The following is a 461,373-nucleotide window of genomic DNA, read 5'->3' on the forward strand; positions in this document are numbered from 1 at the left end:
TTCCCACGGCTGAATATTGTAGGAGGACGGAGCCAGAGCAGCAAGCTCAAGAATCTCGGTAATCTCATTGTCAGACATTTTAAAGGATGGGTCAAAAAAATTCACTGACCTGCGGGTAAGGATGGTTTGAATGGCTTCCATGTTTCACCTCATCATGGACTATTATACCATTCCGATCCGATTATGACATGGAAAGTTCGTTAAAAATGTCTATTCCTTTTCGCCCGTGTAGCCTTTGCACACAACATATATCTCAAATGAGCTTTTTCTTGTGGCTTCCGGTCTGATCACTTTCACCATGTTGAAAAACCTGCGTATCTCTTTCAATAACCCTTGGGTGTCTTCACCGTCAAAAAGTTTGAAACAGAAGTTGCCGTTTTTTCTAAGCACTTTTTTGGCAAAAGTAAAAATAAGCCCCACAAGCTCGCAGCTGTTCACATGGTCAAGAAGTTTGGTGCCGGAAGTGTTCGGGGCAGCATCAGAAAGCACCGTGTCAAACTCAGGGCATATATCAAGCACTTTCATAAGAGTTTCATTTGATGTGAGATCGCCGAGGATAAAGTGGAAATTAGGATATCCCATTCCCTCAACCTGAATAAGATCCACACCTACAACAGGCTGCTTCTTTATTGTCTCAAGCACAACCTGACTCCAGCCGCCCGGAGCGCAGCCGGCGTCCAGAACACGGCTGTTGGGGTTGTACAGCCCGTACTTTTTGTTAAGCTCTGTCAGCTTGTAAGCCGCACGGGACTTGTAGCCTTCCTTCTTTGCCTTTCTGTAAAAGGCGTCTTTTCTGTTGTACATTTATTTTTCCTATTCCTTGCTTACCGGAACAACGTCATAGTTTTCGATATGGAAGTCCTCACTGGGGTTGACTTCTATATTGACGCTCATCATAAGCTCAATTTCATCAAGGCTTTCTTTCTCATCATTAAGAATAAGATCAACCACATCAGGATGCGCTTCCACGAGAATTTTCTTATTTTTAAAGTATGGGGCAATGCGGCGTATTTCACGGAGGATATCATAGCATATAGTGAGCTTTGACTTAACAATTCCACGTCCCTCACAATAGGGGCAGGGCTCGCTTAATGTGCGTGTAAGGCTCTCCTGAACACGCTTTCTTGTTACTTCAACAAGACCGAGGGGGGAAATGTTTACAACGGAGCATTTCGCTCTGTCACCTTTTAGTTCTGCTTCAAGAGAGGCGAGAACCTTTTCCTTGTTCTCATCCCTGCTCATATCTATGAAATCCACGATGATTATTCCGCCTATATTACGCAGGCGGAGCTGCCAGGCTATCTCCTTAGCCGCCTCAAGGTTGGTTTTCAGTATTGTTTCCTCAAAGTTGCGTTTGCCCACAAATCTGCCGGTGTTGACATCAATAACAGTGAGGGCTTCCGCCTGATCTATAACTATATATCCGCCGGATTTCAGCCATACCTTTTTATCAAGTATCCTGTTGATCTCAATCTCAATATTGTAATGGTCAAACACTGGAAGCTCATGCTCATAGAGAGAAACCTCCACATCGAGATCAGGCATGTATTCCCGCAGGAAAGTTTTCATTTTGAGATAGTCGGCCTTATTATCTATAATAATACGGCTTACTTTTTCATTCACAACATCACGGAGTATGCGGAAAATCAGGTCATGATCTTCATAAACAAGTGCCGGAGCGCCGGAGCGGGTCATGCGTTCCTGAATCTTCGCCCATAAACGGAGAAGGTACTCAAGGTCGCTCTTTATCTCCTCATAGCTCCTGTCTGCTGAGACTGTGCGGGCTATGAGCCCCATACCCTTAGGTTTTATCTCCTTAAGAACCTGACGAAGACGCTCACGCTCTTCATCCTGCTCTATCTTGCGGGATACGCCTACATGCTCATAACCGGGCATAAGCACTATATAGCGTCCGGGAACTGTGATGTGAGTAGTAAGACGGGCGCCTTTCTGCCCTATGGCTTCCTTGGCGACCTGAACTATTATCTCCTGCCCTTCACGCAGAAGATCCTGAATTGGGGGAAATTCCTGAACACGGCGATCCATCTCGAGATCATCGAACTCGATTGAACCGTCCACGCTTTTTTCAAAGAAAGCCACCTTATCCCCGTTTTCCACATAAATATCAGCAACGGGGAGAAACGCAGCCTTGTTCAAACCTATATCAACAAAAGCGGACTGAATGCCCGGAAGCACTTTAACAACTCTGCCTTTGTATATATTGCCCGCAACATTTTTGCTGTGGGCTCTTTCTATGAATATTTCCGCTGTGCTTCCGTTTTCCAGCACAGCCACACGGCATTCATTTACCGTAGAATTTATTATTATCTCTCTGGACATTTATCAGCTCACCTTAAAGCCTGATTCTGCCCTCCAGAGCCTTCAGCAGTGTTACCTCGTCCGTATGCTCAAGATTTGAGCCTATAGGGACTCCGCTTGCTATTTTCGTCACGCTTATTTCAGGAAAGCGCTTCAGTAAACGGGAAATATATATGGACGTAGTCTCCCCTTCAACATCAGGGTTCAACGCCATTATAACCTCCGTAACCTCTCCGTTTTCCAGCCTCTCAATGAGAGACGCTATGCGGAGTTCATCAGGACCTATACCATCAAGAGGAGATATTTTACCCCCCAGAACATGATAAAGCCCTCTGTAGCTTCCGGTGTTTTCTATGATGAAAATATCCTTCGGCTCCTCCACTACGCATATCTGCGAACGCACACGGTAGCGGTCCTCACAGACCGAGCAGACCGCTGTTTCGGATATGCCGCCGCAGACAGAGCAAAAGACGGTTTTTTCCTTCAGGTAGACAATGCTTTCCGCAAGACGCTTCACGTCCTCCTGCTTCATTTTAAGCACATGGAGGGCAAGACGTCCCGCTGTTTTCCGCCCGACTCCGGGCAGACGGGAAAGCTCATTAAGGCAGTTTTCAAATATTCTGTTCTTTATCATGCCACACTACGGGCAAAAAACGCCTTAGAACATACCGGGCAGGTTGATGCCCAGATTTCCCGTTACCTTGGAAATTTTTTCCTGCATTTTTTCCTGAGCCTTTGTCATACCTTCGTTGACAGCAGCTACAATGAGATCCTGAAGCATTTCGATATCTTCGGGGTCAACGACTTCTTTCTCGATTTTGATGCCCAAAACCTGATTTTTGCCGTTCACCTGAACGCTTACCATGCCGCCGCCGGCGGAAGCTTCAACAACTTCCAGCGCTGCTTCAGCCTGCGCTTCCTCGATCTTTTTCTGCATCTTCTGCGCCTGCTTCATCATCATCTGAATATTCATGCGTAATTCTCCTTGGATTCTTTAATATATATTAGATTCTATTACTTACATTTAAACACCGGCTCAGTGCTTCACTAGGATAAACACAGCTTAACAGCCGGAGACAGGACACATAGCACGCCCTGAACTGCATATTATAAGACTAAATCAGATTTTTTCAAAGACAATAATAAAAATGTTTCACGGGAAACAATTAATCAGCTTCAGAGAAAAAGGGAGCTGAAAACGCCCCCTATTTCTTCCCTTCAATAACAATAACAAACGGAGCCTTGATCCCTTCGGGGAGCAGGTTAAGAATATCCGTTGCCGTACCTCTGTAGTTCTTTTCATCGGGCATTGAAATATTTATGGAAAGAGAGACTTTTTTCCCCACACCTTTAAGCTCCTCCAAAGTGCGGATCAGTGCATAAGGGCGTTCAAAAATAACTGCTGTCTGTTTAGTGTTCTTCATGTGGTTAAAGAACTTAAACCTGTCTGCCTTATCCTTTGGCGGAAAGCCCGCAAAAAGAAAAGTTTCAGCATAAAATCCACTGACAGAGATTGCCGCTGTCACTGCTGAAACAGCATTCAACGTGCGGATCTCCATTCCCGCTTTTATGCACATATCCACAAAGTCATAACCGGGGTCTGCAATACAGGGTGTGCCGGCATCTGAAAAGAGGATTGCTGTTCCGCAGGATGAGACATCCTTCATCAGCTCCGTCTTTTCCTCATCTGTGGAGTGTTCGTTGAGAAGTCTGTACTCATGCTCACGGCAGCCAACGGCGGCAAGGAAGCGCAAAGTTATCTTACGCTCCTCGCCGATTATCAAATCTGCGTTTTTTATCTCCTCAAGTGTGTAAGAGGGAAGCTGAGAATAGTTGCCGCTTATGGGTGAGGCTAAAACCTTAAGAACCGCCATCAGCCTATTATCTCCGCACCGCCGAGATATGGGCGGAGAACCTCAGGAACACTTATGCGTCCGTCCGGAAGCTGATAGTTTTCAAGCACTGCAACAAAGGTTCTGCCGACAGCCAGCCCTGACCCGTTGAGGGTGTAAACAAAATCCAGCCGTTTATCACCGGGTTTTCTGTAACGTATATTTGCTCTGCGTGCTTGAAAATCCATAAAGCAGCTGCATGATGATATTTCACGGTAGCAGTCCTGCCCCGGAAGCCAGACCTCTATGTCGTAAGTTTTTGCTGATGTAAAGCCTATATCGCCGGTGGAGAGTGTCATAACTCTGTAATGTATACCTAAAAGCTGAAGGATATTCTCGGCATCACTAAGAAGCAGTTCAAGCTCCTTCCAGCCTTCTTCCGGTTTAACGAACTTCACAAGTTCCACTTTATTGAACTGGTGCTGGCGGATAAGCCCTCGTACGTCTTTACCGTGTGAGCCTGCCTCTCTGCGGAAGCAGGGTGAATAGGCACAATGCTTTATGGGCAGGTCAGCTTCGTCCAGTATCTCACCTGCATAAAGGTTTGTTACGGGAACTTCGGCGGTGGGAATAAGATACAAACCATCACGCTCACATTTGAAAGCGTCCTCTTCAAACTTCGGGAGCTGACCTGTTCCGGTCATTGATGCTGCGTTCACAAGAAAAGGGGTCATAACTTCCGTGTATCCCCTTGAGGACTGAGTGTCCAGCATGAAGTTGATAAGCGCTCTCTCAAGCTTTGCCCCCATGCCTTTATATGCGGAAAAACGGGCTCCAGCCACTTTTGTGCCACGCTCAAAGTCAACAAGTCCGAGACTTTCGGCTATATCCCAGTGTGCCTTCGGCTCAAAAGCTAATGACGGTTTTACACCCCAGTCACGGTAAAGAGTGTTATCTTCTTCACTTTTGCCCACAGGTATAGAGTCATCAACGAGGTTAGGAAGAGTAAGCAGCATGCCCCGCTGGCGCTCCTGAACATCCGCAAGTTCTTTGTCCAGAGCGGCAATACGCTCTGAAACCTGCTTCATTTCCTTCTGCGCCGTTTCCACATCACCGCCCTGTTTTTTTATGAGCGGGAATAACTTGGAAAACTCGTTCCTTTTCTGTTTAAGCTCTTCGCCTTCGAGTATGAGCTTCTTTCTTTCCTCATCCAGAGCAAGGAGAGTATCAAAGTCAAACTCTGCTCCTCTTCTGGCCGTTTTTTCCTTAACCAGATCCAGGTTAGTAATAATATATTTTATATCAAGCATTTAATTATTCTCCACATCTCCGAGAGTGTCGGTTATTCTTGCAAGCAGTTTGGAAAGTTTTGATGTTATGCCCGACGAATATTTGCTGTCGGGAAATTCTCTTATCAAAGCTCTGTAGTATTTGATTGCTTCGGCTTCATATCCTTCCCTGTCAGCGTAGTAATCGCCCAGCAGACTGAGGCTTTCCGGATAAACCACTGTGTCCGGGTAGTTTTCCACAATGTACTGAAGCCTTTTAACCGCAGGTCTTTCCTTATCAGTGCGGAGATAAAATTTAGCTATAAGAAGCTCACGCTCACCAAGAAGCCCCCGGAGTTCTCGTATTTTATCCGCAAGTTCATATTCCTTGGCGTAACCGGGATTCTCATTTCTAAGCTCGCTGAAAATACGGAGCGCCTCTTCGGCATTCTTTATGTCTCTGTCCGGTGCGCCTATCTGCCTGTAGTAGCAGAGTCCAAGCCTGAGTTTGGCTCTGGGAGCATCGGAGGAGAAAGGGTAAATCCGGAGGTAAGTTTCATAGCTAGGGATGGCAAGGTCATAGTCTTTTGCAAGAAAGTGGCTGTCCGCAAGGAAAATCTGTGCATTACCTGCAATTTCAGGATCCTGAGCGCTCCTTATAGCTGCTTCAAAATGCTCCGCAGCGTCTTTAAACTTTTTCCGCTCAAAATACTGCATACCTTTCTGCATGCTCACTTCGGCGGGAATCTCTTTGGGCGGCTGCTTGGCGCAGGAAACGGCAATTACCATAGCAGTCATGATTATAAGGAGTTTACGCATCAGCTTTACCTCTGCTGTTTTATAAAATTTATCTTTTGTTTAAAGCGGTCTTACGATTTCACAAACTATGTCGGGGTAACTTATTTTTTCTATACGGCAGATATAAGGACCGTAGCCGTTTATGGCTTCGGAGTCTGTGAAGAGAACTTTTCCGTCCACTTCAGGCGCCTGAAAAAGCGCTCTGCCTTCCATTAGAAAACCGAATTCCTCATTAGGTTTTTCTGCAAAACAGATGATGTCATTTTTCTTAACTTTTTTCAAGCGTTCACGGGTGTTTTTTATCTGTGCTTTGCGAAGCGCACCGATTCTGCCCCGAACCTTGCGTCCGTCCACCTTCATACCCATTGCCGTGGCTTTTGTTCCTTCTTCGGGATAAAAAGGGAAAAAGCCCGCATAATCCGGCTTATAGACCTTAACAAACTCAAGGAGTTCATCAAACTCCTCATCTGTCTCCCCTGGAAAACCCACAATCATCGTAGTGCGGATAAAAGCAGAAGGGTCTATCTCCCTGATCATCCTGAAAACACGCTTTATATCATCAGGTGTGGACTTTCTGTTCATATCCTTAAGGACACGCTTATTTATATGCTGAACCGGAATATCATAATAACTCAATATTTTATCAGACTTTTCCACAAGCTTCACAAGCTCTTCATTAACTCCGTCCGGATTCAGATACATTATCCTGACGTAAAAATCGCCTTCAATCTTATCTATTTCACGTAAAAGCCTGCAAAGCATGGGCTTTTTGTAAATATCCGTTCCGTATTTGGTGTTATCCTGCGAAACGAGAACAAATTCCTTGACTCCCTGCTCCTTGAGGGCGGTTATTTCGTTTACTATATCCTCAATGCGTCTGCCAGTGAGGTTTCCTCTGATTGAGGGAATGGTGCAGTAAGTGCAGCGGTTGTTGCACCCTTCGGATATTTTTATATATGCACTGAATGGCACACCCGTAAGAACACGGGCTCCGCCGTAAAGGAAATCACGCTCTTTTTTAACAGGCTCGATCCCTTCCAGATAAGCTATAACATCGCTCATCTTGCCGACGCCTGTGTGAAAATCTATCTCAGGCAGTTCTCCGGCCACATCGTTTTTAAAACGCTCTGTCATGCAGCCTGTTACAATAAGTTTTGCGTCAGGCTTTTTTACCTGCGCCGCCTCAAGAACCGCCTCCACAGCTTCATTCACCGCAGGCTCGATAAACCCGCAGGTGTTTATTATTATGGCGTCAGCCTCTGTCATATCCAGACTTATTTCATGGCCTCCCTCCTGAAGAGAGCCCATGAGGTATTCAAGATCCACTTTGTTTTTTGAACATCCTAAACTGATGTAAGAAATCTTCATATTGTCCTTTTGGTTTTGTATTTTTATATGATTTCAGCAGCCGTTTTCTTCAAACCATTTTTTAGCAAGAATACAGTCTTCATCTATGGCTTTGATCAGAGTTTCCACATTCGGGAACTTCTCTTCCGGACGGACATACTTAAGCAGCTCTATCTCAACATCCTTTCCGTAAATGTCATCATGAAAATCGAATATGTGGGTTTCCACCTTCATCTGATCAGGAAAGCTGAACGTGGGGCGTCTGCCTATGTTTGTTACAGATTTATGCCTCACGTCGTCTATAACCGCTATGCTGATATAGATTCCCGCCTTCGGGATCAGTTCATTGCGGAAGTCGATATTTGCAGTGGGATAACCAAGCTGTCTTCCAACTTTGTTTCCGTCCACCACAGTTCCTTCGATGAAGAATGGTCTGCCGAGAAACTCCCCGGCCTTTTCCACATCGCCTTCCTTAAGGAAGTTTCGTATATTCGTACTGGAGACAGTGATGCCGCCGCAGGTGACCTGAGAGACACGGACAGCTGTAAAGCCGTATTTCTTGCCAAGGGTGACAAGAAGATTGTAATCACCTTTTCTTCCTTTGCCGAAATGGTAGTCATACCCGACTATAACAACAGCGGCACGGAACTTTTTAACCACAAATTCTCTGACAAATACTTCCGGGTCTATATCTGCGAACTTTCTGCTGAATTCGAGAATAAACATTTTTTCCACACCGGCATCGGCGAAGGATTTTATCTTCGTATCCTCAGTCATTATAAGTTTGAGATCAGCGCCGAAAAACTTCATGGGATGCGGCTGAAAGGTCACCACAGCAGGTACAAGCCCTTTGGTGCGGGAAATATTGCAGAGCCTGTCTGTTATTGCCTTGTGTCCCAGATGGAAACCGTCAAAATTTCCCAGAACAACAGCATGAGGCTTTTCGGTGAAAAACTCGTCTATATTTCGGATTATCTGCATTGCGCCAAAATATGCCAAACAGTCAGGATACGCAAGAATTTTCAGAAATATGCCTCCTTTGGCATCTAAGCTCTAAACTTGACTGCACATTTGCCGAAAAAAAGTGTATACGTATGTTTGTATTTCTGGAGTAAAATTCAGTATTAACATTATTCGGCGGTATATATGTTCCTTTCAAAAAAACACACGGTTTATGTCAAGAATCTGGATATAAACTTTGAAGTCAAATCCGGCAAAAACCTTTTTAATGCGCTGGAGGAGAACGGAATAAAAATTTCAAACCTGTGCAGCGGAAACGGTCAGTGCGGAAAATGCAAGGTAAGGATAGAAAGCAAAAGTATCAACAAACCCACACGCCTTGAACGAAAATCGCTCTCTGATCTGAGCATAGGTATGGGAATACGCCTTGCCTGTGAATATGCAGTTAAGAGCGACATTGTTGTGGACACCGATGAACCATCCAGAAGAGCCAATGAAGATCCGTGCGTTCTTTCAGTGCAGACACTCGCCAGAATAGAAGAAACACCCGTAGTTGAAGATGTTTACGGTGCTGATGAGCCCATAGTTGAAGAATCAGAATCAGCGCAAGCCGAAGAGGATGAAAATGAGTTTAAGTCTGTTCTCACCGGCGGAATGTTCCGCCCGCAGGACGAACAGCCGGAATATATTGAAGAAGAAGCAAAACAGGAAGAGTCTGAACCTGAAATTCTTATTGAAGAAAAAGAGGATGAAGAGCCGGTTATAGTAAAATATACTGAACCGGAACTCGAACAGACTGAAGAGGAGGATCGGGGTGTTGATTACAGCACCGACGGCATACTCCTTATTCAGGCACCCAGAGGAGTTACATACTTCCACTACTCCGCAGGAATAGGAAGCATTTCCTCAAGGGACTTCATAGAAACAGACAGAACCCTTGCAGAGCTGCTCCGACAGGGTGAGCTTAAACAGTTTCTTGCTGCTAATCTCCAATACAGCGGCTATGAACGAGCAATACTTATCCTCAGTGAAAAGCACTTTGAGGGTGAGACTGTATTCGGGCTTATAAACTACTGCAGCTTCACCAATGACAATCTTTTCTGCGAAGTCATACAGCCTGCGGGTTCACCGAAAGATATTCTCAAATTTTTCCGTTTTCTTAATCAGACTTCGGGAAGAAAAATGATTATACCCCTTGATGCACTAGAGAAAATATACTTTTTCAACAGCGGCACAATTATGGGCATGGACGCATCTTTAAGAAGTGATTTTCTTTTTGAGCATATTAAAGTCAGCGGTAAAAACCCCGTTACAAAAATATCAGATGATTTGATGGGATATGAAAAGAAAAATGCTGATCTTCCGCCTGATTCAATATCTCTCTCCGTTCTGTTTAAAACCGCAGCACTGCTTTACAGCAAGGGGCTTCTTTCCAGACAGTTCAAGCTGGCAGATAAAATGTCCCTAGTGGGCGACGGGCTGGAAGGCGGGCATCATATACGCCTGATAGCCAAGTTTACAAGCCAGTCATTCAAGATAGATTCAGGACATGATATAGTCATTCCGCAGGCTGCTTTTGATGATCTCTTCATACTAAGAAACTTCATCCATGCAGCCATAAAATATGCTGAAAAACGCTGCGGAAAGCCGGATACTGTAATATTCTATTCACTGTTTCCCGTCAAAGAACTTGCAGACAGCATGATAACTCTGGAAATGGTTCCCAAACGTTACCATGAGGTGATAAGAACTTTTTCAGAAGATCCGACTCTCTTTGCCATTAATTTTTTCCACAATTCATCAGTTCTTTCATACATTGAAAGCACACTGAAAATGGGGGATGATATCTCTCTGGATGACGAAATATTTGCAGGTATATACGAAAAGGCGGAAGCGGAGTTTATGGAAGGATAAAACAAAGCCCCTGACCTGAAGAAGGAAAGGGGCTGATAATTTATAAGTTATTTATTCTGTCTCAGTCTTTCATTGCTATAACAGTATTCACAGCTTCCATCAGTTCGGCTGCACGTACAGGCTTATTGAGGTATATAACCACTCCGCCGTCAGTTGCTTTCTTATATGTTTTAAATGAACCGAAAGCCGTTATCATTATTGCTTTTGCGTTTTTGTCGATCTGTTTCAGTCTTTCAAGGAAAGCAAGTCCGTCCATTTCAGGCATACGGAGGTCGGTCACAACTATATCAAACTTCTCTTCTTTAAGAAGTTCAATCGCCTTAAGAGCGTCTTCTGCCATGCTTACTTTGTAATTTTCCATCTCAAGAACTTCGGCATAACCGAGTCTTGTGTGTTCTTCATCATCCACGACAAGAATCTTAATATCTTTCATGCTCTTATCTCTCGTCATCGTATTTTATGATTTCCCCGTACTGATAAAGGGGAAATACTGTTGAAATAGCACTCTTATAAAGAAGCTGCTGTCTTCCCTCAAAGGAGGTGAGTATCGTGTAGTTGTCAAACCCTATGAGAGAGCCTCTTATCTTCACACCATTGGTAAGAAAGCTTATAATAGGTGACTTGGATTTGCGGACTTCGTTCAGAAAAATATCCTGCATCGGAGGGCGTGTATGTCTCGGATGCTTGCCCTGATGGGTGTGGTAATAAATTTTGCTGATGAAGTCTATATCAACTACGGTTCTGGCGGAAGCAACTGTTGCGATGTCTCTCTTGGAAAGAAGAATTTTGATGTCAGCATCGTCTATAATGAAATGATACTGATCGAAATCCACAATTTTTCCCCTGAAGCGTTCCTTGTTCCTCATAATGAACATCAAGGGAACGTTCTTATTCCTCGCATTATGCATGAACACAAATTCAATCTGGGCATAAATAGACATTTTCCCTGCCTTGTAAACTCAAAGAGTAATAATATGTCCCGTATCCGGGCTTTAACGTAATATACCAACACAAATCAATAATGTCAAAAATGTGTTGAACATGCGTGATCTGTTTGGGAATAATCATATAGATATAAACATTAGAAGGATATTTCAACCATAATAATTCATTTTACTGTATAATGTTGAAAAAAGATCAGTAATTTACCACAGAACTTTTCAACACCGAAAACCTTAACAGACAAGGCTAAATATCACTTGTAAACAGTTTCAAGATACCCTATTATTACTTACTATTAAAATTACATTAATATATAAAGCAGGGGAGTCCATGAGGTTTAAAGTTGTCAGGGACGATATCTTCCCTTTCGTCCAATATGCAAACAGCTACACCAGCCCGAAGAACCTGAATACGGTGCTTCAAAACATCCTGATCGATGCTGAAAGCGATACTCTCAGCCTTCGTTCAACAAATATGCAGATAGGTTTTTCCGGCTCGCTCAAAGCAGCAGTGGAAGAAATAGGTTCTGCAACCGTCTCAGGCAAAAAACTGATGGATATCCTGAAAGAACTTCCTGAAGGCGCTGTTGTTGACTTCTATCATGACGGTTCAAAGCTGAACATAAAATCCGGAAAATCAAGCTTTCGTCTTTCGACCATAAGCCCTGAGATGTTTCCGACTATGTCAGAAATCAAGCCTGAATATTTTATCAAGGTGAAGAGCGAAACTCTTCAGACCCTTCTTAAAAGAACTGCATTCTGCATTTCCAATGACTCATCAAAAATTGAGTACACCGGAGCGCACTTCAGTGTTTACGGCAACAGACTGGAAATTTCTGCTGCTGACTTTCAGAGGATAGCCACTTCCAAAGCTGGATTTGAAGAGGAATTTTCAGACGAATTTACCATAAACATTCCTAAAAAAACCATCATGGAACTGATGAAAATCCTTGATATAACCGAGTTTGTGGATGTTGAAACCGATAAGAAGCAGGTTCTTTTCAAAGTCGGCGACATTGTTATTTACTCAAAGCTGATAGAAAAATATATCAAGAGTATTACCAAGCTCTTTGAAGCCGAATACCCCATCAAGGCTAAGATAAACACCAAGGCATTTGTTGAGGTTGTAAGAAGAGTATCTGCAATCACAAGTGAAATTACTCACGGTGTTGTTCTCTCTTTCAACAACGGAAATCTTTCGATAAACAGCCTTGAAACTGAGTATGGTCAGGGACATGAAACGATGGACGACATAATCTACAACGGCGAGGACATGGATATTATTTTCAATGCACGCCACATGCTTGAGATCGTGACAAACATCAATTCTGAATATTTCTCCCTTGAAATGCAGGGAAGAAGAAGTCCGGCGGTTATCCTCCCGGAGGATGAATCGTACAAATATCTGGTGGTTCCAATCTCCATCGATAAGTTCTGATGCTGATAGAGAGTATCCGTTTACAGAATTTCCGATGCCATGCCGACTCAAAATTTATTTTTGACAAGGCAACTTTCATAGAGGGCGAAAACGGCTCCGGCAAAACAAGTGTTGTCGAAGCCGTTTATCTTCTCCTCAACCTCAAAAGCTTCAAAGAGCCTTCACCGAAAAGTGTAACAAGCTTCGGAGCAGATTTTCTGCGCATTGAGGCATCTTACTCCTCTGCAGATGATTCAGGCGGACTGATTTATTTTTTTGAGGATGCAAGGACGCTGAAAAAAAACGGTGTCTGCGTTTTAGATATTCCTGAATATCTTGCATCCAGTCCTGTTTTTTGTTTCTCGCCTGATACAAGCACGATTTTAGCGAAGGACCAGAAGGTGAGGCGGAACTACATTGATCGCCTATGCTTCTACCGCGAGAGGGCACATATTTTCGATCTCAGGTACTATAATCGCCTCATCTCCCAGAAAACAGCAGAACTTCAGAAACAGAGACCGGATAAAAACTACATTGACACAGTAAATGAGAAAATTATCGAAATGTGCAGTAAAATTTCTTTAAGGAGAAAAGCTGCGACCGATATGATAAATTCCCGTCTTCAGCTTATGTACAATGATTTTGGGGGTTCCGATGAATTTTTTACTCTGGATTATGTGACTAACAGCGGCAATTTAGATGTCCTCAACAAAGAAGCTTCTGCGACAAGATGCCTTTACGGAATCCACAGAGACAGGTTTTACAGCAGGAACACAGGAAGAATTTATGATAAATTTTCATCCTACGGTCAGAAAAAAACATTTGAGCTTCTTGTTTTATCAGCAATTTTATTAGATGTTGAAGAAATGCTCAAAACTGATATAATAACCCTTTTAGATGATTTTGAAGCAGGTTTGGATGAAAAACGCTCAGCTGCCTTCTTTTCCATATTTTCCGGTGAAAGGCAGGTCATAATGACAGGTGTAAAAAACCGTATATTCACGGATATACGTACTATAGGGCTGTGAACCCAGTTCGCACGCCCACTAATACATTGCGGGCTTGATTGCCCGTTTTGCGGTTTTATCCGCAGTTTTGAAATAAATAGTCAGGTGAACAATGCAGAATAATTACAGTGAAGACAGTATTAAGGTTCTGGAAGGGCTGGAAGCAGTCAGACAGAGACCGGGTATGTACATCGGCTCCACCGGGGCAAGGGGTCTTCATCACCTTGTTTACGAAGTTGTTGATAACTCCATTGACGAAGCTATGGCAGGCTACTGCGACACTGTTACCGTCATACTGCACGTTGACGGCTCAGTGACTGTTGAGGATAACGGAAGGGGAATCCCTGTCGGCATACACCCTAAGGTAGGCAAACCTACGGTTGAGGTTGTTATGACAACACTCCACGCCGGCGGTAAGTTCGATTCAGGTTCGTACTATGCTTCAGGCGGTCTTCATGGTGTGGGCGTTTCTGTTGTAAACGCCTTGAGTGAATCATTTGAGGTAACAGTCAGGCGTGACGGCGGCGTATTTTATCAGAAATATGAAATCGGAAAACCTGCCTGTGAGTTCGGACGCATTGGAAACTCTGACAGAACCGGAACCACAGTAACTTTTAAGCCGGATCTGAAAATATTTGAAACAACAGAATACTCCTTTGATACCCTTTCCAGAAGGCTCAGGGAGCTTGCTTATCTTAACAGCGGACTGAAGATAAAAATCATAGACGAACGCTTCGATCAGGAGCAGGAATACCACGCTGAAGGCGGTATTGTAAGTTATCTTAAGTTCCTGAATAAGAATAAGATAATGATTCTCGAAGAACCCATGTACTTCAAAGGCGAGTACGAAGGGATAACCGCAGAAGTAGCTATAACCTATAACGACACCTACAACGAGAGCATATATTCCTTTGTAAACAACATCCATACGGAAGAGGGCGGAACCCATGAATCCGGCTTTAAATCCGGCTATACAAAGGTTTTCAACAGCTTTATATCCAAACAGAATATCTCCAAAGAGAAGGAATCTCTCACCGGAGATGACGTCCGTGAGGGTATGAGTGCGATTATCTCTGTGAGAATAAACGAGCCTGTCTTTGAAGGGCAGACAAAAACCAAGCTTGGTTCATCCGCCGCTAAAACCGCTGTTGAGTCGATACTCACCAGCAGCCTGGGTGACTACTTTGAGGAGAATCCGCTGGTAGTCAAAAAGGTATATGAAAAGGCTCTTCAGGCATTCCGTGCCAGAGAAGCTGCGAGAAAAGCAAAAGAGCTTACCCGCCGTAAAAACGCCCTTGAAATTTCTACTCTCCCCGGCAAACTTGCAGATTGTCAGGAAAAAGACCCGCAGCATTCAGAACTCTTCATCGTTGAAGGGGACTCTGCGGGCGGTTCTGCAAAACAGGGACGTGACAGGCGTCATCAGGCTATTCTGCCCCTTAAGGGTAAAATACTTAACGTTGAGAAGGCAAGATACGATAAGCTGCTTTCAAACAACGAAATACGAACCATAATAACAGCCCTTGGCACGGGAATCGGAAAGGATGATTTCAACGTTGAAAAGCTCCGCTATCACAAAATAATAATCATGACGGATGCCGATGTGGACGGTGCGCATATCTCAACACTGCTCCTGACTTTTTTCTTCCGCCATATGAAAGAAATAATAGAACGCGGATATCTCTACATAGCCAGTCCGCCACTTTATAAAGTGAAAAAAGGGAAAAACGAACGCTACATTCAGAATGAGGAAGTTATGGCTGATTTCCTCCTTGACCTCGGTCTTGAGGATGTGGAGATAGAGAATGTCGAAAAGCATAGATACAAGGAACTGCTGCTTAACCTCGGCAAGCTGAACAAGATGATTATTAAATACGTTAAAAAAGGCTACACAAGAGAGCTTGTGAAGTTTATGGCGATGTATCAGAACCTTGTTCCTCAGAACCTTGCAGATAAAGACTTTGTGGATGCCTTCTACAATGCTTTGAGAGAAAAGGGTCTTTTCAGCGCCTATGTTAACACCGAAATTCACTACAACGAAGAATTCAGCAGATATAATATAAAGCTGGAAACTGCTACACAGACTTATAAAATAAATACTGATCTCGTTGGTTCTCCGGAGTTTAAGGAGCTTAGAAGACTTGGGGTGTACCTTAAAGAGCTTGGCGATGCTCCCCATAAGATAAAAGTCGGTGAAGAGACAAACACCTTCACCTCTCTTACCAATCTTCTTCACTTCATTGAGGAAAGGGGTAAAAAAGGTCTTGGTATCCAGCGTTACAAAGGTCTCGGTGAAATGAACCCTGAGCAGCTCTGGGAAACCACAGTTGATCCCGAGAGAAGGACTCTTTACAAAGTTACCATAGAGGATGCGGAAGCAGCGGATGAGCTGTTCAGTCTCCTGATGGGTGATGTTGTTCTTCCAAGGCGTGAGTTTATTGAAACAAACGCTCTCAATGTAAGAAATCTGGACGTTTAGGTGAATGATGGAAAATAAAGGAATTATCAATCTTAATATTGAGGACTCTCTCAAGGACAGCTACCTCGATTACGCCATGAGCGTTATCGTGGGAAGAGCTTTGCCTGATGTGCGGGACGGTCTGAAGCCCGTTCACAGACGTTCCCTTTTCGCCATGCACGAGATGGGTGTTTATTATAACAAACCCTATAAAAAATCCGCACGTATCGTCGGTGATGTTATAGGTAAGTACCACCCCCACGGTGATTCCGCTGTTTATGACACAGTGGTCCGTATGGCGCAGGATTTCTCACTCCGCTATCCGCTTGTGGATGGTCAGGGTAACTTCGGCTCTGTTGACGGAGACCGTGCTGCTGCCATGAGGTACACCGAGGTAAGGCTTTCAAAAATCAGCGATGAGTTTGTGAGCGATCTCGATAAGGATACAGTTGACTTTACCGACAACTACGACGGTTCGATGCAGGAACCATCCGTTTTCCCCACGAGGATACCTAATCTCCTTGTTAACGGGACAAGCGGTATTGCTGTCGGCATGGCTACCAATATTCCTCCCCATAACCTCACAGAAACTATAGACGCCCTTATGCTCATGATAGATAACGAAGAATACACCGAAGACGATATTTTTTCTGTTATCAAAGGACCGGATTTCCCCACTGCGGGTATGATTCTCGGGCGTGAGGATATCTACAAGGCATATAAAACAGGCAGAGGCTCCATAACCATAAGAGCCAAAAGCCACATAGAAGAGACTAAAACCGGTAAGGAAATGATCGTTGTTGATGAGCTGCCTTATCAGGTGAATAAGGCTCTTCTCATAGAAAAAATAGCCGAACTGGTGCGTGATAAGGTTGTTACGGGAATTTCTGATCTCCGTGATGAGTCTGACCGTGACGGAATACGTGTGGTTATTGAGCTTAAACGTGAGCAGATGCCGGATGTTCTTCTCAATCAGCTCTATAAATACACCCAGATGCAGACAACTTTCGGCATGAATATGGTGGCGATTGTTGACGGCAGACCTCAGACCCTCACACTTCAGAAGATACTTGAAGCGTTTCTGGATCACAGGGTTGTGGTTGTAACCCGTAGAACACGCTACCTTCTTGATAAAGCTGAAAGACGTCTACATATTTTAGAAGGCTTGATAAAGGCTGTTGAAAACATTGATGAAGTCATCAGACTTATCAAAACATCTAAAGACACGCCGGAAGCAAAACTCAAACTGAAAGAGGCTTTCAGCTTCAGCGATGCCCAGAGTCAGGCTATACTTGAAATGAGACTCAGCAAGCTTACAGGTCTTGAGATCGAAAAGCTTCAGGCTGAATATGAAGAAACCTTAAAAGACATAGAATACTATACAAGCATCCTCGGCAGCAGAAGTATCATGATGGGTGTTATCCGTGATGAACTTAACGAAGTTAAGGAAAAATACGGTGATGAAAGAAGAACTGAAATAGTTGCAGCCGCAGGGGAATTCAACATGGAAGACCTCATCCCTGACAGCGAAACAGTTGTGACCATCACCCACAACGGATACATTAAACGTACTCTCCTTGACAACTTCGTGGCGCAGAAGCGCGGCGGAAAAGGCAAGAGCGGTGCTAAGAGTAAAGGTGACGACTTTGCAGAAAGAATGCTGGTTACCACCAACCATGCTAAGGTATTCTTCTTTACCAACACAGGTAAAATCCACTTCCTTAAAGTTTACGAAATACCGGAAAGTGCAAGGGACACCAAGGGCAGACACCTTAGCAACCTGCTTACCTTTGATAAAGAAGAGAACCTTGCCTCTGTAGTCACACTGAGCGAAGCAGACAACGAGAAATATCTTTTTATGTCAACTAAGCTCGGTGTTGTTAAGAAAACCCCCGTCATGGACTTCAAAAGCGGAAGAAGCGGCATGATTGCCCTTAAACTCCGTGATGGTGATGAAATTATGGCTGCTGACGTTACTACAGATAACGACAGTATTTTCCTTGCTACCAGAAACGGCAAGACCATACAGTTCAGCTCCCTTGATGTCCGTGCCATGGGCAGGGCAGCAACAGGTGTGAGAGGAATTAATCTGGAAGATGCTGACGAAGTAGTTTCTATGGAAGTTCTCACCGGACACCCTTATATTCTTAATGTGACCGAATACGGTTACGGAAAATGCTCTCTTGTGGCCGATTACAGGCTCCAGACAAGGGGCGGAAAGGGTGTTAAACTCTGCAAGGTAAGCCCGAAAACAGGTCTTGTCTGCGGTGCTAAACAGGTAAATGAAGAGGATGATGTTATGCTGATCACAAAGGGCGGCAAAATTATCAGACTCTCCGTTAAGGAAATACCCGTCATGGGCAGGGACACTCAGGGTGTTAAACTCATGTCCACCGATGAAGACAGAATTATATCCTTCGCAACAGTCAAAGAAGAAGATGCTGAGGAAGAAGAATAAAACAATAAAGCGGGAAAGCCCTGAAAAGCTTTCCCCTGACTTTTATTAAACAAAACCTTTAAACAAAGGAGATAATGCAATGCCGACGAAGATTGACGGAAAAGAGCTGGCACAGAAGATCAGAAACGGTCTTAAAGAGAAAGCAGCAGAATTCAAAGACAAAACCGGACGGGTGCCCGGTCTTGCCGTTATCCTTGTGGGTGAAGATCCCGCAAGTCAGGTTTATGTCCGCATGAAAAACAAGGCCTGTGAAGAAGCCGGCTTTAAATCCATAGTAGACAGAATGCCTGATACTACAACTACAGACGAGCTTCTCGCCCGTGTTGAGCAGTATAACAACGATGATACTATCAACGGTATCCTTGTTCAGCTTCCGCTGCCCAAACAGATTGATGAGAAAAAGGTTCTTTACGCTATCAAGCCTGAAAAGGATGTTGACGGCTTCCACCCTGTGAATGTGGGTCTTCTTAATATAGGTGAGGATGCACTCGCTCCATGCACTCCGGCAGGTGTTATGGTTATGTTTGAAGAATACGGCATAGAACTCAGCGGCAAAAATGTTGCTGTCCTCGGCAGGAGCAATATTGTCGGTAAGCCGATGGCTGCACTCCTCATAAAAGCAAACGCTACAGTTACCATATGTCACTCCCGCACAAAAAACATTAAAGATATATGCCGTAAGTCAGATATTATTGTTGCTGCAATCGGGAAGGCAAACTTTGTCACTGCTGATATGGTCAGTGATGGTGCTGTTATTATAGATGTTGGAATAAACAGGCTGAATGATAAGCTTGTGGGCGATGTGGATTATGAAGCTGTTTACACTAAGGCTTCATATATTACTCCTGTTCCCGGCGGTGTCGGTCCTATGACCATAGCCATGCTTCTCAGCAACACGCTTAAAGCATTTGAGAAAACACTTTAATAGGGTATATGCGGAATGGATACGATAGTTGCCCCTATAACTCCCGTTATCCGTTCCGCCGTAACCGTTCTGCGCATTTCCGGCTCCGGCTGCCTGAAGGCTCTGGAATATCTTAGAAAGCAAAACGGCAAAACCTTTCAGGCTCCTGAACCACGCATTGTTTATCATGCTCTGTTTAATGACGGCAGGGTGCAGGATGATGTTATCTTCTATTACTTTAAATCCCCTAATTCTTATACAGGTGAGGATATTCTTGAGATATCCTTCCACGGCAATCCGCTTATTATCAAAAGTGCCTTAGGTTCTTTTCTGTCTCTTGGAATGCGGTTTGCTGAACCCGGTGAATTTACCAGAAGAGCGTTTATCAACGGCAAGATGGATCTTTCTCAGGCTGAGGCGGTGGAGGAGATGATTTCCGCCAAATCTGAAGCCGGTTTATTTTATTCATACAACCAGCTTAAAGGCGGGCTTAAAAGCCAGATACAAAGTCTGAAAAATCTTTATGTAGATGTCCTCACAGTAGTTGAAGCGTATATAGATTTCCCTGAAGAGGATCTTTCTGACCGTGAGTTAGACTATATATTCACCAAATACGGTCTGATTGAAATTGAACTTGCATCACTGGTGAAAAGCTATTCAGTGCTTAAGTCTGTGAACGATTCTGTTTATGTTTCCATAGCCGGACGCCCGAACGTGGGCAAATCATCAATACTCAACTGCCTGCTTAAAGAAAACAGAGCGATTGTCTCTGACATACCCGGCACTACGAGGGATTTCATAGATGCGGATATGACACTGGCAGGGCACCCTGTAAAAATTGTTGATACCGCAGGTATCCGCCACACAGAAGACTTTGTGGAAAAAGCAGGAATTGAGAGGTCTCTTGAGCGGGTGGAAAGCTCTCACATCGTTATCGTTGTCCTTGATCTCTCCGCAGAACTTACAGATGAAGACAGGCTTGTTTTGGAAAAGACTAAAGACGCAAAACGTGTGATTGTGGGTAATAAGGCTGATTTGAAAAAGTATGACCATCCGACGGATATTTGTATTTCAATAAAAACAGGTGAGAATGTTCACGAGTTTATGAGTATTCTTGAGTCTTTTATATCAGAAGAGGACTCACAGATTCATGAACATGCTATAGCTGTAAATGAAAGACAGAAGAATGGCTTTCAGCGTATGCTTGCCTCCCTTGAGGAAATCAAAGAGATGGGGTGTGATGATCTGGACTCCTTATCTTTTGAGCTGCGTGACAGCCTGAACATTTTATCTGAAATTACAGGTGAATCTTATACCGAAGAAATATTATCAAATATTTTCAGAAGTTTTTGCATCGGTAAATAGTGTGTAATTGTGGAAAATTTGACATGTTTCACGTGAAACATGTCTTTATGAATTGAGAATGTGGAAATCTATTTTAAATGTCATTATTTTTTTCAGAATACCTAATTTGATTTCCTTACTTGATAAAATATGGAAAGGGATTTAACACTAAAAATTAAATATATTCAGGTGAATAATGCTTGTTTATGACAAGTCTTACGATGTGATTGTGGTTGGGGCAGGGCACGCAGGGTGCGAAGCAGCATTAGCTGCTGCCCGTATGGGTGCTTTAACTGCTCTGTTTACCATTAATGTTGACAATGTGGCTCATATGAGCTGCAACCCTGCAATCGGCGGTTTAGCTAAGGGTAATATCGTAAAAGATATAGACGCCCTTGGCGGCGAGATGGGGAAAAATATTGATGAAACCGGAATACAGTTTCGTGTTCTGAACATGAAGAAGGGCCCGGCAGTAAGAAGCAGCAGGGCGCAGGCTGATAAAGACCTCTACAAGCTTCGTATGCAGCGTGTGATAATGGAGCAAAGCGGTCTTGATCTTAAACAGGGAATGGTGGAAAGCCTCTCGATAGAAAACGGTGAAATTAATGGCATAATTGCTGATACAGGAATGCTTTATAAAGCAAAGAAAGTTGTTCTCTGCACCGGAACATTTCTTAAAGGGCTTATACATATCGGAGACTGTAACTACCCTGCAGGGCGCATGAATGAATTTGCGTCTGTTGGAATGTCTGATTCTCTTACAAAAGCAGGCTTCAAGCTTGAGCGACTTAAAACAGGAACTCCTGCAAGGCTTGATGTCAACACCATAGATTTTTCAAAGCTTGATGCGCAGCACGGTGACGAATTCGCAAAGCCGTTTTCATTTGAAACGGAAAGTATCAGTCTTCCACAGCTTCCGTGCTACGTAACATATACCAACGAGAAGACACATCAGATAATAAGGGATAACCTGCACAGATCACCTCTCTACGGCGGTATAATCAAGGGGATTGGTCCTCGTTATTGCCCGTCAATAGAGGACAAGGTCAAAAAATTCCCTGATAAAACAAGGCATCAGATTTTTCTTGAGCCTGAGGGGCTGACTTCAAGGGAATACTACGCTAATGGTTTTTCCTCATCGTTGCCTATTGACGTTCAGATAGCTATGTATAGAACAGTTGAAGGGCTTGAGAATGTCGAATTTGTAAGACCTGCCTACGCAATAGAGTACGACTTCATCCAGCCTACTGGGCTTTATCCGACTCTGGAAACGAAACTTGTTAAAGGGCTTTACTTTGCAGGGCAGCTCAATGGTACAAGCGGGTACGAGGAAGCCGCAGCACAGGGGCTTGTAGCCGGCATTAATGCTGCACTGGCTCTCGGCTGTAATGAACCCTTTATTGTGGGGCGTGAGCAGAGCTATATCGGTGTCATGATTGATGACCTTGTAAATAAAGGCGTTGATGAGCCGTACCGCATGTTTACATCAAGAGCGGAATACAGACTTCAGCTTCGTGAAGATAACGCAGAGTACAGACTGACAGATAAAGGTTATGAATTGGGCTTAATAAGCAAAGCACGGTATGAACGTTTCTGCCTTGAACGTCAGGCAAAAGATGATGATATAGCAAGATTAAAATCAGTAAGGATTACTCCTTCTGTAGAGGTTTTGGGAGTCCTTGCTCAATATGGCGGAGTGCTGCGCAACCCAGTGAGCGCTTTTGAACTGCTCAAAAGACCTGAATATGATTACTCCACAATAGAGAAGCTCTGCGGCAGTTCTGCTAATGAAAGAGTCCGTGAGCAGGTTGAAATCAACGCTAAGTATGAAGGCTATATTGAGAGACAGGAAAACGAGATAGAAAAATTCCGCAAAACAGAATCAGTAAAGATTCCTGACAGTATAGAATATGAAGGGATAATCGGTTTGCGGAGAGAGTATATCGATAAACTTAAAACAATCCGTCCTGCAACGCTTGGGCAGGCAGCAAGAATAAAGGGTATGACTCCTGCTGCTGTTGCTCTTCTGCATGTTCATATAAGTAAAATTAAAAACAGCGGCGGCACAGATGCTTGAAAACTATGTTGAAATAACCAGTGAGCAGTCGGCAAAGCTCGAAAAGTTCTATGAAATTCATATGAATGCTGAACTTAACCTCACTGCCATTAAAGACAAGGATGAGTTTTATCTTAAGCATTATCTGGACAGCGTTTATATTTTCTCACTAAAAAATGTTTTACGTGAAACAATGGCGGATATCGGCAGTGGCGGCGGGTTTCCGGGGATTGTTGCTGCAATCTTTTATCCGGATGTGCAGATAACCCTTGTGGAAAGCATTGCAAAAAAATGCAGATTTCTTGAACAGGCTGCCTCTGAACTGGGTCTTAATAATGTTAAGGTTCTTAACTGCCGTGCTGAAGCAGTGCAGGGGAAGTTTGACCTGATCACAGCAAGAGGCGTAGCAAAGGTTAAGGAAATTATTAAATGGACAAAGAACCTTGCCCGTAAAGACACTTTGTGGCTATTATACAAGGGTGAGCGGCTTGAAGAAGAGATGCAGCAGGCACAGGATCTGCTCAAAAAATATAAATTGGGGTTTGAAAATGTCAGGGTTGAGAAACCATTTACGAGGACTTATACTATTATCGGCGACAGCACTTCTTTTACTGACGGTGTCCTGCGCAGGCCGTCCTCAGGTAACGGCTCCTGTTGAGCCTTTTTCGGAAACTTTTTATGCTACAAAAGACCTTAATTTCAGAGATCTTGAAAAGCTTCAGACAATAAACAGCAACGCATCCCTTGAGCAGTCCGCTGCGGCAGGCTTAATCATGGGCAGGCACTATGTGCGCAAAGGGCAGTATGACAAAGGGATGAAGTTTCTTGAGCGCAATTACAGAGAGACCTATCTCAGCAGATATATGCGTTTTTCAGGAATGCTTTGGCTCTTCGATGGCTACATCAAAACAGGCAAAGAGGACAAAGCGCTGGAATACTATACAATGATCAGCAACCGAAAGGATGAAGAGCCTTTCCCTTCTGTAATCAAAACATATTGCAGCTCAGAGGGTATCAGATCAACAGGAGACCCTTTTGTTGATTGTGTGGACAGCAGACTTAAGCCTTCTGCCTCTGATAAAAAGATAAAGGATGCAGAGCCGAGCATTACACCTGAAATTACTGAACCTGAGCCTGCTCCGCAGGTTGAAATTATTAAAGAGAAATCCATGGCTGATAAGGTCTTTATTACAGGCAGCAGCCACATGGAGTTTATGCAGGCGGCGATAGCTGCAGTTGCATACAAAAGGGCATCATTCAAACTGGAAATGGGCGATGGATTCGGGTTTAACGCCGCAAAGATCGACCCTTTCCGCAGAACTGTCGATGTGGGTGGAACGACCTACAGATTTGATATCACCAAAGATGATATAGTTGCGGAAGCAACCGGATATGCAGTGCTTGAAAAGGCTGTAACGGTAATTGCAGTCTCTAACGAATACACTAACCACGCAGAAACAGCAGCGGCAGAATTAAAAGCTCAGAACATCCAGGTTCATATCATGAATTTTGAGAAGGGAAGCTTCCAGAATGAAATGAAAGCAATAACCTCAAAATATGACAAAGACACCAGATATACTGTGATGATTCTATCGCCTGAAATTAAGCTTATCAAAGTTGTCCCTCTGGTGAGGTACAGTGTGAAAAATCCTGAAAAGGTCAAACTGATCATCGGAACAGATTCTTTTGGCAAAAGATATCTTACAGACGACTATTTAGGTTATTTCCGCAGGGCAATGATATTCACTCCTGTCTATCTGGCAGGGAATGTCAATGCGTCAGAGTTCCGCAGGGTATATATGGAACAGTACGGAGAAGAACCTACACTTGCCGGATACATGGCAAATGATATTGTGGGCTTCCTCAAAGGCGAGCCTGTCAGCTTGTTTGCTACGGATATAAATTATATTGATAACGGAAAAGCAGTGAGAACTGTAAAGAGCTTTAGAATTATTTCAGCAGATAAAATTGAATTATTGGGGCGGTAAAATGACTTATATGGAAATAGTTAAAGACAGATACAGCTGCCGTAGTTATAATAGTGATGAGATCAGCAAAGAGGATATGGAATATATTCTTGAGTGTGCCCGACTTGCACCCAGCGCTTGCAACCTTCAGCCATGGAAAATATACATTGTAAGGGATGAAAAAGTTAAGGCGGGGCTATGCGAAGCATATCCAAGAGAGTGGTTTGCCGGAGCGCCTGTAATAGCTGTTTTCTGCGGGCTCAAAGATGAAAACTGGAAAAGGGCTGACGGTGCGGATTATCTTATGTGCGATGTAAGCGTGATCGCGGATCATTTTATAAATGCTGCAAGTGACAGTGGTCTCGGTACATGCTGGATAGCTGCATTTGATGAAGAAAAGGCGGCGTCCGCCCTTAAGCTGCCTGAAAATGAAAAAGTGTATGTAATGACACCTTTAGGATATGCAGCTGATAAAAGTCCGGCTCTTAAAAAGAGAAAAAACGCCGGAGACATCTGCTGTTTTATTTGAATGCTAATTTTAATAATTAAAGGTATTATTGATAAAGCAATGAAAATCACCTTGCATAAAGCACTCCGAATACTGCGGAGTCTTTGCGGGTGATGCCTGAGTTGCATGAATTTATGTTGACAAAAAATAAGATTATATAATAGATTTAGTTACCTATGCGTTAGTTGCCGCTTTTCGTAACGACGTTTGGTTTTAATTTATTATCGGAGATTAAAATGAAAAGAGATAAGTCGGAATATGCCGTACAGGCGGTCAACAACGCCATAGATATTCTTGAGCTGCTCGGCGACGGTGAACACGAACTAAGCATAAGTGATGTGGTAACCAAGCTCAATCTTACCAGAAGCAATGTTAATAAGCTTCTCGCCACGCTGGAGATGTTCGGTTACGTTGAGTATAACCGTTATACCGGTAATTTCAGACTTGGTGTAAAGACCTTCCAGATATCTCAGGCTTACATAAACAAGCTGAACATCATTGAAATCTCCATTCAGGTTCTCCAGCAGCTCAAACAGCAGACAGGAGAATCCGCTTATATCAGTGTGATGAGAGACGGCAATGTGGTATATCTCAACGTTATTGAGACAGACCATGCAGTTAGAGTTCTTCCCCGCATCGGCAATGTTGGTCCGGCATATGCCACAGCCACAGGAAAGGCGCAGCTTGCTTATTATGATATGAGGGACATCGAAAAACTTTACTCCGGTGATATGCAGACCTTCACAAAGAACACAATCGGCTCAATGGAAGCTCTCAGGGCTGACCTTAAACTGATCAAGGAGAGAGGCTATTCGCTGGATGATGAGGAATACGAGCTTGGTGTAAGGTGTGTCGGCGCTCCGGTGAGAGACTTCATGGGGAATGTCATCGCCGGAATAAGTGTAAGTGCGCCTGTTGAGAGAATGACTATGGAGCGGGTTGATGAAGAAGTTGCTCCTATAGTTCTGGAGGCAGCGAAAGCTCTTTCAGTAAAATTCGGTTACAGAGGCTGAGAAGAGCAGAATCCTTTTCAGAAGGACTTCGCCGAAAACTAACAGCCGCTGGTTATTCTGCGTCGGTTTTCCTCGCAGTATATGGTAATCCCTACTTGCGGTGTGGTTATGTTGTCTTCTATCAGCGTACTTTTTGTTGAAGATTCCGGAGTAGAAAAAAACAAAGTTCTCGAAGCACTTAAAAAACATTTCACAATAGAGATCCATGCCCTTGCCACAACAACAGATGAATTTCACGAACTTCTCACCGGGCGCCACTGGGATTTAGTGGTGTCCGAGGAATATCTCAGCAAAACAGATGTCTTTGAAATACTTGATATAATAAACGCATCCGGACGGAATGTTCCGGTATTTGTGTTCTCTGCATATTCTGATGTGCGGGGCGCTGTGGAGTGCATCCGCCGTGGTGCGAGCGACTTCCGCACCAAAGATGATATAGCAGGGCTTATCGAATCAGTGCGCAATACTCTGGCCAGAAAGAAAGGAGTTAAGGAGAGCGGCGATGATTATGAAAAAGAACTGCTCATTGATATAATAGAGGAAAGCAGGGATCTGATCTTTCTTATGGATGAAAAAAGCCTTAAGTTCAGATATGTAAACCGTGCTGTTATAGAAAAAACAGGGTACAGCTTCGGCGAGCTGCGGAGCATGACGCCGGTTGATCTTGTCCGCAATATCAGTGCTGAAATACTGCGTGAAAGGCTTGCAGGCGTTGCCGAAGGAGAGCAGGACAAAATAGTTTTGTTCACTGAGCTTGTCTCGAAAGACGGTGAAGTTCACCAGAGCGAAGCAACCGTGCAGCTTGTTTACAGAAAAAACGAAAGTATGTTTTATGCCCGCCTTGAGGATTTAAGCGAAAAGATACGAACCCATGAAAACGCTATGCGTATGATGCAGGTGGTTGAGTACAGCACGTCCGGTATATTTGTAACAGAGAGGGACGGAACAGTCACCTACGCCAACCCGAAGCTTGAGAAGCAGACGGGCTTCAGCGGAAAAGACATCATAGGCAGCAATATAAAAGTCATTAAGAATGTTATTGAAGACAGCGCTGAATATGACCGCATATGGTCAACGGTCCTCTCCGGAAGGAGGTGGGCAGGGCGCACAAAGAGCAACACAAAAGGGGGCGGGCATGTGGAGGTTATATCATTTGTTTCGCCCATAAGAAACTCAAAAGGCGAGATAACAAATCTTGCTTTCTTTGATGAAGACGCCACCATAGCTAATGAGATGAAAATGCAGCTCATACACGCTCAGAAGATGGAGACACTGGGCGAACTTGCCGGCGGCATAGCCCATGACTTTAACAATGTGCTTACCGCAGTGGGCGGGTTTGCCAGTGTGATAAGCCGCAAGCTAAAAGACAGAAAAGATCTAAGCTACCTTGCGGATAAGCTGGTGGAGCTTGCTGAATCGGGCAGGTCACTCACACAGGGTCTTCTGGGATACAGCAGAAAGAGAGAGCAGGAATTCAGAATCATAGAGATCGACCGCATTGTAAGAAAAGTTTCGGATATAATTTCGCTGGTTTTTCCGGAGGATGTAGTAATAGATCTGGAAACCGGATGCGACGGGGTGAGGATAAAAGCCGTTGAATCACAGATTGAGCAGATCCTTCTTAACCTTGCAAACAATGCAAAGGATGCCATGCCTGATGGCGGGCTGTTAACCGTATCAACCTCAAAAAGCCCCTCAGGAAAGAGCGTGATAATTCGTATAGGGGATACAGGCACAGGGATGCCGGCTGATGTTCTGGCTAATATTTTCAAGCCGTTTTTTACCACTAAAAGCGAAGGAAAGGGGACAGGGCTTGGGCTTGCCATAGTAAAGGACCTCATGGACTCTCATGGGGGAAAAATAGCCTGTGACAGCGTTTTGGGTCATGGCACAGTTTTTACACTGGAATTTCCTCTTGTAGATATAGATGAAATATCATGTGCTGCTGCAACATCAGACAGTCTGGTAAAACTGGACGGCTGCGTAGTCGTTGTGGATGATGACCCGGGCGTGAGAGAAGGCATTGAAACAATGCTTGGGGAATTCGGTTACAGGGCAGCCTCATTTGACGGTTTTCCTTCTCTTCATAACAAACTTGAACACTTGGGAGAAGTATCACTGGCTGTTATAGATATGGTACTTTCAGATTCCGGGAGTATGATGGCGGAGGAAGCCCTTCTTGAGAAATACAAAAATCTGCCGATAATCTATATGACGGGATATGATGATGAGTCACTCAAGGCAAAGGGTATAGACATTACAGGTAAGATTATTTTAAAAAAACCTGTCTTCGCACACGCTCTGCTGAAGATGATAGCAGAATCAGTAAATGAAAAAGCAGGCAGGAAGGGGTAAAATTACCCTGTGTATAACATTAATAAATATTATTATGGATGAATGAAGGTTGAAATGAACAAGTGGACGGAAGATTTCCCTGAAGCAATGAAGGAAATCACGATTCTTTGTGTTGAGGACGAGTCTGACGCCAGAGACAAGCTTTCTGGTTTTCTCAGTAAAAATTTCGGCTCAGTCTACAGTGCCTCAGACGGTATAGAAGGGCTTGAGATATTTAAGTCGGAAAGCCCGGATATAATAATCACCGACATACAGATGCCGCTGATGAACGGTCTTGAAATGGCGGAAGAGATCAGGAAAGAGAACGCAGATGTACCTATAATCATAACAACCGGTTATGATGATGAGAAGTATCTTGTTGGTTCCATAGATATAGGCGCAATGAAATACATTAAAAAACCTGTGGATATCAAAAAACTCAGAAGCCTTTTAAGCGAAGTTGCCCTGAACATCATACAGCAAAAGGAAAAAGCAAAAAAGGACAGGCTGCTCAGGCTTGTTATGGAAAACTCATCTGAATTTTACCTGATTACCGACCTCGAACAGATTCATTATATGAACAGATCCTTCCTCCGTTATATCGGCTATGACGATATGGCAGAACTTGGCAAGGAAGCGTCAGTGCTGGAGAGGGTTAATATCCTGAAAGACGGCAGCGGGTATTGCGGTGCTGATCTCAAAAGCTGGCTTCAGAAAGCTGTTGCGGGAAAACTTGATGAAGCTGTCTTCAAAATGCAGGGGGCAGGTAAGCTGAAAAGCGAAGCAAAAAACTTTCTGGTTCGTATCAACAATGTTGAGGAAGAAAACTCTATATTTGTATCAATGGTTGATATATCCACACTTGAAAACTCTGTCGTGATAGGTGAAACCCCTGCGATGGTAGACCCACTGACAGGTATAGTAAACAGACAGAAGTTTCTGGAAGAGCTTGACCGTGAGCTTTACAGAGTGCAGAGATACACCCGTCCTTTGAGTATTATCCTTTTTGATATTGACGGTTTCAGCGAAATCAACGAGCGCTACGGAAGGCAGGTTGGAGACAGCATAATAAAAGAGATAGCCCAGCTTGTGCATCAAAATGTCCGTGTGGTTGACACCTATGCCCGCTATGGCGGTGAGGAATTCATAATCCTTGCTCCTGAGACGGATATAAACGGCGGCTGTCAGCTTGCTGATAAAATAAGAGGCAAGATAGAGCGCCAGCAGTTTTCACATGTGGGCAGGGTTACATGCAGCTTTGGTGTAACGGAGTACGTTCTGCTCCAGTCAAAGGATCTTCTTATAAAAACGGCTGATGATGCGCTTTACATGGCAAAAAGCAGAGGGCGCAACAGAGTTGAGAAAGTCACCTTTTTTTAAGAAGAAGGTGCTTCCGGTGATTAGATGAAAACATACCGCCATGCAGTTATCTCTCCTGCTCTGCCGGAGGAGTATCTTGATGTCAGCACCCTGTCCATGCTTAATTCATCAAACTTTAAAGGTACTAAAATACCGGACGGAAGAGTTGTTTTCCGTTCGGCGGATGCCTGTCAGCTTGATGAACTGTGCGGGCATCTGGCGAAATTAATAGAACACAAGCTTCAGGAAAACAGGCAGGATTACCCGACATCACTGGCTGTCAATGTGGCAGTTATTGGTGAAGCCGGTGCTGTATGCGGCGGAGAGGCGTACTTTGTGGCTGCGTTTCATGTGGAGCATTTTTCAACAGAAGCATGGCTCGCAGAAAAGGGAAGAGCCCACGAAAATGCAGGCGGTGTGGAGTTCTTTTAACTGAAATTTCTGTTGTTTCACATGAAACATTTTATATAATAGTTTCTTACACATTATTATATCAAAGGTGATCCTCTGAATCCGAATCAGTTTTCCAAAGGTTTTAAATATGCGCTGCCAATAGCGGCGGGGTACTTCCCCGTTGCCGTCTCGTTTGGTCTTACCGCTGTTTCAGCAGGGCTGGACGGATGGCTTGCGGTTCTTATGTCCCTGATAGTTTTCGCCGGAGCGGCACAGTTTGTAGGTGCCGGTATGTTCGGGATGGGGGTCGGCGGCTGGGAGATAGTGCTTACCACATTTGTTCTCAATTTCCGCCATTTTCTCATGACTTCATCATTATCACGGAGACTGCCGGATAATACCACCAAGTCCCAGTCTGCCCTTGCAGCCTTCGGCGTAACAGACGAAACGTTCGCTGTAGCCAGCATGAGCAGGGATGAAAAACTTGCACCGTCATATCTTTACGGACTCAATTTTACTGCATACACGGCCTGGGCAGCAGGAACTGTCGCAGGAGTGATGGCTGGTTCAATACTTGGTGATACTTTGAAGCAGAGCCTGACCTTCGGTCTGTATGCTCTTTTCATAGGTCTCCTTGTGCCGGAGATGAAAAGAGCCAAACCTGCTGTTACGGCGGCACTATGCTCAATGGCAGTTAGCGGCGCACTGTACTTCCAGCCGTTCTTTAAAATGGGTTCAGGGTGGATGATTGTAAGCGCCACCGTGGTGGGGTCGTTCATAGCGGCAGTTCTTCATGGGGATGAAAATGAGCAAGCTTAATATTATTATTCTCATGGCGCTGGTGACATATATTCCGAGAATGCTGCCGATGGTTTTTCTTAAAAATATGCGGCTTGCTCCGTGGCTTAACAGATTTCTGAGGTTTATTCCTTATGCTTCATTGGGGGCGCTGATATTCCCCGGAGCGTTGTTTTCAGTGAATCCGCCTGCTGCGGCAGCCGGAGGAATAATTGTCTCCGCTGTTATGGGGCTCATGGGCAGAAGTCTGATTGCGGTGTTTGCCTCCGGTGTTGCGGCGGTTTATATCCTGCTTCTGATTATCTAAAAGTGAATAAAAAAAAGGCCCTTCTCATGAAGGACCTTTTAAGTGCAAATATATTAGAGCTATCTTAAACGTCTTCGCTGTCCGGTTCGTTCTGACCGCAGCATTTCTTATACTTTTTGCCGCTTCCGCAGGGGCAGTCATCATTTCTTCCCACTTTAGGTACTGCACGCCTGACAGGTTTAGTCTTCTCTTCTTTTGGAGCAGCAGAGAGAATATCTCTGCGTTCTTCTGAGATTTTAACTGTTTTCTGTCTTTCCTGCTCCTTTTTTTCAAGATCCACGTCTTCCTGCTTCTGACTCATTTTTACATTAAAGAGTATGCGGCAGGTATTGTAGTAAACCCTGTCCATGAGGGCTGCGAAGAGGTTGAATGCCTCACGTTTGTATTCGTTGAGCGGGTCTTTCTGTCCGTATCCTCTGAGCCGTACGCTGTCACGGAGATGATCCATGCTGAGGAGGTGTTCCTTCCACTTATCGTCCAGCATGCTTATCATAAGGTAGCTGAAAAGCCCTCTGTAGTGTTCGCCGAATTCCTGTTTCTTTGCTTCAAACTTTTCTTTTATTTTCTGTGCAGCGCTGTTGAGGAAATCCTCCGGCTTCTTTACATCAGTCGGTGTATCGTCAATGGCAAAAGTTTCTTTCAGTGCGTTGTTAAAGCCTTCGAGATCGGGTCTCTCCAGCGATGTAACGTATTCGTCATAAAGCCCGTTGAGCGTATTGTTTATGGTTTCTCTTGCAACTTCCTCAACCTGCTCCTTGTTAAGAATGCTGTTGCGGAGTCCGTAGACAATTGTTCTCTGCTGGTTCATTACGTTATCGTAATCCAGCAGGTATTTACGCACTTCAAAGTTCATCGCTTCAACTTTTTTCTGTGCGTTTTCAATTGCCTTGGAGATTATGTTATGTTCAATGGGTTCCCCGTCTTTCATTCCCAGCTTGTTCATTATGTAGGATATTTTTTCAGAGCCGAAGATTCGCATAAGGTCATCTTCAAGGCTGAGGAAAAATCTTGATGAACCTGCATCGCCCTGACGTCCGGCACGGCCTCTGAGCTGGTTGTCAATCCTTCTGGACTCATTACGCTCAGTGCCCAGAATATGCAGACCGCCGATTTCAAGAACACCTTCACCGAGTTTGATGTCGGTTCCTCGTCCCGCCATGTTTGTGGCTATTGTTACTGCACATTTCTGACCAGCAAGGGAGACAATCTGTGCCTCACGTTCGTGGTGTTTGGCGTTGAGGACTTCGTGCTTAATCTTTTTCTTCTCAAGCATTTTGCTTACAAGTTCAGATTTTTCGATTGATGATGTTCCCACAAGAACAGGACGTCCCTGTTTGTTCATTTCTTCTATTTCCATAACGATCGCTTCGTATTTCTCACGGGCAGTCTTGTAGATAACATCTGCTCTGTCATTACGGACCATTTTACGGTGAGTGGGTATGCTGACTACACCAAGGTTGTAAATCTGCATAAACTCGCCTGCTTCTGTTGCCGCAGTACCTGTCATCCCCGCAAGTTTTTCATACATGCGGAAGTAGTTCTGGAATGTGATGGAGGCGAGGGTCTGGTTTTCGTTTTCGATTACAACCTGTTCCTTTGCCTCTATAGCCTGATGCTGTCCGTCGGAATATCTTCTGCCGGGCATTAGCCTTCCTGTGAATTCATCAACTATAATTACCTTGCCGTTTTCCACAACGTAATCCTTGTCACGTTTAAAAACAGCATGGGCTTTCAGTGAGTTATTTACATAATGAAGTGTGTCCACGTTTGCCATATCAAAAAGGTTCTCCAGACCGAGAACTCTTTCTATGGTGTTTATGCCTGCGTCAAGGAGCTGAACATCACGGCGTTTTTCATCGACTTTGTAGTCTGTTTCCGGTTTAAGCTGGCGGATAACTTCGTCTATCTTGTAGTAAACAGTGGTGGAGAGATCGGTAGGACCGCTTATGATAAGAGGTGTCCTCGCCTCGTCAATAAGGATACTGTCAACCTCATCTACTATGGCGTAGTGAAGCTTTCTCTGTGCCATATCATTCACGGAGAGCTTCATGTTGTCACGCAGGTAGTCAAATCCGAACTCGTTGTTTGTTCCGTAGGTTATGTCCGCTGCGTATGCTTCTCTTCTTGTGCAGGGCATAATTTTAGTGGTCAGTTCCTCTTCATTATCCCACTCAATAAGCCATGATGCCTCGTGCTGGATAATGCCCACAGTCAGACCCAGCGTGAGGTAAACAGGGCTCATCCACTGGGCGTCTCTTCGGGCGAGGTAGTCGTTTACAGTAACAAGGTGCGCCCCTTTTCCTTCAAGGGCGTTAAGGTACAAGGGGAGGGTCGCCACAAGGGTTTTACCTTCACCTGTTTTCATCTCTGCAATTTTTCCTTTATGCAGGGCGTATCCGCCTATGAGCTGGGCATCAAAATGCCTCATATTCATTCTGCGTTTGCCAACTTCCCTTACTGCGGCAAATGCTTCGGGGAGGAGTTCATCAATGCTTTCTCCGTTTTCAAGCCGTCTGCGGAATTCAGCAGTACATGCTTTGAGTTCATCCATGGATTTTTTCTCAAAGACGCTTTCAAGGGAGTTTATTTTATCGACAACAGCGCCCACTTTTTTAAGGTATCTCTGGTTGAAGTCGCCGAACAGTTTTTTAGCCAGTTCTTTAATCATCCTTTAGACCTTCCTTTATTTTTCCGTTTTTACAATCAGCCAGTATATCACACCAAGCACCGCAATGGACAGCAGAACAAAGCCGTATATCATCGGGTTTGATGTTTCGTGTTTCAGCGTGATGATAAGCAAGTCACGGATGAATGCAATGAGCGCCACGCCGATGAAGATACTTATCTTAAACTTACCCCCTTTCAGCATCTGAACCTCAGTGTGGAGAAGCTCCACAAGAACCCAGATTATAAGGAGCGAGCCGAGGGCGGTTATAATTATTTTGTCAGCATTTTCTTCCAGAAGGTGCATTATCTCGATTCCGAACAGGACAGCCGCAGCGACAGTCATCAGAATCAGCATACCCACCATAAAGGTGTGCATGAGAAATGAGAACTTCTCAGAAACGGAGACTATAAAGTTCCTTACACTGAATATAGATGTATATTCTTTGATTTTGTTTTCGCAGAAAGCATAGTTTATGGCGTCAAAATTAATATCCATAAGCTTATGAACGCTTAACAGAATATTTTTTCTGTGTATGTCATCATCCAGACTCTGAAAAATCTTTTCGTGCATCCAGAGGCGTATGAAACTCATCATGGAGTTTATCCATTCATAATCTATTTCATACTTTATCTGAAGATTACCGAATTTTTCAAGGTAGGCGAGGTATGCGTTGTTAATCTTTGCTTCAAAAAATCTGTCATACCATGTGGCAAGGAACTCCCTATGCTTGGCAAGCACAACAGGGTATATATTGTCGGGCATTCGGAACTTTTTGGAAAAATTTTCAAAAACATCCCTTATGAAATCTTCCTTGTGATTTTCCATTATGTCTTTCAGAGAGGCAATATTGCGCAGGTCATCTTCTGTAACTTCGTAGCTTTTTTGGAGATTTTTAAAGTATTTCATTTGCGGCTCCGCAGGGGAAAAACGGACAGTGGCAGCTTTTCCGATAAAGGAAAATAGTTATTTATTTTTCGGTAATGTATGATAAAATCCGTTAAAAATAAAGGGAAAACAGACTGTCCGCACTACTTATGACACTCTTATAACATACCCCTGCCATTATTTAAAGAGAGGTTGGGGATGCCTAGGGAGGTTTACCGAAAATGAACCGCAGCCGCACCGCGGAAATTACAAGAAAAACTAACGAAACAGATATTTACCTCAAACTGAACATAGACGGTTCGGGAGAGGGGAAAATCACCACAGGTGTAGGGTTTCTTAACCATATGCTTGAGCTTTTCGCCCGTCACGGCGGTTTTGACATTGAGATCATAGCCAAGGGCGACACTATTGTGGATGATCACCACACAGTTGAGGACATCGGGATCTGCCTCGGAGACGCTTTTAAGAAGGCTCTGGGAGACAAAAGAGGGATCAGACGCTACGGCTTCTTTCTCCTGCCTATGGATGAAACCCTTATAGAATGCGCCATAGACTTCAGCGGAAGAACATACCTGAACTATGCGGCGGATATTCAGGCTGTGCGTGTGGGGAACTTTGAGACGGAGCTTGTGGAAGAGTTTTTCAAGGCATTTGCCGACAGATCAGCGGTGAACCTGCACATCATAAAAAGATTCGGGCGTAATACCCACCATATCATTGAAGGAATCTTTAAAGCGGTTGCGAGATCAATAAAAGATGCGGTTGTCATAGAGTCAGACAGGATAATGTCCACTAAGGGAACGCTGAGTGAGTAAGATAGCAGTTATAGATTACGAGGCAGGGAATCTCCGCAGTGTACAGAAGGCATTTGAAAGCCTCGGTTACGATGCTGTGGTTACATCCGATGCCTCTGTTATAAAATCAGCACACAAAGTCGTTCTCCCCGGTGTGGGAGCATTCGGAGACTGTGTCAGCGGACTTGAAAAGGCAGAGCTTAAAGAAACAGTGCTTGATGTTATAAGCTCCGGAAAACCGTTTTTCGGCATATGCGTGGGCATGCAGATGCTTTTTGAAAAGAGCTTTGAGTTCGGTGAGCATGAGGGACTCGGAGTATTCAGGGGCTCAGTAAAAAAGTTTCCCGATGAAATAGTTAAAAAAGGGATGAAAATTCCCCATATGGGCTGGAACAGCCTTAATATAACGCAGAAGGATCACCCTGTACTGAAAGGGATAAATGACGGTGACATGGTTTACTTTGTGCATTCGTATTATGTGCAGTCGGAAGACAGGGCAGTTGTTGCCGCAGAGTGCGAATACGGAGTGAACTTCACCGCCGCTGCTGCGAGAGATAATGTATTTGCCACGCAGTTTCACCCTGAAAAATCACAGACCACAGGTCTTAAGCTGCTGAAAAACTTCGGGGAGTGGAAATGCTGATAATTCCGGCTATAGATCTTCTTGGCGGCAAGGCTGTAAGGCTTCGTCAGGGCGATATGGACGATTATAAAATATATTTTAACGACCCTGCGGAGGCGGCTGTTCAGTTCCGTGAGCTGGGTATAAACAGGCTTCACATTGTGGATCTGGACGGAGCCAAAAAAGGGGAGATGACCAACTTTGACACCATAAAACGCATCATACGTGAAGCGGATATGGAGATAGAGGTCGGCGGCGGAATCCGCAATATGGACAGGATTAAAGCTTATTTTGACATCGGCGTGAAATACGCCATACTCGGAACTGTTGTGATAAAAGATCCGGAATTTGTGAAAAAAGCTGCCGAAACTTATCCGGACAGGATTATACTTGGAGTAGACGCCAAGGATGGGTATGTCGCCACAGAAGGCTGGTATGAAACCAGCGAAACTAAGGCTGAAGATGTGCTGAAAACCTATGCAGGCTACAGCATCGAAAGCGTTATATATACTGACATCAGCCGTGACGGAATGCTTCAGGGGCTGAATATTGAAGCCACAGCAGCCCTTGCGGACAAGAGCCCATGGGGCGTGATAGCCTCCGGCGGGCTGAAGGATATAAGTGATGTTAAGGCTCTTTGTGAGCTTAACCACCCGAACATAAAAGGCACAATAGCAGGGAAAGCCTTTTATGAAGGGACAATAGATTTAAAAGAAGCCGCCGCCATCATCACTGCGGGGTAATTACTCAGGCATGTCCTGATTGGTTTACGGAGTAAATTAAGGGTATGATCCACAACATTCTCTATTTTCTGGCAACAGGTTTCTATTCGGGCAAAAGCCCCTATGCCCCCGGTACGGCGGGCACACTTGCGGGTGTCGGTCTTGTTATCTTAACAGGCTGGTTCTCTCTTACGGCTCAGATCATCTTCTGTATTCTGCTTTTCGGAGTGGGTATTCTCGCATCCGAATATCATGAAAGAACAACAGGGGAGCAGGACGCTCCTGAGGTTGTTATAGATGAGATAGCCGCTTATTATTTTATCATGCTGTTTTTCCAAAACTCGCTGAATAACCTTTTCTGGGCGTTTCTGCTGTTTCGCGTATTTGATATTGTGAAACCTTACCCCATAAAAAGGCTTGAGGAGTTCGGCGGCGGAATTGGCGTTATGCTGGATGATCTCGGAGCGGCAGTGTACTCCATAGGCGCACTGCTTGTACTCAAGGGGCTCTTGTGGCTGGCAATGTAGTTACGGCAGCGGTATTTGCCATAGGGAGCGAACTCCTTGAGGGGAGCATAGTTGATACAAACTCCGCATGGATAGGCTCCCACCTTGTAAAGCATGGTATAAACGTTGAAGACACCCGCCTTATACCTGACAATATGGACAGGATGGCGGAGCTTTTTGTTGAAGCTGCTGAAAAATATGACCTTATCATAACAACCGGAGGTCTGGGACCGACATTTGATGATCTCACCGCTGAGGTGGTAAGCCGTGTTTCCGGCAGAGATTACACTCTGAACGAGGAACAGCTTGAGCATATCAGAAAACGGCTCCTCAAATTCGGCATACAGTTAAAGGAAAACCATTACCATCAGGCTAAACTGCCGGACGGATGCAAAACATTCTTTAACCGGATGGGCACAGCTTTCGGCTTTTCAGTTCCATGCGGCAATTCAAGAATAATATCAATGCCGGGCATCCCTTTTGAGATGAAACCAATGTTTGAGGAACAGGTGCTGCCTTGGCTGCATGAGCTTTTCCCGCTGAGAGAACGTTTCATCAGGGATCTGCGCATAGCCGGCAAGCCGGAATCCGAAGTGGATGACGTGATCCGTGAGTTTGGCATACCCGAAGGCATAGAGTGCATAATTAATGTCGGCAAAGGTGACATTCTCGTTAAAGTGCGGGGTTTTGATGAGGCTGCGGTACACAGATTCGCAGAAGCAGTCAGAAAACCATTCGAGAATAACTTCATAGGCTACGGCGATGAAACATTCCCTGTGCGCCTTGTACGTATGCTTAAGGAAAAAGGATACAGCATCGGCTTTGCTGAAAGCTGCACAGGGGGAATGATGGGTGCGGAGATCACATCCGTGTCAGGAAGCTCCGCTGTTTTCAGCGGGTCGGTTGTGTCGTATTCCAATGATGTGAAAACGAATGTCTTAGGCGTTCCCGCTGATGTCATAGAATCTCACGGCGCTGTGAGTGCCGAATGTGCTGCTGCGATGGCAGAAGGGGCAAAAAAGCTCCTCGGAACGGACTGCGCAGCCGCAGTAACAGGCATAGCCGGACCCGACGGAGGCACTGACGAAAAACCAGTGGGCACAGTGTTCATAGCGGTGAATGTAAACGGAAAAACCGAAGTCAAAGGCTACGGTTTTAACGGTGACAGACCTGCCGTCAGGGAGCGCACAGTGAAAACAGCCTTCGCATGGCTGATAGACTTATTGAAATAAATTTCAGATTATATAAGGAGTAAATAATGGATGCAGAGAAAAGGAAAGCCTTAGACCTTGCCATGGGCAAGATAGAGAAAGATTTCGGCAAGGGTGCGGTCATGCGCCTCGGCGACCGTGCGGTGGAGAAACTTCCGGTTATCTCCACAGGCGTTCTTTCCATAGATATAGCGCTCGGAGTCGGTGGTATCCCCAGAGGAAGAATCATCGAGATATACGGAAGCGAATCATCAGGTAAAACCACAATAGCCCTGCACACAATAGCAGAAGCGCAGAAAGCGGGCGGCATAGCAGCGTTTATAGATGCTGAACATGCCCTTGACCCTGTGTATGCCAAAGCGATTGGCGTTGACACTGACAACCTTATTGTCAGCCAGCCTGACAGCGGCGAGGCGGCACTTGAGATATGCGAGACTTTGGTTCGTTCCGGCGCAATCGATATAATCGTTGTGGATTCAGTTGCGGCACTTACTCCCAGAGCAGAGATAGAAGGCGAAATGGGCGATTCGCACATGGGTCTTCAGGCAAGGCTTATGAGTCAGGCTCTCAGAAAGCTTGCAGGTATAGTTAACAAGTCAAAGACATCACTTATATTCATCAACCAGACACGCTCCAAAATCGGCGTTGTTTACGGCAACCCTGAAACAACTACAGGCGGTAATGCTCTTAAATTCTACGCTTCAATCCGTATGGAGATTAAGAAAAGCACTGCATTGAAGGAAAAGGACGAGCAGGTCGGCAATCAGGGCAGTGCAAAAATCGTTAAAAACAAAGTTGCTCCCCCATTCAAGGTTGCGGAGTTTGATATACTCTACGGTGAAGGCGTTTCGAGAATCGGCGTGCTGATCGATCTCGGTGCCAAGCTTGATATAATCAACAAGGCAGGCGCATGGTTCAGCTACGGAGACACTAAGCTGGGACAGGGTAAGGAGAATGCAAGAGCGTTCCTGACTGCCAACGCTGAAATGGCTAAGGAGATAGACTCCAAGGTCAGAACACATTACGGAATCGCCGTTGCTCCTGAAAAAGAAGAAGGGTAAAATTCAGATAACACTTTCCGCACTAAGGGCAGTTTATCTGCCCGTGAGCGTGTACAAAAAAACTACAGGATGTAGGTTTTTTTGTTATCAAATGGAGGTCAACCGTGGATATTAATACTATTCTCCAGAGAACTGTTGCGATGGGAGCGTCAGACCTCCACCTTAAAGTCGGCAGACCGCCCACAGTGAGACTGCACGGAAAGCTTGAATCCATTCAGGGACTTCCGAAACTCACTGCGGAAGACACACTGAAAATAGCCACTGACGTAATGCCTCAAAGTGCCAAGAACCGCTTTAAAGAAGGAAAAGAGGCAGACTTTGCCTATGCCGTACCGAAGGTGGGGCGTTTCAGGGTGAATGCGTTTCTTCAGAGGGGCGTAATCAGCATGGTTTTCAGGGCAATACCCATAGAAATTCCCGACATTGAAAAACTCCATCTGCCTGAAGTTATTAAGACAATTTCTCTGGAGAACAGAGGTCTTGTGCTTGTTACGGGTATCACCGGCAGCGGTAAATCTACCACGCTGGCTGCGATGATCGATTATATCAATACCCATAAATACGTGAATGTAATCACTGTGGAAGACCCCATAGAGTTTATGCACGTTGATAAAAACAGCATCATAGCTCAAAGAGAGGTAGGAGCGGATACCAACTCATTCTCCGAAGCTCTGAAAAGGGCTCTCCGTCAGGATCCCGATGTTATCCTCGTGGGTGAAATGCGTGATCTGGAAACCATAGAAACTGCCATGCACGCAGCAGAAACAGGACACCTTGTTATGTCCACTCTGCACACCCTTGATGCGCCTGAGACCATAAACCGAATAATTTCTGTGTTCCCGCCCCATCAGCAGGAACAGATAAGAATACAGCTTGCGGGCATAATAAAAGCGGTAATCTCCCAGAGGCTTGTTCCCACATCGGACGGCACAGGTCGTGTCGCCGCCATTGAGGTAATGGTGTCAAATGCCACAATCAGGGAATGTATTGTGGATAAAATGAAAACCCGCCAGATAACCGACTTCATAGAGCAGGGGCGTTCTGTCTACGGCTCACAGAGCTTTGACCAGTCACTCATTGACCATGTACGTTCGGGGAATGTCACCTTTGAAGAGGCTATGAAGTGGGCGAAAAAGCCGGATGACTTCGCACTCAAAATGCGGGGTATATCATCATCCAGCGATAATGAGGAAAACGAGTGGAAGCTCGGAGGAATGCTCAATAAAGAAGAAGAGGAATAGATCTCCCCTTGATTACGCCTTCAGAATTCTTTCCATGCGTGACTATTCCGAGTACACCATGCGGGAGAAGCTTATTTCAAGATTCAGCCGTGAGGAGGCTGATGAAACCCTTAACCGCCTGAAAGAACTGGGCTATATCGATGATCTGCGTTATGCCGAAAATTTTGTTGTTTCCAAACTTCTGTCCGGTTTCGGGGTCTATGCTGTTATAAGGAAACTCCGTGAAAAAGGCGTGGATGTAAACAGAGGCTATGTTCTGTCCGTGGCGGAAAAGCGGGATATAGACATGGAAGACCTTATGGGAAATGTCCTGAAAAAGTATCTTGCAAAAACGGGTGATGAGGATAAAATATCTGTCCGTTCCAAGTGTATGAGATACATGCTGGGGCGTGGTTTTGACATATATGAAGCTGAAAAATATTTAGAGAGGTTGATGAATGAAAGTGATATTTCTTAAAGACGTCAAGGGTGTTGCGAAGAAAGGCGACATAAAAGAAGCAAAGGACGGCTACGCTAAGAACTTCCTCTTTAAACAGAATATTGCTGTGGAAGCTACAGAGGCTAACCTTAATAAGCTTGAACAGCAGAAAGCAAACGAAGCCGCAAAGGAACAGAAGAGAAAGGACGAAGCCAGAGCGCTTGCGGACAGGCTGAAAAAGGTCGGCATAAAAATGAGCAAAAAAGCCGGAGAAACAGGTAAGCTTTACGGCGCAATAACATCAGCAGATATAGCCGAAGCTCTCAAGGCGGAAGGTCTTGAGGTTGATAAGCGTGATATAGACCTCCATGACCCCATCAAGGATACAGGCATACACACTGTTAAGGTAAACATATACATGGACATTAAATCCGAGATAAAGGTTGAGGTTCATGGCGAATGAGATAAAGCGTGTTCCGCCGCACAGTCTTGATGCGGAGCAGGCGGTTCTTGCCTCTCTGCTGATAGATGACAAAGCGGCGGACAAAGTTCTGCACATGCTTACGGCGGGGGATTTCTATTCCCCGATCCATCAGTATCTATACTCTGTAATCTATAAACTCCATGAAAGCGGAAAGCCTGTTGACATCATATCTCTGGCAAATTACGCCAATGACAGAAACGAGCTTCCCCGAGCCGGCGGGGTGGAATACATCTCGTCCCTTGTGGAGATCATACCCAACTCCGCCAATGCGGAATATTACGGGAACATAGTTAAAGATAAGTCCACCCTGCGCCAGCTTATAGGCGTAGCCGTTGAGATGACGGAGGACTGCTACACCCGCACAGATGATGTGGCTGAGGTTGTGGAGGCGGCGGAGAAGAAGATATTCTCCCTTGCGGAGCAGAAGCTTAAGGCAGATGTTCTGCCCATAGGCGAGCATATGCACCGCACCTTTGAGGTGCTTGAAAAGCTTTATCACCGTAAGGAGGATACCACAGGTATTCCTTCAGGATTCATGGATCTGGATCAGATGACAAACGGTTTTCAGCGTTCGGATCTCATAATCATAGCCGGGCGTCCGGGTATGGGTAAGACAGCTTTCACCCTTAACGTTGCGCTCAACAGTTCCAAGTCAGTCAGAGAAGGAAAAGAGAAGTTCAATGTTGCATTCTTTTCATTGGAAATGTCAGCGCAGCAGCTTGTTCAGCGTCTTCTTTCAGGCGAGGCGGGGGTAAACTCAAACAAACTCCGTTCCGGTAAGTTCAGCTTTGAGGAATGGTCAAGGCTTACTGCGGCTGCGGGTGAGCTGAGCGAGCTTGGGCTTTATCTGGATGATACTCCGGCGATCACTGCAATGGAACTCCGTGCCAAGTGCCGCAGACTGAAAAGAGAAAACGGGCTTGACCTTGTTATAATCGACTACCTTCAGCTTATGGGTTCAAACAAAACAGAAAGCAGGGAACAGCAGATTGCTGATATTTCCAGATCGCTTAAAGCGCTTGCCAAGGAGATGGATATTCCGATTATTGCCCTTTCACAGCTTAACAGGGGAGTGGAAAGCAGGATAGACAAACGCCCGCTTATCTCCGACCTTCGTGAATCAGGAGCAATAGAGCAGGATGCGGATATCATTGTATTTCTTTACAGAGATGACTTTTACAACAAGGAAAAGAAAACAGGCATAACCGAAGTGATAATAGCAAAACACAGAAACGGTTCAACCGGAACTGTAAGCCTTGAATTTATCGGTGAGTACATGAAGTTCAGAGATATAGTTCAGGGATATGTATAAAAAATCATACATTTTTTCGGATCTGTTGTACATTGTGTACAGGATTTGATCTCAAACCCCTTGAAATCAGGGGATCTTTCAAATGGCATGGTTATTGCTTATAATAACCATGTTGTTGGAGGACACACAAAATGTTTCAAACTACACTCAATAATACAATTAAATTTGACGGCATAGGACTTCATTCCGGAGAAACAATTCAGGTGGTTGTAAACCCCTCATATACTGATACAGGCATAATGTTTCGCCGTGCGGACATATCAGGTTCTGCATATACAAAAGCAAGTCCCTATACTGTGACCTCCACTCAGCTTGCCACAAGCATCAACTGCGGCAAAGGAAGCATATCTACTATCGAACATCTCATGGGCGCACTTTACGGACTCGGTGTTGACAACGCTCTCGTGGATGTCTACGGAACAGAAGTGCCGATTCTCGACGGCAGTGCTTATCCCTTTGTTGAAATGATAAGAGAAGCCGGAATAAAAGAGCTTAATATAAAAAGAAAATATCTTAAGTTTAAGAAAAGAATCATCATAGAAAAAGGCGACAAGTGGATAGAGCTTATCCCCTCACGCTTTTTTAAAGTGACCTTCGGCATATCATTTGATGACAACTTCGTGCAGGAACAGAAGGCGTACTTCAATTTCTCAGACGGAGGCTTCATTGAAGATGTAGCCAGAGCAAGAACTTTCGGTTTCAAGAAAGATGTTGATGCCCTTCATGCTATGGGGCTCGCAAAAGGCGGAAGCCTTGAGAACGCAGTCGTTGTTGACGGCAGCGGAATCCTGAACCCTGAAGGGCTCAGATATAACGATGAGTTCGTTCGCCATAAAATCCTTGATCTTCTCGGAGACATATCTCTGATAGGCTACAGGTTTTACGGACATGTCAGGGCGTATAAGTCAGGGCACATGCTCAATAATATTTTTGCAAGAACACTGCTTGAATCTACTAACTGCTATTCCATTATAGAACAGCCGGATATGCCGGCATTCAGTTCGCTGCTTGAGCTGAAACCACAGGGGATTTAAGAGATTACCCGAAAGCAGCTTATAACCGGCTGCTTTCGGGGGAAATCTCTCTCTGATACCTTATATCCTGCCTGTTTCGCTTTGAAAGGCGGATTTCTCACCTTAAGACTTGCTTCCTTACGAATACATATAAAGACAGCAAACTTCAAAATTTTTACATTCACCGGCGCTTTCAGGACTACAGGAAATCTGATTTTTTCTACACCTTAAATCCCTTATGCTTATAGGTTAAAAAACTGCTTGACAGTAAAAGGCTCAAGTCATATTCTTTATTTAGCACTCTTTGACATTGAGTGCTAACAATCACAGGGCAAACATTGATAAGACAGGTAAAAATCAGAGATGCTGAACGAAAGGGAAGAATCGGTACTAAGGATAATCGTTGAAGAGTATATAAAGACCAGCGAACCTGTGGGCTCCCGCTATATCTCCAAGAGCGGACCCCTGCAGCTTAGTGCCGCATCCATACGCAACATAATGAGCGATCTTGAAGAGAAGGGTTATCTCACCCAGCCGCATACTTCCGCCGGGCGTGTCCCTTCCGACAACGGGTATCGCTATTATATAGACAAGCTGGTGGTTTTCGGCTCACCGGACAATGACATAATCTCCTCACTTCAGGAAGGCTGCCAAACCACCAGCGTCAACAGCTTTTTACAGCATTTCAGCCGTAAGATGGGCTCCCTCACTAATTCAGTGGGTTTTGTAGTGGCGCCCAAGCTGAATACTATGCACCTGAAGCATATAGAGTTCCTGCAGTTCAACCCATACACGATCCTTGCTGTTATTGTTACCAAATCCGGCATAGTGCATAACTTTATGCTGGAAATGGAGAAACCTGTTGATAAATCAGAACTCACAAGGGTGAGCAACTACCTTAACGACCATTTTTCAGACAAATCACTTGGCGAGATAAAATCTCATATCCTGAATGAGATGAAGGACAGGAAAGAACATCTCGACAGACTTTTTGAAAAAGCATACTCCCTCGGTGAGAGGGTTTTTGCCGTGGAAAATTTCGGGCATGAAATATATCTGGAAGGAACATCAAATGTTCTTGATATGCCGGAATTCAGAGATGTGCAGAAGATAAAAGAGATATACAGAATTTTTGAGGAAAAGCACTTTATTAATGAGATTGTTGAAAAGTGTATGACAGAAAGCGGAGTGCAGATCTTTGTGGGCTCTGAAATAGGGAAGGAGGAGATCAACGAGCTTGGTCTTGTATCCACAACCTACTCCAGAAGCGGCAATGTAGTGGGCAGTCTGGGGATAATCGGTCCTAAAAGAATGAGCTACCCCAAGGTTGTTTCCATTGTGGACTGTACATCTGAAATCATCACCAAAATGCTCAACAGACTTTCTGAATAAGTAAATAATGACAATGAGGATATAAATGAATTCGGACGAGAAAAAAACTTTGGATGAACAGGAAGCTGAATCCTGTACGGAGGAAACATCCGTTACGGAGAAAACTGAGCTTGAACTTCTGAAGGAAGAGAACGAAACCCTCAAAAAACAGGCTGAAGATGCAAAAAGTGATGCTCTCCGAGCCGTTGCAGATGCGGATAATTTCCGTAAGCGCATGGCAAAAGAGGCAGAGGAAAGAATCAAGTATGCCGGAACAAAGATACTGGAAAGCCTTCTCCCTGTTCTTGACAATCTGGAGATGGCACTCGCTCACACAGAGGAAAACAACCCTCTGAAACAGGGTATCGAGCTCACGCAGAAGCAGATGGTGGAAACACTTGCCAAAAACGGGCTTGAGAAAATTGAGCTGGAAATAGGCACAGAGTTTGACCCGGTTTTCCATGAGGCGCTGATGCTGGATAACACAGATGAATACGGCAACAACTGCGTAACTATGGTTCTTCAGAACGGCTACACCCTCAACGGAAGAGTGATACGCCCTGCCAAAGTCAAAGTAAATAAAAAGTAAAAGATATATCAGGAGGCATTTATGAGCAAAGTAATCGGTATAGACCTCGGTACGACAAACTCAGTCGTAGCCATTATGGAAGGCGGTCAGCCGAAAGTAATCGCCAACGCCGAAGGAATGAACACAACTCCCTCTGTTGTTGCGTTTACAGATTCAGACAGACTTGTGGGGCTGCTTGCTAAAAGACAGGCCATCACAAACCCCGAAAACACAGTTTTCAGCATTAAAAGACTTATCGGACGCAAGGTAGACGCTCCTCAGGTTGCAAAAGCAAAGGATGTTCTTCCTTACAAAATAGTTCCCTCAGACAATAATGACGCATGGGTTCAGGTGAAGGACAAAAAGTTTGCTCCGCCTGAAATCTCTGCGATGATACTTCAGAAACTTAAAAAAACAGCGGAAGACTATCTCGGCGAAACAGTTACGGATGCGGTAATCACAGTTCCCGCTTACTTTAACGATGCTCAGCGTCAGGCAACCAAGGATGCCGGCAAAATCGCAGGGCTTAACGTTCTCCGTATAATCAACGAACCCACGGCTGCTGCACTTGCCTACGGTCTTGATAAAAAACACGATGAAAAAATCGCTGTTTATGACCTTGGCGGCGGTACGTTTGATGTGTCTATCCTTGAACTCGGCGACGGTGTTTTCGAGGTTAAATCAACCAACGGCGATACATTCCTCGGCGGTGATGACTTCGATATGCGCATAGTTGAGTTCCTCATTGACCAGTTCAAAAAGGATAACGGCTTAGACCTTAAAAATGATAAAATGGCTCTCCAGAGGCTTAAAGAAGCCGCTGAAAAAGCTAAACACGAGCTTTCAAGCTCAACAGAAACAGAAATAAACCTTCCGTTCATCACAGCAGATCAGACAGGTCCCAAACACCTTGTGGTTAAGATGAACAGAAGCAAGCTTGAGTCTCTGGTTATGGATCTTGTGGACAACTCCCTTGAGCCCTGCCGCAAAGCCCTTGCAGATGCCGGTCTTAAGGCTTCTGAAATTGATGAGGTTATCCTCGTGGGCGGTATGACAAGGATGCCCCTTGTTCAGCAGAAGGTTAAGGCATTCTTCGGCAAAGAACCCCACAAAGGTATCAACCCCGATGAGGTTGTTGCAATAGGCGCAGCTATCCAGGGTGCGGTTCTTAAAGGCGATGTGAAGGATGTTCTTCTTCTTGATGTAACACCACTTTCACTCGGTATAGAAACCCTCGGCGGAGTGATGACAAAAATCATCCCCAGAAACACCACGATCCCCACAAGGAAAAGCCAGGTGTTCACAACCGCTGCTGATAACCAGACATCAGTTACCATCAGCGTATTTCAGGGTGAACGTGAAATGGCTGCGGATAACAAGTCCATCGGGCGTTTCGACCTCGTGGGCATTCCTTCAGCTCCCAGAGGGCTTCCGCAGATCGAAGTTACGTTTGACCTTGATGCAAACGGTATCCTCAATGTTGCAGCCAAGGATCAGGGAACAGGTAAAGAGCAGTCAATCAGAATCACTCCCAGCAGCGGTCTTTCAGATGATGAAATCGATCGTATGGTGAAAGATGCTGAACTCAATGCCGATGCTGATAAAAAGAAAAAAGATCTCGTAGAGATCCGCAATCAGGCAGACACACTTGTCTACAGCACTGAAAAATCCCTCGAAGAACACGGGGATAAGCTTGACGAAGAGACTAAAAAGAACATAGAATCCGCCAAGGAAGAACTCAAAGCGGTTCAGGGCGGAGAAGACATGGACGCTATCAAAGCGGCTGTGGAAAAGCTCACAGAAGCTTCTCACAAGCTTGCAGAGGTTATCTACAACTCTGCACAGCAGCAGAATGCTCAGAATGATGCCGGCGCTCAGCAGGCTGAAGAGCCTTCAGCTTCCGCCAAAGATGAAAACGTAGTGGACGCCGACTTTGAAGAAGTAAAAGAAGATAAAAAATAATATTATGTCAGGGGAGTCCGTGCGGACTCCCCTTAACTTCCTTCCTAAATAAAAGCCAATTTACGGGGATAAATAATTGAGCAGAGATTACTATGAGATTCTGGGCGTAAATAAAAACGCCACAGAAGCAGAAATCAAAAAAGCCTACCGCAAACTGGCGATGGAATACCATCCCGACCGCAATCCCGGCAATAAGGAAGCCGAAGACAAATTCAGAGAACTTTCAGAAGCATACGAAGTTTTGAGCGATCCGGAAAAGAGAGCGCAGTTTGATCAGTACGGACGTGTTTTCGATAATAACGGCTTTGGCGGCGGTTCCGGCGGATTCAGCGGAGCAGGTGCGGAGACAATATTTGAGGAGTTCTTTGGGGATGTGTTCGGTGATTTCTTCGGCTCTGCCGGAAGATCACGCAAAAAAAGCCGCCCTACCAGAGGCGGTGATATAAAAATCCGTCATGAAATAGAATTTGAGCAGGCCGTTTTCGGCTGTGATATAGAAGTAAGCGTACCCCGAATCGTGGAATGTACCCGCTGCGGCGGAACAGGAGCGGAAGACGGCGGTATCGAAACCTGCGCCACATGCAGGGGAACCGGAGTAATCCAGAACAGACAGGGGCTTTTCGCCATTACCACCACATGCTCATCATGCGGCGGAACAGGCAAGGTTATCAAAAATGTCTGCAAAGAGTGCAAAGGCGAGGGTGCAAAACGCATCCATAAAAAACTCAGTGTAAAAGTTCCCGCAGGTATAGAAGACGGTATGACAATCCGCATAGGCGGCGAAGGAAACCACGGACGCCACGGCGGGCCCGCAGGAGATCTTTACATTGCCGTATCAGTGAAGGAGCATAAATTCTTCCGCCGTGACGGCAGAGATATTTATCTGGAACTTCCTGTATCTGCTGTGGATGCAATGCTTGGAAAAACCCTTGAGATTCCCACCCTTGAGGGAAAAGAGGAAATAAAGATCAAGCCCGGCTCACAGCCCGGTGATGTCATAACCCTTAAAGGCAAAGGAATTGCGGATGTGCAGGGTTACGGCGTGGGCAACCAGCACATAGAGCTTAAAGTGATCATTCCCACCAAGCTCACTAAAAAACAGAAAGACCTGCTGGCAAAATTTGAGGCCGACTCCAACGACGACACCTACAAAACCGACAGGTCACTATTTGATAAAATAAAGGATTTCTTCGCATAGATATTGCAGTTTGGTTTTTTGGGAAGAGTTTGAGAAACTGTTTTTTTCCATTAAAAAAGGGTTTCTCATAATTTCTTTCTATTAGTCATGTACAGGTATTAAAAGGGAAACTTTTTGTAAAAAGCTTTCCCTAAATCCTTTCAAAAATTTTTAAACTGCTTCGCAAAGAATTAGCAGTGAGGTACTAAATATGTCCAAACTCAGTGCGGCAAGGCTCAAGGTAAAAAACGATCAGCTTGTGGATGAGTTCAATGCTTCGATCCATTTTGATAAGCGTCTGTACCGTCATGATATCCGGGGCAGTATTGCCCATGCTGAGATGCTTGCATCCTGCGGTATTCTGACAGCGGAAGAGGCGGAGACGATCAGTAAGGGTCTTCTCACCGTGCTTGGGGAGATTGAGGCGGGCAATTTCGTTTTCCGCACAGAGGATGAGGACATCCACATGGCGGTTGAGAAGCGCATGACGGAGATCGTAGGTGCTGTGGGCGGCAAGCTTCACACGGCACGCAGCAGGAACGATCAGGTCGCTGTGGATATACGTATGTATCTCCGTGAGGAGATTGAGGTTATTTCCGGTTATCTGGCGGAGCTTGTGAAGACTCTGACTGATAAAGCGGAGAAGCACATGGGCGTTCTTATGCCCGGCTATACTCATTTGCAGACTGCGCAGCCTATTCTTGTTTCTCACTGGCTCATGGCTTATGTGCAGATGTTCCGCCGTGATTACGGCAGAATGAAAGACAGCATGGAGAGAATGAATTTTTCTCCGCTGGGTTCAGGCGCTCTTGCCGGAACAACATTTCCTATAAACCGTGATATGACAGCGGAAAAGCTCGGCTTCGCAGCTCCGACTGAAAACAGCCTTGATTCTGTAAGCGACCGTGACTTTGCCCTTGAATTTCTTTCCGCATCAGCAATATGCCAGATGCACCTTTCCAGATTTTCGGAAGAGCTGATAATTTTCTCCACATCGGAGTTCGCATTCATAGACTTAAGCGATGACTTCTGCACAGGCAGCAGCATTATGCCCCAGAAGAAAAACCCTGACATGCCTGAGCTTATAAGGGGCAAAACTGGGCGTATATACGGTAATCTGATAAGCCTGCTCACCACCATGAAGGGGCTTCCTCTGGCATATAACAAAGATATGCAGGAGGACAAGGAGCCGCTCTTTGACTCTGTGGATACAATAAAGGCATCACTGCGTATCTTTATCCCGATGATAGAAAAGATGGGCATCAACGCCGAAAAGATGACAAAGGCGGCCAAGCTGGGCTTCTCCACAGCCACAGACCTTGCGGATTACCTTGTGCGTAAGGGCATGCCGTTCAGGGAGGCTCATCATGTTGTGGGCTCTGCGGTGGCATTTGCATTGGATAAAAGGATCGATATAAGCGAACTGACCATAGATGAGCTTAAATCCTTTTCCGAAAAGATAGATAATGATATATATTCATATATCACACCCGAAGCGTCTGTCGGCAGCAGAAAGGCGAAAGGCGGCACAGCGGGTGAATCCGTTAAAGCGCAGATAGATAGCGCAAGGAAGTTTCTGGATGAGGTTTTATAAATATCTCCTGACTTTTGCTGCCGTGGTGGCTCTGTTTACCGGCTGCGGCAAAAAGACCGACCCTGTCGTACTCACTGAAGCTGTTCCGGCTCCGGGTGAAAATCTGCGTATTTTCAACAATGATCAGGGCGTGGTTATCCGTAATGCGGATAAACGTTTTGCGGTGAAGGTGCAGAGGGCTGTTTTTGATCCTGAATGCGGCTGCCTTTCCGATTATGCTGACATAACAGAAATTCCACCTTCCACTGCATTTGTGGATGATAATGTCACTGCCGATGTGCGCTATGTTTACAGCATCACGGCGCTTCATCCTGTTTATAATAACAGATCCCAGCCTGTTAAAAAGGCTGTGATATATGCCCATCCGGTCAAGATAACCGATGTTCAGGTCAAAGAGCTTGCAGGCGACAGATATGCCTTTATCCTTAAAGCGGACAGACCCTATGAGCGTTTCGAGGTATTTATAGACGGCGGGCTTGAACTCCGCACATCAAGGGAAAACTTTGAGATAAATATGGACGGCAAGGAAAACCGCACCGTGACCCTGTATCCTTTTGACAGGTACGGCAATGCTGGTGAGGAAAAAATAGTTCGTCTCGCTGTGAGGCAGGCTGTTCCCAGAGCCCCGTTCGGTTTCAGGAGTGTTTACGGCAACGGAACTCTTACTCTTTCATGGGATGAGCCCGAAGGTGCATGGCTTTATAATGTTTATATGCTTAAAGACGGAGTCTATTCTTTTATCACAAAGGTTGACGTGCCTTTCTTCATGTATTCTGTAGGTCAGAACACCACCGACTGCGTAAGATTTGCAGTTTCTTCCGCCACTGACGGCAACGAATCCGAAAGAACAGAGTACGAGGCATGCTGGTAAGTTCGGCACTTATGCCTGAAGTATCCTCCGGCAGTGTTTTTCATGCTTGAAAAACGGACATGCGCTATATATAATTTGTGACTTTTTCCCCGCTGCATAAAGCGGGGCTTTGCAGAGAACAAAAGATTTTTCATACAGGTCGGTGTTTTTATGTTTACTATTCTTATTTCTGTCAGCGTTTCAGTTCTTCTTTCCATGGGTATGTATGCTCTCACCTATAATATCTGGTGGGCGCTTTCCGTGGCGGTTGTTGTCATTATTGCCACAAACTTCTTTATGGGAAGACATTTCCTGAACAAGCTCAAGGAGCTTTTCGGCAACGTGGAAAAGGATCTGAAGGCGGGCAGATACGAAAAGGCGATCGAACGCCTTAAAAGCGGATACAAGTTCTCAAACTGGCAGTTCTTTGTAAAAGAACAGATAAATGCCCAGATAGGTATAATCCTTTACTCCACAAAGAAATTTGAAGAGGCTCTTGGCTACCTTGAAAAGGGGTTTGACAAAAACTGGCTCTCCATGGTGATGCTTGCTGCTTCATACTACAGAGCTAAAGAGATGGATAAAGCGCTGAAAACTCTTGAAAAAGCAGTGAAAGGCTCTCCGAAGGAAGGCTTTGTCTACAGCTTTTACGCATGGATGCTCAGTGGAAACGGTGACGACACCAAGGCTATTGAGGTTCTCAACAAGGGTGTAAAAAAATGTCCGCTGGATGAAAAGCTTGAGGCTAATATGGAAGCACTGAAAAACGGCAAAAAAATCAAGATGGAGAGATACGGCAATGTATGGCTTCAGCTTCAGCTTGGCAAAATGCCCGAAGGTGCAAAACCTTATCAGCAGTTCCTTGCCAACCAGCGCATTAAGAGAAGGTAATAATTGAGAGATATTCAGAACGAAAAAGATGTCCGCAATATCAGCATTGACAAGGTGGGCATCAAAGGGATTGTTTATCCCGTTACCCTTGACGATAAAAAGAAGGGGCGCCAGCACACAAACGCCTCTATAAGCATGTATGTTCAGCTCCCGCAGGATTTTAAAGGCACCCATATGTCCCGTTTTGTGGAAATTCTCAATGACCACAGGGAGAATATGGGTATCTCCAGCGTATGGATAATACTGGAGGAGATGAAGAAGCGCCTAGGCTCCTCCGAATCGCACATTGAGCTTTTCTTTAAGTATTTCATAGAAAAAGAGGCTCCCGTCTCCGGATTGACCTCCATGATGGATTACACCTGCGAATATTATGCAACTCTCACAGATACAGAGAGGGATTTTGTCCTCTGCGTTAAAGTGCCGGTTATGACCCTTTGCCCCTGCTCCAAGGAGATAAGCGAATACGGCGCTCACAACCAGAGGAGCATAATTACCATCAAGGTGCGCTTTAAAAAGATGCTCTGGATAGAGGAGCTCGTGGACATAGCAGAATCTTCCGCATCTTCTCCTGTGTACCCTCTCCTTAAGCGTGAGGATGAGAAGTATGTCACCGAATATTCCTATCAGAATCCGGCTTTTGTGGAGGATGTTGTCCGCAACGCCGCAGAAAAACTCATGGCGGAAAGCAGGGTTATCTGGTTTGAAGTCTCAAGCGAGAACTATGAGAGCATCCATAACCATAGCGCTTACGCTGTTGTGGTTCGTGACAAGCGGGCTCTCTAGACAATTTATTCATTAACGGCTATAGTGAGTTCATGAAGCTGTTTTTAAGAATTCTCCTCGGCATTGCTGTTCTGATTACCGCTCTTCTCTTTGCTGACTCCATGAGAGAACAGCCATTTACCGGGCACTTTATCAGCGAATACCTGGTGCCGTTCAAAAACAGCCTGACTGTTTCCGGTGAAGCCGGAGAGGACAATATAACCTCTGCGGAGACACCGCCTCCCATTTCCGAAAATATCACTTCATCCCCTATACCCGAAACACCTGTGACTGAAGATAAACCCGAAACCGTTTCACCTCTGGCAGATGCTGTGAGGCGGGGTGATCTCGAAGCTGTTAACAGGTTTACGGCAAACGGCGGCGACATTAACGAGCCCGATGTTCTAGGCAATACTCCGCTGGTTTATGCAATTACCGGCGGCAGTATTGAAGCGGCAGAGCTTATGCTTATGCACGGGGCGGATCCTGATATAAAGGACTTTGAAGGGCGTACACCTACACATAAAGCGGCAAGGAGAAACAGAGAAGAGATAATCCGTCTGCTTCTGTCAAGAGGCGCAGATGTGAATGCTGCGGATAATCAGGGGATCACGCCGTTGATGCTTGCGGTTCAGTACGGTTTTCATGAAATTATTGTGGATCTCATAAAGAGCGGAGCGGATATTAACGCCGCCGATGCAAGCGGTTTTACCCCGCTGATGTATGCTGCCCAGTACGGCAATATTGACGGTGCGGCAGCCCTTATAGCCTCGCAGGCGGACACTATGAAGATGGATGATTACGGACGCAGCGCCCTTGAACTGGCGAAATCATACGGGCATGAGAACATAGCCAACCTGCTTGTCCGGAATATGCAGTAAACTTAAAGCCCCGCAAGCCCTTTCCATGTTTCAAACACAGCCATAAACCCAAGGACAACCTTCATTGCAGTTCCGATAAATCTGCCGGTGAATGTGGCTATGCCTCTCTTCAGGGCTGTTCTGTGGTCTGAGAATTTGAAGTATTCGTATATGTATGTTCCAAGAAAAGCTCCGAGGAATGTTCCGGGCACTGCCCCTATGCCGAGCATTATCCCTGCGCCGAATATTCCGCCTATGAGAGAACCTATGACGGATGCGAAGAAGCTGGCGTTTGATACTCCGTATTTTTTACCGACAAAATAAGACGCTGCAAGCTCAACAAGCTCACCGGCGGCAACGAGAATGAGGACGGAGTAAAAAACCTCCCAAGGCAGATGACCGGATGCAGCCCACAATAGAGGTATGAGAAGCGCTGCTATATTACCGGGCAGACCGAGAAGATTTATAAGAACAAATACCGTCTGCAATGTAACTGAAGCAAGTGCTATCATCTCCATTTCAGGGCTCACAGATCTATTTTCCTCACCACTGTCTCCCTCCGGAGATATATTGCCTCCACCCCGAAATTGTCACAGCAGAAGGCGGAGTATTTATCCAGCAGATCGTATGAGTTGTTTTCATGGCTCACATGGGCAAATATAACTTTTTTAAGCTTGTCACGGCTGAGAAACCCCACAGCATTTATGGCTTCCTTATTTGAAAGGTGTCCCTTGTGGGAGAGGATTCGCCGTTTAAGGTATTCGGGGTATGCACCCTCTGCCAGCAGCTTCTCCTCATAGTTCGATTCAAGGATAACCGATTCCGCCTCGCTCAAATGTTCGAGGATGTATGTTCCGGCAACGCCGAGATCCGTTGCCATGGCTATCTTTTTTTCGCCGAGGTCAAAGCGGAATGCAAAAGGCTCATGACCGTCATGGGTTATGGAAAAGGGTGTGACGGAGAAGCCATCAAGCTCGTATAAAAAATCAGGGTCAATTATCATGAAACGGCTGACATCAAAGCCTTTCCGCTCAAGTTCGCAGGCTGTCCCCTCACTGGTGTAAACTGTGGGGTTCAGCTTATTTAAAAAGGGTTTAAGCCCCTTGATGTGATCGTTATGTTCATGGGTAAGAAACAGGCTGATACGCTTGTTATTAAGCTCTGTTTCGCTTAAGGCATCGGCAACGTGTTTGTATGCGGCGCCTGCATCTATGAAAATGAGATTGTCCCCGTGTTCGATGCAGCAGCAGTTGCCCGATGAGCCCGAAGCAGCGACATTGAGAAAAGGCATCAGATAATTCCCTCATATTTTCTGGTGAACTGATAAGTTTCAAGAATGAGTATTACTATGAGGGAAGGAACTACAAACCAGATTTTGTCTCCCCCTGTGAGTATATATATCCAGAAGAAGACAATGAGCATTCTCATGAAGAAGCTTTCCGACGGCTTCTTTAATCCGCGCACTCCGAAGGTATTCATACCGAATGTTTCCCGTCCTGCGAAAAGGAGCATGTATGCTGCAAGTATCAGCAGAATAATGAAGCCCGTCTGTATATAGATATCTTCTGACGCAAGGAAATACAGCAGAAAAGGGTAGGCGGCGACAAACAGAAAGATTCCGGTTATTACAAGCAGAGGCTTTATGAGCGCAGTGGAGAAAAAACGGGATACCGGACGCCCGAATGATATTTCCTGCTCCACATAACCTCTTGAAAACAGGACAAAAACTGCCATGAAAACAGTGCTTGAGCCGTCAATATAGCCAAGGGAGAAGGAGAGAAGCAGCACCCAGAAGGGCAGGCGGGAGAAGATGAAGGAAAGTGCGAAAAGAGGGTTGCGCAAAGCGTAGACTGTGAGGCTCCGCATTATTTCTCCGACATTTTTTTAAGTCTGGCGAGGGCATTCAGCGCCTCCACAGGGGTCATATTATTTATATCCATACTTCTCAATTCGTCCAAAGCGGGGCTGTCCTCAAATATAAGCATAGGCTGGATTATTTTTTCCTGCCTCATTTTGCTTTGTGAAAGCTTCGGTGTTCCGTCCGTTCCGAATTCGTTTTTCTCAAGCTTTGAGAGAACTTCATACCCACGGTCTATCACATAGGGGGGCAATCCTGCAAGCTTTGCAACGTGTATTCCGTAACTTCTGTCCGCTGTGCCTCTTATGACACGGCGCATAAAGATAACCTCGTCATTCCACTCCCGCACTTCCGTAGTGAGGTTCACTGCACCCCGAATAGAGGATGGAATATCTGTAAGCTCGTGGTAGTGTGTGGCAAAAAGGGTCTTCGCCTTTACTTTTTCAAGTATGTATTCCGCAACTGACCATGCGATAGAGATACCGTCGAATGTGGATGTTCCGCGACCTATCTCATCGAGAATTATCAATGATTTATCTGTGGCATTGTGGAGAATGTTGGCGGTTTCGGTCATTTCCACCATGAAGGTTGACTCACCGCCGGCTAGGTTGTCGCTTGCGCCCACACGGGTGAATATTCTGTCCAGCAGGGGGATTTTTGCTTCCGCAGCAGGGACAAATGAGCCCACATGCGCCATGAGAGCCACAAGGGCAGTCATGCGGAGATATGTACTCTTGCCCGCCATGTTCGGTCCGGTTATTACCGCCATGCGGGAGTCGTCAGAGTTGAGAAAGAGGTCATTGGGAACGTAGTTATCAGTGATGTTCTTCTCCACCACGGGATGACGCCCTTCACGTATGTCCATCTCTTCAAACTGACCTATCTGCGGGCGTGTGTATCTGTTTTTCACCGCCGCTTCCGCCAGTGAGCAGAGGCAGTCTATCTCCGAAACTGTCTCGGCGGATGTGCGTATCATTTCGCTGTAGTTCGCCAGAGTGTCACGCACCTGAGTAAAGAGAGCATATTCCAGCTCTCCGAGGCGTTCTTCAGCGTAGACAAGCTTGGTCTCAAGCTCTTTAAGCTCCGGTATGGTGAAGCGTTCGGCATTAACCAGAGTCTGCTTGCGGTCATAGTAGTCCGGCACACGGTCAAGGTTGGACTTGGAAATTTCGATATAGTAACCGAAGACCTTGTTGTATTTAACTTTCAGCGTGCTGATTCCGGTTTTTTTCTTTTCTTCTGTTTCTATGCGGAGAAGGTGGGTACGGCTGTCTTTGCGGAGAGCCTTAAGCTCATCCACGTTTTTATCATACCCCTCACGGATTATGCCGCCTTCTTTTATGTTCAGAGGCGGGTCATCCACAAGAGCGGCGTCTATCACGCTGTATATGCCTTCAAGGGCGTTGAAGCCTTCCCCTGCTTCCGTAAGGTGCGGATTGCCGGAGGATGTGAGCATCTCTTTTATTTTAGGAAATGACACCACGGAGTTTTTAAGCCACACAAGGTCTCTGGGACTGCATCTTCCCGCAAGGAGACGGGCTGTGATGCGCTCCATATCATAAACGGTGGCGAGTGCCTCAAACATTTCACCACGCAGTTCGCTCTGAGTTGAGAGGTATTCCACAATTTCAAGACGGCGGAGTATGCCCTCTTTACTGCGAAGGGGGTATCTCAGCCAGTTTTTAAGGAGGCGGGCACCCATTGATGTTCGGCAGAAGTTCAGAACAGAGAACAGAGTGTTTCTCTCGCTTCCGTCCTGCGAGTTTTCAACAAGCTCAAGGGTTTTTACCGCTATGGAGTCAAGGTGAAGCCTGTTTTCAGGAGCCAGAGTCACCGGGTACTTCAGCTTAACGTCCAGCATGAGGTTTTTGGTGTATGTAAGAAGCAGGGCAATGGCTTTCAGATAGCCTTCGCCGTCTATGCCGAGGGATTTTTCACTGGCTGCTCCGTAATGTTCCAGAACTCTGCGCCTTGCGGATTCAGCGCTGAAGGATGTATCAATAACCGACACTGTGCGGCTTAAGCCCTCAACCTCTTTGTGGCTGATCACTTCTGCCGGTTTCCATCTGCCTGTTATGTCATTAAGATCCGAACCGCATTTCTCAAGGAATATTTCCCCGGTGGAAATATCCGCTATTGCGGCGAAGGTGCTGTCCTTATCCTGCCATATGACCGCCACAAAGTTATTGGAGGCGGAGTTAAGCCCCTCATCCTCAAGGATAGTTCCCGGTGTCACCACACGGACAACGCCTCTTTTCACTATCCCCTTGGCTGTGGCGGGGTCTTCAAGCTGTTCGCATATGGCGACATTCCTGCCCGCCTTGATAAGCTTCATAAGATAAGGCTGAAAGGAGTGGTAGGGGATTCCGCACATTGGGATTCCGTCTCCCCTGCTGGTGAGGGCTATGCCCATTATTCTGGATGCGACTTCTGCATCCTCATTAAACATTTCATAAAAATCGCCCATGCGGAAAAACAGTATTGTTTCAGGGTAGTTTTCCTTGATTTCGCCATACTGTTTCATCATGGGGGTAACTTTCTGGGGTGCGCTCAAATCTGTATCCTCTTTCTAAAAATAGCTGAGAGTTCCCAAAGAGCCGCAGTTGCTGCATATATCTGCGTACTGCGTATGCTCACAGGAACAGACGGAGCATTTGTGAAGGGGGCGGGCTTTGAAATATGTGTTCAAAAGCTCATTCCCGCTCATCTCCGCACATACGGCGGCAAGTACAGAAGGGAATCCTTTTGATGAGGTGAATATTGATATAAGGCTTTGCGCCTTGTCTGTTTCGCTTTTTCTCATATGGTAGCGCACTGCATAAACATAAAAGGGTGTGTTTGCGGAGCCAGAATTTATCTTTTTCATAATGAGCTTAAACAGCACATCAATTTCGGAATGTTCGTAGTAAAATTCTTCCAGAAGCTGCATATGCCCTGCGGACTTCGGCAGCTCGTATTTTATAATATCCTCAAGGACTGATAAACCTTTTGAGCGTTTTCCATCAAGGAACAGCAGGTTGGCGTGTTCCGCTCTTGCCTCAAAAAACAGCGGGTCGCATTTTTCCGCATAGGTAAGAAGCTTAACTGCATTGCCTCTGCTCTCTTTTGAATCCTTAGATGCTGCAAACCAGCACCTTGCGGCATTCTTAATATATTCGGGCTTAAGCTTTGCACATTTTTTATAAAGCTCCGCCGCTTCTTTTAAATGACCGGACTTCTCCATGGCAAAGGCACGGATGGGCAGAAGGGAGTTTTCCGCTCTCTCTGTTAAAAGAAGAACATTCTTATAGTCCTTCGCTTCGAGGCAGTCTTTGATAAGTTCTCTTACTGCGGTGTCCCGAACCTCCTTGGAGAGATCCTTTTTCTCAAGGATGCTTCGGTGAATACGTTCCGCTTTGGCAAGATCGCCTCTGTCTCTGAGCAGGCTTCCGGTGATAATGTAAGCATCCGATGCTTCAACATCCGAGGAAGCAAGAACTTTGAGGCTCTCAAAAGCCCCGTTCTTGTCGCCTTCTGCCATTTTTAAGAGTGCATTTGCACGTAAAGCCTGAAGATCCGGTTTCTTCATTATGCGTCCTTAGTTGTTTTCTCATTGAAGGGGAGACTGCGGAGTCTGGTTATTTCATCCTCGCTCAGCTTTACCTTCTTTTTAAGTTTTCTTATTTCACTGGTAAGCTTCATTCTGTCAAAGAAGTAAAGCAGTGAGGATAATACAAGCCCGATTACCATAGAAGCTATGATAACAAGGAAAAGCGGCATCTGTACCGCCGGAGAGTTGAAGAAGTAGGTCACTTCCACCTGCTGAACGTTCATTACCGCAAAAATTACCACTACCGCAACTATGAGCAGCTTGATTGTGTTGCTTATTATTTTCATTATTCCGCCTCTTTTCTGAAGCCCTCAAGCAGTGTTGCGTAAGTGGCTTCGATATGTTCGGATATTACCTTCATTTCCCCCACAACGGGCATGAAGTTTGTGTCCCCCACCCAGCGGGGAACTATGTGAAAATGCAGGTGGGCATCGATACCCGCTCCCGCCGCCTTGCCTATGTTAAAGCCTGTGTTGAACCCTGCGGGGTTCATTGCTTTTTTCAGCACCTTTATACTGAGCTGGGCAAGCTGCATTATCTCAAGCAGCTCATCGTCATCAAGTTCAAGGAAATTGCCTGTATGCTTGTAGGGAGCCACCATGAGATGACCGTTGTTGTATGGGAAAAGGTTCATAATTACAAACGCTTTTTTCCCTCTGTGGAGAATCAGGTTTGCTGCATCTTCATCCGCAGCGGGTTTATCACAGAAAATACAGCCTTCGGACTTTCCAAGACCGTTAATATATGCCATGCGCCAGGGCGCCCATAATCGTTCTTTTGTTTCGTCAGACACTTAAACTACCTCCACTGATTTGAAAACTTCGCCCAGAGACCGGTTAATCACTAAATCTGCCATTCCGTCATAGGGTGTGGGCATTTTGTTTATTATAACAACTTTTGCACCGGATGACTTCGCATATCCGGGCAGCATGGCAGCAGGCATCACCGAGAGGGATGAACCGGCCACTATGAAAAGGTCGCAGTTCATGGAATCTTTCACCGCATTGTCCATAACCGCCGGCGGCAGCATTTCACCGAAAAAAATAATATCCGGGCGCATTACTCCGCCGCAGGCAGGGCATTTAGGCGGGTTTTCGCCTTTGGACAGAATACGGAAAACTCTTGTGGTTGCCATCTGTTCATCACAGCGCATACAGCGGGAGGTCATCAGGGAGCCGTGAAGCTCATGGACGGTTTTTGAACCTGCTTTATGGTGAAGCCCGTCTATGTTCTGGGTGATAACGCTGAGGGTTTTTCCTTCTGCTTCTCTTTTCCCTATGAAGGCGTGAGCAGAATTTGGAAGTGCATTTCTGAAAACATCAAAAAGAGGCGCAAAAAAAGTATAAAACCTTTCAGGATTTGCGGTAAAAGAGTCAATGTTCAGGTAATCTTCGGACGCAAGGTTAGCCCACAGCCCTTTCTGCGGTGTGCGGTAATCAGGTATTCCGCTTTCAGTGCTTATACCCGCACCGGAAAAGAAGACCGTTCTCTCTGACCGGTCTAAAAGGTTTCTGAGATCAGCTATGCAGTCCATCTGTTTTTATATCAAATATCGGGATTGCTAGCAAATTATATGTTTAGATTCAGGCGTTCTTTTCTTTCTCCAGCTCGGATGCGCATCCGCATTCACTCACCACCGGGAAGCGCACACGGAAGGTTGTTCCTGCGCCTTCTGCTGATTCAAAAGAGATTGTTCCGCCGTAGTTTTCTATTAGCTGTTTAACTATGGTCAGCCCCAGCCCTGTTCCGTTGTGCTTGGTTGTGAAATATTCAGTGAAAAGATGCTGCTGCGCCTCGCGGGGGATTCCGCTGCCGTTGTCTATGAAGTCAAACTCCACAAAGTCTCCGTCAAGCTTTGCGGTAAGTGTCACTTTCCCGCCGGGTTTATTTTCCACAGCCTCAACAGCGTTGCGGAGAATGTTGATAAATATCTGTTCAATATGGACAGGTGTTGCCTTTATACAACCGAGGTTTTTATCTGTAATAGCTTCAAAGGGAACATCAGCCCATTTGAGGAGTGTACGCTCAACATAAAGTGCGATGCGCTCTATAAACTCGGCAACGTCAATGCATTCAAGCTTGTCGTTCCCCACACGGGAGAATTTCAGTGTCTGATCTATGATATCTCTTATCCGTTCGGCATCTTTGAGTATTTTATCGGTGTAGGCTTTGGTTTCAGGGTGTTTCATTGTCATGATGTCCGCATTGATCATAATGGAGTTCAGCGGGTTTTTTATTTCATGGCTTATGGATGCGGTGAGTGTTCCCATAGTCATGAGTCTGTCGTTATGGAGCATGTTTTTATGCATGGAGCTGATAGTGCTGAACGCCTTGCGGAGAGAGTAAACCATGTAGTTAAACAGAATGGACATACGCCCGAATTCATCATTTGAGGTAATCTGTGTTCTGATATCAAGGTTGTTGCCTGCAACAGCCTGCATACCGTTTTCAAGTATTCGCACAGGGCGGATTACCAGAATATATATAAGAAAGAAAAGGACTATGAACAAAAGAATATCTGCCGTGTAGAGGAAAAGGCGGACCTCAAACACTTCACGGCTGAGAAGCTCCTTAAGGCGTGAGAGGTCAATGTTTATATTCAGTGTGCCGATTACAGCACCTTCGGCGGGGTTGTGGCATGACTGGCATTTTTCCTCATTCATCAGAGGCTTGTTGAATGAGAGATATTTCTTTCCTGCGTATGTCAGCTCGGTGAAGCCTTCTTTATTATTGAAGTTGTGTTTAATGAGATCCAGATAGTCTTTGCTGTAATATTTGTTGAGATCCTGCAGTATGCACGAGACCTGCCCGTTGCTGTTCAGGATGTGTATCCCCAGGATGTTTGCATCTTTCTGAAGGTTTAGGATAAGTTCCTTGATTGCTCCTTTGTTTTCCATCATCATGTAGCTGTCAAGGGAGCTGTTGATAAGAAAAGGGATACTGGTTATGTAGTCACTGGCTATTGTTTTTGCCTTTTTTTCTATATTTGCGGCAAGCATGCTGCTCACTGTAAAGCTTACAAGGGAGAGCAGGGCAAAGAACAGCAAAGTGATTTTAAACTGCAATTTTATATAGGGTTTTTTCTGTGATTCCATGAAAAAAAGATTACACTTTTTCTTCGGTGTTTCCAATAGCAAAAACCTTGCAGTTAGGTCGTTAAAACTATAAAATAAAGCAAAAAAGGATTTTAAAATGGCTGAAATAGTTAGATTCGGAGTTTCCCTTGATAAAGATCTTCTCACTGAGTTCGATAGCAAAATAGCCGAAGAAGGATATGAAACCAGATCAAAAGCCGTTGGTGATCTGCTTAAAAAATATATTATCGAAAAAGATTTTGCTTCCGGCGGCAATGTGGCGGGAGCAATAACAATACTCTATGACCACCATAATAAAGATCTTCTGGCGTCCTTGCTGGATATTCAGCATGATTACCACGATGCTGTAATCTCTATTCAGCATATCCACCTTGATCACGATAACTGCCTTGAGATTCTGGCGGTGCGGGGCAACAGCAACTCGATCAAAAAGCTGTACACATCGCTCAAAACCATGAAGGGCATAAAACATACCAGCGTAAACATCACAGGAACAAAATAAATTCCCTTTCATATAGATATACAGCTCCATAGACGGGGAATTTTGGATTATGAAGTAAAGTGCTTGGGCTGAGAATTCCTATTGAGGACAGATTTCTGCTTATATGCTATACAGCTCCATGGATGGAGCTGCGCCGTGCGTAGCGAAGGATTGCTTTGCAATCCGCGAGCGTGTATCCGAAATTTCCATGGATGGGAAATTTTGGATTATGAAGTAAAGTGCGTGCGCCGTGCGTAGCGAAGGATTGCTTTGCAATCTGCGAGCGTGTATCCGAAATTTCCATGGATGGGAAATTTTGGATTATATAAATAAGAAAAGCCGCTGTTTAAACAAGCAGCGGCTTTTGCGTCAGGACTATCTTACTTTTATTTTAAAACTTCTTTGTTACCAGCTTAATTCCTTTTGCTGCAGATTCGCATGTCTCAGCAGTAATGGTTTCCTCTGCCTGCTGAAAGTGGAATTTCTGCACTGCAAATTCATCCCTGAAGGTAAAGTTCGCCTTTGCAGTGATTGTTCCGCTGTGATGTCTGGGGTTGACAAAAACGGTCTTCTCACCGGATTTCGGTTGCTCATATTTATACGCAGTCTCGTTAAACGAAGGCTCCGTTTTGATTACGAGGCAGCTGTCAAGAATGTTGAACTTAACTTCCGGATAACCGGATTTGCCTGCAAGCATAGTGTTGTAAATCTCCTCAGGGCAGGGCGGGATTTCTGCTTTGAAGATTTTCGCAAGCATGGAGGCAATCTCGGTATCTGATTTCTGCTCACCCGGAGTATCAACAACCTTGCGCACTCTGGCGAGGCGTCCGCCGATTTTCACGAATGAACCGTCAACCTCAAGGGCAGCCTTGGCAGGGAGGAATATGTTTGCCTTAGCTGACGTACCGTCATTGAAAAGGTCAACTGCCACAACTGTTTCAGCGGTGCGAAGAGCATTGTTCAGCCTCTCTGCGGTTTCGCCTGTGTATGTGTTGTTGAACCCCACAAGGAAGAGGTTTTTAATATTTTTCGCTTCCAGATCTTTTATAAGTTCATCAGCGGAATATCCGTTTGCAAAAAGCTCCTGTGCGTAAAGACCGTAAATGTTTGTTTTGTCATTTGCCACAAGAAAAGCGCTCATTTTATCCTTGCCGACAAAGTCAGCAAATGAGAGAACGGCTTCCGGCTGCGGGCATGATGAGGTATATTCATTGCCCACTATGAAAGCTATTTTTTTGGCGTCTTTAATATATTCTCTCACATCTGCGAAGGTTTCAGCGTTGTCTGTTTTGATTTTTTCAAAAATACCGCCGAAGTCGCCGCCGTCAGCAAGGAATGATTTGTTGGTGAACACATCATACTCATATCTTTTCAGCCCGACTGTAATAAGTTTGCAGTCGTTATGGATCACGGCGTTCATCATTCTCCATTTGAGACCCACAGCCTCATGACGGAGATCCGCACCTACAACGAAGATAAGATCGGCTTTTTTAAGGTCGTCTGCTCTGCGAATGTTGGCGAATGTGCCGAATTTTTCCTTATATTTTTTCATGAAAGCAGGTTTGGTGAAGTCCGCCTCGGTTACTATCTTTTTGGAGCCGACAGCACCCATAAGGGCTTTGTAAGCTGCTATTGCCTCATTAGTAAGGCGTGAGCCCATGAGCATGGCTGTGTTTTCCGGTTTGCATCCGGCCAGCCTGTCTTTAAGCACAGAGATTACCTCTTCCCATGTTTTAGGAGAGAAGTCTCCGCCTGATTTCACGAGGGGGGTCTTAATTCTTGAAGGGTTTTCTATGTAGTTAAAGCCGAAACGGCTCTGGCTTGAAATCTGGAAACCTTCAACAGACTTGCCTCTTTCGATTTTGCCGTCAAGCACGCCGTAAACCACATCGCCTTCACTGGCAGAGAAGGGGGAGGCGGTTGTTGTTTCATCAAGATCCCACACCCTTGCCTGATTGTGGAACTGGGTGTCAAGGAGGGCTCCCACCGGACAGCGGTCAATACATGTTCCGCAGAAGTCGCAGTTCAGAGTTTCCCCTTTAGCCGGAGTTACATGGTTATAAAAGCCTCTGTCCTCCATTTTGAGTGCGCTGCATCCGGTCATTTCATGGCAGGATTTTATGCACCTTTCGCAGAGAACGCAGAGGTTTGAGTTATAAACTATCTTGTTCCAGTATGCCTTGGGATCCTGCGGTTTTTCTGAAGAAACCTTCTCTGACATCATGCCGAATTCATAGGCTGTGTCCTGAAGCATACATTCGCCCGCCTTGTCGCACACGGGGCAGTCAAGGGGGTGTTTTATCAGGATGAAGTCAAGCATCTGCTTTCTGTGAGTCCAGATATATTCGTTATCTGTCTCGACCTTCATTCCGTCCATGGCGTAGGTTACACATGCCGCCTGAAGCCTTTTGGCTCCGTCCACCTGAACAAGGCAGAGTCTGCATGCGCCGATGGGTGTTATCTCTTTAAGGTAGCACAGCGTGGGAATATGCACTCCGTTCCTGTTTGCCACATCAAGTATTGATTCACCTTTTTCAAAGCTGTATGTATTTCCGTTTAAGATTATTTCTGCCATCGGTTACTCCCCTTTCCCTTTATTTTCAAGGGCTACCATAGCCATACGCACACATCTCAGACAGCGGGTCGCCTCATCGTATGCCTGTTTATCGGTATAGGGTTTTTCAACCTCTTCATAATTGCTTTTTCTTTCGTCACCGGTAAGCTTATGCTGATGCACACGCTTGATTGTGGGGCACTCCTGATCTTTTACGTCCTCTTTTTTGTCGAAGACTTTGTTCTTCTGGAGATCAAGCTGGAGAAGCTCTTCCGGTGTAAGGTATGGTTTGCCTTCTGTGAGGTAGCGGTCGATCATTATGCTTGACCAGCGTGCCGCGCCGATCGCCTTAACAACCGTCATGGGACCCCACTCGCAGTCGCCGGCGGAGAATATCTGCGGATCGCTTGTCACGTAGATGTCGTCAACAACCTTGAAGGTATTCCACTTAGTTACCTCAAGCCCGTCCTCTTCTTTGAGGAAGGTGAGATCTGTAAACTGACCGATTGCAGGGATGATTACATCGCAGTCTATTATAAATTCTGAGTCTTTTACAGGCTGCGGTCTGCGTCTGCCGGATTCATCGGGTTCGCCGAGTTCCATACGCACGCATTCAACGCCTGTGACCACATTGTCTTTCGCTATTATCTTTGTGGGGTTGCAGAGGAAATGGAAGTTAATTCCCTCTTCCATAGCATCGACTATTTCATAGTCTTCTGCGGGCATTTCATCCCTTGAACGGCGGTAGACAAGGTTAACATCCGCAGCACCTTCACGGAGAGCAACACGAACGCAGTCAATAGCGGTGTTACCGCCGCCCACAACCACAATCTTCTTGCCCTTTACTCCGGTGTCTTTGCCTGTTGCCTGTTCACGGAGGAAGAGAATACCGGATTCATGAATACCTGAGTATCCTTCCTTTTCGCCTTCTATGCCCATGTCCCTGCTTTTCCATGCGCCGATGGTGAGCAGGACAGCGTCATAATTGTTTTTAAGATATTTAAGGGAGAGGTCATCTCCGAGTTTGCGTCCGTATTCTATTTCAACTCCGAGTGACTTGATAATGTCAACTTCTCTGCGGAGGAGATGTCTGGGCTCTCTGTAATCAGGGATTCCAAGGGCAACCATTCCGCCCGGCTCCTGCATCCACTCGTATATTTTGCATTCGTAACCCATAAGGGCGAGGTAATAAGCAGCGGTGAGCCCTGCGGGTCCTGCGCCTACTATGCCGACCTTCTTTCCCTTTGCGGGAGCCTTAGGTGGAAGGATGGGTGCTTTTTCCTGATAATATTCATAGTCCCACGGGGCACGCTTAAGCACCATTATGCTTACGGGGTCTTTATCAACAAGCCCTCTGCGGCAGTTAAGCTCACACGGGTGCGGACAGACCCTTCCGCATACTCCGGGAAGAGGCATGGTTTCACGTATTATAGAAAGAGCGTCAAGGTATCTGTGATCCTTTATCTGCTCGATAAATTCAGGTATCTGTACATTAGCCGGACAGCCTGCGGTGCAGGGGGCGGTTATATGTTTATAATACGCTGTTTCGGCAGGGACAACAGTTGCCTTGACCTGATCAGCGAAATGTTCGATGAAGCGCATAACCGGTATTGAAGCAGTGGGAGCAACTGTGCATTTTGCGGAAAGATTAATGGATTCCGCCATTTCATATGCCTTGTCCAGTTCTGCCTTGTCGGTACATCCCGAACGGATTTTCATAAGCTGTTCAGCAAGAAGCCTTGTCCCGACTCTGCCGGGGAAACATCGTCCGCAGCAGCCCTGCGAGCTGATCTCGTTCATGTAGTTGGCAAGAATGGCAAGAATATCTGCTTTTTCATCAAAGACAAGGAATCCGTCCCAGTTGACAATGGCTTTAAGAGGCTTTCCGGCGTATTCGTCGGAGGTTTTGAACGGTGATTCGCTCCACTCCGACGCAGGCTTGCCTCTGTTATCGAATTTGGCGTTTTTCCAGAATCCGTAGCAAACTTGTGGCATCACACTCTCCACGGCGAATTTATATAATAGACAATCGTATACTGTATACAATTGCGTATAACACAATTATAATACTATGTCTAGGATTTTGTGATTACCTGAACAAGTGATAATTTCAGAATAGTATCAATGGTTCCGAACAGGCTTAAATCTGCATTCACGTTTTTATTTCGCAGAATATATAAGTGTTTTAGAAGTTGCTGCGTTATTGCCGTCTGCTCACTGCGGGAAGGCTCTCTGCGGGGTGTTTTGAGCATAATGGATGTATTTCTTCTCAAAAGAATGTATAGTGATGAATGAAGCGTCAGATCTTCGGAGGATATTATGGCGGGAATTATTTTTGTAGGGGTCGTGGTCTTCATCATTGCTCTTTTTATCTATTATTATAATAAGCTTGTCTCTCTTAAAAACCTCAGCGAATCATCATGGAGCGATATTGATGTGCAGCTTAAAAAGAGGTGGGATCTCATTCCGAATCTTGTGGAAACAGTAAAAGGGTACGCCACTCACGAAAAGGACACGCTGGAAAATGTGACCAAAGCCAGAAACATGGCGATGAGTGCAGGCAGTGTGGATGCACAGGCAAAAGCGGAAAATATGCTGACAGGAGCGCTGAAAAGTCTGTTTGCCCTTTCAGAAAGCTATCCGGAGCTTAAGGCTAATGTCAATTTTCTCGAACTTCAGAACAGCATAAACACCATAGAAAATGATATTCAGCTTGCCAGAAGATACTACAACGCCGTAGTGCGTGATCTGAACACCATGTGCGAGAGCTTTCCGTCGGTGATAGTGGCCGGCATGTTCCGTTTCGACAAAAAAGAATATTTTGAGATGGATCAGGCGCAGAGGGAAAACGTTCAGGTCAAATTTTAGGCGGAAAAGCTTATGCGCTTTGCTCTCTTACTGCTGTTTTTTACAGTCAGTGTTCTGCCCTCTTACGGTGCGGACTTTATTATAAAAAAGCATGACGTGCATATAAATGTGAAGAGATCTTCTGTTCTGGAGATCACCGAGACGTATCTTATTGACTTCCGCCAGCCCCGCAGGGGGATAATTCTTGAAATTCCCCGAATATATAAGGAGGGGAATGTCAAAGGCACGGCGGAGCGCCCGACCCTTTTCGGCGGCAGCTACCGTATTCTTATTGATGATATCCAAACAAAAAGTGCAGAGATGAAAGTGTCCGACAGTGGAGCCTTCAGGGAGATCCGCCTCGGCTCGCCGGAGCATTATATTACCGGTGAGAAAGAGTACGTTGTAAGCTACAAGGTATTCGGTGCTGTTAATTTCTTTTACTCCACAAGTGAAATCTACTGGAACATACACGGCTCCTTGTGGGACGTTCCTGCCGAAAGTGTGACTTTCAGCGTGCGTCTGCCGGAGAGGATCGACCTGCCCGATGAAAACATTTTTGCATACACCGGTTATTACGGAGAGACAGGAACAGATGTTGGCTATTCCTATGACGGGCACACTCTGACAGGTCATACGGTGCGAAGGCTGAACCCCCGTGAGGGATTGACCATAGGCATTCTGATGCCCGGAAGTTACCTTGACTACGGCACTCCGTGGCTGCGTATGCGTCTTTTTGCAGTGAATAACGGCTATATCATTGCTCTGCTGGTCTATATTCCGGCTCTTTTTCTGCTGTGGTATAAAAAAGGGCGGAACACTAAGTCGGTTATAGTTACTCTCTATGAACCTCCGGCAGGAGTAAACCCAGCCGTTGCAGGTGTTCTGGCTGATGATAAAATTGATAACAGGGATCTTGTATCCGTTTTTCTGAAATGGGCGGTTAATAAAATAATAAGGATAGAAGAGGCGGAGGATTACACCTCTTTCCTCGGAAAGAACGACTATATATTTGTGAAGATTGGTGAGCTTCCTCCTGATGCACCTGCATATGAGCAGACTCTTTTTAACGGGATGTTCCCGGCAAATCTGAAAAACCGGCGTTTATCCGACCTTAAAAATATCTATTATAAAACTATGCTCATCGCCAGAGAACAGCTTGATAAAGACATCAGCCGGATGGGGCTGTACGAAGGCAGCACAAGGAAAATCGGCGGTTTGATGAAAGGCGTAAGCATCATTTTTGTGGTGCTTGGTGTGTTTCTGACCGCTTTTACGGGTGATATCGGCTGGTTTGTCTCCTGCTCTGTTATGATGATCGCCACGTTTTTCTTCGGGCGGCTTATGCCCAGACGCAGTGCAAAAGGACAGGGGCTGTATAATAAACTGGCGGGGTTCAGGGAATTTGTTGAGCGTGCGGAGAAAGACAGGTTGGAAAGGATGCTTGAAAAAAATCCGGAATATTTTAATCTTACAGTGCCTTATGCTGTTGCGTTCGGAATGCTTAAAAGCTGGGCGGGCAAGTTTGAGGGGCTGATGAAGGAACCGCCGGACTGGTATGTCTCAGGCAGCGGCAGGGGGTTTACAATGTACGGTTTTGCAGAATCTCTTAACGCCGGAGTCTCGGCAATGGGCAGAACAATGTCTTCCCAGCCCGCACCGCAGGGCGGAGCAGGAGGCGGCTCAAGCGGCTTTGGCGGCGGCGGCGGATTTTCCGGCGGCGGTTTCGGCGGCGGCGGGGGACGGAGCTGGTGAAAACAGCACTTTTTACATCCAATCTCACAGGCGAATATCTCCTCGATGCTCTCGACTCACTGGGGGTGTATCCGCAGGTTTACACGTATCCGCACGGGTTTCAGAAAACTGCCCTTGCAAGGGATTTCACGAAATACAGAGGAATGTTTCCTATTACATTCATATCATCCAATAAATATGCTGATGCAGCGGATATCCGGCTGGATGAGGACACTGCAGCTCTGTGTGTTGACTGGACAAAGGATTTCTTCATGGAGTCCTCCGTCAGGGCTGTCTTTGCCCATCCTTCTCTTTTGCCTCTATACAGGGGCTACAGCGCAGTAACAGAGCAGTTTCTCCGAGGTGTGGCAATATCCGGCGCAAGTTTTTATGAGGCTTCTGAAAGAGTGGACGGCGGTGATATACTCTATTCTGAAGAGATAAAAATAGGCTTCGGAGAATATCCGGAAGACTTCCTCAAAAAGTATGCGGCAGTCTCGGCCCGCTTTGTAAAAGAGTTTATGGAAAAAGGCTTTGACGGCTTCAGCGCAGTTCCGCAGGATGAGCGTGAGGCTTTTTATCTGCCCCGCAAGCGCAGGAAAGAGGGTGTCATAGATTTCAACCGTGACGCCTACAGCATATACAACCATATAAGAGGCTTTTCCCGACCTTATTTCGGTGCTTATTTTATGAAAAACGGTCAGCAGGTAACTGTATGGCGGGCATCAACTGAAAAATGGCAGGGGGAATACGGCAGACCCGGCGGGCTTGTGGAGCTTACGCCTTACGGAGCGGAAATAGCCTGTGGTTCGGGAACTATAGTCATTGAGGAAGCCGAATACGAGGGGAGACTTTTCCGCAGAGGAGAGGTTCATGAACTCTATTATGCGGTTGACTAAGAGCATATAGGAGTTTATACATATTTCCATGCATGAAGTAGGTATAGCCCAGAGTTTAATGGACGTCGTTTTCGACACAGCGAAAAATAACGGCGCAAAAAAAGTAAATAAGATTTTCGTGAAAATAGGCAGGCTGCAGGCGGTGGAAAGCTCCTCTCTGATGTTTGCCTTTGATGCCCTCAAGGACGGCACAATTGCCGAAGAGGGTGAACTTATCATTGAAAATGTGCCCCTTACAGGCAAGTGTATGGACTGCGCACATGAAAATATCTTTGAGCAGATATTCATGCAGTGCCCTAAATGCGGTTCATCTGCCGTGCAGATACTTACCGGCGAGGAATTGCAGATAACTGAAATAGAAGTGGATTAGGAAAGCTTTCAGCAAACCCTTTCAAAAGTTTTTATTTGCTTCATATAAAATTTAAGGAGATAAAGATGACAAAGCTTGATGTTAATAAAAGGATTCTCTCTAAAAACGAAGAACTTGCGGAAGCCCTTAAGGAAGGCTTTGACAGGGACAGAACGCTGGTCCTTAACTTTGTTTCATCCCCCGGCAGCGGGAAGACAACTCTCCTTTCCCAGATACTCGTTAAACTTCAGAAAACATATACAGTTGGCGTTATAGAAGGCGACCTCCAGACAGATTTTGACGCAGAGCGTATCAGAGCCGCCGGAATCCCCGCTGTTCAGGTTAATACCAACGGTTCATGCCACCTTGAAGCACTTGATATAGAAAAGGCTATGGTTGCCTTCGGCAAGCTTGACCTTCTTATTATAGAAAACGTGGGCAACCTTGTTTGCCCCTCCTCATACGAACTGGGTGAAGATGCAAAGGTCTGCATGCTCAGTGTGACAGAGGGTGAGGACAAACCTGCGAAGTATCCTTCAATGTTCCATGTTTCATCAGCTTTTATCATTAACAAAACAGACCTTCTTCCCTATGTGGATTTTGATGTACAGAAATGCCGTGATTTTGCCCTTGGCGTTAACCCCACTCTGGACATATTCGAGACCTCCTGCAAAACAGGTCAGGGACTTGATGAGTTCATCGGCTGGATAGCTGCAAAAATCCGCAGAAAAAAGGGGGAATAAATAATCACTGTCGGCATGGATGAGGTGGGCAGGGGATGCCTTGCGGGTCCTGTTGTCGCCTGTGCGGTGATAATGCCCGAAGGATATGAAGATCCCCGCATCATCGACTCAAAGAAAATTACCGAAAAAAAGCGTGAAGTAATCGCCGAGAGTATCAGGCGAAACGCCGTTGACTATGCCTTCGGCGTTGTCTGCAATAGTGTTATCGATTCTGTTAACATTCTCCGTGCCACAAAACAGGCGATGCAGATGGCGCTTTCCCGTCTGAAAACCCCTTATGATGATATAATTGTGGATGCTGTTAAGCTGAATGTATCAGTTCCGATACAAAATCCTTTCAAGGCGGAGGACAGTTTCCTCTGTGTGGCAGCGGCTTCGATTCTTGCCAAAGTTCACCGTGACTCCATGATGAAAAAGCTTCATATGACATACCCCGAATACGGATGGTATTCAAATAAGGGCTATGGGGCTAAGGTTCATCTGGAGGCGCTTAAAAAATACGGTGTAACGGAACTGCACCGGATGAGCTTTCTGAAAAATGCGGATATTAAAAGGTAAATCCGGCGAAGATAAGGCGGCGGCTTTTCTTAAAAAGAACGGCTACGCTGTACTCAAACGCAATTACAGAGCTAAAACAGGCGAGATAGACATCATAGCGGAAAAGGACAGCACTCTTATCTTTGTGGAAGTCAAAACAAGAAGCTCCGATGCCTACGGCGAGGGCTATCAGTCAGTAACACACACCAAGCAGCACAAAATAATCCGCACCGCTGAAAGCTACCTCACAGAAAATAATCTGGAAAAACTCTGCCGTTTTGATGTAATTTCCATAGACAATGGTAAAATAACACACATAATAAACGCATTCGGCGTTTAGCTTGAAGTTCCATGACGGAACTTCGCCGTGCGAAGCGAAGCCGCATTCACTGCGGCGCGAGCGTGTACATAAATCCGACAGGACGTGCGGATTTATGTTGTAAATTAAGCTTTGATATTACAAAGCAGTTTCACTTTTTTTGGAAAGAACCAGAAAAGCACTTTTTTTCTGTTAAAAAAGGGTTTTTCAGGTGAAGATTAAGAAATTTTATAAATATTAGAAAAAGGTAACGGCGTATGGAAGATTTCATAAGCGATATTTTTGAAGAGATGCGGGAAGTTCAGGCAAGGTTTGCCGCAGAGAACATGCCCGTGATTATAGGTATATCCACAGAGATTGTGAGATGTTTTGAAAACGGCGGCAAGGTGCTGATATTCGGTAACGGCGGTTCCGCTGCTGATTCCCAGCACATAGCAGCGGAGTTTACAAACCGCTTTAAGATGGAGCGTCCGCCTCTGCCCGCCCTTGCTCTCACAACAGACACCTCTGCCCTGACAGCAATAGGCAATGACTACAGCTTTGAGCAAGTTTTTGACAAACAGCTCAAGGCACTGGGCAATGAGAATGACATAGCGTGGGGAATCTCCACCAGCGGCAATTCCCCCAATGTGCTTGCTGCTCTGCGTACTGCGGGCAGACAAGGGATGACAACCATCGGCTTTACAGGCAAAGACGGGGGGCTGATGAGAGGATTGTGCGATCATCTGCTGATTTCTCCTTCGGAATGCACTCCCAGAATACAGGAGATACACATAGCCGCTGCTCACATCATCTGCGAACTGGTGGATGAGATAATGTTCGGTAAATTCAGCTAGGGCTGTTAAGCAAACTTTATAATAATGGACTTCACTTCAATCACAGGCGGATTATGGGGCGCAGGAGCCGCATACCGCCTTCGTAAAAATTTCAGCGGGGGCAGGCTGCTTGTTATAGCTCCCGACAGAAACCGTTTCGACCTTCTCTTATCCGAGCTGTTTTTCTTCTTCGGAGCGGATAAGGTTGCGCCTTTTCCCGAATACACACAGGAACCCTTCGAGGAAGCAAGGGTTTTGTCTGATGTACTCTCCATGCGTATCAGTACCCTCCACAGGCTTATGAACGGCTTTGAGGGTATAGTTCTGGCTACTCCGAAATCACTGGTTAAGACCCTGCCTCCGGCGGATGTTTTTGAGGCTTCCGTCATAAGGCTTAAAAAAGGGGATACGTCAGACCGTGAGGAACTGAGATACGCCCTTGAGTATTCCGGCTATGTTAATGTTGAGCTTGTTTCCGGTCAGGGGGAATATACCTTCAGGGGAGACATTGCAGAGATTTTTACTCCGCAGATGGAAAACCCTGTGAGGATAGAGTTTTTCGATGATGAGATCGACCGTATGGATCTGTTTGAATCATTCAGCAGAAGGACAGAGAAAAAGCTTGATGAGATTGAAATTCTCCCGGCGGGAGAGGCTCTATTTGATGAGGATGATCTTGCTTCGGTGAATATTCCTGCTGTGAGTGAAAAAGCAAAAAACTTCGGCAAGTTTGCCGGATGCCACTGGTTCAGCCCATTTATATATAAGAGCATGGCGAGCCTTTTCGATTACCTCGGCGCAGTTACGCAGATAATAACCCTTGAGAGAGATCTGGCGGACACTTTTATAGAAATAGACAACACCGTGAAGGATAAGCAGGATCATTACGCCCTGCCGGCAGGTGCAGAGAAGAACTTTGTGAACGCCGAAGAGATGGAAAAGCTTTTCGGCGCCCGTGACGTTCATCTCTATGAGGAATCAGTGGATGTGGACAGCGAAGACGGCGGACTGGCAAGTTCGGCGGCGAGATTCACCCACGAGAAGAAAAACCTCTATCAGTCCGTCACCGATGCCGCTGCGAAAATCAAGGAACTTCTGGACGACCGCTACGGTGTGCTGGTCTGCATTGAAAGCCGCAAGCTCAAAAGCCTGTTCCTTGATTTCATGAGAGATCACGAAATAGGCGTAACTGAGATTTCTTCGTTCCTCAAGCTTCCGTCACACGGCATAGGGCTCTACGGCGAGAAGGTCAGCGGCGGTTTCATAGACTCCAGAGGGAAGATTGCCGTTGTTACGGATGAGGATATTTTCGGCACAGTCAAAAAGAAGATAAAGAAGGCGAAGAAGGAGGTCTACTCCACAAGCCTGAACGATCTTGAGCCGAACGATTATGTTGTCCATGTTGATTACGGAATAGGCATCTACAGAGGGCTGGTGCATAAAGAGATCGGCGGCGTGGCCGGTGATTTCCTCATGGTTGAGTATGACAATGGCGAGATCCTTTACGTACCGCTGGACAAAATAGGGCAGATTCAGAAATATATCGGCGCAGAAGGCAGAGCGCCACGCATACACAGCCTACAGACAAGCGCATGGAAAAAACTTAAGGTTCAGGCAAGTACCAGAGCAAAGAAACTTGCCATAGACCTGCTGAAGCTTTACGCAGACAGAAAGGTGAAAACCGGCTTTGCGTTCAGGGACGACGGAGTTCTCCTGGAACAGTTTGAACAGGGATTTGAGTATGACGAAACCGATGATCAGCTCTCTGCCATACATGATGTTTATCAGGGCATGGAAGATGACAAACCTATGGAGCGTCTGGTATGCGGCGATGTGGGATTCGGGAAAACAGAAGTCGCCATGAGGGCAGCATGCAAGGCAGTTGCCAGCGGAAAGCAGGTCGGCGTTCTTGTACCCACAACTGTTCTGGCACGCCAGCATTATGTCAACTTTAAGAAACGCTTTGCCGATATGCCTGTGAATGTGGACTATATCAGCCGGTACAAGACATCATCAGAAATAAAGAAAAGCCTGCGCAAGCTGGCTGCAGGCGAGATTGACATAATTATCGGAACCCACAGGCTTTTATCAAAAGATGTGGAGTTTCTTGATCTGGGACTCCTGATAATAGACGAGGAGCAGCGCTTCGGCGTTGCCCATAAAGAGAAGATAACCGCTCTCAAGAGCAATATAGATATTATATACCTCTCGGCTACTCCGATTCCCCGCACATTACAGCTTTCCATGTCCGGTATAAGGGATATAAGCGTCATAGAAACCCCGCCGGAGGAAAGACTCCCTGTAATCACCAGAGTCATAAAGACCGATGAAGAGATCAAGAATGCCCTGATGAAAGAGCTTGAAAGGGGCGGTCAGGTATATTTTCTTCATAATAAAGTGGAAGACATCGAATCCGTTGCGGAATCGGTGCGCAAGCTTGTTCCCCACGCAAGGCTTGGCATTGCCCACGGGCAGATGACGGCAGACGGCATGGAGAGTGTTCTCTACAGCTTTTATCAGGGCGAGCTTGATATACTTGTCTGCACCACCATTGTGGAAAACGGGATAGACATAGCAAATGCAAACACCATCATAATCAACAACGCTGCTCATTTCGGTCTGGCGCAGGTGTATCAGCTTAAAGGACGTGTGGGACGCTCCCGCAGGCGTGGCTACTGCTACATGCTTGTCCCCAGTATGACCAGCATAAATGAAATAGCCCGCAAACGGCTTAAGATAATTCAACAGCTTTCAGACCTCGGCAGCGGAGTAAAGATCGCTTTTTACGACCTTCAGCTAAGGGGAGCTGGCGATCTTCTCGGTGCTGACCAGTCAGGCTTTATGGTCAAAATAGGCTATGAGCTTTTCCTCCAGATGATAGAAGAGGCTGTGAAAGAGCTTAAGGGTGAGCTTAACAACTCCCGTGAGACAGAGGTGGCGTCGGCTCTGCCGTATTTCATCTCCGCCGAATATGTTGAGGATGTTTCCTTAAGGTTCGATTATTACAGGCGCTTTTCAAAGATACAGTCTGAGAAGGATATGCGTGCGCTGCTGGACGATCTGACGCAGGTGTACGGTGAGATGCGCCCGGAGACAGAGAACCTGGGCTGGATAATGCTTATGAAAAATATAGCAGGCAAGGCATATGCTGAAAAACTGGCTATCCATACAGGCAGAGTGCGCATAACCTTTGACAAGGACACTCCGGTTTCCCCTGCAAAGCTTTTTGAAGTTCTCAGTGAGGCAAAAGCTGTTTATAAGTTTGAAAATGAAAACAGTCTTGTGCTTTATTTTGAGAAAAAAGACAATTTCCTTGAGAAAACCTGCGAAATTCTTTCTGAACTGATAGAAGAGTGAAACTGTCAGAACCATTGCACACCCTTTTGTATTGCCCTGTGGGAGTTAATGTTGTAACTTATGCGGATGATGAAAAAAACAGCGATATTTTTACTTTTAGCGGCACTCCTTTTCGGATGCGGAGATAGAAAAAAGAGTACAGATTCCGCTCCGAAAGCTGAAAAACGCACTATTCTTAAAATAAACGGAACAGATGTGGACAATTCGGAGTTTATTGACTACTCCTATTTCACAATTCAGGAGATGGATCCCATCGCCCTTGAAAATCCCGAAGTTAAAGACCGTCTCGTGCGTAATTATGTAATCCACAGACTCCTGCTTGATGAAGCAAGAAAACGCGGGCTTGATGTTGGCGATAAAAGAAGTGAAAAAATTGCCGGATATATTGATAAAATGGAGGAAGGAAGAGCCTCCGAAAACGGCGAAGATGCGACGGACGAGATTATTAAAAACCGCCTGAAAAAACAGATGATAGAAAATGTGCTTGTTCAGAAACTTCTTACCGAAGTTGCCGACACTAATGTGAGAGTCAGTGACGAAGAGCTTAAGGCATATTACAATAAAAACAAAGAAGGCTTTGCGGGAAAAAGAACCGCAAATGTATTTATGATACTCACCGCTGAGAAAGAAAAGGCGGAAGCCGCTGCTGCTGAACTCAAAAAGGGAGTTCCATTCGCCGAAGTTGCCGAAAAATATTCTATTTCCGATGAAAAACGAAATGGAGGAAACCTCGGCTTTATCTCCGCTGACGACTATCCGGAAGTATTCTCCGAAGCATTTAAACTGAAAGCGGGAGAGACCAGCGGTATTATTCAATCGGAATACGGCTTCCATATTTTTCGTACCATGGCTTACAGAAGTGCTGAAAACAGAAAATTTGATCAGGTCAAATCTGATATATACGCAAAACTTTATTCACAAAAACAAGAAGAAAGCGTAAGGAACTTTATAGATGAAATTTACAGTAAAGCTGAAATCATTAATGTTGCTCCTGCTTCTTTTGAGCCTCTCACAGCAGGTTCAGGCGCAGGTAATTGACAGGGTTTATGCCCGTGTAGGGGACGACATAATAACCAAATTTGATGTTGAATCCCTGAACCCCGAAAGAACAAAGCAGATCTACTCTATTAAGGATCAGGAAGAACAGAGCCGCATCTTAAGCGAGTACACCAGAAAAACTCTGGAGTTTCTTGTTGACCAGTACGTTGTGCTTAATGCTGCACGCCGTGAAGGTGTCCGTGTGAGTGATGATGAGGTGGACAATGCGGTTAAGGATGTTCTGGAAAAGAACGGAATAAGCGAACAGCAGCTTTTTGATCTGCTCGCAAAGGAAAACAGAACAATAACGCATTACAAATGGCAGATTAAGATGGATATCCTCACCACAAGGGTGCGCAGCAGAGTGCTTGCCCCAAAAGTTGTGGTTACAGAGGATGAAATAAACAAATATATAAAAGAAAACGGTAATGAGCTTGAAATAAGCGATCAGTATGAGTTAAGGATGTTGAGCCTTAACAACCGTCTGGCTTTGGAAAAGGCTTTGGATTTTTACAAGAAAAACGGTTCTTTTGTGGAAACTGTTGCAAAATATGCTAAAGACGAAGATGGCGGATATCTTGGCTGGTTTGAGTATAGCTCCCTTGATTCGTCTCTGAAAGAGCTGCTGAAAGACAAAAATAAAGGCGACATCACCGGTGTTCAGTCACTGGACGGAGAGTACAGAGTTCTCTACGTTGAAGATTTTAAGGATAAATATCAGGGAACAGCAGAAGTCAGACAGCGTGCGGCTGAAAAAATAGCCGATGAAAAAACAAAAGTCATATATGACAAATGGCTGAAAGACAGCAGACAGCGCATCCTTGTGCAGTACATGTATTAGGCTTGTCCGGACAGTATTCTTATAAAGGCAGCAATGAGACTTGATAAGTTTTTAAAAACAACAAACCTGATGAAGCGCAGAACTGTGGCAAATGAAGCTGCGGATGAGGGCTTCATCAGGGTAAATGACCGTGCTGCAAAACCCGCATATACCCTGAAAGAAGGGGATGTGATAGAGATGGACATGTGGAACTTTTATAAGAAAATAAAGGTTCTTCAGGTGCCGGAAAAGAAAAGCATCCCGAAGAAGGATCTTCCGCTTTATATAGAAATCCTTGAATACCGCCCTAAAACTTCAGATGATTTTACCGACTTTGAGGATAACGAAGAGTTATAACAAAAAGCCCTGCGGAAGCAGGGCTGCGAATATGCTTTATCGCAAAATATAAACAGTTTTCGGTTTGCTGAATATCTCCGCTGCTTTTTTCAGAGAATTCTTATCTACAGCTTTTATGTCCTCAATATATTTGGTCAGGTATCCGCTGCCCAGCCCTGCGTTCTGGAAAAAGTTCGCATACCACGCCTGTTTACTGTTGGTTTCTGTTTCTATCAGAAGCCTGCCAAGCATATAGTTTTTAACTTTTGTAAGCTCTTCATCCGTGAGAGAGTCTATGAATGTTTTGTTCAGCTTTTCCATAGTTTTCACAGCTTCTGGAACATTGGCGTACTCCAGCCCTATGTGCCCCACGAATCTTGACTTGCATAGTCTGGAAGGGTAAAAAGCTCCGACAGAGTAAGCATAGCCCCTGTTTTTACGCATTTCCGTGAAGTAGCGGGAACTCATGCCGCCGCCCATAATATCCGCCATAACCTTGACTGAGGCGTAAATCGGGTCGGATGCCTGAGGAGCTTCGTAGCCCACATAAAGTTTTGCCTGCTGTGTTCTGGGGTCTCTGTCTTCTTTGTATATGTCTTCCTTCTGTGCGGGGTGAGAGCATTCCGCTTTAAATTCACTTCCTGCGGGGAGATCAGCGAATATCGCTTTCAGCTTCTCTGTCTGTTCAGGGGTTATTTTGCCGACAGCGGTAACTATGGTGCTTTTCCCCTGGAGGAGAACCGGGTAGAATTTCTTTATATCATCAAGAGTCAGCTTCTCAACGCTTTCCTTCTCCCCCTCTATTGTCAGCGCATAAGGGGTGTCTGCGTATGTGAGCTTCATGAAGTTGCGGAATGACAGGGAAGAAGGGTCATCCTGCATCGCTTTTATTTCTTCAAGCTGAATAGCCTTTTCTCTTTCAAATACATCGTTGTCAAAAACAGGGTTAAAGAGAAACGGACGGAAAAGCTCAATCGCCTTATCCAGATATTCTGCGGTGGATGAGAAGGCAATCTCAAATGAGTCGGTGCCTTGTCCTGCGCCTATGCTGCCGCCGTAAAATTCCATCTCACGCAGCATCTCGCTTCCCTTTACCCATACTGATGAGGTCAGGGCGCCGATGCCGTTATTTTCTGTACTTTCCCTGAATAGTCCGCCTTTGACAAAGATCGAGACAGAAACTGTTTCCGTATAGGGACGTTCGATTACTGTAAATTTAACTCCGTTTTCAAGGGTCATTGTATCTCCTGCGGAGGCTGTTATGCTAATCAGAAAGAGAACCGATGCTGCCAACAGTTTTTTCATATTATTTTTACTTTCCTGCCCTCAGTTTTCAGCCTGCCTTCGGCTATAAGGCGCACCGCTTCGGGATATGCCTTATGTTCCTGCTCAAGGATACGGGCTGAGAGGCTTTCCTCTGTATCGTCTTCAAGAACGGGGACACATTTCTGGAGGATTATGGCTCCGTTGTCCATTTTCTCATCCACAAAATGCACTGTGCATCCGGCGAAGCGTACCCCGTATTCCAGAGCCTGTTTTTGTGCATCCAGACCCGGAAAGGCGGGAAGAAGAGAAGGGTGTATATTTATTATTCTGTTTCTGAACTGTTCAACGAAATAGGGCGAGATAATGCGCATGAATCCGGCAAGGCACACAAGCTGGACGCCTGCTTCATTCAGATGCTTCACTATCTCACGGTCGTAGGCTTCACGGCCGTCAAAGTCCTTGTGGTTGAGGTAGACGGTTTTAAGCCCGCATTCTGCTGCATAAGCCAGCCCTGCGGCGTCTGCCTTGTTGCTTATCACCACGGCTATTTCTGTGTCAGGTATTTCGCCTTTATCTATTGCGGACTTTATAGCCTTGAAGTTGCTTCCCCTGCCGGAGAGAAGTATTCCTATCTTCATCAGAAGTCTATTCCTTTTATCTTAACCGATTTTGTTCCTTCGGTCATTTTGCCTATAATGAAGGCACTCTCACCCAGTTCGCAGGCACGGGCAGTGAGTTTTTCCGCCTCGTCAGCGGACACAACAGCGATGAAGCCTATGCCCATATTAAAGACTCTGTAAAGCTCACGGCTGTCTATACTGACCTTTGAGGTGATTATGTCGAATATCTCAGGTCTTTTGAAGCTGTCTTTATCCACAACAGCGTCAAGCCCTTCGGGGAGGACTCTGGGGATATTCTCATAGAAGCCGCCGCCTGTTATGTGCGCCATGGCTTTGATGCCGAACCCTTCTGCAAGGAGAGAAAGGACTGTTTTTACATATATTTTTGTGGGTGCAAGGAGCAGTTCATAAAGGGGTTTTCCGTTTATGGCATCCTTGACGTCCATTTTAAGCTCTTCAAAAAAGATTTTACGTGCAAGCGAGTATCCGTTGCTGTGCAGACCGCTTGAGCCGAAACCGACTATAACGTCTCCGGCGGCGACTTTGCTGCCGTCCACCATTTTGGCTTTGTCCAGTATTCCCACACAGAAACCGGCGAGGTCAAATTCGCCTTCTTTGTAAAATCCGGGCATCTCTGCCGTTTCACCGCCTATGAGTGCAGTGCCGGACTGCCTGCATCCGTCGGCTATGCCTTTTACAACCTCTGCCATGTCTTCAGGGGCAAGTTTGCCTGTGGCGAGATAATCGAGGAAGAAGAGAGGTTTTGCTCCGGTTACAACAAGGTCGTTTACGCTCATAGCAACCAGATCGACACCGACTGTATCAAGCTTGCCTGAATCAAAGGCTACCTTAAGCTTTGTGCCTACTCCGTCTGTTGCTGCCACAAGCACAGGGTCGGTCATGCCTGCTGCGTCCTTGAGGCTGAAAAATCCTGCGAATCCGCCGAGGCTTCCTATAACACCTTCGGTATATGTGGATTCCGCCATGGATTTTATGAGGGTTATGAATCTGTTACCCTCGTCTATATTAACTCCGCTGCTTCTGTAGTCGATCTGTGACACTTATTCTCCTCTCTTAAGGCGCTCTATTTCTTCTCTTATAACCATTTCTGCTATTTCCGGAAGCACTTCTCTCAGCACTTCCTCCATTTTTTCGGAAAGAACTTCCTGTATTGCACTTTTCAGCATCCCGCTGTCCAGTGAACGGTAAACTATCTCTTTTATCTCTTCCTGCGCCAGACCTTGAGACTGTACTGCTGCGGGCTGCGGTGCTTCCTCTTCAATGTCCTTCAGCGGGGCAAACTGTTCTTCGGGAAATTCCTCAAAGGCTGTAAGCTCTGCTTCATCATCCGGCATAATAGCTGCTTCGGGCTCTTCTTCCGGTGCAGGAGTTTCTGCTATCTCTTCTTCAGCCGCTTCAAAGAGATGTTCAGGGAGAATTTCTTCAGCTTCAGGTTCTGTTTCCGGTTCGGGCATTTCTGTTAATGCTTCCTCCGGTTCTTCTTCCCGTATGATTGCAGGTTCGGAAAGATCTTCATCTGTGAGTTGGGGAATCTCCGCCCCTGCATCATCAGCCGGAGTGAGGTCAGCAAAGTCTGTGTCGATGGGCATGCTCTCAAGCGCTTCTGCTGTGAGGTCTGGTTCCTGCGCCTCTTCAACAATCTCACCGTCCACCGGTGCGTCTGTCTGCAGAAATCCTTCGGGGATCAAATCCAGCGCTGTTTCTTCTATTTCGGTAATCTCTTCCGCTGCGGGCTCTTCCGGCTGAATTTCTTCCTCCGGCTCTTTCGGTTTGCCGTCGGCAACCTCTTCCACGCTTATCTGTGTTAACCCGGCAAAGATATCATTTTCGTCTGTTTCCTGTTTCTGCTCTTCTGCTGCTTTAGGCTCACTGAGAGCGCTTTCTTCATCCACTGTCATGAATCCGGCAAAGGGGTCGGTCTCTTCCGGTTCTTCTTCAATGATATATTCAGGAGCAGGTTCTTCCTTTTCTACGAGTTCGTCCAGAAGATCCGTAAAATCCTCCGGTGCAGTTTCGGGTATTTCCTGTTCCTCTTCTATAACTTCTGCTTCCGGAACATCAGTTTCCTCAAGCCCTTTAAGGAAAGAGTCGAGATCTTCATCCGGCTGTTCGTCAGTGTCTTCGATTACTATTTCGGGTTCGGGTTCGTCAGTTTCAGCGAAAAGGTTTCCAAGCTCCGCTTTTTCCTCTTCTGATACTGCTATAGAGGGTTCTGCATCGTCATCAAACGGGAATTCCTCTTCGTTTTCACCATACAGATCAAGTGGTTCCTGAACTTCTTCCGGTTCATCCGCTGAGAAGATATCATCTGCTGATGGTATTTCCTCCGCAGGTTCGTCAGTTACCACTTCTTCGGCAGTTATATCAGCATCTGCAAATTCCGCCGCAGAAAGCGCATCTTCTTCCGGAGATGCCTCAATCTCGGCTTCGTCCTCTGATTCCGGCTCTTCATCCTTAACGTCCGTTTCAGAGGGGATTCCCTGAAGATCAATGAATTGTGCTTCCTCTTCAGCCTGTGTTTCTTCCGGCTCAAGGATTTCCGTCTCTTCCTCCGCTATTACCTGTTCGGGCATAGCAGGCGCCGGAGCAGAGGCAGGAACCTCACGTACAGAGTTGAGTCCGTAATTAATTTTTGCTTCTATCGCCTGTGAGTCAAATGGTTTGAAAAGGTAATCATCTGCACCTGATTTAATGAGGTCGTTATCATCAAACTGGTCAAATGCACCGGTAAGAAGGATGATCCAGGCATCCTGGGCAAGGGAGCGTATCTTCCCTATGAAGTCAAGAAGGGTTATCCCCTCAAGCTTGTTATCCAGCAGAACAATGTCAGCGGGGGAGTTTTTCAGCTTCATCACGGCATCGTCAGCGGAAAAGGTTTTCTCCGTGATGAATTTATCTTTATCGATGCAGATGTCTATTACCCTGTGAATGGTAACGCTGTCGTCAATCAGTAAGATCTTTTTCATGGAACCCCTCACCGAGCCTGCTGTACTGCGGTCAATTTTGCCCTATTAAGCTAAACTAGCACCAAATAACGGCAAAATCAAATAATTAGTCCCTTATGGGACCTTATGCACTGTTTAAGAATCGTACAGAGGATAAAAAACCTTAGTTTTGTCCGCCGCATGGGTTTTCCGGAGGGAAACCGAGTTTTTTTACCATTCTTTCATAAACAACAGGCGGAACAAACTTGGAAACATCGCCGCCGAGGCTTGCTATCTCACGCACCATGCTGGAGCTTAGGAAGATATACTGCTGTGAAGGCATGAGAAATACGGTGTCCAGCTTCGGGTCGAGCTTGCGGTTCATAAGTGCTAGCTGAAGCTCATACTCATAATCAGACACCGCACGCAGACCTCTTATAACTATCTGACTGTCCATCCTCTGCATAAAGTTTACCAGAAGGCAGGAGAAAGGGACAACACGTATGTTTTTTATCTCCTGTGTGGCGATTTTTGCCATGTCGGTTCTTTCTTCAATGGAGAAGAGGGTGCTTTTCTTTTCGCTTTTTGCAACTGCCAGTATTACTTCGTCAAAAAGCATTGAGCTTCTTTTGAGGATGTCGAGGTGCCCCATTGTCATGGGGTCAAAGGTTCCGGGATAAACTGCTCTTTTCATATCTGCATCCGTTTTAAGTAATATATTGCTGTTTCACCGTACTTCTTTTCCTTCAGAATCTCAAAATTCTCAGGCTCCGCAGGGAAAAAAGTGCGGGTGCTTTCCTCATAGATAAGAACGCCGTCAGGCTGTAAGATCCCGTTTTCGTATATCAGGTTCATTATTTCCTGTGGGTCAAACAGTCCGTAGGGCGGGTCAATGAAAATTATATCAAAGGATGTATTGAGACGGGGGATCTCTTTTTTCACGTCCCCCTTTATTATCCGTGTATTTGCGAGCTTTGCGGTGAGGATATTTTTTTTGATTATATCAGTGGAGAGGTCAATGAAAACGGCGGAAGCCGCTCCTCTGCTTAAGGCTTCTATTCCGAATGCTCCTGTCCCGGCACAGAGATCAAGCACTGCGGCATTTTCTGTTTCATCAAAAAGGGACGAAAAAACAGCCTGTCTGACCTTATCTGTTGTGGGTCTGACGGATGAGTTCTTCGGCGTATGAAGCTGAATTCCTTTCAGGGTTCCTGCCGTTATTCTCAAAAATATGCTCCTTTGCTTTCAGGCAGATTTCAGGCAAGGATGTCTGAAAATCTTCACCGATGATGATTTTATCAGGGAAATGTTTTCTTGCAAGGGACTTATAACCGAAGAATTTGTGAATATCTGCCTGCGAGGCGTAGATCTCCCCATAATTATGCAGAAATATCAGTATAATAAGTGTTTTTACCATATCGCCGAACGCAGGGTGGTAAAATCCGCCTTTTATGGAATCTTCAAGGCTGTCTGTTGATTGAAGCCCGGTGCGGATTACATTTGTACCCGCTGATGTGAGTGCGGCATATGCGTATGCGGTGCGGAGAAGCATCTCCGCAGGAGAGGGGGGGGTATAACAGTCTGCTTTGTATAATTCCGCAAGCTCTGTATCTGCAAGAACAACAGTGGGGTAGATTCGGGCGTAAGCAGGTTTAAGTTCAGCCAGCGAATCGGCAGTATTGGCAACATCTGCGGCTGTTTCGCCGTACATTCCGGTCATCATCTGAACTCCGGTGATGAATCTTCTGCTCACTGACTTGATTGCCTTGAGGCAGGTTTCTGCATCATATGGGCGCTTATTAAGACTCAGCACTCCGTCAGAGAGAGACTGCACGCCGAGTTCAACAGTGCGCACTCCGAAGGCTTCAGCTTCGTCCAGCACATCATCCTCAACGCAGTCGGGGCTTGTGGAAAAGCGGAGTCTGTCAAAACCTTTTTCACGGGCGAGTTCATACAGTGCCAGTCTGTCCTTTTGGGGGATGCAGGTAAAGCTGCCTCCGTAAAATGCCAGTTCGTCCCATTTGTCTGAATAAGAAAGATAATCAGAGATTTGCCGTGAGGCATTTTCCAGAAGACTTCCGCCGCCCGTTCCGGTAATTCTGTTCTGATTGCAGTAGACACACCTGTTTCTGCACCCCGCAAAAGGGATGAAAACAGGGAGGATTCTTCTAGGAAACGTGTGCAAGGCGGTTCAGGGCCTTGGTGGCGGCGACTTTTTCCGCACTTTTTTTGCTTTTGCCTTCGCCTGTCTCATGGAGAATTCCTTCAATGGTAAGCTCGACAACAAAGGTTTTATTATGCTCCGGTCCCACCTCTTTAAGCACGGTGTATTCGGGCAGTACGCCGTAGATTTTCTGGGTGAGTTTCTGGAGTTCGCTTTTTGAGTCTATGAAACTGTTGGTGGAAATGTCTTCGTCTATGCGTTTGCCGAAGAGATGGATTATGGTTTCTCTCGCAGTGTCATATCCGCCGTCACGGTATATTGCTGCAACAAGCGACTCGAATATATCACATAGAAGAGAGTCCTTAAACATTCCCCCGCTTGCCTTTTCCCCTTTGCCGAGGAGAACGAAACGTCCAAGACCTATCTCGTGGGCTATGATGCTTAAAAAGCCTTCGCTGACAAAGTACCCTCTTAGCTTTGAGAGAGTTCCTTCATCATAATCTCTGTATTTTTCAAGGAGATATTCTGTGATAACAAGCTGTAAAACCGCATCACCGAGGAATTCCAGACGTTCATAGTTTGTTTTAGTTCTCTTCTCGTGGGAATAAGATCTGTGGGTGAGAGCTTCAAGAAGGAGACTCCTGTTCGTAAATTGATACGACAGGAGTCTCTCAAGATTTTCGTATTTAACCGGTTCGCCGTGACTACTCATACTTTTTCAGCAAGATAGTTGCGTTTGTTCCTCCGAAGCCGAAAGAGTTGCTTAATCCGTAGCGGATATCAAGCTTTTCAGCTTTATTTGGCACATAGTCAAGATCGCAGTCAGGATCCGGCGTTTCAAGGTTGATTGTGGGGGGTATGATGCCTGTTTTTATAGACATGGCAAGATAAGCCGCCTCAACACTGCCCGCAGCGCCGAGCAGGTGACCAGTCATCGATTTTGTGGAGCTGATTTTAAGCTTTCCTGCGTGGTCGCCAAAAACGCCTTTAATAGCTCTTGTTTCGATGGCGTCATTATATGGAGTGGATGTACCGTGGGCGTTGATGTAGTTGATTTCATCAGCGTTTATTCCGGCATCCTTAATAGCCATTCTCATTGTTCTCATAGCGCCGTCACCGGATTCGTCAGGTGCTGTCATGTGGTATGCATCACCTGTGAGACCGTAGCCTGCGACTTCGGCGTAGATTTTTGCGCCGCGCGCTTTTGCGTGTTCAAGCTCTTCAAGGATCAGAATACCTGAGCCTTCTCCCATAACAAATCCGTTTCTGTCTTTGTCGAAGGGTCTGCTGGCTTTTTCAGGTTCTTCGTTCCTTTTTGCCAGTGCTTTCATGTTGGAGAAGCCGCCCACTGCAAGCTCAGTGATGGAAGCTTCCGCTCCGCCCGCAACCATGCAGTCCGCATCGCCTCGTGCAATGATTTTGAAGGCATCGCCTATGGCGTGTGTGCCTGTGGCGCATGCAGTTACGATGCTGAGGTTGGGTCCTTTAAGTCCGTAGCGTATGGAAACGGCTCCGCTGCCCATGTTGATGATGGATGCAGGGATGAAGAAAGGGGAGATCTTTTTGATTCCGCCTGCAATGTATGCCGCTTTAGTGTCTTCGGTGGATTTGAAACCGCCTATTCCTGAACCTATGATAACGCCGAAACGCTCTTTATCCACAGCGTCAAGGTTCATGTCTGCATCTCTGAACGCTATTTCCGCCGCAGCAAGTGCGAAAACAATGAACTCGTCAAATCTTTTGATATCTTTTTTATCGACAAGTTCTTCGGGATTGAAGTTTTTAACTTCACCGGCAATTTTTACGGGAAATTCGGATGTGTCAAATTTGGTAATCTGTCCGATACCGCTTTTACCGGCTATGAGGTTTGTCCAGTTTTCATCGTTTCCGACTCCGACCGGTGTCACAAGACCGATTCCGGTGATAACAACCCTTCTACTCACAGGTTCCTCCTGTTTGTTTTGATCTTCTGATAAGACACTGCCCGCAGTTTTATACTCTGCGGGAAGTGCGTGTTTCTGCTTAAAATTACTTCGCTGATTCGATGTAGCTGATAGCGTCGCCGACAGTTTTGATCTTTTCTGCTTCCTCATCGGGAATTTCAAGATCGAACTCTTCTTCAAAAGCCATGATAAGCTCTACTGTGTCAAGAGAGTCAGCATCAAGGTCATCGATGAAAGAAGCTTCGGGTTTAACATCTGCTTCGTCAACGTTAAGCTGTTTAACTATAATTTCTTTTACTTTTCCTGCGATATCCATTCAAATCCTCCTGGAGTTTCTTTCATTTTTTCAGCGGTGCTTATACGTACATTCCGCCGTTAACATGAATGGTCTGTCCTGTTATGTAATCCGATCCGGAGCCCGCAAGGAATAATGCCGTATCTGCCACGTCCTTCCCTGTGCCGAAAACGGCGAGGGGGATCATGGAGATCATTTTCTGCTGAATCTCCTCGCTGAGTCCGTCCGTCATATCAGTTGTTATAAATCCGGGCGCAATTGCGTTTACTCTGATGCCCCTTGAGGCAAATTCCAGAGCCGCTGTTTTGGTAAGCCCGATAAGCCCCGCCTTGCTGGCAACATAATTTGCCTGCCCTGCGTTGCCCATGAACCCTACGATGCTAGATACATTTATTATCTTGCCGTAGCGTTTTTTCATCATGCCTTTTACTGCAAAACGGGTGCAGAGAAAAGCACTTTTAAGGTTTACGTCCATAACTGTCTGCCAGTCTTCGGTTTTCATTCTCATGAGAAGACCGTCTTTGGTTATGCCCGCATTATTTACAAGTATGTCAACTGTGGAGCCTGTCACTTCTTCCACTTTGTCAAACATAGCTTTAACTTCTTCTTCATCTGCAACATTCGCCTTAACGGCAAATGCTTTGCCCCCTGCATCTGTTATGGCTTTTACCACTTCGTCTGCTTTTGCGGGGCTTGAGGAGTAGTTAACAGCAACATAAGCGCCCTGAGCGGCAAATGCCAGCGCCATATCTTTTCCTATTCCTCTGGAGGCTCCGGTTATAAGGGCAATTTTATCTTTAAGCATGTTGTTTACTCCTTCAGCACACGGCCTTTTCATAGGGCTGTGTGGTTTCTATAACCCGTCCTCGTCACCGAGAACGCCGATGTTTTTGAGTTCAATCTCTTTATTGATCTTCTTTACAAGCCCGGTGAGAACTTTGCCCGCACCGACTTCTATTATAGCACTTACACCTGATGATGCCATGTTTTCAACGGACTTTGTCCAGAGAACAGGGCTTGAAACCTGCTGAACAAGTGAGTTGTACACCGTTTCGGCATCTGTTTCAATCTCAGCTTTTACGTTATTGAAAACAGGAGTGTGCAGGCTGTTTATTGTAATATTTTTAAGGTAAGCAGCCATCTTATCCGCAGCAGGCTTCATAAGGCTGCAATGGAAAGGGGCGCTCACCGGAAGCAGGATCGCCCTTTTTGCTCCGGCTTCCTTGATTTTTTCACAGAAAAGGTTAACCGCATCAACATTGCCTGCGACCACAGTCTGCCCCGGGCAATTGAAGTTAGCCGGTTCAACCACTGAACCTGAGCTGCTGCATGCCTTGCACACATCGGCTATTACGGAGTCATCTGCGCCCATAACGGCAGCCATAGCCCCTGTTCCCACCGGAACAGCCTCCTGCATGAATTTACCTCTGTTATGAACAGCAAGAACAGCATCTTCAAAGCTTATTCCGCCTGCCGCCACAAGAGCGGAGTATTCACCTAAGGAATGTCCTGCGAAGAAATCCGCATTTATTTTATGTTTCACCGCTTCCCATATGCCGATGCTCATAGTGAGCAGGGCGGGCTGGGTGTTGAATGTCAGTTTAAGCTCTTCTTCCGGCCCATTGAACATTATGGAAGTAAGGCTGTAGCCCAGAACTTCGTCAGCTTTGTCAAAAACTCTGCGAACTTCTGCGTATTTGTCGTAAAAATCTTTCCCCATTCCGGCAAACTGCGAGCCCTGACCGGGGAAAACCACTGCGGTTTTTGCCATGTCGTTACCGTCCGTATTTCGTTTTTAGAATGTGAAAACCATGCTGCCCCAGGTGAGACCCCCGCCAAAAGCGGCGCAGGCGATATTCATGCCTCTTGTCAGAGTACCGTTTCTCACTACTCCGTCAAAGGCGGTGGGGATGGTTGCGGCGGAAGTGTTGCCGTATTTATCAAGATTAATAACAACTTTTTCAGGGGGCAGTTTAAGCCTTTTTGCTGTGGCGTCAATGATGCGCAGGTTCGCCTGATGGGGTATAAGGAAGTCTATATCCTCATATGTGAGCCCGCTGGAAAGAACCGCTGCATCGGCTGCGTCTGACATAGCCCTGACTGCTATTTTGAATATTTCGTTTCCGCTCATGTGGAGCAGGTTGTCTTCGATGCTGCGCTCTTTTCTCTCCGCAAGGAAGGTTGAACCGAGAGATTCCAGAGTGAGTAGCCCGCCGAAGCTTCCGTCTGCATAGGCATGAACACTGCGTATTCCCGGTTCGCTGTCAGCACCGATTACCGCTGCACCGGCTCCGTCACCGAAGAGAATGCAGGTGCTTCTGTCTGACCAGTCAAGCCCGGCTGTGAGCCTTTCTGCGCCTATCACGAGGATTTTTTTTGCAGAGCCGGAACGGATAAGCCCGTTGGCAATGTTTACTGCATATATAAAACCTGAGCATGCTGCCGTGAGGTCAAAGGCAAAACAGCCTTTGATTCCAAGCATTCTCTGCACGTTGCAGGCGGTTGAGGGCATTGTGGTATCAGGAGTGAGGGATGCGACTATGATGCCGTCCAGCTCCTCCGGTTTTACACCTGCCATGTCAAGGGCATTAACGGCGGCGCCGTATGCCATTTCACCGCAGGTCATGTTTTTGGCTATTCTGCGTTCTTTGATACCGGTTCTGGTAACTATCCATTCGTCAGAAGTTTCGAGAAACTTTTCAAAATCATGGTTGGTCATTACATCCGGCGGAAAGCAGGAGCCGGTTCCCAGAAATCTTGAATATATATTCATCTATACCACCGCAGGCAGGCTGATTTTATTCAGCCTGCGGGTTTTTTTTCTTGAATTTACCGATGATATTATCCAAAAAAGACACATCTTTGTCAACTTCTAAAACCCCGATGGAGTCAGCGAGTTTTTCCTGAATAACTTTGTTGAGATTGTGTTCGGCAAGCTCTTTTGCCACTCTGATGCCGTTTTTGACGGCATTTTCGTTGGAGCTTCCGTGTCCTATAATACAGACGCCTTCAACACCGAGAAGCGGCGCTCCGCCGTATTCGGTATAGTCGGCTCTTTCTTTAACACGCATAAGGGCTTTTCTCGCCAGAAGCGCACCGGCTTTCGCCCAGAATGAGCTTGTAATCTCCTCTTTAAGCATTTTGGAGATGTACCATCCTGCGGATTCCGCTACTTTGAGAGCAACATTTCCGGAAAAGCCGTCACACACCACAACATCCGTTGTGCCTCTGAAAAGATCCTTGCCTTCCACATTTCCGTAGAAGTTGATGGAACTGCCCAAAGAGCGCAGAAGAGTGTGAACCGATTTTGTTGTTTCATTGCCCTTCACATCCTCTTCTCCGATACTGAGAAGCCCGATGGATGGCTTGGAAAGCCCCAGAACTATCTGGGCAAAGACACTGCCCATGATGGCGAACTGGAGATAGTTAAGCGGCTTGCAGTCAACATTAGCGCCGACATCAAGCATAACGGTATGCCCCTTTATATTGGGGAGGACAGCGCCGATCGCCGGTCTGTCTATACCGTTCAGCGTGCGGAGAACCATGATAGCCACAGCCATGACCGCACCTGTATTGCCTGCGCTGAAAAATGCGTCTGCATCACCGTTTTTAACATGCTTAAGACCTGCGTGGATGGATGAATTTCTTTTCCCTCTCACTATCATGGAGGGGGAGTCATCCATAGTCACCACATCTTCCGCATGGTCAATTTCAATTTTAGAGGAGGGGAACCTGCCGCATGAGTCAAGCTCTTTTTTAATAAGCTCTTCCCTGCCCACAAGGAGTATATTCGCTCCGTATTCGTTGCAGGCGGCAACGGCTCCTTTTACAATCTCCTCCGGGGCGTGGTCGCCGCCCATGGCATCAACCACAATCCTCATGTCAGATTTCAGCCGTCTTAATTACCTGCACTTTTTTGTAGTAACCGCAGGAAGGGCAAACTCTGTGAGGAAGCTTAAGCTCACCGCAGTTTTCGCATTTGCCGAAAGACTGAGCTGTAGCGTGGTGGTGGCTTCTTCTGTTACCTTTTTTGCGACGTGTTGTCTTTTTCTTCGGTACACCCATTACCGTACTCCTTAATATTTTGCGCTGTCACCGTCTCTTAAGATAAAGAGCGGGGATGCGTCAGTTGTTTTTAAGTTTATTCAGAGCGTCCCAGCGGGGATCGCCTTCTTTAACTATCTCTTCGTTTTCGTCTTTAATAAGCTCGCTGCCGCAGGGCTTGGAGCATGTAACCTTCATGGGGAGCAGAAGCAGTGCTTCGGCCTCTGTTATTTCATCCGTATCAAGTTCATCACCGTCTATGAGGTAGGCGGAGGCGTCTTCATCTTCAAGCGCCAGCTCTTCAGGGAGATCGGTTCCTGCTCCTTTGAGTATCCTGACGCTTACGTCACCCGCAAGTTCAAGGATAACTTCCTCAAGGCATCTGTCGCAGGGCATTACTGCCTTTGCGGATATTTTGCCGTCAAGGTAAAACTCGCTTTTGCCGTCCCCCACGGGGAATATGCGTCCGGCGAAGGAGACCGATTCAAACTTCCCGCCTTCAAAGGAGAAGCTGCGTCCGGTGTTAATTTCTACGCCTGTGCTTTCAATGTCTTCCAGTATAATCTTCAAGTGTCATCCTGCCGAAAGGCTTATGTAAAATGGCTTTAGCGCCCTTGTTCCGACCATCTTTAAACACCCGCCGACAGGGCAGACTTCAAGTGGTCAAAATGAGGGAAAATCTTATATAGATTAAAATGGAAAGTCAAGATCAATCCGTCTTTCCGCAGAAAAGGGTGCGTCCTGCCCCTTTTCTGCACACGCTCGCGCCGAACTTCGTTCGTCTTCGCTTCGCACGGCGCAGCTCCTTCCATGGAGCTGTGGGACATTGCAGTCTGCTTGCTGTTTTATCGCAGAAAAGGGTACGTCCTGCCCTTTTTCTGCATATAGTATTGTATTACTGATTCTTGATAAACGTTCCTCTGTCAAGCTCATCGAATGCAATCTGAAGCTCTTCGTTTGTATTCATCACAATGGGTCCGCCCCATGCGATCGGCTCGTTCAGCGGCTGACCGGAGACAAGAACGAATCTGGCGCCGTTTTCTGAGTATGCCTTGAATGTGTCGCCGTAGTTAAAGAGAACAGCCTCCTTTTCTCCCGATGCCTTGGCGGAGTCGCCGAAAACAGCCTCTCCCTGCATAACGAATGCGAAGAGGTTTTCGTCCTCCGGGGTTTCCAGTGTCCATGTGTGTCCGGCTTTGACTGTGACATCAAGAAAGGTAACGGGGAGATGCTCGCCCTTCATGCCGCCTCGGTGTCCTTTGTATTCACCCGCCACAATGGCTATTGCAGCATCTTCATCATCAACCTTTGTAACGAGATCGGGTGTTATGTCACGGTATGCGGGTTCGGTCATTTTCTTTTTAGCGGCGAGGTTTACCCAAAGCTGAAGCCCGAACATGCGCTCTGACGGCTGAGGCATTTCCTGATGGAGTATGCCGCTTCCTGCTGTCATCCACTGACACGCACCGGAAGTTATCACTCCTTCATTGCCGAGGCTGTCCATATGCTCAATCTCACCTTCAATAAGATAGGTGACTGTTTCTATACCCCTGTGGGGGTGCATGGGAAACCCTTTTATATAGTCCGCAGGGTCTGTGGAGTCAAAGGCGTCCAGAAGCAGAAAAGGATCGAACTTTTCAGCGTTTCTTCTGCTCAATACACGGTTAAGATGTACTCCGGCTCCGTCCACCGAAGCTCTGCCTTTTACAGTTTCCTTAATTGTGCGAAGTTTCATGGGCAGCCTCCTTATCAGCTATAATATAAATGAGAATGGAGATATTGCAAGGAGCTGGGCAAATACAGTGTTTTTCTGACTTTTTTATAAATTGACACTTACTCCGCTGAGGGGTAAAGTCCGTTTGTTCAAAGCAGAAATCGCATTATGACTGAAAAAAAGGTGAAAAGATGAAGATTACCGTAATCGGCGCAGGCTATGTCGGTCTGGTTACAGCCGCTTGTCTGGCAGACACCGGCAATGAAGTGATGTGTGTTGAAAAAGTTTCCTCAAAACTTGAAACTCTTAAGAAAGGCGAATCACCTATTTATGAGCCGGGTCTTACTGAGGTTCTGAAAAAGAACATCGCATCCGGTAATATACGCTTTACCGACAGTATAGAAGACGGTGCAAAGTTTGCCGAAGCGGTTTTTCTTTGTGTAGGCACTCCCCAGAGTGACAGCGGAAAGGCGGATCTCTCACAGGTGGAGGAAGCGGCAAGGCAGATTGCCGAAGTTGCGGAAGGTTATAAACTTATTATAGAAAAATCCACCGTTCCCGTTAATACCCACAGAAGGGTAAAAATGACCCTGAAAAGATACGCTAATCCGAATGTGGTTTTTGATGTGGCTTCAAACCCCGAATTTCTCCGTGAGGGTTCGGCTCTTTACGATTTCACCAATCCTGACAGGATAGTGGCAGGTGTTGAGAGCGAAAGGGCAAAGGCAATTTTTGAAGAGCTGTACAAACCTTTTACAGAAAAAGGTTTTCCCCTGCTCATAACCACTCCTGCGGCGGCGGAGCTTATAAAGCATGCCTCTAACTCGTTCCTTGCACTGAAAATATCATATATTAATATGGTAGCCGATTTGTGTGAAAAGGTCGGTGCGGACATAGAACTTGTGGCGGAAGGCATGGGGCATGACAAACGAATCGGCCGGGCTTTTCTTAATGCCGGACTTGGCTACGGCGGAAGCTGTTTTCCCAAGGATATAAAGGCGTTTATCAATATGGCGGATGAAAACGGTGTGGATTTTTCCCTCCTTCAGGAGGCAGATTATATCAACGCCGGCAGAAGAACAAAGTATCTTGCCAAAATTGAAGACCTCCTCTGGATAATAAAAGATAAGAAAATCTGCATATGGGGGCTTGCTTTTAAACCCAATACAGACGATATAAGGGAAGCACCCGCCATTGATATAGTCCGTGAACTGACGGAGCAGGGGGCAGAACTGCGCCTGTGCGACCCGAAGGCGGAAGAGAATTTCAGAAGGCTTTTCCCTGAAAACGGACAGATAAAATACTATGATGATATGTACAAAGCCGCCGAAGGAGCTGACGCTCTTCTGCTCATAACAGAGTGGAAGGAGTTTGTTGAGGCGGATATAGAAAAGCTTAAGAGCATCATGACCCTGCCCCTTGTTATAGACGGCAGGAACGCATTTAAGCCGGAAAAAATGAAAGAACTCGGAGTTGAATATTACAGCATCGGCAGGTAAACAGAAAACAGTTCTGATAACAGGGGCGGCGGGCTTTATCGGCAGCCACCTCTGCGACCGCTTTTTGGCAGAGGGGTGGAAGGTTATAGGCATGGACAACCTTATTACAGGCTCCATGAATAATATAGCCCACCATCTCGGCAATGACTGTTTCAGGTTCATAAGATACAACGTAACAAACTACATACACATTGAAGGGAAGGTCGATCTGGTGCTTCATTTCGCCTGTCCCGCAAGCCCTGTGGATTATCTCAATTTTCCCATACAGACCCTTAAGGTTGATTCAGTGGGAACAATGCACACCCTCGGTCTCGCCAAAGAGAAAGGGGCACGCTATGTTTTCGCCTCCACATCCGAAGTGTACGGCGATCCGGAAATCCATCCCCAGCCTGAAACCTACTGGGGAAATGTAAATTCCGTGGGAAAACGTTCGGTTTATGACGAAGCGAAAAGGTTTTCCGAAGCCATGACAATGGCATACCACAGAACTCACGGAGTGGATGTGCGGATTGTCCGCATATTCAACACATATGGTCCCAGAATGAGACTCAATGACGGGCGGATCATACCGAACTTCGCTTATCAGGCACTTAAGGGCGAGCCTGTTACTGTGTATGGTGACGGCAGCCAGACAAGGAGCTTCTGCTTTATCTCCGACCTTGTGGAGGGGATATACAGAACCGCAATGCAGGACGGGCTGGACGGCGAGATATTTAATCTCGGCAATACGGATGAATACGCTGTGGAGGACTTTGCCCGTCTGATAATCGGTTTTCTGGGATCAAAATCTGAGATAGTTTTTAAACCTCTGCCGGAGGATGACCCCAGAAGAAGATGCCCGGATATAACAAAGGCGGAAAATACTCTGGGCTGGCGTCCTGTGGTTAGCATATACGAAGGTTTGAGGCAGACCATAGAGTTTTTCAGGCACACAATAAATCTTAACGGAGGGGAACAGAAGAATGGCTAAACTTCCTCTTTCTGTATGCCTTATTTCTTTTAATGAAGAAGATAATATAGAGCGGACAATAAAAAGTGTTTCGGACCTTGCTTCTGAAATAATAGTGGTGGATTCATACTCCACAGATAAAACTGTGGAAATTGCGGAAAAACTCGGCGCAAAGGTTTACAGCGAAGAGTGGAAAGGCTTTGAAAGGCAGAAAAACTCCTCAATGGAGAAATGCACCCAGCCCTGGATACTCTCCCTAGACTGTGATGAGGTTCCGGATGAAAATCTCCGCCACGCAATAGTCGGAGCTGTTTTAAGCGGCTCATACAATGGTTATACCCTGAACAGGCGTACGTTTTATGCGGGAAAGTTTCTCCGCTTTTCGTGGCAGCCCGACCGCAAGCTTCGCCTTGTGAAATCATCCGCCAAACCGGAATGGAAGGGCGGTGATATACATGAGTATCTCTGTGTGGATGGAGAAACCGGACGGCTTGAGGGCGAACTGCAGCACTATTCATATAAAGATATAGCAGACCACATGCACAGGCTCGTTAAATATGCGCAGCTTTCCGCAGGCGTCTACCGCAAAAAAGGGCGGAAGATGTCCTACTTCAAGCTTCTTTTCAGCCCGTGGGGAGCATTCCTGAAAAAGTTTATACTCCGTCTCGGTTTTCTGGACGGTTTCAGGGGCTTTCTTGCGGCTTTCAGCAGCTTTTTATATGTATTTCTTAAATATGTTTTCCTCTGGGAACTGGAGATGAAAAACCGTGACTCCTAAAGTTATTTCTGTCGGCAATATTTCCCTCGGCGGCACAGGCAAAACCCCCTTCACAATCAGGCTGACAAACTATTTTCTGGCACAGAGCAAAAAGGTCTGTGTTCTTTCAAGGGGCTACAAAGGCAAAATAGGTCTTGGTACCAATGTTATATCAGACGGTGAAAATATACTTATAAAGCCCCCTCTTGCGGCTGACGAGCCCTATATGATAGCGGAAAACTGCAAGGGTGCGATAGTTATCACCGGCAGAGAAAGGGCGGATTCTGCGGCTTATGCCATGGAGCATTTCAAACCGGATCTGTTTATTCTCGATGACGGCTTTCAGCATAAGCGTATGCACAGGGACTTGGACATTCTGCTCCTTGATTACAGAAAGCCTATCTCAACCGGTCTGCCGTTTCCTTTCGGTTATCTCAGGGAATTCCCCAAAGGGATACGCAGGGCGGATATAATTGTTTTCACAAGGGCGGATAATAACGAAGTGCCGAGCAATGTTGTTCCTCTGGTTAAGGACAAGCCTGTATTCTTCAGCAATATAGAGTTTAAAGGGATCAGAACTGCGGACGGACAGCTCCTCTCATCGGAAGATATGATGGGGAAAAAGTGCCTCGGTTTCTCAGGGATAGCAGGTGGCGGAAGATTTTTTGCATTTCTCTATGAAAACGGCATAAACGTGGTTAAAAACAGGCAGTTCCCTGATCACATGCACTACTGCTGTAAAACTCTGGACAGGCTTGAGGACATAGTGGAACATTATAAGCTTGATATGATAGTTACAACCCAGAAAGACTTTGTGAAAATATCCGAAGACCGCCGCCACAAATATGCCTATGCGGAAATAGACATTGCTCTCAATGATGAGGAAGGTTTTTTCGGGGAAATAACAAAGAAATTATTCTGATCTATTTTTAGTCTTTGTCGATGTGAGGACGGCCTCACCGCTCGGTTACATCAGGGGACGGCCCCGCTTATTTTAAATGAGGTTTAAAATGGCGTGGACCATTCTTATCATTGCTGGTTTATTTGAAATAATCTGGGCTCTGGGGCTTAAATACAGCGAAGGTTTCTCAAAGCCTGTACCTTCCGTAATCACTGTTGCAGCGATGATCGTAAGCTTTTATCTGCTCTCATATTCAATGAAAACTCTCCCCATCGGAACAGCCTATGCAGTCTGGACAGGCATAGGAGCCGTGGGCATATTCGTATGCGGGGTGATTTTCTTCCATGAACCCCTGACACTTATCAGAGGAGTGTCTGTGCTGTTGATCGCAGCGGGGATAGCCGGACTGAAACTAGGGGGCTAGAAGTCCGTTTCCTGCTCATTTTCTGTTTTTCTTTTGCGGAGAACCTTGTTGTATGTGGAGATAATATCCCTGCGGGTGATGATCCCCACAAGGCGGTGTTCGTTCTCCGCAGCTACCACCGGCAGAAGCTCAATATTTTTAAAGCCTATCATCTCAATGGCGTCTGCGAGGTTGTTGTCCGGTTTGATTACCGGAATATCTGTTTCGCAGACCTCTTCCGCAACTACAATGCTTTCCAGACCTTCCTCAAAAACGAACTCCCTTATTTCCTCGAATAAAAGAATACCCACAAGGTCGCCGTTTTCCTTAACCACCGGGAAGTTATTGTGTTTTGTGGCTGCTATAAAGTGGACGATGTCGTTGAACTTCATGTCTTCTCTTATCACTATGGGGTCGGGACGCATTATGTCCTTAACATGTATATCCTGAAGCACCTGAAGAAAGAACTCGCCTTTGTGGATGGGTGAGTCACTGCGGAATTCAACCTGATTACGGTACATTGTGGTTTTGCGGAGCAGGAGAAACGTAAGCGTGCTTACCCACATTGAAGGCACAAGCAGGTGATAGTTTCCTGTCATTTCGCTGACCATGATTATTGTGGAGAGGGGTGCGCTTGCTATTCCTGCGAAGAAGCCGGCCATACCGACTACCACATATGCCCCCGGTTCGGGTGCAATGGAAGGGAGAAGCATGTTCAGGGCAAGCCCGATAAAACCGCCGACGGATGCACCTATCACCATGGACGGACCGAAAATCCCTGCACTTCCGCCGCTTCCTATGCTGAAAGATGTGGTAAGGATTTTAGCGAATATAAGAATAAACAGAAGCAGGATGCTTAAGTGAACATTCATGGCAAGCTCTATATTTGCATACCCGCCGCCTATGGCTTCCGGCAGCCAGAAACCGATTATACCTGTCAGCATACCGCCGATGGCAGGTTTAAAGTAAGGAGAGATCTTCATTGCCTTGAATGCTGCTGTTATGCGGTAGAATGTGTTTACATAAAGCCAGCCGAAGAGAGCGCAGGCAAAGCCGAGGATTGTGTATCCCGCCAGTTCCACAGGACTGTCAAACCTGAACGCAGGCGTTGCAAACAGAGGATCCCAGCCAAAGAAGGAGCAGAAGATTGAATAAGCTATGATCGATGTGATTGTAGACGGCAGAAGAACTTCAAACTCCATGTCCGAACTGCTGTAGAGGACTTCCGCCGCAAAGATAGCTCCTGCCAGAGGGGAACGGAATATCGCCCCGACTCCTGCGCCCATTCCTGCTGCGGTGAGAATTCTTTTTTCCCTGTCAGTAAGGTTAAGGATTCGTCCCAGAAATGAACCGAAGCCGGCGCCTATCTGCGCTATGGGACCTTCACGCCCGCCGGAGCCGCCTGTGCCTATGGTGATTGAGCTTGCTATTGTCTTGATAACAGGGACATTCCACTTAATGTAGCCGTTTTTATGGTGAATCGCCTTGATGGCGGCGTCAGTTCCGTGCCCTTCTGCTTCGGGGGCGAACCTGTAAACAAGAAAACCGCTTATAAGACCGCCCAGAGCGGGCAGAAAAAGGACTATCCATCTGTTGAAATGAGTGGCGGCATGCCCGAAGAAAGCAGGCTCCCCTGCTGTTTCCTCAACCCTCATTCCGCCGAGATAGTCAAGGAAGATGTATGAACAGCCCTGAAGCATCAGGAAAAAGATTATAGCGCCGACGCCTGCAACTATGCCTACAAGCGAGCCGAGTATGAACCATCTGCCTATTACGGGCAGATTAAATTCCTTTAGTCTGAATTTAAACACTACCTGTCCTTATCACACGGAGCGGAAGACGAAAAACCCCTTTTTGTCCGTATATGCTGAAATTCTGCCGTAGGTTTTTTCAACCTCAAGCTCTTTCTGTATATCGTCAGGAAGATCCTTAAACGCATTTTCTATCCGTTCAAGAGTCTCTGCCTCTCCGCCGAGTCTGCCTGCCCATTCGGGGAAGTCATGCTTTTTGAAAAGGCATGTATAGTCTATCAGCCTGAAATCGTTTCCTGCAAACTTCAGTATCTCGTCCAGCCTGTAGCTCCGCACATGGGTGCTGTCTCTGATATATTCGATTACGTTAAGGTAAGAATCCTCCACATCGACAATGTTGTCAATGAGTATCATCCACCCGAGGGGGCGGAGAACCCTTTTTGCTTCACGGAAAAAAAGATCAGGACTTTTGAAATGGTGCATGGCTATGCGGCATGTAACAATGTCAAATGTATTGTCGGCAAAGGGCATTGCCTCTGCAACAGCGCAGACGGGAGTATTGAGGGTGAATTTTTCTTTTGCGGTTTTCAGCATAGGTATGCTGGGGTCAAGGGTGCATCGCCTCTTAGCGGGAACAGCCGCTGCACAGTGCCCTGCACCTGTTGCCACATCAAGCAGGCATTCAAACTCCTTGTTCTTGAAGTTTTTTCTTATCAGGTCAAGGTCGTCGCCCTTGATATGATCGGAGCTTATGTAATAATTGAAAGCCGCTTCGCTGAATCCCATTTACAGTCCTCTGTCTGCGAAAAATTCTCTTATCAGCCTGTCCAGCTCTTCAAATTCGAGTAGGAAGGCGTCATGTCCGTAGTTTGATTGTATGTTGTACCAGAATGCTTTCTTGCCCTGATGTTTCATTATATCATAGATTTCCTCTGTAAGATACGAGGGGAAAAGGAAATCTGATGAAACAGATATGAGAAGCGTATCTGCTTTTATAAGTTCAACAGCGTCAGCCAGTGAGCCACGCCCATAGGAGAGGTCAAAAATATCCATTGCCTTCAAGACATAAAGGTATGTGTTGGCATCGAACACCTCTGTAAATTTGTATCCGTTGTAACGGAGATAATTTTCAACCTCGAAAAAGCCGTTAAAATCGTAAAAACCTTCAAAAGCCGAATATCTGCGCCCGAATTTATCGTGGAACGCAGGATCGGAAAGATATGTTATATGCCCCGCCATACGGGCAATGGCGAGCCCGTCCACGGGGAATTCGCCTTCGTAGTAGTCTCCCTTGTTCCATCTGGGGTCTTTGGTGATGGAGAAGCGGGCAATGCTGTTAAAGGCGATTGCCATCGGGGTGATGGCGTGGGTGGTGGCAATGGGTATAAGTGTTTTCATCATATCGGGATATGTCACACCCCATTCCAATACCTGCATACCACCCATAGAACCACCTGCTACTGCAAGGAGCTTTTCTATGCCCAGATGGTCAATGAGCCTTTTCTGGAGTTTGACCATGTCTTTCACTGATGCAACGGGGAAGCGGATGCCGTATCTCTTGCCCGTGGAAGGGTCAACAGATGACGGACCGGTTGTCCCGAAACAGCTTCCGAGAAAGTTGGAACATATTACAAAGTATTTATTTGTATCAAAGGTTTTGCCCGGACCTATCATGGAGTCCCACCATCCGGGCTTCTGCTCATCCGCTCTGTGGAAGCCTGCCGCATGGGCGCTTCCGGTCAGTGCGTGACAGACAAGAACAGCATTGGACTTATCTTCATTCAGTTTTCCGTATGTCTCGTAGCAGCAGGTGACAGATGATATCACCCTGCCGCTTTCAAAGGAGAAGTCATCCCTGAATGTGACATACTGCGGTTTTATGATTCCTGCGGAATTTTCCATAAATTCTATGCCTTTTTAGCCTTCTCAAACGCCTGTTCAATATCGGCTATGATATCATCAATGTGTTCTATACCCACAGAGAGGCGGATGAGCCCGTCTGTTATGCCTGCTTTAGCCTTCTGTTCTGCGTTAAGCTGTCTGTGAGTGGTGCTTGCAGGGTGGGTCACAAGTGTTCTGGTGTCACCGAGGTTGGTGAGGTGAGTCGCCAGTTCCACACCTTCTATGAAGGCTCTGCCCGCTTTCTGCCCGCCTTTAATGCCGAAACTCAGCATAGCTCCTGTTCCTTTAGGCATGTACTTTTTAGCTCTTTCGCAGTTGGGGTTGCCCTCAAGTTCGGGAAAGTTCACCCAGTCCACCATATCACTCTTCTGGAGATAGGCTGCAAGCTTGCGGGCATTTTCCACATGTCTCTCCATGCGTACATGAAGTGTCTCCAGCCCCTGAATAAGGAGGAAAGCATTCATGGGGCTCATACAGCCGCCTATGTCACGCATTGTCTGAACACGCATTTTAACAGCGAGGGCGGCGTTTCCGAAACGTTCAGCATATACAACTCCGTGATAGCTGGGATCAGGCTCTGTGAAAGAGGGGAAGCGTCCGCTCTTTGCCCAGTCAAATGTGCCGAGGTCAACAGCTATGCCTCCCATTGAGTTTCCGTGTCCTCCCAGAAACTTAGTTACGGAGTGTATAACCACATCTGCTCCGAATTCCTTCGGACGAAAGAGAAAAGGTGTGGGGTAAGTGTTGTCTATCACAAGAGGAAGACCGTTGGCGTGGGCTATTTCGGCTATTTTTTCAAAATCGGCGATGTCGTTTCCGGGATTAGCCACAGTTTCGAGATAGATCGCCTTTGTCTTGTCATTTATCAGTGCCTTAATCTCTTCCGGATTATTCTGGTCAAAGGGGCGGAAGAGTATGCCAAGCTTTTTAAATGTATGAAAAAACAGGTTGTTTGTTCCGCCGTAGAGCCTGTTGGTGGTGATAATTTCATCCCCTGCTTCGGCTATTGTGGAGAAAACCATGAATTCTGCAAACTGACCGGAGGCTGTTGCCACTGCTCCTGTTCCGCCTTCGAGCATAGCGATGCGGTTTTCCAGAACCTCAACAGTGGGGTTGTTCAGACGGGTGTAGATGTAGCCGGCCTCTTCCAGATCGAAGAGCTTAACGGCGTGGTCAGCGTCACGGAACTTGTAGGCTGTTGTCTGGTATATTGGTACAGCCCTTGCGCCTGTGACCGGATCAGGTGTGTGTCCTCCGTGTACTGCTATTGTTTCCAAACGGTGCTTGTTCATGGTTTCCTCCTGATACAAAAAAAGCCTCTTTTCCAGAGGGAAAGAGGCTTTAGAGTCTTTTCTAAGCGGTTCTTATCTCCCCCATTGTCATATAGGGCAGGACTTAGCACCTTTCCTCAAAGGGCGGTTGCTGTGGTTTCAACGGGCCTGTCCCTCCACCACTCTTGATAAGTATAAAGTCTGCAATATTACATCTGTTTTTATCTTTAAGTCAATGGAATGTTTTGCGCTGTTGACTGTCTGTTCCCTGATAGGGTAAAAATACTCATAGAGAAAGCGGAGGAATGATTTTGAACGGAATGATAAAAACAGTTGTGGTGATTGCCGCTGTTGTTCTTGCAGTTTATGCAGGAGCAGGGGCTTTCAGGCATTTTAGCAAATCAATGAAAACGGATAAAAGCATAGCAGACATTGTGCTTGCGCAGAACTGGCAGAAAAAAGAGATAGAAGGAACAGGGATCACAATACTTGCTCCTGATATGATGAAGGATGTTTCACATGCGGCGGATATTGCAGACAATGTCACAGCCCAAAGCGTTCATCAGTTTTCTCTGGATACTTTCGGGCTCACGGTGCTGTCTGTTGAAACTTCTGATGGGCTGAACGGAGAGGCTTTTACTAATGATTTAGTGAACAAGATAAAAAACTCCGGCGCCGCCGACAGTTTTCAGTATGAGATAAAACCATTGCAGAAGAGTGGTATTTCCGGCTGGCTCCTTCAGGGGGCAGCAAATGCCAGAGGGCAGAAGATAGTCGTTGAAGCATTGAGCTTTTCAAACGGCAGAACACTTAAGCACATAGCGATCAGTTATGACGGCAATGAGGAAAAGCTGGGGGAACTGGCTTCCAGGATACTTGATTCAGTGGAGATAGAGTAAAAAAGAACCGGATGCTGTAAAAAGCATCCGGCTGTATATGAGTATTACTTGAGGCAGGGAAACCTGCCTTTTTATTCTTCGGGTCTGACTGTAAACACCGGGCATGGAGCCTTACGGACAACCTTTTCAGCGGTTGAACCGAAGAGAACATGGTCAAGCCCTGTTCTGCCGTGGGTTCCGATAACTATCATGTCCGCCCCGGTTTCCTTGGCATACTTGTTGATTTCGATAAAGGGAGTGCCTTTTATCAGTTTTGTTGTGTAGTTTATACCCTGAAGCACCGTCTGGTTTTTGATGAATTCATCAAGCTGTTTTGACGAGCCTGTTTCAATGTCAGTGGAGAGAGACTGCATAGTCACCTGCGGCAGATAAAAGGAAACCACCTGTGTTTCATCAAACATAACATGGAGTATTTCAAGTTCTGCACCGAACTGCTTCGCAAGCTCTGCGGCATATTCGAGCGCAACCTTAGAGGGTTCCGAAAAATCTGTGGGGTAAAGGATTTTTTTGATCTTTATCATCGCTGTCCTCCTTATACATAATAAATTATTAATATAAATCTATTATATACCCCGGTGGACAGTTAGGAAAGACTAAATCATGCAGGAATTACTCTTTTGATAACATCCATCAGCTCACTGAAGGCAAACGGCTTGTATATAACGTCCAGAGCGCCGAGCTGGTAAGCTGAGAGCATGTTCTCCATATTTTCATTTCCGGTTATCACAAGAACAGGCACGCTGCTTCCGTTGTTTCTTAGTTTATGAAGGAACTGGAGTCCGTCCGTGGCGGGCATCATTAGGTCAGTCACCACAAGGTCAAACTCTGTTTCGTGAAGTTTATCCAGTGCAAAACGCCCGTTTTCAACAGTGTCTACATCATAATTCTGCTCAGAAAGCAGTGATGCGAGACCTTCTCTCTCGTATTTGTTGTCTTCAACAATCAAAATTTTCTTTTTCATAACCTGTCCCCGAAAAGTGACTGAAAATTGTTTTCCAGAAGCTCCGCCGTTTCCTCCAGTGTCATACCCGTCTCTGCGGCTATTGTTTCTGCCGTGTAGACTGTGTATGCCGGTTCGTTTGTTCTGCCTCTGTATGGAGAAGGCGCAAGGTACGGCGCATCTGTTTCGATGAGCAGCCTTTCCTTCGGTACAAATGCAAGGGATCGGCGCAGCTCATCCGACTTGGGAAAGGTTACAACTCCTGCGTAGGAGATGTAAAATCCGTTATCAATGGCAAAGCGCATCAGGTCGGTATCACCGCTGAAGCAGTGGATAATACCGTTTTTCTCCCTTGCGGGCAGTTCCGCCTTCATTATTTCAATCAGGCGGGCGGTGGAATCTCTGTTGTGTATAATTACGGGTGTTCCCGTTTCGTTTGCAAGTCCGAGAAATGAGGCAAAGCACTTTTCCTGAGTTTCTCTGGGGGAGTGGTCATAGAAAAAATCCAGACCGATTTCACCCAGTGCTAATACCTTGGGAGCCTTGAGAAGTTCCCGCAGGCTTTCCATACCGTTTTCAGGAAAGCCGGCTGTATCATGGGGATGCACACCGACAGATGCGTAAACATTATCGTATCTGCCGGCAAAGCCGACAGCATTTCTGCTGTCTTCAATGTCTATGCCTATGGTTACTATCCGCTTTATCTTGTGCTGTGCGGCTCTTTCCATAACTGCATCCGCCTCTTCAACCAGGGGCGACATGTGCAGATGAGCATGTGAATCGGTGAAAAAGCCTTCAAAGGCGGTCAGTTTATCCAGAAAAGCCGTGTGTTCCGGCGAGTTTTTTTTTGCAATCATTATATAATCTGTTCCTGTTGTTTTTGTTAAGATGCAGTCAGGACTCAGTGAAATCAAGCCCTGAAAGACAGATTATTTTATTTATAAGTTTGTGTCAATATTGTTGATAAGCAGTATCATGTTGATACAGCAAACTGCACATCCTGTCAGTTTGCTGACACGCTCGCGGGCAGGTAAACTGCCCTTCGCTTCGCACGGCGTTATTCCATCTGTTGCAGGCGGATAAACCGCCTGACGTGACATACTATTTTATGGGTGTTCCTGCCTCAATTCCATCGGGGAGTATCATAACGTGATGACGCTCTCCGTCAAAAGCGGCGAGAACCATACCCTCAGACGTGATTCCCATGAGCTTGGCAGGCTTAAGGTTTGCAACCACCGCAACTGTTTTTCCTTTGAGCTCTTCAGGGGCATAGCTCTTTGCGATGCCTGCCACAATTATTCTTTCGCTGTTTTCTCCCAGAGACACTTTAAGCCTGAGAAGCTTTTCGCTCTTCTCAACCTTTTCAGCATCAAGGATTTTTCCTGCTTTCAGTGCAACTTTCTGAAAATCGGCAAATTCTATGGCAACGGATATTGCTTCCGGCTTTGCCTCTTCTTTCTTGGGCTCAGGAGTGCGGGTTTTCTGTATGTTTTCAAGCATTTCCTTTTCGTCTATTCTGGGGAAAAGCTGTTCTGGCTTATCAAGCAGTGCGCCCGCTTTCATTCCGCCTGTTTTCTTAAGCTCTTCGATTGGCGCAGGAGTGATTTCCGGTTCAAGACCAAGCTGAACACGCATGCTTTTTGCCGTTTCGGGCATAAAGGGTGAGATCAAAGTGGCGATAAGCCGTGCGCCGTCAAGAATTTTATAGAGAACAGAACCGAGCCTGTCTTTATTCGCTTCGTCTTTTGCAAGAGCCCAGGGAGCAGTATCATCAATATATTTGTTAAATGCGCTCACCAGCTCCCAAAGGCTGATAAGTGCTTTGTTGAATGCCAGTGTGTCGAGGTGCTTTTCAACCTCTGCAAAAACAGAGTCAATTTTTGCATCCATAGCATCATCCAGCGGATCGCCTGTTTTGTATTCAGGCAGAACACCGCCGAAATATCGGGTAAGCATCCCCAGAGTACGGTTAAGCAGGTTGCCCAGATCGTTTGCGAGGTCTCCGTTAATGCGGTGAATAAGCGCCTTGAAGGAGAAGTCTCCGTCCAGCCCGAAGGGTACTTCACGGAGCAGGAAATATCTTATGGCATCCACTCCGAAGGTATCGGCGAGCCAGTAAGGGTCGATTGCGTTGCCGAGGGATTTGGACATCTTCTGCCCTTCCACTGTCCACCAGCCGTGGGCAAACACGCTCTTAGGCAGGGGAAGCCCTGCACTCATAAGCATTGTAGGCCAGTAAACCGTGTGGAAACGGAGAATATCTTTCCCTACCACATGGTATGTGGCGGGCCAGAATTTTTTATAGTTTTCCGCATCGTCCTTGTAGCCGAGGGCGGTAATGTAGTTTGTAAGTGCATCAATCCATACGTAGATAACGTGTTCCGAATCATCAGGCACAGGTATTCCCCATTTGAAGGATACACGGCTCACGGAGAGATCCTTAAGACCTTCTCTGATGAACGAGATTATTTCGTTGCGTCTTGATTCGGGCTTTATGAAATCAGGGTTATCCTGAATATGTTTAAGAAGAGCGTCTCCGTATTTGCTCATACGGAAGAAGTAGCTAGGTTCTTTCAGTTTTTCTGTTGCTCTCCCGCAGGATGGGCAGCAGTTTCCGTCCAGAAGCTGAGTCTCTGTCCAGTAGGTTTCGCAAGGAGTGCAGTACCAGCCTTCGTAATGACCTAAGTATATGTCACCGTTTTCCTGCATTTTTTTAAAGAGCTTCTGCACGGAGTCTTTATGTATCTGGTCTGTGGTGCGGATGAAGCTGTCGTTTGATATATTGAGTTTTTCCCAGAGTCCGGCAAATCTCTGAACCACTCCGTCAGCGAGTTCCTTGGGGGTGATCCCTTTTTTTTCTGCTGCCTGTTCAATCTTCTGACCATGCTCATCTGTTCCGGTAAGGAAGAAAACCTCATTTCCTGTAAGGCGTTTAAAGCGGGAAACAGCATCACACGCAACCGTCGTATATGCGTGACCTATGTGGGGCACGTCATTAACGTAGTAAATCGGTGTTGTGATATAAAACGGCTGTTTTGTCATATGTTTCCTCCTTCGTCTTCCGCCTTGCCCTGTGCGAACTCAATCTTTGCCGTGTTGCCGTTTTCATCTATGATTCCGGCGTATGATTCCTTTTCATAGAGCAGGCAGCACATAAGCCTTCCGCAAACCCCTGATATTTTGGTGGGGTTGAGTATAAGGTTCTGGTCCTTTGCCATTTTTATGGAAATATTGTCGAATTTTCTAAGGAATGTGGAGCAGCAGAATTCTTTTCCGCAGAGTCCGAAACCGCCGAGCATTTTGGTTGCATCCCTGACGCCGACCTGACGCATCTCGATACGGGTGCGGAACACACGGGCAAGATCACGTACAAGGGCACGGAAATCCACCCTGCCGTCTGATGTGAAGAAGAAGGTGAGCTTGCTTCTGTCCAGCGTGTATTCGGCCTTAAGGAGCTTCATATCAAGCTCATGTTTTACCACCAGCTCCTTGCATTCGGCAAATGCTGCGGGTTCTTCCTCAATGTTTTTGGCACGTCTGACATAGTCTTCGTCTGTTGCCTTGCGGATAACCTTTTTCATGTCATCCATGTTTTTGATAACCATGGGGCGTGGAGAAAGGATTACAGCTGCAATATCTTCGCCTTTTTCCGTCTCAACAACAACGTGTTCCCCGTGTTTCGCCTCTATCCCGCAGGATAAAAAGTCATATATTTTTCCGGCGGGCTTAAACGCCACTCCGGTAACTTCAATCTCTTTCAATTAGAACCTCTGTTATTTTCGTGAACAGGTCAAACCTGAAAATATCAAGATTAACATTATAGTTAAGCCTCTGCAAAATATCCAGTAAATAGTTTGAAAACTCAAGCAGAACAGGTTTTCCCGTCTCTCTGTATTTTTCGAGAATGAATCCGTAAAGCACGGAGCAGAAGATTCTTATATCGTCTTTTTCTTTCAGACTTTCCAGACGTTTATAAAGCTTTTCGCCGCTTAGTTCTTCAAACAGCATCCACTTTTCGGAGGCGTTGTTGTCCAGAAAATAAAGTGTCTGCGCCACGGAACCTGCGGCAAGTTTAACTGCCGCTTCATAATTTGAGACATCCGGACGGAGCTTTTGTATGATTGAAACTACCTCATCATCGCTTAATCTGGAAAATTCTATATGCACGCATCTTGAGCGTATGGTGGGGAGCAGACGGTCGTATTTATCGGTAATGAGAAAAAACACCGTGTTTTCGCCGGGTTCCTCAAGGGTTTTAAGAAAAGCATTTGAGGCTTCGGTGCGCATGTTGTGTGCGTTGTCTATTATGAAAACCTTATGGTTTGCAGAGTGAGGGCTCATGTAGGCTGTTTCGCCTATTTTGCGCACTTTTTCTATGGGTATGGAATCATCTTCAAACATGTGGAGATCAGGGTGGTTGAGGGCATCAACCTGAGCGGAGTGGCGTGAGGCTGATTCCTCAAAAAGAGCACAGCCGCAGAAAAGTGATCTGGCTATCTCACGGGCAAGGAGCTTTTTGCCGCAGCTCTCCTTGCCGGAGAAAATGTATGCGTGTACAAGTTTTTTTGAATCCAGGGCTTTTGAGAATATTTCCCTTTCCCTTTTATGACCGGTGTATCTCATCTTATATTATTCAGCACACGGGCAAACACTTCATCCGCTGTGCCCAGACCGTCAACTATGCGGACATAGCCGTTGCGCTCTGCGAAGGTGAGAAAGCCGTTGCGCACATTGCGGAAAAACTCATAGGAAAGCTGCTCGAACTTCCCTTCGGATTCCTCTTTGCCGTCTTCTATCAGCCTTGCCTTTGCCCTTGTTATGCAGGTGATGGGCTCGCTGTCTAGTATAAGAGCTATATCGGGCACTGTTTTCAGCGCAATATGTTCAAGGGACGAGTAAACACCTTCCGGTATTCCACGTCCGAAAACCTGATAAGCATAGGTTGAGGCGGTGAAGCGGTCGCTTATCACCACCATCCCTTCCTCAAGTGCGGGTATGACTTTCTTTGTGAGATGCTCAAGCCTGTCCACGAAGAAAAGCATCATCTCCGATTCCGGCTCAAGGTCATACTTGCTGGAAAGAAGCCTCGCCCTGAGCTCGGCTCCTATTTCCGTTCCGCCCGGTTCACGGGTGAGAAGCACCTTGCGCCCCTGTGAGCCGAAATATTCGGCAAGCTTAAGGCACTGTGTGCTCTTTCCGCAGCCGTCTATTCCGTCAAGGGCTATGTAGAGTCCGTTATTTCGCTGCGCAGTCAGCCGTATCCCCCTGAAGTTTTTTTATGGCGTGGGGAAGTGCTTTTATCACTACCTCAAGGTTCTCAAGAGCACCCTTAGGACTTCCCGGCACGTTTAATATTATACTGTCTTTTCTTGTTCCGCAAACGGCTCTTGATAAAAGTGCGTGGGGGGTCTTTTTAAAGCTTTCCATGCGCATTGCTTCCTCGAAGCCGGGGAGGCGTTTTTCTATCATTTCAAGGGTGGTGTCAGGTGCTATGTCTCTGGGTGAGAGCCCTGTGGAGCCGTTGGTTATCACAAGGTCAAAACCCTGAATATCTATAAGGTATTTTATGATGTTCTTAAGCTGGTCAACCTCATCAGGAATGAGTTCAAGCCTTGTGAATGAGGGGTTGAGTTCTTTTTTAACCATTTCTATGAGAGCGGGTCCGGTTTCATCCACACGTTCGCCCTTGCTGCCTTTATCGCTCAAGGTCACAACAGCAACAGTTATGCTTTCCTTGGGGAGTTTTTCCACAGTGTCGCCGAGTTTGACTTCGCCGTTGCCTTTAACAACGCCGAAAATTCCCTCACGGGGCATAACGCAGTCACCTGCGGCGTGGTAGATGGCGCATCTGTTGTGGCAGAGCTTGCCGAGCTGGGAGATCACAAACTCAACATCAGCTATCTTAAGTCTCTCGCCGACTTTCATGGACACGAGGTCAACACCGATAGTTGTGATGTTTTCCGCAAAGTCGCCGCCTTTTACATTCAGCCCCTTTGCCACCATCTTATCAATGCTTTCCTGAGCGAGGAAGCTAACCTGTCTGTGCCATTTGCCTGCGTGGGCATCGTTGCTGATTCCGAAATCATTTACAATCTCAACAGACTGAACCGGTGTCTTCTGTACACCCTTTTTCTCGCTGATATTTATTGAATGAATTTTGCCTGACATTTTATATTCCTCCGGATGTCAAAATAAATCTTCCTGAATGCTGAATTTATGTAGTCTGAGGGAAAACAAAAGTAAAAACTTTTATTTTTTTAAATTTAAATGCAAAATAAAGAATTAAGTTCCTAATGTCAATCAACCTTGAAGGAGTGATTAAATGAGAGTGTTTGAAAACAACCCCGCCTCCATCGGGAATACGCCTCTTGTGAGGCTTAATAAAATATGCGCCGGATCAGATAACATCTTCCTCGCAAAGATAGAAGGGCGCAACCCCGCTTACTCTGTTAAGTGCAGGATAGGTGCCGCACTGCTGTGGGATGCTCTGGCGGCGGGAGTGCTTAAAGAAGGCATGACTGTAATCGAGCCCACCAGCGGAAACACAGGCATAGGGCTTGCCTACGCAGGGGCTTCTATGGGTATAAAGGTTGCTCTTATCATGCCTGACAACATGAGTGTTGAACGCAGGATGCTTATGAACGCCTTCGGTGCGGAATGTATCCTCACTGACGGAAATCTTGGAATGAAGGGCGCAGTGGACAAGGCTGTTGAGCTTGCCAAAAATGAGCCGGACAAATATTACCTGCCCCAGCAGTTTGAAAACCCCTCTAACCCCGCCATACACAGAAAAACAACAGGCGTTGAAATCTGGGACGATACAGACGGCAAGGTGGACATGGTGGTCTCCGGCATCGGCACGGGCGGAACAATCACAGGGATTGCCCAGTATCTCAAGCTTGATAAGAAAAAAGATGTTCTCGCTGTCGGTGTTGAGCCTTCGGGCAGTCCGGTAATTACACAGTTTCTCGCAGGGAAGCCCATAGTCCCCGGACCCCACAAAATTCAGGGTATAGGTGCGGGATTCATCCCGAAAACCCTTGATGTGAAACTGCTCGACAAGGTTGTGACTGTCACTGATGAAGAGTCTTACGAGTGGACAAAGAAACTGGCAACGGAGGAAGGCATCCTCGCAGGAATATCATCCGGTGCTGCGGTATGCGCCGCTGATGCCGCCGCCAAGGAATTGGAGCTCAAAGGAAAAACAATCGTAATCATTCTCCCTGATTCAGGGGAGAGATATTTATCCGCTAATATTTTTTAAGAGGCTGTATGCGTGCTGTTTTTGTTCTTTTCCTCATTTTTTGCTCATTAACTGCCACAGCGGCAGAGAAAGATGTTTTCGGGCAGTTTTATTCGCAGGCATCTGCCGTTATAGGTGAGGAGCTGAGCGCATTTTTCGGAAGCAATCCCGTTGACTGCGGCTCAAAAGCTTCTGTGAAGGGTTTTCTTGCCCTCTCAAAAGTTATTTACGGGTATGAGGAAGGACGTATATACACAGGGGCATTAAAGGAAAATTTTTTGAAATGCCCTGAGGTGTTCATGGCGGAGCTGGCATCATCACAGGATGATGTTCAGGGGTGCGTGTTTTTCCGCCTGACAGATACCGAAGCGGATGAAGGTGAGTTTGATGAGAGCCTTGCTGCCTTCCTTAAGGAAGAGGCTTATGCGCCCCTTGCCGATGTTTACGATGCCTCGCCCCTTTGTGCTTTTGATGAAAAGGTCACAGGGAAGTTTGACTTCTCCTTCCTTTTTGATAACTTTGCCCGCCTTTCCCCCTCTGAAACAGAGACGGCATACAGTAAATACTACCCCGAAGTGTTCCTCTGCAAAAACAGGGCGCAGGTGAAAAGCTTTCTCCGTCTCTCACGCCTTCCGCTGGAGGAGGACGCTCTGGACAGATACTACTCCGCCCTTGCCCTGACTCTGATCCGCAGTCCTGAATGTTTTCTGACGGAGCTTGCCGCATCGCCCGATGCCGTGCGGAGCTGTGCTGTTTCCTATCTGAAATCCACACCCTTTAATAATCAGGCGGAAATAGGGCTTACGCTCGGTATGTTTGAATCAAACCCGAAATTCAGCGGAATACTTAACCTGTATTTCAACCTTGAAGCTGAATGCGAAGTTTTTGAAGGGAAATAGACCGGTTCAAACATCGCTAAACAAAATTCAGCAAAACCAAACTTTATCCTTTACATTTGTTCATCAGGATCATATCCTGTTGTTTGTCGGCACAGGGTGTGTCCGGCATAAATCACAGCATACCAACTTGTTAAAAGGAGCATATACATGGGCAGAAATCTGTTTCAGAAAGTATGGGAAAAACACCTCGTTCGTGAGCTTCCCAGCGGTCAGTCCCAGCTTTTCATCGGGCTGCACCTTATCCATGAAGTAACCAGTCCGCAGGCATTTGCGATGCTCAGAGAGCTTGGGCTTAAAGTCGCTTACCCTGACAGGACATACGCAACCTGCGACCACATTATCCCCACTGACGGGCGTGAGCGTCCCTTTGCCGATCCTATGGCAGAGGAGATGATGCAGGCTATAGAAAGAAATACCAAAGAATTCGGCATACAGTTTTTTAATCCTGAATCCGGCGCACAGGGTGTTGTGCATATAGTCGGACCGGAGCAGGGGCTCACTCAGCCGGGCATGACAGTTGCCTGTGGTGACTCACACACCGCTACTCACGGTGCTTTCGGAGCAATAGCCTTCGGTATAGGCACAAGTCAGGTGCGTGATGTCCTTGCTACTCAGACAATGACTATCTCTCCCTTCAAGGTGAGAAAAGTTGAGATAAAAGGAAAGCTTGGAGAAATGGTTACATCCAAAGACGTAATCCTCTATGTTATCCGCAAGCTCGGTGTAAACGGCGGTCTTGGCTATGCTTATGAATTCTGCGGCGAAGCAGTGGAAAACATGAGCATGGAAGCCAGAATGACCCTCTGTAACATGGCTATTGAAGGCGGAGCAAGGGTGGGCTACATCAATCCCGATGAGGTGACTTTCGAGTACCTTAAGGGCAGACCCTACGCCCCCAAAGGCGAAGAGTTTGAAAAACGCAAAGAATACTGGAAGAGCATAGCCTCTGATCCTGATGCCGAGTACGATGATGTTGTTGTTTTTGAAGCATCAGAGATTGAGCCTATGGTGACATGGGGAATCAACCCTGAACAGGGCATAGGCATTTCCGAATCTATTCCCGCACCTAAGAATGACACTATGAAGGAAGCACTTGAATATATGAAGTTCGGTGCCGGCGATAAGATGGAAGGCAAAAAGATAGATGTCTGCTTTATCGGAAGCTGCACAAACGGACGCATCGAAGATTTCCGCATGGCGGCTAAATACCTCAAGGGACGCAAAGTGGCTTCCCATGTGAGAGCGCTTGCCGTACCCGGTTCTTACGAAGTCAAGGCTCTGGCGGAGAAGGAAGGGCTGGATGCTATCTTCACTGAAGCAGGTTTTGAATGGCGTGAGCCCGGCTGCTCAATGTGCCTTGCCATGAACCCCGACAGGCTCAAGGGCGACCAGATAAGCGCATCCACGTCAAACAGAAACTTCAAAGGACGTCAGGGCTCCTCCACAGGCAGGACACTGCTTGTAAGTCCTGTTATGGCAGTTGCTGCGGCTGTTGAAGGCTGCATAACCGACTGCAGAAAAATCTTCGGGGGTGTTAAATGAAACTTGAAGCGATAAAACAGGTTAAAGGAACTGCTGTTCCCGTTGCCGGAGATGATATAGACACGGACAGGATTATACCCGCCAGATACCTTAAATGTGTGACATTTGACGGTCTCGGGCTTGCGCTTTTCTTTGATGAGCGTTTCGGCGAAGGCGGCAAACCCCTCGGACACCCTGTGGATGCTCCTGAGTACAAGGGTGCGAGATTTATAATAAGCGGTAATAACTTCGGCTGCGGTTCATCCCGTGAGCATGCTCCGCAGGCTATCATCCGTGCCGGATATGACGTAATTATCGCAGGAAGCTTTGCAGAGATTTTCTTCGGCAACTCCACAACACTCGGCATTGTCTGCGTTACGCTGCCCGATGCTGAAAGAGCGGAGCTTATGGCACTGGTGAAAAAAGACCCTAAGTCAGAATTTATGCTTGATGTTGAGGCAAGAACCCTCACGGCGGGCGGCAAAACTTACAGTGTCGGAATAAAGGACGGGGCGAGAAAGGCTTTCCTTGACTGCACATATGACTCGCTGGCGCAGCTTCTCTCCGGAAAAGATCAGGTTAAGGAACTTGAGGCGAAGCTTGCTTACAGGTTTTAGCCCTGCTCTGCATCAGCGGACTCCTGATAAGTCCGGTGTGCGGTTAATCCGATAAGAGGCAATAACTTAAAAAATTAAACAAACCCTTTCTTTGTTTTAAACGGAGAAAGGGTTTCTTTTTTGCTCCATGCTCTTCTCCTTTAGGCAAAAAAACAGGATTATTTGCTTGAAAAGCGGTATTTGAAGTTATATAAAGGTTGGATTGTCTGAAAAATGATAAATTGCGTATAAAAATAAATCGGCAGATAAAAGGGTGAAGAATGTCTTATTACCTTCTTGAGATAGGCAGCGAGGAAATTCCCGCAGGGTTCATCGGCAAGTCCTGTGACTTTCTTAAAAATGAATTTGAAAAACAGCTTAAGGAACATAACATATCCTACGGCTCTGTCACAACTGACGGAACACCGAGAAGAATGTATGTTTATGTTACCGAAATGGCTGAAAAGCAGGCGGATTCCGAGGAATTTATAATGGGTCCTCCCGCTTCCATAGCCTATGACACAGAAGGCGGACTCACCAAAGCCGGACAGGGGTTTGCATCCTCGAAAGGCATCAAGTCTGAAGACCTTAAGCGCACAAAGACAGAAAAAGGCGAATACATCTCAGGAGTCAAGCGCTCCATAGGTATAGAAACCTCTGAAGTGCTTAAAGACCTCGTACCCCGCATTATCAAGTCGATTCCTTTTCAGAAATCAATGCGCTGGGGAAGTAACGACTTCCGTTTTGCCCGCCCCATACACTGGTTTGTGTCTCTTTTCGGAGGAGAGCTTCTTCCATTTGAAATAGACGGCATCAGCGCAGACCGATACACCTACGGACACAGAATAATGTGCCCCTCACGCTTTGAGGTAAAAGATTTTGCCGGCTACATAAAAGCCCTTGCTGATGCCCGTGTCACTGTTAACACGGAAAGCCGCAGGGAGCAGATTGCGACGCAGATAAAAGCCCTTGAGGAGAAACACGGCTTTTGTGTGGATGTTGACCCTGACCTCCTCGATACGGTGAGCAACCTTGTGGAAGCTCCTGTGGCTGTTCTCGGCAGCTTTTCAGAGGACTTTCTCAAGCTCCCCCCCGAAGTGCTTATCACTTCCATGAAAAATCACCAGAAATACTTCTATGTAAACGATAAAAACGGCAAGCTTCTCAACTATTTCATAGGCATCTCAAACACAGAGCCCGCAAGCACAGAGCTTATCCGCAAAGGGTACGAAAGGGTTCTCCGTGCAAGGCTCACAGATGCTAAATTCTTCTATGAGAACGATATAAAAGTTCCTCTTTCACAGAGAACTGAAGAGCTGAAAAAAGTTGTATATCAGGAAAAGCTCGGAACATCATATGCCAAGATGGAACGCTTCAGGGCTGTTGCGGCTTATCTTGCTGATACCCTTGACAAGAGTGTTAAAGACACTACAGACAGAGCAGCGTATCTCTGCAAGGCGGATCTGCTCAGTGAAATGATTTATGAATTTCCCGAACTTCAGGGTATAATGGGAAGAGAATACGCCGCACTCCAGAAAGAGAACTCCGGTGTTGTTCAGGCAATTTTTGAACATTATCTTCCCCGCTTCGCAGGGGATCAGCTTCCCGAAACCGCCGAAGGCTCTTTTGTCTCCATGGCGGACAAGCTTGACACTGTTTGCGGATGCTTTTCCATCGGGCTTATACCCAGCGGAAGCAACGACCCCTATGCACTGCGCCGCAGCACAATAGGCATTTTACAGATTATCAGAACCAAAGGATACAGACTTAACCTTGACAGGCTCATTGAAAAAAGCCTGTCTGTCCTTGCGGATGCGGTTAAGTTCGATGCTGAAAAAACAGCCGTCTCTGTTAAGGAATTTATCCTCCAGAGGCTCAAGCAGCTTCTCGCCGCTGAAGGTGTGGATGGAGAATGCTTTGACGCGGTCAGCGGGCTTTCAGCGGATGTGATCACGATTGAAAAAGCTGCCCGTGCCCTCGCCAAGTACAGAAGCAGTGCGGAATTCGCAGTGATCTCACAGGGTTACAAACGTATTAACAATATCTTAAAGAAACAGGAATGGAACTCGGACGCCGTTAACCCCGCCCTTTTTGAGAAAGATGAAGAAAAAGCTCTTGCAGACCTGCTTGCAGAGAAAAAGCAGGCAACCTCGGAGCTTATTAATAAGGAAGATTTTGAGGCTGCTCTCAGCGGGCTCATGGCTTTCAGCAAACCTGTTGACGCATTTTTTGAAGCTGTCATGGTAATGGCGGATGATGAAAAAGTGAAAAACAACAGACTCAGCCTCCTCACCGGTCTTAGAAATATATTCGGACTGGCTGGAGACCTTTCAAAATTAGCTTAAACCACAATATACTGGGGGTTACTTAATGTCTAAAAAATGGGTGTATTTCTTCGGCAACGGAAAAGCCGAAGGCAAAGGAACCGACAAGGAGCTTCTCGGCGGAAAAGGAGCCGGACTTGCTGAGATGACAAATATCTCCATCCCTGTTCCTCCCGGCTTTACAATCACGACGGAAGCCTGCGTAGAATACTACTCGAATAATCAGCAGTATCCTGAAGGACTGTCAGACCAGATGCTTGAAGCAATGGGCAAACTTGAGGCTGCGGTGGGCAAAAAATTCGGAGACATCGGCTCTCCTCTGCTTGTTTCTGTGCGCTCAGGCGCAAGGGTGTCAATGCCCGGGATGATGGATACAGTTCTTAACCTTGGTCTTAATGACGAAACGGTTAAAGGGCTTGCCTCTTCATCCGGTAGTGAGCGTTTTGCCTATGACTCTTACAGAAGATTCATCCAGATGTTCGGCGATGTTGTTCTCGGCGTAAGCCACGGCAAGTTTGAGAGACTTCTCTCTGACATGAAAAAAGCTAAGAACGTTGACGAGGACACCAAGCTTGATGCGGAAGACCTGAAAAAGCTTGTTGAGCAGTATAAGGACGTTGTCTCAACTGAAACAGGAAGGAATTTCCCTCAGGAACCCAAAGAGCAGCTTAAGCTTGCGGTTAATGCCGTGTTTGAGTCATGGAACAACCAGAGAGCGAAAACCTACAGAAAAATCAACAAGATTCCTCATGAATGGGGAACAGGTGTGAATGTTCAGGCTATGGTATTCGGCAACATGGGTGATGACTGCGGAACAGGCGTTGCTTTCACAAGAAACCCATCAACCGGCGATAAGGAGTTCTTTGGCGAATTTCTTATAAATGCCCAGGGTGAGGATGTTGTTGCGGGAATCAGAACCCCTAACCCTATAATAGAGCTTAAAACCATTATGCCTGAAGCGTTTGACCAGCTTGAGAAAGTTTATCAGACCCTTGAAAAACATTATAAAGATGTTCAGGATATCGAATTTACAATAGAGAAAAACAAGCTGTACATGCTCCAGACACGTTCAGGAAAACGTACAGCCAAAGCCGCCGTTAAGATAGCCTATGACATGTTCAAGGAAGGTCTTATCGATAAGAAAACTGCGGTTCTCCGTGTGGCTCCCCAGCAGGTTGACCAGCTTCTCCACCCGATGATTGATCCCAAATCATCCTATGACTCTGTGGCGAAGGGGCTTCCCGCTTCACCCGGTGCTGCGGTGGGTAAGGCTGTTTTCACCGCTGAAGAGGCTGAAAGCTGGGCGCAGAGAGGTGAGGCTGTTATCCTTGTGAGAAAGGAAACTTCTCCCGAAGATATAGGCGGAATGCACGCTGCTCAGGGTATCCTTACCGCAACAGGCGGTATGACAAGCCACGCTGCTGTTGTGGCAAGAGGCATGGGCAAATGCTGCGTTGCAGGCTGCGGCGCAATCAACATTGACGATAAAGGCAGAAAATTCACTGTGGGCGGTCATCTTATTAAAGAAGGCGACTACATCACAATCAACGGAACTACAGGTGAAGTCATTCTCGGTCAGATCGAGCTTATCGAACCTTCGCTTTCCGGCGAGTTCGCAGAAATACTCAAATGGGCGGATGAATTCCGTACACTCGGCGTGAGAACCAACGCTGATACTCCCCACGATGCACAGGTTGCCCGTGATTTCGGAGCGGAAGGTATAGGCCTCTGCCGTACAGAACACATGTTTTTCGACGGTGACAGGATCGATGCAGTGCGTGAGATGATTCTCGCCTCCGATGTTGACGGACGCAAGAAGGCTCTTGAAAAAGTTAAGCCGTACCAGAAGGAAGACTTTGAAGGTCTCTTCAAAACCATGGAAGGGCTTCCTGTTACAATCAGGCTTCTTGACCCGCCACTTCATGAGTTTATCCCTCACACTGACGAGGATGTGGAAAAAGTCTCCAAGGCATCAGGCATAGCCTTTGATGCTCTTAAGAGAAAGGCGCAGGAACTTCATGAGTTCAACCCCATGCTCGGACACAGGGGCTGCCGTCTTGCAATTACGTTCCCTGAAATATACGAGATGCAGGCATACGCCATATTCGAGGCTGCATGCAAACTTAAAAAAGAGGGAGTGAACGTAATACCCGAAGTAATGATACCCCTTGTGGGACACTATAAAGAACTTGAAGAACTGAGAGAGCTTGTGGAAAACGTGGCTGCCGAAGTCATGGAGAAAACAGGCGTTAAGGTTGACTACCTCGTGGGAACAATGATAGAGCTTCCCAGAGCCGCTCTCACAGCGGACGAAGTTGCGGCGCATGCTCAGTTCTTCTCTTTCGGAACAAATGACCTTACCCAGACAACTCTCGGCATCAGCCGTGACGATGCTGGCAAATTCCTTCCTCAGTATGTGGAAAAGGGTATTTTCAAAGAAGATCCTTTCGTATCCATCGACCAGTCAGGCGTTGGAATGCTTGTGGAAATGGGTGTAACTAAGGGACGTTCCGTAAGGAAGGACCTTAAAACCGGAATATGCGGTGAACATGGCGGTGACCCCGATTCAATAGCTTTCTGCCAGAAAGCAGGGCTTAACTATGTAAGCTGCTCTCCCTACAGAGTTCCTGTGGCGAGACTTGCTGCCGCTCACGCTGCTCTTAAGGGCTGATAACAAATTTACAGGGGGCTTTATGCCCCCTTTTCAATTAAATTCTCTATTATGATTCAGGTCGTGCTTTATGACTCCGGATGCTAACTTTATCCGCCTTCTTGAGAACTCTCTCAGTATCAGTATTGTTTCCTGCACTGTATTTTTTGACGCTAAAACTTTTGTTATGAAAGGAAGCGCAGTTTCCGGAGACCATACCCTTGAGGTAAAAGGAGAAGGCTTTGCCTGTATTCTTTTTTATAAAGGAAACTGCAGGGCGGAGAAAGCCAAGGGCATTATAGCCGATGCCGTTAACCTTTACTGCCGGAGCATAAAAGAAGAATTCCCTGCCGAGTGTGCCAGAAGAGCGGATCTTCTGGGCAGTATAGTCAGCGGGGAAAGCATAGATAATGTACTGAACGAACTCGCAAGAATGATTGTTGCCACCCCTGTTTTTGACTGTGTCGGTATTTTTCTGCTTAATGAGATTTTGCTTGAGCTTCGGGGGCTTGTCTACGCAAGCAGGAGCGAGAGCAAGAAGGGAAAGAAAGCACGCTTTCGCAGCAGAAAGATAAGATTCAGTAAAAAAAGCCCCCTTTCGGATGTTATGTATTTCGGCAGATGCAAAATGATTGACCTTGACGAAATAGACGACTGGAAGAGCATGCGTGACTGCCTCAAGGGCGAATCATATGCCTGCCCTCTTATCGGAATGGACGGTAAGGCGGTCGGGGTTGTAGTTGCCACAGGCGGAAAATACTCCGGTAAAGCAGAAGCAACACTCCAGTTTTATTCTAATTTATGCTCCATAGCGATCAGCAACGCTAATATGCGGGGGGAGCTTATACGCCTCAAAACTTACGAGGAAGACTTTGAAAAGGTAGACTACGTATCTAAGGATCTTGTAAAAATGGGAATGCTTGCGGCTACCGTGGCGCATGAGCTTAAAAACCCTCTGGTTGCCATAGGCGGTTTCGCAAAAAGGCTCGCCGCCTTTGGTTCTGATCCCCGTATGGATAACTATATCACAATGATCCAGTCGGAAGTGTCGAGGCTTGAAGACCTCGTGACGGAGATTCTGGATTACTCCAAAAATGTTGACCTCAGAATAGAAAAGATTAATCTTGATAAAGTAGTTAATGAAACTTTGAAGCTTCTTTCAGAAAATATCAGTATTGGAATGATACATGTAAGCAAGTCCATAGACCCTGAAGTTACTGTCTATGCAGACAGAAACAGATTTATTCAGGTGTTGATAAATGTTATCATAAATGCTATTCAGGTAATGCCGAGCGGCGGCGACTTAAAAATAAGTGCTGAAGAAAGTTCGGAAACGATTATACTTTATATAAAAGATACGGGGGGCGGTGTCCCTGACGGTGAGATGGAGAAGATTTTTGAACCTTTCCACTCCAGTAAGCAGGAAGGCACCGGGCTTGGGCTATCACTCTCCAAAAAAATTATGACAGCTCACGGCGGAGAGATAACCGTCTCAAATGACAGTTCAGGTGCGGTTTTTTCCCTTATTCTGCCGAAAACCGGAGGATTAGATGACTAAAAAAATACTGCTTGTGGATGATGACAAGGGTATTATTCAATACTACAGCGAACTGCTTGAAAGTAACGGATATGAGGTCCAGGTTGCGATGGACGGTGAACAGGCGCTTATTGCTCTCAGTGCGGGGCTGCCTGATTTGGTTTTGTTGGATGTTAACATGCCCGGAAAAAGCGGGCTGGATATACTCAAAGAGGTAAAGGAAGCAAACGAGAAACTTCCAGTGTTCCTTCTGACTGCCTATGAGCAGTATAAAAGAAACTTTTCCTCACTCTACGCTGATGAATACCTGACTAAGGCAAAAAAGCCGGAAGTGATTCTTAAAAAAGTAAGTGATTACATATAAATGTAAAAAGCCGCCCGGCGCAGGGCGGCTTTTTTCGTGTAAGGGGTAACACGGAAGATTATGTCTTCATTGTATAGAAACAAGACAGAGATCCCCTTAAAAGATTCATTAATTTTTCTATTTAAACTCTCCGATAGGAAGAATATTTTTTCCATATATTTCGCTCAGTATCTGTGCCGCTCCGGTGTAAACAGCAGATAGTCCGCAGATTACTCCTACAAAGCCTGCTGCCGTTTTAAGCGCTGCACTCTCCAGCATATCTGCTGCTCCGAGCATAAAGAAAAGAAGGGTAAGGAGAAAAAACACAACGGTAAGCGCACGGCTTATCCGGAATGTTCCTATAAAAAGTATAAGCGTAAAAAATCCCCAGAAGAACAGGAAGGATGAAAGAGCGTTTGCATCCGGCGCTTCTCCAAGCCCGAATTTAGGGAATGTGAGGATTCCCACCAGTGTTATCCAGAAGAATCCGTAAGAAATGAATGCTACTGTACCAAAGGTATTTTTCTTTTTCCACTCCATCATTCCGGCAATGATCTGCGCTGCACCGCCGTAGAAAAGTCCCATGGCGATTATCATGCTGCCCAGCCCGAAAAGACCGATGTTGTGGAGATTCAGCAGAATTGTTGTGAGTCCGAATCCCATGAGTCCGAGGGGGGCGGGGTTTGCTGTGTTGTCTTTGATGGCTGTTTCTGCCTGAACCAGTGCTGATATGGCGCGCTCCCTGACAAAGGAGCGCAGTGCAATTAATGCCATATCCGCATATTTTGCGGAACCATGCTCAAGGATGATTCCGCCATCACCGGTAACGCTGAACCCTGCGACATTATTGCCATGCAGATCTGTGACCGTGCCTTTTCCAAGGCGAATATTCACAGTCCATCCGGCGAAATCAAGGGGTCCGGTTTCCAGTCTGGTGTAGTCCATAATATTACTCGAAGGCTCCCAGGGGAAGAACTTCACGTCCGTATATTTCGTTAAGGATCTGTGCTGCGCCTGTGTAAACAGCAAGAGCGCCACAGACTATGCCTTCATATCCGGCAATGGTTTTAATAGTGGGGTTTCCTGTCATATCGCCTACAGCGAGGAGAAAGAAAAGAACAGTGAGTGAGCCGAAAATGGCGATCATTGCGTAGTTCATTTTAAAAGTTCCGAGGAAGAGGATAAGGGTGAAGAATCCCCAGAAGAAAAGGAAAGCTGCCATAGCAGTTGCATCCGGAGCTTCAGCAAAGCCGAACTTGGGGAAAACTATGAGCCCTACAAGTGTTATCCAGAAAAAACCATATGATGTGAAGGCAACAGTGCCGAAAGTGTTTTTCTTTTTCCATTCCATGATTCCGGCAATTATCTGAGCTATACCGCCGTAGAAAATACCCATAGAAAGAATCATACTTCCCAATCCGAAGAGTCCGATGTTGTGAAGGTTGAGAAGGATTGTGGTGAGTCCGAATCCCATGAGTCCGAGAGGAGCGGGATTTGCAGTGGTGTCTTTGATTACTGTTTCGGCGAAGGTAGCAGCCTCGCTTACTTTTTTGCTCACCGCATCAGCGGGTGAGATCTGCTTGGTCAATTCCTGTTTTGCCATAGTGAACCTCCATTCTATAATTAAGACATTAAATCCGACCGATTTAATAAGTTATGAACAATGAATTATTATTTTTTCTGTGTATATAGTATATGAAAACACAGCGCAATAGCAAATTTCAGCGATATAAAGGGCTATGCGTACATATTGTATATTTATAACTATGTTCTTTATAAATAAAATTACCATAAGTTACTATTATTTTTGTTAAATATTTTAACATAATTTATTATTAATTTAAAATTAACAAAACTGGTGTAAATTATAATATAAATAATGTTCTAAAAAATTAATGTTGAAAACAGGCGTTCAGAGGCTTGATACGTTTTTGATATTTGTTGTCGTATTATGAAATAAGTTTATTAAAAATGAATAACAGATATGAACCGTTTCAGTATGCTTTTAGATTATAAATCAGTTATATAATAAGTTATAAATAGAGAGAAAGACGGTTAAAAGAGTGTGAAAAGACAGGATGGCTCAGAGTCTGGAATTTATTCGGTAGATTTCGGCGAGGAGCTGTGCAACGGTTTTATACATGTTTTCAGGGATTTCTTCATGGATATCCAGCGTTGCCAGAACTTCCACAAGGTCTTTGTCTTCTTTTATCTGGATATCATGCTCTTTTGCCTTTTCAATGATTTTTTCCGCTACGATACCTGCACCCTTGGCGAGAAGACGGGGCGCTTTGTCCTTGGCAGGGTCATAACCGATTGCGGCGGCTTTTTTACGGAAGAGCTTTCCTTCCTTCATCGAAAACGGCCTCCAGAGAGTCTTCGTATGCTTTGATTATTATATCGGACACTCCCGCAGTTTGCAGGTGTGAAAAACTCAGTGCGCCGCCTGAATGCATAGTGAAGACGCCGTTAAGTATCATGGCAATTTTGAAGAGCCTGTCAGTTTCTGCATCCATCACAGGAAGGAGTCTGGACGGACGGCAGGTGACTTCCTGCGGAACTTCATTAAGAAAGTGTACAAAGAAAAATGAGCCGAAGCCGGTCACGCAGGCTTTATGGGTGTATCTGGCTACAGACTTTTTCAGTCTCTCTCTGATGGTGTTTCCTTGGGCATTGAGCGTTTCGTAGTCAGCATTTTTAAGTGTTGAAAGGGTGTTGAAACCTGCGTTCATTGTTACGGGAGATGCGGAGAATGTGCCGCCGCCCACAACGATTTTTTTCTCGGTTATTGTCTGCATTATCTCTTTTTTTCCGCCGTATGCGCCGATTGCAAGTCCGCCGCCGATTATTTTTCCCATGGTAAACATATCAGGAGTAACGCCTATGAGCGGGGAAATGCTGCCGAAACGGAAGCGGAAGCCCGTTATGACTTCATCAAAAATCAGTACAGTTCCGGTACGGTCGCAGAAATCACGGAGAAGCTGAAGGTATTCTTTCTTAGCAGGTATTCCGCCGCCTGCTCCGATCACCGGCTCTATTATTACAGCGGCTGCATTGTCGCCTATTTTTTCAAGGACGTCTGCGGTTGCTTCCATATTGTTAAATGGGAGAGAGATAGTTCCTCCCTTTCCGGTAAGTCTGTTGAAAGGGGGCTTTATGTCATATGAAAGTTCGGAGTTGGCGCCGTGCCATCCTCCTTCGATCTTGACTACAAGTTCCCGTCCGGTGTGAGCCTTTGCCGTGCGTACGGCGTACATTGTGGCTTCAGTGCCGGAGGTGCAGAAACGCATGAGTTCCATTTCCGGAACTGCGCTTTTTATAAGGCATGCAAGTTTTATCTGCTGTTCGTTCAGTGTGCCAGTGTGGGTGCCGTTTTCCGCTGCTTCACGGAGTGCAGCGGCTGTTTCAGGGCTTGCGTGCCCCAGTATATTGCCGTAGTGACCGCACCATAGGTCAAGTAGAGTTACGCCGTCTATTGTCTGGAGATATGCTCCCTCCGCACTGTCTGTTACAAAGGGGAAGGGATCAAATCTTCTTATGTCGTGGCAGACTCCTCCGGGGAAAAGCCCGCAGGCTTTTGCGTATTCCGCTGCGGAGAGGGGAAAGGTCTCTTTGTATCTGTCAAAGAGACTCATCGCTTTCTTCCGCCATTCTGGCAAAATATTTTGCATTGAATGCCCCCTGCGCCTTTGCAACGTTGCAGAAGGACACGAACACCTCTTTTGATACTGCCGTAACTGTGGATATGCCGTCTTTTATTTCCTGAAGTTCCGGTTTTACATAGCTGTAGTCCAGAACTTTTTTTGCAGGCAGAACCCATTTCTTGTTTCTGCCGTACAGGCGGAAATAAGCCCTCTGGTTCGGTGCGCAGGGAATAAAGGGAGGAAGGTTGGGGTTGCGGGGCATGTCAGCCACGACCAGACCTATGGCATTGTTTCTCAGGTCGTCTATCTGTTTTTCTCTGTGCCATCCCCTTGGGAGTTCAGCGAAGAAAGGAAGTTCTGAAAAGCTGTCTCTGAGCCGGAGTATCCTTTCGAGATTTTCTTTGGACGGCTTGAATGTATGGTGAAAATCAGCAAGCCAGCATTTTACTCTGCCTGTATCAAGAAGAGGCTTTATGCCTTCTTTAAACTCACGTACCTTGACTCTGTCCAGTCTTTCCTTAAGGAAATCCTTAAACAGACGCACGGAGTAGTGAAGGCTGTCTCCGCCGTTTTCTGCTATTCTTTCTGTTGTCTCAACTGTGGGTATTGCATAAAAAGGGTATGTTATCTCAACAAAATTCAGCCCGAAGCTGTTTGCGTAATAGTCGAGGAACTGCTCGTTTTTAAGATGCTGGGGATAAAGTGTTCCGACCCAGTCGTCATGTTTGTATCCGCTTGTTCCTATATATATAGGTGTGCCGTCCAGTAGCAATTTTGACCTCGTAAAAATATTTTTATATACCCATAGTATATTCTTGGAATTTTGCGCCCCCCTTTTCAGCCCGGAGGCGCATTCATTGCAAGGTATTGCTTTTTAGCCTGCTAGGCAAGGGAAATGTTGCCGCCGAAGCAGTGCGTTCATATTAATATTCCGATTAATTTTCTGATCCCTTTAAAAAATGTTGACTTTTCTCCATCGTTTTGATAAAAGCTTGTTTCCTGTAACAGAGCGCTCATAGCTCAACAGGATAGAGCAACGGACTTCTAATCCGTAGGTTGGAGGTTCGAGTCCTCCTGAGCGCGTTGAGTAAGAACGGATAATATGGTGGGTGTAGCTCAGTTGGTAGAGTACAGGATTGTGATTCCTGTTGTCGCGGGTTCGATCCCCGTCACTCACCCTTATTCGCCCTTGCGAGTGTGGCGGAATGGTAGACGCGCTTGACTTAGGATCAAGTGCCTTTGGCGTGGGGGTTCAAGTCCCTCCACTCGCACTTGTGTCTGAATCAAGCCGAATATAGATTTTGTAAGCGGGTGTAGCTCAGTTGGTAGAGCGCAACCTTGCCAAGGTTGAGGTCGCCGGTTCGAGCCCGGTCACCCGCTTTTCCCACGCTTTTCAAATCTCAGCGCAGCAGTAGTCCGTATAGCTCACAGACAATTTTTTTTGGATTCTTACAAAGCCGGGGGAACCCCTTAGGCTTTGTTTTGTCATTTTATATAAAAGCTTAAAATTAAATATAAAAGATATCCCATCCGTTTATCTAAGGAGAAGTCAATGAAAGTTGAAGTAAAAGACGCTGAAAAGTCCCAGAAGGAGCTTTCTGTAGAGCTTGCTGTGGAAAAATTCGATCAGGTTTTTGAATCCGAATATAAAAAGGTTGCTCAGAAAGCCAAGGTTGCAGGCTTCAGACAGGGCAAGGCTCCCAAAGACAAAATCCTCAAAGAACACGGACACGCAATCAGAGTTCAGGCTCTTGAAAAACTCATAAACGAATCTGTTTTTGAAGCAATCCAGAAAGAAGATATCAAAGCCCTTGGCGCTCCCGAAATCAAAGATGTTAAGTTTGAAGACGGTGAGCCTATCTCATATAAAGCATTCGTAGATGTTTTCCCCACAATAGATGTTACAAAGCTTGAAGGCTTCGACTTCGTTAAGGAGAAAATCATCGTTAAAGAGGATGATGTTGAGCAGGTTATCGAAAACATCAGAAAAAATCAGGTAAGCTATGAGCCTGTTGAAGACAGAGCAGTTCAGGAAGGCGATATGACCGTTATCGACTTTGAAGGGCGTAAAGACGGCGAAGTTATCCCCTCTGCCACGGCGCAGAACTACTCCCTTGAAATAGGCTCCGGCGCATTCATCCCCGGATTTGAGGCTCAGGTTGTGGGCATGAAAACCGGCGAACAGAAAGACATCGAAGTTACTTTCCCCGAACAGTACCACGAACCCAGCCTTGCCGGTCAGCCTGTCACTTTCGGCATTACTATGAAAGAAATCAAGGCAAAGGTTCTTCCCGAACTTGATGATGAATTCGCTAAGGATGTTGATGAAAAATTCGAGAGCTTCGCTGATCTCAAAGAAACAATTAAAACTGAACTTGAGGAAAGCTCAGAGCGTCAGGCGGATGACAAACTCCTCAATGACATTATAGAAAAAATCATCGAGGAAAACTCCTTTGATGTTCCTGCTGCAATGGTAAGGGAACAGGCTTTCAGGCTTGCAGACCAGACTCTTCAGCAGTATATGTCCTACGGAATGGACCCTGCACGTTTCGGCATCACTAAAGAAAAAATAGCCGAACAGCACACGGCAACAGCCGAAAAACAGGTTAAAGGCGCTCTTATCATTAACCACATTACTGAGAAATTTGAACTCACTGTGACAGATGAAGACGTTGCAAAAACAATCGAAAAATATGCCGCAATGAGCAAAATGACTGCTGAGGAATACAAGGCGGAAGTTGAAAAACATAACGGCATGAATTCTCTTAGAAATTCCATAAACACTGATAAAGTTACAGCCTTCCTTGCCGGCAAAAATAATGTTACAATTAAAGAAGTAACAAAAGAAGAAGTTGAGGCAAGACTTAAAGCTGAACAGGAGAAAGCCGAAGAGCCTGCCTCCGGAGAATAATTATGAAGGAAACAAACGCTTACGTCCCCTTTGTCATTGAACAGACAGGCAGAGGGGAACGCTCTTACGACATATACTCAAGACTCCTGAAAGACAGAATTGTCTTTCTCGGTACGCCTATTGACGATAATGTGGCAAACCTTATCATCGCCCAGCTTCTCTTCCTTGAGGCTGAAGACCCTGAGAAGGACATATTCCTCTATATCAACAGCCCCGGCGGTGTAATTACCAGCGGACTTGCGATTATGGATACCATGAACTATATAAAACCTGCTGTATCCACCATATGTCTGGGACAGGCGGCAAGCATGGGTGCTGTACTCCTCGCATGCGGAGCAAAAGGCAAAAGATTTGCCGTTCCCAACGCAAGGATTATGATTCACCAGCCCCTCGGCGGTTTTCAGGGACAGGCAACGGATATTGAAATTCACGCCCGCGAAGTGGGACGCATGAAGAAGCTTCTTAACGAAATCCTCTCCGAGCGTTCCGGTAAAAGCATACAGGAACTTGAGAAGGACTCCGACCGTGACTTTTTCATGAGCAGTGATGAGGCTAAAGAATATGGTCTCATTGACGATGTTATTGTGAAAAGGGGCTGATTTTAGTCTTATATAAAATATAAGGTTGAAATTTGCCCGCAGGCAGGTATTTTGATCAAAATGCGGCACGGCTGTTATAAACCGTGCCTCTTTCCGTATGTAGCAATGCCTGCGGAAGACGCCTTTTACGGGAGCGTACTTTTATGAAAAAAAATAAAGAAACACTCAACTGCTCTTTCTGCGGCAAAAGTCAGGAAGAGGTCAAAAAACTCATCGCAGGTCCTGAAGTCTATATCTGCAATGAATGCATAGAACTCTGCAACGAAATCTTAAGCGAAGACAACTTTGAGGAACAGGGAACAAAAGACCTGAACCTGCTTACTCCCAGAGAACTCAGCAAAAAGCTGGATGACTATGTTATCGGTCAGCTTCAGGCTAAAAAGGTTCTCAGCGTTGCTGTTCACAACCACTACAAACGAATTCTCCACGGCAGCAAGACTGATGTTGAGCTTGAAAAGAGCAACATTCTTCTTCTTGGTCCCACAGGAACCGGCAAGACCCTTCTCGCCAGAACCCTTGCGAAGATACTTAATGTTCCCTTCGCCATAGCAGACGCCACCACTCTTACGGAAGCAGGCTACGTGGGTGAGGATGTGGAAAATGTTGTCCTTAAGCTTCTTCAGAATGCTGACTATGATGTTGAGCGTGCCCAGAAGGGTATTATCTTCATCGACGAGATAGACAAAATCTCCAAAAAGACAGACAGTCCTTCCATAACAAGAGATGTAAGCGGTGAAGGTGTTCAGCAGGCACTGCTTAAAATTATCGAAGGCACAACTGCAAATGTTCCCCCGCAGGGCGGACGCAAACACCCGAATCAGGAATATATTCAGGTGGATACATCAAACATTCTCTTCATATGCGGTGGTGCTTTTGAAGGCATCGAGGACATAGTTAAAAGAAGAATGGGCGAGAAAACCCTCGGTTTCAGCTCTAAAATAGACGAAACAAGGGAAATGAAACGCTATGAACTGCTCAAGAACGTACGCCCCGAAGACCTCGGCAAGTATGGTCTCATACCTGAGTTCATAGGCAGGCTTCCTGTTACTGCGGCGCTGGAAGACCTCAACGAAGACGCTCTTATCCGCATACTTGTGGAGCCTAAAAACTCCCTTATCCGTCAGTATAAAGAGATGTTCGAGTTTGACGGTGTCAAGCTTGAGTTCACCAACTCCGCCCTTAAAGCCGTTGCAAAACAGGCTCTTTCCAGAAAGACAGGGGCAAGGGGTCTGCGTTCAATCCTTGAGGAAGCTATGATGGACATCATGTATGAAGTTCCCTCCCTCAAAAATGTGAAAGAATGTGTGGTGAATGAAGATGTCATCGCAGGCAAAGCAAAACCGATAATCATCTATGAAAATCAGAAGGAGACGGCTTAAGCCGTCTCTTTTTTCTTTTTAATCCTCCATACAGGTGTAATACGTGAGCATAAGTGAGCAATACGCCCTTATCCCTCTGAGGGATATGGTCATCTATCCCGGTATGATTACCCCCGTCTTCCTCGGCAGGAAAAAATCGGTCGAGGCTGTTGATATAGCCGAATCCACTGACAGACGCATATTCTTTACACTCCAGAAAGACCTTTCTATAAATGAACCCGTATGGGAAGACCTCAACGAAATCGGCACAATAGCAAAGGTGCTTCAGGTTCTTAAGCTTCCTGACGGATCCATCAAAATTCTGGTCGAGGGGCTCACCAGAGGAAAGGTTGAGAAGTTCTTTGACGAACCGGAATGCCTCTATGCAGATGTCCGCCCCATTGTCGAGCATGAAGAGTACGAAAACACCGGAGCTATGACGGCAGGGCTTCAGAAAGCGTTTAACGAATATGCAGAGCTCTCAGGCAAGGTTGATCCGGGTATTCGTGAAAATATCAAAAACATGAACGATCTTGAAACCCTCACTTGGATGATAGCCGGAAGCGTGCATGTCAAAAATGAGGTTCATCAGGAAATTCTTGAGATAAATAACCTTACAGAGCGTGTGGAAAGGGTTATGGAAGCTCTTTTTACCGAAATTGAGCTGATACGCATTGATGAAAAAATAAAGAAAAAAGTCAAAACCCAGATGGCAAAAGCCCAGAGAGAATATTATTTGGGTGAACAGATAAAGGCTATTAACAAAGAACTGGGACGTGATGAAGACCCCAAAGCCGAGGCGGATGAGCTTGAGGCGAAGATAAAAGACTGTGACATGCCGGACGAGGTGCGGGAAAAGGCTATGAAGGAGCTTAAAAAGTTCCGCAGCATGCCCGCTATGAGTTCTGAAACAACTGTTTCCAGAAACTATCTCGACTGGCTGATCAGCATGCCTTGGGGCAAGGTTACAGATGACAACCTTGACATCACCAGAGCAGAAGACATCCTCAACCGTGATCATTTCGGTCTGGAAAAACCCAAGGAGCGCATCCTTGAATACCTTGCGGTGCGTTCGCTTTCCAAAAAGCTGAAAGGACCGATAATCTGTTTTGCAGGCCCTCCCGGAGTGGGTAAAACATCCCTCGCACGCTCAATAGCCGAATCAATGGGCAGAAAGTTTGTCCGCATGAGCCTTGGCGGAATGAGAGATGAAGCAGAGATAAGGGGGCATAGAAGAACCTATGTCGGCGCTCTGCCCGGAAAGATCATACAGTCAATTAAGAAATCCGGCAGTATGAATCCTGTTTTCCTGCTGGATGAGATAGACAAGCTCGGCTCTGACTACAGAGGCGATCCTTCAAGTGCTCTCCTTGAGACACTTGATCCCGAACAGAATTCCACCTTTATGGATCACTATATGGAAGTGGAGTTTGACCTCTCCAAAGTGCTGTTTATCACAACCGCCAACAGTGTTGAAAGCATTCCTGCTCCCCTTCTGGACAGGATGGAGATAATCAGCCTTGCAGGGTACACTGAGAAGGAAAAATTCAGCATAGCAAAAAACTTCCTTATACCTAAACAGCTTGAGGAACACAGCCTTGATGCCGGACAGGTGAAGATAGCCGATTCCGCAGTTACGGAGATTATCAGAAGCTACACCCGTGAAGCAGGGGTTCGTACCCTTGAGAGGGAGATAGCATCTTCCATCCGCAAGGCGGCGAGGATACTTGTTCAGAATAAGAAAAGAAAGACAGTTAAGATAGACGCAGCAGAGATTGAAAAAATGCTCGGCAAGAAGAGATTCCGCCATGAACAGCTGCGTGAAGACAGGGACAAGGGAATTGCCACCGGACTTGCGTGGACACCTTACGGGGGCGATATACTTCAGATAGAGGTATCTGTCTTCCCCGGCGGCGGGAAGCTTGAGCTCACAGGCAAGCTAGGCGAAGTGATGAGCGAGTCAGCCAGAACTGCCCTGTCTGTGGTGAAGAGCAGGGCGGATAAGTTCGGAATACCCGCTTATATGTTCAAAGACAATGACATACACCTTCATGTGCCGGAAGGCGCAGTGCCGAAGGACGGACCATCCGCAGGGATAACCATGACAACTGCACTTATGTCCGCTTTGTCGGGGCTTGATGTAAACTGCCGCATAGCCATGACCGGAGAGATAACCCTTCGAGGCAGGGTTCTTCCCGTTGGCGGAATAAAAGAGAAAGTTCTTGCAGCTCACAGAGCAGGGGTGAAGGAGATCATCCTTCCATCCGCTAATGAAAAGGACTTGACAGATATTCCGGCTGATGTTAAAAACGAAACTCGGTTCCATCTTGTCGATAATATTGATCAGGTGCTTGAAACCGTAATTATCAAATAAAAAGGATGTGATTACTTTGGCTACTAACGCAGCAGTTAGGGTTGAGGGCGATAACGTTGATTACGCACTCAAACTTCTGAAGAAGAAAGTAGAGCGTGAAGGTCTTATCAGAGAGATCAAAAAACACACCTACTACGAGAAACCTACGGAAGTCCGCAGGAAGAAACTTCTCAAAGCCAGAAGGAAGCAGCAGAAGCTTCAGAGAAAGCTTCAGGAAAAGTATAAGTACTATTAAAGTTTCCGTTGTAGAACGGTCTTTATACCTAAGGCGGCGCATTGAATGTGCCGCCTTTGCTTTTTAATCAATTCATATAGTCTTTTTTTCTTTATCAACGATCAATTTTCTCACAGACATGGTATGATCTAATTATTGCTATTTGGTTAGCAAATAACGGAGGCATTTATGAGGAAATTATCAATAACTCTATTTGTTCTTCTGACATTATTAGTTTTTGGCTGCACGGGCGACGACGGAAGTGACGGCGCTCAGGGTATAACAGGTATTCAGGGATCCGCAGGACCGCAAGGTGAACAGGGACCGGCAGGTCCGCAGGGTGAACAGGGAATACAGGGGGTCGCAGGAGTGCAGGGCCCACAGGGTCCGCAGGGTACTGCAGGTGCTGACGGCTCAGATGGTGCGACATATGTTCTGGCCGCTCCGGCTTATTCAAGCGGTGCGAGTGTGACTGTGAGTTCCAATGTTGTGTTTAATACTGTTTCGTACTCATCCGGAAATATAAGCTATAACCCTGTTACAGGTGTTGTGACTTTTAATGAGACAAACAGATATCTAGTTCACTGGAATGTATCCACTGACGGGCTTATCGGAGCAATAAACACTGCAACAGCAGATGTGGGCTTTACTCTCAGTTCATCCCAGGGGGACTCTCATCCTGTTGTAAGTCTCTTGAGTACAGGGCAAATAAGCGGGTTTGGAATAATCGATGTTTTCGCAGCCCCTGTGACTCTGTCACTCATCAATGATTCCAGCAATGATGTTCAGTTTGCGGATGTTTCTCCTAATGCTAATATGATGATAAACAGCGCAGACGGAACAATAGCTCTGAGTATTTCAAGAAACTGATATAACGGCTGATGCAGCTCATCACCGCATCAGTCATATTTATTACTAATGTCCTTTAGTGCGGAACTCCATATATTCTTCGTACATACATATCACAACGCTCTTGTGTGAATCGGCTGCACATGCCGCAGGATCATAGTCATAACCTGTGGTTGTCTCGCCGTAGAACATTCTGAATGTGTGGTCGCCTTTGAAATAGGTGTAAACATGTCCCCATTTGCCTGCGAAATCGGAACCGTTTATTGATGAAGGTGTTTTGAGAAGGTACACTGCTTTGTCTGTGGAAGCTTTGAACGGGTCATGTTCGCTAACGGCAGCTATTACAGTTTTTCCCGCATCCAGCGCCCCTGCGAATGTGCCGTAACCATCCAAAGTAACGGCGCCGTCACTGCTTATGTTCAGAGTGCCGGAAACTGTAACAGGATTATCCCCTGTTTCTGTTCCGGTAAAGGTGAAACTATTACCGGTTATTGTTATAGTGCCTTTAAGCTGCCAGTTATAGTCCGTACTCATTGAGAACAGAGACCATGCTCCTGTCAGATCAGCCAGATTATATGATGTGCCCAGCCTGACATCAAGCCCGCCAATATATCCGTTTTCATAACCGGAGAAGGGCAAGACGCTTTTTCCGCTGCTGTCCATGACTGAATAGTAGTGTTCAAGCTCTTGAGAAGTGAACACAATGGAGAAATCTTCATGGAATTCAAGACTGTAAATCGGTGTTTCTCCTGTTATTCTGTCTGGAACAGTGGTGGAGGCAGTTTGACCTTGCTCATTTATTACAGTGTATCCGCTCACAAGCGCAGGTCCGCCGCCGGTTGATTTGATGCCTGCTGTAAACCATTCGCCATCGAAGTCGCTTATGGAATAGATCGAGTTTCCGCTGCCTTCATCGCTGCTGTCTGAAGAGCTGCTTCCGCCGCAGCCGAAAAGTAATGATGTCAGCAGGATTATAAATAAAATTCTGAAGAGTTTCATAGCACACCTCTATTAGATATATAAATAATTCTAGCAGAGATGTTTATAGAACGTATGTGAATAATTGCATTAGCTGAATAAAAGTTTAGCTTTTAAATAAAAAGCTGGATAATAAAAGGCGTCAGGGTTGTGAGCAGAACACCCTGCACAAAGCCGATGAGAGCGGCACGCCGTCCGGCGAACTTCTCTATAACAGGCAGAGTCACGTCCATAGTGGTTGCGCCGCCCGGCGCTATTGCTGCGTACTGACCAAAGTATTTGGCTATAAACGGAACACTTACAAGCGTCAGACTCTCTCTTATTACGTTGGATAAAAAAGCGATTGCGCCCAGTTCGGCGCTTTTTACCTTGGCTAAAATAACAGCAGAGAAAGAATACCAGCCGAAGCCTGATGCCACCGCCATTGAATCCATAGCGGAAAGATCGATTACAAACGAGCATAGAAAACCGCCGGCTATTGTGCCCACTATTGTTCCTGCGGGAACAATAATCAGATACCTGTCCGGCTTGAGGGTAGCTTTCAGCCCGGCTCGGGAAGTACCCAGATCGAAGCCGATGAGGAACAGCATAAGGTAGAGCATAGCCTCAACAAGTATGCCGTTGTTATTCACAAGCACATCAGGAAGCAGACCGTTGAACGATAGAAAAGCCCCTGCGAACACGGAGGCAATAAGCATTATCAGCATTCTTTTTTTCCGAATAAACGAACAAATATCAACACAAAAACCACACTGAAAACTATTACAAATACAGATATCAGAAAGGATGTAAGTCCGAAATCCGCCAGTTTTTCAAGGATATGCGGGTCTTTACCAAGATTAACGCCCATAAAAAACAATAAACCCACCAAACTGAATGTGAAAAGATGCCTCCGAAGCTGCCCAAGGTAGCCCTCCGGCAGAAAAAGAGACGGAATCAGCCCGGCGATAACAGCCAGAATGTAATACAACATAGACTAATGCGCACCCTCTTCGGAAAGCTCTGTAAGCACACCGTTTACACTTTTCGGGTGAACAAAGGCGATCTGCATGCCGTGAGCGCCGGGTTTAGGCTCTTCATCGATAAGCTTGATCCCTTCTGATTTGAGCTTATCAAGGGCTGTCTTTACACAGGGAACCTTGTAGGCTATGTGATGGATGCCTTCGCCCTTTTTCTCGATATACTTTGCTATGGGGCTTTCATCCGATGTGGGCTCAAGGAGTTCGATATTTACTCCACCCACATTTATGAACGCAACCTTAACTTTCTGCGTGGGAACCTCTTCAAAGTGGTCGGCTCCCGCACCCATAACGCCGTAAAATTTCAGCGCATCATCCAGACTTTTAACCGCTATTCCGATGTGATCAATCTTTTCCAGCATAAAATCACCTGTGTGGTTTTATTTGCAGTGAGTTTTTTATGTACTTCTTAAGGGGAACTTTTACGTGAAAAGCTCCCCTTAAAACCTGTTATCTAGCCCAGAAGTTTTGCGATAATCTCGTTAACCATCTGGGGGTTTGCTTTCCCTTTGGAAAGCTTCATAACCTGACCGACAAAGAAGCCCTGAAGGCGTTTTTCGCCGTTTTTATAACGTTCAGCTTCTGCGGGGCTTGAGTCTATAACCTGCTGTACGATCTTTTCAAGCTCGCCGGAGTCGGAGTTCTGCACGAGCCCCTGCTCTTCAACGATCTTCGCAGGGTTTTTGCCCGAATCTATTACGGCTTTGTAAACGTCTTTTGCTATTTTGCCGCTGATTTTGCCGCTGTCTATGAGGCTTACAAGTTCAGCAAGCTGGAGAGGGCTGATGCCCGACTCAAATATTCCGCACTGTTTCTCATTCAGGGTGCTTAACACCTCGGAGAGAATCCAGTTTGCGATCATTTTAGGGTTGCTGAACCCTTTGAGTGCTTCCTCAAAGTAGTCGGCGTATGCTTTTTCAGAGGTGAGAGCTATGGCGTCATGCTCCGGTAGGGCGTATTCATTCATGAAGCGTGCCATCTTAGCGTCAGGAAGTTCCGGCAGAGTCGCACGCACGGCTTCGACATATTTCTCATCAAGCACGATGGGCACAAGGTCAGGGTCGGGGAAGTAACGGTAGTCGTTAGCCTCTTCCTTGCTTCTCATGGACACGGTGATGCCTTTGGCGGCGTCCCAGAGCCTTGTTTCCTGAACAACACGTCCGCCTTCGTTCAGCAGCTTTTCCTGACGGCGTATTTCATATTCAATAGCCTTCTGCACATTGCGGAAGGAGTTCATGTTTTTGATCTCTGCTTTTGTGCCAAGTTCTTTTTGACCCACAGGGCGGATAGATACGTTAGCATCGCAGCGGAGAGAGCCCTCTTCCATGTTGCAGTCTGCTATATCAAGGTATTTCAAAACTGATTTAAGCTTGGTGAGGTAGGCTCTCGCCTCTTCACCTGATCTCATGTCCGGCTCGGAAACTATCTCCATAAGAGGTGTTCCGGTACGGTTGAGGTCGATAAAGCTGTTACCCGCTGAACCGAGGTTTTCACCGTGTATCGATTTTCCGGCGTCCTCTTCTATGTGGATTCGGGTAAGACCTATTGTTTTCTTTGTTCCGTCTTCAAGCTCAACATTTATCTCACCGCCTATGCAGGTGGGCAGCTCGTACTGGGAGATCTGGTAGTTTTTGGGCAGATCCGGATAAAAGTAGTTCTTGCGTGCGAATATGCTTTTTTCCGCAATGCGGCAGCCAACGGCAAGACCAGCCTTAACTGTGTATTCCACAACCTTTTCGTTCAGCACCGGAAGTGTGCCGGGCATCCCGAGGCATATGGGGCATACCTGAGAGTTTGCTTCCGCTCCGAAGGCAGTGGAGCAGGAGCAGAATATCTTTGATTTTGTTGAGAGCTGAGCATGTACCTCAAGCCCTATGACAGCTTCGTATTTCATAATCTATCCTTTAAATCCTTCGGGTACATCTGTTGATACGCCGGAAGCCTGCTGGAAAGCGTGGGCTATGTTCATTATCTTCCCTTCCTCAAAGTATTTGCCGAGGATCTGCATCCCCACAGGGAGACCGCTGTTGTCAAATCCGCAGGGGACTGAGAGCCCGCAGCCGCCGTAAAGGTTCAGGGAGATGGTGTATATGTCGCTCAAATACATCTCAAGGGGGTTGGATGATTTTTCGCCGAATTTAAACGCAGTGGAGGGAGAGGTGGGGCAAATTATTGCGTCCACTTTCTCAAATGCCTTTTCAAAGTCCTGCTTGATGAGGGTGCGTACTTTCTGGGCTTTTATATAGTATGCGTCGTAGTATCCTGCACTGAGAACGTAAGTTCCGAGCATGATTCTGCGCTTTACTTCCGGTCCGAAGCCTTCGGAGCGGGTTGCAGTGTACATGTCGTACAGGTTTTCGCTTTCGGCTCTGTAGCCGTACTTCACACCGTCAAAGCGGGCAAGGTTGCTTGATGCTTCTGCGGTGGCTATTATATAGTAAACCGAAACAGCATAGTCCGTATGGGGCATGCTGATTTCCACAGGTTCGCAGCCTAGCTCTTTAAGCTTTGCTATTCCCGCTTCCACACGCTCCTTCACAACAGGGTCAAGCCCTTCAGCGAAGAATTCCGTGGGTATGCCTATTTTCAGTCCTTTTATGTCCCCTGTGAGTTCCGCCGTGTAGTCCTTCCTTACAACCGGTGCGGATGTGGAATCCTTGGGGTCATGCCCTGCTATTGCAGAAAGAACCATAGCTCCGTCCTCCGCAGTGCGGGAGAATGTGCCTATCTGGTCAAGGCTGGAGGCGAAGGCGATGAGTCCGAAACGGGAAACAGTTCCGTATGTTGGTTTAAGCCCCACAACACCGCAGAGTGATGCGGGCTGGCGTATTGAGCCGCCTGTGTCGCTCCCCAGTGCAACAGGTGTGAGCCCCGCTGCAACAGATGCCGCAGAACCGCCGCTTGAGCCGCCCGGAACACGGGTGAGATCCCAGGGGTTGCGGGTTTGTTTATAGTATGAGGTTTCGTTTGATGAACCCATGGCAAATTCATCCATGCTGAGTTTGCCGAGAACAATCATCCCCTCTTTTTTCACGAGGTCTGTCACCGTGGCGTTATAAGGCGCACGGAAGTCTTTCAGTATGCGGGATGAGCATGTGGTGGGCATATCATCAGTGACTATAAGATCCTTCAGCGCAATGGGAATACCCGCAAGGGCAGGGAGAGCTTCGCCACTTGCCCTTCTTGCGTCAATCTCTTCTGCCTGTTTCAGAGCATTTTCATTCACATGAAGAAACGCCTGCACATCGCCGTCATATTTCTTTATTCTGTCCAGATAAAATGAAACAAGCTCCTTGGAGGAAAGCTTCTTTTCCTGAAGAGCAGCACTCATCTCTTTTAATGTCATGTTTAAAATGTTCATTTTGTCACCATGTTGAAAGTAAGGCTTTTTTTCTGAAAAAACCTTTCTTTTCCGTTAAAGAAAGGTTTCCTCAGACTCCTTCCAAAGAAACCGGATTTTTTGTTTTTTTCAGCAGAACCAATCATTCTATTACCCTTGGTACCTTGAAGTGACCGTGTTCGGCTTCCGGAGCGTTCAAGAGGGCTCTTTCTGTGCCGAGAGAGGGCTTAGCCTCGTCTGCTCTTGTCACGCTGTAGAGATCAAGAACGTGGGAAGTGGGTTCAACACCCGTCACGTCAAGCTCTTCAAGCTTCTGTATGTAATTGAGAATCGAGCCGAGTTCTCCGGCAAGCTTCTCCACTTCGCCGTCTTCAACTTTCAGACGGGCAAGCTTGGCTATGTGCCTTACGTCTTTATCGGTTATGGACATCTGTATAACCCCTTGTTATGGTTAGTTTATTATTTTCTGCAATTTTGCGGTGCCGGTTTAAGGGCAGACTGCTCTTTATAATACCGCAAAAACAGCATTATACCCTTATCTGTGCTGTATTTTCAAGTTTTTCATTCATCAACGAAGGTCAGGAAGGCTGTGACGATTTTTTTAAGCCCTCCGGCGTTTTTGAAGAACACTTCCGCTTTCTCCGAAGCGCCTTCACCGCTGGTGCTTATTACTATACCGTCACCGAATTTCTCATGGCGAACCTTTTTTCCTGCCTTTGAGTTGGAGGATGCTTCCTTGCCCTGAGGCTGCATAGGTTTTCTTGCCTTCGGCTGAAAACGGTCAAACTGGCGTGTGGACGGTGTAAAGGATGCCTTAGCCTTGGCAAAGCCCATCTCCTCCAGAAAGTAGGAGCGTGCGCTCACTGTCCTGTTACCGTACATTATGCGGGATTCGGCGCAGGTTACGTAAAGATTGCGCTTTGCTCTGGTGATTCCCACGTAGCAGAGTCTGCGTTCCTCCTCAAGCTGTTCCGGCTCATCTATACTGCCGTAAAGGGGAAAAAGCCCGTTTTCAAGCCCTGTAAGAAACACAGTGTCAAACTCAAGCCCTTTTGCCGAGTGGATCGTCATCAAGCTGACTCTGTCCCCTGATGCCTCATCAGTTGATGTGCTTAAGGATGTGCTGGCGAGAAAGTCTGTCAGTGTGCCTTCGGGTGATGTTTCCTCAAAAGCCACTGCGGCGTTGTAAAGTTCGTGTATGTTTTCGATCCTCTTTTTGGCTTCCTCTTCACTTTCGTTTGCCAGAACATAATTCTTGTAGCCTGTGCGTTCTATGATGCCGTTCACCATATCGCTGACCTTAGTGAAGGAGGCGAGGTGATCCATTATTCCCACATACTGCCTGAAGCCCTCCTGCTGGTTTCTGCTGAATGAGGGGAACATCTGCTTCACTGCTTCGATTAGACTTACGGCGTTCTTTGAAGCGAAATCTCTTATTTTATCAATGGTTGTTGTACCTATTCCCCTTGAGGGGGTGGTGAGGCTTCTGGAAAAGGAGACGCTGTCAAAGCTGTTGTCAAAGAAACGCAGATAGCTTAAAAGATCCTTGATTTCACGCCTCTGATAGAAAGCCGTGCCGCCCACAACCTTGTAAGGTATGCCGACTTTGTTAAGGTTTACTTCAAAGTTACGTGACTGGGCGTTGGTGCGGTAAAGAACCGCCATGTCACCGTAGCTTACGCCTTCGTCAGCGTATTTGGTGATCATTTTTGTTACGAAGTCCGCTTCAGATGTTTCATTCAGGAGGGAATGATGCTCAAGGGCTCCCTCGACCTCAAGGTGAGCGGTAAGCTCCTTGCCCCTTCTCATGGCGTTGTTTTTTATCAGAGTGTTTGCTCTGGCTATTATATCCGCTGTGCTGCGGTAGTTTTCGGTGAGTTTGACAACTTCCACATCTTCAAAGTGCTTGTCAAATTCGAGGATATTGCGTATATCCGCTCCCCGCCAGCCGTAGATCGACTGATCATCATCACCAACAACACATATTCTGCCGCTCCTGCCCGCAAGGAGGCGGAGGAACATAAACTGGATAGCGTTTGTATCCTGATACTCATCTACAAGTATATGCTCAAACATGGATGAATAATACTGACGCACCTCTTCGGACACTTCAAACATGCGGATCGTCAGGCTGAGCATGTCGTCAAAGTCTATGAGAAACTGCTCATCAAGGCGTTTCTGATATTCTCTGAATACCTCGTCAATCCTGTGAAATGAGCCTGCATCTGGGATCTGTTTTTCCACATACTGCGGAGTGTTCTTAAACCAGCTTATCTTGTTCATGTACTGCTTGGGCGGGTATTTTTTATGGTCAATTTTCAGGGTTTTTATTACTTCACGGAACAGCGCCATGCGGTCATCCTGATCTATTACCCCGAAGCCGGGCTTAAGACCCACTGCTGATCCGTCCCTGCGGAGAATCCGTAAGGATATGCTGTGGAATGTTCCCATCCACACAGAGCTTGCGGCAGTACCCACAAGTCCTCTGAGTCGGTGTTTCATCTCCTCTGCCGCTTTATTTGTAAATGTAACAGCGAGGATACGTTCGGGCTCTATGCCTATTTCATTTATGAGATAAGCTATGCGGTAGGTGATAACCCTTGTCTTCCCTGTACCTGCTCCGGCGAGGACAAGAAGAGGGCTGTCAGTCCGCACCACAGCTTCATACTGACCTTGATTGAGTTCATTTTTGTAATTGATCATTATAATTCGGACACCTTTTAATTAATTAGGCTCAATTATAAGGAAAACTGAAGATTAAAAGAACCCTTTTTTTGATGATATGGTATAAACAGGTATCAATATGAGCAAAGGAGAAGTTTTATGAGACTTAAACATCAGACGGAGATTGCGCCAGCCTGAGGAGGGTGCAGAAGATAATCTCCTTACCCTCCGTATGCAGTGCATAATCCGGAGGATAAAATGAATTATATTAACTTAAAGAAATACGGTCTTAGCGATCACACGGCGGCTGAGGCTTCAGGCTTTGAAGGACTGTTTTTAGGCAGAGTAACGTGGCAGAGCCACAGCTTATACAGGGTTGTTACGGAAAACGGCGAGGTGCGGGCTTCCGTATCAGGGAAGTTCCGTCATACAGCCGAAGGCAATATTGACTTTCCAGCCGTGGGCGACTGGGTCATGACCGACCGTGAGGACAGTACAGCGGGTGACGCTGTTATAAGGCATGTTCTCTCCCGCAGGAGCCTTTTTGTCCGCAGAGCGGCAGGAACATCCGCAGATACGCAAGTTGTGGCGGCGAATGTTGATACTTTGTTTATCTGCATGTCACTCAATGCCGACTTCAACCTGAGAAGGCTTGAGCGTTATCTCACAACCGCATGGGAAAGCAGGGCGAAGCCCGTCATTGTTCTGACAAAGGCGGATCTCTGCACTGACCTTATAGAAAAGCTGGACGATGTCTCGTCCGTGAGTGAAGGGATTGACACTGTTATCTGCTCCGGTGTTGAGGAAAACGGATGGCAGGCTCTTAACCGGCTCATCGCAGATAGTGAGACTGTTGCCTTCATCGGCTCATCCGGAGTAGGGAAATCCACCCTGATAAACAGGCTGATGGGCAGAGACGTCATGGACGTTAACGAAATCAGGGAAAGTGACGGCAGAGGGAGACACACCACAACAGGCAGGCATCTTCTTCTGCTTCCGCAGGGCGGGGCGGTTATAGATACTCCGGGTATGCGTGAGCTGCATCTTTACACGGGCGACACGGCGAAAGCCTTTGGTGATATAGAAGCTCTGGCTGCGGACTGCCGTTTCCGGGACTGCACACATACAAAAGAGCCGGGATGCGCCGTGCTGAATGCTGTGGAGAACGGCAGCCTTTCCGAAAACCGCCTGAAAAATTATTTTAAGCTTCAGCGTGAAATAACCTACGGCAGTTTAAACTTCCGTCAGGCTGAACAAGAGAAGCTAAAGAGGATGTTCGGCGGAAAAGGCGAGATGAAGCAGATGAAACGGCATGTAAAAAACAAAGGCAAATAAACACAACGGCGCACTCTTGACGGGTGCGCCTTTTTTATGCGGTCGAAGACAGAACACCACGCTTTTAAGCGTGGATGAATGAGCCTTTCGACGGTATACTTTTCTATGGAAATCATTAAGACCTCTCACAGTGCTTATTACTTGAAATATCATGTAGTTTGGGTTTGTAAATACCGTCGAAAGATCCTGAAGCCTGGTGTCTGTTCTTATATTCGTAAAACGTTGCCCAGTTTATTGAGAAGTATGCCTGGCGTTGAAATAGAAGCCATTGGCTTTGACTTAGATCATTTGCATATGGTTATAATTATTCCTCCCAAATATAGTATTTCAGATGTTATGGGTAGATTAAAAAGCCAATTGGCTTCCCGTATGCGAAAATTTTTTGATTGGTTAGAAAAAGTATACTGGAATGAAAATATAGTGTGGTCGCCAGGCTACTTCGTTAGCAGTATTGGTTTGAATGAAGACGTAATTAAAAATTACGTCGAAATGCAAGGGCAACAGGATTCAGGACAGCTCAAGATTGAGCTGTAAAAAACATGCGATAGCATGGCGAAAGCATAGAACCCCGGGTTTACCCGGGGGTATCTATGCGGTCGAAGACAGAACACCACGCTTTTAAGCGTGGATGAATGAGCCTTTCGACGGTATACTTTTCTATGGAAATCATTAAGACCTCTCACAGTGCTTATTACTTGAAATATCATGTAGTTTGGGTTTGTAAATACCGTCGAAAGATCCTGAAGCCTGGTGTCTGTTCTTATATTCGTAAAACGTTGCCCAGTTTATTGAGAAGTATGCCTGGCGTTGAAATAGAAGCCATTGGCTTTGACTTAGATCATTTGCATATGGTTATAATTATTCCTCCCAAATATAGTATTTCAGATGTTATGGGTAGATTAAAAAGCCAATTGGCTTCCCGTATGCGAAAATTTTTTGATTGGTTAGAAAAAGTATACTGGAATGAAAATATAGTGTGGTCGCCAGGCTACTTCGTTAGCAGTATTGGTTTGAATGAAGACGTAATTAAAAATTACGTCGAAATGCAAGGGCAACAGGATTCAGGACAGCTCAAGATTGAGCTGTAAAAAACATGCGATAGCATGGCGAAAGCATAGAACCCCGGGTTTACCCGGGGGTATCTATGCGGAGGCTTCCGCCAATCCGGCACGTTTGTTGTAGGCTATTATGAGATCCCCTCTTCTGAGAAGACCCAGAAACTTCAATCCTTCAGGTGTGTTTTCCACAACAGGGAGAGCTTCCAGATCCTTCTTGCCGAGTTTTTCCATGGCTTCCGTCAGGGTGTTTTCAGGCTCAAGATAGATAACGTTTTCCCTTGTGCAGATGTCCCCTGCCACCACGATGTCCTCAAGCCCCTGCTCAAACAGCACTTCTTTGATATCAACAAGGGAGATCATACCGATGAGGCAGTTGTTGCCGTCCAGAACAGGGAAATGCATATGCGGGGCGGACTGTATCCCTGCGAGAATATCCCGGAAAGGTGTATTCTCTCTGAAAGATGTTACACCAGTGAACATAACGTCTTTTACATGGATAGATTCGAGGATTTTTTCCTCAACCCCTTTCTTAATACGCACTCCCTGTTTGGTGAGAACCCATGTGAATATAGATTCCTTCTCAAGCTTTTCTGCGGCGAGGTTGGCGACTATAGCCGTAAGCATAAGGGGCAGAATTACCGTATATGACTGTGTTATTTCAAATATTATAAGTATTGCTGTCATGGGCGCACGGAGTGTGGCGGAAAGCATTGCGCTCATTGCCACCAGTGCATATGCTCCGCTGCCTGCGGTACTTGCGGGAAATATTATGTGAGCCGCCCAGCCGAAGAAACCGCCGGTAACAGCGCCTATGAAAAGGGAGGGAACAAACAGACCGCCGCTTCCCCCTGAACCCAGAGTGAAGGATGTTGCGATTATTTTGAGTGCTACAATAATTATTAGAAAAGCGCCCAGCTGGTGCCCATGGAGTACGTTCATTATTGTGTCATACCCAACTCCCATTACCTCCGGTGAGGCAAGGGCGACACAGCCCATCATCAATCCGCCTATGGCGGGCTTTGTCCATGAAGGTATGGCAAGATGTTCAAACTTGCCCTCTATAAAGTAGAAAGTGCGGATGAATACAACGCCCACAACTGCGCACACAAGCCCCAGAACTCCGTAAAGGGGAAGTTCAAAGATGCTGACCAGTTCGTATATCGGAGCGTCGAATGTTACCTCATGTCCCAGATATGCTCTTGATATGGCTGTTGCTATTACCGATGAGATAATGATCGGGCTGAATGTCTTGAGCCCGAATTCACCGAGAAGCACTTCCGCCGCAAACATAGCTCCGCCTATGGGAGCGTTGAAAGTGGCTGCCAGACCGCCGGCCGCACCGCATGCCGCTACTGTGCGCATCCTGTTGGATGAAAAGCTTAACAGCTTTCCGACGCCTGAGCCTATGGCGGCGCCTATCTGCACGATGGGACCTTCACGTCCCGCCGAGCCTCCGGAGCCGAGGGTGATTGCGGATGAAACTGTTTTTATGAGAGCCACAAGGGGCGATATGTTGCGGTTGAGAGCCATGGCACGCATAACATCAGGAACGCCGTGCCCTTTGGCAAATTTGAATGATATGGAGATTAAGCCGACCATAAGTCCGCCGGCAGCAGGGATAAGAACAATTTTCCAGAGCGGTGCGTTTTTGAATGTCTCAAGTGCGAATTCGGAGGTGTCTCCGTAGAAAATTCCCTGAAAGAAGCTGATCATATGGCGGAAGATGATGTTTCCGCCGCCTGCGAGCAGACCTATAACCACGGCGGTCAGAAGCATGTAGAGATCTTCGTGTCCGTCTAGATATCGTCTCAGGCTGAATTTGGAAAGGCTAGCCTTTAGTTTTTCAGTATTCATACGTCCTTTTGTTTGAAGGTTGACGTTTTAGATCATTTCGGTTCAAAATGGAATAATAAAATTTAAAAAAAACTAATTCTGGCTTTCTTCCTGTTCTATATCTTCCTCAGGTATGTCCTTAATTACTTCTATATCAACAATTTTAGCGCCGAATTCTTTTTGAAGTTTTTTTACAAGATCGTTGTCTTCCGCTTCTTTTCTGGTTTTGCGGTCATAGTAGGTTTCGGCTTCTTTTTTTGTTTCAGTTATAGTTTTTTTTTTAGGCTCGTTTTCCAGAGCCATTTTAACCTTAGTCACACCGGGGAAGAACCTGCCAGCTATCTCTGATAGATATTTAAGATGCTCCGGTTGATTAAGCATTCTGAAGTAAAACTTTTTTTCTTCTGTCGTGCCCATGCGGAGTTCATCGCCTGCCACACCGGAGAGGAATACATTTTCCAGATATCCGGCAACCTTTCCGTTTTCTCTGGCAGCGTGGCGGACCATGCTTTTCCATGGGTCGTCACCTGCTGACGGCTCTTCCTGACGTTCTGCATGTGCGGGGGGTTCTTTGTGTTCCTGCTGTTTAGGCTTTTCCGCCGCAGTTTTATGCTTAACAGGTGCTGCGGGAGCCTGTGTCAGTGCTGCCGTGCTGCATGAAACAGGCAGAACAGAAGACAGGGAAGCGGCTTTGTATGCGGCAAATTCAAAAACATACTGCTCAAAGCTGAAAAACTTCAGGTCGTTCAGAAGTTTCTGGAAAACCTGAAAGAGTGCGAAAAGCCTGTGTTCTGTGACTTTTGAAGCAAGTGACCTGTAAAGCTCTTCCTCGTGGCTGGTGAGTTCCTTGGTGTTTTTTCCGCCTGTGGATATATAGAAAAGCAGGTTGCGTGTATGTTCAATGAGGGATTCGGCTGCGAAACGGAGGCTTATGCCTTTGGCACATATTTCCTCAACTATGGCAGGTATTTCTGCGGTGTTTTCCTCAAGGATGGTTTTGAGAAGATCTTCAATTAAGTTTGTATCTGAAAAACCCAGAAGGAATGCAGTGTTTGCCTCATCAACCTTGCCTCCTGTGAAGGCTATTATCTGATCGAGCATGGAGAGGGAGTCTCTCATGCAGCCATCGGAATTGCGTATAATAAGGCTTAATGCGTCATCCTCATATTCCAGCTTTTCTTTATTAAGCACATCGGTGAGAGATTCGTGCATTTTTTCAAAAGGGATCTTGCGGAAGTCATACTTCTGGCATCTGGATATGATTGTTGCCGGTATCCTCTGTGCGTCTGTTGTGGCGAGGATAAACGCCACATGGGAAGGAGGTTCCTCAAGGGTTTTGAGCAGAGCATTAAACGCCTGCTCCGTAAGCATGTGAACCTCGTCTATGATGTAGACTTTTTTACGGCACTTTACAGGGAAAAAACGCACAGCCTCACGGAGATCCCGTATTTCGTCAATGCCCCTGTTGGATGCACCGTCTATCTCGATTACGTCCATGGATGTGCCGTCGGTTATCTCACGGCAGTTTTCGCACTTGTTACAGGGATTGACACCCTGAGGGTCAAGGCAGTTGAGCGCCTTCGCAAAGATTCTCGCCGTGCTGGTTTTGCCCACCCCTCTGGGGCCTGTGAACAGATAGGCATGGACAAGCCTGTCCAGCTCAATGGCATTCTTCAATGTTGTGACAACAAATTCCTGTGCCACTATTTCATCAAAATTCTGGGGTCTGAGTTTTCGGGCTAAAGCAAGATAAGACATATATGATTTTTAAATTAGAGGGGAGCTATAGTCAATGCAAAGTTTTTTAGCATGGCGCAGTTCTGTTTTCAGCATAAAAAACTACTTCCTGTATTTTTTATCACAGTTCGATCGTTACCCTTGTTCCGTCACCGATGTTGGCGATGTCGATTTTGCCGCCCATGTTGCTTTCGATGATGGTTTTAGACATATAAAGCCCGATGCCCGTGCCTCTGCCCTGTTCCTTTGTGGTGAAGTAGGGGTCAAAAACGCTCTCTATAACATTCACAGGGATCCCGCCGCCGTTGTCTGTTATGACAATTCTTCCCTTGCCGTCTGCTGATCCTATGGTAATCCTGATAAGTCTGTCCGTCGGGCGGTTGTCTATCAGGGCGTCTTTTGAGTTACTTAATATATTCAGTATTACCTGTGAAAATTCATTTGGATACCCTTGTACCACGACATCCTGTATGCAATCAATCTGGACATCTATGCTTGAGTTTTTAAGACTGGCACTGATAATTTTCATAGCTTCGTCTATGGAACGCTTAAGGCTGAATTCGACAATATCTTTATTCGTTTTATAAAAATTACGGAAATCATCAATCGTGACAGACATGTGCTGAATAAGCTCCATGGATTTCTCTACTGTATCAGCGATATATGTGTCGTCTATCTCATTGTGGTGGTATGAGTCTTCAATATCCTGAATGGTAAGGGCAAGAGCATTGAGCGGCTGGCGCCACTGGTGGGCGATGTTTGAGATCATTTCTCCCATTGCCGCAAGACGGCTCTGGCGGATCATCATTTGATCCTTTTTGGTATTTTTGGTGTATTCCTCTTTGAGTTTGCGCTGAAGCTCATTTATCTCTGTTTTGAGATTCTCTGTGCGTTTCTCAACAGCTTCTGTAACATTTTTTCCTGAATCCGCCGCAATCCGCCGCAGGTCGGTTATGGTTGCCTCACACGCTTCAAGAAAGCATGAGGCATATTCCGCACCGCTTTTACCGCTGAGTGCTTCAATATGAACAGGTTCGAGAACTTTTTCAGTTTTCAGCATGCGTGCCCCGCATCTTTCATAGGGCGATCTGTATCTTCTCACTATGAAGACCACAAAAGGAACTGAAAGAAGAAAAATCACCAGAGAGACTGCCGTGTAACTTTTTAAATAGGGTGAAACTTCCGCTGAGATATTCTTAACGGGCATATAAACCGCTGCCGTGAGCATGTTGTTTTCAAAGCTGAACTTTTTATATGAAGCAATATATTCGTCGGCAGAAAGAGAGGATGACTTTGTTCCTGAAAGACGGGCAGATGCTGTGAGCATTGTTTTTTCGGAAGGGCTTATATTGTAACCGGTTATCATGCTGCCGTTTTCACCGATGAGAAGAGCAGTCTTCATCCCTGCCGGGACAGATGCTCCGGCAGCGTCCCTGAGCAGATCAAGAGATGCTTTGATGCAGACAACCCCTTCAGTGTCTCCGGTTACCGGGTTAAGAACCGGTGCGGAGATTTCGATAAAAGGCACACTGCCTGATGAGTCAGACATTATCTGCCCTGTGTAGGAGTGTTTTGTTTCAAGGGGGGATGATACTGATTCTTCCGCAGAAAAGTCAGCCCCGATGGGCGGAGTGGCTGTACGCCCTGCGGTAAACCATGAATAACCTTTTGCGTCTGTGGCGATTATCTGGCTTATTTCAGGTTTTGACCGCATGAAGGAAGAAAGGGCGGCCGTACGTTCCTTCTCATTGTGCCCTGCTATGCTTTCTATGATGAGCAGGGACTCTGAGCGGAGATTTTCAAGGGTGTGTGATATTCTTAATGCTGCCGCGTCCGCCGCATATGCGGTTTCGGTGGTGAATCGTTTTTCTGCATAGTTTGTGAGAACTGCATGGACACAGAAAATATTAACAGCGTACAGAAAAATTAGTGCGGAACAGATCCCCGCAATGGTTTTGGCAGAACAGTTCATTGCAACCTTTATAGATCGGAATTTCGGAAAATTGCAGCAAATCTAGTTTTCTTAATAAACTTTACATTTTGTCAGCATATACAACAGATAAATAATCAGAGAATTATATACATAAATTTTTGGATATTCCATACTAATTTGCTCATCAAACGGCATGAGTTTTTTTATATCTGTAAGCACAACATCTTTAAGGAAATTTCTTCGCAGGTACAAAATAATTTTTTCAAATTTCAAAACAGCGTATTCAGTCATTGCCATGAGGGTTCATTTTGTAGTATATGTTAAGAAACGGCAAGATGTTTAAAGGGTAAGACCTTTGATAGATGCAGATTTTGGAATATGACTGTTTCAGAAAGGATTAATCATTATTCGGAGTAGGATTTCCGCATTGGTTCTTTTGTTTCTGTCTGTTTTGTTTATGTCATATCGCTGTTTTATTATTGTTTTTATGACGGAGACGGGCGCATGAGATTTCAGAAAATTAAACCGAAAAGAGTAAGTGACGAAATATACAGACAGCTCAAGGAACTTGTTCTTGACGGTGAACTCAAACCGGGTGAAAAACTTCCTTCGGAGAGAGAGCTTGCCGTACAGATGGGCGTGAGCCGTCCGACCCTCAGAGAAGCTCTGCAAAAGCTTGAGGCACACGGCTTTCTCAAGCAGATTCAAGGTGACGGAACCTATGTTCAGTCTGCCGCTTCGCCTGTTTTATCTCAGGCATTCACAGAAATGATGAATAAAGGCGAAGCAATGGGTGATCTGATGGAGCTTCGGAGGATTCTGGAAACATGGGCGGCGAAAGCTGCCGCAATGCGTGCAACAGATGAAGAGATAGAGCAGCTTGAGGAGTTCCTTGATGAAATGGAAGATTCCGAACGGGATTACGAAAGTGATGCCAGCTTCCATGCCCTTATTTCTTATGCCTCCCATAACATCCTTATAGTGCATGTAATGAATACAATTTATGAGTGGATAACCAAGGTAACCTACGAAGTACGCAGGCACATACGCCTTGAAGGCGGAATCAGGGAAGTTGACAGCCTCCATAGAAAAATATTCGAGGCAATCAGAGACAGAGAACCTGATAAGGCGTATGATTATATGCTTGAGCATATGAACTATGTGGAAAAGCAGCTTGAAATTATGAAAACATCCGGATACCAACCGCAGAAACACTGAAATGTTTTCATAATGCGTCTGTTATGTTAATCTTACGTTTGAATATAAAACGGTGGTGAATATTGAAAGGCGCACTGAAATACCTGCTGCTATGTCTGCTTATTTTTTTCAGCTTTTTTTACGGAGCGGCGTCAACTCCGCTGTTTGATACAGCGGAAGGCTCTTTTGCACAGAGTTCGGCTTTTATGGCGCATGGCGGAGATATTCTTACTCCGCATCTTGACGGCAAACCCGACTTTGATAATCCGCCCCTAACTTTCTGGCTTCAGGCGGCAAGTGTAAAACTTTTCGGTATGAGCGAGTTTTCTTTCCGGCTTCCCTCACTTCTTTCTGCGTGCTTCTGGATGCTCCTTATATTCTTCTTTGTGAAGGACACAAGGGGTGAGGAGATGGCTTTTAATTCTGTTTTCATAGCCTGTTCCTCTGTGCTGGTGTCCGCTTTTGCCAAACTTGCCGTGGCGGATGTTCTGCTCAATATGTTTCTGGCGGCGTCAATGTTTGCCGTTTACAGGCACTTTGAGACGGGAAGAATAAAATACGTTTATATTGCTTTTGCCGCTGCCGGACTTGGTGCGGTGACAAAGGGCCCTGCTGCGGCTCTTGTTCCTTTTGTTGTAAGCGGTTTGTTTTTTCTTTCAGCCGGGCGGATCAGGCAGTGGCTGAAAGCAGCGTTCTGTCCTGTCGGGCTTGGCATTATGCTTATTATCGCACTGCCGTGGTATGCTGTTCAGTATGCGCAGTACGGCAATGAGTTTGCTGTCGGCTTCCTTGCGGCAAACAATCCGGAGAAATTAGGCATAACAACCGAAGGCGGCGGGTTTGCCTACTATATTCCTCTTCTTCTTGCAGGGCTTCTGCCTGGTACATCTCTTCTTTTCAGTGTGCTTAAGCGTCTGCGCCCTCTTTGGAATGACTTTTTTTCCAGATATATGATGATCTGGTTTTTCTTTGTTTTCCTCTTTTTTGCCCTGAGCGGTACAAAGCTTCCTCATCTTATTTTAAGCGGAATGACCCCGCTTTTTATTCTGTGCGCTTATGTTTTCAACAACCACAGAAAGAAGATCCTTTTCGGGCTGCCTGTATTTATGTTTTTCGGGCTTCTTCTGTGTCTGCCTTTTATAATTCCGTCTGTTGCTGCCAAGGTTAACAGCGTTGCGGCGGCGGAGATGCTCCTTGAAGCGGGAAGTAGGCTCAGTGCTGGGTATTACATAGTGCCTGCCGCATCAATGCTTGCGGTGGGAGTTGCGATGAGTCTGATACGAACGCTGAGTTACAGAACCTTTGCTGCTGTGATGGCGTTCTTTACAGTGATTTCACTCAATGTCCAGTATCTTCCTCTCATTGCGGATGTTAAGCAGGCTCCGGTTAAGGAAGCGGCACTTTATGCGGCCGAACACAATATTAAGGTTAATGTCTGGACTTCAAATGTTCCGTCTTTCAGTGTGTATTACGGCAGGAATGCCGACAGAAACCTTCCCTCTGACAGCGGTTTTGTTTTTATTGATGCGGACAAAGCAGGCAAAACAGACCGTGCCTATGTTACAATAAGAAAGTGGTCGGGCTATCGTTTGATACAGGTTGCGGAGGAAAAATGAAGCTTTCCGTGGTGGTGCCTCTTTACAACGAAGAGGAAAGTATAGAACCGTTCTTTGAAAAGGTCAGAAATGCCCTGAAAGACATTGACTATGAGATAATTATGGTTGATGACGGCTCAAGGGACGATACCGTGAAGATGGTGGAACAGCATGCGGATGAGCGTACAAAGCTTATCCGCTTTAAGCGTAACTTCGGGCAGACACCAGCTCTGGCTGCGGGGATTGACTACGCCGAAGGGGATTACATAGTCACCATAGACGGGGACTTGCAGAATGATCCGGACGACATACCCGCAATGATAGAAAAGCTTGAGAGAGAAGGGCTTGATGTTGTGGCGGGAAGAAGGGTCAAAAGGCAGGACGGATTCATTCTGCGTAAACTGCCAAGCTCCATAGCAAACAAGCTGATTGCCCGTCTGACCGGAGTTTACATACATGACTACGGCTGTACCCTGAAGCTTTTTAAGAAGGATATTGCCAAGAACCTTGACCTTTACGGGGAGATGCACAGGTTTATACCTGTTCTTGCTGTTTTGCAGGGTGCGAAAATTGATGAGATGGATGTGCGCCACCATCCGAGAAGATACGGGGAATCCAAATATACCATAGCCAGAACAACAAAAGTTATAAGCGACTTGATGCTTGTTCTCTTTTTGAAGAAATACTCGCAGCGCCCTATGCATCTTTTCGGCACATTAGGTTTTTTCGGGCTGTTTTTCGGCATGATAATAAATATTTACATGGTTATATTGAAAATATTCGGGCAGAACATATGGGGCAGACCTCTTCTGCTTCTGGGTGTTGTGCTTACTCTGGGCGGGATACAGCTTATTTCCTCGGGCTTTATCGCCGAACAGGTTTTGAGAACATATTTTGAGAGTCAGGATAAAAAACCGTACAGCGTAAAGGAGATCAAGGCATTTGGAGACTTCCGCCGGTCAGATGCTCCCTGATTTCGGCGCTTCTGCTGACAGAATATCTTTTCAGAGTGGTATCTGAGGCGGTCGAGGCTGTTTTTTCATAAAGAATGACAGCCTGTGCATAATCCCCTTCCATGTCTGCTGCTCTGGCACGGGAGAAGGATATAAACGGATTTTCCGGCTCAAGGAGATAAGCCTTTTTATAGCTAATAAGTGCTTTTTCCATATTGCCTGCTGCTTCGTAAGCGAGTCCGGCAGCGTTCAGCAGCCTGCCGTTTTCCTTTATATTAAGCGTTTCAAAGAAGAGCAGCGCATCTGTATGTCTGCCTTTTTTTACTGCTGTTTCAATGATATCACCAAGCCTTGCACCGTCTGTGCTGAGGATATTGCGGGAAACAGCATCCGCAGCTTTCTCTGCCTCACCGCATATAACAAGGGAGGCTGCATAGTTGGATAAAATATCCTTATCATTTTTCAGGGTAAACGCTCTTTCCAGATGTTCTGACGCCAGTGAGCAATTCCCTCTTTCCAGAGCTTTCACTCCTGCTGAGGCCTCCCTGTGAGCTTTTGAGGCATTATCTTCTCTGACTGGCAGTTCAGGCTTAACAGTTTTCTCTTCAGCGGGGGGCATTTTGGTCTGCTCCGGTGATTCTTTTGCTTCTGCCTCATTTTTCAGCCTGACGTAAAGGTCATCGGGGAGAATATCTGTGTTTACAGCAGATGAAAATGTTTTTTTCCGCACTTCTGAATCCGCAAATACAAGCTCCCGAACCGGCTGTTCAGCAGGGGCAGCAGCCGTCACCTTCTGCGGAGCGCCGTATCTGCCTGCTAAAAAGCCTAAATACAAAGCTGCGGGTATGAGGAACAATGTCTTTTTCAAATGCTCATCACCGATGTTTTAATGAAAATTACGAGTTCTTTCTTAATTTTGCGCTTGTTTACAGATTTAAACAGATTTCCCACCAAGGGAATATCGCCGATAAAAGGCACTCTCTGTTCTGTATCTTCTTCATAATTATCTATCATTCCGCCAAGGACAACAGTTTCACCGTTGCGGACGTTAAGCACTGTGCCTGCCTCTTTCAGATTAAGAATAGGGAAGCTTGCTACTATTTCCCCTTCTTCTCCGAGCTGAATTTTATCTTTTTCAGCCATTGTGGAGACAGGGATAATGTTAAGTGTAATTGTTCCGTCGTCATGTATGTAAGGGGTTACTCCGAGCATTATACCATCGAGTATGGTTATTCTGTTGTAGCTGACCACTCTTCTCAGATCCTCGCCGTCTTCAACATTTTTTTCCCAGTAGGGTATCAGGCTGCCGGATGAAATTATGGCACTCTGACCGTTTATTACTCTGATACGGGGGTTGCTGAGTGTTTCTATCTTTCCCTGCTGCGCAAGCAGGTTTAAGAGTCCGTTTGCTCCGCCCGCCGCATATGTGACAGAGGCTATGGGAACAAGCCCGATGTTTTCAAGCATGGATGCACTTGATGAAGCAAAGTTTTGTTTGTAGCGGAGTTGGTCGTTAAAGAAGAAGTTGTCCCAGTTTATTCCGTATGAGTTGGTGTCACTCAGGGTTACTTCCACCATTTTTGCTTCTATGAGAACCTGCTTGGAGGTTTCTTTAAGGACAGACTCCATATATCTGTCTATGAGTCTGATTTTGTTTCTGCCTGCCTGAACTGTCAGTATCCCTGTGAACATGTTGAGGCTGTAGCCCTCTCCGGAGGATGAGAATTCAGCGGTCTTTGTGTCTGTTCCGTCTGATCTGCCGTGGAAGATAATGCTTCTGATCCCTTCTGCTATCTGCTTATAAAGATCGTTTCTTTCACCGGGGTTTATGAATTCGAGATTGTATGAGCCTGCCATTGTCCCTGATGTTTCAGAGGCTCCGCCTATTATGTCTCCGCCGAGTCTGGAGGTGTAGCCTGTTACTGTGTGTATGTAGGGTATTTTATATGTTTTTGTCATAAGCGGTTTTACCCGCAGTATGTTCCCGTCCGTTTCAAAGTATATTCCTGCGGTTTCGGTGATAATGTTAAGGGCTTCCCTTGCGGGCAGGCTGTTCAGATTAAGGGTTACCGGTCTGTTTATGTCAATTTCGGGGCTGATTACAAGGTTCATGCCTGATTCGGAGGCTGCCATGTAAAGCACAGAGGAGAGCGGAGCATCAACGGCGCTTATGCTTACATAGCGTCCCTCTAAGGGATCGGGCTTTTTAAGCTCCGCCTGAAAAACCGGAGGAGGGGGAGGAGGCAAAAGGGACGGTTCCTGCTTTTTGGTAAGGTTATCGTTTTTAACCGGCAGGGGCTCCGTTTTATGAACGGGCTGTTTTGCCGTGCATGAGAAAAGGAAAGACACTGTCAGAAAAATTATCAGAAATTTACGGCAATCCATCTTTCACCCCATTTGCCTTTCAGAAGTATTCGTCTTGTTTCAATACGGGCTATCTTTTCATCTTCAGATATTTTATCGCCTCTGTGGTATATCTTACCGTTTATTACAGCGAATGTCCTGTCTTCTCCTTTGAGAATGGAGTTTATTTTGTATTGCGGGGGGCTGTCCGTGTCTTCCTTAAGGGAAACTGAGCCGCCCTGTGAGTTTTCCAGCTCTGCAAGCTTTTCATAAACTGCGGAATTATCAAATTGGGCTATCAGACCGCTGTCATCAATGGGGCGCATAGTGAAGCCATCTCTTTTTACTGTCGGTATTGAGCTTATAAGAGCCAGTGCCTGCTCACGCTTTTTTAATGCACTGTCAGAGGATGACGGGAGGGATGTTATGCGTTTTTCAGCAGGCATAACAATATATTCTCCTCCGAGAGATACACCGTAAACCGCTCCTGCTGCCAGAATAAAAGGAATGATTATCATGAGAACATGCTTCATTCGGCACCGCCGTAAAAGGGCTGCACAATCTCCGCAGTAACATTGATGTATTTTTCTCTGTCTGTGTTGATAAAGGCAGTGCTTTCCACTATGAACACAGGGGCGGCGGAGTTTTCCATATATTCCAGAAGAAGAGCAAGCTCCGAAGGGGTCTTGGGAGTAAAACGGAATGAGACTGTGCTTCGGAATGCGCCGTCTTTCTTCTGCATGGGTGAAATCACCTTAGCTTCGTATTTTTTGAGAAAGTTATCCAGAGCATCCAGAAACCATTTGCGGGCATCATCCTCGGAGAAAATGAAAATATCCGCATCTTCAGCGGCATTGTTCAGCTTGTTGAGTTTTTTATCCACAGTTTCTGCGCTGAAATACTTTGTTCTTGAGTGTATATCTGCCAATGCCTTGTCTGCCGTATTATTCAGCCTGAATGCTGTGAGCCCTATTCCCGCCGTGACGGAACATGCGGCAAGGAGAAGAAGAAACAGTTTATATCCGGAGAGTATCTTCATTCTGCTGCTCCCCGTCTGCTTATGTTCAGCTTAATATTTGCCACAAGGTTGTCATAGCCGAACCGGCTGTCGTTCTGCACTGTGTATTTCTTGGATTCCAGACGGGTTATCTCCGCTTTTATCTCCTCTTCAAACTCCGTGAGGGAGTTCAGGGTGCCGAACTCCTTGGATGCGGCAATTACTGTGGGTTCTGTCCTGCTGACTATTACTCTGTCAAAACCGATGTGCATTATAAGAGGTTCAACATCTGCCAGAAGCCTCACGGGGTTTTTATCCCTTTCATTCAGAAGATTAAGATATGAGAGGAGGTAGCCGGAGGATGGTGATGCGGAAAGGATTTCCGATGTCAGCTCCCTGTCGGCACGGAGGGCAGAGGCTGCCTTTGCCAGTTCTTCGGTTTTTGATTTATACGATGAGAAAAAATGCAGATTAACCGCTGTGAGTGCAACAAGAATGACCAGCAGTGCAGAATTGAGCGCAAACATGGTTTTTGAAAAAAATTTCTTTTTTCTGTATTTTTCCGGTGTGAAGTCAAACTTTCTGCCGTTCAGCACAGCGCCGAAAGGAATAATAATTTTATGAAACACATCAAAGGGGCACTCAGCAAGGATACCGTCGGGGGCGGCAAGAACAGTCTGGACAGCCTGTCTGGATCTGATCTGATCGGAAGTGTGCCCGTCTGTTGCGTAGAGACCTGAAAGAAGAATGAGATCGGGGCGCAGGTTTCTGCTTTTTGCGGTATGGGTGAGTGTGAGTTCCAGTTCACCTGCAAGCATTGCCCTGTCCGCTGCGGGAGCTGTTCTGGCGTAGAAAACCTCGTCGCTCTTTGAAATAGCTATTATCAGCTTGTTCTCGTCAGCATAGGCATGGAGAACAAGCCTGTCTGGATACAGTGCTGAAGTTATTCCGCATAGGGCAAGCGGAGACAAGGTGAAGATATCAGCCGCTTCCCGCTCTTCCGTGTCAAGCCCGCTCTCTTTCTCATATACTCTGTCCGGCATTATGTATGCCTGACACTCTTTTTCGCCGGAGCCTTCCGTCTGGCTGCACGCTCCGAAACGGACTGTGCTTTTCTCTCTGTTTCCGGCTGTCTTTGACCTTAGGAAAAGTCTGAGGGATGAACCTTTCAGCGATGTCGGTACGTGGACAGTTTCAGCAGAAAAATCAGGGCAGCCGCAGACCGCAACAAGTGAAGCGCTCCCTTTTAAAGACAATAGATCATCCGTTCCGCTGTCAAGCCTGCTTTCAAGTGAAAAAATTCCCTTTTTTCTCTCGAATACGGCACAGCGTGTGGGGGTGCCTGTCCGGTTTCCTTCAAATTCCGCGGATAAAAACTTCATGAACAAAAATACAACAACATGGAACGGAAGACAAACAGGAAAAAATGCATGTGGAACGATTTTATTGTTTAGCTGCACTAATGCTGATATGATGGTTTTGATAAAAAACGCAGGTATTCATATGAACAGAAAAGGTTTTACACTGGTGGAAATGGCTGTTGTTCTGGTTATTATCGGAATAATTCTAGGCATGGTTGTGAAGGGAAGAGAGCTTGTTCAGGGAGCAAAAACCAAGAGTTTTATAGTTGATGTTAAAAACCTTGAAAATATGCAGTACACATTTTATGACCGTTTCGGAAGGTTTGCCGGAGACTGCGATAATGACGGACTGGTGGATGAGAAGGAACTCGCCCTTGCTCAGACATCTCTGGACGGAACTCCCACCGGCTTATGCACAGCAGGAACGGCACAGGATGATCCTGATGCGGCCTTCAGCGAACTCAAGGCAGTGGATATGCTGTCCGATGAAAGTAATGCGGCACATTCCACAATGAAAGGCGGCTTCGGTTTTGCTTACTTTGCACAGGATGCAGAAGGAAAGAACGTGATTGTTCTGCGCAATGTACCATGCTATGCGGCTGTGAGCCTTGACACTGCCATAGACAAAACCCTTGACGGAACCAAGGGGAAGATAAAAGCGGGGACAGCAGGAAACTCTGTATGGACAGCAGACGGAATGTGCGATGCCAACCTCACGGACGGCACTGTAGGCACTGTGCTTTACTATTACGACAGATAAAAAGAAACCCCTTCTCCGCAGGGAAAAAGGGGTTGAGAAGATTTTATCTTACGGCGTTCATAACTCTTCTGAGCTTCTGAAGCACGCCTGAGAATTCATTCAAGGGTATCATGTTAGGTCCGTCCGATTTTGCTTCGGAGGGGTTTTCATGAACTTCAAAGAAGAAACCCCTCACGCCCACTGCCGCCGCCGCATACGCCATCTGGGGAGCAAGCCTGCCGTCACCGCCGCTTTTCCCGGCGAGTCCGCCCGGTCTCTGCACAGAGTGGGTGGCGTCCATTATCACGGGATACCCGAACTCCGCCATATCTATGAGGTTTCTGTAGTCAACCACAAGGTTGTTGTAGCCGAACATGCTTCCTCTTTCGGTAAGCATTATTCTGCTGTTGCCGGAATCTGCAACCTTCTGCACCGGATGCTCCATATCCACACCGGAAAGGAACTGGGCTTTTTTGATGTTTACTATTTTACCTGTCTTCGCCGCTGCGGTGAGCAGGTCTGTCTGCCTGCAAAGAAAAGCCGGTATCTGCACTATGTCAACCACTTTGCCTGCGGCTTCCGCTTGCGATGCTTCGTGGATGTCTGTTGTAACTGGAACATTGAACCTTGCCTTGGCTTCTGCGAGTATATCAAGCCCTTCCTCAATTCCCGGTCCTCTGAATGAGGAGATGGATGTGCGGTTTGCCTTGTCAAAGGATGCCTTGAAAATGAAGGTGTACCCCTCTTTTTCGGTGATCTCTTTCAGATTTCCGCAGAGGTTCATGATCATTTCCCTGCTTTCGATAACGCAGGGTCCGGCTATTATAAAGGGCTCTGTTTTCAGTTTTGCGTATAATTCTTTCATAGCTTATTTTTTTCCGTATGCTTTTTTATTTTTCGATTGTGCCTTCAAAGACCTCACCGCTTATCACTATGCGGTAGCGGAGCTTATCGGCGGGAACTTCTCTGATCGGTGAAATATGCAGGTCAAACTTTTCCGATGTCTGTTCCAGCAGGAGCTTAACGCCGCCGCTTGTGTCGTTCATCGGTATGCCGTTTTTAATAAATGCTATAACCGGATAAATGTCAAGCGGGTCGGTGTTGCGCTTTCTGGTCACTGTGCCTTCGCCGTATATTTCCATTGATGTAATGGTTTTGCCGGGCATGCGGAATACAGCTTCAAATACTGTGTCCGGTTCGCCGTCAGGGCGCACTGTGTTTTTGTTCCCTGCCATATCTTTGCCGGAGAGGTTTTTGATACGCACGGTAACAGGTGCTATTTTGTCTGCCTCGTCTGCGGGAACATAACGCACTGTTTTCAGCTTCGGCGCATAAGCCGCAGGCTTGACATTATGTCCGGCAAAGGTGTGGCTTCCGGCTGAAACTGTTCCCTGCAAAAGTGGGGCGATCAAAACACCGCTTCTGGCGGAGGAGAAGAGGTAGTCGGTTATGTCCGCTTCAATTTCGTATGTATCCGTTTTCATCACAGCGTCCCCTGCATAGGTCATTGTAGCTGGAACAGGAGTCGTTTTGCCGTTATCATCAGCCGTGATATATCTGAAAAGACGCATAGAGCCTGACTGCTGCTGGGAGACATGGGTAAGAACCAGATTAGCACTTTTTATGAATACTTCATTAAACTCAGGTCTGTCCTTTTTCAGTGAGAAGAGGATTCCCGTTACTGCTTCATCGTTGGCTGATACTGTTAAAGCACCTTTTTCCGTGCGGGTTTTGCCCGCCTGCTTTACAAAGCGGGAAAACTCGGAATTGTCTGCAGTCAGGTATATGTAGTCGGTTATTTCGGAATATGAATTAAGTTTCAGTTTCCATGTTCCGCCGCCGCCTGTCCCTGTCCATGCACCGCTGACAGAACCGGCCGAGAGTGTGCCTTCGTAATTTCTGGAACATTTGAAAGATGAACCGCTCGCACGGCAGTCCAGCGAAAGGGATAATCTGCCGTTTTCAAAAGTTCCCTTAAGGGGGTAGAGCCTCTGCCTGCCTTCTTCACCCATCAGCGCTTTACCGTGGACGGTATCGCCGTAAAACGCAAGCTTCCAGACTGTGTCTGTTTCCTGTTTTCCATCCGAAGTAAGAGTGCTTACGCTGAACACTCCGTCCTCAATGGAGGGGGGCAAGGCTTTTGTCTGTTTCAGTTCTTTGAGGTAAAAGTTTTTAGCTATGCTGACGTTCTTTTTGCCGCCCATCTTCATGGAGTATTTATAGCTTCCGTCCTCTGCGGTTTTTACTGATTTTCCCGCTTCAAGGATCATTACTTCCGCTCCGGCGAGGGGCTTCATGTCTTCTGAAAAAATCTTTCCTGTGACAGTAACTTCTTTGGGTTCTTCTTCTGTGAAACCGAGGATGTCTGTTGAACGCTCAAAGCCCTTTGCCGTGACAGAAAGGCTCACATTCCGCACAAGGAAAAACTCTATGTTTGAGAGGATAAATCTCTGTATGTTTGCATTCATATTCGCTGCTGCATCCATCAGGGCAAAGCCGTCATCCGCATGGATTTCCGCAACGAATATCTTGTTAATGAACACTATTGTGAAGTCGGCATCGTTTATGTAAGAGGACTTGGGAACATAGTAGAATACGCCCCTGTCGCCGAAGCCTATCTCCTGCACTTTTCCCTTGGGAGCTTTTTTCGCAAGCTCTTCGTATTTGTCAAAGGCGGATACGTAGTTGTTGAAAGCATGAACAGACGCCTTAACATCAAAGGTTTTCTTGCGGCGTATGTTCATTATCTGCTGAACATCCGGCGAGTAATAGGAATAGGCGGTGGAATAGGTGAAGCCGTTTGCCGTTTTGGCTTCGGTTATTCCTGTTCCAAGCCAGCGTTCCTCCCCTCCGGTAAGCTTTGCCGGTTTCGGAAAGAACGCCTTTACTGTTTCATCAAGCTTTAGCTTCGCCTCCGCCCCTGAAACCACAGAGAGCAGGAGAACGAAAAGTATTAAAAGTTTCTTCATAATCACCTAGTTAAGATTAAACATCACGGTTTTAAGTTCAGTCATTTCTTCAACTGCGAACTTTGGACCCTCTCTGCCTGTTCCACTGAGCTTCACGCCGCCGTAAGGCATCTGGTCTACCCTGAATGTGGGCATGTCATTCACCATGACACCGCCGACCTCCATATGTTCAATGGCGTAGAAGGCGTTTTTTATATCGTTTGTGAATATACCCGCCTGAAGACCGAACTGGGAGTTATTAACTCTTTCCACAGCTTCCTCAAGGGTTTTGTATTTCATAAGGCAGACAAGCGGGGCAAATGCCTCCTCGCTGACCACTGTCATTGTTTCATCAACATCTTCAAGCACTGTGGGCTCAAGCATTGTCCCTTTTCTTCCGCCGCCCGCAAGAACCTTAGCGCCCTTGCTCACTGCGTCTTTTATCCAGCCTTCAACCCTTGCCGCTTCTGATTCCTGAATCATGGGACCCACAAGAACCTTTTCATCGGACGGATCGCCGAAACCGCTTGCCTTGACGCTTTTCACAAACATGTCACGGAATTCATCATAGCGTTTTTCATGGATGTATATTCTCTGGATGCTTATGCAGACCTGACCGGAGTTGGCAAATCCGCCCACAACGCACTTGGGCACTGCGTAAGCTATGTCTGCGTCCTCATGGATTACCGCTGCGGAGTTTGAACCGAGTTCAAGAGTAACTTTCTTTATTCCGGCTTTGGCTTTTATATCAAGCCCCACAGACGGAGAGCCTGTGAATGTGAGCATGTTTATAAGAGGTGATTCCACCATTGCATTCCCCACAACTGAACCGGAGCCCACAACGAGGTTTATGCCGCATTCCGGAAGTCCCGCCTCAAGCAGTACCTCTGTGAGACGCACAGCGGTGAGCGGTGTGGATGATGCGGGCTTAAGCACGATGGGGCATCCTGCTGCTATGGCAGGTCCTACTTTATGCGCCACAAGGTTCAGCGGGAAGTTAAAGGGAGTGATCGCTCCCACAACACCGATGGGGTAACGTTTATAATAACCGAAGCGGTTAGCACCGGAGGCTGATGCGTCGTAAGGGATAAGCTCTCCGCCGAGACGCCTTGCCTCATCCGCAGCAAAATGGAAGTTTTCTGCGGTTCTCACCGCCTCCCCTCTGGAAAAGATGATGCCTTTGCCCGCTTCTGCGGTGATAATCTGTGCGAAATCTTCTGAATATTTTTCGATGAGTGAGCCGGTTTTGTCGAGGATATCGCCTTTCTGTTTTGCAGTGAGCGATGCCATGACTTTTCTGGAGTCAAAAGCCGCCTGAATAGCTTTTTCTGTAAGTTCTCTGTCTGCCGAGCATACTGTTCCTGCCGGCGTGCCGTCATAAGGTTTTTTTACTTCGAGATATTTCCCTGTGTCAGTCCATTTGCAGTCTATGAACAGTTTCTTGAAACCCATTGTTGCCCTCCTGATTTGAGAAATGCGGAAAACTAAGCGTTTAGGGCAGTGTTTCCGGATTAATCAGGTTACCAAAAAGGGCTTAAATTTGCAATGGGAGTCAGTGAGAGTGAGCAGTCTGCGCCAGAGCCTCGCTTATGGAGGCAACTGCTATCTTCTCGGAGGATGATTTCGCCTTTTTCTTCAGATCTGCCAGTATATTGGCTATTTCATCCGGTGTATGCTCACGTCTGCCTGCGGGCAGCTCTATTATCGCTGCGCTTATGCTGAGAAGAGGGAAAACAGAATCATTCCCCTGTCTGTCCTTGCCTGTGTAATAGCCTTGCTTCACCTCTGCTGGGGAGTAGAAAGATATGACTGAATCGGTGAATTTCTTTATTGTCTTCCTTATTTTTTCCACAGCGAGGGAGCATGCCATTCCGTTGCAGCTTATTCCACCGAAGAAATCGTCTCCGCCGATGTGTCCTATGAATTCGTTTTTTCCGCTGAAATCTTTTTTAAGAATATCAGAGAAAAGTACAATTGCCCTGTCTCCCTGACGGAAGCCGAAACGATCATTAAACGGCTTGAAGTTGTCAAAGTCGAAATATACAAGGAAATACTGGCTGTGTTCATCCCTGAATGCATCATTGAGATAACCGTTTATAAGACTGTTGCCGGAAAGTTTGGTTAATGGGTTCATATCCCTTGCGAAGGCGAGGTTTTTTTCATTCAGCGTGTTAAGGAGTGACTGAGCAGTGAGAAAACCGAAATATTTCAGTCCTCGGGTTATTATCACTCCGTCCGATTCCTTGTTAGCCACAAACAGTTCAAGGATTTTTTCTACAGGAACATTTATCTCCACAATGGGGCAGGAGGTGATAAATTTCCGTATATTCACCGTGAGGGATCTATTGTGGAGAAGCTCCTTTCCGAACGGGTGGTATAGGTATTCCTTCAGGTTGCGTTCGCTGATTATGCCGAGGGGCATATCCGTATCATCAACAATGGGAACCACAGGAACGTTCATGTGGTTGCGGATGTTTTCCAGCACCTTTTCGGCGGATTCACCCACATTCACAGGATTCAGCTTAACAATCTCATTTGAAATCAGGTAGGCATCCTCGCTGAAATCCCTTTTGTCTGTCTGGTCTATCTGCTGAACAGAGCCGTACACGGGTGAGATATCTTTGACATCCACGGAAGGACGCTGGATGAAGTAACCCTGAATCAGGTCAAAACCCAGCTCTTTGCAGGTGAGGAACTCTTTCTTGGTTTCAACACCTTCCGCTACAATAGTTATACCGAAGAAATGGGCAAGACCTGTCAGGTTGCTGCAATATTTTTTCTTTTTGATGTCTTCATCTATCCCCTGAATGAGGAATTTATCAATTTTGAGGAAGTTCGGCTCAGAGTAATAGAAAAGCTCAAAGTTGGCGAAGCCCGCTCCGAAATCGTCTATGGCTATGCGGCATCCGTACTGTTTAACATTCTCAAAGATGTTTTTGGAATTTTTGATGAAGCTGTGCTTGTGGCGTTCGGATATCTCAAAGCAGAAGGCGTCCGGCTCAAGATCGTTTGCGATTAAAAGAGCCTTGGTGCGCCCCTTCTCAAAATCGGGCATGTTTACTATGCGGATGTCGTAGTTATAGAAAAGCTTCATTTTACGGAAGCCCTCAATGGAACGGAATTTTTTCATAGCCATACGGCGCAGTTCCAGATCCACTTCAAACAGCAGGTTTTCTCTGAATGCAGTGTCGAAAAAGTCGGCTATGGAGTCGAAACCGCATTTTTCCCAGCCTCTAAGGAGCGCTTCCACTGCAAAAGTTACGCCGGAAAAGGGGTTTACGATGGGCTGAAAAGCATGTTCGACTTTTGATAAATTTTCTTTCCAGTGTTCAGGGAGCATTTGCACACCTTTTCATATAATATTCACGGCAAACATCCGCATAAATCATTATTATATTTCGATATGTAAAAAGGGTGACAAATGTTTGTTAATGATTTGTCAGATCAGAGAGGTGCTATTTTTCGATTCCTTCTCTGGCTTCGACTCCACAGGAATAATAATGCTTGATCTCTTTCATTTCGGTGATGAGATCGGCAAGCTCCATAACGGAAGCAGGAGCGTTTCTGCCTGTGAGTACAAGCTCCGATGTTTTGGGGCGGGCTTTTATCATTTCGGTTACTTCAGTCTCCTCCAGCAGCCCGAGAGACAGGGCAACGTTTATTTCATCAAGGATAACAATATCGTATTTACCGGAGAAAATAGCTTCCCGTGCTTTTTTGAGCCCTTCTTCAGCGAGGCGTATCTCTTCAGTGCAGGGGATGCCGCAGATAAAGCGGTCATTGCCGTAAGCTTCCATCACGATATTTTTTTCAAGGGAGTGAACGGAAATATTTTCTGAGTATTTGCCGCTTTTAAGAAACTGCCCGATATACACCTTCAGCCCTGCTCCCGCACCACGCAAAGCCAGACCGAGAGCGGCTGTGGTTTTGCCTTTTCCTTTGCCCGTATAGATCTGCACAAATCCCCGATTCAGCGTCATAATAAAAATCTCCGTGCGCTTTCATAATAAGATAATTAAATAAAGCGTATGTTCAAGGCTTAAGATGCTTTTTAACTCTGGCTGCATAATCTGCGCAGATGCCGTTTATGGGGCATTCACTGCACTTAGGTGAACGTGCCGTGCAGATGTCACGCCCGAAGAGTATTACCTGATGAGACCATTCCGCGCTGCGCTCAGGAGGAACAATTTTTATAAGATCCTGCTCAATCTTTTCGGGGTCGGTGTTTTTGGTGAGCCCCAGACGGAAAGATATCCTCTTAACGTGTGTGTCTACCACTACAGCGGGGCTGCCGAAGCAGTTGCCGAGGATTACATTCGCTGTTTTACGTCCCACACCGGGCAGCTTGATCAGTTTTTCCATCGTGTCCGGTACTTCGCCGTTGTGTTCGCTTATGAGTTTCTGCGCCATGCCTATGAGGCTCTTGGCTTTATTGCGGAAGAACCCTGTTGGCTTGATCACCCCGCACAGTTCTTCCATATCTGCATTTGCAAGTGCTTCCGGTGTCGGGTATTTTTTAAACAAAGTCTCTGTGACGATATTTACCCGTGCGTCTGTGCATTGAGCGCTAAGTATGGTTGCGGTTATGAGCTGAAAGGGGTTTTCGTGCCGCAGTGAACACTCTGCATCTGCGTATCTGCTGTCCAGAAACTCTATGAATTTTAATACTTTTGCTTTTTTATCCATTCCCCGAACCCGTAAGCGTTTTCATCAACCTTTTTTATTATAGCTTCATCTGTTGAAATATGAAGTGTATCTTTTAGTGTACAGTCGTATATTCTGCTTTTTTCACAGGATATTAGCCTGCCGTTGGTAAAAAGCCGGAGACATTCGGCAGTATTTTCGGTGTCCGTATTTTCATCAAAGATGCAGATGTTTGCGTATTTGCGGAAGAAAAAATTGTCTGTAACTTTTTTTATGTCTGTTCCGCTTTTCAGGGAGACAAATATCATTTTTCCGAATACGCCGAAGGACGGAAAGCCAAAGGAGATTAGTCCGGGGAGTTCTTTCTTGATTGAGTTTGTCATGAGCCTGAAAGCGGTGTCAGCCAGAATGGCATTCTCGGAAAAAGGCGCTCCTGCAGCAGTGTTCAGACAGAAGGCATCCTTTGCATGATAAGCTTTTCCAAGGGTAAACACCGGGTAAGGTTCGCATTTGGAGTATCCGCCCGTATAGTTGCCGCATGGACCTTCAGAAGCAGTTTCAGTAAGAGATATTCTGCCGTGGAGTAAAATTTCAGAGTATGCAGGAACAAACAGTCCGCCTATCTGCGCTGTTTTCAGCGGCTGTCCTGTGAGAGCAGCGGATATTTCAAATTCATCAGCCCTGACAGGCATTACGGAAGAAAAAATAACCGACGGCGGTGCGCCGAGGCATATTGCAGCTTCTATATCCGTGTCTCCACGCTCTTTTGCCTGCCGCATATGTTCCGCCGCTCCGCTTTCGGGGTAGCAGTGGATTACTGCACGCCTGCTGTCCAGTATCTGCATGCGGTACATTCCGCAGTTCTGCTCTTTTCCTTTTGTGATAACACATGGCAGGGTGAGGGCGAAGCCGCCGTCATGCTTCCATGTTCTTATGGCAGGCAGGGATGTGAGGTCTGAAAACTCTTTATAAAAAAAAGGGGGGTTATTAACTGTTTCAGGCTTTAAGCTGGCGGGAAGTTTTTCATCAAGCAGACAGTCCGGAGCATCATGCACCGACTTCAGGCCTATGGATTCCAGAGCCGCTTCTTTTGTGCAGAATGCGTTCATTACGAGTGTGAAGTCAGCATCTACAGGCTTATCAAAGGCGAGGGCGGTTATCCCTGCGGCACGTCTGGCTATTTCCGCCGCCTCCAGATCACAGGACACCGGCTCGGAAGACGCTTCAAGCCTTCCGGTGCATGCAAGAAGGCGCAGGAAGGCTTTCAGTGAATCCCGTTCCATAAAGTGTCCGCCTATTTGCGGCAGATTGTGGCGTCACAGATTCCGAAGGTGAAGGGGTTGAACTCCGCCTTGGTGAAACCGGCGTCGAGGATCATCTTGCGGTAAACGTCTCTTTTAGGGAATTTGTAAACAGAGTCGGGCAGGTATTCGTAAGCTTTTCTGTTGCCGGAGATTATCCCTCCGATGAAAGGAAGTATCCGGGTGAAATACAGCCTGTAGACCCAAGCGAAAAACGGGTTCTGGGGCTGGCTGAATTCGAGAATACAGGCGCATCCGCCGTCCTTGAGGACACGGTGCATCTCTTTTAACCCCTGCGCTTTGTCAGTTACATTGCGGAAGCCGAAGGCTATCATTATACGGTCGAAGGATTTATCCTGAAACGGCAGGCAGTGCGCATCACTTACACTGAATATGCCTTCGGGCATTTTCTGCTTGCCGATTTTCATCATATTGTGGCTGAAATCACCGCCTATTATGGTGACGTCTTTGCCTGTTTTCGTCAGCTCTATCATCATATCCGCTGTACCGCAGGCGAGATCAAGCACAGTCTGCCCGTCACGCACGTCCATGAGCTTTATGGCTTTTTTACGCCATGCAACATCGGTGCGGAAGCTTAATGCACGGTTGAGAAAGTCGTATTTAGGGGCTATGTCATCGAACATCTGCTGAATGTCTTTTGATTTTTTTTCCAAGATTAAGTCCTTGCTCAAAGTTTATCTGAAACGGACGAACATGCAGGTAAAGTCATCCTTCTGGGAGTCCTTGTCCGTCACAAGTTCGTTATATAGGTTATTAACAATATCTTTGCAATTATCTTTTATCAGTTTTTCCACTTCCGGCACAAGCTTTTCATGGGGAATGTACTCTATCACCCCGTCTGTGTAGATAAATAAGGATGATTCCTTTGGTATGCTGACAGAAATATGCTTGTATTCATCCTCCATTATGCCCAGAGGAAGAAAGCCGGACGAAAGCTCATCTTTCTCCTCACCATTAAAAAGCACGGCAGGCTCATGCCCGCAGGAGATGTATTCAAGGGTCTTCGTTTCCGGATCATACAGTGCGAAAAACGCTGTGATGAAGCGGTCTCCGAAGCTTTTGCCTATAAGAAACCTGTTCAGGGACTGCACAAGCTTTTCTAGTATGTTATCCTGCCCCTCAAATGCCGAGCAGAGTGAGACGTAAACACTCAGTACCACTGTGAATACCGCAGCGGAATATCCTTTTCCGCATACATCAGCCACACAGAGGAAGGTTTTTCCGTCAACATCGCTTATGTAAAAGAAATCGCCCCCTGCCGTTCTTGCAGGATAGCTTATCCCCTGAATCTCAATATCGCCGTAAACCCGCACATCACGCTGAACAAACTTGTTAAGAATGTCTCCGGTGGTGCGCATTTCCATCTCTTCCATCTTGAGGCGGGTTGTTGTTTCATGATTCAGGGCGTTTTCCACAGCAATGGAAACTATGGAGGAAACAATATCTGAAAATTCTTTATCGGGAACAATATCAAACTGGATATTGAACAGCAGGATGATTATGTCCTGCGCCGGCTCAAAAACCACAAACAGGTTTTTTACGTTGTATTCTCCGGCGTCTATGCCGTACTCGATGAATTCCGTCCTTCGGTTTTCCATCACATAGTCATACAGCGGCATATTGTCTATTTTAATAAACTGCCGGACAGATGCTTCCTCAAGTCCGATAGCATTGAAATTTTCCTTATGGATGGCACATGCCGCCTCTGCGGAGAACACCTCCATGAAAAAGTTAAGGGAAACAGCCAGAACCTCTTCCAGCTCTATTGCCTTGAAGATCATGCTGCCTTTTTTCACAAAATCTATCTTTTTCTGATAATTGACGTATGTGTCCATACTGTTGTCACGGGCTTTCAGTTCGTCCAGCCTGCTTCCCAGATATTGTGAATACGGCTCAAGCATTGTGAGTGCGTCTCTCCCTGCTTCTTCGTGGAAAGTGATGCACGCCATTACATTTCCTCTGCTGGCGAGAAAGAAGGAGGAGTCTATGACGATTGTTTCATCAAAAAAATCCACGGTTTTGCTGTTTTCAGATACAGAGCCGCCTTCAAAACCCAGGTCAAATATGTCAAAAGTGGCGGCAGTGCGGGAGTGTCTCCCTGAGACTGGCTCGCAGAGGTTGCCGTCGCACTTCCATATGGTAAACGCTCCGGATTCCTCCGACTCGAGGAAATTGTACAGTCTTGTGAAGAATTCCCCCGAACTCTGGGAGAAAAAAGTGTCAAAAAGCTGTTTATTGAGTATCAGCATTCATTTCATCCGATTTTGTGTCGAGTATTTCTGCAACGGCGTTGTTAACTTCGTTATAACTCTTACCGAAGTCCTGAGCTATTTCGCCTATTATCGCCTGCCTGTCGCTTCTTTGTTTTTCTATCTTATTTGCATAATAGACTATTTTTGAGTATGTATCTTCCGCTTTCTCATGATGGTTCATGACTGCCGTGGCTATTCCGTCCGCAACTGACCATTTTTTCAGAATTGTTCCGCCGACTGTGGAGTGGTCAATACCAAGCTGCGCAAGCTCATCTTCTGTGGTGTCCACCTCTTTTACGAGGAAATCCACAAGGATAGACTTGCCTATGTCGTGCATGAGTCCTGCGAGGTAGAGCGCATCTGCGTCCTCTCCCACCATCTCCGCCATAGATTCAGACAGCATGGCAACTGCCACAGAATGTTCCCATATTCGCTGTCCTGTGGATTTATAAAGGTTGAAATGTTTGTTGTAGTAGCCTTCGGTGGATACTGCGAGGGCAAGGTTCTTAACTGTGTTGATTCCGAGAAGAACTGTTGCACGGTCGATACTGCTTATCTCCTGCCTTAGCCCGTAAAACGGTGAATTAACCAGCTTTATGATCTTGGATGAGATCCCCTGATCCTTTTTTATCTTAACAATGAAGTCTTTAATTTGCGAATTGTCGCTTCTGGAAAGCCTTAAAAGTTCTTTTGCCAGTGCAGGGAGTGCGGGAATGCTTTCTGCCTTTGCCAGTACCTTTGCCTTAAGGGTGTCATACTCGCCGCTGGTTTTGCCTTTGTTTGAGGAGGCGAGTGCAACTGACAGTTTTTTTACAATATCGTCCTGCTTAAGAGGAGGAGTGAAAATACCCGATATGTAATACTGGCGTATTGATTCCACTACCCGTCTGTCTTTAGTGGTGATGAAGAAAAAAGCGGGGATGCTGAACTTCTTCGGCAGACGGAAGAGGGTTTCAAGGCTGTCTATCTCGATTATGACAAGATCCTCATCCCCTTCGGGAACAAACTGATACTCATCTTTCAGCATGAGGATAAACTGTCTTAAATTGTCCTTTGAGCCTCTGTAGGCGATTTTTTTCAAGGCTTGCGCCTCCTAGTTTTTAAGGTTGCTGTTTATTTTATCTATTAATTCCTTAGGGCTGAAAGGCTTGGTAAGGTAATACTCCGCTCCTGCGGCGTTGCCTTTTTCAATATCGTCCGCTTCAGCCATGGCAGTAAGCAGTATTATGGGGATGCCCGCAAGTTCAGGGTCAGCTTTAATAGCCTCACAGGCTTCCAGCCCGTCCATCTCCGGCATCATAATATCAAGAACAATGACATCAGGTTTATGCTCTTTCGCCAATGTCATAGCCTGTTTGCCGTTTCCCGCCTCCAGAACGGCAAATCCCGCTTTTTTCAGATGAAGAGCAACCACCTTCCGCAGCCGCAGCTCATCGTCTGCAATCAAGATTTTCATAGTCAAACCTCATGGATATGGAATTTGAGTCATATTTTAATAATATACCGACTTTTGCAAACATTTCGGAGAAAATTTGTATAATTTCCGGAAGACCGGTAAATCCGTTGCTGCATTTAATCGTTAGCAGGGGGAATGCCCCTGTTATTTCGAGTTTGCCCGATGAGGTTTTGACTGCTTCGTAAAGTATTATAAGAAATATGCTTTTCAGCAGGTATGCGTTATTTTTCACCTTGAATTTTTCATCTATATCAAGCTCAAGATCCGTCTCCGGAGTTTCGCTGAGAACACATGTTTTTTCAAGCAGATGTTCCGTGAGCTTGCCTATTTCTATTTCATCGTCACGTTTTTCTATTTCTCCGGCAACAATGTACCTGAAGGTAGCGCTCATTCCTCTGTCAAAAAGATCCAGCAGAAAGCCTGACTGCGCCACAAGTTCCATCATTTCTCCGGTGTCATCGTCGAAGCCGTCTTTAACCGCCTCCATCATTGCTACTATGGTTGAGGTGGATGTGCGTATATTATGTGAGAAATATTTATAAACCAAAAGCAGGTCAGTATTGCATTCTCTGTGGCTTTCACTCATTCCCGGACTCCTTACGTTAAAAAGAGAGATAATAAGATTATAAAGTATTCATCCGTATTTTCAATGAATTTACGGGGTTGCAGGTGAAGATGCTTTGCTTTAATATGCGTAAGTAAATGATGATACTAATCAGGAGGGCTTGATGGAAACTCTTTTTACTAAAATTATAAAAGGCGAAATTCCCAGTGCGAAGGTGTACGAGGATGATGACTTTCTGGCGATACTGGACATACGTCCTGTTAATTTCGGGCATACCCTGCTTATCCCCAAAAAATATTTTGTAAATGTTTTTGATGCGCCCCTTGATGTTGCTGCTAAGATTTATCCTGTTCTCACAAAGATAGCCAACGGGATGAAAAAATCTCTCAACTGTGACGGTGTGAATATTTATCAGAACAACGGGGCAGCCGCCGGGCAGGAAGTTTTCCATGCACACCTGCACATTGTTCCCAGATATGAAGGGGATGAGGTGCGCTTTGCAGCAAAGCATGTGAGCTATGAAACACCTGAAGCCATGCAGGAGTTCGCTGCCAAAATAGCCAAAGAGATTTAAGTAAAATTTTTTGCCATTTTTGTTAGTTAACGTACGTTTTCCTGTTGTAAGTAACGCACACGTTAGTTAATATTCTTTAAGTAAAATAAAGTGCATTTTTTTTTAGTTAGGTGCTTTTTTGGATAAAAATAAGAGAATCGGCAGGTACATTAAGAGTTCAGTTGTGGGCGGGGAATACTATACGGCGTATTTGCCTAAACCCCTTCCCCCTGAACCACCTATAAACATGCAGCAAATATATCCATTGCTTGACAAGGCTTCTGTTGCTGTGGGCAGGCTTGATGGTCTTAGTGTTGTTTTGCCGGACACGGAGCTTTTTCTGTATATGTATGTGAGGAAAGAAGCCCTGCTGTCTTCTCAGATTGAAGGCACACAGTCCTCCTTCTCAGATCTGCTTATTTATGAAAATAACGGAACTCCGGGAGTTCCTATTGATGATGTGGCGGAGGTGTCAAGCTACGTTGCATCTATGAACTATGGTTTGGAACGCTTAAACGATTTGCCGCTCTCTCTTCGTCTTATCAGAGAGATACATGAAATTCTTATGAGAAATTCAAGAGGGAGTACAAAACAACCGGGTGAGTTCCGTACAACCCAGAACTGGATAGGTGGGAGCAGACCGGGGAATGCAGTATTTGTTCCTCCTCCACCTGAATATTTAATGGAATGTCTGGATAATCTTGAAAAATTTATACATGATGGAAACATTGCCATGCCTACCTTGATAAAGGCAGCTTTAATACATGTTCAGTTTGAAACTATACACCCTTTTCTTGATGGAAACGGTCGTTTGGGAAGGCTGTTGATTACTTTTCTTTTATGTGCTGCCGGATTGTTGAAAAAACCTCTGCTTTATTTAAGTTTATTCTTTAAAAATCGTAGAGATGAGTATTACAGCCATTTACAGAATGTGCGTGAAAAAGGAGAATGGGAAGAGTGGATAAAGTTTTTTCTGGAAGGGGTTGTCCTGACTTCTGAACAGGCTACAGAAACAGCTCGAAGAATTATTGCCCTTTTTGACTCAGATCGAAAAAAAATTGAAACATCTGATAAATCAAGTACATCTGTTTTGGTTATCCACAAGTATATGCAGAGTCATCCGGTTGTCAGCACTACTAAGCTGAAAGATGCCTGTGATTTGACACTGCCTACCGTGTTAAGAAGTTTGGGTATCCTGGAATCTATGGGTATTGTGAAAGAGATTACAGGGAGAGAGCGTCACCGGATCTATATTTACAAAGATTATATAAGTATACTTAATGAAGGTACTGAACCTTTAAAAAACTAAATAAAAATAAGAGAGAGTCAAATGCCAAAACTGCCTGAATGTCCGCAATGCGGGTCAGAATACACATACGAAGACGGGGCTTTGCTGATTTGCCCCGAATGCGCCCATGAATGGAGTGCAGAAGCTGAGGCTGAAGCAGCGCCGCAGGAGTCAGCGGTGAAAGACGCTTACGGCAATGAGCTTCAGGAAGGTGACAGCGTAACTGTTATCAAAGACCTTAAAATCAAAGGTTCATCCTCTGTGGTTAAAGTCGGGACAAAAGTGAAGAATATCCGTCTTGTTGACGGCGATCATAACATCGACTGCAAAATAGACGGCATCGGAGCAATGAAGCTGAAATCCGAATTCGTTAAAAAAGGATAAACCTACATGTTTCCGGCAGGAATTAAAACTGCCGGAAGCCTTCTTTCAACGGAAATGAGCGGTCGTTTACATTTCTTAAAACTTACGTTTCTCAAATTTTGTTCGATCTTCCTTGACACCTATATTACCAAAGCCAATTATTAATAATATAAACATTGTTATTCGGACTTTGCAGTCCTTTTTCTGAAAAGCTTGAAGCGCGTTTCAACATAATTACGGAGGAACAGCATGAAGGCTCTTATTTACAACGGTCCTGGTAAAAAAGCACTGGAAGACCGCCCTGTGCCCGATATTCAGTCGGCAGGAGATGCGGTGGTCAGAATCACCAAAACAACTATTTGCGGAACAGATCTGCATATTCTCAAAGGCGATGTCCCTACATGCACCCCCGGACGTGTTTTGGGTCATGAAGGTGTGGGAATTGTGGAGAAAGTAGGCAGCGGTGTTGCATCGTTCAAAAAAGGCGACCGTGTGCTTATTTCCTGCATTTCAGCTTGCGGAAGATGCGAATTCTGCCGTAAAGGCATGTTCTCCCACTGCACCACAGGAGGGTGGATTCTCGGTAATACAATTGACGGCACTCAGGCGGAGTATGTGCGGACTCCCCATGCGGAAACCAGCCTGTATCATATTCCGGATGGTGTGGACGAAGAGGCTCTGGTGATGCTCAGCGATATCCTTCCCACAGGGTTTGAGTGCGGTGTTCTTAACGGGCGTGTGGCTCCGGGAAGCACCGTTGCCATAGTCGGTGCTGGTCCCATCGGACTTGCGGCTCTGCTTACTGCAAAGTTCTACTCGCCCTCGCAGATCATTGTTATAGACCTTGATGACAACCGTTTGGCAGTTGCCAAACATTTCGGAGCAACACACACCATAAACAGCGGTGACGGCAAGGCGATTGAAAAACTCATGGAAATAACTGGCGGCAAAGGGGTTGACACTGCCATAGAGGCGGTTGGTATTCCCGCTACATTTGTTTTGTGCCAGAAGATAGTAGGTGCGGGCGGAACAATCGCCAACATCGGTGTGCACGGCGTTAAGGCTGATCTTCACCTTGAGGATCTCTGGTCACACAATATCACAATCACCACCAGACTGGTGGACACCGTCAGCACGCCTATGCTGCTTAAAACCGTTCAGGCGGAGAAGATTGATCCCAAGCTTCTCATCACCCACAGGTTTAAGCTTTCGGATATTATGAAGGCTTACGAGGTCTTCAGCAAAGCTTCAGACACCAAAGCCCTGAAGGTGATTATCGAAGCGGATTAGGAAAATACTGCGGCGGGGAGACAAAGCCCCGCCTTTTGTTATTTATCCAGAGTTTTCATGCCTTCTGCGCCGTATCTGTCACCGGCTATTTGTTTCCAGTCTATGATTTTTTCAAGGCGTTCAACCTGTTCTTTACTAAGGCGGAAGTCTGCCGCATTTATGTTGTCTTCCAGATATTTCAGCCTTTTTGTGCCGGGAATGGGGATTATATCGTCCCCTTTTGCAAGGGTCCATGCTATGGCAAGCTGTGCGGGTGTGCAGCCTGTTTCCGCCGCCATCTTTTTATAATCTGCAAGCATCATTGAGTTTTTCTGCATGTTTTCACCCATAAAGCGGGGGTTGTATCTGCGGAAATCATCCGGCGCAAGGGATTCTGCCGATTCGATATTTCCTGAAAGAAATCCTCTGCCGAGGGGGCTGTAGGCAACTATGCCTATGCCCAGTTCTCTGCATGTTTCAAGGAGTCCGTTCTCTTCAATGTCCCTTGTCCAGAGTGAATATTCGATTTGCAGAGCAGTAATGGGGTGAACTGCGTGGGCTCTTCTGAGGTTCTGTGCGCTGACTTCGGATAAGCCTATGTGGCGCACCTTGCCTGCTTTAACCAGTTCCGCCATCGCACCGACTGTCTCCTCAATGGGTGTGTCAGGGTCTTTTCTGTGCATGTAGTAAAGATCTATAACCTCAATGCCGAGGCGGTTCAGGCTGTCTTCGCAGGCTTGCTTCACATACTCCGGTCTGCCGTTCACCCCTCTTTTTTCTGGGTCGTCAGAGCGTACAACGCCGAACTTGGTCGCCAGAACAATTTTGTCCCGTATTCCCTGTATGGCTTTGCCCACAAGCTTTTCATTATGTCCCCGTCCGTACATATCCGCCGTGTCGAGCATGGTTACGCCTTTTTCAACTGCGGTGCGGATAACCTTGATGGATTCCGCCTCGTCCCCCTGACCGTAAAACTCGCTCATGCCCATGCAGCCGAGACCTATTTCAGCGGCTTTCAGCCCTGTTTTACCTAATATGCGTTCATTCATGAAAAGCCTCCTTGATAAAGTAAACTATACGGTGTAGTTTATACCGTATAACTGATATGTCAAGATGATCTTTATCTTTTAAAATCTTCCCGCTATACTTTTCCCTGACAGGAGCAGAAAGGAATGATTCAGGAAAAGCTTATGAGTCCCCGTGCAGAGAAGAAGCGTTTGTCCGCCCTGGAAGCGGCTGCGGTTCTGTTTCTGGAAAAGGGTTACGGAAGTGTCAGCATGGACGAGATCGCCGCAGGTGCAGGTATCTCAAAGCGGACGCTGTATAATTATTTTCCGGCGAAGGATATTCTTTTCGGTGAGGTTGTGGGGCATATATGGAGCGGAATGAATATGCCGAAACTGCCGCCGGCAGAAGGAAACGACATCCGCAGGGTTCTGCATGACTTTTCATCCCACCTGCTTTCTGTTCTACGTTCCGAGAGGTTTGTAAGCCTTCTCCGCCTTGTTATGGGCGAATCGGGCAGGTTTCCCGAACTCACGGAGCTTTATTCAAAAAACGGTATCACACCAATTCTGACAGGTCTGGCGCTATATTTCAACGAATGTAACGAACTCGGCATGCTCAAGGCAGATCGTCCGGATATTGTTTCTCAGCAGTATTTGGGTATGGTTAAAGAAAGCCTTTTCTGGCCAGTGCTTCTGGGTGCTTTTCCGATGCCGTCAAAAGAGCATGATGAGGCTGTCATCGGGCGTGCGGCGGAAATAATCCTTGAAATATACTCTGTTTGATGATAACTCGCAGAAGTCTGTTATAGCACCCTTTTGTTTATTTTAATTTCCCAATCGTAGCTGTATCTGCCTTTTTAGGTCGGTACGGATTTTTTAATTTTTTTTAAATAACGGCAGAATCTTATGAGAGAAAAGTCACTTTATCTGAAGATTGCGGATAACCTCCGTGAGCTTATTCTGAATGGTGATTTGAGACCGGATACAAAGCTGTCTCAGCGTATAATCGCCAAACAGTATAACGTAAGTAAAAAAACAGCATACGATGCCTTGGCTGTTCTGGAAGCTGAAGGTCTTGTTGCGTCCTCTCCCCGTTCCGGCACAATTGTTTCCAATAATCCGTGGCTTTTGCTGAAAGACGGTGATACTCCCGACTGGAAAAACTATCTCGAAAAAGGGCAGCAAACCCCAAGTAAAGATAAAATATTCGGTTTAATGACAGACCTCTCCAGCAACAGAAAGATACACGTTTCCGGCCCCCGTGTGGGTGCTGATTTCGGTTATGCCTCTGTAATAAGCAAGGCTATGCCTCATGTTATGAAAAGGCTTGAAAAAACCAATGACCTTAATCAGATCAACATAAAAGGTCTTGATTCTCTTCGGGAAACGCTGAGTGTCAGACTTGAGAAATACGGCATTAATGTTACTGCTGAAGAGATTCTGATCACCACTGGTATGTCGGAATCACTTGCTATAATAACCCGTGCATTTTTATGCACAGGCATGACTTTTATCCATGATACCCCTTCTCTGCTGAATTCCATGCAGCTTATCCACTCATCGGGAGTAAACATAGTCCGTGTTCCTCTGGACAGTTACGGAATGATGATCGAACCACTGACTAAGGCGCTGAAAAACTCTTTTCTGCCTATTGTTTATATCAACCCCGCTAACCAGTACCCCACGGGAATTTCATATTCAAAGACACGCAGGGACAAGATAATGTCCATGTGTACCTATGCAAAAGTTCCCGTGCTGGAGAACGATATGCTTCGGGAATTCTGGCTAGACAAGCCGCATCCTATGCCTATGAAGGCTTTTGATAAAGGCGGGCTTGTGATCTATATCGGCTGTACCATAGGGGTTAATATAGGGTTTAAGCTTTCGTGGATAGTTGCGTCCCGTAATATAATCCGCAGGCTTGTGGATGTGAAAACACAGTATGATATAAACACGAATACATTTCTTCAGATAACCGCCGATGAGCTGTTTAAAAACGGTTATTATGACGAATTTATCGAAAATTCCCGTCCTTTGTTTATGGAAACCCTTGAGCGTGCCTATGCAGTCATAGAAAAATATCTGGGAGCGCTTATCCAGCCGTTACAGAAAAGATACAGCTACTACATCTGGGTAACTTTCGTTGAGAATATTGATACAATAAAGATTTATGAGGAATGCAGGGACATAATGTTTCTGCCCGGCTACTTTTTCGACAACACAGATCTGCACGGTCTTCACCTCGCACCTTTTGCTGATACTATTGAAAACTTTGAGGAAGCAGTGAAGGTAATCGCCTCATCTGCCGCGAAGTTTATGAAATCCTAATAATTCATTAGTCTGCAAACTGACTCCTTTTTTTCATTCTAACTGACCTTTAAAACGTTGTGATAAAAACCTAACGTTATTGTGGCAACTTTAAAGGAGGTTTGATTATGGACAAACTCACAAGGCGTACGTTTTTAAAAGGCAGTATCGCAGCGGCAACCGTTGGCATGCTGTCTGACAATGTACTGGCACAGATGTATTCTGCTTCCTCTCCTGAAGCAGACCGTCTCGGCAAAACTTTTCGCACTGTCTGTACAGTAAACTGTACATCACGGTGCAACCTGAACTGCCATGTTCAGGGCGGCAAAATTCTTAGTGTTACCCCGACTCCTCTCCCCGGCAGACCGGACTATTCAAATGCCTGTCTCAGGGGTATGTCTCTTCCTCTCAAAACAGTATCAGAAGACAGAGTAAAATACCCGATGCTCCGTGTAGGTGAAAGAGGCGAGGGCAGATTCAAACGTATTTCGTGGACAGAAGCGTTTGATCTTATTACAGAAAAAATTAAAGAAAGTCAGGCAAGATACGGCAAGAAATCTGTTGGTTTCTTTGTTATGACCGGTAATCTTGCAAAATTCGCATGGGACTCCCCTTTCCGTTTCGCAAGAACCATAGAAGGTACTTCGTTCAGTCCTGAAGCTATCATGAGTGACCACGGCGCAAGTATGGGAATGGATCTTGTTTACGGTCAGAAACGCGGCTCTCACGACTCCAGAGACTATATGAAATCGAAAACGCTCATAGTATGGGGGCGTAATGTTGCCGATACTCATACCAGTGAAATGCGTTTTTACCTCAATGCCAGAAAGAACGGGACAAAGATTATTGTTATTGACCCCCGTTTCAGCTCAACCGCAGCGGTTGCGGATCAGTGGATTCCTATTAAACCCGGTGCAGATACAGCTCTTGCCATTGGTATGATGAACTATATTATCGGTAAGAATCTGCATGACAAGGAATGGCTTCTCAAAAACAGCTGCTCACCCCTGCTTATCAAAGACAGCGACGGACAATACCTCCGCATTGGAGATGAGTTCTGCGTTATTGATGAGAAAGGCAAAGTTGTTCCTGCTGGTACTCAGGGGGTTACTGCCCGTCTTGAGGGAAAAGCGGAATATAATGGTGAAAAATGCACCACATCCTTTTCACTGCTTGAGGCAGACCTGAAGCAATACACCCTGAAATGGACAGCGGAAGCAACCGGCATAAGTGAAGATGTAATTAAGGATCTTATAAAAGATTATCTGAAAAAACCTTCCGCTATACGTATGGGGCAGGGGATGCAGCGTGTTTATAATGCACATTCACCTTTCCGTACAGTGGCAACCCTTGCTGCTGTGTGCGGTTATATAGGCGTAAGCGGCGGCGGAGCTTCTCACGCAGGCGGAACTTCCGGTGTAAACCCCATTCCCGGTGTAAATGTTCCTGTTTTCAACAGTGCGCCATGGAGTGACACAGGCGGAAGCAAAGCAAGCGAAATGCCCGGTATTAAGCTTTATGACATGGTCGAGAAAGCAGATCCCTATAAAATTGACTTCCTCTGGATAGCCTCCAGCAGCTTTCTGAACCAGAGCCCTGATTCAAACCGAGTGATTAATGAGGTGTTCCCGAAACTCTCATTCATCGTGCATTCAGACCCCTACTGGACATCCACTGCCCAGTATGCTGACCTTGTTCTTCCTGCAACAAACATGTTTGAAAACTGGGATATCTTCGATAAAACTCCATGGTTTATGCTTCAGCAGCCGATGCTCAGACCGGCAGGAGAGAGCAAATCAGATATACAGATATTCTCCGGAGTTGCAGAAAGACTTGGTAAAGGTGAGTTCTGGAACAGAACAGATGAAGAGTGGCTCAGGGTTTATCTTGAAGGGTCAAAACATCCTGCAATGGAAGGCTTTAGCTGGAATAAGTTTGTTGAGGAAGGAATCTTTGCCAGAAAAGACGGCAGGTTCGATATCGTAAATGCCTTCACAGATCAGAAGTACAAAACTAAAACGGGCAGATTTGAGTTCTACTCAGAACGTCTTAAACCTGTGGGACATCAGCTTCCTGTTTACACACCGCTTCTGGAAGACCCTAAGGGTCCCCTGGGCAAAAAATATCCGCTTATGTTTATTCAGTACCACGACCGTACCAATGTTCATACTCAGCACATTGGAATACCCGCAATACACGGGGTTTTTAAGGAACCGTGGGTTGAAATAAGCTCGAAAGACGCAAACAAAAGAGGCATTAAAGACGGCGATAATGTGAAGGTCTTTAACGATAGAGGCTACTGCGTTGTTAAAGCCCTTGTCAGCGAAGGAATTATGCCCGGAGTCATTGCGATACCGCAGGGGTGGACACCTGAATATTTTGTGGAGGGGCATCATCAGAACCTTACACATCTCACAATTAACCCTGTGGAAATGCTGGTAAGTGAATCGAACTTTGCCGCATACGACAACCTTGTTGAAGTAGTGAAGGCGTAGGGAGGAAATTATGAAACATTACGGTGTTGTAATAGATACAGACAGATGTATCGGATGCCAGACTTGTATAGTCGGCTGTCATGTTGACCATGAACTGCCCGACGGTATTTACTGGGGAAAACTGGAAACAGTGGACAGCCCCATTGTTTACAAGCCCACAGGGAAGTATCCGAATGTAAAAATGCGTTCCCGCACATTGATGTGTAATCACTGTGAAAAACCGGAATGCGTTAAGAACTGTCCCACTAACTCAATGAGAAAAAGAGCAGACGGCATAGTATTCGTGAATTTTGAAACCTGTATCGGCTGCGGAATATGCAGGGATACTTGCCCTTATGATGTTCCTGTTCTGGATGAGGAACTTGGACAGTCAAATAAATGCAACCTTTGCTTTGACAGGGTAGACAGGGGAGATGTTCCCTTCTGTGTTCAGTCTTGCCCCACTCAGGCAAGGATATTTGGCGACCTGAACGACAAAAACAGTGAAGCGGCAAAACTTGTTGCTTCCGGCAAAACCTACCGGCTCAAACCGGAGGCGGGTACAGGTCCGTCACTTTACTATTTGGGTAAATAACCATTTGTACAGGGTGTCTTCGGACACCCTTCCGGTAGTGAAGATGAGATTTTTTATTTTAGCACTCATATACCTATCCGGTCTTGCTGCGCCTGTGAATCAGTTTAAGGTTCCGCCTATGATGCAGAGGCTGATAAGCGAACTGGACATAAGTCTGGCGGCTTCCGGATGGCTGATGTCGGCTTTTGCGCTTTCAGGGTTTATATGTGCCCTGCCTTCAGGAGCGCTTTTGCAGAAAACCGGAGTAAAGACACTGGGAACGGTTGCTCTTGGCTGTTTACTTGCCGGATCACTCCTCGGCTGTACGGCAGGTTCGCTTCTGCTTCTCATTATAAGCCGTGTCGTTGAAGGAGCCGGAATGTGTCTGTTTTCTGTTGTGGCTCCGTCGGCTTTGTCCGCATGGTTTCCTCCTTCTGAAAGGGGGATACCTATGGGGGTATGGTCAACGTGGGTTCCTGCAGGAAATGTAGTAATCTTTGCTGCTGTACCATTCATTGCCGGAACCGGTTGGGAAAACGCATGGATATTTTCTTCTGTCTACACTGCTGTGATGCTCTGCCTGTTTATTCTTTTTTTCAAAATGCCTCCACATGAGAGCAGGCTGAATGAAAAGAAAAAAACGTTTTCAGCAGGCGGATTTAATCTGAAGGCTGCGGGGTTTCTGGGGTTTATATTCATGGCATTCAATATCCTGACCATTGCGGTGAAGTCATATATGCCGGCATTCCTTGAGAGCATCCATGGATTTTCTCTTTCCGGCGCATCGTGCATCATGACCATTATGATGATTTCATCAATGGTTACGGCACCTGTAGCGGGAGTGATCTCGGACAGAATACGCTCACGCAGAAAGCTTGTGCTGGGAGCATGGGTTTTGGCTGGTTTGGCAGTATTGATTATGTTCAATGCTCCGCCTGTGCTGCTTATTGTGTCCTTGGCTTTGCTTGGCATTGCAGGCGGCATGATGCCTGTTGGAATCTTTACAGCGGCGACAGAGCTTGGCAGAAAAGCCGAAGAATCCGGAGCTTACATGTCAGTTGTTGTTTTCGGACAATATGCGGGGATGTTTTTCGGACCGGTGTTCTTCAGCGCAGCAGCCGGGTTTGCCGGATGGGCAGCAGCGTCTTTTGCCCTTGCCGCACTGACAGCAGCGATATTCATCGTTTCACTTAGACTAAAAATATGAATACGCCTTGAAATACAAAAAAGGCGGAGTTGTACAAAACTTTTAAAATTTCGGAGGTTAGTATGTTACGCAAATTTTATTTGGTTTCTTTTATGGTAATGTGTATAGCTGCCGGCGCTGCCGCTGCAGATAATCTCAAAGATGCTTTTACTCAGGGAAGCGTAAAGGGAAATGTAAGAACCCTGCACTTCACCAGAGATTTTGATACCGCAAACACAAGAAGAGACTTTGCTGTAGGCGGTACTTTGTATTACAGAACCGCCGAGCTTTACGGTGTCTCTTTAGGCGTGGCTCTCAGCACGACTCATGATATAGACAGCGATGATGATGACAGCGTGTACAGCGTTCTCGGAGCGGATGAAAACGGTAATCACAAGAATGTGACCCGTGAGCAGGAGTATTTTATTCAGGGTAACTGGTTTAATACTGTTATAAAATACGGAGCGCAGGAGATAAATACTCCATATTTGAATACTGATGATGTACGTATGATGCCGCGCACTTATAAGGGTTTGTCTGTTGTAAACAACAGCTTTGAGTCTCTCACTCTTTCTGCTTATTACCTTACGGATTCAATGGGCTGGAACGATGAGGAATTTGTATCTATTTCTCAGGCTGTGGCAAACGAACCCGGCGGAGCAAGCTTTATCGAAGATAAGGATATGCTGATTCTGGGTGCTAACTACAAGCTTCCTTTTGAAGCAGTGAAAGGAAATATCGAAGGCTGGTACTACACTATCAATGACATATTCAATATTACTTATCTGAAAGCATCTTTGAACAAGGATTTTGGTGCTGTTAACCTTTACTTTGTTCCGTCTGTGCTTTTCCAGAAATCTCAGGGTGATGAACTCAACGGGGAGCTGGATACTCACCAGATAGGCTTCAGAGCGGGCATAAAATACGCCGGATTTGATGTTATGGGAACATACTCAAACAGCGGTGATGACGGTATGATAACCCCTTGGGGATTTGATAAAATTATCGCCCAGCAGGTTATGACATCAGCAACCAGAGGCGATGAAGATGCGTGGGGGCTTAAGGCAGGTTATGATTTTTCAAAGATAGGTCTGAAAGGTCTTAGCGCTTATGTTTGGTATGCGTCTTATGATGTTGATGAAACTGCCACAGTGAAAGATATCGAAGAAACTGACTTCAATATTCAGTATGCGTTCTCAGGTGCGCTGGAAGGACTTGGAGTCAGATATAGGTATGCGGATATGCATGTCAGCGGCGGTGAGAGCCTCTCTGATACCCGTATCTATCTTACTTATCAGTTTGCTTTTTCCGGCAGGTAGGTTTAGCCATCTAATTAAAAGGAAGTCCCCTCGGGGGCTTCCTTGTCAATGTTCTATGTTCTGAATCTGTTTACAGAGTCGTTCATTTCCTCTGCCAGCCTGCTTAAGTCGTGGAGACTTTCTGAAACTGAACCCGTGTCTGAACTGCTGTTTTCAACATCAGCGGAAATTTTATGTATGCTTTCAGTGACAGACTGCACAGCGCTGTTCTGCTCATTCACAGTGGATTCTATATTGGTGTTTGCTGTGTGGATATCTTCAACTGCCGAAACGATTTCCACAAAAAGTCCGTTGGCTTTTTCAATAACTTTTTCGCCTTCGCCCACAGTTCTTTCAGCGTGCTGCATCTGTTTTGCCGCACTGCCGGATTCTGTCTGGAGTAGGGAGATAATACTGCCGATCTCTGTGGTGGCGGACTGAGTGCGTTCGGCGAGCTTGCGGACCTCGTCTGCAACCACGGCAAAACCTCTTCCCGCTTCGCCGGCCCTTGCTGCTTCGATTGCGGCATTCAGTGCAAGCAGGTTTGTCTGGTCAGCTATATCGCTTATGACATTAAGAATATCTCCGATCTGAGAAGATGATTCACCGAGCCCGGTTATGATTTTGGCGAGGTCGTTGACATCGCCTCTGATCTGCTGGATGCTTGATACCACTTCCTTAAGGGCACTCATTCCGTCACGGGTTATGTCTGCTGCGGAGTCCGCCTTTGTGAGAGCTTCCTTTACATTTTCAAGCACAATGCCCGATGTAACAGACATTTCCTCCATTGCAGAAGCAATTTCGCCAATTCTGCCGGACTGCCTCACAAGTGATTCCGAGAGTCCGGCGGCTATGCCTGTTATCTCGCTTGAGCCGGAGTTGAGCTCTCCCGACTTATCTTTAACATCAGTGACAATGGTTTGCACCATGCCGACAAATGTATTTATATATCCGGTAAGTATCATTATTTCATTATCCGATCCGTTTGTGCTTCCGCCAATGTCAATTCTCTTTGTGAGGTCGGCGTCGCCGAATACAAGTTCCTGTATGCGGGCAGTGACAAGTTTAAGAGGCTTAAGCACTATACTGTTGATGAAAAACAGCATAATCAGCACAAATCCGGCGGTTATGGCGCAGCCGATAACTGTGAGTGTTATCCGCAGGCTGCGGGCATCTTTCAGAGCTTCGGCATCGTCCATCTCCACAAGAATTGCCCAGTTCAGCCCCGGAATATTCAGCGGAGAGAATGAGCTTAACACTTTTTTACCTGCGTAGTTTGTGCTTATGTGCGAACCTGATTCTCCTTTCAGCGCCATACGGGCAGAGTCACTTTCTGCGCTGACAAAGCCGATAACTGTGCCTAGTTTCTTAACCAGAGGATCATTGTTTGAGTCCATAAAGCGGTTATTGCTCCTCATTGTGAAGTCGGAACCCACTATATAGCTGTCGCCGGTTTCTCCGAGCCCTGCTTCTTTGTATTTGCCGCCGAAGCTCATGACGTTGTCTATTTTTGTGATGGGCATCTGGAAGATGAGAACTCCGAGGAGTACACCGTTCCGGTAAACAGGGGATGATATGAAGGAGGCGGGGTGATTATAGCTTGGTTCGTAGGGCTTGAAGTCATTGATGTACATCTCGCCTTCTTTCAGTTTAATTCCCTTCTGAAAGGCATCACCCAGCCCGGTGTCTGCATATGGACCATTGAAAAGGTTTGTGGCGTAGTCTTTCTTCTTGAAAACACTGTAAACCAGATCACCGTCGGGGTTTATGAGGAAAATGTCATAGAGCGAGAATTCCTTGAGCATGAGATTGAATTCAGGGTGAAATCTGTCATGAACATCTGTATAAGCGCAGTAGAAACCAAGGGGTCTGATCATGTTATTTTTTTCGCCGATCTCTTCGGGATTGTTAACTATATATAGGTACTGCGCCGCACGGGCGTTGGTGTTTTCGGGAATATAGTCCGTAACCGCTCTTCTGCGGGGGCTTCCGGGGACGTCATAATTTACCAGATCAAGGTACTGTTTTGCATAATGCTCTTCTGTATCCTCCTGAATAAATTCATACAGAATGCCTGTCTCCTCTTCAATTGTGTAAAAGGTACGGTTGAAGTCTTCAAAAGCTTCCTTCATCTGAGTCCCTGCCGCTGTTGAAGTTATTAGGGAAGCAAGCTGGGAGAAATAGTCCTCCACATGGTTTTTCTTGGCTTCCTTAACGGAGTCCATCTGGGCGAGTTTCATTTCTGCTGCTGACTGGAAACTTTTGCTTACTGTAACAAAAGTGATGATGAAGCTGAGAAGAACGAGGCAGAAAAAAACAGCCCCGATCAGTTTGAGCCTGATTGATGTATTTTTGAACATTGTCCCCTCTCAAGTCAAATTGACCCTGAATGTTACAAAAAAATAATAATTATCCATGAGATATTCCATGGATAATAGCATAATAGATAATAAATGGAAGAGTTAATCGACTGAAACTTAGGTCTGCGCTCCGAAAAGAGCGCAGACTGTTCTATTTCTTATTCTGTTTTAAATCCGGAGGTCATCTGCATGAGGTCATTTGCCTGCTTCTGAAGGTGTGCCACTGTTTCGCTTACTGTCTGCACGGCAAAAACGCTCTGCTCAACCCCTGTGGTTACGCTGTCCAGCCTGTGGCTTATGTTCACCAGTGCATTTGTTTGCGATGTTACTGATTCTGCCATGATGTCATTTACTGTTTTTATCTGATCCATTGAGTTCACTATGCCGTCGAAGCTTTCCTTTGCCTCTGCAATAATGCTTACGCCTTTTTCAACAGTTACAGCGGCATTCTGCATTGTTCCGGTTACTGTTTTTGTTTCGTTTTGCAGAGAGCCGATGATTCCGCCTATTTCATGCGTGGCGGTTTGTGTCTTTTCCGCCAGTTTGCGAACTTCGTCAGCTACCACGGCAAAGCCTCTGCCCGCTTCACCTGCCCTTGCTGCTTCTATTGCGGCGTTAAGGGCAAGTAAGTTTGTCTGATCTGCTATATCGTTTATTACGCCTATAATGTTTCCGATTTCCTGTGATGATTCTGAGAGATTACCCACAGTTCCGCCAAGCTCTGTCACCCTCTGTTTGATATCATTTATAATCCGCATGGATTCATCAAGCTTCTTAGCGCCGTCTCTGGTTCTGCTCACTGTGCTGTCTGTCTGCTCGGCAACTTTCTCCAGGTTCTGCTCAACCTGATCCGTGTTCTCCCTCACAGTGATAATCTCCCCGTTTATCTCTTTAAGCTCTGTTGTCTGCTGGGTGAATGTGCTTGAGAACTCCTCTGTTGTGGAGGCAAGCTCATTGTTTATGCTTGAAAGCTCTATGGTGCTTGATTTTACCTGATAAATGATATTCCGCAGGTTTTCTATGAAGGCATTCATGAATTTTGCCAGCATGCCCAGTTCATCTTCTCTTTTAAGGGTAATTTTCTTGGTTAGGTCCTTTTCGTCTGTCATCATTTCCTTCAGGAAAATTATATCTTTTGAGAGGATCCCTGTTATCACCACCACAACTAAACAGAGGAGAACAAGGGCTGTAACGTGAATCCATGCGAGGTTGCCCATAACCGCTCTCTGATGTGCAAGGAACTCATACTCCTTTGAGCCTGCGGCTATTACCCAGCCTGTTGAGTCAAAGGTGCGGTAGCTGTACATCATCCGTTCACCGTTTTTAGTGTAGACCATATCCCCGTTTTTTGTTTCCAGCATGGTTTTGATGTACTCGCTGCCGTCATCGTCCTTTTCATCTATCCCTTTCTGTCCTTCCGATGTTTTGTGGAGTATGTATGTTCCATCTGAATTAAGGATGAATGGTGAACCTGTTTCGCCTATTCTGACACTGGCAAAAGCTTTTCTGAGATCATTCAGGAGAACTTTCTCCGATATGCCCACATACAGGACACCAATGAACTGCCCGTTTGCCGTTATGGGTTCATACACAGTCCAGTACCATGCGTTTACAACAAAAGCACGCCCCTTGTATGTTTTTCCGGCGGAAACTGTGCGGTAAACTTCAGAGTCTTTTGGTATGTAAGTGTTTACAGCTCTTTCACCATCAGTCCTATGAACGTTTGTTGTTACCCTTAGCAGCCCCTTATCAAACGCCTGAAAAACAGTCGCTGTGAGACCCTCTATATCTGCTTCCTCAACAATGCCGTCAACCATATCAAAATTTGCGTAAACTTTTTTGCCGTCGTAGCGCATTACAGGCAGCTGGACACTTTCTCTGCTGCCGGTTGTCTGGTTAACTGCATCTACAGAAAGCGCTGAGTCCTCATCAAGGGTAAACGCTCCTCCGTTGTAGAGAACAGTTTTAAACTCACTGAAATTGGACTGAACTACCTTTAGAGACTGATCATAAAAAAGCGATATCGTTTCATTTAACAATACCGCAGTGGAAGAAAGCTGGCTTTTTGTTTCTGCAAGCATCTCTTTTTTCACTCCGCCTGATGTCATTGTGGCAAGTATGAAAAAAATGAGGAGAAGCGGACCGCCGAAAAAGAGTGAATATTTTACCCGAATACTTTTGATTTTCATTTTATCACCGAAACAGAAAAATTATAAAAAAGCTATCGTAGCCCAGAACAAATAAAGGGAAAAAACAGTCGGATACAATCTTGTGTGGGTATCCTATTAATAACCTTTTTATATAGTGTGTATAAGGCTATAAAATGTGCGTCAAATGTGACAAGTCAACGTTTTTATTTAAAAATAAGAAAAAAAAATAATCAGACATAATAGGTATTTAAACCAAAGCCCCGTGTTGGCGGGGCTTTGTTGATATCCGGTTAACTTGTCAGGCTTAAGGTTCTCCGCTTAAATCAGGCGACCATTTCAGCCATGATGATTTCGGATCAGCGTACAGGACATATGTTTCCTTATCTCTTGCCTGTGTCCCTGCATCATCCGGCGTGGCGAATGATATTCCTCCGGTTATGAGAGTTTTCATTGATTCTGTTTTAACTTTAACTCCGAAAAGATTTATTTTTGTTCCGATACCGCCGGAATTCCAGAAAACAGAATTATCCCTCACCAGTTTTCTGTATTTTTCATCAACGAAAACAGATATTTCCACATTTCGTCCGTCTTCTGAGAGCTTAACTTTCTCCACTCCTCCTGCTTCAATCTGCCTGTAGTAAACAGGAGACCCCGCTTCCAGTGAATGACGTGCGGAAGAAAGCAGAGTGATCCGCAGTCCTTTTCTGCCTTCATAAGGCGATGGTTCTTCCGCCAGTGCAGTGAAATGTGTTTCAGGTCTTCCTTTTCCGCTTTTCATAGCTATTATAGTGCCGAAAATCACTGAATCTATGTTCTCAACTCCATTTGCTGATATTTTAAGGTTTTCAGCCCAGAATATTGAATTTTCAGTGAGTTCTGATTCAAATTGGTCAAAAACAAGTGCCTCAACAATGGTTTTGCCGTCTTTAACAGCGGAGTTTACCGCATAGCCTGCTTTTGCCGTGCCGTTTGTAAGCGGTGCGCTATTTCTTATTTCCACAGGGTAGGGGAAAGTGATATGAATTTTTGTCATATCCGCTTCCTTTGCTGAGTCCGGGTCGGGGTACAGTATTCCTGTTCCTGCGGCTTTTTTGAAATTGTCAAAATAAATGGCATCTTCGATATAAGTTTTAACCGGTTTTGATTTTACGGTAACGCCGGAAACATCTGCACGGAACTCCATGCCCCCTTCAAGCCAGAAACGGGTTTTTTCTCCCACAAAACCTGTGAATTCCGGTTTTATGAGCAGAGTGAGTTCAGGTTTTCCGTCCTTATTCAGCTTAACCTTTGTTACCATACCTGCATTCATATTTTTGTAGTAAATATCAGAATTTTCATCCGGCGGCACAGAGCCTTCGGCAATTAGGGTTAAAACCATTCCTTTTTTAGCGAGGAGCAGGGATTTTTCAGCATCGTTTCTGCTTTCAAACAAGGTGTATGTTCCGTTATCACAGCTTATGCTTTGTTCTTCAGGGTTGAAAAAAGCTATACCGCCGCCGATTGCTGTTTTAAGTGCAGGGGTCTGGATCCGCAGTCCGGCTGCATCTGCCTCAAAATTTATGCCTCCGGATTTATGAAAAACTGAAAAAGGAGTTATCAGTTTTGCGTACCGGGGGTAAACAAGAACTTTAGCCAGAATCCCGCTGCCTGTGTCGTTCAGAGTAAAATCTTCTATTTCGCCTGCTTTTATGCCTCTGAAATAAAGCGGATCTCCTTTGGTCAGCTCTTCGGCCGTATCTGCCGCCAGTGTGACGGTTTTCATTCCTGTATTTTTGTAATAGGCTTTTTGTGCATCCGCTGAATTGTTATACAAGGTGAGGGACGTTGCTGAGGCTCCGAAATGTTCTGCATTTATTCCGCCTTTTATCAGTGCTGTCAGCGACTGTGTGTCTATGGTGAGCCCCTCAGCGTTGAGACGCAGATCAAGCCCTTCGTCTCTGCTGAAATAAAGTCCTTTGTCCAGCAAAGATGTATAGTCTGCATATATTACGCTGTCCATCTCCACACGGCTGCCGCCTGTAAGCCGCACAGCAGTGAGATGCCCTATCTGAATATTTCTGAAGAATATGCCGCTCATTGAATCCAGAGAGCCTTTGGCAGGAGCGGTGAGCGTTATTAAACGCCCGTCTTTTTCTCCTTTAACCGGAGGATTGGAAGACAAGGTAAATTCAGAAGCGGGAGTGTCTCCGTCAGGATATATCTCAAGATAAACTCCGGTTAATATAGTTGAAAACCCTTCAACTCCTTTTATGGAAAAAGAGGGCTGAACAAGTACAAACTTTGTGCGGTTTTTAGCCAGATCGGCGAACTCCTTATTAAGCTGAAGCTGTGCTGTGACTTCATTATCCTCACCGGACGGCTTTACGTCTGTGACCAGCCCTGCAGGAATCCCCATGTACATTACGGGCGTTCGCCAAGCCTTTATGCCGCCGGAGTTTTCCATACGGACGGTGATTATGTTTTCCGACAGTCTGCTTCGGCTTTCAGAACCGTAAAGCCTGAACAGATGCCCGCTTTCAACCGGCGCTCCCTGAACCTCTTTGGGGTTGTCGAAGGATATGCCGCCGCTGATAAGGCTGCCCAACGGTACTGACTCCATGCTGAAACCTGCGGAATCGAACCTGATGTCAATTCCGCCCACATCCCAGAAGGCCGTTGCGTCTGTGACATACTGCTTGTAGTCTTTATTTATTGATACGCCTATATCATATATACCGCTTTGGGGATCAAACTTAACAGCAGTGACCTGTCCCGCATTCATTCCTTTATAAAATACAGGAACGCCTTTTATGAGATACTGGTTGCTGTCTGTCTGAAGGCGAAGGGTGAGGGCATCTTCACTTATTTCAGTATCCGGCGGTTCGCTTAAACCTATGAAATAGTTTTTCTCTGCCAGCTCATCAAGCTTATGCTCATTAAACGTAGGGGGCTGGACTTCTATGTATGAACCTGAGATAAGGGTCTCCAAACCTGTAATTTTATTGAATCCGAGGCGAGGCTTCACTATCCAGAACATCATTCCTTCCTTTGCCAGTATTCCCGCCTCTTTAGACAGCATCACAACCGCCTCAACCTTATCGGGGCTTTCTGCTATGCGTACGTCTTTTACCTTACCTACGGTTATTCCTCTATATTTAACGGGTGTTTTCTCCGGCACAAGCTCCGAACCTGAATCAAACTGTATTATTATCTCCGTGCCGATGTTTACATAGCCGTTATACAAAAGCCAAATGGTTATGAACAAAGCCAGCAGAGGCGTCAGCCAGATGGGAGAGAACAGCCCCCGCTTTGTTTTGAGTCCCTTAGGAAGGTCTCCGTTCATTTTTCCCCCTTTTTGTCCCATATGAGACGGGTATCAAAAGATTTGGACGCAAGCATGGTCGCTATAACAGTGGCGGCAAAGAAGGTTGCACCCGCTCCGCCTTTAATTTGTATCAGAAAGCCCATATTAACCAGCCCTGCCATTATTGTTATCACATATATATCAAGCATAGACCATTTCCCTATCAACTCAATAAGATGAAAAAGACGGGTCTTTGCAGCATTCGGGAGTTTGTCTCTTACTCTCAGTGCAGTGAGCAGGTAAAGAATGCTGCCTATTTTGAAAAGCGGCACTACAAAGCTTGCCACAAATACCACTGCCGCTATGAAGTACATTTTGTTATTAAAAAGTTCACCAACTCCGCCGAGAATAGTATTGGCGGATGTATCAGCAAATGTTTCTATTGTCATAACTGGAAGCACATTGGCGGGGATATATAAAAGAAGTGCAGTCAGGGTGAGTGCCAGTGTTTTCTGCAGGCTGTTTTTGCGCCTTTGATGCACGGGACTGCCGCATACCGGACAGATAATTTCTCCTCCGTCCGTGTCTGGCATATCTATAAGCTGCCTGCATGAAAGGCAAAGTGCTGCATTCATTTCGATATCAGTCATAATTTCCTGCTTTTATGCGGAATAAAAGAGTGTCGTAATATACTTCGGTAATTGCTGTAAAGGTGCATACAAGCATAAGAAGATATATGCCGTAGTCAAAAGTAAGTTCAGACATATCAATGAGTTTGACTATGGAAACAAGTATGCCCACAAGGAAGACATCTGCCATGTGCCATTCCTGAAAAAAATTAGCAAGCCGCATTGCAGGAATGAACATGGGCAGCCTGCGCCGCAGAAGTGCTGATAGTGCCACATAAAAACAAGTGAGCAGAAAACCCATAGGAACAATGACCGAAGTAAGCAGAACAAGAAGACCAACAGCACCCAGCCCCTCTTCGTATAAAGCCTTTATGCTCCCCAGCACCGTTGCGGAGCTGCTCAGGCTGCTGACGGAAATATCAAGAACGGGATAAAGAAGCGCAGGAACAAAAAGCATAAAAGCAGAGATGCTGAAAGCCGTCACAAAGAGTGCTGAATTTTTGCCGTGCTTTTTTACTGTACTTCCGCAGCGGGTACATATGATTTTTTCTTCCGAATTGCCTTCAAAGACAACAGCTTCACCGCATGCGGCACATGCAGTGAATACCTTAGCCTTTACTGTTAAATCTTCCATAAACATATTATACGGCTTGGGAAAGGCAGTTGCAACACATGAGGGGGCTAAGAGATGTTAAAAAATGTATAGAGTTGTTTCTTTTGTATTATTTAATTCTTAATATCTAATAAAGTTTCATGATTTGAATAAAAATTATTGACAGCCAAAGTCCGCTAGTCTAGTATCCGGTGTCATCAGCCCTTAAACAGGGCGGTATTGCATTGAAAGCTCCTTACCGGTGGGAGGTTTGTATGCGCAGAACACATTTCATAATATTTGCCTGAGAATCTTAGAATTCCAAAAAAAATCAAAACGGGGAGAACATGAGGAAAGGTATTTTCAGCCTTAAGCATATCTTTATGCTTGGGCTCGCATTTTCAGTTACTTTGACGGCAGCAGGCGCACAGGCTGCAGATGAGGAAATTACCCTTGAAACAGTGGAAGTCGTTGGCACGGCAGCAGAGCAGGTTAAGCAGTCGCTTGGTTCTTCAATTATAACAGCGGAGGATATAGAAAAAAATCCTCCTGTTAATGATCTTTCGGAAATAATCCGCCGCCAGCCCGGCGTTAATCTTACAGGAAACTCCGCATCAGGCTCCCGAGGCAACAACCGCCAGATAGACCTCAGAGGCATGGGACCGGAAAACACGCTTATACTCATTGACGGACGCCCGGTTAAATCAAGGAACTCTGTGCGCTACGGCTGGACAGAGGAGAGAGACACCAGAGGAGACTCAAACTGGGTTCCTGCGGAGATGGTTGAGCGCATAGAAGTTCTCAGAGGACCCGCAGCAGCCCGCTACGGTTCAGGTGCCATGGGCGGTGTTGTTAACATCATTACTAAAAAGGCTGAAAAACAGCTCACAGGCTCCATGACTGTGATGGGCAATATTCAGGAAGATTCAGCAGAAGGTGATTCATACCGCACAAATCTTTCTGTTGCCGGTCCGGTTAATGATGCGGTTTCGTTTCGCATATACGGCGGCATGAACTACAGAGACGCTGACGCCAAAAGCATAAACGAAGGTGAAGCAGCATACGGCGGAGCAGAGAATGTAGCCGGACGGGAAGGCTACCGCAATATGGATATTAACGCTCTTCTCTCATGGGATGTAAATAAACAGCAGACTATAGAACTCACTGGCGGTTACAGCCGCCAAGGGAATATTTATTCCGGCGACTCGATGCAGAACTTCGGCAACACTTTTACTGAATCTCTTTATGGTGAGGAAACAAACGTTATACGCCGTAAAAATATTGCTGTAACCCATCTCGGCAACTGGAACTGGGGTCACTCCCGCTTCGATATGAGCTATGACCGCACCACAAACACCCGTATGAATGAAGGTCTTGCGGGCGGTCTTGAAGGGGAGATAACAGATAATCCTGCATATGACCCCGGAATGGTTGAATCAGAGCTTAACAGCTTCCTCACTTCTGTTCAGGCGGATATTCCTCTTAATATTTTCGGCTTCGCACAGACAGTTACCGTTGGTGCAGAATATCTTGCTGAAGACCTTGACGATAAAGGTTCTCTCAGAAACTCATCAGCCATGACATGGCTTAATATTGACCTTGAAGGCTTTACCCCCGGTAAAACCGACGAAGAGGTTTACAGTTACGCTTTCTATGTAGAGGACAACATCTACCTCGGACACGGCGTGACTGTTACTCCGGGAGTCCGCATTGACGAGCATGAAAAATTCGGCACAAACGTAAGTCCCAGTCTGAACGCATACTATGACATAAACGAAAACTGGACGATAAAAGGCGGTATCGCCAAAGCATATAAGGCACCGAACCTTTATCAGGGCAACCCCAACTACCTGCTTTACAGCAGAGGAACTGGATGCTACGGCGGCTCAAGCTCACTGGGCGGCGGGTGCTACCTTCAGGGTAACGATGATCTCGACCCCGAAACAAGCATAAACAAGGAGATCGGACTTGCGTATGATTCTGACAGTTTCAGGGCAAGTGCAACCTATTTTCATAACGATTATGAGAACAAGGTATTCGCAGGCAAAACAAGTGTTGCCACTGTTTCAGGCAACAGAGATGTTTACAAATGGGAAAATGCCGGAGACGCTGTAATCGAAGGTGTTGAAGGTAATGTGTTTGTTGCTCTCGGCAAGGATGTCGATTTCAACACAAATGTAACCTATATGATTGAGTCTGAACTGAAAAGAACAGGTCAGCCTCTCAGTATAGTGCCTGAATACACTGTGAATACTTTCATCGACTGGAGAGCCACAGACAAGCTTTCTCTCGGTGTTAATGCCACTCTTTACGGCAAGCAGGAAACTCCCACTCTGGAGATCAGAACTGAAAGGGAAATTGAGAAGGATACTCTTGACCCCTATGCTCTTGTGGGAATCAGCGCACAGTATCAGATCATCGAAAATGTAAAGTTCAGAGCGGGTATAAACAACCTTTTTGATAAGCAGATACACCGTAAAGGTAATTCTGCTTCCGCTTCAGCATCCGCAGACGGTGCTGAAAAGGCAAATGCCTATACCTATAATGAACCGGGAAGATCTTACTGGTTGTCTATGACTATGGATTTCTAAATTATATTGGCAGCCCGTACGTCCTGTCGGGCTGCCTAACCGCTCGCGGATTGCAGGGCAATCCTTTGCTCCGCACGGCGTGTTCCCATCCGTGGGAACATAAGAATAAGATTACGTTATTTTGAATGTTCCACGCCCGTACATCCTGTCGGGCTGCCTAACCGCTCGCGGATTGCAGAGCAATCCTTCGCTCCGCACGGCGTGTTCCCATCCGTGGGAACATAAGAATAGATTACGTTATTTTGAATGTTCCACGCCCGTACGTCCTGTCGGGCTGCTGCTTCTTCTTTCAGCTTATTCTGTTTTTATAATCTTCGTAGCCGAATTTTCTGACTACTTCAAATGTGCCTTTTTCCGAGCTGAATGTGATCAGTGACGGCAGCTCAACGCCGTTAAAGTTTGTGTTTTTCACAAACGAATACAGCGCCATATCTGTGAAAACAAGTCTGTCGCCTCTTTTCAGCGGCTCATTGAATTTATAATCCCCTATGACATCCCCTGAAAGGCAGGAGATTCCGCCGAGGCGGTAAGTATATTTCCCGGTTTCTGGCTCGCCGATGAGTTTGGGTTTGTACGGCATGGCAAGCACATCGGGCATATGGGTTTCCGCCGAACAGTCGCATACGGCTATGTCCATCCCGTTATGGATAGTGTCCAGCACGGAAGTGACAAAAACCCCTGCATTCAGCACAACCGCTTCGCCCGGCTCAAGGTAAACCTGAATATTATTATATTTCTTCCTGAAATCATTAATCAGACGGCAGAGGAGATCAAGGTCGTAATCTTCCCTTGTTATGTGATGTCCGCCGCCGAAGTTAATCCATTTCATCTGGGGGATGAGGTGCCCGAAACGTTTTTCAAAGGAGGCAAGAACCCTTTCCAGAACATCTGAATTCTGCTCACACATTGCATGGAAGTGCAGACCGTCTATTCCTGTGAGATCTACCCCTTCCAGATCCTGCGGACTTACCCCGAAGCGTGAACCGGGGAGGCACGGATTATAAAGCTCAACTTCGACCTCCGCATGTCCGGGATTTACACGGAGACCGATTTCTATATGCTTACCGCCTGCCTTTATTTTATCCCTATGGAGATGCCACTGGCTGATTGAGTTAAAGACTATATGGTCGGAAAACTTAATAGTCCGTTCCATCTGCGAGTCTGTGAAGGCCGGCGAATATGTATGTGTTTCCCTTTTAAACTCCTCATAGCCGAGCTGCGCTTCGATGGGTCCGCTGGCGCATACTCCGTGGAGATAGGACGAGATAAGCGGAAATACCTTAGGCAGAGCAAACGCCTTGAGAGCAAGCATAATCTTGGCTCCGGTGCGTTTCTGCACAGAGTCGAGGATTTCGCAGTTGCGCCTGATCACATCCTCGCTGATAAGGTAGCAGGGCGTCTCCGCCCTGTCTGTTATCTCTCTGGGAAAGTCTTTCAGTGCCTGATTATTTATCATTCGGGGAGCTGACCTTCAAAGTCCACAACCTGCCATGGCAGACCGCATTTGTTAAGCTCATCCATAAACATGTCGGGGTCAAGCTGCTCAACGTTGAACACCCCTTCACCTTTCCATACGCCCTTAAGCATCATCATGGCGCCGATCATAGCGGGAACACCTGTGGTATATGACACCGCCTGTGCCTGAACCTCTTTGTATGCTTCTGCGTGGTCGCATATGTTGTATATGTATTTCTTTATTTTTTTACCGTCTTTTTCACCGTCAAAAACGCAGCCGATAACGGCAAGCCCTTTGTAGTTTGTGCCGAGGCTGCCCGGATCGGGGAGAAGTGCTTTCAGAAACTGAAGGGGTATCACCTTGCATCCGTTGAAGTCAACTTCGTCAATGCGGGTCATGCCGACGTTTTCAAGCACTTTAAGGTGAGTGATGTAGTTCTGAGAGAATGTCATCCAGAAGCGTATACGCTCAAGCCCTTTAATGTTTTTCACAAGTGATTCCATCTCCTCGTGGAAGAGAAGATAACTCTCCTTGGGTCCGGCTTCGGGGTAGTCGAATGTGAAGTGAACGCAGCTGTCGTCAAGTATTGCGGGAGTTTCAACCCATTTTCCGTCTTTCCAGTGGCGCACAACCTGCGTTACTTCACGGATGTTGATTTCGGGGTTGAAGTTTGTGGCAAATGGATGCCCGTGGTCTCCTGCGTTGCAGTCCAGTATGTCTATGGTGCGTATGCTGTCGTAAAGGTGTTTCTGTGCGTAGGCGCAGAAGATGTTTGTTACGCCGGGGTCAAAGCCGCATCCCAGAACAGCCATAAGCCCTTTCTCTTTGAATTTATCCTGATATGCCCACTGCCATGAGTATTCAAACTTGGCTTCGTCCTTGGGCTCATAGTTTGCAGTGTCAAGGTAGTTTACGCCTGTTTCAAGGCATGCGTCCATTATTGCCAGATCCTGATAGGGCAGGGCAACATTAAGCACAAGTTCGGGTCTGCATTCGCTGATAACACGCACTATGTCGCTTACCACGTCTGCGTCCACCTGATAAGTTTTAACTTCAACGCCGTACATGCTCTTAACTTCCGCAGCTATGGCGTCACATTTTTCCTTTGTTCTGCTGGCAAGGAAAATTTCATTGAATACGTCCGGATGCTGGGCACACTTTTTAACAACAACATTCCCTACGCCGCCTGCTCCGATTATAAGCACTTTTGACATTTGCAAACTCCCTGTATTTTTTTATTCTTTCTTTCTGAATTTTTATCATGTCCGTGTTGACGTCAGGTGCGGACACTTATTCCCTTTCAAAGTATGTGTAGCCCCTTAAGCCTTCTTCAAAGCTTTCGAGAATCTGCTTACGTTCCTTGGGGGTGATGAAGCCTTTGTTTATGGAGTCTTCAGCAAGCTGTTTCAGGCTTTTCTTTATGCCTTTAACGTCATATTCCACGTATGAGAGAACATCCGCCACAGAGTCCCCTTCAAGCTCTTTTATAACCTGATAGCCGCCGTCATCATTTACATGGATAGTGGCAACGTTTGTGTCCCCGAAGAGGTTGTGGAGATCGCCCAGTGTCTCCTGATATGCACCAACAAGGAAAACACCAAGGTAATATTCCTCACCGTCCTTGAGTTCATGAAGCATAAGGGCGTTCTTGTCATGGGCATAGTCGGGGAAGTTATCTATTTTGCCGTCACAGTCGCAGGTGATGTCGGAGATAATCGCCGGGTGTGTCGGAGCCTCATTAAGCCTGTGGATGGGCATAACAGGGAAAACCTGATTTATTGCCCATACATCCGGAAGCGACTGAAAAAGGCTGAAGTTGCCGTAGTACACATCATAAAGAAGGCGGTCAATGTCCTGCACGTCTTTCGGAACATGTTTAAGCTCGGAACCGACCGTGGATATTTTTATAAGAATATGCCGGACAAGGTTCTCCGCAAGGGCACGGTCCCGCAGGTTAATCTGCCCGTGTTTAAAAAGCTGCCGTGCCTGATTCCGGTAGTAGAGGGCATCGTTACAGCACTCCTGTATAGCCTTGGGCGAGATCATGTCGTAAGTGCTTAAAAGGTTCTGTATCAGTTCGCTCTGGTAGTTTTTTATGTTCTCCGGCAAGGGACTGGGGTGGAAGGAAGAAACATCCAGCACGTTAAACAGCAAAACGGAGTAGTAGGCAACCGTTACCCTGCCTGACTCTGTTATTATAACAGGGTGGGGGATATCATGCTTGTCAAGTACGGCGATGATGGACTCCACTATGTCATAGCAGTATTCCTCCACAGAGTAGTTACGGCTTGAGTGATAGTTTGTATTTGAGCCGTCATAATCCACTGCAAGACCGCCGCCGAAGTCGATATAACCCATCTTTGCGCCTTCGTTTACCAGCTCCTGATAAATGCGGCATGCTTCAAAAGCGCCCGCACGTATATCACGGATGTTGGGGATCTGAGAGCCGATGTGATAATGCAGAAGCTGAAGGCAGTCCAGCATGTCGGACTGTTTAAGCCTGTCTATAACGTCAATAACCTGACTGATGTTCAGACCAAAGACGCTTGCATCGCCGCTTGATTCGCTCCACTGCCCTTCAGCATGGGTGGAAAGCTTAATGCGGACGCCGAGGTATGGGCGTACCTTAAGCTTTTTGGCTCTCTCAAGGATAAGCTCCAGCTCACCGGGAACTTCAATAACGAAAAAGCATTTAAAACCCATTTTCACGGCGTACAGACCGAGGTCTATGAACTCTTCATCCTTATAGCCGTTGCATATCAGACAGGCGTCCCTGTTCTGGAGCATGGAAATGGCGGCTATGAGTTCAGGCTTACTGCCCGCCTCAAGACCATGGTTGAAATCTTTTCCGAATTCGGCAATGGCTTCAACAACCTGCTCCTGCTGGTTTACTTTTATGGGGAAAACCCCTTTATATTCGTTTTTATAGCCCGTGGCTTTTATAACTTCTCTGAAAGTATTATGGAGAAGCTTAATCTGTGAGCCGAGTATATTCTCGATACGCAGTATGACAGGCATAGCCAGCCCTCTGTCCTCGACTTCCTTCGCTATTTCATGGAGGCTGATCTGCGGTCCGTTCTCTTTTCCGAACGGAGTTACCACCACATGACCTTTTTTGTTTATAGAGAAGTAGTCAGCTCCCCATTTGTTTATGCCGTACAATTCTTCGGCATTTGCAACTGTCCAGTTTTTTATCAGCTCAGGATTTCGCCACATTTAATCCGATGCCTCCTTAAAATGGTAAAAACAGGTTTATTTACGAAAAAAGAGCGAAGGTGTCAATAAAATTATGTGTTAAGCCTCCGAAAACTCTTATTTCGCATGGGCTTGAAAAGTTTCAGGAAAAAGTCATATTTTGCAAAAGTTGAGTATTTATGCTTACGGTCATGTGGTCCATTAATATTCTTTGAACATTTTTTGCCATTTTTCTGTAAAAATGCTTCATATTGGGTTTAATTTTTTGAATATTTTTTATTTTTTTGAGTTTGTTCCGGTGCGAAAGTCCGCAGACAGCAATGTTCAGGCTTAGTTACTGATAATATATGTAAAAGAGTGAATCAGAGCCATAAAAGAAAGTTAAGGAGTGAAGGCAGGGTCGGTTGCCCTGCCTTGTTGAAACTATTTTTGTCCGCCGAACATATTCAGTATATTTTTCATCTCTTCTTCCGAAGGCATTTCCTCGCCGTTTTCTGCAGCGGATTTGCGTATTGCATCCTGCGTATTTGCCTGAACGGGATCTTTCCCCTCCACAAGGCTGCGGACAGTTGTCCTTGCAAAATCACGGGACATGTCGTCACCTCTGGGGTCGTGAGATATTTTAATCCCCGCCGGAACTTCAAACACCGAAGAGGGCGGAGTTTTTTTGTCTATGGATACTGCTGCTTGCTGGCTTTTAACGCCCATCACATCTGACACGGTTTTGAGAGCAATACCTGTTCCGCTTATGGAATAAACCTGCACTCCCATCATTGTTACAAGATCGCATTTGTAGCCCAGTATTGTTTCAGCGTTTTTGACCAACTCTCCGTTAAGGTTTTTCATGTACGCAATACCCATTTTTTCAGCATTTTCCCTGACTTTTTTCTGTTCATTTTTAGAAAGCTTGCTGTATTCCTCATTCATATAAACAATGGGGTTTACGCTTTTTGTACCTTCTTTTTCTGTTAAATCGATGCTGTAAACCCATTCAGGTGTTGTTATATCCATTGTTTCTGTTTTTCTGGATATTCCGAACATTTTCATGGTTGTCTTGCGGTGTTTGGTTTCATACTCACCGCTGTCTTTGATGTAAAGTGTTTCCGTACCGCTTTCAGTTCCGTTGATTTCGTAACTTATAACTGCTGCTTTAAAAGGAGCTTTGGGCTTGAAAGGTGAGTCGGCGGCGAATGAACCGGCAGAAATCAAGAGTAAAAAAGATGTCGCAATAAGAATCAGTTTCTTCATTTTTTTCTCCGCATAATTTTTTGGGACGATGATAAAAACACAAATTATTGAACACTCGTTCCGATAATTATAATTTACCACTTAAGCAGATAAAATGATCATTCATGTCAAAATTATTTTATATGCCGGAGAAAAAATAAAGCCCGCAGAAGGAAAACTGGTCATAAACCCCCTGCGGGCTTTTTTATTAAAGAGAGCTTTTTGAGCCCGTCTTTTCCATACATACTAAGACGCATTTATAGTTAAAAAAGTTTACTTTTCTTTGTTTTTGTCAATAAGCCCTTCGTTATAAAACCGTTCAAGTCCTGCAAGAACTTTATCGAAATCTGGTTTATCCTCATCGTCAAATATCCATGTATCCATTAAGAATGCAAAAGCTCCGCCGGTTACCGCCCTGAACACCAGCGGATCAATATTTTTAAAATCACCTTCAAGCGTTCCCTGAGCCCAGATAGAGCTGAAATGTTCATCACCTATACGGCGGGATACTTCAACACTGTCTTTATAGGAGATAATTTCTTTATGGTATTTTGCATAATCCTTGCGGGTTTTGAATATTTCAAAGATGAATTTTGCAGTCTCTTTCAGCTTTTCCGGTGCGCTGATATTTCGTTCCCGTATTTCTCCCAGTCCTTCTATGATCGGATCTATAGTTTGCTGTTCAACAAAAGCCATGAGATCTTCTTTATTCTTAAAATAGTTATAGAGAGTCCCCTTGGAGACTCCCGCCTTTGAGGCAACTTCGTCCATGGTCAGCTTTTCGCTGCCTGATTCGTGTAATATCTCCATAACACTGTCGTAAACAGTGTCTTTAATCAGTTTGTTAACAATCTGCCGTCTGTCTATTCTGTGCATGGCAAACTCCACGTAATGACTTCATGGTCATTAAGATGACTATAAAGTCATTATAGTGCCGGCGGGAGTTAAGGCAATGGAAATGTATAGAAAGTTACAAAATTTTACATAATAAATGGATTATTATCTGTCAAAGTCGTAGTCGGCAGGGTTCAGACCCATCTTGCGTATCCTGTTGCTCCACTGCTGTCTGGCTAGGTTCTGGAGATCTTTTACCTTGTCATGCTCATCTACAATTTCAATGCCTATGAGAGTTTCAATGACATCTTCAAGGGTTACGATTCCTGCTGCTCCGCCGTATTCATCAATAACAAGGGAGATGTGCGCTCTGTCCTTTATAAGCCCTGTAAAGTGCCTGCTGATAGAAAGGGACTCCGGCACGGCGGTTATGGGGCGTCTGAAATCAGAAAGCGGGGTGGTTTTCATCCCTCTGACTGCGTAGAGGAGGATGTCGCTCCTTAAAACAAAGCCGGTGATATCATCCAAATCGGTTTTATATACAGGTATGCGTGAGAAGATTATTTCCGGATGCCTCACCAGAACTTCCTCCACTGTTGTGTCCTCCCTGAGGGCGAACATGACAGTACGCGGGGTCATTATATGTTTTACGGTAAGCTTTCTCAGCATAAAAAGATTTGTGAGAATAAGGGATTCCTGTTCGCTGAAGACTCCGCCCTTTATCCCCTGCTGTGTGAGAATCAGGAATTCATCATGGTTTATGACCTGGGACTCTTTGCTCTTGGGGAGTATTCTTGTCATCATGTTTGACATGAAAACCAGCGGTTTCATGCTGAACATGGTGAATCTGAGGACAGGAAGCATGGGGACGGCAATCTTTTTCCAGAATACCGCACCGAGTGTTTTGGGCAGTATTTCCGAAAGAATAAGGATCAGAAGAGTCAGTATAACGGAAATTACGCCGAGATAGGCATCGCCAAAAAGTTTGGTTGCCTGTGCGCCTGCGCCTGCGGCACCTATGGTGTGGGCTATGGTGTTAAGGCTTAATATAGCTGCCAGAGGTGCTTCGATATCTTTTTTGAGTTCGGTGTAGATTTTGCCCGCTTTTGGATTTTTCTGTTCAAGCTGAATCGCATAAACCGGGGTCATACTGAGCAGAACCGCTTCCATTACAGAGCAGATGAAGGATAGCCCTAAGGCTATGAAAACGTAAACTAAAAGGGTTAGCATACAGGTGCTTAAGCAACTCCTGATATTATTTTTCATAAATGATACAGAAACGCCCGGGGCATGTCCATAGAAATCGAAAAAAATACGTTTATATGAAAAAATGGCTCGAAGAATTATCAGAAAAATAAAAAAAGAAACAGACACGGGAAGGTTTTGTTGCTTTGGCTTGCAATTATTTCGCTTAAAGGTTATTAGTGGGATTATTTCATATATTAAATAATTTATGCCACAGGAGATAAATGCAGCAGAGACAACCTAAGGGGCTGCATCGCTATGTTGTTCCCAAAAAAGACTTTATTCTCAGGTTTGCCTATAATCAGTTACTGATTATTATCGGCAGCATTCTGGCAGCGTTCGGTTATGTTGTATTTCAGGTTCCTTTTCAGATAGCAGCAGGGGGCGTGAGCGGTCTTGCCATAATATTTAATGAGTACACAGGGCTTACTGTGGGCATGCTGTATTTTATTCTTAATATACCTCTTATAATTGTCGGATATTTCCAGCTGGGAGGATTTAAGTTTATCCTCTCCACCATTAATTCAGTTATAACTTTCTCCATGGCATCTGATATATTTGTACGCCTTCTCCCTCAGTACATGAAAGTTTACCCTGTATCGGAGGATCTGCTGCTCAACTGTATTTATGCAGGTGTTTCTGTGGGGCTTGGTGCGGGTATTATATACCGTGCCGGCGGCAGCATGGGCGGAACAAGCATTCCTGCACGCATCCTTCAGAAGCGTATGGGATTCCCCCTGAGCCAGTCATATCTTTATACGGACATGATTGTTATTGTTCTCGCCGGATTCGCTTTCAGCTGGGAAAAGGCAATGCTTGCGCTGCTTACCCTGCTTCTGGGCGGGATGGCTTCGGATTTTGTCCTTGAAGGCGTAAGTCAGGTTCGCATAGCGTGGATAATTACAGATCACCCGAAGGTTATGAGCCGTACTCTCATGGCAGAGCTTCAGCGAGGGGTCAGTATGTGGCAGATGACAGGCGCCTATTCAGATACGGAACGTACCATGCTTTACTGCACTGTAAGGCGTTCGCAGGTGTCAGATCTGAAATACCTTGTTTCAGCAATAGACCCCAAAGCATTTCTGGTGATAGGCACCGCACAGCAGGCATGGGGCGGCACTGGGTTTAGCCATCTTAAATCGCCCTCAGGCAGATAAAAGTCCTCCGCGGCTGGTGCGGGCAGCATCAGCATTTTTTTACTCTGATCACTATATATAATGATTTTAACTCTATGTGACCTTCCCGTATTGTTTTTTTGTGATAAACTTAATATGATTATTCTCAAAGGCGGGCTATGGAAAGCTTTAAATTGATTGCGGAGATATCCGATAAGCCGCTTTTTCTGCTTGATGGTGAAGGAAATGTTCTCGGATTTAATAAGCAGGCGTCCGATATGTATTCACTGTGTGCGGCAGATACAGGAAAAATGACGATTTGCTCTCTCTGCTCAAAAACATGCAGGATGAGTTCTTTCTCCAGTCTTTTTTCCGGCGGCTTTAAACAGAAGATAACTCACGGTACGGTGCATAATACTCCGGCGGGTGATTCCGTCAGGGTAATGCTGGAGCTTTATCCTTTTTCCGTACCTGAATACGGATCTGAAGAGAGGCTGGTTTGTGCCGTACGGCAGGCGGACAGTGCCGCTGACTGTACAAGTGGCAGCGTAAATATGCCTGATATGCTCAATAGCCTGTCTTCCATGGTTTATGTGATTGATCCGGCAGACAATTCTGTTTTATATGCCAACAGCCATGCTCTTAGCATGCTTGGGATAAAAAGCGGATGGAATGGCGAAAAATGCTGGAAAGTTATACACGGAAGTGATGAAAAATGCAGCTTCTGCAGCTGCGGAACAGAAAATTTTTCGGAAGTACGCACAGATGAAGTAATGAACCGCAGAAACGGCAGGTGGTATTTAAAAACCGGAAGGCTTATCCACTGGGAAAACGGGCAAACAGCAAGGCTTATTATTGCCCATGATATTGACGAGCGGAAAAAAGCCGAACTGCTTAAAGATGATGTCGAACGCATTATGCGCCACGATTTAAAAACTCCTCTGAACTCAATATATCTTCTCGGTCAGGCTCTGGAATCATCCGGTGAGTCTGAAGACACACGCTTTTTCGCTTCAAAAATAATTGAGTCATGCTTTCAGCTTAATGCAATGATCAATCTTTCACAGGTGCTTTACAGTCTGGAGAAGAATGACTACACCATACTAAAGCGTGAAGTTCTCCTTAACGAGCTTTTAGGAAGGGTCTGCACACATCTTGAAGGGCTTGCCGCATCCCACAGGGTTAATTTAAAAAAGGTTTTCCCCGCAGGCTTCTTCGGCGGGTTCATGATATATGCCGATGATCTCCTTATATATTCCTGCTTGTCTAATCTGGTGAGAAATGCCATTGAGGCTTCTCCCGAAGGGGAATCAGTCATAATTGAATGTGAGAAGCTGGATGACCGCGATGTTATCACCGTAAGCAACAGAGGGAATGTTCACCCTGAAATAGTCGGCAGGTTTTTTGATAAATATGTCACCAAGGGAAAAGCCGGAGGAACGGGCTTGGGCACATATTCCGCAAGGCTGCTTACAGAAGCCCACGGCGGAAGTATATCGCTTAATACCGGAGAAGGGGTTACTTATATTACAGTGAGCCTTCCGGCAGATTAGGCATTTTGTTCCGAATAAACCAGATTAACCCGAACAGCAGACCGGGAGTCTTAGGCTTGGACTCGTCCATCATGAACGACTCTGCATCATCAAAAGGCAGCCTTATCACCTCAAGCTTCTCTGTCCCGACTCCGCCGCCTTCGCTTATTTTCTCAGCATCACTCACTTCTGCATAATAGAGAGTCTGTCTGCTTCCGGCGAAGCTGACAGCAGTGAAAAAGGATGTGACCCGTTCAATCTTTTCAAGGGGTATGTCGTAGCCGGTTTCCTCTGATATCTCTTCACGGACAGTTTCTTCCGGAGTCAGGTCTTTGTCCGTTATGCCGGCGCAGAGTTCAAAGGTTATTCCTGTTTTTTCCCTGATAAATACGGGAGGACGGAACTGGCGCACCAGTATCAGCTCCCTGCGTGCTGTATCTGCGAGGATAACTGCCACACTGTCATGCACTTTGATAAAATCCCAGTTTTTGGCTATGCCTTTTTGTGTGTAGCGCATTCTGCGGAGGCTTATATAGTCTGACTCTGTGCAGTCGGTGATCTGAATATTTTCAGGAAAAAGATCTTCTTTCAAGAGGGCTCCGTGCAGACCGTCAGCAGGCGAATGCTGCTTCCAGACTTTTCATAAGTTCTTTCGTGTCTATGGGTTTATAGAGAATAGTAACCCCTGCATCGCTGATCTGCTTTGCCTCGTCTCTGTATGCTGTGGTGACAATTATAGGTGTTACGGTATTTTGTTCCCTGATTTTTCTGATAAGCTCAAAACCGCTCATCACAGGCATTGAAAGATCAGTAACCACAGCATCAACCTTGTTCGCCTCAAAGAGGGAAAGAGCGTCTCGTCCGTTGCTGGCGATAAGGGTATCCGGGTATTTCTTGCTGATAAACTTGCCCAGAATTTTCTGTATAATTATGTCATCTTCTGCGTAGAGAATAGTTTTATCATTCATCTGTAATATCCTGACTTAATGTTATCTCCACACTCGCTCCGCTTTCAGGATTGTTGTGGATTCGGATTTTGCCCCCCATGTGTTTCTCCACGAGGAGCTTGGTAACATACAAACCTATGCCTGTGCCTCTTCCCTGAGGCTTGGTGGTGTAGTAAGGATCAAAAACTTTTGAAAGTGTTTCACTGTTGATGCCCGTACCGTTATCTTTCACAATAAGTTTTATGATCCCATTATAGCAGGATAAATCTATATTAATCATCCCTTTTAGATCTTTTTCCGAAGAAGTTTTTTCTTCCACTGCGTATATGGAGTTGCTGATAATATTCATAAGTGCCTGTCTGAACTCGCCTACATATCCGAAAGCCGATATATAGGCTGATCTGCACACAGGCATGCTGTATTCATCCATGCAGTCGAATTTGTTGCCGTCACATTCACATGTATATGTAAGGTTGATATTTTTTGAAGCAATCTGGGCACTCATCATCTTGAGAAGACCTGCTGTTTCCTCTGCCACATTGAAGCGTTCCTGCTCTTTTGACGGGAGAAAGAAGGAACGGAAATTATCTATTGTGTCAGACATCTGGGAAACAAGAGTCATTGAAACAGATTCAAACTCATCAAGATCTTTATCCGTAAGCAGGTTTTCTCTTATCCGCTCCGCAGTGTCCTGAATATAAATTCCGAGGGCATTAAGGGGCTGGCGCCACTGGTGGGCTATTGCATTTATCATCTGTCCCATGTCGGAGAATTTTTTTTGCAGCTCAAGATGTTTTTCAGTTTTTTGTCTCTTTTCTATTTCCTCTTCAACTTTGGCTGCAAGGTGGCGGTTCATGTCTTCAAGATCTGCGTACGCATTTTCGAGCCTGACTTTCAGCCTGTTTTCTTCGGTAACGTCACGGCAGAATATAATGTTCATCTTATGGGAAGCGATGGAAGCTCCGTCCGCCTGAACCTGAATACGTTTTCCGTCTTTTGTTCTGAAAGTGAATATGCCTCGAAGCGAGCCGTCCGTCATGAGTGATTCCCTTATTTTTTCCTGCACTTCCGTTGATTCGTAATGGCACAGAGATATAAAGTTCATCAGCATCATTTCCGAATCCGTGTACCCAGTGAGCTTTTCGGCAGCCGGGTTGGTTTCCAGAAGGTTCAGCTTGGTGTCCGTCACAAAAACAGCAAGGGGAGCGTTTATGATGTATCCTCTACATTGGATTTCTTTTCGCTCAAGCTCTTTTATTGTTTTTGCGTACTTCTTTTCCAGTCCGCCTATCATTTCCCTGAAACCTTTGCGTATAATGAATATAATCAGCAGGACAATAAGGACTGTGGCGGCTGCGCTCTTATACAGATAGCCTCTCACCCACTTTTTTTCTTCTGTGACATCAAGAGCGAACACACAAATTCCAGCATTTTCCCCGCTGAATTGATTTATCTGTATATCACTTATTATAAAATAAGTTTTATCTTTAATCTTAAGCAGTTCAGGCAGTGTTCCGCCTTTTAGTTCTGAATAAATGCTTTGAAACAGTTCCGGATTTGTATTGAAGATTTCAAACCTGTTGAATGATACCTTATTTTCCAGTTTGAGCCTATAGTGGGTGGAACTCTGCATATTGATAAGAATGCTGGAGGCGTACGATGTGAGATTTGAGAGACGTTTTGCAACAAAGCTAATATCAATGCCAGTTTCAAAGGCGCCTATCATTTCTCCGTTTCTGTAAACAGGGGTCATTACACGGAAAGCAAGTCCGTATCTGCCTATCTCAAAGCCGGTCTGTTCTTTTTGTGTTTCCAGTGTTGCCCGGAGCATAGGACGTATTTCGAGAAGCTGGTCATTATATTGATCAGGCTTATGGGCACGGTAAAAAGATCTGCCGTCGGGAAGCTGAAACTGCATGACGACGTTAACATTACCGAAATCGCCTTTTAGCTGCCTGTAATAAGGGTCTAAAAGAATGGCTGTTTTCTCTCTGTCCTGATCATAGAAAGCGTCAATAATCTCTCTGTTTGACAGAATATTTGTGTTCGTGTTGCGGAGTATGTCGGAGAAACGCTCAGGAAGATTTTCTGCAAAAGCGTGAAGGCGCACCTTATCTCTCTCTGTCAAAAGATCAAAAGCGTGTTGATTTCTGAGCAGAGAAGAACCGATGAAATAAGCACAAAGTACAAGAATCAAAAAAGTAACAAAAGCGGATACTTTTTTTGAGACCGGCAGCATAATGACTCCGTTAAATCAAAGATAACGCTGAATTATTATAGCTGATATTTCGATATTTTTCATACTGATATACATTATTTTGTGTATTTATTTTTTATTATATCCCTGACTTGTTTCCACTTTTTTACTGAAAGCTTTTGATAGCGGGGATCATCGTCGGTAATTATCCGGTATTCCTCATCATTTATAAAGCGTCCGTTTGTCACTTTGAAATCTTTTCCGTTGTGGAAGCTGTCAATCTCCAGACCGTCTTTTCTTAGGTCAAAAATCCGCTCTTCCTCTGTCTCTCTCATCAGGCGCTTGTTATTTTTGTGGCAGCTCTCGCACATGACAACTTCACGCCTTACTGTATGCGGGAAAAGAGTTTTATAATTATTTGCGAGCATTTCGTTCTCTTTTCCTTTTGCTCCTTCGCCGACCACAAATGTAAAGAAAGCAACATACTGCGGACGCACGGGTGAATACTTGCCCCGTGAGTTTATTGCAATGGGAGGCGGTGTGTAGTCCTTGGTGTGGCTGCTTTTGGCATATTCATTATTCGGAGTTTTTACCCAGCGGAAATAGTCGTCGTATTCGGTATTGCGGAATCGTATCCAGAATGTGCCGTATTCCTGTGCAGCCCATGCCGAGTGGCATGTGTAGCATTCCATTTTTTCCATATGTTCCGGTATTGAATGCTCTATGGATGAGTTTTTGTTCACCTTGTGGCAGTCTGTGCATGTTTTGGAGAAAGGCTTGCCTTCTGCGAGACTTTTCATTGAGTGGCATGCAGAACATTCCATCCCTTTTTCATGGTGTATATCTGGAAGCATCTTTGCATAGTATTCATCGTTGTATTCTATGCCTCTGCCGTATCTTTCGTGATCGTCACGGACTCCAAGCCCTTTATACTCTATACCTGTGTAGTAGCCGCTGTGGCATGTGGTGCATGTGTCTGTTTTAGGGCGCACAATGTCATGGACGCTTTTTCCCTTGTGGCAGTCTGTGCAGGAGTTTACATGGCAGGATGAGCAGTTTTTGGCGTAAAATGCAGGATCCTTTGTGCCGTAAGACTCATGTGCGAACTTCTGCTCCGCCGTGCGTTTGTGCATGGGGCTGTTAAGCATGCCCTCATAGCCTTTGTGACAGGTGAGGCAGCCCTTGGCTCCGCTTCTGAACTCGGCTGCTTTTGCATAGTGGGTGTCATTTTTTATATGGCATGATTCGCAGGACGCACCCTTATGGGCGTCAGTGATTGTGACCTTGTGACAGTCGGTACAGGTTTTGCCTTGTGTGTCAATGACCTCGCCGTATGCTGCGCTAGTCAGCAAGAAGAGGCTTATGCACAGAATCGGAAAGTATTTTTTCATAGTCTATCTTTTTCCCGTAGATTTTTTTATCACCCTTGTCGTGGCAGATTATGCAGCGGTTGGCATCGAATATTCTGCTTATTTCATCAGGGGTGAACACTCTGGATTTATCCCGCACTATGTCAGACGTCACGGACATTCTGCCGTTTTTCAGCGTATAAAGCGAATCCAGCGGTTTGTCACACTGCTCGCACATGTATGAGCTGTCTATATTTTTCTTTGTGACAGATACAAGCCCCTGTCCGAAGCCCGCAAACATCAGATCAGAGTGGCACTTGCGGCAGGTTATGGCTTTTTTGCCTGTGTTGTGTCCGAAAAACGGGGCGAATTTGAATTTTTTGCCGCCTTTGTAATTGAAGATATGTTCTTTAAGAACAACATTTTCATTTTCATCAAGCACGGTAAGGAAGGTCTGACATCCGGGGGTAACAGGAGCTATTTTTCCTTTCTGGTTTATTCCCATAGGGAAGGGGAAAAACGAGCGGAAGTCTTCCTTTTCACTGAAGAGCCCCTTTGTCTCCTCCATCTTCACCCAGTCCATCATTGTTTGTGATTTGTCATAGGTTGTGTGGCATCCATAGCACTGAACAACGGTTTTGGAGTGGCATGTGTAGCACTCCATCCGTTCATGACCGTAAACCATGTGATCCGCTGTATCAGTAACTGTTTTTATTTCAAGGCGTTTTCCGTTTCTTTTAGTGTAAAGAACAAACTTGTCCCCTTCTTTTTTCACATTTGAATACATGCGCCCTTTTGAGGTAAGCACCATCTCATCGCCGAAGTTTGCCTTGACTGCGTAATGCCGAGACTCACGCAGGGGAGAAACACTCTCTTTGGTTATTTTAGCTGTTTTGGGAAGTTCTGTTTCTGTACCGTGGCAGTCCTCGCAGGTTACTTCAAGCTGCTGGAACATGTTCTCGTAGAGGTAGCCGTCACCCATCATATCCCTTGATGTGTGGCAGTCTATGCAGTCCATTCCGTATTCCTTGTGAATATCCGCCTGCATGTGGCGTATGCTTCTTATTCCGTCCATTAGCTCCGGTCCGGGGATGCCGCCGTTTGTGGGCACGAGTGAGTTGTTGCCGTCGTATTCGCCTCTGTAGGAGAGGGCTATTCGTCCGCTGCGGTTGTGGCATGTGAGACAGACATCATCCTCCGGCAGCGGATTAATTATATGTTTTTCAGGATAAGGTTTTTTTCCCTGAATGGTTTTATCGCCGCCAGCGTATGCGCCGTCAACACTGTGGCTGAAATGGCAGGCTGAACACCCTGAGGAATGGTGAGAACGATAACCGATGAGCTTGTCAAAGCCAACATGGCATGTTGAACAAAACTTACGGTAAAGCTCGCCGGACAGTTCTTTCAGCTCGGTTACAGAAGGAAACTCCACGGGATTGCCTTCCGCATCAACACCTTTTGACCCGGCGGTGCTGTAGTGCTGCCCTTTGTAATCATCCCATGCCTGCTGGGCGTTTTTGATCATGCCTGCGTTTGTGTACATGAGGGTGGTGTTCACTCTGTCATGCTGGTACTGGTGGCATTTTCCGCAGCCCTTGTCCCATACGGATGGGTCTGACGGGTTTCTCCCGCCCAGCATATCCTTGTGGGCAGCATCTTTATCTTTTGTATTCGGATTCCCTTCGTGGCACTCAGTACAGGCGAGTTTATGGTTTTCGGAAGTGTCTTCTATCCCCGCATGGCATTCAGGCACAGTACAGGACTGCGCATCTCTGGCTGATGCGGTGAAGGCATTTGCGGAAAACATAAGTATCATTAACGGCAGGGTTAAAAGTATCGCTCTAAACATAAATCATCTTATACATTTATTTAGTTTTTTAAAAGATAAACGGGTAAAAAGAAGGCGGAGCGTACAAAGACGCTCCGCCAAAAATATAACCTTAAAGAACAGCCGGTTAGCAGCCCTGAAGCTGGAAACCGCCTTTGGGGGAACCAAGTGCTTCAACTTTTACATCGTCGCCTTTTTTAACATCGATGTCTTTGTCGAGTTTGATAGTTATTGTTGTACCGTTTTTCTCGGTCACTTTACCTTTGGACTGTTTAACAGCAGCAAAAGCCGCTCCCGCCACAACAAGTGTAAGTGCAAGTGCAATTACAGTAATTTTCTTTTTCATCTCTTCTTCCTCCTTAATGTTAGAATCTTACCTGCAGGAACATCTCGAAAGTGTCGAAATCCTGCCTGTTGGTATCTGCTCCGACTTCATCTTCGAAATCGGTAATTGAATACTGACCTACGATTTTAATATCGTTTCCGGCGAGGTAGTAGTTTGCGCCGAAAGCGTAGAAATCAACTGTGTTATCTTTATAGCCGTTGAGAGTAGCGTATTCAAAGCTGTCATATCTGCCGAAGAACTGAAGTTTTCCGGGTCCGATTTCCATGGGGAGCATGTAGCCGGCTTTCACATAGTAGCCTTCTCTCTGACCTGCGTTACCGTTGAATATGCCGTTGGCAACATCATCAGTGAGTGCTGTGTCAGGGTTTGCACCTTCATCAAGATCATCAAGGTCTATGTTGAGGTAAGCTGCTGAAAGAGTGAAAGTACCTGCTGATGTGGGCATTTCAGTGAAGAAGTCAAGAGAGTAAGCGTTGTAGTCTACTTCATCTGATCTGTTAACTGCGTCTTTGTAGGCAACATCTGCTTCGTACTGGTAAGAAGCGCCCACGGTGAGGACCTTTTTCTCACCAAGGTAGGAGCCCTGATAGCCGTATCCTGTTTCTTTATCAAACATAGTGAAGTGAACGCGTCCTGTGTAGCGGAAGCCGGAGTTGGGAACGTATCTGCTGTCGCCTTCGCCGCCGGATTCACGTCCTTCCATTACGTCAAACCTGTACTGAAGATAGTCGCTGGCAAGGTTGCCGAAAACTGTCACACCGTAGTCTCTGCTTGTTTTGAAAGGAGCAGCAACGAACAGCGAGCGGTCGAAGTTCAGGGGAGTAAAGCAGCCCTCAAGGTTTTCCCTTGTGAGGTTGTGTTTAAACTTACCCAGAGTAACTTTGAAAGCATTGTTGTGTACGTATCTGATCTGAGCGTCAAGTACATAGAAGTTTTCGTCATCAGTGAGAGAATCTTTCACTGTAAGAGCGTTGACAGATTTGTCATCTATATATTCTGTCTGAACATAAAAGCTGAGTCTGTCGTTGTAAGTGCCGATGAAGCCGAATCTGTTTCTTCTGAAGTTGAAGTCAGAAGTATCATCTTCGTTACCATCGCCTGAACCTGTGTTTCTCATGGTAAGACCGAACTGACCTTCATAGAAGAATTTCAGGTATTTTCCTTCGCTTACCTCAATGGGTTTGAAGGCGAAAGCCGAGCTTGCCATGAGCATAACAACCAGAAAAAGTGTCAAAAATTTTATATTTCTCATGTTTTATCTCCCTCTTAAATTAATTAGCAGCCGCCGGATGCGCCGCCGTCCTGAAGTCCTTCATTACCGCTGTTAGTGCTTTTTGTATTGAAGTATTCAAGGTCTTCTTCGGCTATTTCATTACCTGTGCCTGTGTAGGGGTGTTCAATCACTATACGGGGGTCAGTATCATAGCTTCCGATAAGGTCGGAAACACCTACAGTATTGGCTGGTATGCTGTAAAGAGTTGTGTTGTACTCGCCGAGAACAGCCTGAAATGCAACTTCAGCAGGGTCAACAGAATCGGCTGCGCCTGCTCTGTATGAGTACCACTGGTTTCTTGAGCCGTCATAAAGAGCAACGTCTATTCCGAGAACTTCCGTGAAAGCCATATAAAGTGCTGATGCAGAAGAACCGCTCACGCAGTGAACAATCACTTTTTTACCTTTGAGAAGTGCTGTAACTTCTTCCCATGTGGAAACAGTTTTGGTGAGACCGTCTGCCGCCCATGAAGCGTTCATGTTAGCTATGATTGTTGCTTTGAGTGTGTCGGCATCATTAAAGAGACCACTAACGTTTGTCTGGCTTGCTCCGAGGAAGAAGGAGTTTTCAGTAGCAACAATTCTGCCTGTGTCTGCTGTAGACTGAGAGAAGATAACGACATTGCCGCCTTTCACAGCGTCAATAACCTGTTTCATTGATACTCTTGCAGACTGTTTCATTTTGGGAAGATCCCTGACGCTGAATGTGCTGTCGTTAGGGTCATAGCCAGGCCAAGTTGTATCAACCAGGGAAGCGTCTTCCGCAGCTAAGGCTGCTACGCCGCCGTCAAGAACTTTTATTTTAGATTTATCAAAACCCCAGTAAACGAGTTCCCAGTAAAATCTCCAGACAGCCCACTGTGAAGCGCCGTTTCCGGCAAGTACAAGTACAGTGTCATGAGTAAGACCAAGATCCTGAATTATAGCATCCACCCTTGCGCCTTTGATGCTGTTGCTGGAGCTTGAGTTATGCCCAAGGAGTGTAGGATCGATAGGACCTTCTGCTCTGGTTTCATTAATGTTAAAGTCTCCGATAACATCTTTAGAGATTGAACCATAGATTCTGTTTGCTGTGCTTGTGAAATCGGTCATTGTGTCAAAGACAACCACGGGGCTTCCTGATTCTGTTTTGAAGCCGTTGTCAATCCATGCGGCAACTACTGCTGCGTCTACAAGACCTTGTTCATTTGTGTTGTAGCCTTCCCACCATGAATAGGCAGGGGGGTTAGCTTCAAAAGACGTGTCGACCGAGCCGCCACTGCCGCAAGCCGCGGTCAAGCTCAAAAGAGCTGTGAGTGTTGCGAGTAAAATGAAAGAATAAAATTTCCTTACACTGCAGAACTTCATAATTTCCTCCGTTATTTTGCTGCTTTACAGGAATTTATGCCGGATAGAGCTGTTGGTTGACCTCCTATTGGTATTCTCTATAGCGGCAATTAAAAATTAAATACGTTCGTGAAGGCTCCGCTTAGTCCGTATGTTAAATAAAATGTGACAAAGCGTTCCTTTTTATTGATTGATTATCTGCATGTTGGATTGAAATGTCAATAAATTCTCACAAATAAAAATGTAGGTTAATATGGATAATGCAGATATTTAAATATTTGGGAATTAGTCTAAAGTATTTATAATATACACTTTATTGTTTACGCCCATGAATGTTCCGGGTAAAGATTAGGTAAAAAAAATAAATTTTTTATGTGTTATTAAACAACGAAGAGCGCTAAAGGTGATATAAAATTCATTAATATGCCTTATGTGGTTTGTGTGGATAGCTTTTTTATTTGACTTACAAGAAAGAAGTGAATGTTGATCCGATAGGTGAAATAGGCATAAATTCCTTATTTTACAATAATTTTTAATGAACAAAAGAACACATGAATAAAATGTAACTTATTGAAGTAAAATTATAATTCACCCTTTGTCTGTTAAATATGAATTAACCGGATACCGGCTTTTGTGCATAACTCGTCGTGTTTTGTGGTTGTTTACATAAGTAACTATAAAATAACAGATTAAATCATATAAAACGGATGGGGAATATATTATTATGATTGTCGATATATAGGACGGTTAAATGATTTTCAGCGGATATTATTTATCTGTATTTTTGGTACAAGGGCAATCTTTTTAACATAAGCTATGGCGGTGCAGCTTGCAAACATGCTATATATTATCAACCGAACGGAGGTTTTATGGATAATTACGTACTCGTAAGACCGGAACACCTGAACCACTATGGATATCTTTTTGGCGGTATGATGCTGAAATGGATTGACGAAATAGCCTGGCTTGCCGCCTCCATGGATTTTCCCGGTTATTCTCTTGTCACTGTATCGATGGACAGGGTTGTTTTTAAGCATAGGGTCGAAAACGGTTCGATTCTCAAATTTATAGTTTTGCCGGAAAAAATAGGGCGGACATCCGTCAGTTATAATGTGGCTGTGGAAGCTGATGCCCCGGGTTCAAAAGAAGTTGTGGAGGTTTTCTCCACTAATGTCAAATTTGTGGCTATTGATGCGGACGGAACGCCTGTTCCTCTGCCCGGTAATCAGGAACTGCGGAGCGGTAAGCTGCCGTAATAATTCAGGAACTGCCTATGAAAGAAACTACTAACGGGCTTAAGGAAAAGTTTACGCTGATTTTCGGACTCGGCTATTTCGAGATAGAGCTTGTGCGCTTTCTGCGTGAGAGAAAAAAGCTTAAAGTCGTTGATATACGCAGGGATTATCAGGATTCTGTCAGGGAAAGTCTTAAAGGCGTTGAGCTGATAAACGGCGATGCAAGCAGCATTGTCACATGGAAAAAGATCAGTACAAACGAGATTATGAACATCATAATCACCATAAAAGATCCTGATGTGGTTATGGAATGCTGCCGCATCGCCCGTGAGGTGTATAGCCTTGATGTGCAGATAATTGTTCTTTCATACGGCAATTACGATGATTCGATACTTGATAACTATAATGTGAATATTGTCCATCCTCTCAATGTCGGCATTGAGATTATTGCCTCCATGATAGAAAAGAATGTCGCATGGCCTGTAAATATCGGAAAAGGTGCAGGTGAAATCGTTGAGGTTCAGGTGCTTAGATACTCACACCTTGTGGGGGTGAGACTTAAGCACCTGCGTCCCAGCAACTGGAACGTGGCGCTTATTTACTCCAAGGGCAAAATACTTCTTCCGAACAAGGAAAGCAGGATCAACATAGGTGACCGTCTGATAATCGTAGGTGATCCGCAGGTTGTTAAGAGTATCGTGGATACACTCTCCAAGGGTGTGCCGAACTTTCCGCTGCGTTTCGGGCAGACTCTGTCCGTCTATATTTCAGCAGCATATCCTGAGATAGTCAATGAGGCAGTTTTGCTGCACACAAACACCCTTTCAAAAAAACTCACGCTTATTCCCCATTTAGGCAAAGGAATTAAGGGGCTTGCCGAGGAAATAAAAGGCAGAAAACTTGAATTTGAAACAGGAGATACAATCGCCAGTCTCAAAGACCTCCGCAGTTATGACCGAGGGGTTCTTGTTATTCCCAAAAAAAGAGTTTTCGGCATTGATTTATATTATAAAGGCTATTTCAGAGAGGCTTCGGCTCCTGTTCTTTTTGCAAAAGGTTATGAAGACTATGACAGGGTACTGATAAGCCTCAACTCGGAGACCCCTTCATTTGCTCTTGAAACAGGTATAGAGCTTGCGGGGCTTTTGAAAAGACCATACGAAATTATATATATATGTGCTTCCGAGGCTATGCGGGGGCAGAAAGAGACTGAATATCTCAATTTCAGAAAAAATATTGTGGCAGACTATGAAATATCCGAAGGAGTAAAGCTGGATTTTACCGTGAAAGAGGGGAATCCCGTCTTCGAGACTTTAAGCCGGATCAAGGAGTTTGAAGGCGAAAAGCTTTTGCTTGTACTGACGTTTGATCCGAAGGAAAAAATCGGCATATTTGCTCCGAACGTGCCTTATTTACTTGCCCGCAATGCAGATTGCAGTGTTCTTGCTGTTCCTGTGGGAGAGAAAAATGCATAGCAGCGAGGCTTTTATTCTCCTCGCTTTCTGTATGGGGGCTTATTTTGCCCCGTTTATATCAAAACGTATGATGATCCCCGTTGCAGTGGGAGAAATTCTGCTTGGCATCGCACTCGGCTGGTTCTTTGCTGATGTCCATTACAGCAAAGAGATCATAGGCTTCCTCGCTGAACTCGGATTTCTTGTCCTTATGTATCTTGCCGGAATGGAGATAGATTTTGAGAACATCCGCACTCTGCCGAAGCGGGATCTCGCCAGTTACGGGGCAGTGGCGCTGCTTATTGTGTTTTTTTCGTTGATTATTGCTTATATGCTTGGTGATGAACCTATTATGGCTGTGGCTTATATGACGGTTGCTATAGGTCTTCTTTTTCCTGTATTGCAGGATACTGGGCTTATCAGCACAAAGGAAGGGCAGGCGCTCCTTGTTATAGGGGGAATAGGTGAAGTATTCAGCCTTCTGGGGCTGACTTTTGCTGTTCTTTATTACCGTTATGGAATAACCGTTGAAGCCGGAATACATATACTGAAAATAGGTGCATTTATTTTCTTTGTATATGCCGTGACAAAACTTTTAAGGCTTATGATATGGTGGTTTCCGAAGATAGCCGCTATTTTTACTACCACAGGAAATCTCTCTGAAATGGGAATAAGAGCAAACTTTGTTAATATGTTTGTGTTTGTGGCTGCTGCTGTTTTTATGGATATAGAACCTATTGTCGGTGCTTTTATCGGCGGTATGCTTTTTTCAATGCTGTTTTTCACAAAGGAAAATATTGTGGACATCTTCAGCGGGGTGGGAAACGGTTTTCTCATTCCTGTCTTTTTCATACATGTGGGTCTTGGGTTTGACTTAAGTAATCTTAAAAACTTTGCAGTTGTCTCCCAGGGGTTTGCCATTGCTGCAGTTTTACTCAGCATAAGAGTGCTTTCCGTTATTCCCATGTTCTTCTCTGCGCTGCCCCGGAAAATAATAATGGTGACTCCGTTTGCTTTGTCATTCCCGCTCACTCTTATGGTCACTGTCGCTACCCTCGGAAAGCAGTACGAGATGATGAGTGACGAAACTTCCGCTTCGTTGATTATATGCGCTGTGCTGACGGCTATTATATATCCGGTTCTCAGCAAGGCTATAGTTAGGGCTCTTTACAGTAAGGAAAATTTTGCGGATTAAGCAGAAAGGGGCTCTTGCGAGCCCCTGTTTTCAGTCTCTTATTTCGTAATCCGGATTATCGGACATCTTTCTTGCTTTGATGTACAGGTCGTATTTTGCACTTGAACCGGTTTTTTCCATCCCGTCCACCTGTATTATAAGATAGTAGTTCTCTTCTGAATCAAGATCATGAACCTCTTCCGGTTCAGGACTTATTTTCTCTCCGTCTATCTGAAGTTTTTCTGATGAGTCTGTTTTCAGGATAAATTTTTCGGATGCAGAACCGCTTCTGCCGTCAAGAATATATGAAACAGCATAATTCATTGTTTTAGTTGTTGTTTGAGTTTCAATTTCCATTTCGCCCAGAAAGCTTGTTGTGTTTTTGCTGTCAACAGTGCCGTTATCATAGGTTTCAACATACTTCGTTATGTCGTATTTACCTCTGAGAGTCTTGGCTTGCCCCAGTCTTATGGCTGTTAGGGTGTTTCCGCCTGACGTACTGTTGTCGTCGTCTTCATCTGTTCCCCAGCATGCTGTTACAGCAAAAATAAGGAGAGTTAGCAGAATAAAGCGCTGAATTGTTTTCATACATTATCCTCCGTTAAATAAAAGCAAAATAGCATAAATGAATATCCATGTCATCATGGATAAATGCCTGCTTGTTTTTTAAAAGATCTCTTATTTCAGTGAGGAGCTGGTCTTTATTAGAAGGTGCAAACGATCGTTTAGAAAGATATTGGAGAAATAAAAAAGGCTTCCGGAGAATTTCTCTGGAAGCCTGTAGATTTCAAAATGGTGCCAGGGACGGAATCAAAAAAGTTACATATGGTATTTATAATAAACATATAAATCATAGCGTATTCGGATATGTGCCAGCAAAAATACCAATATTTTTTATAATACTATTCAACTTCTATTCGAAATAATTTATCATTCTGAGATAGCTCAACAACGTAATACTCTTCTTTTTGTAGCTCAGAGGGTAACTTATCCTTCAAAATAGATGCCACAAACTGGATGTTTTTATTGTTTATCAAATTATGTATATTTAATAACTGATTTCCATGCATGAGCTCTTTTCTATCATTTAGTAAAAATTTCAAGTGAGGGATATGGTCTTCTTCAGCAAACATTATGTATGCTATATCAAAGCACACTATCTCGCCCTGCTTCTTCCCTGTACTTTGATTACTTGTAAATGTTGGAGAAAACTTATATACAGGTTTTTTTGTCTTTTTATCTTCAACTATATCAAATTTAATAGTAAATTTTTCACCGTACAGTTCTTTGGAAACAAAAGAAAACTTATTATTAAATTTATTAATTTGTTCTTGCAAAACGCTTTTAAAACTTTCTGTAAAAATATTATTGTTGATATTATCAAGTTCTTTTTCAGCTTTGTCTATATTTTGCTCAACTTCAGAAATTCGCTCTATAATACCTTCATACTCACCTTTTCTTCTGTACTTTTCATTCAGTTCAGAAATAAGTTTTTCTAGATCCTGGAACGCAATACTTTTGGACAATTCTTGAGTAACTATTTTTTCTTGGTTTTTCAAGTCACCAAGACTTTTCGTTATTTTATCAATATCTGATTCAATCGTTGGCAAGTCTTTCGTTATAAAACTAACTTTTTCAGCTAACATACTGTTATGGAACTGAACTAATTCTTCAAAGCTTTTCTGTATATTGTTAATCTTATCGGTAGCTTGCTGGTATATCATTTTTAACTGCTGCGAATCAATTTTTGAGACTTCTTCGTTTAAATCAGCTTGTGTTTCTAGAATAATATCTTTTTTAATATTCAAAGATGCCAGCAAGCTACCCTTATGCCTTATCTCTCTTTTAAGACTATTCAAACGCTCTAAGTCATTGTTAAAATTTTCATTTATATTAAATGACCCTTTTTTGTTCTCCAATTCTTTAATCTCGTTTTCAATTTGATTTAAAACAGAAACATAACCAGTTTTTGTCTCTTTTGCTTCTAGTCTTGATTTGAATGCTAATTCTTGTTTAATAATGGTATTTAATCTTTGTTTTTCATCGCCTTCAGAAAAATCACATCCTAGCAAGAATAAATATAAAGTTTCATATTCTGGCATGGTAGAATATCTACTTAATGTCTCTAATGTGCTTGATAAGGCAGGTTCTTTATATCTTATATTATGTGATTTAATTTGTTTAAATGTTGGCTTGTCACTGTATTTATTAAATATTAATTTTTTTAATTCTTCGCCAAGCTTTTCTTCATCTGTGATGGTATCGCCATTAAGCGTTAATATTTTTTTCTTTCTAGGCAAGAAATTTCTTTTAATAACAATCTTTTCACTATCCTCATGAAAATCAATTGTTAACACTAGTGTCACCACTATCTCACTATTTATTAAGTAGTCTTTCACTAGATCATATACAATCTTACCATCTTCGCTAGTATATATGTTTTTACCATCAGAACCTAAACAATAGTCAATTAATTTCAGCACAGTTGTTTTTCCAACGCTGTTGCCAGTTTTAGTATCGTCTACGACTAGTGTATTATCTACAATCAAGTTCATGTTTTTATGAAAGATAATATTACGAATTTCTTTTTCAGAGCTTGATATAATTAATCTTTCAATATACATAAAATTATTTCCCCATCATCATTTATACTGATAAGCCCTATTAAGAATAACCAGTCAACACATAAAATTAAAAGAGATAAGCTGATATTGTGTGTACGTTTAATTTCGGCATAAAGGTCTAACAGTTTTAAATGTTTTTTTAACAAAAGTACCTCCAGTACTTTTGAACCGTTGTAATAAACACATAAATCTGGGTGTATGGTTTCAGGTAGTAACATGAGTATACCCTGTTGGATTTTCAAATATGTGACACCAAACAAAAGCATGAATAATTAATATTGAGACATACATATCAAGCTCTTCTAAAGATATATTGAGTACATCGAAACTTTTTATGTATTCTTTGACTTCTTCAAGTAAAGTCCAGAAAATAACCACTTTATCTTCTTCATTATCCATTAATTTCATATATTTCTTTTTCAATAAAAGCTTTATTGCTAAACTTTTATTGTTACCAGCTTTATCATATTCAATAAATATTTTTTCTATTATATTGTAATATATTTTATGAGTATTAATCATCTCTTTAACTCTTTGTAATAGATTGAAGTTGATTTTTTCTTCTATGTTATATTCATTTAAATTGATTTGTTCGCAGTTATCTAAATCTTCTTTAGACAAGATTTCAATAATTTTCACTAGATCAGATTCCATGTTGACCATATTCATTTCAATTGGTCGCAGTTCCTTGCTCAGAAAGTGATGTATGGCTTCCTGTTCATCGATTTTCATTGCCAGGATCGCTCGCAGTATGTCTCCATTATCAAGTATATCTTTCTTAGGATCAAAAGTTATGTTATGTGGATTGTTATACTCACCGCTTTTTAAATCCTTCCCATCATCAGTTATAATAAAAAATTTTAAAGAGTATCCTTGATATCCTTTCAGTTTTTCTTTAGACAATGTTGTATTGATTTTGGATTTAGTATCTTGAGATGTGACCTGGACAATCAGTTTATTTTTCTCATCTATTAAATCAATAGCTGCTGCATTTTGAAATATTTTGTTTGCATTGGTGAAATCCCAATTATACAGAAGCTTTAAAAAGCTTCCATAAAAGCTTTCTGCATGAATATTATAATCCAAAATATTGTTTTTGGCTCTCTGATGAATATTTACGGTCAACGTGGCAAGTAAATAAGTTATACGATTATAATAAACGCTTCGATTCATTACTACCTCTTCGTATAATATTCGGATATGTGGCTAATTATAAAAAAATAACTGCTCAAGACTCTTAAGAATATGGCTAATTTAAAGAAAAAGATACTATTTTATACTTGTTCCTGTAACAACCCTTTAATATAGATCATCACTTTTTCTTTTTGCCCCTTCGATAATAACGACCAATTTTTTAGTAATTCGTTTTGTTCTTCTGTCAGCGAGGAATGGGTAACTTCAGAAAAGAATTGAGCTAATGAAATATCAAAGGCGTTACAGATAGCTATTAAAGTAGCAATAGTCGGAGAATTCTCACGGTTGAAAAGGTTTGATAAAGTTGATTGTGGAATATTAGCCATTTTAGCAAGTTTATATGAACTCCATCCTCTTTCCTCTCTTAGTTGAGTAATTCTTTCTAATATATCCATTAAATTCCCTATCTTTTAAGCAATGTACTACACAAATGAGGAAGTCATTATTTCAAATAAGGGTTGTAATTACTTCACATACGAGTTATATAAGCCTTAATAATTCCCACTTCAAAAAGTCAAATTAGTGCATAGGAGTATAATATGAAATTTTTGAAGAGTTTATGTTATGCAGTGCTTTTAAGTATTTTTATTGGATGCGGAGGCAGTAACGGAGGAAGCGATAGTAATAATACCAGTTCACCTCTTTCATATTTTCACTGCTCCGGCTCATTTACAGGAGATGATACTGGTACATTTGAAGTGAGCTATGACAAGGGTCAATTTGAACAAATCACTCATTCTAATAATTTTGGAAGCTATACAAAAACAGGTACCATGACCTACCAAAATGGAATCTATATTTTTACTTCCACACTGCATGATATTACAGTGACATTTAAGGAAGAAGATTATTCTGTTACAGGCACATGGAACAATAAATACGATGGCAAAGATGGGGTTCTGACAGGTTCATGTGATGAAGTTGAGTTCAATTAGAAGGAGTTACGTTCATGAAAAAAAGTGCTTTTTCATATTTGATATTTATTTTGTTCTTAATCATTTCAGGGTGCTGTGGACGGCAACTCCAAGTATTCAATGATGGAAACTATTATTATCCAAACTGGTGCCAATATAATTCTTGCAAGCCTAATGGTTCATATGCGGATTGTTATAAAGACAATAAATTTGTTGAAACTATTTATCCTCTCACAGCCAATGAAGTGGCAGAGATCCGTTATCAAGAAATGTTAGGTCGTCAAGCGTGGAGTGATGCCATGAATAGCTTGGGCAATATCAAAGCACCGACAAGGACTAACTGCTATAATTTTGGCAACAGAACAACCTGTACAACATACTAACAAAGAGAGCATTCCATCTTATAAGCCTAAGCTTGAATCACAAACAATTATTTTAAAAGATGGTACAACGTTTTGATATGAGGTATTCAATGAAATTCTTTTTGAATGTATTTTTCATAATTATATTCAGCAGTGGTTTTTTATACGCAGAAATAGGCTTAAATGTTGCGACTATAGCCCATAGCGTTTCAACATCAATGAAAGCAAGAGAAATCAGAACTCAACAAGGGTGGAATGAAGTACCATTCAAACAAGCAGATGTAGTTCTAGTAGTATGCCGCAGTACACTTTCTTATCCATTGATGTCTTCTTATAAAAATGTCAATCAGCTTAGTCAAGATGCTGACATGCAATTAAATATTTCAGGTTCTTTGTACCATGTATATTTATACAAGTTAAATGATGACTTAAGTGTAAATGAAATTAAACATACGAGCTTTAAAGCCAACGATTAATATGATGATAAATCGTTATATATTTTCTTGAATTGAGCATGGCAACTCTTTATGGTATTTGTCATAATTAAGTCTGAACGTACTACGGAGGATTATTGACTTATAAAGTTAACTACCCCCCCGTATGTCAAGTTGCATAGTATCTTTAATTTACAGCATCAATTTAATCAATAAATCATCTACTAAACATTTTACTCATTAATTAACAACACATGCACTACAATGGATGATGTTTGTGGTAAAATGTATAAAATAAACTCACCAAATTATAGAGACAGCGTGATGAAAATTCAAAATGGTAAGCTATTTTTATTGAGAAAGCATTATGACTTACAGGCTATCCAGAGAGCTATGTATGATTTGTCTGAGAAGGTGATATTTCATCTGAGTGAATCAGATGAATATTATATTATAAGCAATACTCAACTTGAAAATGATTTTGAATTTGCTTCGCTGGAAATGCTTTATAAGTCAATTTTGGATCACCAATTACGAATTGAACTTGAAATCAAGTTTGGCTCATTAAGGAACCTATTAATAGCTAAAGCATTGGAATCTAATCTTAACATACGGTCTTATATTAAAGAGTTCTCAAGTGAAGAATAATTATATTATACTCCCATTTAACTTTGCTAGATATGGTGAAAAAATTCTTATTACAAATGATCTGGGAGAGTTCCAATTTATTGATAATTCTATTTTCCAAGCATTTATTAGCAATCGACTTGAAAAAACTTCCGAACCATATCAAAATCTTGAAACTAAATTTTTCCTCTCAAGTAACATTTCAGAAGATCTAATAAATCAGTATGCCAGAAGATATCGAACAAAAAAAAGGTTTTTATATGAAGCAACATCACTTCATATGATTGTTCTAACATATCGATGTAATCAAAGTTGTAAATATTGTCATGCATCATCAATTACTCAGGATGAAAATTCTACTTCTGATATGAATCTACATACCGCTAAACAAGTAGTTGATTTTATTTTTTCTTCTTCAACATCGTATATAAAAATTGAGTTTCAAGGAGGAGAACCTTCTTTAAATTTCGACACACTAAAATTCATTCTTGAATATGCAACTCTAAACAAGCCACATAACACTAAGCTTGATTTTGTTGTTTGTACAAACTTATACGATTTAAAAAAAGAGCATATAGAGCTTTACAAGCAATACAAAGTTGATATTTCAATATCATTAGATGGTTCTGAGCTTTTACATGATTCTTGTAGGATAAATAACGACGGAACAGGAACTTATACAAAAGTTGTTAATAACATTAATACACTACGTTCTGAGGGTCTAAATAATATATCTGCGTTATTAACTGTCCATAGTAAAAATATAAATAACCTCAGAGATATTATAGATGAATATATAAAGAACAACTTCAATTCAATTTTTATCAGATCAATAAACCCTTATGGCAATGTACTTAGTAACCAAGAACTTATGAATTATGATATGTCCAAATTTACAAATAAATATATTGATGCATTGAACTATATTATCGAGCTTAATAAAAACGACATCGAGTTTGTAGAAGAATATGCATCAATGCTGCTATCTAGAATATTATCACCGTTCTCATCAGGTTTTGTTGATTTGCAATCTCCAGCCGGAGCTGCAATAAGCGGAATAATATACGACACGAATGGTGATATTTTTGCTTCTGATGAATCACGAATGCTTTATCGTATGAATGGTGATAATGAGTTCATGTTGGGGCATGTGTATTCCAATACGAGAGAAGATATATTTAATTCTATTAAAGTTGAAAATATGCTTAAAAAAACAATTATCGAGTGCTTGCCCGGCTGTGCTTGGTGTTCCTATCAGGCATATTGCGGTTCAGATCCTATCAGAAATTATGCATCAATCAAAAAATATATAAGCTTTAAACCTGAAGATCCAATATGTAAAAAGAATAAAGCAATATTTGGATTTCTATTTGAATGTCTTTCAAAAGATGAAAACTTTATCAATGACTTGTTTGCCGCATGGATAACTAGACGTTCAATCAAAGAAGTCGCTTTAGAGGATACTCATGGCCGTTTATAAAGGAAAATCTATAAACATAGAAAGCGAACTGCTGGCAAGAGTTGACACATTCCATAAAGACTCAAAAGGTATATCTTATTTACTTAATACTCTAAAAGAAAATGAAGAAATATATATTCGATGCGGCTATATTCAGTCTGATATTTACCGAATAAGAGCTTGGAATAGCCAAAATAGCATTGAGCTGAAAATAGGAGACATCGTCACTATTCATCCTGACGGAAGGCTTGTAATCGCTTATGAATCGGAATCTTCTGAAAATGCATTCTTACTCACAGAGAATTGTAATCAAAACTGTATAATGTGCCCTCAAGCTCCTAAAAATAAGCCTACTATATACTATGATGAGGTAATGGATATAATCAAATTAATAGATAAATCTCCACAAGCCATCGGTATAACAGGAGGAGAACCAATTCTGTTCTTTGATAAATTTCTGGATGTAATCAAAACAATAAGAACACTTCATCCGGAAACACATATTCAAATTCTTACTAATGGAACTTTAATAAATAAGCCTGAACAAGTAGAAAAACTTCTTTGGCTATGTCAAGATTATGCAACATTTTGTATTCCGCTTTACTCAAGTATCTCCAGCGTACATGATGTTCTTGTAGGGAAGGAAGGAGCTTTTTGGAAAGCTGTTAATGCTATTAATCTTCTCTCTTTTGGGAGAGCACATATTGAGATTAGAACAGTTATAAACAAGTTAAATTATTTAAATCTCACTGATTGGGCACACTTCATATCAATGAATATCCCTTGTGTACAGCATGTTGCCATTATGGGAATTGAAATTATCGGAAAAGCAAAAGACAACATGGAGCAACTATTAGTTGAACCATGGAAATATTCAACTATTCTAGAAAAAACTGTAAGACTTTTTAAGCGTCACTCAATACCTGTTTCTATTTTTAACCATCCTTGCTGTACTCTGCCTGACAATTTACGATTATATGCTGTTAAGTCTATCTCTCCTTGGAAAGTAAGATTTTTACCTAGTTGCGATAAGTGCACTGATAGAAACACATGCGGAGGAGTCTTTTTCAGTAATATAAAATATTTCAACAACAATCTATGTAATACTTTAATTGATGGAGGGTTGTACAATGAATAAAATTAAACGACTCCAACAAACAGCAATTGCAGCAATTCTCACTTCTTTTATGCCAAATCATCTTGATGCTGCAACCGCCGAACCAATATTCCACGATAATACCGAGGATAAAATTATCCATGAAGATTTTTTTATTCAGTCCGCAACTCTTGATGATACTCTTTTACTCGCTGCACACAGAAGTCATAGCAGCCACAGGAGTCATAGCAGTCACAGTAGTCATAGCAGTCATTATTCATCTTCCGGTGGTGGGTATTATTCGCCTCCACCTTCAAGCAATATTTCTCCCTCAAGAAATAATAGCTCAAGTAATATTGTGTCACCACCATCTCTGGAGACACAAAAACCATTGAAACAATTCAGTTCCGAAGGCTCATTGGTTTACGAAATACAACAAGAACTAATTCGTTTAGGATACCCCATCGGTTCGACAGATGGAGTATTGGACAGCAAAACAGTCTCCGCTATCAAACTTTTTGAAATTGAAAATAATATTATACCGCCAACAGGAGTGCCAAGCAAAACACTACTAACACTCATGCGTTTAAAATAATTATCTCAACAAAATACTTAATTACAAAGGTGCTCATACAGATATGAGGTTGCATTGCTTCGGCTTTCGAAGCCTTCTACATTATTCGCTACTCTCATGGGCACTCATCGGATTCTTAGCCTTGAAAAGAACCTCTTCCCTAAAACCGACTGTCTGAGGATAGCCTCTTTTAGGGCAAAAACTGCTTGAAGTACTCATTTGTAACGGCATTACTTTCTTCAGTTAATCTATAGAAAGTCTTGTGGTGCATCCCCTTGGGCTTATGCCATACCATACTGAATAAATCATCAGGGGTATTAAGCTTACGCCTTATCTTTCTAAGCTTATTAAGAAGACGGCTTGCTTTGTCTATCTGTTGTGATTTATGTGCTAAATTACAGCATGAACGACAATAAAAATATTTATCACCAAGATACAAAGCCATTATTTTTTTACCGCATTTAGGACATACAAAATATACTCTCAAACCTCCATAATGACATTCTAAGCGATGGAGTTTAACTTCTTGCCTTATGGCTTCTAAATTACTATGGTTGCCTCTGTAAAAGTAAATAAGGGTTAATTTGCTTTCATCAATCAAAAAAGCAAATGCACCTTTTGTTATACCATTGCTTGTTATAGATACTGTGCCTGAAAACTCTTCACCATATTTAAAACCTTTCTTTCTTAAATCTCTTATATCAATCTTTAGTTGATCATCAATAACCTGTTTTTTTCTAAAATACATAAAATAAACTCCTTCTAAATAAAAACCCTTAAGTATGGTTTCTTACGAAATATATAACCAAATCATGGTGCTAAATAAATATATCAAAATAGCTTTTTAACCACCCTCCTCCTATAAGGAAAATAGTAGTGGATGGTTTAATCCATACCACTACATATCCTTGTTCCCTGTCTCTTTAGATTATTTCTCAGGAGGGTTTCGGGAAGGTTAGAGGGTTAACTACTGAGGCATATTAATAATATAGTAAACTGCATTTTTGTTTCTACTTCCACCCTCAGGAGAAGCAACTTGTTGAACATAACTATTTTCAATACCCCAATCCAGTGCATTACGATAAATCCACTTACTATAGTTAGTATTCTCAGGTCTTATATTTCTGAAGTTTTCATCAATGTTAGTTTTTGTTATAGGTTTACCTTTCATTTCTTTCTTCTGCCAATTAGAAATTTCCATGAGTCGTTGTTCAGAACTTTTTCTAATATCAAAAGAAGGATAACGTTCGATCAGTCCTCCATCTTTTGTGATTTCAATATACTGTTCGGGATGTTCAACTGAATAATTGTGTTTAATATGCATCACTCTAATAAGCCTACCTTCAGTCACAGCCATCTTAATATCAGCTTCACTGAATTTAGTTTCATCTTTTTTATCAACCCTCTCTAATAATATTGATGACCTTGCGTTATCGGTTATCGCTGATGCACCTCTGGCGGCATAAGCTTTACTATCACTACTTTTTGAAAGATGATGAAGCAGGATTACTGCACACTTTGCTTCTGCTGCTATCTTTTCAAAAGCGACTAATAATGCTCCCATCTGGGCATTATCATTCTCATTGAGGCTGTGGGAACGTACAAAGGTATCAACAAAAAGAGTTTTGATATTTTCTTTTTTTAACAGTTTAATAAGCTTATTAGTTATGTCTGTTATCTCAACATTATTCTGATTATACTTCGCTACATGCATTTGCCTGCCGTAACCATCAATAAACATTAATCTGTCGCTTAGTTCTTGACGCCTGCCCTGAACTTCTTTTGGTAAATATGCAATAAGCTTATAAATCCTTCTTCTCAAAATATCCTCAGAATCTTCCAGAGACATATAGGCTACTTTTTCACCATTAGTTTCGGCTCCGAGAATATCTATACCTAAAACTATATGAGTAGCTATTTTAAGAGCAAGAAGGGATTTCCCTGTTCCTCCGTGGGCATTGATTAATGTTACCGCTCCTATTGGAGCTAAAGGATCAATACTGAATTCTTGTGCCGGAGGTGCTGTTTCTAACCATTCAAGGGGCATATAAACCCCTTGAATATTATTGTTATTGGTTTCAGGAAGTATCTGGCTCATAATTCAGACCCTCCTCTGCTTTTCTTAATTTGTTCTTGAAGCCAGTCTAATACTTCAGCTTCTATCCAGCCTACAGCTCTTTCTCCTAGGCTAATGGATTTGGGGAAACTTCCACCTGACATCTTTGCATAGATGGAGGATAGAGGTGGTACCCATCTTTAGTACAGTTTTTAGACTGAAATAAGGTGGAAACTCTCAGTCATTTTATCATCTTTTTTCCAAATTTGAATCTCTAATCCGTTATAAGCTTCATATGGCGTTCTGTCGCCCAGAGAAGAATGCGGTCTTCCTGTATTGTAGAAATTTATCCAGTCCGCCAGTCCTCGTTTCAGCTCGTGTCCGTTATCAAACGCATGGAGATAGACAAAGCTATATTTCAATGTCCGCCAGATGCGCTCAATCATGACATTATCCATCCAACGCCCCTTGCCGTCCATAGAGACCTTAATACCTGCATCTTTAAGGGTTTGCGTAAAGTCATAGCTGGTAAACTGACTCCCCTGGTCAGTATTAAATATTTCAGGTGTTCCATACTTTTCAAGGGCTTCTTCAAGTGCAGCCACGCAGAAATCAGAATCAAGGCTGTTTGAAAGTCTCCAGCTGAGAACTTTTCTGCTGTACCAATCCATAATAGCCACCAGATAGAGGAATCCTCTTCTCATTGGTATGTAGGTGATATCAGAGCACCAAACCTGATTAGGTCGGTTTATATCAATATCTCTAAGCAGATACGGGTATGTCTTATGCTCCGGATGTGGAACACTGGTTTTGGGCTTCTGATAAACGGCAGCTATGCCCATCTTCTTCATAAGTCTACTTACACGCTTGCGGCTGACATTGTATCCATACCTTCTGATAAGCTTTGCCATCTGTCTGGAACCGAAGTCAGGCGTCGCCATAAACTGCTTATCTATTATGTGCATAAGTTCAAGATTCAAAGCCGATTCGCCGGACTCCTGATAATAATAGCAGGAGCGGCTGATGCCCAAAAGACTGCACTGACTGCTGATGGACAGGCTGCTTCTTGCGTTATCGATCATAAGCTTCCTCCGGGATATGCTTACCGTTTCCCGAAGGCTCGCTGCAAAAAATCCCGCTCCACTGTCAGCTGACCTATTTTTGCATGAAGATCCTTTATCTCAGCTTCTGTGCGCTCTTCCGACTTGCAGGGCTTGTTGGCAAAGATTGATGCCATGCCTTCTATAGCTTCTTTCTTCCACTTGGAAATCTGGTTCGGGTGAACATTATACTTGGCTGATAATTCTGATAAAGTCAGCTCCTCTCGAAGAGCTTCAAGGGCTACTTTCGATTTAAACTCCGCTGAGTAACGGGTACGTTTGGCATTTGACATCGCATGGTCCTCCAATATGCTTTTTACACCTTAGCATACTGTACAGATTTTGGGGACCACCTCTGATCTACTTAGTCCAGTAATCTCCTGGACTTGTTTTCTTCTAAGAATTGTTAATATATGATTTTGATTCATTATTATCTCCTTTTCATTCTTTTCTGTTCCTGTGGCCACAAGAATCTAATGAAAGTTTTATAAGGAGATAAGGAATAAGTCAGTGCAGCTGCACTAACTAAAAAACGACTTGCACTTTGAAAGAGTATTTGCACTTTTTTAGAATACTTTTTAAAATTAAATAAAGCCAACTTAGTTTATAACTATAAATCATTTATATCTTAATATCATTATCATGCTGATCTTTTGCCTTTTTCAACATTGCTTCTAAAAAAACTTTTACTTCTTTATTACCCTTGGAAAACTTATCTTTTAAGCTCCTATCAGAAACACCTTTGACGCCTTCGCTATAGTATTTTTCTACGATCAGATCTATAAGCTCTGTCTGATTTTTAGGATTCGACTCTTTAAGATCTCCGATAATAAACTCTAGCAATATACCTATTACCAAATGATTATATCTAGTAAGCTGACTTTTGCTACTTTCAAGTTCCTGCTTTAATGCTTCATTGATTTCATATAAATCCGCACTACATTCTTGAATATTCATGTTGGCAGAGATGTTTTTTTTACTTGTTGTTTCGAAGAACTCGGACTTAATATTCTTACTCACAAGCCATTTCTTCAATTCCTCAATAGAAAGTTTTCCAGTGTTCCACCAACAAGAAAAATCATATTCCTCCAAAGAAACAAACATGCCTATATTTTCATGGCAAGCTAGCTCTTTGCCGAAATAGATGCTTAAATTAAACTTTTGGATATCATTAATCATTGCTTCATAAATCGGAACCCCTTCTTTAGGCTTATCCTCATCCTTTACATAATCAAATTTATAGGTTCCTGGTAAAACACCAATAATAAGGTTCATGGCATCATCGACGGATAGGAAAGGAGCAAGTCTCCATGTTTTTATATTCTTATTCATAAATCACCATCACGATTTAGCTTTTTTCAATCCATCCAGATAATCTGCCCACCACTGCATCATCTTAGTTCGTTCTTCAAGATATTCAGCATGGTTATAAGCTGCTTTAACCTTATTTCTTTCTGAGTGTGCAAGCTGTCTTTCTATATACTCAGTATTCCATTTATTTTCATGTAATAGGGTAGATGCCATAGCCCTGAAGCCATGAGCTACCATTTCATCTTTACTATAGCCTATTTTTCTCAGAGCAGCATTAAGTGTGTTATCGCTCATAGGTCTGTCAAAAGTACGTTCTGAATGAAATACATACCTGCTTTTAGATGTTAAAGGGTAAATCTCTTTAAGTATAGCTATTGCCTGTTCAGACAATGGTACAAGATGAGGAGTCTTCATCTTCATCTTTTCTCCAGGTATCTTCCATAGCTTCTTTTCAAGGTCTATTTCAGACCATTCAGCTTGCCTTAGTTCACCAGGACGGACGAAGACCAAGGGAGCAAGTTTAAGTGCATAGCGTACTATATGAGAGCCTTTATATTCGTCTATCAGTTGTAGCAATGTGCCTACTTCTTTAGGGTTTGTTATGGTAGGGTAGTTGTTATTCACAACAGGAGTTAAGGCACCTTGAAGATCTGAGCATGGATTACGCTCAACTTTGCCTTCTATGATTGCGTAAGTGAATATCTGACTGCATATCTGCTTAGTCTTATGAGCTGTTTCGTGTTTTCCTCTGGCTTCTATGCGCCTAAGTACCAACAGCATTTCTTTAGGTGTGATGGTATTTATCGGTTTATTACCCAACCAGGGAAGAACATCTTTTTCAAGCTTTCTCCATACTGCTGCACAATGTCCAGGTGTCCATTTGGGAGTTTGTCTGATATGCCAGTCTTTAGCTACTTTCTCGAAGCTGTTTTCAGCACTGTCCAATAAACCAAGCTTGAAGCTCTTTTTAGCTTCAGAAGGATCAATACCATCAGCTAACAGCTTTCTGGCTTCATCAAGCCTTTCACGGGCTTTCTTCAATGATGTTTCAGGATATACGCCTAATGCTAAGGTTTTTTGCTTCCCTGCATAACGGTAGTTATATCTAAAATATTTACCAGTCTTATTTACTAGTAGATATAACCCTTTCCCGTCAGAAAGCTTAATTGCTTTATCTTCGAACTTAATAGATTTGATTTGAGTATCAGTCAGGCTCATATGTTGGTATCTCCTGCCATGAACATCACAAATACCAACAAGCATACCAACAGAAAGGTCTGGAACATGTTGGAATTTAATAGACGTTAATATACTCTAGAATACAGTATTTAAAGGGGTTTGTAAAGGTTTGAGGAAGTTATTGGAACATGCTAGAAATAGAAATGGTGCCCAGGGACGGAATCGAACCATCGACACGTGGATTTTCAGTCCACTGCTCTACCGACTGAGCTACCTGGGCAACGTGGAACGCTAAATTACTAAAGCAGGTGCCCTTTGTCAACAAAAAAATAACGAAAAAAATATTTATTCTGAAATAACTTTCCGACGCCTGCCAAATAACCCGCCAGCGGCAATATATATTTGATCTGGCTTGGTGTTTTGGGCTATAAAGTCTTATCAGATTCCACGGGGGTTTTGTATGCCGTTTAAGCCTGTGAATGCGCCTGAAAGCGTAGTTAAAAATGCGGATAAGTTATTTAAGCCTGCCTCATATGATATAAGAGCCTACGTAGGCGAAGCGGGTGATTTTTTTGGTGCGAAAGCCGTTTTTACTCCTGATGCGGCATACACCGCCGGTGTCCTCATGGGCGGTCTGACTTTTCAACTCCGAAGCGGTGGCAGTGTTGCTCTGAAAGAAGGTGAAGCCTGTGTTATAGGGTATGACAACGGACCGACATCAAAGAAATTGGCGGAATCTTTTGCTGCCGGGTTATCTGAAACAGGAGTAAACGTCTATCTGACAGGTATTTCAGGTTCCGGTCAGGTTTATCAGAACCAGAGTCAGCTCGGCGCACAGGCACATGTGCAAATAACCCGCTCCCATGTTGAGGTGACTACAAACGGTGCTAAATTCGGCATAGGCATACAGGGGATACATACTTATTTGCTGAAGCAGATGAACGAGGCATTGAAAAATAACTCAGAAGTGCGCTTCGGTGATAAGAAAGGGAACATCATCGATAAAACAGACGAAGCATACACCGTTTATTTCAATAAAATGGTGAAAACATATAAAACATATTTTGCAGATAAGGATACATCCGGAATAGCTGTGAATCTTTTCGGCGGCACAGGATGCAAATATGCTGGTCTTTTCCGTGAGATACTTGGAGCAGATACCCTTATTCTCGGTGAAGATCTGGATGTGAATTCCGGTGCTGCTCTGGCTGACCCAACCCGAAAAGAGATGATTGAGCGGGTGGACGGTTTTACAGAAGCTTTGAAAAAAGGATACCGTATACATTCGTTTGATCTGGATGCGGACAGAGGCTCGGTCACATCCGGTGCTGATGCTCTGAAAACAGGAGCAGAAGGGCATTATCTCGGTGATGCTCTGGCGTATATACTTGCTGACTATAAGTTGAGAAAATGCGTGCCTGAGCTACTGAAAAAGCTGTCCCTGAAAGGTGTTCCTGTGGAGAACAGCGCTGAAATTAAGGATATTGCGGAAACAGTTTATATAGACGCCCGCTACACCAGCGGCGTAAAAAGCTATGTGGAGGCTTTGGGCGGGAAAACAGTTTTCCATACGAAAGGGCACTCCCTCTGGAAGGAAACCATCACTGCAAACATGAGCAGAATGGCAGAGCTTGCAGGGTATGACAGCATAACAAGCTTTGTGGAATGCACTGGCTATCGGGATTATCAGATAGAGGCATCTCTGCATTTTTTCACAACGGATGTCGAGGACGGAATTCCCCGTGATGACGCTGTGGAGAATATATTTGTTCTGGAACAGGTATTTGCAGAATCAGGGATAAAAAGCCTGAACGAATATTTTGCCTCTGTTCCCTCACGGTTTATCACGAAAGAGATAAGGACAACCTCTGTAAGTAACGAGGCGAAAGAGCAGATAACAAACGAGATAGTGAAAGTGATACGTGATACTTTCGGCGGACGCAGCGGCTTTGAAACTGTCGAGTTTGAAGGGCAGATACGTGCTGACTGGGCGGATGGATTCATAATGTACGGTATGTCCAATACATCACCGAAGCTTACCTTCATGGCGGAAGGTGTAACGGAGGATCTGCGGAATAAGGCGCTCCGTTTTCTGCTTGCTCTGCATAATCATTTCAAAGCGGAATATGGCGATAACGAGCCCATGGATCTGACGGAGAATGACTTTTTTGTAAAAGAAGCAAGCTATAAACTGCCGGAGCCTGATAAAGTTGATATGGATGATCCCGAAGTTAAGTCTTTTCTTAATAGCTTCGGGATAGAAAGAATAATATTTTAAGGAACTGATATGCTGGCGAAAAGAATTATTCCCTGTCTGGATGTTAAAGACGGAAGAGTAGTAAAGGGTACAAACTTTGTTAATCTGCGTGATGCGGGTGATCCCGTGGAAGTGGCGAAGGTTTATGATGAGCAGGGTGCAGATGAACTCACTTTCCTTGATATAACAGCCAGTTCTGACAACAGGGGTATAATTCTTGATGTCGTGGCAAAAACAGCGGAATGCGTTTTTATGCCTGTGACGGTAGGCGGCGGAGTCCGTACTCTGGAAGATATTCGCAACCTGCTTAATTCCGGTGCTGACAAGGTTTCCATAAACTCTGCCGCAGTGGCAAGACCGGAATTTGTAAGCGAGGCAGCGCTCAGGTTCGGTTCTCAATGCACTGTTGTTGCCATTGATGCCAAGATGAAGGCGGACGGCAGCGGATGGGAGGTTTACACCCATGGCGGGCGCAAGGCAACTGGAATTGATGTTGTTGAGTGGGCAGTGCTTATGGAAAAATACGGCAGCGGAGAGATTCTGCTGACCAGTATGGATAAAGACGGTGTTAAGGACGGTTTTGACCTTAAGCTGACCCGTGCCGTTGCAGATGCGGTGAGCATTCCCGTGATCGCTTCCGGCGGAGCGGGCAACCCTCAGCATATGTATGAAGGAGTTACGGAAGGCGGCGCAGATGCCGTGCTTGCGGCGAGTATATTTCACTATAAGGAATATTCCATAGCAGAGGTAAAGCAGTACCTCGCAGACAGGAATGTTCCGGTAAGGATGGTATAAATGAACACTGAAATAATTGGAAAACTTGTAGAAACAGTCAGAGAAAGAAAACGCAACCCGCAGGACGATTCATACACATGTAAACTTCTGGAAGCGGGAGAAAATAAGCTTGTGAAGAAGCTTGGAGAGGAAAACGCAGAGTTTATCAGGGCTTTTTTGAAAGAGAGTGATGATGCTGTTGCGGGTGAGGCTGCGGACATAATTTATCACATGGTAGTTGCTCTGGAATACAGGGGCGTGGCGTTTGAGTCTGTGCTTGGTGTTCTGGAGAACCGTTTCGGCAAATCCGGCATAAGAAAATGATTTACACTCATATATTTGAAGAGGCAGCCGCTCGTCTCAAAAACGCAAAGATTCAGGATTATATCTTAGGTCTCGATTATATAGCAGTGCAGACGGACGCAGGTAGCGGAATGGCGTATACTTTTCGCAATGAAGTCTCTGCGGGCGGTCTGGCGAATATAATGGGGAGTGATCTGCGGGGTGAAAACGCTCTGGAGATTGCGGAAAAATATTATTTCTCCAGCAACAGCTTTGAAGCAGGGATAGGGCTTGCGGTGATAAACTCCGCCCTGAATAACAGAGCTTCTGTTTGCGAAGACTTCCTGCACCCAGATACATTCAGGGGGAAGAAAGTTGGTATGGTCGGCTGGTTCCGTCCCATGCTTGACATGATGAAGGAAGCAGAGGCAGATCTGAAGATTTTCGAGCTTAAGGATATTGAAGGCACTTACAAACCTGAAGCCGCACCGGAGATTATGCCTCACTGCGATGTGGTTTTGATAACAGGGGTAACCTTCATCAACAAAACCTTCCATACATACACTCCCCATATAGGCAAGAACGCACTTAAGATCATTCTCGGCCCCACAACCCCTATGTCTCAGCATCTTATAGACGGCGGATGGCATCTGGCTGGGTCTAAAATACTTGATTTTAGGGCAGCGGCGGACTGCATAGCCCACGGCATAGGTACAAGAAAAGTTAAGGGTGCAGTGGAAAAGGTATGGATTTGACAATTAATTTACGTCACGTTCAAAATAATATATTGACATACTCCAAACCGAGGAGCATTATAGTCTCCATGAAAAATGTAAAGGCTTATTTTAACTTCTTTTTTAGCAGCTATTATTTTTACTTCTTCTTTGGAGAAGCTGCTTAAGGTGTAGTTAAAATACAGGACTTGTATAAAATAACACGGCCGCGGGCAGCAGAAAGCCCCGCGGTCTTTTTTTTTCTGTCCGCATAAGGGGTCTTTTCTCTCTCCTGCCGCCGAAAATTTTCGGAGGAAAATTATGATAGTAGTAATGAGGATGGACGCAGAAGAACAGCATCTTAATGACGTGGTGGCAAGAGCGGAACAGCTTGGTTTCAGTCCTCACGTCATCTTCGGGAAGGAAAGAAACGTAATCGGGCTTGTGGGCGCTAATGTCAAAAAGGACAGTGTATGCGTTATTTCCGAGATGCCCGGTGTCGATAACATAGTTCCCATCAGCAAACCTTACAAGCTCGCCAGTAAAGAAGTTAAACCTGAAACATCAATAGTTGACGTATGCGGAGTAAAATTCGGCGGCGGAGAAATTCCCATAATCGCAGGTCCATGCTCTGTGGAATCAGAAGAGCAGATAGTCCGTTCCGCACAGATGGTCAAAGCGGCAGGTGCAAAAATACTCCGTGGCGGTGCTTTCAAGCCCAGAACAAGCCCATATGCCTTCCAGGGACATGGCGAAGAGGGGCTGAAATACCTTGCAGCGGCAAGGCAGGAAACAGGACTTCCTATTTGTACGGAGGTTGTAAATCCGAGAAATGTTGAACTTGTGTACAAATACACAGATATGTTTCAGGTAGGCGCACGCAACATACAGAACTTCGCTCTCCTCACCATGCTGGGGCAAACGGATAAACCTGTCCTGCTGAAAAGAGGAATGTCCACAACAATAGAAGAATTCCTTATGGCGGCAGAATATATATTAAGTGAAGGAAACCAGAGAGTTATCCTTTGTGAAAGAGGTATAAGAACATTTGAGACCGCAACAAGAAATACACTTGATATAAGCTGTGTTCCTGTTGTTAAGGATAAGTCCCATCTTCCGATAATCATAGACCCCAGCCATTCCGGCGGTCACAGGCAGTATGTTTCTGCTCTTTCCAAGGCTGCTATAGCTGTTGGCGCAGACGGTGTGATAATAGAAGTTCATCCCGAACCTGATAAAGCATGGAGCGATGCAGCACAGACCATCAGCCCCGAACACTTCATTCAGTTAATGGGCGAAATGCGTGCTGTAGCCCTTGCAGTCGGCAGATACATGTAAACTATTTACCGCAGATATTTCTTTGCCCCCATGGATGGGGGCACGCCGTGCGTAGCGAAGCCGTGTTTATCACGGCGCGAGCGTGTATAAAAAATTCCCATGGAAGGAGAATTTTTTATTGTAAAGACAGATTAGCTGTGGCACTTGCAGTCGGCAGATACATGTAAACTGAATAAGCCTGCCCTCCGGTGTTCAAAACCGGAGGACAGGCATGTTGTATTATTTTGTTTTAAATGACTGAACCTTGGATGCGAGATCCAGCGCTCTCCGGTTCAGCGTATTAGCGGCGTCTCCTATCTCTTGGAGGATATCAAATGTTTCATCAGCAACATGATTAATCTTGGAGGCATTTTCAGAGACAACACTTATGGAATTCTCCTGCTCAGACACTGAGGACTGAATTTCATTAACCATTTCACGGGACTCACCGGAATCTTTAATAATCTCTTTCAGTGCTTCTCCTGCTATTGAGGCAACTTTGCTGCCTTGTTCAACTTTACCCACGGAGCTGAGTATGTTTGATGCCGCATTCTGTGATTCATGCTGGAGCGCAATAATCATTGACGAAATTTCCTTGGTGGCGTTTTGTGTGCGTTCCGCCAGTTTTCTGACCTCATCGGCAACAACAGCAAATCCACGCCCGTGTTCGCCTGCTCTGGCTGCTTCTATGGATGCGTTGAGGGCAAGCAGGTTTGTCTGGTCTGCTATGTCGTTTATCACCTCTATTATGTCGCCGATTTTGTCTGTAGAACCTTTCAGCTCCTCAACCATGCGTGATGATTCGTTAATGGATTCGGTGAGTTCATACATCTTCGCAATCATATCCGTCACAGCCTTATCGCCTTTATTGGCGGTGCTGCTTGTTTGTTCAGCTTTGAGAAGTGTTTGCCTTGAGTTGGCAGCTATATTTGCAATACTCGCCTCGATTTCATCCACTGCGCTGTTAAGGTTTGCCGTATCTTCCTTTTGCACGCATACGCCGAGGGTTATCTTTTCAACATTTTCGTTCAGCCCGCTGCTTGAGCCCGCCATGTACTGCGCCTGTTCCTGCACATCAGTGACAATGGATTTGATATAGTTAAGAAAGCTGTTGAAGTTTGTAACTATAGCACCTATTTCATCTTTCTTTGTGTATTCGATCTGTTTTGTGAGATCTCCTTTTTAAGTTCTTCAAGGTTGTAGGTTCCTCTTTCAAAGAGGGTACCTGTATATTCTCTTACACCTTCCGCCATGGTTATAATTTTTCTTGCTTTGTCTATTTCAGCTTCAAACGCAAGTTTCTGAGACTGTTTGGAATTAATTACGAAAACAACGCCGAAACTTACGACGAGGAACGGGTTAATGAATATCGCCATTTTAGTGCTTAATTTCATGTATAACTCCTTCAGAGAGATTTGGGTGTTATCAGATGAAAAAAAGACCTGAAACGGATAATAGTCATTAGGTGATTAAATGTCTTAGTACAGTAAATTATAAGGGATGTAAAATAACACTGTCAAGGCGGCTTGGATAATGAATTATTGTTCTTCTGCCGGATTTTACTTGATCAATTTTACAAAAGCGATAAAGTTACATACCTTGAGAAACTATGCGCTGCCGGAAAAAGGGCGCTTTAAATTTTAGGAGTATGTCAGATATGTCAGTTAGAGTGAGATTCGCACCCAGCCCCACAGGGCACATTCACGTTGGAAACGCCAGAACGGCTCTTTTCAATTACCTTTATGCACGCAGCACAGGGGGCACTTTCATTCTTAGGATAGAGGACACGGATTTTGACCGCTCCACCCTCGCCAGCGAGGAGCTTATTTACGAAGATATGAAATGGCTTCTTATGGACTGGGATGAGGGTCCTGTGAAGGGCGGTGAACACGGTCCTTACAGGCAGTCAGAAAGATTTGATATATATAAAAAATATACAGATGAACTCCTCGATAAGGGGCATGCTTATAAATGCTGGTGCAGCAAGGAAGAGCTTGACGCCGAGAGGGAAAAAGCCCGCATAGAAAACCGTCAGCCTGTTTACAGCGGCAAATGCAGACATCTTTCAGCAGAGCAGAAGGCTGAACTTGAAGCATCCGGCGCACCTTATGCAATCCGTTTCAAGGTTGAGAAGGATGTTGTACACGTTTCTGATAAGATAAAAGGTGAAATAGATTTTGAAACAGGCGTTTTCGGTGATTTTATCATTGTACGTCCTGATGGTGTACCTGTTTACAACTATGTGGTTGTGATTGATGATGCCCTGATGAAAATCAGTCAGGTGATCAGAGGTGACGATCACCTGAGCAATACTCCGAAGCAGGCATTGATATTTGATGCTCTGGGATTTGAGCGCCCTGAATTTGTCCATATCCCCATGATTCTGGGTGAAGACAGGTCAAAACTTTCCAAACGTCACGGCAATACAAGTATCGAACAGTTCCGCTCACAGGGATACCTGAACGATGCGCTGTTCAACTTTCTGGCTTTTCTCAGCTGGTCGGATGAAAAGGAGAGGGAGATTCTCTCCAAAGATGAGCTTATCAAATCGTTCAGCCTTGACCGTGTTTCCACAAGTGCTGCGGTTTTTGACTTCGGTAAGCTTAAGTGGCTGAATGGTCAGTACATACGCATGAAAACACCTGAGGAGCTTGCGGATCTCTGCATGCCGTTCCTCATTGAAGCCGGTCTTCCTGCTGACAGGCTTGAGAGGGAAGTCTATGTGAAAATGATAGCCTCCATCGCAAGCAAGATGGAGCTTTTAGGCGATGCGCCGGAAGTCATGAAGGTTTACTTCCAGTACCAGACACCGGATGAAGAGGCTATGGAGTATCTTAAGCTTGAGACTACACCTGCCGTACTTAAGGCATTTCGTGAAAAGATCTCCGTTTTCAGCGGATATATAAGCGAAGAGGATTACAAGAGTATACCCAAATCTGTTCAGCAGGAAACAGGCACAAAGGGCAAACCGCTCTTCATGGCGATCAGGGTGGGAATATCAGGTTCTGTTAAAGGACCGGAAATCGATAAGATGGCAACACTGATGCCTGTGGATGAGCTGCTGAGAAGGCTGGACGCTGCGATAGAAATCACAGCCTAAATTACTTTTTGCCTGTGAGCCACCCATATACACAACTCCATGGATGGAGTTGCGCCGTGCGCAGCGAAGGCAGGTTCAGCCTGCCGCGAGCGTGTATCCAAAATTTTCAGGACGATAAATTTTGGATTATAAAGATAAGATGTTGCGCCGTGCGAAGCGAAGGCGGTTTCAAACCGCTGCGAGCGTGTGATGAGACGGACAGGATGTACCGTTTCAGAACTATAGATTAAGATAGGAATCGGAATGAAAAAAATCGGAATAATAGGACGCCCGAACGTAGGCAAGTCCACACTTTTTAACAGGCTGGCGGGGCAGAGAATCGCCATCGTGGACGACATGGCGGGCGTAACCCGTGACAGAATAGAATTTACCGCCGAATGGCTCGGAAGGCGCTTCCGTGTTGTGGATACTGCCGGATATGACATGAAGGAAGAGATTGTAAAAAAAGAGATGCAGCGTCAGTTCATGTATTCTCTTGAAGAGGCAGATTTCTTTATACTCATGGTTGACGGGCGTGAGGGTGTTCACCCCCTTGATGAAATAGTCTGCGGACTTCTCCGTGAAAGCGGGAAGGACTTTATGGTCGCTGTAAATAAGATCGACTCTGAATCGGCAGATATGCTTGCTCTCGACTTCTATTCGCTTGGTGTTGAAGAAGTTTTTCCCATAAGTGCAACACACGGACGTAATGTCGGTGATCTTATGGATGAGATAATATCACGCCTGCCGGAAGATGAAAAAGAGGAAGACTTCAGCTATGAAGGGCGCATAAAGCTCATCGTCACCGGACGCCCGAACGTGGGCAAGTCCAGCATGATTAACCGCTGGCTTGGCGAGGAAAGGCTGATAGTGACCGATATCCCCGGTACCACAAGGGATGCTGTTGATACTCTTTTTGAACACGGCAGCGAGAAGTATGTTCTTATTGACACGGCGGGAATCAGAAAGAAATCCGTAATGTTCAAGGACAGAATAGAGAAATACGGCTATTACCGCTGGGAAGACGCAGTCTCCCGTGCAGATATAGCAGTATGCCTTATTGACGGACTGGAAGGACTGAACGAGCGTGACGTAAAGGTCATAGCAGACGCATGGGAAGCGGGCAGACCGGTTATCATCGTTGTAAACAAATGGGACGCAGTGGAAAATAAGGATGAGGCAGCCAAGGCGCTGAGAGATGATATAGAATATAAACTCCAGTTCCTTAACAACCCGCCTGTTATATTTGCTTCTGCGATGTCAGGGAAAAATGTCTATAAAATATTTGAGGCTGCTAAGGGTCTCTATAAAGAATATACCAAAAGGGTTGGAACCGGAGAGGCAAACCGTGTCCTCCAGGCTGCCCTTGAGCGCCATCAGCCTCCGGTTGTGAAGGGAAGAAGACTGAAACTCTACTTCATGACACAGGCGGCGGCGTGCCCGCCGCAATTTGTTATCTTCGCAAACTATGCTGATTCGGTGCATTTTTCTTACCAACGATTTGTTGTGAATATAATAAGGGAGTACTTCGGGTTTGAAGGAATTCCCATAAAGCTGTTCATAAGACAAAGAGGCGAAAAGAAAGAAGCTTAAGCCTCTTTTGTATAAAGGTAAAAGAGTTTAATGCGCCGTTTCCCCAACCGTGGGCAGCGGCGTTTTTTTGTTTTTATGGTCAAAAAAACGCCGGAAAATAAGCTTTCTGTTATGTTTTTTAAAAGGGCAAACTGCTTATTGAAAGTATATAAATATTATTATATAAACGATGATTTACCCGTAAAACGGGTATTCAGCGGTCATATTATGTGAGGGTAAATTAATGAGGTATGATCTTGCCAAAAGCGGAAACGGTCTGACTTACGAGATACGCAATATTGTAAGTGTTGCTAACAAGCTCAGTGAGGCAGGCGTGGATATTTACTGGGAAAACATAGGCGATCCCATTGTCAAAGGAGAAGTTCTTCCGGACTGGATGAAAGAGGAACTTGCAAAAATTATCATGGACAACAACACCTATGCCTATTCTCCTACAAAGGGTGTTCTGGAAACCAGAGAGTACATAGCAGAGCAGGTTAACGCACGGGGCGGAGCGCAGATAACCGCTGAAGATATCATCTTCTTCAACGGTCTGGGAGATGCCATAGCGAGATCATACAGCGCAATAAGGGTTGATGCGAGAATCATCATGCCCGAACCCACATATTCCACTCACCTTCTGGCAGAGGTGCTTCACGCATCCTTTCCGCCAAACACATATCAGATGAACCCTTACAAACACTGGGCTCCTGATCTTGACGAGCTTGAAAGCAAGGTGAGAAGCTTCCGCTCAATTGTGGGCATACTTGTCATCAACCCTGACAACCCAACGGGCTATGTCCACACTGAAGAGGGACTGAGGCAGATAGTGCGCATCGCAAAGGAGTATGACCTGATGCTTGTTTTTGATGAAATATACGCAAACATGTCATACAACGGCTCAAAAACTGTTCTTCTGTCTGATATAATCGGCGATGTTCCCGGAATAAGCATGAAGGGAATAAGCAAGGAATACCCTTGGCCCGGCGCAAGATGCGGCTGGATTGAAGTTTATAATTATGATAAAGACCCTGCTTTCCAGAGATATGTGGACGCTATTCTTACACAGAAGATGTCTGAAGTATGTTCCACAACTTTTCCTCAGATGTCTATTCCCCGTATAATGTCACACCCTAACTACAAGCCTTACCTCGCTGAAAAGATAAAGCACTACGAAAAACTTTCAAATATTGCCTACAGCATTCTCCGTGATATTCCCTATGTTGTTGTGAACAGGACAAACGGTGCATTCTACATGTCTGTTGTTTTTAACGAGGCTGTTCTCAACCCCAAACAGAAACTGCACATTGAAAATGATGATGTGAGGCACTATGTGGAGAGCATCACAGGCTCAAGTATAGAAAACGACAAGCGTTTTGTGTATTATCTGCTCGGAGCCACAGGTATCTGTGTTGTTCCGCTTACTTCTTTCTTCACCAGCAAGCCCGGCTTCCGTATGACTCTCCTTGAGCGTGATGCGGACAGGTTTGAATTTATGGTGCGCAAACTTGCAGAAAAGATTGTGGAATATGTAGAATCCGCAAAGTAAAGTCTGCATCCGCTGCATAAAGCGGGTTTTTGTAACTTAAACAGCATATAGATACTGCGGAGTTTTCCGGAAGGGCTTCGCAGTATTTTTTGTCTATTAACCCTTTTCGGGGAGCGTAAAAAGCCCTATACTGTTTAGATGCTCTCATCTGTTATTATCCGGTACAGGGTTTAAGAAAATTTATTATTGGAATTGCGATATATGGAAGATGTAAAGATCTGGGAAGAGGTTCTCAAAGAAGCAAAGAAACACTGCTCTGACGATGTGGTGTCAACATGGATAAAGCCCCTTCAGATGGTTGAAGCGAGAGGGGACCTGATTACCCTTCAGGCTCCCAACAGGTTTTACAAAAACTGGGTTGAGGAGAAATACCTTGATACTCTGAGAACAATTTTTAGGGAAGGGCTTTCCATTGATGCTGATGTACGCATAATAACGGGTGACGCTCCGAAGGCTCAGGCGGCATCTCCGGCTGTGGCTGCTTCTGCTCCCGTGTCTGACTACAGGATTCCTGCAACATCAAACCTTAACAGAGACTATATTTTTGAAAACTTTGTCGTGGGAAGCTCAAACCAGTTTTCCCATGCGGCATGCCTCGCTGTTTCCGAAGGGCATTTCCAAATGTATAACCCTCTTTTTATATATGGCGGTGTTGGTTTGGGGAAGACTCACCTCATGCAGGCGGCCGGAAACAGAATTATGGAAAAGTTTCCTAAACTGAAAGTGCTTTACATAACATCAGAAACATTTACCAATGAGATGATTCAGTCTCTTAAAACAAAGAAAATGGACGAATTCAGGAGCAAATACCGCAATATAGATATGCTTCTTTTTGATGATGTGCAGTTCCTTGCCGGGAAACAGCGCAGCACGGAAGAGTTCTTTTACACATTCAACACGCTTTATGAATCACAGAAACAGATTATTCTTACCAGCGATAAGACCCCGAGCGAGATACCCGATCTTGAAGAACGAATGAGAAGCCGCTTCGCATGGGGACTCATAGCAGATATTCAGGCTCCGTCAACGGAGGAAAAAGCAGCTATCATAATGAAGCGTGCGGATATTATGGGGCTGAAACTGTCTGACGAGCTTGGTATCTTTCTTGCGGAAAACATCAAGACCGAAAATATCAGGGAGCTTATCGGTGCATTGGTGCGTTTAAGCGCTTATGCCTCTTTCCATAACGAACCGCTGAGTATCGCCCTTGCGAGAAAGTCCCTTGATAAATTTCTTGTGCGTAAGGATAAGATGGTGACGGAAGACAATATTATCGATGCGGTTACCGGATATTTTAATGTCAAAATGAGCGACCTCAAGTCAAAGAAGCGTACGAAAAGCATTTCGCTTCCCCGCCAGATCGCAATGTATATACTCCGTAATAAGCTGAACATTTCCTTGCAGGAAGTGGGTGAGCTGTTCGGAGGGAGAGACCACTCCACTGTTCTGCACTCTGTTCAGTCCATCGAGAAGAAAAGCAAAGAAGATAAAGAAATTCAGGAGATTATAGCAACTCTGGAAAAGAGTCTTTACTCATAATCGTTCAGAATAGTATATCGCCCTTGCCGGCGCAGATTAACCATATGCTTTTGCGGCGAGTTTAAACAGGCGGACAGCTTTTTTCAGATCCGCCTTTACCCCTTTTCCCTCGTGATACATACAGGCGAGGTTATAAAGAGCTTCCGGGTGGCGCTGACCTGCCGCCATTGTGAGCCATCTGACCGCTTCTTCATAGTCTTTCATCGTCCCTTTGCCCGCTGCATGCATTAGTCCCAGCTTGTTTTGCGCTTCTGCATTTCCCTGTACAGCCGCCTTGTGGTAATAGGCAAAGCTTTTATCGTAGTCTCTCAGAACATGTTTCGCCGACTGATAATAGAATCCGAGCTTATACTGCGCTCTGTCATGCCCTCTTTCCGCCGCTTCCTCAAGAAGTTTCACAGCCAACAGAGGGTCTTTATGCCCCGTATCTCCCTTTATCAGTATCATTGCCGCCCTGTACGCCCCTTCGTTAACACCCCTTTTGGCAGAGGCTATATACAGTTTAAGGGCACGCCTCAGATCGTGGGGGAGACCGAATCCGTTTTCATACATTGTCCCCAGAGCAAACACAGCTTCAGGTATATTCTCATCCGCAAGGGTTGAAAATATGCGGTATGCCTTGGAAAAATTCTTTTCCTCAAGAGCTTCCGCACCTTTCTCCATAGTGGGTCTTCCGCCGATTCGCAGAAGTTTTTTTATCAGTTTAATTTTAAGGCTCCTTGAACTGTGTTATGCTACAGACATCAGGTGTTATGCCACAATTAGCTTTATTTTTTAACAGTTTTATTATACTATGCAGTTTTTACAGGGGTAAGACCAATTTATTTAAGGGAGTTTCAGGGATGAGTAAAAAGGATTCAGATTCCGAAAAGGTTCAGGCCGTCGAAGTTAAGTGTCCCAAGTGCGAGTTTACCCAGATCAAATACATCCCTAAAGAGCAGATCGGCAAATGTCCCGAATGCGGCTCCAACATGATTATTTCAGAAATTCTCGAAGAAGGAAAATCCTATTAGGAGGAGTAATATGAAAAAATTACTGGTAATTCTTGCCGTAATGGTGATGAGCTTTGCCTGCTCATCTGAAAAAAAAGAGGCCGGTGCTTCAGGGGCTGCTGCGCCCGCTGCGGCGACATCTGTTCTTGATGAAATAGTGAAAAGAGGCGAACTTCACGTTGGTCTTGAAGCAGGCTATATGCCCTTTGAACTCAAAAACAAACAGGGCGATATAGTTGGTTTCGATGTGGATATGGCTGAAAGAATGGCTAAAGACCTCGGAGTTAAGCTTGTTCTTGTTAACACAGCATGGGACGGCATCATCCCTTCACTGCTCACAAAGAAATTTGACATCATCATGTCAGGCATGACAATCACTCCTGAAAGAAACATTCAGGTTAACTTTGCTAACCCCTACATCACAATCGGTCAGACTATTCTTATACACAAGAAACACGCTGACGTAATAAAAAGCTACAAAGATCTTAACGACCCTAAATACATAATCTCCACAAAACTCGGCGTTACCGCTGATTATGCCACTAAGAGATATATGCCCAATGCAACAATCAGACTGTTTGAAACAGAGCAGGAAGCTGTTATGGAAGTTATCAACGGCAAAGCAGATGCTTTTGTTTATGACCTTCCCTACAACGCATCTTTCTACTCTCAGAACAGTGAAAACCTTGTTTTTCTTGATGATCCCTTCACTTACGAACCCCTCGCATGGGCGATCAGAAAAGGCGACTATGATTTCATGAACTGGCTGAACAACTTCCTCGCTCAGGTTAAAGGCGACGGTTTCTATGAGGACACATATAACAAATGGTTCCTCTCCAGCGACTGGCTTAAAGACGTACAGGAATAATCAGGAATAATACGGAGTAGGCAGTAGTGACCCGTTCAGGAAAAAACCTTATCTGGAATATAGCGTTTTATATGCTGATTGCTGCGGCGTTGGTCGGTTTGTATGCCGCAACGCTGAAGATCGACTATAAATGGCGCTGGAACAGGATACCGCAGTTTATTATATATTCTGCGGAGGAAACGGTAAAAGCTCCTTTCGACGGCAGAGCAGCTGTTGAAAAAGGCAGAATAAGCATTATCCCCGATGGCGGAGGAGACCCCTTCGTTGTTGAAAAGCCGCAGACAAGCAGGCTGGGTGACGGAGATACCGTTCTGAAGGGGCACACTGTTGCCGTAAATAAATCGTGGAAGGCAGGTCCGCTTCTTATCGGGCTTGCCACCACACTTCAAATATCCTTCTTTTCTATTATCTTCGCTGTCATAATCGGTGTTTTTGCCGGTCTTGCCAGAATTTCGAGCAACCCGATGTTTAAAAAGCTCTCCATCCTTTATGTTGAGCTTATCAGAGGCACTCCGCTTCTGGTGCAGATATTTATCTTCTACTTTTTTATCGGAACCGTTCTGTCTCTGGATCGCTTTACTGCTGGTGTGGCTGCTCTCGCGGTTTTCACCGGTGCTTACGTGGCGGAGATTGTCCGTGCGGGGATACAGTCCGTCCATAAGGGACAGATGGAGGCAGCCCGAAGCCTCGGTATGAGCTACACCAAGGCGATGATTTATGTCGTGCTGCCGCAGGCTGTGAAAAGAACTCTTCCCCCAATGGCGGGGCAGTTTATCTCTCTCATAAAGGACTCTTCCCTTGTGTCCGTCATCTCCATCACGGATCTCACCAAAGCAGGCAGGGAAGTAAGTGCCACTACCTTCAGCCCGTTTGAAACATGGTTCACCGTTGCGCTTCTTTATCTTGTGCTGACATCAGGTCTTTCTGTTCTGGTACAGAAACTTGAAAAGAAAATGGCAAGCAGTGATTGATGGGAGGCACACAAATGATTAAAGCAAGAGAAGTTTTTAAAACATATCCCAACGGCGTTCAGGCGCTTAAAGGGGTCGATCTGGATGTAGCCCAGGGAGAGGTGGTGGTTATCATCGGTCCTTCCGGTTCAGGCAAATCCACAATGCTGAGAACTCTTAACCTCCTTGAGAATGTTACTCAGGGAGAGATTGAAATAGACGGAAATTCGCTCACTCACCCTAAAACCAATATCAACAAACTCCGTGAGGATGTTGGCATGGTGTTTCAGAGCTTTAACCTTTTTCCCCATAAAACAGTGCTGGGCAATATCACCCTTGCTCCTTTGAAAGTTAAAAAGATGAAGGAAGCGGAGGCTGTTAAAATCGCCGAGAGTCTGCTTGCGAAAGTTGGTCTGGCAGATAAGCGAGACAGCTACCCGTCACAGCTTTCCGGCGGACAGCAGCAAAGGGTGGCAATAGCCCGTGCCCTTGCCATGCACCCCAAGGTTATGCTTTTTGATGAACCCACAAGTGCCCTTGATCCGGAAATGATAGGTGAAGTGCTTGATGTTATCAAAACCCTTGCCAGAGAAGGGATGACAATGGTTGTTGTCACTCATGAAATGGGCTTTGCCCGTGAAGTGGCTGACCGTGTTGTCTTTATGGATGAAGGGCTTAAAATTGAGGAAAACACCCCTGAGGAAATTTACAACAACCCGCAGAATGAAAGGCTTAAAAAGTTTTTGAGCCAGATCCTTTAAGGTCAACTCAAGGGGTTTTTCTTTATACAAGAAAGACCCCTTAAATTTTTATTAAACTTTGTCAATTATTTCTGAAATTCATAAAATTCTACTTAATCACAAATAATATATTAGTTTTCTGAAGAAAAATGAGAAATATTTTTATTAAATAAAAGCTAAATCCATGGTTTTTTTTTAAAGAGTGTTATTATCATAAAAAAGACAGTTAAGTTGGTTTTCTACAAGGGCTTCAGCTCAATTAATAGATGAATTTTCCACTAGCTGTATATACAAAATTTGGGACGATGGTTTAGCAGTCGTTCATTATTTACTCAGAGGTATCTTTATGAAAAATATCAGCATCAAAACCACATTGTATTTGATGGTTTCCCTGTCTGTGTTTTTTATGCTCGTTATTGGAGCATATTCGATCTTTTCGATCAGAAAGGTGAACAGGTCTCTTGAAACTGTTTACAGTGACAGGGTAATTTCTCTGAAAAACCTGAAAAGATCCGCAGATGCGTATTCTCTGGATATTATCGGCTCTGCAAACAAGGTAGCTCAGGACAGCTTATCATGGGACGACGGGCTGAAAACTGTGGAAAAAGCAGAAGGTGTCATAAAAGAAGAATGGGGCGCATATCTGGCAAGCTACCTTGTACCCGAAGAAAAACGCTTGGCAGATCAGGCGATAGCCATAATTGTGGATACGGATAAATCAGTGACTAAGCTCCGGCGGATTCTGAGTGAGAAAAACTCGGCGAATCTTGATGAATACATAAAGAATGAGCTGTACACACATATTGATCCCGTGCTTGATATTTTTAACTCTCTTGTGGATATTCAGCTTTCAGTTGCCGAAGATGAATATAACTCTTCAAAGAAGAGATACGTTATTCTTCTTTCTGTTATAATTTCGATTTCAGCAGCAGCATTTATTATCTCTTCAATAGTTTCTTATACGGTTATCAGATACCTGACATCAAGCCTGCTTAAAGGAGTGGACGCCGCCAATAAGCTTGCGGAAGGAGATCTTTCTATTCTGGTGGATACGGACGGCAAAAACGAGGTATCACGCCTTGCACACTCGCTCCACCATACAGCGGGTAAACTTAATGAGGTGGTTAAGCAGTCTCTTGCAATATCTGAAAGCCTCGCAGGAGCAAGTCAGCAGCTTTCTGTGAGTTCCGATGAAATGAATCAGACAGCAAGTATGCAGACTGAGAAGATTATTCAGGTCGCCTCAGCACTTGAAGAGGTTTCGACAACTATAAACGGAGTTGCCAACAACGCCTCAAATATGAATAAGAAAGCTAATGAAACAGTAGCCGCAGCGAAAGAAGGTAATGTAATCATTAAGAAATCCATCGAAGATGTTGAAGGCATCGCAAGGACTGTTGACTCATCCATAAGCCTTTCACAGTCTCTGGAAAAAAACTCTTTCCGAATTGAGGAGATCCTAAGCGTTATTACGGATATAAGCGAGCAGACAAACCTTCTTGCCCTTAATGCAGCCATTGAAGCAGCAAGAGCAGGCGAGGCAGGAAGAGGATTTGCTGTTGTTGCTGATGAAGTGCGCAAACTTGCGGAAAAAAGTGCCCACGCCACTTCTGAGATATCCGGAATAGTTACGGCAATCAGAAGCGAAGTTAAGAATGTCGTTAACGCCATGGAAAAGATATCAGATAAAGTGAGTTCCGGCGTAAAACTGTCCGAAGAAACGGGTAAATCGTTTAATGTGATTCTTGTCAGTCTCAATAATCTGACGGAAGAGCTTATAATCATATCTTCATCTATAGAGGAGGTTTCTGTCACTGCAGAAGGTATATCCGGTGATGTTCAGGCTGTTTCCGCGGCATCGGAAGAGGCTTCCGCAGCGGCAAACGAGGTTAATACCGCTTCTGATAATCTGGCAGAACTTGCTGTATCGCTTCAGAACTCAATGAATTATTTCAAAGTTAAATAAATTCAGATAATGGCGGAATCCCCACGCTGAATAAAGCAGGGGTTTCCGCTAATTTTCCTTTTCGAGCCTCTTTCGTTCCTCTTCAATATTTTTGCTTATGAGTAGAACAGCCAGAGCATAGTTTGCACTGTTGTTGTAACGCATAATTGTTCTGAAGTTTCCGAATACTGCCCAATGCTCAAAGCCTCTGTCGGTTTCGAGTTTGATAACATTGACTTTTTCATCCGGTTCTGCCGGCAGGGCGAAGATTATTCCGTTTTCCTCAAGTTCTCTTACTGTGAATTTAGGTTCATAGCCCTGACCGAGAAATTTTTCAAAACCGCTGCCTTTAAGTTTTATTGCCGTGGGTTTATCCTTTTGCCAGCCGTATTCGGAAAGGTAGTTAGCCACACTTCCTATGGCATCTGTTCTACTGTTTACAAGGTCAACAAGTTTGTCTCCGCCGAAATCCACGCCGAATTTATTTATGTTGCTCGGCATAAACTGCGGTATTCCCACAGCCCCGGCGTATGAGCTTTTAAAGGAAAACGGGTCAATTCCGTTCTTTTCTGCATATGCTATCAGAGCTTCAAGCTCGGAAAGAAAGTAGTCCGAACGTCTGGGGTAGAAAAAACCAAGTGTGGCAAGCACGTCTACTGCTCTATGCTGCAGCTTGTAATCACCGTAATTTGTTTCAACGGCAAGGATGGCTGCTATTATCTCCGGTGTTACACCATATTCTGCATAGGCAAGTTCAAGGCTTGCTCTGTGGTTCAGATAAAATCTGCCTCCCTTATTGCTCCTAGAGTCAGTTACCATCCCTTTTTTGTAAACTCCCCAGCCGCTGCGCTCAAACTGTCTGTCCATGAGAGACAGCGCCTTGTCGGAATATTCTGCGTTCTGAATGAGAAGAATCGTCTGTATCGGGTCTATGCCGTATTTTTGATGAAGTTTATCGGCAAATGTAAGTGACTCTTCCGTAAGGGGCACGGCAAAAACAGCAGAACTTGTTAAGAACAAAATAAGCACTGTGTAAATAAGTTTTTTCATAAAAGCATTATCGTCCTTTTTAGGTACAGTTGTTATATAAAAATTGTAAAATCAGCATATGCGTTTTTAATTTGTTGACATTCATACGCTGATGAATATCATAGCCCGATGATAGTTGCACCTTCTATATTAAGCGCAGATTTTTCGAGACTGGCAGAAGAGATAAAAGCCATTGACGACGGCGGGGCGGATTGGATCCACCTTGATGTCATGGACGGCGTATTTGTGCCCAATATCACCTTCGGCGCACCTGTGGTGAAACATCTTCGCAAAACCACCCGGAAGCCTTTTGACGTGCATCTTATGATCATCGATCCTGACAGATATATCAAAGACTTCGCTGATGCAGGCTCAAACCTTATCACTGTGCATTATGAAGCATGCACACACCTTCACAGAACAGTGAGCGAGATCAAAGTTCACGGCTGTAAGGCGGGTGTGTCTCTTAATCCTCATACTCCGGTTTCTGTCCTTGAGGAAATTCTCCCGTGCCTTGATATGGTTCTAATTATGTCTGTGAACCCGGGATTCGGCGGTCAGAAGTTTATCGAAAGTTCAGTTAGTAAGGTGGCAAAACTTGCTGAAATGAAACAAGCTCTTAACCCTGATCTCATAATAGAAGTTGACGGCGGAGTTACAGACAAAAATGTAAATATTCTTGCTGACGCAGGTTGTGGTGCTGTCGTGGCGGGAAGCTATGTTTTTGGTGCATCTTCATACGCTGACGCAATAAAATCTCTCAAGTAGTCTAAGCTTTCCCCTAACATTTAACACTTTTTAACATTTTTCAAAATAAGACAATCCCTTATCGTGTTGCCGAGTGTTCTTTCAGCATGGTATAATTCTTACAAAGTTACTTATGTTTCTTTTTTAGCTGCTTATGGTGCTTTTTGTTGAAGCATGAGAAAAAGGCTGAATAAAACAGGCGGTAGGGCAAACGCTCGAAGACTGGGCTGTTTTCGGGCATTTTCAGTCTTAATACAGCCTGCTTCTGCGGCAGAATGACGTGGAAGGGTCAGGCTTTTTGTTATTAAGGTAGACACAGGAAGTGCCTACGCCGTGTGTAGCGAAGGTCTGCTGTGCAGCTTGCGAACAAGTAAGCAAAAACTACAGGACGTATGTTTTTTTAGTTATTAAGGTAGACACAGGAAGTGTCTACGCCGTGCGAAGCGAAGGTCTGTTTCACAGACCGCGAGCGTGTACTAAAAAAACACAGGACGTAGTTTTTTTAGTTATTAAGTAAGACAGGAGGTTCATATGGCATATTCGGTATTGGTTGTCGACGATGAGTCGGAAATAAGGCTGCTTTACCGCACAGAGCTTGAAGACAACGGTTACAAGGTTTTTGAAGCCTCAAACAGTGCCGAGTGCTTTAAGGTTCTTGAGAAAGAGAAAATCGATGTTATTCTTCTCGATATAAAACTTAAAGGTGAGAGCGGGATTGACATTCTTCAGGAAATCACCAAAAAGTATAAAGGTGTCAAAACTATACTTGCGACGGCGTACAGCGCTTATCAGGATGACTTTTCCACATGGCTGGCAGACGGATACTGGGTTAAGTCGCCTTCTGATCTGGACTCGCTTCTGAACGAAATTTCCGCCGTGATCAAGAAGAGTAAAGTCTGATTTCTGTGAGAATTAATGATAAATACGACTGTCAGGATAGATATAACGGCGCTGAAACTGCGCCCGCAGATAAAAACAAGATAAATAACGAGGGAATATAATGAAAGCAGTGGTTATGGCCGGCGGATTCGGAACAAGGATTCAGCCCCTGACATCCAGTGTTCCGAAACCGATGATTCCGGTTATGAACAAACCTATGATGGAGTACATTATTGACTCCCTGAAAAATGCAGGGATTGTTGATATCGTTATCCTGCTTTATTTCAAGCCGGAAGTAATAAAAAGCTACTTCGGTGACGGCAGCGGCAAAGGTGTAAACATCCGCTATGTTCAGCCGGATGATGATTACGGAACAGCGGGAGCAGTTAAAAAAGCGGAAGCATATCTGGATGAGCGCTTTATAGTCGTAAGCGGTGATCTCATTACGGATTTCAGCATACAGGAAATAATCGGCTATCATGATTTCAAACAGTCAAAAGCCACTATCACACTTACCTCCGTGCCTGATCCTCTTCAGTTTGGTGTGGTTATTACTGATAAAGACGGGCAGATAGTCCGTTTTCTGGAAAAGCCGGGCTGGGGTGAAGTTTTCAGCGATACAATAAATACGGGAATATATGTTTTTGAGCCTGAAGTGCTTAAATACATACCTGAAAACAGCAACTTCGACTTTTCAAAAGATCTGTTTCCTAAACTCATGGCAGGGGGAACAAAAATTTACGGTTACAATGCAAAAGGCTACTGGCGTGATGTGGGCAACCCCGATTCATACCGTGCGGCATTGCAGGATATACTGGCAGGAGAAGTGGAGCTTCCTCTGAACGGAACTGCTGAGGAGCAGGCGGGCGGAGTATGCTACATGGGAAAGGATGTGGAAGTCGGCGAGGGTACAGTCTTTGAGGGGCTCGTGCTTCTTGGTGACGGATGCTCTGTGGGTAAAAATGCCAAAATCAAAGACACTGTGATAGGCAGCGGCTGCTCCATCGGTGATGAAACCTCTGTAAGCTCCTCTATTCTTTGGAATAATGTTGAGATAGGCTACTCCTGCAATATAAAAAACGCTGTTCTCTGCAACGGTGTGAAGCTCGGTAAAAAGGTTCTGGGCGAAAGCGGATTCATTATCGCTCAGGATACGGAAGTGGGCAATTATGTCATTTTTGAAAAAGACGTTATGGTGTGGCCTAACAAGCAGATAGAAGAGAGCTCAATAGTGAGCAGCAACCTGATCTGGGGCGATAAATGGAAGAAGTCTATATTTGAAGGCGGCAAGGTTTCCGCACGTACAAATGTGGAGATGAGTCCGGAACTTGCAGCCAAGCTTGGTTCCGCATTCGGCAGCCAGCTTCCGGCGGGTTCAAGGGTGCTTTTAAGCAGGGATTACCACAGGGGCTCACGGATGCTTAAGCGCTGCTTTCTCGGCGGTCTGCTTTCAACAGGTGTAAACGCAACAGATGTGCGTATGTCTCCGCTGCCTGTTATGACTCATAAGCTTTCAACTTTTGGCGAGGTCGCCGGTGTATATTTCCGCCAGTCGCAGACCGATTCCACTCATACTGAAATATTATTCTTTGATGAGCATGGAACAACGATAGATTCAAATTTTGAGAAAAATATAGAGCGTGTTTTTTTCCGTGAGAACTTCCGCCGTGCTTCCCACGAGGAGATAGGTGAGATATACGAACAGCCTATGGTAAAAGAATTTTACCGTGAAAGCTTCATGCGGAATATCGACCTGGCTCTGGTTAAGGCTCGCAGATTTAAGCTTGTGGTAGATCTTATGAACGGAACTACGGATAATGTTTATCCCGAAATTCTGAATAAGACCGGCACTGACTCAGTAATCCTTAACGCTTATCAGGATGAGAAAAAGCTCTCCAAAACCATCCATCAGCTCGCTACCTCGATCAAAGAGGTGTCCGATATTGTGAAAGTTATGGAGGCTGATCTCGGCTTTGTCGTATATCCCCACGGCGAAAGGCTTAATATCATCACTAACGAGGGAAAAAGCCTGCGTTCTGACAGGGCGCTGATGTTTATCCTCAAGCTTATGGATCTCACTGCCAAAAAGAAAATTAAAGTCTATCTGCCGGCCTACGCCCCCACGGTTCTTGATGCTGAACTGAAGCATACTGAGATAGTGAGAGGCAAAGTGGCAGGTCTTAAAAGTGAATATCTGAGGAATTTTGACTTTGTAGGCAACCTGAACAACAACTACATGTTTACGGATAACGGAACAAACACGGACTCAATGTTCGCTTCTGTTAAAATTCTTGAGTTGCTTGCGAAGGTGAATATAAGCGTTTCTGATATCATGAAGCTTATTCCCACGTATTACTTTGTGCATAATGTTATTAACTGCCCTCTGGAGCTTAAGGGATTCCTTATGAGGAAAATGAGTGAAGAGGCAATGGATAAGGAAGCGTCTTTTCTGGACGGCATAAAGATAATGTTCGGTGAAAAAGGTTGGGTTCATATGGTCCCCGACCAGTATTCAGCTAATGTCCATGTTTATGTAGAGTCTATGAGCGAAGCCGAAGGAAAGAAGCTGCAGGATGAATACATAGACAAAATTCAGCTCTGGCTGGAGGAACAGTCCTAGTATGAAGAAACTGAATCTCGCTTTTTTATGGCATATGCACCAGCCTTTTTATAAGGACGGACAGAATGGAACATACCACATGCCGTGGGTTTTTCTTCATGCCATAAAGGACTACTATGAGATTCCCCGATACCTCAAAGACTACAAAGGGATAAGGCAGACCTTTAACCTTGTCCCTTCTCTTCTTGTTCAGCTTAAGGACTACGAAGATATAAACGTTGACGACATATTTTTTAAAACCATGCTGAAAAAACCCGCAGATCTCACACATGAGGAGAGATGCGGATTTGTGCCTCAGCTTTTTATGGCAAATTTTGCCAATATGATAGCTCCTTTCCGCAGATATGCGGAGCTTTACAGCAAAAACAGCCGCAGCGGAATGTTCGAGAACACAGAAAGGCTTTTCAGCGATGCCGAGATTCTGGATTTGCAGGTGCTTTATCTCCTTAGCTGGACAGGTAATTTCTTCAGAACGGAATATCCGTTGATTGCAAATCTTATATCAAAAGGAGCAGGCTTCTCTCAGAATGATAAAGTCAGCCTGATGGAAACCTTATGCGAGGCGGTTAAACGTATTGTCCCACTCTACAGCGAATTGCAGAATGAAGGGATTATCGAGGTATCTGTTACTCCGTTTTACCATCCTATACTGCCTCTTCTGATAGATCTGGACTCTGCAAAGGAAGCTTTGCCGGAGATACCTATGCCTTCGGCGTTCGGCGATTTCGGACGTGATCCGCAGTGGCATGTGGAGGAAGCGGTCAGGTATTATGAAAAGATATTTGAACGCAAACCTTCGGGCATGTGGCCTGCGGAGGGAAGTATAAGCGGACGGGCGGCAGAATTGTTTGCCGGAAACGGTATAAAATGGATAGCCAGCGATGAGGATGTTCTCGCAGGCTCCGCAGGGTTCAATTTCTCCGTATCGTCCGAAAGAAAAAAGCTTTACAGGCGGCACTACTACGGAACTCAAAGCGGGCGGATTGATATATTCTTCCGTGATAAACTGCTGAGTGACCTCATAGGCTTCACATACAGCGGTCAGGATGCTGACAAGGCTGCGAATGATTTTGTGGCGAAGCTGAAAGTAATTTATGAGTCAGTGGATGAGTCAACCCTTGTTCCGGTAATTCTGGACGGGGAAAACGCATGGGAATATTACCCCGAAAACGGAGAAAGATTTTTCCGTGCCCTTTATGAAAGGATACAGAAAGAAAAATGGATAAACACCGTGACCATGTCAGAGGCGATGAATCTTCAGGATGTGCCGGAAAGCAGACTTGGTAAAATACGTGCAGGTTCATGGATATACGGCAATTTTACAACATGGCTCGGTCACAGGGAAAAAAACGAGGCGTGGCGTCTGCTTAATGCCGCTCGTCAGGCTGTTGACAGGGAACAAAACGCAGCAATAAAAGAAAAAGCAATGAATGAGATACACATAGCCGAAGGGAGCGACTGGTTCTGGTGGTTCGGGGATGACCATTTCAGCCTTCAGGCAGATGTCTTTGATAAGCTCTTCAGAGGTTATCTCATTAATACATATAAAATCCTAGGGACAGAGATTCCGCAGGAGCTTTACATCCCCATAAAACGCTCATATAAATCAGGGCTTATCAGGAAGCCGAAGTATTACCTCACGGCAGTGCCGGACGGCGAAGTAACAAGTTTTTTTGAGTGGCTCAGTGCAGGGGAGTTTGATCTCAAGTTTGACGCCGGAGCCATGCACGCTTCATCAAACATTCTCCGCAGACTCTTTTTCGGGTATGACAAAGAAAACCTTTATCTCCGCATTGAGGGGAGCTTCAACGGAATACTGGATAATGGATATGAAATAGAGGCGGAGATTACGGGAAGCAGCCCTGCTAAATACCGGATTCCTCTGGATACAGGCACAGGCGGAAACGGCGGCGGCGCACTCTGGGGCATAAACCGCATAGCGGAAGTTGCCCTGCCGCATAAAAACATGCCTGACAACACAGGAAGGATATACATAGTTTTCCGTCTGATTAAAGACGGTGAAACGGTTGAGCGTGCCCCTCAGTACAATATGGTCGAGGTCGATCTCTGGGACAACTTCGGAGACGACTGGATAGTATAAAAACTCTGCGTTGCTGCAAGCTCCGCATATATAAACAGGGAAAATAATATGAAAATGCCTTTTCTTTTCGGAATACACTGCCACCAGCCGGTGGGTAACTTCAGTCATGTGGTGGATGAGGCAGTGGAACGCTGCTACGCACCTTTTATGGAGACAGCGCTGCTGTATCCGAAATTTCGTTTTGCCGCACATTACAGCGGATGGCTTCTGGACTATATCAGGCAGAACCACAAGGCTGTATTCAACAACATGAAGAGACTCACTGACAATAACCAGATTGAGTTTTTCACAGGCGGATATTACGAGCCTGTGCTGTCAGCCATACCTTCAGGTGACAGAAAAGGGCAGATAGAGAAACTCAGCCGGTATATAAACAACCACTTCGGGCAGATGCCGGAGGGACTGTGGCTTACAGAGCGTGTTTGGGATCCTGCCATTATCACCGATGTTGCAGAGGTTGGTGTGCGGAACATGATTGTGGATGACTACCACTTCATTTCTGCAGGATACTACAAAGAGATGCTGAACGGTTACTACATAACCGAACAGGACGGCAAAAGGGTAAACCTTTTTCCCATAGATAAAAATCTGCGGTACCTTATTCCTTTTAAGGAAGAGGGCGGGATTGTTGAATATCTGGAGGAAACAGCAGACAACGGCGGAAAATGCTCTGTTATTTTCGATGACGGAGAAAAGTTCGGCGTATGGCCGCATACATACGAATGGGTATATGAAGATGGCTGGCTTGAAAGGTTTCTGGATTCCGTTATATCATCTGAAAAATGCGAATTTGCATTTTTCGGCGAGGTCGCAGGCGGCGTGAAGCCTTCCGGGCTTGCGTATCTGCCCGTTACATCATATTACGAAATGGGCGAATGGTCGCTTTTTACCGGCAGAATAGCCGAAATGGAAAAGCTTCAGGAGCATCTTAAGGAAGAGAGGCTGGAAGATACGGCAGAAGTATTCGTCAAAGGCGGAATATGGAAAAACTTCTTCTCAAAATATCCGGAGAGCAACCGTATTCATAAAAGAGCTTTGAGATTAAGTGCATATGCTGCTGAAGCAGATGATGAGGCTCTTACCGAGGCACTCTACAAGGCGCAGTGCAATGATGCCCTCTGGCACGGGATATTCGGCGGGCTTTATCTGCCTAACCTTAGAAATAATTCATGGAGCTTTATAATAGAGGCTGAAAAGCAGTACGAGCGCATCGCAGGAAAACAGAATGCAGGCGTGGAAACAGCGGATCTCGATTATGACGGTTATGATGATGCCTACATCCGCATGGAAAACTTCAACGCCTCATTCACATCAAGGGACTGCGGGCAGATGACCACCCTTGAGCTGAAGCGGAATAATGTAAACCTTGTAAACACCATCGCCAGAAGGAAAGAGGCATACCATGCAGCTCTCCTGAAAGAAAAGACGGATGATGATAAGAGCGGTATCTCCACAATCCATGACCTGAATGTGGAGATAACAGATGAAATGCGCAGTCTCCTTGTTTATGACTGGTACAATAAAAATTCATTCATAGACCATGTAACAGAGGAATTTGACGCTGAACAGTTTGCATTATGTGCTTTCGGTGAAATGTCCGATTTCACCAATCAGCCTGCGGAGATGACAGCAGAGGAAAGAACCCTGACCTTTAAGCGTTCGGGCGGTATATACCATGACGGCAGAGCCCACAAGGCAGAGATTGTGAAGAAATACTCCTTTGAAGATAACGGTATAGACTTTGAGATAGATATCCGAACCGATTGTCCGGCAGAGCTTGTGTATGTCTGCGAGATGAATTTTCACCTCTGGGACATGACAGGCATTACGGTAAATGGTGAGGGGTGCGGAGTTTGCCATAAGGGCGGAAACTTTGAAATAACTGACGGCATCACGGGGAAAATCATCCTTAATACTAATGCCAAAGGCGCAGAATCTTACGTTTTTTCCACTGTTTCCCAGTCGGAAAAAGGGGTGGATCTGACTGCGCAGGGGTTGTCTTTGTTCATTCCGATGAAATTTAAGGGAAATGTAAGGTTTTCCGGCAGAATTACTGTGGAATGATCGGTTGATCGGCTGAAACTACAGGTATATTATTATATTTATACAATTAATGATTGGAAGGGAGCAGAATGTCAGAACTGAGGTTTGACCCTGTTAAACAAAAATGGAGTGTAATCGCCACTGAAAGAAGCCGCAGACCCCATGATTTCCTTGTGGAGCGGCATGATTTTCACAGTGAAAAAGCGCAGATAAACTGCCCCTTCTGCTACGGAAACGAAGTTCATACCCCGAATGAGATTTATGCCTTGCGCCCCTTTGGCAAAAAGAATGACGGCAACTGGCTTACCCGCGTGGTTCCCAACAAATATCCTGCCTTCGGCATAGAGGGTGAGCTTAAACGGAGCGGCAGCGGAATATATGACACAGTGACGGGTATCGGTGCCCATGAGGTTATAATTGATACTCCCGTTCATTCCATGCGTCTTAAAACTTATGACAGAATGACGGTCTACAACCTTTTTTACACCTTCAGGGAAAGGGTGCGGGATCTCTCTAACGATACCCGCTTCCGCTACATCATGCCTTTTAAAAACTACGGACTTGGATTCGGAACTAATATTATTCATCCCCATTCGCAGGTTATAGCCCTGCCTGTGGTACCGAATATGCTTAAAACCAAGCTCCGCAGCGCAAAAGAGCATTACAGGCGCAAGGAACGCTGCATCTTCTGCGATATACTTGAGCAGGAGCATAAGGATAACAGCCGCATAGTGTATGAAAATCAGGAGTTTATAGCTTTCTGCCCATATGCTTCAAGCTTTCCCTTTGAACTGTCCATATATCCTAAACAGCACAGCCATAGCTTTGCAGTAATAACAGAAAGCGGGCTTACCAGTCTGGCTGATATGATAACAGAGATTTTTCACCGGCTGGACAAGGTACTTGAAGATCCGCCGCTGAATATGGTTATACATACATCGCCCCCGCTGAACTACCGCCCCGGCAAGCCTGACTTCTGGCACAGTATAAAGTTTGACTACCACTGGCACATAGAAATAGCTCCAAGACTCACCGGATATGCCGGTTTTGAGTGGGGGACAGGTTTTCATATAAATCCCGTACGCCCTGAAGAGGCTGCGGAATATTTAAGACAGGCGGGCGGCTCATGAACATAGCGCACATTGCAGGTGAAGCCGCACCGTTTGTCCAGACCGGCGGCTTGGGCACATTCATAGAAAAACTTGCTTCAGCTCAGGCATCGGCAGGGCACAGAGTGAGGATATGCGTTCCTCTTTATCTGCTGACGGATAGAGAAGCCGGTGAAATAGCAGATACCGAAGTACGTATAAATGTCAGCGCCGGAGAGCGGGAATACGAGTTTGCGGTTCACAGGGCTCTTGTAAACAGAGTTGAGTATCTTTTTTTCGGCAATACTGAGCTTTTCGGACGTGGGGGTATATACGGTTCCGGAGATTTTGACTATGCAGATAATGACTTAAGATATGCTGCCTTTTCTCAGGCATGCCTTTTCTATTTTGCAGGAGGCTCCACCTCCCCTGATGTGATCCACTGCCATGACTGGCAGACGGGGCTTGTTCCTCTTTATACCTCACTGCTGTTCAGGGATATGAAGTGGAAGACAGTTTTTACTATACACGATGTTCAGTGTCAGGGACTTTTTCAGCGTATGGATCTGGAAGAGCTTAATCTCCCATGGGAGGTTTATGACATTGAAGGTATTGAGTTCTACGGGCAGATAAGTTTCCTCAAGGCGGGCATAGTTTACGCTGACTTAATAACCACCGTGAGTCCCGCCTATGCACGAGATATCCAGACCGAAGGATTTGCCGGAGGTATGGAAGGAATAATCGCAAAGTATTCATATAAGTTGAAAGGAATACTCAACGGCATAGATTATAATGTATGGAACCCCGCAGCTGATCCATATATAAAATGCAGAACCGGCGGCGGGAACAACTGGAAAAAAGAGTGCAAAAAGGGGCTGGCGGAAAGCTTCGGCATCCACCCTGACAGGCCTCTTTTTGTTATGATAGGCAGAATGAGCAACAGAAAGGGATTGGAGCTTGTGCTTGATGCTGCTGCGGATCTGGCGCAGAAAGAGGCTGATTTCTTCATCCTCGGTCACGGCGACAAATCATACGTGCGGATTATCAAAAAACTTGCTGACAGTTTCGGCAATTTTTTTATCCACACCAAGTATGATCATGCACTGGCGCACAGACTGTTCGCCGCAGCGGATTTTATACTGGCGCCTTCGGTTTATGAACCTTTCGGCTCTTCTCATCTCATAGGAACACGGTACGGAGCCGTGCCTCTGGTAAACCCTTCAGGCGGAACCGAGGATACGGTTAAGTGCTTCACGGATAACGGGTGCGCACTGGTTATGAATGAATATACAGTAGTGGAACTTTTGAACAAGGTTGATGAAGCTATCAGGCTGTACAGCACGGGCGATTTAACGCAGAAGGTTATGGAATCCTCATGTTGCGCTGATTTTTCATGGGAGAGAGCAGCGGCACAGTACCTCGAAATTTACCAGTCACCGGACGGAGGAGGAACATGAATCTCTCTGAAATGACTAAGAAAGAGCTTTACAGGCTTGCTGTGGAGCTTAATTTGGCAAACAGGTCCAAAATGACCAAGGAAGAGCTTGAACAAGCTCTTGATAAGGCTATGTCCGATAATAAGACACATTCCAGCACGGAGCAGCACAAGGTTCATCCTTCCCCTGTTCTGCCGGAAAAAATAAGCCCTCCGGAATATCCCATACCCGACAGGTATCAGATAGATACGGCGGTTCTGCTTCCCGTCAACCCACGTAAAGAATACGTGTACTGGGAAGTGGCGGACAACACTGTAAACCGATTTAAGGTTCAGCATGAGAGCCCTGAGATTTCGTTTGTGCTGAAGGTCTTCGGCGGAAATGAAACAGACTCAGGAGAGGAGCTTGCCAGTGTCCGTGTGGGCAGATACGGCAACTGGTTTTTCGATCTCTATGTGCCGGACAGGCTGATCTGGGCTGAAATAGGGCTCATGGATAATAAAGGCAACTATTTTGCCGTGGCTCATTCACGGAAAGTACGTATGCCGTCTGATAAAATAAGCGAAATGATTGATGAGGAAACATGGATGACAGTAGGGGAAAAAATTGAGGATATATACCGCCTTTCCGGTGTGAACGAGCTTGATTCCGCCGTTCCGGGAAGCGTCCGTATATTTCAGGAGGTAATGCGTTTTCTTGAAACAAACGCCTCTTCCTCCGGCATGACAGCTAAAAGAGAGGGTAGATAATGTCCGGCTGCTGGATGTTGGTTCTTCACTCGCACCTTCCCTTTGTGAAGCATCCTGAATTTGACTACTTTCTGGAAGAACACTGGCTTTACGAGGCGATAAGCGAAACTTATCTGCCTCTTCTGATGAACATGAAAAAGCTTGAGGAGGAAGGAGTTCCTTTCCGTGTTACAGTCTCCGTGACTCCTCCTCTTGCTGATATGCTTTCAGACGGCATGCTTATGCAGAGGTTTGAAAAATATCTGGACAGGCTAATTGAGCTTGCAAATAAAGAGAAAGAAAGAACATCCGGCGATCGTGCGCAGAACCGTGTTGCCTGGATGTATCTTGAACGTTTTGAGCGTCTTAAAGAGTTTTATCACGGTTTTCTGGGCAGGAATGTTCTCAACGGCTATAAATACTTCATGAATAAGGGCAGCCTCGAAATAATCACCTGCGGGTTTACCCACGGTTTTCTGCCGCTGATGAATGGTGATAATGCTGTAAGGGCGCAGATTGAGCTTGCCGTGAAAAGCCATGAGAAGAAATTCGGCACGCCGCCCAAAGGAATATGGCTGCCGGAATGCGCTTATTATGCAGGGCTTGAAAAGGTGCTTGCAGATTACGGAATACGTTATTTCTTCGTTGATACACATGGAGTTCTCTATTCCAAGCCCAGACCCCGCTACGGTGTGTATGCTCCCGTTTACACCTCAAACGGTGTCGCAGCCTTCGGGCGTGACTATTACTCCTCAAAGCAGGTGTGGAGCAGCAAGGAAGGCTATCCGGGGGATACATGCTACAGGGATTTTTACCGTGACATAGGCTATGATCTTGATTCAGAATATATAGCTCCGTACATAAGCCCCGACGGAACAAGAGTTTTCACGGGGATGAAGTATCATAAAATCACCGGAAACAGTGAATATAAAGAGATATACGATCCTGAAGCGGCAAAAAGCAAAACGGCAGAGCACGCCGCACATTTTGCTGCGGAGAGAGAAAAGCAGATTAAGGAGCTCAACGGGCTCATGGACAGGAAACCGCTTGTGGTTTCACCTTATGATGCAGAGCTTTTCGGGCACTGGTGGTTTGAGGGACCTGATTTCCTCGCAAATGTTTTCCGTGAGATAGATAAAAATCCGGAGATAACAGCAGTGACCCCTATGGAATATCTCGCTGAATTTCCGACCAATCAGATGGTTGAGGTGAACCCCTCTTCATGGGGCGATAAAGGCTATTATGACGTATGGCTGAACAACGGTAATGAGTGGATTTACCGTCACCTGCATTTTATGGCGGATGCGATGGTGAGCCTTGCCCGTCTGCACAGCGGCACAAAGGAAGACTTCCTCAACCGTGCCCTTAACCAGATGGCGAGAGAGCTTTTTCTGGCGCAGAGCAGCGACTGGGCTTTCCTCATGACAACAGAAACAGCCACAGAGTATTCGGTAAGAAGAACTAAGGAACATATACATAATTTTCTCCGGCTCAGAGAACTGGTGGACAACAGAGACTTTGACTACGATTTTCTGATGAAGCTGGAAACAAAAAACAGTATATTTCCCGAAATAGATTTCAGGGTATATTCCTGAAAAAACGGAGGAAACCATGATTTCCAAGAAGATGGAAAAAGCACTAAACGAACAGCTTAATTTTGAGATGTATTCCGCTTATGTGTATCTCGCCATGAGCGCACACTGCGAGAGCAAAGGGCTTAAAGGCTTTGCAAACTGGTTTTATGTTCAGTATCAGGAAGAAATGATGCACGCTATGAAGTTTTATAACTTCATACTTGATCAGAGTTCTGAAGTCGAGCTTGAAGCTGTTAAAAAACCGAAAAAAGATTACGACACGCTTCTCTCAATATTTGAAGAAACTCTTGAACACGAGAGGGAGGTTACTAAAAGAATATATAAGCTTGTGGATCTCGCTCTTGATGAAAGAGATCACGGAACAAACGCTTTCCTCCAGTGGTTTGTGACCGAGCAGGTTGAAGAGGAAGCTTCCGTCAACCAGATTATCGACAAACTCAAGCTTGTTCAGGGTAACGGAAACGGCATCTTCCTGCTTGATACTGAGCTTGCCGCAAGAGTTTTCACCCCGCCCGCAGATACCACAGCTCAATAAACTTCAAAGCCTCCCCTAGCGGGAGGCTTTTTTTAATCCATAGGTATGAGAGCATAGCCTTTGTTCTGGTAGGCTATGAGGCTCACGTATCCGTTTTTAACAATCTCTATGTCATGCAGAACGTCTGCCCTGTCTACCTTCATATTTGATAGTGAAAGCCCGCACTGCTGAAAGCGGATTCCCATATCCATAAGCTCATGCACCCTTTTGTGCATTATCTTTTTCAGCCCTGTGTCCATAGCGCTGATATATTTATCTGTCTCAGTCATAAAAGCGGAAGCGTCGCCCCGTACAACGACAATAAAAATGGGTTTAATACCTGCGCTTTTGAGGGTTTCATAGGTTTTTCTGATGGATACAAGGCGGAGATCCAGAAGGTTTGCCTTACCCTGATTCAGATCGATTACCGCTTTGACTGTGCTTAGTCCTGCCAGTGGTTCAGATGGAATTTCATCGGCAATTGCTGCCGCCGCAAACATAAGCAGCAGAAGAACCGAAGCCAGAAATTTTTTCATTTTCTCACCGCTGAAGTTTTTTGTAAAATTATACCGTATTTTAAGTATTCCTGACCGGTTTTGTACAGAAATTCATATATTTTTCATCAATATATCTGTACAGCAGATGCTCGTCACGTCCTTTCGGTATGCCGAGGCGGGTTGTCTGAATTATTTTTTCAGGGACATAACCCATATCTGCCATGAACAGGCTGTCGTCAAATGTTTTGGCGTCATATTGTGGAACTTTCAGCCCAAGCGATCTACAGAGAAGGGTTTGCCCGCTGCATAGCTTCTCTGTTTCCCTTTCACGCCCGTCACTCTTATATGGGTTGAGGTGCTTCATCATCCGGAGCATGGCTTCTTCATTTCCGTAAGGGTAGCCGGATTTTATAAGCACAGCGTTCCCTTCCCCGTGGCAGCTCATGTTCAGGGAGTCTACGCCTCTGGCGTAATACATGTATATTGTTCCGGCGGGCATAAACAGCGCCTTGCGTTTTTCTGTGTAGCCAAGGGAAGCGTGGCTTCCTTTTTCATGCAGGTAGTAGCTTTCTGTCTCTATTATCTGCGCCTTGAGCCACACACTGTCATAAAGGCGGAATATCACCTTGCCCAGAAGATCACGGGCAACCTCGCAAGGGGTGCGGTCAAAGAACGATGCTTCAAGCTTTTTCATGGGATAATAATAGCGGAATCAGCGAAAGAAAAAAAGCCCCGCCTTTTGAGAGGACAGGAGGCTTTTTGTGGTTAAGTTTACTTTATCATGCCTTTATTAGTTTTGAAATTTTCTGGTTTTTTATATATTGAAAGTAGCCACTTATTGTCTGCTTTTAAATAGCTTTCTGTTTTAGGTGTTTCCATATCAGCAATATTGGCAATCTGTGTCAGGCAACTACGAATGTGAGTTCGAAGCTGTTCTAAAATACTAAAGTATTGCTCTTGAATATGCGGAGATCTATAATTTTCTCTATGGATAACATCCTCTTTCATTTTTGTTCTTAAATATTCTTCATAAGTGATAAATTGACGAACTCCCTCTGCTATAAGCTCTATTAATAGATATAAACCACCATCATAGTAATCAGATAATTTAACCTGTGAATCAATTAAGACCTTGCGAATTTCCTGCAATGAAGTTAAAGAATTATCAATGCAATTATCACAGCATTCTGTTGAGCTTAAGACTCTTTTGTCTGAAAGGCGAATCAATAGTTCTCTGGCTACTATTTTTTCTCTTTCTGTTGGTTTTAATGAGAATGAAATAAAAGGAAACGAGATTGTTATACCATCGACATGTTTATTAAATTTAATTTGAGCTTCTTTCAGTATCTTAGAAATTTCGAATTTGAACATTGCAGCTATCCTTTGCATTGATTTTCCGTTTAAGTAATTTCAAGCATTAAAAAACTTGTTTAGAACTTAGTTCAAAGCCAGCACACTTAACAATAAGCACCGTTAGTTTTCATTCATTTCTTTGTATGATTAAAGATATTGGTTGTCAGCCATTTTACTGTACTTGCTTTATAAAATAAATTATACAGTCCGTTGAAAAACATATCAAACAAAAAGTCCGCAAACCGGAGATTTGTTAACTCCTGAAACACTTTTTCATTTCTTTGCTCGGTTAAGAATACTGACAATCAGCCGCTTCACTGTGTCTGCTTCATCAGCTTTACTTGTTGCTATAAACAATGTCAATGCAGCCAACGCCTCATTACTTATGATCTGCTCTCCGTTTTCAGAGAGCAACTCGTTATTAATACTCAGGAAGTAAACAAAGCATGCTGCTGCAATACGTTTATTGCCATCAACAAAGGAATGATTCTTTACAATAAAATAGAGCAGATTCGCCGCCTTCTCTTCCATTGATGGATAAACATCCACTCCGTCAAAAGTCTGGGCAATTTGACCGATAGAGCTGGCAAAACTATCATCCTTAGCTTTTGCAAATACATCGCTCTCAAAACCGGAATACATTTCCCCGATCACTTGTCGGTAGTCATCTTCCTGTGGATAAATAATTTCTTTTACCGTGTTCCCTTTGTAATCAAGCGTTTCATGGTCATAATCATCCAGAAGAGTCAGCCCTTTGGCAAATATGGATAAAAGTCTCTCATTATCATTGTCCATTTTGTCTTCTATTGCTCTGCCCAGAATACGAATACCGGTTTTCAGATATTCAACCTCCTGTTCCTTCTGAGCTAAGCGCCGTTCGTTGATTGCATACCCCTGCACCAGATAATCTCGCAATCTCCCAGTTGCCCATTGGCGAAATTGAACACCTTGTTGCGACTTTACCCGATAACCTAATGAAATAATGACATCCAGATTATAGTATTCAACATTCTTTGATTGTGTTTTCCCTGCTATTGCTCCGTGCTGAGTGGTATGTGCAAAATCTGCACTTACCACATTTTTATCTAACTCACCTTCGTTGAAAATATTTTTGATGTGGCGGGAGATAACGGTTCTGTCTCGTCCAAACAGTTCTGATAACTGTTCTTGGTTGAGCCATACGGTATTATCATCAAACTGCACTCTGATTTCAGATGAATCACCGGATTTATAAATCTCAACTTTATTTTTCATGTATTTTGTTTTCTCCCTGCACAAAACCTGACTGAAGCTCTGACACTGCCTTATTATACCCATAAAGCTACACAACTTGCTGAAAAGAATGAAACTAACTGACAAACATATCAAACAAAAAGCCCGCAAACCATATGGCTTACGGGCTTTATTTAAGCGTATTTAGATTTAGTGAAAAGGTAAGCAGATGCTTACATCATGCCGCCCATTCCACCCATTCCGCCCATGTCAGGCATTCCGCCGCCCATGGGTTCTTTTTTATCGGGGATCTCAGTGATGAGAGCCTCAGTAGTAAGCATAAGGCTTGCAACAGATGCAGCGTTCTGAAGTGCGCTTCTTGTAACCTTTGTGGGGTCGATAACGCCGTCAGCAAGCATATCTGTGTATTCTTCAGAGTATGCGTTGAAGCCGTAGTTGTTGCTGGGGTTGTTTTTAATTTCGTTTACTATGATTGAGGGCTCGAAGCCTGCGTTAGCAACGATTTGTCTTAAGGGGAACTCAAGAGCTTTTCTTACAAGTTCCACACCGATCTGCTCGTCACCGTCAAGGTTCATAGCTTCAACAGATTTGAGAGCTTTGATAAGGGCAACACCGCCTCCGGGGACGATTCCTTCTTCAACTGCTGCTTTTGTAGCGTTGAGAGCATCTTCAACTCTGGCTTTTTTCTCTTTCATTTCAGTTTCAGTCGCTGCGCCCACTTTGATAACGGCTACGCCGCCCACAAGTTTTGCAAGTCTTTCCTGAAGTTTTTCTCTGTCGTAGTCGCTTGTAGTGTCTTCAGCCTGTTTTTTGATCTGGTTGACACGAGCCTGAATTTCTTCAGTTTTGCCTGCGCCTTCAACTATAGTTGTGTTCTCTTTGTCGATAACGATTTTTTTAGCACGTCCGAGGTCATCAAGGGTAACAGTATCGATCTTGATGCCGAGGTCTTCGCTGATAACCTGACCGCCTGTAAGAACAGCGATATCTTTAAGCATTTCTTTTCTTCTGTCGCCGAAGCCGGGAGCCTTAACAGCGCAGCAGTTAAGAGTGCCGCGGAGTTTGTTTACAACGAGAGTTGCAAGGGCTTCGCCTTCAACATCTTCAGCGATGATAAGGAAAGGAGCATTCTGTTTTGCAAGCTGCTCAAGAACAGGAAGGATTTCCTTCATGTTGGAGATTTTTTTCTCATAAATGAGGATGTAGGGGTTGTCGAGAGCTGCTTCCATGTTTTCAGGGTTTGTCACGAAATAGGGAGAGAGGTAGCCTCTATCGAACTGCATACCTTCAACAACATCAAGAACTGTGTCAGTTGATTTGTTTTCTTCGATTGTGATAACGCCGTCTTTGCCGACTTTTTCCATAGCTTCTGCTATGATTCCGCCGATTTCTTTGTCGTTGTTAGCGGAAATTGTGCCGACCTGCTCAATTTCTTTTTTATCAGCGATAGGTTTGGAGATTTTCTTAAGTTCAGCAATAACAGCAGTAACCGCCTTATCAAGACCTCTTTTGAGCTCCATAGGGTTAGCGCCGGCCACAACGTTTTTCATGCCTTCTCTGTAGATAGCCTGAGCAAGAACTGTAGCTGTTGTTGTACCGTCACCTGCGATGTCAGAAGTTTTGGAAGCAACTTCCTTTACCATCTGTGCGCCGAGGTTTTCAAGAGGATCTTCAAGCTCGATTTCCTTTGCAACGGAAACACCGTCTTTAGTAACAAGGGGTGAGCCGAATTTTTTTTCTATTACAACGTTTCTTCCTTTGGGTCCGAGAGTGACTTTAACTGCGTCTGCGAGTTTGTCTACGCCTCTTCCGATGGCGCGTCTTGCCTCTTCACCGAAAACAATTTTCTTAGCCATAGTAATTTATCCCTCCGTGTGATTAGTTAAGGATGCCGAGGATGTCATCCTCACGCATGATAAGGTATTCTTCATCGCCGAGTTTAACTTCTGTTCCGGCATATTTGCTGAAAAGAACTTTGTCTCCTGCTTTAACAGTGAGTTCTACCTTGTTTCCGTTGTCAAGGTATTTGCCGGGGCCTGTAGCGACAACTTCGCCTTCCATGGGTTTTTCCTTTGCACTGTCGGGAATGATGATTCCTGAGGCAGTTTTCTCTTCGCTTTTGAAGCGTTTAACGAGAACTCTGTCCTGAAGCGGCTTAATCTGTGCCATCTTCTTCCTCCTTTATTTTATTATTAAATTGCCTGTTTTAAGTTATTAGCACTCTGGTGTGTTGAGTGCCAACAGTGTTATTTTTATAGATCAAGCACAAAAAAATCAAGAGAAAAATAAAGGAAAAAGTGAATAGAATTATGGGTATGGAGGTCAGGCAAAAATCACAGCTGTGTACATGTGACGCCTTGATGCGTTAATCCGGCCTGATGCACGGATTAACGCCGGCTTTTTCGGTTATTTATGCAGTTCTATGTAATTTTGCAGCCCCTGAAAAATACCGTAGGCGATTTTTTTTCTGTGAGCAGTGCTTTTGAGAAGGTTAGCCTCTTCTCTGTTGGAAACAAAGCCTGCTTCAACAAGTATCGAAGGCATTTTCGCACCCACAAGGACATAGAACGGAGCCTGTTTGACGCCCCTGTTGTTTCTGTGGTTTGCTGTGCCGTAAACCGAGCGTGTCAGTGATTCCTGCGCTTTTGCCGCGAGTAGAAGCGATTCCTCCAGCTTGGAGTTAAGCATTATATCTTTAAGGATGCCCTGAAGGTCGCTCATGGATTTTTCTGTTGCCATGTTTTCCGCAGCAGCTACCTCAAGGGCGGTCTGATCCTTGGTAACGTTAAGAACGAAGGTTTCAAGCCCGCTGCTGTTTTTGTTTCTGCTGGCGTTAACATGAACGGAGACGAAAATATCCGCCTTGAGCCTGTTTGCTATGGCTGTTCTTTCTTCAAGGGGAATGAAAACATCCGTCCTTCTTGTGAGATGTACTTCAATATTAGTATTCTGCTTGAAGAGCTTCTCAAGCTCCAGAGCTATGTCCAGAACTATGTCTTTTTCTTTCAGCCCGTAATAGGATGCGCCGGGGTCTTTTCCGCCGTGTCCGGCATCTATAACGATACGGCGGATCTTAAGCCCGAAAACTGATGCAAGCGTAGCCTTGGAGAGATCACGGTCGTTTGTGACATTTCTCTCCGCTGTTGCAAGTGTTTCCTTCGGTTTGCTGTCTATGTCCTGATTGCTGACGTCTATTACTATTCTGTCTGGGTTGCTCATTGCAAAAACAGTGAAGTCCTTGACATTATCACTGTCCAGAACTATGCGGGTAACCCCCGGACGGTTCGGAGCCCAGCGGACAGAGCGGAGCAGACCGTCTTTTATATCAATCTCTTTCGGGATGGATGTGTCTATGGAATCGGTTTTGAGGTCGATGAAAAGCCTCGGCGGCTTGTTGAACTCCGGGTTTGCCTTAAGCCAGTGTTTCATGAACTCTGTGGGTTTATTCAGGTCAATTACCACTCTTGTGTAGTCGCTTGCGGCAAAGTGACGGATACTTTTAACAATTTTATCGGTCTGGTCGCCGGATTTTACTCCGTAATATGTTTCACCGCTTTTTTCTTTTACGGCATCATCTGCATAAAGGCTGTCTGTGCTTGAGGGCGGCGTGTCGGGTGCATTGGCAGCGGACGCCGGATCAGGTTTGAGTTCAGGCACTGCCGGAGGGATGTTGGTGCTTGTCTGTGCAGCAGGTGCCGATGTAACAGAAGGCGGCGGAGTGATGGCACGCTCCTTTCTTTCTGCGGCTGCGATGTATTCGTTTATCTGTTCCAGTTTTTTCTTAGCTGTAGGAGTGTCTTCGGATTTAGGGAACTTTATCAGCATTTTATTAAGAGTGAAGCGTGCTGACGGATAATCCTTGCTGGCTATGTAGATGTCCGCAAGCTGTATGTAGGCGAGGGATGCGAGCCTTGTACTGTAGTTAACCGCCAGAAGGTTCAGGTGGCGTATTGTTTTGAGAAGGTCGTCTCTGCTGCCGAAGCGTTTGTAGCTTCTGTAATATGTTTGAGCTGTGTAGTGGAGAGAGTCATCTGCCAATGCTCCGGTGGGCTGTACTGAATATATCTGAAAGAACCTGTCTGCTACGTTTTCGTATGACTTTCTCGTGACTTTGGACGATTTTTCAATGTAGGCAAGATCATTCTTTGCTGAGTTGTATTTGTCTATCAGCTCTTCGGCGAATGCTGAGGCGAACACCGCAAGCAGAATTAAAATCAGTAGGACAATTTTTCTCATCACGCTACAGTTTCCTTTTCAGGTATCTTCCCGTGTATGAATCCGCACATTCGGCGCATTTCTCGGGAGTTCCTTTAAAAATTATTGTTCCTCCCCCGTCACCGCCTTCGGGTCCGAGGTCTATTATATGGTCGGCGCACTTGATAACATCAAGGTTATGCTCGATGATGATAACAGTATTTCCGCTTTCGGTCAAAGCTCTGAAAATCTTCACCAGCTTGTTTATGTCATCAAAATGAAGCCCTGTTGTGGGTTCATCAAAGATATACATGGTTTTTCCCGTAGGGCGCTTCATAAGCTCCTTAGCGAGTTTCACTCTCTGGGCTTCACCGCCGGAAAGGGTTGTGGCGGGCTGACCCAGTTTGATATAGCCGAGACCGACATTTACAAGCACTTCAAGCTTATTTCTTAATTTCGGCACATTTTCAAAAAACTCAAATCCCTGATTCACTGTCATATCAAGCACATCGGAGATATTTTTATCTTTATAACGTATATCCAGCGTATCACGGTTGTATCTTTTTCCGCCGCAGACATCGCACTTGACGTACATATCGGGGAGAAAGTGCATCTCTATCTTGATATATCCCTCGCCCTGACAGGTTTCGCAGCGTCCGTAGCGGACATTGAAGCTGAATCTTCCCGCTTTGTAGCCCCGCTTTTTGGCATCAGGAGTCTGTGCAAACAGTTCTCGTATATCAGTAAGAACGCCTGTGTAAGTTGAGGGGTTTGATCTGGGCGTACGTCCGATCGGGCTCTGGTCTATGTCAATTACCTTATCGATCAGTTCAGCACCGCTGAGTTCAGTGAAACTGCCGCCTCGCATCCCTGTTCCGTGGAGACGCTTCATCAGGGCAGGGTAGAGAGTGTCCATTATCAGTGTTGATTTGCCTGAACCGCTGACACCAGTTACGCAGACCATAAGTCCCAGAGGGATTTCAAGGTCGATCCCTTTGAGGTTATGCTCTTTTGCTCCTTTTAAGATAAGTGAGCGTTTTTTATCGAGCTTTTTACGTTTGGGTACTTCGATTTCCTTCACACCGCTGAGGTATGCTCCTGTAAGCGATTCTTCACAGTGGCGTATCTCTTCCGGTCTCCCGCTGAAAACTATGTTTCCGCCTTTTCGTCCGGCGCCGGGCCCCATATCGATCACATGGTCACAGGCGGCTATGGTGTCCTCATCATGTTCCACCACGAGGACAGAGTTTCCTATATCCCGCAGATTCTTCAGGGTTGCTATAAGCATGTCGTTATCACGCTGGTGCAGACCGATTGAAGGCTCATCCAGAACGTAGAGAACTCCTGTGAGTCCGGAGCCTATTTGGGTGGCAAGTCTTATCCTCTGCGCTTCGCCGCCGGAAAGGGTGGATGATTTTCTGGAAAGCGTGATATATTCAAGCCCCACATCCTTCAGAAAGCTGAGGCGGCGCTTGATTTCAGCATTGATTTTATCTGCGACCTCTTTTTTAAAGCCTTCAAAGTAAAGATTATTGAAAAAGTCCAGCGCTTCGGTGATGTTAAGTTCGGAAGTGTCATATATGTTTTTTCCGCCGACCGTAACAGCAAGGCTGGTTGGTTTAAGCCTTGCTCCTTTACATTCGGGGCAGTCCATTGAGGACATGAATTTTCTTGCGGTTTCTCTGTCCGGCATGTTGTCGGAGTAAAGCTTTTCACGGAGCCATCCGATTACGCCGTCAAACTTTTTCTCGTACTGAACCTTTTTTTCTCCTCTGAAAGTTTCCAGCTTGAGGGGAGTTTCTGCTCCGTTGAGCATTATGTCCTTCTCTTCCTCTGTGAGCTTTGAGAAGGGTTTGTTCATATCTATGCCGAACTGCTGCGATATGGCTACCAGTGTATTGTAATGATGGAAGTTATCAAACTGTTCCCACGGTTTCAGGGCTCCTTCCCTTATGCTTAATGAGGGATCGGGGACTACAGCGTCCATATCAAAAACAGATTTTTCACCCAGACCCTCACACTCCGGACATGCGCCGAAAGGGTTATTGAATGAAAAACTGCGGGGTTCTATCTCTTCGATGCTGATATTACACTCAGGACAGGCAAATTTTTCGGAAAACAGGCGTGTTTCGCCGTTTATATCTATCTCCGCCAGACCTTCGGAGAGTTTCAGTGCAGTCTCCACAGAATCCGCCAGTCTGCGGTTCAGCCCTTCTTTAAGCTTGAGCCTGTCTATGGAAACGCTGATTGAATGCTTTATTTTTTTATCAAGCTCTATCTCTTCCTCAAGGCGTCTCTGTTCTCCGTCAACCATTGCACGGACAAAGCCGTCCTTCAGGAGTTTTTCAAAAACTTTTTTATATTCCCCTTTTTTCCCTCTGACTATGGGCGAGTAAATCTCGATCCTTGATTCATCAGCGTGGGAGGTTATGAAGTCTACTATCTGCTGAACGGAGTAGCTCTCGACCTTTTTGCCGCAGGACGGGCAGTGGACATCGCCCACACGGGCATACAGCAGACGCATGTAGTCATAAATTTCCGTAATTGTTCCAACAGTTGAGCGGGGGTTTTTGCTGATTGATTTCTGTTCGATACTTATTGCGGGGGAGAGGTAGTCAATGGAGTCCACATCAGGCTTTTCCATCAGCTCAAGGAACTGGCGGGCATAAGCAGAGAGCGATTCCACATAACGTCTTTGCCCTTCGGCGTATAAGGTGTCGAAGGCAAGGGTGGACTTGCCGGAGCCGGAGACTCCGGTTATTACCACCAGTTTATTTTTCGGGATTTCGAGATCGATGTTTTTAAGGTTGTGCTGTCTTGCGCCTTTAATGATTATATTGTCATTCGTACTGTGTTTTGTCATCCAGAGATACCGAGATTATCCTTTCATATTTTTCATCATAGATGAAGACAACCTTCTGCATTTTTTCTCTCATGGTTATTTTTTCTCTGAAAATCTGAACATCCAGCCCTTCAAACATTATACCGTTTATTTTTATCCTCGGCTTTCTGTGATGGGCTGATTTTATGAGCTTCTGAATTTGTTCTTCAGTTTTCGTCATATTATCCATGACCTGCTTACGCAGGACGAGAAGCTGCTTCACCTTGGGGTTTTTTAAAATTTCCTTGTTGGAAGTATCTAGCTTACTTAAAAATTCGTCAATCTTTTCCAGATTCTGAATGTATTTATCCTTGTTGTCCTGAAGAATTTTCAGTTCATCTTCAAAGTAATACTTCGTTCCCACACACATAAGAAAGTTTGTGTTCCCCTTTGTGCCGGACTGATTGATGTTTATTTCGGAAAATGCAGTGACCTTGCCGCCTGCTATGATTCCGGGGGCGCCTGTCGCCTGAATATACCCGCCGGACTTGATATTGGTGTTATAGGAGTATTTCAGAATCTCCACATTGCCTCTGGCGGAAATGTTTCCTTTTTCTGCATAACCAACGGTGACGTCTCCGGCAGCAACTATATTATTGCTGACTTCGCCTTTTATGCCGGTTTTGATAACTATGCTTCCGCCTGCCACCAGTGTTCCGTCCTGAACTATGCCCTCAACCATTATGTCTTTTTCGGCTTTAACTGAAAAACCGCTGAGGACATCGCCTCTGATGTGTACAACGCCGTTGAAGACGATGTTTCCTGTGGAGTAGTCCACATTGCCGGGAACGCTGTATATGGGGCTTACACCGAGCTTGTTGTTATGGAAGGTTACGCAGCCGTCAACTGTGGCGTAATATTCCTTTTCATGCTCATCTGTTGTGATGCCTTCATCCAGAACGATTTTGACATCTTTACCCTTTTCCGCCGGTATTTCCTCGTTTCTGACAGTGAGTCCTTTGACTCCGTTTGTGAAGGGGCGTTTGGTAAGCAGGAGATCCCCTTTGCGGGTGAGGCGTATGTTGTCGATATTTTTATAGTCAACACGGCCGCTTTTAAGAAGGCGGGGCTGGCTGTTGACAGGATCGAAATTAAGCATAACCTGTGCATCCGAGCCGTTGATAGGCTTAATTCCTTCAGCAAACAGCATATTTTCTATTATTCCGCCTTCGGAATATATTTCGTAAGCCTGCTTTATTATTTCTGTTTTGATATTGACGCTTATGCCGTTCTCGGCAATGACGCTCATTATGCGGTCTAAAGTGTACGTTTCGCCTTCATTCACCACTGGATACAGTGAAATGTATGCACGCAGCCCGTCATCAGTAACGCTGATTTCCACAATGGAATCTGCGGACTCAAGGGACGTGATTTTGGCGACAATGACCCCGTCCTCCCGTGAAAGGATGTAATCGGCGGGGGTCAGATCATACTTCTGTGAGAGCAGATATTTAAATTCAGTCTCATTTTTTTGTGTGTGGTTTTTAAGTAGGTTCATATCGCAACGGCACCCTGACCTTGAAAACCGTGTACTCATCCGGTTTTGAATCAACACATATAAAGCCGGCGTGAGCCTCTGCAATCATTTTTACAATCGCCAGACCCAAGCCTGTTCCCTTTATTTTCCCCGAAGTAAAAAACGGGTCGAATATTTTGTTTATTGTATCCTGAGGAATGCCTCGTCCGTTATCATACACGTCAAATTCACAAAAGTCACCGGAAGCTTTGGCCGTTACACGGACAAGCCCTTCCTCGCACAGAGCGTCCACTGCATTGCCTATGAGATTGAAAAGCATGCGGAATATCTTCTCGCGGTCAAGGCACAGTTCAGGGTCGTCCTCATTGACAAACACGACTTTGATATCGGTGTCCTTAGTCAGAACATTAAACTGTTTGCCCAGATCCTTGAAAAGATCCGAAACATGGAAACGGACAAGGTTAATTGAGACTTTCTGCCTTGAGAAATCCAGCAGATCAAGGGTGAGCCCGTGTATCCGCTTAACTTCCGAATGAATGGACTCTATGTAGTCCGCCACCTCTCCGTCCAGCTCTGTTATATCTATAAGTTCAAGGTAGCTCTGTACAATGTTAAGAAGATTTTTTATATCGTGGGCTATGGAGCTGTTCAGCATGCCGATAACCCGCAGGTTTTCGCTCTTACGCATGTCACGCACAAGGTTGAAGCGCTCAATGCCCAGAGCGCACTGGGAGGCTATGTATCTGGCAATACGTACATCATCTTCCGTGAAATAGTCATGCTCTTTATCTGTGAGATTAAGTACGCCGATTACCTTGTTGTTTGTCTTAACAGGGACAGACATGAAGGACGATGCTCTGTACCCCATCTCCTCCCGTGATTCTTCGGAAAGGTTAACAATGGTTTCAACGCCCGTCTCGGCGACTTTCCCGGCTATGCCTTCTCCGAGAGCTATCTCTATATTGCCCGGATCGATTTCAAAGCCTGAATGTGCGGAGATACTCAGCCTGTTTCCGTTTATGAGCATGAGGGAAGACCTCTTCACTCCAAGATATTCCCTTGCGATAGAGATGATCGAGGGCAGAAGATCATGAACATCGAAAATACTGTTCATCTTTTCGGAAATTTCCACAAGAACTTCCAGCAGATCGTTTTTCAATTCAGCCTTCCCTTGTTTATCAATTAATATATTATCGGCAATATGTTTATTTTACTAAAGGAGCCGATTCCCTGCCATTATTTCACAGGTTCTTTATCTAAAATCTTTTGACTATGTTGTATTCCATGTCTCTCTGGGCAGCCTTGAAACCGGCACGCTCTATATTGTGGACAATCTCTTCAACACTCATGCGGAACGATGCCCCGCAGGAGGCTACCACGTTTTCCTCTATCATCAGGCTGCCGAAGTCGTTTCCGCCGAAGCGAAGTGCCGTCTGCCCTGTCTTGGGACCCTGCGTAACCCATGAAACCTGAAGATTCTTTATATTATCCAAATATATACGGGCTGCGGCAAATATCCTCAAATATTCCACCGGACTTACCTTCTTTCCGCCCAGCTCTGTGTTGTCCGGCTGAAAGGGCCATGGGATGAACGCTGTAAATCCGCCTGTTTTGTCCTGCAGAGAGCGTATTCTGTCGAAATGTTCTGCAATTTTTTCGTACTCGTCATCAGCCTTGAACATCATGGTGGCGCTGGTTTTCAGTCCAAGGTTATGTGCCTCTTCCATGACGCCGAGCCACTTGTCAGAGAGTATCTTATTAGGGCTTATGCGTACCCGTTCAGAATCCACCAGAAGTTCTGCTCCACCGCCGGGGATAGAGTCCATACCAGCTTTCACAAGCCTTTCTATAGTCTCTCTTACTGAAAGACCGCTTATTTTGGATATATGGTGTACCTCCGGAGGGCTGAAGGCATGCAGCCATACTCCGAGTGATTTCATGTAGGAGAGCATCTCCTCATAGAACTCAATGCCCAGGGTGGGGTGAAGTCCGCCCTGAAGGAGAATCTGTGTTCCGCCCAGAGCTTTCGTTTCTTCAATTTTCTGTTTTAACTGTTCTTTATCAAGAACATATGCGCCTTCCTCATTTACTTCCTTATAAAAGGCACAGAATGAGCATTTGCACGTACATATATTTGTGTAGTTAATGTTTCTGTCTATAACAAAAGTCACAACCCCTTCGGGATGCAACCTTTTTCTGATATTATCCGCCTCTCTGGCAAGCTCATAAAGATCCGCCGTTTCAAGCATCCGAACAGCGTCCTGTTTTGTTAAGCGCATTTTTGTCATTATTTATATCTGCCGTTTTTCATTTTTATAAAACTGTTTAATAATAAATATCGCATATCGGGAAAGCAATTAAAAGAGTTTTTTATTTTCCGGTCTTTTGGTCGCCGGATCTTCTTAATCTTTGAAAAGCTCATAAAAAAGTTTATATTTATTCAGTGGTGAAAAATGCGGATACTTATTATTGAGGATGAACCGGAACTCAGTGGGCGGCTAAAGAAGACACTTGAAGAACAGAAATACGCCGTGGACTGTGCCTTTGACGGTGAAGAGGCATTGGACAGGCTGGCGGATATGCCTTATGACCTTGTTATTCTTGACATAATGCTGCCCAAGCTTGACGGTTTCGGAGTTCTGCGTGAAGCACACACAATGGGTGTGGATTCCCCTGTGCTGATGCTTACTGCAAGGACAGATACGGATGATAAGATCAGAGGTCTGGATTCCGGTGCGGATGATTATCTCACCAAGCCCTTTTCAACAGATGAGCTTTTGGCTAGGGTTCGTGCTATTCTCCGCAGAAAAGGGGGGCAGAATGATTCCCTCCTCCGTGCGGGCGGTGTCTCTCTGGATACGGTGAGCAGAGAGGCTCGCATCAATGGTGCTAAAGTTGATCTCACTCAGAGAGAATTTCTTATCCTTGAGTTTCTCATGTACAACAAAAACCGTGCAGTAACCAGATTCAGCCTTGCCGAACATGTATGGGGAGATGATTTTGAGCCCTTTAGCATGTCCAACTTCATGGATGTTCATATAAAAAATTTACGCAAGAAAATAAGCGGTTCTGACGGTGAATCGGTAATTAAAACTATAAGAGGCGTGGGATATATTATTAAGGACGGTCAGGAATGAGCATAAGGCTTAAGCTTTCTTTTCTGATAGCCGCAGCCGGGCTTGTGACTGCGCTGATATTTTCCGCCTCTGTTCTTTTCGAGATGCTTGAACAGCCTATAAGAGTGATTGACGCTGAACTGAAAACAGTTGCTTATGAATCGGTTGTCACTCTGGATCAGGCAGGTGCGGCAAGTCTAAAAGACAGTAGACGCTACTGGATCAAAATATATAAAGCAGGGGCTTATGAGCCTTTGTATGTTTCCCATATTGCCCGCCACATCAATCTGCCTGAAGAGAACAAAAGAAAGGCTCTGGCATATGCCTATGTGCCGGATGAAGTTTCTTATGTAGAGCATGATTCAAAAGGGCTCACCGCCTTTAGAATACGCCGTATGGTTATTGAAAGGGAACACTCCACAGGCACTTATGAAGATGACGGCGATGACGGTGACGAAAGCTATGAAGACGATAAAACGTCATATGTTGTTTACGCCGCCATATCCGCAGAGAGAATCAAGGACGAAATTGTAGATCTTATTGTTGTAGTGATACTGGGGCTTCTGCTTTCTGTGATTGTTCTCACAGTGATCAGCTACAGAATAGCCGGTTATATTCTACAGCCTGTGCGGGTCATGAACATGCGCACTAGGAATATTACTGAAAAGAATCTCAGCCTTCGGATACCTTTAAAGGAAAACTGCGCCGATTCTGACGAGTTTAATACTCTGGCTATTACGCTTAATGGCGTTTTTGACCGTCTGGAGAATGCTTTCAACAGGCAGAAAAGGCTTATTGCAGATGCTTCCCATGAGCTTAAAACCCCTCTGAGCATAATGCGTCTTATCACTGATGACGTTACTATTGCAGGAAATATCACACCTGAGGATGCTTCCCGTCTTTCAAATCAGGTGCTGCGTATGGAGAAGCTCGTCAGGGATATACTGAACCTTTCCGGACTTGAGCTGGACAGGGCGGTGGTTTCGGAACGGGTTGACCTGAAAAGTGTCCTTGAACCTTTGACGGAGGATTATACTCTTCTTGCGTCCGGCAGAAATATACAGCTCACTATGGAATTTAAAGGCTCTTTGGTGATCATGGGTGATTACGACAAGTTGTTCAGGGCTTTTTCAAATATTCTTGATAACGCCGTGAAATACTCTGATGAGGGCGGGGAAATAAAAATTTCCGCAGAACGCAGAGACGGCAGGGTCGAAATCAGGGTTTTTAATACCGGTGAGGGTATCCCCGCTGCCTCTTTAGGTAAGGTTTTTGAACAGTTTTACAGGGTTGAGCAGTCAAGAGCTTCCCGCTATGGCGGTTCGGGGCTTGGGCTTGCCATAGTTAAGCGTATTATAGAACTGCACGGCGGCACTGTTTCCATAGAAAGCCGTGCGGGAGAATCTGTAACTTTTTCGGTGAATCTGCCCGCAGAATAAAAATTAATTCCCCTTCATAAAATCTTCATATTTACTCTGCTATAACCTGCGTATGAAAGAAACAGGTTTTTCCCGCAGATGGATGATTTTTTTCCTTGCTCTTGCAGTTTACACAGGTGCATTTGCCTACCGTGGAGTTTTGTCCGTTGATATTATGGAGTCAAGAAACTATATAACCGCACGGGAAATTGTGCAGGATGGAAGCTGGCTTAAGCCCACACTGAACGGTGAGCTTCGCATAGCAAAACCGCCTGTGCCCACATGGCTTACAGCTGTTGTTTTTAATATAGCCGGGACAGACGCCAACTTGTCTGCTAACAGGCTTCCATCGGCACTGGCAGGTCTTCTTCTGCTTGTTTCCGCTTACTTTATATCATTATTTATAACAAAGTCACGCAGCGCTGCCTATTACTCGGTAATAGTTTTAAGCACTAGCTATCTGTTTTTTTATATGACCCGTAGAAACACATGGGATATTTATTCACAATCTTTCATGACTGCATCAATTGCTTGTTATTGCTCATCTTTTCAACTCAAAAAACAGCTTGGGAAAGTGGGAATGTACACGGCTGCGGGCGTTTTTGTGGCATTGTCGTTTATGAGTAAGGGTCCTGTGGCGTTTTACACAGTTCTTTTTCCATTTTTAATTGCCGGGTTTTACTATTTCAGGCTCAAACCTGTGAACTATACCGGACTTTTTGTATTTTTGGCTGTTGCGGCCGCGCTATCCCTCCTGTGGCCTTTATATATATATTTTAATGAAACACATTCCGCTCTCAATACTGCCTCTGCGGAGATTTCCGCATGGGCCGACCGACATATCAAACCCTTTTGGTACTACATCAAATTCCCCTTGATGTCCGGTCTGTGGTCTGTGTTTTTGCTCCCTCTGCTTGTTCCGTGGTTCGCTTCCGCACGCCTCGGCAAGCGGAGGGCAGCTTTTTACCTTACATGGCTTTTTATCACTCTGGTTCTTCTTTCTGTCATACCGGAGAAGAAGGACAGATACCTTCTTCCAGTTATAATTCCCGCATCGCTTATGATAGGCGAATATGTGAGCCTCCTTGCGGGCAGGCTGCGCCGCACAACTGCTGACAGCGTGATTCTTGGGATATGGAGCGGAATTGCCTTTTCCGTGGGTTTATGCGCACTGGGCGTAGCCGCAGCTGCTCAGATCTGGTTTACCCCTTACAATGGTCTTCTTTTTATAATTGCCGCCACAGCCACAGTATACTGTGCTGTTCGGCTTGCAATAAGCATATGCAGCAGGGAAACGGAAAAATATATCTCTCTTTCTGCAGTGCTTTTCTGCCTTTCTGTGCTTTTGGCTGTACCTGCTGTTGAGGCATTTATGCCGGAACGTGAATTTAAGGCGCTGGAACAGGTGAGAAAGGATGAAATATACAAACACAGCGGCGGCTTTTACGGCAGTCTGGGCATTAAAGAGATTCGGGCTGTGGGCAGAAAAGTGCGCCCTGTAAACGAATTTGTTGAAAACGGCGGAGAAAGCGCTGTTCTGATAGTTAAAAGAAATCTGAAGGCAGATGAACTGGACGGTATGGGGCTTAAGGCAGAATACCTGAAAACTTATTCATCAGGAGCGGATGAAAAATGGAACTTTTACTTAATAAGCAGGAAAGAGCAATGAAACCGGAAATTTCCGTAGTGATACCATTCTACAATGAAGCGGAGAATATTGATCCTGTCTGCTCGGAGCTTCTTTCTGTTCTTATGTCAGGTTTTGTGAAAAGCTGGGAGGTTGTTCTCATAGACGACGGTTCAACGGACGGAACAGCCGCAGCCATAGACCGGTGGGCAAATAAAAGCTTTTTCAGGGCGGTTCACCTCAGTAAAAACAGTGGACAGTCCGCCGCACTTTTTGCTGGTTTTGCAGCAGCGCAGGGTGACTGCATTTTTACGCTTGACGGCGACGGTCAGAATGATCCCGCAGATATTCCAAGGCTTCTTAAAAAAATGAAGGAGCTTAATGTTGGCATGATCTGCGGTGTGCGTGTTAAAAGAAACGACAGCAAACTCCGCAGGTTTTCAAGCAGGCTGGCTAACAGAATCAGGGCAAAAATACTCGGTGACTGCATAAGCGATGTGGGCTGCTCCTCCAGAGGGTTTAAAAGAGAATGCCTCGATTCTTTCCGGTTTTTCCGCAATGCTCACAGGTTCTTCCCCGCGCTGGTGCAGATGGGCGGATACAAGGTCGCAGAAATGCCCGTGAACCACAGAGCAAGAAATAAAGGCGTCAGCAAGTACGGTCTGGGACTTAACAGCCGTATCTGGGTCGGCATAGCAGATCTCTTCGGAGTGTACTGGATGAAGAAGAGGTATATCTCCGTATCATCTTATGAATACATGGAAAACCATACTATTGCCAAAGCCTCCGGTGAGTAGGGAGGCTTAACAGCTTTAGCCTTGTGTAAACCGTGCGGACGTATTAAACTCAGCGTATGTTTGAGTTCCTCTTTCAGACGGATACGCTGCTGACTTTTATTATGGTTTTCTTCCGCATTTCAGGCATTATTTTCAGTGCCCCGATGTTCAGCAGCCAGCTTATTCCGAATAATGTAAAAATTGCCGTATCTCTTGTGCTTGCCGTTGTGGTTGCTCCCACTGTGCAGACAATAGGGCTTTCCGATATTCATCCTCTACTGCTTATTCTCCTGATAGCCAAGGAAATTCTTCTTGGTATAGCAACAGGAATGATGGCGCAGCTTCTTTTTGTGGGTGTGCAGATAGGCGGAGAACTTGCGGGTTTTCAGATGGGCTTCAGCATGGTGAACTCCTTCGATCCTTCCATGAATATGCAGCTTTCCATCATCGCCCAGCTTAAAAACGTGGCGATGATACTCTTTTTTATCGCCCTTGGCGGTCATCTTATGGTTATAGGCGCCATGAGCGAATCATTCCGTGCTGTTCCTCTGGGCATATTCACCTTCAAGGCGGAGGGCTTTTTGTACATTGCTAAAATGCTCAGTGCATCTTTCCTGACAGCTCTTAAAATAGTCGCTCCTATATTCGTGGTGATGCTTTGCACCCATGTGATAATGGGGATAATGGGCAGGCTTGTCCCCCAGCTTAACCTTATGATTGTGGGTTTTCCGTTACAGATTGCAGTGGGGCTTTCTATTTTAAGCATAAGCCTGCACTACTTCTTTATAGTTTTTGAAAAGCTTCTGCATGAGTATTTTATGCGGATTGCCACATTGTTTTATATCTTTGGCGGTAACTGATGGCTGACAACGATTCGGAAAAGACCGAACAGCCCACCGGGCGGCGGATTCAGAAAGCCAGAGAAGAGGGCAACGTAGCAAAAACAAGGGAACTCAGCGCTGCTGTGACCTTTGTGGCTACGGCTGTCTTTATGTATTTTTATATTTCCACAATGTCAGACGAACTTATGCGTTTTATGCGTGAGTCGTTTATGTCTTTGACCTATGTGCTTGATGAAAAAAGCACAATCAAACTGATGGTTTTTGTTATTATATTCATGACAAAGATTCTCGCTCCGGTGCTTGTTATGCTGTTTGTGGTGAATATCGCCTCCAATATTATGCAGTTCGGGTTCCTTTTCAGCCCCAAGGCTCTTGCTGTTAAGTTTGACAGGCTCGACCCCATTAAGGGTTTCGGCAGAATATTTTCCAAGCGCAGCCTTGTGGAGCTTTTTAAATCACTCTTTAAAATATTTGTGGTGGGGCTTGCAGCCTTTTACATAATAAAAGGGAAAATCCCAACAATCCTCCGTTTGGGGGACTCTGAACCAATTGACAGCATAATGTTTTTTCTGATGCTGATGTTTGAACTTTTCCTCAAAATAGGAGTTCTCGTGCTGATTCTGGCGATTATAGACTTTATGTACCAGAAATGGCAGAACACCGAAGACTTGAAAATGACAAAACAGGAAGTGAAGGAAGAGTTTAAGCAGATGGAGGGGGATCCCCTCATCAAACAGAAGATACGCAGCATGCAGAGGGACATGGCACGCAAGCGCATGATGTCTGACGTGCCGAAATCTGATGTTGTGGTAACAAACCCCACCCACTTTGCGGTTGCGCTGAGATACCGCCCCGGAGAGGACAAAGCGCCCATGGTTCTGGCAAAAGGGCAGAGGCTCCTTGCCTTGCGTATCAGAGAGATGGCGAAAAAGAACGGAGTGCTGATTCATGAGGATCCGCCCCTTGCCCGTACACTTTTCAAAACGGTTGACATAGGTGAGGAAATACCGGAGAATTTGTATAAAGCAGTAGCAGAAATACTTGCCCTTGTAGGGAAATTTAAGCACATGAGAAGGTAGTTAAGTGGCTCAATCAAACCTGATGACCAGAATGATAAAGCAGGGGGAAATAGGCTTCGGTCTGTTTTTTATCGGCATAATCATAGTAATGGTTCTGCCTATGCCTGCGGTACTGCTCGACCTTCTTCTGGTGTGCAGTATTGCCCTTTCTGTTCTGATACTTATGGTTGCAATCTACGCTGATGAGCCGCTGAAGTTTTCCACTTTTCCTTCGGTTCTGCTGATTATTACCCTTTTCAGGCTCTCTCTTAACGTTGCATCTACAAGGCGAATCCTTCTCAACGGTTCAAGCGGGGAAGGCGCAGCCGGACACGTTATTCAGGCTTTCGGTCAGTATGTAGTTGGCGGAAACTATGTGGTGGGCGTAATTATTTTCCTTATCCTCGTCCTTATCAACTTCATGGTTATCACCAAGGGTTCAGGACGTATAGCGGAAGTAGCTGCCAGATTCACACTGGACGCCATGCCCGGCAAGCAGATGAGTATTGATGCGGATCTTAACGCAGGGCTTATTGACGAAGCCGGAGCAAAAGCGAAAAGGGCAAAGATTCAGCAGGAAGCAGACTATTACGGAGCTATGGACGGTGCGAGCAAGTTTGTTCGAGGCGATGCCGTCGCTGGGCTTATTATCACCGGTATAAATATTTTAGGCGGTCTTGCCATAGGTGTTCTCCAAAACGGGATGGACGTGGCGGATGCGGCAGGAGTTTTCACCATACTCACAGTGGGTGACGGTCTGGTCAGCCAGATTCCCTCACTCATAGTTTCCACTGCGGCGGGTCTTATTGTTTCCCGTGCCGGCGGCGGAGACAAAGATCTTAGCGGACAGCTTGCAAGACAGCTTTTCCGCAGTACAAGGGTACTCTACATAACAGGCGGTATCCTCCTGTTTTTCGCACTGGTTCCGGGTATGCCTTTCTTCCCGTTTCTTCTCCTCTCTGCTATCTTTTTCAGCATTGCCTACTCTGTTAAGAAGGGTGCTGAAAAGCCTGATGAAGAGGAGGACGAACCCGAAGAGGAACGTAAGCCCGCAACGGAAGAGGAAGAGGTCAAGGAGCTCCTTGAGATGGATACTATGGAGCTGGGCATAGGGTTCAGCCTTATACCCCTTGTGGATTCGGCGCAGGGCGGAACGCTCCTTAACCGTATTAAGTCCATACGTAAGCAGATCGCCCTCGAACTTGGAATAATTGTTCCCCCCGTTAGGATAAGGGATAACCTTCAGCTTGACGGCAACGGATACAGCATACTCCTCAAAGGGGTCAAGGTAGCAGGCGGGACGATTTTTCCCGATAAATTTCTGGTTATGAACCCCGAAGGGAGTGTTGATAAAATAGACGGTATAGCCACAAAAGAACCAGCTTTCGGGCTGGCTGCAAAGTGGGTTGATGAAAGACAGAAGGAAAAGGCGGAGCTTAACGGCTTCACCATTGTTGACCCCGCAACGGTTATCGCCACACACCTGACAGAAGTTATAAAGTCCCACGCCGGAGAACTCATCGGCAGACAGGAAACAATGGAGCTGCTCAATGGTGTTAAGGAAAAATATCCCAAGCTTGTGGACGACCTTGTGCCGTCCATACTTGATCTGGGAACTGTAAACAGAGTTTTGCAGAACCTGCTTAGAGAAAAAATATCCATCCGTAACCTGCGGAGCATTCTGGAAGTTCTCGCATCCTACGGAGTACAGCTTAAGGATGTGGAAGCCCTTACGGAGCGTGTGCGTCTGTCTCTGAAAAGGCAGATAACGGAAAGCCTCCTTGCGCCGGACGGTGCGCTTTATGTTTTTACCCTGCCGTCCGAGGTTGAACAGCTTCTCGCTAAAAACTTACAGCAGGGAGACGAAGGAAAGGATATACTTATAGACCCCCTTGCGGCGCAGAAAATACTTTCCAAAATGATAGGCAAGGTTGATGAGGTGACACAGAAAGGGTTTAGCCCTGTGCTTGTGATCTCTCCGCCGCTCCGTTCTGCGATGCGCCGCTTTGCGGAGAAGTTTATTAAGAATATTAATGTCATATCCCACAATGAAATAAGTGAGAATGTCAGGATAGAAAGCCTCGGCATGCTGGAGATTAAGATATGAAGATAAAGAAGTACGAAGCATACGACATGGCGGAAGCGATGAGGATGATCAAGCAGGAGCTCGGCTCAGAGGCTGTCATTCTCTCCACCAGAAAAGTCGTGAAAAACAGCAGCTTCGGTCTTTTCTCCAAGCCTCTCATCGAAGTTACTGCCGCTGTGGATATGGATGAGCGCATTCTGATGGAAAAAACAGCCAAGGCAAAAGCGGCAAGACCAAAGCCGCAGAACTCAGTCTCCACATATAACGGGTTCGGCAAAATGGCGGAACCGAAAAAAGAAGATGATTTCAAGCCGGATACCTTTGCAGAGGACATAAGACGCCCGCAGAAGGAGACTGTGTACCGCTCGGAAACATCATGTCAGGCAAGACAGTCACAGGCTGACACATATCCGCAGGGCGGGGTGGACAAGCTTGCGGAGCTTATAAATACCCTCGGTCTGAACAGGTTCGAGAGCCTTATAACCGATGTTGCTGAAATCAAGAAGCAGATGCTTGAGATGAAAAGCGCACTCACCGAAAACATAGTCGTTGACCTGCCGGAACAGCTTAAGGAGTTTTATTCCCTGATGGTTAAAAACGGCGTGGACGATGTTATTGCCTATAAATTCCTTAAGCGTATAGAAAAACGTGCCACAGCGGGACTGACCAAAAGCCAGATCCGCAACCTTATTGTTCAGCTTTTAGGGGATCTTATTCCCATCGAAAAGGACTATTTTTCCTCTCTCAACAGGAAGATAGTTGCCTTTGTGGGACCCACGGGAGTGGGGAAGACAACCACTGTGGCAAAAATAGCCGCTAACCTCTCCCTGAAGCTTAAGAAAAGGGTCAGCCTTATTACCATAGATAATTTCAGGATAGGAGCGGTGGAACAGCTTAAAACCTATGCTGAAATTGTGGATATTCCCCTTCAGGTGGCATCAAGCCCCGAAGAGCTTCAGGCGATACTTGCCCGCACCGAAGGCTATGATTATGTATTTGTTGACTCCATGGGCAGAAGCCAGTTTGACACAGAGCAGATAGGTGATCTCCGCAGCTTTCTAAGCGCCGGAGACAGGATGACTGTTGCTCTTGTTATGTCTATGAGCAGCAACCACGTTGAAATGGCTGAAACATTTGAAAACTACAGCGCCCTCATGCCGGAATATGTTGTTTTTACCAAGCTTGATGAAACAAAATACTTTGGTCCCATGGTGAATCTGCCGATCCGTAAAAAGACCCCTGTCCTGCTTCTTTCCACCGGACAGAATGTCCCTGATGATATGGAAATTCCTGATGGCAGGAAGATTGCTAGTCAGATCCTCAAGGATATTCCGGGGTTCTGGAGTGAAAGATGACAGATCAGGCGCACAATTTAAGACGAAAAGCGTGGGATAAAAAACGGCGGGCGAAGTATATTTCCGTCTCCAGCGGCAAAGGCGGGGTGGGAAAAACCAATTTTGTGGTAAACCTTGCCTACTGGCTTGCCAAAATGGGGAAAAAAGTTCTTGTTTTTGATGCAGACTTGGGACTCGCCAATGTTGATATTCTGCTTAATCTCACAGTTACCGCTTCCATAAGAAAATATATGCTGGGTGAAGTGGAAATAGACAGCGTAATAAAAAAAGATGTTTACGGATTTGACGTTATACCCGCCTCAAGCGGGTTTTCGGATCTTACCAATCTGAATGAAGAAGACTTTGAGAAGATTGTGGAAATCTTTGTAAATCTTGACTCATCCTACGATTATATTCTGTTCGATACAGGTGCGGGAATCTCCGAAACGGTGACGAAGTTTGCCGCTATCGCTGATACAGTTATAGTTATAACGCAGCCCGAACCCACTGCGATAACCGATGCTTATGCATTTATGAAGGTGGTTCACTTTGACCACGGCATAAACCGCATTCGCTTTGTGCTTAACAGAGTAGATGACGTAAACGGTGTAAAAAACATCTACATGAGCATGAAAAACGTGGCTAAAAAGTTCCTTGATGTGGAGCTTGACCTGCTCGGACACCTTCGGGAAGACAAGCAGGTCATTAACTCTGTCAAGTTTCAGAAGCCGGTGTGCGAAATAAATCAGAACGGCTCATACTCAAGGGATATTTACAACATAGCCCGTAATATTCTCGGTCTGCCCGCAGAAAACTCACGGAGAGAAGGACTTTACAGCCTTCTTAAGGGGGTTTTCAAATGACATTTCTGCACAGAGAAATCGCTTTGATGCTTGCTACAATCGCCTTTGTCTCTTCCTTTGTTTACAAGTTCTTTCTGCTTGAGGTAAAATTGACTTATGTAACGAGGGACATTATAATGTTTTTCATTATTTATTATGTGACTGAAAAGCTTTTCTTCTATATAGACAAGATAATGATTAACTACAGGAAGATACTTTGATGCAATACGAGGCAGGCGGCGCAGTGAACAGATTTTCTCCCAAAGAGAGGGAGGAAATAATAGCAGAATTTATGCCCAGAATAAAATCATGGGTTATCCGTATGAGTGCGTCCCTCCCCGACAGTGTGGATCTTGATGATCTGTATTCCTCCGCCTGCGTAGGTCTTATCGAGAGTATGGACCGCTTTGACAAAGACAGAAATGTAAACTTTTATACATTTGCAGAAAGACGTATCAAAGGTTCTATCCTTGACACTCTCAGAAGTCTGGATTTCCTGCCCCGAAATGTGCGCACCAGACTGAAACAGCTTGAGGCGTTCATCGAGAAAACCTACCGTGAGCATGGAGCCCGCCCTTCTGTTGAGGAAATAGTCGCCGGGAGTGATTTTGAGGCGAAAGAGGTTTACCGTCTTCTTGAACTCCAGGATAATGACAAGCTTTTAAGCCTTGATGAATCTGTCGGCAGTGAAGGCGAGAACAATCTTATAGATTTCATTAAAAGTAAAGGACTGACCCCTGAAGATGAGGCGGTGAAGAACAAACTCATAGAAAGACTCGGCGAAGAGATAGACAGTCTCCCCGAAAAAGAGAAATATGCCATAACTCTTTATTATTACGAAGAACTTACCATGAAAGAGATTGCAGAGGTTCTGAACATTACGGAGTCAAGGGTTTCTCAAATCCACTCTGCGGCCGTGACGAAGCTTAAAAGGAGGCTGAAAGAGTTCTATGAATAAAATCAAAGTTGTTATTGTCGATGATTCCGCTTTTATGAGAAAGGCCATTGAATCCATGCTCGCCAAGGATACCGAGATTGAGATAATCGGTCAGGGGCGTAACGGGCTGGATGCTGTGGAAATGGCAAGAAACCTTAAACCTGACGTCATGACTCTCGACATCGAGATGCCCAGAATGGACGGACTGACCGCTCTTGAAAAAATAATGAGCGAAAATCCGTTGCCCGTCATTATGGTCAGCTCGCTTACCACCGAAGGAGCAGAAGCCACTATGAAAGCCCTTGATTTGGGCGCTGTGGACTTTATACCGAAAGAAAAATCATTCGCCAGCTTCGGCGTTATGAATATAGAAGATGATCTGCGGAACAAGATAAAACAGTTTGCCAGAAGAAAAAACCTGATGAGGAGGCTTCGTCCTTCGTCATTTGCAAGACCTGCGTCTACGGCTGCTGGAGTTCAGAGCCCTGCGGCTCCTTCTGCACAAACAAAAATAATCTCCAAACCGGGTCATAAAAGAATTGTGATAATCGGCACTTCCACCGGAGGTCCTCAGTCCTTGCAGAAGGTTATACCAAGGCTTCCTGCGGATATCGGCGTCCCTATTGTTGTGGTTCAGCATATGCCGCCCAATTTCACCCAGTCTCTCGCACAGAGGCTTAATTCTCTGAGCAAGCTGACAGTTATTGAATCGCAAGGAAACGAAAAGCTTGAGCCGAACACAGTGTATATTGCTAAAGGCGGTCAGCATTTGAGGATAAAGAAAATCGGCGCTAATTACGTCACGGAGCTTAATCCTGAAGCGGGCGGTCATCTTCATGTACCCAGTGTGGATGTTACGGCGGCGTCTGTTGCAGAAGTTGCGGGAAGAGATGCGCTTGGAGTGATAATGACAGGCATGGGAGCTGACGGCAAGAAAGGTCTCCAGCTCCTTAAGCTTAAGGGTGGAAACGTTATTGCACAGGATGAGGAATCAAGCATTGTTTACGGTATGCCCCGTGCTGTGGTTGAGGCCGGAATAGCTGATGAAATTGTTCCCCTTGACGATATATTTAACAGGATAATATTCCACTGTAAGTAAACAGGGAGCTTAAACCCCGTATTAATTCTTCTGAAAAGAATTTCTTTTCTGCGGAGCAATTGGGGTTTTGGGGAGAAAGTGTGAAAGAACACTTTTTGCCTAAAAAGGGGTCTTTCACGTAAATAGACCTTTAATAAATGATAAAAGGTAACAAATGGCAGATATTTTAAGTCAGGAAGAGATTGATGCGCTGTTGTCCACCGTATCCACGGAGGACGATTTATCGGATAATTCGATACAGCAGCTTGACTTTGTGCCTAAAAAGATTTCGGTTTACGATTTCCGCAGACCGGATAGGGTATCAAAAGAGCAGCTTCGTTCTATCCGAAATCTTCATGATAAGTTTGCGCGCAACTTTTCATCCTCGCTTTCAAACTTTCTGCGAACCATCACAGACATAACTCTGGTTAGTGTGGATCAGATGACATACGGAGAGTTCCTTATGTCTCTCCCTGACCCTACCAGCTTTAACATTATAAGTATGATACCTATGGAAGGAAATGCAGTGCTGGAGATAAACCCGTCACTTGTTTTTCCCATAGTTGACAAGCTTTTGGGCGGTCCGGGGCAACCGCTGTTTCAGACCCGTGAGCTTACGAGCCTTGAGCAGCATATAATCGAGGGTATATTAAGCCTGATACTCAAAGATCTTGAAGATGTCTGGCGGCAGATTGTGCAGAATATCCGCTTTAAAAAAGAGCTGAGTGAGAACAGCCCGCATATTATTCAGATTGTTGCACAGAACGAGGTTGTTATCCTTGTGGTTTTCGAGATCAAGTTCGGTGAGGCGACGGGGATGATGAACCTCTGTATCCCTGCCATTGTTCTTGAACCTGTTCTCGGCAAGATCAGCAGCCAGGACTGGCTGATAGGCGCCAAGAAAGGCAAGTTCGGGGATAATGAAAAGCATATTCTTGATATGCTTGAAGAGATTAAGATTCCTCTGCGTGCATCCCTTGGGCATACCACTCTTACCATCGAAGAGATAATGAATCTTCAGGAAGGCGATCTGGTTATGATGGATGTTAAGGCGGGCACTCCTGCGGGTATATTTATCAACAACAAAAAGAAATTTTTCGGTCATATAGGTACGTTAGGCGTGCGTAAGGCTGTGAGAATAAATGAAATGATCACGGAAGAAGTTAATGAGGAAAGATCTGGATAAAGGCAAATACGCCGCTTTTACAGGAGTTGTAACGGACATGTTTGCCTCAACCTTCGGCAGCATGTTTGATAAGGAAATAAGTATTTCTCTGTCTGACGCCTATTCCGGCGGGGCGGATGAGCTTATGTACGGTTATGAGTCCCAGACGGCGGTCTCCATTACAGAGGAGAAATCAGGTTTTGATGCCGGATTGTTCTTCTACACCAAAGATATAACCATGCTTGCCGCTCTCATGCTCATGATGGATTCCGAGGGTACTGAAGAGCTTGGGGAAGATGATCCTGATGCAATAAAAGAACTTTGCCAGCAGGTTTTGTCTTCTCTGACCGTACCGATTGATGAGAGGCTTGGCAAAAAAGTCAGCTTCAAAGTTGATGATGTGCTTAAAAATGAAAATTCGGCTCTTTTTCAGTCAGAAAGTTATTTTATAGCCGATATGAAATTTACAATCGGTGACCGTAAAACAGCTATGCGCTTTTTTATGGATGAGGATCTGCTGTCCATGTTTTCGGGTAAAAGTTCCGGCGGGGCAGGATCCGCTTCTGATGAAGAACCAGATTTTACAACTGCTTTTACTTTTCCAGATGATGCTGATGATGCAATGAATGACCCCATAAGCTCGATGGGAGGCGGTTCCGTCTCCGGTGGGCAGAACATGGACATGCTGATGGACATAGATGTTCCGGTCAGTGTGAAAATGGGCTCAACAAGGATGTTTTTAAAGGATATACTTACTATGGGATCAGGAAACATTGTAGAACTTGACGAATCTGCGGATGAACCTGTTGAACTTGTTGTAAACAATAAGGTTATAGCCCGCGGAGAGGTGGTTATCGTCGATGGCTACTTCGGTTTTCGCATCAAGGAAATCGTAAGCAGGGCAGAGAGATTGAAGAAATTAAAGGATTGACATTGGTGTTATAATATAAATAATATGATATTATGACATCTCAGGCGGAGGATTGAATGGCTCATCATCACGTTGTAATAACAGTGGACGACTCTTCCACTATGAGAAGAATAATTAAAAATACTCTTCTCAAGCTCGGCTTCACAAACATCCTTGAGGCTGGTAACGGTGTGGAAGCTCTTGATGTCATGGCAAAAAACAAGGTTGATGTTGTTATTACCGACTGGAACATGCCGGAAATGGACGGGCTTACTTTTGTTAAAACTCTCAGATCCAAGGATGAGTACAAAACTATGCCTATTCTTATGGTAACGACAGAGGCTGCCAAGGAAGACATTCTCACCGCACTCAGAAGCGGTGTAAACAACTATGTGGTAAAACCTTTTACCCCTGATACGCTTAAAGAGAAGATAGACAAACTTCTGGGTCTGTGATTATGAACAATTTCAAGGACGTTAATGAGCTTCTTGATATTGCAAGAAACATCAATAACGGAAACTATGATGTCGTAGGTATTGATGTCAATCCTGAGAGTGAACTCTTTCACATTGCAGAATATTTCAGTAAAGCAGTAAATAAGCTTAAGACTGTAAGCTCTGCGGTTGAAGATGCGTATGAAGATCTGCCCGGTTTTGAGAGCGTTCTTCACAGTGTCATCGGGGACTCGAAGGAAGCGTCCGAGAACGTTCTTGAGTGTGTGGATAAAATCAATTTCAATATTGACGACATAAAAGAGAACCTCGGCACTCTGCGGACTTATGTAGAGAACGGCGAGTTCAGCAAAATAAACGGTATTCTTGACCGCCTGCGTGACAAAGGCACGGCAGGTCAGGATGTCAGCTTTGATATTATTGCCTCCCTCGAATTTCAGGATATTACCAAACAGAAAATTGATAAACTGATAAAAATCATATACGACCTTCAGGAAAGACTTACGCACCTCGTGCTTATGCTTGGGGTTAAAGATAGAAAAATTGACGTTGAAACTTTAGAGAAACTCAAAACAAAAGACGGTATAATGGAAAACCAGAACCTTGTTGACGAGCTGCTCAAAGAGTTCGGAATATAACGCAAGCGTGCATAGCAAATTCTCAGGATGATGAATTTGCAGTTATAAGGACAGCAAAATTAAACTTTAAATTGTCTTGAAGTTATTCAGACATCCGCTATCTTAACTTTCAGACACAATTGCCGCAAAAGTGAACAGAAAGTGGAATAAATTACAGAGCCGTTCATTAAAATTAAACGGCGATACTTTTGTTAAGGAGGTCCCTATATGGACGGCATCGGCGACATGCAGGATCTTGTACAGGATTTTATTCTCGAAACAGATGAAATTATAGAAAGCCTTGACCACGACCTTGTGGAACTGGAAAACAGCAAGAATGATCTTGAACTGCTGAACAAGATTTTCCGTGCTGCACATACAATGAAAGGTGCCTCCTCTTTCCTTGGCTTTGATAAAATGGCGAATCTTACTCACCATGCCGAGGAAATTCTCAATAAACTCCGTAAAAACGAGATGCAGGTTAATGCAGTTATTATGGATATACTGCTTGAATTTGTGGATGTGACCAAACATATACTTGCTGATATCAAAGCCGGCAAGGACACTGTGAAAATAGATGAAACTGTTAAAAAGCTTAAGCTTGCAAATGAAGGCAACTTCGATCAGATAGACGGTGGTTCTGGTGAAAGCTCATCCACACCGGCTCCTTCCGGCAAACGTGCTGATAATGATGTGAATCAGGTGAAAAAAGCCGCAATGTCCATAGAACAGACTATACGTGTGGATGTCTCAAGGCTTGACTCACTGATGAACCTTGTGGGAGAGCTTGTTCTGAGCAGAAACAGAATAGGGCAGATTTCAGGCGAGCTTGAAAAGAAATTTGAAGGCGAATTCCTCATAGAACAGCTTATGGAAACCACTTCACAGATTGGGCTTATTACCACAGAGCTTCAGCTTGCTGTGATGAAAACAAGAATGGTTCCCATCGGCAAGGTTTTCAATAAATTTCCCCGTATGGTGCGCGACCTCTCCAGAGAGAAAAATAAGGAGATCGAGCTTGTTATAACCGGTGAAGAAACAGAGCTTGATAAATCTGTCGTGGAAGAAATAGGCGACCCGCTCATACACATGATCCGAAACGCAGTGGATCATGGTGTTGAAAGCCCTGAAGAAAGAAGAAAAGCAGGAAAACCTGTTAAAGGAACCGTACATCTTTCCGCATATCATGAAGGAAACCACATTGTGGTTGAGATCAGGGATGACGGTAAGGGTATGGACGCTGCAAAACTTAAAAAGAAAGCAGTCGAAAAAGGTGTCATAACTCCTGAAGAAGCTAAAAATCTTGATAATGAAGGTGCATTCAACCTTATTTTCAAACCCGGCTTCTCCACCGCAGAGAAAATTACAAGCATCTCCGGACGCGGCGTGGGTATGGACGTTGTTAAAACAAACATCGAAAAACTTAACGGTATCATAAATATAGAATCTGAACTCGGACACGGTACACGATTCCGCCTCAAACTTCCCCTTACGCTTGCTATTATTCAGGCTCTGCTTGTGGATGTTTCCGGCGAAATTTTTGCGATACCTCTTGTCTCTGTTGTGGAAACAGTGCGTATCAACCTCAGCGAAGTACATAATTTTGAAGGAAGAGAAGTTCTTAAACTCAGAGACTCAGTTCTCAGCCTTCTCCGCCTTGACGAAATATACGAACTTGAGGGTTCATACAAAGACGATATCTATGTTGTTGTCGTTGGGCTTGCAGAGAAAAAGCTCGGATTTATTGTCGATAAGCTCGTCGGACAGGAAGAGATTGTTATCAAATCCCTCGGCGAATACCTCGGCGGTAATGTCGGCATAGCCGGAGCGACAATCATGGGCGACGGACGTGTCAGGCTCATCATTGATGTTGCAGGCGTTATTGATATAGCCGGTAAAATGCCCAGACGCTCACGCAAAAAAAAGAAAGCGGGCGCAGTTAAGAAAAACGCCAACAGTGTAAATGTGCTTGTTGTGGATGACTCCGCAACGGACAGAAAAATAATGAACCGCCTTCTTTCCTCAACAGGATGGATAAATGTTGATGAAGTCTCAGCAGGAAGGGATGCGCTTAAATATCTTGAGAGTAATGACCCCGACATCATCGTTACTGATATTATGATGCCGGATCTTGACGGGTATGACCTTTCCAAAATGATAAGGGAAAGGGGCTATGAAAAACCTATAATTGCAGTTTCGGGCAGATCCGAAGTTACGGACAGAAAGAAGGTGAGTGCCGCCGGCATAAACGCTTTCCTGCTTAAACCTCTGAACCTGCAGACAATGCTTGATAAGATCGATGAGCTGCTTGCTCAGAAAACTGCTAATTAGTTTTACAGCGCTTCTCCTTTTTACGGGAGAGGCGCTTTCCGCTGTGTATGTCTACGAGGTTACAACCGTAAGCCGCCGCTTTCAGACCGCCTCCATGCTCGGTCCGAAAGCTTTTCTGTTTCATAACGGCGGAAGCGATATAATCAAAAATCTAAAAATTGTTCAGAAATATCCCGGAAAAGATTTCAATAAAGCTCTGGAGGAAAACAGACTTGGGAATGCAAACTACCGTCCGCTTCTTTATCAGACTCCTCCTGCCGATTCTAATTATATCCGTTTTATCTGGTGGCGTTGAAAAAACATCCGCAGACGGGCGAAAGCTTTTTCTTATCCACATCACCCGTGAGGGGAGTTCTGCTGTGACCACAATGCACGTCAGAGCAGAGGATATTGATGAGGCAAGAAGCCAGATCGTTCTCAACGGGTGGAAGCTTATAAGGATAGAGGAAAAAGAACTTACCGAACCGGATTACTCCGGTCATAAATTCCGCTATACAGGCAATTCTCCGGCTAAAGCGGCTGATATGCAGTCAGATGCGAAAAATGCTGCCTCACAGAATTCAGATCTTCCTGACGGTTCACCGGCTCTTCTTGCAGATGATAATTATACTTATATAGGCACACTCTATTTTGATATTGGTGAATTTCATGCTGAGGTACCGGCGCAGCTTGGTACAAAGATAGCCTCACTGCGGGACTCAGGAGAGTATCTTATTCTGGGGCATACGGATACTCTTCGTGTTATGGAGAATGACCGCTTTGACACCAACTTCGACCTTGCCCGAAAAAGAGCGGATTATCTGAAAACGATTCTGGAGCAAAACGGTATATCTTCAGTTAATATTGCAGCGCAGGGGATGGGGACTCTTATGCCTGCTGCGGAAAATACAAAGAACGGGCAGCCCATGAACAGGAGAGCGGATCTTTATGAACGAAAATGACGGCATAAGGTATGAGGATTTTTACAATATCAGCCTGAAGAATTTTTATGAGCTGATAACGGAAATCCTTCACGACTTTCACTTTGCTGTACACAGATCTGTTTTTGACGGACAGGGGAAACGCCGTATTGAGATATGGCGGTCATCAAAGGATGAAAATGATAATGCCCTTGTATGGCTCGAGATTGTTGAAGGGGAAAAAGAACTTGACCCATATATAAGCACAGACGTTCTTCGTACCATGAATGAAGAGAATGTTATTAAACTTTTCTTCTTTACCAACGGCTCTCTTGAAAAGAAAGAGAAAGAGGTTCTGGATGGCCGTGACCATTATATATTCACCCCCACCGATATAATGGAAACCATAAATGCCCTGGAAAAAAAGAAAAAGTACAAACACCAGAAAAAAAGAAAATCAAAGGGTGTTCCCAGCGGTTACACAGTCCTGAAAAATTATCTTAAAGCCAGACAGACCGAAAGAGGTTCTGTTACTGTGCCCACAAGTAAGGTGACAATGGTCACTGAAAAATACACCAAGCTTGCACGAGGTATTCTGGAGGAGATAGATCTCCTTGAGGATATCAACAATATAACCCCTGAGATCAGGGAGAAGTTCAAGAAAATTCAGCATGATATTCTCCCGGAAGTGCTTAAAGTCTCAGTCTTTAAGTTTACTGATAAATTTACCGATGTAAAAACAAGACTGTTCTCTCTGCTGCAGTATCTGCTTATTTATATAGGCGCAGTCGTTGAGTACGAATCGGAAGACGAGATGAAGCGCAGCCGTGAGCAGGTGGAGCTGGATCTAGAATATCTTGAAGGGATGGAAAGCAACGTTGATGAATATAAAGTTACTCTTATGGAAAGGGCGCAGAAGATAGCGTGGAAGCTGCTTTATATGTCACTTGCCATAATAGCTTTTTTCAGCGTTTTTTTCCTGATCATGATGAACGATTAGGTTTAATGACCTTAACTGTTTCTAATGATACTGAATTTTGTTATAACAATAATTACGCTGAGATTGGCGCTGGGCAGTGAAAAACCTGAAAATTCCTGATAAGAGTGGTATTATTTGTTAACTTTGAAGGAGCATTATATTATAATCAGGCTAACTGTCTGCGGTATTTTATGCGGAAAATAAAAAAAATAACGGCTGGAATAGATGGAGTTTAACCAGGAAATTCTCAACTACATGAACGAAATAGTCATGGTAGTAAATGACAGGTACGAGATACAGTTCTGCAGTACCCCTATGAAAAACCTCACAGGGAAGACATCTGACAGGCTGATGGGCAAGAAATGCCACCTTGTCATATTCAACAGACTGGAACCCTGCCCCAACTGCCAGCTTGAGATGCTGAAGAACGGGAAGATGGCTGTTGATATTGAGCATGACACCATCACCCACAGAGGTTTCCGCAAACTGTATTCTTCAAAATTCCAGAAGCTTTCCGACGGAATGTATGCGGAAATAATGGATGACATCACAAGCACAAAGAAGCTTATAGATAAGCTCACCCACCATACAAAAGAACTTAAGGCGTCCAATGTTATCCTGAATCTGCGAAGAAAAGAAACTGAGAAAGAGCATAAGTTCATAATGAATACCGTCAACTCACTCAATGAGGGGGTTATGGTGGTGAACCCTGATTTCTCGGTAAATATCGCCAACCAGAATCTGATTGAGATGTCAAAACAGAGCGGCTCTGACATCAGACCGGAAAAATGCTATGAAATGTATGGTTATAAGGAACAGTGTAAAGACTGCCCTATGCTTGATAAAAAAGTTACACGCTCTTTCAGGGAAGCATTCGGCAAAAAGCTTACGGTAAATTTTAACCGTTTTGATCAGTATATTGTTGAAAGTATAAGGGACACAACCAAAGAGCTTAAGCTCATCGACGAGATAAAAAGCCAGCAGGCTGTCCTTGAGGAAAAACAGAGGCAGATGTCTCTGCTTAACAAGGACCTTCTCCGGATGAACGAAAGGCTGAAGGAAGCGCAGAGGATAATCGATGAGGAATTAAGGCAGGTGGGAGAAATTCAGGCAAGCCTTCTTCCCGAAACTCTGCCTAAGATAACTGATTATGACTTCGGCGCTTTTTACACTCCTGCGGAGCATGCCGGCGGCGACTACTATGACTGCATAGAGATGAGCAACGGATACTGGGGTCTGGGTGTTGCCGATGTTTCCGGGCACGGAATCCCCGCATCTGTTATAATGGCTATAACAAGAGCAATAATGAGATCTTACACCTATGACATAGTGGCTTCTTCCGAAGCGCTTGCGATGGTGAACGAGATCCTTTGCGATAATATACACACAAATGACTTTGTTACTATGTTTTATGTGGTGCTTGACTCAAAGTCCGGCAGATGCAACTTCGCCAGCGCAGGGCATAACCCTATGCTGTTTTATGACAAATCTGAGATGCTCGTCCGCAAAGTGACAGCACAGGGGCTTTTCCTCGGTGCTTTTGACAGTGTGGACTATGATCAGGGCGAATTTGAGATGGATTCCGGCGACATTGTTTTCATGTACACAGACGGACTGAACGAAGCAATGAATGGGCAAAGGGATCAGTACGGCTATGACAGGCTGATTTCAAAAATAATGATGTTCAGCGAACTGCCCGTGAGCGAGATGATTAGAAACATTATGGATGATGTGAAGCTCTTCGCCGACGGAATACCGTTCGAGGACGATATAACCATACTGGCATTCAAAAAGATTTAGGAGGCAGCCATGTTCGACGTTCAGGGTAAAAACGGGAAGCAGGTAGTTTACATCAAGGGCGAAGTAAATGCCCAGACAGGCGGGGAGCTTAAGAAAAAAGTGCTTGATATGTTCGCATCTCACAATGCGGCAGTCCTTTCATTTAAAGGCGTTGTATATATGAACAGTTCCGGTCTCAGGGAGATCATAGATTTGCTTAAAAATGCGAATAAAATGAAAAAAGAACTCGGTCTCTGCGAAATGTCTTCAGACATCAGAGAAATGTTCGCATTCACCGGTCTTGATAAGGTTTTTAAAATTTATGAAACAGAGGCGCAGGCGCTGGGGTAAAAAATGAGCGTTGAACTCACCAGAAATAAAGACACCCTCCGTGTCGTCATTGGCGCAGAAAATCATGTTGAAGGACTCAATGAAGGTTTGGCTGCTGTAAGGAGCGAAAGCGGAGTTTACAAGGTTATTCTCGATCTTAAAAACTGTCTTTTCCTGCAGAGCAAATCTCTGGCGACAATCCTTGCGTTTAAAAAAGAGATTCAGAAAAATAAGGCAGAGCTTCTGCTTGTAAACGTGAGCGAGGAAGTGCATCAGCTTTTTGAAATGACAAATCTGCTGCCGCTGTTCACTATTTCTCAGGACTACACTTCTTTTACTGCTGATGAGCTTCTGGAAAAGTTTTTTGATCCCGAAGAGGCTGACAGGGTTTCCGATTTTATAGCAGAAAACTACACTGATGATATAAAAGCAAGACTTTATGACGCTCTTGCCATGGATGATCCGCTGCTGAAGGAATATGCAGTGCTTACCATAGGCAAAGCACATGACTATGATGCCACTGCTAAGATAAAAGAGTGTCTGGACAGCGATTCAGGTTCGGTTGTCAGGGCGGCAATTCTGGTTCTCGGCTGGTTCGGGGAAGTGTCCGTCAGGGATCGGCTTTATGAGTTCCTCAAAAGCTCAGTCAGTGATGTTGCTGAAGCCGCTGCGGGCTCAATCGCTCTTTTGGCTGATGATTCCGATGCAGATAAAATAGGTATTCTCCTCAAGTCAGATTCACCACGCCTTAGAATTGTTGCTGCGCAGGCTTTATCTCTTATAAACGATTCACAGAGCTATTCTATTCTCCTTGAACATCTCAAAAAGGAAAAGAATGAGGATGTGCGTGCGTTCACAGTGAAAAGTCTTGCAGGTTTCAACAAGCCCGGTGTGGCAGATATTCTTCTTGCCGGTTTTGATGATGAGTCGATCAAGGTGCGTGAAGCATCTGCGGGCGGTCTCGTCAGAATCAAAGCCAAGGACAAGGTTGAGGAAATCCTTAAGCGTATTACAGATAAAGACAGCTGGGTAGGTTATTTTGCAGTGAAGGCTCTGGGCGAAATGCACAGTGAAGTCAGTGCGGAAAGGCTCATTGAGGCGTATGCCGCAGTTGAGGAAAATGTACGTCTGGCTATAATTGAAGCTCTCGGCAAAATAAAGTATGACTCTTCTCCTTTTTTGCAGGGGCTTGTTAAGGACGACAATGAGGATGTGCGTAAAGAGGTTCTCGGTGCTTTGATGAAGATCAAGCCGGACGCTGCTGCTGCCACAGCAGAAAAACTTGTCGGCAGTGATGAAAGCTGGCTTGTGCGTTTTAAGGCAGTTGAAATTCTCGATACCATAAAACCGGAAGGCTACAAGGATGTTCTCCGCAGCAGGATTACCGCTGAGGACAACAAATATGTGCGTGAAAAGATTCAGAATATACTGGAAGTGTTATGATTCAGCTCGGAACGATAAAAATAAAAGATGACGAGTTTGTTGAGTTAAAGGATATCATCTATAACAGTTCCGCTATATCTTTTTCCGACAGCAAAAAGTATCTTCTGGAGAACAGGCTGACGAAAAGGCTTCAGGAACTGAACTTCAACAGCTTCAAGGATTATATTTACTATCTCAAGTACAATATAAAGAAGAAAGAGGAGATGGAGATTCTCCTTAATCTTGTGACAATTAACGAAACTTATTTCCTTCGTGAAAGAGCGCAGATGGATTACATGATTAAAACAGTAATCCCTGAACTTCAGGCGAAGGGCAAGAGAAGTATCAGGATATGGTCTTCCGCCAGCTCCTCCGGAGAGGAAGCCTACTCAATGGCTATACTGCTGAATGAGGCAGGGCTTCTGAACAGGATGAATATTGAGATATACGCTTCAGATATTAACACCGAAGTGCTGGAAACGGCGAAACAGGGTGTATACCGCAGCGTGTCTTTCAGAGGGGTACCGCAGCAGATTGTGGATAAGTATTTCACTAAAGACGGCTTTTCTTTTAAGCTTGATCCTGCAATAGCCTCTCAGGTAAGGTTTTTTCAGGGCAACCTGCTGAATCCGCTGGTGGCTTCCAAGTTTGGTAAGGCGGATATTATCTTCTGCCGTAACGTGCTGATATATTTTGATATGGAAGCTAAAAAGAAAGTTATAGAAACTTTCCACAAGGCTCTGAATGATCCGGGCTATCTTTTCCTTGGTCACTCTGAGACTTTGAATAAAATAAGCGAAAAATTCCAAATGAAGAATTTCGGTGGCGGCATAGTGTACCTGAAATAAGGTTGATATCCTAACACTCCCAGGATGGGAGTGCGCCGTGCGAAGCGAAGCCGCATTGATTGCGGCGCGAGCGTGTACGTCAAACCGACAGGACGTGCGGTTTGGCGTTATTAAGACCGACGAATTTCGGCGGCGGCATAGTCTACCTGAAATAAGGTTAATATCCTAACACTCCCAGGATGGGAGTGCGCCGTGCGCAGCGAAGCCGCATTGATTGCGGTGCGAGCGTGTACGTCAAACCGACAGGACGTGCGGTTTGGCGTTATTAAGACCGACGAATTTCGGCGGCGGCATAGTCTACCTGAAATAAGGTTGATATCCTAACACTCCCAGGATGGGAGTGCGCCGTGCGCAGCGAAGCCGCATTGATTGCGGTGCGAGCGTGTACGTCAAACCGACAGGACGTGCGGTTTGGCGTTATTAAGACCGACGAATTTCGGCGGCGGCATAGTCTACCTGAAATAAGGGTAATATCCTAACATTCCCAGGATGGGAGTGCGCCGTGCGAAGCGAAGTCGCATTGATTGCGGCGCGAGCGTGTGTGTCAAACCGACAGGATGTGCGGTTTGGCGCTGTAATTATCGCCTGCTTCTGTTGCGCTTTTATGCGTATCGGCTAATTTATATAATATGAATTTAAGCCGATAATAAAGGTACATGTATCATAGGGCGGTTAATCCGCCCCTTGAACATATTCAGAAAAGGCAAACTCCCTTTTCTGAACCCTTATTAGCAGGAGGTCTGTATGGCTCCCGGTCCCATAGATGTTCAAGTTATTATGAATAAAACCCCTGTGACTGAGAAGGTTCAGGAGGTTATGGAAAGAAACGCAGAACAGCGCCATGCTCATTTGGCTTCTGAAATGGCGAGGCAGAATGAGCAGAATACCCGTTCGGTTACAAACGTCACGAAGTCTGATAATCCCAATATTGATGACAGAAACCGCAAGAAACGTGAACAGAAAAAGAAGAAGAAAGCACCGCCGGAGAGTAAATCCGGTCATTATATAGATATCGAGGCATAAGCAGTGACAGTCCGAGCCAGACTAAGCATAATATATCCTGACGACATAAGAACCGTTTACGGTCTTATAACTTCAAAAGCACCTCTTGTGCTTCAGTTTGGTTCTTACTCACCTTCTATGACACAAGATTGTCTTGATATGACTTTACAGTGGCATGAGGCAGGCGCTTCAAAGTGTATGCAGGTGGAGTTTTTAAAGGCTGAAGGCAACCTGGTGTCCTTCAAAGCTGTAAAAGATCTGCGTGGAAAGGCGGACTGCGCCCACAGAGTCGAATACAAAGGCTCGTTCGATATAAAAAAAATCACTGCTGATGAATATTCATCATACGCACGCAGGGCAGAAAGGCTTAATTCCGCCAATAAAAACAGTATCGTAAACAAGATTCAGTCTATAATCCCCAATGAAAGTATAAGTAATCAGCATCTTTTCAAATTTCTAATAGAGATGGACGCCAAGCTGGATAAGCTTATATACCTTGCCGAATCTGAAAGCAGGGTAAATGACCTGACGACCACAAAGGCACTGTATATCAGCAGCGAAGGCTGTGGATTTTTCACAGGTGATGCCATCAAAATAGGCGATCTGTTTTTTATTGAAGCGAGAGCCTTTGATACGGGCGGCAAACTGCGCTTTGCAGCCGTGGGGAAAATAAGCGGCGGAAGAAAAACGAAACTCGGTATACTGGCTGATCTTGAGTTTACAGATATGGAAGAAGCTGTTAAGGAAAATATTATAAGATATGTTTTTGAGAAAGACCGTGAGCTTCTGAAAGAGGCAAGGGATAAATGAGCAATTCAACTGTTTTGATAATTACCCACATCGTGCTGCTTGTGCTTGTGCTTGTTATTGCGGCTCTCGCTGCCAAAGTACGCAGACTTGAAAAGAAACTTATAGAAGTTACTCCTTCTGATCTTTATCCGTTTATAGAGGAGCTGCGGGAACTGGTTATCGAGAGCGAACGGATAGCCACCAAGCTTGATAATTCTATAAAAGAGAGAGAAAGCGTGTTGGAAGACCTCACCGTGCTTGCCGGTTCAAAGCTGGAAGACTACGGGCGTGCAGCCGAAAAAACCGTGAAGGAGAAAACCCTCAAAGAAAAAATAAGGGAGCTTGCGGAAGATGGTATGCCTGATTCTGACATAGCGAGAAAGCTGGGCATTTCCACTACAGAGGTCAAGATAGTCCGCAGTATGGACGCATGAAAATATTCTCTTCCGGTCAGTTCGGGTTCACCGATCAGAGCGGCAAACTCCTTGAACTTATGGAAGGTGAAAAACTGGGCGGTTCTGTTGTGCGGAGAATGAACAACGGAATGTACCTCATAAACTTAAAGGGGCGTCAGGTAACGGCCCAGCTTGACACAGAGCTGGGTGACAGCACACGTTTTCGGGCGCAGGTAGTCCGCAACGGTTCACAGGTCGAGCTTAAAATAATCAGAAACTTTGAAGACGGCTTTAATTCTGCCGTGGTAAAGAACACATCCCCCGGTGTGCAGACGCAGGACGGGGCTGATGCGGTTATATTCCGCCTGCTTAAGGGGACTATTCCCGGTGCCAAGGAAGGGGACAGCCTGAATCTGAATATTGTCCGAACCATGGGTGACGGGCTTAAGCTGCTGGACGCTGCCGGTTATCTTTTTAAGGCTGATATAGGGCAGACAGTGCTGAACAGCCTCAAGGCTTTGGTTTTAAAAACAGAGCCGTTTCTGGAACTTATGGTGATGAAAAATCCGCTAGAGAGCCTAGACCCTCTTATGGTTAAAACAGAAGTTGGAAAGTTTGATTTCACAGCTCTTTTAAAAAGTACCGGAAAATTTTCCAATATAAATCTCCTGAACCTGTCTGCGGATGACATAAAAGCTGCTCTCAAGGAGAGCGGAGTGTTCTTTGAACACAAGCTTGCAGGAGGAGAAAAGGTTACGGGTGATGAAAAATTCCGTGCCTACACTGAAAGGGATGTACCTGCAAGGGAGGCAATAACCAGGCTTCAGCTTGTTAATGTCCTTATGGCAGACGGACTTGTGAGCTATTTAAAAACGCAGAATGAAGATGTGAGTGATGCTCTTGTCAGATATAAAAAAGATGACAAGGGGGGCGGAATAATGTATATCTCCCTTGAATTCAGCAAAATAGGCAGAACATTCATAACTATAAGGCAAATTAAAGATATGTTTGATATACTGGTGAAGAGCGAAGCGGATATATCTGAGATGCTAAAAGGCATAGAAGTCGAAAACGCCCTGATCCGCTGGAAAAAATATGAACCTGATGATGAATCGGTGTTCGAAGTTAAGAAAGATACAGCACAGCAGTTAGGAGGTTTTGACGCTACGGCATGAAAGAAAAATTAACTGAGATCCTTTCCTATATAAATCTGCCCCTTGAGAGTCTGATTAAAGCGGGTGTGATTTTAGGTTTTGTTTTCCTTGCTTATGCTATACCCCGTTTTTTTATACTAAGAGTCATTAATGCCGCTGTTAAGCGCAGTGCGGTTCAGTGGGATGATGTGCTTCTTAAGCATAAGGTGTTTAATATAATTTTCACACTTCCCCCTGTTTTTGTTATCCATTACGGGCTTCAGTTTTTTCCTTCTGTTCAAACACCTGTCATGCGCCTGCTGAATGTATATATCACACTGATGGTGGTTATATTCGCCAGACGTGTTCTGCGTTCTGTAGTTGAGGTCTATGAGCGTTATCCCATATCCGCCACAAGACCCATGAGAGGCTATGCCCAGCTTGTTGAGATATTTGTTTTCTTCATGGGCACCATACTGGTGATATGCTTCTTCCTTGGTAAATCCCCATGGGCTATCCTCAGCGGGATAGGAGCCATGACAGCCATCCTCATGCTGGTTTTCAAAGACACCATCATGAACTTTGTGGCTAGTCTGCTTATAATATTTAACGACCTTATACATGTCGGTGACTGGATCGAGGTTCCTGGAACTGATGCAGACGGCACCGTGATAGAAATGGCGCTGCATACTGTAAAGGTACAGAACTTTGATAATACGATCGTGACTATACCGACCCACAAGCTCATAGACGGTTCCTTTAAGAACTGGAGGGGCATGAGTGAATCCGGTGGAAGAAGGATAAGGCGTTCTATCCTGATAGATCAAAAAAGCATCCGTTTTTTAACAGATGAAGATATTAAAAAGCTCAGTTCCGTCGATGTCCTCAAGGAATACCTCAGCCGCAAACAGGATGAAATAGGCAAAGCAAATGAAAATATAAACTCTCAGAGCGTTGTAAACGGCAGACACCTTACGAATATCGGCACTTTCAGAGCATACATTCTTGAGTACCTCCGCATGAAAAAAGAAATAGACAAGAACATGACCTTTCTGGTAAGACAGTTAGCTCCTACGCCCCAAGGACTGCCCCTTGAGGTATATGTGTTTTCCAATGATACAAACTGGGTAAACTATGAGGGCATTCAGTCCGACATTTTCGATCATTTGCTTGCTGTTATTACAGAATTTGACTTGAGAGTGTTTCAGTCTCCCAGCGGATATGATGTTTCGGAGCTTGCCGATAAACTTAGGATTAAATGAATTAACGGCTGATTAAAACAAACAGTAATTATTTTTTCCGATTATAAAGAAAAAACTTGTTTTGTTTATAACGATATTTTATATTCTTTCAAACGTTAGCCTGTTATTATAAGAATAAACGTTGTGCCTGTGCGGTTTTGCACACTATATGTTTCATTAGCCCCTAATGGGTATTTAAGGAGTATTTTATGGTTTATAAGCCGGATGTAAAGCCTGTTCAGTCAGTTTATCATGCGCTTCAGCTTTTTGAAGTGTTCAGAACTGCTGAAAACAAAGACGAGTTTGGTGTTACCGAGCTTAGTAAGTCTCTGGGGCTGCACAAAAACAATGTGTTCAGGCTGCTCGCTACCCTCGCTTCAAGAGGTTACATAGAGCAGAACTACAATACAGAGAACTACCGTCTGGGGATCGGTATTTTTAATCTGGGACAGAAGTTTGTAAGCAAACTCGGTATTCTCAAGCTCTCCAGACCCTTTATGGAAAAAATAGTTGCCGAAGTTAACGAATCTGTTTACATAGGCATACTCCGTGAGGGTAATGTTATCTATCTGGATATGGTTGAAACCAACCTCCCCGTGAGAGTTGTTTCCCGTGTGGGTAAAGATGTCCCCGCCTACTGCACTGCCATCGGTAAAGTTCAGCTTGCTTATTCTTCCGAGGAAGAGATAAACAAGATTTACATGGGTGCAAGGCTGAAAAGATACACTGATACCACAATCACATCGCTTCCTATTCTCAAGAAAGAGCTTAGAGGCGTAGCGGATAACGATTTTGCCATTGATAATCAGGAATTTGAGGAGAGGGTGCGCTGCGTTGCCGTCCCTGTTAAAGATTATCTGGGGATACCTGTTGCAGCTCTGAGTGTTACCGGACCTGCATGCAGGATGACCGATGAACGCCTCATGAACCAGATTCTGCCTGTGGCAAGAAAATATGCCCGTGAGATAAGCAAGCGCTTAGGCTTTCACGAGTAAGATACAAGCAAAGCCCCGCATTAGCGGGGCTTTTTTTATCTGTCGCTATTATATTTCACATCAAACTCCTGATCACTCATAAGAAACAGGAAAATTGATTCCACTATCCCAATCAGCCCCGGAATGAATGTCCAGCAAAGAAGAAGATAGACTATTCCCCAGCCGGCTTTACCCAGATAAAACTTGTGTATTCCGAACCCGCCGAGAAAAAAAGCGAGTAATGCCGCTGCCAGTCTGTTTCGGTTCGGATACTGCCTTACGCCGCATTTAGGGCATATTTCAGCATTCCGCCTTATGGGTTCACCGCATTCCGTGCAGTATTTAATACCTTGTTCTTTTGGTGTCATTTCTTGCCTCCGTTTTTAGCGCAGTGCATAAAAAAAGCCGCCCCCCTTACGGGAAGCGGCTTGGGGTAATTTTTTAAAAGTTTAAGCAGTGCTTAGGCAATTGCTTTTGCTTCCTTTTTGTTCATTATAACGTAAACAAGGGCAGCCGCAACACATATTGAAGAATATGTACCGAAGCCTATTCCCACAAGAAGAGCCAGAGCAAATCCGTGGATTACCTCGCCGCCGAATATGAAAAGTGCAAGCACCGCAAGGAGCGTTGTGCCTGAAGTAAGAACTGTTCTGCTCAGTGTTTCGTTGAGGCTTATGTTCAGCACTGTTTTAAGCGACATGGAGCTGTCTGCTTCGGTTTTCATTTTTTCACGGACACGGTCAAAAACGATAACAGTATCGTTAATGGAGTAACCTACGATAGTGAGGAGAGCCGCAACTATGGTCAGGTTAATCTCTTTACCCATGAGGCTGAAAATACCGAGGGTAATGATCACATCATGGAAGAGTGACACAACAGCACCCACAGCGAAAACAAGCTTAAAGCGCAAAGCGATATAAATCAGCATGCCTATAAGGGCATAGATAACGGCGTATATAGCCTTTGTTTTGAGCTGCTCGCCAACCTGCGGACCAACCTGCTCAACACGAACTATATCAACCTTGCCGTCACTGAAAGTCTGCACCAGAGTGTTTTTTATGTCATTGGAGACTTCGTCAAGCTGTCTTTCTGATTTTTCGATGCGTATAAGTACATCATGAGCATCGCCGAAGTTCTGTATGACTGCTTCACCCATGCCGATTTCGTTCATGGCCTTTCTGACATCATCAAGGTTGGGTTCCTGCTCAAATTCCGCCTGAATAACTGTTCCGCCTGCGAAATCTATGCCGTAGTTGAAACCTTTGGTCATTATGACCGCAACACCTATCAAGGTAAGTATGATGCTGACAGTGAAGTAGTATTTTGTATAGGAAAGGAAATCTATCCTTGTTCCGGGTTTAATTATCTCAAACATCGTCATTCCCCCCTATATGCTCACGGATTTAGTTTCACTGCCGCCGAGCATTGTGGCGAAAATAGTTCTGGTGAAGAACAGTGCAGTGAACAGGGATGCGAGAATACCGATTGAGAGGGTAACAGCAAATCCTTTGACCGGTCCCGTTCCGAACTGGAAGAGAACAATCGCTGCGATTATCGTAGTAAGGTTTGCGTCTATGATTGTGGAGAATGCCTTCTCATAGCCGTATTCAATGGCATTGAGGGGCGTTCGTCCCATCCTGAGTTCTTCTCTGATTCGCTCAAATATGAGAACATTGGCATCCACAGACATACCTATCGTAAGGATAAGTCCCGCAATACCCGGCAGGGTAAGGGTTGCCTGAAACTGGCTCATTACTGCGAAAATCAGCAGGAAGTTGAACAGAAGGGCGGCATTTGCGATGAGCCCTGAAACCCTGTAGTAGATTCCCATGAAGATGATAATAGCCGCAACACCGATGATTGCCGCCTTAAGACCTGCATTGATGGAGTCCTGACCGAGAGAGGGTCCCACTGTTCTGTTCTCTTCAATTGATACAGGAGCGGGAAGGCTTCCTGCTCTGAGGACTATTGCGATCTCTTTGGCTTCATCAAGGGTGCCGATTCCGTCAATTATTGCACTTCCGCCTGCGATTTTTGATTTAATTACCGGCGCAGAGTAAACATTGTCGTCAAGCACTATCGCCATTCTTCTGTTTACGTTCTGTCCTGTGATCTCTTCAAAAAGCTTGCTTCCGGCTGAGTCCAGTGTGAACTGAACAGCGGGAAGGTTATTCTGCGTGAAGGAAACATTGGCGTCCACAAGGTAATCCCCTGTGAGAACGGCTTCTCTTTTGAGTACAAAGGGTACGCTGCTGAGAACCTTGCCTGTGTTTTTATCTGTAATTTTCTGATAAAGAAGAATCGAGTCAAAGGGTATATTGCCGTTTACAGCGTCTTCGGGGTTTACAGTTTCATTTACTATATGGAACTTAAGCTGTGCGGTTCTTCCTATGAGGCTGATCGCCCTTTCGGGGTCTGTGACACCGGGAAGCTGCACAACAACCTGATTCCTTCCCTGTCTCTGGATGATTGGTTCAGAAACGCCGAATTCATCGATTCTGTTTCTGACAACCTCAAGAGACTGATCAACTGCGTATTCCTTTATCTGCCTCACAGCCGCGGCATTAAAGCGGTAGCTGAGGATATTATTGCCGGAGGAAGCTACTTCCTCCAGTGTGTCATATCTTTCAGCGATGATCTTTTTGACTTTGTCAGCATCGTCTGTGTTATTAAGAGCGATGTTGATTCTGCCTTTATCATCCATCTGCACATAGCCGAAATTAACAGATTCTGCGGCAAGCTCTTTTCTGATTTTTACCGCAAAACCTTCAAGCCTGCCTTCAACGGCTTTGTCGGTATCCACGCCGAGGATGACGTGCATACCGCCCTGAAGGTCCAGTCCGAGTTTCATGCTCTTGCCGTAAGGCAGAACGGAAATGACAGCCCAGACCGCTACAATCAAAATGATGATCCATCTGGTCCTTGTTTTCATTAGGTTTATTTCTCCCCGGCAGCGACAGAAGCCACACCGCTTTTAGCGGCTTTGATCTTAACGCCGTCAGCAATTTCGACTATAAAAGTGTTCGGATCAGCGATTCTTTCTATTTTGCCGTATATACCGCCGGCAAGGATAACTTCGTCGCCTGCTTTAAGCGCATCAAGCATTTCAGCGTGTTTTTTCTGTCTTTTCTGCTGGGGTCTGATAAGCAGAAAGTAGAATATCGCAAAAATGAGAATAAGGGGTAGAAGCTGTATTAATGCTCCGCCCTGAGAGGGCTGTGCGTTTGCAGCCAACATAGTACCGTTAAACATTGTCTCCTCCGAAACTGATTTTATCCAGAATTTCCTTTTTGAAATCCTCAAAGAACCCATTATTTATAGCATTTCTTGACCTTTTTACAAGAGAAAGATAGAAATGCAGATTGTGGATAGAGTTGAGTTTTAAGGCAAGAAGCTCGCCTGATTTATAGAGATGGCGAAGGTATCCCCTTGAAAAATTGCGGCATGTGTAGCAGTCGCATTCTGCATCCACTGGTTCATCGGAAAGTCTGTGCCTTGCCGCTTTTATGTGGAGCTTGCCGTTATTTGTGAAAAGCAGGGCATTTCGTGCGTTTCTTGTGGGCATTACGCAGTCGAACATGTCCACGCCTCTTTCTATTCCGTTAAGCAGATCCTCCGGTGTTCCCACACCCATGAGATAGCGGGGTTTGTCCGCAGGCATATAGTCGGTTATGTAATCGGTGATTTCATACATAGTAGGGATATCCTCTCCCACACTTAATCCACCTATGGCGAATCCGTTAAACGGGAGAGCGCATATCTGTTCTGCACTGCGTTTGCGGAGGTCTGGGAATACTCCGCCCTGAATTATGCCGAATAATGCCTGATCTTCCCTTGTTTTTGCCTTAAGGCATCTTTCCGCCCAGCGTGTAGTGAGTTCAAGGGATTTTTCCACATATATCTTTTCGCTGGGATAAGGCACACACTCATCAAATGCCATCATGATGTCTGCGCCGATTTTCTGTTGGATCTCCATGGATTTTTCAGGAGATAAAAACAGCTTGCTGCCGTCAAGATGGGATCTGAATTCGACCCCTTCCTCACCTATTTTATTCAGTTTGGCAAGGCTGAAAACCTGAAACCCGCCGCTGTCTGTGAGTGTTGGTTTATTCCAAGAATTAAACTTCGCCAGACCGCCGAAATGCGCCACTGTGTCCTCTCCGGGACGCAGGTGAAGATGATAAGTGTTTCCCAGAATGATCTGGGCGCCGATCTCATCCAGCTCACGGGGGGCAATTCCTTTGACGGAACCAACAGTGCCCACGGGCATGAATATGGGGGTCTCTATCTCCCCATGCGGAGTGACAATCCTTCCCGTTCGGGCTTTTGATTTCTCACTCGTTTTTTCCAGTGTGAATTTAAACATTATTTTCCCTGTTTTTTGTTGTTGGTCTCAAATGAAGTCTATCGTATAAACATTGCATCGCCGTAGCTGAAAAATCTGTATTTTTCTCTTACAGCGTGTGCGTAGGCATCAAGCATAAATTCTCTTCCGGCAAAGGCGCAGACGAGAACAAACAGAGTTGATTTCGGCAGGTGAAAGTTGGTGATCAGTGCATCCGCCGCTCTGAACTCGTATCCTGGTCTTATGAAAATATCTGTTGAGCCGCTTCCTGAACGGGTTATCCCCTTTTCATCAGTTGCAGACTCCATTGTGCGCATTGCGGTGGTTCCCACACAGATCAGCTTACGTCCGTCTTTCTTTAGGCTGTTGATCTTATCCGCAGTCTCCCCGCTCACATTATACTGCTCGGAGTGCATATGGTGATCCTCAAGATGCTCGGACTTCATCGGGCGGAAAGTGCCGATGCCCACATCAAGTGAAACCTCAAGAACCTCGACCCCTTTTGATTTCAGCGCACCAAGTGTATCTTCTGTGAAGTGTAGTCCGGCTGTGGGTGCAGCTACGGATTTTGCTTCCTTGGCATAAACCGTCTGGTAGCGGATTTTATCCTCTGCGCTGTCATCTCGGCGGATGTACGGAGGCAGGGGAACGTGCCCCCATCTTTCCATGACTTCTTCCGGAGTATGGGTGAGAAAGCGTACCATGCGCAGACCGTCATCAAGGAATTTCTCTATCCTGATTACAGCTTCGCCCACTGTGACTTCCGTGCCTTCCTTAACTTTTCCGCCTGTGAGGGCAGTGAAGGAATCGGATGAAAGCTTATTCAGAAGGAAAACCTCAACCTGTCCGCCTGTGGACTTAAAGCCTTCCAGCCGGGCATTCATAACACGGGTGTTGTTGATTACAAGGAAATATTCATCATCGATAAGTTCAGTGATTCCGCCGAACATCAGATCTTTAACCAGTCCTTTCCTGTCTGCAAGAAGCAGACGTGAGCCGCCTCTTGTATCGGACGGGTACTGGGCTATAAGTTCCTCTGGCAGCGGAAAATCAAACAGTTCCGCAGGGGTTTTCATTAAACGTTCCGTTTTATGAATTCCTTTACCGCTTCCGTATCATTTGAAATATCTTCAACCTTACGGGGCAGACCTTCAAGCTTAAGGATTCCGGCGGGTTTTTCAGGCTCTATACCCGCAGACTTCACCACAACATCAGGGAATTTTGCAGGATGAGCCGTTGAAAGGCAGATTACTGGGGAGTCTGTATCAAGCTTCAGTCCAGCGGCAACTCCGCAGGCTGTGTGCGGGTCTATTATATAGCCGGTATTTTTATAGAATGAGGCTATGACTTCTTCGGTTTCGTCATTTGAGGCGGAATACGTACCGAATTCCTCCTGAACTTTGGCAATATCAGAAGGAGGGAAGGTGATCCCTTTTTCGGTTTTAAGTGTTTTCATTAGCTGCTCAACCTTTGACGCATCCTTATTATAAAAGAAATAAAGATAACGTTCAAAATTGCTGGCTATCTGTATGTCCATAGAAGGGCTGTAGGTGGCTACAACTTCTTTGGATGTGTAATCCCCTTCGTTTATGAAACGGCTGAGGATGTTGTTTTCATTTGTGGCAAGTATGAATCTCTCAACAGGCAGACCCATCTGCTTTGCGTAGTATCCGGCAAAGATATTGCCGAAGTTCCCTGTAGGAACGACAAAAACAGGTTTTTTGCCGTTTTCTGCTGCTCGGAATGAACACCAGAAGTAATACACTACCTGAGCCAGAACCCGTGCCCAGTTAATAGAGTTGACTGCTCCGAGGGAGTAGTCATGTTTGAATTTGAGATCCCCGAATATCTCTTTGACGATATTCTGACAGTCATCAAATGTGCCGTGAACAGCGAGATTAAAAACATTTTCATCTGTCACGGAGGTCATCTGCATTTCCTGAACAGGGCTTACCCTGCCTTTGGGGTGCAGGATAAATATGCGGATGTTTTTGCGCCCACGTACGCCGTAGATTGCTGCGCTTCCTGTGTCTCCGCTGGTGGCTCCGACTATATTGAGCCTTTCTCCCCTTTCTTCCAGTATATGCTCAAACAGATTTCCGAGGAACTGAAGGGCAATATCCTTAAAAGCAAAGGTAGGACCGTGGAATATTTCGGCAATGTACAAACCGCCCTTTTTGACAACGGGGATAACTTCTTCCGTGTCAAAGGCGGCGTAGCTTTTTTCAATTATTTTTTTCAGCTTCGCAGGCTCGATGTCCGTGGCGAAGCGGCTTATGATCTCGTAAGCAAGCGAGGGATAGTCCAGTGCGGAAAGTTTCGTGAGTTCCTCCGTTGTGAAGGAAGGAACACTTTCAGGCACAAGCAGACCGCCGTCATCGGCAAGTCCCATCATGACCGCATCTTTAAAAGAAACAGCGGGAACTTTCCCCCGTGTGCTTACGTATCTCATAATATTAACCTACAAGCTCAAGAGCGGAGAAAAAGTAAGCAATTTCTGTAGCTGCTGTTTCGGGAGCATCAGAGCCGTGAGTGGCGTTGTTGTCGATATTTTTGCCGAATTCTTTTCTCAGTGTGCCTTCAGCCGCTTCTGCGGGGTTAGTGGCGCCCATGAGGTTTCTCCATTCCTTGATGGCTCCGTCTTTTTCAAGAACCATAACAACACAGGGACCGCTGCTCATGAAATTAGTGAGATCATTGAAAAAGGGTCTTGCGCTGTGAACAGCGTAGAAGCCTTCCGCTTCTTTTTTTGACATGAATATTTTTTTAAGTGCAACTATTTTGAATCCTTCCTTTTCGATGCGGGCAAGGATGTTGCCGGTGTTGCCTGCTGCTGTTGCATCAGGTTTTACTATTGCGAAAGTTCTTTCCATTACAGACCTCCATATACTAAAGCAAGCTATATAAACAGAACTGAATAGAAAAATCAACCGTTTCAGGCGGATTTTGCGGGAAAATGGATGGGCGGTGCGGAAAAGACCGCCCGTTTATGGGTAAATCTTCTTTTATTCCAGTATCAGGGCAAGAAAAGACAGATTTTTGTCAGTCTTATTTGCTATTGAGTGAGCTTCACCCTTGGCAGTAATCATCATGTCACCCGGTGTCAGCACATCTTCATTTCCGTTATCATTCACTTCTGCGAAACCGTCCAGAAGAACATATATCTCCATATCTTTTTCATGGGTGTGATAACCGACTGATGCTTCGGGGGGAAGATCCATGAATGCAAAGGCGGTTATCTGCCCGCCGTATTGTTTGGCAGCCTCATAGGGTATCTGTACTGCTGTTCCCGTTCCCCCTCTGGGTTTTTCGATTTGTTTTGCTTCAATATCACTTACACGCACTATCATACAGCCTCCTTGGGTTTATACACGGACGTATAAATCATCTGAGCGTCAAGATAGTACAAATTACCTGTTTTGTAACCTTTTTCCTTCATAAACTGATACGCCAGTCTGCACTCTCTGCCTGATTTACAGTAGAGAATAGTCATGCGGTCATCAATTAATTCAGGAACCAGTTTACGGAACGCATCAGGGGGTATGTTCTCTGCTCCTTTAAGGTGGTGCATTTTATAATGCGCCGAGTCAGAGAGATCGATTAATCGGAGATTTTTTTTGGTTTTGAGCATATTCATCAAAACGTCAAAGTCGATAGCGCCGCTTTCGATCTCTTCACTTCGGGTCATTCTGGTGTAAACATAAGAGAAACATACAAGAACCAAGGCTCCGCCCAGCCCGATTAATAAACTATGCAGCATAAAAGTCTCCATGAACACATGCTCTTAAATAATTATGCACAAATGATATGAAAAAATAAAGCGGAAATGAACCATGGACTAAAAAAGGTTTTTAAAAAAACATTGTACAGAACCGGATGTTCTGATTAAAATCATGTATCATTTCTGTTAAGGAGATTATCCATTGAAATTAAGAGTCGGAAGCGGTCTTGACGCCCACAGATTTGCGGACAACAGAAAACTTATAGTGGGAGGTGTTGATATCCCCTACGAAAAGGGACTTGACGGACACAGTGACGCTGACGTTCTGCTGCATGCGGTTACTGACGCCATAGCCGGTGCTGCGCTGCACACTGATATAGGAGGGCTGTTTCCTGACAATGACATTAAATATAGGGGCATAGACTCCCGGATTCTCCTGCGTGAGGCGGTGCGGCTGGCGGCGGAAAAGGGGTGGCATGTGATAAATGCTGACTCTACTATAATAGCCCAGGTTCCGAAAATGGCTCCTTATATATATGACATGCGTAAAAACATCGCCGCTGATCTTGATATAGATATAGATGAAGTAAGCGTAAAGGCAACCACCACCGAAAAGATGGGGTTCACCGGAAGAGGCGAGGGGATCGCAGCTTCCGCAACCGTTCTTATAGAAAAAAAATAATTTCATTGAGGTTGATATGAAGAGGATTTTAGTTTTCTTACTGCTGCTGACATCAGCGGCGGCATTTGCCGGTACTGTTAAGGTGGGAGCGTTGTTTTCTGTCACTGGTCCGGCTGGATATCTCGGACTTCCCGAAAAACAGACGGTTGAAATGCTCGTGGAGCAGGTAAACGCTGCGGGCGGAATTAACGGTGACAAGGTTGAGCTTGTTTTCTATGACACTCAGGGAGATGAGAACAGGACACTGAGTTATTTTAAACGTCTTGCCACAAAAGATAAGGTTGCTGTGGTACTCGGACCCACAAGGACAGGCTCAACACTCGTGATAAAAGACCTTGCAGGAAAGTTCGGCATACCGCTCATATCATGTGCCACAAGCCAGCAGATTGTTACTCCTGTAAATAAGTTTGTTTTCAAGACCGCACAGTCGGATACTCTCGTGGTCGAAAAGCTCTATGCTCATCTGGTGAGTAAAGGCAAAAAGAAGATAGCTATAATAACTGAGCAGAGCGGATACGGCACAACCGGAAGAGATGCTCTCCTTGAGGTCGCTCCCAAGTTCGGTGTTAATATAGTAATAGAAGAAAAGTTCCGTGATACGGATAAGGATATGACAAGCCAGCTTGCCAAGATTAAAGCCGCAGGGGCTGATGCGGTGATCTGCTGGGGTGTCGGTCCGGCTCCGGCTATAATCGCCCGCAATGCAAAAGCTCTGGGTATGGATAATATATATATGACACAGGGTGCAGCATCAGCCAGGTTCATTGAACTTGCAGGTGACGCCGCTGACGGTATCAAGCTTACAGCAGGCAGAATCATAGTGGCTGACCAGCTTGTTGAAGGTGACAGATATAAAAAGGTGCTTATGGACTATAAGAAGAACTTCGAGTCAAAGTTTAATGCTCCTGTGAGTGCATTCGGCGGACATGCATACGATGCCTTCCATATATTTAAGATCGCATACGAAAATGCGAAGGGTGACCTCAAGAAGCTTCCCGCAGAGCTTGAAAAGGTGAAGGGATTCATCGGAATAGCAGGTGAGTTCAATATGTCTGCATCTGATCATACAGGTCTTACTAAGGATGCCTTTGTTATAGTTGAGATCAAAAACGGTAAATTCGTTTTGTCCGAGTAAGTAACTCCTTTATATATAAGGAATAATAATATTCTTTAAAAAAATCAAAATAAACGGTTGACTTATGCCCGCCGTTTTCGTATAACTACCTTCCGCTGCACGGGAGACCACGCAGCGGAAGGCTCTAAGAGCCTGATAAGAAAGGCGAAATAAAAGTTAAAAGTTTTCTTAAAAACCTGTTGACTTAAATCAAGACTTTCTTTATAACAACCTTCCCCAGCGGAGACGAACTTGAACGGTTTGGTCACGAAGGGGAAAGAGTACAAGAGTTTGTTTGACAGAAGAATAAGTCGTTTGGGTTGTTAAAAACTTTTTAAAAAAGATGTTGACTTCCTTGGCGAAATTCCTTATAACAACAATCCTTGCGCTGCGAGCCTGAACGCTGCGGGGCGCGGGAAGAAAGTTGTTTAACAGAAAGATGTTTCGTTTTGGAGATTGGTTAAAAACTTTTTAAAAAAAGTGGTTGACTTCCTCTTCGAGATTCTTTATAAAGTTCTTCCGCCGGTTGAGAGACTGGCAGCAGAAAACAGAGTAGTTGTTCGACATTAGAATAGGCCGGTCCGAGAAAAGGAATATAAAATGAGTTTGGATGGAGAGTTTGATCCTGGCTCAGAACGAACGCTGGCGGCGTGCTTAACACATGCAAGTCTAGGGGAATTCGCTTTCGGGCGATAGTACACTGGCGAACGGGTGAGTAACGCGTGAGAAACCTACCCCGGAGATTGGGACAACACAGAGAAATTTGTGCTAATACCGGATAAGCCCACGGGTTTAGTTATTTGTGGGAAAAGGCGGGGCAACCTGTCGCTTTGGGATGGTCTCGCGTGTCATTAGCTAGTTGGTAGGGTAACGGCCTACCAAGGCAACGATGACTAGGCGGCCTGAGAGGGTGGCCGCCCACACTGGAACTGAGACACGGTCCAGACTCCTACGGGAGGCAGCAGTGGGGAATTTTGCGCAATGACCGAAAGGTTGACGCAGCAACGCCGCGTGTATGATGAAGGCTTTCGGGTCGTAAAGTACTTTCAGTGGGGAAGAACTGCATAATCAGTAACTGGGTTATGATTGACGGTACCCACAGAAGCAGCCCCGGCTAACTCCGTGCCAGCAGCCGCGGTAATACGGAGGGGGCAAGCGTTGTTCGGAGTCACTGGGCGTAAAGAGCTCGTAGGCGGCAGTGTAAGTCGGGAGTTAAAGGCAACAGCTCAACTGTTGTAAGGCTTTTGAAACTACATTGCTAGAGTGCCAGAGAGGTATGCGGAATTCCCTGTGTAGCGGTGAAATGCGTAGATATAGGGAGGAACACCGGTTGCGAAGGCGGCATACTGGCTGGTAACTGACGCTGAGGAGCGAAAGCGTGGGTAGCAAACAGGATTAGATACCCTGGTAGTCCACGCTGTAAACGATGGATGCTAGGTGTTGGATGTAACCACATTCAGTGCCGAAGCTAACGCATTAAGCATCCCGCCTGGGGAGTACGGTCGCAAGACTGAAACTCAAAGGAATTGACGGGGGCCCGCACAAGCGGTGGAGCACGTGGTTTAATTCGATGCTAACCGCAGAACCTTACCCGGGTTTGACATCTTCAAAATACGATAGAGATATTGTAGTGCTTACTTTCAGTAAGAATTGAATGACAGGTGCTGCATGGCTGTCGTCAGCTCGTGCCGTGAGGTGTTGGGTTAAGTCCCGCAACGAGCGCAACCCCTGCTTTTAGTTGCCATCGGGTAATGCCGGGCACTCTAGAGGAACAGCCGTCGACAAGGCGGAGGAAGGTGGGGACGACGTCAAGTCATCATGGCCCTTATGTCCGGGGCTACACACGTGCTACAATGGCGTATACAGAGGGCAGCAAGACAGCGATGTCAAGCGAATCCCATAAAGTACGCCTCAGTTCAGATTGCAGTCTGCAACTCGACTGCATGAAGTCGGAATCGCTAGTAATCGCAGGTCAGCAAAACTGCGGTGAATACGTTCCCGGGCCTTGTACACACCGCCCGTCACACCACGGGAGTCGACCGTACCTGAAGCCGGTGGCCTAACCTTTTAGGAGGGAGCCGTCTATGGTATAGTTGGTAACTGGGGTGAAGTCGTAACAAGGTAGCCGTACCGGAAGGTGTGGCTGGATCACCTCCTTTTTAAGGAAAGAATCAAATAGAAATCCTGATACTGCTCCATTGAGTATTAGGTTTATATGATAACAATCTCGGACCGGCCTTAATTATTTATATAAGGCGTATATTAGGCCTAATTAGTTGAACGGTGTTCAGTTGAACAACTTTCAGCTAATTAGGGCCTATAGCTCAGACGGTTAGAGCGCACGCCTGATAAGCGTGAGGTCGGTGGTTCGAGTCCACCTAGGCCCATGTGATTTAAGGTTTAAAGCTAATGCTGACAGTAATTGGAGTTGGTATTAGTTGTAAGTCTTACCCGGGGGTGTAGCTCAGCTGGGAGAGCACCGCCCTTGCAAGGCGGGGGTCAGGAGTTCGAACCTCCTCACCTCCATTAGATTTCTTTTATGGATTCTGATGGCGATGGGTAGGTAGATGTTTAAAAGTTTTTTGGTAAGGTTATGAATTTGTTTCATAATCTCATCGAGTAACTTGGGTGTGTTCGGCACATCTGTATAAGTTGTTTTACAATTGAATAGGCTGTAAGAGATAAGGGAAGCTCGAGTAGACGATGCATAAATAATAAAGTTAAGCTACTAAGGGCAAATGGTGGATGCCTTGGCGATGACCGGCGAGGAAGGACGTGGCAAGCTGCGATAAGCTGCGCGAAGCCGCTAACAGGCATTGATGCGCAGATTTCCGAATGGGGAAACCCTAAACACCCTCTATGAGGGAGCGAACTCAGGGAAGTGAAACATCTCAGTACCTGAAGGAAAAGAAAGTAATAACGATTCCGTAAGTAGCGGTGAGCGAAACCGGAAGAGCCTAAACCTAGCTTTCGGGCTAGGGGTTGTGGGGCCTGCAACATGTACGCATGAATCTAGTAGAACAGTCTGGAAAGGCTGACCAAAGAGGGTGATAGTCCCGTATGCGAAAGTGAATTGCGGCTAGCGGTGTCCCCGAGTACCACGGAGAATGAGAAGCTTTGTGGGAATCTGGGAGGACCATCTCCTAAGGCTAAATACGTGTCATCGACCGATAGTGAACCAGTACCGTGAGGGAAAGGTGAAAAGAACCCTTGTTAAGGGAGTGAAATAGAACCTGAAACCATTTGCCTACAAGCCGTCAAAGCATCTTATGATGTAATGTCGTGCCTTTTGCATAATGAGCCTGCGAGTTATCGTATGCAGCAAGGTTAAGCAGTTATGCGCAGCCGTAGGGAAACCGAGTCTTAATAGGGCGCAAGTTGCATGCGGTAGACCCGAAGCCAGACGATCTATCCATGGGCAGGATGAAGTAACTGTAATAGGTTATGGAGGTCCGAACCGGTAAACGTTGAAAAGTTTTCGGATGACCTGTGGATAGGGGTGAAAGGCCAATCAAGTTTGGTGATAGCTGGTTCTCCTCGAAATGCATTTAGGTGCAGCCTTATGCGTTCCCTGTTGGGGGTAGAGCACTGTTTTGGCTAGGGGGCATACCGCTTACCGAACCTTGACAAACTCCGAATACTGACAGGTTAGAGCATGGGAGTGAGACTGCGGGTGAGAAGGTCCGTAGTCGAGAGGGTAAGAGCCCAGACCGCCGGCTAAGGTCCCGGAGTGTATGCTAAGTGGTAAAGGATGTGAGAATACTGAAACAGCCAGGAGGTTGGCTTAGAAGCAGCCATCCTTTAAAGAAAGCGTAACAGCTCACTGGTCTAGTGTTTTTGCGCCGAAGATATAGCGGGGCTAAGCATACCACCGAAGCCGCGGACTAGTATTTATACTAGTGGTAGAGGAGCATTCTGCACAGCTTTGAAGGTAATGCGGCAAGCATTGCTGGAGCGTGTTGAAGAGATAATGCAGGCATTAGTAGCGATAAAAAGGGTGAGAAACCCTTTCGCCGAAAACCTAAGGTTTCCACCGGCAGGGTAATCCGCGGTGGGTTAGTCGGCCCCTAAGGCGAGGGTGAAAACCGTAGTCGATGGGAAACAGGTCAACATTCCTGTACCTGTATATGTGCGTTTGACGATGTGGTGACGGAGAAGGTTAGGCAGTCCGGGTGTTGGACGTCCCGGTTTAAGGTTGTAGGGAGTTCCGGTAGGCAAATCCGCTGGAATAATTCTGAGAACTGATGACGAGTCTTTGTAATGAAGATGAAGCTGTTGATACCATGCTTCCGAGAAAAACCTCTAAGGAGTACATAGCAGACCGTACCGCAAACCGACACAGGTAGGTAGGGAGAGAATCCCAAGGCGTTCGAGATAACTCCAGTTAAGGAACTCGGCAAAATGCCACCGTAACTTAGGGATAAGGTGGGCTCCTAGTAATTGAATGGACTTGCTCCAGTAGGTGAAAGGAGTTGCAGATGAGAGGCCCAGGCGACTGTTTATCAAAAACACAGCACTCTGCTAACTGGCAACAGGATGTATAGGGTGTGACGCCTGCCCGGTGCTGGAAGGTTAATAGGAGATGTCAGCGCAAGCGAAGCATTGAATTGAAGCCCCAGTAAACGGCGGCCGTAACTATAACGGTCCTAAGGTAGCGAAATTCCTTGTCGGGTAAGTTCCGACCTGCACGAATGGCGTAACGATCTGGGCGCTGTCTCAACTGGAATCTCGGCGAAGTTGCATTAGCGGTGAAAATGCCGTTTACCCGCAGCAGGACGGAAAGACCCCGTGCACCTTTACTACAGCTTGGCAATGATATTTGGTATTAAATGTGTAGGATAGGTGGGAGACGTAGAGACGTGGACGCTAGTTTGCGTGGAGTCGCCCTTGAAATACCACCCTTTTGGTGCTGAATATCTAACCTGGACGGTGTGTAGCCGTAGGGACATTGTCTGGCGGGTAGTTTGACTGGGGCGGTCGCCTCCGAAAGAGTAACAGAGGCGCGCGAAGGTATCCTCAGGTTGGTCGGAAACCAACTGTCGAGTGTAAAAGTATAAGGATGCTTGACTGCGAGACCTACAAGTCGAGCAGGTGCGAAAGCAGGCTTTAGTGATCCGGTGGTTCCGCATGGAAGGGCCATCGCTCAACGGATAAAAGGTACGCCGGGGATAACAGGCTGATCTCCCCCAAGAGTTCACATCGACGGGGAGGTTTGGCACCTCGATGTCGGCTCATCACATCCTGGGGCTGAAGTAGGTCCCAAGGGTACGGCTGTTCGCCGTTTAAAGTGGTACGCGAGCTGGGTTCAGAACGTCGTGAGACAGTTCGGTCCTTATCCGCTGCGGGCGCAGGAGATTTGATGGGATCTGACCCTAGTACGAGAGGACCGGGTTGGACAGACCTCTGGTGCGTGGATTGTTCCGCCAGGAGCACGGTCCAGTAGCCAAGTCTGGAATAGATAACCGCTGAAAGCATCTAAGCGGGAAACTAACCTAAAGATAAGATCTCCCCTGAGCGCACTTGGAGACTACAAGATTGATAGGCTGGGTGTGTAAGCACTGTGAGGTGTTGAGCTAACCAGTACTAATAGCGCGATGGGCTTAGCGTAGCGTGTCGAAAGAGTTTCCCTTATATCTTACAGCCTATACAAAAAATGAAAGGACACTGGATGTGTCCCACGGAGCGGACCGTAGCAGAGAATTCTGTGAGGTTTCAGCGAAGTGAGAGCAGCAAGGAGCTATGCTCCACAGGCTGCGAGTGAGTAAAAAGTTCAGGACGAATCTTTTTACGAACTATAAATAGAATAAGAATTCCCTGGTGGTCTTAGCGGAGGGGTTACACCTGTCCCCATTCCGAACACAGAAGTTAAGTCCTCCAGCGCCGATGATACTTTGCTAAGAGAGAGCATGGGAGAGTAGGTCACTGCCAGGGATTAAATATACGGAAAGCCCGATATCGAAAGATGTCGGGCTTTCTTGTTTGTATTATTCTTGTGACATGCTCTCCCACGCACAAGGAGTGTGCGCTTCAGGAGCGAAGCCGCATTGTATGCGGCATGAGCGTGTGCGCAAACGGAACAGAATGTTACCGTTTGCAGGGTAAGACAGACGTAGGTCACCGCCAGGGATTAAATATACGGAAAAGCCCGATATCGAAAGATGTCGGGCTTTCTTGTTTGTATCGTTCTTGTGACATGCTCTCCCACGTACAAGGAGTGTGCGCTTCAGGAGCGAAGCCGCATTGTATGCGGTGTAAGCGTGTGCGCAAACGGAACATGATGTTACCGTTTGTAGGGTAAGACAGACGTAGGTCACCGCCAGGGATTAAATATACGGATAGCCCGATATCGAAAGATGTCGGGCTTTCTTGTTTGTATTATTCTTGTGACATGCTCTCCCCCGCACAAGGAGTGTGCGCTTCAGGAGCGAAGCCGCATTGTATGCGGCATGAGCGTGTGCGCAAACGGAACAGGATGTTACCGTTTGCAGGGTAAGACAGACGTAGGTCACTGCCAGGGATTAAATATACGGATAGCCCGATATCGAAAGATGTCGGGCTTTCTTGTTTGTATCGTTCTTGTGACATGCTCTCCCCCGCACAAGGAGTGTGCGCTTCAGGAGCGAAGCCGCATTGTATGCGGCATGAGCGTGTGCGCAAACGGAACAGGATGTTACCGTTTGCAGGGTAAGACAGACGTAGGTCACTGCTAGGGATTAAATATACGGATAGCCCGATATCGAAAGATGTCGGGCTTTCTTGTTTGTATTATTCTTCTGACATGCTCTCCCCCGCACACAAGGAGTGTGCGCTTCAGGAGCGAAGCCGCATTGTATGCGGCGTAAGCGTGTGCGCAAACGGAACAGGATGTTACCGTTTGCAGGGTAAGACAAACGATAAACATGTGCTATACTTTTTTATGGGAACAATTCAACCGTATTATAAAGGCATATATGCTTTCATCTTCAGTAAGGAAAAACAGAATCCGTTTGTGCAAGGAACTTCCGAAGCAAGAGAATGGGAGTTCGGCTATTCAAGTGCGGAAGATGCATATAATAGTGGTGTTGAGACGTATAAAAGCAGAAAAAGTTCTTTAGATTGCCCTGATTATTATGATGATCTGCGTATACATATATGGAACGGAGCATATTATGCATCAAGACCATTATGGTTTAGGATTGTTTCTTTTCCTTTCTATCTTACCTGGTTGCTTCTGGTGACATCATACCGTATTCTGTGGTTTGCATATCACCTTGGTGAAGCTTTAATGCTGATGTTTTTTGCGTTAGTTATACTGGCGCTGCTTATGGCATGCATTGTAGTGATTATTTATAGTTTATTCACAGGAGGAATAGTTACTTAAAAGAACAAATCACTTCAAAACAGCATAGTTATCTTCATGCCGCCGTTACTTCTTTCAATGGACAGATTTCCGCCGTGCTTTTCCATTATAACACTTGCGATAACCATTCCCCAGTAATCGAAGCTTTGTGTAAGCATATTATGATTCCACGGCTGGCACATTGTCTCTAAAACAGGCTGAGGAACATCAAGATCATCTATGTATATGCTGATGGCAAAACGTCCGTTAAGCACTTCTGACGTAATTTTAAACTTCATAGGCGGTTCATCGCCAAAATAACGTATAGTATCTTTAATAATGTAGCAGAAGCCGAGCTTAAGGAAATTCTTGTTAGCTTCCATCCGGCATGAGCGCATGAAACGGAATGTATAGTCTATCTCGTACTGGTCAGTAAAATTATACAGAAAGGCCGAAAAGGTTTTATCAAACTTTTTCACAGCCACAGCACGTATAAGTCCGTGGAAAAAATCTGCAATATTAAGGTTATCTGTATATTTCAGGTTAATCACATTAGTGTAGTCATTATAACCTGTTATGATTTCTTCAATGAGCTTGAATTTATCATCGACTATCTGCCAGCGATGCTTCATCATGTCTGTCTGTTCTGCGGATTCTTTTATCTTCTTGAGAAAACCGCCTGCGACAGTAAGTGCGTTAAGGATATTGTGCGAAAGATGTCTGGAAAGTCCGGAAACAATAGCCTTCTCTTCAAGGTACTTCATCTGTTTTTCAAGCTGCAGCTTACGGCTTATGTCCTGAAAAATCAGCTCATAATGAATGTCTTTTCCTTTGATCAGAGTCATGTAGCCTTGAATATCTATATATTCATTATCTCGTTTTCTCAGCCGTGCGTTTATATCGCCGATTGTGTCGCCTACAAGATTTTTCAGCCCCTCCATAAACTCTGAACGTTTTTCTGACTCAAGCAGGAGAATAAAATTCATACGTTCTGTTTGTTCTTTGGAGTAGCCGGTCGTAGATGAGAACTTGTTGTTAGCGAAAATGATTTCGCCGCTTTCATTAATTTCAACAATGCTTTCACCGGCGGAGTTGATAATATTTTCAAGTTTGTTTTTGAGAAACTGGATTTGGTTATTTTTGCTTTCAATAAGGTTATAAAGCTCAACCAACCCCTTATTAGCTTCGGAAAGCAGGGCGTTTTGCTCTTCCAGCGCTTTAAGCTTATTGATGCGCGGGGAGATAGAGTAGCCTTTTATCAGGAGCCTTATGGAATTGATAATCGAATCTGTCTCTTCGGACGCAGGAATAGTGAGAACATCATAGTATTTCTCATTGCTGATCAGTATGTTGACTTTGTCTTTAATAGTGTCTTCATATCTGTCCACAATGAGGATGTCTGCGAGATCAGGGACCGGAGTAAAAGAAAATTGTCTGTTCAGACCGGAGTCAAGCTCAGGATAATTCCTGAGGCTTTTAAATATTCGGGCTTCCAAGCTCGAGTATGAGTTCCTGTCTGATGGATTCGAGAGTTTGCTCATCAGTTATTTTTTCTCCGTTCAGATCCGTCAGGTAGAAAGAGTCCACAACTTTATCCACATCAGTGGAGATCTTTGCCTTTATAAGATTAAGTCCAAGTTTTTTGAATATCCCCAATATATTATACAGCAGCCCCAGACGGTCTTCCGTAAATATGTCAAGTATGGTGTACTGCCCTGAAATTTCGTTATCAAAAACAAACTTGTCCTTTTTATACGTAATGGATGCAGGTTTTTTTCCAAAAACTGCCTGCTTGCTTTCAAGGGCACGGTCAATGTCAAAATTACCGAGAACAGCTTCTCTGACTCTCTTAACCATATTATCACATTTTTCCTCTAAGCTGTCTCTCTGATCCCACGGGTTCTGGACAATAAGCTTATCGATTGTGATGTTATTTGCAAGAGTGTTAATCTGTGCCCACATAATATTAAGTCCCAGTGAAGAAAGCGCTCCTGCCATGCGGCGGAGAACACCGGCGTAATCCTGTGTGCAAACGCTTATTTCTATTCCGCCGAGATCTTCCCTAAGTTCGGTTTCAATAATTACATCATGACTGTTTTTGACATTAACAGCAAGGTGCAGCAGACGTAAAATGTGCCCAACGGAGTTTGTGTAAAGCAGTTCATCATCGATGCTTCCTGCAAGTTCATGCAGTTCTTCGCTGTCCGCTGTACGCTCAAGAAGCTTCTCTCGTTTACGTGAGATAACCTTTTCCTGCTCCTGTTCAAAGTCTTCAGTATCGAGGTTAACAAGAGCTTTCTGATACAGCTCACTCAGGAGGGTGTGTCTCCATTCGTTGAAAACCTTGCCGCCCACTGCGTTCATGTCAGCATAAGTGAGAAGGAAGAGAAGCATAAGTTCTTCCTTGCTGCTGATGTAGTTAAGGAAGTGTCTGATAACCTCAATGTCGTGTATATCTCTTCTCTGGGCAATCTTACTCATAAGAAGGTGATGAAGCACAAGGTTTGACACTGTATCCGTATCATCCATGCTCATGCCGAGACGCCGGCAGATTATTTTGCTCATGCGTGCGCCGACTTCAGAGTGGTTTTTACCCTGCCCCTTGCCTATATCATGCAGAACGATGGACAGAGCCAGCAGATCCTTTCGTTCCAGAGCGTTAAGCACTTCCAGATAAATTGAAAGGTGCGGAGGATTATCCAGCAGCAGCCTGTCTATGTACCCTAGGGCGAGAAATGTATGCTCATCAACTGTGTAATGGTGGTAGTAGTCAAACTGCGGCTTGCAGTCGATCTCTTCAAATTCGGGTATCATTGCCTGCAGCACACCTGCTTTAGCCATTCTTGAGCATATTTCTGATGAGTCGGAAAAACGTGAAAGTATTTTAAGAAAAAGTTCTCCGTGCTGGCGGATATATTTTCCGTCTATCATATAAAGGCTTGAGCGGATAGCATCGTATGTGCTGTCGGATATTTTAAGCCCCTGAACAGATGCAAACATGAATACTGTGAGCAGCCGTTTTGGTTTTTCGATAAATACGCTTTTGCTCTTAAGCGTGAGCTGATTACCGTATTTTATGAATCCTTCGCCAAGATCAGACATCTTCACGGATTTACGGTGAAGCATTTTCAGCGTGAGTTCCGCCATAGTGCGGTTTATGACTCTTTCTGTTATTTCTGCAATGGTTTTGGCGGTTTTGTAATAATCCCTCATGAACTTTTCAACACTCATGATGGTTGATGTTGAGTGGTAGCCGAGCTGTTCAGCAAGATCTTTCTGCGCATCAAGGCTCATAATGTCGTATTTTCTGTTATGGAAGTAGTGAAGCTCATTGCGGATATGAAACAGAAACTCTGATGCTTTGTTGAGGGAAGCAAGTTCTTCCGGCATGAGCATATTATTTCTTATGAGAGCATCGAGCGAGTTGGTTTTGTAGAGAATTTTGCATATCCAGCAGATTGTGTTTATATCCCTAACTCCGCCGTTGCCTTCTTTGATATTTGGTTCGAGGCGGTAAATGGAATCTCTGTATTTGCTGGAGCGTTTTCTAACTGACTGAATTTTATTGAGGAGAAATGCGTTTACCCCTTTTTCCGCCAGACGGTCGTTCATGATAGTGCAGAAAAGGTCATATACTCCCGTGTCTCCGATGAGAAAACGGTTATCGATGAATGATGTGCGGACAACATCATCCTCAAGTGCAGCGTCAGCTACTTCACTGATTTCTTTTATCTGAATTCCGGGGTTAGTGCCTATATCCCATATATCAGTTGTGAAAAGGCTGAGAAATTCTTTTTGTTTATCAGTGAGGTCGCCCTCATGGAGTATCAACAGATCAATATCCGAGTGGGGAGCCATCTGTTTGCGGGCATATCCGCCAAGGGCAAGAATGGAAAGACCGCCAGCATACCATGAATGCTTCTGAACAAGGGTCATCACAAGCTCATCCACAAGAGCGGTCATATTCTCAAGAACCTGCTGTGCTGTGCGTCCTTTTGTTCTGCTGTCTTCTTTTATGCGGTTCCATTGTTCTTTGTAGCTTTTTTTTATACTGTTAGCGTCAATCATGTCATCCTATTGGTAAACAAAATTTTCAAAATATATGTCTTTTGCGGCGTCTGCCCCGAATTTAGAGGTTACGGTTCGCTCAATGTTTTGCTTGAGTATATCCTTGCCCTGCTGAGAGTCAAGAAGGGAAGGGTTTGTCATGCTGATAGCTTCTGTAACTGCCGCAGCAGTGTTGTCAATATTTTTGCCCATTTCATCAGCGGCTTTTTTGCTGCCGGTGTTTATTGTAACATCAAGACGCACATAAACACTTTTACCGCCTTCTGATGTTGTTCCCACAACATCTTTAAGCTGAACCTGATACTCGCTGCCGACCTTGACAACTTTGGATGAATAGGAGCGGAGAGGGCTTCTCTGGTTGTCCAGCACGTTTTCAAACATTGGGACAAAGCTCTGCCTGAACTGAAAGATATACAGCATGAGCAGAACAGCAAGAATTATAAGCAAAGCCCGAAGGAAATATTTTTTCATATGCTGTATTTTAACAGATTAAGGGAAATGAGAAAATAGAAAAGCCTTCCTTTTTAAGAGTAAAGGCTATATGTTTGATAAGTCCAAGTACAAAAGGCGCCCGCTCTATGCAGAACGAACGCCTTTTCAGGTTTATCTTATGAAACCTACAGGGTCTTTTAACTATTATAAAAAACAGACGGATCTCTACCATCTATGAATATTTACATTTATACCTTCGGATGCAAAGTAAATCAAGTGGAAAGTGAACACCTGATCGGCAGGGCGGCTGAAAACGGCTTAAATATTGTCAAAGAAGCCGGAAAGGCGGATGCCGTGATCATCAACTCATGCGCAGTTACTGAACGTGCGGTCAATAAGATGCTCTCTCTTTTACGTAAAATAAAAAAGGACCGTCCCGGTGTTTTTGCACTCGTGACAGGGTGTGCGGCGGATCTTCTCTCAGAAAAGCTCAAAGAAAGCGGTACGGATATTGTTGTCACGAATGCAGGAAAAAAGGACGCTGTTGAGTATCTCCTTGAGAAAAAAGATTTTTATCGTTCCATAGATACCCGGACAGTGCTTGATATAGGCTACACACCAATGAAAAGCCGTACAAGAGCATTCGTCAAGATTCAGGACGGCTGCGACTCCTTCTGTTCGTATTGTATTATTCCCATGCTCCGGGGCAAACCTGTGAGCAAGCCTGAGAATGATGTGGTCAGCGAGGTTGCAAGACTTGTTGCGGAAGGGCATAAAGAAATTGTGCCTGTGGGGATACATATAGGAAAATACGGGCAGGATTGCGGTTCCAGTCTTGCATCTCTTCTGGAAAAACTTATTGCTGTTGAGGGTGATTTCCGCATACGTCTCACATCTGTGGAACTTAATGAGCTTGACGAAAAGCTGGAGGAGCTTTTTCACAGTGATAAAATATGCAGACATCTCCACATCCCTCTCCAAAGCGGTTCGACAGAAATCCTGAAAAAAATGAACAGGCACTACACCGCAGAGGAGTACATCGAAAAAGTTTCCGCTTTTAAACAAAAGATAAACGGTCTGACCGTGGGGGCAGATGTTATAACAGGCTTCCCCGGCGAGTCTGAAGATCATTTTGATAATTGTATAAATACCATATGTTCATCAGGAGTTGATTTTCTCCATGTATTTCAATATTCTGACAGAGAGGGAACGGCGGCAAGCACCATGCCGGATAAGGTCAAAGGCGCTGTCAAAAAGGCAAGGGCAGAGAAACTCCGCATCCTTGGCGAAGAGCTTAAGTCAAAAGCTGCGGATGAATGCATAGGCAAAACATTCAGAGTTCTGGCGCAAAAGGGCGGCGGTATAACCGATAACTATTTTGATGTTGAAATGCCGGGAAAATGTGTGCCAAACCGTTTCTATACTATCAAAATAACAGGGCGCAGTGACAACTGTGTTTTGTATGGAGAAGAAGATGGGTAAAAAAATACTGGTAATAGGCGGCGTTGCCGCAGGGGCTACAGCGGCTGCGAAAGCCAGAAGAACAAACGAAGATGCTGAAATAACAGTTCTTGAAAAAGGCAAATATATCTCATACGCAAACTGCGGGCTTCCTTATTACACCGGCGGCGTTATAAAGCCCCGAAAAAAAATTCTCCTCCACACTCCGGACACATACGGCACACGCTTCAATGCAGATGTGCTTGTGCGGACCGAGGCAACAGCAATCGACCGCAAAAAACGCACCGTAACCGTTAAGGACAAAAACGGCGAGCGTGAACTTCCCTATGATAAACTTATAATAGCTGTGGGCGGCAAAACAATCATTCCGCCGGTAAAAGGCATAGAAAAAACACCTTACTTTACAATGCGCACAGTGGATGATGCAGACTCCGTACGTAAATTTATTGAGAAAAACAAACCTAAGACGGCTGTTATTATCGGCGGCGGATTTATCGGCGTTGAAACTGCTGAGGCGATGATGCACTGCGGTATAAAAACCGTTATTGTTGAAGCTAAAGCAGAAATAATGCCCAATATGCCCCGGATTGCCGCTATGAATCTGCGTGAGCATATGGAAAGAAAAGGCATAGATTTCAGGCTTGGCGTCTTTGCTCAGGAAGTTTCGGAATCAAAAGGTAAAATCAGCATCAGTCTTTCCGGCGGTGAAACCCTTAAGGCGGATATGCTTTTTCTCTGTGCCGGGGTTGCTCCTGATACGGCACTTGCGAAAGACTGCGGGCTGGAAATAGGCGCTGCAGGCGGCATAGCGGTTGATGATACAATGCGCACAAGTGATAAGGATATATTTGCCGCAGGCGATGTGGTGGAAAAGCTTAACCGTGTCACAGGTAAAAAAGTTCTGCTCCCTCTGGCTGGTCCTGCCAACAGGGAAGGGCGTACAGCCGGGTACAACGCCGTTACTGACGGAGATATGAAATTTCCCGGAGTTGTAGGAACGTCTATAGTCGGTTTTGACGGTTATTCCGCAGGGCAGACAGGCATTACATACGAGCAGGCTTTGCAGGCGGGGATAGATGCTGACTATGTTTATACGGAAGATGCAGACATAGCGGAATATTACCCAGGAGCAACTTACATATTCATGATGACAGTATTTGAGAAGAAAACAGGACGGCTGCTGGGCTGCGCTGCTTCCGGAGAAAAAGGCGTGGATAAAAGGCTGGACGTGGCGTCTGCTGCTCTTTATGCGGGTTTAAGCGTGTTTGATCTTGAAAATCTTGAGTTTGCCTATGCGCCCCAGTTTGCAAAAGCAAAAGATAATCTGAATATTGCCGGTTTTGTTGCGTCAAATAAGTTGAGAGGGACAGGTTTTGCCGTTTCTCCCGAAGAGTTCAGAGAAATCCGTAAAAAAGATAAAATACAGATACTTGATGTCCGCACGGTGAAGGAACATGATGATGCATGTGTTGAAGGTTCGGTGAACATTCCCGTAAATATGCTGCGGGAGAAACTGAACACTCTGGATAAAAATACCCCTGTTTATGTTTACTGTGCTGTGGGTTTCAGGGGGTATCTGGCAGTTAAGATGCTTCGCAATTCCGGATTTGAAGCATACAACGTTTCCGGCGGGATGGAGACAATAGCAAGACTTGAAAAAATTATGTAAAACTGTTTCCTGCGGTTGCATTATTGTTTCTGCGGTGAGATATTATAAAGTACGGAGATGAGTACAAAGGGGGACTGCCATGTCTTGTGAGCCGGGACAGGTGCTGAATGCCGATGGCGGAGGGAGGAGAAATTCTTCCATTATTTCTGCTGCTGATTTTGTGAAGCTTCAGCCTGAGACAATTCAAGTGATTGACATCCGCACAAAAAATGATTTTTCTAAAGACGGTCTGAAGGGTGCAGTAAATATTTTTCTTCATGACATAGTAAATGAAGCGGATAAGATAGACAAAAGCCGTCCTGTTTATGTATATTGCGCTAACGGTTCAAAGGGCTCAATTGCCGTTATGGTGCTGCGTGACCTCGGCTTTGAGGTCTATAATATAGACGGCGGGCTGAATGCCTTTAAGGAAGCAGGAATCATTTAATTATAGATGCAGGAAGGAGATTGCAGGATGGATACTATTCTCAGAACGGATATGCCGAAACTTAAGTTTATCGGCAGCGGAAAGGTAAGGGATATTTATGATCTCGGTGAGCAGATGCTTATCGTCACCACAGACAGAATATCCGCTTTCGATGTCGTTCTCCCCAACGGAATACCCGGGAAAGGTAAGGTTCTTACAAAATTGAGTAAATTCTGGTTTGAAAACACTAAGGATATAGTGGAGAACCACCTTATCACAACAGAAGTCGATGAAATGCCCGAAGCCTGCCATGAATACAGGGATCAGCTTGAAGGACGTTCGATGCTTGTTAAAAAAGCCAAGCCTTTCCCTTTTGAGTGTGTTGTCAGGGGCTATATCACAGGTTCAGGCTGGAAGGATTATAAAGCCACAGGCGAAATATGCGGAATAAAACTTCCTGCAGGGCTTGTGGAATCACAGAAGTTTGAAACACCTATCTTCACTCCCGCTACAAAGGCTGAAGTGGGCGAGCATGATGAAAATGTTTCCTTTGAAAGAATGTCTGCTGATCTCGGCAAAAAAGACGCAGAAGAGCTTAAACGCCTCACTATAGCTGTGTACGAAAGAGCAAGAGACCTTGCTGATGCTAAAGGGATCATAATAGCCGATACCAAACTTGAGTTTGGCATGTATGACGGCAAAATAATCCTTATTGACGAGGTTCTTACCCCCGATTCATCAAGGTTCTGGAAAAAAGCAGGCTATCAGGCGGGTAAACCGCAGGAAAGCATGGATAAGCAGTATGTCCGCAACTATCTGGAAACCCTTGACTGGGACAAAACAGCTCCCGGACCCAAGCTCCCTGATGATGTGGCTAAAAACACTTCTGCTATTTATCACGGCATAATGGATATATTGATGAAGTAGAGTAAACCTCTGCCCGCAGAACATAGATGCGGATTCTTTTTAAAATTTATAAGTTCCCCGCTTCGGCGGGGATTTTTTTTAAATGAGGTAAGCAGCATGAAATTCGGCATTATTCTTCAGTCAAATGAACCAGAAACAGCGTGGAACGGAGTACGCTTCGGGGTGGCATCTCTTAAACAAGGGCACGAAGTAAAAATTTTCCTTATGAGCAAAGGTGTTGAAAGTATTAAGATTGACAGCGGCAAGTATAATGTGAAGATTATGCTGGAAGAATTCACCGGCAGCGGCGGGGTTCTTCTCGCCTGCGGAACATGCATCAAATCCAGAGAAATGGCTGATGACAGTTCTTGCCCGATTTCCACCATGAACGACTGCATTGATATGGTTGAATGGTCAGATAGAGTTATTACTTTCTAAATATTCATAAACAAAAGCCCCCGCTTCCGGCAGGAAACAGGGGCTGTTTTTCAGGGGCCAGTCTGATATTAGTCTTCGTTGGTCTCAAGAGCGTCAAGCTTGTCTTTCAGCATGCTGCCGAGGCTGAAGCTTGAGTTTCCGTCATCCATCTTTTTGAGGAATTCTTTAACTTCTTTTCTTTCAGAATCCTGCTGGTGTCTTCTCACAGAGAGGATCACACTTCTTTCTCTCTGGTCGTTTTTGATAACAACCGCTTTGATAGTGTCGCCGACTTTGAACTTGCTTTCGGGCTCAATCTTGTCCACATCAAGCTCAGACACGGGTATGAATCCGCTGAGTTCTCTGGGGAGAGCAACTGTCACACCGTCTTTAGTTACGGCTGTTATTACAACTTCTGCCATTTTACCAAGGGGGAGAAGTTTACCTATCTCTCTCCATGGGTTAGGCTCAAGCTGTTTGAGACCGAGGCTGATTCTTTCTCTTTCGGGATCGATTTTAAGGACTTTAGCCTCAATTTCGTCACCTTCTTTGAAGTTGGAAAGATCTTCAGGCTCTTCTGTCCATGAGATGTCTTTCTTGCGTATAAGACCGTCAAGAAACTCACCGAAGTCAACAAAGAGACCGAACTCGGTAACGCTTTTGATTACCCCTTTAACATTTGAGCCTTCGGGGTGTTTATCTTTAAGGGTATCCCATGGGTTTTCGTTAAGAAGCTTCAGGGATACGATAACTTTTCTGTTTGCGTTATCAACGCCAACAACAACGCCTTCGACAACATCTTTCGGTTCAAGCTTAACCTTGGCATTTTTAAGCCATGAAAGCTCTTCCTGAGGAACGAAGCCGTCAACACCGGGTTCAAGCTCAAGGACAAAGCCTTTGCTTTTTCTGGTGATCACAGTTCCTTTCACTATCTGGTTGTCGGGATATTTATCATCCACGCTGCTCCAGGGGTCGTTGTGCATCTGTTTCAGACCGACTTCAAGCTTTTCGTTCTCTTTATCAACAGAGAGAACAAGAACTTCAAGCTCTTCGCCTTCTTTCAGATACTGTGAGGGGTGTTTAACCACGCCCCAGCCGATATTATTTTTATGGAGAAAGCCGTCAACCGCACCGAAATTCATGAATGCTCCGTAGTTTTTAACGGTTTTTACGCATCCTTTCAGAACGTCTCCTTCTTTTACTCCGTCGAAGAATTCTTTCTTGTTTTTGTCCAGTGATTCGGACATGTTGATTCTTCTGGAAGCAAGAAATGAGCGCTGTTTTTTGTTCACTTTCAGAACTTTGCACTCAATTTCCTGACCGATGTAGGATTTTGGTTCCTGCATTTTGTTTTTGAAATCGATATGGTTTTCAGGGATAAAGCAGTCGATATCGTTAAACTTGCCGAGGAAGCCCTTATCTACGTTACCGGTAACTTTAACTTTTACAGGTTCGCCGGATTCAAGAGCAGCTTCAACAGCCAGCCAGTCTGTTTCTTTTTCGATGGCTTTTCTGGAAAGTTTAATGTATCCGCCGCCGCCGGTCATGCCCTGATACATAACTTCGATTTCATCGCCCACTTTTACGTCAACTTCTCCTTTACCGCCAAATTCGGTTTTAGAGATAATCCCTTCGGTTTTGTAGCCGATGTTGACAAGGATTTCGCTTTCATTGATTTGTGCAATGACACCCTTAACAATGGAGCCCTTTTCAGGGAGCTGGAACGATTCTTCAAGAAGCGTTTCAAAGTCCTCCATTCTCATTTCGTCATTGCTGTTAGAGTTATTAACATTCATTTCCTGACCCCTTCCAAAGTATTCTATTACCTCATTTATGAGATCGCCCGGCGTGCTTGCGCCCGCTGTGATCCCTATGGTATCCTCTGGCATAAAGTTAACGCCCTCCAGCTCCTCCGCAGTTTCAATGTGGTAGGTTCTGGGGCAAAGCTCGCTGCAAATGGTAAAAAGGCGTGTTGTATTTGCGCTGTTTTTTCCGCCGATAACAATCATCGCATTCACTCTGCGGGCGAGTTCAATCGCCGCGGACTGGCGTTTCTCTGTCGCGCTGCATATGGTATGCGCTGTTTCCAGCACACGGCTTTTATTTTTAAGAACTTCCGTAATTTTTGAGAAAGTATCTTTATTCTGCGTTGTCTGCGCCACAAGAGCGCACTTATCGAAATCAGGGAGCGCATTCGCTTCTGCTTCGCTTGAAATTATATAAAAATCACCTTCAATGAAGCTGACAATACCTTCCACCTCAGGGTGTTCCCTTTCACCGAAGACAACAACCGAAAAACCGTCTCTGCTGAATTCACCCGCTGATTTCTGGGCTTTCTTAACAAAGGGGCAGGTTGCGTCCACCGTATCTATTCCTTTATTTTCAAGATTACGGTAGGTTTCTCTGGTTACTCCGTGGGAGCGTATTATAACGGTGCTTTTGCTGTTCAGGTCATCGGGTGATTTGCAGACACTGACGCCTTTTTCGCTGAAGCGCCTGACAACCTGCGGGTTGTGTATGATCGGTCCCAGAGTGCAGACGTTTGATTTAACGCCGGATGTCTCTTCCACGAGACTCACGGCACGCTCAACGCCGAAGCAGAACCCTGCATGTTCGGCAAGAAAAACTTTCACTAAAACCTCAGGTCCTTCGTTTCCTATTAATCTCAGCAGACATTATTGATATAACTTCATCTATTGTCAAGCCAGTTGTGTCTAATTCAACGGCATCTTCAGCTTTTTTCAAAGGTGCTTCTGTTCTTGAAGAATCCATTTCGTCTCTTCTGAGAATATCGTTTTCAAGCTGCTCCAGAGGGACTTCCACGCCTTTAGTCTTCCATTCCGCCTGTCTGCGCCTTGCTCTTTCCGTAGGTGAGGCTGTGAAGAAAAACTTGACATCAGCCTCAGGCAGAACAACGGTGCCTATGTCTCTGCCTTCCATAATCACTTCCCCTTTGCGGGCAAGCTCTTTCTGCTTGGCTGTCATAAGGCGGCGCACATCGTGCATAGCTGATACCGCACCCACAAGGGCGGTAACTTCAGGCGTACGGATAATGTCAGTTATTTCTGTATCACTACCGTTAATATTTATGAACATACGCTGACCTTCCGGAGCCGGTTCAAAGCGCATATCAGTATTTTCAAGGATTTTTATAAAGGAATCGTCATCTGATGGGAACTTCATTCGTATATAGGCGCATGCTCTGTACATTGCGCCTGTGTCAAGGTAGGTAAAACCGTACTTTTTTGCTATAAGTTTTGAAACACTGCTTTTCCCGCTCCCTGCGGGTCCGTCTACTGCGACCTGAAAACTCATTAAACCTCTGTGTTCTGATAGTTCGCCGGAACCAGCGTCCTGCTGTTCTATAGCAAGCTTGGTTCAGAAACCGCCGGGATCTAAACGGCGGTTTTGACTCGCACGCAGCTTTTGGAGCAAAGCTCCCCGCTGCTTTCTCTCTGGGAAATTACTTGTTCTCGATCTCTTCCAGAATACTTACAAAGTTTGGAAAAGATACATCAACGCTCTGTATTTCGTCAACAGAAACCTTCTCCCCGAAACGCTTGCACATAAGGATTGAAAGCATAGCTATTCTGTGGTCAAAGAAGGAACGCAGGTGAGCCTGAACAGGCTCTTTTTTCAGGGGGTAGATCTTCATTCCGTCTTCAAACTCTTCCGTTTCTGCCCCTAACTGATTAAGGTTATAAAGCGTGGCGGCTATACGGTCAGACTCCTTGACACGGAGTTCATGGGCATCTCTTATCTCCACAGGTGAATCTGCAAACAGACCGAGAAACGCCAGAAGAGGAAGTTCATCTATCAGGTTAGCAATCAGTTCCCCGTCAACTTTTCCACCCTTGAAAGACTGATGCTTTATATGAATATCACCCATGGGCTCTATTGTGTTTTCGTAGTAATTAAGCTCAAATTTTACGCCGAATGACGAAAGAGCAGTAAGAAGTCCGGTTCTGGTTTCGTTCAGCCCGACATTTTTGATGGTTATCTCTGCTCCTTCAAAAATGAGTGCCGCACCTATGAAAAAAGCGGCTGATGAAAAGTCTCCGGGTACTGCGGCATCTGTCCCTGTAAGTGGTCTGCCGCCGTTTACTATGACAGTTTTCCCGTTTACAGAAATATCCGCTCCGAAGTTTTTCAGCATTATTTCAGAGTGGTTTCTTGTGGAAGCCGGTTCCGTGTATGTAGTGCGCCCTTCGATTTGTGCCGCAGCCAGAAGAACAGCGCTTTTTACCTGTGCGCTTTTTGTTTCACCGGTTATGTCAGCGCCGTGCATCTTGGAAGGAAGGATTGTCAGGGGGAGAAGCGTGCCGTTTGATGCGGCCTCCATCCTTGAACCCATGAGGGAAAGGGGCTTGATAACCCTTTTCATCGGTCTCTTGCGAAGGCTGTCATCTCCGGTGAGAACAGCATAAACCCCTGCGGGGGCAATAAGCCCGCTGATCAGCCTTGCGGTTGTGCCGGAGTTGTCACAGTTGATCACGTCAGACGGTTCATTAAAGGCTCTGTATCCTTTAGAGACAACCACAAATCCGTTTTCCGCAGGAATAAACTCCGCTCCGAGGGCCTTCATCGCCTCCATCGTTGCTATGGTGTCACGGGACATGAGGGGATTTGTAACCCTTGTGCTGCCTTCTGCCATGGCGCCGAGCATAAAAGAACGGTGGGTTATGGATTTATCCGCAGGAACGCTTATTTCGCCTTTGACTGACTTTATTTTGCCGAAAGTGATCATTTTATGCTTCTCCTGATGCTGCTGGCTTCTTCTATGCGTTTATATATTTTTTCTTCGTTTTTGTCTGCTATGTCTTCCCTCCATGATTTGAGGAGGTCGATATAGGTATCTATAAGTTCTACTACCGTTTTGTCGTTGTCCAGAAATATATCTGTCCACATCCGTGGATTGCTGGCGGCTATTCGGGTGAAGTCCCTGAATCCGCCTCCTGTATATGAGAAAGCCTCCGGGCATGCCTGGTTCACCGCTTCCACAAGGGAAAACGCCGTAACATGGGGAAGGTGGCTTATTGAACCGAAAACCAGATCATGTTTGTCAGCCGTCATGACGGTAACTCTCATGCCTATGCCCTCATGAAGCGCAAGCAGATCATCTTCCGGAAAACCTTCCGCCACAGGAGTCAGCACATGGACAGCATTATCAAACAGCCCGTTTACTGATGCTGAAAAGCCCGAAACCTCACGCCCTGCGATCGGGTGACCGCCGCAGAAATTGAGTCCGAGTTTGCCTGCGAGGGCGCATACAGAAGACTTAGTGCTTGCTCCGTCCGTTACAGGAGTTGACACCCCTTTTTCATAGAGTGTTTTAAGCACCGCTTTTGTGGCTTCCACCGGAACGCAGATGTAAATAAGATCAGGCTTCATTTTAAGAAACTGATCAATATCATCAGTGAGAGCCTGAAATATATCCGCCTGTGCCGCTTCGGCGAGGGTGGATGCGCAGCCGTCAAGTCCGTATACAGAAAGACCCCGATCGCAGAAGGCTCTTGCGAAAGAGCCGCCTATCAGACCGAGGCCTATGATACCTATGGATTTAAAAGCCATCGTCAGCTTATTGTCTTGCCTATGGCTTCGGCTATTACTTTCATCCTTTTCATAAGGATGTCGAAATCATCGGGGACGATTGACTGATCACCGTCGCTCATTGCGTCTTCAGGGCAGTTGTGAACCTCGATCATTACGCCGTCAGCTCCTGCCGCCACAGCCGCCTGTGCCATGGGGAGTATGCAGTCTCTCCTGCCTGTTCCGTGGCTGGGGTCAACTATGATGGGTAGGTGTGTGTTAGCCTGAACAACGGGAACAGCGGAAAGATCAAGTGTGTTTCTTGTCTCTGTTTCGTATGTTCTGATACCTCTTTCGCAGAGTATAACCTGATGGTTGCCGCCTGCCGCTATATATTCAGCCGCCATGAGAAATTCTTTAATAGTGGCGCAGAGTCCTCTTTTGAGCATTACGGGAGTTTTTATTGTCCCCAGCTCTCTGAGAAGGCGGAAGTTCTGCATGTTGCGTGCGCCGATCTGGATTATGTCTGTATATTTGAGGATGTTGTCCATGTCTCTGGGATCCATCATCTCTGTGATAACAAGCATGCCGTATTCGTCTGCCACTTCACGGAGATATTTGAGCCCTTCCACGCCGAGACCCTGAAATGCGTATGGTGAGGAGCGGGGCTTGAAAGCGCCGCCTCGGAGGATTTTTGCTCCGGCGTCGCTGACTCTTTTGCCTATGGCAAAGAGCATGTCTCTGTTTTCCACAGAGCATGGACCAGCCATGATCGCAACGTTTCCGCCGCCGATTTTGATCCCTTTTATGTCGATTACCGTAGGTTCGGCTCTAAAGTCCTTGCTGACAAGCTTGAACGGCTTAACAATGGGAAGAACCTTTTCAACACCGGGGATGGATGAAAGGGGTTTGTCTCTGAGGGTCCTTTCATCGCCAATTGCGCCGATTATTGTTCTTTCGGTGCCTCTGGATATATGTGTCTGAAAACCGTATTCCGTAAGCTTGGTTGCAATATGGTTTACCTGTTCGTCTGATGCGCCTTTTTTAAGTACGATTATCATGTGCATACCCCGCTTTTTAGAGGACAGCTTTAAGCTGCGTTATGAATTCTTTATTTTCCGCTTCTGTGCCGATGGAAACTCTTATGTAATCTTTAAGTCCTGCACCGAGGTAGCGGACAATCACACCCTTCCGGAGGAGATCCTTGAAGATCTTCTCACCGTTTCCGGTTTTCACTAGGATGAAGTTTGCCTGTGTGGGGAGATATTCAAAGCCGAGCTTCTTAAACTCTTCATAGAGATAAGCTTTACCCATGCGGTTTTCACGGATGACTTTTTTGAGGTGGTCAGTGTCCTCAAGGGCAGCTTCTGCCGCAACCTGCGCCGCCATGTTGGTGTTGAAGGGCTGGCGCACACGGTTCATCATGTCAATGGCAACAGAGTCTGCTATGCAGTAGCCGACACGGAGAGCGGCGAGACCGTATGCCTTGGAGAAGGTACGCATTATCATCATGTTCGGATAATCCTTCTGCATTTTCATTGCATCGGGGAAATCCGGAGCATCGACATATTCGCAGTAAGCTTCATCCATTATAACTATTGTTTCAGCGGGAACTTTTTTCATGAAAGCCTCAAGCTCCGCCTGAGTGAAGTATGTTCCCGTGGGGTTGTTGGGGTTGCCGAGGAAGATGATTCTGGTTTTATCTGTCATGTTTGCAACAAGGGCGTCAAAGTCGAAGGAGAAGTCGCTTTTAACAGGAATCCATTTGCATGAAGCTCTCATAGCCTGAGCTATTATTCCGTAAACGGAGAATGACGGAGCGGGGCTCATCACATGCTCATCGTGGGCAAGGAAAGTTCTCATTGCCAGTTCGATTATTTCGTTTGAGCCTGTTCCGAAAATAAGCCTGTCAGGGTTTATTCCGAGCTTTGCGGCAAGTCTTGTGCGGAGATAGAACACGTCACCGTAAGGATAGCGGGACATCTCCGGCAGAAAATCCGCCACAGCCTGAATGACTTTGGGTGAAGGCCCCAGCGGGTTTTCGTTGGAGGCGAGCTTCACCGCCTTTTCAATACCCAGCTCTCTTTCCAGTTCTTTAACCGGTTTGCCGGGCACATATGGGCTAAGCCCCTGAATTTCTTTACCTGCGAGTTTTGCGTAGTCTATCATTTTTCCCCCTTGGGATAAGAACCCAGCACCTTGAAGTGGGTAACGCTTTCGGAAAATTCGTTAATGACGCTCTTAAGGGGTTCAACATCCCTGTGACCGTCTGTGTCCACATAGAAAACGTATTCCCACGCCTGTCTTTTGGAAGGGCGGGATTCGATCTTAGTCATGTTTATACCCTTGGAGGCGAATACTTCAAGGGCTTTATACAGTGAGCCGGATTTATGAGTAATGCTGAAAACCATGGATGTTTTATCATTGCCCGTGGGCAGAGGCTGGAAACTGCCTATGATAAGAAACCTTGTGTAGTTGTTCGGCATGTCCTCTATGCTGCGCTCAATTATTTTTAAGTTATAGCAGATTTCCGCCATTTCAGAGGCGATAGCAGCAGCCCCTGCATCCTTGGATGCTATTTCGGCGGCTTTTGCTGTGGATTCAACATCATAAAGGGGAATATCGGCGGCGTGTTCTGCGAGCCATTTTCTGCATTGGGGTATGGCGTGCGGGTGAGAGTATATCCTCTGGACGTCCTCAAGCTTGCCCGACTGGTTCATAAGGTTCTGGTTTATCTCAAGGAAAACCTCACCGCAGATTTTTATGGATGAACCGGCAAGCATGTCAAGGGTGTGGTTAACTACGCCTTCAAGGGAGTTTTCCACAGGGATAATGCCGTAGTCCAGCCTGCCCCGTTCCACTGCGTCAAAAACATCCGGTATCCCCCGCATTGGGATAAGCTCTGCGGAAAGACCGAACTGCTTTATGGCGGCAAGGTTAGTGAATGTGCCTTCCGGCCCGAGATAGCCTATGCGCTGAAGCTCCTCAAGGGAGAGGGAAGCGGAGATAATCTCTCTGTAAACCCGACGGATAGCCTCAAAGGGGAGGGGTCCGTGGTTTATTTTGGAAAGACGCTCATAAATCTGCTTCTCACGGGAGGGAACATAGAGGGGCTTACCCTGTTCCTTCTTTATCTCGCCGATTTTCATCGCTTCCTTCGCACGGGAGTTCAGAAGGTCAATTATTTCGGTGTCGATTCTGTCAATTTCTTTTCGGTGCTTATCAAGTTCATCCATCCGTCAAATCTACCAGAACACTCTTGTTTAAGCAAGGCTAAAGAACTGTTCAGCGGGGCTTTAACAATAATATAAGCTTGACACAGGCAAGCCTGTTTTGGGATAAAATAAAATGACTGTTTTCTTATGGAAACACCTGAAAAAATATTAAGGCAGATTCTTTGAAAATACTTGTTTTTAATCCCTCGTTTCTTGGCGATTCGGTACTGACAACACCTTTGATAAAGGCTGTGCATCATTACTTTCCTGACAGCTCGGTGGACTTCTGCGTTCGTCCGGAGAATGCGCCGCTGTTTCGGGGCATTGAGCTGATAAACGAAGTGATCGTTTTTGATAAAAGAGGCAGCGCAGGTGGTGCGGCGGGAATTTTCCGTTTTGCCCGTGAGCTTAAAAAGCGTGATTACGATATAATTATTTCATGCCATAAATCATTCCGCAGTTCGCTGACTATGGCACTCACAGGTGTTCTGCGCCGTGTGGGGTTCAGCCAGTCCGCTTTTTCCTTTCTTTATACCGAGACAGTGAGCAGAAATATGAACCTTCACGAAGTTGAGCGCAATCTTATGCTTCTTGAACCTCTTATTGCGGATTTCAGCCTTGAAGAAGTGAAAAAAACGGCGGGAAAAGCTGAGGTGTTTGTGGATGAACGCATTAGTTCAAATGCTGTCAAATATATAAAATCAGCATCCGGCGGACGTAAGCCTATCGGCATAAACGCAGGGAGCGTCTGGGCTACTAAGAGATGGCACGGAGAAAGATTCGCAGAGGTTGCAGACAGGCTCTATGACAATGGCTTTTTCTGTGTGCTGTTCGGAGCGCCGTCAGATTTTGAAAGCTGCGCTCTTGTTGCCGCTTCTGCTGAACGTCCTTTGATGAACACATGCGGAAGGCTTCCCCTCGGGCAGCTTCCGTCTTATATAAAAGCTATGGATGCTCTGATAACCAACGACAGCGGACCACTGCACATAGCATCAGCCGTGGGAACACCCGCCGTGGCGATTTTCGGACCCACTGTGAAGGAGCTTGGCTTTTTTCCCTATGATGATAAAAGCATTGTGGTTGAAAAAGAACTTTACTGCCGCCCCTGCGGACTGCATGGCGGGAACGAGTGTCCTGAAGGTCATTTCCGGTGTATGGGTGAAATCACCGCTGATGATGTATTTGAGGCTGTCAGAAAGGTGCTGAAATGAATGAGATAAAAAATATAAGAAAAGCTCCGGTGAAGGACAGCAGGACAAAGGTGCTGTTTGTGCGCTTCAGCTCCCTCGGTGATGTGATTCTCATCACAGGGATAATAAAGAGGTTTAAGGAGCAGTTTCCTGATTATGTGTGCGATGTGTTCACATCCTCTGCATTTGCTCCGGTTTTTGAGGGGCTCGGTTTTGTTAACCGCACTGTGTCTTTTGACAAAAAAGGCGGCTTTAAAGGCTTCGCAAAAACGGTTCAGGAAGAAATTAACGATTATGATTATGTGATAGATCTCCATGCCAACCTCCGCTCATTTCTGCTTAAGTTTATGGTGGATGCGAAGTTCCTTAAATATCAGAAGGATTCCGCTGCAAGGAGGGCTTTTGTTAAAAACCGCAAACGCACGGAAAGACTTGGAATGCACGTTGTGCAGAAATATGCAGAGGCACTCAAACCGCTTGGGATGAAAGAACACACAATCGAAGAACTTCGCCCTGTTCTTTATTCTGACAAGGCTGAAAATTCAGGCATAGTCCTCAACCCCTTTGCCAGCAAACCCACAAAACAGTGGGATAAGTTTCCCGAACTGGCTGAAAAACTTGTGGAGATGGGGCATAAGGTGACAGTGATCGGACAGGGGAGCTTTCCGCAGGTCAACGGAGTGACTGATCTCACTGGCAAGACCAGTCTTCGTGAGATGTTTGATGTCATTGCCGCTTCATCCGTTCTGATCACCACAGACAGCGGACCCATGCACGCAGGAGCCGCTCTGAACAAAAAGGTTATAGCCATATTCGGCTCTACAACAGCAGATTTCGGCTTTGCACCGGACTTTGACGGCTGCGCAGTCGTTGAGGTTCAAGGGCTTAAATGCCGTCCGTGCCATGTGCATGGGCAGGAAAAATGCCCCGAAGGACACTTCAGGTGTATGCGTGACATCAGCGTGGATGATGTTTTAAAACTGCTCTGAGCCTGCTTTCGTTGACATTGGCAGCGGGCGTTGGTATATTCTTTTCTCAAAATATAATGAACACGGAATTATAAATTTTCAGGGGTGTATAAATGTCCGAGAAAGGCTTCACAGGCTCATTGAGCGAAGCGGAAATCAATGAACTCAAAACCGTTGCCACACATTGCAGGGGCGACATACTCAAAATGACCACACTTGCTGCAAGCGGTCATCCCGGCGGCTCTATGTCTTCCATAGACATGTATCTCACTGTGTACAAATACGCCAATATCACTAAAGACAACTACAAATCCTCCACCAGAGACAGAATTTTCGTTTCCCACGGGCACACCTCCCCCGGCGTTTACAGCACACTGGCAAGAAACGGCTTTTTCCCCATTCAGGATGCCATAGCATACTTCCGCCTTGCAGGTTCCATATACGAAGGTCACATTGAGCGCATGGTTCCCGGTGTGGAATGGTCCACGGGAAACCTCGGTCAGGGGCTTTCTGCTGCCTGCGGAGCCGCCGTGGCAGGCAGGATGAGAGGCGAGGAGTTCGACATCTATGTATTTATGGGTGACGGTGAACAGCAGAAAGGACAGATTCCCGAAGCAAGAAGATTCGCCTCCAAATACGGATATAACAACATCACAGCTTTTATAGATTACAACAAACTTCAGATCAGCGGAAACATATCCTCCGTTATGCCTCAGAATATCAGAGGCGAGTTTGAGGCGGACGGCTGGCATGTTATCGAAATAGACGGGCATAACTACGCACAGATTTTCAATGCTGTTGCCGCTTCCAAAAAGATCGAAAAGCCTGTTCTTGTTCTTGCCAACACAATAATGAGCTACGGCGTGAGCTTCATGGAAAATATAGCCGGTTACCACGGCAAACCGCTGACGGAAGCGCAGCTTGCTGATGCTCTCGCTGAACTCGGTCTTGAGAATGACATTGAAGAGCTTAAAGCAAAAAGAGCAGCTTTTAAATTCAGCCACGAAGCCCATGAACTTGTTCAGGAACCGGCAAAGGTATTTACCGGAACACCCAAGACCTACGCAGTCGATGTGAAGACAGACAACCGCTCTGCATTCGGGGATGCTCTCCTTGACGTGGTTAAGGAAACAAAGGCAAACGGCGGAACACCCATCGCAGTATTTGACTGTGACCTTGCTGGATCTGTAAAGACTGACGGCGTGGAGAAAAACTGCCCCGAAAACTTTGTTCAGGCAGGCATTCAGGAGCATCACACTGCAACGTGCGCCGGAGCGGCGAGTGTGAATGGCGTAGTAAGCTTTTTTGCTGACTTCGGCGTTTTCGGTGTGGATGAAGCATACAACCAGCAGAGGCTGAATGATATAAACGGAAGCAACCTTAAGGTTGCCACCACTCACGTTGGTCTTGATGTGGGTGAGGACGGCAAAACTCACCAGTGCCTCGATTATGTCGGCGCTATGAGAAACATATATGGCTTTAAGGTTATCGTTCCCGGAGATCCCAACCAGACAGACAGAGCGGTAAGATACGCCGCATCAACTCAGGGCAACTTCCTTATAGCTATGGGACGCTCAAAAATACCCACAACTGCAAAAGCTGACGGAACTCCCCTTTTCGGCGGTGACTATAAGTTTGAATACGGCAAGGCGGATGTGGTTACGGAAGGCGATGTTGCCCTCGCTGCTTACGGAGCTATGCTCCCCAGAGCGGTTAAGGTTGCCAAACTTGCCGCAGAAAAAGGTGTTAAAGTCGCAGTTATAAACATGAGCTGCCCACTTGAACCTGATATGGAACTGCTTAAAAAATATGCTTCAAAAACAATCTTTGTTTATGAAGACCACAATGCTAATACCGGGCTCGGTTCTGTTATAGGTGCAAAAGCCGCAGAGAAAGGACTTGGGCTTAAGGTGAAAACCTTCGGCGTGCGTTCATACGCCTATTCCGGTAATCCGGACGGGATACTCAAACTTCTGGGGCTTGATGAGGAAACAGTTTCTTCGGAAATTGCAAGATTATCGAAATAACTAAGGAGCCGAAAGGTTCCTTTTTTTGTAAAAGATCTTAAGAAAATTTATTGAAAATTTGGTACACTAGTTTAATTTGAAGGATATACAAAAAACACAAAAGCAATTTATCATTATTCTGTATTTCGAGGAGTATCATATGAACGTTTCATTTAGGATGAAAATACTTGTCCCTGTAATTGCGGCAATAATCGGGTCGTTTCTTGTCACCGGAGTCATAATCTACCGTGTAGTTTACAAAGAAACTGAAGTTATTGCAAAAAATGATGTCAGCAACCTTTCTAAAAGCTATGGGAATCTTTTTAAGGGCGATATTGAAAAAAGTATAGCCGTTTCAGAGTCTCTCGCTGCGGCTGCAGTGACCTTTACTGAAGGCAAAGTCAGCCGTGATCAGGTTATGGAGCATCTGGTCAATGTTCTGGAAAATAATGATCATCTGTTTGATGTGTGGATCGTCTGGGAGCCTAACCTCTTTGACGGGAAAGACAGCGAACTTGCAGGTTCTGGAGCAGCAGGAACAAACGAGAAGGGGCAGTTCTGTCCTATGCCCTACAGAACGGGCGGCGGAGTCAGCAGATCTTACGCTTCATCTATGTATGCTGCCGGAGCAGTGAGCGACTGGTATCAGCTTCCGCTCAGAGACGGAAAGCTCCGCATCTCCGAACCAGCCACTTATGACTTTGAAGGAAAACAGCTTACAACGGTCACAATCAGTGTTCCCTTTGAAATAAACGGACAAATCATAGGCGTTGCCGGAGCAGATATCCTTCTTGACAGCCTCACAGAGATGATTAAGAACATTAAAGTCTACGACACAGGCTATACATTCCTTCTTTCTAATAAATTCACAATTATAGCCCACCACGATAAAGAACGTGTAGGGAAGCCTTCTGAATCTGAAAAACAGATTTCGCCTTACATAAATGAGGGTAAAGAATTTGCTGTGGAGAAAGTAAATGCTGCCGGCAAAATGGCATATACTCTTTACACACCCATCAGTATTAAAGGAACGGATTATAAATTTGTTTTCGGGCTCAGCGTTCCCCTTGAGGAAATTTACAAGGCGCTTGCTCATATCCGCTTCACCATCACAATAGCAGCCCTTATTGCTGTTCTTCTCGTTGCAGCAGTTATCTACCTGATTGCACAGGGGCTTGTGCGTCAGCTCGGTGGAGAACCGCAGGTTGTTGTTGACACTATGCAGAAAATTGCTTCCGGCGACTTCACCGCAAATCTTAAAATAAGGCAAGGAGATACAAGCAGTCTGACACACTCTGTGCGTGATATGGTTGATAAGCTGAGTGCCATGATACAGAATGTTACTACCGTTGCAGATGATCTTAAAAGCTCAAGCTCTGATCTTTCTGCCGGGGCGCAGGAACTCTCCGCCGGGATGAGTGAGCAGTCAGAACGCTCTGAACTTATTTCCACGGCGTCGAACGAGATGTCCGCCACAACAGGAGAGATAGCACGCAATCTTACGGAGATTTCTGATTTTGCTCATCATACATCTGCAAAAGCGGTTAACGGCCGTAATGTAGTTGATGACTCCCTCAAGGGTGTTATCAGGATAAAAGATACGGTGGATAAGTCATCAGAGCTTGTACATTCCCTTGGTAAAAAATCTCAGGAGATTAAAGACATTGTCAGTGTGATCAGTGATATAGCAGACCAGACGAATCTTCTTGCGCTGAATGCCGCTATAGAGGCTGCAAGAGCCGGCGAAGCCGGGCGTGGATTTGCAGTTGTTGCTGATGAGGTGCGGAAGCTGGCTGAACGCACACAGAAAGCAACTTCTGAAATATCAGATCTTGTTCTCGGAACACAGACTGAAATGAACAATGTTATCTCATCAATGGAAGGAGTCACAGGGCAGGTTCATACCGGTCTGGAATCATCAAAACAGATTGCAGTTGTTCTCAAAGACATTGAAGAGGGTGTGTCTCAACTTCAGTTTATGGTGGAGAACATATCTTCCGCAACACAGGAAATGGCTGCAACCAGCGGACAGATTCAGCAGGATATTGACTCTGTTGCTTCCGTATCTATTCAGGTTAAGTCAACCTCTGATCATCTGGCGGAGAATGCCTCCGGTCTTGAAAGTATTTCTGCAAGGCTGAGGGAGATGATGGGAAGCTTTAAGATAAGATAATATAATATAATATATTCAGCAGGCGGGGGTAATTCTCCCGCCTTTTTTGTTAAGATAATTGTCATAATCAGGACACTTCTATTCACATATCAAATATCACGCTGTATAATATATCAGATGCTCATATGTATGTTTAAAAACTTTATTAAACGTTATACAGCGGAGGTGTGTTGTGAGATATCTGATCAGAGTTCTTCTTTTTACCTGCTGTGCGGCATTTCTGGCTGCATGCGGCGGTGATGGCTCCGGCAGTAAAGAAGGTGTGGACCCCATTACTGCTCCCTACACAGGGACCTATGTATTTGATTCGCTTCTGATAACTTCAGTTGACGGCAACATGGATTCCGAAGACTGCGATCCCTTTAAAGCAGAGTTCAGCTATTCTCCTGAACGTTCGGTTGGTAAAGTTCAGTGCGGTGTAAATGAAAGTGAATCTCTTTATTACTACATAGATACAGCAGATTCTTCTTCGTGGGTAAATTGTGAGGAAGTGGATTTTACCATAACAGGAACCTATACTGCGGAAATAACCTATTCATGCACAGATTATCTGAATGATGTTTATCAGGCGGTGGGAAGCATCACAAAGACAGGCAATTCCTTTACTGTATTGTCTGAAGATAAATACTGGGAAGATCCGGACAATCTTTAAAAAATTCAGCGGGGCTTCATTGCCCCGTTTCCTCTGTTTTTTATTTTTTTACATATAACTGCTCAAGTATTGCCTGATCCTCTTAATTCAGTGATATTTCCTTTTCATTTACCCTAATAAAACTATACTGAAAATATCAGAAACAGGGGGCTGTAGGGAACATGAACGAAATTCAGCGGCAGGAGCTTGCCGCAATGATTGACAGATACTCCGAAAAAGATACGGTTTCACAAACTATTATTCCCAAACTGAGTCTTATGAAATCAGAAACCAAGAGGGTAAAAGCATCCACGGTTTACATGCCTTCTCTCTGTTTAATTGTGCAGGGGAAAAAGGAAATTTTCCTTGATTATGAGCTTTATACTTACTCTCCGTCTGAATATCTTGCTGTTTCTGTGGAACTTCCTGTTGTGGGGCAGATCACCGAAGCATCAAAGGAGAAGCCTTATCTCGGACTCAGCATAGAGCTTGACCCGCTTGCTATCAGTGAAATGCTGGTGCATGCTCCTGAACACGGGGCAACGTCCAGAGGTCTTTTTGTCGGGAAAACGGATGAAGGGCTCGCAGACTGCATCCTGCGTCTTGTCCGTTTGCTTGAAAGCCCTGCTGATGTGCCTTTTATGTCCCATTTAATTTTTAAAGAATTTTATTACCGTCTGCTCAAAAGCCCGCATGGGTGGAACCTGGCTCAACTCGCCATGAACGGAAGCAGCATGCAGAGAATAGCCAAAGTTATAAAAGTCCTTAAAACTGATTTTGCCCGAAACATGCGTATTGAAGAGATGGCAGAGATAGCAAATATGAGCCAGTCCTCCTTCCATCACCATTTTAAAGAGGTTACAGCCATGAGCCCGCTTCAGTTTCAGAAGCGTTTGCGGCTGACGGAAGCAAGGCGCATTATGTTAGCCGAACAGGCAGATGCAGCAAGCACTGCCTTCCGGGTGGGTTATGAAAGCCCTTCACAGTTCAGCAGGGAATACTCAAGGATGTTCGGCGCCCCGCCTTTGAGTGATATATCAAATCTCCGCCGTCATGCAGTGGTGGAGGAATAGAGGCATTACTTACTGTATGCTCCTGATAAACCCTGCAACAGCGTCAATTACTTTAGGTGAAACAGGATAGTCGGGATTGTAATATGAATTCTTCTGAGTCTGCATCGTATCCGCTTCCTTAAGAACATGGTTTACTCCGTCTAAAATATTCAGACGGATATTTTTATTCGCAGCAGCAAGAATTTCCGCATCTCTGACACTGATCTGTAAGTCTGTTGTTCCGTGGATAACTAATACTGGCATTTTCAGCCTGCCGATTATTTCAGCAGGGTTATATTTAAACCATGAAATGACATAGGGCTGAACACTGGGTCTGAAAGCAGGCATCATAAGCTCTGTAATATTGTCTGCAAGCTCACCTTTTTTCAGATGTTCCATGATTCTGCGGGCTTCAGGAAGATAATCAAGGGCATTTGCTGTGAACTGCTCCTCAAGCACTTCATATGCAGGGCGTCCTGCTCCTGCGAGGGATACAAAACCGTCAGCCTTCAAACGCTCCGCAGCAAGTGATCCTATGAGTGCGCCTTCACTGTGACCGACAATAATAAGCTTGCCGAAGCGCCCGCTTATTTTTAAATATTCACCCCAGAAAACGGCGTCATCAACAAAATGGTCAATTCTTGCTTCGCTTTCCGGCATTGAAATCTCTCTGCTTGCCTTAACCCCTCTTTTATCATAACGAAGTGAAGCTATCCCTTTTTGAGCAAGTCCTTCTGCAAGCTGTTTAAGTGATGCATTTTTACCTGATATTCTGTTGTTGCCGTCTCGGTCTGTAGGGCCGGAGCCTGCGATAATAAGCGCTACAGGCGGCTTAACTGAATCTGTGGGAACTTCCAGTGTGCCGTAAAGCCTTCCTGCAGGTAATTTAAGTACGGCTTCCTCTGCAGCGTATGAGAATAAAGGCAAAACCATAAAAAAAAGAGACAAAACTATATTACGGTACATAAATCACCCGTTAAAAGTTAGATAGATCAAATCATAACAGGTTTATTTTATGATGTCTTTGGCAAAAAGATGATCAATTCTTGATTTAATATATCTGGCACATTCCTGAAAATCATCCGATTCTGTATCGATGTCCGCTTCTGTCATGAAAAACTTATATGGCGGAATATCGAAAAGAGAGGCAATTTTTTCAATCATTTCAGCAGAGGCAAAACTTTTGCCTGATTCCATCTTGTAAATTTGTGTGGTGGAAACGTCCAGAAGCTCCGCAAGATGCTCCTGCGTGAACTCTCTGCTGTTCCTGAATTTTTTTAAATTATAACCGAATATCTCTTTAATCATCTATGCCTCTGGTTACTATTTATAATAATAAAAGTTATTTTTGTCTGGACAACTGAATCATATTCTTATATACGGTAATTAAATTCAGTTAAACGTATAAAGGCTTGTTATACAAGCGTTTAATATGCGGATTGCTGAATAGTTGATATCTGACGGCATTTGGATGCCACAGGGGGACTGCAAAGTCCCCTTCAAACTAAAATTAGATTCAGATAAAGATAAATATAAAGAAGAAAACCGGTAATCGGTCTGTTTTGAAAATTTGTCCCATATTATGGGCAAAAAACTACATCCTGTGTTTTTTGCCTACACGCTCGCACCGAACTTCGTTCGTCTTCGCTTCGCACGGCGTCGGCACATCCCTGTGCCTCTTAATTTATCTCACAAAAAACTATATTCTGCGATTTTTGCCTACACGCTTGCGCCGAACTTCGTTTGTCTTCGCTTCGCACGGCGTCGGCACATTCCCTGCGCCTCTTAATTTATCTCACAAAAAACTATATTCTGCGATTTTTGCCTACACGCTTGCGCCGAACTTCGTTCGTCTTCGCTTCGCACGGCGTCGGCACATCCCTGTGCCTCTTAATTTATCTCACAAAAAACTACACCTGTGTTTTTTGCCTACACGCTTGCGCCGAACTTCGTTCGTCTTCGGTTCGCACGGCGTCGGCACATCCCTGTGCCTCTTAATTTATCTCACAAAAATTACATCCTGCGATTTTTGCCTACACGCTCGTGCCGAACTTCAGTTTATTCTTTGGGGTCTAAAACGTCTCTCAGTCCTTCGCCAAGGAGGTTGTAGCCGAGGACGGTTATAAATATCGCAATTCCGGGGAAGAAGGAAAGCCACCATGCGAACAGAATATTATCTTTCCCTGCGGTGAGGATATTACCCCAAGAGGGCACAGGAGGCTGAACCCCGAGCCCAAGAAAGCTTAAAGCGGATTCGGTGAGTATTGCGCCAGCTATGCCTAAGGTGGCTGTGATAAAGATTGGTGTAAAAACATTGGGGAAAATATGTTTGAAGAGTATCTTGGCTGTACTGATGCCCTGTATTCTTGCCGCAGTGATATAGTCTCTGGTGCGAACGCTCATTACCTCTGCACGCACAAGCCTTGTCACGCCCATCCAGCTTGTGAGCCCGATTACCGCCATTACGTTAAAAACCGACGGGTTTAAAAAAGCGATAACAGCCAGTATTAGAAAAAAAGACGGGAAACACAGCATTATATCAACGAAGCGCATCACTATCATATCTGTAAACCCGCCGAAATAACCTGAAATAAGCCCCAGTACAGTGCCAATCATCACGGATATGCCAACAGCAACAAACCCAACAAAAAGAGAAATTCTTGTTCCATAAACAACCCGGCTGAAAATATCACGCCCCAGTTCGTCTGTGCCGAAATAATATACTGATGAGGGGGGGAGCAGCACTGAATTAAAGTCAATATGTGCCGGATCATGAGTGGCTATCAGCGGAGCAAACACAGCCACAAAAACGAAAAATGCAACTATAGCGGCACCGGCTAGAAACAGAATGTTCCCCTTTGCCTTATTAATTACTCTTTTTCGAGCCATATCTTATCCTCGGATCCACGGCCGCATATGCAATATCTGCAATGAGATTGCCCGCCAGCGTCAGCATAGCGCCTATTACAAGGACTCCCATCACAACTGGGTAGTCTCTCATCATGACTGACTGATAAAAAAGTTGTCCCATGCCGGGGATGCTGAATATTGATTCAAAAATAACGCTTCCGCCTATGAGCCCCGGAACGGAAAGACCTATTATTGTCACAACGGGAAGAAGGGCGTTCTTGAGAGCGTGTGTGAAAACAACCCTGCTTTCGTTCAAACCTCTTGCCCTTGCGGCTGTAACATATTCCTCTTTAAGGACATCAAGCATGCTGTTGCGGGCAAACCGGCTTATGCCTGCCAGCCCGCCGAATACGGATATTACAACAGGCATAAAAGTATGCTTGGCAATATCTGCAATTTTTCCGAAGGTGGACAGGTAATCATAATTAAATGAGCGAAGCCCGGAAATAGGAAACCAGCCCTTAACAACGCCGAAATAATACATGCAGAGAAGCGCCAGCCAGAAAGTCGGCATGGCAAACCCTGCAAAGACGAAAACCGTCACGCTTTTATCGAACAGGCTGTCTTTGTAATAGGCGGAAAGCACTCCTAAAGGTAGGGCAAATAGAAAAATAAGCACCATTCCCGCCACATTCAGCCATATTGTTACAGGCAGTCGTTCTTTAATCTTTTCCATCACTGTTTTACCGTCCTGGCTGAAAGATTCACCGAAGTCAAAACGGGCGAATTTTCCCAGCCAGTTTATATAACGTTCAAGGACGGGTTTATCCAGTTCATACATTTTAACAAATTTTTGGTAGGCAGTTTCGGAGAGTTTAGGATTCATAGAGGCGATGAACTGCGCCGGATCGCCCGGCGCAAGGTGTATCACCACGAAGCTGATAAGAGTTATTCCTATGAAAAGGGGAATCATCCCCGCTAGGCGTTTTGCAATATACCGGAGCATGTCAGTTCCTCCGGCGTTTATTTTTCAAAACGGTATTTCTGCTCACCTGCGGGAACATACCATTCTTCAAAGTTATAGGTTATACCCGCCGGGGCAGGGGCAACTTCCCTGAATCTTTTGCTCAGAGCAACGAGAGCATTGGGGACATAAAGGAAGGTATAAGGCTGATCCTCTGCAAGGATTTCCTGAAACCTGTCGTAATATTTTTTGCGTTCCTGCGGATTCATTGTATGCCTGCCGTCATCAATAAGCTGATCAACCTCAGGGTTGCTGTAGCAGATGAAGTTAAGCATCTTAGGTCCGCATTTGCTTGAGTGCCAAACATCATACGGATCAGGATCTTGAACTATGTTCCAGCCCATAACAACCGCATCAAATTTGCCTTTATCAATGTATTCGTTTATTAAGGATGCCCACTCAAGGACTCTGATTTCGACTTTTATGCCGATTTTGCTCCAGTTTTGCTGAACAGTTTCGGCTATTTTTGTTCTGACACTGTTTCCCTGATTGGTCATGAGCGTGAAGCTGAATTGTTTTCCGTCCTTATCCAGAATACCGTCACCGTCAGAGTCTGCCCATCCGGCTTCCGCAAGGAGCTGTTTTGCTTTCTCAGGGCTGTATTCATATTTTTTTACATTGTCGTTATACCACAGAGTGCCCGGTTTATAGGGTCCGTGAGCAGGAACACCTTCACCGAAGAGGATTCCGTCTATTATTTCCTGTTTGGGCGTAGCGTATGTCAGTGCCTGACGTATGCGTTTGTCTTCAAACAGGGGATTTTTCATATTATAGCCTATATAGGCATAGCTGGGGGCGAGATAGGTGTACTTGTCATAACTGTTGGTGAAAAGCGCAGTATCTGTCTGTTTTACCCATTGTGTAGGTGTGAGCCCCATAATGTCCACGCTGCCGTTGAGCAGTTCCATGAAGGTTGTGTTAAGATCCGGGATGATGCGGAAGATCAGTCTGTCGAGGTTGGGTCTTCCGTCAAAATAGTCTTCATTTGCCTCAAGGGTGATGGATTCGCCGGACTTCCATTCTTTAAACCTGTACATTCCTGTTCCCACAGGTGAGCGCATAAGAGATGATTTTGCAGCTTCCTTTCCTTCGAGAAGGTGTTTGGGGATAACAGCCATGCTCCAACTGAGAAGAGCAGGGGCAAAGGGTTCAGCGTAGCTGATTCTGACTGTGTAAGGGTCTATTACCTGAAAGCCTGTTACCAGACGAAAGTCTGCATCGTATGAAGTGGGTGTGCTGTTGTCGATCATGAACTTGTAGGTGAACTCCACATCATCTGCCGTAAAAGGTTCACCGTCATGCCATTTAACATCTTTTTTCAGTTTGAAGGTTATGGTTTTGCTGTCGTCAGAGATTTCCCACGATTCGGCGAGATCTCCTACGATATTAAGGTTTTTATCAAACTTGACCAAGCCGTTGTAGATATACTGTGACACTTCGTGAGATGCGCTGTCGGACGTTATGTTGTAAATGAGCCCGGAGGCATCCCCAAGTGCGGAGATAACGAGGGCATCACCAGTGACGCCCTCTGCTTTGCGTTTTTCCGCAGTTTTGCCGCCTTCTTTGTTTTTATCTTCGCATCCTGATAAAAAGGACACACATAAAACTGCAAGCAGCAGAAAAACAATTTTTTTCATTTTAGTTCGATTCCATAGGTACTTGGGGTGCAGTTTCAGAAGGAGCAGCAGGAGCTGTCTGCTGAAGGGGCTGGGGAATCCTGTCTGTGATGCTGCCTGTTGTTCTCTGTTTTGCCATAACGGCAAGTCCCAGTGAAGTTATCATGAAAGTGATAGCGATAACTGAAGTTATTTTGTTCATGATATTTGCCGGGGCTCCGGGACCGAAAAGGCTGCCTGAACCTCCGCCGAGCGCTGCTGAAAGTTCAGAGCCTTTGCCCGACTGAAGCAGAACCGCAATTATCAGAAGAATACAAATGAAAATGTGGAATACGAGAAGATAAGTGTACATTATTTAACGACCTCTTTTATTTGCTGGAATTTATAATACCGAGAAAATCTTCAGGCTTCAGGCTTGCTCCGCCAACCAGCGCTCCGTTTATATCGGGCTGATTCATGAGCCCTTTTGCATTGTCAGGTTTGACACTGCCGCCGTAGAGAATTCTCAGTTTATTTGCTATTACCGGTCCGTAGAGACTTTTAAGCATTTCGCGGATACGGAAGTGCATTGCCTGCGCATCTGAGGGGCTTGCATTTACCCCTGTTCCTATAGCCCAGACGGGCTCATAAGCTACAGTAACCTGCTCTATTTTGTCAACAGGCACGTCTTTCAGCCCTTTTGCCACCTGTGCGGTAACTGTTTCAAAGTGGGAGTCAGCCTCCCTCTCAAAGAGAGTTTCCCCTACACAGAGAATAACATCAAGCCCGTGGCTGAGGGTAAGGCGTACTTTTTTATTGATTAGCTGGTCGGTTTCACCGAATATCTGTCTGCGTTCGGAGTGACCGATAATAACGGAAGTAACTCCCACAGATTTAAGCATGGATATGGAGGACTCCCCGGTGAAGGCTCCTTTTTCTTCGGCTGACACGTTCTGTGCCACAACCGCAAGTCTGCCTTTGCTGCTGGCGATGGTTTGCTTAACAGGGTAAAGGACAGGGAACGCCGGAGCAACACCCACATCCACGGTGTCGTAATCTATGCTTGCGTGAAGGAGTTTTCCTGCAAGTTCGGCTCCTTCTGCTGCGTCAAGATTCATTTTCCAGTTGCCGACTATGTAGGGCTTCATCATTCCGCATCACCTTTTTTGGGAGCAGCGGTTTTAAGGGATTCACCCATTTCAAGGCTGCCGTTGAACACCACGCCTTCCTCCATCTGTATGGCGGCGGAGCGTATTGTTCCAGTGACATTTGCCGGCTTATAAAGTTCCACTTTAGTTTTTGCAGTGATTGTTCCGTCAAACTTGCCGGATATTTTAACCTGTCCTGCTTCTATTTCGGCTTTTACGTTGCCGGAATTAGCAATGACAAGCGTGTCGCTTGTTTTTATGTTTCCTTCAAAATTGCCGTCCATGCGTACAAGCCCGTCAAAGATAAGCGTGCCTTTGAAAGTGGTGTTCTTGCCGAGAAAAGCGTCGATGCCGCCGTTGTCTTCTTTTCCTTTGATCATTCTTCGCCTCTGATTCTTTTTATGATTCGGTCAAGCTCATCTTCAGAGCTGTATTTAATCTCTATTGTTCCGCCGTTTTTGGCTGTTTTAAGTGTGATTCTGGTTTTGAAGAACTCTTCCAGTTCATCTTTCAGCCCCATAAGGAAAACATCCGCCTCGGGCTGCTGCTCTGCTTTCTGCACCGGCTCTTTTTTCAGCTTGGCAACCAGACGCTCTGTCTCACGGACGGAGAGTGCGCCTTCTATGACTTTTTTAAGCGCACTGATTATCTTTTTATCATCCTCAAGACCGAGGAGGGCTCTTGCGTGCCCTTCTGTGATCAGGTCTTCCTTCATAGCTTCAAGCGCTTTAGGGGGAAGGTTCAGAAGACGCAGTGTATTGGCGACTGCGCTTCTGCTTTTGCCGATTACTTTTGCCACCTCTTCCTGAGTGTAGCCGTGCTGTTCCATGAGGTTTTTATATGCAGCGGCAAGCTCATATGCTCCGAGGTCCTGTCTCTGGACATTTTCAATGAGGGCTAGTTCAAGCCTTTCCGCTTCGCTGTCAACATTTCTGACAATGGCGGGGATTTTTTTCAGACCTGCAAGCCCTGCGGCACGGAAACGGCGTTCGCCGGCGATTATCAAATAGCCTTCGTCCGTCTTTGTGAGGACTATGGGCTGGATAACTCCTTTTTCCCTGACTGACGCCACAAGTTCGTCCAGAGGTTCCTGCTCAAACCGGGTTCTCGGCTGGTTCACATTTGCATATATGAAGGCAAGGTCAATCTCGCCAACAGGAGCTTTTGTTTCATTTTTCGGTATAAGGGATTCAAGCCCTCTGCCTAGAACGTTCTTTTTCATAATCTGGGAAGTATCTCTTTAGCGAGGTCGATGTAGCTCGCCGCTCCTTTAGATTTTATGTCGTATTCTATGATGGACATCCCGAAACTGGGTGCTTCGGAGAGTCTGACGTTTCTTGGAACTATGGTTCTGAACATGTTTTCGCTGAAAAATTCCTCGATTTGGGTCATAACCTCTTTGGAGAGATTATTGCGGGGATCGTACATAGTCAGCAGAATTCCCTCAAGGGCAAGGTTTTCGTTCAGGCTTTCCCTTATCAGGCGTATTGTGTTGAGAAGCTGCCCCAAACCTTCCATAGCATAATATTCGCACTGGAGGGGGATAAGCACGGAGTCCGCCGCTGTGAGGGCGTTAACAGTCAAAAGCCCCAGTGACGGAGGGCAGTCAATGAGAATCACTTTGTATTTATCTCTAATTTTTTCGAGCTGTTTTTTCAGCCTTGTTTCCCTCGAAAGGGCGGTAACAAGCTCAACTTCCGCAGCGGTAAGGTTGATGTTGCTGGGGAGCAGATCAAGATTATCAACCTTACTGGGCAGTATTGCCTCTTCTATATCAGCATTTCCGATGAGGACGTCATAAACACTGGCGTACTCACCCTTGGTTTCAAACCCGATTCCGCTTGAGGCGTTCCCCTGAGGGTCCATATCCACAAGCAGAACTTTGGCTTCGGCAAAGGCAAGTGATGAGCCTAAGTTTATGGCAGTAGTTGTCTTTCCTACGCCGCCCTTCTGGTTGGCTATTGCGATTATTTTTCCCATAGAACTCATACATTAGATAATCCGTGTACAAAAATCAAGATCAATCACCGGAAGAGGGTAAATAACCTGAAACCCTTAAAATACGGCAGTTTCCAGAGCTTTAGCTGACAAAGACCGCACTTTTTTATTATAAATAGGAGAAATTTTTCAAATATGTTGAAAACGTTTGAATTTCTAATATAATTCAAGAGCGGATAAATCCGCTTAGAGGCAATTTACCGATTAATATGCCTGCTTTTTGTAATGACGAGGTTAGTTAATGAAAATATCATGCAGGAAAAAGACTGCTTTCAATTCAAGGAAAGAGGCTGTTATCATCCCCGTATATAAAAATATGGGTTCACTTAAGCTGCTCACAGGTAAAAGAATAGACGATGAAATCGCCAATATAGTCAATTCCGACTATTTTAACTTTGAGGATAAAGAAATAAAAAGCTTCTACATTGATATGAAAAAGAAGCTGAAAAGAATTTTTCTGGTAAACGTGCCGAAAGATCCGGAAGATTACAGGTATTATCTTGAGCTTGGCGCTCAGTTTTCAAAAATTATCAGAAAAGATAAACTTTTCTCATTTTCCCTTGTGTCATTTGAAGATATATATGCTGAAAAAAAAGAGGGGAGCTACACAAAAAGCTTTCTTGAAGGTTTGTTTTTCGGTCTTTATTCCTTTGAAAGATACAAAAGCAGAAAAGAGAGCTTCGACTTTGAAGAGGTTGAGGTTATCACCACCTTCACTAAGCTGAAAAAATTCATAGACGCCGGTGCCGAAAGATGGGCAACCATATTTCAGAATGTCTATCTGGCAAGGGATCTCATCAATACTCCCCCTATGGATATGACACCCGCTATCTTCGCCGAAACTGTTAAAGCAGAAGAGGGGGATGATTTCGGTGTTACTGTTTATGATGACAGGGAGATAAAGGAAAAAGGGCTTAATCTTATCGATGTTGTTGGCATGGGCAGTGTCAACAAACCGAGATTTGTTATAATTGACTATAAAGGCGACCCTGAAAATGAAAAGCATGTAGCTTTTGTCGGCAAGGGTGTTACATTTGATTCCGGCGGCAGCAACCTTAAACCCACGGGAAGCATGGAAACAATGAAGTGCGATATGGCAGGTGCGGCAACGGTTTATGCTGTTACGAAACTTGCCCGTGAACTGAAACTTCCTGTAAATATCAGAACATATATACCCCTTGTGGAAAACATGATAGGCGGCAGTGCCTACAGACCCGGAGACGTTATAACCTCTGCCTCCGGCAAAACCGTTGAGGTGTTGAACACTGATGCAGAAGGCAGGCTGATCCTTGCTGATGCTCTGTATACTGCAACGCAGACTGACCCTGAAGTGATTGTTGATGTGGCGACCCTTACCGGGGCATGTGTAGTTGCTTTGGGAAGCCATTGTGCGGGGCTTTTCAGCAACAGAAAATTCCTTGCTAAAAATATCAGCGATTTATCAGGCGATATAGGTGAGGATATATGGGAGCTTCCCCTGCTTAAAACTTATGAAAAGAGGATAAAGAGCGATATCGCCGATCTCCGTAATATAGCAAGACAGAGAACGGAAGCGGGCTCAACCATAGCGGCTCTGTTCCTGCGTGAGTTTGTGGACAACTGGCCATGGATACATCTTGATATCGCAGGTCCCGCATACCTTGAAGAAGAACACCCTGTTTTCGGAAAACATGCCTCAGGTTTCGGTATAAGGCTTCTTCTGGAGTTTATAGAAAGGTATTATTGCAAAAATGAAAATTGATACATCGTTCTTTAAAGGCGGAGCGGCAAAAGGGCTGACAACGGCTCTGACCGCTGTTGTCCTTGTTTTTATTATGTCGGCGGGGCTGCGGTATATTCAGCTTGAAAGGTGGCGTGAACACAAGGAGTATTACTTTGTGGATAAAATGCCCCAGATGACCACACTGGATTCCTACAAGTGGCTTCGCTATGCGGATGAGTATAAAAAAGGGGAGTATTATCCGTCAGATAATGATCCGCTGATGTTTTATCCGGACGAGAGATCAAAACATAAAACAATACCTATGATAAGCTGGCTTATTGCCAAGCTTTCCGTATTTTCCGACGGAAATATATACCGCACTGCGGTTTATCTTCTGCCTTTTCTGGCGTCCCTGTTTGTGATACCCCTTGGGCTGTATTTTTACTTTACCGGAATGATTCCCGCAGGCATAGCCGGCGGAATTGCCGGTTCGATAGGCATAGTCTATCTCGTGCGCACTGCTATAGGCAGGGTGGACACGGATGCAATGAATCTGTTTTTCCCGTTTCTGACTTCGCTTTTCATGCTGCTGGCATCGGAGGCTAAGGATTCAAAAAGGCTGTATATCCATTCCGTCCTTGCGGGACTTTCCATGTGGCTGTTTTATTGGTGGTATGAACATCCGGGAATAACAGTGGCTTATCTGGGTGTTTTCGTACTTGTTCTGCTTTTATCAAAAGCGGGCATCAAGAAAACAGCAGTTTCGGTTGCCTTGTTTGCTCTTTTTGCTAATCCCATTCAGCTTTTCTATGGTTTTCATCATATTTTTGACTTCTTTGCAGTTTATATAACACCAAGCGGCAGCATAGCCGCTGGTTTTCCAGATGTTTATGCCACAATAACAGAGGCAAGGCGTACGGAAATTTCAAGGGTTCTTGTGAGCCTGACTCCATTTAAAGCTCTCTCAGTGTCGGGACTTGTTCTTTTTGCTGTCTGCGGCTTGTTTAATTTCAGGCGAATGCTTCCTCTTGCGCCTGTGTTCGTTCTGGGGCTCATGGTATTCAAAAGCTCAAACAGGTTCGGCATGTTTCTCACACCTTTTGTGGGCATAGGGTTGGGCTATGGTATTTATCTGCTTTTCAAGGCTTTTGAAGACAGGGTGAAACTTCGTGAACAGATTAAATATGCTGTTTCTACTGCTGTTGCGGCGGCTTTTATGCTGATTGTCTATAACTCCTCCTTTGATTTCAATCCGTCACCTTCAATAGAAGTGGGGATATATAAGCAGATCAGGGAGCTGAAAAAGGCTGCTCCGCAGGACGCAGTTATCTATTCATGGTGGGATTACGGTCTGGCTTACGAATACGCAGGTTTTACAACCTTTCATGACGGCATGACCCAGAGAACTCCCAAAACCTATTACGTGGCAAAGTCTCTTTCATCAAGCAGTCAGGAGGAACTCTACAACACTATTGCCTTCCTTGCCACTGAAGGCAGAACAGGCATAGACCGTATCTTGTCTGAAGATAAAACCCCGCAGGATATATCAGCTATGGCTGCGGAAAATGAAATACCGGTTCAGGGCGGCAGGTATGTTGTCCTTTTCACCAGGGATATGCTCTATAAAATGGGTGCGATCAGCCAGCTCGGCACATGGGATTTCGAGACCGGCAAGTCCGTTCCTTTTACCATAATCAACATGCGCTGCACCCAGAAAGAGGGGGACGTTGTAATCTGCGGCAAAGACAGAATAAACCTTGCCACAGGGATAGTTAACTCATCTCTTCCGCTTTTGAGCCATACTGTTACGGTAAACGGAAAACTGTTTAATTCCCGTGAGTTTCCCTATGCCAACGGGGTGCATCTCATTGAAAGCAGATGGGAATCAGGTTCCACTGATTTTATGATTCTGGATGAGAAAGCATTCAGATCAAATATGGTGCAGATGTTTGTTATCGGCAATGCTGATAGCTCCCGCTTTACCGAAATTTTTAACTCAGTGCCTTTTATGAGGGCTTTTGTAGTTAACGGACGCTGAATGTAAAGAATTTGTTGTTAAAATGACAGGGAATTCAAAAGAAGTATTGATTTTATCTATATAGTGCTGATAATATACTTATCAGCACTATCACTTCAAGGAGTTCCCCATGGATTTTAAACAAATAGAAGCATTCGTATATGTTGCAAAATACAAATCCTTTTCCCGCGCGGCAGAAAAGCTTCTTCTCAGCCAGCCGACAATCTCCACTCACATAAGCACCCTTGAAGAACAGCTCGGTGTCAAACTTTTTGACAGGCTCTCCAAAGAGGTCATCCTCACGGAAGCCGGACAGGTGTTCTACCCTTATGCAGTGGATATTCTCGACCTGCGTGAGCGCTCGCAGGAAGCGATCAAAGAGTTCCTTAATGAAATAAGCGGACACCTTCATATCGGTTACAGCACAGTTCCCGCCGAATTCATTCTGCCCGAAGTTATCAGGAAGTTTAAGGAGGAGTATCCTAAAACCTTCTTTACTCTGGATATAAACGGGACGCAGAATGTTGTGCAGAGGCTCTCTGACGGCATACTGGATCTTGCTATAGTGGCAAGGAAGATCCCTAAAAAAGATCTTGAGTACAAGGTTCTCCTGCGGGATAAAATTGTTCTTATAGTTCATAAGAACCATAAGTTTTTTGACCGTGCCAGCGTTTTTCTTGAGGAGATCCTTCAGGAAAGCTTCATCATAAGGGAGATGGGTTCCGGAACAAGAGCTGCTGTGGAGCATGCTTTTAAACAGAAAGGTTATGACTTTGAATCTCTTGATGCCGTGGCTATGCTCAGTTCAACTTACTCCATCAAGCATGCGGTTAAACGTCAGCTCGGCATAGCTTTCATGAGTCAGATGGCTCTTTCTGAGGATGAATGCGGAGGCGGTATTAAGGCTATCCCCATTACTGACCTTGTTGTAGAAAAAGAGATTTACGTTGTTTACAGTAAAAAACGCACCAATAAGAAGCTGATGAAGCACTTCATCGATACCCTTCTTAAACATGCGCGCGAATAAAAACCTTCTGAGGCGGCTTCTGAGCCGCCTTTTCTTTTTCAAAACTTCTTTAACCTCCGGCAGTCTTTAGACTGAATGTGCAAACTACCCTGTACAAAAGGAGCATGCACGGGTTAGTATAAATTTCATATACTTTTTCAGAGGGATTTTTATGAGGCTTGGTCTTGGTATTCTTTTCATTGTTCTGTGCGTTTCCTGTGCGCCGAAACAGCCTGCACCGTCAGGATCTTACGATAATGTACCGGATGATGAGATACATGCGTTTGTGGACTCCCCTGTTATGCCCGAAGCTGAGAAAAAGCCCGAACCTCTCCCTGCACCTTCTCCGAAAATACCTGATACTGTATTTATTCCTAAGACTACGGAGCAGGTGGAGCATGATCACAGGATACCTCCTGATGCAAAAATTACCGGAGCTGTGTATGACAAGCCTTATGTGGTTCGCGGTGAGACGTATCACAGGCTGAAATACGTGGAAACCTTTGAACAGGAAGGCATAGCAAGCTGGTACGGCGGACCTGACCACGGGCTGCCAACTTCAAACGGCGAAACTTACAACATGTATGCAATGACTGCCGCTCACAAAAATCTCCCCATGGGAAGCAGTGTTGAAGTTACAAACCTTGAAAACGGGCGGAAAGTTAATGTCAGAATAAATGACAGAGGACCCCATGTGGAAGGGCGGATAATTGACCTCTCCAAAAAGGCAGCAGAGCAGATAGGCATAAAGGACAAGGGTCTTGGAAAAGTCCGTGTGGTTCTCCTCGCTCCGGCGGGTGAAAAAAGTGAAGATGATTTCGCCCCCGATTCGCCCAACATGGCATACGCAGGAACAACAACCGCAATGTTTGCAGTGCAGATAGCATCATTTACTGATAAAGAACAGGCTCAAGCCCTTGCTGATACATTTGACAGCGGCAAGGTGGAGCGTGCTGTAGTCAGAGGAACAACTTATTACAGGGTGAAGGTTGGCGGCTTCGGAACAAAGGAAGCGGCAGAAGCCCGCAAGAAGCAGATGGTGTCCCGTTATCCCAGAGCATTTGTGGTGACGGAGTGAAATACAGATTTATCCATAAATAATTAACAAGGAAAACTTAATGCGTAAACACAACAGAGCGGAAGACAGTATGAGAGAGATCAGGATAGCCGGAGACTACATAAAGCACCCGGCGGGTTCTGTGCTTATAGAGTTCGGCGATACCAAGGTAATATGCACCGCAACATTCAGCGAGGGAGTTCCCCCTTTCCTCAAGGGATCAGGCACAGGCTGGGTCACTGGCGAATACGGAATGCTCCCCGCATCAACCCACACGAGAAATCAGCGTGAAGCGAGAAAGGGCAAGGTGGACGGGCGTTCGCAGGAGATCTCACGCCTTCTGGGCAGAGCCTTAAGAGCATCGGTTGATATGACAAAGCTCGGCGAGAATACAATCATCATAGACTGTGATGTGCTTCAGGCGGACGGCGGAACGAGAACAGCCTCTATTACCGGCGGTTTTGTTGCGCTCCAGCTTGCGGTTAACAAAATGCTTGCGCAGGGTGTTCTCACCGAAAACCCTGTTATTCAGCCTGTTGCTGCTGTCAGTGTAGGTATAATTGACGGAGTGCCGATGCTTGATCTTAACTATGAGGAAGATTCCTCGGCTGAGGTGGATCTTAACCTTGTTGCAGGTGCTGACGGCAAAATTGTTGAGATTCAGGGTGCTGCGGAGAAACTCGCCTTCGGGCGTGATCAGCTTAATGAGCTTTTGGATTTGGGTTTCAAGGGACTGGATGCTCTTTTTGCGGCGCAGAAGAAGGTGATCGAGCTGTGAGACTCTGCGTTGCCACTAAAAATACACATAAGCTTAAAGAGATAAAGGAAATACTCGGCGGGCTGGATATTGATGTCCGCTCCGCCTATGAGTTTATAGAAAATGATTTTGATGTCGAGGAAACAGGCGCAACATTTGAAGAAAATGCCGCAATAAAGGCGGATGCGCTGTCCGCTGCGGTTGAGGGCTATGTTATAGCTGATGATTCGGGGCTATGCGTGGATGCCCTCAATGGCGAGCCCGGCATCTACTCGGCGAGATACGCCGGAGAAAATGCAACTGATGCTGACAACAACGCACTGCTTATAAAAAATGCAGATAAAGTGCCTGATTCAGAGCGCAGGGCAAGATTTGTATGCGCCATAGCCTTGTCAAAATCAGGTAAGACAGAAATGCTTTTCAGAGGCACTTGCGAAGGGATGCTCGGCAGGGCAGAGAAGGGAGCAAACGGCTTCGGATACGACCCTCTTCTGGTAATGCCTGACGGGCGGACTCTGGCGGAATATGCGCCGGAGGAAAAAAACAGGATAAGCCACAGGTTCCGTGCTCTGGAACTTCTGCGGCAGTATCTGGCGGTAAAATAACCGTCTGCAATAAGGTGATTATGTGAGACTGTTAAGGTTTTTCGGCGGGTTGACTGTCCTGACGGCAATACTCTGTTACGGGCTCATTGTTTTTTATAAGGGTGAGGTGATGTTCTTTAAGCATTATCTCCCCGATGATTATTCCATACCATATCAGAGCAGGCAGGGGCAATCGTTCACTGTTTATGATTCAGCAGGGGTTCTGCTGGAAAAATGCACTTTTATGCGGAGTGAACCCCTCACCTCCGAAGAAATAGGGCTTTTCAGGGACTGGTTCAGAGTGCTTGATCTTGAACTGGACGGCTATCCTCTCCCCAAGGAATTATTTGACCTTTATTTTCTCGATTTTATGAATATTGAGACCGAAGCTGTGCGGAGCTACATTGTAAACAGCCATGTGGACAGGCTTCTTGAAGATTCGCCTGTAACCGGTCTGCGCCTTCGTCTGCTGCGTTATCTCACCGCAGACAGGCTTCTGGAATCCGCAGGATTCCCTGCTCTGTACGCTGCTTATGCGGATAATATAGTCATGGGTGACAGCACATACGGTATCAAGGCAGCCGCACAGACATTCTTTAACTGCAACATTCACAGGGCAAATCAAAAGGAAAAGGCGTTTCTGTTCTCTCTCCTTAAGGACTACTCTCTCTATGAACCAATGGAAAATTTTGCCGCTGCTGAAAGGCGTGCCAATATTTATCTGCACCTTCTTTATCAGAGAGGTGTACTTGAGTGGGACGAATATGCAGATGTGAGAGACAGCAGGATTAAGCTTAACATGGCAAAGGACCCCGAACCGCTTGAGATAGAATATCTTCGGGCTGTTGCGGAGGAACTGAAGGAGCTTGGGGTTGAGGCGGGTGAACCATGCACGGTTTATACCCATTTTGATGCAGAAAAAACTGAGATGCTCCGCCGTCTGGTTGCAGAATACATGACGGATAAGGATAACAGGCTCCAGACAGCCTTTGTGCTTCTGGATGTGGAGAAGGGCGGAATAGTCGCCATGGCTGGGGCAAGGGAAGGCAAAAGCCTGAAAAGAGCCTACTACACCCGCCGTCAGACCGGCTCAACCTTTAAGCCCATAGTCTACGCCTCGGCATTTGACAGCGGTATGAAACCCACTGATTTTGTGAACGATACGAGACATGTATATAAAATCGGGAGGAACAGCTACTCCCCGAAAAATTTTGACGAACTCTACCTCGGCAACATCCCTGCACGCAAGGGACTTGTCTATTCCCTTAATAATGCCACCATACAGCTTGCTGTGAAAACAGGTCTTAAAAGAGTGGCGGAAGAGGCTGTTAAAATGGGCATGAAGGCGGATGTCCGCCCTTATTTCGCTATGCCTCTGGGTGTTTTTCCTGTTACTCCGGCTAATCTGGCGCAGGTTTACGGAACTCTGGCTGATTACGGGGTGTATCGTGAGCGGGGGCTTATCCGCAGGGTTGAGTTCCCTGACGGCAGGATTATTTTTCCCGGAAATGAAATGACAAGGGTTCTTGATGCCAGAGCGGCTTACCAGACACTTTACATAATGCAGGACGTGCCAAGAATCGGCACAGCAAGAGGGAAAGAACTGGCAAAAGGCACCGCCGCCAAAACAGGCACAACGGATGAATACCGAGATGCGTGGATAGCCGCTGTTTTCCCGCCTTATGTGGGCATTGTCTGGGTAGGATATGACAACAGCAGAAGCATGGGAGACAAGGGAACAGGGGGCTCAATGGCTGCACCCCTTATGGCAAAGGTGCAGAAAGAACTTTTAGATACCGGATACGAAGCTGTATTTCCTGTGCCGGATGGTGTGGAATTCCGCAAAGTTTCATCCGCAGACGGCAGATTGATCACCCCGAAATGCTCTTCAAAACGAGGCTACACTGAAGCGCTCTGCACTGATAATCTCCCTGCTGAATGCGTCAGATAAGTCAAATATAGCTAAATACTTCAAAATGATATAAAGTAGTGGATATGACTCCGCAGCGGAAGGTGATTTGAAAATGAAAAAAAATATATATTTAATCGGTTTTATGGGAACAGGTAAAAGCACCGTGGGCAGACTTGTGGCTGAAAAGCTCGGCATGGAATTCTGCGATACTGATGCCATGGTCGAGGCAAAATCCGGAATGACAGTCTCTGAAATATTTGATGAAATGGATGAAGAAGCCTTCCGCAGCATGGAGACCGATGTTCTGAAAGAGATTACCGAGAAGAAAAACCTTGTTGTGTCAACGGGGGGCGGTATTGTCGTTACCAAAGGAAATATGGAGATCATGCGTCAGGCAGGCAGTCTGATTACTCTGATGGCTTCGCCGGAGCAGATTTTTGAGAGAATAAAAGATGATAAGGGCAGACCACTGCTGCAGGTGGAAAGTCCTCTTGATGAAATAAAAAAGCTGATTTTTGACAGAGCGCCGTTTTACATCAACACGGATTATATAGTGGAAACCACAGAGATGAGCCCATCTGAAGCGGCGGAAGAGATAATAAGGTTTGTGGAAAATGCGTAAAATACACGTTGATCTTGAAAAACAGGTGGATGAGTCATATGACATTCACCTTTCATCCGGTTTTATAGAGGATACGCTCTCTCATTACGAGGATGCGTTTTTTTTGGCGGATTCAACGGTTTACGCATTTTACGGAGAGCTTTTTCAGGGGCGCAGAACCTTTGTGCTTGAGGCGTCGGAAAAAGCAAAGAGCATCGAATCCGTTATCAGCGTGCTTGAATTTCTCCATGACGGCGGCTGCCGCAGGGATGGAAAACTTGTTGCGGTTGGCGGAGGCATAACCGGTGATCTGGGCGGGTTTGTTGCGTCTCTTTATATGAGAGGCATAGACTACATTCAGGTTCCCACAACGCTGCTTTCTATGGTTGACTCCTCTGTAGGCGGGAAAACAGGCGTAAATTTCTTGACATCAAAGAATAATATCGGTGCGTTTCATCAGCCCAAGGCTGTCTATATTGATACGGATTTTCTGAAGACTCTCGATGATGATGAGTTTCTCAACGGAATGGCTGAGGTTGTGAAATACGGCGCAATATTTGATGCAGATTTTTTTGATATGCTTCTGGAGAAGAAGGCGGAAGTTATTGCCAGAAATCAGGATGTTCTTCTGGAGATAATCACCGAATGCTGCCGCATGAAGGCGGAAGTGGTGAAAGAGGACGAAAAGGAACAGGGTGTGCGCAAGCTCCTTAACTTCGGACACACCTTCGGACACGCAATAGAAACTGACTCCGGTTTTGGTGTAAAGCACGGCTTCGGTGTCGCCACCGGAATGTATCTGGAAAATATGTTCGGACTGAAAGAGGGCTACTGCTCGGAGGATTCCGTGAAGAAGCTGTCTGAAATCCTCGATGCCTACGGTTTTGATAAAGAGTATAAAATAAATGATAAAGATCTGTTTTTTGCTGCCCTTTCCGCAGATAAAAAGGCGGATAAAAAAGGGCTCACCGTTGTTTTTGCCCCTGAAATAGGCAAGGCGGAGTGGGTCAGCGGCATAAAAGCGGATCTTGTAAAGGATTTTTTCGGCTGATATGGACGAAATTAACCGTTCCAAATATCTTAATGACATAGAGTATTTCTCACGCAAGCTGGAAGAGGATCCTGCTTCAAAGCTGTTTATGCCTCTTTCTGTGGCTCTTCTTAAACTCAATAAATATGATGATGTTATCTACTACTGCGCCCACGGTCTTGAGCATTTTCCGGAGCTTCTGGGAGCCAAAACTGTCATGGCGCAGGCATATATGGGCAAGGGCAAGGTTGAGGACGCAAAAGGGCTGCTTAAACAGGTTATCCTTGTAAACCGTTTTAATTACAAAGCAAACAAGCTCATGGGTGATATATACCGTGCAGAAAACGATATTGAACGTGCCCTTGAGTATTACAGAAAAGCATACAGGATTTCGCCGGAGGATAAAAAACTCGGCGAAGATATTATAGAACTTGAAAATCTTCTGGAAAAAGGCTTTCAGGCTGCCGATGAACTCGAACTCCCTGACAGGGACAGTGATCTTGTGGAGGCTATGGCAGGGGAACTTGCCGATGAAGTTAAAGAAGAGCTTTCCCACGATACATATGAAGATAACGACCTTGCGGAAGATGAAATAGAGAAGACCCTTCAGCAGATCTCCGAAAAAGATGCGGAGGATGAAGACGGGTTTGATATGGACAGCCTCGGCAGGGAAGACTTTGAGGAAGAGATCAGAGAAAATCTTCTTGCCAGTGTGGATGATGAGATAAGATCAAAAGAAATTCAGGGCGATGTGGTTCGTCTTGACGAAGAAGATATTCTCTCCGAACCGCCTGAACCTGCAAAAAAACAGGAAAAAACTTTTCCGGGGGCAAGTTCAGATGACGACCGTATTGAGCTTGACGATTTCGCCGCAGAGATAGCAAGAGCAGAAGACGATGCTGTTATGTCAATGCTGGGAGACGCCTTTTCTTCTTTTGGGTCATCTTCTTACGGCGATGAAATAATTGCGGATAAACCCCGTGAATTTATAGAAGACAGTGAATCAGAAGAGCATTTTATCCATGATGAACCTGAACACGGATTTGATGATGAATCAGAGGAACTGCCAGAAGAACATATGGCAGAGCCGGAAGCAGAAACTGAGCCTGAGGAACTGAACGAGGCAGATGCTGTACAGGAGCCGGAAGTAGAACCGGAGGCAGAACCTGAACAGGATTCTTTTCAGGAGGAATCCCCAGAAGAAACCGCTGACACCGAACAGCAGGAGATTGACAACGCACCTGAAGATATTCTTCCCGAAGCAGAGCCTGAAGAACCTGCCACGTCGGAACAGCCCGAACCCAGGCAGCTTTCCCCTCAGGAAAAACTGGCGGAAGCTAAAAGAATGCTTGTGGAAGCTCAGGTGGAGACCCTTGAAAATGCTCTCGCATGCGTAATAAATAAAACAAGAAAAAGAAAGCAAGCCTCGAAGGAGGAAAAATGAAACTGCTTGTAATAAACGGACCTAACCTTAACCTGCTTGGCAGAAGGGAAAGCACGCACTACGGAACGCTTACCCTTACTGACATAAATACAAAGCTTATTGAAAAAGCGGACGGCAGGGCGGAGATGGAGTTTTTTCAGTCGAATCATGAAGGGGCTATCATAGACCGTATCCAGCAGGCATCAGGTTTTGACGGAATCATACTCAACGCCGGAGCATACACTCATACAAGCATAGCGATACGGGATGCTCTGCTGACAGTGAAGATACCTTTTGTTGAGGTGCATCTTTCCAACGTATATGCCAGAGAGGATTTTCGTCATAAATCATACCTGAGCGATATTGCAAAAGGCGTTATAGCCGGTTTCGGATGGATGTCGTACATCCTTGCTCTCGAATATTTCCTTGCGGAGTCAAAATGAAAAGAATAGAACGTCTTCTGGGGATGATGAACAAAACAGGTTTAAAAAACCTTCTGCTCACAGATCTGGCGGATATATTTTACCTTACAGGCTTCACCGGAAGCACAGCATATTTGTTTGTTGAACCTGAAAAAGCTGTTTTTTTTACAGACGGCAGATACGAAGAGCAGATCAAAACAGAAATCAGCAGCGAAATAAAAACTGTAATAGTTAAAACCTACGGGACTTCCCTTTGTGAGCTTGCCAAGCAGAAAGGACAGTTAACCGTCAGCCCCAAATGCCCCCTTAATCTTTATACTATGCTAAAGGACAGTGCAGAGGAGCTGCTCATTGATTCAAAAGATGTGGTAAGCCTCATGCGGAGCGTGAAGGACAGGGAAGAGGTTGAGCTGATCGCACATGCCTTCAAGGTTGCAGGGAACGCATTTCTGGAATCACTGTCACAGTGGCGTTACGGAATGAACGAAACCGAATGGGCGGCGATCCTTGAATATAACATGCGAAAAAAGGGCGCAACTGACAGAAGTTTTGAAACAATAATAGCCTCCGGCGAGAGGGGAGCGCTCCCCCACGGAACAGCCGGAACTCGTGTGATAAATTCAGGGGATCCTGTCACTGTGGATTACGGCTGCAGGTTCAACTATTGCAGTGACATAACAAGAGTAGTCTATGACGGAAGTGACCCGTTTGTGCTTGAGATAACTGATATAGTTAAAGGCGCAATGGATGCGGCGAAATCAGTTATCCGCCCCGGTGTGCGTTGTTCTTCGGTTGATAAAGCGGCGAGGGACTACATAGAAAAAAAAGGCTACGGAGAGTTCTTTAATCATGGACTGGGGCATGGTGTGGGAATAAATGTTCATGAAGCGCCTTCGTTCAATTTCAGAGACGAAACGGTTCTTGTTCAGGGTATGGTACTCACTGTTGAACCGGGTATTTACCTTCCCGGCAGATTCGGCGTAAGGCTTGAAGACACAGTGGTTGTAAGTGAAAACAGTTGTGTAAATCTTACCGCTGTGCTAGAAGACTACGTTTATAAAATCCTTCAGAGGTGAAGCCCGATGATTACCCCGAACCAGTTTAAAAAAGGAGCAAAAATAGAAGTTGACGGTGAACCCTACACCATCGTCGAATATCTTCATATAAAGATGGGAAGAGGCGGAGCAAACGTCCGCACCAAAATAAAAAGTCTTCTTACAGGCAACGTTATTGAAAGAACATACAAGTCCGATGAAAAAATAAAACAGCCGGACTTTGAAGAAAAAGAGATGCAGTATCTCTATAAAGACGGCGAATCCTATGTCTTTATGGATAATGAAACATATGAGCAGGTATTTGTGCCCGAAGGTGACGTGGGCGAGCTTGCAGACTTTATGCCCGAAAACCTTAATGTTTACGTACTTCTCTTCAACCAGAAGCCTATGGGAGTTCAGCTCCCTAACTTCGTGGAGCTTCCCGTAGCGCAGACCGACCCCGGTCTCAAAGGCGACACGGTGAGCGGCGGTTCCAAACCGGCGACTGTCTCCACCGGAGGCGTTGTGCAGGTTCCGCTTTTTATTAATGAAGGAGATGTACTCAAGATTGATACAAGGACAGGCTCTTACATGGAAAGAGTAAGGTCTGCCAGATAGGAGGAAGACTTTGGAACTTAAAGACATCAGGGAACTGATACGCTTCATTGACAAGTCGGAAATTAAAGAATTTGAATACGAAACAGAAAACGGGGAGAGAGTTTATATCTCCAAAAAAGACGATACACCTGTTTTTGCCGCTGCTCCCGCAACCGCTTACGCTCAGGCACCAGCAGCACCTGTTGCACCCGCCGCTGCTCCAGCTTCTGCCGCGGAAAGCAAGGAAACCGGACTTGCCGGTAATCAGGTAGAAATAAAAACACCTATAGTGGGAACATTCTATGAAGCTCCCTCACCCGGTGCAGAGCCTTTCATAAAAGAAGGCGATACTGTTAAAAAAGGTCAGACGCTCTGCATAGTCGAAGCCATGAAAATCATGAATGAGATAGAAGCGGAGTTCGACTGCAAAATAGTGCGTAAAATAGGGCAGAACGCTAAACCTGTCGAATACGGCGAAGTTATCTTCATAGCAGAGCCTGTTTAAGGAAAGGGCTATGTTTGAAAAGGTTTTAGTAGCGAACAGAGGTGAAATAGCACTGAGAGTTCTGCGCGCCTGCAAGGAGCTTGGCATCAAAACTGTTGCCGTTTACTCCGAGGCAGACAAGGAATCTCTGCATGTCGCTTTCGCTGATGAGGCGGTCTGTATCGGACCTTACCAGTCAGCAAAAAGCTATCTCGACATAAAAAGCATTATCGCCGCAGCCGAAATAGCCAATGTGGATGCGATTCACCCCGGCTACGGCTTCATGGCGGAAAATGCCAATTTTGCCAAAATCTGCGAGGAATGCGGATTCAAATTCATAGGTCCCAAAGCGGAACACATTGACCTTATGGGCAATAAATCCCGTGCCAAGGATGTTATGAAAGGATTCGGAGTCCCTACGGTTCCCGGAAGTGAAGGTGCTGTGGCTTCTGCTGATGAGGCACTTAAGATAGCAAAAGAAATCGGTTTTCCCGTTATGATTAAGGCAAGCGCAGGCGGCGGCGGAAAAGGGATGAGGGTTGCGCTCAATGAAATGAGCTTCCTCAACAGCTTTCAGCTTGCCCGCTCCGAAAGTCTTAATGCTTTCAACTCGGATGAGATCTACATCGAAAAGTTTATAGAAAACCCCCGCCACATCGAGATTCAGGTCTTCGGTGACGGCAAAGGGAAAGGGCTTCACTTCTTTGAGCGTGAATGCTCCATCCAGAGACGCCACCAGAAACTTCTGGAAGAAGCTCCAAGCATGGCTATCAGTGATGCCACAAGAAAGAAGATGGGCGAAGTTTCCGTAGCCGCTGTTGAATCACTGGGCTATGAAAACGCAGGAACAATCGAATACCTTGTGGATGACAAAGAAAACTTCTACTTCATGGAGATGAACACCAGAATTCAGGTGGAACACCCCGTGACAGAAATGATAACAGGCTATGATCTTGTTGTTCTTCAGCTTCGTGTGGCGGCAGGCGAACCGCTTACCATCAATCAGGAAGACATCAAAATCATGGGACACGCCATAGAGTGCAGGATCAACGCCGAAGACCCCGAAACCTTCCGCCCCTGCCCCGGCAAAATTGACGGCTATATAGTTCCCGGCGGCTTCGGAGTAAGGGTTGACTCAAGCTGCTATCAGGGCTATACGGTTCTCCCTTATTATGACTCAATGATCGCAAAGCTCATAACCTTCGGTAAAACAAGGGATATGGCTATAGCGAGAATGAGAAGGGCGCTTGACGAATACGTTATAGACGGAATCAAAAGTACGATTCCTCTGCACGAACGTATCCTTGAACACCACGCCTTCATTAAAGGCGATGTAACAACTGCATTCATAGAGAAGTATTTCGGATGAGGTTTTTACTCGTTCCGCTTACTCTCTTACTCACCTTAACATTCGCAAATCAGTCAGCCTCCGCCATCGAACAGGCGGAGGTTGACTCTGTTTATATTGAGGCGCTCTATGCCGCTGATGACGGTGATCTTGACACAGCCACATCGATGCTTGAAGGCATAAAAAAGGCTGCGGGCGATCCTTATATCTATCTCAAACTTTCAGACCTCTATATCAAACTTCAGATGTACGAAACAGCCAAGCTCCGTCTTGGAGAAGGACTTGATGCTTTTCCCGCCGATCCTGAACTTAACTTCGCTATGGCGCAGCTTTATCTTTTCCATTACAGGGATGCCGGAATGGCTGAAATCTTTGCCGCAGACGCACTTAAAGCGGACAGAGACCCTAAATATCTGTTCATAATGGCGGATATTTATAAAATTCTCGGTGATGAAGAAGGTCTGATGAAAATTCTGGATGAGCTTGTGTTAAATGAGCCTTCATCAAGGGTTTTGGTGGAGAGGGGAAATCTGCACCGTAATCATAACCGGCTCAAAGAAGCAGAAGCCGATTATCTCAAAGCATATGAACTTGACGAAGACCTTGGAGCAGCTGCCAGACTCTCTGAGATTTATATAGAAGAGGAGAACTATGAAAAGGCTGTTAAATACCTTTCTATCCTCTCCGAAAAGCGCCCTGATTTTGTACTTTCCGACCTTAAACTTGCTGAAATCTACAAACGCTCCGACAATAGCGGAAAAGCTCTTGAAATTTTCAGGCGGATACTGCCGAAGGTGGAAGGACGTGAAAAAATATACGTTCTCAGGCAGATTGCAGGTATCTACTACGCTGATGACGATTATAAAAATGCTCTGATATACTTCAAACAGGTCGCAGAACTTGCTCCTCAGGATGTTCAGGTATTCTACTCCATGGGAGTTATAAACGAGCTTGAAAACAAGTTCGCCGAAGCAGAAAAAAACTATCGTAAGGCTCTAGCGGTGCGCCCTGACTATGTTGAGGCGAGAAAGCGCATAGGCTTTATCAGTCTTCGTGATAAAAAATATGATGAAGGTATAAAAGTTATTACTAAAATTCCCGCCGACCTTCGCGATGTGGACTATTACCGCATAACAGGGGCTCTTTATAAGGAAAAAGGAACTCTTTCCAAGGCTTATGAAGTGCTTAGAAAAGGCTATGAGGAAAACCCTTCCTCCGTTGAACTGGTGATAGACTTTGCTCTTGTTCTTGAAAAGCAGAAAAAGTACGATGAGTGCTTTGAAGTGCTGAAAGACTCACTGGAGCTTAATCCCGGCAACGCCGCCCTTATGAACTTTCTCGGTTTTACTTACGCTGATTTAAGCATTAAGCTTGATGAAGCATATTCCCTCATAGAAAGCGCATTGGCGAAAGACCCTGAAAATCCTGCTTATCTTGACAGCATGGGATGGGTTCTCTACAGATTTGAGAAATATGAAGAGGCTTACGGCTATCAGATAAGGGCCCTGCGAAAAGCCCCTGATGAAAAAGAGATCCGTGACCATATGAAAGCCATTCTGGAAAGGCTGGAGATTAACAAGTCGGTTGATGATATTCTCAAAGGAAAATAAAAAAACACTTCAGAATTATGTCAGAACTATATCAGCGTTTATCCTTATAACTGCCGCCGGAGTCTCCTGCGCTCCCAGACACCCGCTTCTTTTGACTGACAGAAAAACTGTTACGGCTGATATAATAGCTGAAAACAAACAGATATGCTCTTACAAAGGGCGCATTTCTGTAATATATCAGGACAGCAAAACCGGCGAGGATGTGCGCTTCCGTGCGCTTCTTGATAAAAAATGCGTTGATGAATTTGATATGAAGATTCTGGGCGCATTCTCAAGGATCATCTATGATATTACATATAGATACGGTGATGTTAAGGCATATGAAAAGGGCGTGGAAAGCAGCGAAAAGATCAAACTTTTTATGCAGAACAGAGGGCTGGACGGTCTGATACTGGGACTGCGCTTTCCGTATGCTTTACCTGATGAATCATATGATATGACTCTTACGGATGACGGTTATCTTTTCAGCAAACCCTATGCGGAAATTGAAGCAGGAAGCGATATGCGCATCCGGAAGATCCGTCTGGGTGAAATGACTTATGAATACGGCTACAGTAACGGGAGAATGTCTTCCATTAAGGTTGTCAGTATTGATAAAATACTTGAAATAGGGCTCCAGTGGTGATAAGTGTCCGAAGTTACGCCAAGATAAATATCTTTCTTCATATAAACGGCAAAAGAAGTGACGGATATCACGATCTTCAGACTCTTTTCGCTCAGACCGAACTCCACGATACCATAACCATAGATGAAGCGGACTGCACTGAACTTGTGTGCAATGTCCCGGAAATCCCTGTGGATTCTTCAAATCTTATAATAAGAGTTAAAGATATACTTTCTTCCCGGTATGGTCTGAAAAAGAAATACAGCATAAACCTTGAAAAAAACATCCCCTCAGGGGGAGGAATGGGCGGAGGAAGTTCAAATGCCGCCTGTTTTCTTAAAACTGTCAACAACATGTCAGACTTAGGACTTTCATATTGCGATATGGCGGAAATACTTGGTGAAATAGGCTCTGATACGGTGTATTTTCTCCATAATAAACCGTGCTACGCAGAAGGTAGGGGAGAAGTAATAGTCAGCGAGGCGGAGCTTCCGTCTGTGCCTCTTTTGCTGGTAAATCCCAATATACATGTACCCACCGGTGAAATATTCGGGGGCGGAAATTTGAAGTTGACGGCTAAGGCAGATCTGACTAGAATGCCCCTCGTTGTGGGCTATGAGGAGCTTTTAGCCATGCTTGACAATGGGCTTGAGGCGGCTGTCTTCGCAAAGCACCCCGTTTTGCAGATACTTAAAACAACACTGCTTGATTCCGGCGCTGACGGGGCTCTCATGAGCGGCAGCGGTTCCACTGTTTTTGGTATCTACAGAACGGATGAACAGCTTTCTAGCGCCTGCAGCATTATCAAAGAAAAATTTGCCGACTTTACGGTATTTAAATCAAGAATAAAAGGAGCAGGTTGATGGATTTTCTTCTGTTTTCGGGCAATGCGAACAGAACACTGGCTGGAGGCATAGCCACGGAACTCGGCGTCAGGCTTGGGGATGCTACTGTAGGCTCTTTCAGCGACGGAGAGATAAGGGTTAAAATTAATGAGAGCGTGAGAGGAAGAGACGTTTTCGTTGTTCAGTCAACCAGCGCACCCACTGACAGACACCTGATGGAACTCATGATCATGACGGACGCACTCAAAAGGGCATCCGCAGGAACAATCACAGCGGTTATCCCCTATTTCGGATACGCACGTCAGGACAGGACATCCGAACCCAGAGTACCTATTACAGCCAAACTTGTTGCTAATCTCCTTGAGACATCCGGCATAGACAGAGTTATGACTATGAATCTTCATGCCGGGCAAATTCAAGGCTTTTTCGATATACCCGTGGATAACCTTTATTCATCTCCTGTTATCGTCAAGTACATGATAGATAACGGAATGAAAGGTGATGATTATGTTGTGGTATCACCTGATGCAGGCGGTGTTGCCAGAGCCAGAATCTACGCTAAACTCCTCGGCACTTCTCTTGCAATAATCGATAAGAGAAGAAGCGCACCCAATGCGGCTGAGGCTATGCACGTTATCGGCAGCGTGGAAGGCAAAAACGTAATCATAATTGACGATATGATAGACACTGCCGGAACTCTTGTTCAGGCTGCCAATGCAGTAATGAAACACGGAGCGAAATCTGTTATAGCTTCTGCTGCGCATGGCGTTCTTTCAGGCCCCGCTATGGAGAGAATAACCAACAGCGTGCTTGAAAAGGTTATTATATCCGATACTGTGGAACTTGTGAAAGAGAAACAGAACTCAAAAATCATGGTTCTCAGCGTGGCGGGAATATTCGCCAAAGCTATAAACAGAATACAGCATAAAGAGAGCATCAGTTCTCTATTTGAAATGGGGCATGAATAATCTGCTTATAGTCGGACTCGGAAACCCCGGAGTTCAGTACGCCGCAACCAGACATAACCTTGGTTTTATGGTGGCTGATAAACTAGCAGAACGCTATAACAGCGGGTTTAAAGACGGGTTCAAAGGACTTTGGGGCGAATTCCGCGCGGATGAAAAGCATTTCATTCTCAAACCCATGACATATATGAACTTAAGCGGACAGTCAGTCGTTCCGTTTATGAGTTTTTATAAAATTGAACCTGAAAGCCTTTTGGTTATTCAGGATGATCTTGATATGGAGTTCGGGCGGATCAAGTTCCGTAACGGCGGCTCAAGCGGCGGTCATAACGGAATAAAATCCATAATTGAGCTTCTCGGCACTGATAAGTTTGTCAGGCTGAAAATGGGAATAGGCAAAAGCAGAAGCGGCGGCACTGTTGGACATGTCCTCGGCAGATTTGAGGACAAGGAACAGCTTGAAAAGTTTGTGGAGCTGGGTACGGACTCCGCAGAGGCATTTGTCAAAGGCGGCTTGAAGTCTGCTATGAACACTTATAACAACAAGTCAATCTTTGATGATGCAGACACGCCGGGGAAGAACTGAATAAAAGCAAAGCCGTGTTTATCACGGTACGAGCGTGTACGCAAAAAACACAGGATGTAGTTTTTTTCATACTGCTTAAGGTCAAAGAAGTTTAAACGGTGAAAGCCGTTATTCGGCGAAAACCGAAAACATATTTTAATTTAATAAGGAGGACCAAATGTCAATGATGATGTACCTCGCTCCTGTACTGGGTGTGGTGGGTCTTGTTGTCGCTTTTGTTATTTATAACTCTATCAAAAGCAAATCAGCCGGCAACGAGAAAATGAAAGAAATTTCAGACATGATCCATGACGGAGCCATGGCGTTTCTTGGCAGAGAATACAAAGTTCTTTCTTTCTTTGTAGCAATAGTTTTTGTACTTATGCTGTTCTCTCCCAACCTTGGAATCAACACCGCAGCCGCATTTCTTGCGGGAGCTATATGCTCTGTAGCGGCAGGATTCTTCGGTATGAAATCAGCCACTCGTGCTAACGTCAGAACAAGTGAAGCTGCCAGAACAGGCGGAATGGCCAGCGCTCTTTCTGTTGCCTACAACGGCGGTGCCGTTATGGGGCTTTCAGTAGCGAGCCTTGGTCTTATCGGTGTAGGTATTCTGTTCATGATTTTCGGTGACCCCGAAACATCAAAATACATCAACGGTTTCGCAATGGGCGCATCTTCAATCGCTCTTTTCGCACGTGTGGGCGGCGGTATTTATACCAAAGCAGCAGACGTGGGCGCTGACCTTGTAGGTAAAGTTGAAGCAAACATCCCTGAAGACGACCACAGAAACCCCGGCGTTATAGCTGACAACGTTGGCGACAACGTGGGTGATATCGCAGGTATGGGCGCTGACATTTTTGAATCATATGTGGGCTCCATTATCGCTACAATAGCCATCGCAGCAACAGCTTCTCCTGAACTTATCCTTCAGGTGAGCCAGCCCGGAATGGCGTTCGATATGTTCAAAATGAACATGATGGCTCTTCCCATTGGTCTTGCTGTTATCGGTCTTTTGGCTTCTCTGGTAGGCGTTTTCTCCATGAAACTCCTTAAAAACACTCCTCCCGCTTCTGCTCTGAGATATTCAACTTTCATCGGCGCAGGTCTTTTCCTCATAGCAGCTTACTTCGTAATCTCTATGTACGGAATTAAAGCAGGCGTGTTCTGGGCACTTCTTGCAGGTACTCTTGCAGGTATAGCAATCGGTCTTGTTACTGAATACTATACTGCTGCGGCACCTGTTAAAAGGATTGTCCATGCTTCTGAAACCGGTGCAGCAACAAACATCATCCACGGCTTTGCTGTTGGTCTTGAGTCCGTTGTTATTCCTGTAATTCTTATATGCGTTGCTATATTCGTTGCTAACACAACTGCAGGACTTTACGGCATCGGTATCGCTGCTGTTGGTATGCTTGCTACTGTTGGTGTTACAATGACTGTTGATGCATACGGACCTATCGCTGATAACGCAGGCGGTATCTCCGAAATGGCTGAACTCGGACCTGAAGTAAGAAAAATCACTGACAGCCTTGACGCAATCGGCAACACTACTGCTGCTGTGGGTAAAGGCTTTGCTATAGGTTCTGCTGCGCTTACTGCTCTTGCTCTTTTTGCTGCATATGCAAGCAGTGCGGGAATCAGCACAATTGATATAACTAAACCTCTTGTTGTTATCGGTCTCTTCGTCGGCGGTTTTCTGCCTTTCCTCGTTGCGGCTATGACAATGACTTCTGTTGGTAAAGCAGCTGGTCAGATGGTTGATGAAATCCGTCGCCAGTTCAGGGAAATTCCCGGTCTGCTCGAAGGCAGGGAAGGCGTTAAGCCAGATCCTAAAACCTGCGTTGATATATCAACGGCTGCAGCTCTTAAAGAGATGATACTTCCCGGCGTGGTTGCGGTTCTTGCCCCTGTTGTTGTTGGTTTCCTTCTCGGTAAAGAGGCTCTCGGCGGAATGCTTGCCGGTGCCACTGTTACCGGTGTTCTTCTTGCTCTTCTTATGGCTAATGCCGGCGGAGCATGGGATAACGCTAAAAAAGCTATCGAAAAAGGCGACTGGAACAGTGCAGGTAAAGGCTCTGATCAGCATAAGGCAGCAGTTGTCGGCGATACAGTAGGCGACCCCTTCAAGGATACAAGCGGACCCGCTATGAACATCCTTGTAAAACTTATGAGTATTGTTTCTCTTATCATTGCTCCTCTTCTTATAGGCTGATAAGCGAACTAAAATAGAATTTTCCCAAAAAGGCGGTCAGAAATGACCGCCTTTTTTGCATGCTCATTGCGCACAAAGGCTGGTACATGCGGCGGGATGTTCAGAAAATTAAAGTTAAGCAATACAAAACAGTGCTTAACCTTTTGCTTTTTTTTCAAACTTGTAGCAATATAATTGTTCTTTAAGCAAGCAGACAATATGAGGTTATTATGGGTTTCAACTGCGGAATAGTAGGTCTGCCCAATGTAGGCAAGTCCACTATATTCAACGCACTCACAAAAGCTGGAGCGGAAAGTGCCAATTACCCTTTCTGCACCATCGACCCCAACAGGGGCATAGTTCCGGTTCCGGATGAAAGAATGGATTATCTGGTGGAAAAAATTAAGCCGCAGTCAACAGTGGCGACCACTATTGAGTTTATAGATATTGCAGGTCTCGTTAAAGGTGCCAGTCAGGGTGAAGGTCTCGGAAACAAGTTTCTCACCCACATACGTCAGGTGGACGCTGTGGCGCATGTTGTACGCTGTTTTGATGATCCCAACGTTGTCCATGTAGAAGGCGGCGTTGACCCTGTGCGTGATATTGATATTATCAACACCGAGCTTCTTATGAGCGATATGGAGCTTATAGAACGTGCGGTTGACAGAAACAAAAAAGCCGCAAAAAGTGGCGATAAGGAACTGAAAAAGAAGGTGGAAGCCCTTGAAATTCTGCTGGCGGAAGTGCAGAAAGGCACAATGATCCGCAGTATTGAAGGTTTTGAAGAGCTTACCGAGTCTCTGAAAGAATACCCTCTTATTACCTCTAAGCCTGTAATGTATGTGGCTAATGTTGATGAGGCTGTTCTTACAGAAGATAATGAGCATGTAAAAAAAGTGCGTGAAATAGCAGCGAAGGAAAATGCTGTTGTTGTTAAGATCTGCGGTGCGATAGAGTCGGAGATAGCAGAGCTTGACGAGGAAGAGGCGAAAGAATTCCTCGCCAGCATGGGGCTTGACCGTTCCGGTTTGCAGTCCATGATAGCTCAAGGTTATAAGCTGCTTGATCTTTTAACCTTTTTTACCGCAGGGGAAAAAGAGGTACGTGCATGGACAGTGACCGGAGGAACAACCGCTCAGAAGGCTGCCGGGAAAATCCACTCGGATATAGAGCGTGGATTCATCCGTGCGGAAGTTACCTCATACAGCGATTTTGAAACCGCAGGCTCAATGGCGAAAGCCAAGGAGATGGGTAAGATGAGGCTGGAAGGGAAGGAATATATTGTTCAGGACGGAGATATTATCTATTTCAGGTTTAATGTTTAGGGCTCTTGCCCTTTCTCTTTTTCTGGCGCTTTGTCCGGCTTATGCCGTTTTTGCCGAGGAGCCTGTTCATATCAGTGACCGTGACGGTATCCTTGAGGCTCTGGGGCATGTCGCCGGAGAAGGAGTCATGGCACGGGAAAAACCGGATACAAAAAGCCCTGTTATCTCAAGGCTGCCGAAGGGGAGCAAGATCATTGTTCTCTCCAAGAAAGACAACTGGTACAAGGTGCGCCTTTACAACAGGCGTGAGGCTTATGTGCGTGCCGAACTGGTCGAATTCCGCTATGAACTGAAAGATGAACATATTACAAAGAGCGATATAGAAAAGAAGTTCATGGTAGACATAAGGAATATGGCTTCGCAGTTCAACCAGATGGTTAAAGAATCCATTTATTCCAGAAGGCAGAGCATAGTTCCTAACCTGAAAATTCTTGATGGTAAGAAGAAGGGCGGAACAGCAGTTGTAAATGTTCTCTACTGCGCAGTGGACGGAACCGGAAAGCCTGTACCGTCCATGAGGGAAAATCCATTAAGCGAAACAATGACGAAGTTTGTTGAAATCGTTATGATGAAAATGCTGCTGTATGATGCTGATTCATATAAAATTATTTTCCGTATCCCTGTTTTTGACAACGGCAGAGTTGTTGATTATAAAGACAGCGCAGAATTTACCGTTGAAAGAACAGAAACAGATCTTCATGATCTGAGAAGCGGGAACGGGAAAATCTGGGATTATATAGCTTCAAGCCAGCCTGCTGACGAGTTTTTTAAACAATATCCCCATTAGAGGTATAAAATAATGTCATTTACCCATTTTGACGAAGAAGGAAGAAGCCGCATGGTGGATGTCACCGCTAAAAGCGATACGGTGAGGGAAGCCACGGCGAAAGGACGCATCTCCATGAAGCCTGAGACTCTTAAGCTTGTGCTTGAGAGCAGGATGGAGAAGGGTAATGTATTTGAGGTTGCCCGTGTTGCAGGGATCATGGCCGTTAAGAAAACAGGCGACCTCATCCCCATGTGCCATCCTCTGAATGTAACCGCAGTTGATGTTTATTTCCATCCTGATACCGAAAAAAGCGAAATCGAAATAGAAGTTACCGCAAAACTTACCGGGAAGACAGGTATCGAAATGGAAGCGCTCATGGGTGTTTCCGTTGCTGCCCTCACTATCTATGATATGTGTAAGGCTGTTGATAAAGGCATGGTGGTAAGCGATGTCAGGCTTGTGAGAAAGTCCGGAGGAAAAAGCGGAACATTCGTGAGGGACGGTGAATAGATGCGGGTTTGTCTGGCGCAGATAAAGCCCTTTCTGGGTGACACGGCAAAAAACCTTGAACTCCATGAGGAGTGCATAGAACAAGCCGTTGCGGAAAAGTGTGATGTCATTGTGTTTCCGGAGCTTTCGCTCACAGGCTACTATCTTATGGACTATGTGAATGATGTAGCTATGAAAACAGATGACAAGGCTGTCAAAAGAATAATATCTCTCTCAAAAGATATTTCTGTCGTCTTCGGCTTTGTTTACGAAGGGGAAGACAACCTTTTCTATAATGTCTGCGCCTATGCCGAAAAAGGCAGACTCGTTCATCTCCATAAAAAAGTTTATCTGCCTGTCTATACTATGTTTGAAGAGGCAAGATATTTCGCAGCCGGAAACGGTTTTTCAGTGTTTGACACAGCTTTCGGAAAATGCGGAATGCTTATCTGCGAAGATGCTCTTCACTTAAGCTCAATTTATGTTTTAAGCCGAATGGGCGTGCAGACTGTCTTTATCCCCTCCAACAGCCCGGCCAGAGGCGTAGTCGGAGACGGTCTTGAGGCTGCCTCCATATGGCAGACATCAAATAAATATACAGCAAGCCTGCTCACAGTTAACCTTGTGTATGTAAACCGTGCAGGTGTAGAAGACGGTGTGGCATTCTGGGGCGGTTCCGAAGCTTATTCCGCTCTGGGTAAAAGAAAAATCCAGCTCCCGCAGTTTGAGGCGGCAATTGGAATTACAGAACTTGAAACCGCTGATATCCGTCTGGCAAGAATCCATTCCCCCTTCTACCGTGATGAGAAATCCCAGATACTCCTTGATTATCTCAAAGGAGATAAGAAATGAAGCTTGATCTTAAACTCACAAAGCAGATATTAACCACATTCGTAAAGGAAGAAACGGAAAAAATAGGGCTTAAAACAGTTGTTCTTGGTCTTTCCGGCGGAATAGATTCCGCTCTTTCGGCTGCTATCGCTGTTGAGGCTCTGGGAAAGGACAGGGTGTTCGGAGTCGGGCTGCCCTATAAGCTTTCCAGCAAAGAAAGCATGGCGGATGCCGAACTTGTGGCTAAAGCTTTGGGAATAAACCTCGAAATTGCAGATATCACTCCCTTTGCGGAGCCTTTTATAGAGAGTGAACCGGACATGAGTAAGCTTCGGATAGGGAACGTTCTTGCCCGTATGCGTATGGTCACTATATTTGACCGTTCCGCAAAGCATGGCGGTATTGTTCTGGGAACAAGCAATAAAACGGAACTGCTTCTGGGCTATGGCACATGGTACGGCGATTTGGCAAGCGCCATCAACCCTATCGGCGATCTTTACAAAACACAGGTATGGGAGCTTTCTGAATATTTGGGAATACCTGAAAAAGTTGTTAAAAAACAACCAACGGCGGATCTGTGGCCTGATCAGACAGACGAAGGGGAGCTTGGTTTCACCTATAAAGATGTGGACAGGCTGCTTTATGAAATGGTAGACAACAGACGCAGAAAAGCCGAACTGGTTCAGATGGGTTTTGATGAGGATTTTGTACAAAAAATATCAGAAAGAATAATGAGATATCAGTTTAAACGTAAAATTCCTGTTATTGCAAAAGTAAGCCAGCGGACAATCGGGCGTGATTTCCGCTACAGCCGTGACTGGGGCTACTGACTTAGTATAGATGCGCCAGCGTCCTGCGGTGCATCTGCAACCGCTCGCCACACACGGCGCAGTCCCTTTCGTGGGACTATGGTTTTTTCTTAGTCTGTTAGGTTTGAGGAAGAACACGGTAACTTGATAATATTAACAAATAAAACATAAAAGCAGGCGGTGAACAAAATGTACGGCGATAAAATCGCAATGGAAGCCCTGACATTTGACGATGTGCTTGTGATCCCCGCACACAGCGAGGTTCTTCCCAAGGACATCGACACAAGGTCAAAGCTTACAAACAAAATTTTCCTCAACATCCCGCTGGTAAGTGCGGCGATGGACACTGTTACGGAAGCGAAACTGGCTATAGCCATGGCGCAGGAAGGCGGAATAGGCTTCATTCACAAGAATATGAGCATTGAGGCTCAGGCGGATGAGGTAGACAAGGTAAAGCGTTCCGAGAGCGGGATGATAGTTGACCCTATCACGATTTCGCCGGATAAGACGGTAGAGGATGCGCTTGCTATCATGTCCAAGTATAAAATAAGCGGCGTGCCTGTTACCGAGGGCGGAAAGCTGGTGGGCATACTCACCAACAGAGACCTTCGCTTTGTGAAAAACCACGATGCTAAAGTAACTGAATACATGACAGGCAAAAATCTTGTTACTGTTCTGGAAAAGGACGCTAATCTTGATTCCGCCAAGGATATTCTTCAGGAACACCGAATCGAGAAACTCCTTGTGGTTAATGATAAATATCAGCTCAAAGGGCTGATAACCATTAAGGATATAAACAAGAAGCTTAAATACCCCAATGCCGCAAAAGATGATATGGGCAGACTGCTTGTCGGTGCTGCTGTGGGTGTCGGCGGAGATAGTAAAAACAGGGTAGCCGCACTGGTTGAAGCTAAGGCTGATGTCATTGTGGTTGACACTGCTCACGGTCATTCGCAGATGGTTCTGGACATGGTTAAATGGGTTAAATCCACTTATCCTGATGTTCAGCTTGTTGCCGGTAATGTTGCCACGCCGGAAGCTGTGGAAGCTCTTTATAACTGCGGGGCCGACTGTGTGAAAGTCGGCATCGGACCCGGTTCAATATGCACAACAAGGGTTGTTGCAGGCGTTGGTGTTCCGCAGATTACTGCTATTATGACTTGTGCTGCAAAGGCAAAGGAACTTGGCATTCCGATCATTGCTGACGGCGGAATAAAATATTCCGGTGATGTGGTAAAAGCCATAGCCGCAGGTGCCTCCACTGTTATGATAGGCTCACTGTTCGCAGGGACAAAGGAGTCTCCCGGAGATATAGAACTCTATCAGGGCAGAAGCTTCAAGGTTTATAGAGGCATGGGCTCTGTGGGCGCTATGAAAGCGGGAAGTAAAGACCGTTATTTTCAGGAAGGCACAGAAAACGAAAAGAAATTTGTCCCGGAAGGTATAGAGGGACGAGTCCATTATAAAGGCGAACTCAGCGAAACTGTTTACCAGCTTACGGGCGGCATACGCTCCGGTATGGGTTACGCCGGCTGCGGAACAATTGAAGATATGCACGTTAAGGCACGCTTTGTGAGAATCACAGGCGCAGGTCTTCGTGAAAGCCATGTGCATGACGTTATGATCACAAAAGAAGCACCTAATTACTGGGTGAACACTTAACAGCGCCCGCCGTGCGAAGCAAAACCGCCGTTCATATTCCGGCGGTTTCTGCACCGAGCTTGCTTAAAAGGCTTGTTTTACAAGGCGTGAGCGTGTGTGTAAATCTGACATGATGTACGGGCTTGCACTAGTATGTTTGCAGGCTTCCATGGAAGGAAGCCCGCCGTGCGAAGCGAAGACTTGTTTTACAAGGCGCGAGCGTGTGTGTAAATCTGACAGGATGTGCAGATTTACACTATTATATTGGAGGTTAAATGGACATTCATTCGGAGAAAGTCTTAATATTAGATTTTGGTTCACAATATACCCAGCTTATAGCACGCAGGGTTCGTGAGGCTAATGTTTACTGCGAAATTTTTCCCTGCAATGCAGATTTTGAAAAAATAAAATCCTTTGAAGCAAAAGGAATTATTCTTTCCGGCGGACCTTCCAGCGTATATGAGGAAGATGCTCCGTCTGTTGACGAACGTGTTTTTGAAATGGGTCTTCCTGTTCTCGGCATATGCTACGGCATGCAGCTTGCGGGACAGCATTTCGGAGGCATTGTCGCTCCTTCAAACCACAGGGAGTACGGCAGAGCTGTTCTTAATTATGAGCCCTCATGCAGCCTTTTCAGCGGTCTCGAAGGGGACAGTCTTACCGTATGGATGAGCCACGGCGACAGACTGGAAAAAATGCCCGAAGGGTTTGAAGTAGTCGCAAAGACAGACAATGCGCCTGTTGCTGCGATGAAGCATAAAGACCGTGAAATATACGCAATACAGTTTCACCCTGAAGTTACTCACACAGAGCAGGGCAAGACTATTCTTGAAAACTTTGTTGTTAAAATTTGCGGATGCAGACAGATATGGACTGCGGACAACTTCATTCAGGCTGAAATAGCCAGAATCCGTGAGAGAGTAGGCGACAGAAAGGTTCTTTGCGGTCTCTCCGGCGGTGTTGATTCATCCGTTGTTGCTGTTCTTCTCCATGAAGCCATAGGCGATAATCTTGTATGCGTATTCGTTGATAACGGTCTTCTCCGCCTGAATGAACGTGAGCAGGTGGAAAAAACCTTCAAAGACAACTACAAAATAAACCTCGTGGTAGCTGATGCGGAGGAGAGATTCCTCACGGCTCTTGCGGGTGTTACTGATCCTGAAAAGAAAAGAAAGACAATCGGTAATCTCTTCATAAGAATTTTTGAGGAAGAGGCAAGGAAAATAGGCGAGTTTGACTTCCTTGCGCAGGGCACTCTTTATCCTGACGTTATAGAATCAGTATCTTTTAAAGGACCTTCTGCAACCATTAAATCACATCACAATGTGGGCGGTTTGCCGGAGGATATGAAGTTCCAGCTTGTTGAGCCACTTAGAGAGCTTTTCAAGGATGAGGTACGTGAGGTCGGACGCAGGCTTGGTCTTCCCGAAGTAATGGTCGGACGCCATCCGTTCCCCGGTCCCGGACTGGGCGTAAGGGTTCTTGGCGAGATCACAAAGAAAAGATGTGATGTTCTCCGTCAGGCGGACGCTATTTTTATCGAAGAGCTTCATAACGCTAACCTTTATAATACAATCTGGCAGGCTTTCGCTGTTCTGCTCCCCGTAAACACTGTCGGTGTTATGGGCGACGGCAGAACATATGAAAACGCCTGCGCCATCAGGGCTGTCTACAGTTCTGACGGCATGACGGCAGACTGGGCGCACATTCCATATGATGTTCTCGGCAAAATATCAAACCGAATCATAAACGAGGTAAGGGGCATAAACAGAGTCGTGTACGACATAAGCTCCAAACCGCCTGCAACTATAGAATGGGAGTGATATGAAAACGGAGAATCTGATAGCAACACGCTATCTCCGCTCCCGCAGAAAAAACCGTATCTTTTCGTTCATCTCCACCATTTCCGTCATAGGTATAATGGTGGGGGTGGCAACCCTTATCATTGTTCTGAACGTGATGATCGGCTTCTCCGACAATCTCCAGAACAAAATTCTTGGTGCTAATGCCCATATAATCGTAAACCGTCTGGATGCTTCTCCAATCAGGGATTGGCAGCTTGTGGACGCTAAGATCCGCATTACTGATAAAGTTGCGGGAGTGTCGCCGTTCATACTGAGTCAGGTACTTGTGACCAGCCAGAACAATGTCAGCGGCGTAATCGTCAGAGGCGTTAACCCTGAAAAGGAACTGGGTGTTACCACCATAGAGAAGTTCATGAAGGACGGCGAATTTCTGGACATAGCGGACAAGGGCGAGAAACCTAAAATCGTTCTGGGAAAAGAGCTTGCGCACTCCCTTGCGGTGAGTGTGGGTGACGATGTGGTGATGGTTTCACCCTTCGGACGTAAGGGTCCGTTCGGCATGGTTCCCAAGATGAAGCATTTTGAGGTTGCCGGATGGTTTGACATGGGGATGTATGAGTATAATTCATCCCTTGGGTATATATCCCTTGAGGCTGCACAGGAATTTTTCGGTATGGATGCTGTTGTCTCCGGTTTCAGCGTGAAGGCGGATGACTTTGCCAATGCGATACCTTTGGCAAAGAAGTTAGAAGAAGAGCTGGGCTTCCCCTATTGGGCTAGGGATTGGATAAGCATGAACTCCAACCTGTTTTCAGCTCTTAAGCTTGAAAAAATTGCCATGTTCATAATACTTACGCTGATTATCATAGTTGCCTCATTCAATGTGGTGAGCATGATAACCGTGTCGGTTAAGGACAAAAAGCGTGATATAGCCATACTCCGTGCGATGGGTGCGCCTGAAAAAAGTATTTACCGCATCTTCATCCGTCAGGGGCTTGTTGTTGGGTTTGTGGGAACAGCTCTTGGTAATGTGATCGGCTATACAATCTGCTTTGTGCTGAAAAACTATAAGCTGATCAGCCTGCCGGAAGATGTTTATTTCATGGACAGAATTCCGGTTAAGATAGAACCTTCGGTATTTATAACTGTTACTGTGTGCGCTCTTGTTATTACATATGTTGCGGGGCTTTTTCCCGCCAGACAGTCGGCTAAACTCGACCCCATAGAAGCATTGAGGCGTGATTAAATGAGTCTGCTGGAAATAGTTAATTTAAATAAAAGCTTTCTCAAAGGCGATTACAGGCTGGATGTTCTCAGCGGATTCAACATGAGTGTGGGAAAAGGTGAGATGCTTGCCATAGTCGGTCCTTCCGGTGCCGGTAAATCCACTCTGCTCCATATCATAGGCGGGCTAGATAAGCCTGATTCCGGTTCAGTGCTGTTTCAGGGTGAAGATATTCTCAAGCTGAAAGGAAAGGCACTTGATCAGTTCCGTAATCAGGATGTGGGCTTTGTGTTCCAGTTTCATTATTTATTGGAAGACTTTACCGCTCTGGAAAATGTTATGATGCCTGCTCTTATTGCAGGCGAGAATATTGATGAGGCGGTTAAACGGGCGAAAGCGCTCCTTGCCAAAGTCGGTCTGGAGGACAGGGTGACTCATTTCCCTGCTGAACTTTCCGGCGGTGAGCAGCAGAGGACAGCCATAGCCAGAGCTATGATGAACAGCCCGAAAATAATCCTCGCAGATGAGCCCACAGGCAGTCTTGATAAGAAAAACAGTGACGAGGTTCTGGATATGATACGTCTCATGCGTGACGAAGGCGTTACTGTGCTTATTGTCACCCATGAAACCGCCATAGCGGAATCCTGTGACCGCATTATCAGAATAGAAAAGAGCTAGAGACGGTTTACCCGTCTTTGAGCGTGCAATAGAATCTGACAGGATGTACAGATTCTGATTATCAGGCATTCCTATGGAAGGGAATGCGCCGTGCGAAGCGAAGGACGGTTTATCCGTCCGTGAGCGTGCAATAGAATCTGACTTGATGTGTAGATTCTGATTATCAGGCATTCCCATGAAGGGAATGCGCCGTGCGAAGCGAAGGACGGTTTATCCGTCCGTGAGCGTGTATCCTAATCTGACAGGATGTACAGATTAGGATTATCAGTTAAGAGGTGTATTGTCCATGAAACTAGGTATAATCGGCGGCAGCGGACTTTATGAAATAGATGGTTTTGAATTTATAGGTGAAGAATCTGTCGAAACCGAGTGGGGCTCTCCTTCTGATGCGTACAGGCATTACAGATATAAAGGTGTGGAGTTCTATTTCCTTAACAGGCATGGACGCAGCCACGGAATCCCTCCGCACAGTGTCAACTACAGGGCAAATATTGCCGGATTTGAAAAACTCGGCATCAGCCGGATTATCTCCTTTACCGCAGTGGGCGGCATAAAGGGAGTTAAACCTGGAGATATTGTAATTTCATCCAACGCAATAGACCATACATCAGGACGTGCCCATACTTTCTATGACGGCGGGTTGATCCACCATATAGATTTTACAGAACCATTCTGCCCTGAATTGCGGGAACTGCTTATAAATAGTGCGGAAAAAGCAGGGGTAGGAGTCATAAAAAGCGGAGTGTACATCTGCACCAACGGTCCGAGGCTCGAAACAGCAGCGGAGATCAAATATTTTGAGAAAATAGGCGCAGACACCGTGGGTATGACGATGTTTCCTGAAGCACCCCTCGCCCGTGAAAAAGAGATATGCTACGCTAACGTAAGCGTTATCACGAACTATGCAGCAGGAACAAACGACGCCAAACTGACCACTGTTGAAGTTGTGGAAACTATGAAAGCCTCTACAGAAAGGATCAAGGCTCTTGTGAGCGCTCTGCCTGATTCATATACAGTAAACAGAAACTGTTTCTGCAAAGATGCACTGGAAGGAACAAAGATCAGCAAATGAAAATTTATGAGAATGTTTCACTTAAAAACTACACAAGCTACCGAACAGGCGGCACGGCAAAATTCTTTGCCGTACCCTCGACAACTGATGAATTAGTTAATTATCTTAAATGGGCGGAAAAAAACTCTGTTGAACATTTTATAATGGGTGGCGGCTGTAACTTGTTGATCTCAGATCAAATTCTTGATCGTCTCGTGATAGTCCTCAGTAATCTTAATCGGCATATTTTGAAAAAACATAAGAAAATTTATGCAGGTGCCGGAGTTCTTCTTGACTCAATGATCGTTTATACGATAAGATCTTACATGACCGGAGCTGAAAATATGAGCGGCATTCCAGGTACAGTTGGCGGTGCGCTTGCGATGAACGCAGGTGCATTCGGAACCGAAATCGGAATGTTAACTGAAGAGATTGACCTCTTGAGTCTGGACGGCTCGGTTTTCACTGTGAAGGGCGCTGACGCAGGCTTTTCATACCGCAGAACTGCGGCTGTGGGGAGCAATATAGTTCTCGGCGGCAAGTTCCTTCTCGAAGAGGGAAACAGAGCCGAAAGCGAGGCTCTCAGGAGAGATATTCTCCGAAGAAGAGCATCCAAGCAGCCCTTGGAATATCCGTCCTGCGGTTCTGTTTTTAAGCGTCCTGAAGGTCATTATGCCGGAGAACTCATTGAACGGTGCGGTTTAAAGGGAAAACGCATCGGAGGCGCAATGGTTTCCGAAAAGCACGCCAATTTTATTGTTAATATAGGCGGTGCTACCGGTTCTGATATTAAGAACCTGATTGAAGAAGTTAAGTTAATTGTTTTGAAAGAAACGGGCGTACAGCTTGAGGAAGAGGTGAAATACATCGGCTTCTGACCTTAAAGAGCGTCCGGGGGATTTTAGGTGGAAAGAAGAAACTGCGAACTCACTTTTGATGAACGTAAAGCATTGGAAACAGAGGTGTTTTCTAAACTAAGCTGTCCCGGCTGGATAATACGCTTTTTAAGGCTGGTTATCCCTTCACTGGTACTTGTCATTTCCTGCACAACAGCCACCGCACCAGTTCAGCAGACTGCTTTATCACCTCAGAAAAATCTCTTCACAGGAACAGCGTACTTACAGGAACTCAAAGCAGAGCTTCACGCTTCTGACAGCATGGCGGAGTTTGAAGCGGCAATGCCTGAAAGCGGTCTTCTGCTCAGTTCTCTCATAAGTTTTGATAAAAAAAAACATCAAGGGTAATTGCCCAGTCGGTTAAGGATTTTGCCTATGACAACGGCGTGCTTGCCGTTCTCACTGACAGTGCAATCAATATTTCCTCCTCTCAGTGTCCGTCACTTATTTCAGATAATTTTACATCCATAAAACTCAAAGGCGGTTTCCTTCTTGCTGAAAATGAACAGGGTATAAGTATATTCAGTATTGATTCCTGCGCAGAAGTTACAGGAACAAACAATAAGCCGGGAAAGCCTGCCTTCTATCCGCCGTATTTCGCTTTTACTGACGGAAAATCTTTCAGAGTCTATCGCATAGACTCCACAGAAGAGGTAATATCCGGACAGTTGAAAGAGAATATACAGGAAGTATTTCTGGATGACGGATACGCTGCTTTTATATTGGATGAAAAGCTTGTAACACTGGACTTTACTCAAAGACGTTTTACCGGACTCAGCCCTCTCCCTGTGGATTTTACTTCCCCTCATATAGAAGAGGGCAGGCTGATCGGCTACGGCAGAGACCGATTTTACAGCATTAACTATCAGGATGTTAACAAGGGCGGCGCACCTGAAATTCTGGATTTTCCGTCTGATAATATGACTGACTGTGTTACTGTTTCCGGCAGTGCTGACGCCTACTGTGGAGGAAAATTCGTTAAGGCTGGAATATATGCGGGTCTGCCTTCCGAAAAGACTGCCATCGCCGATGGCTTTACGCTGCATTTCGACGATGGTGCCCTGACAGCGCTTTCAACAGAAATATCTTATACAAAAGATATATTTCTTAATTACGGCGGAACTGAATTCTGTACGGCAGGAAAAAAGGCATGCTACGTTGATTTTAACGAAAAGAAATATTGTGTTGAGGGTGATGTAACCCTTGAAATGAAGGACTTCCCTGATGCTTGTGAGCCTGCTGAACTTAAGCACGGCAGGATTACGGATGAGGAAGGAAATGTTCTGCTTAATTTTGCCGATGTCGTAAACTCGTCAGATACTCATGAAATGCTGAAACGAATGGAAGACAACGCCGTATATTATTTCTTTATGCCGGCTGAAAATGTTGAGCAGACAGACACTGAAAAGGGAGACTAATTAACGGTAATCTTCGGGCTCATAACCTGTCCGGTTATGGTGATTCTTTTGTTCATCCCTGCCACGCTTACTGTTCCCGCCAAGGCAATTACACTTCTGTTCGCATTAACCTGATTAATCCTTATGTTGCCGTTAAGGTTGATTTTGGCAGTGCCTTCGGATGTTAGACTGCTTACTGTAATCATCTGTTTTTCGATTGCAAGGTTCCCTGTGATATTATTAAAGGTAACAGGACCGAAATCTGAAGGTATGGTAAGCTTTGGTGCTGCTATGGTTCCGGTTCCTTTCCAGTCTTTCATGGCGAGATTAAGGATAACCTCTCCACCGAGACCGCTTTCGGCAATCTGAGGTATTTTATCAAGTTCAAGCATGGTTTTGATGCTAACTTCGCCGCCTTTATGTGAGGCTTCTCCTGTTGCTATTTCGGAGTCCAGCTTCGCTGAAATACTACGGGTGAGGACAGAAAAAGGCGAGTATCTGAGTTCAAGGCTGTCCGCTGCGAAGTCGCCAATTTTTATATCACTGAGATCTGCACCGAATGCGCCTGCTTCAGTAGAACCTATGGAAAGGCTGATATGTGCTTTTGCCGCAGCTATGTTCGCATAATATTCAAGAACCTTGGCATAGGGGAAAAAAACAATGAGGAAAACAATTGTACAGCCTAAGAATATCGCAGCGTTTATGAGAATTTTTTTAATCATTTGTTTTTCACAAGCTCCAGATTAATGTCTGCCAGAGTAGGATCATCGAACCTTTTTTTCAGGGCAAAGTTTTTTATCGTGAGATTTTGGTAACCTTCCACAAGATCAAGAAAGGAGTTGAGTTCATTCAGGTTAAGAGCCTGAATGCGCAGAGTTACAACCTCTGCTCCTGATGAGCCGGAAACAGGTTTAAGATCCAGAATCCGTCCGGCTATTCCTGCTCTTGCTGCTGTGTTCTGTATGAAGGACAAAAGACCGGTATCAACTTTTTTTGTGGAGTTGGCGCCGCTCGATATTTCGGCTATAAGCTCTGCGGTTTTGTTTATCTGTTCGGTGTATGATTTCTGTCTCTGGGTGTATGCGTCTTCCCTTGAGGCAAAGAACATGTGAGTCCAGTAAAAAAGAAAGAATACTGCGAAAACAATCACGAACCAAATGAGGATTTTCTCTTTCAGAGCGGGATTCATATTTATGTTCATATTCATAATCCGAACCTCACTGAGAATTTTATAATGTCGCCTTGTTTGTCAGTGTCTTCAATGTTTGTTCTAAGCGCCCCTGCTTCCTCGAGTTTCTGTTTAAACTCTTCAACCGCCTGAAAGTCAGCCGCTGTGCCGGAACAGTTTACTGTAGTATCACGCACCGTAACACCTTCAAGGGTGATCTTGCTTTTGTCTGCTGCTTTACTCATGGTTTCAAAAACAGTGAGAATGCTTATTCCCTGAGTTGTGTCTCTGTTGCCTCTGGCCTTGTACAGAAGAGTTCCGTACGGGTCGTTTGAACCGCTGACGCCACCCAGAGTGTAAAGCTCATTAAGCTTATTTTCACGTAGTTTTAATGATGTGGAATATCCTTTCAGGCGCAGGTACTCGCCGCCGATAAAAACAAGGTAGCAGACGGCAAGAACAATTGCCGGAACCTTGAAGGCTGAAGGAAGAAATGATTCCTTCTCCACACCTTTGATATTCATTGACGTTTTAGCAGGAATTATTTTGCCAAGAACCCTCTCCGCCGTGTAGGCGTCTTCCGGCTCTTCAAATAGCTGGTGTATTTCTCCGCCGGAGACAGAGTAGCACTTCACTCCGTCTGTGTAGTCAAAAGATGCTTCTTTGGCAAACATCTCGATAAACGGAGTGGTGATTTTTGATGCTTTTTTAAGAAGAGGCATGTTTTCTTCAACAAAAGCAGCGAACTCTGTTGCAGGAAGATATATAAGGGCAGTGCTTCCATTAAGCACAAAGCCGAAATTTTCTGCCATGTATTCGGGAAAAAGAGTGCTGAGATAGTTACTTATAAAACCACGTGCCTTTTTCCTGTTGGATGAAGGGAGATCCATGGAAAGATAAAAGAACATCGAGTCATCAAGAAAAAGAGTGAACGAGCCTGTCTGCTCGGCACTTGCGGGGAAATCCGCCCTTCCGTTTTCGATATTGTAAATTCGGTTGTTTTTAATAAATAAATTTTTGTCAGAAGAAGACGCCATCATTACCTTCAATATATTTAAGTACTGTGGTGCGGGCTCCGTTTCTCTCCAGAAGAACATGGTAAAAACGGGACTTGTCATTCAAACTTACTTCAGTCTTTACATAAAATAAAGAACTTTTTACCGTGAGATAGTCCAGTGAAGCGTTGTATATGTCCTGAGGTATGCTTGCCGCATTCATTATATTGGATACATCCTTGTATGTGTGGCTTGAGCGGTATTCTATAATACTTTCGGCGTATGAAGCCATTCCCGGTATCAGCCCTGTCAGAGCCTCTTTCGTAATAAAGTTAAGGTTGAGCTTGCCGTCTCCATGATTTGTAAAGTGGCGGGCCAGAACCTCATAATGATCCTTAGCACCGTTTATGAAGCTGAGTTCTTTAAGTGTTTCAAGTTTACCGTTTTTAGTGGAGTAGTTTTTGCCGTCGGTGATGTAGTCAATGTTTTCCTCACCCATGTCTGAGACTGCGGCGTCAACGTCTATCCAGTCCTTTATAACAGAGCAGATGGATTCTTCAAGCTCAAGTTCCTTCAGTGTTTCCCTGCAACCGTTGAAATACGCCTCGGACTTGTTGTCGCCGTCCATCATGTTAAGAGGAATGCGCCCGTTTGTCGGGGTTACTGTTATTGATATAAAACCCATAGGCACCGGAAAAGGAGGGATAAGCGCCCACGATTCTCCGTCGTAGTCGTAGTTATTGTCATCATCCTCCAGAACTTTCCTGATCGCCTCAATGGCTGACATTGCGTAGATTGACGACTGATATTCAAACTGAAGTTCGGCACTGTCCGCCAGAGAGCTTCCTGCACGCTGGTGCATGTAGGTTACAATGCCCAGAGTGAAGGCAACAAATATAAGGACAAAAACAAGAACGCTGCCTTTATTATTCATTCGCCTATCCCTAGAGAGTTAAATATACCGTTCTGGTGGTAGCTGCCGGCAATTGCCTCAACAGGGATTCCCGCAGTGTTCAGCTTGATTTTTATCATGTTTGTTCCGAAAATTGTTCTGTCATAATATTCACCGTTCTCATAAAACAGCACAGTGAAGTTGTCTGCATTGGGGAGTATGAACATCTTCTGCTCGTAGTCCATCAGGGGGAGCTTCTCCTCACGTATAAGGTATCCGTCCTCTATGTAGTAAAGAACCTCAACAGGCAGTGCCCCCTGAAAGTAAAGTGAATTGTGGGTGATAAGTCTCAGTGCCATACCGTTTTCCACGGCAGACTGAACTTCTGCGGTATTTTTTACAGCCTGTCTGAAATCAGCGGACAGCAGGGACGCTATTTTGGCATTAACCGTCACTGCATCGCCGGCACGCACGGAGACGTCCCTTGATGCGATAATTGTATTGAAAACTGCGTATGAACCGGTGAGGACTATGCCTGCCAGCGCAACCGCTATCATTAGTTCTGCAAGAGTGAAGCCTTTATTATCTTTCATAGTAAAACAGAGTCATATCCGCTGTGCTGTCGGATATTTTGAGTTCACATTCCTTTATGCCCTGAAGCCCTGTATCATGCTTTTCGAGCTTATATGTATATGTTGTCCTGTTATCGGTTATTATATCTTCCAGAGTTTTTTTCTCGGAAAGTGTCAGTATTACCCGCTCATAACCTCTGCTGAGGAGATTCAGTTTTCTTTTTGCATAGTCATTCATGTCCAGAGACTGTCTGACAAGGGTGAATATACCCATCATGCCGATTGAGAGAACGACCATTGCAATAAGAAGCTCAAGAAGGGTAAAGCCTTTTTTCATTTCAGCCTCGTCTGGAGGATCAGCGGCAGGGATTCTATAATTTCGGTGTCCGATACCCGCAGAATGAAATAGTCACAGATTCGTTTAGGGTAAACCATTATCACGTAATCAAGCCCCGACTGTTCCTCATCATTTATCTCTGCGGATAAAACGCCTGAAATGCCGGGTATTTTAACTGTCTCGCCGTCATGCAGAAAGATAGTGTCCGAGCCCTTAACACCCCGTATAGGGAGGGCTCTGCCCAGCTCTTCCGCTTCATCAGCGGTTTTACTGAGCAGATCATTAAAAAAAGTTATCTCTTCCGGATCGCCGATTGCTTTTTCAACCATGAGCGGAGTCACGGTCATGAAACCTATGCCGATTATCAGAAGAACAATAATAAGCTCTACAAGAGTAAAACCTCTGGCAGACATTATCTTATTTCGTAGCTCTTTATATCTGTATTAAACTCTTCGCCGCCTTCAACTCCGTCAGCTCCGAGTGAGATGATCTCATAATCTCTGTCATCTTCGCCGGGGCTTCGGTAAATGAAATCTCTGTCCCACGGGTCAAGAGGCTTCTTGGAGGTGTCCAGGTATCCGCCTCTGCGGTAGTTTTTGGGGATAGGTTCAATTTCCGGGGCTTTAATCAGAGATTCAAGCCCCTGCTCGGTAGTGGGGTAGTAGCCGTTGTCGAGTTTGTACATCTTAAGAGCGGATTCAATGGCGAGTATGTCATTTTTAGCCTTTGCGACCCTTGCCTCATCAGGCTTACCCATGATTTTAGGAACCATGAAAGTGGCGAGAAGCCCCAGTATGACAATAACCACCAGCACTTCAATGATTGTGAAACCTTTGCTGTTCATTTTATCTGCTCCATGAAATAAATTTTGGCTGAATTATAGGACAACATACCCTCATCGCACAACAGTTAATACGGAAAATTAGAAAATCTGTATCTGACCGCTATGAATTATGGACATTGACTAAAGGGGAAGGTTTGCTTTTTTTCTTTCAAATACTGTATTTTCCATGTTATTTGAAGCATATGAAAAGGAAGTCCTGGCTTTTACTGACTGCGTTTTTTCTGGGAGCAGCGTATTTCTGCATACGCATATTCTTAATGGACGGAAGCTTTGCTTTTGACTCATCAAAAGTGTTCCGTTATCTTATCCTTGCGCCTGCGGCAGAGGAGCTTTTTTTCAGGGGAGTTCTGCAGGAGTGGCTTGAAAGAAGAATGGCTCAGGCTTTTTTTGTGATTACAGCCGCTAATATCTCCGTCTCTGCTGTTTTTGCTGTTTTTCATTTATGGGGCGGAAATCCTTTTCATGCGTTTGCTGTTTTTTTTCCATCTCTGGTTTTCGGAACTCTGTATTCACAATACAGAGCAGTCATGCCCTGCGTGCTGTGCCACGCCTTTTACAACCTCAATGTGATGATCGTATAAATATTGAAGCGGCGCCCCTGATTTTAATTTGATTTTTCGTTTATTCATGCTATTTCTATTCTCATGAATACTATAAAAATCCCATGGTTTATTTATCCGGTTATTGCGGCTTTTTCCTTTGCATGGCTTATTACGGGGTATATCTCATATAAGCACACACCGACTGTGATGGAGGGGATCAGGCTCGGCGGCAAAAAGTCATCCGCTGTTAAAACTGCGGACATTTCCCTAATTACCGAAAAAAACATATTCTCCCTCAAAACAGCATCTCCTTCCGCTTCCGCTTCGGGACAAACAGACACTTTCGTTACCGAAAGCGGTGAAACCTTTACCGCACCTCCCCCACGGAGCATAAAGCTTATAGGAATCCTTTATGGACACGGGTACAGGTCAAAGTCTTACGCTTTTATGGATCTGGACGGAGAGAAGGTTCTGCTCGCTGTCGGGGAGACTTTCTCCGGCGTGAAGCTTGAAAGTCTTGACAAAACAAGCGGTACAGTAATCACTTCATCAGGCAGGACAAAGCTTGAGCTTTACAGTGACGGCTCTCTGATTCCTTCTGCTACAGCTTCTCCTTCTGCTCCTCCGGCACAGCCTTCTGAGGAAACAGGAGACGAGGCAGAACCCGGAGACATGACTCCTACGGAAAAAGTAACCATGACCCGCGCAGACTTTATCAACAACGTGGGTGACATCAACAATATAATCAAATCCGTTCTCATGCGTCCTTACGAAAAAGACGGTCAGATCGTTGGCTTTCGTCTGTCACGCATGACAAAAGACTCTGTTCTGCGTGAACTCGGTCTTAAGAACGGTGACGCAATCATGCGTATAAACGGGGAGGAGCTGAAAAGCCCCGAAGTTCTTTTCAGTATGCTGAGTTCAGTTGAAAATGTGTCAGCCGTCACTCTGGATCTTGAAAGGGCGGGACAAAGAAAAACAATATTCGTTGAAATAAATTAGGTGCGAGATGAAGCGTTTTATAGTTATAGTTTTATTATTGATTTCAGTCAGCTCATACGCTCAGTATGATGTAAATTTCAACAACATGTCTCTGAAGGATTTCGTTAAGTTCACAGCGGAATTTACAGGCAAAAACTTCGTCTATGACGAAAATGACCTCAGGGGGCAGGTCACTGTTCAGACAGGGATGAAGATGAATTCCAAAGATGTTATGGACATCTTTTATGCAACCCTTGAGCTTAACGGTCTGACTGCGGTTAACAAAGACCGCTACATTCAGATTGTAAAAAGCGGCGATGTTAAATTCTACGGCGACAGTTATATAGATAATGTCACTGGAAAGGAAAGCGGTTTCCTCACCACTGTGATTTCACCCCGAAATTTTAACGTCCGTATGCTGGTTTCGGTTCTCAAAAACCTGAGTTCCAGAAGCGGAAACTCAGATATTCTGGTTGGCATGAATGCGATAGTCGTGCGTGATTCCGCCGACCGTGTTCAGAAAATCATAGAGATTCTCAATACACTCGAAACAGAAGCAGCAGGATACACTGTAAAAAGTATTCTTATAAAAAACGGCTTGGCTTCTAATGTGGAAAAAATTGTTTCCAAGCTTTACTCCGAACTTCAGAAAAATTTCATGACAGCATCTGAACCGGTTATTGTAGCCGATGATTATTCAAACGTGCTGGTTATTGCTGCTAAAGAAGGCGATTTTGAAAGAATAAACTATATAATTGATCAGGTTGACAGTTCATCTTCAGCCTACCACAGCCAGCCCAGAGTATTTTACCTCAATAACTCAAGCGCAGAGGATGTGGAGAAGGTGCTTAACAAACTTCTCTCCTCTGTAACAGACCCGAAAACACAAGCTGTTGTTAAATCACAGGTTGCTGCGGATAAAGCTACAAACTCCATTATCGTAGTGGGTGATCAGGAGCTTTATCAGAAGGTTGAAGGACTTATTGAGAAACTTGACATACCCAGAAGACAGGTTTATGTGGAAGCACTTATAATAGAAACCACACTGGACAGCGGAAACAAGTTCGGTGTTGAATGGCAGGCAACTGCCGGAGATAAAAACGGTGTGGGGAGTGTGGGCTTCATTAATGACAACGGCGGGCTCAACAGCTTTCAGAGTTCCGTACTCAGTGACGGTTCTGTCCCTGCAATGGCAGGCGGTTTCAACCTCGGTATCCTGGGAGATATTATTGAGTATGACGGCGTTAAGTTCCCTTCACTCGGACTCCTTGTAAACGCTATCAAATCAGCTTCCGGAGTTAATATTCTCTCTAACCCGCAGATACTTACCCTTGATAATGAAGAAGCTGAAGTTTTCGCAGGTGAGAACAGACCTTTTCTTACAAGCACAAAGTATGACTCAAACAATAACCCTGTTCAGTCTTATGACTATCGTGACGTGGGTGTTAAGCTGAAAATTCAGCCTCATATATCTGCAAACGACTATGTTACTCTTTCAATAGAACAGGAAGTTAAGAAAGTAAGCGCAAGCACCTTTGACTCAACACAGCCCGTTACCCTTACCCGTAACACCAAAACAAAAGTTAAGCTTAAAAACGGTTCGATGGTGGTTATAAGCGGTCTTATGAAGGATGACTCTTCAGAAGAACGCTCGGCTGTTCCCGGTCTTTCCAAGATTCCGCTTATCGGATGGCTTTTCAAAAATACCAGCAAAACCTTTGAGAAAACCAACCTGATGGTGTTTATCAATGCTCAGATAGTAAGCACGCAGGAAGAGGCGGAAGAGCTTTCCGAAAGGAAGAGACAGGAATCAGTGGATTTTAAAAACGAATCGCAGAAAACAATAGATAAGAGCTTTAAATGACAGCCTACGAAAAGGTACTTGAAAATTACCTTAAATTTCCGGACAGAAGCGACTTTGTCCCTATAAAGTCAGGGACAGAAGGAAATGTTTCTGTTCTATACAGCGGAAGTACGGGGCTTGCGAAGGCCCGCTTCCTCACATTTTACCTTGGGGTGGATGCTGAACTTGTCTCCTCCGAAAAAGAGAAAATATTTGAAATTCTTGAAACCCTCGGCGGCGACGTAAGCGGTGAGGATTACGGAAGTGATGATGAAGTTTTTGAAGACGGTGAAGGAAACATCCTCTCTGCTTCATATGACGATGCCCCTATTATTAAACTCGTGAATCAGCTTATGATTCAGGCGGTTAAAAACGGAGCCAGTGATATTCACTTTGAAGGTAAAGACAACTCATTTGCTGTCCGCTTCAGGGTGGACGGCAAGCTAAGTACGATACGCCAGTTTCCCAAAAAAATGCAGGACTCGGTCATAGCCCGTATCAAGGTTATATCATCTCTTGATGTGGCTGAAACGAGGAAGCCGCAGGACGGCAGAATAAATATGAAAATAGGTAACCGCACCATTGACGTGCGTGTTTCCACTGTTCCTTCTGTAACGGGTGAGAAGGCTGTCCTTCGTATCCTTGAACGTTCCAAAAGCATGGCAACGTTGGAAAAAGTCGGCATGGCAGGGCGCAACCTTGATGTTTACAGGGCAGCGCTTAAACGTCCTAACGGAATTATCCTTGTTACTGGTCCCACCGGTTCAGGTAAAACAACTACTCTCTACGCATCGCTCCTTGAGCTGGTGTCTGATGATACCAATATAGTTACAATAGAAGACCCCGTAGAATACCAGATGGAAAAGATCACTCAGGTTCAGGTGAACCCCGCAGTAAATATCACATTTGCAAATGCCATACGTTCTTTTCTCCGTCAGGACCCTGATATTATTCTGGTGGGCGAGATAAGGGATGAAGAAACGGCTCAGGCGGCCGTTCAGGCTTCTCTTACCGGTCACCTTGTGCTTTCCACTCTCCATACAAATGACGCCCCCACAGCAGTGGCGAGGCTTATTGACATGAATGTTGAACCCTTCCTTATATCATCATCACTTCTCTGCACAATGGGACAGAGGCTTGTTCGTAAAATATGCCCCCACTGCAAAACTGAAGTGGAATCTGATGACTATGTTAAGAACTACTTCGCCGCAGAAGGATTCGATCTGCCTAAGCATTATATGGGCAAGGGCTGTGAACAGTGCTTCAACACGGGCTATAAAGGACGTACAGGCATATTTGAGATAATGACTGTGAATGATCCCATACGCAAAATGATAAACGACCGTGCATCCTCCAGCGAACTTATGCATGAGGCGAAAAACCACGGCTATCAGCGTATGTTTGACTATGGATATGAACTGGTTCAGGCGGGAACCACAACTCCGTGGGAGCTTATAGCGGTAACAAGGATTGACTGATGCCTACCTTTACATACACCGGAGTCAATAAAAGTGGAAAAAAGGTCAAGGGCGTTCTGGAAGGGGATACGAAAAACTCAGCCGTAGCAAGGCTCATGGCTGACGGGGTTCTTGTTTCAGAGATACGCTCGGTTCGTGATAAAAAAGGCTTCCTTAGCTCATTTCAGTTTTTCAGCGGTAAAGGCGCTGTGCCGGATATTTTTTTCCAGCTCTCTCTTCTTCTTAAAAGCGGCATTGCCTTGGTTCACGCACTTAAAGTTATGTCCGGTTCCTCTGCCAGAGGACGTATGCGCAATGTAATTATGGATGTTGCAGGCACAGTGTCCGAGGGTAAAAGGTTCTCTGATGCTCTGGCAAAATATCCTGATACTTTTGAAGAAATGTACATAAACCTTATCAGAACATCGGAAGAGGTAGGCAGGCTTCCTGAAGTCCTTATGGATATTGCCCGTTTTGAAGAGGATAAAAAGAAAGTTAAGGGCAAACTCACCAGTGCGCTTATGTATCCTATGGCTGTGCTTATAATGGGTATGGGTGTTGTGGGTTTCCTTCTTAGCTATGTTGTTCCTAAACTTGAGGGTATATTCTCCGCCGCAGGTTCTGATATTCCCACCAGCACTAAGACTCTTATTGCTATCTCCGGAGTGCTTCAGTCATACGGTGTATTCATTTTTATACTGGTTCTGCTGGGCGCCGTGGGTGTCAGATGGTACTACCGCAACAACGATAAATTCAGAATGAAAGTGGATTCAAGGCTTCTTGAAATCCAGTTTATAAACCATGTGCTTATATCCCGTTTTGCTCATGTGGTGGCGTTTCAGGTTAGTGAGGGACTTCCGCTCACGGAGGCTCTTGATAATGCTGCAAAAGTTTCATGGAACAGAGCTTTCACGGTCAAGGTTGATGCCGTTGCCGATAAAGTCCGCTCCGGAGACAGGTTTTCAGACGCTGTAAAAAGAGTAGGCGGGTTCACAGAACTTTTTGAAGCAGCAGCAACCACAGGGGAACAGTCAGGAAATGTTGCGGAACTTCTGGAGAGGGTCAGCTCCTTTTTCGGCAAGAAGTCCGAAGAACTGACTTCAAGGTTTGTTTCCATTATTGAGCCGCTGTTTATAATGTTCATCGGTATAATAATAGGATTCATAGTTATTTCCATCATGGATCCGCTGTTCTCGCTTAATAACCTCGTCAGATAATTTTTTACTTTTGCCTTGTTTTGTAGTAAGAACATATTCGTTTGAGTGAAAGTGTGCCCTTCGTGCATATTTTCATACTGATGTCCTGTAAGTGACAAATATTTTAAATACCGATATAAAAAGGTTTAGATGAAAAAAGAACTTATTCGCAATTTCAGTATTGTAGCGCATATTGACCACGGCAAGTCCACTATTGCCGACCGTCTCATTGAGTTCACCGGCGGTCTGGACAAAAGAAACATGAAGGAACAGGTTTTGGACAGCATGGACATTGAGCGTGAGCGCGGGATTACGATCAAAGCTCAGACCGTGCGTCTTTTTTATAAGGCTGATGACGGTAAAACCTACCAGCTTAACCTTATTGACACGCCGGGACACGTTGACTTCACTTACGAGGTTTCCAGAAGCCTCGCCGCATGTGACGGAGGGCTTCTTGTTGTTGATGCAGCGCAGGGTGTTGAGGCACAGACCATAGCCAATGCCTACATGGCGATAGATCAGGATCTGGAGCTTGTCCCTGTTCTCAACAAAATAGATCTGCCCAGTGCCGATCCGGACAGGGTGAAGAAAGAGATTGAAGATATAGTCGGCATAGATGCCGGTGACGCTGTGCTTGCCAGCGCAAAAGACGGGATCGGAATCAAAGAGATACTTGAAGCAGTTGTCCAGCGTATTCCCATGCCAAAAGGAGAGGAGGATGCTCCGCTGAAAGCCATGATATTTGACTCATGGTATGACAGCTATCAGGGCGTTGTTGTTCTTTTCAGAGTAATAGACGGAACTGTCAAAGCCGGCGATAAAATAAAATTCATGTCCACAAACCAGCAGTATCTCATAGACAAACTTGGGGTATTTACTCCGAAACCCCTTATGGTGAATGAACTTTCTGTGGGCGAGGTTGGTTTCTTTACAGCCGCTATCAAAGATATAAACGATGTTAATATAGGTGATACTGTCACTCTTTCCGCAAATCCCGCTAAACAGGCTTTTCCTGGGTTTAAAACAGTCAAACCGGTGGTTTTCTGCGGGCTTTACCCTGTGGATTCGGCTGATTTTGAAGATGTCCGTGACGCTCTGGACAAGCTGCGCCTTAATGACAGCTCAATTTCATATGAGGCAGAAAGCTCAGTGGCGCTGGGTTTCGGCTTTCGCTGCGGTTTCCTTGGTCTTCTTCATATGGAGATTATTCAGGAGCGTCTTGAGCGTGAGTTTGATCTTGATCTGGTAACAACAGCTCCTACGGTTGTTTTCAAAGTTACCAAGACAAACGGCGAAATGATTGAAGTGGATAACCCCGCCGACCTGCCGGAGCCTTCAGAAATTGACTTTATCGAAGAACCGATTATAGCTGCCACTGTGATTCTCCCCGAAGCATATGTGGGAGGTATTATACAGCTTATGGTCGCAAAAAGGGGTACTCAGAAGAATATGCGCTATCTCACTCAGGGAAGGGTTATTCTTGAGTATGAACTCCCGCTGGGTGAAGTTGTCATGGATTTTTATGACAAGCTTAAATCAATCTCAAGGGGCTACGCTTCTTTTGACTATGAGTTCGCAGGCTACAGACAGGCGAGTCTTGTCAAGCTTGACATTCTTATAAACGGAGAAGCGGTTGATGCACTGAGTATTATTGTGCATAAGGATCACGCTTTCTATAAGGGGCGTGATCTGGTGGAAAAGCTTAAGGAAGTTATCCACCGGCAGATGTTCGATATTGCCATACAGGCTGCCATAGGGAATAAAATTCTTTCCCGTTCGACTGTTAAGGCTTTCAGGAAAAATGTTATCGCCAAATGCTACGGCGGTGATATAACACGTAAACGCAAACTTCTGGAAAAGCAGAAGGCGGGCAAAAAACGCATGAAGCAGGTTGGCAATGTGGAGATTCCGCAGGAGGCTTTCCTTGCTGTGCTTAGGATAGGACAGGAATAAAAATGGCAGAAAATGAAGATATAAAAAACTTGCAGGCAGACGCAGAAGATACCAAGCCCAAGAAAAAGAAAGACGGTTTTTTTGACTCTCTGGTGGTTGCAGTTGTTATAGCGTTGTTCATAAAAACTTTTCTTATACAGACATATACGATTCCTTCCGGCTCGATGCTGGACACGCTCCTCATAGGGGACTATATAATTGTCAACAGACTCGCCTACAAATTCGGTGATCCTGAAAGGGGCGATGTTATGGTATTTGAATACCCCCTTGAACCCGCAAAGAGCTTCATCAAAAGAGTAGTGGGCACTCCGGGTGATAAAATTGCAATCAGGGACAAGCAGGTTTTCATAAACGGAGAACCCCATCAGGAAGACTACAAGCAGATAAAGGATGATGCTTATTTCCCCTCAGATCTCACCAGCAGGGATAATGTTGAGGAATTTACCGTTCCCGAGGGTAAGTATTTTATGATGGGGGATAACAGGGATGCCAGTTACGATGGGCGCTTCTGGGGATTTATCTCAAAAGATATGATTAAGGGGAAAGCACTTCTTATTTACTGGTCACTTGAAACTCCGGAGTATGATTCTCCGTGGTCTAAAATGCCTCTTAAAGCGCTCAGATTCCTTAATCCGAAGTACGATCGCTTCGATCGGGTCTTTAAACTCATTCATTGAATTTGAGTATGTTTCATGCAATAATCATTAGGATGGAAAGCTCCCGCATTCGGAGCTTTCCGCCGGAATAAGCATGAGGCGGTGAAGGTATGGGAACTTTTATAAAGGTGATTATTTTTATCATCGTGCTTTATCTGGGTGCAACGGCAGCTTTGCCGTGGATTAAGTACAAGATGTTTGAAAATGCGTTTAAAAACGCACTTAACACTTCCGAGCTTGAGAACATTCCTGTCAACATCGTAAGAGCAGCAGAAGACACCGGTGTTCCGATTAGAGAAGACGATGTTGTTATTGAAGAATACGTGGACAAACTTAAATACTCCGTGACCTATGACGCAGTAGCGGAACTTCCATTTAAAACACTTAAATTTACATATACTGTTGAAGGCTATAAAAATATCGAGGCTGAATAATGGAGCTTAAGTACAAACGAATACTGCTCAAACTGAGCGGTGAAGCACTCATGGGCGAGGGCGAATACGGCATAGACGTTGATACAGTCAACTTTATCGCTGGTGAAATAAAAGAGGTTCAGGAACTTGGCGTTAAGATCGGCATTGTTGTCGGCGGCGGAAATATCTTCAGAGGGGTTTCTGATGCTTCCAAGTCCATGGACAGAGTCACAGCAGACTACATGGGGATGCTTGCAACTGTTATAAACGCTCTTGCGCTTCAGGACGCTCTGGAAAACGCTGGCTGTGCAACCCGTGTTCAGACATCAATCGAAATGAGGCAGATAGCCGAACCATTCATCCGCCGCAGAGCAATGCGCCATCTTGAAAAAGAAAGAGTGGTTATTTTTGCTGCCGGAACAGGCAACCCTTATTTTACTACAGATACAGCGGCGACTCTCCGTTCGTCGGAAATAAATGCAGAAGTTGTGCTTAAGGCAACAAAGGTAGACGGAATATACGACAGTGACCCTAAAAAGAACTCATGCGCAGTTAAATACGACAGCATAAGCTATCTTAAGGTTCTTAATGAAGGGCTTAAGGTTATGGATTCCACCGCTATTTCAATGTGCATGGACAACGCTATGCCGATAATAGTTTTTGATATATACGGTAAAGGAAATATGAAAAAAATAATTACAGGCGAAAAGATAGGAACAATCGTGGAGGTCGATAATGCTTAACACAGTGATCAACGAGGCATCATCAAAAATGGAGAAAGCCCTCAGCCATCTTAAAGATGAATTTAAGGCGGTGAGAACAGGCAGAGCCTCCATTTCCGTTTTTGACAACGTAAAGGTTGATTATTACGGCGCACCCACGCCTCTCAGCGGCGTTGCCACTCTCAGCGCTCCTGAACCCAGGCTTATCGTTATCCAGCCATGGGATACCAGCCTCATTCCTGCTATAGAAAAAGCCATCATGTCCAGCAACCTCGGCTATAACCCTCAAAATGACGGGAAGGTCGTTCGCATACCCATTCCGCAGCTTACCGAAGAACGCAGGAAAGAATTTGTGAAAATGGTTAAAAAAATGGGCGAGGATTCAAAAGTTGCCGTCCGTAATATACGCCGTGACGCTAATGATGAGCTGAAAAAGCTTGAGAAGGATAAAGAAATTTCCGAAGACGACTGCAAAAAAGGGCAGGATAAGGTTCAGGAAGTTACAAACGACTTTGTTAAAAAGATCGACGCAGCCATTGAGCATAAAGAAAAAGAAATAATGGAGATCTAATGCCCGACATACTGCCCGTTCATCTGGCGATAATCATGGACGGTAACGGCAGATGGGCAAAACAGCGGAAAATGCCCCGGATAATGGGGCACAAAAAAGGCGTGGACGTGGTCAACAAGGTTGTGCGCCATGCCTCCGCATTGGGTATAAAATACCTCTCCCTGTTTGCCTTCAGCATGGAAAACTGGAAACGTCCCGGTGATGAAGTCAGTTTTCTCATGCGCCTTCTTGATGAATATATCGAAAAGGAACTTAAAACTATCCTTCGGGAGAATATCCGTTTTACTGTGACCGGTCAGACTGATCTTATCCCCGAAAGCACAAGGAAAAAGCTTCTTGATGCCGTGGAGAGATCTGCCGGAAATACCGGTATGGTTCTTAATCTCGCTTTGAGTTACGGCGGGCGTGCGGAGATAGTTCTTGCTGCTAAAAAGATAGCCGAGCTTGTTGCATCCGGTTCTTTAAAGCCGGAGGATGTAACTGAAGAAAACTTCTTTTCGTGTATGTTTCACCCTGAAATACCCGATGTTGACCTCCTGATCCGCACCAGCGGAGAACTTCGTATAAGCAATTTCATGCTCTGGCGTATAGCCTACAGCGAACTTTTCTTCACTGGAAAACTTTGGCCGGACATCACTGAGCAGGATATAGACGAAGCCATCAGCGACTTCGCCGGACGCAACCGCCGTTTCGGCATGACCGACGAGCAGGTCGGCGATATATAATTGCGAGCGTGCATGTTAATCCGACAGGATGTGCGGATTAACGTTATCAAGTAAAGAGTATTTTATTTTTAAACAAGGCAGGTATAAGTGAGTAACAGGCTTACAAGAATTCTGACGGCAATTGCCGTTATGCCCCCAGTGATAGCAGGCATAATATGGCTTAATGATATAATGTTTTTTATTGTTCTCCTCATACTTATACTAGGCGGAACATGGGAGTTTTACAGATTTGTGTCTGCGGACGGGAAACCGCTTCTCGCCTTTCCTGTAATGGCGGGCGCTGTGCTTATCCCCACAGGTTTTTTTCTCGGAGGAACCTCCGGAGCGCTCTTCGGACTTTATGTGTCTGCCGCGATGGTGTTTGTGATAAAGCTTTTCGGCAAAGCACCCCTTGATGACACATATGAACACCTTTCCGTTTCAATGATCTCGATAATGTATTATCCGTTTTTTATGTCTTTCTTTATCCCTCTTCGGGAAATAGATTTTCACTGGCTTTTTTATCTCTGCGCTATTATCTGGTTCAGCGATTCTTTCGCTTATTTCATCGGCGTGATGTTCGGAAAGAGAAAAATGTATGAGCTTATTAGTCCCAAAAAAAGCATGGAAGGGCTTGCCGGAGGCTTCATCGGAGGCATAGCCGGAGCATTTCTTTATACCTATTTTTTCATGGAAATCCCCTTTCATCATGTACTTATTTCATCCATTCTCCTTACCGGAGCCGGTGTTGTAGGTGATCTTGTTGAGTCAATGTTTAAGCGCAAAAGCGGCATAAAAGACAGCGGCACTGTTTTCCCCGGCCACGGCGGTGTGCTGGACAGAACCGACTCCATAGCATTTGCCGCTCCGATATTATATTTTTACGTGACCATGGCGGTGTAAGGTGAAGAAGATTGCCGTAATAGGTTCAACAGGGTCTGTAGGCAGACAGACTCTTGATGTAATCCGGCGCAACAGGGAGCTTTTTGATGTGGTTCTCCTCTCGGCGAACTCCAACAGTGAGCTTCTTGAGGAGCAGTGCGCAGAGTTTGGCGTTGAAAGGTCATGCCTCTCCAGAGGCGAGAACGGATGCCTTGTATCCATGCTTAAAGATACAGATGCAGATCTTGTCCTTGTGGCTGCTGTGGGTGCGGCGGGGATACTGCCTGCGTACGAAACAGTAAAAAAAGGGACGGACATAGCCCTTGCAAACAAGGAATCCATAGTTGCTGCCGGTCGGCTCATTCTGGATGAAGCCAAAAAAAGCGGCGCACGGGTTATTCCTGTGGATAGTGAACATTCTGCGATTTATCAGTGTTTGATGGGGCAGAAGAAGGAACATGTTGCGAAGATTGTTCTCACTGCTTCCGGCGGGGCTTTCCGTAAAACCCCGAACGACGCCCTTGAATTTATGGGCGTTCAGGAGGCTCTGAAGCATCCTAACTGGAGCATGGGCAGCAAGATCACCGTGGATTCAGCCACTATGATGAATAAAGGGCTTGAGCTTATTGAGGCACGCTATCTGTTTGATGTGACGCCGGACAAGCTTGATGTGGTAATACATCCGCAGAGTATAGTACACTCCGCAGTATGCTACACTGACGGCAGCATGCTGGCGCAGATGGGTTATCCTGATATGAGGACTCCCATATCATTTGCCCTTGGTTTGCCGGACAGGATAAACAGCGGAGTAAAACAGCTTGATTTAAGCGAAATTTCACGTCTGGATTTTTTTAAGCCGGATCTGGATAAATACGGATGTCTGCGGATCGCTTTTCAGGTATTGAAAAAGGATATGAACGGTCCTATGATTGTAATGAATGCAGCAAATGAAATTGCTGTTGAACATTTTCTTCGTAAATCAATCAGTTTCATAGATATTGCTCCGGTGATAGAAAATGTGCTGGACGCATTCGGTGAATGCAAAGCCGAAGGGATAGACGAAATACTCGATCTGGATAGGGCAGCCAGACTCAAGTGCAGTGATTTAATATTTGCCCGGAGATAATTACGAAATGATTCAGGCGATAATACTTTTGGGACTGCTCATTTTTTTTCATGAGCTTGGTCACTTTCTGGTAGCAAAATACTTTAAGGTATATGTGGAGAAGTTTTCAATAGGCTTCGGTCCGAAACTGTTTTCATGGAAAAGGGGCGAAACCGAATACATGCTCTCAGCCATTCCTCTGGGCGGATACGTTAAGATGTACGGCGACGGGGCGGACTACAACCCCGAAGGGGATACTGAAAGCACACCCGATATGAAGGCAAGGGCTTTCAATAACAAGCCTCTTTATGCACGGTCACTAATTGTTTTTGCGGGTCCGTTCGCTAACTTCTTGCTGGCGGCTTTGGTTTATGCAGTAATATTTATGGCCGGTGTGCCCCGCTCCACTGCCGTCATCGGCGAACTCATGCCTGATATGCCCGCTGCTGAGGCAGGGCTGCTGGAAGGGGATAAGGTGGTTTCTGTAGACGGAAATCCTGTTACCTTCTGGGACGAAATGAGTTCGTATGTAATTGAACGCCCCGGAAGAGAAATTGTTTTTGATATAGACAGAAGCGGCAGCCGCATGGAGATTGTTGTTACTCCCAGAGAAAGTGTTCAGAAAAACGTATTCGGTGAGGATATAAAAGTCGGGCTGGTCGGTGTTAAGGTTTCCGACCAGTATATAAGGGTTAACTACGGCTTTTTTCCTTCTCTGAAAATGGGCGTGGAAAAGACTGCCGAAGTCACCGGACTTATAATCACAGGTGTGGTTAAAATATTCCAGAAGTCTGTTCCTGCTGATTCCATAGGCGGACCTATTATGATTCTTCAGATGGCAAAAAGCTCCGCAGATGAAGGAATAATAATACTTCTGGGGCTTATGGCCGCCATAAGCGTGAACCTTGCCATACTTAACCTGCTGCCCATACCTGTTCTGGACGGCGGTCACCTTCTTTTCTACGCAGTGGAGGCTATAACAAGAAGACCTGTAAGCATAAGGATCCGTGAATATGCCAACATGGCGGGAATGATGCTTATTTTCGGGCTGATGTTTTTCGCTTTTTATAATGACATAGTCCGCATAATCAAAAACTGATATGTAAATCAGCCCTTCAGGGCTTAATAAATAGAGGCGGGCTTTTATGCCCGCTTTTTTTATGCGGTCGAAGACAGAACACCACGCTTTTAAGCGTGGATGAATGAGCCTTTCGACGGTATACTTTTCTATGGAAATCATTAAGACCTCTCACAGTGCTTATTACTTGAAATATCATGTAGTTTGGGTTTGTAAATACCGTCGAAAGATCCTGAAGCCTGGTGTCTGTTCTTATATTCGTAAAACGTTGCCCAGTTTATTGAGAAGTATGCCTGGCGTTGAAATAGAAGCCATTGGCTTTGACTTAGATCATTTGCATATGGTTATAATTATTCCTTCCAAATATAGTATTTCAGATGTTATGGGTAGATTAAAAAGCCAATTGGCTTCCCGTATGCGAAAATTTTTTGATTGGTTAGAAAAAGTATACTGGAATGAAAATATAGTGTGGTCGCCAGGCTACTTCGTTAGCAGTATTGGTTTGAATGAAGACGTAATTAAAAATTACGTCGAAATGCAAGGGCAACAGGATTCAGGACAGCTCAAGATTGAGCTGTAAAAAACATGCGATAGCATGGCGAAAGCATAGAACCCCGGGTTTACCCGGGGGTATCTATTTCCTTTAAAATCAATAACTTAAGACAATAATTCATCTTTATTTAATTTTTTTTCTAAAGGTTTTATCGGTTCTGTACGATTCTGAATATGCGCAAGGAAGCGCGAGATGCCTCTATTGAAAGAATCAAGGAGGATGACATGGCACTCTCTATTTATCAGAACGTGATGTCTCTGAACACGCAGAGATATCTCGGACAAACACAGAACCAACTTGGAAAGTCTCTCGAAAGACTTTCATCAGGTCTGCGTATCAACCACGCGGCAGATGATGCCTCCGGCCTGGCGATATCCGAAAAACTCAGAGGACAGATAACCGGTCTTAAAAGAGCTTCAATGAACGCTCAGGACGGTATATCAATGCTCCAGACCGCAGAAGGCGCACTCGGCGAAGTAAGCTCTATGCTTCAGCGTATGAGAGAGCTTGCGGTTCAGGCTGCAAATGGTACGTACACTACCAATGACAGGATTGAACTTCAGAAAGAAGTTGATCAGCTCAAAGACGAGATCGACAGGATCTCCACTTCAACAGAGTTTAACACTAAAAAGCTTCTTAACGGTGACGGAACAGCTCTCTGGTCTGCAAGCAGCGACAAGATCAGCGCTATAATCAGAGATAATGTTGCCGAAGGAAACTACAAAGTTGAACTCTCAACGAAAGCAGGTACTAATCAGGTTCACAAATCAAACATCATGAGCCTGAAAGAAGGTGTTATCGGAGCAGAAATCGTGACCTCCGGTTCATCAAGCGGTAACCTGACCAACGTATCTTTTATCAGCAACCCCGAAACTATGCCGACTACAGGGACAGCTTATTTTACTGTTTCCATAAGCAGCGGCAGTACGGCAACGCCTGCAGCTACTTCAGCTCTCAGCACTGTAGGCTATTTTGCACAATCCGGCTCTTCCTTCCTTGTAGACAGTACCTCAGTTGATGCTTCCGGCGGCAGAAGCGGATATCTCGAAGTAGAATTCGCAGACGACGCAGCAGCAGGCAATACAGCGTCAGTAACCCTCAGAATGAGATTCATAGATGCTCTCACTGGTACAACAGGTCAGTGGGTCGAAGTTGACGCAGTATACAGTGCGGGTTCATCTTCGACTTTTGGCGTTGATACCGCAGCTGCGGGCCTGAGAAACTCAGCAGGCAATACCATAGATATCGATTTCACTTTCACACTGTCAGCAAGCGGTTCAGTTCAGACAGGAGATAAAATACTTTTCTCTGTAACTGACGGTCTTGATGCAACAACGGTTTCAACAGATCTTGCTGCTTCCGGCGGCGGTTCGATTCAGATAACAGACGGTCCTAACGGTCAGGACGGTCCTACTATCTATTTTACTGCGGTAAGTTCACTTACAAAGCCTGACGATGGTAATACGCTGGTGGATTACAATGATGTAACTGTTTACTATGCAAGTATAAACTCCAAAACAGGCAACATTGACCTTGGTAATATGACATTAAGCTTCAAAGAACAGAGCAACGCTGCTGCAACAGGCGGCCTGACTTCCCCAGATTCTTTTAATGTGGCTATCTCAGGTTCCGGCGAAGCGGCAACATCCACAACAAAACTTAAGGATATAGCTGTGTTTACTGATGCTGACGGCAATAATGTGTTCAGCAACAAGCAGGAACTCACCATATGGGGTAACGGTGACAGTATCACCATTTACCTTCAGGGTGATGACACTATCTCCGACCTTGAGAAAAAACTTGAGGAAGCAATAGCTGAACTTGGCATGGGTTCCGACTCAAGCAGCGTAAACAGCCACCTCGTAGATTATGTGTCTATGCCTGCTAACAACGGTTCCAGATCCGTTAAAGGTACATTCATAATCCAGACCGCTCTCACTGGTGAGCAGGGCGAGATATCCTTCAGCGGAGATCAGGACCTTATCAATGCGCTCGGTCTTAACGAAATTCAGTCATCAAGAAACAACACAACAACTGTAAGTGTTAAGGATGCACACACCGGACAGCTTGTTGGTGTTGATGAAACCAGTGATGACAGAGTTTACGGCATTATAGACGGTGTTGAAATCGTTATAGATTCCCGCGCCGGCGTAACCGAAACATGGAATACCGTTACTCAGGAGATAGAGTTTGGCACTGACACCAGTGCAGCAGCAAAAGAACACTTCCTCCATATAGTTGACAACTCCACAGACCTTCAGATCGGTGCGAATCAGGGGCAGTCTCTTTCAGTTTCCATTCCTCAGCTTGATGTTGAGGGGCTCGGAATAGAAAATGTAACCCTTGTTTCACAGACACTTGCACAGAGAGCCATACCTGATATAGATGCCGCTCTCAGCAAAGTTGTAACCGTGAGGGCAACAATCGGAGCGCAGATCAACAGGCTCGAATACACCAGCACTAACCTTGATACGGCAAGAGAGAACATGACTGCCGCCGAATCACGCATACGTGACCTTGATGTTGCGGATGAAATGGCGACTTTCACAAGGTATCAGATACTCAGTCAGTCCGGCACGGCTATGCTGGCGCAGGCTAACCAGATACCCCAGATGGCTCTTCAGCTTCTTCAAGGGTAAGTCATTAGAAACATGGATGTAATTTCCTAAAACATGGAGGTGTGCTATGGCTGCAGTGAGTGTACAGAAAACAAAAGGTGAAAATTCCCAGATGAATCAGCTTCAGGAACTTTTAAGAGAAATGTTCCAGAGTAACTTCTACGGATCAGTGGAAGTTAAGTTTGAAGGCGGAAAAGTAACCATAGTTAAAAAGACACAGTCATTGAAAATATAGTAAATTCACAGCGGGGGGACACAGGATGTGCCCCTCGCTTTATTTTTGTTTATTTATCTTTACAAAAAGATCGTTCAGTAAAATTGAAGAATATATTCAGTCTTTTGTTTTATTTTTAAATTCGATAGCCTTACAGCCCAAGTCTGGGTTAAATAATTTTCATATGTTCATTTTATTGAAGTAAACAGTTAAAAACGTTATTTTCTTTAAAGATTAACGCCTTATGGATATTCCGTAATAAAAATGATTTTTGTTAGATAAAAAATATATAACCTTCGTTCACATTTGATAAAACATAGTTATTTTATATGATTTAGAGAAAATGTTGATATGAAAGATAAGTGACAAATTATTCATCTCTAACTCCTGAAAATAAGCTGGCAAATTAAGTCCACAAGCTGTTGTAAGCGTTACTTAAAAGTAACATTAGCCGTTGACACCCTCTCAAAGGTCAGGTTAGCCTTCTTAATAAATACTATAGGTTTATTAAATAGTCATGAGACTATGTTCATTAACAAGTAGTAAATACTTGAAACGAGGGAATCTTATGAAAATAACTCGTAGACGCTTTGTGCAGAGTGCTGCGGCAGCATGCGCCGCAAGTGCGTTACCGCTGGGAGCTGTTGCTTTTCAGGACGGCATTAAGGTTGAGGGCGTAATACCCGAAACGAACACAACATGCGAAATGTGTTCCTACCGCTGTCCTGTAAGGGTACATGATTTGGGAAGCGGTAAGATTTTTATCGAAGGGAACAAAAATGCCGATCATCAGAAGACCAGAATCTGTGCCAGAGGAAGCAGCGGCTACAGCCTGCTGAACGACCCTAACCGTATAGTTAAGCCCATGAAAAGAAAGGGCGAAAGAGGCGCAGGGGAGTGGGAGGTAATAAGCTGGGAACAGGCTTACACTGAGATAGCTGAAAAGATGAATGCTCTTAAAAGCACTTACGGTGCTGAGACCATAGCTTTTTCTGCCAAGTCAGGTTCGCTTTACAGCTAGTTCAAGCATTTTGCCCAGTCCTTCGGTTCACCCAACATTTTCTCACATTCAACAATGTGCCCCGGTGGCAGGTATGTAACTGCGGATATTATGCTCGGCGGAGACATGGTATGGGATCTTAAAAACACCAAGTATCTCATTGTGTTCGGTCATAACCTTTACGAAGGCGTTGAGGTGGGCGACACTTATAAAACGGCTGCAATGCAGAATGCCGGCGGAAAGGTAGTAAGCTTTGATCCCCGTCTTTCTGTGGTATCCGGCAAAGCGGATGAATATTTCTTCATTAAGCCCAGAACAGATATAGTCGTGGCACTTGCCATGTGTAATGAACTTATAAAAAACGATCTCTATGATAAGAATTTCGTTGGTGAATATTCAATCGGGTTTGAGGAGTTCGCAAGAAGCATAGAGAACATAACTCCCGAATTTGCCGAAATGCACTCCGGTGTGCAGGCTGATGTTATCAGACGCATCACAAAGGAATTTGCCTCTGCTGCTCCGGCTGCTGTGGTTTCTCCCGGTCACAGAACTACCTATTCTTTTGAAGAATTTGATACACGCAGAGCATTCTTTGCCCTTAATGCCCTCATCGGCAACTTTGAGCGCAAAGGCGGTCTCTACAGCAAAAGAAGCCCCGAAGCCTATAACAAGCTTGTGGGGACAAAGGCTGCTCCAGAACTTAAGAAAATCAAGGTGGAGTATCCCAAACCCGCAGCAAGGCTTGATGCTCTGGACGGCGAAAGATTCAAATACAGCATAAAAAGAGGCGGAATCTATCAGAGAATTATTGAAACCGCCCTTTCTGAAAAGCCTTATCCGGTAAAAGGCTGGGTGATGTCCAGAACAAACCCCATGCAGACCCTTGCCGACTATCCAAAGATGGTTGAGGCTATGAAGGCTATGGATCTTATTGTTGCATGTGATGTTTACATGACAGATTCAGCGGCTTTTGCCGACTATTTCCTGCCCGAAGTTACTTATCTGGAAAGGTTTGAGCAGATAGAAAACAGATCCGGTCAGTCTCCCGCATATTCACTCCGTCAGCCTGCTGTGAAAACAATCGGCGATGCGAAGTCCAGTGCGCTTATCTGGTACGAACTCGGTCTTAAGCTTGGTCTTGAAGAGTTTTATCCTTGGGGCGGAAGCATGGAGAAATACATCGAAATGCAGACGGCAGACGCTCCGGAGCTTCTTAAGGAACTCAAGGAGAAGGGCTTTGTTTCATACGGAACATCCTTCCTGCTCAGAGAGCCTTCAATGATAGCCAAGGCTGTGGAAAAATACCCCACAGCCGCCGCTAATCTCGGTGAAGACGGAACATTCGCAAACCACATGAAGTTTAAAACAAAAAGCGGCAAGATTGAGTTCTATTCCGAAGAAATAGAGCAGCTCTGGCCGGGATACGGTGTTCCAAGGTTCAGAAATATCAAGATCGCAGGTTCGGATGAGCTTCTGTTTATTCAGGCTAAAGCTGCTGTCCATACCAATGCGGCAACGGTTTTTGTTCCGTCGCTTTCTGATCTTATGCCCTCAAACCCTGTATGGATTAATACTGTGACTGCAAAAGCCCACGGCATCAGCAGCGGCGATGAAGTAGTTCTTGAAAACTCCACAGGCAGAGAAACGGGAGTTGCTCTTGTTACAGAGAACATACGCCCTGATACGGTTTTTACCTATATGTCGGGCTTCGGTGTAAAAAACGGCTACAAACAGACAGCCGCCGCCGCTTCCGGTGTTATGTGTTCAAACCTGCTGCCCCATGCGGTAAATGATGTAACAGGCATGGCGGTTCATACCAGTGCCGTAAAAATTTCCAAGGCTTAAGGGGTTAAAACATGAAATCTAACTACTTGATGTTTCACGATGAAAAAAAATGTATAGGCTGTCAGGCCTGCACAGTCGGGTGCGCCAATGTGAATGATGTTCCCAGAGGCTTCGGACGTGTTCAGGTTCAGATAAAGCCGGATAAAGACAGATACCAGTTTTACAGAGTGTCATGCCAGCACTGTGAGAAATCTCCCTGTGTGAGCGTATGCCCCACGGGAGCTTCATATATTGATGCTGAAGGCTTGGTGAGAGTAAACGATGCAAAATGTATTTCCTGCTCTTACTGCCAGTCCGCATGCCCCTACCATGTGCGTTATATGGATCCTGAAACCAGATGTCCCGATAAGTGCGACTTCTGTGCGGAATCAAGGCTTGCCAAAGGGGAACTCCCCATATGTGTGAGCGTGTGCCCCACGGACGCTCTTTCTTTTGTAAAGGCGGATTCAGAAGAGGCTGCCGAATGGCTCTCCAAACATCCTGAATCGTACAGGGAATCAAAAGGCAACGCAGGCGCAGCAAGCGTTTACCGCCGCAAAGAAATACACTAAGGAGATCAACCATGACAAGCATATGGGGTTCAGATATAAATTACACTCCGGACTACTGGCCTTTATGGCTGGTTATTCTTGCCGTACTCACTGCCCTCACTCTGGCGGGTGTGGCGGGGCATTTTATGCTCAGAAAAATATTCGCTCCCGAACGCAAGGCAGCGGCTGAGCATAAGCTTTATCTCTACAGCCTGCCTGTCCGTGTATGGCACTGGCTTAACGCTCTCCTGTTTGCTGTTCTTCTGGCAACAGGCATAGTAAACCACTTCGGTCCCGTACCCGCTCTTGTGAAGATTCACCATGTTGCAGGTCAGGTATTCGTGGCTGTCTGGATATATTTTATCGGTGTCAATATAGTTACCGGCAACGGAAGGCATTACCTCATCCAGCTTAGCGGATTTGTGGGCAGAATAATCAGGCAGGGAATGTTTTATCTCTTCGGAATAATGAAGGGCGAAGCACACCCCTTTCATTCAACAGAAAAATGCAAGTTTAACCCCCTTCAGCAGGTGGCGTACATAGGAGTCGTTTACGCTCTTATGCCCCTTCTCGCTGTGAGCGGGCTCCTTGCTCTCTATCCCGAATTTATGGGGATAGCAGGGTACAAGGGGATGATAATTGTGGTGCATCTGGCTCTTGGCGTAATTTCCCTGATATTCATCATAGCCCACCTTTATCTTTGCACCTGCGGCGGTTATCTTACCCAGCTTCTTAAAGGGATGATAGACGGGTACCACAGGGAAGACGCATCTGAAAAACATTAAAAGACTCTCTCCAACAGAGTAATACTTCTTCATAGTACCACCCTCATAACCCCCCGACGGAGGTGTAGCCTCGGGGGGTTGTGTTGTAAGTGACTGGACTTTTCTTTGTCTTGGCGTTATACAGATCATATAACTCACTGTAGGTGAAAGCTGTGTCCGCTGATAAGATTATTCCATACGGAAAACAGGAAATAACGGAAGACGACATCAAATGCGTTGCGGAGACACTCCGCTCTGACTATCTCACACAGGGTCCGAAGGTTGCGGAGTTTGAGGAAAGACTCGCCTCTTACTGCGGCGCACGCTTTGCCGTTGTTTTTTCAAACGGAACAGCGGCACTTCACGGAGCCTACTATGCCGCAGGACTTGAAAAAGGCGACAGCTTCATCACTACCCCGATGACATTTGCCGCCACATCAAATGCCGGACTTTACCTCGGCGCATCTCCCAGGTTCTGCGATATTGAAGATGATACAGGCAATATAAACACAGACGGAATCCCTGCTCTTATCGATAAATCAACAAAACTTATTGCCCCTGTGCACTACTCCGGCATGCCTGCTGATATGGAAAGGATACGCTCCGTTGCCAGTGAAAACGGACTTATGGTTGTGGAGGATGCCTGTCATGCTCTGGGTGCTGTTTATAACGGCGGACAGATAGGAAACTGTGCTTATTCTGATATGACAGTTTTCAGCTTCCACCCTGTTAAGCATGTTGCAACAGGAGAGGGCGGTGCTGTTCTTACTAATGATGAAAATCTCCGTAATATACTTGCGAGATTCAGAAGCCACGGCATAACCAGAGACGGCTTCATTGAAGAACCCCACGGCGGCTGGTATAATGAGATGCAGGAACTGGGCTATAACTACCGTATGACGGATATTCAGTGCGCTCTGGGTATAAGCCAGCTTTCAAGGCTTGAGACGTCTGTTAAAAGAAGACGTGAGATTGCCGCAAAATATGATGAGGCTTTCAGTTCCATAAAAGGGCTGAAGACTCCGCCGCATAAATTAAACAGAGAAAATGCCTACCACCTTTACCCCCTCCGCATAGAAAAAGGACGCAAAAGTATCTACGACTTTCTCCGCACTAAAGGGGTCTATGCGCAGGTTCATTATCTGCCTGTCTACATGCACCCCTACTACAGAGCAAACGGATTTGAAGGCTTTTCACTGCCCGAAGCGGAGAGGTTCTACAGCATGGAACTGAGCCTGCCTATGTTTCCTTCCCTGACAGATGCTGAGCAGGACTATGTTATCGAATGTGTGCGGGAGGCTGTAAAATGCGTCTCGGAATAATAATTCAGGCACGGATGGGCTCAACCAGACTGCCCGGAAAAATCCTCAAAAAACTGCCTGAACATGGTGAGAAGACGGCTTTGGAGCACGTTGTCCGCCGCTGTCTCAAGGTTAAGGAAGCAGCAGAGGTAATTGTTGCCACCACAACGGAAGAGGCGGATCTCATGGTTGTAAATGAGGCGGCAAGGCTTGGCGTGCGCTCTTTCAGGGGAAGTGAGGATGATGTCCTTGAGCGTTATTATCTTGCGGCTAAGGAAGCCGGATTTGACTCGGTGATGCGCATAACCTCCGACTGCCCCTGCCATGACCCTGAAGTACTGGGCGATCTGGTGCGGAAGTTTACAGGAAGCAGAGCCGACTATGCTTCAAATACCCATGAAAGAACCTATCCCCACGGTCTGGATGCGGAGATTTTTACCTTTGACGCTCTGGAAAAGGCATACAAAGAGGCGGAAGGCAAGCTCTACAGGGAGCATGTTACTCCTTATCTATACAAAACAGGCGTGTTTAAGGTTGTACACCTTGTACAGAATAAAAATACTTCAGACATCAGAGTTACTCTGGATACACCGGAGGACTACGCTCTTTTATGCGCTGTTTTTGAGTTTCTTGGGGATGACTTCGGGCTGAAAGAACTTGAGGAGCTTTTTGAACAGAAGAAGTGGCTTTCATTTATAACGAAGCCTGTAATCCATAAGACTGTTTATGAAAATGAAAAGGATGAGATAGATGCCGCGGTGAAACTGCTTGAAAAGCAGGACATGTGCCGTGCGGCAGAGATACTGAGAAGAGAGAACAAATGAAGACAGGAATCTTCACCTCCGCAGGAAAGGGTATCGGATACGGACATTACGGCAGGTGCAGAGCCCTGAAAGAAGGCTTTGAGGAAAAAGGAGTAACTGCCGATTTATTTATTCAGGGCGAGTGCGATCTGAAATTTACCGGCTGCGATGTTTATTCTGCTGATTGGACAACGGAAACCGGCCTTTGCAGAAATTATGATGTCTGCGTAATTGATTCATATCTTACAACCGAAAAACAGCTCACAGAAATTGCTTCATACGGTTCGCTGTGTGTGTTTATAGATGATACAAACAGGCTCGATTATCCTGAAGGGATAGTTCTCAACGGTTCTTTATTTGCAGAGAATATTCCGTATAAGGGCAAGCCTTCCCAGATGATTCTTGCGGGGTGTAAATACGCTATGCTGCGCAGACCTTTCTGGGATTTTGACAGCTATCCGGAAGAACGCAGCGGAATTTTCTTAAGTGCCGGCGGTTCAGGTGCAGGAAAAATAGCCTCTGAGATATGCAGACTTCTTCTTGATAATACAGGGGAGGATATTTTTGTAATCAGTGAGGCGAAGCCTGTTGATTCAGCCCGTGTTCAGGCTTTTTTCGGACTGAGTGCAGGCGGAATGGCTGAGATGATGTCCGGACGGCTGTTTGCAGTATCTGCGGCGGGGCAAACCTCTTATGAACTGGCAAGAACTGCTGTGCCGTCTGTTTTATTCGGTATGGCGGAAAACCAGAGAATAAATCTTGAAAACTGGAAGAAAACTGGCTTTGCTATATCAGTGGGCTTTTACGGAGATAAAAACTTTGATAAACTTATAAAACAGACACTAACACATATCCAAGACAAAGATAAAAACCGTTCCATGTCTTCTCTGGGTCCTCTTTATATAGACGGACAGGGGGTAAGAAGGGCGGTAAGCATGATTATGGAGGTTGCGGAATGAAGATTGCCGTGCTGACAAACAACGAGGTTTCAAAGCCTCTTATTGAATGGCTTAAAGAAACGGGAGAAAACGTCACAGTTATAGGTGACAGGATTGATCTTACGCTTGTGGATGAAATTAAACCGGATCTTATTCTAAGCTATTCGTATAAATACTTAATACCTGATGATGTTATTAAGATGATGGATGATGGAATTATAAATCTGCATATTTCTTATCTTCCATGGAATAAAGGAGCAGACCCTAACATATGGAGCTTTCTTGATAATACTCCTAAAGGTGTTACAATTCACAAGGCGGATCAGGGGATGAACACGGGGGATATCCTTATACAGGAAGAAATAGTGCTTAATGAATCGGAAGAAACGCTGTTAAGCTCCTATACCAAGCTTCATGATGCGCTTTTTGATATGTTTAAGTCAAACTGGAAATACCTGCGTGAAAGGCGCATTATTCCTTCTAAGCAGAAAAAAGGCGGTTCCGTGCATAAATCTGCTGAACTTGACAGGTTCAGGCATATTATTGAAGATAAAGGACTGACCATAAGCATAAAAGAGCTTAAAAAACTCTGCGCGGAGACTGAATGAAAGATATTTTCATCGGAGGGCGGGTGATATCTGACGTAAGCCCCGCTTTTATCATTGCTGAACTTTCCTGCAACCATCTGCAAAATTATGAGCTGGCGGAGAAAACGATCATCGCCATGAAGGAATCAGGCGCGGACGCTGTGAAGTTCCAGACTTACACGCCGGATACCCTCACTCTTAATGCTGACAATGAGCTTTTCAGAATAAATCAGGGCACTTTGTGGGACTCCAAAACGTTTTATGAGCTTTACGGCGAGGCATATACCCCTTGGGAGTGGCAGCCGAAGCTTAAAAAGCTTGCGGATGAACTGGGAATGGTGTGCTTTTCAAGCCCTTTTGATTTCACCGCCGTGGATTTTCTTGAAAAAATGGATGTCCCTGCTTACAAAATTGCTTCTTTTGAAATAACAGATATACCGCTTATAGAATACACTGCATCCAAAGGCAGACCAATTATTATTTCCACAGGCATCGCACATCTTGAGGACATAGAGCTTGCAGTGGAAACAGTGCGCAGAGCAGGGAATGAGCAGATAATTCTGCTGAAATGCACAAGCGCCTATCCCGCCTCTCCGGAGGAAGCAAATCTGCTCACTATGCCGGATATGGCAGATAAGTTCGGCGTCCACATCGGTATAAGCGACCATACCCATGGCTCGATTGTACCTGTGGTGTCAGTTAGCCTTGGAGCCAAGGTTATAGAAAAACACTTTATACTGGACCGTAAACTCGGCGGACCTGATTCGGCTTTTTCCATGGAACCTGATGAATTTAAAAAGATGGTTGAAGATGTCCGCACCGCAGAGGCATCCCTCGGCAGGGCTGATTATATTCTCACTCCCAAGGCGGAAAAGAGCAGAAACTTTTCACGTTCACTTTTTATAGCCGAAGATGTGAAGAAGGGCGAAATAATGAATGAAAAGAATCTCCGCTCTGTGAGACCGGGATATGGGCTGCATCCCAAATATTATAAAGAAATTCTCGGCAAGAAAGCAGCATGTGACCTGAAAAAAGGCACTCCTGCATCTTTTGATCTGTTTACGGATTAAAATTATTATGCAGAAAGATTATGATTTAGGTTTTGCATATGCGCAGAATTTCATAAATATGAATGAAGATGACTCCGCTTCTGTCCTGAAGTGGAGAAACAGTTTTGAAGTCAGCAGATGGATGTTTACCGCACATAAAATCAGCCTTGAGGAGCATGAGGCATTTATAAAAGGTCTTGCTTCTAAAAACAGCGCATTTTACTGGATGGTGAAATCCGGCGGAAAGGGTTTAGGGGTCATAAGCATAAACGGTTTTAACCGTGATTTCAGATCTGCATATCTTGGTATTTACGCCAACCCTGAGAACGGAGAAAAGGGCAGGGGAGGCATTCTGATGAATGCGCTTCTGCACATAGCTTTTGCTGAATTCGGGCTTGAAACACTGAAGCTTGAGGTCATGGCTTCCAATGAGAAAGCCGTGTCCTTTTACGAACGAAACGGATTCGCACATGAGGGCAGGCTGAGGAGCTTTGCCTTTCACGGCGGAGTTCGTGAGGATGTTATAATAATGGGTATAATGCGGGATGAGGCTTTGAAAATAATTTCCGGATCGGAGAGGAATAAATGAATATAGACGGCAAAACCATACTTGTTACCGGAGGCACAGGATCCTTCGGTAAAAAATTTATCAGATATATTCTGGAAAACCATAATCCCAAAAAGGTTATTGTCTATTCCAGAGATGAGTACAAGCAGTATGTTATGCAGAGCGATTTTGCGGCGCACCTGCCTAAGCTCCGCTTTTTTATAGGTGATGTCAGAGACAGGGAGAGGATGTACCGTGCGTTTGACGGTGTGGATATTGTTGTTCATGCAGCAGCGCTGAAACAGGTTCCTGCCGCCGAATACAACCCCATGGAAGCGATAAAAACAAATATAACCGGAGCGGAAAACGTAATAGACGCCGCAATCGACAGAGGTGTGGAAAAAGTTATAGCCCTCTCCACAGATAAGGCTGTGCATCCCGTTAATCTCTACGGCGCAACGAAGCTCGTTTCCGACAAGCTTTTCACATCAGCCAATGCTTATGCGGGCTCTAAAAAAACGAAGTTCAGTGTTGTGCGATACGGAAACGTGGCTGGCAGCAGGGGCTCGGTAATTCCTTTCTTCAGAAAGCTCATTGAGAGCGGCGAGAAAACTCTCCCCATTACCGACTTCCGCATGACACGTTTCTGGATAACCCTTGATGAAGGCGTGCAGATGGTTATGAGAGGAATAAGTGAAGCAAAAGGCGGAGAGATCTATGTAGCGAAGATTCCCTCATTCAATATAACCGATCTGGCAAAAGCCATGCTTCCTGATGCGGAGCTGAAAGAGATTGGCATACGTGAAGGGGAAAAAATGCATGAGGAGATGATCACAATGGAGGATGCTCCCATGACATATGAGTATGACAGCTACTATATCATATATCCCAACTATTCATGGTGGTCACTGGACAGGCATTTTACAGATGGCGGAACAAAGGTTCAGCCTGAGTTCTTCTATAAATCAGACTCCAATCCGCATTTCCTTACCGTTGATGAACTTAGGAACTGGACTGCCGATATAAATATTGTTGACTAGGATTTTTCCCGCCGGAAAGGTTTATCCGGCGGTTTCTGCTTCTTCTTTTTTTACTTTGTTCAGGTTGGCTTCCAGTAAGGCTTTCAGAACATAAAGCATTTTCAGCATTTTTTTAATCAGCTCAACCATTACTCCCAGCATGTCTTTCATAAGCATCATGATTCCGTTGTTTTTCTCTTCCTGCTTGTTGTGGCTGGCAAGAACAGAATGAATCTCGATCATTGTCCGTATGTAATATGACTGGACATAGTGCATAAGAATGTGAAAAAAGTCCTGCTCTGCAAATATGGAATTCACAGTTTCGCTCTTTCTTATAAGTTTTACCGCTTTCTCATGATCATATTTGCCGTTAAGTATAAAAGGCTCAAGGATTTCATCTTTGTATTTCACACAGTCTAAATATCCGTCATAAAGCCTTTTCATGGCAGACTCACAGTAGTTTATGCTGTATTCAACCTTTTTAAGAGTTTTTTCATAACATTCCATAATTTCATTCTGGTCGGGCTTATGAAGGTACTCTTTAAAAAGCGCTGTTATATTTGCGGGCGGAACATCTTTCACATACTGCTCTATGGCGTCTGCAAAAGTCATCAGCTCTGTCCCGTGAATTTTGGCCCCGCCCTCGGTAGCGTTAATAACCTTGCCTGAAAAAACAGCTATATCTTTCATGTAATATTTCCGGAAAGTATCCCAGACTGCTGTCGTTTTGATCTGAGGAACATAATTGCCTTCGACCATGAGGTTTTTGCGTTTGTAGTATATTTCCTCTTTTTCACCGTAGGTACTGCCTGCTGCGTGGGTAAGGTCATCTTCACCGAAAGCGAGATCCTGCCCTATAAGGATGATAGGGTTGCACCCCATATATTCCAGAATTTTAAATGCCATGTTGGCAGCGGAAGGACCTATGTCCAGTGTTCCTTTAGGTATATCAAGCCATTGAAACGTGGCAAAGTTTCTGTAAACCACGATCCTGTCGCCTTTGAAATTTTCATAGGTCAGCGGATGCACAACAGGGCAGGCGGCTAGGTAGATGTCTCTCACATCATCTTCCGTGAGCCCTTCAAAAAGTTTGCTTGTTGCCTCCACTCTTTCAAGTGATGTGGCAAAATGAGGCTTGAAGCCGTGCTTTTTCATAACTCTGACAGATGCATCCGCAGCGGCAATCACTGCCTTGTCTTCAAGCCCTTTAAGCAGGTGTATATTTTTATTAAGAGAAGGTCCGGTGGATACTATTATTCCGGGGCGTCCTTTAAACTTATCCTTAAGATCGGCTATGCCGGGATATTCAACTATTTCTTTGATGTTTACGAAGGTGTGGTCAATCCCTATGAGGGAGTCCAGAGGATCATTACCGAAGAAAAGTATTACCTCTTTTATTGCATCATTTAAAACTCTCACTGCGCTGATATAATAGTCTTTATTGCTGGTAAATGATGCAGGCTCTTCGATATAGTTTATAGCTTTAGAGAAAAATTTATTATTTCCCGAACTCATAAATCTGTTCATGTAGGGGTAGAGTTCATTAAGGTCTTTTCCTACAATAAAGTGAAATCTTTCTTCTCTCAGGTATTTTTCTATATCTATATGCTCCACTGCCAGAGCAAAGATTTCAGGGTCTTTTTCTATGATCAAAAACTGCGAATCAGCTGCTCCGTAAAGAGAAGCATAGTTCATTATATTATAAAAAAGCCCCATACCCAGATAAACCGAGAGATGACGCACATTTATTTTTTTGTCAGTGATTAATTTCTTGGAATTTCCTAAAGGATCTCTATTGTCGTAGTAATATTTGCCGATAAGAGTATCAAGAAGATTAGGATATTTCTTCGGATGAAGTGATGAGACAACTTTGTATCTGGATGAGATTTTAGTATTTACCACCAGATTATACAGTTCCGGACGGCATTGTTTAAGAGCCTTAAGGTTTTTTTCTTTTATCATTAAATCCATCCTGTCTTTGATAGGAAATTGTATAAGAAAAGAACCGGTGAGTCAATGCGGGATGACCCGAAGTTTTACCCGGTGTCTAAGGATGTAATTAGCTGATAAATAATGTTTGAGAACACGGGCAATTCGTGTGCTGAAATTTTTTTTATTTAAATGATAAAAAAAATTAAAGTGTCAGGAATTATTGCCGATATAACACTCAGGTGAGTTTAAGCTCTCCTCAAAAAACGGTTTTTATAAAGAATCCCTATATGCGATTCGGTACTGAAATAATCGGGCCGATGGCTATTTAATAGCCATCGGCCTTTTTTTATTTTCAGCCCTCTGCACAAGGTTCTTTAGACCGCAAATAAAAAAGAATTTTGTAACTCTCCAAACAGCCACTTTCGACGCGGAAATGTTCCGGCTCGGTTTGGACGGGTTAAACCGCAGGACAAGGAAGTCCAGCTGGTGCCAGCAAGGAGGAAATCATGGCAATGTATATCAACACTAACGTCCCTTCACTCACGGCTCAGAGATATCTGGGACAGACAAACAACGCAGTAAGTAAATCCCTTGAAAGACTTTCAAGCGGTCTCAGAATCAACTCAGCCTCTGATGATGCATCAGGTTTGGCGATATCTGAGAAATTGAGAGGTCAGATATCTGGTCTCAAAAGAGCCTCTCTTAACGCCCAGGACGGTATATCACTTCTTCAGACAGCGGAAGGCGGACTGCAGAACATACAGGATATGCTCCAGCGTATGAGAGAACTTGCTGTACAGGCGGGTAACGGTACTTATACCACCAACGACAGAGCGGAAATCCAGAAGGAAGTGGACCAGCTTAAAGAAGAAATCAACCGTATATCTTCTTCAACAGAGTTCAACACTAAGAAACTTCTTAACGGAGACGCAACAGCTCTTTGGTCGTCAGACAGCTCAGACATAGACGTAATAGTTAAGAGCGCAGTAGCCGAAGGCAACTACAACCTTAACGTTACAGTAGACCCCGGTCAGAACTACGTTTACAAATCAGACGTAATGAGCCTTAACGAAGGCGCAATCGGTGCAGAGATCACAACAGCCGGCGGAACAGCTAATGATTCCAACGTAAGCGGCGTAAGTGATCCTATATCCATAGCTGCAACAGGAGATGACTATCTTTCAGTTACAGTGGCCTCTTCAGACGGTTCAGCCACAGCGAACGTTACTTCAGAAGTAGTAGGCTTCCACAGGCAGTCAACGTCAGTGTTTACCAACACAATGGCAGTGAGTGCAACTTCTACTATAGGTTCCGGTTATCTTGTTGTTGAAGCCGGTGAGAACCTTGAAGTTGATGATCTTGCAGACGGTGCTACAGCAGCCTTTACTCTTACATTTGTTGACTCCAAGACCGGAGAGATCAGCACAGTTTCAGCAGTTGGTACATGGGTTGATGCAGATAACGCATTCACTTTTGATCTCGGCACTCTCGGCGGAGCAACAGCCGGAGACGACATGACATGGACAGTGGGTGCTGGTGCGGTTCTTCAGGAAGGCGACAAGATTATGAGCAGCGTTTCAGCGTCTTATGACAATGCGAACGTTGCAACTTCCGGTGGTTCTATCAAGGTAGGGGACAGCGGTCCTACGATAGTTTATAGCGGCGCTGACGAAGAAAACAGTCTTACACTTGAAAATGAAGATAACGATGTAACAGTTCATGTTGCTTCTCTTAATGCAGAGACAGGCAACCTTGATGTTGGCAGCCTTACTTTTACTTTCAAAGCATCTCTTGAAGACGGTGACGGAGATGAGCTTGGTGTAACGAAAGGCGGAACATTTGATGTTAAGATAGCCGGCGGCGGCGAAGCAGCCACCAGTACGACTAAACTTAAAGATATCGCAAGATTCACAACAGATGACGGAGTAAACATTTTCTCTTCCGGCGCTCAGGAGCTTACTATTTTCGGAAACGGCACTTCATCTACCATCTATCTTGAGGGAGATGACACAGTTGCGGAATTCGAGCAGAAACTCAGTGATGCTATAGTCGGCCTCGGCATGGGAGCAACTTCAGAAACCAGCGAACAGGCTGCAACGGTTAATAACAACCTTGTGAACTATGTTTCCAGCGGTGATGTTACCAAGAATTCAAATGAAGCCCTTGCAGGTACATTTGTAATCCAGACTGCACGCCTCGGCGATGAAAGCAGACTCTCTTTCATAGGCGACCAGAACCTTATCAACGCTCTTTCACTTGCCACAATTCAGGAAGGTGAAAACAGCGAAACCACTATCAAGGTTACTGATGCTCACACAGGCGCTTTTATCGGTTCTGACAACGTAAGTGACGGAACCCTCAGAGGCGTTATCGGCGGTGTTGATGTGAAAATATCCAGCAACGTTGGTGTTGATGCTTCATGGGACTCAACTAAGAAAGAGATGACATTCACAGCCACTGGCGAAACAGAAGACATTAAACTTCACCTTGTTGACAACGCAATGAAAATGCAGATAGGTGCTAACGAAGGTCAGACTATTCTTACGAACATTCCTCAGATCAATACCTCATCACTTGGTATCGACGATGTTCTTATGGTTGACCAGGATCTTGCTCAGAGTTCAATCACTAAGCTTGATAAGGCACTCAGCACAGTATCCGGCGTGAGAGCGACCATCGGTGCGCAGATCAACAGACTTGAATACACCATGACAGGTCTTGACACCACCAGAGAGAACCTGACAGCAGCAGAATCAAGGATTCGTGACCTTGACATAGCAGATGAAATGGCTAAGTTCACAAAGAACCAGATTCTTATGCAGTCAAACATCGGAATGCTTGCTCAGGCTAACAGCCTTCCGCAGATGGCTCTTTCTCTTCTCGGTTAATAAAATATTCTTCTTACGGGCGGCTAATAACCGCCCGTAAGGACTATTTGTAGTGAAAGATTATATAGGTGTTATCATGATTGAATCTGTAAAGAACGTTCAAGCAGGTACACCTGATGCGGGCAGCGGAGCAAAAGTACAGAATACTGAGAGTGTTTCGCAGTCAAAAAAACTGGTTAATGAAAAACTCTTCGGCAACGCTGCCGAAAAGGTGGACACAGAAAAAGAAAAAAAAGTTAAACAGGAAGATGTTGAAATTGCAGTTGAGATACTTAATGAGGGCTTGAAATCACTTGATGTTAAGAGAGAGTTCAGCGTCGAAAAACAGCTCAATGAAGTGATTGTAAAGCTTATTGATAAGGATCAGGGCAGTGTGATCAAACAGATTCCTTCTGAAGAGGCCTTAAGGCTTTCGAGAAATATTAAAGAGATGGTCGGACTTATACTTGATGAAAGGTTCTGAACATCTTTTAAATTACAATAACCAGAGGCAGAGCGGTGATTATCTTGCTGCTCTGTCTTTTTATTGATGAAACCAATATTAGTCGAGTTGTTCCTATTTAAGTACAATCTGAAATAAAATTATTATCTCTAATAACTCTATATTTTTAGTTTATAATGAGTAATTATTGCTTATTAAGCTAATATTATTATCTTTTAAGCAATTTTCTGCATTATTGATATTTATTATAATCAAGCATTGTTTTGCACTTTTATCTAAAGTTATTCCCGGTATTTTCGATACTTGATACATACAGAGAAAAAGCTGCAAACGCTAAAAACATGAATGCAGTTTTTTAAAAGATACAAAAATATGAACGGTACTGAAACAGTCAGACCGATGTCAGGTTTACCCTGTCATCGGTCTTTTTTTTTCAAAAATTTCAGTGACGGCATATTTCATGGAGGTGCTGATACGAAAGATTTTTTCTCGTATTCGTGTTCCCTCTTAGGGGTAGGGTTTTAACAGTTTTTATAACCAAGAGTAAAAACGGCATGGATGCCGGGCCATTTAGACACAAGGAGGTATAAAATGGCAATGTATATCAACACTAACGTCCCTTCACTCACAGCTCAGAGATATTTGGGACAGACAAACAACGCGGTAAGTAAATCCCTTGAAAGACTTTCAAGCGGTCTCAGGATCAACTCAGCCTCTGACGACGCATCAGGTTTGGCGATATCTGAGAAATTGAGAGGTCAGATATCTGGTCTCAAAAGAGCCTCTCTTAACGCCCAGGACGGTATATCGCTTCTTCAGACAGCAGAAGGCGGACTGCAGAACATACAGGATATGCTCCAGCGTATGAGAGAACTTGCTGTACAGGCGGGTAACGGTACTTATACCACCAACGACAGAGCGGAAATCCAGAAGGAAGTGGACCAGCTTAAAGAAGAAATCAACCGTATATCTTCTTCAACAGAGTTCAACACTAAGAAACTTCTTAACGGAGACGCAACAGCTCTTTGGTCGTCAGACAGCTCAGACATAGACGTAATAGTTAAGAGCGCAGTAGCCGAAGGCAACTACAACCTTAACGTTACAGTAGACCCCGGTCAGAACTACGTTTACAAATCAGACGTAATGAGCCTTAACGAAGGCGCAATCGGTGCAGAGATCACAACAGCCGGCGGAACAGCTAATGACTCCAATGTAAGCGCAGTAAGTAATCCTGTATCCATAGCTGCAACAGGAGATGACTATCTTTCAGTTACAGTGGCCTCTTCAGACGGTTCAGCCACAGCGAACGTTACTTCAGAAGTAGTAGGCTTCCACAGGCAGTCAACGTCAGTGTTTACCAACACAATGGCAGTGAGTGCAACTTCTACTATCGGTTCCGGTTATCTTGTTGTTGAAGCCGGTGAGAACCTTGAAGTTGATGATCTTGCAGACGGTGCTACAGCAGCCTTTACTCTTACATTTGTTGACTCCAAGACCGGAGAGATCAGCACAGTTTCAGCAGTTGGTACATGGGTTGATGCAGATAACGCATTCGCTTTTGATCTCGGCACTCTCGGCGGAGCAACAGCCGGAGACGAAATGACATGGACAGTGGGTGCCGGTGCGGTTCTTCAGGAAGGCGACAAGCTGATGAGCAGCGTTTCAGCGTCTTATGACAATGCGAATGTTGCAACTTCCGGCGGTTCTATCAAGGTAGGGGACAGCGGTCCTACGATAGTTTATAGCGGCGCTGACGAAGACAACAGTCTTACACTTGAAAATGAAGATAACGATGTAACAGTTCATGTTGCTTCTCTTAACGCAGAGACAGGCAACCTTGATGTTGGCAGCCTTACTTTTACTTTCAAAGCATCTCTTGAAGACGGTGACGGAGATGAACTTGGTGTAACTACGGGCGGAACATTTGATGTTAAGATAGCCGGCGGCGGCGAAGCAGCCACCAGCACGACTAAGCTTAAAGATATCGCAAGATTCACAACAGATGACGGAGTAAACATTTTCTCTTCCGGCGCTCAGGAGCTTACTATTTTCGGAAACGGCACTTCATCTACCATCTATCTTGAGGGAGATGACACAGTTGCGGAATTCGAGCAGAAACTCAGTAATGCTATAGTCGGCCTCGGCATGGGAGCAACTTCAGATACCAGCGATCAGGCTGCAACAGTGAACAACAACCTTGTGAACTATGTTTCCAGCGGTGATGTTACCAAGAATTCAAATGAAGCCCTTGCAGGTACATTTGTAATCCAGACTGCACGCCTCGGCGATGACAGCAAGCTCTCTTTCATAGGCGACCAGAACCTTATCAACGCTCTTTCACTTGCCACAATTCAGGAAGGTGAAAACAGCGAAACCACTATCAAGGTTACTGATGCTCACACAGGCGCTTTTATCGGTTCTGATCAGGTGAACGATTCCACTCTCAGAGGCGTTATCGGCGGTGTTGATGTGAAAGTTAACAGTAATGTCGGAGTGGACATTGCTTGGGACTCAACTAAGAAAGAGATGACATTCAGCGCCACTGGCGAAAGTGAAGACATTAAACTTCACCTTGTTGACAGCGCAATGAAAATGCAGATAGGTGCTAACGAAGGTCAGACTATCCTTACGAACATTCCTCAGATCAATACCACATCACTTGGTATAGATGATGTTCTTATGGTTGACCAGGATCTTGCTCAGAGTTCAATCACTAAGCTTGATAAGGCACTCAGCACAGTATCCGGCGTAAGAGCAACCATTGGTGCGCAGATCAACAGGCTTGAATACACCATGACAGGTCTTGACACCACCAGAGAGAACCTGACAGCAGCAGAATCAAGGATTCGTGACCTTGACATAGCAGATGAAATGGCTAAGTTCACAAAGAACCAGATTCTTATGCAGTCAAACATCGGAATGCTTGCTCAGGCTAACAGCCTTCCGCAGATGGCTCTTTCTCTTCTCGGTTAAGGGAACGTACAATAATAAATTAAGAAAGGCGGTGGTCAGCCCACCGCCTTTTTTTGTCTTTTTAGCTTCTGTAATCGGCGTTTATAGAGATATATTCTTTGGTAAAGTCGCATGTGTAGACAGTTTTTGAGGCTGTGCCTTCCTTGAGGTCAACAGTTATCTCAATATCAGTCTTTTTCATTATCGCTGCTGCCTTAGGTTCCAGTGCATAGTCAATAATCACTCCGTTTTCAGCGTATTTCAGATCTTCAAAATACAAGTCAACGTTGTCCTGTCTGCATGCTATTCCGCATGCGCCAACAGTTGCGAAAATTCTTCCCCAGTTCGGATCTTCCCCGTGCAGCATTGTTTTTACCAAAGGAGAATTAGCCAGAGCGAAGGCGCATTTTTTCGCATCTTCATCAGTCGCAGCATTTACAACCTTAAAAGTGCAGAACTTTGTTGCTCCTTCTCCGTCTCTCACTATCATTTTGGCAAGCTCTACGCATATGGTTTTAACAGCTTCAAAAAATTCATCCCTGTTAGGAATCACACCGCTCATGCCGTTTGCAAAGAGAAATACAGTGTCATTGGTACTCATATCTCCGTCAACAGTTATGCTGTTAAAGCTGTCTGCCATTGCGTAGTTAAGGGCATCCTGCAATGTGTCCTGTTTGACTGCGGCGTCAGTTGTGATAAATGCCAGCATTGTTGCCATTGAGGGAGCTATCATACCCGCTCCTTTTGCTGCTCCGGCAACAACATAGGCACCGTTAGGGGTTTCCACCAGCACGGCGTATTCCTTTTTAACAGCATCTGTGGTCATAATTGCTTCTGCAAACTCCGTAGAGTTGGATGAGTCAAGCTCATCAATAAGTTCACTTGCCTTGGATGCCATTTTATCCACAGGAAGCTGAACCCCGATTACTCCGGTGGAGGATATAAGCACCGCTTTTTCATCCACACCAAGCTCATCAGCAAAAGCCGCTGTGATCTCATTGCATGCGGCAAGCCCTTTTTCTCCTGTGCAGGCGTTTGCGTTTCCGCTGTTTACCACTATTGCACTGAATTTGCCTTCTTTCCCAATAAGTTCCCGCCCGTGAATAACCGGAGCAGCGCAGAACTTGTTGGATGTAAATACAGCCGCAGCACTAAAAGGAACTTCTGAATAAAGAAGAGCCATATCCTTTTTGCCTTTACCGTTGCCCTTAATATCCGCAACAGCACTCGATGCCGAAAATCCCAAAGGTGCGCATATGCCAGCGTCTTTTATATGTTCCATGTTAAATCTCCTGAATTTGTTTCATTGTAATCTCTTAAGGAAACTTTTTAGGAACAAAGTTTCTCTAAAACCCTTCAAAAACTCACCTGCTTTGCATGACAGAATCAGTTTCTTTGGGAGAGAGTTTGAGAGAACCCGTTCTTTTTTGTGAAAGAAAGGGTTCTTTCAGTTAGAAAAAGTATTAAATCCCCTACAGCAGTCCTGTTGTTTCATCCAGTCCGCACATTACGTTCATGGACTGAACAGCGGCTCCGCTTGCTCCTTTGACGAGGTTATCTATCGCCGAGGTGATAACGAGTTTATCCGCTTTTTTAAACAGGGCTATATCTATAAAGTTAGTGTCACGCACATTGGCTGTGGCGGCGGTATTCCCGAAGTCAAGTATTCGGACAAACTTCCTGCCTTTGTAGAATGCTTTCAGGCATTCCGCCAGATTAAAAAGATCTGTGTGTGACCTTGCGTATATGGTGCTTTCTATCCCTTTATTAATAGGTGCAAGGTGGGGTGTGAATATAACATCCACATTTCTGCCCGATTTGCCGAGGATGAAATTTATTTCGGGGTTATGTCTGTGGTTGAGGACTCCGTATGCCTGAAAGTTTTCCTGCACGTTGCAGAAATGAGTTTTTTCGGACGGAGTTTTTCCAGCGCCTGTGATGCCTGATTTGCTGTCCGCAACTATGAATTCCCCGTCTATAAGTCCTTCTTTTAAAAGGGGATAAAGGGGCATGATCACTGACGTTGGGTAGCAGCCGGGTATTGCGGCGAGGTTTGCTGTTTTAAGCTGTTCGCCGAATATTTCAGGCATGCCGTAAACTGCTTCTGAGAAGAGTTCCTCTTTTTTGTGTGGAACTTTGTAAACGAATTCGTATAGCTCTTTGCTTCCCAACCGGAAGTCAGCACTTAAGTCTGCAACTTTTTTTCCTTTGGAGAGGAAGAAGGCTGCGGCTTCCTGACTTGCTGTGTGTGGCAGGCAGAGGAATACTGCATCAACTTTTTCTGCACATTTCTCATAATCATCGCTTTCAATTATATTATCGACAATGCCTCGGAGCTGTGGATAAACTGATGAATAGGGCGTACCCGCAAGCGATGTGCTGGTAAGCGATGCGATTTCAAATTCCGGATGTTTAGCAAGAATTTTAACCAGTTCAAATCCGGTGAACCCGGTGGCTCCGATAATTCCGATCTTCACAATATACCTCCGAGGGCTTGTCAGTGCAGGATATTAGCACCCGTTATATAAAATGTAAAGATAGCTGTTTTCCTTGCAAGGGTTAATGCTGTAGTATGGATGCATGAAGTTTCAGGTTTATATTCAGCCCGGAGCAAAGAAAAGCGGGTATGCCGGAGAGTTTGACGGAAAAGCAAAGATAAAGGTTGCGGCTCCGCCTGTGGAGGGTGCAGCTAATGAGGCTGTGATCCGGTTTTTTGCAAAAGCATTGAAACTGCCTAAATCGGCTGTGACAATATGCGCCGGAGAACTTTCTCGGCATAAAACGCTGGAAATCGATTCGGATATTACTGAAAGTGACGTGCTTGAGGCTCTTAAACGCCTATGATCATGATCCACATTATAAATGTGAGGATCGAGAAGCTGTGTGTGGTGACTATGGTGCTTGCGGTAAGGCGTGTGTTCCCGCCTAAGGCAGCGGCAAAAACATAGTTGACAGTGCCGGAGGGCGAAGAAAGCAGTACCACAAGAGCCTTTGCTCCGATTGACATTTCTATGCCCCACGCTTTCAGCATGAAGAAAGCTATTGCTGGTCCGACAATCATTTTAAAAAACGAACTCAATGAACTTAAAAACAAGTCATTTCTCATTGATTCCAGTGTGATGGTCGAACCGACACAGAACAGCGCAAGCGGCAGAGTGACTTCACTGATTATGGATATGGATTTCATCACGAAAGCAGGCATGGGAATGCCTATATATGAATACGCCAGACCGCCCATGCAGGCTATAGCGAGGGGGTTAAGAACGGCATTTCGCATCATGGGTACTATCTTTGTCTTGTCTCCGGAGGTAATGCTAAGTCCGATTATTGCTATCATGCTTACGTAGGGAACAATGAACGCCATGAGGACGCTTGCGTACATAAGTCCTTCCTGTCCGAAGACATAAAAGAACACCGGCAGACCCATGTTTGCATAATTGCCCCGGAAATTATTCATTGCGAATGTTCCGGTTATGTCAGGACTGAGGCGGAGTATTTTTGCGGTAATGAAGCTGAGGACAGCGACAACAAGCACTGATGCGAAAATTATTACCACCAGACGCCAGTCAAAAACCGCTCTGAGGTTTGAACGTGAAATGCTCAGAAACAGCAGAGCAGGCAGGGTAACTTTGAAGATAAGGGTATTGGACGAGGCTATGAACCTGTCATCGACTATTTTCATTCTTTTCAGCAGGTTGCCCACAGTAAGAACTATGAAAACCGGCAGCACCAGAAAGAATATTTCACTCATAGGAATATATAACCTGATTTATGTGATAAAGACAATGATGGTTTAACAGTGAAGTGATTAATACATACAAGGTAAACATTAATTAATATAGAATTAAACTGATTTACCGTGCTTGTATTTTTATCCTCATTGAAGTATAAATAATATATTAAATTTCGGCGGTGGAATAATGCCTGAATTAAGGGATATTTTCGGCGGAGCCAGCATGAAGTACTGGTACGTCGCATTTATAATCAGTATGGCATGGCTGGTGGCTTCTCTTGTGAACAGTGCTGCGGTCAGTCAGTATGAGCTGACCCTGTATGACAACGAGGGAAAGGTTATCGAAACAAAAATAGTTGACAAATACAGGCTTCAGACACCTGAGAGTCTTCCTGTCACCAAGTCATACAAGCCGATAAAGCCGGTGAGCTTCCTTTAGGCACGTTCTTCTGTTCGGAAAGTGTTTTTAACCTGCTTTCAGATTCGCAGGGGTAACGGGTGAGCTTGTTAAACACCCGAAACGGAGATGCTTTTGAAACCGGACAGTTTTGAAACCTACATGAGTTCTAAATTTAAGTGGATCTACAAAAAAGCGGATACCGCCGCTTACACTGAAGTTCTGCATAAACTCGGTATTCCTTTTTGCCTCTCCGAAGTATTTGTCAAAAAACAGCTTATTGATGAACAAACCATAGAGTGCTTTCTGGAGACACCTCTCAGGGAGCTTAACAGCCCTTTTAATCTCAAAGGAATGAAGATCGCCGTTGAGCGTATACGTCTTGCCCTGAAAAGGGGAGAGCGGATCTGCATATACGGTGATTATGATGTGGACGGGGTTACTTCTGTTTCACTGATGTATCTTTTCCTTACCGAGATAGGCGCTAATGCTGATTACTATATTCCCAACAGGCTTGAGGAAGGCTACGGGCTTAACCGTGAGGCAATGGACGAGATAGCCTCCCGGGGCACAAAGCTTATAATCACTGTTGACTGCGGCATAAACGCAGTGAATGAAGTTGCTTACGCATCTTCACTGGGTATGGATGTTATCATTACCGACCACCATCAGCCTGCGGAGATTATGCCTGAGGCTGCGCTCTGTATTATTAACCCGCTTCAGCCGGGGGATGAGTATGAATTTAAAGAACTTGCAGGGGTAGGGGTTGCGTTCAAGCTTGTTATGGGGCTGCGGTATTATCTGCGTGAGCAGGGGTGTTTCGACAAAGCCGCTCCGAATATCAAAAAATATCTGGACCTTGTAACTCTGGGCACAGTTGCTGATGTTGTTCCTATCGTTGGGGAAAACAGGATTTTTGTACGGCACGGGCTAGAACTTCTTTCTCAGAAATCCACAAGACCCGGAGTCAGCGAGCTTAAGAAAATCACTGGGCTGGACGGCTCAAGGGTAGGCACATCGCAGGTGGGCTTTGCTCTTGCGCCACGTATAAACGCAGTGGGCAGAATGGGCAGCAGCGACAAAGGCCTGCGTCTTCTTATTACCGACAACAGAGACGAAGCACGTTATCTCGCCCGTGAGCTTGATCAGGAAAACAAATACCGTCAGTCCATCGAAAAAGAGATCATCAGCGAATCTTACCAGATGATCGAAGATGAAGGACTTAATGAAAAATATAAAGGGCTTGTGCTTTACTCTGAGAGCTGGCATCAAGGCGTTATAGGTATAGTTGCCTCAAGGGTTGTGGAGAAGTTTCATAAGCCCACTATCATAATAACCGCTGAAAACGGTGTGGGCAAAGGCTCTGCACGGAGTATTCCCGCTTTTCATCTTTATGAAGGGCTGAAAAAGGTTGAAAGCCTTCTCATAACATTCGGCGGGCATAAATACGCCGCCGGACTCAAAGTTCAGATGAATAATATTTCCGAATTGAGAGAAAAATTCAACGAAGCTGTTGACACTTTGCTTTCCGAGAATGATTATATACCGGAGCTGGTTATTGATGCGTTTCTGGAACCGGATGATGTAAGTAAAGAGCTTTTGGACTGGCTGGACAGGATGCAGCCCTTCGGTGCAGGGAACAGGGAGCCTGTTTTCTGCATGAGAAACCTGCGTAAGGCTCAGCCGTTCTCCTATGTGGGCAAGGAGAAAACGCATCTTAAGATATATCTGGAGAAAAACGGCAGAGTATTTGACTGTATAGGCTATAATATGAGGGATTTTGAAGGGATGCTGATCTCTTCCGATTCGTTTGATATAGTTTTTACCCCTGTGCTTAACGGGTGGTACGGCGGCAAATATATTCAGCTTAATCTCAAAGATATTCGCCCTGCGGATGAAGATATATGACACACAAGAAGATTGTTCGCCTGATGGATATTCAGGACAAAATGATAAAAAACGGCGTTACTGCCGGTCTGGAAAAGGTGCATAAGGCATACGTTTATGCTGCGCAGAAGCACCGGGGACAGCTCCGCCAGAGCGGAGAACCCTATCTCTCCCACCCGCTGAATGTTGCCTACATCCTTGCTGAAATGAACATGGATGTGGATACTGTTATCGGCGGTCTTCTCCACGATACTCTTGAGGATACGGATGCGACATACGAAGAGGTGGCGTCGCTTTTCGGGGAGGATGTGGCGTTTATCGTCAACGGTGTCTCCAAAATAGGTCAGATAGAGTTTAAGTCCAAAGAGGAAAAGCAGGCGGAAAACTTCCGTAAAATGCTTGTTTCAATGTCGAAAGACGTCCGTGTAATCCTTATCAAACTCGCCGACAGGCTTCATAATATCAGCACTCTTGACTCTCTCCGGCAGGAAAAACAGGAGCGCATAGCTCAGGAAACAATGGATATCTACGCACCACTTGCTCACAGGCTTGGGATAGCGTGGATTAAGTGGGAGCTTGAAGACCGCTGTTTCCGCATTCTCAACCCTAAAATGTATTACGAAATCTATGAAAAGGTTAAGTACAAACGCGGTGAGCGTGAACAATACCTTATGGAAGTAATGCAGAAGATTATGAAGGAACTTGAGGTCAACGGAATCAAGGCTGAGATTCAGGGCAGACCCAAGCACTTTTACAGCATCTACAACAAGATGGTGAAGAAAGGGGCAAGCTTTGAGGAGATTTATGATCTCCTTGCCCTTAGGATCATGGTGGACAACGTGCCCCAGTGCTATGCGGTTATGGGTATAATCCATAATATCTGGAAGCCTATTCAGTCAAGGTTTAAGGACTATATCGCAATGCAGAAGTCCAACCTTTACCAGTCTCTCCACACCACTGTTGTGGGACCTAAAGGAATGGCTGTTGAGTTTCAGATCAGAACCCACGAGATGCACAAGGTTGCTGAAGAGGGTATCGCCGCCCACTGGAAATATAAGGAAGGCAAGGTATTTGACCCGCAGGAGGACAAAACCTTCCGCTGGCTCAGAGGGCTCCTTGAACAGCATGATCTTAAACGTCCCATCGACCTTGTGGAGGCTCTTAAGGAAGATATTCTGCCTACGCAGATTTATGTTTTCACTCCGAAGGGTGATGTTGTGGAACTGCCTGTGGGGTCTACTCCCATAGATTTTGCTTACTCAATCCATACAGATATAGGAAACATGTGTACCGGCGCAAAGGTTGACGGACGCATGGTGCCTCTGAAATACCGCCTGCGCAACGGTGACAGAGTCACTGTTCTTACCTCTCCCAACCATAAGCCCAGCCGTGACTGGCTCGGTTTTGTGAAGACAAGCAGAGCAAAGGTCAGAATACGCAACTTCATCAGGAAGGAAGAGCGTGACAGGGCTCTGGCTCAGGGTATCGACTTCCTCGACAGGGAGTTCAAACAATATTTTCTTGATTATCGTGAGATCTTTAACAAGGAAGCTAATGTCCGTAAAATTGCTTCTCATTTCAAGCTTAAAGATCTTGAAGATATATATGTTGCTGTTGGGTTCGGCAGGGTTTCACCGAGACAGATTGTTCATAATTTTGTTGAAGTTAAGGACAAAAAGAAAGACTCAGTCGGGAGCATGGAAGCTCCTGCTCCTAAGAAGAGCGAAGAGCCTTTTGTTATAGACGGCATAGATGATGTCCTTGTGAAGGTTGCGAAATGCTGCATGCCTCTGCCCGGAGATGATATTATCGGGTACATTTCAAGAGGAAGGGGTATAGTAATTCACAAGAAGGACTGCGAAAACATAGTCAACGGAAGTATAAACGAAGAAAGACTCACACCTGTTCAATGGAGCGATAAAAGGGTATTCAGAATGCCTGTTGCTATTAAAACAGTGGTGATCGACCGCCCCGGTGTGCTTTTTGATATAGCCAATATTATGAAGGAAATGGGGATTAATATATCAAACCTTTCTTCCGGCAAAGCTCCTGACGGGCTTTCCAAGCAGGATTTTACAATAGAGGTTCAGGATAAAAAGGAACTGAAAACGGTCGTGAATAAGCTCCGCAATATTGACGGCGTACAGGAAGTGCGGACAAATTAAGATCCGCATTTTTCTGAACGAATATTTTTGGCGGACACAAAAATATCCGCTGAAATTTCTTCCAGGAAATTTTTTTCAAAAAATTATTGATTTGTTTAAGGAAAAAGGGACAAAACCGCCTGCGGAAGAGAGCCGCAGGCAGAGTTAAATGTCTGTGATTAGGCTTTCTGAACTTTGCCTGCTTTAAGGCATTTTGTGCAGACTTTTTTCCTGACAACCTGTCCGTCTTCAATAACTCTCATCTTATGAACGTTGGGAAGGAAAACCCTTCTCGTAACGTTGTGAGCGTGGCTTATGTTGTGACCGAACATTGGTCCTTTACCGCAAACCTCACATCTTCTGGCCATGTTAATCCTCCGAATGTATGATAATTCTAAACCTTATACAATATTCAATGGTCTTGATCTAAAGAGCTTGAAATGCTAACATAACCCATATACCTGATCAAGAGTTTTTTTGCTTGTCAGTGCTTTTTTCGTGGGAAACGTAAATGTTCCCATGGATGGGAACACGCCGTGCGTAGCGAAGCCCTGCTTTGCAGGGTGCGAGCGTGTGGGTTAAAAACACAGGAAGTGTTTTTTAACCCTGTAAAGACAAGCTCAAGAGTTTTTTTGCTTGATGGTGCTTTTTTCGTGGGAAACGTAAATGTTCCCACGGATGGGAACACGCCGTGCGTAGCGAAGCCCTGCTTTTGCAGGGTGCGAGCGTGTGGGTTAAAAACACAGGAAGTGTTTTTTAACCCTGTAAAGACAAGCTCAAGAGTTTTTTTGCTTGTCAGTGCTTTTTTCGTGGGAAACGTAAATGTTCCCACGGATGGGAACACGCCGTGCGTAGCGAAGCCCTGCTTTGCAGGGTGCGAGCGTGTGGGTTAAAAACACAGGAAGTGTTTTTTAACCCTGTAATGACAAGCTCAAGAGTTTTTTTGCTTGTCAGTGCTTTTTTCGTGGCAAGTGTACATTTCCTGCTTTTGCAGTGCAGGTGAAAAATGCTTAATACGTTTTTTCACTTTGGTAATTAATGCAAAATAGTATATTTATTCTAAATAATTATTAATGAGGTTAATGTTATGGAAATAACAGCGAAAACAATTATTGCGGATGTGTTGAAGGCGTGTCCATCATCGGTGGAAGTTTTTGATAAATTTAATATGGGCTGCATGAGCTGCATGGGTGTTGCTAATGAAAGCATAGAAAAGGGCTCACGTATGCATGGACTTGATCCTGATGAAGTCGTGGCGGAGCTTGTTAAGTTTGTTGACGGCTGCAAATCATAAGAAAACACAAACAACTATACTCTTATAGAGATTACCCGCACCCCCTGAACGAATATTTTCAGGGGGTGTTTGCGCTGAACTTATTTACCGGGAGGCTTGCTATTAAAAAATTAGACCTGAATTTTCATGAAGATATATACTTATATGCAAATGACATACGCCCACAGGTGGAAACGCTGCAAAAGTTTTCCCACGGCGGTGAGTTTGAAAGCTATGACCGGCTGAACCCTGCTGATTTTTTTCAGAATAATGCTCCGTTTAATGTTGAAATAGGCATCGGGAACGGCGAGTTTATAAGTGCTTTTGCGGTGAGGTATCCTGAACAGAATTATATAGGCTTTGAGGTGATGAAGCGCATATTTGACAGAGCAATCAGAAAAGTGCGCTCCGCCGGAGTAAAAAACGCAAAAATAATCCATTTTGACGCAACATTCTTCGTAAGCCTGCTTGAAGACGAATGTGTGGATAACTTTTATGTCAATTTCCCTGACCCGTGGCCGAAAAAAAAGCATAATAAACGCAGACTCCTGAAAACTTCTTTTATCGAAATCCTTGTATCAAAGCTGAAAAAAGGCGGCAGTCTGTATATGGCGACTGATCAGGTGGACTATGCGGAAGAGATTGTACAGAACCTGAAACCTGTGGAAAAACTAAAAAGTGCGTACGATACTGTATTTATAAACGAACTTGTGGATTACCATGAAACAAAATATTACCGTAAGTTTTCGCCGGAGCTTGGCGTTTACTTTTTCAGGATGATAAAGCAATAATAAATTTTCCGGAGGGTCTGATGAGGTTTTTTCTCGCACTGCTGATGCTTCTTGCTTTTTCCGCCGCACATGCAAAGGAATATCTCTTTGTGGATGTGGACGGAGTAATCAGCGGATACACTGAAAAATATATTGAGCAGTCCCTCAAAAAAGCGGAGGATGCTGACGGAGTGCTTGTGATCAAACTGGATACTCCCGGCGGAATCCTTGATTCCACAAGGAAAATCGTGCAGATTATCCTTGAAAGTGAGACCCCTGTGGTTACTTTTGTTTCACCGCAGGGGGCAAGGGCGGGCTCTGCCGGAACATTTATTACTCTTGCCTCCCACTATGCAGCAATGACCGAAGGAAGCAACATAGGCGCTGCTCATCCTGTCAATGTTACCGGACAGAATATAGAGGGAGAACTTGGGAAAAAAATTGAGAATGATACTGTTGCTTTTATCCGCTCTATAGCAGAAAAACGGGGCAGGAATCTTGATATATCAGTTCAGATGGTTACAAACTCTTTGAGCCTAACTTCACAGGAGGCTCTGGAGGCCGGAATAATTGATGCTGTGGTGAACAGCGATGATGAGCTTATTGCTCTTCTGGCTGAAGAATACGGCGAGCAGACATCAAGAACCTACCTTGAACCCACTGTTCTTCAACGGGTTGCTTTTTTTCTGAGCGACCCGAACATACTGATGCTTCTTCTTTTTATAGGTATAGGCGCCATATTTCTTGAGTTTAAGATGCCGGGAACTTTTGTGTTTGCGGGAATAGGTGCATGCGCCATCCTGCTTTTTCTCATGGGTATTAACATCATACCGGTGAACTGGCTTGCTCTGCTGCTGATTATCGCAGGTTTTACACTGATTGTTGCTGAGGTTTTTATACCAAGCTTCGGACTTTTGACACTTGGAGCTGTGGTTTCTCTCGGTTTCGGGATGTATCTGCTTTTCAGCAGGGAGGGAAATGTGGGCATAAGTGTTTCCTGGGGCATGATAATAGGTGTGCTTGTAACGGTTCTGCTTGTAGTCGGGCTTATAGGCAGACTGCTTGTCAGAGATTTCCTCTCCAAACCGACAACGGGAGAAGAAGGAATGATAGGCGAAGCTGGTACAGTAACATCATGGAACGGAAATTCCGGAAAAGTGTTTGTACATGGAGAAATATGGAACGCCGAATCAGAATCGGTTTTTGAAAAAAATGATAAAGTGAGAATCATTGAAATTAAGGGGATGGTGATAAAAGTTGAGCGATCAGAATAGCTTTAAAGAAATGGAATACCCCGCCAGATTTACTTATAAAATGATGGGGGATGATACGGAATCTTTCAGAGACAGTGTCAACGCTGTGTTTGTAATGAAAGAGGTTCTCGAAACTCAGGAAAGGAAGAGCAGCAGCGGAAAATATGTGTCAATATCTGTTACTGTTGATGTTGAGGATTACCGTGAGTTAAGGAGCATCTACGAAATGATCAGTCAGATAGAAGGGCTGAAATATCATCTATAAAAATACAATTCCCGCAGCGGTTTTAAGCTGCGGGAAAGCCTCTGTTAAACCATATCTTTTTTTGTCCGTTTTTTGATCTTATTGTCAGTTATAAATTAGCTTGCGTTTTATTGTTGATATGTTGTCCTAGGTACAAAAAATTCTATTTTACCGTAATTTATAAAAGATTTTATATGGCTTGCAAAATATCTTAAAAAAATTTATTTTACACAATGGCTATTTTATAAAGGTGTTATGGTGAGCTATGGCTATTTTCTATAAAATTTATAAGGGGCTTGAAAAAAACATTTTCAACACCCTTACCCGAAAGATTTTCGGCAACATTCTGGGTATTGTCTGTTTCCAGATTCTTCTGATGATCGGCTTTACTTTCTATCAGCGCAGCAGTATTCACAGTCTGCTCTCGGCGGAGGATCCGGCACTGGCTGACAGCATAAGCGGTGCAATCGTCAGCCAGAGTTTTTACCACATTCTGTTTTTTGCTGTTTTCTCCATAATTGCCGCAGTGCTTACTGCTGTCTTTATGCGGATGCTTATCGTTAAACCTGTTAAAAGGCTTTCCACTCTGCTTGAAGAGGTAAGCGAAGGTGAGGGGGATCTCTCTCTTGATATGCCCCGGCTTACTTATGATGAAATGAGCGACCTAGCCGGAAACTTTAACAAGTTTATGGAGAAGCTCCGGGAGATAATCAGGAATGTCAGAGTCCTCGGAGTGAATATTGGCGTTGAGTCTGCTAAGGTCGTCAAAAATGTTGATGCAGCATCCAAAGACGCTAAGGTGCAGGACGAGCTTGCCAACACGGTTTTTCAGGAGAGCGAAAAAGTAACGGACGCCATAGAAACCGTTGCTGCAAATTCAGTGCAGATAAGCACAACCACAGTAAACAACCTTTCCCATGCAAAGGAATCCTACGGAGAGCTTGAGCATGTCACAGAAAAAATACAGGAAGTAAGCGTGATGATCGCCTCGTTCCTCACCACGGTCAACAGCCTTGCGGATAACTCCCGGCATATCAGAACAGTGGTCTCTCTTATTGAAGATATATCAGACCAGACGAACCTTCTCGCCCTTAATGCGGCTATTGAGGCAGCAAGGGCAGGAGACGCAGGCAGAGGTTTTGCTGTTGTGGCAGATGAGGTGCGTAAGCTGGCAGAACGGGTAAAAACCGCCACGGAAGAGATCTCTAAAAATATTGACAGTATAGTGGGGCAGGTTCAGAACACGGCCACGCAGACTGAAACGATAAATGATCACATGGGACTTACGAAAGATGTTGTGGAGCGCACATCAGTGAAGTTTATGTCCATGGTGACTGATTTCGAGCAGACCTCCGCAGGCTTGCAGAATATTTCAACTTCGCTTGACGATCTCACAAAGGTAAATGAGAGGATCAATGAGAATGTTTCTGATATTCACCGCATAGCCAATGAGGTGACTCATCGTATGGAGGACTCCAAATACTCAACTGATGATCTGAACGGCAAGATAGAGATAATTCAGGAACTCGTTTCACGGTTTAAAATAGGCAAAGGAACTTTTGAACAGATAATTCTTAAAGCATCAGAATACAGAGACACTCTGGAAACAAGGCTGGCTTCCCATGCGGCACAGGGGCAGAATATTTTTGACAGAAATTACCGCCCGATAAAAGACACAGAACCGCAAAAGTATTCCACAGACTATGATAAGAAGGTTGAGGGTGAATTTCAGAAAATTTACGATGATGTTCTTAAGGATGTGAAAGGATGTATTTTTTCTTTGTGTGTTGATACAAACGGTTATGCACCTACTCACAACAGCAAATATTCCAAACCCCTTACCGGAAACCATGAGACAGATGTTCTCACCAGCAGGGATAAAAGGTTATTTAATGACCACACAGGGTCAAGAGCGGCTAAGAATACGAAAAGGTTTCTTTTACAGGCGTATGTCCGTGACACAGGAGAGGTTATAAACGACCTTTCACTGCCGATATACGTTAACGGAAAGCACTGGGGAGCTTTCAGGCTGGGGTTTGACCCTGCTGTTCTTGCCGACTGATCTTAAGTATATCCAGCACAGCAAGGAGAAGGTTGTCTGTGATGATATCCGCACCGTCGGAGTTGTTTTCTGCTTCACGCAGCCCGTATCCTGTCTTTACGAGGTATGTGCGGCATCCGGTTTTTTTACCCAGTTTAATATCGCTCATTTTGTCGCCGATGATAAACATTCTGCTTTTGTCAATGGGCAGATCCTGTAAAGCCTTGTCCACCATGCCTGTACGGGGTTTACGGCAGTCGCAGTCTACGGCGTATCTGGGGTCTTTGGATGATGTATGGTGCGGGCAGTAATAAACTGCATCCAGCCTTGCACCGCCCTTTGCCAGCTCGGAGCGCATTTTTGCATGGAGAGTTTCCACGTTGTCCTCGCCGAAATATCCTCTGCCCACCCCTGCCTGATTTGTGAGGACTATTACCAGAAAACCGTGTTCGTTGAGAAGCCTTATGGACTGCGGAACAAAAGGGTAAAGATTAAAGTTGTCGGGATGATCTATGTATCCTGCTTCGATATTAATTGTGCCGTCACGGTCAATAAAAACTGCGGGAAACCTTTCCATTTTCATCCTCTGTCTTTTTAAATCTTTTATGGATTAGATACCACTGTTCGGGGTTCTGTCTGATAATTTCTTCAAAGGCTTTATTTATTTTCAAAGCGATGTCGTATATCCGCTCTTTCGGTTTAAGGCTGTTGTCAGGAAGAATCTGTTCACGGAAAACAAGTTCAGCGCCTTCTTTTGTGCGCTTCATAAACGCCGGGCGGATCGGAATATTTCTGCGCACTGCTATCAGAGGAAGACCTTTGTTAAACGTTGTATTTATACCGAAAAAAGGAACAAAAACGGAATCCTTTTCTGTGGAGGCATGATCAAGCAGGGCTGCGATATGGGCGTTTTCGGCCAGAAGTCTGTTTATACTTTCTGCGCAGTCACGGTGGTGAAGGTAAACAAGCTTATCGCAGAAACCTCTTTGACTCTTAACAAATTCATCTAATTTTTCATTTTTCATTTTTCTGGCGAGAAGACCTATCTTGAGAGGACTGAACGCCGCAAGAACCGGAACCGCCAGCTCCCAGCTTCCGAAATGAGCGGAAATAATTATTTCTCCGGTAGTGAGGTCGGGTTTCTCACATCTGCTTGTTATTTTAATATACTTTTCTATGAATTTTTTATCCACTTTTCCGATGCAGAAGGCTTCCAGATAGCTCATAAATGTGTGGCGGAATGATTCACGGGCGCACTTCACCGGATCATCAGCGCCGATTATTTCTGCATTGATTATAGCTGTTCTGCGCCTTTCCGGAAGGATGTACCAGAAAACAGTACCGAGAAAAGAACCTATATGTCTAAGAAAGCTGAGGCTTCTGCCTCCCAGGATAAAGTAAAAGAATTTAATCAGTAAGTGCAACTTTTAGTGCCTCCAGAAATTCATCAAGTCTTTCTTCGGCGGAGCTTTGTATCTCCGATTTTAAACCGGAAAAGTCGCCTTCAGGCTCTTCAGATGAAAAGAAAACGGATAGCTCGTCTTCGTTATTCACTGTTGTAACGAGGTTGTATTTGTTGGCAAGTTCATAAATTTCTTTGAAATTCTGCATATTCACACCAACGGCAACATGGCGTCCGAAGCGAAGCGCCTCGAAGATGTTGTGTCCGCCTGTGCTGACTATTGAACCGCCTATGAATATTCTGTCAGCCTGTTTATAAAGTGCCTCAAGCTGACCGAAGATATCCGCAACAACAACACGGCATGAAGGATTAAACTCTGTGAGTCTGCATGCTGTTAACCCTGCTGTTTTGAGAATATTCAGACATTCATCAGTCCGGTTCAGATGACGTGGTGCGATTACAAGTCTGCCTTCAAAACCGCTTTTCAGAAAAGCATTTACAATGGCGTTCTCTTCACCCCTGTGTGTGCTGGCAGCGATTATGAAAGGTTTGTCTCCAAGCGGGGAAATGAAAGATAAATCCGGTTCGCCGTCAAACTCGCTGAACTTTATGTTGCCCAGAGTGCTTATGTTGCCGGAGTCTCCTTTAATGGCGGCAAAGCGTGCCGTATCTTCATCGCTTTTAGTGAAAATATGTTCAAATTTGCCAAGCAGAGGCGATATGATGCGGCGTATTTTCATGTATCCGCCGAAGCTTCTGTCAGATATGCGGGCATTCACCAGAAAAAGCGGAGCATGTTTGGATGTGGATGTTATAAAGTTTGGCCAGAGTTCCGTATCTATGATTACTGTAGCTTTAACATTCATGCAGTAAAGGATGTATGATATCGCCACAGAGTTTTCGATGGGGAGCAGGAATGCAAAATAAGGCTTAAGCTCTTTTTCTGCTATTGCTTTGCCTGTGGCTGTGGTGGTGCTGATTATGAATTCCGCATCGGGGTATTTAAGTTTAAATGTATTTAGAAGCTGCTTCAGGCTGCGTACCTCACCGACACTGGCGCAGTGAAACCACACTGTTTTGGCGGGTGCTTCCGGAAAGCTGATGAAACCGAAACGTTGAAAATAGTCCTCATCCTCTTTTCTTTTCAAAGCAAAAAGAAAACCCACCGGAACAGCAAACGGAATTATTATAATTATTAAAAGATTATACAATATGCGGAGAATGAACAAGTGTTTGCTCCATTGTGGATTTCTCTATTTCTTCTGCTTCCTTCTTAATCGTTTCAGGATCTGCCGAATCCGAGACATAAACAGGATCACAGTAGTGAACATCTATTCTGGCGAAAGGATAAGGCAGGATGAAGCCGTCCCAGCTTGCGAAGCGTTTAAAGCTTGTGCAGTCAAATATTACGGGCATCATGATTCCGTGGGTATTTTTTGCAAGGAAAAGAGCGCCGGGCTTCATTTTATATTTAGGTCCCTTTGGTCCGTCCACTGCTATTGCTGCATGCCATGAGCCGTTCATCAGCTTCTTGATTTCGAGCAGAGCCTTAGAACCGTTGCGGCTGGATGAACCACGCACTGCCCTGTAGCCGAAGGACTCGGCAACATGCGCCATTATATCTCCGTCTTTGCTGCTGGAGATTATTATTGCAAGGTTTACTCCTCTGTTATAATGCAGAATGGGAAAAATCTGGTTGTGCCATGTGAAAAATACGACACTCTTGCCGCTTCTGAAAAGCTCGTCCAGCTTTTCTTTTCCGGTGACACGGTAACGGAATGTATTTCCATACAGAGTCATAAACTTGCCGAAGAGCCACAAAGCAAAGAGGAAAAGTCTTTTTTTCATCATCCGACCGTAAAAGTACGCATTTATACCGTATCTCCTAAAACCCCTGACTATACTTTTTTTCATGTTGAAAGTAAACCGCAGATTTGAAGCACTTTTTGAACATTAAGACATCCCAACTTTCTTTAAGTGCATATAACGGCTTGTCATCGGATGCCGTTTTTTGTACCTTATAAGGGCTCGTCAAAATTTTGGTAAAGGCTGATAACGGCAGGGAACATTTTATGGAAATCAGAGGAACTACTGTCATCGCAGTTAGAAAAAACGGTAAAACCGCCATCGGGGCAGACGGTCAGGTCACCTTCGGCAATACTGTGATGAAACACAACGCAAAAAAGGTAAGAAGAGTTTATAACGATAAAGTGATGTGCGGTTTCGCAGGTTCTACCGCAGATGCTTTTACGCTAATGGAGCGTTTTGAGGCAAAGCTTGAGGCATTCGGCGGACAGCTTCTGCGCGCTGCGGTGGAACTGGCAAAGGATTGGCGCACGGACAGATACCTTCGCAGGCTTGAGGCTATGATGGTTGTTGCCGACGGTGATTCGGTGTACATAATAACCGGAAACGGTGATGTGGTTGAACCGGATAAAGGTGTGGCGGCTATTGGCTCCGGCGGGGCGTTTGCGCAGTCTGCTGCTGTGGCGCTTGTGGAAAATACGGAACTTTCCGCTGCTGAAATAGTCAGAAAATCACTGGAAATTGCAGGTGATATCTGTATCTACACCAACAGGAACATAATAATAGAGGAAATATAAATATGAAAACCGATCAGCGTCTGATGGCGGAGCAGGGTGCGCTTACGCCGAAACAGATTGTGGAAGAACTTGATAAATACGTAGTAGGGCAGAGGAATGCCAAAAAAGCCGTTGCGGTGGCTCTCCGCAACAGATGGCGCAGACTTCAGCTTGAGGATAAACTTCAGGATGAGATCTCTCCCAAAAACATTATTCTCATAGGTCCTACCGGAGTGGGTAAAACCGAAGTGGCAAGAAGGCTTGCGAGGCTTGCCGGAGCCCCTTTTATGAAAATTGAAGCCAGCAAGTTTACCGAAGTAGGCTATGTGGGGCGTGATGTTGAAAGCATGGTCAGGGACCTTGTGGAAATATCAATCGCCATGGTTAAGGCTGAAAAGAAAGATGCTGTGCTTGAAAAAGCGAAGATAAATGCCGAGGAGAGACTCCTTGACATTCTTCTCCCCAAGAAACCCGGTTTTTCCGAAGAAAACTCCGATTCAAACACCCGTGAAAAATTCCGCAAAATGCTTAAAGCCGGCGAGCTTGATGAACGTGAGGTCGAGGCAGATGTTGAGGAACAGGGTCCGCAGGTTGAAGTGCTTACAAACATGGGCATGGACGAACTTGGGATGAATATCGGCGACATGATGAAAAACATGTTCCCTAACAGAAAGAAAAAGAGAAAAATGAAAATTAAGGAAGCCAGAACCGTTATCGAAATGGAAGAAGCGGCTAGGCTTATAGATATGGAAGATGTCAAAAAAGATGCTCTGCGCCGTGTGGAGCAGACAGGTATTATCTTCCTTGATGAAATAGACAAAATCTGTGCCCGTGAGGGTGCGGCACATAAAGGCGGAGATGTCTCCCGTGAGGGTGTTCAGCGTGATCTTCTGCCCATAGTCGAAGGTTCAACTGTTAATACCAAGCACGGTATGGTAAACACTTCGCACATTCTCTTTATCGCCGCAGGGGCTTTTCACATGGCTAAACCGTCGGACCTGATCCCAGAGCTTCAGGGGCGCTTCCCAATCAGAGTGGAGATGGATTCTCTTGAGATGGAGGATTTTATCCGCATACTGAAAGAACCGGAAAATGCGCTTACCAGACAGTATGAAGCTCTTCTTAAGGCAGACGGAGTTAGCGTGGAATTTGCGGACTCAGGTATCATGAAGATTGCGGAAATCGCCACGGAAGTTAACCGCACCCTTGAAAACATAGGTGCCAGAAGACTTCATACGATTCTTGAAAAACTTCTGGAGGAAATATCCTTTGAAGCTCCGGACACGGAAGAAAGAAATATTATAATAGATGACACATATGTTGAGAGTCACCTCAGGGGAATCGTGGAAGACAGGGATCTCAGCAAATACGTTTTATAGGATTACACATGAGAAAATTACTTGTACTTATTCTTATTCTCATCCCTTTTGCCGCTCAGGCAAGGTTTGAGAAAGCGGCTTCCGATGTCAACTCTCTTTTCAGCAGGATGAGCGGATATGTAGTCAGTGTTGACGGAAGCTCCGTTTATTCAGACCTTGGTTCCGGCGCAAATGTTTATCCGGGTCT

At 45.2% G+C, this 461,373-nt stretch carries 423 protein-coding genes, 7 tRNA genes, 3 rRNA genes, 1 pseudogene and 1 riboswitch (2 of these 435 cut by a window edge); of the genes and pseudogenes, 253 read left to right on the top strand and 181 right to left on the bottom strand.

Features of this window, described 5'->3' with window-relative positions; all coding sequences use genetic code 11:
• From ACYRYY_RS08590 to ribF, 10 genes are all read right to left on the bottom strand, one after another.
• Nucleotides 1–141 carry the beginning of a nitroreductase family protein gene (locus ACYRYY_RS08590; protein ID WP_460215191.1) on the bottom strand. The gene continues 483 nt to the left of window position 1, outside the view, so only the first 141 of its 624 coding nucleotides appear in the window; its start codon is at nucleotides 139–141; the stop codon falls past the left edge of the window.
• Between the two features lie 69 nt (nucleotides 142–210).
• On the bottom strand, nucleotides 211–804 hold the full coding sequence (locus tag ACYRYY_RS08595; RefSeq protein ID WP_460215192.1) for an RlmE family RNA methyltransferase: 594 nt from the start codon (nucleotides 802–804) through the stop codon (nucleotides 211–213).
• 9 nt (nucleotides 805–813) lie between these two features.
• Nucleotides 814–2,340: an Rne/Rng family ribonuclease gene (locus tag ACYRYY_RS08600; RefSeq protein ID WP_460215193.1), complete on the bottom strand. Its 1,527-nt coding sequence runs from the start codon at nucleotides 2,338–2,340 to the stop codon at nucleotides 814–816.
• A gap of 13 nt (nucleotides 2,341–2,353) precedes the next feature.
• The gene (recR, locus tag ACYRYY_RS08605; protein WP_460215194.1) at nucleotides 2,354–2,953 is read right to left on the bottom strand and encodes a recombination mediator RecR; all 600 of its coding nucleotides are present in this window, start codon (nucleotides 2,951–2,953) and stop codon (nucleotides 2,354–2,356) included.
• A gap of 24 nt (nucleotides 2,954–2,977) precedes the next feature.
• Complete coding sequence (locus ACYRYY_RS08610) at nucleotides 2,978–3,292, bottom strand: YbaB/EbfC family nucleoid-associated protein (protein ID WP_460215195.1); 315 nt, start codon at nucleotides 3,290–3,292, stop codon at nucleotides 2,978–2,980.
• Between the two features lie 232 nt (nucleotides 3,293–3,524).
• On the bottom strand, nucleotides 3,525–4,193 hold the full coding sequence (locus ACYRYY_RS08615; protein ID WP_460215196.1) for an SAM-dependent methyltransferase: 669 nt from the start codon (nucleotides 4,191–4,193) through the stop codon (nucleotides 3,525–3,527).
• Nucleotides 4,193–5,461 carry a serine--tRNA ligase gene (gene serS, locus ACYRYY_RS08620; protein ID WP_460215197.1) on the bottom strand — a complete coding sequence of 423 codons (1,269 nt, stop codon included), beginning with the start codon at nucleotides 5,459–5,461 and terminating at the stop codon, nucleotides 4,193–4,195. Before serS ends, ACYRYY_RS08615 begins: the two co-directional genes overlap by 1 nt.
• Nucleotides 5,462–6,238, bottom strand: coding sequence for an outer membrane protein assembly factor BamD (locus tag ACYRYY_RS08625; protein WP_460215198.1), 777 nt, complete (start codon nucleotides 6,236–6,238; stop codon nucleotides 5,462–5,464).
• A 39-nt stretch (nucleotides 6,239–6,277) separates the two neighbouring features.
• On the bottom strand, nucleotides 6,278–7,585 hold the full coding sequence (gene rimO / locus ACYRYY_RS08630; RefSeq protein ID WP_460215199.1) for a 30S ribosomal protein S12 methylthiotransferase RimO: 1,308 nt from the start codon (nucleotides 7,583–7,585) through the stop codon (nucleotides 6,278–6,280).
• 33 nt (nucleotides 7,586–7,618) lie between these two features.
• Nucleotides 7,619–8,545: a riboflavin biosynthesis protein RibF gene (gene ribF / locus ACYRYY_RS08635; RefSeq protein ID WP_460215200.1), complete on the bottom strand. Its 927-nt coding sequence runs from the start codon at nucleotides 8,543–8,545 to the stop codon at nucleotides 7,619–7,621.
• A 165-nt stretch (nucleotides 8,546–8,710) separates the two neighbouring features.
• On the opposite strand from ribF, the gene ACYRYY_RS08640 reads away from it, so the two are divergent.
• Nucleotides 8,711–10,438: a 2Fe-2S iron-sulfur cluster-binding protein gene (locus ACYRYY_RS08640; RefSeq protein ID WP_460215201.1), complete on the top strand. Its 1,728-nt coding sequence runs from the start codon at nucleotides 8,711–8,713 to the stop codon at nucleotides 10,436–10,438.
• A 61-nt stretch (nucleotides 10,439–10,499) separates the two neighbouring features.
• Here ACYRYY_RS08640 and ACYRYY_RS08645 read toward each other — a convergent pair whose 3' ends face one another.
• Both ACYRYY_RS08645 and hfq read right to left on the bottom strand, forming a co-directional pair.
• Nucleotides 10,500–10,871 (bottom strand): response regulator, encoded by a 372-nt coding sequence (locus tag ACYRYY_RS08645; protein ID WP_460215202.1) that lies wholly within the window; start codon nucleotides 10,869–10,871, stop codon nucleotides 10,500–10,502.
• A 4-nt stretch (nucleotides 10,872–10,875) separates the two neighbouring features.
• A complete protein-coding gene (gene hfq, locus ACYRYY_RS08650) occupies nucleotides 10,876–11,379 on the bottom strand; it encodes an RNA chaperone Hfq (protein ID WP_460215203.1) in 504 nt (167 codons plus the stop codon).
• A 331-nt stretch (nucleotides 11,380–11,710) separates the two neighbouring features.
• Here hfq and dnaN point away from each other — a divergent pair, with 331 nt between their 5' ends.
• The 16 genes from dnaN to ACYRYY_RS08730 all read left to right on the top strand — a co-directional run bounded on the left by dnaN (nucleotide 11,711) and on the right by ACYRYY_RS08730 (nucleotide 31,702).
• Entirely contained in the window at nucleotides 11,711–12,817 is a 1,107-nt protein-coding gene (gene dnaN / locus ACYRYY_RS08655; RefSeq protein ID WP_460215204.1) for a DNA polymerase III subunit beta, read from the top strand.
• The gene (recF, locus tag ACYRYY_RS08660) at nucleotides 12,817–13,824 is read left to right on the top strand and encodes a DNA replication/repair protein RecF (RefSeq protein WP_460215205.1); all 1,008 of its coding nucleotides are present in this window, start codon (nucleotides 12,817–12,819) and stop codon (nucleotides 13,822–13,824) included. Before dnaN ends, recF begins: the two co-directional genes overlap by 1 nt.
• 91 nt (nucleotides 13,825–13,915) lie before the next feature.
• Nucleotides 13,916–16,282, top strand: a complete 2,367-nt coding sequence (gyrB, locus tag ACYRYY_RS08665; RefSeq protein ID WP_460215206.1) for a DNA topoisomerase (ATP-hydrolyzing) subunit B — start codon at nucleotides 13,916–13,918, stop codon at nucleotides 16,280–16,282.
• 4 nt (nucleotides 16,283–16,286) lie between these two features.
• Nucleotides 16,287–18,719, top strand: coding sequence for a DNA gyrase subunit A (gene gyrA, locus ACYRYY_RS08670; RefSeq protein WP_460215207.1), 2,433 nt, complete (start codon nucleotides 16,287–16,289; stop codon nucleotides 18,717–18,719).
• 79 nt (nucleotides 18,720–18,798) lie between these two features.
• Nucleotides 18,799–19,644 (top strand): bifunctional methylenetetrahydrofolate dehydrogenase/methenyltetrahydrofolate cyclohydrolase FolD, encoded by an 846-nt coding sequence (folD, locus tag ACYRYY_RS08675; RefSeq protein WP_460215208.1) that lies wholly within the window; start codon nucleotides 18,799–18,801, stop codon nucleotides 19,642–19,644.
• 15 nt (nucleotides 19,645–19,659) lie between these two features.
• The gene (mnmE, locus tag ACYRYY_RS08680; protein WP_460215209.1) at nucleotides 19,660–20,988 is read left to right on the top strand and encodes a tRNA uridine-5-carboxymethylaminomethyl(34) synthesis GTPase MnmE; all 1,329 of its coding nucleotides are present in this window, start codon (nucleotides 19,660–19,662) and stop codon (nucleotides 20,986–20,988) included.
• Nucleotides 20,989–21,163: 175 nt separating this feature from the next.
• Entirely contained in the window at nucleotides 21,164–23,044 is a 1,881-nt protein-coding gene (gene mnmG / locus ACYRYY_RS08685) for a tRNA uridine-5-carboxymethylaminomethyl(34) synthesis enzyme MnmG (protein WP_460215210.1), read from the top strand.
• Nucleotides 23,037–23,681 (top strand): 16S rRNA (guanine(527)-N(7))-methyltransferase RsmG, encoded by a 645-nt coding sequence (rsmG, locus tag ACYRYY_RS08690; RefSeq protein WP_460215211.1) that lies wholly within the window; start codon nucleotides 23,037–23,039, stop codon nucleotides 23,679–23,681. Before mnmG ends, rsmG begins: the two co-directional genes overlap by 8 nt.
• Nucleotides 23,641–25,011 (top strand): hypothetical protein, encoded by a 1,371-nt coding sequence (locus tag ACYRYY_RS08695; RefSeq protein WP_460215212.1) that lies wholly within the window; start codon nucleotides 23,641–23,643, stop codon nucleotides 25,009–25,011. Before rsmG ends, ACYRYY_RS08695 begins: the two co-directional genes overlap by 41 nt.
• Before the next feature lies 1 nt (nucleotide 25,012).
• Nucleotides 25,013–25,519 carry a nitroreductase family protein gene (locus ACYRYY_RS08700; protein ID WP_460215213.1) on the top strand — a complete coding sequence of 169 codons (507 nt, stop codon included), beginning with the start codon at nucleotides 25,013–25,015 and terminating at the stop codon, nucleotides 25,517–25,519.
• Between the two features lie 215 nt (nucleotides 25,520–25,734).
• On the top strand, nucleotides 25,735–26,511 hold the full coding sequence (locus tag ACYRYY_RS08705; protein WP_460215214.1) for an IclR family transcriptional regulator: 777 nt from the start codon (nucleotides 25,735–25,737) through the stop codon (nucleotides 26,509–26,511).
• A 108-nt stretch (nucleotides 26,512–26,619) separates the two neighbouring features.
• Nucleotides 26,620–28,866: a PAS domain S-box protein gene (locus ACYRYY_RS08710; RefSeq protein ID WP_460215215.1), complete on the top strand. Its 2,247-nt coding sequence runs from the start codon at nucleotides 26,620–26,622 to the stop codon at nucleotides 28,864–28,866.
• A 54-nt stretch (nucleotides 28,867–28,920) separates the two neighbouring features.
• Nucleotides 28,921–30,225: a GGDEF domain-containing response regulator gene (locus ACYRYY_RS08715; protein ID WP_460215216.1), complete on the top strand. Its 1,305-nt coding sequence runs from the start codon at nucleotides 28,921–28,923 to the stop codon at nucleotides 30,223–30,225.
• A 24-nt stretch (nucleotides 30,226–30,249) separates the two neighbouring features.
• The gene (locus ACYRYY_RS08720) at nucleotides 30,250–30,636 is read left to right on the top strand and encodes a hypothetical protein (RefSeq protein WP_460215217.1); all 387 of its coding nucleotides are present in this window, start codon (nucleotides 30,250–30,252) and stop codon (nucleotides 30,634–30,636) included.
• Nucleotides 30,637–30,756: 120 nt separating this feature from the next.
• Nucleotides 30,757–31,416, top strand: coding sequence for an AzlC family ABC transporter permease (locus ACYRYY_RS08725; protein ID WP_460216475.1), 660 nt, complete (start codon nucleotides 30,757–30,759; stop codon nucleotides 31,414–31,416).
• Nucleotides 31,403–31,702 (top strand): AzlD domain-containing protein, encoded by a 300-nt coding sequence (locus tag ACYRYY_RS08730; protein ID WP_460215218.1) that lies wholly within the window; start codon nucleotides 31,403–31,405, stop codon nucleotides 31,700–31,702. The genes ACYRYY_RS08725 and ACYRYY_RS08730 overlap by 14 nt, the downstream gene beginning before the upstream one ends.
• A 64-nt stretch (nucleotides 31,703–31,766) precedes the next feature.
• On the opposite strand, the gene secA is transcribed toward ACYRYY_RS08730, so the two are convergent.
• Complete coding sequence (gene secA, locus ACYRYY_RS08735) at nucleotides 31,767–34,370, bottom strand: preprotein translocase subunit SecA (protein WP_460215219.1); 2,604 nt, start codon at nucleotides 34,368–34,370, stop codon at nucleotides 31,767–31,769.
• 15 nt (nucleotides 34,371–34,385) lie between these two features.
• Complete coding sequence (locus ACYRYY_RS08740) at nucleotides 34,386–35,276, bottom strand: phosphate-starvation-inducible PsiE family protein (protein ID WP_460215220.1); 891 nt, start codon at nucleotides 35,274–35,276, stop codon at nucleotides 34,386–34,388.
• A 200-nt stretch (nucleotides 35,277–35,476) separates the two neighbouring features.
• On the opposite strand from ACYRYY_RS08740, the gene hisB reads away from it, so the two are divergent.
• The 20 genes from hisB (at nucleotide 35,477) to ACYRYY_RS08840 (ending at nucleotide 54,695) form a co-directional block, all read left to right on the top strand.
• A complete protein-coding gene (gene hisB / locus ACYRYY_RS08745; protein ID WP_460215221.1) occupies nucleotides 35,477–36,070 on the top strand; it encodes an imidazoleglycerol-phosphate dehydratase HisB in 594 nt (197 codons plus the stop codon).
• Nucleotides 36,063–36,692: an imidazole glycerol phosphate synthase subunit HisH gene (hisH, locus tag ACYRYY_RS08750; protein ID WP_460215222.1), complete on the top strand. Its 630-nt coding sequence runs from the start codon at nucleotides 36,063–36,065 to the stop codon at nucleotides 36,690–36,692. Before hisB ends, hisH begins: the two co-directional genes overlap by 8 nt.
• Nucleotides 36,686–37,414 (top strand): 1-(5-phosphoribosyl)-5-[(5-phosphoribosylamino)methylideneamino]imidazole-4-carboxamide isomerase, encoded by a 729-nt coding sequence (hisA, locus tag ACYRYY_RS08755; RefSeq protein WP_460215223.1) that lies wholly within the window; start codon nucleotides 36,686–36,688, stop codon nucleotides 37,412–37,414. The genes hisH and hisA overlap by 7 nt, the downstream gene beginning before the upstream one ends.
• Nucleotides 37,415–37,458: 44 nt before the next feature.
• Entirely contained in the window at nucleotides 37,459–37,920 is a 462-nt protein-coding gene (locus ACYRYY_RS08760; protein WP_460215224.1) for a phosphatidylglycerophosphatase A family protein, read from the top strand.
• Complete coding sequence (locus ACYRYY_RS08765; protein ID WP_460215225.1) at nucleotides 37,905–39,131, top strand: CinA family nicotinamide mononucleotide deamidase-related protein; 1,227 nt, start codon at nucleotides 37,905–37,907, stop codon at nucleotides 39,129–39,131. The genes ACYRYY_RS08760 and ACYRYY_RS08765 overlap by 16 nt, the downstream gene beginning before the upstream one ends.
• Before the next feature lie 26 nt (nucleotides 39,132–39,157).
• The gene (recA, locus tag ACYRYY_RS08770) at nucleotides 39,158–40,171 is read left to right on the top strand and encodes a recombinase RecA (protein WP_460215226.1); all 1,014 of its coding nucleotides are present in this window, start codon (nucleotides 39,158–39,160) and stop codon (nucleotides 40,169–40,171) included.
• 104 nt (nucleotides 40,172–40,275) lie between these two features.
• Nucleotides 40,276–41,412 carry a type IV pilus twitching motility protein PilT gene (locus tag ACYRYY_RS08775; RefSeq protein ID WP_460215227.1) on the top strand — a complete coding sequence of 379 codons (1,137 nt, stop codon included), beginning with the start codon at nucleotides 40,276–40,278 and terminating at the stop codon, nucleotides 41,410–41,412.
• Nucleotides 41,357–41,869 (top strand): regulatory protein RecX, encoded by a 513-nt coding sequence (locus ACYRYY_RS08780; protein WP_460215228.1) that lies wholly within the window; start codon nucleotides 41,357–41,359, stop codon nucleotides 41,867–41,869. Before ACYRYY_RS08775 ends, ACYRYY_RS08780 begins: the two co-directional genes overlap by 56 nt.
• Nucleotides 41,850–42,293, top strand: a complete 444-nt coding sequence (gene rplI / locus ACYRYY_RS08785) for a 50S ribosomal protein L9 (RefSeq protein WP_460215229.1) — start codon at nucleotides 41,850–41,852, stop codon at nucleotides 42,291–42,293. The genes ACYRYY_RS08780 and rplI overlap by 20 nt, the downstream gene beginning before the upstream one ends.
• A complete protein-coding gene (gene dnaB / locus ACYRYY_RS08790) occupies nucleotides 42,283–43,626 on the top strand; it encodes a replicative DNA helicase (RefSeq protein WP_460215230.1) in 1,344 nt (447 codons plus the stop codon). The genes rplI and dnaB overlap by 11 nt, the downstream gene beginning before the upstream one ends.
• A gap of 131 nt (nucleotides 43,627–43,757) precedes the next feature.
• A complete protein-coding gene (gene lpxC, locus ACYRYY_RS08795; protein ID WP_460215231.1) occupies nucleotides 43,758–44,660 on the top strand; it encodes a UDP-3-O-acyl-N-acetylglucosamine deacetylase in 903 nt (300 codons plus the stop codon).
• Nucleotides 44,661–45,002: 342 nt separating this feature from the next.
• The gene (gene hrcA / locus ACYRYY_RS08800) at nucleotides 45,003–46,031 is read left to right on the top strand and encodes a heat-inducible transcriptional repressor HrcA (protein ID WP_460215232.1); all 1,029 of its coding nucleotides are present in this window, start codon (nucleotides 45,003–45,005) and stop codon (nucleotides 46,029–46,031) included.
• A 25-nt stretch (nucleotides 46,032–46,056) separates the two neighbouring features.
• A complete protein-coding gene (grpE, locus tag ACYRYY_RS08805) occupies nucleotides 46,057–46,599 on the top strand; it encodes a nucleotide exchange factor GrpE (protein WP_460215233.1) in 543 nt (180 codons plus the stop codon).
• A gap of 21 nt (nucleotides 46,600–46,620) precedes the next feature.
• Entirely contained in the window at nucleotides 46,621–48,540 is a 1,920-nt protein-coding gene (gene dnaK / locus ACYRYY_RS08810) for a molecular chaperone DnaK (protein ID WP_460215234.1), read from the top strand.
• Between the two features lie 76 nt (nucleotides 48,541–48,616).
• On the top strand, nucleotides 48,617–49,738 hold the full coding sequence (dnaJ, locus tag ACYRYY_RS08815; protein ID WP_460215235.1) for a molecular chaperone DnaJ: 1,122 nt from the start codon (nucleotides 48,617–48,619) through the stop codon (nucleotides 49,736–49,738).
• Nucleotides 49,739–49,928: 190 nt separating this feature from the next.
• The gene (gene argH, locus ACYRYY_RS08820) at nucleotides 49,929–51,311 is read left to right on the top strand and encodes an argininosuccinate lyase (RefSeq protein ID WP_460215236.1); all 1,383 of its coding nucleotides are present in this window, start codon (nucleotides 49,929–49,931) and stop codon (nucleotides 51,309–51,311) included.
• Entirely contained in the window at nucleotides 51,298–52,182 is an 885-nt protein-coding gene (locus tag ACYRYY_RS08825; protein ID WP_460215237.1) for a hypothetical protein, read from the top strand. Before argH ends, ACYRYY_RS08825 begins: the two co-directional genes overlap by 14 nt.
• Before the next feature lie 150 nt (nucleotides 52,183–52,332).
• Nucleotides 52,333–53,052 (top strand): tetratricopeptide repeat protein, encoded by a 720-nt coding sequence (locus tag ACYRYY_RS08830; protein WP_460215238.1) that lies wholly within the window; start codon nucleotides 52,333–52,335, stop codon nucleotides 53,050–53,052.
• A 3-nt stretch (nucleotides 53,053–53,055) separates the two neighbouring features.
• Nucleotides 53,056–53,835 (top strand): GTP cyclohydrolase FolE2, encoded by a 780-nt coding sequence (gene folE2, locus ACYRYY_RS08835; protein WP_460215239.1) that lies wholly within the window; start codon nucleotides 53,056–53,058, stop codon nucleotides 53,833–53,835.
• 32 nt (nucleotides 53,836–53,867) lie between these two features.
• The gene (locus ACYRYY_RS08840; RefSeq protein WP_460215240.1) at nucleotides 53,868–54,695 is read left to right on the top strand and encodes an ankyrin repeat domain-containing protein; all 828 of its coding nucleotides are present in this window, start codon (nucleotides 53,868–53,870) and stop codon (nucleotides 54,693–54,695) included.
• Between the two features lie 2 nt (nucleotides 54,696–54,697).
• Here the strand turns inward: ACYRYY_RS08840 and ACYRYY_RS08845 are convergent, their stop codons facing one another.
• Genes ACYRYY_RS08845 through ACYRYY_RS08885 form a run of 9 tightly spaced genes read right to left on the bottom strand, consistent with a single transcriptional unit; the run spans nucleotide 54,698 to nucleotide 63,216 of the window.
• On the bottom strand, nucleotides 54,698–55,192 hold the full coding sequence (locus ACYRYY_RS08845; protein ID WP_460215241.1) for a DUF456 domain-containing protein: 495 nt from the start codon (nucleotides 55,190–55,192) through the stop codon (nucleotides 54,698–54,700).
• Between the two features lie 8 nt (nucleotides 55,193–55,200).
• A complete protein-coding gene (locus tag ACYRYY_RS08850) occupies nucleotides 55,201–55,965 on the bottom strand; it encodes an MBL fold metallo-hydrolase (RefSeq protein ID WP_460215242.1) in 765 nt (254 codons plus the stop codon).
• Nucleotides 55,965–56,540, bottom strand: coding sequence for a hypothetical protein (locus tag ACYRYY_RS08855; RefSeq protein WP_460215243.1), 576 nt, complete (start codon nucleotides 56,538–56,540; stop codon nucleotides 55,965–55,967). Before ACYRYY_RS08855 ends, ACYRYY_RS08850 begins: the two co-directional genes overlap by 1 nt.
• Nucleotides 56,540–59,086, bottom strand: coding sequence for a DNA mismatch repair protein MutS (gene mutS, locus ACYRYY_RS08860; RefSeq protein WP_460215244.1), 2,547 nt, complete (start codon nucleotides 59,084–59,086; stop codon nucleotides 56,540–56,542). Before mutS ends, ACYRYY_RS08855 begins: the two co-directional genes overlap by 1 nt.
• Before the next feature lie 15 nt (nucleotides 59,087–59,101).
• Nucleotides 59,102–60,100 (bottom strand): tetratricopeptide repeat protein, encoded by a 999-nt coding sequence (locus ACYRYY_RS08865; RefSeq protein WP_460215245.1) that lies wholly within the window; start codon nucleotides 60,098–60,100, stop codon nucleotides 59,102–59,104.
• Nucleotides 60,100–60,408 (bottom strand): LapA family protein, encoded by a 309-nt coding sequence (locus ACYRYY_RS08870; protein WP_460215246.1) that lies wholly within the window; start codon nucleotides 60,406–60,408, stop codon nucleotides 60,100–60,102. Before ACYRYY_RS08870 ends, ACYRYY_RS08865 begins: the two co-directional genes overlap by 1 nt.
• Nucleotides 60,408–60,872: an HIT family protein gene (locus ACYRYY_RS08875; protein WP_460216476.1), complete on the bottom strand. Its 465-nt coding sequence runs from the start codon at nucleotides 60,870–60,872 to the stop codon at nucleotides 60,408–60,410. The genes ACYRYY_RS08870 and ACYRYY_RS08875 overlap by 1 nt, the downstream gene beginning before the upstream one ends.
• A 42-nt stretch (nucleotides 60,873–60,914) precedes the next feature.
• Nucleotides 60,915–61,655 (bottom strand): SIR2 family NAD-dependent protein deacylase, encoded by a 741-nt coding sequence (locus ACYRYY_RS08880; RefSeq protein ID WP_460215247.1) that lies wholly within the window; start codon nucleotides 61,653–61,655, stop codon nucleotides 60,915–60,917.
• Nucleotides 61,656–61,704: 49 nt separating this feature from the next.
• Complete coding sequence (locus ACYRYY_RS08885) at nucleotides 61,705–63,216, bottom strand: sensor histidine kinase (RefSeq protein WP_460215248.1); 1,512 nt, start codon at nucleotides 63,214–63,216, stop codon at nucleotides 61,705–61,707.
• A gap of 97 nt (nucleotides 63,217–63,313) precedes the next feature.
• On the opposite strand from ACYRYY_RS08885, the gene nikR reads away from it, so the two are divergent.
• On the top strand, nucleotides 63,314–63,718 hold the full coding sequence (gene nikR, locus ACYRYY_RS08890; RefSeq protein ID WP_460215249.1) for a nickel-responsive transcriptional regulator NikR: 405 nt from the start codon (nucleotides 63,314–63,316) through the stop codon (nucleotides 63,716–63,718).
• A 370-nt stretch (nucleotides 63,719–64,088) separates the two neighbouring features.
• Here nikR and ACYRYY_RS08895 read toward each other — a convergent pair whose 3' ends face one another.
• Both ACYRYY_RS08895 and ACYRYY_RS08900 read right to left on the bottom strand, forming a co-directional pair.
• Nucleotides 64,089–66,272: a molybdopterin-dependent oxidoreductase gene (locus ACYRYY_RS08895; RefSeq protein ID WP_460215250.1), complete on the bottom strand. Its 2,184-nt coding sequence runs from the start codon at nucleotides 66,270–66,272 to the stop codon at nucleotides 64,089–64,091.
• Between the two features lie 3 nt (nucleotides 66,273–66,275).
• Complete coding sequence (locus ACYRYY_RS08900) at nucleotides 66,276–68,246, bottom strand: FAD-dependent oxidoreductase (RefSeq protein ID WP_460215251.1); 1,971 nt, start codon at nucleotides 68,244–68,246, stop codon at nucleotides 66,276–66,278.
• 324 nt (nucleotides 68,247–68,570) lie between these two features.
• Here ACYRYY_RS08900 and ACYRYY_RS08905 point away from each other — a divergent pair, with 324 nt between their 5' ends.
• The 12 genes from ACYRYY_RS08905 (at nucleotide 68,571) to ACYRYY_RS08960 (ending at nucleotide 80,066) form a co-directional block, all read left to right on the top strand.
• A complete protein-coding gene (locus tag ACYRYY_RS08905) occupies nucleotides 68,571–69,119 on the top strand; it encodes a LemA family protein (RefSeq protein ID WP_460215252.1) in 549 nt (182 codons plus the stop codon).
• A 12-nt stretch (nucleotides 69,120–69,131) separates the two neighbouring features.
• Nucleotides 69,132–70,853: a DUF2207 domain-containing protein gene (locus ACYRYY_RS08910; protein ID WP_460215253.1), complete on the top strand. Its 1,722-nt coding sequence runs from the start codon at nucleotides 69,132–69,134 to the stop codon at nucleotides 70,851–70,853.
• Entirely contained in the window at nucleotides 70,850–71,731 is an 882-nt protein-coding gene (locus ACYRYY_RS08915) for a formyltransferase family protein (protein ID WP_460215254.1), read from the top strand. Before ACYRYY_RS08910 ends, ACYRYY_RS08915 begins: the two co-directional genes overlap by 4 nt.
• Before the next feature lie 28 nt (nucleotides 71,732–71,759).
• Nucleotides 71,760–72,101 carry a hydrogenase maturation nickel metallochaperone HypA gene (gene hypA, locus ACYRYY_RS08920; protein ID WP_460215255.1) on the top strand — a complete coding sequence of 114 codons (342 nt, stop codon included), beginning with the start codon at nucleotides 71,760–71,762 and terminating at the stop codon, nucleotides 72,099–72,101.
• 65 nt (nucleotides 72,102–72,166) lie between these two features.
• A complete protein-coding gene (gene hypB, locus ACYRYY_RS08925) occupies nucleotides 72,167–72,823 on the top strand; it encodes a hydrogenase nickel incorporation protein HypB (RefSeq protein ID WP_460215256.1) in 657 nt (218 codons plus the stop codon).
• A gap of 15 nt (nucleotides 72,824–72,838) precedes the next feature.
• Nucleotides 72,839–73,381 (top strand): ribonuclease HII, encoded by a 543-nt coding sequence (locus ACYRYY_RS08930; RefSeq protein ID WP_460215257.1) that lies wholly within the window; start codon nucleotides 72,839–72,841, stop codon nucleotides 73,379–73,381.
• Nucleotides 73,362–73,700, top strand: a complete 339-nt coding sequence (locus ACYRYY_RS08935) for a YraN family protein (RefSeq protein ID WP_460215258.1) — start codon at nucleotides 73,362–73,364, stop codon at nucleotides 73,698–73,700. The genes ACYRYY_RS08930 and ACYRYY_RS08935 overlap by 20 nt, the downstream gene beginning before the upstream one ends.
• Nucleotides 73,701–73,936: 236 nt before the next feature.
• The gene (locus ACYRYY_RS08940; RefSeq protein ID WP_460215259.1) at nucleotides 73,937–74,515 is read left to right on the top strand and encodes a D-sedoheptulose-7-phosphate isomerase; all 579 of its coding nucleotides are present in this window, start codon (nucleotides 73,937–73,939) and stop codon (nucleotides 74,513–74,515) included.
• A gap of 24 nt (nucleotides 74,516–74,539) precedes the next feature.
• Nucleotides 74,540–77,851, top strand: a complete 3,312-nt coding sequence (mfd, locus tag ACYRYY_RS08945) for a transcription-repair coupling factor (RefSeq protein WP_460215260.1) — start codon at nucleotides 74,540–74,542, stop codon at nucleotides 77,849–77,851.
• 60 nt (nucleotides 77,852–77,911) lie between these two features.
• A complete protein-coding gene (locus ACYRYY_RS08950; protein WP_460215261.1) occupies nucleotides 77,912–78,889 on the top strand; it encodes a peptidylprolyl isomerase in 978 nt (325 codons plus the stop codon).
• Complete coding sequence (locus tag ACYRYY_RS08955) at nucleotides 78,834–79,730, top strand: SurA N-terminal domain-containing protein (protein ID WP_460215262.1); 897 nt, start codon at nucleotides 78,834–78,836, stop codon at nucleotides 79,728–79,730. The genes ACYRYY_RS08950 and ACYRYY_RS08955 overlap by 56 nt, the downstream gene beginning before the upstream one ends.
• A gap of 33 nt (nucleotides 79,731–79,763) precedes the next feature.
• Nucleotides 79,764–80,066, top strand: coding sequence for an RNA-binding S4 domain-containing protein (locus tag ACYRYY_RS08960; protein ID WP_460215263.1), 303 nt, complete (start codon nucleotides 79,764–79,766; stop codon nucleotides 80,064–80,066).
• A gap of 36 nt (nucleotides 80,067–80,102) precedes the next feature.
• Here the strand turns inward: ACYRYY_RS08960 and ACYRYY_RS08965 are convergent, their stop codons facing one another.
• The 17 genes from ACYRYY_RS08965 to ACYRYY_RS09045 form a co-directional block, all read right to left on the bottom strand.
• Nucleotides 80,103–81,350: a M16 family metallopeptidase gene (locus ACYRYY_RS08965; RefSeq protein WP_460215264.1), complete on the bottom strand. Its 1,248-nt coding sequence runs from the start codon at nucleotides 81,348–81,350 to the stop codon at nucleotides 80,103–80,105.
• Nucleotides 81,347–81,952 (bottom strand): phosphoribosylglycinamide formyltransferase, encoded by a 606-nt coding sequence (gene purN / locus ACYRYY_RS08970; RefSeq protein WP_460216478.1) that lies wholly within the window; start codon nucleotides 81,950–81,952, stop codon nucleotides 81,347–81,349. Before purN ends, ACYRYY_RS08965 begins: the two co-directional genes overlap by 4 nt.
• Nucleotides 81,949–82,983: a phosphoribosylformylglycinamidine cyclo-ligase gene (purM, locus tag ACYRYY_RS08975; RefSeq protein WP_460216479.1), complete on the bottom strand. Its 1,035-nt coding sequence runs from the start codon at nucleotides 82,981–82,983 to the stop codon at nucleotides 81,949–81,951. Before purM ends, purN begins: the two co-directional genes overlap by 4 nt.
• A gap of 9 nt (nucleotides 82,984–82,992) precedes the next feature.
• Nucleotides 82,993–84,918 (bottom strand): response regulator, encoded by a 1,926-nt coding sequence (locus tag ACYRYY_RS08980; RefSeq protein WP_460215265.1) that lies wholly within the window; start codon nucleotides 84,916–84,918, stop codon nucleotides 82,993–82,995.
• A gap of 142 nt (nucleotides 84,919–85,060) precedes the next feature.
• Nucleotides 85,061–85,570 carry a pantetheine-phosphate adenylyltransferase gene (gene coaD, locus ACYRYY_RS08985; protein ID WP_460215266.1) on the bottom strand — a complete coding sequence of 170 codons (510 nt, stop codon included), beginning with the start codon at nucleotides 85,568–85,570 and terminating at the stop codon, nucleotides 85,061–85,063.
• Nucleotides 85,567–86,103: a 16S rRNA (guanine(966)-N(2))-methyltransferase RsmD gene (gene rsmD, locus ACYRYY_RS08990; protein ID WP_460215267.1), complete on the bottom strand. Its 537-nt coding sequence runs from the start codon at nucleotides 86,101–86,103 to the stop codon at nucleotides 85,567–85,569. Before rsmD ends, coaD begins: the two co-directional genes overlap by 4 nt.
• On the bottom strand, nucleotides 86,024–87,061 hold the full coding sequence (locus ACYRYY_RS08995; RefSeq protein ID WP_460215268.1) for a radical SAM protein: 1,038 nt from the start codon (nucleotides 87,059–87,061) through the stop codon (nucleotides 86,024–86,026). The genes rsmD and ACYRYY_RS08995 overlap by 80 nt, the downstream gene beginning before the upstream one ends.
• Nucleotides 87,045–87,752 (bottom strand): ribonuclease III, encoded by a 708-nt coding sequence (gene rnc, locus ACYRYY_RS09000; protein ID WP_460215269.1) that lies wholly within the window; start codon nucleotides 87,750–87,752, stop codon nucleotides 87,045–87,047. Before rnc ends, ACYRYY_RS08995 begins: the two co-directional genes overlap by 17 nt.
• The gene (fabF, locus tag ACYRYY_RS09005; protein ID WP_460215270.1) at nucleotides 87,745–88,983 is read right to left on the bottom strand and encodes a beta-ketoacyl-ACP synthase II; all 1,239 of its coding nucleotides are present in this window, start codon (nucleotides 88,981–88,983) and stop codon (nucleotides 87,745–87,747) included. Before fabF ends, rnc begins: the two co-directional genes overlap by 8 nt.
• 85 nt (nucleotides 88,984–89,068) lie before the next feature.
• A complete protein-coding gene (locus tag ACYRYY_RS09010; protein WP_460215271.1) occupies nucleotides 89,069–89,299 on the bottom strand; it encodes an acyl carrier protein in 231 nt (76 codons plus the stop codon).
• 40 nt (nucleotides 89,300–89,339) lie between these two features.
• Nucleotides 89,340–90,083, bottom strand: a complete 744-nt coding sequence (fabG, locus tag ACYRYY_RS09015) for a 3-oxoacyl-[acyl-carrier-protein] reductase (RefSeq protein WP_460215272.1) — start codon at nucleotides 90,081–90,083, stop codon at nucleotides 89,340–89,342.
• A 48-nt stretch (nucleotides 90,084–90,131) separates the two neighbouring features.
• Nucleotides 90,132–91,049: an ACP S-malonyltransferase gene (gene fabD, locus ACYRYY_RS09020; protein WP_460215273.1), complete on the bottom strand. Its 918-nt coding sequence runs from the start codon at nucleotides 91,047–91,049 to the stop codon at nucleotides 90,132–90,134.
• Between the two features lie 24 nt (nucleotides 91,050–91,073).
• Nucleotides 91,074–92,045 carry a beta-ketoacyl-ACP synthase III gene (locus ACYRYY_RS09025; RefSeq protein ID WP_460216480.1) on the bottom strand — a complete coding sequence of 324 codons (972 nt, stop codon included), beginning with the start codon at nucleotides 92,043–92,045 and terminating at the stop codon, nucleotides 91,074–91,076.
• 31 nt (nucleotides 92,046–92,076) lie between these two features.
• Complete coding sequence (plsX, locus tag ACYRYY_RS09030) at nucleotides 92,077–93,159, bottom strand: phosphate acyltransferase PlsX (RefSeq protein ID WP_460215274.1); 1,083 nt, start codon at nucleotides 93,157–93,159, stop codon at nucleotides 92,077–92,079.
• 1 nt (nucleotide 93,160) lies between these two features.
• Nucleotides 93,161–93,343: a 50S ribosomal protein L32 gene (rpmF, locus tag ACYRYY_RS09035; protein WP_460215275.1), complete on the bottom strand. Its 183-nt coding sequence runs from the start codon at nucleotides 93,341–93,343 to the stop codon at nucleotides 93,161–93,163.
• Nucleotides 93,344–93,403: 60 nt separating this feature from the next.
• Nucleotides 93,404–93,892 carry a YceD family protein gene (locus ACYRYY_RS09040; RefSeq protein WP_460215276.1) on the bottom strand — a complete coding sequence of 163 codons (489 nt, stop codon included), beginning with the start codon at nucleotides 93,890–93,892 and terminating at the stop codon, nucleotides 93,404–93,406.
• Between the two features lie 325 nt (nucleotides 93,893–94,217).
• Entirely contained in the window at nucleotides 94,218–95,057 is an 840-nt protein-coding gene (locus ACYRYY_RS09045; protein WP_460215277.1) for a pirin family protein, read from the bottom strand.
• Nucleotides 95,058–95,227: 170 nt separating this feature from the next.
• Here ACYRYY_RS09045 and ACYRYY_RS09050 point away from each other — a divergent pair, with 170 nt between their 5' ends.
• From ACYRYY_RS09050 to sugE, 5 genes are all read left to right on the top strand, one after another.
• Nucleotides 95,228–96,535, top strand: a complete 1,308-nt coding sequence (locus tag ACYRYY_RS09050; RefSeq protein ID WP_460215278.1) for a UDP-glucose dehydrogenase family protein — start codon at nucleotides 95,228–95,230, stop codon at nucleotides 96,533–96,535.
• Nucleotides 96,510–97,505 carry a UDP-glucuronic acid decarboxylase family protein gene (locus ACYRYY_RS09055; RefSeq protein ID WP_460215279.1) on the top strand — a complete coding sequence of 332 codons (996 nt, stop codon included), beginning with the start codon at nucleotides 96,510–96,512 and terminating at the stop codon, nucleotides 97,503–97,505. The genes ACYRYY_RS09050 and ACYRYY_RS09055 overlap by 26 nt, the downstream gene beginning before the upstream one ends.
• Nucleotides 97,498–98,262 carry a glycosyltransferase family 2 protein gene (locus ACYRYY_RS09060; RefSeq protein ID WP_460215280.1) on the top strand — a complete coding sequence of 255 codons (765 nt, stop codon included), beginning with the start codon at nucleotides 97,498–97,500 and terminating at the stop codon, nucleotides 98,260–98,262. Before ACYRYY_RS09055 ends, ACYRYY_RS09060 begins: the two co-directional genes overlap by 8 nt.
• On the top strand, nucleotides 98,252–99,163 hold the full coding sequence (gene lpxK, locus ACYRYY_RS09065) for a tetraacyldisaccharide 4'-kinase (RefSeq protein WP_460215281.1): 912 nt from the start codon (nucleotides 98,252–98,254) through the stop codon (nucleotides 99,161–99,163). Before ACYRYY_RS09060 ends, lpxK begins: the two co-directional genes overlap by 11 nt.
• An 88-nt stretch (nucleotides 99,164–99,251) precedes the next feature.
• On the top strand, nucleotides 99,252–99,566 hold the full coding sequence (gene sugE, locus ACYRYY_RS09070; protein WP_460215282.1) for a quaternary ammonium compound efflux SMR transporter SugE: 315 nt from the start codon (nucleotides 99,252–99,254) through the stop codon (nucleotides 99,564–99,566).
• On the opposite strand, the gene ACYRYY_RS09075 is transcribed toward sugE, so the two are convergent.
• The 4 genes from ACYRYY_RS09075 to ACYRYY_RS09090 are packed head-to-tail and all read right to left on the bottom strand — an operon-like array spanning nucleotide 99,563 to nucleotide 104,490.
• Nucleotides 99,563–101,356, bottom strand: coding sequence for a chloride channel protein (locus tag ACYRYY_RS09075; protein ID WP_460215283.1), 1,794 nt, complete (start codon nucleotides 101,354–101,356; stop codon nucleotides 99,563–99,565). The two genes, sugE and ACYRYY_RS09075, sit on opposite strands and share 4 nt — an antisense overlap.
• 12 nt (nucleotides 101,357–101,368) lie before the next feature.
• A complete protein-coding gene (locus ACYRYY_RS09080) occupies nucleotides 101,369–102,082 on the bottom strand; it encodes a class I SAM-dependent methyltransferase (RefSeq protein WP_460215284.1) in 714 nt (237 codons plus the stop codon).
• Nucleotides 102,083–103,198 carry a homoserine O-acetyltransferase MetX gene (gene metX / locus ACYRYY_RS09085; RefSeq protein WP_460215285.1) on the bottom strand — a complete coding sequence of 372 codons (1,116 nt, stop codon included), beginning with the start codon at nucleotides 103,196–103,198 and terminating at the stop codon, nucleotides 102,083–102,085. It abuts the gene before it with no gap.
• Between the two features lie 5 nt (nucleotides 103,199–103,203).
• Nucleotides 103,204–104,490 carry an O-acetylhomoserine aminocarboxypropyltransferase/cysteine synthase family protein gene (locus ACYRYY_RS09090; protein ID WP_460215286.1) on the bottom strand — a complete coding sequence of 429 codons (1,287 nt, stop codon included), beginning with the start codon at nucleotides 104,488–104,490 and terminating at the stop codon, nucleotides 103,204–103,206.
• A 69-nt stretch (nucleotides 104,491–104,559) separates the two neighbouring features.
• Nucleotides 104,560–104,664: riboswitch (SAM riboswitch) on the bottom strand.
• Between the two features lie 116 nt (nucleotides 104,665–104,780).
• On the opposite strand from ACYRYY_RS09090, the gene ACYRYY_RS09095 reads away from it, so the two are divergent.
• Entirely contained in the window at nucleotides 104,781–105,368 is a 588-nt protein-coding gene (locus ACYRYY_RS09095) for a hypothetical protein (protein ID WP_460215287.1), read from the top strand.
• Nucleotides 105,369–105,439: 71 nt separating this feature from the next.
• On the opposite strand, the gene ACYRYY_RS09100 is transcribed toward ACYRYY_RS09095, so the two are convergent.
• The 8 genes from ACYRYY_RS09100 to ACYRYY_RS09135 all read right to left on the bottom strand — a co-directional run bounded on the left by ACYRYY_RS09100 (nucleotide 105,440) and on the right by ACYRYY_RS09135 (nucleotide 112,476).
• A complete protein-coding gene (locus ACYRYY_RS09100) occupies nucleotides 105,440–105,889 on the bottom strand; it encodes a universal stress protein (protein ID WP_460215288.1) in 450 nt (149 codons plus the stop codon).
• A 77-nt stretch (nucleotides 105,890–105,966) separates the two neighbouring features.
• Nucleotides 105,967–106,329 (bottom strand): response regulator transcription factor, encoded by a 363-nt coding sequence (locus tag ACYRYY_RS09105; protein WP_460215289.1) that lies wholly within the window; start codon nucleotides 106,327–106,329, stop codon nucleotides 105,967–105,969.
• On the bottom strand, nucleotides 106,326–107,165 hold the full coding sequence (locus ACYRYY_RS09110) for a TatD family hydrolase (RefSeq protein WP_460215290.1): 840 nt from the start codon (nucleotides 107,163–107,165) through the stop codon (nucleotides 106,326–106,328). Before ACYRYY_RS09110 ends, ACYRYY_RS09105 begins: the two co-directional genes overlap by 4 nt.
• A gap of 244 nt (nucleotides 107,166–107,409) precedes the next feature.
• On the bottom strand, nucleotides 107,410–109,350 hold the full coding sequence (gene metG, locus ACYRYY_RS09115; RefSeq protein ID WP_460215291.1) for a methionine--tRNA ligase: 1,941 nt from the start codon (nucleotides 109,348–109,350) through the stop codon (nucleotides 107,410–107,412).
• Nucleotides 109,347–110,069 carry a PSP1 domain-containing protein gene (locus ACYRYY_RS09120; protein ID WP_460215292.1) on the bottom strand — a complete coding sequence of 241 codons (723 nt, stop codon included), beginning with the start codon at nucleotides 110,067–110,069 and terminating at the stop codon, nucleotides 109,347–109,349. The genes metG and ACYRYY_RS09120 overlap by 4 nt, the downstream gene beginning before the upstream one ends.
• Nucleotides 110,056–110,931: an AAA family ATPase gene (locus ACYRYY_RS09125; protein WP_460215293.1), complete on the bottom strand. Its 876-nt coding sequence runs from the start codon at nucleotides 110,929–110,931 to the stop codon at nucleotides 110,056–110,058. The genes ACYRYY_RS09120 and ACYRYY_RS09125 overlap by 14 nt, the downstream gene beginning before the upstream one ends.
• Nucleotides 110,928–111,569, bottom strand: a complete 642-nt coding sequence (tmk, locus tag ACYRYY_RS09130; RefSeq protein WP_460216481.1) for a dTMP kinase — start codon at nucleotides 111,567–111,569, stop codon at nucleotides 110,928–110,930. Before tmk ends, ACYRYY_RS09125 begins: the two co-directional genes overlap by 4 nt.
• The gene (locus ACYRYY_RS09135; RefSeq protein WP_460215294.1) at nucleotides 111,544–112,476 is read right to left on the bottom strand and encodes a molybdenum cofactor synthesis domain-containing protein; all 933 of its coding nucleotides are present in this window, start codon (nucleotides 112,474–112,476) and stop codon (nucleotides 111,544–111,546) included. The genes tmk and ACYRYY_RS09135 overlap by 26 nt, the downstream gene beginning before the upstream one ends.
• 154 nt (nucleotides 112,477–112,630) lie before the next feature.
• Here ACYRYY_RS09135 and cysK point away from each other — a divergent pair, with 154 nt between their 5' ends.
• The 8 genes from cysK (at nucleotide 112,631) to ACYRYY_RS09175 (ending at nucleotide 123,442) form a co-directional block, all read left to right on the top strand.
• Nucleotides 112,631–113,572, top strand: coding sequence for a cysteine synthase A (cysK, locus tag ACYRYY_RS09140; RefSeq protein ID WP_460215295.1), 942 nt, complete (start codon nucleotides 112,631–112,633; stop codon nucleotides 113,570–113,572).
• 8 nt (nucleotides 113,573–113,580) lie between these two features.
• Nucleotides 113,581–114,450 carry a hypothetical protein gene (locus ACYRYY_RS09145; protein WP_460215296.1) on the top strand — a complete coding sequence of 290 codons (870 nt, stop codon included), beginning with the start codon at nucleotides 113,581–113,583 and terminating at the stop codon, nucleotides 114,448–114,450.
• Between the two features lie 147 nt (nucleotides 114,451–114,597).
• Nucleotides 114,598–115,992: a 3-isopropylmalate dehydratase large subunit gene (gene leuC / locus ACYRYY_RS09150; protein ID WP_460215297.1), complete on the top strand. Its 1,395-nt coding sequence runs from the start codon at nucleotides 114,598–114,600 to the stop codon at nucleotides 115,990–115,992.
• Nucleotides 115,989–116,588: a 3-isopropylmalate dehydratase small subunit gene (gene leuD / locus ACYRYY_RS09155; protein WP_460215298.1), complete on the top strand. Its 600-nt coding sequence runs from the start codon at nucleotides 115,989–115,991 to the stop codon at nucleotides 116,586–116,588. Before leuC ends, leuD begins: the two co-directional genes overlap by 4 nt.
• Before the next feature lie 260 nt (nucleotides 116,589–116,848).
• On the top strand, nucleotides 116,849–118,912 hold the full coding sequence (glyS, locus tag ACYRYY_RS09160; protein WP_460215299.1) for a glycine--tRNA ligase subunit beta: 2,064 nt from the start codon (nucleotides 116,849–116,851) through the stop codon (nucleotides 118,910–118,912).
• 25 nt (nucleotides 118,913–118,937) lie between these two features.
• A complete protein-coding gene (gene ppdK, locus ACYRYY_RS09165) occupies nucleotides 118,938–121,562 on the top strand; it encodes a pyruvate, phosphate dikinase (protein ID WP_460215300.1) in 2,625 nt (874 codons plus the stop codon).
• Nucleotides 121,563–121,632: 70 nt separating this feature from the next.
• Nucleotides 121,633–123,099 carry a two-component system sensor histidine kinase NtrB gene (locus ACYRYY_RS09170; protein WP_460215301.1) on the top strand — a complete coding sequence of 489 codons (1,467 nt, stop codon included), beginning with the start codon at nucleotides 121,633–121,635 and terminating at the stop codon, nucleotides 123,097–123,099.
• On the top strand, nucleotides 123,092–123,442 hold the full coding sequence (locus ACYRYY_RS09175) for a response regulator (protein WP_460215302.1): 351 nt from the start codon (nucleotides 123,092–123,094) through the stop codon (nucleotides 123,440–123,442). The genes ACYRYY_RS09170 and ACYRYY_RS09175 overlap by 8 nt, the downstream gene beginning before the upstream one ends.
• A gap of 117 nt (nucleotides 123,443–123,559) precedes the next feature.
• On the opposite strand, the gene ACYRYY_RS09180 is transcribed toward ACYRYY_RS09175, so the two are convergent.
• The 5 genes from ACYRYY_RS09180 to ACYRYY_RS09200 all read right to left on the bottom strand — a co-directional run bounded on the left by ACYRYY_RS09180 (nucleotide 123,560) and on the right by ACYRYY_RS09200 (nucleotide 127,837).
• Entirely contained in the window at nucleotides 123,560–124,195 is a 636-nt protein-coding gene (locus tag ACYRYY_RS09180) for an acetate uptake transporter (RefSeq protein WP_460216482.1), read from the bottom strand.
• A 175-nt stretch (nucleotides 124,196–124,370) separates the two neighbouring features.
• Nucleotides 124,371–125,024: an acetate uptake transporter gene (locus ACYRYY_RS09185; RefSeq protein ID WP_460215303.1), complete on the bottom strand. Its 654-nt coding sequence runs from the start codon at nucleotides 125,022–125,024 to the stop codon at nucleotides 124,371–124,373.
• A 480-nt stretch (nucleotides 125,025–125,504) separates the two neighbouring features.
• Nucleotides 125,505–125,777 (bottom strand): EscU/YscU/HrcU family type III secretion system export apparatus switch protein, encoded by a 273-nt coding sequence (locus ACYRYY_RS09190; protein WP_460215304.1) that lies wholly within the window; start codon nucleotides 125,775–125,777, stop codon nucleotides 125,505–125,507.
• Complete coding sequence (locus tag ACYRYY_RS09195) at nucleotides 125,752–127,056, bottom strand: aspartate aminotransferase family protein (protein ID WP_460215305.1); 1,305 nt, start codon at nucleotides 127,054–127,056, stop codon at nucleotides 125,752–125,754. The genes ACYRYY_RS09190 and ACYRYY_RS09195 overlap by 26 nt, the downstream gene beginning before the upstream one ends.
• A complete protein-coding gene (locus tag ACYRYY_RS09200; protein WP_460215306.1) occupies nucleotides 127,043–127,837 on the bottom strand; it encodes a DUF72 domain-containing protein in 795 nt (264 codons plus the stop codon). The genes ACYRYY_RS09195 and ACYRYY_RS09200 overlap by 14 nt, the downstream gene beginning before the upstream one ends.
• A 237-nt stretch (nucleotides 127,838–128,074) precedes the next feature.
• Here ACYRYY_RS09200 and ACYRYY_RS09205 point away from each other — a divergent pair.
• The 10 genes from ACYRYY_RS09205 to ACYRYY_RS09250 all read left to right on the top strand — a co-directional run bounded on the left by ACYRYY_RS09205 (nucleotide 128,075) and on the right by ACYRYY_RS09250 (nucleotide 135,391).
• Nucleotides 128,075–128,148, top strand: a tRNA-Arg gene (locus tag ACYRYY_RS09205).
• Nucleotides 128,149–128,170: 22 nt separating this feature from the next.
• Nucleotides 128,171–128,243, top strand: a tRNA-His gene (locus tag ACYRYY_RS09210).
• A gap of 13 nt (nucleotides 128,244–128,256) precedes the next feature.
• Nucleotides 128,257–128,336, top strand: a tRNA-Leu gene (locus tag ACYRYY_RS09215).
• A gap of 36 nt (nucleotides 128,337–128,372) precedes the next feature.
• Nucleotides 128,373–128,445: transfer RNA gene (locus ACYRYY_RS09220), tRNA-Gly, on the top strand.
• 172 nt (nucleotides 128,446–128,617) lie between these two features.
• A complete protein-coding gene (tig, locus tag ACYRYY_RS09225; protein ID WP_460215307.1) occupies nucleotides 128,618–129,976 on the top strand; it encodes a trigger factor in 1,359 nt (452 codons plus the stop codon).
• A 2-nt stretch (nucleotides 129,977–129,978) separates the two neighbouring features.
• On the top strand, nucleotides 129,979–130,575 hold the full coding sequence (clpP, locus tag ACYRYY_RS09230; protein ID WP_460215308.1) for an ATP-dependent Clp endopeptidase proteolytic subunit ClpP: 597 nt from the start codon (nucleotides 129,979–129,981) through the stop codon (nucleotides 130,573–130,575).
• Between the two features lie 143 nt (nucleotides 130,576–130,718).
• Nucleotides 130,719–131,954, top strand: coding sequence for an ATP-dependent Clp protease ATP-binding subunit ClpX (gene clpX, locus ACYRYY_RS09235; RefSeq protein ID WP_460215309.1), 1,236 nt, complete (start codon nucleotides 130,719–130,721; stop codon nucleotides 131,952–131,954).
• A gap of 43 nt (nucleotides 131,955–131,997) precedes the next feature.
• Nucleotides 131,998–134,307, top strand: coding sequence for an endopeptidase La (lon, locus tag ACYRYY_RS09240; protein WP_460215310.1), 2,310 nt, complete (start codon nucleotides 131,998–132,000; stop codon nucleotides 134,305–134,307).
• Between the two features lie 7 nt (nucleotides 134,308–134,314).
• Nucleotides 134,315–134,542, top strand: a complete 228-nt coding sequence (gene rpsU / locus ACYRYY_RS09245; protein WP_265820736.1) for a 30S ribosomal protein S21 — start codon at nucleotides 134,315–134,317, stop codon at nucleotides 134,540–134,542.
• 168 nt (nucleotides 134,543–134,710) lie between these two features.
• Nucleotides 134,711–135,391 carry a hypothetical protein gene (locus tag ACYRYY_RS09250; RefSeq protein ID WP_460215311.1) on the top strand — a complete coding sequence of 227 codons (681 nt, stop codon included), beginning with the start codon at nucleotides 134,711–134,713 and terminating at the stop codon, nucleotides 135,389–135,391.
• Between the two features lie 45 nt (nucleotides 135,392–135,436).
• Here the strand turns inward: ACYRYY_RS09250 and ACYRYY_RS09255 are convergent, their stop codons facing one another.
• The 8 genes from ACYRYY_RS09255 to ACYRYY_RS09290 form a co-directional block, all read right to left on the bottom strand.
• Nucleotides 135,437–136,369 carry a hypothetical protein gene (locus ACYRYY_RS09255; protein ID WP_460215312.1) on the bottom strand — a complete coding sequence of 311 codons (933 nt, stop codon included), beginning with the start codon at nucleotides 136,367–136,369 and terminating at the stop codon, nucleotides 135,437–135,439.
• Between the two features lie 92 nt (nucleotides 136,370–136,461).
• Complete coding sequence (locus tag ACYRYY_RS09260) at nucleotides 136,462–137,055, bottom strand: LysO family transporter (RefSeq protein ID WP_460215313.1); 594 nt, start codon at nucleotides 137,053–137,055, stop codon at nucleotides 136,462–136,464.
• Nucleotides 137,049–137,321: a LysO family transporter gene (locus tag ACYRYY_RS09265; RefSeq protein WP_460215314.1), complete on the bottom strand. Its 273-nt coding sequence runs from the start codon at nucleotides 137,319–137,321 to the stop codon at nucleotides 137,049–137,051. Before ACYRYY_RS09265 ends, ACYRYY_RS09260 begins: the two co-directional genes overlap by 7 nt.
• A 3-nt stretch (nucleotides 137,322–137,324) precedes the next feature.
• The gene (mce, locus tag ACYRYY_RS09270; protein ID WP_460215315.1) at nucleotides 137,325–137,729 is read right to left on the bottom strand and encodes a methylmalonyl-CoA epimerase; all 405 of its coding nucleotides are present in this window, start codon (nucleotides 137,727–137,729) and stop codon (nucleotides 137,325–137,327) included.
• A gap of 92 nt (nucleotides 137,730–137,821) precedes the next feature.
• Nucleotides 137,822–139,261 carry an Asp-tRNA(Asn)/Glu-tRNA(Gln) amidotransferase subunit GatB gene (gene gatB / locus ACYRYY_RS09275; protein WP_460215316.1) on the bottom strand — a complete coding sequence of 480 codons (1,440 nt, stop codon included), beginning with the start codon at nucleotides 139,259–139,261 and terminating at the stop codon, nucleotides 137,822–137,824.
• A gap of 3 nt (nucleotides 139,262–139,264) precedes the next feature.
• A complete protein-coding gene (gene gatA / locus ACYRYY_RS09280; protein ID WP_460215317.1) occupies nucleotides 139,265–140,728 on the bottom strand; it encodes an Asp-tRNA(Asn)/Glu-tRNA(Gln) amidotransferase subunit GatA in 1,464 nt (487 codons plus the stop codon).
• A 121-nt stretch (nucleotides 140,729–140,849) separates the two neighbouring features.
• Nucleotides 140,850–141,137, bottom strand: a complete 288-nt coding sequence (gatC, locus tag ACYRYY_RS09285) for an Asp-tRNA(Asn)/Glu-tRNA(Gln) amidotransferase subunit GatC (RefSeq protein ID WP_460215318.1) — start codon at nucleotides 141,135–141,137, stop codon at nucleotides 140,850–140,852.
• 131 nt (nucleotides 141,138–141,268) lie between these two features.
• The gene (locus ACYRYY_RS09290; RefSeq protein WP_460215319.1) at nucleotides 141,269–143,410 is read right to left on the bottom strand and encodes an ATP-dependent helicase; all 2,142 of its coding nucleotides are present in this window, start codon (nucleotides 143,408–143,410) and stop codon (nucleotides 141,269–141,271) included.
• Between the two features lie 219 nt (nucleotides 143,411–143,629).
• Between ACYRYY_RS09290 and rsgA the strand changes: the two genes are divergently transcribed.
• From rsgA to tnpA (ACYRYY_RS09305), 3 genes are all read left to right on the top strand, one after another.
• Nucleotides 143,630–144,706: a ribosome small subunit-dependent GTPase A gene (rsgA, locus tag ACYRYY_RS09295; protein ID WP_460215320.1), complete on the top strand. Its 1,077-nt coding sequence runs from the start codon at nucleotides 143,630–143,632 to the stop codon at nucleotides 144,704–144,706.
• A 105-nt stretch (nucleotides 144,707–144,811) separates the two neighbouring features.
• Nucleotides 144,812–145,240, top strand: a complete 429-nt coding sequence (gene tnpA / locus ACYRYY_RS09300; protein ID WP_460213496.1) for an IS200/IS605 family transposase — start codon at nucleotides 144,812–144,814, stop codon at nucleotides 145,238–145,240.
• Between the two features lie 125 nt (nucleotides 145,241–145,365).
• On the top strand, nucleotides 145,366–145,794 hold the full coding sequence (tnpA, locus tag ACYRYY_RS09305; RefSeq protein ID WP_460213496.1) for an IS200/IS605 family transposase: 429 nt from the start codon (nucleotides 145,366–145,368) through the stop codon (nucleotides 145,792–145,794).
• A gap of 54 nt (nucleotides 145,795–145,848) precedes the next feature.
• Here tnpA (ACYRYY_RS09305) and ACYRYY_RS09310 read toward each other — a convergent pair whose 3' ends face one another.
• The 3 genes from ACYRYY_RS09310 to ACYRYY_RS09320 form a co-directional block, all read right to left on the bottom strand.
• The gene (locus ACYRYY_RS09310; RefSeq protein ID WP_460215321.1) at nucleotides 145,849–147,618 is read right to left on the bottom strand and encodes a chloride channel protein; all 1,770 of its coding nucleotides are present in this window, start codon (nucleotides 147,616–147,618) and stop codon (nucleotides 145,849–145,851) included.
• Between the two features lie 72 nt (nucleotides 147,619–147,690).
• Entirely contained in the window at nucleotides 147,691–149,355 is a 1,665-nt protein-coding gene (gene dnaX, locus ACYRYY_RS09315) for a DNA polymerase III subunit gamma/tau (RefSeq protein ID WP_460215322.1), read from the bottom strand.
• A gap of 100 nt (nucleotides 149,356–149,455) precedes the next feature.
• Complete coding sequence (locus ACYRYY_RS09320) at nucleotides 149,456–151,306, bottom strand: ATP-binding protein (RefSeq protein ID WP_460215323.1); 1,851 nt, start codon at nucleotides 151,304–151,306, stop codon at nucleotides 149,456–149,458.
• Nucleotides 151,307–151,771: 465 nt separating this feature from the next.
• Here ACYRYY_RS09320 and ACYRYY_RS09325 point away from each other — a divergent pair, with 465 nt between their 5' ends.
• The 3 genes from ACYRYY_RS09325 to ACYRYY_RS09335 all read left to right on the top strand — a co-directional run bounded on the left by ACYRYY_RS09325 (nucleotide 151,772) and on the right by ACYRYY_RS09335 (nucleotide 155,033).
• Nucleotides 151,772–152,485 carry a FadR/GntR family transcriptional regulator gene (locus ACYRYY_RS09325; protein WP_460215324.1) on the top strand — a complete coding sequence of 238 codons (714 nt, stop codon included), beginning with the start codon at nucleotides 151,772–151,774 and terminating at the stop codon, nucleotides 152,483–152,485.
• A gap of 62 nt (nucleotides 152,486–152,547) precedes the next feature.
• Nucleotides 152,548–154,080 (top strand): ArnT family glycosyltransferase, encoded by a 1,533-nt coding sequence (locus ACYRYY_RS09330; protein WP_460215325.1) that lies wholly within the window; start codon nucleotides 152,548–152,550, stop codon nucleotides 154,078–154,080.
• A complete protein-coding gene (locus ACYRYY_RS09335; protein WP_460215326.1) occupies nucleotides 154,077–155,033 on the top strand; it encodes a glycosyltransferase family 2 protein in 957 nt (318 codons plus the stop codon). Before ACYRYY_RS09330 ends, ACYRYY_RS09335 begins: the two co-directional genes overlap by 4 nt.
• On the opposite strand, the gene ACYRYY_RS09340 is transcribed toward ACYRYY_RS09335, so the two are convergent.
• Genes ACYRYY_RS09340 through ACYRYY_RS09360 form a run of 5 tightly spaced genes read right to left on the bottom strand, consistent with a single transcriptional unit; the run spans nucleotide 154,993 to nucleotide 159,734 of the window.
• Nucleotides 154,993–155,880, bottom strand: coding sequence for a hypothetical protein (locus ACYRYY_RS09340; RefSeq protein ID WP_460215327.1), 888 nt, complete (start codon nucleotides 155,878–155,880; stop codon nucleotides 154,993–154,995). The two genes, ACYRYY_RS09335 and ACYRYY_RS09340, sit on opposite strands and share 41 nt — an antisense overlap.
• The gene (locus ACYRYY_RS09345) at nucleotides 155,877–157,397 is read right to left on the bottom strand and encodes a hypothetical protein (RefSeq protein WP_460215328.1); all 1,521 of its coding nucleotides are present in this window, start codon (nucleotides 157,395–157,397) and stop codon (nucleotides 155,877–155,879) included. Before ACYRYY_RS09345 ends, ACYRYY_RS09340 begins: the two co-directional genes overlap by 4 nt.
• The gene (locus tag ACYRYY_RS09350; protein ID WP_460215329.1) at nucleotides 157,376–157,888 is read right to left on the bottom strand and encodes a hypothetical protein; all 513 of its coding nucleotides are present in this window, start codon (nucleotides 157,886–157,888) and stop codon (nucleotides 157,376–157,378) included. The genes ACYRYY_RS09345 and ACYRYY_RS09350 overlap by 22 nt, the downstream gene beginning before the upstream one ends.
• On the bottom strand, nucleotides 157,885–158,394 hold the full coding sequence (locus ACYRYY_RS09355; protein WP_460215330.1) for a hypothetical protein: 510 nt from the start codon (nucleotides 158,392–158,394) through the stop codon (nucleotides 157,885–157,887). The genes ACYRYY_RS09350 and ACYRYY_RS09355 overlap by 4 nt, the downstream gene beginning before the upstream one ends.
• Complete coding sequence (locus ACYRYY_RS09360) at nucleotides 158,391–159,734, bottom strand: hypothetical protein (protein WP_460215331.1); 1,344 nt, start codon at nucleotides 159,732–159,734, stop codon at nucleotides 158,391–158,393. Before ACYRYY_RS09360 ends, ACYRYY_RS09355 begins: the two co-directional genes overlap by 4 nt.
• A 121-nt stretch (nucleotides 159,735–159,855) precedes the next feature.
• Between ACYRYY_RS09360 and ACYRYY_RS09365 the strand changes: the two genes are divergently transcribed.
• A complete protein-coding gene (locus ACYRYY_RS09365) occupies nucleotides 159,856–160,473 on the top strand; it encodes a type II secretion system protein (protein ID WP_460215332.1) in 618 nt (205 codons plus the stop codon).
• Nucleotides 160,474–160,516: 43 nt separating this feature from the next.
• Here the strand turns inward: ACYRYY_RS09365 and kdsA are convergent, their stop codons facing one another.
• The 12 genes from kdsA to ACYRYY_RS09425 form a co-directional block, all read right to left on the bottom strand.
• Nucleotides 160,517–161,317, bottom strand: coding sequence for a 3-deoxy-8-phosphooctulonate synthase (gene kdsA, locus ACYRYY_RS09370; protein ID WP_460215333.1), 801 nt, complete (start codon nucleotides 161,315–161,317; stop codon nucleotides 160,517–160,519).
• A 25-nt stretch (nucleotides 161,318–161,342) separates the two neighbouring features.
• Nucleotides 161,343–163,421, bottom strand: a complete 2,079-nt coding sequence (locus ACYRYY_RS09375) for a hypothetical protein (protein ID WP_460215334.1) — start codon at nucleotides 163,419–163,421, stop codon at nucleotides 161,343–161,345.
• A 6-nt stretch (nucleotides 163,422–163,427) separates the two neighbouring features.
• A complete protein-coding gene (locus ACYRYY_RS09380) occupies nucleotides 163,428–164,852 on the bottom strand; it encodes an aldehyde dehydrogenase family protein (protein WP_460215335.1) in 1,425 nt (474 codons plus the stop codon).
• A 100-nt stretch (nucleotides 164,853–164,952) separates the two neighbouring features.
• On the bottom strand, nucleotides 164,953–166,740 hold the full coding sequence (locus tag ACYRYY_RS09385; RefSeq protein WP_460215336.1) for an EAL domain-containing protein: 1,788 nt from the start codon (nucleotides 166,738–166,740) through the stop codon (nucleotides 164,953–164,955).
• 115 nt (nucleotides 166,741–166,855) lie between these two features.
• On the bottom strand, nucleotides 166,856–167,380 hold the full coding sequence (locus ACYRYY_RS09390; protein ID WP_460215337.1) for a cob(I)yrinic acid a,c-diamide adenosyltransferase: 525 nt from the start codon (nucleotides 167,378–167,380) through the stop codon (nucleotides 166,856–166,858).
• A gap of 52 nt (nucleotides 167,381–167,432) precedes the next feature.
• Entirely contained in the window at nucleotides 167,433–168,086 is a 654-nt protein-coding gene (nth, locus tag ACYRYY_RS09395; RefSeq protein WP_460215338.1) for an endonuclease III, read from the bottom strand.
• On the bottom strand, nucleotides 168,062–169,327 hold the full coding sequence (locus ACYRYY_RS09400; protein ID WP_460215339.1) for a UbiD family decarboxylase domain-containing protein: 1,266 nt from the start codon (nucleotides 169,325–169,327) through the stop codon (nucleotides 168,062–168,064). The genes nth and ACYRYY_RS09400 overlap by 25 nt, the downstream gene beginning before the upstream one ends.
• Nucleotides 169,328–169,338: 11 nt before the next feature.
• Nucleotides 169,339–170,019 (bottom strand): bifunctional demethylmenaquinone methyltransferase/2-methoxy-6-polyprenyl-1,4-benzoquinol methylase UbiE, encoded by a 681-nt coding sequence (gene ubiE, locus ACYRYY_RS09405; protein WP_460215340.1) that lies wholly within the window; start codon nucleotides 170,017–170,019, stop codon nucleotides 169,339–169,341.
• Between the two features lie 21 nt (nucleotides 170,020–170,040).
• Nucleotides 170,041–171,615: a SpoIIE family protein phosphatase gene (locus ACYRYY_RS09410; protein ID WP_460215341.1), complete on the bottom strand. Its 1,575-nt coding sequence runs from the start codon at nucleotides 171,613–171,615 to the stop codon at nucleotides 170,041–170,043.
• A complete protein-coding gene (locus ACYRYY_RS09415; protein ID WP_460215342.1) occupies nucleotides 171,599–172,699 on the bottom strand; it encodes an HDOD domain-containing protein in 1,101 nt (366 codons plus the stop codon). The genes ACYRYY_RS09410 and ACYRYY_RS09415 overlap by 17 nt, the downstream gene beginning before the upstream one ends.
• Nucleotides 172,700–172,711: 12 nt before the next feature.
• On the bottom strand, nucleotides 172,712–173,074 hold the full coding sequence (locus tag ACYRYY_RS09420; protein WP_460215343.1) for a response regulator transcription factor: 363 nt from the start codon (nucleotides 173,072–173,074) through the stop codon (nucleotides 172,712–172,714).
• Complete coding sequence (locus tag ACYRYY_RS09425) at nucleotides 173,049–173,660, bottom strand: ATP-binding protein (RefSeq protein ID WP_460215344.1); 612 nt, start codon at nucleotides 173,658–173,660, stop codon at nucleotides 173,049–173,051. Before ACYRYY_RS09425 ends, ACYRYY_RS09420 begins: the two co-directional genes overlap by 26 nt.
• 142 nt (nucleotides 173,661–173,802) lie before the next feature.
• On the opposite strand from ACYRYY_RS09425, the gene ACYRYY_RS09430 reads away from it, so the two are divergent.
• The 4 genes from ACYRYY_RS09430 to ACYRYY_RS09445 all read left to right on the top strand — a co-directional run bounded on the left by ACYRYY_RS09430 (nucleotide 173,803) and on the right by ACYRYY_RS09445 (nucleotide 177,133).
• Nucleotides 173,803–174,213, top strand: a complete 411-nt coding sequence (locus ACYRYY_RS09430; protein WP_460215345.1) for an HIT family protein — start codon at nucleotides 173,803–173,805, stop codon at nucleotides 174,211–174,213.
• Nucleotides 174,214–174,331: 118 nt separating this feature from the next.
• The gene (locus ACYRYY_RS09435; protein ID WP_460215346.1) at nucleotides 174,332–175,501 is read left to right on the top strand and encodes a Fic family protein; all 1,170 of its coding nucleotides are present in this window, start codon (nucleotides 174,332–174,334) and stop codon (nucleotides 175,499–175,501) included.
• A 21-nt stretch (nucleotides 175,502–175,522) separates the two neighbouring features.
• Entirely contained in the window at nucleotides 175,523–175,864 is a 342-nt protein-coding gene (locus ACYRYY_RS09440; protein ID WP_460215347.1) for a zinc ribbon domain-containing protein YjdM, read from the top strand.
• A 228-nt stretch (nucleotides 175,865–176,092) separates the two neighbouring features.
• Nucleotides 176,093–177,133 (top strand): zinc-dependent alcohol dehydrogenase family protein, encoded by a 1,041-nt coding sequence (locus ACYRYY_RS09445; RefSeq protein ID WP_460215348.1) that lies wholly within the window; start codon nucleotides 176,093–176,095, stop codon nucleotides 177,131–177,133.
• A 38-nt stretch (nucleotides 177,134–177,171) separates the two neighbouring features.
• Here ACYRYY_RS09445 and ACYRYY_RS09450 read toward each other — a convergent pair whose 3' ends face one another.
• Nucleotides 177,172–178,161 carry an aldo/keto reductase gene (locus tag ACYRYY_RS09450; protein WP_460215349.1) on the bottom strand — a complete coding sequence of 330 codons (990 nt, stop codon included), beginning with the start codon at nucleotides 178,159–178,161 and terminating at the stop codon, nucleotides 177,172–177,174.
• Between the two features lie 123 nt (nucleotides 178,162–178,284).
• Here ACYRYY_RS09450 and ACYRYY_RS09455 point away from each other — a divergent pair, with 123 nt between their 5' ends.
• The 6 genes from ACYRYY_RS09455 (at nucleotide 178,285) to ACYRYY_RS09480 (ending at nucleotide 185,979) form a co-directional block, all read left to right on the top strand.
• A complete protein-coding gene (locus tag ACYRYY_RS09455; protein ID WP_460215350.1) occupies nucleotides 178,285–178,902 on the top strand; it encodes a TetR/AcrR family transcriptional regulator in 618 nt (205 codons plus the stop codon).
• Nucleotides 178,903–179,025: 123 nt separating this feature from the next.
• Nucleotides 179,026–180,447 (top strand): aminotransferase-like domain-containing protein, encoded by a 1,422-nt coding sequence (locus ACYRYY_RS09460; protein WP_460215351.1) that lies wholly within the window; start codon nucleotides 179,026–179,028, stop codon nucleotides 180,445–180,447.
• A 107-nt stretch (nucleotides 180,448–180,554) separates the two neighbouring features.
• Nucleotides 180,555–182,921: a molybdopterin-dependent oxidoreductase gene (locus ACYRYY_RS09465; protein ID WP_460215352.1), complete on the top strand. Its 2,367-nt coding sequence runs from the start codon at nucleotides 180,555–180,557 to the stop codon at nucleotides 182,919–182,921.
• 10 nt (nucleotides 182,922–182,931) lie between these two features.
• Nucleotides 182,932–183,495, top strand: coding sequence for a 4Fe-4S dicluster domain-containing protein (locus ACYRYY_RS09470; RefSeq protein ID WP_460215353.1), 564 nt, complete (start codon nucleotides 182,932–182,934; stop codon nucleotides 183,493–183,495).
• 43 nt (nucleotides 183,496–183,538) lie between these two features.
• Entirely contained in the window at nucleotides 183,539–184,681 is a 1,143-nt protein-coding gene (locus tag ACYRYY_RS09475; RefSeq protein ID WP_460215354.1) for an MFS transporter, read from the top strand.
• Between the two features lie 62 nt (nucleotides 184,682–184,743).
• A complete protein-coding gene (locus ACYRYY_RS09480) occupies nucleotides 184,744–185,979 on the top strand; it encodes an OprD family outer membrane porin (RefSeq protein ID WP_460215355.1) in 1,236 nt (411 codons plus the stop codon).
• Between the two features lie 53 nt (nucleotides 185,980–186,032).
• Here the strand turns inward: ACYRYY_RS09480 and ACYRYY_RS09485 are convergent, their stop codons facing one another.
• The 5 genes from ACYRYY_RS09485 to ACYRYY_RS09505 form a co-directional block, all read right to left on the bottom strand.
• Nucleotides 186,033–188,318: a methyl-accepting chemotaxis protein gene (locus ACYRYY_RS09485; RefSeq protein ID WP_460215356.1), complete on the bottom strand. Its 2,286-nt coding sequence runs from the start codon at nucleotides 188,316–188,318 to the stop codon at nucleotides 186,033–186,035.
• Between the two features lie 158 nt (nucleotides 188,319–188,476).
• Nucleotides 188,477–190,507, bottom strand: coding sequence for a methyl-accepting chemotaxis protein (locus tag ACYRYY_RS09490; RefSeq protein WP_460215357.1), 2,031 nt, complete (start codon nucleotides 190,505–190,507; stop codon nucleotides 188,477–188,479).
• A gap of 265 nt (nucleotides 190,508–190,772) precedes the next feature.
• Complete coding sequence (locus tag ACYRYY_RS09495) at nucleotides 190,773–193,790, bottom strand: PqiB family protein (protein ID WP_460215358.1); 3,018 nt, start codon at nucleotides 193,788–193,790, stop codon at nucleotides 190,773–190,775.
• Complete coding sequence (locus ACYRYY_RS09500; RefSeq protein WP_460215359.1) at nucleotides 193,787–194,401, bottom strand: paraquat-inducible protein A; 615 nt, start codon at nucleotides 194,399–194,401, stop codon at nucleotides 193,787–193,789. Before ACYRYY_RS09500 ends, ACYRYY_RS09495 begins: the two co-directional genes overlap by 4 nt.
• A complete protein-coding gene (locus tag ACYRYY_RS09505) occupies nucleotides 194,394–195,014 on the bottom strand; it encodes a paraquat-inducible protein A (protein ID WP_460215360.1) in 621 nt (206 codons plus the stop codon). Before ACYRYY_RS09505 ends, ACYRYY_RS09500 begins: the two co-directional genes overlap by 8 nt.
• 305 nt (nucleotides 195,015–195,319) lie before the next feature.
• Between ACYRYY_RS09505 and ACYRYY_RS09510 the strand changes: the two genes are divergently transcribed.
• A complete protein-coding gene (locus ACYRYY_RS09510) occupies nucleotides 195,320–197,563 on the top strand; it encodes a FepA family TonB-dependent siderophore receptor (RefSeq protein ID WP_460215361.1) in 2,244 nt (747 codons plus the stop codon).
• A gap of 289 nt (nucleotides 197,564–197,852) precedes the next feature.
• Here ACYRYY_RS09510 and nspC read toward each other — a convergent pair whose 3' ends face one another.
• The 6 genes from nspC to ACYRYY_RS09540 all read right to left on the bottom strand — a co-directional run bounded on the left by nspC (nucleotide 197,853) and on the right by ACYRYY_RS09540 (nucleotide 205,541).
• Nucleotides 197,853–199,019, bottom strand: coding sequence for a carboxynorspermidine decarboxylase (gene nspC, locus ACYRYY_RS09515; RefSeq protein ID WP_460215362.1), 1,167 nt, complete (start codon nucleotides 199,017–199,019; stop codon nucleotides 197,853–197,855).
• Nucleotides 199,016–200,239: a saccharopine dehydrogenase family protein gene (locus ACYRYY_RS09520; protein WP_460215363.1), complete on the bottom strand. Its 1,224-nt coding sequence runs from the start codon at nucleotides 200,237–200,239 to the stop codon at nucleotides 199,016–199,018. Before ACYRYY_RS09520 ends, nspC begins: the two co-directional genes overlap by 4 nt.
• Before the next feature lie 70 nt (nucleotides 200,240–200,309).
• Complete coding sequence (gene speA, locus ACYRYY_RS09525) at nucleotides 200,310–202,235, bottom strand: biosynthetic arginine decarboxylase (RefSeq protein WP_460215364.1); 1,926 nt, start codon at nucleotides 202,233–202,235, stop codon at nucleotides 200,310–200,312.
• A gap of 402 nt (nucleotides 202,236–202,637) precedes the next feature.
• A complete protein-coding gene (locus ACYRYY_RS09530; RefSeq protein WP_460215365.1) occupies nucleotides 202,638–203,462 on the bottom strand; it encodes a hypothetical protein in 825 nt (274 codons plus the stop codon).
• A gap of 252 nt (nucleotides 203,463–203,714) precedes the next feature.
• Nucleotides 203,715–204,317: a TetR/AcrR family transcriptional regulator gene (locus tag ACYRYY_RS09535; protein WP_460215366.1), complete on the bottom strand. Its 603-nt coding sequence runs from the start codon at nucleotides 204,315–204,317 to the stop codon at nucleotides 203,715–203,717.
• Between the two features lie 123 nt (nucleotides 204,318–204,440).
• On the bottom strand, nucleotides 204,441–205,541 hold the full coding sequence (locus tag ACYRYY_RS09540) for a CNNM domain-containing protein (RefSeq protein ID WP_460215367.1): 1,101 nt from the start codon (nucleotides 205,539–205,541) through the stop codon (nucleotides 204,441–204,443).
• 203 nt (nucleotides 205,542–205,744) lie between these two features.
• Here ACYRYY_RS09540 and ACYRYY_RS09545 point away from each other — a divergent pair, with 203 nt between their 5' ends.
• Both ACYRYY_RS09545 and ACYRYY_RS09550 read left to right on the top strand, forming a co-directional pair.
• The gene (locus ACYRYY_RS09545; protein ID WP_460215368.1) at nucleotides 205,745–206,677 is read left to right on the top strand and encodes a YitT family protein; all 933 of its coding nucleotides are present in this window, start codon (nucleotides 205,745–205,747) and stop codon (nucleotides 206,675–206,677) included.
• A 137-nt stretch (nucleotides 206,678–206,814) separates the two neighbouring features.
• Entirely contained in the window at nucleotides 206,815–208,188 is a 1,374-nt protein-coding gene (locus ACYRYY_RS09550) for an ATP-binding protein (RefSeq protein ID WP_460215369.1), read from the top strand.
• Here ACYRYY_RS09550 and ACYRYY_RS09555 read toward each other — a convergent pair.
• The 8 genes from ACYRYY_RS09555 to ACYRYY_RS09590 all read right to left on the bottom strand — a co-directional run bounded on the left by ACYRYY_RS09555 (nucleotide 208,163) and on the right by ACYRYY_RS09590 (nucleotide 217,453).
• The gene (locus ACYRYY_RS09555; RefSeq protein WP_460215370.1) at nucleotides 208,163–208,759 is read right to left on the bottom strand and encodes an NUDIX domain-containing protein; all 597 of its coding nucleotides are present in this window, start codon (nucleotides 208,757–208,759) and stop codon (nucleotides 208,163–208,165) included. The genes ACYRYY_RS09550 and ACYRYY_RS09555 overlap by 26 nt on opposite strands.
• Before the next feature lie 19 nt (nucleotides 208,760–208,778).
• Nucleotides 208,779–209,135: a response regulator gene (locus ACYRYY_RS09560; protein WP_460215371.1), complete on the bottom strand. Its 357-nt coding sequence runs from the start codon at nucleotides 209,133–209,135 to the stop codon at nucleotides 208,779–208,781.
• The gene (locus tag ACYRYY_RS09565; protein WP_460215372.1) at nucleotides 209,128–211,353 is read right to left on the bottom strand and encodes a cache domain-containing protein; all 2,226 of its coding nucleotides are present in this window, start codon (nucleotides 211,351–211,353) and stop codon (nucleotides 209,128–209,130) included. The genes ACYRYY_RS09560 and ACYRYY_RS09565 overlap by 8 nt, the downstream gene beginning before the upstream one ends.
• 74 nt (nucleotides 211,354–211,427) lie before the next feature.
• Nucleotides 211,428–212,702 carry a selenite/tellurite reduction operon b-type cytochrome iron-sulfur cluster-binding subunit ExtO gene (extO, locus tag ACYRYY_RS09570; protein WP_460215373.1) on the bottom strand — a complete coding sequence of 425 codons (1,275 nt, stop codon included), beginning with the start codon at nucleotides 212,700–212,702 and terminating at the stop codon, nucleotides 211,428–211,430.
• Nucleotides 212,653–214,509, bottom strand: a complete 1,857-nt coding sequence (gene extM, locus ACYRYY_RS09575; RefSeq protein WP_460215374.1) for a selenite/tellurite reduction operon c-type cytochrome ExtM — start codon at nucleotides 214,507–214,509, stop codon at nucleotides 212,653–212,655. Before extM ends, extO begins: the two co-directional genes overlap by 50 nt.
• 106 nt (nucleotides 214,510–214,615) lie before the next feature.
• Nucleotides 214,616–214,834, bottom strand: a complete 219-nt coding sequence (gene extJ, locus ACYRYY_RS09580) for a selenite/tellurite reduction operon protein ExtJ (protein WP_460215375.1) — start codon at nucleotides 214,832–214,834, stop codon at nucleotides 214,616–214,618.
• A 19-nt stretch (nucleotides 214,835–214,853) separates the two neighbouring features.
• Nucleotides 214,854–216,086, bottom strand: a complete 1,233-nt coding sequence (gene extI, locus ACYRYY_RS09585) for a selenite/tellurite reduction operon porin ExtI (RefSeq protein WP_460215376.1) — start codon at nucleotides 216,084–216,086, stop codon at nucleotides 214,854–214,856.
• 23 nt (nucleotides 216,087–216,109) lie between these two features.
• Nucleotides 216,110–217,453 (bottom strand): sulfurtransferase, encoded by a 1,344-nt coding sequence (locus ACYRYY_RS09590; RefSeq protein WP_460215377.1) that lies wholly within the window; start codon nucleotides 217,451–217,453, stop codon nucleotides 216,110–216,112.
• An 848-nt stretch (nucleotides 217,454–218,301) separates the two neighbouring features.
• On the opposite strand from ACYRYY_RS09590, the gene ACYRYY_RS09595 reads away from it, so the two are divergent.
• The 3 genes from ACYRYY_RS09595 to ACYRYY_RS09605 are packed head-to-tail and all read left to right on the top strand — an operon-like array spanning nucleotide 218,302 to nucleotide 221,316.
• Nucleotides 218,302–218,688, top strand: coding sequence for an acyl-CoA thioesterase (locus tag ACYRYY_RS09595; protein WP_460215378.1), 387 nt, complete (start codon nucleotides 218,302–218,304; stop codon nucleotides 218,686–218,688).
• A 17-nt stretch (nucleotides 218,689–218,705) separates the two neighbouring features.
• Complete coding sequence (locus tag ACYRYY_RS09600; RefSeq protein ID WP_460215379.1) at nucleotides 218,706–220,142, top strand: NAD-binding protein; 1,437 nt, start codon at nucleotides 218,706–218,708, stop codon at nucleotides 220,140–220,142.
• Nucleotides 220,135–221,316 (top strand): cation:proton antiporter, encoded by a 1,182-nt coding sequence (locus tag ACYRYY_RS09605; protein ID WP_460215380.1) that lies wholly within the window; start codon nucleotides 220,135–220,137, stop codon nucleotides 221,314–221,316. The genes ACYRYY_RS09600 and ACYRYY_RS09605 overlap by 8 nt, the downstream gene beginning before the upstream one ends.
• 30 nt (nucleotides 221,317–221,346) lie before the next feature.
• Here the strand turns inward: ACYRYY_RS09605 and ACYRYY_RS09610 are convergent, their stop codons facing one another.
• The 5 genes from ACYRYY_RS09610 to ACYRYY_RS09630 form a co-directional block, all read right to left on the bottom strand.
• Nucleotides 221,347–221,883, bottom strand: coding sequence for a hypothetical protein (locus ACYRYY_RS09610; RefSeq protein ID WP_460215381.1), 537 nt, complete (start codon nucleotides 221,881–221,883; stop codon nucleotides 221,347–221,349).
• Between the two features lie 314 nt (nucleotides 221,884–222,197).
• Nucleotides 222,198–223,919, bottom strand: coding sequence for a DUF2326 domain-containing protein (locus ACYRYY_RS09615; RefSeq protein WP_460215382.1), 1,722 nt, complete (start codon nucleotides 223,917–223,919; stop codon nucleotides 222,198–222,200).
• Nucleotides 223,901–224,185, bottom strand: a complete 285-nt coding sequence (locus ACYRYY_RS09620; RefSeq protein ID WP_460215383.1) for an ABC-three component system middle component 6 — start codon at nucleotides 224,183–224,185, stop codon at nucleotides 223,901–223,903. Before ACYRYY_RS09620 ends, ACYRYY_RS09615 begins: the two co-directional genes overlap by 19 nt.
• Nucleotides 224,124–225,092, bottom strand: a complete 969-nt coding sequence (locus ACYRYY_RS09625; protein WP_460215384.1) for an ABC-three component system protein — start codon at nucleotides 225,090–225,092, stop codon at nucleotides 224,124–224,126. Before ACYRYY_RS09625 ends, ACYRYY_RS09620 begins: the two co-directional genes overlap by 62 nt.
• A 101-nt stretch (nucleotides 225,093–225,193) precedes the next feature.
• Complete coding sequence (locus tag ACYRYY_RS09630; protein ID WP_460215385.1) at nucleotides 225,194–225,508, bottom strand: helix-turn-helix domain-containing protein; 315 nt, start codon at nucleotides 225,506–225,508, stop codon at nucleotides 225,194–225,196.
• 144 nt (nucleotides 225,509–225,652) lie between these two features.
• Here ACYRYY_RS09630 and ACYRYY_RS09635 point away from each other — a divergent pair, with 144 nt between their 5' ends.
• The 7 genes from ACYRYY_RS09635 (at nucleotide 225,653) to ACYRYY_RS09665 (ending at nucleotide 230,600) form a co-directional block, all read left to right on the top strand.
• Nucleotides 225,653–226,048 (top strand): hypothetical protein, encoded by a 396-nt coding sequence (locus ACYRYY_RS09635; RefSeq protein WP_460215386.1) that lies wholly within the window; start codon nucleotides 225,653–225,655, stop codon nucleotides 226,046–226,048.
• Between the two features lie 14 nt (nucleotides 226,049–226,062).
• On the top strand, nucleotides 226,063–226,410 hold the full coding sequence (locus ACYRYY_RS09640; RefSeq protein ID WP_460215387.1) for a hypothetical protein: 348 nt from the start codon (nucleotides 226,063–226,065) through the stop codon (nucleotides 226,408–226,410).
• Between the two features lie 89 nt (nucleotides 226,411–226,499).
• Nucleotides 226,500–226,865 carry a hypothetical protein gene (locus ACYRYY_RS09645; RefSeq protein ID WP_460215388.1) on the top strand — a complete coding sequence of 122 codons (366 nt, stop codon included), beginning with the start codon at nucleotides 226,500–226,502 and terminating at the stop codon, nucleotides 226,863–226,865.
• Between the two features lie 222 nt (nucleotides 226,866–227,087).
• Nucleotides 227,088–227,471, top strand: coding sequence for a His-Xaa-Ser system protein HxsD (gene hxsD, locus ACYRYY_RS09650; protein WP_460215389.1), 384 nt, complete (start codon nucleotides 227,088–227,090; stop codon nucleotides 227,469–227,471).
• Entirely contained in the window at nucleotides 227,461–228,930 is a 1,470-nt protein-coding gene (hxsB, locus tag ACYRYY_RS09655; RefSeq protein ID WP_460215390.1) for a His-Xaa-Ser system radical SAM maturase HxsB, read from the top strand. Before hxsD ends, hxsB begins: the two co-directional genes overlap by 11 nt.
• Complete coding sequence (gene hxsC / locus ACYRYY_RS09660) at nucleotides 228,917–230,047, top strand: His-Xaa-Ser system radical SAM maturase HxsC (protein ID WP_460215391.1); 1,131 nt, start codon at nucleotides 228,917–228,919, stop codon at nucleotides 230,045–230,047. The genes hxsB and hxsC overlap by 14 nt, the downstream gene beginning before the upstream one ends.
• The gene (locus ACYRYY_RS09665) at nucleotides 230,040–230,600 is read left to right on the top strand and encodes a peptidoglycan-binding domain-containing protein (RefSeq protein WP_460215392.1); all 561 of its coding nucleotides are present in this window, start codon (nucleotides 230,040–230,042) and stop codon (nucleotides 230,598–230,600) included. Before hxsC ends, ACYRYY_RS09665 begins: the two co-directional genes overlap by 8 nt.
• A 169-nt stretch (nucleotides 230,601–230,769) precedes the next feature.
• On the opposite strand, the gene ACYRYY_RS09670 is transcribed toward ACYRYY_RS09665, so the two are convergent.
• From ACYRYY_RS09670 to ACYRYY_RS09700, 7 genes are all read right to left on the bottom strand, one after another.
• The gene (locus ACYRYY_RS09670) at nucleotides 230,770–231,327 is read right to left on the bottom strand and encodes a hypothetical protein (protein ID WP_460215393.1); all 558 of its coding nucleotides are present in this window, start codon (nucleotides 231,325–231,327) and stop codon (nucleotides 230,770–230,772) included.
• 219 nt (nucleotides 231,328–231,546) lie between these two features.
• On the bottom strand, nucleotides 231,547–232,677 hold the full coding sequence (locus ACYRYY_RS09675; protein ID WP_460215394.1) for an AAA family ATPase: 1,131 nt from the start codon (nucleotides 232,675–232,677) through the stop codon (nucleotides 231,547–231,549).
• Nucleotides 232,674–232,811, bottom strand: a complete 138-nt coding sequence (locus tag ACYRYY_RS09680) for a helix-turn-helix transcriptional regulator (protein ID WP_460216483.1) — start codon at nucleotides 232,809–232,811, stop codon at nucleotides 232,674–232,676. Before ACYRYY_RS09680 ends, ACYRYY_RS09675 begins: the two co-directional genes overlap by 4 nt.
• 36 nt (nucleotides 232,812–232,847) lie before the next feature.
• A protein-coding gene (locus tag ACYRYY_RS09685; protein WP_460214066.1) for an IS3 family transposase occupies nucleotides 232,848–234,028 on the bottom strand; the annotation gives its coding sequence in 2 pieces (ribosomal slippage) (nucleotides 232,848–233,747 and nucleotides 233,750–234,028; 1,179 coding nt in all).
• Nucleotides 234,029–234,356: 328 nt separating this feature from the next.
• A complete protein-coding gene (locus ACYRYY_RS09690) occupies nucleotides 234,357–235,067 on the bottom strand; it encodes a hypothetical protein (protein ID WP_460215395.1) in 711 nt (236 codons plus the stop codon).
• Between the two features lie 9 nt (nucleotides 235,068–235,076).
• On the bottom strand, nucleotides 235,077–236,264 hold the full coding sequence (locus ACYRYY_RS09695) for a tyrosine-type recombinase/integrase (protein WP_460215396.1): 1,188 nt from the start codon (nucleotides 236,262–236,264) through the stop codon (nucleotides 235,077–235,079).
• A gap of 165 nt (nucleotides 236,265–236,429) precedes the next feature.
• Nucleotides 236,430–236,505 (bottom strand) — tRNA-Phe (locus ACYRYY_RS09700).
• Nucleotides 236,506–236,685: 180 nt separating this feature from the next.
• On the opposite strand from ACYRYY_RS09700, the gene ACYRYY_RS09705 reads away from it, so the two are divergent.
• From ACYRYY_RS09705 to aroF (ACYRYY_RS09725), 5 genes are all read left to right on the top strand, one after another.
• Nucleotides 236,686–238,503: a hypothetical protein gene (locus tag ACYRYY_RS09705; protein WP_460215397.1), complete on the top strand. Its 1,818-nt coding sequence runs from the start codon at nucleotides 236,686–236,688 to the stop codon at nucleotides 238,501–238,503.
• A 9-nt stretch (nucleotides 238,504–238,512) separates the two neighbouring features.
• On the top strand, nucleotides 238,513–239,277 hold the full coding sequence (gene hisF, locus ACYRYY_RS09710) for an imidazole glycerol phosphate synthase subunit HisF (protein WP_460215398.1): 765 nt from the start codon (nucleotides 238,513–238,515) through the stop codon (nucleotides 239,275–239,277).
• Nucleotides 239,278–239,580, top strand: a complete 303-nt coding sequence (gene hisE, locus ACYRYY_RS09715; RefSeq protein WP_460215399.1) for a phosphoribosyl-ATP diphosphatase — start codon at nucleotides 239,278–239,280, stop codon at nucleotides 239,578–239,580. It abuts the gene before it with no gap.
• Nucleotides 239,577–240,293 (top strand): Rossmann-like domain-containing protein, encoded by a 717-nt coding sequence (locus tag ACYRYY_RS09720; RefSeq protein ID WP_460215400.1) that lies wholly within the window; start codon nucleotides 239,577–239,579, stop codon nucleotides 240,291–240,293. The genes hisE and ACYRYY_RS09720 overlap by 4 nt, the downstream gene beginning before the upstream one ends.
• Nucleotides 240,294–240,572: 279 nt before the next feature.
• The gene (gene aroF, locus ACYRYY_RS09725; protein ID WP_460215401.1) at nucleotides 240,573–241,589 is read left to right on the top strand and encodes a 3-deoxy-7-phosphoheptulonate synthase; all 1,017 of its coding nucleotides are present in this window, start codon (nucleotides 240,573–240,575) and stop codon (nucleotides 241,587–241,589) included.
• A gap of 219 nt (nucleotides 241,590–241,808) precedes the next feature.
• Here the strand turns inward: aroF (ACYRYY_RS09725) and ACYRYY_RS09730 are convergent, their stop codons facing one another.
• Both ACYRYY_RS09730 and ACYRYY_RS09735 read right to left on the bottom strand, forming a co-directional pair.
• Nucleotides 241,809–242,729 carry a methyl-accepting chemotaxis protein gene (locus ACYRYY_RS09730; protein WP_460216485.1) on the bottom strand — a complete coding sequence of 307 codons (921 nt, stop codon included), beginning with the start codon at nucleotides 242,727–242,729 and terminating at the stop codon, nucleotides 241,809–241,811.
• Nucleotides 242,702–242,962: a hypothetical protein gene (locus tag ACYRYY_RS09735; protein ID WP_460215402.1), complete on the bottom strand. Its 261-nt coding sequence runs from the start codon at nucleotides 242,960–242,962 to the stop codon at nucleotides 242,702–242,704. The genes ACYRYY_RS09730 and ACYRYY_RS09735 overlap by 28 nt, the downstream gene beginning before the upstream one ends.
• Nucleotides 242,963–243,225: 263 nt before the next feature.
• Between ACYRYY_RS09735 and gltX the strand changes: the two genes are divergently transcribed.
• The 4 genes from gltX (at nucleotide 243,226) to dnaA (ending at nucleotide 249,307) form a co-directional block, all read left to right on the top strand.
• Nucleotides 243,226–244,668: a glutamate--tRNA ligase gene (gene gltX, locus ACYRYY_RS09740; RefSeq protein WP_460215403.1), complete on the top strand. Its 1,443-nt coding sequence runs from the start codon at nucleotides 243,226–243,228 to the stop codon at nucleotides 244,666–244,668.
• Nucleotides 244,669–244,911: 243 nt separating this feature from the next.
• Nucleotides 244,912–246,240 (top strand): ribosome biogenesis GTPase Der, encoded by a 1,329-nt coding sequence (der, locus tag ACYRYY_RS09745; RefSeq protein ID WP_460215404.1) that lies wholly within the window; start codon nucleotides 244,912–244,914, stop codon nucleotides 246,238–246,240.
• A gap of 223 nt (nucleotides 246,241–246,463) precedes the next feature.
• Nucleotides 246,464–247,768 carry a pyridoxal phosphate-dependent aminotransferase gene (locus tag ACYRYY_RS09750; RefSeq protein ID WP_460215405.1) on the top strand — a complete coding sequence of 435 codons (1,305 nt, stop codon included), beginning with the start codon at nucleotides 246,464–246,466 and terminating at the stop codon, nucleotides 247,766–247,768.
• A 201-nt stretch (nucleotides 247,769–247,969) separates the two neighbouring features.
• Nucleotides 247,970–249,307: a chromosomal replication initiator protein DnaA gene (gene dnaA / locus ACYRYY_RS09755; RefSeq protein ID WP_460215406.1), complete on the top strand. Its 1,338-nt coding sequence runs from the start codon at nucleotides 247,970–247,972 to the stop codon at nucleotides 249,305–249,307.
• A 36-nt stretch (nucleotides 249,308–249,343) separates the two neighbouring features.
• On the opposite strand, the gene ACYRYY_RS09760 is transcribed toward dnaA, so the two are convergent.
• Nucleotides 249,344–249,970 (bottom strand): tetratricopeptide repeat protein, encoded by a 627-nt coding sequence (locus ACYRYY_RS09760; protein WP_460215407.1) that lies wholly within the window; start codon nucleotides 249,968–249,970, stop codon nucleotides 249,344–249,346.
• Nucleotides 249,971–250,149: 179 nt separating this feature from the next.
• Between ACYRYY_RS09760 and ACYRYY_RS09765 the strand changes: the two genes are divergently transcribed.
• The 5 genes from ACYRYY_RS09765 to ACYRYY_RS09785 all read left to right on the top strand — a co-directional run bounded on the left by ACYRYY_RS09765 (nucleotide 250,150) and on the right by ACYRYY_RS09785 (nucleotide 254,823).
• On the top strand, nucleotides 250,150–250,320 hold the full coding sequence (locus ACYRYY_RS09765; RefSeq protein ID WP_460215408.1) for a hypothetical protein: 171 nt from the start codon (nucleotides 250,150–250,152) through the stop codon (nucleotides 250,318–250,320).
• Nucleotides 250,321–250,330: 10 nt separating this feature from the next.
• Complete coding sequence (locus ACYRYY_RS09770; RefSeq protein ID WP_460215409.1) at nucleotides 250,331–251,167, top strand: transporter substrate-binding domain-containing protein; 837 nt, start codon at nucleotides 250,331–250,333, stop codon at nucleotides 251,165–251,167.
• 26 nt (nucleotides 251,168–251,193) lie between these two features.
• A complete protein-coding gene (locus ACYRYY_RS09775) occupies nucleotides 251,194–252,138 on the top strand; it encodes an amino acid ABC transporter permease (RefSeq protein WP_460215410.1) in 945 nt (314 codons plus the stop codon).
• A 14-nt stretch (nucleotides 252,139–252,152) separates the two neighbouring features.
• Nucleotides 252,153–252,878 (top strand): amino acid ABC transporter ATP-binding protein, encoded by a 726-nt coding sequence (locus ACYRYY_RS09780; protein ID WP_460215411.1) that lies wholly within the window; start codon nucleotides 252,153–252,155, stop codon nucleotides 252,876–252,878.
• A gap of 325 nt (nucleotides 252,879–253,203) precedes the next feature.
• Nucleotides 253,204–254,823: a methyl-accepting chemotaxis protein gene (locus ACYRYY_RS09785; RefSeq protein ID WP_460215412.1), complete on the top strand. Its 1,620-nt coding sequence runs from the start codon at nucleotides 253,204–253,206 to the stop codon at nucleotides 254,821–254,823.
• 48 nt (nucleotides 254,824–254,871) lie between these two features.
• Here the strand turns inward: ACYRYY_RS09785 and ACYRYY_RS09790 are convergent, their stop codons facing one another.
• Nucleotides 254,872–255,852: a lytic murein transglycosylase gene (locus tag ACYRYY_RS09790; RefSeq protein WP_460215413.1), complete on the bottom strand. Its 981-nt coding sequence runs from the start codon at nucleotides 255,850–255,852 to the stop codon at nucleotides 254,872–254,874.
• 108 nt (nucleotides 255,853–255,960) lie between these two features.
• Here ACYRYY_RS09790 and rpe point away from each other — a divergent pair, with 108 nt between their 5' ends.
• The 10 genes from rpe to ACYRYY_RS09840 all read left to right on the top strand — a co-directional run bounded on the left by rpe (nucleotide 255,961) and on the right by ACYRYY_RS09840 (nucleotide 269,603).
• Nucleotides 255,961–256,599, top strand: a complete 639-nt coding sequence (gene rpe, locus ACYRYY_RS09795; RefSeq protein WP_460215414.1) for a ribulose-phosphate 3-epimerase — start codon at nucleotides 255,961–255,963, stop codon at nucleotides 256,597–256,599.
• Between the two features lie 510 nt (nucleotides 256,600–257,109).
• Entirely contained in the window at nucleotides 257,110–257,478 is a 369-nt protein-coding gene (locus tag ACYRYY_RS09800) for a response regulator (RefSeq protein WP_460215415.1), read from the top strand.
• Nucleotides 257,479–257,578: 100 nt separating this feature from the next.
• Nucleotides 257,579–260,077, top strand: a complete 2,499-nt coding sequence (locus ACYRYY_RS09805) for a sugar phosphate nucleotidyltransferase (RefSeq protein ID WP_460215416.1) — start codon at nucleotides 257,579–257,581, stop codon at nucleotides 260,075–260,077.
• Between the two features lies 1 nt (nucleotide 260,078).
• Nucleotides 260,079–262,178 carry a glycoside hydrolase family 57 protein gene (locus tag ACYRYY_RS09810; RefSeq protein WP_460215417.1) on the top strand — a complete coding sequence of 700 codons (2,100 nt, stop codon included), beginning with the start codon at nucleotides 260,079–260,081 and terminating at the stop codon, nucleotides 262,176–262,178.
• A 48-nt stretch (nucleotides 262,179–262,226) separates the two neighbouring features.
• Nucleotides 262,227–264,242, top strand: a complete 2,016-nt coding sequence (locus ACYRYY_RS09815; RefSeq protein WP_460215418.1) for an alpha-amylase/4-alpha-glucanotransferase domain-containing protein — start codon at nucleotides 262,227–262,229, stop codon at nucleotides 264,240–264,242.
• Between the two features lie 68 nt (nucleotides 264,243–264,310).
• Entirely contained in the window at nucleotides 264,311–265,351 is a 1,041-nt protein-coding gene (gene galT, locus ACYRYY_RS09820) for a galactose-1-phosphate uridylyltransferase (protein ID WP_460215419.1), read from the top strand.
• Nucleotides 265,348–266,766 (top strand): glycogen synthase, encoded by a 1,419-nt coding sequence (locus tag ACYRYY_RS09825; RefSeq protein WP_460215420.1) that lies wholly within the window; start codon nucleotides 265,348–265,350, stop codon nucleotides 266,764–266,766. Before galT ends, ACYRYY_RS09825 begins: the two co-directional genes overlap by 4 nt.
• Complete coding sequence (locus ACYRYY_RS09830; RefSeq protein WP_460215421.1) at nucleotides 266,763–267,494, top strand: DUF4912 domain-containing protein; 732 nt, start codon at nucleotides 266,763–266,765, stop codon at nucleotides 267,492–267,494. Before ACYRYY_RS09825 ends, ACYRYY_RS09830 begins: the two co-directional genes overlap by 4 nt.
• Complete coding sequence (locus ACYRYY_RS09835) at nucleotides 267,494–269,068, top strand: glycoside hydrolase family 57 protein (protein WP_460215422.1); 1,575 nt, start codon at nucleotides 267,494–267,496, stop codon at nucleotides 269,066–269,068. Before ACYRYY_RS09830 ends, ACYRYY_RS09835 begins: the two co-directional genes overlap by 1 nt.
• A gap of 16 nt (nucleotides 269,069–269,084) precedes the next feature.
• Nucleotides 269,085–269,603 (top strand): ferritin, encoded by a 519-nt coding sequence (locus ACYRYY_RS09840; RefSeq protein ID WP_460215423.1) that lies wholly within the window; start codon nucleotides 269,085–269,087, stop codon nucleotides 269,601–269,603.
• A gap of 32 nt (nucleotides 269,604–269,635) precedes the next feature.
• Here ACYRYY_RS09840 and ACYRYY_RS09845 read toward each other — a convergent pair whose 3' ends face one another.
• The 11 genes from ACYRYY_RS09845 to mqnC all read right to left on the bottom strand — a co-directional run bounded on the left by ACYRYY_RS09845 (nucleotide 269,636) and on the right by mqnC (nucleotide 283,505).
• Nucleotides 269,636–270,118 (bottom strand): DsrE family protein, encoded by a 483-nt coding sequence (locus ACYRYY_RS09845; RefSeq protein WP_460215424.1) that lies wholly within the window; start codon nucleotides 270,116–270,118, stop codon nucleotides 269,636–269,638.
• Between the two features lie 40 nt (nucleotides 270,119–270,158).
• Nucleotides 270,159–270,773, bottom strand: a complete 615-nt coding sequence (locus tag ACYRYY_RS09850; protein WP_460215425.1) for a DNA-3-methyladenine glycosylase — start codon at nucleotides 270,771–270,773, stop codon at nucleotides 270,159–270,161.
• A 77-nt stretch (nucleotides 270,774–270,850) separates the two neighbouring features.
• Entirely contained in the window at nucleotides 270,851–271,450 is a 600-nt protein-coding gene (locus tag ACYRYY_RS09855) for a hypothetical protein (protein WP_460215426.1), read from the bottom strand.
• A 255-nt stretch (nucleotides 271,451–271,705) separates the two neighbouring features.
• Nucleotides 271,706–272,686 (bottom strand): RhuM family protein, encoded by a 981-nt coding sequence (gene rhuM, locus ACYRYY_RS09860; RefSeq protein ID WP_460215427.1) that lies wholly within the window; start codon nucleotides 272,684–272,686, stop codon nucleotides 271,706–271,708.
• Between the two features lie 191 nt (nucleotides 272,687–272,877).
• A complete protein-coding gene (gene groL, locus ACYRYY_RS09865) occupies nucleotides 272,878–274,521 on the bottom strand; it encodes a chaperonin GroEL (RefSeq protein WP_460215428.1) in 1,644 nt (547 codons plus the stop codon).
• 22 nt (nucleotides 274,522–274,543) lie between these two features.
• Nucleotides 274,544–274,834: a co-chaperone GroES gene (gene groES, locus ACYRYY_RS09870; protein ID WP_460215429.1), complete on the bottom strand. Its 291-nt coding sequence runs from the start codon at nucleotides 274,832–274,834 to the stop codon at nucleotides 274,544–274,546.
• 237 nt (nucleotides 274,835–275,071) lie between these two features.
• A complete protein-coding gene (locus ACYRYY_RS09875; protein ID WP_460215430.1) occupies nucleotides 275,072–276,901 on the bottom strand; it encodes an N-acetylmuramoyl-L-alanine amidase in 1,830 nt (609 codons plus the stop codon).
• 4 nt (nucleotides 276,902–276,905) lie between these two features.
• On the bottom strand, nucleotides 276,906–279,722 hold the full coding sequence (uvrA, locus tag ACYRYY_RS09880) for an excinuclease ABC subunit UvrA (protein ID WP_460215431.1): 2,817 nt from the start codon (nucleotides 279,720–279,722) through the stop codon (nucleotides 276,906–276,908).
• Entirely contained in the window at nucleotides 279,700–281,238 is a 1,539-nt protein-coding gene (locus ACYRYY_RS09885) for a DUF342 domain-containing protein (protein WP_460215432.1), read from the bottom strand. The genes uvrA and ACYRYY_RS09885 overlap by 23 nt, the downstream gene beginning before the upstream one ends.
• Complete coding sequence (locus tag ACYRYY_RS09890) at nucleotides 281,225–282,376, bottom strand: GAF domain-containing sensor histidine kinase (RefSeq protein WP_460215433.1); 1,152 nt, start codon at nucleotides 282,374–282,376, stop codon at nucleotides 281,225–281,227. Before ACYRYY_RS09890 ends, ACYRYY_RS09885 begins: the two co-directional genes overlap by 14 nt.
• A gap of 97 nt (nucleotides 282,377–282,473) precedes the next feature.
• Entirely contained in the window at nucleotides 282,474–283,505 is a 1,032-nt protein-coding gene (gene mqnC, locus ACYRYY_RS09895) for a cyclic dehypoxanthinyl futalosine synthase (protein ID WP_460215434.1), read from the bottom strand.
• A gap of 165 nt (nucleotides 283,506–283,670) precedes the next feature.
• On the opposite strand from mqnC, the gene ACYRYY_RS09900 reads away from it, so the two are divergent.
• The 30 genes from ACYRYY_RS09900 (at nucleotide 283,671) to ACYRYY_RS10045 (ending at nucleotide 313,618) form a co-directional block, all read left to right on the top strand.
• The gene (locus tag ACYRYY_RS09900; protein ID WP_460215435.1) at nucleotides 283,671–284,354 is read left to right on the top strand and encodes a response regulator transcription factor; all 684 of its coding nucleotides are present in this window, start codon (nucleotides 283,671–283,673) and stop codon (nucleotides 284,352–284,354) included.
• Entirely contained in the window at nucleotides 284,351–285,772 is a 1,422-nt protein-coding gene (locus ACYRYY_RS09905) for a sensor histidine kinase (RefSeq protein WP_460215436.1), read from the top strand. Before ACYRYY_RS09900 ends, ACYRYY_RS09905 begins: the two co-directional genes overlap by 4 nt.
• A gap of 82 nt (nucleotides 285,773–285,854) precedes the next feature.
• A complete protein-coding gene (locus tag ACYRYY_RS09910; protein WP_460215437.1) occupies nucleotides 285,855–287,420 on the top strand; it encodes an ArnT family glycosyltransferase in 1,566 nt (521 codons plus the stop codon).
• A complete protein-coding gene (locus ACYRYY_RS09915; RefSeq protein WP_460215438.1) occupies nucleotides 287,384–288,175 on the top strand; it encodes a glycosyltransferase family 2 protein in 792 nt (263 codons plus the stop codon). The genes ACYRYY_RS09910 and ACYRYY_RS09915 overlap by 37 nt, the downstream gene beginning before the upstream one ends.
• 56 nt (nucleotides 288,176–288,231) lie before the next feature.
• On the top strand, nucleotides 288,232–289,014 hold the full coding sequence (gene fliR, locus ACYRYY_RS09920; protein ID WP_460215439.1) for a flagellar biosynthetic protein FliR: 783 nt from the start codon (nucleotides 288,232–288,234) through the stop codon (nucleotides 289,012–289,014).
• Nucleotides 289,014–290,075: a flagellar biosynthesis protein FlhB gene (flhB, locus tag ACYRYY_RS09925; RefSeq protein ID WP_460215440.1), complete on the top strand. Its 1,062-nt coding sequence runs from the start codon at nucleotides 289,014–289,016 to the stop codon at nucleotides 290,073–290,075. The genes fliR and flhB overlap by 1 nt, the downstream gene beginning before the upstream one ends.
• A 4-nt stretch (nucleotides 290,076–290,079) precedes the next feature.
• Nucleotides 290,080–292,161 carry a flagellar biosynthesis protein FlhA gene (flhA, locus tag ACYRYY_RS09930; protein WP_460215441.1) on the top strand — a complete coding sequence of 694 codons (2,082 nt, stop codon included), beginning with the start codon at nucleotides 290,080–290,082 and terminating at the stop codon, nucleotides 292,159–292,161.
• Nucleotides 292,158–293,495: a flagellar biosynthesis protein FlhF gene (gene flhF, locus ACYRYY_RS09935; protein ID WP_460215442.1), complete on the top strand. Its 1,338-nt coding sequence runs from the start codon at nucleotides 292,158–292,160 to the stop codon at nucleotides 293,493–293,495. The genes flhA and flhF overlap by 4 nt, the downstream gene beginning before the upstream one ends.
• Nucleotides 293,492–294,337 (top strand): MinD/ParA family protein, encoded by an 846-nt coding sequence (locus ACYRYY_RS09940; RefSeq protein WP_460215443.1) that lies wholly within the window; start codon nucleotides 293,492–293,494, stop codon nucleotides 294,335–294,337. Before flhF ends, ACYRYY_RS09940 begins: the two co-directional genes overlap by 4 nt.
• On the top strand, nucleotides 294,334–294,537 hold the full coding sequence (locus ACYRYY_RS09945; protein WP_460215444.1) for a hypothetical protein: 204 nt from the start codon (nucleotides 294,334–294,336) through the stop codon (nucleotides 294,535–294,537). The genes ACYRYY_RS09940 and ACYRYY_RS09945 overlap by 4 nt, the downstream gene beginning before the upstream one ends.
• Nucleotides 294,537–295,274, top strand: coding sequence for a sigma-70 family RNA polymerase sigma factor (locus ACYRYY_RS09950; protein ID WP_460216486.1), 738 nt, complete (start codon nucleotides 294,537–294,539; stop codon nucleotides 295,272–295,274). Before ACYRYY_RS09945 ends, ACYRYY_RS09950 begins: the two co-directional genes overlap by 1 nt.
• On the top strand, nucleotides 295,267–296,352 hold the full coding sequence (locus tag ACYRYY_RS09955) for a protein-glutamate methylesterase/protein-glutamine glutaminase (RefSeq protein ID WP_460215445.1): 1,086 nt from the start codon (nucleotides 295,267–295,269) through the stop codon (nucleotides 296,350–296,352). Before ACYRYY_RS09950 ends, ACYRYY_RS09955 begins: the two co-directional genes overlap by 8 nt.
• Before the next feature lie 154 nt (nucleotides 296,353–296,506).
• Complete coding sequence (fliM, locus tag ACYRYY_RS09960) at nucleotides 296,507–297,517, top strand: flagellar motor switch protein FliM (protein WP_460215446.1); 1,011 nt, start codon at nucleotides 296,507–296,509, stop codon at nucleotides 297,515–297,517.
• Nucleotides 297,498–298,427, top strand: coding sequence for a flagellar motor switch protein FliN (gene fliN / locus ACYRYY_RS09965; protein ID WP_460215447.1), 930 nt, complete (start codon nucleotides 297,498–297,500; stop codon nucleotides 298,425–298,427). Before fliM ends, fliN begins: the two co-directional genes overlap by 20 nt.
• A 56-nt stretch (nucleotides 298,428–298,483) precedes the next feature.
• Nucleotides 298,484–298,861, top strand: coding sequence for a response regulator (locus ACYRYY_RS09970; RefSeq protein ID WP_460215448.1), 378 nt, complete (start codon nucleotides 298,484–298,486; stop codon nucleotides 298,859–298,861).
• Between the two features lie 2 nt (nucleotides 298,862–298,863).
• Nucleotides 298,864–299,496, top strand: coding sequence for a protein phosphatase CheZ (locus ACYRYY_RS09975; RefSeq protein ID WP_460215449.1), 633 nt, complete (start codon nucleotides 298,864–298,866; stop codon nucleotides 299,494–299,496).
• Between the two features lie 207 nt (nucleotides 299,497–299,703).
• A complete protein-coding gene (locus ACYRYY_RS09980) occupies nucleotides 299,704–301,806 on the top strand; it encodes a hybrid sensor histidine kinase/response regulator (protein WP_460215450.1) in 2,103 nt (700 codons plus the stop codon).
• Between the two features lie 43 nt (nucleotides 301,807–301,849).
• Nucleotides 301,850–302,101 (top strand): hypothetical protein, encoded by a 252-nt coding sequence (locus tag ACYRYY_RS09985; protein ID WP_460215451.1) that lies wholly within the window; start codon nucleotides 301,850–301,852, stop codon nucleotides 302,099–302,101.
• Nucleotides 302,102–302,174: 73 nt separating this feature from the next.
• Nucleotides 302,175–302,747, top strand: coding sequence for an OmpA family protein (locus tag ACYRYY_RS09990; RefSeq protein ID WP_460216487.1), 573 nt, complete (start codon nucleotides 302,175–302,177; stop codon nucleotides 302,745–302,747).
• Nucleotides 302,734–303,705 carry a hypothetical protein gene (locus ACYRYY_RS09995; RefSeq protein WP_460215452.1) on the top strand — a complete coding sequence of 324 codons (972 nt, stop codon included), beginning with the start codon at nucleotides 302,734–302,736 and terminating at the stop codon, nucleotides 303,703–303,705. Before ACYRYY_RS09990 ends, ACYRYY_RS09995 begins: the two co-directional genes overlap by 14 nt.
• Before the next feature lie 204 nt (nucleotides 303,706–303,909).
• Nucleotides 303,910–305,484, top strand: coding sequence for a PP2C family protein-serine/threonine phosphatase (locus tag ACYRYY_RS10000; RefSeq protein ID WP_460215453.1), 1,575 nt, complete (start codon nucleotides 303,910–303,912; stop codon nucleotides 305,482–305,484).
• 9 nt (nucleotides 305,485–305,493) lie between these two features.
• Nucleotides 305,494–305,814, top strand: coding sequence for an STAS domain-containing protein (locus ACYRYY_RS10005; protein ID WP_128467645.1), 321 nt, complete (start codon nucleotides 305,494–305,496; stop codon nucleotides 305,812–305,814).
• A 3-nt stretch (nucleotides 305,815–305,817) separates the two neighbouring features.
• Entirely contained in the window at nucleotides 305,818–307,236 is a 1,419-nt protein-coding gene (locus tag ACYRYY_RS10010) for a HEAT repeat domain-containing protein (protein WP_460215454.1), read from the top strand.
• Complete coding sequence (locus tag ACYRYY_RS10015; protein WP_460215455.1) at nucleotides 307,233–308,063, top strand: CheR family methyltransferase; 831 nt, start codon at nucleotides 307,233–307,235, stop codon at nucleotides 308,061–308,063. Before ACYRYY_RS10010 ends, ACYRYY_RS10015 begins: the two co-directional genes overlap by 4 nt.
• Nucleotides 308,064–308,807: 744 nt before the next feature.
• Nucleotides 308,808–309,086: a hypothetical protein gene (locus ACYRYY_RS10020; protein ID WP_460215456.1), complete on the top strand. Its 279-nt coding sequence runs from the start codon at nucleotides 308,808–308,810 to the stop codon at nucleotides 309,084–309,086.
• A gap of 3 nt (nucleotides 309,087–309,089) precedes the next feature.
• Nucleotides 309,090–309,875: a PilZ domain-containing protein gene (locus ACYRYY_RS10025; RefSeq protein WP_460215457.1), complete on the top strand. Its 786-nt coding sequence runs from the start codon at nucleotides 309,090–309,092 to the stop codon at nucleotides 309,873–309,875.
• Nucleotides 309,872–310,288, top strand: a complete 417-nt coding sequence (locus tag ACYRYY_RS10030; protein ID WP_460215458.1) for a hypothetical protein — start codon at nucleotides 309,872–309,874, stop codon at nucleotides 310,286–310,288. Before ACYRYY_RS10025 ends, ACYRYY_RS10030 begins: the two co-directional genes overlap by 4 nt.
• Nucleotides 310,285–311,424, top strand: a complete 1,140-nt coding sequence (locus tag ACYRYY_RS10035; RefSeq protein WP_460215459.1) for a hypothetical protein — start codon at nucleotides 310,285–310,287, stop codon at nucleotides 311,422–311,424. The genes ACYRYY_RS10030 and ACYRYY_RS10035 overlap by 4 nt, the downstream gene beginning before the upstream one ends.
• Nucleotides 311,421–312,644 (top strand): mechanosensitive ion channel family protein, encoded by a 1,224-nt coding sequence (locus ACYRYY_RS10040; protein ID WP_460215460.1) that lies wholly within the window; start codon nucleotides 311,421–311,423, stop codon nucleotides 312,642–312,644. Before ACYRYY_RS10035 ends, ACYRYY_RS10040 begins: the two co-directional genes overlap by 4 nt.
• A gap of 188 nt (nucleotides 312,645–312,832) precedes the next feature.
• Complete coding sequence (locus ACYRYY_RS10045; RefSeq protein WP_460215461.1) at nucleotides 312,833–313,618, top strand: IclR family transcriptional regulator; 786 nt, start codon at nucleotides 312,833–312,835, stop codon at nucleotides 313,616–313,618.
• Between the two features lie 35 nt (nucleotides 313,619–313,653).
• On the opposite strand, the gene ACYRYY_RS10050 is transcribed toward ACYRYY_RS10045, so the two are convergent.
• From ACYRYY_RS10050 to ACYRYY_RS10095, 10 genes are all read right to left on the bottom strand, one after another.
• The gene (locus ACYRYY_RS10050; RefSeq protein WP_460215462.1) at nucleotides 313,654–313,965 is read right to left on the bottom strand and encodes a TM2 domain-containing protein; all 312 of its coding nucleotides are present in this window, start codon (nucleotides 313,963–313,965) and stop codon (nucleotides 313,654–313,656) included.
• 92 nt (nucleotides 313,966–314,057) lie between these two features.
• Nucleotides 314,058–314,972, bottom strand: coding sequence for a protein translocase subunit SecF (secF, locus tag ACYRYY_RS10055; protein ID WP_460215463.1), 915 nt, complete (start codon nucleotides 314,970–314,972; stop codon nucleotides 314,058–314,060).
• Between the two features lie 12 nt (nucleotides 314,973–314,984).
• Nucleotides 314,985–316,529 carry a protein translocase subunit SecD gene (gene secD / locus ACYRYY_RS10060; protein WP_460215464.1) on the bottom strand — a complete coding sequence of 515 codons (1,545 nt, stop codon included), beginning with the start codon at nucleotides 316,527–316,529 and terminating at the stop codon, nucleotides 314,985–314,987.
• Between the two features lie 5 nt (nucleotides 316,530–316,534).
• Nucleotides 316,535–316,849, bottom strand: a complete 315-nt coding sequence (gene yajC, locus ACYRYY_RS10065) for a preprotein translocase subunit YajC (RefSeq protein ID WP_460215465.1) — start codon at nucleotides 316,847–316,849, stop codon at nucleotides 316,535–316,537.
• On the bottom strand, nucleotides 316,842–317,963 hold the full coding sequence (tgt, locus tag ACYRYY_RS10070) for a tRNA guanosine(34) transglycosylase Tgt (protein ID WP_460215466.1): 1,122 nt from the start codon (nucleotides 317,961–317,963) through the stop codon (nucleotides 316,842–316,844). Before tgt ends, yajC begins: the two co-directional genes overlap by 8 nt.
• 38 nt (nucleotides 317,964–318,001) lie before the next feature.
• The gene (gene queA / locus ACYRYY_RS10075) at nucleotides 318,002–319,018 is read right to left on the bottom strand and encodes a tRNA preQ1(34) S-adenosylmethionine ribosyltransferase-isomerase QueA (RefSeq protein WP_460215467.1); all 1,017 of its coding nucleotides are present in this window, start codon (nucleotides 319,016–319,018) and stop codon (nucleotides 318,002–318,004) included.
• Nucleotides 319,018–320,394, bottom strand: coding sequence for a threonine synthase (thrC, locus tag ACYRYY_RS10080; protein WP_460215468.1), 1,377 nt, complete (start codon nucleotides 320,392–320,394; stop codon nucleotides 319,018–319,020). Before thrC ends, queA begins: the two co-directional genes overlap by 1 nt.
• A 4-nt stretch (nucleotides 320,395–320,398) precedes the next feature.
• Entirely contained in the window at nucleotides 320,399–320,815 is a 417-nt protein-coding gene (ndk, locus tag ACYRYY_RS10085) for a nucleoside-diphosphate kinase (protein WP_460215469.1), read from the bottom strand.
• Between the two features lie 132 nt (nucleotides 320,816–320,947).
• The gene (locus tag ACYRYY_RS10090; protein ID WP_460215470.1) at nucleotides 320,948–321,292 is read right to left on the bottom strand and encodes a cupin domain-containing protein; all 345 of its coding nucleotides are present in this window, start codon (nucleotides 321,290–321,292) and stop codon (nucleotides 320,948–320,950) included.
• Entirely contained in the window at nucleotides 321,289–321,702 is a 414-nt protein-coding gene (locus ACYRYY_RS10095) for a rhodanese-like domain-containing protein (protein WP_460215471.1), read from the bottom strand. Before ACYRYY_RS10095 ends, ACYRYY_RS10090 begins: the two co-directional genes overlap by 4 nt.
• A gap of 163 nt (nucleotides 321,703–321,865) precedes the next feature.
• On the opposite strand from ACYRYY_RS10095, the gene ispF reads away from it, so the two are divergent.
• The 8 genes from ispF to ACYRYY_RS10135 all read left to right on the top strand — a co-directional run bounded on the left by ispF (nucleotide 321,866) and on the right by ACYRYY_RS10135 (nucleotide 330,819).
• Entirely contained in the window at nucleotides 321,866–322,345 is a 480-nt protein-coding gene (gene ispF / locus ACYRYY_RS10100; protein WP_460215472.1) for a 2-C-methyl-D-erythritol 2,4-cyclodiphosphate synthase, read from the top strand.
• Between the two features lie 16 nt (nucleotides 322,346–322,361).
• Nucleotides 322,362–323,480, top strand: a complete 1,119-nt coding sequence (locus ACYRYY_RS10105) for an ABC transporter substrate-binding protein (RefSeq protein ID WP_460215473.1) — start codon at nucleotides 322,362–322,364, stop codon at nucleotides 323,478–323,480.
• A gap of 586 nt (nucleotides 323,481–324,066) precedes the next feature.
• Nucleotides 324,067–325,618: ribosomal RNA gene (locus ACYRYY_RS10110) — 16S ribosomal RNA — on the top strand.
• 154 nt (nucleotides 325,619–325,772) lie between these two features.
• A tRNA-Ile gene (locus tag ACYRYY_RS10115) sits at nucleotides 325,773–325,846 on the top strand.
• Nucleotides 325,847–325,912: 66 nt separating this feature from the next.
• Nucleotides 325,913–325,985 (top strand) — tRNA-Ala (locus ACYRYY_RS10120).
• 192 nt (nucleotides 325,986–326,177) lie between these two features.
• Nucleotides 326,178–329,067 (top strand): 23S ribosomal RNA (locus ACYRYY_RS10125).
• A gap of 205 nt (nucleotides 329,068–329,272) precedes the next feature.
• Nucleotides 329,273–329,390, top strand: a 5S ribosomal RNA gene (rrf, locus tag ACYRYY_RS10130).
• The 16S, 23S and 5S rRNA genes sit together here with 2 tRNA genes alongside, the layout of an rRNA operon.
• A 943-nt stretch (nucleotides 329,391–330,333) precedes the next feature.
• On the top strand, nucleotides 330,334–330,819 hold the full coding sequence (locus ACYRYY_RS10135) for a hypothetical protein (protein WP_460215474.1): 486 nt from the start codon (nucleotides 330,334–330,336) through the stop codon (nucleotides 330,817–330,819).
• 14 nt (nucleotides 330,820–330,833) lie between these two features.
• On the opposite strand, the gene ACYRYY_RS10140 is transcribed toward ACYRYY_RS10135, so the two are convergent.
• From ACYRYY_RS10140 to ACYRYY_RS10150, 3 genes are read right to left on the bottom strand one after another with little or no spacing between them, the layout of a single operon-like run.
• Complete coding sequence (locus tag ACYRYY_RS10140) at nucleotides 330,834–332,318, bottom strand: PAS domain S-box protein (RefSeq protein WP_460215475.1); 1,485 nt, start codon at nucleotides 332,316–332,318, stop codon at nucleotides 330,834–330,836.
• Entirely contained in the window at nucleotides 332,254–334,845 is a 2,592-nt protein-coding gene (glnD, locus tag ACYRYY_RS10145; protein WP_460215476.1) for a [protein-PII] uridylyltransferase, read from the bottom strand. Before glnD ends, ACYRYY_RS10140 begins: the two co-directional genes overlap by 65 nt.
• A 6-nt stretch (nucleotides 334,846–334,851) precedes the next feature.
• On the bottom strand, nucleotides 334,852–335,316 hold the full coding sequence (locus ACYRYY_RS10150; RefSeq protein WP_460215477.1) for a flagellar basal body-associated FliL family protein: 465 nt from the start codon (nucleotides 335,314–335,316) through the stop codon (nucleotides 334,852–334,854).
• 195 nt (nucleotides 335,317–335,511) lie between these two features.
• Here ACYRYY_RS10150 and mtaB point away from each other — a divergent pair, with 195 nt between their 5' ends.
• The 5 genes from mtaB to ACYRYY_RS10175 all read left to right on the top strand — a co-directional run bounded on the left by mtaB (nucleotide 335,512) and on the right by ACYRYY_RS10175 (nucleotide 340,157).
• A complete protein-coding gene (mtaB, locus tag ACYRYY_RS10155) occupies nucleotides 335,512–336,759 on the top strand; it encodes a tRNA (N(6)-L-threonylcarbamoyladenosine(37)-C(2))-methylthiotransferase MtaB (RefSeq protein WP_460215478.1) in 1,248 nt (415 codons plus the stop codon).
• Complete coding sequence (locus ACYRYY_RS10160; protein WP_460215479.1) at nucleotides 336,752–338,407, top strand: FAD-dependent oxidoreductase; 1,656 nt, start codon at nucleotides 336,752–336,754, stop codon at nucleotides 338,405–338,407. Before mtaB ends, ACYRYY_RS10160 begins: the two co-directional genes overlap by 8 nt.
• A gap of 79 nt (nucleotides 338,408–338,486) precedes the next feature.
• The gene (locus ACYRYY_RS10165; RefSeq protein WP_460215480.1) at nucleotides 338,487–338,834 is read left to right on the top strand and encodes a rhodanese-like domain-containing protein; all 348 of its coding nucleotides are present in this window, start codon (nucleotides 338,487–338,489) and stop codon (nucleotides 338,832–338,834) included.
• A gap of 27 nt (nucleotides 338,835–338,861) precedes the next feature.
• On the top strand, nucleotides 338,862–339,740 hold the full coding sequence (locus tag ACYRYY_RS10170) for a phosphoribosylaminoimidazolesuccinocarboxamide synthase (protein ID WP_460215481.1): 879 nt from the start codon (nucleotides 338,862–338,864) through the stop codon (nucleotides 339,738–339,740).
• Nucleotides 339,741–339,836: 96 nt separating this feature from the next.
• On the top strand, nucleotides 339,837–340,157 hold the full coding sequence (locus ACYRYY_RS10175; protein ID WP_460215482.1) for a DsrE/DsrF/TusD sulfur relay family protein: 321 nt from the start codon (nucleotides 339,837–339,839) through the stop codon (nucleotides 340,155–340,157).
• A gap of 68 nt (nucleotides 340,158–340,225) precedes the next feature.
• Here ACYRYY_RS10175 and ACYRYY_RS10180 read toward each other — a convergent pair whose 3' ends face one another.
• From ACYRYY_RS10180 to pheA, 7 genes are all read right to left on the bottom strand, one after another.
• Entirely contained in the window at nucleotides 340,226–342,769 is a 2,544-nt protein-coding gene (locus ACYRYY_RS10180) for a bifunctional 4-hydroxy-3-methylbut-2-enyl diphosphate reductase/30S ribosomal protein S1 (protein WP_460215483.1), read from the bottom strand.
• A gap of 7 nt (nucleotides 342,770–342,776) precedes the next feature.
• Nucleotides 342,777–343,451, bottom strand: a complete 675-nt coding sequence (gene cmk / locus ACYRYY_RS10185) for a (d)CMP kinase (RefSeq protein WP_460215484.1) — start codon at nucleotides 343,449–343,451, stop codon at nucleotides 342,777–342,779.
• A gap of 148 nt (nucleotides 343,452–343,599) precedes the next feature.
• Nucleotides 343,600–344,883 carry a 3-phosphoshikimate 1-carboxyvinyltransferase gene (gene aroA / locus ACYRYY_RS10190; protein WP_460215485.1) on the bottom strand — a complete coding sequence of 428 codons (1,284 nt, stop codon included), beginning with the start codon at nucleotides 344,881–344,883 and terminating at the stop codon, nucleotides 343,600–343,602.
• Nucleotides 344,880–345,707, bottom strand: a complete 828-nt coding sequence (locus ACYRYY_RS10195) for a prephenate dehydrogenase (RefSeq protein ID WP_460215486.1) — start codon at nucleotides 345,705–345,707, stop codon at nucleotides 344,880–344,882. The genes aroA and ACYRYY_RS10195 overlap by 4 nt, the downstream gene beginning before the upstream one ends.
• Nucleotides 345,708–345,709: 2 nt before the next feature.
• Nucleotides 345,710–346,726 carry a 3-deoxy-7-phosphoheptulonate synthase gene (gene aroF / locus ACYRYY_RS10200; protein WP_460215487.1) on the bottom strand — a complete coding sequence of 339 codons (1,017 nt, stop codon included), beginning with the start codon at nucleotides 346,724–346,726 and terminating at the stop codon, nucleotides 345,710–345,712.
• Nucleotides 346,727–346,742: 16 nt separating this feature from the next.
• A complete protein-coding gene (gene hisC, locus ACYRYY_RS10205) occupies nucleotides 346,743–347,834 on the bottom strand; it encodes a histidinol-phosphate transaminase (RefSeq protein ID WP_460215488.1) in 1,092 nt (363 codons plus the stop codon).
• Nucleotides 347,831–348,901 carry a prephenate dehydratase gene (gene pheA / locus ACYRYY_RS10210; RefSeq protein ID WP_460215489.1) on the bottom strand — a complete coding sequence of 357 codons (1,071 nt, stop codon included), beginning with the start codon at nucleotides 348,899–348,901 and terminating at the stop codon, nucleotides 347,831–347,833. Before pheA ends, hisC begins: the two co-directional genes overlap by 4 nt.
• A gap of 161 nt (nucleotides 348,902–349,062) precedes the next feature.
• On the opposite strand from pheA, the gene ACYRYY_RS10215 reads away from it, so the two are divergent.
• From ACYRYY_RS10215 to ACYRYY_RS10240, 6 genes are all read left to right on the top strand, one after another.
• Entirely contained in the window at nucleotides 349,063–350,091 is a 1,029-nt protein-coding gene (locus ACYRYY_RS10215) for a glycosyltransferase family 9 protein (RefSeq protein WP_460215490.1), read from the top strand.
• Nucleotides 350,088–351,059, top strand: a complete 972-nt coding sequence (locus ACYRYY_RS10220) for a glycosyltransferase family 9 protein (RefSeq protein WP_460215491.1) — start codon at nucleotides 350,088–350,090, stop codon at nucleotides 351,057–351,059. Before ACYRYY_RS10215 ends, ACYRYY_RS10220 begins: the two co-directional genes overlap by 4 nt.
• 92 nt (nucleotides 351,060–351,151) lie before the next feature.
• Nucleotides 351,152–353,065: a transketolase gene (locus ACYRYY_RS10225; protein WP_460215492.1), complete on the top strand. Its 1,914-nt coding sequence runs from the start codon at nucleotides 351,152–351,154 to the stop codon at nucleotides 353,063–353,065.
• A 139-nt stretch (nucleotides 353,066–353,204) separates the two neighbouring features.
• The gene (locus tag ACYRYY_RS10230) at nucleotides 353,205–355,217 is read left to right on the top strand and encodes a methyl-accepting chemotaxis protein (RefSeq protein ID WP_460215493.1); all 2,013 of its coding nucleotides are present in this window, start codon (nucleotides 353,205–353,207) and stop codon (nucleotides 355,215–355,217) included.
• Between the two features lie 172 nt (nucleotides 355,218–355,389).
• Nucleotides 355,390–355,869: a hypothetical protein gene (locus ACYRYY_RS10235; RefSeq protein ID WP_460215494.1), complete on the top strand. Its 480-nt coding sequence runs from the start codon at nucleotides 355,390–355,392 to the stop codon at nucleotides 355,867–355,869.
• Between the two features lie 161 nt (nucleotides 355,870–356,030).
• Nucleotides 356,031–356,921, top strand: a complete 891-nt coding sequence (locus ACYRYY_RS10240) for an AraC family transcriptional regulator (RefSeq protein ID WP_460215495.1) — start codon at nucleotides 356,031–356,033, stop codon at nucleotides 356,919–356,921.
• A gap of 9 nt (nucleotides 356,922–356,930) precedes the next feature.
• Here the strand turns inward: ACYRYY_RS10240 and ACYRYY_RS10245 are convergent, their stop codons facing one another.
• From ACYRYY_RS10245 to ACYRYY_RS10290, 10 genes are all read right to left on the bottom strand, one after another.
• Nucleotides 356,931–357,866 (bottom strand): alpha/beta hydrolase family protein, encoded by a 936-nt coding sequence (locus ACYRYY_RS10245; RefSeq protein ID WP_460215496.1) that lies wholly within the window; start codon nucleotides 357,864–357,866, stop codon nucleotides 356,931–356,933.
• Between the two features lie 42 nt (nucleotides 357,867–357,908).
• Entirely contained in the window at nucleotides 357,909–358,208 is a 300-nt protein-coding gene (locus ACYRYY_RS10250; protein WP_460215497.1) for a helix-turn-helix domain-containing protein, read from the bottom strand.
• A gap of 750 nt (nucleotides 358,209–358,958) precedes the next feature.
• A complete protein-coding gene (locus ACYRYY_RS10255) occupies nucleotides 358,959–359,789 on the bottom strand; it encodes an ABC transporter permease (protein WP_460215498.1) in 831 nt (276 codons plus the stop codon).
• Nucleotides 359,767–360,756 carry an ABC transporter permease gene (locus ACYRYY_RS10260; RefSeq protein ID WP_460215499.1) on the bottom strand — a complete coding sequence of 330 codons (990 nt, stop codon included), beginning with the start codon at nucleotides 360,754–360,756 and terminating at the stop codon, nucleotides 359,767–359,769. The genes ACYRYY_RS10255 and ACYRYY_RS10260 overlap by 23 nt, the downstream gene beginning before the upstream one ends.
• A 17-nt stretch (nucleotides 360,757–360,773) precedes the next feature.
• The gene (locus ACYRYY_RS10265; protein ID WP_460215500.1) at nucleotides 360,774–362,411 is read right to left on the bottom strand and encodes a peptide-binding protein; all 1,638 of its coding nucleotides are present in this window, start codon (nucleotides 362,409–362,411) and stop codon (nucleotides 360,774–360,776) included.
• Nucleotide 362,412: 1 nt separating this feature from the next.
• Nucleotides 362,413–362,742, bottom strand: coding sequence for a preprotein translocase subunit SecG (secG, locus tag ACYRYY_RS10270; RefSeq protein ID WP_460215501.1), 330 nt, complete (start codon nucleotides 362,740–362,742; stop codon nucleotides 362,413–362,415).
• 16 nt (nucleotides 362,743–362,758) lie between these two features.
• Nucleotides 362,759–363,520: a triose-phosphate isomerase gene (tpiA, locus tag ACYRYY_RS10275; RefSeq protein ID WP_460215502.1), complete on the bottom strand. Its 762-nt coding sequence runs from the start codon at nucleotides 363,518–363,520 to the stop codon at nucleotides 362,759–362,761.
• Complete coding sequence (locus tag ACYRYY_RS10280; protein WP_460215503.1) at nucleotides 363,517–363,897, bottom strand: bactofilin family protein; 381 nt, start codon at nucleotides 363,895–363,897, stop codon at nucleotides 363,517–363,519. Before ACYRYY_RS10280 ends, tpiA begins: the two co-directional genes overlap by 4 nt.
• Nucleotides 363,894–364,739: a ParB/RepB/Spo0J family partition protein gene (locus tag ACYRYY_RS10285; RefSeq protein WP_460215504.1), complete on the bottom strand. Its 846-nt coding sequence runs from the start codon at nucleotides 364,737–364,739 to the stop codon at nucleotides 363,894–363,896. Before ACYRYY_RS10285 ends, ACYRYY_RS10280 begins: the two co-directional genes overlap by 4 nt.
• A complete protein-coding gene (locus ACYRYY_RS10290; RefSeq protein ID WP_460215505.1) occupies nucleotides 364,736–365,497 on the bottom strand; it encodes a ParA family protein in 762 nt (253 codons plus the stop codon). The genes ACYRYY_RS10285 and ACYRYY_RS10290 overlap by 4 nt, the downstream gene beginning before the upstream one ends.
• A 259-nt stretch (nucleotides 365,498–365,756) precedes the next feature.
• Between ACYRYY_RS10290 and ACYRYY_RS10295 the strand changes: the two genes are divergently transcribed.
• The 34 genes from ACYRYY_RS10295 (at nucleotide 365,757) to ACYRYY_RS10460 (ending at nucleotide 401,209) form a co-directional block, all read left to right on the top strand.
• A complete protein-coding gene (locus ACYRYY_RS10295; protein ID WP_460215506.1) occupies nucleotides 365,757–367,256 on the top strand; it encodes a leucyl aminopeptidase in 1,500 nt (499 codons plus the stop codon).
• On the top strand, nucleotides 367,246–369,255 hold the full coding sequence (locus ACYRYY_RS10300; RefSeq protein WP_460215507.1) for an STT3 domain-containing protein: 2,010 nt from the start codon (nucleotides 367,246–367,248) through the stop codon (nucleotides 369,253–369,255). Before ACYRYY_RS10295 ends, ACYRYY_RS10300 begins: the two co-directional genes overlap by 11 nt.
• A 109-nt stretch (nucleotides 369,256–369,364) precedes the next feature.
• Nucleotides 369,365–370,261: a selenium metabolism-associated LysR family transcriptional regulator gene (locus tag ACYRYY_RS10305; protein ID WP_460215508.1), complete on the top strand. Its 897-nt coding sequence runs from the start codon at nucleotides 369,365–369,367 to the stop codon at nucleotides 370,259–370,261.
• A gap of 151 nt (nucleotides 370,262–370,412) precedes the next feature.
• Nucleotides 370,413–371,318 (top strand): septal ring lytic transglycosylase RlpA family protein, encoded by a 906-nt coding sequence (locus ACYRYY_RS10310; protein ID WP_460215509.1) that lies wholly within the window; start codon nucleotides 370,413–370,415, stop codon nucleotides 371,316–371,318.
• A 40-nt stretch (nucleotides 371,319–371,358) separates the two neighbouring features.
• Nucleotides 371,359–372,075: a ribonuclease PH gene (rph, locus tag ACYRYY_RS10315; protein WP_460215510.1), complete on the top strand. Its 717-nt coding sequence runs from the start codon at nucleotides 371,359–371,361 to the stop codon at nucleotides 372,073–372,075.
• The gene (locus tag ACYRYY_RS10320) at nucleotides 372,072–372,659 is read left to right on the top strand and encodes an XTP/dITP diphosphatase (protein ID WP_460215511.1); all 588 of its coding nucleotides are present in this window, start codon (nucleotides 372,072–372,074) and stop codon (nucleotides 372,657–372,659) included. Before rph ends, ACYRYY_RS10320 begins: the two co-directional genes overlap by 4 nt.
• Before the next feature lie 22 nt (nucleotides 372,660–372,681).
• Nucleotides 372,682–374,589 carry a transglycosylase domain-containing protein gene (locus tag ACYRYY_RS10325; protein ID WP_460215512.1) on the top strand — a complete coding sequence of 636 codons (1,908 nt, stop codon included), beginning with the start codon at nucleotides 372,682–372,684 and terminating at the stop codon, nucleotides 374,587–374,589.
• Between the two features lie 73 nt (nucleotides 374,590–374,662).
• Nucleotides 374,663–375,172, top strand: a complete 510-nt coding sequence (locus ACYRYY_RS10330) for a shikimate kinase (RefSeq protein ID WP_460215513.1) — start codon at nucleotides 374,663–374,665, stop codon at nucleotides 375,170–375,172.
• On the top strand, nucleotides 375,165–376,202 hold the full coding sequence (gene aroB / locus ACYRYY_RS10335; protein ID WP_460215514.1) for a 3-dehydroquinate synthase: 1,038 nt from the start codon (nucleotides 375,165–375,167) through the stop codon (nucleotides 376,200–376,202). Before ACYRYY_RS10330 ends, aroB begins: the two co-directional genes overlap by 8 nt.
• Nucleotide 376,203: 1 nt before the next feature.
• Nucleotides 376,204–377,625 (top strand): tetratricopeptide repeat protein, encoded by a 1,422-nt coding sequence (locus ACYRYY_RS10340; RefSeq protein WP_460215515.1) that lies wholly within the window; start codon nucleotides 376,204–376,206, stop codon nucleotides 377,623–377,625.
• The gene (aroQ, locus tag ACYRYY_RS10345) at nucleotides 377,622–378,047 is read left to right on the top strand and encodes a type II 3-dehydroquinate dehydratase (protein ID WP_460215516.1); all 426 of its coding nucleotides are present in this window, start codon (nucleotides 377,622–377,624) and stop codon (nucleotides 378,045–378,047) included. The genes ACYRYY_RS10340 and aroQ overlap by 4 nt, the downstream gene beginning before the upstream one ends.
• Nucleotides 378,044–379,102: a M24 family metallopeptidase gene (locus ACYRYY_RS10350; RefSeq protein ID WP_460215517.1), complete on the top strand. Its 1,059-nt coding sequence runs from the start codon at nucleotides 378,044–378,046 to the stop codon at nucleotides 379,100–379,102. The genes aroQ and ACYRYY_RS10350 overlap by 4 nt, the downstream gene beginning before the upstream one ends.
• Nucleotides 379,103–379,108: 6 nt before the next feature.
• Nucleotides 379,109–379,678: an elongation factor P gene (gene efp, locus ACYRYY_RS10355; RefSeq protein WP_460215518.1), complete on the top strand. Its 570-nt coding sequence runs from the start codon at nucleotides 379,109–379,111 to the stop codon at nucleotides 379,676–379,678.
• 10 nt (nucleotides 379,679–379,688) lie between these two features.
• Nucleotides 379,689–380,162: an acetyl-CoA carboxylase biotin carboxyl carrier protein gene (gene accB / locus ACYRYY_RS10360; RefSeq protein ID WP_460215519.1), complete on the top strand. Its 474-nt coding sequence runs from the start codon at nucleotides 379,689–379,691 to the stop codon at nucleotides 380,160–380,162.
• Nucleotides 380,163–380,172: 10 nt separating this feature from the next.
• Nucleotides 380,173–381,510 carry an acetyl-CoA carboxylase biotin carboxylase subunit gene (gene accC / locus ACYRYY_RS10365; RefSeq protein ID WP_460215520.1) on the top strand — a complete coding sequence of 446 codons (1,338 nt, stop codon included), beginning with the start codon at nucleotides 380,173–380,175 and terminating at the stop codon, nucleotides 381,508–381,510.
• On the top strand, nucleotides 381,507–383,099 hold the full coding sequence (locus ACYRYY_RS10370; RefSeq protein ID WP_460215521.1) for a tetratricopeptide repeat protein: 1,593 nt from the start codon (nucleotides 381,507–381,509) through the stop codon (nucleotides 383,097–383,099). The genes accC and ACYRYY_RS10370 overlap by 4 nt, the downstream gene beginning before the upstream one ends.
• Entirely contained in the window at nucleotides 383,074–383,724 is a 651-nt protein-coding gene (locus ACYRYY_RS10375; RefSeq protein ID WP_460215522.1) for a hypothetical protein, read from the top strand. Before ACYRYY_RS10370 ends, ACYRYY_RS10375 begins: the two co-directional genes overlap by 26 nt.
• Nucleotides 383,718–384,566: a 4-(cytidine 5'-diphospho)-2-C-methyl-D-erythritol kinase gene (ispE, locus tag ACYRYY_RS10380; RefSeq protein ID WP_460215523.1), complete on the top strand. Its 849-nt coding sequence runs from the start codon at nucleotides 383,718–383,720 to the stop codon at nucleotides 384,564–384,566. The genes ACYRYY_RS10375 and ispE overlap by 7 nt, the downstream gene beginning before the upstream one ends.
• Nucleotides 384,566–385,516 carry a ribose-phosphate pyrophosphokinase gene (locus ACYRYY_RS10385; RefSeq protein WP_460215524.1) on the top strand — a complete coding sequence of 317 codons (951 nt, stop codon included), beginning with the start codon at nucleotides 384,566–384,568 and terminating at the stop codon, nucleotides 385,514–385,516. Before ispE ends, ACYRYY_RS10385 begins: the two co-directional genes overlap by 1 nt.
• The gene (pth, locus tag ACYRYY_RS10390; protein ID WP_460215525.1) at nucleotides 385,509–386,099 is read left to right on the top strand and encodes an aminoacyl-tRNA hydrolase; all 591 of its coding nucleotides are present in this window, start codon (nucleotides 385,509–385,511) and stop codon (nucleotides 386,097–386,099) included. Before ACYRYY_RS10385 ends, pth begins: the two co-directional genes overlap by 8 nt.
• Nucleotides 386,100–386,256: 157 nt before the next feature.
• On the top strand, nucleotides 386,257–388,293 hold the full coding sequence (locus tag ACYRYY_RS10395; RefSeq protein ID WP_460215526.1) for a sodium-translocating pyrophosphatase: 2,037 nt from the start codon (nucleotides 386,257–386,259) through the stop codon (nucleotides 388,291–388,293).
• Nucleotides 388,294–388,502: 209 nt separating this feature from the next.
• Entirely contained in the window at nucleotides 388,503–389,597 is a 1,095-nt protein-coding gene (gene ychF, locus ACYRYY_RS10400; protein ID WP_460215527.1) for a redox-regulated ATPase YchF, read from the top strand.
• Complete coding sequence (locus ACYRYY_RS10405; protein ID WP_460215528.1) at nucleotides 389,590–390,384, top strand: SH3 domain-containing protein; 795 nt, start codon at nucleotides 389,590–389,592, stop codon at nucleotides 390,382–390,384. Before ychF ends, ACYRYY_RS10405 begins: the two co-directional genes overlap by 8 nt.
• Before the next feature lie 12 nt (nucleotides 390,385–390,396).
• Nucleotides 390,397–390,876 carry a cyclic pyranopterin monophosphate synthase MoaC gene (moaC, locus tag ACYRYY_RS10410; protein ID WP_460215529.1) on the top strand — a complete coding sequence of 160 codons (480 nt, stop codon included), beginning with the start codon at nucleotides 390,397–390,399 and terminating at the stop codon, nucleotides 390,874–390,876.
• Entirely contained in the window at nucleotides 390,877–391,707 is an 831-nt protein-coding gene (locus ACYRYY_RS10415; RefSeq protein ID WP_460215530.1) for a nitrilase-related carbon-nitrogen hydrolase, read from the top strand.
• Nucleotides 391,704–392,516, top strand: coding sequence for an NAD+ synthase (locus tag ACYRYY_RS10420; RefSeq protein ID WP_460215531.1), 813 nt, complete (start codon nucleotides 391,704–391,706; stop codon nucleotides 392,514–392,516). The genes ACYRYY_RS10415 and ACYRYY_RS10420 overlap by 4 nt, the downstream gene beginning before the upstream one ends.
• 168 nt (nucleotides 392,517–392,684) lie before the next feature.
• On the top strand, nucleotides 392,685–394,157 hold the full coding sequence (gene guaB, locus ACYRYY_RS10425; protein ID WP_460215532.1) for an IMP dehydrogenase: 1,473 nt from the start codon (nucleotides 392,685–392,687) through the stop codon (nucleotides 394,155–394,157).
• A gap of 254 nt (nucleotides 394,158–394,411) precedes the next feature.
• A complete protein-coding gene (gene guaA, locus ACYRYY_RS10430; protein WP_460215533.1) occupies nucleotides 394,412–395,959 on the top strand; it encodes a glutamine-hydrolyzing GMP synthase in 1,548 nt (515 codons plus the stop codon).
• Between the two features lies 1 nt (nucleotide 395,960).
• Entirely contained in the window at nucleotides 395,961–397,187 is a 1,227-nt protein-coding gene (locus tag ACYRYY_RS10435; protein WP_460215534.1) for a lipoprotein-releasing ABC transporter permease subunit, read from the top strand.
• Nucleotides 397,188–397,844, top strand: a complete 657-nt coding sequence (locus ACYRYY_RS10440; protein ID WP_460215535.1) for an ABC transporter ATP-binding protein — start codon at nucleotides 397,188–397,190, stop codon at nucleotides 397,842–397,844. It abuts the gene before it with no gap.
• Nucleotides 397,845–398,130: 286 nt separating this feature from the next.
• Nucleotides 398,131–398,916 (top strand): S-methyl-5'-thioinosine phosphorylase, encoded by a 786-nt coding sequence (locus ACYRYY_RS10445; RefSeq protein ID WP_460215536.1) that lies wholly within the window; start codon nucleotides 398,131–398,133, stop codon nucleotides 398,914–398,916.
• A complete protein-coding gene (gene murB / locus ACYRYY_RS10450) occupies nucleotides 398,913–399,773 on the top strand; it encodes a UDP-N-acetylmuramate dehydrogenase (RefSeq protein WP_460215537.1) in 861 nt (286 codons plus the stop codon). Before ACYRYY_RS10445 ends, murB begins: the two co-directional genes overlap by 4 nt.
• Before the next feature lie 27 nt (nucleotides 399,774–399,800).
• The gene (locus tag ACYRYY_RS10455) at nucleotides 399,801–400,139 is read left to right on the top strand and encodes a hypothetical protein (RefSeq protein ID WP_460215538.1); all 339 of its coding nucleotides are present in this window, start codon (nucleotides 399,801–399,803) and stop codon (nucleotides 400,137–400,139) included.
• A gap of 38 nt (nucleotides 400,140–400,177) precedes the next feature.
• Entirely contained in the window at nucleotides 400,178–401,209 is a 1,032-nt protein-coding gene (locus ACYRYY_RS10460; RefSeq protein WP_460215539.1) for a hypothetical protein, read from the top strand.
• Here ACYRYY_RS10460 and ACYRYY_RS10465 read toward each other — a convergent pair.
• From ACYRYY_RS10465 to gspG, 8 genes are read right to left on the bottom strand one after another with little or no spacing between them, the layout of a single operon-like run.
• Nucleotides 401,206–401,910: a hypothetical protein gene (locus ACYRYY_RS10465; RefSeq protein ID WP_460215540.1), complete on the bottom strand. Its 705-nt coding sequence runs from the start codon at nucleotides 401,908–401,910 to the stop codon at nucleotides 401,206–401,208. The genes ACYRYY_RS10460 and ACYRYY_RS10465 overlap by 4 nt on opposite strands.
• Nucleotides 401,907–402,395, bottom strand: coding sequence for a hypothetical protein (locus ACYRYY_RS10470; RefSeq protein WP_460215541.1), 489 nt, complete (start codon nucleotides 402,393–402,395; stop codon nucleotides 401,907–401,909). The genes ACYRYY_RS10465 and ACYRYY_RS10470 overlap by 4 nt, the downstream gene beginning before the upstream one ends.
• Nucleotides 402,392–403,396 carry a hypothetical protein gene (locus tag ACYRYY_RS10475; protein WP_460215542.1) on the bottom strand — a complete coding sequence of 335 codons (1,005 nt, stop codon included), beginning with the start codon at nucleotides 403,394–403,396 and terminating at the stop codon, nucleotides 402,392–402,394. The genes ACYRYY_RS10470 and ACYRYY_RS10475 overlap by 4 nt, the downstream gene beginning before the upstream one ends.
• Nucleotides 403,377–404,285 carry a type II secretion system minor pseudopilin gene (locus ACYRYY_RS10480; protein WP_460215543.1) on the bottom strand — a complete coding sequence of 303 codons (909 nt, stop codon included), beginning with the start codon at nucleotides 404,283–404,285 and terminating at the stop codon, nucleotides 403,377–403,379. The genes ACYRYY_RS10475 and ACYRYY_RS10480 overlap by 20 nt, the downstream gene beginning before the upstream one ends.
• Nucleotides 404,282–404,836, bottom strand: coding sequence for a PulJ/GspJ family protein (locus ACYRYY_RS10485; RefSeq protein WP_460215544.1), 555 nt, complete (start codon nucleotides 404,834–404,836; stop codon nucleotides 404,282–404,284). Before ACYRYY_RS10485 ends, ACYRYY_RS10480 begins: the two co-directional genes overlap by 4 nt.
• The gene (locus ACYRYY_RS10490) at nucleotides 404,826–405,152 is read right to left on the bottom strand and encodes a type IV pilus modification PilV family protein (protein WP_460215545.1); all 327 of its coding nucleotides are present in this window, start codon (nucleotides 405,150–405,152) and stop codon (nucleotides 404,826–404,828) included. Before ACYRYY_RS10490 ends, ACYRYY_RS10485 begins: the two co-directional genes overlap by 11 nt.
• Nucleotides 405,149–405,565, bottom strand: a complete 417-nt coding sequence (locus ACYRYY_RS10495; protein WP_460215546.1) for a prepilin-type N-terminal cleavage/methylation domain-containing protein — start codon at nucleotides 405,563–405,565, stop codon at nucleotides 405,149–405,151. Before ACYRYY_RS10495 ends, ACYRYY_RS10490 begins: the two co-directional genes overlap by 4 nt.
• On the bottom strand, nucleotides 405,565–405,996 hold the full coding sequence (gspG, locus tag ACYRYY_RS10500) for a type II secretion system major pseudopilin GspG (RefSeq protein WP_460215547.1): 432 nt from the start codon (nucleotides 405,994–405,996) through the stop codon (nucleotides 405,565–405,567). Before gspG ends, ACYRYY_RS10495 begins: the two co-directional genes overlap by 1 nt.
• Before the next feature lie 182 nt (nucleotides 405,997–406,178).
• Between gspG and mrtJ the strand changes: the two genes are divergently transcribed.
• From mrtJ to pseB, 27 genes and pseudogenes are all read left to right on the top strand, one after another.
• The gene (mrtJ, locus tag ACYRYY_RS10505) at nucleotides 406,179–406,577 is read left to right on the top strand and encodes a JDVT-CTERM system glutamic-type intramembrane protease MrtJ (protein WP_460215548.1); all 399 of its coding nucleotides are present in this window, start codon (nucleotides 406,179–406,181) and stop codon (nucleotides 406,575–406,577) included.
• Nucleotides 406,578–406,640: 63 nt separating this feature from the next.
• On the top strand, nucleotides 406,641–407,540 hold the full coding sequence (locus ACYRYY_RS10510) for a hypothetical protein (protein ID WP_460215549.1): 900 nt from the start codon (nucleotides 406,641–406,643) through the stop codon (nucleotides 407,538–407,540).
• Nucleotides 407,541–407,547: 7 nt separating this feature from the next.
• A complete protein-coding gene (gspD, locus tag ACYRYY_RS10515) occupies nucleotides 407,548–409,383 on the top strand; it encodes a type II secretion system secretin GspD (RefSeq protein WP_460215550.1) in 1,836 nt (611 codons plus the stop codon).
• Nucleotides 409,380–410,840 carry a GspE/PulE family protein gene (locus ACYRYY_RS10520; RefSeq protein WP_460215551.1) on the top strand — a complete coding sequence of 487 codons (1,461 nt, stop codon included), beginning with the start codon at nucleotides 409,380–409,382 and terminating at the stop codon, nucleotides 410,838–410,840. Before gspD ends, ACYRYY_RS10520 begins: the two co-directional genes overlap by 4 nt.
• Nucleotides 410,840–412,036, top strand: a complete 1,197-nt coding sequence (locus ACYRYY_RS10525) for a type II secretion system F family protein (protein WP_460215552.1) — start codon at nucleotides 410,840–410,842, stop codon at nucleotides 412,034–412,036. The genes ACYRYY_RS10520 and ACYRYY_RS10525 overlap by 1 nt, the downstream gene beginning before the upstream one ends.
• Nucleotides 412,037–412,165: 129 nt before the next feature.
• Nucleotides 412,166–413,968, top strand: coding sequence for a translation elongation factor 4 (gene lepA / locus ACYRYY_RS10530; protein WP_460215553.1), 1,803 nt, complete (start codon nucleotides 412,166–412,168; stop codon nucleotides 413,966–413,968).
• A gap of 2 nt (nucleotides 413,969–413,970) precedes the next feature.
• The gene (gene lepB, locus ACYRYY_RS10535; RefSeq protein WP_460215554.1) at nucleotides 413,971–414,645 is read left to right on the top strand and encodes a signal peptidase I; all 675 of its coding nucleotides are present in this window, start codon (nucleotides 413,971–413,973) and stop codon (nucleotides 414,643–414,645) included.
• An 89-nt stretch (nucleotides 414,646–414,734) separates the two neighbouring features.
• Nucleotides 414,735–415,058 carry a hypothetical protein gene (locus tag ACYRYY_RS10540; protein WP_460215555.1) on the top strand — a complete coding sequence of 108 codons (324 nt, stop codon included), beginning with the start codon at nucleotides 414,735–414,737 and terminating at the stop codon, nucleotides 415,056–415,058.
• Nucleotides 415,058–415,780: a UMP kinase gene (gene pyrH / locus ACYRYY_RS10545; protein WP_460215556.1), complete on the top strand. Its 723-nt coding sequence runs from the start codon at nucleotides 415,058–415,060 to the stop codon at nucleotides 415,778–415,780. Before ACYRYY_RS10540 ends, pyrH begins: the two co-directional genes overlap by 1 nt.
• Complete coding sequence (frr, locus tag ACYRYY_RS10550; RefSeq protein ID WP_460215557.1) at nucleotides 415,773–416,330, top strand: ribosome recycling factor; 558 nt, start codon at nucleotides 415,773–415,775, stop codon at nucleotides 416,328–416,330. The genes pyrH and frr overlap by 8 nt, the downstream gene beginning before the upstream one ends.
• A complete protein-coding gene (locus ACYRYY_RS10555; RefSeq protein ID WP_460215558.1) occupies nucleotides 416,330–417,055 on the top strand; it encodes an isoprenyl transferase in 726 nt (241 codons plus the stop codon). The genes frr and ACYRYY_RS10555 overlap by 1 nt, the downstream gene beginning before the upstream one ends.
• Nucleotides 417,056–417,142: 87 nt before the next feature.
• The gene (locus ACYRYY_RS10560; RefSeq protein WP_460215559.1) at nucleotides 417,143–417,937 is read left to right on the top strand and encodes a phosphatidate cytidylyltransferase; all 795 of its coding nucleotides are present in this window, start codon (nucleotides 417,143–417,145) and stop codon (nucleotides 417,935–417,937) included.
• A 1-nt stretch (nucleotide 417,938) separates the two neighbouring features.
• The gene (gene dxr / locus ACYRYY_RS10565; protein WP_460215560.1) at nucleotides 417,939–419,042 is read left to right on the top strand and encodes a 1-deoxy-D-xylulose-5-phosphate reductoisomerase; all 1,104 of its coding nucleotides are present in this window, start codon (nucleotides 417,939–417,941) and stop codon (nucleotides 419,040–419,042) included.
• Nucleotides 419,043–419,049: 7 nt separating this feature from the next.
• Entirely contained in the window at nucleotides 419,050–420,120 is a 1,071-nt protein-coding gene (rseP, locus tag ACYRYY_RS10570; protein WP_460215562.1) for an RIP metalloprotease RseP, read from the top strand.
• A gap of 130 nt (nucleotides 420,121–420,250) precedes the next feature.
• A complete protein-coding gene (gene tnpA / locus ACYRYY_RS10575; RefSeq protein WP_460215563.1) occupies nucleotides 420,251–420,679 on the top strand; it encodes an IS200/IS605 family transposase in 429 nt (142 codons plus the stop codon).
• A gap of 197 nt (nucleotides 420,680–420,876) precedes the next feature.
• Nucleotides 420,877–423,291 (top strand): flagellin N-terminal helical domain-containing protein, encoded by a 2,415-nt coding sequence (locus ACYRYY_RS10580; protein ID WP_460215564.1) that lies wholly within the window; start codon nucleotides 420,877–420,879, stop codon nucleotides 423,289–423,291.
• Between the two features lie 46 nt (nucleotides 423,292–423,337).
• Nucleotides 423,338–423,505 (top strand): hypothetical protein, encoded by a 168-nt coding sequence (locus ACYRYY_RS10585; protein ID WP_460215565.1) that lies wholly within the window; start codon nucleotides 423,338–423,340, stop codon nucleotides 423,503–423,505.
• Nucleotides 423,506–424,052: 547 nt separating this feature from the next.
• Nucleotides 424,053–426,329: pseudogene (gene phsA / locus ACYRYY_RS10590) on the top strand (thiosulfate reductase PhsA).
• 11 nt (nucleotides 426,330–426,340) lie between these two features.
• On the top strand, nucleotides 426,341–426,880 hold the full coding sequence (locus tag ACYRYY_RS10595) for a 4Fe-4S dicluster domain-containing protein (protein WP_460215566.1): 540 nt from the start codon (nucleotides 426,341–426,343) through the stop codon (nucleotides 426,878–426,880).
• Between the two features lie 11 nt (nucleotides 426,881–426,891).
• On the top strand, nucleotides 426,892–427,644 hold the full coding sequence (gene phsC, locus ACYRYY_RS10600; RefSeq protein ID WP_460215567.1) for a thiosulfate reductase cytochrome B subunit: 753 nt from the start codon (nucleotides 426,892–426,894) through the stop codon (nucleotides 427,642–427,644).
• Between the two features lie 152 nt (nucleotides 427,645–427,796).
• Nucleotides 427,797–428,945, top strand: a complete 1,149-nt coding sequence (gene pseC, locus ACYRYY_RS10605) for a UDP-4-amino-4,6-dideoxy-N-acetyl-beta-L-altrosamine transaminase (RefSeq protein WP_460215568.1) — start codon at nucleotides 427,797–427,799, stop codon at nucleotides 428,943–428,945.
• Complete coding sequence (locus ACYRYY_RS10610) at nucleotides 428,930–429,748, top strand: cytidylyltransferase domain-containing protein (protein WP_460215570.1); 819 nt, start codon at nucleotides 428,930–428,932, stop codon at nucleotides 429,746–429,748. The genes pseC and ACYRYY_RS10610 overlap by 16 nt, the downstream gene beginning before the upstream one ends.
• Complete coding sequence (locus ACYRYY_RS10615) at nucleotides 429,745–430,686, top strand: PseG/SpsG family protein (protein ID WP_460215571.1); 942 nt, start codon at nucleotides 429,745–429,747, stop codon at nucleotides 430,684–430,686. The genes ACYRYY_RS10610 and ACYRYY_RS10615 overlap by 4 nt, the downstream gene beginning before the upstream one ends.
• On the top strand, nucleotides 430,683–431,273 hold the full coding sequence (locus ACYRYY_RS10620; RefSeq protein WP_460215572.1) for a formyltransferase family protein: 591 nt from the start codon (nucleotides 430,683–430,685) through the stop codon (nucleotides 431,271–431,273). The genes ACYRYY_RS10615 and ACYRYY_RS10620 overlap by 4 nt, the downstream gene beginning before the upstream one ends.
• Complete coding sequence (pseI, locus tag ACYRYY_RS10625; protein ID WP_460215573.1) at nucleotides 431,270–432,322, top strand: pseudaminic acid synthase; 1,053 nt, start codon at nucleotides 431,270–431,272, stop codon at nucleotides 432,320–432,322. The genes ACYRYY_RS10620 and pseI overlap by 4 nt, the downstream gene beginning before the upstream one ends.
• Nucleotides 432,323–432,329: 7 nt before the next feature.
• Nucleotides 432,330–432,890 (top strand): UDP-4-amino-4,6-dideoxy-N-acetyl-beta-L-altrosamine N-acetyltransferase, encoded by a 561-nt coding sequence (gene pseH, locus ACYRYY_RS10630; RefSeq protein WP_460215574.1) that lies wholly within the window; start codon nucleotides 432,330–432,332, stop codon nucleotides 432,888–432,890.
• Complete coding sequence (gene pseB, locus ACYRYY_RS10635; protein WP_460215575.1) at nucleotides 432,887–433,888, top strand: UDP-N-acetylglucosamine 4,6-dehydratase (inverting); 1,002 nt, start codon at nucleotides 432,887–432,889, stop codon at nucleotides 433,886–433,888. The genes pseH and pseB overlap by 4 nt, the downstream gene beginning before the upstream one ends.
• Before the next feature lie 21 nt (nucleotides 433,889–433,909).
• Here the strand turns inward: pseB and ACYRYY_RS10640 are convergent, their stop codons facing one another.
• A complete protein-coding gene (locus tag ACYRYY_RS10640) occupies nucleotides 433,910–435,829 on the bottom strand; it encodes a motility associated factor glycosyltransferase family protein (protein WP_460215577.1) in 1,920 nt (639 codons plus the stop codon).
• 476 nt (nucleotides 435,830–436,305) lie between these two features.
• On the opposite strand from ACYRYY_RS10640, the gene ACYRYY_RS10645 reads away from it, so the two are divergent.
• From ACYRYY_RS10645 to ACYRYY_RS10655, 3 genes are all read left to right on the top strand, one after another.
• Nucleotides 436,306–438,687, top strand: a complete 2,382-nt coding sequence (locus ACYRYY_RS10645) for a flagellin N-terminal helical domain-containing protein (protein WP_460215578.1) — start codon at nucleotides 436,306–436,308, stop codon at nucleotides 438,685–438,687.
• Nucleotides 438,688–438,763: 76 nt separating this feature from the next.
• A complete protein-coding gene (locus ACYRYY_RS10650; RefSeq protein WP_460215579.1) occupies nucleotides 438,764–439,150 on the top strand; it encodes a flagellar protein FlaG in 387 nt (128 codons plus the stop codon).
• 570 nt (nucleotides 439,151–439,720) lie between these two features.
• Nucleotides 439,721–442,102, top strand: a complete 2,382-nt coding sequence (locus ACYRYY_RS10655) for a flagellin N-terminal helical domain-containing protein (protein ID WP_460215580.1) — start codon at nucleotides 439,721–439,723, stop codon at nucleotides 442,100–442,102.
• 61 nt (nucleotides 442,103–442,163) lie between these two features.
• On the opposite strand, the gene argJ is transcribed toward ACYRYY_RS10655, so the two are convergent.
• Nucleotides 442,164–443,363 carry a bifunctional glutamate N-acetyltransferase/amino-acid acetyltransferase ArgJ gene (gene argJ, locus ACYRYY_RS10660; protein WP_460215581.1) on the bottom strand — a complete coding sequence of 400 codons (1,200 nt, stop codon included), beginning with the start codon at nucleotides 443,361–443,363 and terminating at the stop codon, nucleotides 442,164–442,166.
• A gap of 190 nt (nucleotides 443,364–443,553) precedes the next feature.
• The gene (gene argC / locus ACYRYY_RS10665; protein ID WP_460215582.1) at nucleotides 443,554–444,558 is read right to left on the bottom strand and encodes an N-acetyl-gamma-glutamyl-phosphate reductase; all 1,005 of its coding nucleotides are present in this window, start codon (nucleotides 444,556–444,558) and stop codon (nucleotides 443,554–443,556) included.
• 103 nt (nucleotides 444,559–444,661) lie between these two features.
• On the opposite strand from argC, the gene ACYRYY_RS10670 reads away from it, so the two are divergent.
• On the top strand, nucleotides 444,662–444,925 hold the full coding sequence (locus ACYRYY_RS10670; protein WP_460215583.1) for a DUF167 domain-containing protein: 264 nt from the start codon (nucleotides 444,662–444,664) through the stop codon (nucleotides 444,923–444,925).
• Here the strand turns inward: ACYRYY_RS10670 and ACYRYY_RS10675 are convergent.
• The gene (locus ACYRYY_RS10675) at nucleotides 444,912–445,832 is read right to left on the bottom strand and encodes an AEC family transporter (protein WP_460215584.1); all 921 of its coding nucleotides are present in this window, start codon (nucleotides 445,830–445,832) and stop codon (nucleotides 444,912–444,914) included. The two genes, ACYRYY_RS10670 and ACYRYY_RS10675, sit on opposite strands and share 14 nt — an antisense overlap.
• 169 nt (nucleotides 445,833–446,001) lie before the next feature.
• On the opposite strand from ACYRYY_RS10675, the gene ACYRYY_RS10680 reads away from it, so the two are divergent.
• The 3 genes from ACYRYY_RS10680 to ACYRYY_RS10690 all read left to right on the top strand — a co-directional run bounded on the left by ACYRYY_RS10680 (nucleotide 446,002) and on the right by ACYRYY_RS10690 (nucleotide 450,263).
• Complete coding sequence (locus ACYRYY_RS10680) at nucleotides 446,002–446,253, top strand: hypothetical protein (protein WP_460215585.1); 252 nt, start codon at nucleotides 446,002–446,004, stop codon at nucleotides 446,251–446,253.
• A 93-nt stretch (nucleotides 446,254–446,346) separates the two neighbouring features.
• Complete coding sequence (recJ, locus tag ACYRYY_RS10685; protein ID WP_460215586.1) at nucleotides 446,347–448,119, top strand: single-stranded-DNA-specific exonuclease RecJ; 1,773 nt, start codon at nucleotides 446,347–446,349, stop codon at nucleotides 448,117–448,119.
• Nucleotides 448,116–450,263 carry a RelA/SpoT family protein gene (locus ACYRYY_RS10690; RefSeq protein WP_460215587.1) on the top strand — a complete coding sequence of 716 codons (2,148 nt, stop codon included), beginning with the start codon at nucleotides 448,116–448,118 and terminating at the stop codon, nucleotides 450,261–450,263. The genes recJ and ACYRYY_RS10690 overlap by 4 nt, the downstream gene beginning before the upstream one ends.
• Nucleotides 450,264–450,421: 158 nt before the next feature.
• Here the strand turns inward: ACYRYY_RS10690 and rpmB are convergent, their stop codons facing one another.
• Nucleotides 450,422–450,610, bottom strand: coding sequence for a 50S ribosomal protein L28 (rpmB, locus tag ACYRYY_RS10695; RefSeq protein ID WP_265821963.1), 189 nt, complete (start codon nucleotides 450,608–450,610; stop codon nucleotides 450,422–450,424).
• A gap of 719 nt (nucleotides 450,611–451,329) precedes the next feature.
• Between rpmB and ACYRYY_RS10700 the strand changes: the two genes are divergently transcribed.
• From ACYRYY_RS10700 to ACYRYY_RS10720, 5 genes are all read left to right on the top strand, one after another.
• Nucleotides 451,330–451,536, top strand: a complete 207-nt coding sequence (locus ACYRYY_RS10700) for a DUF1858 domain-containing protein (protein WP_460215588.1) — start codon at nucleotides 451,330–451,332, stop codon at nucleotides 451,534–451,536.
• A gap of 167 nt (nucleotides 451,537–451,703) precedes the next feature.
• A complete protein-coding gene (gene trmB / locus ACYRYY_RS10705; RefSeq protein ID WP_460215590.1) occupies nucleotides 451,704–452,306 on the top strand; it encodes a tRNA (guanosine(46)-N7)-methyltransferase TrmB in 603 nt (200 codons plus the stop codon).
• Between the two features lie 20 nt (nucleotides 452,307–452,326).
• Nucleotides 452,327–453,559, top strand: a complete 1,233-nt coding sequence (locus ACYRYY_RS10710) for an NfeD family protein (protein WP_460215591.1) — start codon at nucleotides 452,327–452,329, stop codon at nucleotides 453,557–453,559.
• Nucleotides 453,543–453,803 (top strand): HP0495 family protein, encoded by a 261-nt coding sequence (locus ACYRYY_RS10715; protein WP_460215592.1) that lies wholly within the window; start codon nucleotides 453,543–453,545, stop codon nucleotides 453,801–453,803. Before ACYRYY_RS10710 ends, ACYRYY_RS10715 begins: the two co-directional genes overlap by 17 nt.
• A 244-nt stretch (nucleotides 453,804–454,047) precedes the next feature.
• Nucleotides 454,048–455,844: a methyl-accepting chemotaxis protein gene (locus tag ACYRYY_RS10720; RefSeq protein ID WP_460215593.1), complete on the top strand. Its 1,797-nt coding sequence runs from the start codon at nucleotides 454,048–454,050 to the stop codon at nucleotides 455,842–455,844.
• Here ACYRYY_RS10720 and ACYRYY_RS10725 read toward each other — a convergent pair.
• The 4 genes from ACYRYY_RS10725 to ACYRYY_RS10740 are packed head-to-tail and all read right to left on the bottom strand — an operon-like array spanning nucleotide 455,807 to nucleotide 459,073.
• Nucleotides 455,807–456,400 (bottom strand): D-glycero-alpha-D-manno-heptose-1,7-bisphosphate 7-phosphatase, encoded by a 594-nt coding sequence (locus tag ACYRYY_RS10725; protein WP_460215594.1) that lies wholly within the window; start codon nucleotides 456,398–456,400, stop codon nucleotides 455,807–455,809. The genes ACYRYY_RS10720 and ACYRYY_RS10725 overlap by 38 nt on opposite strands.
• Complete coding sequence (locus ACYRYY_RS10730; RefSeq protein ID WP_460215595.1) at nucleotides 456,372–457,247, bottom strand: lysophospholipid acyltransferase family protein; 876 nt, start codon at nucleotides 457,245–457,247, stop codon at nucleotides 456,372–456,374. The genes ACYRYY_RS10725 and ACYRYY_RS10730 overlap by 29 nt, the downstream gene beginning before the upstream one ends.
• Entirely contained in the window at nucleotides 457,231–458,373 is a 1,143-nt protein-coding gene (locus ACYRYY_RS10735) for a 3-deoxy-D-manno-octulosonic acid transferase (protein ID WP_460215597.1), read from the bottom strand. The genes ACYRYY_RS10730 and ACYRYY_RS10735 overlap by 17 nt, the downstream gene beginning before the upstream one ends.
• A 55-nt stretch (nucleotides 458,374–458,428) precedes the next feature.
• On the bottom strand, nucleotides 458,429–459,073 hold the full coding sequence (locus ACYRYY_RS10740) for a lysophospholipid acyltransferase family protein (RefSeq protein ID WP_460215599.1): 645 nt from the start codon (nucleotides 459,071–459,073) through the stop codon (nucleotides 458,429–458,431).
• A gap of 224 nt (nucleotides 459,074–459,297) precedes the next feature.
• On the opposite strand from ACYRYY_RS10740, the gene hslV reads away from it, so the two are divergent.
• The 3 genes in view from hslV to ACYRYY_RS10755 are tightly spaced (at most 8 nt apart) and all read left to right on the top strand, a layout consistent with a single transcriptional unit that may run on beyond the window.
• Entirely contained in the window at nucleotides 459,298–459,828 is a 531-nt protein-coding gene (gene hslV / locus ACYRYY_RS10745) for an ATP-dependent protease subunit HslV (RefSeq protein WP_460215600.1), read from the top strand.
• A gap of 2 nt (nucleotides 459,829–459,830) precedes the next feature.
• Nucleotides 459,831–461,186 carry an ATP-dependent protease ATPase subunit HslU gene (hslU, locus tag ACYRYY_RS10750; RefSeq protein ID WP_460215601.1) on the top strand — a complete coding sequence of 452 codons (1,356 nt, stop codon included), beginning with the start codon at nucleotides 459,831–459,833 and terminating at the stop codon, nucleotides 461,184–461,186.
• Nucleotides 461,187–461,194: 8 nt separating this feature from the next.
• Nucleotides 461,195–461,373, top strand: partial view of a hypothetical protein gene (locus ACYRYY_RS10755; protein WP_460215603.1) — the beginning only. The gene runs 1,426 nt beyond the window's last position; only the first 179 of its 1,605 coding nucleotides appear in the window; its start codon is at nucleotides 461,195–461,197; its stop codon lies beyond the right edge, outside the window.

The organism is Geovibrio sp. ADMFC3, from assembly GCF_054687035.1.

What these genes read in the sequence shown, in the direction of transcription:
- ACYRYY_RS08595 (WP_460215192.1), bottom strand. Translation starts at nt 804, where the DNA reads ATGTACAACAGAAAAGACGCCTTTTACAGAAAGGCAAAGAAGGAAGGC.
- ACYRYY_RS08600 (WP_460215193.1), bottom strand. Translation starts at nt 2,340, where the DNA reads ATGTCCAGAGAGATAATAATAAATTCTACGGTAAATGAATGCCGTGTG.
- recR (WP_460215194.1), bottom strand. Translation starts at nt 2,953, where the DNA reads ATGATAAAGAACAGAATATTTGAAAACTGCCTTAATGAGCTTTCCCGT.
- ACYRYY_RS08610 (WP_460215195.1), bottom strand. Translation starts at nt 3,292, where the DNA reads ATGAATATTCAGATGATGATGAAGCAGGCGCAGAAGATGCAGAAAAAG.
- ACYRYY_RS08615 (WP_460215196.1), bottom strand. Translation starts at nt 4,193, where the DNA reads ATGGCGGTTCTTAAGGTTTTAGCCTCACCCATAAGCGGCAACTATTCT.
- serS (WP_460215197.1), bottom strand. Translation starts at nt 5,461, where the DNA reads ATGCTTGATATAAAATATATTATTACTAACCTGGATCTGGTTAAGGAA.
- ACYRYY_RS08625 (WP_460215198.1), bottom strand. Translation starts at nt 6,238, where the DNA reads ATGCGTAAACTCCTTATAATCATGACTGCTATGGTAATTGCCGTTTCC.
- rimO (WP_460215199.1), bottom strand. Translation starts at nt 7,585, where the DNA reads ATGAAGATTTCTTACATCAGTTTAGGATGTTCAAAAAACAAAGTGGAT.
- ribF (WP_460215200.1), bottom strand. Translation starts at nt 8,545, where the DNA reads ATGCAGATAATCCGAAATATAGACGAGTTTTTCACCGAAAAGCCTCAT.
- ACYRYY_RS08640 (WP_460215201.1), top strand. Translation starts at nt 8,711, where the DNA reads ATGTTCCTTTCAAAAAAACACACGGTTTATGTCAAGAATCTGGATATA.
- ACYRYY_RS08645 (WP_460215202.1), bottom strand. Translation starts at nt 10,871, where the DNA reads ATGAAAGATATTAAGATTCTTGTCGTGGATGATGAAGAACACACAAGA.
- hfq (WP_460215203.1), bottom strand. Translation starts at nt 11,379, where the DNA reads ATGTCTATTTATGCCCAGATTGAATTTGTGTTCATGCATAATGCGAGG.
- dnaN (WP_460215204.1), top strand. Translation starts at nt 11,711, where the DNA reads ATGAGGTTTAAAGTTGTCAGGGACGATATCTTCCCTTTCGTCCAATAT.
- recF (WP_460215205.1), top strand. Translation starts at nt 12,817, where the DNA reads ATGCTGATAGAGAGTATCCGTTTACAGAATTTCCGATGCCATGCCGAC.
- gyrB (WP_460215206.1), top strand. Translation starts at nt 13,916, where the DNA reads ATGCAGAATAATTACAGTGAAGACAGTATTAAGGTTCTGGAAGGGCTG.
- gyrA (WP_460215207.1), top strand. Translation starts at nt 16,287, where the DNA reads ATGATGGAAAATAAAGGAATTATCAATCTTAATATTGAGGACTCTCTC.
- folD (WP_460215208.1), top strand. Translation starts at nt 18,799, where the DNA reads ATGCCGACGAAGATTGACGGAAAAGAGCTGGCACAGAAGATCAGAAAC.
- mnmE (WP_460215209.1), top strand. Translation starts at nt 19,660, where the DNA reads ATGGATACGATAGTTGCCCCTATAACTCCCGTTATCCGTTCCGCCGTA.
- mnmG (WP_460215210.1), top strand. Translation starts at nt 21,164, where the DNA reads ATGCTTGTTTATGACAAGTCTTACGATGTGATTGTGGTTGGGGCAGGG.
- rsmG (WP_460215211.1), top strand. Translation starts at nt 23,037, where the DNA reads ATGCTTGAAAACTATGTTGAAATAACCAGTGAGCAGTCGGCAAAGCTC.
- ACYRYY_RS08700 (WP_460215213.1), top strand. Translation starts at nt 25,013, where the DNA reads ATGACTTATATGGAAATAGTTAAAGACAGATACAGCTGCCGTAGTTAT.
- ACYRYY_RS08705 (WP_460215214.1), top strand. Translation starts at nt 25,735, where the DNA reads ATGAAAAGAGATAAGTCGGAATATGCCGTACAGGCGGTCAACAACGCC.
- ACYRYY_RS08710 (WP_460215215.1), top strand. Translation starts at nt 26,620, where the DNA reads ATGTTGTCTTCTATCAGCGTACTTTTTGTTGAAGATTCCGGAGTAGAA.
- ACYRYY_RS08715 (WP_460215216.1), top strand. Translation starts at nt 28,921, where the DNA reads ATGAACAAGTGGACGGAAGATTTCCCTGAAGCAATGAAGGAAATCACG.
- ACYRYY_RS08720 (WP_460215217.1), top strand. Translation starts at nt 30,250, where the DNA reads ATGAAAACATACCGCCATGCAGTTATCTCTCCTGCTCTGCCGGAGGAG.
- ACYRYY_RS08730 (WP_460215218.1), top strand. Translation starts at nt 31,403, where the DNA reads ATGAGCAAGCTTAATATTATTATTCTCATGGCGCTGGTGACATATATT.
- secA (WP_460215219.1), bottom strand. Translation starts at nt 34,370, where the DNA reads ATGATTAAAGAACTGGCTAAAAAACTGTTCGGCGACTTCAACCAGAGA.
- ACYRYY_RS08740 (WP_460215220.1), bottom strand. Translation starts at nt 35,276, where the DNA reads ATGAAATACTTTAAAAATCTCCAAAAAAGCTACGAAGTTACAGAAGAT.
- hisB (WP_460215221.1), top strand. Translation starts at nt 35,477, where the DNA reads ATGAACCGCAGCCGCACCGCGGAAATTACAAGAAAAACTAACGAAACA.
- hisA (WP_460215223.1), top strand. Translation starts at nt 36,686, where the DNA reads ATGCTGATAATTCCGGCTATAGATCTTCTTGGCGGCAAGGCTGTAAGG.
- ACYRYY_RS08760 (WP_460215224.1), top strand. Translation starts at nt 37,459, where the DNA reads ATGATCCACAACATTCTCTATTTTCTGGCAACAGGTTTCTATTCGGGC.
- recA (WP_460215226.1), top strand. Translation starts at nt 39,158, where the DNA reads ATGGATGCAGAGAAAAGGAAAGCCTTAGACCTTGCCATGGGCAAGATA.
- ACYRYY_RS08780 (WP_460215228.1), top strand. Translation starts at nt 41,357, where the DNA reads ATGAGGAAAACGAGTGGAAGCTCGGAGGAATGCTCAATAAAGAAGAAG.
- rplI (WP_460215229.1), top strand. Translation starts at nt 41,850, where the DNA reads ATGAAAGTGATATTTCTTAAAGACGTCAAGGGTGTTGCGAAGAAAGGC.
- dnaB (WP_460215230.1), top strand. Translation starts at nt 42,283, where the DNA reads ATGGCGAATGAGATAAAGCGTGTTCCGCCGCACAGTCTTGATGCGGAG.
- lpxC (WP_460215231.1), top strand. Translation starts at nt 43,758, where the DNA reads ATGTTTCAAACTACACTCAATAATACAATTAAATTTGACGGCATAGGA.
- hrcA (WP_460215232.1), top strand. Translation starts at nt 45,003, where the DNA reads ATGCTGAACGAAAGGGAAGAATCGGTACTAAGGATAATCGTTGAAGAG.
- grpE (WP_460215233.1), top strand. Translation starts at nt 46,057, where the DNA reads ATGAATTCGGACGAGAAAAAAACTTTGGATGAACAGGAAGCTGAATCC.
- dnaK (WP_460215234.1), top strand. Translation starts at nt 46,621, where the DNA reads ATGAGCAAAGTAATCGGTATAGACCTCGGTACGACAAACTCAGTCGTA.
- argH (WP_460215236.1), top strand. Translation starts at nt 49,929, where the DNA reads ATGTCCAAACTCAGTGCGGCAAGGCTCAAGGTAAAAAACGATCAGCTT.
- ACYRYY_RS08825 (WP_460215237.1), top strand. Translation starts at nt 51,298, where the DNA reads ATGAGGTTTTATAAATATCTCCTGACTTTTGCTGCCGTGGTGGCTCTG.
- ACYRYY_RS08830 (WP_460215238.1), top strand. Translation starts at nt 52,333, where the DNA reads ATGTTTACTATTCTTATTTCTGTCAGCGTTTCAGTTCTTCTTTCCATG.
- ACYRYY_RS08840 (WP_460215240.1), top strand. Translation starts at nt 53,868, where the DNA reads ATGAAGCTGTTTTTAAGAATTCTCCTCGGCATTGCTGTTCTGATTACC.
- ACYRYY_RS08845 (WP_460215241.1), bottom strand. Translation starts at nt 55,192, where the DNA reads ATGGAGATGATAGCACTTGCTTCAGTTACATTGCAGACGGTATTTGTT.
- ACYRYY_RS08850 (WP_460215242.1), bottom strand. Translation starts at nt 55,965, where the DNA reads ATGCCTTTTCTCAATGTCGCTGCTTCGGGCTCATCGGGCAACTGCTGC.
- ACYRYY_RS08855 (WP_460215243.1), bottom strand. Translation starts at nt 56,540, where the DNA reads ATGCGGAGCCTCACAGTCTACGCTTTGCGCAACCCTCTTTTCGCACTT.
- ACYRYY_RS08865 (WP_460215245.1), bottom strand. Translation starts at nt 60,100, where the DNA reads ATGAAGAAACCGGATCTTCAGGCTTTACGTGCAAATGCACTCTTAAAA.
- ACYRYY_RS08870 (WP_460215246.1), bottom strand. Translation starts at nt 60,408, where the DNA reads ATGAAAATAATAAGCAACACAATCAAGCTGCTCATAGTTGCGGTAGTG.
- ACYRYY_RS08875 (WP_460216476.1), bottom strand. Translation starts at nt 60,872, where the DNA reads ATGGCATATATTAACGGTCTTGGAAAGTCCGAAGGCTGTATTTTCTGT.
- ACYRYY_RS08880 (WP_460215247.1), bottom strand. Translation starts at nt 61,655, where the DNA reads ATGGACTGCATAGCTGATCTCAGAAACCTTTTAGACCGGTCAGAGAGA.
- ACYRYY_RS08885 (WP_460215248.1), bottom strand. Translation starts at nt 63,216, where the DNA reads ATGGAATCACAGAAAAAACCCTATATAAAATTGCAGTTTAAAATCACT.
- nikR (WP_460215249.1), top strand. Translation starts at nt 63,314, where the DNA reads ATGGCTGAAATAGTTAGATTCGGAGTTTCCCTTGATAAAGATCTTCTC.
- ACYRYY_RS08895 (WP_460215250.1), bottom strand. Translation starts at nt 66,272, where the DNA reads ATGGCAGAAATAATCTTAAACGGAAATACATACAGCTTTGAAAAAGGT.
- ACYRYY_RS08900 (WP_460215251.1), bottom strand. Translation starts at nt 68,246, where the DNA reads ATGCCACAAGTTTGCTACGGATTCTGGAAAAACGCCAAATTCGATAAC.
- ACYRYY_RS08905 (WP_460215252.1), top strand. Translation starts at nt 68,571, where the DNA reads ATGGCGGGAATTATTTTTGTAGGGGTCGTGGTCTTCATCATTGCTCTT.
- ACYRYY_RS08910 (WP_460215253.1), top strand. Translation starts at nt 69,132, where the DNA reads ATGCGCTTTGCTCTCTTACTGCTGTTTTTTACAGTCAGTGTTCTGCCC.
- hypA (WP_460215255.1), top strand. Translation starts at nt 71,760, where the DNA reads ATGCATGAAGTAGGTATAGCCCAGAGTTTAATGGACGTCGTTTTCGAC.
- hypB (WP_460215256.1), top strand. Translation starts at nt 72,167, where the DNA reads ATGACAAAGCTTGATGTTAATAAAAGGATTCTCTCTAAAAACGAAGAA.
- ACYRYY_RS08930 (WP_460215257.1), top strand. Translation starts at nt 72,839, where the DNA reads ATGGATGAGGTGGGCAGGGGATGCCTTGCGGGTCCTGTTGTCGCCTGT.
- ACYRYY_RS08935 (WP_460215258.1), top strand. Translation starts at nt 73,362, where the DNA reads ATGCGGATATTAAAAGGTAAATCCGGCGAAGATAAGGCGGCGGCTTTT.
- ACYRYY_RS08940 (WP_460215259.1), top strand. Translation starts at nt 73,937, where the DNA reads ATGGAAGATTTCATAAGCGATATTTTTGAAGAGATGCGGGAAGTTCAG.
- mfd (WP_460215260.1), top strand. Translation starts at nt 74,540, where the DNA reads ATGGACTTCACTTCAATCACAGGCGGATTATGGGGCGCAGGAGCCGCA.
- ACYRYY_RS08950 (WP_460215261.1), top strand. Translation starts at nt 77,912, where the DNA reads ATGCGGATGATGAAAAAAACAGCGATATTTTTACTTTTAGCGGCACTC.
- ACYRYY_RS08955 (WP_460215262.1), top strand. Translation starts at nt 78,834, where the DNA reads ATGTTGCTCCTGCTTCTTTTGAGCCTCTCACAGCAGGTTCAGGCGCAG.
- ACYRYY_RS08960 (WP_460215263.1), top strand. Translation starts at nt 79,764, where the DNA reads ATGAGACTTGATAAGTTTTTAAAAACAACAAACCTGATGAAGCGCAGA.
- ACYRYY_RS08965 (WP_460215264.1), bottom strand. Translation starts at nt 81,350, where the DNA reads ATGAAAAAACTGTTGGCAGCATCGGTTCTCTTTCTGATTAGCATAACA.
- ACYRYY_RS08980 (WP_460215265.1), bottom strand. Translation starts at nt 84,918, where the DNA reads ATGAAAAAGATCTTACTGATTGACGACAGCGTTACCATTCACAGGGTA.
- coaD (WP_460215266.1), bottom strand. Translation starts at nt 85,570, where the DNA reads ATGAAAAGAGCAGTTTATCCCGGAACCTTTGACCCCATGACAATGGGG.
- rnc (WP_460215269.1), bottom strand. Translation starts at nt 87,752, where the DNA reads ATGAGTAGTCACGGCGAACCGGTTAAATACGAAAATCTTGAGAGACTC.
- ACYRYY_RS09010 (WP_460215271.1), bottom strand. Translation starts at nt 89,299, where the DNA reads ATGGATATCGCAGGAAAAGTAAAAGAAATTATAGTTAAACAGCTTAAC.
- fabG (WP_460215272.1), bottom strand. Translation starts at nt 90,083, where the DNA reads ATGCTTAAAGATAAAATTGCCCTTATAACCGGAGCCTCCAGAGGAATA.
- fabD (WP_460215273.1), bottom strand. Translation starts at nt 91,049, where the DNA reads ATGGCAAAAACCGCAGTGGTTTTCCCCGGTCAGGGCTCGCAGTTTGCC.
- plsX (WP_460215274.1), bottom strand. Translation starts at nt 93,159, where the DNA reads ATGAGGATTGTGGTTGATGCCATGGGCGGCGACCACGCCCCGGAGGAG.
- rpmF (WP_460215275.1), bottom strand. Translation starts at nt 93,343, where the DNA reads ATGGGTGTACCGAAGAAAAAGACAACACGTCGCAAAAAAGGTAACAGA.
- ACYRYY_RS09045 (WP_460215277.1), bottom strand. Translation starts at nt 95,057, where the DNA reads ATGAAACTTCGCACAATTAAGGAAACTGTAAAAGGCAGAGCTTCGGTG.
- ACYRYY_RS09050 (WP_460215278.1), top strand. Translation starts at nt 95,228, where the DNA reads ATGAAGATTACCGTAATCGGCGCAGGCTATGTCGGTCTGGTTACAGCC.
- ACYRYY_RS09060 (WP_460215280.1), top strand. Translation starts at nt 97,498, where the DNA reads ATGGCTAAACTTCCTCTTTCTGTATGCCTTATTTCTTTTAATGAAGAA.
- sugE (WP_460215282.1), top strand. Translation starts at nt 99,252, where the DNA reads ATGGCGTGGACCATTCTTATCATTGCTGGTTTATTTGAAATAATCTGG.
- ACYRYY_RS09080 (WP_460215284.1), bottom strand. Translation starts at nt 102,082, where the DNA reads ATGGGATTCAGCGAAGCGGCTTTCAATTATTACATAAGCTCCGATCAT.
- metX (WP_460215285.1), bottom strand. Translation starts at nt 103,198, where the DNA reads ATGGAAAATTCCGCAGGAATCATAAAACCGCAGTATGTCACATTCAGG.
- ACYRYY_RS09090 (WP_460215286.1), bottom strand. Translation starts at nt 104,490, where the DNA reads ATGAACAAGCACCGTTTGGAAACAATAGCAGTACACGGAGGACACACA.
- ACYRYY_RS09100 (WP_460215288.1), bottom strand. Translation starts at nt 105,889, where the DNA reads ATGATAAAGATCAAAAAAATCCTTTACCCCACAGATTTTTCGGAACCC.
- ACYRYY_RS09105 (WP_460215289.1), bottom strand. Translation starts at nt 106,329, where the DNA reads ATGAAAAAGAAAATTTTGATTGTTGAAGACAACAAATACGAGAGAGAA.
- ACYRYY_RS09110 (WP_460215290.1), bottom strand. Translation starts at nt 107,165, where the DNA reads ATGATTGCAAAAAAAAACTCGCCGGAACACACGGCTTTTCTGGATAAA.
- metG (WP_460215291.1), bottom strand. Translation starts at nt 109,350, where the DNA reads ATGACAAAACAGCCGTTTTATATCACAACACCGATTTACTACGTTAAT.
- ACYRYY_RS09125 (WP_460215293.1), bottom strand. Translation starts at nt 110,931, where the DNA reads ATGAGATACACCGGTCATAAAAGGGAAAGGGAAATATTCTCAAAAGCC.
- ACYRYY_RS09135 (WP_460215294.1), bottom strand. Translation starts at nt 112,476, where the DNA reads ATGTCAGGCAAAATTCATTCAATAAATATCAGCGAGAAAAAGGGTGTA.
- cysK (WP_460215295.1), top strand. Translation starts at nt 112,631, where the DNA reads ATGAGAGTGTTTGAAAACAACCCCGCCTCCATCGGGAATACGCCTCTT.
- ACYRYY_RS09145 (WP_460215296.1), top strand. Translation starts at nt 113,581, where the DNA reads ATGCGTGCTGTTTTTGTTCTTTTCCTCATTTTTTGCTCATTAACTGCC.
- leuC (WP_460215297.1), top strand. Translation starts at nt 114,598, where the DNA reads ATGGGCAGAAATCTGTTTCAGAAAGTATGGGAAAAACACCTCGTTCGT.
- leuD (WP_460215298.1), top strand. Translation starts at nt 115,989, where the DNA reads ATGAAACTTGAAGCGATAAAACAGGTTAAAGGAACTGCTGTTCCCGTT.
- glyS (WP_460215299.1), top strand. Translation starts at nt 116,849, where the DNA reads ATGTCTTATTACCTTCTTGAGATAGGCAGCGAGGAAATTCCCGCAGGG.
- ppdK (WP_460215300.1), top strand. Translation starts at nt 118,938, where the DNA reads ATGTCTAAAAAATGGGTGTATTTCTTCGGCAACGGAAAAGCCGAAGGC.
- ACYRYY_RS09170 (WP_460215301.1), top strand. Translation starts at nt 121,633, where the DNA reads ATGACTCCGGATGCTAACTTTATCCGCCTTCTTGAGAACTCTCTCAGT.
- ACYRYY_RS09175 (WP_460215302.1), top strand. Translation starts at nt 123,092, where the DNA reads ATGACTAAAAAAATACTGCTTGTGGATGATGACAAGGGTATTATTCAA.
- ACYRYY_RS09180 (WP_460216482.1), bottom strand. Translation starts at nt 124,195, where the DNA reads ATGGCATTAATTGCACTGCGCTCCTTTGTCAGGGAGCGCGCCATATCA.
- ACYRYY_RS09185 (WP_460215303.1), bottom strand. Translation starts at nt 125,024, where the DNA reads ATGGCAAAACAGGAATTGACCAAGCAGATCTCACCCGCTGATGCGGTG.
- ACYRYY_RS09190 (WP_460215304.1), bottom strand. Translation starts at nt 125,777, where the DNA reads ATGAAGGAAGGAAAGCTCTTCCGTAAAAAAGCCGCCGCAATCGGTTAT.
- ACYRYY_RS09195 (WP_460215305.1), bottom strand. Translation starts at nt 127,056, where the DNA reads ATGAGTCTCTTTGACAGATACAAAGAGACCTTTCCCCTCTCCGCAGCG.
- tig (WP_460215307.1), top strand. Translation starts at nt 128,618, where the DNA reads ATGAAAGTTGAAGTAAAAGACGCTGAAAAGTCCCAGAAGGAGCTTTCT.
- clpP (WP_460215308.1), top strand. Translation starts at nt 129,979, where the DNA reads ATGAAGGAAACAAACGCTTACGTCCCCTTTGTCATTGAACAGACAGGC.
- clpX (WP_460215309.1), top strand. Translation starts at nt 130,719, where the DNA reads ATGAAAAAAAATAAAGAAACACTCAACTGCTCTTTCTGCGGCAAAAGT.
- ACYRYY_RS09250 (WP_460215311.1), top strand. Translation starts at nt 134,711, where the DNA reads ATGAGGAAATTATCAATAACTCTATTTGTTCTTCTGACATTATTAGTT.
- ACYRYY_RS09255 (WP_460215312.1), bottom strand. Translation starts at nt 136,369, where the DNA reads ATGAAACTCTTCAGAATTTTATTTATAATCCTGCTGACATCATTACTT.
- ACYRYY_RS09260 (WP_460215313.1), bottom strand. Translation starts at nt 137,055, where the DNA reads ATGCTGATAATGCTTATTGCCTCCGTGTTCGCAGGGGCTTTTCTATCG.
- ACYRYY_RS09265 (WP_460215314.1), bottom strand. Translation starts at nt 137,321, where the DNA reads ATGTTGTATTACATTCTGGCTGTTATCGCCGGGCTGATTCCGTCTCTT.
- mce (WP_460215315.1), bottom strand. Translation starts at nt 137,729, where the DNA reads ATGCTGGAAAAGATTGATCACATCGGAATAGCGGTTAAAAGTCTGGAT.
- gatB (WP_460215316.1), bottom strand. Translation starts at nt 139,261, where the DNA reads ATGAAATACGAAGCTGTCATAGGGCTTGAGGTACATGCTCAGCTCTCA.
- gatA (WP_460215317.1), bottom strand. Translation starts at nt 140,728, where the DNA reads ATGAACATTTTAAACATGACATTAAAAGAGATGAGTGCTGCTCTTCAG.
- gatC (WP_460215318.1), bottom strand. Translation starts at nt 141,137, where the DNA reads ATGTCCATAACCGATAAAGACGTAAGGCACATAGCCAAGCTTGCCCGT.
- ACYRYY_RS09290 (WP_460215319.1), bottom strand. Translation starts at nt 143,410, where the DNA reads ATGATCAATTACAAAAATGAACTCAATCAAGGTCAGTATGAAGCTGTG.
- rsgA (WP_460215320.1), top strand. Translation starts at nt 143,630, where the DNA reads ATGAATTATATTAACTTAAAGAAATACGGTCTTAGCGATCACACGGCG.
- tnpA (WP_460213496.1), top strand. Translation starts at nt 144,812, where the DNA reads ATGGAAATCATTAAGACCTCTCACAGTGCTTATTACTTGAAATATCAT.
- tnpA (WP_460213496.1), top strand. Translation starts at nt 145,366, where the DNA reads ATGGAAATCATTAAGACCTCTCACAGTGCTTATTACTTGAAATATCAT.
- ACYRYY_RS09310 (WP_460215321.1), bottom strand. Translation starts at nt 147,618, where the DNA reads ATGAATACTGAAAAACTAAAGGCTAGCCTTTCCAAATTCAGCCTGAGA.
- dnaX (WP_460215322.1), bottom strand. Translation starts at nt 149,355, where the DNA reads ATGTCTTATCTTGCTTTAGCCCGAAAACTCAGACCCCAGAATTTTGAT.
- ACYRYY_RS09320 (WP_460215323.1), bottom strand. Translation starts at nt 151,306, where the DNA reads ATGAACTGTTCTGCCAAAACCATTGCGGGGATCTGTTCCGCACTAATT.
- ACYRYY_RS09325 (WP_460215324.1), top strand. Translation starts at nt 151,772, where the DNA reads ATGAGATTTCAGAAAATTAAACCGAAAAGAGTAAGTGACGAAATATAC.
- ACYRYY_RS09335 (WP_460215326.1), top strand. Translation starts at nt 154,077, where the DNA reads ATGAAGCTTTCCGTGGTGGTGCCTCTTTACAACGAAGAGGAAAGTATA.
- ACYRYY_RS09345 (WP_460215328.1), bottom strand. Translation starts at nt 157,397, where the DNA reads ATGGATTGCCGTAAATTTCTGATAATTTTTCTGACAGTGTCTTTCCTT.
- ACYRYY_RS09350 (WP_460215329.1), bottom strand. Translation starts at nt 157,888, where the DNA reads ATGAAGCATGTTCTCATGATAATCATTCCTTTTATTCTGGCAGCAGGA.
- ACYRYY_RS09355 (WP_460215330.1), bottom strand. Translation starts at nt 158,394, where the DNA reads ATGAAGATACTCTCCGGATATAAACTGTTTCTTCTTCTCCTTGCCGCA.
- ACYRYY_RS09360 (WP_460215331.1), bottom strand. Translation starts at nt 159,734, where the DNA reads ATGAAGTTTTTATCCGCGGAATTTGAAGGAAACCGGACAGGCACCCCC.
- ACYRYY_RS09365 (WP_460215332.1), top strand. Translation starts at nt 159,856, where the DNA reads ATGAACAGAAAAGGTTTTACACTGGTGGAAATGGCTGTTGTTCTGGTT.
- kdsA (WP_460215333.1), bottom strand. Translation starts at nt 161,317, where the DNA reads ATGAAAGAATTATACGCAAAACTGAAAACAGAGCCCTTTATAATAGCC.
- ACYRYY_RS09375 (WP_460215334.1), bottom strand. Translation starts at nt 163,421, where the DNA reads ATGAAGAAACTTTTAATACTTTTCGTTCTCCTGCTCTCTGTGGTTTCA.
- ACYRYY_RS09380 (WP_460215335.1), bottom strand. Translation starts at nt 164,852, where the DNA reads ATGGGTTTCAAGAAACTGTTCATAGACTGCAAATGGACTGACACAGGG.
- ACYRYY_RS09385 (WP_460215336.1), bottom strand. Translation starts at nt 166,740, where the DNA reads ATGCTCCCTGAACACTGGAAAGAAAATTTATCAAAAGTCGAACATGCT.
- ACYRYY_RS09390 (WP_460215337.1), bottom strand. Translation starts at nt 167,380, where the DNA reads ATGACGCTGAATCGGGGATTTGTGCAGATCTATACGGGCAAAGGAAAA.
- nth (WP_460215338.1), bottom strand. Translation starts at nt 168,086, where the DNA reads ATGGATAAAAAAGCAAAAGTATTAAAATTCATAGAGTTTCTGGACAGC.
- ACYRYY_RS09400 (WP_460215339.1), bottom strand. Translation starts at nt 169,327, where the DNA reads ATGGAACGGGATTCACTGAAAGCCTTCCTGCGCCTTCTTGCATGCACC.
- ACYRYY_RS09410 (WP_460215341.1), bottom strand. Translation starts at nt 171,615, where the DNA reads ATGCTGATACTCAATAAACAGCTTTTTGACACTTTTTTCTCCCAGAGT.
- ACYRYY_RS09420 (WP_460215343.1), bottom strand. Translation starts at nt 173,074, where the DNA reads ATGAAAATCTTGATTGCAGACGATGAGCTGCGGCTGCGGAAGGTGGTT.
- ACYRYY_RS09425 (WP_460215344.1), bottom strand. Translation starts at nt 173,660, where the DNA reads ATGAGTGAAAGCCACAGAGAATGCAATACTGACCTGCTTTTGGTTTAT.
- ACYRYY_RS09430 (WP_460215345.1), top strand. Translation starts at nt 173,803, where the DNA reads ATGGAAACTCTTTTTACTAAAATTATAAAAGGCGAAATTCCCAGTGCG.
- ACYRYY_RS09440 (WP_460215347.1), top strand. Translation starts at nt 175,523, where the DNA reads ATGCCAAAACTGCCTGAATGTCCGCAATGCGGGTCAGAATACACATAC.
- ACYRYY_RS09445 (WP_460215348.1), top strand. Translation starts at nt 176,093, where the DNA reads ATGAAGGCTCTTATTTACAACGGTCCTGGTAAAAAAGCACTGGAAGAC.
- ACYRYY_RS09450 (WP_460215349.1), bottom strand. Translation starts at nt 178,161, where the DNA reads ATGAATGAACGCATATTAGGTAAAACAGGGCTGAAAGCCGCTGAAATA.
- ACYRYY_RS09455 (WP_460215350.1), top strand. Translation starts at nt 178,285, where the DNA reads ATGATTCAGGAAAAGCTTATGAGTCCCCGTGCAGAGAAGAAGCGTTTG.
- ACYRYY_RS09460 (WP_460215351.1), top strand. Translation starts at nt 179,026, where the DNA reads ATGAGAGAAAAGTCACTTTATCTGAAGATTGCGGATAACCTCCGTGAG.
- ACYRYY_RS09465 (WP_460215352.1), top strand. Translation starts at nt 180,555, where the DNA reads ATGGACAAACTCACAAGGCGTACGTTTTTAAAAGGCAGTATCGCAGCG.
- ACYRYY_RS09470 (WP_460215353.1), top strand. Translation starts at nt 182,932, where the DNA reads ATGAAACATTACGGTGTTGTAATAGATACAGACAGATGTATCGGATGC.
- ACYRYY_RS09475 (WP_460215354.1), top strand. Translation starts at nt 183,539, where the DNA reads ATGAGATTTTTTATTTTAGCACTCATATACCTATCCGGTCTTGCTGCG.
- ACYRYY_RS09480 (WP_460215355.1), top strand. Translation starts at nt 184,744, where the DNA reads ATGTTACGCAAATTTTATTTGGTTTCTTTTATGGTAATGTGTATAGCT.
- ACYRYY_RS09485 (WP_460215356.1), bottom strand. Translation starts at nt 188,318, where the DNA reads ATGTTCAAAAATACATCAATCAGGCTCAAACTGATCGGGGCTGTTTTT.
- ACYRYY_RS09490 (WP_460215357.1), bottom strand. Translation starts at nt 190,507, where the DNA reads ATGAAAATCAAAAGTATTCGGGTAAAATATTCACTCTTTTTCGGCGGT.
- ACYRYY_RS09495 (WP_460215358.1), bottom strand. Translation starts at nt 193,790, where the DNA reads ATGAACGGAGACCTTCCTAAGGGACTCAAAACAAAGCGGGGGCTGTTC.
- ACYRYY_RS09500 (WP_460215359.1), bottom strand. Translation starts at nt 194,401, where the DNA reads ATGACTGATATCGAAATGAATGCAGCACTTTGCCTTTCATGCAGGCAG.
- ACYRYY_RS09505 (WP_460215360.1), bottom strand. Translation starts at nt 195,014, where the DNA reads ATGGAAGATTTAACAGTAAAGGCTAAGGTATTCACTGCATGTGCCGCA.
- ACYRYY_RS09510 (WP_460215361.1), top strand. Translation starts at nt 195,320, where the DNA reads ATGAGGAAAGGTATTTTCAGCCTTAAGCATATCTTTATGCTTGGGCTC.
- nspC (WP_460215362.1), bottom strand. Translation starts at nt 199,019, where the DNA reads ATGATAAATAATCAGGCACTGAAAGACTTTCCCAGAGAGATAACAGAC.
- speA (WP_460215364.1), bottom strand. Translation starts at nt 202,235, where the DNA reads ATGTGGCGAAATCCTGAGCTGATAAAAAACTGGACAGTTGCAAATGCC.
- ACYRYY_RS09530 (WP_460215365.1), bottom strand. Translation starts at nt 203,462, where the DNA reads ATGAAGAAACTGATTCTTATTGCGACATCTTTTTTACTCTTGATTTCT.
- ACYRYY_RS09535 (WP_460215366.1), bottom strand. Translation starts at nt 204,317, where the DNA reads ATGCACAGAATAGACAGACGGCAGATTGTTAACAAACTGATTAAAGAC.
- ACYRYY_RS09540 (WP_460215367.1), bottom strand. Translation starts at nt 205,541, where the DNA reads ATGAAAAATAATATCAGGAGTTGCTTAAGCACCTGTATGCTAACCCTT.
- ACYRYY_RS09545 (WP_460215368.1), top strand. Translation starts at nt 205,745, where the DNA reads ATGCAGCAGAGACAACCTAAGGGGCTGCATCGCTATGTTGTTCCCAAA.
- ACYRYY_RS09550 (WP_460215369.1), top strand. Translation starts at nt 206,815, where the DNA reads ATGGAAAGCTTTAAATTGATTGCGGAGATATCCGATAAGCCGCTTTTT.
- ACYRYY_RS09560 (WP_460215371.1), bottom strand. Translation starts at nt 209,135, where the DNA reads ATGAATGATAAAACTATTCTCTACGCAGAAGATGACATAATTATACAG.
- ACYRYY_RS09565 (WP_460215372.1), bottom strand. Translation starts at nt 211,353, where the DNA reads ATGCTGCCGGTCTCAAAAAAAGTATCCGCTTTTGTTACTTTTTTGATT.
- extO (WP_460215373.1), bottom strand. Translation starts at nt 212,702, where the DNA reads ATGAAAAAATACTTTCCGATTCTGTGCATAAGCCTCTTCTTGCTGACT.
- extM (WP_460215374.1), bottom strand. Translation starts at nt 214,509, where the DNA reads ATGTTTAGAGCGATACTTTTAACCCTGCCGTTAATGATACTTATGTTT.
- extJ (WP_460215375.1), bottom strand. Translation starts at nt 214,834, where the DNA reads ATGAAAAAGAAAATTACTGTAATTGCACTTGCACTTACACTTGTTGTG.
- extI (WP_460215376.1), bottom strand. Translation starts at nt 216,086, where the DNA reads ATGAGAAATATAAAATTTTTGACACTTTTTCTGGTTGTTATGCTCATG.
- ACYRYY_RS09590 (WP_460215377.1), bottom strand. Translation starts at nt 217,453, where the DNA reads ATGAAGTTCTGCAGTGTAAGGAAATTTTATTCTTTCATTTTACTCGCA.
- ACYRYY_RS09595 (WP_460215378.1), top strand. Translation starts at nt 218,302, where the DNA reads ATGGATAATTACGTACTCGTAAGACCGGAACACCTGAACCACTATGGA.
- ACYRYY_RS09600 (WP_460215379.1), top strand. Translation starts at nt 218,706, where the DNA reads ATGAAAGAAACTACTAACGGGCTTAAGGAAAAGTTTACGCTGATTTTC.
- ACYRYY_RS09605 (WP_460215380.1), top strand. Translation starts at nt 220,135, where the DNA reads ATGCATAGCAGCGAGGCTTTTATTCTCCTCGCTTTCTGTATGGGGGCT.
- ACYRYY_RS09610 (WP_460215381.1), bottom strand. Translation starts at nt 221,883, where the DNA reads ATGAAAACAATTCAGCGCTTTATTCTGCTAACTCTCCTTATTTTTGCT.
- ACYRYY_RS09615 (WP_460215382.1), bottom strand. Translation starts at nt 223,919, where the DNA reads ATGTATATTGAAAGATTAATTATATCAAGCTCTGAAAAAGAAATTCGT.
- ACYRYY_RS09620 (WP_460215383.1), bottom strand. Translation starts at nt 224,185, where the DNA reads ATGCTTTTGTTTGGTGTCACATATTTGAAAATCCAACAGGGTATACTC.
- ACYRYY_RS09625 (WP_460215384.1), bottom strand. Translation starts at nt 225,092, where the DNA reads ATGAATCGAAGCGTTTATTATAATCGTATAACTTATTTACTTGCCACG.
- ACYRYY_RS09630 (WP_460215385.1), bottom strand. Translation starts at nt 225,508, where the DNA reads ATGGATATATTAGAAAGAATTACTCAACTAAGAGAGGAAAGAGGATGG.
- ACYRYY_RS09635 (WP_460215386.1), top strand. Translation starts at nt 225,653, where the DNA reads ATGAAATTTTTGAAGAGTTTATGTTATGCAGTGCTTTTAAGTATTTTT.
- ACYRYY_RS09640 (WP_460215387.1), top strand. Translation starts at nt 226,063, where the DNA reads ATGAAAAAAAGTGCTTTTTCATATTTGATATTTATTTTGTTCTTAATC.
- ACYRYY_RS09645 (WP_460215388.1), top strand. Translation starts at nt 226,500, where the DNA reads ATGAAATTCTTTTTGAATGTATTTTTCATAATTATATTCAGCAGTGGT.
- hxsD (WP_460215389.1), top strand. Translation starts at nt 227,088, where the DNA reads ATGGATGATGTTTGTGGTAAAATGTATAAAATAAACTCACCAAATTAT.
- hxsC (WP_460215391.1), top strand. Translation starts at nt 228,917, where the DNA reads ATGGCCGTTTATAAAGGAAAATCTATAAACATAGAAAGCGAACTGCTG.
- ACYRYY_RS09665 (WP_460215392.1), top strand. Translation starts at nt 230,040, where the DNA reads ATGAATAAAATTAAACGACTCCAACAAACAGCAATTGCAGCAATTCTC.
- ACYRYY_RS09670 (WP_460215393.1), bottom strand. Translation starts at nt 231,327, where the DNA reads ATGTATTTTAGAAAAAAACAGGTTATTGATGATCAACTAAAGATTGAT.
- ACYRYY_RS09675 (WP_460215394.1), bottom strand. Translation starts at nt 232,677, where the DNA reads ATGAGCCAGATACTTCCTGAAACCAATAACAATAATATTCAAGGGGTT.
- ACYRYY_RS09690 (WP_460215395.1), bottom strand. Translation starts at nt 235,067, where the DNA reads ATGAATAAGAATATAAAAACATGGAGACTTGCTCCTTTCCTATCCGTC.
- ACYRYY_RS09695 (WP_460215396.1), bottom strand. Translation starts at nt 236,264, where the DNA reads ATGAGCCTGACTGATACTCAAATCAAATCTATTAAGTTCGAAGATAAA.
- ACYRYY_RS09705 (WP_460215397.1), top strand. Translation starts at nt 236,686, where the DNA reads ATGCCGTTTAAGCCTGTGAATGCGCCTGAAAGCGTAGTTAAAAATGCG.
- hisF (WP_460215398.1), top strand. Translation starts at nt 238,513, where the DNA reads ATGCTGGCGAAAAGAATTATTCCCTGTCTGGATGTTAAAGACGGAAGA.
- hisE (WP_460215399.1), top strand. Translation starts at nt 239,278, where the DNA reads ATGAACACTGAAATAATTGGAAAACTTGTAGAAACAGTCAGAGAAAGA.
- ACYRYY_RS09720 (WP_460215400.1), top strand. Translation starts at nt 239,577, where the DNA reads ATGATTTACACTCATATATTTGAAGAGGCAGCCGCTCGTCTCAAAAAC.
- aroF (WP_460215401.1), top strand. Translation starts at nt 240,573, where the DNA reads ATGATAGTAGTAATGAGGATGGACGCAGAAGAACAGCATCTTAATGAC.
- ACYRYY_RS09735 (WP_460215402.1), bottom strand. Translation starts at nt 242,962, where the DNA reads ATGAAATTAAGCACTAAAATGGCGATATTCATTAACCCGTTCCTCGTC.
- gltX (WP_460215403.1), top strand. Translation starts at nt 243,226, where the DNA reads ATGTCAGTTAGAGTGAGATTCGCACCCAGCCCCACAGGGCACATTCAC.
- der (WP_460215404.1), top strand. Translation starts at nt 244,912, where the DNA reads ATGAAAAAAATCGGAATAATAGGACGCCCGAACGTAGGCAAGTCCACA.
- ACYRYY_RS09750 (WP_460215405.1), top strand. Translation starts at nt 246,464, where the DNA reads ATGAGGTATGATCTTGCCAAAAGCGGAAACGGTCTGACTTACGAGATA.
- dnaA (WP_460215406.1), top strand. Translation starts at nt 247,970, where the DNA reads ATGGAAGATGTAAAGATCTGGGAAGAGGTTCTCAAAGAAGCAAAGAAA.
- ACYRYY_RS09760 (WP_460215407.1), bottom strand. Translation starts at nt 249,970, where the DNA reads ATGGAGAAAGGTGCGGAAGCTCTTGAGGAAAAGAATTTTTCCAAGGCA.
- ACYRYY_RS09765 (WP_460215408.1), top strand. Translation starts at nt 250,150, where the DNA reads ATGAGTAAAAAGGATTCAGATTCCGAAAAGGTTCAGGCCGTCGAAGTT.
- ACYRYY_RS09770 (WP_460215409.1), top strand. Translation starts at nt 250,331, where the DNA reads ATGAAAAAATTACTGGTAATTCTTGCCGTAATGGTGATGAGCTTTGCC.
- ACYRYY_RS09780 (WP_460215411.1), top strand. Translation starts at nt 252,153, where the DNA reads ATGATTAAAGCAAGAGAAGTTTTTAAAACATATCCCAACGGCGTTCAG.
- ACYRYY_RS09785 (WP_460215412.1), top strand. Translation starts at nt 253,204, where the DNA reads ATGAAAAATATCAGCATCAAAACCACATTGTATTTGATGGTTTCCCTG.
- ACYRYY_RS09790 (WP_460215413.1), bottom strand. Translation starts at nt 255,852, where the DNA reads ATGAAAAAACTTATTTACACAGTGCTTATTTTGTTCTTAACAAGTTCT.
- rpe (WP_460215414.1), top strand. Translation starts at nt 255,961, where the DNA reads ATGATAGTTGCACCTTCTATATTAAGCGCAGATTTTTCGAGACTGGCA.
- ACYRYY_RS09800 (WP_460215415.1), top strand. Translation starts at nt 257,110, where the DNA reads ATGGCATATTCGGTATTGGTTGTCGACGATGAGTCGGAAATAAGGCTG.
- ACYRYY_RS09805 (WP_460215416.1), top strand. Translation starts at nt 257,579, where the DNA reads ATGAAAGCAGTGGTTATGGCCGGCGGATTCGGAACAAGGATTCAGCCC.
- ACYRYY_RS09810 (WP_460215417.1), top strand. Translation starts at nt 260,079, where the DNA reads ATGAAGAAACTGAATCTCGCTTTTTTATGGCATATGCACCAGCCTTTT.
- ACYRYY_RS09815 (WP_460215418.1), top strand. Translation starts at nt 262,227, where the DNA reads ATGAAAATGCCTTTTCTTTTCGGAATACACTGCCACCAGCCGGTGGGT.
- galT (WP_460215419.1), top strand. Translation starts at nt 264,311, where the DNA reads ATGTCAGAACTGAGGTTTGACCCTGTTAAACAAAAATGGAGTGTAATC.
- ACYRYY_RS09825 (WP_460215420.1), top strand. Translation starts at nt 265,348, where the DNA reads ATGAACATAGCGCACATTGCAGGTGAAGCCGCACCGTTTGTCCAGACC.
- ACYRYY_RS09830 (WP_460215421.1), top strand. Translation starts at nt 266,763, where the DNA reads ATGAATCTCTCTGAAATGACTAAGAAAGAGCTTTACAGGCTTGCTGTG.
- ACYRYY_RS09835 (WP_460215422.1), top strand. Translation starts at nt 267,494, where the DNA reads ATGTCCGGCTGCTGGATGTTGGTTCTTCACTCGCACCTTCCCTTTGTG.
- ACYRYY_RS09840 (WP_460215423.1), top strand. Translation starts at nt 269,085, where the DNA reads ATGATTTCCAAGAAGATGGAAAAAGCACTAAACGAACAGCTTAATTTT.
- ACYRYY_RS09845 (WP_460215424.1), bottom strand. Translation starts at nt 270,118, where the DNA reads ATGAAAAAATTTCTGGCTTCGGTTCTTCTGCTGCTTATGTTTGCGGCG.
- ACYRYY_RS09850 (WP_460215425.1), bottom strand. Translation starts at nt 270,773, where the DNA reads ATGAAAAAGCTTGAAGCATCGTTCTTTGACCGCACCCCTTGCGAGGTT.
- ACYRYY_RS09855 (WP_460215426.1), bottom strand. Translation starts at nt 271,450, where the DNA reads ATGTTCAAATTCGAAATTTCTAAGATACTGAAAGAAGCTCAAATTAAA.
- rhuM (WP_460215427.1), bottom strand. Translation starts at nt 272,686, where the DNA reads ATGAAAAATAAAGTTGAGATTTATAAATCCGGTGATTCATCTGAAATC.
- groL (WP_460215428.1), bottom strand. Translation starts at nt 274,521, where the DNA reads ATGGCTAAGAAAATTGTTTTCGGTGAAGAGGCAAGACGCGCCATCGGA.
- groES (WP_460215429.1), bottom strand. Translation starts at nt 274,834, where the DNA reads ATGGCACAGATTAAGCCGCTTCAGGACAGAGTTCTCGTTAAACGCTTC.
- ACYRYY_RS09875 (WP_460215430.1), bottom strand. Translation starts at nt 276,901, where the DNA reads ATGAGAAAAATTGTCCTACTGATTTTAATTCTGCTTGCGGTGTTCGCC.
- uvrA (WP_460215431.1), bottom strand. Translation starts at nt 279,722, where the DNA reads ATGACAAAACACAGTACGAATGACAATATAATCATTAAAGGCGCAAGA.
- ACYRYY_RS09885 (WP_460215432.1), bottom strand. Translation starts at nt 281,238, where the DNA reads ATGAACCTACTTAAAAACCACACACAAAAAAATGAGACTGAATTTAAA.
- mqnC (WP_460215434.1), bottom strand. Translation starts at nt 283,505, where the DNA reads ATGACAAAAATGCGCTTAACAAAACAGGACGCTGTTCGGATGCTTGAA.
- ACYRYY_RS09900 (WP_460215435.1), top strand. Translation starts at nt 283,671, where the DNA reads ATGCGGATACTTATTATTGAGGATGAACCGGAACTCAGTGGGCGGCTA.
- ACYRYY_RS09905 (WP_460215436.1), top strand. Translation starts at nt 284,351, where the DNA reads ATGAGCATAAGGCTTAAGCTTTCTTTTCTGATAGCCGCAGCCGGGCTT.
- ACYRYY_RS09910 (WP_460215437.1), top strand. Translation starts at nt 285,855, where the DNA reads ATGATTTTTTTCCTTGCTCTTGCAGTTTACACAGGTGCATTTGCCTAC.
- ACYRYY_RS09915 (WP_460215438.1), top strand. Translation starts at nt 287,384, where the DNA reads ATGGAACTTTTACTTAATAAGCAGGAAAGAGCAATGAAACCGGAAATT.
- fliR (WP_460215439.1), top strand. Translation starts at nt 288,232, where the DNA reads ATGTTTGAGTTCCTCTTTCAGACGGATACGCTGCTGACTTTTATTATG.
- flhB (WP_460215440.1), top strand. Translation starts at nt 289,014, where the DNA reads ATGGCTGACAACGATTCGGAAAAGACCGAACAGCCCACCGGGCGGCGG.
- flhF (WP_460215442.1), top strand. Translation starts at nt 292,158, where the DNA reads ATGAAGATAAAGAAGTACGAAGCATACGACATGGCGGAAGCGATGAGG.
- ACYRYY_RS09940 (WP_460215443.1), top strand. Translation starts at nt 293,492, where the DNA reads ATGACAGATCAGGCGCACAATTTAAGACGAAAAGCGTGGGATAAAAAA.
- ACYRYY_RS09945 (WP_460215444.1), top strand. Translation starts at nt 294,334, where the DNA reads ATGACATTTCTGCACAGAGAAATCGCTTTGATGCTTGCTACAATCGCC.
- ACYRYY_RS09950 (WP_460216486.1), top strand. Translation starts at nt 294,537, where the DNA reads ATGCAATACGAGGCAGGCGGCGCAGTGAACAGATTTTCTCCCAAAGAG.
- ACYRYY_RS09955 (WP_460215445.1), top strand. Translation starts at nt 295,267, where the DNA reads ATGAATAAAATCAAAGTTGTTATTGTCGATGATTCCGCTTTTATGAGA.
- fliM (WP_460215446.1), top strand. Translation starts at nt 296,507, where the DNA reads ATGGCAGATATTTTAAGTCAGGAAGAGATTGATGCGCTGTTGTCCACC.
- fliN (WP_460215447.1), top strand. Translation starts at nt 297,498, where the DNA reads ATGAGGAAAGATCTGGATAAAGGCAAATACGCCGCTTTTACAGGAGTT.
- ACYRYY_RS09970 (WP_460215448.1), top strand. Translation starts at nt 298,484, where the DNA reads ATGGCTCATCATCACGTTGTAATAACAGTGGACGACTCTTCCACTATG.
- ACYRYY_RS09975 (WP_460215449.1), top strand. Translation starts at nt 298,864, where the DNA reads ATGAACAATTTCAAGGACGTTAATGAGCTTCTTGATATTGCAAGAAAC.
- ACYRYY_RS09980 (WP_460215450.1), top strand. Translation starts at nt 299,704, where the DNA reads ATGGACGGCATCGGCGACATGCAGGATCTTGTACAGGATTTTATTCTC.
- ACYRYY_RS09990 (WP_460216487.1), top strand. Translation starts at nt 302,175, where the DNA reads ATGCACGTCAGAGCAGAGGATATTGATGAGGCAAGAAGCCAGATCGTT.
- ACYRYY_RS09995 (WP_460215452.1), top strand. Translation starts at nt 302,734, where the DNA reads ATGAACGAAAATGACGGCATAAGGTATGAGGATTTTTACAATATCAGC.
- ACYRYY_RS10000 (WP_460215453.1), top strand. Translation starts at nt 303,910, where the DNA reads ATGGAGTTTAACCAGGAAATTCTCAACTACATGAACGAAATAGTCATG.
- ACYRYY_RS10005 (WP_128467645.1), top strand. Translation starts at nt 305,494, where the DNA reads ATGTTCGACGTTCAGGGTAAAAACGGGAAGCAGGTAGTTTACATCAAG.
- ACYRYY_RS10010 (WP_460215454.1), top strand. Translation starts at nt 305,818, where the DNA reads ATGAGCGTTGAACTCACCAGAAATAAAGACACCCTCCGTGTCGTCATT.
- ACYRYY_RS10015 (WP_460215455.1), top strand. Translation starts at nt 307,233, where the DNA reads ATGATTCAGCTCGGAACGATAAAAATAAAAGATGACGAGTTTGTTGAG.
- ACYRYY_RS10020 (WP_460215456.1), top strand. Translation starts at nt 308,808, where the DNA reads ATGGCTCCCGGTCCCATAGATGTTCAAGTTATTATGAATAAAACCCCT.
- ACYRYY_RS10030 (WP_460215458.1), top strand. Translation starts at nt 309,872, where the DNA reads ATGAGCAATTCAACTGTTTTGATAATTACCCACATCGTGCTGCTTGTG.
- ACYRYY_RS10035 (WP_460215459.1), top strand. Translation starts at nt 310,285, where the DNA reads ATGAAAATATTCTCTTCCGGTCAGTTCGGGTTCACCGATCAGAGCGGC.
- ACYRYY_RS10040 (WP_460215460.1), top strand. Translation starts at nt 311,421, where the DNA reads ATGAAAGAAAAATTAACTGAGATCCTTTCCTATATAAATCTGCCCCTT.
- ACYRYY_RS10045 (WP_460215461.1), top strand. Translation starts at nt 312,833, where the DNA reads ATGGTTTATAAGCCGGATGTAAAGCCTGTTCAGTCAGTTTATCATGCG.
- ACYRYY_RS10050 (WP_460215462.1), bottom strand. Translation starts at nt 313,965, where the DNA reads ATGACACCAAAAGAACAAGGTATTAAATACTGCACGGAATGCGGTGAA.
- secF (WP_460215463.1), bottom strand. Translation starts at nt 314,972, where the DNA reads ATGTTTGAGATAATTAAACCCGGAACAAGGATAGATTTCCTTTCCTAT.
- secD (WP_460215464.1), bottom strand. Translation starts at nt 316,529, where the DNA reads ATGAAAACAAGGACCAGATGGATCATCATTTTGATTGTAGCGGTCTGG.
- yajC (WP_460215465.1), bottom strand. Translation starts at nt 316,849, where the DNA reads ATGTTTAACGGTACTATGTTGGCTGCAAACGCACAGCCCTCTCAGGGC.
- tgt (WP_460215466.1), bottom strand. Translation starts at nt 317,963, where the DNA reads ATGTTTAAATTCACACTGGAAAAAACGAGTGAGAAATCAAAAGCCCGA.
- queA (WP_460215467.1), bottom strand. Translation starts at nt 319,018, where the DNA reads ATGAAAACCCCTGCGGAACTGTTTGATTTTCCGCTGCCAGAGGAACTT.
- thrC (WP_460215468.1), bottom strand. Translation starts at nt 320,394, where the DNA reads ATGAGATACGTAAGCACACGGGGGAAAGTTCCCGCTGTTTCTTTTAAA.
- ndk (WP_460215469.1), bottom strand. Translation starts at nt 320,815, where the DNA reads ATGGAAAGAACTTTCGCAATAGTAAAACCTGATGCAACAGCAGCAGGC.
- ACYRYY_RS10090 (WP_460215470.1), bottom strand. Translation starts at nt 321,292, where the DNA reads ATGATAGTGCGTGTAAGTGATATTGAAGCAAAACAAATCGAAAAACCC.
- ACYRYY_RS10095 (WP_460215471.1), bottom strand. Translation starts at nt 321,702, where the DNA reads ATGCTGCATAGTTTATTAATCGGGCTGGGCGGAGCCTTGGTTCTTGTA.
- ACYRYY_RS10105 (WP_460215473.1), top strand. Translation starts at nt 322,362, where the DNA reads ATGAAGAGGATTTTAGTTTTCTTACTGCTGCTGACATCAGCGGCGGCA.
- ACYRYY_RS10140 (WP_460215475.1), bottom strand. Translation starts at nt 332,318, where the DNA reads ATGAGCAAACTCTCGAATCCATCAGACAGGAACTCATACTCGAGCTTG.
- glnD (WP_460215476.1), bottom strand. Translation starts at nt 334,845, where the DNA reads ATGATTGACGCTAACAGTATAAAAAAAAGCTACAAAGAACAATGGAAC.
- ACYRYY_RS10150 (WP_460215477.1), bottom strand. Translation starts at nt 335,316, where the DNA reads ATGAAAAAATATTTCCTTCGGGCTTTGCTTATAATTCTTGCTGTTCTG.
- mtaB (WP_460215478.1), top strand. Translation starts at nt 335,512, where the DNA reads ATGAATATTTACATTTATACCTTCGGATGCAAAGTAAATCAAGTGGAA.
- ACYRYY_RS10160 (WP_460215479.1), top strand. Translation starts at nt 336,752, where the DNA reads ATGGGTAAAAAAATACTGGTAATAGGCGGCGTTGCCGCAGGGGCTACA.
- ACYRYY_RS10165 (WP_460215480.1), top strand. Translation starts at nt 338,487, where the DNA reads ATGTCTTGTGAGCCGGGACAGGTGCTGAATGCCGATGGCGGAGGGAGG.
- ACYRYY_RS10170 (WP_460215481.1), top strand. Translation starts at nt 338,862, where the DNA reads ATGGATACTATTCTCAGAACGGATATGCCGAAACTTAAGTTTATCGGC.
- ACYRYY_RS10175 (WP_460215482.1), top strand. Translation starts at nt 339,837, where the DNA reads ATGAAATTCGGCATTATTCTTCAGTCAAATGAACCAGAAACAGCGTGG.
- cmk (WP_460215484.1), bottom strand. Translation starts at nt 343,451, where the DNA reads ATGAGTTTTCAGGTCGCAGTAGACGGACCCGCAGGGAGCGGGAAAAGC.
- aroA (WP_460215485.1), bottom strand. Translation starts at nt 344,883, where the DNA reads ATGATCACTTTCGGCAAAATAAAGTCAGTCAAAGGCGAAATAAGCGTT.
- ACYRYY_RS10195 (WP_460215486.1), bottom strand. Translation starts at nt 345,707, where the DNA reads ATGGCTTTTAAATCCATAGGTATCATAGGCCTCGGTCTGATAGGCGGC.
- aroF (WP_460215487.1), bottom strand. Translation starts at nt 346,726, where the DNA reads ATGATAATCGTACTTAAAAAAGGCGCATCAGACGAACAGGTAAACCAT.
- hisC (WP_460215488.1), bottom strand. Translation starts at nt 347,834, where the DNA reads ATGATAGACTACGCAAAACTCGCAGGTAAAGAAATTCAGGGGCTTAGC.
- pheA (WP_460215489.1), bottom strand. Translation starts at nt 348,901, where the DNA reads ATGGATGAACTTGATAAGCACCGAAAAGAAATTGACAGAATCGACACC.
- ACYRYY_RS10220 (WP_460215491.1), top strand. Translation starts at nt 350,088, where the DNA reads ATGAATGAGATAAAAAATATAAGAAAAGCTCCGGTGAAGGACAGCAGG.
- ACYRYY_RS10225 (WP_460215492.1), top strand. Translation starts at nt 351,152, where the DNA reads ATGTCCGAGAAAGGCTTCACAGGCTCATTGAGCGAAGCGGAAATCAAT.
- ACYRYY_RS10230 (WP_460215493.1), top strand. Translation starts at nt 353,205, where the DNA reads ATGAACGTTTCATTTAGGATGAAAATACTTGTCCCTGTAATTGCGGCA.
- ACYRYY_RS10240 (WP_460215495.1), top strand. Translation starts at nt 356,031, where the DNA reads ATGAACGAAATTCAGCGGCAGGAGCTTGCCGCAATGATTGACAGATAC.
- ACYRYY_RS10245 (WP_460215496.1), bottom strand. Translation starts at nt 357,866, where the DNA reads ATGTACCGTAATATAGTTTTGTCTCTTTTTTTTATGGTTTTGCCTTTA.
- ACYRYY_RS10250 (WP_460215497.1), bottom strand. Translation starts at nt 358,208, where the DNA reads ATGATTAAAGAGATATTCGGTTATAATTTAAAAAAATTCAGGAACAGC.
- ACYRYY_RS10255 (WP_460215498.1), bottom strand. Translation starts at nt 359,789, where the DNA reads ATGGCTCGAAAAAGAGTAATTAATAAGGCAAAGGGGAACATTCTGTTT.
- ACYRYY_RS10260 (WP_460215499.1), bottom strand. Translation starts at nt 360,756, where the DNA reads ATGCTCCGGTATATTGCAAAACGCCTAGCGGGGATGATTCCCCTTTTC.
- ACYRYY_RS10265 (WP_460215500.1), bottom strand. Translation starts at nt 362,411, where the DNA reads ATGAAAAAAATTGTTTTTCTGCTGCTTGCAGTTTTATGTGTGTCCTTT.
- secG (WP_460215501.1), bottom strand. Translation starts at nt 362,742, where the DNA reads ATGTACACTTATCTTCTCGTATTCCACATTTTCATTTGTATTCTTCTG.
- tpiA (WP_460215502.1), bottom strand. Translation starts at nt 363,520, where the DNA reads ATGATGAAGCCCTACATAGTCGGCAACTGGAAAATGAATCTTGACGCA.
- ACYRYY_RS10280 (WP_460215503.1), bottom strand. Translation starts at nt 363,897, where the DNA reads ATGATCAAAGGAAAAGAAGACAACGGCGGCATCGACGCTTTTCTCGGC.
- ACYRYY_RS10285 (WP_460215504.1), bottom strand. Translation starts at nt 364,739, where the DNA reads ATGAAAAAGAACGTTCTAGGCAGAGGGCTTGAATCCCTTATACCGAAA.
- ACYRYY_RS10290 (WP_460215505.1), bottom strand. Translation starts at nt 365,497, where the DNA reads ATGGGAAAAATAATCGCAATAGCCAACCAGAAGGGCGGCGTAGGAAAG.
- ACYRYY_RS10295 (WP_460215506.1), top strand. Translation starts at nt 365,757, where the DNA reads ATGAAAATATCATGCAGGAAAAAGACTGCTTTCAATTCAAGGAAAGAG.
- ACYRYY_RS10300 (WP_460215507.1), top strand. Translation starts at nt 367,246, where the DNA reads ATGAAAATTGATACATCGTTCTTTAAAGGCGGAGCGGCAAAAGGGCTG.
- ACYRYY_RS10305 (WP_460215508.1), top strand. Translation starts at nt 369,365, where the DNA reads ATGGATTTTAAACAAATAGAAGCATTCGTATATGTTGCAAAATACAAA.
- ACYRYY_RS10310 (WP_460215509.1), top strand. Translation starts at nt 370,413, where the DNA reads ATGAGGCTTGGTCTTGGTATTCTTTTCATTGTTCTGTGCGTTTCCTGT.
- rph (WP_460215510.1), top strand. Translation starts at nt 371,359, where the DNA reads ATGCGTAAACACAACAGAGCGGAAGACAGTATGAGAGAGATCAGGATA.
- ACYRYY_RS10330 (WP_460215513.1), top strand. Translation starts at nt 374,663, where the DNA reads ATGAAAAAAAATATATATTTAATCGGTTTTATGGGAACAGGTAAAAGC.
- aroB (WP_460215514.1), top strand. Translation starts at nt 375,165, where the DNA reads ATGCGTAAAATACACGTTGATCTTGAAAAACAGGTGGATGAGTCATAT.
- ACYRYY_RS10340 (WP_460215515.1), top strand. Translation starts at nt 376,204, where the DNA reads ATGGACGAAATTAACCGTTCCAAATATCTTAATGACATAGAGTATTTC.
- aroQ (WP_460215516.1), top strand. Translation starts at nt 377,622, where the DNA reads ATGAAACTGCTTGTAATAAACGGACCTAACCTTAACCTGCTTGGCAGA.
- ACYRYY_RS10350 (WP_460215517.1), top strand. Translation starts at nt 378,044, where the DNA reads ATGAAAAGAATAGAACGTCTTCTGGGGATGATGAACAAAACAGGTTTA.
- efp (WP_460215518.1), top strand. Translation starts at nt 379,109, where the DNA reads ATGATTACCCCGAACCAGTTTAAAAAAGGAGCAAAAATAGAAGTTGAC.
- accC (WP_460215520.1), top strand. Translation starts at nt 380,173, where the DNA reads ATGTTTGAAAAGGTTTTAGTAGCGAACAGAGGTGAAATAGCACTGAGA.
- ACYRYY_RS10370 (WP_460215521.1), top strand. Translation starts at nt 381,507, where the DNA reads ATGAGGTTTTTACTCGTTCCGCTTACTCTCTTACTCACCTTAACATTC.
- ACYRYY_RS10385 (WP_460215524.1), top strand. Translation starts at nt 384,566, where the DNA reads ATGGATTTTCTTCTGTTTTCGGGCAATGCGAACAGAACACTGGCTGGA.
- pth (WP_460215525.1), top strand. Translation starts at nt 385,509, where the DNA reads ATGAATAATCTGCTTATAGTCGGACTCGGAAACCCCGGAGTTCAGTAC.
- ACYRYY_RS10395 (WP_460215526.1), top strand. Translation starts at nt 386,257, where the DNA reads ATGTCAATGATGATGTACCTCGCTCCTGTACTGGGTGTGGTGGGTCTT.
- ychF (WP_460215527.1), top strand. Translation starts at nt 388,503, where the DNA reads ATGGGTTTCAACTGCGGAATAGTAGGTCTGCCCAATGTAGGCAAGTCC.
- ACYRYY_RS10405 (WP_460215528.1), top strand. Translation starts at nt 389,590, where the DNA reads ATGTTTAGGGCTCTTGCCCTTTCTCTTTTTCTGGCGCTTTGTCCGGCT.
- moaC (WP_460215529.1), top strand. Translation starts at nt 390,397, where the DNA reads ATGTCATTTACCCATTTTGACGAAGAAGGAAGAAGCCGCATGGTGGAT.
- ACYRYY_RS10415 (WP_460215530.1), top strand. Translation starts at nt 390,877, where the DNA reads ATGCGGGTTTGTCTGGCGCAGATAAAGCCCTTTCTGGGTGACACGGCA.
- ACYRYY_RS10420 (WP_460215531.1), top strand. Translation starts at nt 391,704, where the DNA reads ATGAAGCTTGATCTTAAACTCACAAAGCAGATATTAACCACATTCGTA.
- guaB (WP_460215532.1), top strand. Translation starts at nt 392,685, where the DNA reads ATGTACGGCGATAAAATCGCAATGGAAGCCCTGACATTTGACGATGTG.
- guaA (WP_460215533.1), top strand. Translation starts at nt 394,412, where the DNA reads ATGGACATTCATTCGGAGAAAGTCTTAATATTAGATTTTGGTTCACAA.
- ACYRYY_RS10435 (WP_460215534.1), top strand. Translation starts at nt 395,961, where the DNA reads ATGAAAACGGAGAATCTGATAGCAACACGCTATCTCCGCTCCCGCAGA.
- ACYRYY_RS10440 (WP_460215535.1), top strand. Translation starts at nt 397,188, where the DNA reads ATGAGTCTGCTGGAAATAGTTAATTTAAATAAAAGCTTTCTCAAAGGC.
- ACYRYY_RS10445 (WP_460215536.1), top strand. Translation starts at nt 398,131, where the DNA reads ATGAAACTAGGTATAATCGGCGGCAGCGGACTTTATGAAATAGATGGT.
- murB (WP_460215537.1), top strand. Translation starts at nt 398,913, where the DNA reads ATGAAAATTTATGAGAATGTTTCACTTAAAAACTACACAAGCTACCGA.
- ACYRYY_RS10465 (WP_460215540.1), bottom strand. Translation starts at nt 401,910, where the DNA reads ATGATTAAAAAAATTCTCATAAACGCTGCGATATTCTTAGGCTGTACA.
- ACYRYY_RS10470 (WP_460215541.1), bottom strand. Translation starts at nt 402,395, where the DNA reads ATGAATATGAACATAAATATGAATCCCGCTCTGAAAGAGAAAATCCTC.
- ACYRYY_RS10475 (WP_460215542.1), bottom strand. Translation starts at nt 403,396, where the DNA reads ATGATGGCGTCTTCTTCTGACAAAAATTTATTTATTAAAAACAACCGA.
- ACYRYY_RS10480 (WP_460215543.1), bottom strand. Translation starts at nt 404,285, where the DNA reads ATGAATAATAAAGGCAGCGTTCTTGTTTTTGTCCTTATATTTGTTGCC.
- ACYRYY_RS10485 (WP_460215544.1), bottom strand. Translation starts at nt 404,836, where the DNA reads ATGAAAGATAATAAAGGCTTCACTCTTGCAGAACTAATGATAGCGGTT.
- ACYRYY_RS10490 (WP_460215545.1), bottom strand. Translation starts at nt 405,152, where the DNA reads ATGAAAAAAGGCTTTACCCTTCTTGAGCTTCTTATTGCAATGGTCGTT.
- ACYRYY_RS10495 (WP_460215546.1), bottom strand. Translation starts at nt 405,565, where the DNA reads ATGTCTGCCAGAGGTTTTACTCTTGTAGAGCTTATTATTGTTCTTCTG.
- gspG (WP_460215547.1), bottom strand. Translation starts at nt 405,996, where the DNA reads ATGAACAGCAAAGGTTTCACAATCATTGAAGTGCTGGTGGTTATTGTC.
- mrtJ (WP_460215548.1), top strand. Translation starts at nt 406,179, where the DNA reads ATGAAAAGGAAGTCCTGGCTTTTACTGACTGCGTTTTTTCTGGGAGCA.
- ACYRYY_RS10510 (WP_460215549.1), top strand. Translation starts at nt 406,641, where the DNA reads ATGAATACTATAAAAATCCCATGGTTTATTTATCCGGTTATTGCGGCT.
- gspD (WP_460215550.1), top strand. Translation starts at nt 407,548, where the DNA reads ATGAAGCGTTTTATAGTTATAGTTTTATTATTGATTTCAGTCAGCTCA.
- ACYRYY_RS10520 (WP_460215551.1), top strand. Translation starts at nt 409,380, where the DNA reads ATGACAGCCTACGAAAAGGTACTTGAAAATTACCTTAAATTTCCGGAC.
- ACYRYY_RS10525 (WP_460215552.1), top strand. Translation starts at nt 410,840, where the DNA reads ATGCCTACCTTTACATACACCGGAGTCAATAAAAGTGGAAAAAAGGTC.
- lepA (WP_460215553.1), top strand. Translation starts at nt 412,166, where the DNA reads ATGAAAAAAGAACTTATTCGCAATTTCAGTATTGTAGCGCATATTGAC.
- lepB (WP_460215554.1), top strand. Translation starts at nt 413,971, where the DNA reads ATGGCAGAAAATGAAGATATAAAAAACTTGCAGGCAGACGCAGAAGAT.
- ACYRYY_RS10540 (WP_460215555.1), top strand. Translation starts at nt 414,735, where the DNA reads ATGGGAACTTTTATAAAGGTGATTATTTTTATCATCGTGCTTTATCTG.
- pyrH (WP_460215556.1), top strand. Translation starts at nt 415,058, where the DNA reads ATGGAGCTTAAGTACAAACGAATACTGCTCAAACTGAGCGGTGAAGCA.
- frr (WP_460215557.1), top strand. Translation starts at nt 415,773, where the DNA reads ATGCTTAACACAGTGATCAACGAGGCATCATCAAAAATGGAGAAAGCC.
- ACYRYY_RS10555 (WP_460215558.1), top strand. Translation starts at nt 416,330, where the DNA reads ATGCCCGACATACTGCCCGTTCATCTGGCGATAATCATGGACGGTAAC.
- rseP (WP_460215562.1), top strand. Translation starts at nt 419,050, where the DNA reads ATGATTCAGGCGATAATACTTTTGGGACTGCTCATTTTTTTTCATGAG.
- tnpA (WP_460215563.1), top strand. Translation starts at nt 420,251, where the DNA reads ATGGAAATCATTAAGACCTCTCACAGTGCTTATTACTTGAAATATCAT.
- ACYRYY_RS10580 (WP_460215564.1), top strand. Translation starts at nt 420,877, where the DNA reads ATGGCACTCTCTATTTATCAGAACGTGATGTCTCTGAACACGCAGAGA.
- ACYRYY_RS10585 (WP_460215565.1), top strand. Translation starts at nt 423,338, where the DNA reads ATGGCTGCAGTGAGTGTACAGAAAACAAAAGGTGAAAATTCCCAGATG.
- ACYRYY_RS10595 (WP_460215566.1), top strand. Translation starts at nt 426,341, where the DNA reads ATGAAATCTAACTACTTGATGTTTCACGATGAAAAAAAATGTATAGGC.
- phsC (WP_460215567.1), top strand. Translation starts at nt 426,892, where the DNA reads ATGACAAGCATATGGGGTTCAGATATAAATTACACTCCGGACTACTGG.
- ACYRYY_RS10610 (WP_460215570.1), top strand. Translation starts at nt 428,930, where the DNA reads ATGCGTCTCGGAATAATAATTCAGGCACGGATGGGCTCAACCAGACTG.
- ACYRYY_RS10615 (WP_460215571.1), top strand. Translation starts at nt 429,745, where the DNA reads ATGAAGACAGGAATCTTCACCTCCGCAGGAAAGGGTATCGGATACGGA.
- ACYRYY_RS10620 (WP_460215572.1), top strand. Translation starts at nt 430,683, where the DNA reads ATGAAGATTGCCGTGCTGACAAACAACGAGGTTTCAAAGCCTCTTATT.
- pseI (WP_460215573.1), top strand. Translation starts at nt 431,270, where the DNA reads ATGAAAGATATTTTCATCGGAGGGCGGGTGATATCTGACGTAAGCCCC.
- pseH (WP_460215574.1), top strand. Translation starts at nt 432,330, where the DNA reads ATGCAGAAAGATTATGATTTAGGTTTTGCATATGCGCAGAATTTCATA.
- pseB (WP_460215575.1), top strand. Translation starts at nt 432,887, where the DNA reads ATGAATATAGACGGCAAAACCATACTTGTTACCGGAGGCACAGGATCC.
- ACYRYY_RS10640 (WP_460215577.1), bottom strand. Translation starts at nt 435,829, where the DNA reads ATGATAAAAGAAAAAAACCTTAAGGCTCTTAAACAATGCCGTCCGGAA.
- ACYRYY_RS10645 (WP_460215578.1), top strand. Translation starts at nt 436,306, where the DNA reads ATGGCAATGTATATCAACACTAACGTCCCTTCACTCACGGCTCAGAGA.
- ACYRYY_RS10650 (WP_460215579.1), top strand. Translation starts at nt 438,764, where the DNA reads ATGATTGAATCTGTAAAGAACGTTCAAGCAGGTACACCTGATGCGGGC.
- ACYRYY_RS10655 (WP_460215580.1), top strand. Translation starts at nt 439,721, where the DNA reads ATGGCAATGTATATCAACACTAACGTCCCTTCACTCACAGCTCAGAGA.
- argJ (WP_460215581.1), bottom strand. Translation starts at nt 443,363, where the DNA reads ATGGAACATATAAAAGACGCTGGCATATGCGCACCTTTGGGATTTTCG.
- ACYRYY_RS10670 (WP_460215583.1), top strand. Translation starts at nt 444,662, where the DNA reads ATGAAGTTTCAGGTTTATATTCAGCCCGGAGCAAAGAAAAGCGGGTAT.
- ACYRYY_RS10675 (WP_460215584.1), bottom strand. Translation starts at nt 445,832, where the DNA reads ATGAGTGAAATATTCTTTCTGGTGCTGCCGGTTTTCATAGTTCTTACT.
- ACYRYY_RS10680 (WP_460215585.1), top strand. Translation starts at nt 446,002, where the DNA reads ATGCCTGAATTAAGGGATATTTTCGGCGGAGCCAGCATGAAGTACTGG.
- ACYRYY_RS10690 (WP_460215587.1), top strand. Translation starts at nt 448,116, where the DNA reads ATGACACACAAGAAGATTGTTCGCCTGATGGATATTCAGGACAAAATG.
- rpmB (WP_265821963.1), bottom strand. Translation starts at nt 450,610, where the DNA reads ATGGCCAGAAGATGTGAGGTTTGCGGTAAAGGACCAATGTTCGGTCAC.
- ACYRYY_RS10700 (WP_460215588.1), top strand. Translation starts at nt 451,330, where the DNA reads ATGGAAATAACAGCGAAAACAATTATTGCGGATGTGTTGAAGGCGTGT.
- ACYRYY_RS10710 (WP_460215591.1), top strand. Translation starts at nt 452,327, where the DNA reads ATGAGGTTTTTTCTCGCACTGCTGATGCTTCTTGCTTTTTCCGCCGCA.
- ACYRYY_RS10720 (WP_460215593.1), top strand. Translation starts at nt 454,048, where the DNA reads ATGGCTATTTTCTATAAAATTTATAAGGGGCTTGAAAAAAACATTTTC.
- ACYRYY_RS10725 (WP_460215594.1), bottom strand. Translation starts at nt 456,400, where the DNA reads ATGGAAAGGTTTCCCGCAGTTTTTATTGACCGTGACGGCACAATTAAT.
- ACYRYY_RS10740 (WP_460215599.1), bottom strand. Translation starts at nt 459,073, where the DNA reads ATGAAAAAAAGACTTTTCCTCTTTGCTTTGTGGCTCTTCGGCAAGTTT.
- hslV (WP_460215600.1), top strand. Translation starts at nt 459,298, where the DNA reads ATGGAAATCAGAGGAACTACTGTCATCGCAGTTAGAAAAAACGGTAAA.
- hslU (WP_460215601.1), top strand. Translation starts at nt 459,831, where the DNA reads ATGAAAACCGATCAGCGTCTGATGGCGGAGCAGGGTGCGCTTACGCCG.